The sequence below is a fragment of the Vibrio sp. QJM3NY_15 genome (assembly GCF_057785995.1).
Map to the genome: position 1 here is coordinate 2364532 of NZ_CM173517.1, position 461373 is coordinate 2825904.

The 461373-nt window shown below is 43.7% G+C and carries 393 protein-coding genes, 5 tRNA genes, 4 pseudogenes and 2 riboswitches (2 of these 404 cut by a window edge); of the genes and pseudogenes, 174 read left to right on the forward strand and 228 right to left on the reverse strand.

Going from position 1 to position 461373, the window contains the following annotated elements; all coding sequences use genetic code 11:
- Positions 1-1013: the 3' portion of a cellulose biosynthesis protein BcsG gene (gene bcsG / locus AC3CKG_RS10545; RefSeq protein WP_488528327.1), read on the forward strand. 616 nt of this gene lie to the left of the window's left edge; only the last 1013 of its 1629 coding nucleotides appear in the window; its start codon lies off the left edge, out of view; it ends in the stop codon at positions 1011-1013.
- A gap of 147 nt (positions 1014-1160) precedes the next feature.
- Here the strand turns inward: bcsG and gltS are convergent, their stop codons facing one another.
- From gltS to AC3CKG_RS10565, 4 genes are all read right to left on the reverse strand, one after another.
- On the reverse strand, positions 1161-2375 hold the full coding sequence (gene gltS / locus AC3CKG_RS10550; protein ID WP_488528328.1) for a sodium/glutamate symporter: 1215 nt from the start codon (positions 2373-2375) through the stop codon (positions 1161-1163).
- A gap of 249 nt (positions 2376-2624) precedes the next feature.
- Positions 2625-2715, reverse strand: a tRNA-Ser gene (locus AC3CKG_RS10555).
- 180 nt (positions 2716-2895) lie between these two features.
- Complete coding sequence (locus tag AC3CKG_RS10560; RefSeq protein WP_017105736.1) at positions 2896-3345, reverse strand: L-alanine exporter AlaE; 450 nt, start codon at positions 3343-3345, stop codon at positions 2896-2898.
- 248 nt (positions 3346-3593) lie between these two features.
- The gene (locus tag AC3CKG_RS10565) at positions 3594-6158 is read right to left on the reverse strand and encodes a hybrid sensor histidine kinase/response regulator (RefSeq protein ID WP_488528329.1); all 2565 of its coding nucleotides are present in this window, start codon (positions 6156-6158) and stop codon (positions 3594-3596) included.
- Positions 6159-6296: 138 nt separating this feature from the next.
- On the opposite strand from AC3CKG_RS10565, the gene AC3CKG_RS10570 reads away from it, so the two are divergent.
- Positions 6297-6866, forward strand: coding sequence for a UPF0149 family protein (locus tag AC3CKG_RS10570; RefSeq protein WP_017105738.1), 570 nt, complete (start codon positions 6297-6299; stop codon positions 6864-6866).
- A gap of 130 nt (positions 6867-6996) precedes the next feature.
- Here AC3CKG_RS10570 and AC3CKG_RS10575 read toward each other — a convergent pair whose 3' ends face one another.
- The 18 genes from AC3CKG_RS10575 to aspS form a co-directional block, all read right to left on the reverse strand.
- Positions 6997-8028, reverse strand: coding sequence for a potassium channel family protein (locus AC3CKG_RS10575; RefSeq protein WP_488528330.1), 1032 nt, complete (start codon positions 8026-8028; stop codon positions 6997-6999).
- A 174-nt stretch (positions 8029-8202) separates the two neighbouring features.
- The gene (gene nadA / locus AC3CKG_RS10580) at positions 8203-9264 is read right to left on the reverse strand and encodes a quinolinate synthase NadA (protein WP_004736488.1); all 1062 of its coding nucleotides are present in this window, start codon (positions 9262-9264) and stop codon (positions 8203-8205) included.
- 207 nt (positions 9265-9471) lie between these two features.
- Positions 9472-10257, reverse strand: coding sequence for a tol-pal system protein YbgF (gene ybgF / locus AC3CKG_RS10585; RefSeq protein ID WP_029223556.1), 786 nt, complete (start codon positions 10255-10257; stop codon positions 9472-9474).
- Positions 10258-10290: 33 nt separating this feature from the next.
- Positions 10291-10833 carry a peptidoglycan-associated lipoprotein Pal gene (gene pal, locus AC3CKG_RS10590; RefSeq protein WP_017105742.1) on the reverse strand — a complete coding sequence of 181 codons (543 nt, stop codon included), beginning with the start codon at positions 10831-10833 and terminating at the stop codon, positions 10291-10293.
- Between the two features lie 111 nt (positions 10834-10944).
- On the reverse strand, positions 10945-12297 hold the full coding sequence (gene tolB, locus AC3CKG_RS10595) for a Tol-Pal system beta propeller repeat protein TolB (protein WP_065111061.1): 1353 nt from the start codon (positions 12295-12297) through the stop codon (positions 10945-10947).
- 12 nt (positions 12298-12309) lie between these two features.
- Entirely contained in the window at positions 12310-13377 is a 1068-nt protein-coding gene (tolA, locus tag AC3CKG_RS10600) for a cell envelope integrity protein TolA (RefSeq protein WP_017105744.1), read from the reverse strand.
- Between the two features lie 13 nt (positions 13378-13390).
- Positions 13391-13834, reverse strand: coding sequence for a protein TolR (gene tolR, locus AC3CKG_RS10605; protein ID WP_017105745.1), 444 nt, complete (start codon positions 13832-13834; stop codon positions 13391-13393).
- A 3-nt stretch (positions 13835-13837) separates the two neighbouring features.
- Positions 13838-14521: a protein TolQ gene (gene tolQ, locus AC3CKG_RS10610; RefSeq protein ID WP_017111033.1), complete on the reverse strand. Its 684-nt coding sequence runs from the start codon at positions 14519-14521 to the stop codon at positions 13838-13840.
- Entirely contained in the window at positions 14511-14948 is a 438-nt protein-coding gene (gene ybgC, locus AC3CKG_RS10615; protein WP_017105747.1) for a tol-pal system-associated acyl-CoA thioesterase, read from the reverse strand. The genes tolQ and ybgC overlap by 11 nt, the downstream gene beginning before the upstream one ends.
- A 173-nt stretch (positions 14949-15121) precedes the next feature.
- The gene (gene ybgE, locus AC3CKG_RS10620; protein WP_017111034.1) at positions 15122-15424 is read right to left on the reverse strand and encodes a cyd operon protein YbgE; all 303 of its coding nucleotides are present in this window, start codon (positions 15422-15424) and stop codon (positions 15122-15124) included.
- Positions 15417-15524, reverse strand: a complete 108-nt coding sequence (cydX, locus tag AC3CKG_RS10625) for a cytochrome bd-I oxidase subunit CydX (RefSeq protein WP_000270284.1) — start codon at positions 15522-15524, stop codon at positions 15417-15419. Before cydX ends, ybgE begins: the two co-directional genes overlap by 8 nt.
- A 31-nt stretch (positions 15525-15555) precedes the next feature.
- Complete coding sequence (gene cydB / locus AC3CKG_RS10630; protein ID WP_017111035.1) at positions 15556-16692, reverse strand: cytochrome d ubiquinol oxidase subunit II; 1137 nt, start codon at positions 16690-16692, stop codon at positions 15556-15558.
- 13 nt (positions 16693-16705) lie between these two features.
- A complete protein-coding gene (cydA, locus tag AC3CKG_RS10635; protein ID WP_029223557.1) occupies positions 16706-18292 on the reverse strand; it encodes a cytochrome ubiquinol oxidase subunit I in 1587 nt (528 codons plus the stop codon).
- 552 nt (positions 18293-18844) lie between these two features.
- Complete coding sequence (ruvB, locus tag AC3CKG_RS10640; RefSeq protein ID WP_017105751.1) at positions 18845-19861, reverse strand: Holliday junction branch migration DNA helicase RuvB; 1017 nt, start codon at positions 19859-19861, stop codon at positions 18845-18847.
- A 73-nt stretch (positions 19862-19934) separates the two neighbouring features.
- Positions 19935-20546, reverse strand: coding sequence for a Holliday junction branch migration protein RuvA (ruvA, locus tag AC3CKG_RS10645; protein WP_017111036.1), 612 nt, complete (start codon positions 20544-20546; stop codon positions 19935-19937).
- Between the two features lie 92 nt (positions 20547-20638).
- The gene (locus tag AC3CKG_RS10650; protein WP_488528331.1) at positions 20639-22099 is read right to left on the reverse strand and encodes a methyl-accepting chemotaxis protein; all 1461 of its coding nucleotides are present in this window, start codon (positions 22097-22099) and stop codon (positions 20639-20641) included.
- 213 nt (positions 22100-22312) lie between these two features.
- Positions 22313-22834: a crossover junction endodeoxyribonuclease RuvC gene (gene ruvC / locus AC3CKG_RS10655; RefSeq protein WP_004736470.1), complete on the reverse strand. Its 522-nt coding sequence runs from the start codon at positions 22832-22834 to the stop codon at positions 22313-22315.
- Positions 22835-23046: 212 nt separating this feature from the next.
- Complete coding sequence (aspS, locus tag AC3CKG_RS10660; protein WP_065111059.1) at positions 23047-24819, reverse strand: aspartate--tRNA ligase; 1773 nt, start codon at positions 24817-24819, stop codon at positions 23047-23049.
- 314 nt (positions 24820-25133) lie between these two features.
- On the opposite strand from aspS, the gene AC3CKG_RS10665 reads away from it, so the two are divergent.
- From AC3CKG_RS10665 to AC3CKG_RS10690, 6 genes are all read left to right on the forward strand, one after another.
- Entirely contained in the window at positions 25134-26039 is a 906-nt protein-coding gene (locus AC3CKG_RS10665; protein WP_488528332.1) for a DUF72 domain-containing protein, read from the forward strand.
- A 139-nt stretch (positions 26040-26178) separates the two neighbouring features.
- A complete protein-coding gene (cmoA, locus tag AC3CKG_RS10670; RefSeq protein ID WP_488528333.1) occupies positions 26179-26907 on the forward strand; it encodes a carboxy-S-adenosyl-L-methionine synthase CmoA in 729 nt (242 codons plus the stop codon).
- A gap of 182 nt (positions 26908-27089) precedes the next feature.
- Complete coding sequence (cmoB, locus tag AC3CKG_RS10675) at positions 27090-28061, forward strand: tRNA 5-methoxyuridine(34)/uridine 5-oxyacetic acid(34) synthase CmoB (protein WP_017105756.1); 972 nt, start codon at positions 27090-27092, stop codon at positions 28059-28061.
- A gap of 287 nt (positions 28062-28348) precedes the next feature.
- Complete coding sequence (locus tag AC3CKG_RS10680; RefSeq protein ID WP_488528334.1) at positions 28349-29089, forward strand: ATP-dependent zinc protease family protein; 741 nt, start codon at positions 28349-28351, stop codon at positions 29087-29089.
- Between the two features lie 17 nt (positions 29090-29106).
- A complete protein-coding gene (locus AC3CKG_RS10685) occupies positions 29107-30612 on the forward strand; it encodes an inactive transglutaminase family protein (protein ID WP_065103268.1) in 1506 nt (501 codons plus the stop codon).
- A gap of 3 nt (positions 30613-30615) precedes the next feature.
- Positions 30616-31596: an alpha-L-glutamate ligase-like protein gene (locus AC3CKG_RS10690; RefSeq protein WP_102434771.1), complete on the forward strand. Its 981-nt coding sequence runs from the start codon at positions 30616-30618 to the stop codon at positions 31594-31596.
- A 125-nt stretch (positions 31597-31721) separates the two neighbouring features.
- On the opposite strand, the gene fdhF is transcribed toward AC3CKG_RS10690, so the two are convergent.
- From fdhF to cmoM, 5 genes are all read right to left on the reverse strand, one after another.
- Positions 31722-35951 (reverse strand): formate dehydrogenase subunit alpha, encoded by a 4230-nt coding sequence (fdhF, locus tag AC3CKG_RS10695; RefSeq protein ID WP_488528335.1) that lies wholly within the window; start codon positions 35949-35951, stop codon positions 31722-31724.
- Between the two features lie 345 nt (positions 35952-36296).
- Positions 36297-40757, reverse strand: coding sequence for a chromosome partition protein MukB (mukB, locus tag AC3CKG_RS10700; RefSeq protein ID WP_488528336.1), 4461 nt, complete (start codon positions 40755-40757; stop codon positions 36297-36299).
- A complete protein-coding gene (gene mukE / locus AC3CKG_RS10705; protein ID WP_488528337.1) occupies positions 40754-41554 on the reverse strand; it encodes a chromosome partition protein MukE in 801 nt (266 codons plus the stop codon). The genes mukB and mukE overlap by 4 nt, the downstream gene beginning before the upstream one ends.
- The gene (gene mukF / locus AC3CKG_RS10710) at positions 41535-42872 is read right to left on the reverse strand and encodes a chromosome partition protein MukF (protein ID WP_017105762.1); all 1338 of its coding nucleotides are present in this window, start codon (positions 42870-42872) and stop codon (positions 41535-41537) included. The genes mukE and mukF overlap by 20 nt, the downstream gene beginning before the upstream one ends.
- A 125-nt stretch (positions 42873-42997) precedes the next feature.
- Positions 42998-43783 (reverse strand): tRNA uridine 5-oxyacetic acid(34) methyltransferase CmoM, encoded by a 786-nt coding sequence (cmoM, locus tag AC3CKG_RS10715; protein ID WP_102541920.1) that lies wholly within the window; start codon positions 43781-43783, stop codon positions 42998-43000.
- A gap of 115 nt (positions 43784-43898) precedes the next feature.
- On the opposite strand from cmoM, the gene elyC reads away from it, so the two are divergent.
- Positions 43899-44753, forward strand: coding sequence for an envelope biogenesis factor ElyC (elyC, locus tag AC3CKG_RS10720; protein ID WP_029223559.1), 855 nt, complete (start codon positions 43899-43901; stop codon positions 44751-44753).
- A gap of 168 nt (positions 44754-44921) precedes the next feature.
- Here the strand turns inward: elyC and torR are convergent, their stop codons facing one another.
- Complete coding sequence (torR, locus tag AC3CKG_RS10725; RefSeq protein WP_017105765.1) at positions 44922-45635, reverse strand: two-component system response regulator TorR; 714 nt, start codon at positions 45633-45635, stop codon at positions 44922-44924.
- A gap of 288 nt (positions 45636-45923) precedes the next feature.
- On the opposite strand from torR, the gene torD reads away from it, so the two are divergent.
- From torD to AC3CKG_RS10740, 3 genes are all read left to right on the forward strand, one after another.
- Entirely contained in the window at positions 45924-46571 is a 648-nt protein-coding gene (gene torD / locus AC3CKG_RS10730) for a molecular chaperone TorD (protein WP_488528338.1), read from the forward strand.
- 317 nt (positions 46572-46888) lie between these two features.
- Positions 46889-47893: an HTH-type transcriptional repressor PurR gene (gene purR / locus AC3CKG_RS10735; protein WP_017105767.1), complete on the forward strand. Its 1005-nt coding sequence runs from the start codon at positions 46889-46891 to the stop codon at positions 47891-47893.
- 170 nt (positions 47894-48063) lie between these two features.
- Positions 48064-48149: riboswitch (cyclic di-GMP riboswitch) on the forward strand.
- A gap of 127 nt (positions 48150-48276) precedes the next feature.
- On the forward strand, positions 48277-48867 hold the full coding sequence (locus AC3CKG_RS10740) for a TfoX/Sxy family DNA transformation protein (protein WP_017105768.1): 591 nt from the start codon (positions 48277-48279) through the stop codon (positions 48865-48867).
- A gap of 104 nt (positions 48868-48971) precedes the next feature.
- On the opposite strand, the gene AC3CKG_RS10745 is transcribed toward AC3CKG_RS10740, so the two are convergent.
- On the reverse strand, positions 48972-49331 hold the full coding sequence (locus AC3CKG_RS10745; protein WP_017111049.1) for a DUF3316 domain-containing protein: 360 nt from the start codon (positions 49329-49331) through the stop codon (positions 48972-48974).
- A 379-nt stretch (positions 49332-49710) separates the two neighbouring features.
- Between AC3CKG_RS10745 and AC3CKG_RS10750 the strand changes: the two genes are divergently transcribed.
- The gene (locus AC3CKG_RS10750) at positions 49711-50391 is read left to right on the forward strand and encodes a TVP38/TMEM64 family protein (RefSeq protein WP_488528339.1); all 681 of its coding nucleotides are present in this window, start codon (positions 49711-49713) and stop codon (positions 50389-50391) included.
- Between the two features lie 63 nt (positions 50392-50454).
- A complete protein-coding gene (locus tag AC3CKG_RS10755; RefSeq protein WP_102486407.1) occupies positions 50455-50772 on the forward strand; it encodes a putative signal transducing protein in 318 nt (105 codons plus the stop codon).
- A gap of 115 nt (positions 50773-50887) precedes the next feature.
- Here the strand turns inward: AC3CKG_RS10755 and AC3CKG_RS10760 are convergent, their stop codons facing one another.
- The 4 genes from AC3CKG_RS10760 to topA form a co-directional block, all read right to left on the reverse strand.
- Positions 50888-51685 carry an alpha/beta fold hydrolase gene (locus AC3CKG_RS10760; RefSeq protein ID WP_017105771.1) on the reverse strand — a complete coding sequence of 266 codons (798 nt, stop codon included), beginning with the start codon at positions 51683-51685 and terminating at the stop codon, positions 50888-50890.
- Between the two features lie 285 nt (positions 51686-51970).
- Complete coding sequence (gene glgA, locus AC3CKG_RS10765; RefSeq protein ID WP_102486405.1) at positions 51971-53425, reverse strand: glycogen synthase GlgA; 1455 nt, start codon at positions 53423-53425, stop codon at positions 51971-51973.
- A complete protein-coding gene (gene glgC, locus AC3CKG_RS10770) occupies positions 53415-54632 on the reverse strand; it encodes a glucose-1-phosphate adenylyltransferase (protein WP_017111053.1) in 1218 nt (405 codons plus the stop codon). Before glgC ends, glgA begins: the two co-directional genes overlap by 11 nt.
- A 535-nt stretch (positions 54633-55167) precedes the next feature.
- Complete coding sequence (topA, locus tag AC3CKG_RS10775) at positions 55168-57798, reverse strand: type I DNA topoisomerase (RefSeq protein WP_102295208.1); 2631 nt, start codon at positions 57796-57798, stop codon at positions 55168-55170.
- A 440-nt stretch (positions 57799-58238) separates the two neighbouring features.
- On the opposite strand from topA, the gene AC3CKG_RS10780 reads away from it, so the two are divergent.
- Positions 58239-58484: a YciN family protein gene (locus AC3CKG_RS10780; protein WP_017105775.1), complete on the forward strand. Its 246-nt coding sequence runs from the start codon at positions 58239-58241 to the stop codon at positions 58482-58484.
- A 61-nt stretch (positions 58485-58545) separates the two neighbouring features.
- On the opposite strand, the gene aroA is transcribed toward AC3CKG_RS10780, so the two are convergent.
- Both aroA and AC3CKG_RS10790 read right to left on the reverse strand, forming a co-directional pair.
- On the reverse strand, positions 58546-59826 hold the full coding sequence (gene aroA, locus AC3CKG_RS10785) for a 3-phosphoshikimate 1-carboxyvinyltransferase (protein ID WP_488528340.1): 1281 nt from the start codon (positions 59824-59826) through the stop codon (positions 58546-58548).
- Between the two features lie 162 nt (positions 59827-59988).
- A complete protein-coding gene (locus tag AC3CKG_RS10790) occupies positions 59989-60444 on the reverse strand; it encodes an outer membrane lipoprotein (RefSeq protein WP_017105777.1) in 456 nt (151 codons plus the stop codon).
- Between the two features lie 53 nt (positions 60445-60497).
- Between AC3CKG_RS10790 and aat the strand changes: the two genes are divergently transcribed.
- From aat to infA, 3 genes are all read left to right on the forward strand, one after another.
- Positions 60498-61211 (forward strand): leucyl/phenylalanyl-tRNA--protein transferase, encoded by a 714-nt coding sequence (aat, locus tag AC3CKG_RS10795; protein ID WP_488528341.1) that lies wholly within the window; start codon positions 60498-60500, stop codon positions 61209-61211.
- Positions 61208-61906, forward strand: a complete 699-nt coding sequence (locus tag AC3CKG_RS10800; RefSeq protein ID WP_029225783.1) for an arginyltransferase — start codon at positions 61208-61210, stop codon at positions 61904-61906. The genes aat and AC3CKG_RS10800 overlap by 4 nt, the downstream gene beginning before the upstream one ends.
- An 81-nt stretch (positions 61907-61987) precedes the next feature.
- Positions 61988-62206 carry a translation initiation factor IF-1 gene (gene infA, locus AC3CKG_RS10805; protein ID WP_001040192.1) on the forward strand — a complete coding sequence of 73 codons (219 nt, stop codon included), beginning with the start codon at positions 61988-61990 and terminating at the stop codon, positions 62204-62206.
- A 363-nt stretch (positions 62207-62569) separates the two neighbouring features.
- Here infA and clpA read toward each other — a convergent pair whose 3' ends face one another.
- Together clpA and clpS are read right to left on the reverse strand one after the other, a co-directional pair.
- Entirely contained in the window at positions 62570-64843 is a 2274-nt protein-coding gene (gene clpA, locus AC3CKG_RS10810) for an ATP-dependent Clp protease ATP-binding subunit ClpA (RefSeq protein ID WP_017105780.1), read from the reverse strand.
- Positions 64844-64882: 39 nt separating this feature from the next.
- Entirely contained in the window at positions 64883-65203 is a 321-nt protein-coding gene (gene clpS / locus AC3CKG_RS10815; protein WP_017105781.1) for an ATP-dependent Clp protease adapter ClpS, read from the reverse strand.
- Between the two features lie 568 nt (positions 65204-65771).
- Between clpS and cspD the strand changes: the two genes are divergently transcribed.
- Positions 65772-65993 carry a cold shock domain-containing protein CspD gene (gene cspD, locus AC3CKG_RS10820; protein WP_017105782.1) on the forward strand — a complete coding sequence of 74 codons (222 nt, stop codon included), beginning with the start codon at positions 65772-65774 and terminating at the stop codon, positions 65991-65993.
- A gap of 322 nt (positions 65994-66315) precedes the next feature.
- On the opposite strand, the gene AC3CKG_RS10825 is transcribed toward cspD, so the two are convergent.
- Positions 66316-68541 carry an NADP-dependent isocitrate dehydrogenase gene (locus AC3CKG_RS10825; protein ID WP_488528342.1) on the reverse strand — a complete coding sequence of 742 codons (2226 nt, stop codon included), beginning with the start codon at positions 68539-68541 and terminating at the stop codon, positions 66316-66318.
- 321 nt (positions 68542-68862) lie between these two features.
- Here AC3CKG_RS10825 and AC3CKG_RS10830 point away from each other — a divergent pair, with 321 nt between their 5' ends.
- A complete protein-coding gene (locus AC3CKG_RS10830; protein WP_488528343.1) occupies positions 68863-69591 on the forward strand; it encodes a pseudouridine synthase in 729 nt (242 codons plus the stop codon).
- A 75-nt stretch (positions 69592-69666) separates the two neighbouring features.
- Here AC3CKG_RS10830 and AC3CKG_RS10835 read toward each other — a convergent pair whose 3' ends face one another.
- On the reverse strand, positions 69667-70314 hold the full coding sequence (locus AC3CKG_RS10835; protein WP_488528344.1) for a DUF2057 family protein: 648 nt from the start codon (positions 70312-70314) through the stop codon (positions 69667-69669).
- 73 nt (positions 70315-70387) lie between these two features.
- Complete coding sequence (locus AC3CKG_RS10840; RefSeq protein ID WP_017111061.1) at positions 70388-71404, reverse strand: porin; 1017 nt, start codon at positions 71402-71404, stop codon at positions 70388-70390.
- A 514-nt stretch (positions 71405-71918) separates the two neighbouring features.
- Between AC3CKG_RS10840 and dinG the strand changes: the two genes are divergently transcribed.
- The 5 genes from dinG (at position 71919) to AC3CKG_RS10865 (ending at position 76810) form a co-directional block, all read left to right on the forward strand.
- A complete protein-coding gene (gene dinG / locus AC3CKG_RS10845; RefSeq protein ID WP_488528345.1) occupies positions 71919-73994 on the forward strand; it encodes an ATP-dependent DNA helicase DinG in 2076 nt (691 codons plus the stop codon).
- A gap of 128 nt (positions 73995-74122) precedes the next feature.
- Positions 74123-74902, forward strand: a complete 780-nt coding sequence (locus AC3CKG_RS10850; protein ID WP_017107249.1) for a sulfite exporter TauE/SafE family protein — start codon at positions 74123-74125, stop codon at positions 74900-74902.
- A 22-nt stretch (positions 74903-74924) separates the two neighbouring features.
- The gene (locus tag AC3CKG_RS10855; protein ID WP_488528346.1) at positions 74925-75473 is read left to right on the forward strand and encodes a primosomal replication protein; all 549 of its coding nucleotides are present in this window, start codon (positions 74925-74927) and stop codon (positions 75471-75473) included.
- Positions 75463-75633 (forward strand): pleiotropic regulatory protein RsmS, encoded by a 171-nt coding sequence (rsmS, locus tag AC3CKG_RS10860; protein WP_017107250.1) that lies wholly within the window; start codon positions 75463-75465, stop codon positions 75631-75633. The genes AC3CKG_RS10855 and rsmS overlap by 11 nt, the downstream gene beginning before the upstream one ends.
- 43 nt (positions 75634-75676) lie before the next feature.
- The gene (locus tag AC3CKG_RS10865) at positions 75677-76810 is read left to right on the forward strand and encodes a ribosomal protein uL16 3-hydroxylase (protein WP_488528347.1); all 1134 of its coding nucleotides are present in this window, start codon (positions 75677-75679) and stop codon (positions 76808-76810) included.
- A gap of 140 nt (positions 76811-76950) precedes the next feature.
- Here the strand turns inward: AC3CKG_RS10865 and AC3CKG_RS10870 are convergent, their stop codons facing one another.
- Positions 76951-79068, reverse strand: a complete 2118-nt coding sequence (locus AC3CKG_RS10870) for a methyl-accepting chemotaxis protein (protein WP_488528348.1) — start codon at positions 79066-79068, stop codon at positions 76951-76953.
- A 568-nt stretch (positions 79069-79636) separates the two neighbouring features.
- Between AC3CKG_RS10870 and emrD the strand changes: the two genes are divergently transcribed.
- From emrD to xthA, 3 genes are all read left to right on the forward strand, one after another.
- Positions 79637-80842: a multidrug efflux MFS transporter EmrD gene (gene emrD / locus AC3CKG_RS10875; RefSeq protein ID WP_488528349.1), complete on the forward strand. Its 1206-nt coding sequence runs from the start codon at positions 79637-79639 to the stop codon at positions 80840-80842.
- A gap of 257 nt (positions 80843-81099) precedes the next feature.
- Positions 81100-83265 (forward strand): S9 family peptidase, encoded by a 2166-nt coding sequence (locus AC3CKG_RS10880; protein WP_488528350.1) that lies wholly within the window; start codon positions 81100-81102, stop codon positions 83263-83265.
- 169 nt (positions 83266-83434) lie between these two features.
- Positions 83435-84241 carry an exodeoxyribonuclease III gene (gene xthA, locus AC3CKG_RS10885; protein WP_102519187.1) on the forward strand — a complete coding sequence of 269 codons (807 nt, stop codon included), beginning with the start codon at positions 83435-83437 and terminating at the stop codon, positions 84239-84241.
- 80 nt (positions 84242-84321) lie between these two features.
- Here the strand turns inward: xthA and AC3CKG_RS10890 are convergent, their stop codons facing one another.
- The 4 genes from AC3CKG_RS10890 to AC3CKG_RS10905 all read right to left on the reverse strand — a co-directional run bounded on the left by AC3CKG_RS10890 (position 84322) and on the right by AC3CKG_RS10905 (position 87531).
- On the reverse strand, positions 84322-84999 hold the full coding sequence (locus tag AC3CKG_RS10890) for an ABC transporter permease (protein WP_065111034.1): 678 nt from the start codon (positions 84997-84999) through the stop codon (positions 84322-84324).
- A gap of 2 nt (positions 85000-85001) precedes the next feature.
- On the reverse strand, positions 85002-85742 hold the full coding sequence (locus AC3CKG_RS10895) for an ABC transporter permease (RefSeq protein WP_004736534.1): 741 nt from the start codon (positions 85740-85742) through the stop codon (positions 85002-85004).
- 78 nt (positions 85743-85820) lie between these two features.
- Positions 85821-86591, reverse strand: coding sequence for an ABC transporter substrate-binding protein (locus AC3CKG_RS10900; RefSeq protein ID WP_017107255.1), 771 nt, complete (start codon positions 86589-86591; stop codon positions 85821-85823).
- Positions 86592-86760: 169 nt separating this feature from the next.
- On the reverse strand, positions 86761-87531 hold the full coding sequence (locus AC3CKG_RS10905; RefSeq protein WP_017107256.1) for an ABC transporter ATP-binding protein: 771 nt from the start codon (positions 87529-87531) through the stop codon (positions 86761-86763).
- A 793-nt stretch (positions 87532-88324) separates the two neighbouring features.
- Between AC3CKG_RS10905 and AC3CKG_RS10910 the strand changes: the two genes are divergently transcribed.
- The 5 genes from AC3CKG_RS10910 to AC3CKG_RS10930 all read left to right on the forward strand — a co-directional run bounded on the left by AC3CKG_RS10910 (position 88325) and on the right by AC3CKG_RS10930 (position 95460).
- Positions 88325-89866: a DUF3360 family protein gene (locus AC3CKG_RS10910; protein ID WP_016767646.1), complete on the forward strand. Its 1542-nt coding sequence runs from the start codon at positions 88325-88327 to the stop codon at positions 89864-89866.
- 306 nt (positions 89867-90172) lie between these two features.
- Positions 90173-92449, forward strand: a complete 2277-nt coding sequence (gene pflB, locus AC3CKG_RS10915; RefSeq protein ID WP_017107258.1) for a formate C-acetyltransferase — start codon at positions 90173-90175, stop codon at positions 92447-92449.
- Positions 92450-92651: 202 nt separating this feature from the next.
- On the forward strand, positions 92652-93653 hold the full coding sequence (locus tag AC3CKG_RS10920) for a lipid A deacylase LpxR family protein (RefSeq protein WP_488528351.1): 1002 nt from the start codon (positions 92652-92654) through the stop codon (positions 93651-93653).
- 164 nt (positions 93654-93817) lie between these two features.
- Positions 93818-94558 (forward strand): pyruvate formate lyase 1-activating protein, encoded by a 741-nt coding sequence (gene pflA / locus AC3CKG_RS10925; protein ID WP_102343852.1) that lies wholly within the window; start codon positions 93818-93820, stop codon positions 94556-94558.
- Positions 94559-94959: 401 nt separating this feature from the next.
- Positions 94960-95460 (forward strand): YfbU family protein, encoded by a 501-nt coding sequence (locus tag AC3CKG_RS10930; protein WP_065111031.1) that lies wholly within the window; start codon positions 94960-94962, stop codon positions 95458-95460.
- Positions 95461-95570: 110 nt separating this feature from the next.
- On the opposite strand, the gene AC3CKG_RS10935 is transcribed toward AC3CKG_RS10930, so the two are convergent.
- Entirely contained in the window at positions 95571-96326 is a 756-nt protein-coding gene (locus AC3CKG_RS10935; RefSeq protein WP_017111073.1) for a MipA/OmpV family protein, read from the reverse strand.
- Between the two features lie 354 nt (positions 96327-96680).
- Between AC3CKG_RS10935 and AC3CKG_RS10940 the strand changes: the two genes are divergently transcribed.
- The 3 genes from AC3CKG_RS10940 to AC3CKG_RS10950 all read left to right on the forward strand — a co-directional run bounded on the left by AC3CKG_RS10940 (position 96681) and on the right by AC3CKG_RS10950 (position 101562).
- On the forward strand, positions 96681-98615 hold the full coding sequence (locus tag AC3CKG_RS10940) for a PrkA family serine protein kinase (protein ID WP_029223565.1): 1935 nt from the start codon (positions 96681-96683) through the stop codon (positions 98613-98615).
- 101 nt (positions 98616-98716) lie between these two features.
- The gene (locus tag AC3CKG_RS10945; RefSeq protein ID WP_017107264.1) at positions 98717-99988 is read left to right on the forward strand and encodes a YeaH/YhbH family protein; all 1272 of its coding nucleotides are present in this window, start codon (positions 98717-98719) and stop codon (positions 99986-99988) included.
- 11 nt (positions 99989-99999) lie between these two features.
- Positions 100000-101562, forward strand: coding sequence for a SpoVR family protein (locus AC3CKG_RS10950; RefSeq protein WP_065103239.1), 1563 nt, complete (start codon positions 100000-100002; stop codon positions 101560-101562).
- A gap of 193 nt (positions 101563-101755) precedes the next feature.
- Here the strand turns inward: AC3CKG_RS10950 and sohB are convergent, their stop codons facing one another.
- A complete protein-coding gene (gene sohB, locus AC3CKG_RS10955) occupies positions 101756-102817 on the reverse strand; it encodes a protease SohB (protein WP_009849001.1) in 1062 nt (353 codons plus the stop codon).
- 143 nt (positions 102818-102960) lie between these two features.
- Between sohB and AC3CKG_RS10960 the strand changes: the two genes are divergently transcribed.
- From AC3CKG_RS10960 to AC3CKG_RS10975, 4 genes are all read left to right on the forward strand, one after another.
- Entirely contained in the window at positions 102961-103701 is a 741-nt protein-coding gene (locus AC3CKG_RS10960; protein ID WP_029225624.1) for a YciK family oxidoreductase, read from the forward strand.
- A 154-nt stretch (positions 103702-103855) separates the two neighbouring features.
- Positions 103856-104563, forward strand: coding sequence for a translesion DNA synthesis-associated protein ImuA (gene imuA, locus AC3CKG_RS10965; protein ID WP_488528352.1), 708 nt, complete (start codon positions 103856-103858; stop codon positions 104561-104563).
- A 3-nt stretch (positions 104564-104566) separates the two neighbouring features.
- Positions 104567-106039, forward strand: a complete 1473-nt coding sequence (locus AC3CKG_RS10970; protein ID WP_488528353.1) for a Y-family DNA polymerase — start codon at positions 104567-104569, stop codon at positions 106037-106039.
- A gap of 89 nt (positions 106040-106128) precedes the next feature.
- Entirely contained in the window at positions 106129-109206 is a 3078-nt protein-coding gene (locus tag AC3CKG_RS10975; RefSeq protein ID WP_488528354.1) for an error-prone DNA polymerase, read from the forward strand.
- A gap of 310 nt (positions 109207-109516) precedes the next feature.
- On the opposite strand, the gene AC3CKG_RS10980 is transcribed toward AC3CKG_RS10975, so the two are convergent.
- Complete coding sequence (locus AC3CKG_RS10980; RefSeq protein ID WP_017107271.1) at positions 109517-110458, reverse strand: chemotaxis protein CheV; 942 nt, start codon at positions 110456-110458, stop codon at positions 109517-109519.
- Positions 110459-110626: 168 nt separating this feature from the next.
- Positions 110627-111844 carry a sugar metabolism global transcriptional regulator Mlc gene (gene mlc / locus AC3CKG_RS10985; RefSeq protein WP_017107272.1) on the reverse strand — a complete coding sequence of 406 codons (1218 nt, stop codon included), beginning with the start codon at positions 111842-111844 and terminating at the stop codon, positions 110627-110629.
- Positions 111845-112164: 320 nt separating this feature from the next.
- Here mlc and pyk point away from each other — a divergent pair, with 320 nt between their 5' ends.
- Entirely contained in the window at positions 112165-113613 is a 1449-nt protein-coding gene (pyk, locus tag AC3CKG_RS10990) for a pyruvate kinase (RefSeq protein WP_017107273.1), read from the forward strand.
- Positions 113614-113773: 160 nt separating this feature from the next.
- Here pyk and AC3CKG_RS10995 read toward each other — a convergent pair whose 3' ends face one another.
- Both AC3CKG_RS10995 and cydH read right to left on the reverse strand, forming a co-directional pair.
- Complete coding sequence (locus AC3CKG_RS10995) at positions 113774-114988, reverse strand: patatin-like phospholipase family protein (protein WP_488528355.1); 1215 nt, start codon at positions 114986-114988, stop codon at positions 113774-113776.
- 41 nt (positions 114989-115029) lie between these two features.
- Positions 115030-115119 carry a cytochrome bd-I oxidase subunit CydH gene (gene cydH, locus AC3CKG_RS11000; RefSeq protein ID WP_099165371.1) on the reverse strand — a complete coding sequence of 30 codons (90 nt, stop codon included), beginning with the start codon at positions 115117-115119 and terminating at the stop codon, positions 115030-115032.
- A gap of 145 nt (positions 115120-115264) precedes the next feature.
- On the opposite strand from cydH, the gene AC3CKG_RS11005 reads away from it, so the two are divergent.
- Positions 115265-115858 carry a hypothetical protein gene (locus AC3CKG_RS11005; RefSeq protein ID WP_102290980.1) on the forward strand — a complete coding sequence of 198 codons (594 nt, stop codon included), beginning with the start codon at positions 115265-115267 and terminating at the stop codon, positions 115856-115858.
- A gap of 110 nt (positions 115859-115968) precedes the next feature.
- On the opposite strand, the gene AC3CKG_RS11010 is transcribed toward AC3CKG_RS11005, so the two are convergent.
- The 15 genes and pseudogenes from AC3CKG_RS11010 to yceD form a co-directional block, all read right to left on the reverse strand.
- Positions 115969-116373 (reverse strand): hypothetical protein, encoded by a 405-nt coding sequence (locus AC3CKG_RS11010; protein ID WP_017107275.1) that lies wholly within the window; start codon positions 116371-116373, stop codon positions 115969-115971.
- A gap of 228 nt (positions 116374-116601) precedes the next feature.
- Entirely contained in the window at positions 116602-118032 is a 1431-nt protein-coding gene (gene ptsG / locus AC3CKG_RS11015; RefSeq protein WP_017111083.1) for a PTS glucose transporter subunit IIBC, read from the reverse strand.
- 444 nt (positions 118033-118476) lie between these two features.
- Entirely contained in the window at positions 118477-119244 is a 768-nt protein-coding gene (locus AC3CKG_RS11020; RefSeq protein WP_488528356.1) for a TatD family hydrolase, read from the reverse strand.
- Positions 119235-120200 carry a DNA polymerase III subunit delta' gene (locus AC3CKG_RS11025; protein ID WP_102519198.1) on the reverse strand — a complete coding sequence of 322 codons (966 nt, stop codon included), beginning with the start codon at positions 120198-120200 and terminating at the stop codon, positions 119235-119237. Before AC3CKG_RS11025 ends, AC3CKG_RS11020 begins: the two co-directional genes overlap by 10 nt.
- A 6-nt stretch (positions 120201-120206) precedes the next feature.
- Complete coding sequence (gene tmk, locus AC3CKG_RS11030) at positions 120207-120839, reverse strand: dTMP kinase (RefSeq protein ID WP_065103230.1); 633 nt, start codon at positions 120837-120839, stop codon at positions 120207-120209.
- Positions 120840-120849: 10 nt separating this feature from the next.
- Positions 120850-121866, reverse strand: a complete 1017-nt coding sequence (gene mltG / locus AC3CKG_RS11035; RefSeq protein ID WP_102278168.1) for an endolytic transglycosylase MltG — start codon at positions 121864-121866, stop codon at positions 120850-120852.
- Positions 121863-122741, reverse strand: a complete 879-nt coding sequence (gene pabC, locus AC3CKG_RS11040; protein ID WP_488528357.1) for an aminodeoxychorismate lyase — start codon at positions 122739-122741, stop codon at positions 121863-121865. The genes mltG and pabC overlap by 4 nt, the downstream gene beginning before the upstream one ends.
- Before the next feature lie 104 nt (positions 122742-122845).
- Entirely contained in the window at positions 122846-124090 is a 1245-nt protein-coding gene (fabF, locus tag AC3CKG_RS11045; RefSeq protein ID WP_017107282.1) for a beta-ketoacyl-ACP synthase II, read from the reverse strand.
- Positions 124091-124183: 93 nt separating this feature from the next.
- Positions 124184-124417, reverse strand: coding sequence for an acyl carrier protein (gene acpP / locus AC3CKG_RS11050; protein ID WP_012603569.1), 234 nt, complete (start codon positions 124415-124417; stop codon positions 124184-124186).
- Between the two features lie 166 nt (positions 124418-124583).
- A complete protein-coding gene (gene fabG / locus AC3CKG_RS11055) occupies positions 124584-125318 on the reverse strand; it encodes a 3-oxoacyl-ACP reductase FabG (RefSeq protein WP_029223568.1) in 735 nt (244 codons plus the stop codon).
- A gap of 25 nt (positions 125319-125343) precedes the next feature.
- On the reverse strand, positions 125344-126267 hold the full coding sequence (gene fabD, locus AC3CKG_RS11060; RefSeq protein WP_488528358.1) for an ACP S-malonyltransferase: 924 nt from the start codon (positions 126265-126267) through the stop codon (positions 125344-125346).
- An 80-nt stretch (positions 126268-126347) separates the two neighbouring features.
- Entirely contained in the window at positions 126348-127298 is a 951-nt protein-coding gene (locus tag AC3CKG_RS11065; protein WP_010437276.1) for a beta-ketoacyl-ACP synthase III, read from the reverse strand.
- Positions 127299-127303: 5 nt separating this feature from the next.
- Positions 127304-128330, reverse strand: a pseudogene (gene plsX, locus AC3CKG_RS11070) (phosphate acyltransferase PlsX).
- Positions 128331-128339: 9 nt separating this feature from the next.
- Positions 128340-128510: a 50S ribosomal protein L32 gene (gene rpmF, locus AC3CKG_RS11075; RefSeq protein WP_004737376.1), complete on the reverse strand. Its 171-nt coding sequence runs from the start codon at positions 128508-128510 to the stop codon at positions 128340-128342.
- Between the two features lie 44 nt (positions 128511-128554).
- The gene (yceD, locus tag AC3CKG_RS11080) at positions 128555-129082 is read right to left on the reverse strand and encodes a 23S rRNA accumulation protein YceD (protein WP_004733994.1); all 528 of its coding nucleotides are present in this window, start codon (positions 129080-129082) and stop codon (positions 128555-128557) included.
- Between the two features lie 149 nt (positions 129083-129231).
- Between yceD and AC3CKG_RS11085 the strand changes: the two genes are divergently transcribed.
- On the forward strand, positions 129232-129813 hold the full coding sequence (locus AC3CKG_RS11085; protein ID WP_017111091.1) for a Maf family protein: 582 nt from the start codon (positions 129232-129234) through the stop codon (positions 129811-129813).
- Between the two features lie 268 nt (positions 129814-130081).
- Here AC3CKG_RS11085 and rluC read toward each other — a convergent pair whose 3' ends face one another.
- Positions 130082-131026 carry a 23S rRNA pseudouridine(955/2504/2580) synthase RluC gene (gene rluC, locus AC3CKG_RS11090; protein WP_017107288.1) on the reverse strand — a complete coding sequence of 315 codons (945 nt, stop codon included), beginning with the start codon at positions 131024-131026 and terminating at the stop codon, positions 130082-130084.
- Positions 131027-131643: 617 nt separating this feature from the next.
- Between rluC and rne the strand changes: the two genes are divergently transcribed.
- Complete coding sequence (gene rne / locus AC3CKG_RS11095) at positions 131644-134799, forward strand: ribonuclease E (protein ID WP_488528359.1); 3156 nt, start codon at positions 131644-131646, stop codon at positions 134797-134799.
- A gap of 261 nt (positions 134800-135060) precedes the next feature.
- On the forward strand, positions 135061-136608 hold the full coding sequence (locus AC3CKG_RS11100) for a SulP family inorganic anion transporter (RefSeq protein ID WP_017107291.1): 1548 nt from the start codon (positions 135061-135063) through the stop codon (positions 136606-136608).
- 108 nt (positions 136609-136716) lie between these two features.
- Here the strand turns inward: AC3CKG_RS11100 and AC3CKG_RS11105 are convergent, their stop codons facing one another.
- Positions 136717-137166: a low molecular weight protein-tyrosine-phosphatase gene (locus AC3CKG_RS11105; RefSeq protein WP_017111093.1), complete on the reverse strand. Its 450-nt coding sequence runs from the start codon at positions 137164-137166 to the stop codon at positions 136717-136719.
- Positions 137167-137250: 84 nt separating this feature from the next.
- On the opposite strand from AC3CKG_RS11105, the gene cobO reads away from it, so the two are divergent.
- Entirely contained in the window at positions 137251-137856 is a 606-nt protein-coding gene (gene cobO / locus AC3CKG_RS11110; protein ID WP_029224603.1) for a cob(I)yrinic acid a,c-diamide adenosyltransferase, read from the forward strand.
- 234 nt (positions 137857-138090) lie between these two features.
- Here the strand turns inward: cobO and AC3CKG_RS11115 are convergent, their stop codons facing one another.
- From AC3CKG_RS11115 to apbC, 3 genes are all read right to left on the reverse strand, one after another.
- A complete protein-coding gene (locus AC3CKG_RS11115) occupies positions 138091-140217 on the reverse strand; it encodes an AsmA family protein (RefSeq protein ID WP_488528360.1) in 2127 nt (708 codons plus the stop codon).
- Between the two features lie 106 nt (positions 140218-140323).
- Complete coding sequence (udk, locus tag AC3CKG_RS11120) at positions 140324-140965, reverse strand: uridine kinase (RefSeq protein WP_004734002.1); 642 nt, start codon at positions 140963-140965, stop codon at positions 140324-140326.
- Positions 140966-141223: 258 nt separating this feature from the next.
- The gene (gene apbC / locus AC3CKG_RS11125) at positions 141224-142300 is read right to left on the reverse strand and encodes an iron-sulfur cluster carrier protein ApbC (protein WP_099165360.1); all 1077 of its coding nucleotides are present in this window, start codon (positions 142298-142300) and stop codon (positions 141224-141226) included.
- A 158-nt stretch (positions 142301-142458) separates the two neighbouring features.
- Between apbC and metG the strand changes: the two genes are divergently transcribed.
- Together metG and AC3CKG_RS11135 are read left to right on the forward strand one after the other, a co-directional pair.
- Positions 142459-144519, forward strand: coding sequence for a methionine--tRNA ligase (gene metG / locus AC3CKG_RS11130; protein ID WP_017111097.1), 2061 nt, complete (start codon positions 142459-142461; stop codon positions 144517-144519).
- Positions 144520-144707: 188 nt separating this feature from the next.
- Entirely contained in the window at positions 144708-145187 is a 480-nt protein-coding gene (locus AC3CKG_RS11135; RefSeq protein WP_017107299.1) for a YehS family protein, read from the forward strand.
- 138 nt (positions 145188-145325) lie between these two features.
- Here AC3CKG_RS11135 and fadR read toward each other — a convergent pair whose 3' ends face one another.
- A complete protein-coding gene (gene fadR / locus AC3CKG_RS11140) occupies positions 145326-146165 on the reverse strand; it encodes a fatty acid metabolism transcriptional regulator FadR (protein WP_017111098.1) in 840 nt (279 codons plus the stop codon).
- Between the two features lie 640 nt (positions 146166-146805).
- Between fadR and nhaB the strand changes: the two genes are divergently transcribed.
- Positions 146806-148398 carry a Na(+)/H(+) antiporter NhaB gene (nhaB, locus tag AC3CKG_RS11145; protein ID WP_017107301.1) on the forward strand — a complete coding sequence of 531 codons (1593 nt, stop codon included), beginning with the start codon at positions 146806-146808 and terminating at the stop codon, positions 148396-148398.
- Between the two features lie 131 nt (positions 148399-148529).
- Positions 148530-149054: a disulfide bond formation protein DsbB gene (gene dsbB / locus AC3CKG_RS11150; protein WP_102308687.1), complete on the forward strand. Its 525-nt coding sequence runs from the start codon at positions 148530-148532 to the stop codon at positions 149052-149054.
- Between the two features lie 125 nt (positions 149055-149179).
- Here the strand turns inward: dsbB and AC3CKG_RS11155 are convergent, their stop codons facing one another.
- Positions 149180-149800, reverse strand: coding sequence for a YecA/YgfB family protein (locus tag AC3CKG_RS11155; RefSeq protein WP_488528361.1), 621 nt, complete (start codon positions 149798-149800; stop codon positions 149180-149182).
- Positions 149801-149982: 182 nt separating this feature from the next.
- Between AC3CKG_RS11155 and dusC the strand changes: the two genes are divergently transcribed.
- Positions 149983-150939 carry a tRNA dihydrouridine(16) synthase DusC gene (gene dusC, locus AC3CKG_RS11160; RefSeq protein WP_017107304.1) on the forward strand — a complete coding sequence of 319 codons (957 nt, stop codon included), beginning with the start codon at positions 149983-149985 and terminating at the stop codon, positions 150937-150939.
- Positions 150940-151006: 67 nt separating this feature from the next.
- On the opposite strand, the gene AC3CKG_RS11165 is transcribed toward dusC, so the two are convergent.
- The 3 genes from AC3CKG_RS11165 to yfbV all read right to left on the reverse strand — a co-directional run bounded on the left by AC3CKG_RS11165 (position 151007) and on the right by yfbV (position 154464).
- Positions 151007-152473, reverse strand: a complete 1467-nt coding sequence (locus tag AC3CKG_RS11165; protein ID WP_102266330.1) for a GGDEF domain-containing protein — start codon at positions 152471-152473, stop codon at positions 151007-151009.
- Between the two features lie 276 nt (positions 152474-152749).
- Positions 152750-153715: an ABC transporter substrate binding protein gene (locus tag AC3CKG_RS11170; RefSeq protein WP_488529247.1), complete on the reverse strand. Its 966-nt coding sequence runs from the start codon at positions 153713-153715 to the stop codon at positions 152750-152752.
- 296 nt (positions 153716-154011) lie between these two features.
- A complete protein-coding gene (gene yfbV / locus AC3CKG_RS11175; protein ID WP_017084030.1) occupies positions 154012-154464 on the reverse strand; it encodes a terminus macrodomain insulation protein YfbV in 453 nt (150 codons plus the stop codon).
- Positions 154465-154808: 344 nt separating this feature from the next.
- Here yfbV and AC3CKG_RS11180 point away from each other — a divergent pair, with 344 nt between their 5' ends.
- Together AC3CKG_RS11180 and pta are read left to right on the forward strand one after the other, a co-directional pair.
- The gene (locus tag AC3CKG_RS11180) at positions 154809-156005 is read left to right on the forward strand and encodes an acetate kinase (RefSeq protein WP_017107306.1); all 1197 of its coding nucleotides are present in this window, start codon (positions 154809-154811) and stop codon (positions 156003-156005) included.
- Between the two features lie 147 nt (positions 156006-156152).
- Positions 156153-158318: a phosphate acetyltransferase gene (gene pta, locus AC3CKG_RS11185; RefSeq protein WP_017088569.1), complete on the forward strand. Its 2166-nt coding sequence runs from the start codon at positions 156153-156155 to the stop codon at positions 158316-158318.
- Between the two features lie 92 nt (positions 158319-158410).
- On the opposite strand, the gene AC3CKG_RS11190 is transcribed toward pta, so the two are convergent.
- From AC3CKG_RS11190 to moaA, 11 genes are all read right to left on the reverse strand, one after another.
- Positions 158411-159349: a glutathione S-transferase family protein gene (locus AC3CKG_RS11190; protein ID WP_488528362.1), complete on the reverse strand. Its 939-nt coding sequence runs from the start codon at positions 159347-159349 to the stop codon at positions 158411-158413.
- A gap of 355 nt (positions 159350-159704) precedes the next feature.
- The gene (oppF, locus tag AC3CKG_RS11195) at positions 159705-160691 is read right to left on the reverse strand and encodes a murein tripeptide/oligopeptide ABC transporter ATP binding protein OppF (protein ID WP_004734019.1); all 987 of its coding nucleotides are present in this window, start codon (positions 160689-160691) and stop codon (positions 159705-159707) included.
- Entirely contained in the window at positions 160688-161659 is a 972-nt protein-coding gene (oppD, locus tag AC3CKG_RS11200) for an ABC transporter ATP-binding protein (protein ID WP_017107310.1), read from the reverse strand. The genes oppF and oppD overlap by 4 nt, the downstream gene beginning before the upstream one ends.
- A gap of 42 nt (positions 161660-161701) precedes the next feature.
- Positions 161702-162604, reverse strand: a complete 903-nt coding sequence (gene oppC, locus AC3CKG_RS11205) for an oligopeptide ABC transporter permease OppC (protein ID WP_017088567.1) — start codon at positions 162602-162604, stop codon at positions 161702-161704.
- 15 nt (positions 162605-162619) lie between these two features.
- Positions 162620-163540: an oligopeptide ABC transporter permease OppB gene (oppB, locus tag AC3CKG_RS11210; RefSeq protein WP_017078103.1), complete on the reverse strand. Its 921-nt coding sequence runs from the start codon at positions 163538-163540 to the stop codon at positions 162620-162622.
- 103 nt (positions 163541-163643) lie between these two features.
- Positions 163644-165275 (reverse strand): ABC transporter substrate-binding protein, encoded by a 1632-nt coding sequence (locus tag AC3CKG_RS11215; protein WP_171314119.1) that lies wholly within the window; start codon positions 165273-165275, stop codon positions 163644-163646.
- 650 nt (positions 165276-165925) lie between these two features.
- Positions 165926-166399 carry a molybdopterin synthase catalytic subunit MoaE gene (gene moaE / locus AC3CKG_RS11220; protein ID WP_102351725.1) on the reverse strand — a complete coding sequence of 158 codons (474 nt, stop codon included), beginning with the start codon at positions 166397-166399 and terminating at the stop codon, positions 165926-165928.
- Between the two features lie 2 nt (positions 166400-166401).
- Positions 166402-166647: a molybdopterin synthase sulfur carrier subunit gene (moaD, locus tag AC3CKG_RS11225; RefSeq protein WP_065103215.1), complete on the reverse strand. Its 246-nt coding sequence runs from the start codon at positions 166645-166647 to the stop codon at positions 166402-166404.
- On the reverse strand, positions 166644-167123 hold the full coding sequence (gene moaC, locus AC3CKG_RS11230) for a cyclic pyranopterin monophosphate synthase MoaC (protein ID WP_099165352.1): 480 nt from the start codon (positions 167121-167123) through the stop codon (positions 166644-166646). Before moaC ends, moaD begins: the two co-directional genes overlap by 4 nt.
- A gap of 12 nt (positions 167124-167135) precedes the next feature.
- Positions 167136-167648 (reverse strand): molybdenum cofactor biosynthesis protein B, encoded by a 513-nt coding sequence (gene moaB, locus AC3CKG_RS11235; protein WP_010437177.1) that lies wholly within the window; start codon positions 167646-167648, stop codon positions 167136-167138.
- A 92-nt stretch (positions 167649-167740) separates the two neighbouring features.
- The gene (gene moaA, locus AC3CKG_RS11240; RefSeq protein WP_488528363.1) at positions 167741-168730 is read right to left on the reverse strand and encodes a GTP 3',8-cyclase MoaA; all 990 of its coding nucleotides are present in this window, start codon (positions 168728-168730) and stop codon (positions 167741-167743) included.
- A riboswitch (molybdenum cofactor riboswitch) is annotated at positions 168719-168871 on the reverse strand. It overlaps the preceding gene by 12 nt.
- Positions 168872-169065: 194 nt before the next feature.
- Between moaA and AC3CKG_RS11245 the strand changes: the two genes are divergently transcribed.
- Positions 169066-169953 (forward strand): YvcK family protein, encoded by an 888-nt coding sequence (locus tag AC3CKG_RS11245; RefSeq protein WP_102436971.1) that lies wholly within the window; start codon positions 169066-169068, stop codon positions 169951-169953.
- Positions 169954-170071: 118 nt separating this feature from the next.
- Here AC3CKG_RS11245 and luxU read toward each other — a convergent pair whose 3' ends face one another.
- From luxU to uvrB, 3 genes are all read right to left on the reverse strand, one after another.
- Positions 170072-170416, reverse strand: a complete 345-nt coding sequence (luxU, locus tag AC3CKG_RS11250; protein WP_065103213.1) for a quorum-sensing phosphorelay protein LuxU — start codon at positions 170414-170416, stop codon at positions 170072-170074.
- A gap of 23 nt (positions 170417-170439) precedes the next feature.
- Positions 170440-171828, reverse strand: a complete 1389-nt coding sequence (gene luxO / locus AC3CKG_RS11255; protein WP_017111109.1) for a quorum-sensing sigma-54 dependent transcriptional regulator LuxO — start codon at positions 171826-171828, stop codon at positions 170440-170442.
- A gap of 272 nt (positions 171829-172100) precedes the next feature.
- Complete coding sequence (uvrB, locus tag AC3CKG_RS11260; RefSeq protein ID WP_017111110.1) at positions 172101-174131, reverse strand: excinuclease ABC subunit UvrB; 2031 nt, start codon at positions 174129-174131, stop codon at positions 172101-172103.
- A 509-nt stretch (positions 174132-174640) separates the two neighbouring features.
- On the opposite strand from uvrB, the gene AC3CKG_RS11265 reads away from it, so the two are divergent.
- From AC3CKG_RS11265 to AC3CKG_RS11310, 10 genes are all read left to right on the forward strand, one after another.
- A tRNA-Asn gene (locus AC3CKG_RS11265) sits at positions 174641-174716 on the forward strand.
- Positions 174717-175240: 524 nt separating this feature from the next.
- A complete protein-coding gene (gene rsxA, locus AC3CKG_RS11270) occupies positions 175241-175819 on the forward strand; it encodes an electron transport complex subunit RsxA (protein ID WP_004734039.1) in 579 nt (192 codons plus the stop codon).
- 2 nt (positions 175820-175821) lie between these two features.
- Positions 175822-176415 (forward strand): electron transport complex subunit RsxB, encoded by a 594-nt coding sequence (rsxB, locus tag AC3CKG_RS11275; RefSeq protein WP_004734040.1) that lies wholly within the window; start codon positions 175822-175824, stop codon positions 176413-176415.
- A gap of 7 nt (positions 176416-176422) precedes the next feature.
- Positions 176423-179257: an electron transport complex subunit RsxC gene (gene rsxC / locus AC3CKG_RS11280; protein WP_488528364.1), complete on the forward strand. Its 2835-nt coding sequence runs from the start codon at positions 176423-176425 to the stop codon at positions 179255-179257.
- Positions 179257-180303, forward strand: a complete 1047-nt coding sequence (gene rsxD / locus AC3CKG_RS11285) for an electron transport complex subunit RsxD (protein ID WP_488528365.1) — start codon at positions 179257-179259, stop codon at positions 180301-180303. Before rsxC ends, rsxD begins: the two co-directional genes overlap by 1 nt.
- A 12-nt stretch (positions 180304-180315) precedes the next feature.
- Entirely contained in the window at positions 180316-180945 is a 630-nt protein-coding gene (gene rsxG, locus AC3CKG_RS11290; protein ID WP_488528366.1) for an electron transport complex subunit RsxG, read from the forward strand.
- Complete coding sequence (locus AC3CKG_RS11295; protein ID WP_017088559.1) at positions 180945-181637, forward strand: electron transport complex subunit E; 693 nt, start codon at positions 180945-180947, stop codon at positions 181635-181637. Before rsxG ends, AC3CKG_RS11295 begins: the two co-directional genes overlap by 1 nt.
- A gap of 206 nt (positions 181638-181843) precedes the next feature.
- The gene (gene nth, locus AC3CKG_RS11300) at positions 181844-182479 is read left to right on the forward strand and encodes an endonuclease III (protein ID WP_161677947.1); all 636 of its coding nucleotides are present in this window, start codon (positions 181844-181846) and stop codon (positions 182477-182479) included.
- A 126-nt stretch (positions 182480-182605) separates the two neighbouring features.
- Positions 182606-183022: a lactoylglutathione lyase gene (gene gloA, locus AC3CKG_RS11305; protein WP_004734046.1), complete on the forward strand. Its 417-nt coding sequence runs from the start codon at positions 182606-182608 to the stop codon at positions 183020-183022.
- 208 nt (positions 183023-183230) lie between these two features.
- A complete protein-coding gene (locus AC3CKG_RS11310; protein WP_017076183.1) occupies positions 183231-183665 on the forward strand; it encodes a DUF2753 domain-containing protein in 435 nt (144 codons plus the stop codon).
- A 95-nt stretch (positions 183666-183760) separates the two neighbouring features.
- Here AC3CKG_RS11310 and motY read toward each other — a convergent pair whose 3' ends face one another.
- Complete coding sequence (motY, locus tag AC3CKG_RS11315) at positions 183761-184642, reverse strand: flagellar protein MotY (protein ID WP_065103209.1); 882 nt, start codon at positions 184640-184642, stop codon at positions 183761-183763.
- 188 nt (positions 184643-184830) lie between these two features.
- Here motY and rnt point away from each other — a divergent pair, with 188 nt between their 5' ends.
- Positions 184831-185475, forward strand: a complete 645-nt coding sequence (gene rnt / locus AC3CKG_RS11320) for a ribonuclease T (protein ID WP_017061178.1) — start codon at positions 184831-184833, stop codon at positions 185473-185475.
- 64 nt (positions 185476-185539) lie between these two features.
- Complete coding sequence (locus AC3CKG_RS11325) at positions 185540-186865, forward strand: Na+/H+ antiporter family protein (protein ID WP_012603527.1); 1326 nt, start codon at positions 185540-185542, stop codon at positions 186863-186865.
- Positions 186866-187084: 219 nt separating this feature from the next.
- Here AC3CKG_RS11325 and AC3CKG_RS11330 read toward each other — a convergent pair whose 3' ends face one another.
- Together AC3CKG_RS11330 and AC3CKG_RS11335 are read right to left on the reverse strand one after the other, a co-directional pair.
- Entirely contained in the window at positions 187085-187714 is a 630-nt protein-coding gene (locus tag AC3CKG_RS11330) for a DsbA family protein (RefSeq protein WP_488528367.1), read from the reverse strand.
- A 97-nt stretch (positions 187715-187811) separates the two neighbouring features.
- Positions 187812-188150: a Grx4 family monothiol glutaredoxin gene (locus tag AC3CKG_RS11335; RefSeq protein WP_017076187.1), complete on the reverse strand. Its 339-nt coding sequence runs from the start codon at positions 188148-188150 to the stop codon at positions 187812-187814.
- A gap of 269 nt (positions 188151-188419) precedes the next feature.
- Here AC3CKG_RS11335 and sodB point away from each other — a divergent pair, with 269 nt between their 5' ends.
- The 3 genes from sodB to AC3CKG_RS11350 all read left to right on the forward strand — a co-directional run bounded on the left by sodB (position 188420) and on the right by AC3CKG_RS11350 (position 190744).
- Complete coding sequence (gene sodB, locus AC3CKG_RS11340; protein ID WP_004734050.1) at positions 188420-189004, forward strand: superoxide dismutase [Fe]; 585 nt, start codon at positions 188420-188422, stop codon at positions 189002-189004.
- 273 nt (positions 189005-189277) lie between these two features.
- Positions 189278-189781, forward strand: coding sequence for a VC2046/SO_2500 family protein (locus AC3CKG_RS11345; RefSeq protein WP_267240642.1), 504 nt, complete (start codon positions 189278-189280; stop codon positions 189779-189781).
- A 279-nt stretch (positions 189782-190060) separates the two neighbouring features.
- Entirely contained in the window at positions 190061-190744 is a 684-nt protein-coding gene (locus tag AC3CKG_RS11350; protein ID WP_065103206.1) for an SDR family oxidoreductase, read from the forward strand.
- 189 nt (positions 190745-190933) lie between these two features.
- Here the strand turns inward: AC3CKG_RS11350 and adhE are convergent, their stop codons facing one another.
- A complete protein-coding gene (gene adhE, locus AC3CKG_RS11355) occupies positions 190934-193642 on the reverse strand; it encodes a bifunctional acetaldehyde-CoA/alcohol dehydrogenase (RefSeq protein ID WP_017105552.1) in 2709 nt (902 codons plus the stop codon).
- 640 nt (positions 193643-194282) lie between these two features.
- On the opposite strand from adhE, the gene AC3CKG_RS11360 reads away from it, so the two are divergent.
- A complete protein-coding gene (locus AC3CKG_RS11360; protein ID WP_017105553.1) occupies positions 194283-194921 on the forward strand; it encodes a YchE family NAAT transporter in 639 nt (212 codons plus the stop codon).
- Between the two features lie 147 nt (positions 194922-195068).
- A complete protein-coding gene (locus tag AC3CKG_RS11365) occupies positions 195069-195911 on the forward strand; it encodes an ion transporter (RefSeq protein ID WP_065110991.1) in 843 nt (280 codons plus the stop codon).
- Positions 195912-196320: 409 nt separating this feature from the next.
- On the opposite strand, the gene asd is transcribed toward AC3CKG_RS11365, so the two are convergent.
- Positions 196321-197439, reverse strand: coding sequence for an aspartate-semialdehyde dehydrogenase (gene asd, locus AC3CKG_RS11370; RefSeq protein ID WP_017107353.1), 1119 nt, complete (start codon positions 197437-197439; stop codon positions 196321-196323).
- A gap of 509 nt (positions 197440-197948) precedes the next feature.
- Between asd and nhaC the strand changes: the two genes are divergently transcribed.
- A complete protein-coding gene (gene nhaC, locus AC3CKG_RS11375; RefSeq protein WP_017107354.1) occupies positions 197949-199385 on the forward strand; it encodes a Na+/H+ antiporter NhaC in 1437 nt (478 codons plus the stop codon).
- A gap of 88 nt (positions 199386-199473) precedes the next feature.
- On the opposite strand, the gene AC3CKG_RS11380 is transcribed toward nhaC, so the two are convergent.
- The 3 genes from AC3CKG_RS11380 to yejK form a co-directional block, all read right to left on the reverse strand.
- Positions 199474-200652: a chemotaxis protein gene (locus AC3CKG_RS11380; RefSeq protein WP_065103202.1), complete on the reverse strand. Its 1179-nt coding sequence runs from the start codon at positions 200650-200652 to the stop codon at positions 199474-199476.
- 75 nt (positions 200653-200727) lie between these two features.
- The gene (locus AC3CKG_RS11385) at positions 200728-202134 is read right to left on the reverse strand and encodes an Hpt domain-containing protein (RefSeq protein WP_488528368.1); all 1407 of its coding nucleotides are present in this window, start codon (positions 202132-202134) and stop codon (positions 200728-200730) included.
- Positions 202135-202240: 106 nt separating this feature from the next.
- Complete coding sequence (yejK, locus tag AC3CKG_RS11390; RefSeq protein WP_017111125.1) at positions 202241-203245, reverse strand: nucleoid-associated protein YejK; 1005 nt, start codon at positions 203243-203245, stop codon at positions 202241-202243.
- Between the two features lie 84 nt (positions 203246-203329).
- On the opposite strand from yejK, the gene AC3CKG_RS11395 reads away from it, so the two are divergent.
- The 4 genes from AC3CKG_RS11395 (at position 203330) to AC3CKG_RS11410 (ending at position 206015) form a co-directional block, all read left to right on the forward strand.
- Entirely contained in the window at positions 203330-203557 is a 228-nt protein-coding gene (locus tag AC3CKG_RS11395; protein WP_017107358.1) for a YejL family protein, read from the forward strand.
- A 28-nt stretch (positions 203558-203585) separates the two neighbouring features.
- A complete protein-coding gene (locus AC3CKG_RS11400; protein WP_017111126.1) occupies positions 203586-205394 on the forward strand; it encodes a DUF3413 domain-containing protein in 1809 nt (602 codons plus the stop codon).
- Positions 205395-205532: 138 nt separating this feature from the next.
- Positions 205533-205623, forward strand: a tRNA-Ser gene (locus AC3CKG_RS11405).
- A gap of 301 nt (positions 205624-205924) precedes the next feature.
- Positions 205925-206015, forward strand: a tRNA-Ser gene (locus AC3CKG_RS11410).
- A gap of 65 nt (positions 206016-206080) precedes the next feature.
- Here AC3CKG_RS11410 and AC3CKG_RS11415 read toward each other — a convergent pair.
- Positions 206081-207001 (reverse strand): histone deacetylase family protein, encoded by a 921-nt coding sequence (locus AC3CKG_RS11415; protein WP_488528369.1) that lies wholly within the window; start codon positions 206999-207001, stop codon positions 206081-206083.
- Between the two features lie 110 nt (positions 207002-207111).
- On the opposite strand from AC3CKG_RS11415, the gene AC3CKG_RS11420 reads away from it, so the two are divergent.
- From AC3CKG_RS11420 to AC3CKG_RS11430, 3 genes are read left to right on the forward strand one after another with little or no spacing between them, the layout of a single operon-like run.
- Positions 207112-207237 carry a hypothetical protein gene (locus tag AC3CKG_RS11420; RefSeq protein WP_488528370.1) on the forward strand — a complete coding sequence of 42 codons (126 nt, stop codon included), beginning with the start codon at positions 207112-207114 and terminating at the stop codon, positions 207235-207237.
- 25 nt (positions 207238-207262) lie between these two features.
- Positions 207263-207949 carry an SDR family oxidoreductase gene (locus AC3CKG_RS11425; protein WP_488528371.1) on the forward strand — a complete coding sequence of 229 codons (687 nt, stop codon included), beginning with the start codon at positions 207263-207265 and terminating at the stop codon, positions 207947-207949.
- A 7-nt stretch (positions 207950-207956) separates the two neighbouring features.
- A complete protein-coding gene (locus AC3CKG_RS11430; RefSeq protein WP_488528372.1) occupies positions 207957-208958 on the forward strand; it encodes a DUF3080 domain-containing protein in 1002 nt (333 codons plus the stop codon).
- Positions 208959-209011: 53 nt separating this feature from the next.
- Here AC3CKG_RS11430 and AC3CKG_RS11435 read toward each other — a convergent pair whose 3' ends face one another.
- The 3 genes from AC3CKG_RS11435 to AC3CKG_RS11445 all read right to left on the reverse strand — a co-directional run bounded on the left by AC3CKG_RS11435 (position 209012) and on the right by AC3CKG_RS11445 (position 213870).
- The gene (locus tag AC3CKG_RS11435; protein WP_488528373.1) at positions 209012-210985 is read right to left on the reverse strand and encodes a DNA topoisomerase III; all 1974 of its coding nucleotides are present in this window, start codon (positions 210983-210985) and stop codon (positions 209012-209014) included.
- Between the two features lie 127 nt (positions 210986-211112).
- A complete protein-coding gene (locus AC3CKG_RS11440; RefSeq protein ID WP_102286057.1) occupies positions 211113-211661 on the reverse strand; it encodes an NAD(P)H nitroreductase in 549 nt (182 codons plus the stop codon).
- Between the two features lie 199 nt (positions 211662-211860).
- A complete protein-coding gene (locus AC3CKG_RS11445) occupies positions 211861-213870 on the reverse strand; it encodes an FAD-dependent oxidoreductase (protein WP_488528374.1) in 2010 nt (669 codons plus the stop codon).
- Positions 213871-214149: 279 nt separating this feature from the next.
- Here AC3CKG_RS11445 and sppA point away from each other — a divergent pair, with 279 nt between their 5' ends.
- Positions 214150-216000 carry a signal peptide peptidase SppA gene (gene sppA, locus AC3CKG_RS11450; RefSeq protein WP_488528375.1) on the forward strand — a complete coding sequence of 617 codons (1851 nt, stop codon included), beginning with the start codon at positions 214150-214152 and terminating at the stop codon, positions 215998-216000.
- A gap of 118 nt (positions 216001-216118) precedes the next feature.
- On the forward strand, positions 216119-217135 hold the full coding sequence (gene ansA, locus AC3CKG_RS11455; protein WP_017111133.1) for an asparaginase: 1017 nt from the start codon (positions 216119-216121) through the stop codon (positions 217133-217135).
- Positions 217136-217241: 106 nt separating this feature from the next.
- Here ansA and AC3CKG_RS11460 read toward each other — a convergent pair whose 3' ends face one another.
- Positions 217242-217523 carry a YeaC family protein gene (locus tag AC3CKG_RS11460; protein ID WP_017107368.1) on the reverse strand — a complete coding sequence of 94 codons (282 nt, stop codon included), beginning with the start codon at positions 217521-217523 and terminating at the stop codon, positions 217242-217244.
- A gap of 113 nt (positions 217524-217636) precedes the next feature.
- On the opposite strand from AC3CKG_RS11460, the gene AC3CKG_RS11465 reads away from it, so the two are divergent.
- Positions 217637-218443, forward strand: coding sequence for a DUF2989 domain-containing protein (locus tag AC3CKG_RS11465; RefSeq protein WP_029223574.1), 807 nt, complete (start codon positions 217637-217639; stop codon positions 218441-218443).
- A 142-nt stretch (positions 218444-218585) separates the two neighbouring features.
- Here the strand turns inward: AC3CKG_RS11465 and msrB are convergent, their stop codons facing one another.
- The gene (gene msrB / locus AC3CKG_RS11470) at positions 218586-218984 is read right to left on the reverse strand and encodes a peptide-methionine (R)-S-oxide reductase MsrB (RefSeq protein ID WP_029225933.1); all 399 of its coding nucleotides are present in this window, start codon (positions 218982-218984) and stop codon (positions 218586-218588) included.
- A gap of 358 nt (positions 218985-219342) precedes the next feature.
- On the opposite strand from msrB, the gene gap reads away from it, so the two are divergent.
- The gene (gene gap, locus AC3CKG_RS11475) at positions 219343-220338 is read left to right on the forward strand and encodes a type I glyceraldehyde-3-phosphate dehydrogenase (protein ID WP_029223576.1); all 996 of its coding nucleotides are present in this window, start codon (positions 219343-219345) and stop codon (positions 220336-220338) included.
- 243 nt (positions 220339-220581) lie between these two features.
- Positions 220582-221466, forward strand: coding sequence for a D-hexose-6-phosphate mutarotase (locus AC3CKG_RS11480; RefSeq protein ID WP_488528376.1), 885 nt, complete (start codon positions 220582-220584; stop codon positions 221464-221466).
- An 81-nt stretch (positions 221467-221547) separates the two neighbouring features.
- Here AC3CKG_RS11480 and AC3CKG_RS11485 read toward each other — a convergent pair whose 3' ends face one another.
- Entirely contained in the window at positions 221548-222522 is a 975-nt protein-coding gene (locus tag AC3CKG_RS11485; RefSeq protein WP_108151431.1) for a nucleoside hydrolase, read from the reverse strand.
- A 204-nt stretch (positions 222523-222726) separates the two neighbouring features.
- On the opposite strand from AC3CKG_RS11485, the gene rlmA reads away from it, so the two are divergent.
- From rlmA to AC3CKG_RS11510, 5 genes are all read left to right on the forward strand, one after another.
- Positions 222727-223542, forward strand: coding sequence for a 23S rRNA (guanine(745)-N(1))-methyltransferase (gene rlmA / locus AC3CKG_RS11490; protein WP_488528377.1), 816 nt, complete (start codon positions 222727-222729; stop codon positions 223540-223542).
- 75 nt (positions 223543-223617) lie between these two features.
- Complete coding sequence (locus AC3CKG_RS11495) at positions 223618-224577, forward strand: ChaN family lipoprotein (RefSeq protein WP_428782217.1); 960 nt, start codon at positions 223618-223620, stop codon at positions 224575-224577.
- A gap of 269 nt (positions 224578-224846) precedes the next feature.
- Complete coding sequence (locus AC3CKG_RS11500; protein ID WP_102314860.1) at positions 224847-225200, forward strand: hypothetical protein; 354 nt, start codon at positions 224847-224849, stop codon at positions 225198-225200.
- Positions 225201-225367: 167 nt separating this feature from the next.
- The gene (locus tag AC3CKG_RS11505; protein ID WP_017111140.1) at positions 225368-227254 is read left to right on the forward strand and encodes a BCCT family transporter; all 1887 of its coding nucleotides are present in this window, start codon (positions 225368-225370) and stop codon (positions 227252-227254) included.
- Positions 227255-227447: 193 nt separating this feature from the next.
- Positions 227448-229025: an alkaline phosphatase gene (locus AC3CKG_RS11510; protein WP_488528378.1), complete on the forward strand. Its 1578-nt coding sequence runs from the start codon at positions 227448-227450 to the stop codon at positions 229023-229025.
- A gap of 495 nt (positions 229026-229520) precedes the next feature.
- Here the strand turns inward: AC3CKG_RS11510 and AC3CKG_RS11515 are convergent, their stop codons facing one another.
- From AC3CKG_RS11515 to AC3CKG_RS11535, 5 genes are all read right to left on the reverse strand, one after another.
- The gene (locus AC3CKG_RS11515) at positions 229521-230093 is read right to left on the reverse strand and encodes a hypothetical protein (protein ID WP_009844826.1); all 573 of its coding nucleotides are present in this window, start codon (positions 230091-230093) and stop codon (positions 229521-229523) included.
- Positions 230094-230245: 152 nt separating this feature from the next.
- Positions 230246-231016, reverse strand: coding sequence for a hypothetical protein (locus AC3CKG_RS11520; RefSeq protein ID WP_372235153.1), 771 nt, complete (start codon positions 231014-231016; stop codon positions 230246-230248).
- A 358-nt stretch (positions 231017-231374) separates the two neighbouring features.
- Entirely contained in the window at positions 231375-232613 is a 1239-nt protein-coding gene (locus AC3CKG_RS11525) for a PDDEXK-like family protein (protein ID WP_371728575.1), read from the reverse strand.
- A 309-nt stretch (positions 232614-232922) separates the two neighbouring features.
- On the reverse strand, positions 232923-234395 hold the full coding sequence (gene ltrA / locus AC3CKG_RS11530) for a group II intron reverse transcriptase/maturase (RefSeq protein ID WP_488528379.1): 1473 nt from the start codon (positions 234393-234395) through the stop codon (positions 232923-232925).
- Between the two features lie 830 nt (positions 234396-235225).
- Positions 235226-238828 carry a YobI family P-loop NTPase gene (locus AC3CKG_RS11535; RefSeq protein WP_171308428.1) on the reverse strand — a complete coding sequence of 1201 codons (3603 nt, stop codon included), beginning with the start codon at positions 238826-238828 and terminating at the stop codon, positions 235226-235228.
- 465 nt (positions 238829-239293) lie between these two features.
- On the opposite strand from AC3CKG_RS11535, the gene AC3CKG_RS11540 reads away from it, so the two are divergent.
- Positions 239294-240931, forward strand: coding sequence for a KAP family P-loop NTPase fold protein (locus AC3CKG_RS11540; RefSeq protein WP_488528380.1), 1638 nt, complete (start codon positions 239294-239296; stop codon positions 240929-240931).
- 1262 nt (positions 240932-242193) lie between these two features.
- Here the strand turns inward: AC3CKG_RS11540 and AC3CKG_RS11545 are convergent.
- From AC3CKG_RS11545 to AC3CKG_RS11570, 6 genes are all read right to left on the reverse strand, one after another.
- Positions 242194-242400 carry an antitoxin Xre/MbcA/ParS toxin-binding domain-containing protein gene (locus AC3CKG_RS11545; RefSeq protein WP_488528381.1) on the reverse strand — a complete coding sequence of 69 codons (207 nt, stop codon included), beginning with the start codon at positions 242398-242400 and terminating at the stop codon, positions 242194-242196.
- Positions 242401-242570: 170 nt separating this feature from the next.
- Positions 242571-243029 (reverse strand): hypothetical protein, encoded by a 459-nt coding sequence (locus AC3CKG_RS11550; RefSeq protein ID WP_076651317.1) that lies wholly within the window; start codon positions 243027-243029, stop codon positions 242571-242573.
- Positions 243026-245014: a hypothetical protein gene (locus AC3CKG_RS11555; RefSeq protein WP_488528382.1), complete on the reverse strand. Its 1989-nt coding sequence runs from the start codon at positions 245012-245014 to the stop codon at positions 243026-243028. Before AC3CKG_RS11555 ends, AC3CKG_RS11550 begins: the two co-directional genes overlap by 4 nt.
- 3 nt (positions 245015-245017) lie before the next feature.
- Complete coding sequence (locus AC3CKG_RS11560) at positions 245018-246880, reverse strand: hypothetical protein (protein ID WP_488528383.1); 1863 nt, start codon at positions 246878-246880, stop codon at positions 245018-245020.
- Positions 246877-248445: a site-specific integrase gene (locus AC3CKG_RS11565; protein ID WP_076651314.1), complete on the reverse strand. Its 1569-nt coding sequence runs from the start codon at positions 248443-248445 to the stop codon at positions 246877-246879. Before AC3CKG_RS11565 ends, AC3CKG_RS11560 begins: the two co-directional genes overlap by 4 nt.
- Positions 248446-248513: 68 nt before the next feature.
- On the reverse strand, positions 248514-248963 hold the full coding sequence (locus AC3CKG_RS11570; RefSeq protein WP_102518659.1) for a YcgN family cysteine cluster protein: 450 nt from the start codon (positions 248961-248963) through the stop codon (positions 248514-248516).
- A gap of 159 nt (positions 248964-249122) precedes the next feature.
- Between AC3CKG_RS11570 and AC3CKG_RS11575 the strand changes: the two genes are divergently transcribed.
- The gene (locus AC3CKG_RS11575; protein WP_017106172.1) at positions 249123-249371 is read left to right on the forward strand and encodes a YkgJ family cysteine cluster protein; all 249 of its coding nucleotides are present in this window, start codon (positions 249123-249125) and stop codon (positions 249369-249371) included.
- 93 nt (positions 249372-249464) lie between these two features.
- Positions 249465-250154 carry an aquaporin Z gene (aqpZ, locus tag AC3CKG_RS11580; RefSeq protein ID WP_065103189.1) on the forward strand — a complete coding sequence of 230 codons (690 nt, stop codon included), beginning with the start codon at positions 249465-249467 and terminating at the stop codon, positions 250152-250154.
- A 56-nt stretch (positions 250155-250210) separates the two neighbouring features.
- Here aqpZ and recR read toward each other — a convergent pair whose 3' ends face one another.
- The 7 genes from recR to AC3CKG_RS11615 form a co-directional block, all read right to left on the reverse strand.
- On the reverse strand, positions 250211-250810 hold the full coding sequence (recR, locus tag AC3CKG_RS11585) for a recombination mediator RecR (RefSeq protein WP_017111149.1): 600 nt from the start codon (positions 250808-250810) through the stop codon (positions 250211-250213).
- Positions 250811-250891: 81 nt separating this feature from the next.
- A complete protein-coding gene (locus tag AC3CKG_RS11590) occupies positions 250892-251221 on the reverse strand; it encodes a YbaB/EbfC family nucleoid-associated protein (RefSeq protein ID WP_009848672.1) in 330 nt (109 codons plus the stop codon).
- A gap of 184 nt (positions 251222-251405) precedes the next feature.
- Positions 251406-253688 (reverse strand): DNA polymerase III subunit gamma/tau, encoded by a 2283-nt coding sequence (gene dnaX / locus AC3CKG_RS11595; RefSeq protein ID WP_488528384.1) that lies wholly within the window; start codon positions 253686-253688, stop codon positions 251406-251408.
- A 17-nt stretch (positions 253689-253705) separates the two neighbouring features.
- Positions 253706-254251, reverse strand: coding sequence for an adenine phosphoribosyltransferase (gene apt / locus AC3CKG_RS11600; protein ID WP_017106168.1), 546 nt, complete (start codon positions 254249-254251; stop codon positions 253706-253708).
- A gap of 163 nt (positions 254252-254414) precedes the next feature.
- Complete coding sequence (locus AC3CKG_RS11605) at positions 254415-254786, reverse strand: YbaN family protein (RefSeq protein ID WP_029225617.1); 372 nt, start codon at positions 254784-254786, stop codon at positions 254415-254417.
- A 74-nt stretch (positions 254787-254860) separates the two neighbouring features.
- On the reverse strand, positions 254861-254998 hold the full coding sequence (locus AC3CKG_RS11610) for a hypothetical protein (protein WP_017106167.1): 138 nt from the start codon (positions 254996-254998) through the stop codon (positions 254861-254863).
- A 148-nt stretch (positions 254999-255146) separates the two neighbouring features.
- Positions 255147-256250, reverse strand: a complete 1104-nt coding sequence (locus tag AC3CKG_RS11615; RefSeq protein ID WP_017111151.1) for a response regulator — start codon at positions 256248-256250, stop codon at positions 255147-255149.
- A 228-nt stretch (positions 256251-256478) separates the two neighbouring features.
- Here AC3CKG_RS11615 and AC3CKG_RS11620 point away from each other — a divergent pair, with 228 nt between their 5' ends.
- A complete protein-coding gene (locus AC3CKG_RS11620; protein WP_029223580.1) occupies positions 256479-257354 on the forward strand; it encodes a LysR family transcriptional regulator in 876 nt (291 codons plus the stop codon).
- 78 nt (positions 257355-257432) lie between these two features.
- Here the strand turns inward: AC3CKG_RS11620 and purF are convergent, their stop codons facing one another.
- The 9 genes from purF to AC3CKG_RS11665 all read right to left on the reverse strand — a co-directional run bounded on the left by purF (position 257433) and on the right by AC3CKG_RS11665 (position 270849).
- Entirely contained in the window at positions 257433-258947 is a 1515-nt protein-coding gene (gene purF / locus AC3CKG_RS11625; protein ID WP_017106165.1) for an amidophosphoribosyltransferase, read from the reverse strand.
- 33 nt (positions 258948-258980) lie between these two features.
- On the reverse strand, positions 258981-259472 hold the full coding sequence (locus AC3CKG_RS11630) for a CvpA family protein (protein WP_009848678.1): 492 nt from the start codon (positions 259470-259472) through the stop codon (positions 258981-258983).
- A 61-nt stretch (positions 259473-259533) separates the two neighbouring features.
- On the reverse strand, positions 259534-260100 hold the full coding sequence (locus AC3CKG_RS11635) for an SPOR domain-containing protein (protein ID WP_017106164.1): 567 nt from the start codon (positions 260098-260100) through the stop codon (positions 259534-259536).
- Positions 260101-261363, reverse strand: coding sequence for a bifunctional tetrahydrofolate synthase/dihydrofolate synthase (folC, locus tag AC3CKG_RS11640; RefSeq protein WP_017106163.1), 1263 nt, complete (start codon positions 261361-261363; stop codon positions 260101-260103). It lies immediately after the preceding gene.
- Between the two features lie 42 nt (positions 261364-261405).
- Positions 261406-262332: an acetyl-CoA carboxylase, carboxyltransferase subunit beta gene (gene accD / locus AC3CKG_RS11645; protein ID WP_017106162.1), complete on the reverse strand. Its 927-nt coding sequence runs from the start codon at positions 262330-262332 to the stop codon at positions 261406-261408.
- 176 nt (positions 262333-262508) lie between these two features.
- Complete coding sequence (truA, locus tag AC3CKG_RS11650) at positions 262509-263303, reverse strand: tRNA pseudouridine(38-40) synthase TruA (protein ID WP_004734161.1); 795 nt, start codon at positions 263301-263303, stop codon at positions 262509-262511.
- 145 nt (positions 263304-263448) lie between these two features.
- Entirely contained in the window at positions 263449-268482 is a 5034-nt protein-coding gene (locus AC3CKG_RS11655; protein WP_488528385.1) for a FimV/HubP family polar landmark protein, read from the reverse strand.
- 207 nt (positions 268483-268689) lie between these two features.
- Positions 268690-269703: an aspartate-semialdehyde dehydrogenase gene (locus tag AC3CKG_RS11660; protein WP_017111155.1), complete on the reverse strand. Its 1014-nt coding sequence runs from the start codon at positions 269701-269703 to the stop codon at positions 268690-268692.
- 12 nt (positions 269704-269715) lie between these two features.
- Positions 269716-270849 (reverse strand): 4-phosphoerythronate dehydrogenase, encoded by a 1134-nt coding sequence (locus tag AC3CKG_RS11665; protein WP_488528386.1) that lies wholly within the window; start codon positions 270847-270849, stop codon positions 269716-269718.
- Positions 270850-270897: 48 nt separating this feature from the next.
- On the opposite strand from AC3CKG_RS11665, the pseudogene AC3CKG_RS11670 reads away from it, so the two are divergent.
- Positions 270898-271232, forward strand: a pseudogene (locus AC3CKG_RS11670) (hypothetical protein).
- A gap of 140 nt (positions 271233-271372) precedes the next feature.
- Here AC3CKG_RS11670 and fabB read toward each other — a convergent pair.
- Positions 271373-272584: a beta-ketoacyl-ACP synthase I gene (gene fabB, locus AC3CKG_RS11675; protein ID WP_010436883.1), complete on the reverse strand. Its 1212-nt coding sequence runs from the start codon at positions 272582-272584 to the stop codon at positions 271373-271375.
- A 56-nt stretch (positions 272585-272640) separates the two neighbouring features.
- Here fabB and mnmC point away from each other — a divergent pair, with 56 nt between their 5' ends.
- Positions 272641-274788 (forward strand): bifunctional tRNA (5-methylaminomethyl-2-thiouridine)(34)-methyltransferase MnmC2/FAD-dependent 5-carboxymethylaminomethyl-2-thiouridine(34) oxidoreductase MnmC1, encoded by a 2148-nt coding sequence (gene mnmC, locus AC3CKG_RS11680; protein ID WP_488528387.1) that lies wholly within the window; start codon positions 272641-272643, stop codon positions 274786-274788.
- A gap of 239 nt (positions 274789-275027) precedes the next feature.
- Here the strand turns inward: mnmC and AC3CKG_RS11685 are convergent, their stop codons facing one another.
- The 3 genes from AC3CKG_RS11685 to AC3CKG_RS11695 all read right to left on the reverse strand — a co-directional run bounded on the left by AC3CKG_RS11685 (position 275028) and on the right by AC3CKG_RS11695 (position 276541).
- Entirely contained in the window at positions 275028-275549 is a 522-nt protein-coding gene (locus AC3CKG_RS11685) for an NADPH-dependent FMN reductase (protein WP_017111158.1), read from the reverse strand.
- Positions 275550-275737: 188 nt separating this feature from the next.
- A complete protein-coding gene (locus AC3CKG_RS11690) occupies positions 275738-276001 on the reverse strand; it encodes a YfcL family protein (RefSeq protein WP_004734185.1) in 264 nt (87 codons plus the stop codon).
- Between the two features lie 9 nt (positions 276002-276010).
- Positions 276011-276541 carry an elongation factor P hydroxylase gene (locus tag AC3CKG_RS11695; protein WP_065103396.1) on the reverse strand — a complete coding sequence of 177 codons (531 nt, stop codon included), beginning with the start codon at positions 276539-276541 and terminating at the stop codon, positions 276011-276013.
- A gap of 301 nt (positions 276542-276842) precedes the next feature.
- Here AC3CKG_RS11695 and AC3CKG_RS11700 point away from each other — a divergent pair, with 301 nt between their 5' ends.
- The gene (locus tag AC3CKG_RS11700) at positions 276843-277466 is read left to right on the forward strand and encodes a trimeric intracellular cation channel family protein (RefSeq protein ID WP_102306543.1); all 624 of its coding nucleotides are present in this window, start codon (positions 276843-276845) and stop codon (positions 277464-277466) included.
- A 113-nt stretch (positions 277467-277579) separates the two neighbouring features.
- On the opposite strand, the gene aroC is transcribed toward AC3CKG_RS11700, so the two are convergent.
- Together aroC and AC3CKG_RS11710 are read right to left on the reverse strand one after the other, a co-directional pair.
- Positions 277580-278665, reverse strand: coding sequence for a chorismate synthase (gene aroC / locus AC3CKG_RS11705; RefSeq protein WP_004734182.1), 1086 nt, complete (start codon positions 278663-278665; stop codon positions 277580-277582).
- 270 nt (positions 278666-278935) lie between these two features.
- Positions 278936-279012: transfer RNA gene (locus AC3CKG_RS11710), tRNA-Arg, on the reverse strand.
- A gap of 211 nt (positions 279013-279223) precedes the next feature.
- Between AC3CKG_RS11710 and folD the strand changes: the two genes are divergently transcribed.
- Positions 279224-280081 carry a bifunctional methylenetetrahydrofolate dehydrogenase/methenyltetrahydrofolate cyclohydrolase FolD gene (folD, locus tag AC3CKG_RS11715; protein ID WP_017110310.1) on the forward strand — a complete coding sequence of 286 codons (858 nt, stop codon included), beginning with the start codon at positions 279224-279226 and terminating at the stop codon, positions 280079-280081.
- A 134-nt stretch (positions 280082-280215) separates the two neighbouring features.
- Here folD and AC3CKG_RS11720 read toward each other — a convergent pair whose 3' ends face one another.
- From AC3CKG_RS11720 to AC3CKG_RS11740, 5 genes are all read right to left on the reverse strand, one after another.
- A complete protein-coding gene (locus tag AC3CKG_RS11720; protein ID WP_488528388.1) occupies positions 280216-282030 on the reverse strand; it encodes a cation:proton antiporter in 1815 nt (604 codons plus the stop codon).
- A gap of 185 nt (positions 282031-282215) precedes the next feature.
- A complete protein-coding gene (locus AC3CKG_RS11725) occupies positions 282216-283415 on the reverse strand; it encodes a NupC/NupG family nucleoside CNT transporter (RefSeq protein WP_017110312.1) in 1200 nt (399 codons plus the stop codon).
- A gap of 205 nt (positions 283416-283620) precedes the next feature.
- Positions 283621-284541: a LysR family transcriptional regulator gene (locus tag AC3CKG_RS11730; protein ID WP_102363816.1), complete on the reverse strand. Its 921-nt coding sequence runs from the start codon at positions 284539-284541 to the stop codon at positions 283621-283623.
- A gap of 166 nt (positions 284542-284707) precedes the next feature.
- Entirely contained in the window at positions 284708-285706 is a 999-nt protein-coding gene (locus tag AC3CKG_RS11735; protein WP_488528389.1) for a lytic murein transglycosylase, read from the reverse strand.
- A 29-nt stretch (positions 285707-285735) separates the two neighbouring features.
- Complete coding sequence (locus AC3CKG_RS11740; RefSeq protein WP_017110315.1) at positions 285736-286026, reverse strand: YcgL domain-containing protein; 291 nt, start codon at positions 286024-286026, stop codon at positions 285736-285738.
- Between the two features lie 222 nt (positions 286027-286248).
- Between AC3CKG_RS11740 and minC the strand changes: the two genes are divergently transcribed.
- The 3 genes from minC to minE are packed head-to-tail and all read left to right on the forward strand — an operon-like array spanning position 286249 to position 288015.
- A complete protein-coding gene (minC, locus tag AC3CKG_RS11745) occupies positions 286249-286911 on the forward strand; it encodes a septum site-determining protein MinC (protein WP_004734174.1) in 663 nt (220 codons plus the stop codon).
- 21 nt (positions 286912-286932) lie between these two features.
- Entirely contained in the window at positions 286933-287745 is an 813-nt protein-coding gene (gene minD / locus AC3CKG_RS11750; protein ID WP_009848498.1) for a septum site-determining protein MinD, read from the forward strand.
- A gap of 6 nt (positions 287746-287751) precedes the next feature.
- Complete coding sequence (gene minE / locus AC3CKG_RS11755) at positions 287752-288015, forward strand: cell division topological specificity factor MinE (RefSeq protein WP_010436847.1); 264 nt, start codon at positions 287752-287754, stop codon at positions 288013-288015.
- Positions 288016-288128: 113 nt separating this feature from the next.
- Here minE and rnd read toward each other — a convergent pair whose 3' ends face one another.
- The 8 genes from rnd to AC3CKG_RS11795 form a co-directional block, all read right to left on the reverse strand.
- Positions 288129-289247: a ribonuclease D gene (rnd, locus tag AC3CKG_RS11760; protein WP_032500282.1), complete on the reverse strand. Its 1119-nt coding sequence runs from the start codon at positions 289245-289247 to the stop codon at positions 288129-288131.
- A gap of 142 nt (positions 289248-289389) precedes the next feature.
- Entirely contained in the window at positions 289390-291084 is a 1695-nt protein-coding gene (gene fadD / locus AC3CKG_RS11765; protein WP_004734190.1) for a long-chain-fatty-acid--CoA ligase FadD, read from the reverse strand.
- 106 nt (positions 291085-291190) lie between these two features.
- A complete protein-coding gene (locus AC3CKG_RS11770) occupies positions 291191-292132 on the reverse strand; it encodes an alpha/beta hydrolase (RefSeq protein ID WP_488528390.1) in 942 nt (313 codons plus the stop codon).
- A gap of 53 nt (positions 292133-292185) precedes the next feature.
- A complete protein-coding gene (locus tag AC3CKG_RS11775; RefSeq protein WP_017074521.1) occupies positions 292186-292746 on the reverse strand; it encodes a Slp family lipoprotein in 561 nt (186 codons plus the stop codon).
- Positions 292747-292785: 39 nt separating this feature from the next.
- Positions 292786-293091, reverse strand: a complete 306-nt coding sequence (locus tag AC3CKG_RS11780) for a hypothetical protein (protein WP_017074520.1) — start codon at positions 293089-293091, stop codon at positions 292786-292788.
- 91 nt (positions 293092-293182) lie between these two features.
- Positions 293183-293884: a tRNA (adenosine(37)-N6)-threonylcarbamoyltransferase complex dimerization subunit type 1 TsaB gene (gene tsaB, locus AC3CKG_RS11785; protein WP_017074519.1), complete on the reverse strand. Its 702-nt coding sequence runs from the start codon at positions 293882-293884 to the stop codon at positions 293183-293185.
- 59 nt (positions 293885-293943) lie between these two features.
- Complete coding sequence (gene yoaA, locus AC3CKG_RS11790; RefSeq protein ID WP_488528391.1) at positions 293944-295872, reverse strand: DNA repair helicase YoaA; 1929 nt, start codon at positions 295870-295872, stop codon at positions 293944-293946.
- 160 nt (positions 295873-296032) lie between these two features.
- A complete protein-coding gene (locus AC3CKG_RS11795) occupies positions 296033-296233 on the reverse strand; it encodes a hypothetical protein (protein WP_488528392.1) in 201 nt (66 codons plus the stop codon).
- Between the two features lie 263 nt (positions 296234-296496).
- Between AC3CKG_RS11795 and purU the strand changes: the two genes are divergently transcribed.
- On the forward strand, positions 296497-297330 hold the full coding sequence (gene purU, locus AC3CKG_RS11800) for a formyltetrahydrofolate deformylase (protein WP_029223462.1): 834 nt from the start codon (positions 296497-296499) through the stop codon (positions 297328-297330).
- A gap of 255 nt (positions 297331-297585) precedes the next feature.
- On the opposite strand, the gene AC3CKG_RS11805 is transcribed toward purU, so the two are convergent.
- A complete protein-coding gene (locus AC3CKG_RS11805) occupies positions 297586-298182 on the reverse strand; it encodes a VOC family protein (protein WP_102384730.1) in 597 nt (198 codons plus the stop codon).
- Positions 298183-298532: 350 nt separating this feature from the next.
- On the opposite strand from AC3CKG_RS11805, the gene argS reads away from it, so the two are divergent.
- Positions 298533-300266 (forward strand): arginine--tRNA ligase, encoded by a 1734-nt coding sequence (argS, locus tag AC3CKG_RS11810; protein ID WP_065110961.1) that lies wholly within the window; start codon positions 298533-298535, stop codon positions 300264-300266.
- A gap of 106 nt (positions 300267-300372) precedes the next feature.
- A complete protein-coding gene (locus AC3CKG_RS11815; protein ID WP_065110960.1) occupies positions 300373-300801 on the forward strand; it encodes an HIT family protein in 429 nt (142 codons plus the stop codon).
- 138 nt (positions 300802-300939) lie between these two features.
- Here the strand turns inward: AC3CKG_RS11815 and AC3CKG_RS11820 are convergent, their stop codons facing one another.
- The 5 genes from AC3CKG_RS11820 to znuA all read right to left on the reverse strand — a co-directional run bounded on the left by AC3CKG_RS11820 (position 300940) and on the right by znuA (position 308850).
- Positions 300940-301170, reverse strand: a complete 231-nt coding sequence (locus AC3CKG_RS11820; RefSeq protein WP_086049824.1) for a FeoC-like transcriptional regulator — start codon at positions 301168-301170, stop codon at positions 300940-300942.
- Positions 301167-303440, reverse strand: a complete 2274-nt coding sequence (gene feoB / locus AC3CKG_RS11825) for a Fe(2+) transporter permease subunit FeoB (protein ID WP_065103146.1) — start codon at positions 303438-303440, stop codon at positions 301167-301169. The genes AC3CKG_RS11820 and feoB overlap by 4 nt, the downstream gene beginning before the upstream one ends.
- Positions 303441-303662 (reverse strand): FeoA family protein, encoded by a 222-nt coding sequence (locus AC3CKG_RS11830; RefSeq protein ID WP_008221191.1) that lies wholly within the window; start codon positions 303660-303662, stop codon positions 303441-303443.
- Positions 303663-304334: 672 nt separating this feature from the next.
- Positions 304335-307685, reverse strand: a complete 3351-nt coding sequence (locus AC3CKG_RS11835; protein ID WP_488528393.1) for a helix-turn-helix domain-containing protein — start codon at positions 307683-307685, stop codon at positions 304335-304337.
- Positions 307686-307965: 280 nt separating this feature from the next.
- Complete coding sequence (znuA, locus tag AC3CKG_RS11840; RefSeq protein ID WP_102361480.1) at positions 307966-308850, reverse strand: zinc ABC transporter substrate-binding protein ZnuA; 885 nt, start codon at positions 308848-308850, stop codon at positions 307966-307968.
- An 83-nt stretch (positions 308851-308933) separates the two neighbouring features.
- Between znuA and znuC the strand changes: the two genes are divergently transcribed.
- Together znuC and znuB are read left to right on the forward strand one after the other, a co-directional pair.
- Positions 308934-309713: a zinc ABC transporter ATP-binding protein ZnuC gene (znuC, locus tag AC3CKG_RS11845; protein WP_017110326.1), complete on the forward strand. Its 780-nt coding sequence runs from the start codon at positions 308934-308936 to the stop codon at positions 309711-309713.
- On the forward strand, positions 309713-310498 hold the full coding sequence (znuB, locus tag AC3CKG_RS11850) for a zinc ABC transporter permease subunit ZnuB (RefSeq protein ID WP_017084084.1): 786 nt from the start codon (positions 309713-309715) through the stop codon (positions 310496-310498). The genes znuC and znuB overlap by 1 nt, the downstream gene beginning before the upstream one ends.
- Positions 310499-310672: 174 nt before the next feature.
- Here znuB and sucD read toward each other — a convergent pair whose 3' ends face one another.
- The 8 genes from sucD to sdhC all read right to left on the reverse strand — a co-directional run bounded on the left by sucD (position 310673) and on the right by sdhC (position 320288).
- Positions 310673-311545: a succinate--CoA ligase subunit alpha gene (gene sucD, locus AC3CKG_RS11855; RefSeq protein WP_004734209.1), complete on the reverse strand. Its 873-nt coding sequence runs from the start codon at positions 311543-311545 to the stop codon at positions 310673-310675.
- Positions 311545-312711 carry an ADP-forming succinate--CoA ligase subunit beta gene (gene sucC / locus AC3CKG_RS11860; protein WP_004734210.1) on the reverse strand — a complete coding sequence of 389 codons (1167 nt, stop codon included), beginning with the start codon at positions 312709-312711 and terminating at the stop codon, positions 311545-311547. Before sucC ends, sucD begins: the two co-directional genes overlap by 1 nt.
- A 206-nt stretch (positions 312712-312917) precedes the next feature.
- Entirely contained in the window at positions 312918-314126 is a 1209-nt protein-coding gene (gene odhB / locus AC3CKG_RS11865; RefSeq protein ID WP_017106130.1) for a 2-oxoglutarate dehydrogenase complex dihydrolipoyllysine-residue succinyltransferase, read from the reverse strand.
- 21 nt (positions 314127-314147) lie between these two features.
- Positions 314148-316964: a 2-oxoglutarate dehydrogenase E1 component gene (gene sucA / locus AC3CKG_RS11870; protein ID WP_099165314.1), complete on the reverse strand. Its 2817-nt coding sequence runs from the start codon at positions 316962-316964 to the stop codon at positions 314148-314150.
- Between the two features lie 97 nt (positions 316965-317061).
- Positions 317062-317775 (reverse strand): succinate dehydrogenase iron-sulfur subunit, encoded by a 714-nt coding sequence (locus AC3CKG_RS11875; RefSeq protein ID WP_009847320.1) that lies wholly within the window; start codon positions 317773-317775, stop codon positions 317062-317064.
- A 12-nt stretch (positions 317776-317787) separates the two neighbouring features.
- Complete coding sequence (sdhA, locus tag AC3CKG_RS11880; RefSeq protein ID WP_009847321.1) at positions 317788-319554, reverse strand: succinate dehydrogenase flavoprotein subunit; 1767 nt, start codon at positions 319552-319554, stop codon at positions 317788-317790.
- Entirely contained in the window at positions 319555-319902 is a 348-nt protein-coding gene (sdhD, locus tag AC3CKG_RS11885) for a succinate dehydrogenase, hydrophobic membrane anchor protein (protein ID WP_004734215.1), read from the reverse strand.
- Positions 319896-320288 (reverse strand): succinate dehydrogenase cytochrome b556 subunit, encoded by a 393-nt coding sequence (gene sdhC, locus AC3CKG_RS11890; RefSeq protein WP_012604532.1) that lies wholly within the window; start codon positions 320286-320288, stop codon positions 319896-319898. The genes sdhD and sdhC overlap by 7 nt, the downstream gene beginning before the upstream one ends.
- Positions 320289-320702: 414 nt before the next feature.
- Here sdhC and AC3CKG_RS11895 point away from each other — a divergent pair, with 414 nt between their 5' ends.
- Positions 320703-321992: a citrate synthase gene (locus AC3CKG_RS11895; RefSeq protein WP_004734217.1), complete on the forward strand. Its 1290-nt coding sequence runs from the start codon at positions 320703-320705 to the stop codon at positions 321990-321992.
- 304 nt (positions 321993-322296) lie between these two features.
- Here AC3CKG_RS11895 and AC3CKG_RS11900 read toward each other — a convergent pair whose 3' ends face one another.
- Positions 322297-323055 carry a Nif3-like dinuclear metal center hexameric protein gene (locus AC3CKG_RS11900; protein WP_488528394.1) on the reverse strand — a complete coding sequence of 253 codons (759 nt, stop codon included), beginning with the start codon at positions 323053-323055 and terminating at the stop codon, positions 322297-322299.
- 90 nt (positions 323056-323145) lie between these two features.
- Between AC3CKG_RS11900 and AC3CKG_RS11905 the strand changes: the two genes are divergently transcribed.
- Positions 323146-323904: a DUF1853 family protein gene (locus AC3CKG_RS11905; RefSeq protein ID WP_488528395.1), complete on the forward strand. Its 759-nt coding sequence runs from the start codon at positions 323146-323148 to the stop codon at positions 323902-323904.
- A 123-nt stretch (positions 323905-324027) separates the two neighbouring features.
- On the opposite strand, the gene pgm is transcribed toward AC3CKG_RS11905, so the two are convergent.
- The gene (gene pgm / locus AC3CKG_RS11910) at positions 324028-325674 is read right to left on the reverse strand and encodes a phosphoglucomutase (alpha-D-glucose-1,6-bisphosphate-dependent) (protein ID WP_017106126.1); all 1647 of its coding nucleotides are present in this window, start codon (positions 325672-325674) and stop codon (positions 324028-324030) included.
- Positions 325675-325766: 92 nt separating this feature from the next.
- A complete protein-coding gene (gene seqA / locus AC3CKG_RS11915) occupies positions 325767-326306 on the reverse strand; it encodes a replication initiation negative regulator SeqA (protein ID WP_017106125.1) in 540 nt (179 codons plus the stop codon).
- A 93-nt stretch (positions 326307-326399) separates the two neighbouring features.
- On the opposite strand from seqA, the gene AC3CKG_RS11920 reads away from it, so the two are divergent.
- The 3 genes from AC3CKG_RS11920 to fldA all read left to right on the forward strand — a co-directional run bounded on the left by AC3CKG_RS11920 (position 326400) and on the right by fldA (position 328079).
- On the forward strand, positions 326400-327161 hold the full coding sequence (locus AC3CKG_RS11920) for an alpha/beta fold hydrolase (RefSeq protein WP_488528396.1): 762 nt from the start codon (positions 326400-326402) through the stop codon (positions 327159-327161).
- 108 nt (positions 327162-327269) lie between these two features.
- The gene (locus AC3CKG_RS11925; RefSeq protein ID WP_017106123.1) at positions 327270-327488 is read left to right on the forward strand and encodes a DUF2788 domain-containing protein; all 219 of its coding nucleotides are present in this window, start codon (positions 327270-327272) and stop codon (positions 327486-327488) included.
- Positions 327489-327545: 57 nt separating this feature from the next.
- The gene (gene fldA / locus AC3CKG_RS11930; protein WP_017106122.1) at positions 327546-328079 is read left to right on the forward strand and encodes a flavodoxin FldA; all 534 of its coding nucleotides are present in this window, start codon (positions 327546-327548) and stop codon (positions 328077-328079) included.
- Between the two features lie 95 nt (positions 328080-328174).
- Here the strand turns inward: fldA and AC3CKG_RS11935 are convergent, their stop codons facing one another.
- Complete coding sequence (locus AC3CKG_RS11935) at positions 328175-328684, reverse strand: DUF4442 domain-containing protein (protein WP_017106121.1); 510 nt, start codon at positions 328682-328684, stop codon at positions 328175-328177.
- Between the two features lie 207 nt (positions 328685-328891).
- Here AC3CKG_RS11935 and fcrX point away from each other — a divergent pair, with 207 nt between their 5' ends.
- Complete coding sequence (gene fcrX / locus AC3CKG_RS11940; RefSeq protein WP_004734226.1) at positions 328892-329341, forward strand: ferric iron uptake transcriptional regulator FcrX; 450 nt, start codon at positions 328892-328894, stop codon at positions 329339-329341.
- 199 nt (positions 329342-329540) lie between these two features.
- On the opposite strand, the gene glnS is transcribed toward fcrX, so the two are convergent.
- On the reverse strand, positions 329541-331208 hold the full coding sequence (gene glnS, locus AC3CKG_RS11945) for a glutamine--tRNA ligase (RefSeq protein WP_017106120.1): 1668 nt from the start codon (positions 331206-331208) through the stop codon (positions 329541-329543).
- A gap of 302 nt (positions 331209-331510) precedes the next feature.
- Positions 331511-333028 (reverse strand): N-acetylglucosamine-specific PTS transporter subunit IIBC, encoded by a 1518-nt coding sequence (gene nagE, locus AC3CKG_RS11950; protein WP_241906944.1) that lies wholly within the window; start codon positions 333026-333028, stop codon positions 331511-331513.
- Between the two features lie 517 nt (positions 333029-333545).
- On the opposite strand from nagE, the gene nagA reads away from it, so the two are divergent.
- From nagA to asnB, 4 genes are all read left to right on the forward strand, one after another.
- Complete coding sequence (nagA, locus tag AC3CKG_RS11955) at positions 333546-334682, forward strand: N-acetylglucosamine-6-phosphate deacetylase (protein WP_017106118.1); 1137 nt, start codon at positions 333546-333548, stop codon at positions 334680-334682.
- 2 nt (positions 334683-334684) lie between these two features.
- A complete protein-coding gene (nagC, locus tag AC3CKG_RS11960; protein ID WP_017106117.1) occupies positions 334685-335899 on the forward strand; it encodes a DNA-binding transcriptional regulator NagC in 1215 nt (404 codons plus the stop codon).
- Positions 335900-335982: 83 nt separating this feature from the next.
- Positions 335983-337569, forward strand: coding sequence for a cation:proton antiporter domain-containing protein (locus tag AC3CKG_RS11965; protein WP_488528397.1), 1587 nt, complete (start codon positions 335983-335985; stop codon positions 337567-337569).
- Between the two features lie 234 nt (positions 337570-337803).
- Positions 337804-339468: an asparagine synthase B gene (gene asnB, locus AC3CKG_RS11970; RefSeq protein WP_102276093.1), complete on the forward strand. Its 1665-nt coding sequence runs from the start codon at positions 337804-337806 to the stop codon at positions 339466-339468.
- Positions 339469-339541: 73 nt separating this feature from the next.
- Here asnB and rfaH read toward each other — a convergent pair whose 3' ends face one another.
- Complete coding sequence (rfaH, locus tag AC3CKG_RS11975; RefSeq protein WP_102306531.1) at positions 339542-340048, reverse strand: transcription/translation regulatory transformer protein RfaH; 507 nt, start codon at positions 340046-340048, stop codon at positions 339542-339544.
- A gap of 503 nt (positions 340049-340551) precedes the next feature.
- Between rfaH and AC3CKG_RS11980 the strand changes: the two genes are divergently transcribed.
- Positions 340552-341937 (forward strand): peptide MFS transporter, encoded by a 1386-nt coding sequence (locus tag AC3CKG_RS11980; protein ID WP_017110337.1) that lies wholly within the window; start codon positions 340552-340554, stop codon positions 341935-341937.
- A gap of 90 nt (positions 341938-342027) precedes the next feature.
- Here AC3CKG_RS11980 and hemH read toward each other — a convergent pair whose 3' ends face one another.
- From hemH to htpG, 3 genes are all read right to left on the reverse strand, one after another.
- Positions 342028-342990 carry a ferrochelatase gene (gene hemH, locus AC3CKG_RS11985; protein WP_488528398.1) on the reverse strand — a complete coding sequence of 321 codons (963 nt, stop codon included), beginning with the start codon at positions 342988-342990 and terminating at the stop codon, positions 342028-342030.
- 277 nt (positions 342991-343267) lie between these two features.
- Positions 343268-343912, reverse strand: a complete 645-nt coding sequence (adk, locus tag AC3CKG_RS11990; RefSeq protein WP_009847341.1) for an adenylate kinase — start codon at positions 343910-343912, stop codon at positions 343268-343270.
- Between the two features lie 388 nt (positions 343913-344300).
- Positions 344301-346205 (reverse strand): molecular chaperone HtpG, encoded by a 1905-nt coding sequence (htpG, locus tag AC3CKG_RS11995; RefSeq protein ID WP_065103134.1) that lies wholly within the window; start codon positions 346203-346205, stop codon positions 344301-344303.
- A 270-nt stretch (positions 346206-346475) separates the two neighbouring features.
- Between htpG and AC3CKG_RS12000 the strand changes: the two genes are divergently transcribed.
- The 3 genes from AC3CKG_RS12000 to AC3CKG_RS12010 all read left to right on the forward strand — a co-directional run bounded on the left by AC3CKG_RS12000 (position 346476) and on the right by AC3CKG_RS12010 (position 348419).
- The gene (locus tag AC3CKG_RS12000) at positions 346476-347381 is read left to right on the forward strand and encodes a transcriptional regulator (RefSeq protein WP_102361491.1); all 906 of its coding nucleotides are present in this window, start codon (positions 346476-346478) and stop codon (positions 347379-347381) included.
- A 1-nt stretch (position 347382) separates the two neighbouring features.
- Positions 347383-347898 (forward strand): regulatory protein ToxS, encoded by a 516-nt coding sequence (locus tag AC3CKG_RS12005; RefSeq protein WP_029223464.1) that lies wholly within the window; start codon positions 347383-347385, stop codon positions 347896-347898.
- Between the two features lie 209 nt (positions 347899-348107).
- Entirely contained in the window at positions 348108-348419 is a 312-nt protein-coding gene (locus tag AC3CKG_RS12010; RefSeq protein WP_488528399.1) for an Rdx family protein, read from the forward strand.
- A 33-nt stretch (positions 348420-348452) separates the two neighbouring features.
- Here AC3CKG_RS12010 and yfcE read toward each other — a convergent pair whose 3' ends face one another.
- Genes yfcE through AC3CKG_RS12035 form a run of 5 tightly spaced genes read right to left on the reverse strand, consistent with a single transcriptional unit; the run spans position 348453 to position 351315 of the window.
- Positions 348453-348998: a phosphodiesterase gene (yfcE, locus tag AC3CKG_RS12015; protein WP_102311138.1), complete on the reverse strand. Its 546-nt coding sequence runs from the start codon at positions 348996-348998 to the stop codon at positions 348453-348455.
- A gap of 47 nt (positions 348999-349045) precedes the next feature.
- A complete protein-coding gene (locus tag AC3CKG_RS12020; RefSeq protein WP_076669090.1) occupies positions 349046-349453 on the reverse strand; it encodes a CBS domain-containing protein in 408 nt (135 codons plus the stop codon).
- Positions 349450-349800, reverse strand: coding sequence for a P-II family nitrogen regulator (locus tag AC3CKG_RS12025; RefSeq protein ID WP_017106105.1), 351 nt, complete (start codon positions 349798-349800; stop codon positions 349450-349452). Before AC3CKG_RS12025 ends, AC3CKG_RS12020 begins: the two co-directional genes overlap by 4 nt.
- Positions 349790-350584: a DUF1538 domain-containing protein gene (locus AC3CKG_RS12030; protein WP_488528400.1), complete on the reverse strand. Its 795-nt coding sequence runs from the start codon at positions 350582-350584 to the stop codon at positions 349790-349792. Before AC3CKG_RS12030 ends, AC3CKG_RS12025 begins: the two co-directional genes overlap by 11 nt.
- Positions 350581-351315, reverse strand: coding sequence for a DUF1538 family protein (locus AC3CKG_RS12035; RefSeq protein ID WP_488528401.1), 735 nt, complete (start codon positions 351313-351315; stop codon positions 350581-350583). The genes AC3CKG_RS12030 and AC3CKG_RS12035 overlap by 4 nt, the downstream gene beginning before the upstream one ends.
- 300 nt (positions 351316-351615) lie before the next feature.
- On the opposite strand from AC3CKG_RS12035, the gene AC3CKG_RS12040 reads away from it, so the two are divergent.
- The 6 genes from AC3CKG_RS12040 to AC3CKG_RS12065 all read left to right on the forward strand — a co-directional run bounded on the left by AC3CKG_RS12040 (position 351616) and on the right by AC3CKG_RS12065 (position 356744).
- On the forward strand, positions 351616-352530 hold the full coding sequence (locus AC3CKG_RS12040; protein WP_488528402.1) for a TIGR01777 family oxidoreductase: 915 nt from the start codon (positions 351616-351618) through the stop codon (positions 352528-352530).
- A gap of 43 nt (positions 352531-352573) precedes the next feature.
- On the forward strand, positions 352574-353401 hold the full coding sequence (locus AC3CKG_RS12045) for an SDR family oxidoreductase (RefSeq protein ID WP_488528403.1): 828 nt from the start codon (positions 352574-352576) through the stop codon (positions 353399-353401).
- 395 nt (positions 353402-353796) lie between these two features.
- Positions 353797-354651 (forward strand): co-chaperone YbbN, encoded by an 855-nt coding sequence (locus tag AC3CKG_RS12050; protein ID WP_122053217.1) that lies wholly within the window; start codon positions 353797-353799, stop codon positions 354649-354651.
- Between the two features lie 211 nt (positions 354652-354862).
- Entirely contained in the window at positions 354863-355792 is a 930-nt protein-coding gene (locus AC3CKG_RS12055; RefSeq protein ID WP_017106099.1) for an SPFH domain-containing protein, read from the forward strand.
- 3 nt (positions 355793-355795) lie between these two features.
- A complete protein-coding gene (locus AC3CKG_RS12060; protein ID WP_102353303.1) occupies positions 355796-356245 on the forward strand; it encodes an NfeD family protein in 450 nt (149 codons plus the stop codon).
- Between the two features lie 319 nt (positions 356246-356564).
- Positions 356565-356744, forward strand: a complete 180-nt coding sequence (locus AC3CKG_RS12065) for a hypothetical protein (protein WP_017061927.1) — start codon at positions 356565-356567, stop codon at positions 356742-356744.
- Between the two features lie 81 nt (positions 356745-356825).
- Here AC3CKG_RS12065 and cueR read toward each other — a convergent pair whose 3' ends face one another.
- From cueR to zipA, 6 genes are all read right to left on the reverse strand, one after another.
- Positions 356826-357218, reverse strand: coding sequence for a Cu(I)-responsive transcriptional regulator (gene cueR / locus AC3CKG_RS12070; protein WP_065110942.1), 393 nt, complete (start codon positions 357216-357218; stop codon positions 356826-356828).
- A 140-nt stretch (positions 357219-357358) separates the two neighbouring features.
- The gene (locus AC3CKG_RS12075) at positions 357359-358162 is read right to left on the reverse strand and encodes a DUF2057 domain-containing protein (protein WP_488528404.1); all 804 of its coding nucleotides are present in this window, start codon (positions 358160-358162) and stop codon (positions 357359-357361) included.
- Between the two features lie 98 nt (positions 358163-358260).
- Positions 358261-359376, reverse strand: a complete 1116-nt coding sequence (locus AC3CKG_RS12080) for a porin (RefSeq protein WP_102340833.1) — start codon at positions 359374-359376, stop codon at positions 358261-358263.
- The gene (locus AC3CKG_RS12085; RefSeq protein WP_004734257.1) at positions 359357-359512 is read right to left on the reverse strand and encodes a hypothetical protein; all 156 of its coding nucleotides are present in this window, start codon (positions 359510-359512) and stop codon (positions 359357-359359) included. The genes AC3CKG_RS12080 and AC3CKG_RS12085 overlap by 20 nt, the downstream gene beginning before the upstream one ends.
- A gap of 389 nt (positions 359513-359901) precedes the next feature.
- A complete protein-coding gene (gene ligA, locus AC3CKG_RS12090) occupies positions 359902-361914 on the reverse strand; it encodes an NAD-dependent DNA ligase LigA (RefSeq protein WP_488528405.1) in 2013 nt (670 codons plus the stop codon).
- 92 nt (positions 361915-362006) lie between these two features.
- Positions 362007-363065, reverse strand: a complete 1059-nt coding sequence (zipA, locus tag AC3CKG_RS12095; RefSeq protein WP_488528406.1) for a cell division protein ZipA — start codon at positions 363063-363065, stop codon at positions 362007-362009.
- Positions 363066-363294: 229 nt separating this feature from the next.
- Here zipA and cysZ point away from each other — a divergent pair, with 229 nt between their 5' ends.
- The 5 genes from cysZ to crr all read left to right on the forward strand — a co-directional run bounded on the left by cysZ (position 363295) and on the right by crr (position 368283).
- Positions 363295-364053 carry a sulfate transporter CysZ gene (gene cysZ / locus AC3CKG_RS12100; RefSeq protein ID WP_065103121.1) on the forward strand — a complete coding sequence of 253 codons (759 nt, stop codon included), beginning with the start codon at positions 363295-363297 and terminating at the stop codon, positions 364051-364053.
- A 223-nt stretch (positions 364054-364276) separates the two neighbouring features.
- Positions 364277-365245 (forward strand): cysteine synthase A, encoded by a 969-nt coding sequence (gene cysK, locus AC3CKG_RS12105; protein ID WP_017061934.1) that lies wholly within the window; start codon positions 364277-364279, stop codon positions 365243-365245.
- A gap of 302 nt (positions 365246-365547) precedes the next feature.
- The gene (locus AC3CKG_RS12110; RefSeq protein ID WP_004734263.1) at positions 365548-365805 is read left to right on the forward strand and encodes an HPr family phosphocarrier protein; all 258 of its coding nucleotides are present in this window, start codon (positions 365548-365550) and stop codon (positions 365803-365805) included.
- Between the two features lie 137 nt (positions 365806-365942).
- Entirely contained in the window at positions 365943-367667 is a 1725-nt protein-coding gene (ptsI, locus tag AC3CKG_RS12115; RefSeq protein WP_017106090.1) for a phosphoenolpyruvate-protein phosphotransferase PtsI, read from the forward strand.
- A 106-nt stretch (positions 367668-367773) separates the two neighbouring features.
- Positions 367774-368283 (forward strand): PTS glucose transporter subunit IIA, encoded by a 510-nt coding sequence (crr, locus tag AC3CKG_RS12120; RefSeq protein ID WP_004737851.1) that lies wholly within the window; start codon positions 367774-367776, stop codon positions 368281-368283.
- A gap of 792 nt (positions 368284-369075) precedes the next feature.
- Here the strand turns inward: crr and AC3CKG_RS12125 are convergent.
- The 4 genes from AC3CKG_RS12125 to AC3CKG_RS12140 all read right to left on the reverse strand — a co-directional run bounded on the left by AC3CKG_RS12125 (position 369076) and on the right by AC3CKG_RS12140 (position 373213).
- Positions 369076-370209, reverse strand: a complete 1134-nt coding sequence (locus AC3CKG_RS12125; RefSeq protein ID WP_004736189.1) for a flagellin — start codon at positions 370207-370209, stop codon at positions 369076-369078.
- Between the two features lie 298 nt (positions 370210-370507).
- Positions 370508-371641, reverse strand: a complete 1134-nt coding sequence (locus AC3CKG_RS12130) for a flagellin (protein WP_488528407.1) — start codon at positions 371639-371641, stop codon at positions 370508-370510.
- A gap of 121 nt (positions 371642-371762) precedes the next feature.
- The gene (locus AC3CKG_RS12135) at positions 371763-372686 is read right to left on the reverse strand and encodes a Dyp-type peroxidase (protein WP_488528408.1); all 924 of its coding nucleotides are present in this window, start codon (positions 372684-372686) and stop codon (positions 371763-371765) included.
- A 65-nt stretch (positions 372687-372751) separates the two neighbouring features.
- Complete coding sequence (locus AC3CKG_RS12140; RefSeq protein WP_488528409.1) at positions 372752-373213, reverse strand: DUF2919 domain-containing protein; 462 nt, start codon at positions 373211-373213, stop codon at positions 372752-372754.
- 109 nt (positions 373214-373322) lie between these two features.
- Between AC3CKG_RS12140 and AC3CKG_RS12145 the strand changes: the two genes are divergently transcribed.
- Together AC3CKG_RS12145 and AC3CKG_RS12150 are read left to right on the forward strand one after the other, a co-directional pair.
- On the forward strand, positions 373323-373667 hold the full coding sequence (locus AC3CKG_RS12145) for a DUF2956 domain-containing protein (protein ID WP_488528410.1): 345 nt from the start codon (positions 373323-373325) through the stop codon (positions 373665-373667).
- 12 nt (positions 373668-373679) lie between these two features.
- Positions 373680-374021, forward strand: coding sequence for a DUF4156 domain-containing protein (locus AC3CKG_RS12150; RefSeq protein WP_099165306.1), 342 nt, complete (start codon positions 373680-373682; stop codon positions 374019-374021).
- Between the two features lie 67 nt (positions 374022-374088).
- On the opposite strand, the gene AC3CKG_RS12155 is transcribed toward AC3CKG_RS12150, so the two are convergent.
- The gene (locus AC3CKG_RS12155; RefSeq protein WP_029223467.1) at positions 374089-374376 is read right to left on the reverse strand and encodes a winged helix-turn-helix domain-containing protein; all 288 of its coding nucleotides are present in this window, start codon (positions 374374-374376) and stop codon (positions 374089-374091) included.
- Between the two features lie 205 nt (positions 374377-374581).
- On the opposite strand from AC3CKG_RS12155, the gene AC3CKG_RS12160 reads away from it, so the two are divergent.
- From AC3CKG_RS12160 to AC3CKG_RS12175, 4 genes are all read left to right on the forward strand, one after another.
- Positions 374582-374929, forward strand: coding sequence for an ArsC family reductase (locus AC3CKG_RS12160; protein ID WP_065103115.1), 348 nt, complete (start codon positions 374582-374584; stop codon positions 374927-374929).
- Between the two features lie 97 nt (positions 374930-375026).
- A complete protein-coding gene (gene dapE, locus AC3CKG_RS12165) occupies positions 375027-376163 on the forward strand; it encodes a succinyl-diaminopimelate desuccinylase (RefSeq protein ID WP_102326345.1) in 1137 nt (378 codons plus the stop codon).
- A gap of 46 nt (positions 376164-376209) precedes the next feature.
- Positions 376210-376884 carry a M15 family metallopeptidase gene (locus tag AC3CKG_RS12170; RefSeq protein ID WP_102297125.1) on the forward strand — a complete coding sequence of 225 codons (675 nt, stop codon included), beginning with the start codon at positions 376210-376212 and terminating at the stop codon, positions 376882-376884.
- Positions 376885-376892: 8 nt separating this feature from the next.
- On the forward strand, positions 376893-377102 hold the full coding sequence (locus tag AC3CKG_RS12175) for a DUF2897 family protein (protein ID WP_017107222.1): 210 nt from the start codon (positions 376893-376895) through the stop codon (positions 377100-377102).
- 154 nt (positions 377103-377256) lie between these two features.
- Here the strand turns inward: AC3CKG_RS12175 and bamC are convergent, their stop codons facing one another.
- Positions 377257-378303, reverse strand: coding sequence for an outer membrane protein assembly factor BamC (gene bamC, locus AC3CKG_RS12180; protein ID WP_017110364.1), 1047 nt, complete (start codon positions 378301-378303; stop codon positions 377257-377259).
- A 48-nt stretch (positions 378304-378351) separates the two neighbouring features.
- Positions 378352-379230, reverse strand: coding sequence for a 4-hydroxy-tetrahydrodipicolinate synthase (gene dapA, locus AC3CKG_RS12185; RefSeq protein ID WP_029223468.1), 879 nt, complete (start codon positions 379228-379230; stop codon positions 378352-378354).
- Between the two features lie 374 nt (positions 379231-379604).
- Here dapA and AC3CKG_RS12190 point away from each other — a divergent pair, with 374 nt between their 5' ends.
- The 7 genes and pseudogenes from AC3CKG_RS12190 (at position 379605) to bcp (AC3CKG_RS12220) (ending at position 387602) form a co-directional block, all read left to right on the forward strand.
- Positions 379605-380147 (forward strand): glycine cleavage system transcriptional repressor, encoded by a 543-nt coding sequence (locus tag AC3CKG_RS12190; protein ID WP_017107219.1) that lies wholly within the window; start codon positions 379605-379607, stop codon positions 380145-380147.
- A gap of 12 nt (positions 380148-380159) precedes the next feature.
- Positions 380160-380492 (forward strand): annotated as a pseudogene (gene bcp, locus AC3CKG_RS12195) (thioredoxin-dependent thiol peroxidase); the annotation flags it as partial.
- Between the two features lie 91 nt (positions 380493-380583).
- A complete protein-coding gene (locus AC3CKG_RS12200) occupies positions 380584-381987 on the forward strand; it encodes a tyrosine-type recombinase/integrase (RefSeq protein ID WP_016800151.1) in 1404 nt (467 codons plus the stop codon).
- Entirely contained in the window at positions 381987-384317 is a 2331-nt protein-coding gene (locus AC3CKG_RS12205) for a hypothetical protein (RefSeq protein ID WP_016800150.1), read from the forward strand. Before AC3CKG_RS12200 ends, AC3CKG_RS12205 begins: the two co-directional genes overlap by 1 nt.
- A 14-nt stretch (positions 384318-384331) precedes the next feature.
- Positions 384332-386527: a site-specific integrase gene (locus AC3CKG_RS12210; RefSeq protein WP_016800149.1), complete on the forward strand. Its 2196-nt coding sequence runs from the start codon at positions 384332-384334 to the stop codon at positions 386525-386527.
- Positions 386527-387024: a hypothetical protein gene (locus tag AC3CKG_RS12215; RefSeq protein WP_016800148.1), complete on the forward strand. Its 498-nt coding sequence runs from the start codon at positions 386527-386529 to the stop codon at positions 387022-387024. Before AC3CKG_RS12210 ends, AC3CKG_RS12215 begins: the two co-directional genes overlap by 1 nt.
- Before the next feature lie 113 nt (positions 387025-387137).
- Positions 387138-387602 carry a thioredoxin-dependent thiol peroxidase gene (gene bcp, locus AC3CKG_RS12220; protein ID WP_016800147.1) on the forward strand — a complete coding sequence of 155 codons (465 nt, stop codon included), beginning with the start codon at positions 387138-387140 and terminating at the stop codon, positions 387600-387602.
- Positions 387603-387649: 47 nt separating this feature from the next.
- Here bcp (AC3CKG_RS12220) and AC3CKG_RS12225 read toward each other — a convergent pair whose 3' ends face one another.
- Positions 387650-387994 (reverse strand): helix-turn-helix domain-containing protein, encoded by a 345-nt coding sequence (locus tag AC3CKG_RS12225; RefSeq protein ID WP_016800146.1) that lies wholly within the window; start codon positions 387992-387994, stop codon positions 387650-387652.
- 103 nt (positions 387995-388097) lie between these two features.
- Between AC3CKG_RS12225 and AC3CKG_RS12230 the strand changes: the two genes are divergently transcribed.
- From AC3CKG_RS12230 to AC3CKG_RS12285, 12 genes are all read left to right on the forward strand, one after another.
- Positions 388098-388628 carry a hypothetical protein gene (locus AC3CKG_RS12230; protein WP_016800145.1) on the forward strand — a complete coding sequence of 177 codons (531 nt, stop codon included), beginning with the start codon at positions 388098-388100 and terminating at the stop codon, positions 388626-388628.
- A complete protein-coding gene (locus AC3CKG_RS12235) occupies positions 388622-390001 on the forward strand; it encodes a DEAD/DEAH box helicase (RefSeq protein ID WP_016800144.1) in 1380 nt (459 codons plus the stop codon). The genes AC3CKG_RS12230 and AC3CKG_RS12235 overlap by 7 nt, the downstream gene beginning before the upstream one ends.
- A 595-nt stretch (positions 390002-390596) precedes the next feature.
- Positions 390597-392330, forward strand: coding sequence for a hypothetical protein (locus tag AC3CKG_RS12240; RefSeq protein ID WP_016800143.1), 1734 nt, complete (start codon positions 390597-390599; stop codon positions 392328-392330).
- Positions 392314-394014 (forward strand): hypothetical protein, encoded by a 1701-nt coding sequence (locus AC3CKG_RS12245; RefSeq protein WP_029203700.1) that lies wholly within the window; start codon positions 392314-392316, stop codon positions 394012-394014. Before AC3CKG_RS12240 ends, AC3CKG_RS12245 begins: the two co-directional genes overlap by 17 nt.
- 238 nt (positions 394015-394252) lie before the next feature.
- On the forward strand, positions 394253-394414 hold the full coding sequence (locus AC3CKG_RS12250; RefSeq protein ID WP_016800141.1) for a hypothetical protein: 162 nt from the start codon (positions 394253-394255) through the stop codon (positions 394412-394414).
- A gap of 337 nt (positions 394415-394751) precedes the next feature.
- Positions 394752-396242 carry an SNIPE associated domain-containing protein gene (locus AC3CKG_RS12255; protein WP_057622950.1) on the forward strand — a complete coding sequence of 497 codons (1491 nt, stop codon included), beginning with the start codon at positions 394752-394754 and terminating at the stop codon, positions 396240-396242.
- A 258-nt stretch (positions 396243-396500) separates the two neighbouring features.
- On the forward strand, positions 396501-397628 hold the full coding sequence (locus AC3CKG_RS12260) for an HD domain-containing phosphohydrolase (protein WP_057622948.1): 1128 nt from the start codon (positions 396501-396503) through the stop codon (positions 397626-397628).
- Positions 397629-398112: 484 nt separating this feature from the next.
- Positions 398113-398799 (forward strand): toll/interleukin-1 receptor domain-containing protein, encoded by a 687-nt coding sequence (locus AC3CKG_RS12265; RefSeq protein ID WP_372175509.1) that lies wholly within the window; start codon positions 398113-398115, stop codon positions 398797-398799.
- 242 nt (positions 398800-399041) lie between these two features.
- Complete coding sequence (locus tag AC3CKG_RS12270) at positions 399042-399182, forward strand: zinc ribbon-containing protein (RefSeq protein WP_022570822.1); 141 nt, start codon at positions 399042-399044, stop codon at positions 399180-399182.
- 418 nt (positions 399183-399600) lie between these two features.
- Positions 399601-401376, forward strand: coding sequence for an ATP-binding protein (locus AC3CKG_RS12275; RefSeq protein WP_372175660.1), 1776 nt, complete (start codon positions 399601-399603; stop codon positions 401374-401376).
- 328 nt (positions 401377-401704) lie between these two features.
- Positions 401705-402367: a hypothetical protein gene (locus AC3CKG_RS12280; protein WP_372175506.1), complete on the forward strand. Its 663-nt coding sequence runs from the start codon at positions 401705-401707 to the stop codon at positions 402365-402367.
- Between the two features lie 53 nt (positions 402368-402420).
- The gene (locus AC3CKG_RS12285; RefSeq protein ID WP_372175507.1) at positions 402421-403038 is read left to right on the forward strand and encodes a hypothetical protein; all 618 of its coding nucleotides are present in this window, start codon (positions 402421-402423) and stop codon (positions 403036-403038) included.
- A 233-nt stretch (positions 403039-403271) separates the two neighbouring features.
- On the opposite strand, the gene AC3CKG_RS12290 is transcribed toward AC3CKG_RS12285, so the two are convergent.
- From AC3CKG_RS12290 to AC3CKG_RS12300, 3 genes are all read right to left on the reverse strand, one after another.
- On the reverse strand, positions 403272-404399 hold the full coding sequence (locus tag AC3CKG_RS12290) for an AAA family ATPase (protein WP_016800139.1): 1128 nt from the start codon (positions 404397-404399) through the stop codon (positions 403272-403274).
- Positions 404392-406044, reverse strand: a complete 1653-nt coding sequence (locus tag AC3CKG_RS12295) for an ATP-dependent nuclease (RefSeq protein ID WP_488528411.1) — start codon at positions 406042-406044, stop codon at positions 404392-404394. Before AC3CKG_RS12295 ends, AC3CKG_RS12290 begins: the two co-directional genes overlap by 8 nt.
- A 366-nt stretch (positions 406045-406410) precedes the next feature.
- Positions 406411-406854, reverse strand: coding sequence for a hypothetical protein (locus AC3CKG_RS12300; protein ID WP_016800137.1), 444 nt, complete (start codon positions 406852-406854; stop codon positions 406411-406413).
- Between the two features lie 351 nt (positions 406855-407205).
- Here AC3CKG_RS12300 and AC3CKG_RS12305 point away from each other — a divergent pair, with 351 nt between their 5' ends.
- The gene (locus AC3CKG_RS12305; RefSeq protein WP_241797730.1) at positions 407206-408762 is read left to right on the forward strand and encodes a hypothetical protein; all 1557 of its coding nucleotides are present in this window, start codon (positions 407206-407208) and stop codon (positions 408760-408762) included.
- A gap of 7 nt (positions 408763-408769) precedes the next feature.
- Here AC3CKG_RS12305 and AC3CKG_RS12310 read toward each other — a convergent pair whose 3' ends face one another.
- Positions 408770-409753 carry a DUF4917 family protein gene (locus AC3CKG_RS12310; RefSeq protein ID WP_016800135.1) on the reverse strand — a complete coding sequence of 328 codons (984 nt, stop codon included), beginning with the start codon at positions 409751-409753 and terminating at the stop codon, positions 408770-408772.
- A 496-nt stretch (positions 409754-410249) separates the two neighbouring features.
- On the opposite strand from AC3CKG_RS12310, the gene AC3CKG_RS12315 reads away from it, so the two are divergent.
- The 4 genes and pseudogenes from AC3CKG_RS12315 to AC3CKG_RS12330 all read left to right on the forward strand — a co-directional run.
- A complete protein-coding gene (locus AC3CKG_RS12315) occupies positions 410250-410846 on the forward strand; it encodes a tyrosine-type recombinase/integrase (protein WP_016800696.1) in 597 nt (198 codons plus the stop codon).
- A 247-nt stretch (positions 410847-411093) separates the two neighbouring features.
- Positions 411094-411951: an HNH endonuclease gene (locus AC3CKG_RS12320; RefSeq protein WP_016800695.1), complete on the forward strand. Its 858-nt coding sequence runs from the start codon at positions 411094-411096 to the stop codon at positions 411949-411951.
- Between the two features lie 73 nt (positions 411952-412024).
- A complete protein-coding gene (locus AC3CKG_RS12325) occupies positions 412025-413191 on the forward strand; it encodes an HNH endonuclease (RefSeq protein WP_016800694.1) in 1167 nt (388 codons plus the stop codon).
- A 444-nt stretch (positions 413192-413635) separates the two neighbouring features.
- Positions 413636-413773, forward strand: a pseudogene (locus AC3CKG_RS12330) (thioredoxin-dependent thiol peroxidase); the annotation flags it as partial.
- Positions 413774-413912: 139 nt separating this feature from the next.
- On the opposite strand, the gene AC3CKG_RS12335 reads toward AC3CKG_RS12330, so the two are convergent.
- Positions 413913-414989 carry an AI-2E family transporter gene (locus tag AC3CKG_RS12335; RefSeq protein WP_065110928.1) on the reverse strand — a complete coding sequence of 359 codons (1077 nt, stop codon included), beginning with the start codon at positions 414987-414989 and terminating at the stop codon, positions 413913-413915.
- Positions 414982-415221 (reverse strand): sulfurtransferase TusA family protein, encoded by a 240-nt coding sequence (locus AC3CKG_RS12340; protein ID WP_017107216.1) that lies wholly within the window; start codon positions 415219-415221, stop codon positions 414982-414984. The genes AC3CKG_RS12335 and AC3CKG_RS12340 overlap by 8 nt, the downstream gene beginning before the upstream one ends.
- Positions 415222-415399: 178 nt before the next feature.
- Between AC3CKG_RS12340 and bepA the strand changes: the two genes are divergently transcribed.
- From bepA to AC3CKG_RS12360, 4 genes are all read left to right on the forward strand, one after another.
- Positions 415400-416854, forward strand: a complete 1455-nt coding sequence (gene bepA / locus AC3CKG_RS12345) for a beta-barrel assembly-enhancing protease (protein ID WP_017110366.1) — start codon at positions 415400-415402, stop codon at positions 416852-416854.
- 125 nt (positions 416855-416979) lie between these two features.
- A complete protein-coding gene (arsC, locus tag AC3CKG_RS12350; RefSeq protein WP_017107214.1) occupies positions 416980-417330 on the forward strand; it encodes an arsenate reductase (glutaredoxin) in 351 nt (116 codons plus the stop codon).
- A 6-nt stretch (positions 417331-417336) separates the two neighbouring features.
- Entirely contained in the window at positions 417337-417930 is a 594-nt protein-coding gene (gene wrbA, locus AC3CKG_RS12355) for an NAD(P)H:quinone oxidoreductase (RefSeq protein ID WP_102485342.1), read from the forward strand.
- Positions 417927-418364, forward strand: a complete 438-nt coding sequence (locus tag AC3CKG_RS12360; RefSeq protein WP_017107212.1) for a DUF2069 domain-containing protein — start codon at positions 417927-417929, stop codon at positions 418362-418364. Before wrbA ends, AC3CKG_RS12360 begins: the two co-directional genes overlap by 4 nt.
- Positions 418365-418479: 115 nt before the next feature.
- Here the strand turns inward: AC3CKG_RS12360 and AC3CKG_RS12365 are convergent, their stop codons facing one another.
- Complete coding sequence (locus AC3CKG_RS12365; RefSeq protein WP_488528412.1) at positions 418480-419739, reverse strand: DUF2066 domain-containing protein; 1260 nt, start codon at positions 419737-419739, stop codon at positions 418480-418482.
- 278 nt (positions 419740-420017) lie between these two features.
- Between AC3CKG_RS12365 and AC3CKG_RS12370 the strand changes: the two genes are divergently transcribed.
- The gene (locus AC3CKG_RS12370; protein WP_017107211.1) at positions 420018-421256 is read left to right on the forward strand and encodes a uracil-xanthine permease family protein; all 1239 of its coding nucleotides are present in this window, start codon (positions 420018-420020) and stop codon (positions 421254-421256) included.
- Positions 421257-421415: 159 nt separating this feature from the next.
- Here the strand turns inward: AC3CKG_RS12370 and upp are convergent, their stop codons facing one another.
- A complete protein-coding gene (upp, locus tag AC3CKG_RS12375) occupies positions 421416-422042 on the reverse strand; it encodes a uracil phosphoribosyltransferase (RefSeq protein WP_017060716.1) in 627 nt (208 codons plus the stop codon).
- A gap of 169 nt (positions 422043-422211) precedes the next feature.
- Between upp and purM the strand changes: the two genes are divergently transcribed.
- Entirely contained in the window at positions 422212-423252 is a 1041-nt protein-coding gene (gene purM / locus AC3CKG_RS12380) for a phosphoribosylformylglycinamidine cyclo-ligase (protein WP_008222945.1), read from the forward strand.
- A gap of 281 nt (positions 423253-423533) precedes the next feature.
- On the forward strand, positions 423534-424220 hold the full coding sequence (gene purN, locus AC3CKG_RS12385) for a phosphoribosylglycinamide formyltransferase (protein WP_102326337.1): 687 nt from the start codon (positions 423534-423536) through the stop codon (positions 424218-424220).
- A gap of 100 nt (positions 424221-424320) precedes the next feature.
- Here the strand turns inward: purN and AC3CKG_RS12390 are convergent, their stop codons facing one another.
- The gene (locus AC3CKG_RS12390; protein WP_017079424.1) at positions 424321-425166 is read right to left on the reverse strand and encodes a class II glutamine amidotransferase; all 846 of its coding nucleotides are present in this window, start codon (positions 425164-425166) and stop codon (positions 424321-424323) included.
- A gap of 65 nt (positions 425167-425231) precedes the next feature.
- Positions 425232-425807, reverse strand: a complete 576-nt coding sequence (gene lpcA, locus AC3CKG_RS12395; RefSeq protein WP_017063379.1) for a D-sedoheptulose 7-phosphate isomerase — start codon at positions 425805-425807, stop codon at positions 425232-425234.
- 327 nt (positions 425808-426134) lie between these two features.
- Between lpcA and fadE the strand changes: the two genes are divergently transcribed.
- Positions 426135-428600, forward strand: coding sequence for an acyl-CoA dehydrogenase FadE (gene fadE, locus AC3CKG_RS12400; protein ID WP_488528413.1), 2466 nt, complete (start codon positions 426135-426137; stop codon positions 428598-428600).
- Positions 428601-428820: 220 nt separating this feature from the next.
- On the opposite strand, the gene AC3CKG_RS12405 is transcribed toward fadE, so the two are convergent.
- On the reverse strand, positions 428821-430068 hold the full coding sequence (locus AC3CKG_RS12405; protein ID WP_099165299.1) for a TIGR03503 family protein: 1248 nt from the start codon (positions 430066-430068) through the stop codon (positions 428821-428823).
- A 9-nt stretch (positions 430069-430077) separates the two neighbouring features.
- Complete coding sequence (dnaQ, locus tag AC3CKG_RS12410) at positions 430078-430866, reverse strand: DNA polymerase III subunit epsilon (RefSeq protein ID WP_170960633.1); 789 nt, start codon at positions 430864-430866, stop codon at positions 430078-430080.
- Positions 430867-430922: 56 nt separating this feature from the next.
- On the opposite strand from dnaQ, the gene rnhA reads away from it, so the two are divergent.
- Positions 430923-431387, forward strand: coding sequence for a ribonuclease HI (gene rnhA, locus AC3CKG_RS12415; protein WP_017107203.1), 465 nt, complete (start codon positions 430923-430925; stop codon positions 431385-431387).
- 42 nt (positions 431388-431429) lie between these two features.
- Here the strand turns inward: rnhA and AC3CKG_RS12420 are convergent, their stop codons facing one another.
- Positions 431430-432212 (reverse strand): class I SAM-dependent methyltransferase, encoded by a 783-nt coding sequence (locus AC3CKG_RS12420; RefSeq protein ID WP_488528414.1) that lies wholly within the window; start codon positions 432210-432212, stop codon positions 431430-431432.
- A gap of 53 nt (positions 432213-432265) precedes the next feature.
- Here AC3CKG_RS12420 and gloB point away from each other — a divergent pair, with 53 nt between their 5' ends.
- The 3 genes from gloB to AC3CKG_RS12435 all read left to right on the forward strand — a co-directional run bounded on the left by gloB (position 432266) and on the right by AC3CKG_RS12435 (position 435349).
- Positions 432266-433024 carry a hydroxyacylglutathione hydrolase gene (gene gloB / locus AC3CKG_RS12425; RefSeq protein ID WP_017107201.1) on the forward strand — a complete coding sequence of 253 codons (759 nt, stop codon included), beginning with the start codon at positions 432266-432268 and terminating at the stop codon, positions 433022-433024.
- A 70-nt stretch (positions 433025-433094) separates the two neighbouring features.
- Positions 433095-434666: a LysM peptidoglycan-binding domain-containing protein gene (locus AC3CKG_RS12430; protein ID WP_488528415.1), complete on the forward strand. Its 1572-nt coding sequence runs from the start codon at positions 433095-433097 to the stop codon at positions 434664-434666.
- Positions 434663-435349, forward strand: coding sequence for a YIP1 family protein (locus tag AC3CKG_RS12435; protein WP_017110376.1), 687 nt, complete (start codon positions 434663-434665; stop codon positions 435347-435349). The genes AC3CKG_RS12430 and AC3CKG_RS12435 overlap by 4 nt, the downstream gene beginning before the upstream one ends.
- A gap of 100 nt (positions 435350-435449) precedes the next feature.
- Here the strand turns inward: AC3CKG_RS12435 and AC3CKG_RS12440 are convergent, their stop codons facing one another.
- The 21 genes from AC3CKG_RS12440 to rpsB all read right to left on the reverse strand — a co-directional run bounded on the left by AC3CKG_RS12440 (position 435450) and on the right by rpsB (position 458215).
- Positions 435450-436292 (reverse strand): endonuclease/exonuclease/phosphatase family protein, encoded by an 843-nt coding sequence (locus AC3CKG_RS12440; protein WP_102543587.1) that lies wholly within the window; start codon positions 436290-436292, stop codon positions 435450-435452.
- A 61-nt stretch (positions 436293-436353) separates the two neighbouring features.
- Positions 436354-436692, reverse strand: coding sequence for a nitrogen regulatory protein P-II (gene glnB / locus AC3CKG_RS12445; protein ID WP_004738609.1), 339 nt, complete (start codon positions 436690-436692; stop codon positions 436354-436356).
- Between the two features lie 130 nt (positions 436693-436822).
- On the reverse strand, positions 436823-437134 hold the full coding sequence (locus AC3CKG_RS12450) for a c-type cytochrome (RefSeq protein ID WP_004734334.1): 312 nt from the start codon (positions 437132-437134) through the stop codon (positions 436823-436825).
- Between the two features lie 59 nt (positions 437135-437193).
- The gene (tilS, locus tag AC3CKG_RS12455; RefSeq protein ID WP_488528416.1) at positions 437194-438534 is read right to left on the reverse strand and encodes a tRNA lysidine(34) synthetase TilS; all 1341 of its coding nucleotides are present in this window, start codon (positions 438532-438534) and stop codon (positions 437194-437196) included.
- A 124-nt stretch (positions 438535-438658) separates the two neighbouring features.
- On the reverse strand, positions 438659-439618 hold the full coding sequence (gene accA / locus AC3CKG_RS12460) for an acetyl-CoA carboxylase carboxyl transferase subunit alpha (protein ID WP_017107195.1): 960 nt from the start codon (positions 439616-439618) through the stop codon (positions 438659-438661).
- Positions 439619-439663: 45 nt separating this feature from the next.
- Positions 439664-443143, reverse strand: coding sequence for a DNA polymerase III subunit alpha (gene dnaE, locus AC3CKG_RS12465; RefSeq protein WP_102267696.1), 3480 nt, complete (start codon positions 443141-443143; stop codon positions 439664-439666).
- Between the two features lie 159 nt (positions 443144-443302).
- Positions 443303-443923 carry a ribonuclease HII gene (gene rnhB / locus AC3CKG_RS12470; RefSeq protein ID WP_488529248.1) on the reverse strand — a complete coding sequence of 207 codons (621 nt, stop codon included), beginning with the start codon at positions 443921-443923 and terminating at the stop codon, positions 443303-443305.
- 33 nt (positions 443924-443956) lie between these two features.
- A complete protein-coding gene (lpxB, locus tag AC3CKG_RS12475) occupies positions 443957-445153 on the reverse strand; it encodes a lipid-A-disaccharide synthase (protein WP_488528417.1) in 1197 nt (398 codons plus the stop codon).
- A 123-nt stretch (positions 445154-445276) separates the two neighbouring features.
- Positions 445277-446065: an acyl-ACP--UDP-N-acetylglucosamine O-acyltransferase gene (gene lpxA, locus AC3CKG_RS12480; RefSeq protein ID WP_017107191.1), complete on the reverse strand. Its 789-nt coding sequence runs from the start codon at positions 446063-446065 to the stop codon at positions 445277-445279.
- Between the two features lies 1 nt (position 446066).
- Complete coding sequence (fabZ, locus tag AC3CKG_RS12485) at positions 446067-446519, reverse strand: 3-hydroxyacyl-ACP dehydratase FabZ (protein ID WP_017107190.1); 453 nt, start codon at positions 446517-446519, stop codon at positions 446067-446069.
- A gap of 93 nt (positions 446520-446612) precedes the next feature.
- Entirely contained in the window at positions 446613-447644 is a 1032-nt protein-coding gene (gene lpxD / locus AC3CKG_RS12490; protein ID WP_017107189.1) for a UDP-3-O-(3-hydroxymyristoyl)glucosamine N-acyltransferase, read from the reverse strand.
- Between the two features lie 5 nt (positions 447645-447649).
- A complete protein-coding gene (locus AC3CKG_RS12495; RefSeq protein ID WP_029223473.1) occupies positions 447650-448150 on the reverse strand; it encodes an OmpH family outer membrane protein in 501 nt (166 codons plus the stop codon).
- 27 nt (positions 448151-448177) lie between these two features.
- Positions 448178-450583, reverse strand: a complete 2406-nt coding sequence (gene bamA / locus AC3CKG_RS12500) for an outer membrane protein assembly factor BamA (RefSeq protein ID WP_488528418.1) — start codon at positions 450581-450583, stop codon at positions 448178-448180.
- Positions 450584-450631: 48 nt separating this feature from the next.
- Positions 450632-451990, reverse strand: a complete 1359-nt coding sequence (rseP, locus tag AC3CKG_RS12505; protein WP_102459729.1) for a sigma E protease regulator RseP — start codon at positions 451988-451990, stop codon at positions 450632-450634.
- A complete protein-coding gene (gene ispC / locus AC3CKG_RS12510) occupies positions 451987-453195 on the reverse strand; it encodes a 1-deoxy-D-xylulose-5-phosphate reductoisomerase (protein ID WP_102554689.1) in 1209 nt (402 codons plus the stop codon). The genes rseP and ispC overlap by 4 nt, the downstream gene beginning before the upstream one ends.
- 50 nt (positions 453196-453245) lie before the next feature.
- Positions 453246-454088, reverse strand: a complete 843-nt coding sequence (locus AC3CKG_RS12515; protein WP_488528419.1) for a phosphatidate cytidylyltransferase — start codon at positions 454086-454088, stop codon at positions 453246-453248.
- 15 nt (positions 454089-454103) lie between these two features.
- A complete protein-coding gene (uppS, locus tag AC3CKG_RS12520; protein WP_029223474.1) occupies positions 454104-454856 on the reverse strand; it encodes an undecaprenyl pyrophosphate synthase in 753 nt (250 codons plus the stop codon).
- A 98-nt stretch (positions 454857-454954) separates the two neighbouring features.
- Positions 454955-455512 carry a ribosome recycling factor gene (frr, locus tag AC3CKG_RS12525; RefSeq protein ID WP_029225913.1) on the reverse strand — a complete coding sequence of 186 codons (558 nt, stop codon included), beginning with the start codon at positions 455510-455512 and terminating at the stop codon, positions 454955-454957.
- A gap of 97 nt (positions 455513-455609) precedes the next feature.
- On the reverse strand, positions 455610-456341 hold the full coding sequence (gene pyrH, locus AC3CKG_RS12530; RefSeq protein ID WP_009847418.1) for a UMP kinase: 732 nt from the start codon (positions 456339-456341) through the stop codon (positions 455610-455612).
- Between the two features lie 157 nt (positions 456342-456498).
- Positions 456499-457344, reverse strand: coding sequence for a translation elongation factor Ts (gene tsf / locus AC3CKG_RS12535; RefSeq protein WP_017107181.1), 846 nt, complete (start codon positions 457342-457344; stop codon positions 456499-456501).
- A 139-nt stretch (positions 457345-457483) separates the two neighbouring features.
- A complete protein-coding gene (gene rpsB / locus AC3CKG_RS12540; protein WP_032500394.1) occupies positions 457484-458215 on the reverse strand; it encodes a 30S ribosomal protein S2 in 732 nt (243 codons plus the stop codon).
- A 458-nt stretch (positions 458216-458673) separates the two neighbouring features.
- Here rpsB and map point away from each other — a divergent pair, with 458 nt between their 5' ends.
- Together map and glnD are read left to right on the forward strand one after the other, a co-directional pair.
- Entirely contained in the window at positions 458674-459552 is an 879-nt protein-coding gene (map, locus tag AC3CKG_RS12545; RefSeq protein ID WP_017110387.1) for a type I methionyl aminopeptidase, read from the forward strand.
- A gap of 139 nt (positions 459553-459691) precedes the next feature.
- Positions 459692-461373: the 5' portion of a bifunctional uridylyltransferase/uridylyl-removing protein GlnD gene (gene glnD, locus AC3CKG_RS12550; RefSeq protein ID WP_065110910.1), read on the forward strand. 940 nt of this gene lie beyond the right edge of the window; the window shows 1682 of its 2622 coding nt (coding positions 1-1682); its start codon is at positions 459692-459694; its stop codon lies off the right edge, out of view.

The window sequence follows — 461373 nt, forward strand, 5'->3', positions numbered from 1 at the left end:
ACAGCAAAACAGATGCACCCTTTGACTTATTGTTCTTAAGTATTTGTTCAGTAGCGTGGGACGATATAGAGATTGCTGGTTTAGCAAATCATCCGTTGTTTAAAGAATTTGACATCATGTTTGATAACTTCAGTGCAGGCACGTCATACAGCGGCCCTGCTGTTATTCGACTCTTAAGAGCGAGCTGTGGACAGCAAGAACACAGCCAACTGTTTGCATCAGCTCCATCAAACCAATGCTATCTGTTTGATAATTTGAAAAACCTTGGCTTTGAAGAGAACCTGTTAATGAACCATAACGGTGTATTCGACAGCTTCCTTGAGTTGATAAAAAAAGATGGAGACTTACAAACAGAACTCATGTCTCAAGATGGGTTTAAACCTTACCAAAAGTCATTTGATGGCTCATCGATATTCAGAGACAAGCAAGTCCTAAATAACTGGCTCCAACAAAGGCTTAACAGCAGCGATGAAAAAGTAGTCGCACTATATAATTCAATCTCATTGCATGATGGCAATAGAATCATCAATTCAAAATCCAGTACTTCAATGATCAGTTATAAAAAACGTTTGAAGAACCTACTTGATGACCTTTACGGTTTTTTCAAGCAACTTGAAGCGTCAAAGCGCAATATCGTTGTTGCCCTCGTACCAGAACACGGAGCAGGTATGCGTGGTGACAGAATGCAAATACAAGGTATGAGGGAAATACCCGCCCCTGCCATTGTACATACCCCGGTTGGTATTAAAATTTTTGGAGAAAATATTGAGCGTAATGGTGAAACCGAGCATGTTAAAGCACCTTCAAGCTATCTAGCGCTTTCGCAATTGGTTGCCAATATTTTGGAAGAAGATATCTATAGCCGTCGCCAGTTCACCCCAGCTAAATTAGCTGAAAACCTGCCGGAAACTCCTCTAGTGGCTCAGAACTCGGGCTCGACAGTGGTAGAGGTAAAAGGAAAATACTACATTACTCTCGATGGCTCTAGTTGGATTGAATACCCAAATAAATAAAAAGGTTGCCTACGTAGAAATAGGTACGTGGCTAATTGAGCCAGTATTGACCATTTGAAAATTTAGTGTTGCTTACGGCAAATCAAAAATCCCTATCAACAAAATTGGTAGGGATTTTTACTTTTATGTTGGAAACAACAAATACAGCTACATCCCGACAAAGAAGCTAATCACCAATGCATTAATCAAATCGACAAAGAAACCACACACTAAAGGCACCACAATGAAAGCTTGTGGGCTTGCGCCATAACGATGCGTAACGGCAGTCATGTTCACAATCGCTGTGGCAGTCGAGCCGAGAGTAATGCCTCCGAAGCCAGAACATATCACCACTGAGTCGTAGTTTCTTCCCATCAAGTAATAGACGACGAATATGGTAAATAACAGGGAAAGCAAAATTTGGATACTCATGATCACCGAGATATAGCCAAACAACCCATCAAGATCCCAGATTCGGAGCCCCATCAATGCCATGGTTAAGAACATCCCCAAACAGATGTCAGAGATCATCGCTAAACCTTTGCGACCTTGAGCTATTTTCTCTTGCGTACGACGCTTCTTAAACAACGCTCGACCAATGTTCCCGATCAGGATACCGGCGATTAAGCAGCTTACGAATAGCGGGAGTTTTAAGCCCATTGAGTCAATAACTTCACTCAAGCTGTAACCAAGCATGAGAGTTAGGTTTAAGATTAACCAAGCCCACAGAACGCCGTAGTGGCTTAGCTCTGTTTTTGTTTCACTCTCTTGGTACGCACCGACCGTCACGTCTTCTTCATTCGATGGGCTAATTTTGTGTTTATTAAGTAGGTAGTTGGCAATTGGACCACCAATCACACACGCCGCAATCAAGCCAACCGTGTTGGACGCCACACCGAGCTCTAGCGCGTTCGAAATACCAAACTCTTCAACAAACATTGGTGCCCACGCCAACGTTGTACCTACGCCACCGATTAAGCTGACAGAGCCGGACAATAAGCCTGCTTTAGGATCCATTCCGAAGCCAGAAGCTACCGCCATGCCGACCACGTTTTGCAACACGATAAAAACAGCAGCAAGAAACAACAGAATGAACAACGGTCGCCCACCCTTGATCAGCGTTTTAATATCCGCTTGGAGTCCGATGCCAGCAAAAAAGTAGAGAAGCAAAAAATCTCTGACATCTAAGCTAAAGGTGATTTGGATTTCAAAAATATAGTAAAGCGCAGCTACGGTCGCTGCACAAACAAAGCCGCCGATAACAGGCTCTGGTAATGAATACTTCCTTAATAATTCCGATCGCTCGATCAAACCTTTACCAATAAACAGTAATGAGATCGCGATAGTAAAGGAGAGCAATGGAGAAACTAGGGTTTCTGTCATGGGGTTATGGATTCCTAATAGTTAGATTATTAATATTGCGTACTATTAATAATCTAGATTCATGCCAAAAATCAAGCGTTTATCGACGATAAAAACACCTAAGATCGTTCAATCTGCGACGGCATTAATAGAGGAAATGACTATCAAGAAATGATTAAAGGGACTGATACTAAGAATGGAGCGGATGACGTGGAATCTAGAGGCTCTAAAACGAGAAAACCCCAGCATTTCTGCTAGGGTTTTGAATAGTGGTGGAAGGATGGGGATTTGAACCCCAGATACGCTATAAACGTATACTCGCTTTCCAGGCGAGCGCCTTAAGCCACTCAGCCATCCTTCCACAAATTGTGTGTTGAGCTTGTCACTCAACGAGGCGCTACTTTATTGATTCTGCTTGCTTTGGTCAAGGGGCATTCTCAAAAAAAGTGCCTTTTTCGGCTTGTTCGATTACAAATTAACTCATTAGATCAAAAACAAACCAAATTTCATTCTATCGTTGTACTTACGCTTGTTGCTTTTCTTAAGCTTGTTGGTAATAGCCAGGAACTCTAAACCATTTACGGCACATATCTAAGAAGTAACCGTACAACACGCCCATACCACATGAGATTACAGCGTTACTGGTTACAGCCGTGACGATCTGGTCGCTTGAAGCACCAACCGCCAATAAAATACCGGCATACACAGGCGACTGGAACAACACGTAAGCTAAAAGGTCAGATATATTCTTCATCAACGAACTTTGTGAAAGCTTTGCACCATTACGCAAGAACCAATCACGAAAAACCCCATAAGGCCAAGCGATAGCAATGTTTACCGGAATAGATAACGTTCGAGAAGCAAGAGATTGCTCAAACGTCATACCTGAAATAAACACTTCTACGATCATGCCAGAGATAAAACAGAAAACTACCATAGCAAATGTATCCGCCGCTGCGTTACGAATACAAAATGGACCACGAGACTTCATTAATACCAAACCTAAAATATATCACTGCCTACTGAGTGAATTAGCAACATATAAACAAGGTTCATTTACACCCTGCCAGATAATGTCGCTATTAAATCACAAGATTAGTAGTCATACATTCCAAATTAAAAATCAAGTTGTAAATTAACAACCAAAAACCACTTGAAAAGCAGTTACTTCCACCAATAAATCTTATTAAGGTCAAATAGTAGACAATTCGTTATTATTTTTCTGTAATTAAATAACATCTAAGCCATAGGTATATTTACAGTAATGATATTGATGACATCTTGAGAAGGAGGCTCTCCCAGAGATACCTGTTCTAGTGCCTTATCAACTTGATAGGTAAGTTCAGCATTGTTCATTGGCTTGACGTGAACACGCAGACTCTCTAACGCAAATCGAATCAACTCTAGATTATTGTCTTCTAGTGCTACGTAAAGCGTGACCAGAAGTTCTTCTGTGTTGTCTTTGTTTCGTAGGTCAGGTTTAGGCAACGAGCGGCTTTGGCTTTTTTCCTCATGAAAATGTGTTTTGGGCACATTTCCGTTATGTCTGTCTAATCCATGTTTTTCTAGACCATGACCTTCTCTTTCATGAATGGCTTGATCATGATTGTTGTCGTGATTAGCGCTATCTTCCTCGTGGAACTGGTAAAGCTTGTTTGAATAACGGAATAACGCGTCATCAAGCTCTCGTTCATCAATGGGTTTCGCAATAATATAATCCACGCCGGCGCCGAGCATCCGTTCACGAGTCTCTTTGAAAACATCAGCAGTACAACCTAAGATCAAGACTGATGAAACATCGCCAATCAGAGCGCGAATCGCGGTTGTTGATTCAACACCGTCCATTACAGGCATATGGTTATCCATCAACACCAAATCAAAGTGCTCAGCAACGACGGCTTGTATGGCAAGCTCACCGTTTTCCACGCTTTTACACGTGAACCCTTTGCTGTTCATGAATGTTTCGATGATGATTGTATTGGTTCGGTTATCCTCCACAATCAGCACTTTCAAGCCAGAATAATCCAACTTCTGGTGAGGCAAGCTCTCTATCTCTCCAGGCTGACAGGGTTGAATCTTTAGTCGAACATCAAAGCTCGTGCCTATCCCTTCTTCACTGGTGACTGTAATACTGCCATCCATAAGTTGGGCGATTTTCTTTACAATCGCCAAGCCAAGGCCTGTACCGCCAAAACGCCTTGTTGTCGACGACTCTGCTTGTTCAAAAGGCTTGAAAATACGCTTTTGGGCTTCTTTGGAGATCCCAATGCCAGTATCACGAACTCGAATACTGAGGTAAGTCTCACTCCCTTCTACGACTTCTTTGAGATACACCTCAACGAAGCCTCTAGAAGTGAACTTCACGGCGTTGTTCAGTAGATTAAACAAGATTTGGCGCAAGCGTGCTTTATCCGAAAAGTACCAACGACCAGAAGGCACCTCAGAATACACTTTGAATTGAAGCCCTTTCTCGGAAGACAATGTGTAGTAAACACTGTTAATACTGCCGATGATCGAATCAAGCGGGAATCGAGTTTCATCCAAATCTAACCTGCCCTGCTCGATTTTAGAAAAGTCTAATATCTCATTGAGTAAAGTCATCATATGATCGCCCGAATCATACAAACTCTTAAGATGCTTCTCTTGGTCAGAATTTAGCGGCGTTTTTAGCAAGATCTGAGCGGTGCCCAACACCCCATTCATTGGCGTGCGGATTTCATGTGACAGGGTCGCGAGAAAAGCTGTTTTAGCATTGGTTGATGCTTGAGCTTTGACCTTTTCCGCTTCGAGGTAAATGGTCTTTTCGTTGAAGGTCTTAATCAAGTGGCCGATTTCATCATCACTTGAATAATCAACATCAATGATTTCACCCGCTTTCGAACCATCAACCTTAGCGGCGATGGTTGTTATCGGACTAATCAAATAGCGGTTCAATAAGTAATAACCAGCCATTACACACAGTAGTAATAGCGGCACAATACCGCCCTCGATACTCATCACTTGGCGAAAAACTTCGTCTGCCACACGTGACTTTGAGTTAACCACATCCACTTGCCAACCGAATTCGCCAAATTGGCTGCTACTGATGTAGATCCCTTCTACGAGATTGAAGTTATGGGAAACCAACACTTGGTTGAGTTTATCTCTCAGCGTAATACCAAGGTTGTACTCTTCTGCATGGTTTTTGATGAAACCCAATAGCTCTTCGAGGGAAAGATCCACAGTCGCAACGCCCGCGAAGGTTCCATCGTAATAATAAGGGGAAGAAGCAGTGATCATTCGAACGTGTGTGTATGGGTCGATATACACATCACTCCATGAGATGGTTCCCTGTGGTTTGTCTACGACAGACGTGTACCAATATTCTTCATGATATGGGGCGTTTTTAGGGTTGTTATAAGAAAACAGTTGGTCAATCGTGCCGTCGTCGGCTTTGTTGAAAAAATAGCTGTTAAGCAGCTTTTTAGAATCCAACACATAAGGTTCAGGCCAAATACCCGCGCTGACGATCGTGTCATCACTCGCCGCCAACATCGACTTAAACAGCGGGATGACATCGTCACCATTGCGATGTGCCTGAGCGAAACCAACTAAACTATCAACAAAGCCTTGAGAGCTACTGAGTGGCTCTGTAATCAATGCGGACAACAACTCCGTACGCAAGTCGAGGTTTTGTTGTAATTTGGCACGCACAGGGGATTCTACGACGTAATAAGTCACACTGCCGACAATGGCAATAAACATCGCAAGGTATAAACCAAGCGCTACCATGCTTTTTTTCTTTAAAGACGACCGTATCTGCATAATTCTTTTATTGTTTTCTTTTCTGTTAAACCTAGTGTTTATCACCAACGACATCAAGCCTTTTTAGATTGAAGCTTGATTGGCACAAGTTCATTGGTACTATAAGCGCAAATATGTTCCCTTTTACGGTACCTCACTTTGACCTTACAAGATATTCTTGCGCTTCCAGAGTTGGAAGGAAAGCTAATCACAGAACACAAAACCATGGGATTTGTCACTGCAATGGCAGCGGCGCCTAATGTGTTAACACCGCATGAGTGGCTACCGTTCCTTTGGGGTGGTGAAGAAGTCGCTCCATTTACGGATGGTGAACAACTTGAAAGCTACATTGAAGTTATCATCTCTCTTTGGAATAAAACACGTCCTGAACTAATCGAAGGCACGTGGGTTTGGCCTGAAGATTGCCAACTGGATGATGCAGAAGTGGTGAATACCGCAGCTCGCGATTTTTGTGAAGGCTTGCTTCAAGGCTGGCAGATCGCCCGAGATGATTGGGAAACACTGATGCCTGAAGACAGCGAAGACAACGCCCTTGTCGGTGGTGTGTTACTTTCACTTAGCATGCTTTACGATCCAGAAACGTCAATCGCAACGCTTGCAGAGCAAGGTATTGAAGGCCTAGAGCAATTTGAAGAGATCTTCAACGCAGTTCCTGTAATGCTTTGTGGACTAACGCAGCGCGGCATCGCGTTGGCTGAAGCGCAGTAACCTCTGCCAAAGAAACAAGCTCTACAAAAGATACTAGTCAGCTAGTGAATGAGCTCGACTCGCTCAACCGAACGATAACAAAAAGGCCTCACGATGAGGCCTTTTTTAGATCTGAAGGAATGGTGTTAGTTTAAAAGCCTTTCCAATCGAAGTGATCGATTCGTTCATCGGCAATATAAAACAACTTAGTCCCACTGCTGACAACTTGATCAAGTTCTGGGTTAAGTTCAATTCCACGACCCGTATCAATCGCGATCAACGTTGCTTGATACTTCTCTTTAAACACAGAGAAAATAGGCGCAACGGTCACAGGCTCGGCGTTTTCAGGGAAGTACGTTGAATACTGTGTCATGCCTCTTGTGGAGCTTAATAACTCTTGATGAAGCGCACTAGAACCTGGGTCAACAGCAGCTTTAGCCAGCATTTCCGCACCAACAGCAGGAATACATTCTGAATTTGGACAATGCTTGTGTAGCAGGTCGCTCAATGCTTCATCTTTAAAGTAAACCAAAAGGTGGGCCTTCGGATTTCGGTTCGCGCAGTAGAGCGCCGCAGATAAAGTGATGTCGTCTTCTGGGTTATCAATCAAGATGCAACTTGCTGACTCGATGCCCGTTTTCTCCATCTCTTTGCCATCAGTGTAGCTATTCACTTTAACGAAATTGATTTCACCAGGTAGCGGGTTCTCAATATCTGAACGAGTACATAATACGATTGGTCGCTTGCCCGTTTCTTCATGCTGCAACATGCGAATGAGATGAATGGTTCTTTGCTCATTCCATCCAAGCATCAAAATGTGGTTGTCCACTCTAACTCTCCTTTTTCCTAGCAAGCCTGCTCGCCAATATTCAACACCTTCTGTCGCCACTTTACCGAGTAGTGCGGCGAAAAGGCTCAACCCGCCTGGAATCACAAATAAAATAACTATCCACTGTCCCGCAGCCGTGGTCGGTGACAAATCACCATAACCAACTGTAGAAGCCGTCACCACCAAGTAGTAAGCAAATACGGTAACCGAACTGGTTAAATCTGTTTCACCCGCCAAATACAGCATCGACCACGATAGAACTATGTAGCCAAGAAAAGTGAACAGTAAGTTTTTGCCATTCAAAACAAAGATGTTTGCTTTGATCCAGCGTTTGAGTTGTAACCAGATTATCATTCAAGCCTCTAATCCATTTCTCTTAGTTACATGCTAGAAAAAATACGCGATATCAACAAGATGTATCATCAGAAAAAGATACATGACCACAAGATTGATATGGTCGCCCTATACTCAGGTACAAAAAAACCAGCACTATTGGCTGGTTTTTCATACGTTAGATAAAAGAACGGCTTACGCGTTACCTTTTACCTGCACATTAAGCTGTTCAGCAAAATCTAGCATGCGGTTCAATGGAATAAGAGACTTAACGCGTAATTCGTCAGAAACGAAGATTTCGTGTTGCTCACCACCATGCTCAAGTGCATTTTCAATCGCTTCAAGGCCATTCATAGCCATCCAAGGACAGTGTGCGCAGCTACGACACGTTGCACCAGCACCCGCTGTTGGTGCTTCAATCAGTTCTTTTTCAGGAACCAATTGTTGCATCTTGAAGAAGATACCTTTGTCAGTTGCGACAATCATCTGTGGATGAGGCAGCTCTTTTGCCTTCTTAATTAGCTGGCTCGTTGAACCTACAGCATCAGCCAGTTCAACCACACTTGCTGGTGACTCTGGGTGAACCAAAATAGCCGCTTCTGGGTAGACCGATTTCATTTTCTTCAAAGCATCCGCTGAGAATTCATCATGAACGATACACTCACCTTGCCAAAGCAACATGTCAGCGCCAGTTTGATTTGCGATGTAAGAACCTAGGTGGCGGTCAGGGCCCCAAATAATGGGTTTGCCTTCAGCGTCTAGGCTTTCAACGATTTCTAAAGCAATGCTCGACGTAACCACCCAGTCTGCACGAGCTTTAACAGCGGCAGAGGTGTTCGCGTATACAACCACGGTGTGGTCAGGGTGAGCATCACAAAATTCTGTAAATTTGTCAGCAGGACAACCAAGATCAAGTGAACATTCAGCTTCAAGCGTTGGCATTAGAATGCGTTTTTCAGGCGTAAGAATCTTCGCAGACTCACCCATGAAACGAACACCAGCTATGATCAAAGTGCTTGCTGAATGACGGTTACCGAACTTAGCCATTTCTAAAGAATCGCCAACGAAACCACCAGTTTCTTCAGCCAGAGCCTGAATTTCAGGATCTGTGTAGTAGTGTGCAATTAGAACTGCATCTTTTTCTTGAAGTAGTTTTTTGATGTTCGCGATGTGGGCCTGTTTCTGAGCGTCGCTCAATGGAACTGGCTTCGGCGGAAACGGGTAAACTGTATCGATTTTATCTAGTATATGACTCATTGCTCTTGCTCTACGCAACTTCTTCCGAGGATTAGAGTATTCTACACAGGACAGCGATGAGGATCAAAAAGGATTGGTTGCAAGCGATGACTAGCTAAGACTTAAAACGCATAAACAAGGTGATGCGTTGGCGTCACAAAGCGGCTGAGTAAATATTAAGGAAGTAAGCTGGTATAAAAAAGAGGTACCTGAGCACCTCTATTTTTTTTATAAGTGGGTTTTGGCCACTTTAGCCGAAGCACTGTTTGGGTACTCGGTAACGACTTGTTGGTAATATTTCTTAGCTTGCGTCGCATTATTGTTGCGTGCAGCTATGTCACCAAGCTTAACCAGCGCATCTGCTCGCTTGTTTGAGTCTTTGTACGACACAACAGCGGCAAAGCTCTTCACGGCTTCTTTATCTTGCTTCTTAGCGAAATAAAGCTGACCTAACCAGTAATGTGAGTTAGGTGTGAAGGTAGAATCTGGGAAGTCTTTTTGAAACTTTTGGAATGCTGCGATAGCCCCCGTGTAGTCTCGTTGCTTTAGAATCATATCTACAGCATTTTGATAAGCGGTTTGCTCATCGACATCAGTACTGAACGTACCAGAAGCATCTTTAGAGCCTTCGCTCGCTGCCACTGCTACCGTTGCTGTTCCTGCTGCTTTCACCTCGCCTCTTACACGATCCAGTTCAATGAACAGTTCACGTTGGCGCTCTAGCATTTGCTTCATATCGTAACTGTTTCGTTCCAGTTCACCACGAAGTTCACTGATCTCCAGTGCCATGTCGTCGATTTGCTGTTGCATTTGAAGCTGAACGAGGTTGCGATTTTGAAGCAGGCGCTCTAAACGCTCGATATCTGATTCGTTAGAGGCTGCTGATCGAGAGGAAGATGATGAATTGGTTGCGGTGCTATTGAGATCGGATACTGGAGCTGGTGCAGCGAACGCGATGTTCGCTGCACTTGCCAGTAACGAAAGCAAAATGACTCGCTTTGTGTTACTGAACATGAGGCAATTCCTCAATTATATAGCCTACTAAAATTAGTAAACTAGTACTGCGCGACGGTTTTTAGCGTACACATCTTCAGATTGACCTAGAAGAAGTGGCTTCTCTTCACCGTAGCTTACGATAGAGATTTGGTCTGCTTGAACACCTAGAGCTTGTAGGTATTTCGCTACAGCTTGTGCACGACGCTCGCCAAGTGCGATGTTGTACTCAGGAGTACCGCGTTCATCAGCGTGACCTTCGATAGTAACGTTCATGTCAACGTTGTTGCTTAGGTAAGCTGCGTGAGCTGCTAGAATTTCTTCGTAGTCGCTAGCGATAGTAGAGTTATCGAATGCAAAGTAGATTGTTTGAGTTTCGCGTAGCGCTTGCTCTTTAAGCTCTTGCTCAGACAGTTGAGCGTTAGCATCAATTGGCGTTACAACAGTTGTGTCTACGTTGCCTTCTGAACCTGAAGTTGTTTGGTTGCTTTCAGTACCTGAAGTTGCAGATGTTGCTTCATCAGTTGAGCTACATGCCGTTACTGCCATCACTGGTAGTGCAATCATCAAGCCTTTAAGAACTTTGTTAAGTTGCATCTTTTTTTCCTTACGTTATCAAACTTAGTTTCTACAGCGACTAAGTGCTATAGATAGTTAATTGCCACAATAGTTAACACTATCAATAGCTAAAAGAATGTATCACCTTAACTAGAGGAACGGTGACCATGCAGGCGCTCTTACGCGTCCGTTGGTTGCCGGTAATCTAGCTTTAAAACGACCATCGATAGAAACCATCGATAGCACGTTTGTTTTGTTGTAAATAGAGCTATAGATAACCATACCCCCATTCGGTGCAATGCTTGGAGATTCATCTAACAGTGTTTTTGTTAGCACCTGAACTGCACCGGTTTCCAAATCTTGCTTAGCCAAGTTAAAACCTGAGTTGCTACGATTTACCATGATCAGGAATCGTCCATCAGGGGTGATCTGGCCACCTAAGTTTTGGCTACCTTGCCAAGTAATACGAGAAGTCGAATTATTGGACAAATTTACATTATAAATCTGAGGTTTACCACCACGATCCGACGTGAAAATAAGAGACTTGCCATCTGGGTGCCAGAATGGTTCAGTATTATTAGAACGCCCGCGGGTAATTTGAGTCAGCTTACGGCTAGCAAGGTCAAGTGTGTACACTTGAAGGCTGCCTGTTTTCGACAATACCAATGCCAATGTCTTACCGTCTGGCGAGAATCTTGGCGCGCCATTGTGACGAGGGTATGACGTCACCTTCTCACGTTCACCGGTGTAAATATTCATAATGAATATTTCAGCTTGGCCATTTTGGAAGCTTACATAAGCCAGCTTCTTACCGTCTGGAGACCATGCTGGTGACATTAGAGGTTGTTTAGAGCGAAGTACTAAACGCTCGTTGAAACCATCGTAATCAGCAACACGAAGTTGGTATGGGTATTTATCTTTGTCGTTCACTACCACGTAAGAGATACGAGTTAAAAACGCGCCTTTCTCACCAGTCAGTTCTTCATACACTAAATCAGAAATACGGTGTGCGTACTCTCTCAAGCGTTTACCCGGAACCGTCGCTTTCTTATTGAACAAAACGTGGTCTTTAGAAAGTACCAATTGGCCTTCATCACTTAACGCACGGCTTTGTCCTTTGGTCAGTTGACCACGAACAATGTCTATCAACTGGTAGTTGACGACGTATTGCCCTTCAGCATTTTTAGTAATGCTACCGGTTAGTAATGAATCAACACCTAAGTTAGTCCAAGCATCAAAGTCGACCTCTGTTTCGCTGTAAGGCGTTTGAGGCATTTTGCTTGTTGCAACTGGGCTGAATTTACCACTACGTTGTAAGTCAGAAGCGATAACCGCTGATACATCGTGTGGCAAAGGTCCTGCACCTTCCCAACGGAAAGGCACGATGGCAATAGGTCTAGCAGAGTTTATACCGTCTGTAATAACCAGCTCCAGTGCTGCATGTGCAAACTGGCTGCTTGTCGCTATTACAAAAACAAAACTCAGTAATAGTTTTTTTAACACAAGTTCGTCCTTTTACTCTGGTGATACAGTTAAATTGATGTCTTTCAGTGATTTCACAATGTCCGGGTCTTTCGGCAATGGATAAGATTGCACTTGTGCCACGGCACGCTTGGTTGCTGCGCACAAACGGCTATCGCCATCCAAGATGCTTAAGCTACCCAAAATAGCGTTTGAGCCCGTTGGAATGAGCTTAAGGTTCACTCGACATGAGCGTCCTCTGTAGCTGTCTTCTAACAATAAGTTCTGTTGAATGAGCTGAGTATAAATCGCACCGTAACGCTGTGCTTCATCACTAATAAATTGTTGTTTAGCCGAAGAGTTTTGAGTCGACTCAGTTTCAAGCCCAGCAAAGATATCGTTCAATGCTGCCTCTTGTTGTTTGCGCTCTTTTTCGGCTCTTGCTGCAGCTTCTTTTGCTTTACGGGCTTTCTCCGCTGCTGCTGCCGCTTCTTTCTCTTTCGCTATACGCTGCTTTTCAGCACGTTCAGCGGCTTCTTTTTCTTTGCGAGCTTTGTCTGCAGCCTCTTTCGCGGCTTTTTCTTTTGCCACGCGTTCTTGTTCAGCTTTGGCGACAGCCGCTTCTTTGGCCTTGCGTTCTTTCTCCGCCTTAACCACAGCGGCTTCTTTTAGCTTACGATCAGCTTCTGCTTTCGCGGCTTTCTTTTGTTCTGTCTTTAAACGAGCCTCTTCAACTTTACGTTGTTTCTCTTTTTCAACTCGGCGTTTTTCAGCTTCTCGCGTCGCTTTCGCTTCTTTGGCTTGTTTTTCTTTCAGCTTGCGGATGTTTTCTTCTTCCGCTTTACGATTCTTTTCAAGTCTCTCGCTTTCGCGACGTAACTTGTCTAACCGTTCTTGTTCTTTCTTACCCGCAGCTTCTCTTTGTTGACGAATCTGTTGGGCTTGCTTGCGAACTAACTGAGGGTCAATCACGACCGCCTGAACCATCTGCCCTGTTGGCTTAGGTTCTGACATCGTGAAGTCTGCTCCCCAAATAAGAGCGACGAATAGAATGACATGCAGCCCGATTGAAATTAGAAGCGGCGTTTTGAAATTATTGGATTTTTTATTATTCGCTTTCATGAATGCTACGGAGCTATTCCCTTATATCCGTTAAAAGGCCAACCTTGGGCACACCTGCACGGCTTAATTCATCAAGTAATAAAACAACTTCAGCGTAAGGCGTTGCGGCATCACCGCCGACCGCCACTGGAGAGTTAGGATTCAGAGACAATTCCGCTTTAACCCGAACAATAATGTCTTCAATTGACAGGCCTCGTTGAACCTCTTCATCGTTAACGCTCAAGCCAAGCTCACCGTCTTTGTTCACTTCAACGATAATGAAGCTCGCGTTCTCGTCACCCAGTAAATCTTGAGCTGACTTAGCCGTTGAAGCCTTTGGCAATTCAACATCAACACCTTGTGTGACGAATGGTGAGGTCACCATAAAAATAATCAGCAAAACCAGCATAACGTCGATGTAAGGTACAACGTTAATCTCTGCCGTCATTTTGCGTTTTTTAGGTTGGTATCCAGCCATCTATTATTCCCTGCCAGCCATCGCTTGACGGTGAAGAATACTGTGAAACTCTTCAGAGAAAGTCGCGTAGTTATGTTCGAGTTTACCTACTCGGCTACTGAAGCGGTTGTAAGCCATAACAGCTGGAATAGCAGCGAATAGACCCATCGCTGTTGCAATCAGAGCTTCTGCAATACCAGGTGCAACCATCGCGAGTGTCGCCTGCTTCACTTCGCCTAGTGCGATGAATGAGTGCATGATGCCCCAGACCGTACCAAAAAGGCCGATATAAGGACTGATAGAACCGACGGTCGCTAGGAAAGGTAAATTGGTTTCTAGCTCATCCACTTCACGGGCAACCGCAACGCGCATTGCACGACCAGTGCCTTCCATAATGAAATCAGGAGAAGTGGCATTAGATTTACGAAGGCGAGCAAATTCGGTGAAGCCTGCGTAGAAGATTTCTTCAGTACCAGAAAGCTCGTCTTTGCGTTTATTGCTCTCTTGGTACAATTTAGCAAGATCAACGCCAGACCAAAATTTGTCTTCAAAGACTTCTGTTTGTTTAGAAGCTTGAGATAATACTTTACTTCTTTTTATGATCATTGCCCAAGAAACAACAGACATGCCCATAAGAATCAGCATGACCATCTTAACTAGTAAGCTAGCTTCTAATATTAGGCCTAAGATTGAGATTTCAGCAGTCACTATTCGTTAGCTCCGTGAGAATAAATGTTGGCATTGCTTTGGGTTTCATTTTTTGATTATCGATACATGCTACCTTAACCATTGCTTTACACAATGCCTTGCCATCAGGATTTACGATCTCTTGACAGAAGACCAAGGTTGCTCGCTTCAACTCGTAAATATTTGTAATGACTTGTAAAGAATCATCAAGTCGCGCACCTTGAATAAAATCAATGTCCATATGTCGGACTACGAAACCGATATTTTGTTCTAACAAGACTTGCTGAGAGACGCCAATTGAACGCAACATCTCAGTTCGAGCGCGCTCAAAGAACTTAAGATAGTTGGCATGATATACCACCCCACCAGCATCGGTGTCTTCGTAATACACTGTCACAGGCCAAGTAAATGGCTTAGATAATCCCTGCAATTTGCTACCACAACCCAAAACGATAAAGATCTCACTATAACCTAACTCTTTATCATTAAAAGTATATGGCAGTGATTTATTTGATTTGAAAGACGAAAAAAAAGGCCATCTGTATAAGATGACCTCTTTTTGGCTAAAAACCCAACAACTACCTAGGTTTACTTTGTTATAAACCTAGTCCACGACCCCATTTAGATAAGGCGCAGCACGGTTAGATAGAGCAAAATCGTGAGTGAAACGTAAGGGCTGAATAATAACTGCCACATCCAAGCTCTTGGTTTAAAACCGATACCATAAACCATGCTCGAGCATACAGCCCAGATGAACATAGGCCCAATGATAGCGTTAAAGCCACCGATGCTTGCCGCATACGTTTCAGGATCCCACATTACTAAACCAACATGCATGAAACCCAATATTAGGGATAAAGCTCTTAACAGAGTCTTATCCATTGGTTGATGTAATTTAGCAACTTGCTCTGCGAGATTACTCACTGTCTTTATCCATCATTTCTGAATGCTCAAGCCAAAGAGCATTGATGATGCCGAATGCACATGCTAGAAGTACACCCAAAATCCATGCGAAATACCACATAAAATTTCTCCTAAGTTATTTAACTTCTAGCTTAGTAAGCTGAAACGTCGTTATCTTCGATGTGTTTCTTATCTAGACGACCAAACATTTTGTAGTATGTCCAAGTCGTGTAGCCCAGAATCACAGGAACCATTACCGCCGCAACTCCAGTCATAAGACCAAGCGTTAGCTCACTTGCTGTTGAATCCCACATAGTCAAACTATGGCTAGGGTTCAGGCTAGATGGCATTACGAATGGGAACATTGCAAAACCAGCCGTTAAAATAACACCAGCGTTAGATAGGCTTGAGAACAAGAATGCGAAACCACCACGCTCAAAGCGAGATGCAATCACAGCAAGTAGTGGCATTGCTACACCAAGAATCGGCGCAGCCCACATTGCTGGATACGTTTCGAAGTTTGTCATCCAAGCACCAACTTGAAGTGATACTTCTTTGTTTAGTGGGTTTGAATCAGCAAACGTATCGATAGTGCTTGTAATTACATAACCTTCGATAGATTGAACCCAGAAGCCACCAATAACGAATAGAGCAATAGCAATTAGGCCAGTGATCTGAGCAACGTTACGAGCGCGACTGTGCAGCTCTTCTGTTGTCTTCATTTGAAGCCATGTTGCACCTTGCATCACGAACAACATCAGAGCCAACACACCACAAAGCAATGCAAACGGGTTTAGCAGAGCGAAGAACGTACCATGGTACTTAGACATCATGAATTCGTTCAGTTCGAATGGAACACCTTGTAATAGGTTACCAAATGCCACACCGAAAATGATCGGTGGAACTGTGCCACTAAAGCAAAGTGCGTAGTCCCAAGTCTTACGCCATTTTGGATCTTCAATCTTAGAACGGTAATCAAGAGCAAGTGGTCGTAACCAAAGCGCAGCTAACGTCGCATACATTGCGAAGTAGAAACCAGAGAAAGATGTCGCGTAAACCAGTGGCCATGCAGCAAACAATGCGCCACCCGCAGTGATAAGCCAAACTTGGTTACCATCCCAGTGGGGGGCAATCGTGTTTAGCATAATACGACGTTCAGTGTCGCTCTTACCGATAACAGGTGAAAGGGCTGCAACACCCATATCGAAGCCATCAGTTACGGCGAAACCAACCAGTAGAACACCGATCAATACCCACCAAATAAGTCGTAAGCTTTCGTAATCAAACATAATATTCCCTCACTTATACTTCGACTGAACGGCTAACTTTGTCTTCAACAGAGTTATCGTTTTGTTCGAAGTGGTAACGGCCTGTCTTTAAGCTACTTGGACCTTTACGTGCGAATTTCAGCATTAGGTAAACTTCAGCAATTAAGAACACTGTGTACAGTGCCAGAATAGCGAATAGTGAAGTCCAAAGCTGTTCAATAGTTAGTGCTGATGCAGCCACGTTAACCGGTAGGATTTCACCAACCGCCCATGGTTGACGACCAAATTCAGCAACGAACCAACCCGCTTCGATCGCAATCCAAGGTAGTGGGATTGAGAATAGCGCCGCTTTAAGTATCCATGGTTTCTGTTCGATCTTCTGACGACACGTTTGAACAAACGCCGCACCGAATACAAACAGCATGATGAAGCCACAAGCAACCATCAGACGGAACGACCAGAATAGAGGCCAAACTGTTGGGATAGAATCATCCGCAGCCATTTGGATTTGGTCTTCTGTTGCATCAACAACATCGTCTGTGTAGCGCTTAAGAAGCAGACCGTAACCTAGGTCACCTTTCACTTCGTCGAACGCTGCAATGTTTTCTTCAGACTTGTCGCCTGAACGTAGCTTTTCAAGCAGCTCGTATGCGTACATACCAGTACGGATACGATCAACGTGATCATCACGTAAGTCACGCAGGCCCGTTACTTCAGTATCAAGCGAACGCGTTGCGATGATACCCATTACGTAAGGGATTTTAATTGCGTAGTCAGTATTCATTGTTTCTTGGTTTGGAATACCAAAAACAGTAAATGCAGCTGGTGCTTCTTCAGTGTGCCACTCTGCTTCTACCGCAGCGAGCTTCACTTTTTGAACTTCACCAAGCTCGTAACCAGATTCATCACCTAGCACGATTACTGACAAGATCGCCGCCATACCGAAAGATGCTGCAATCGCAAAAGAGCGACGAGCAAAGGCAAGGTCACGACCTTTAAGAATGTAGTATGAGCTGATACCAAGGATGAACATTGCACCCGTTGTGTAACCAGACGCCACTGTGTGTACGAATTTAACTTGCGCTACTGGGTTTAGTACAACTTCAGCGAAGCTCACCATTTCCATACGCATGGTTTCAAAGTTAAATTCCGCACCCACTGGGTTTTGCATCCAGCCGTTCGCTACCAAGATCCAAAGCGCTGAGAAGTTAGAGCCAAGTGCTACTAACCACGTTACCGCTAAGTGCTGACGCTTTGACAATCTGTCCCAACCGAAGAAGAAAAGACCAACAAAAGTAGACTCTAGGAAGAATGCAACAAGCGCTTCAATAGCTAGCGGAGCACCGAAGATGTCTCCAACGTAGTGAGAATAGTAAGACCAGTTCGTACCAAACTGAAACTCCATGGTTAAGCCTGTCGCTACACCAAGAGCAAAGTTAATACCAAACAATTTACCCCAGAACTTGGTCATGTCCTTGTAAATTTGTTTGCCAGTCATTACATATACTGACTCCATAATGGCAAGAAGAAATGCCATACCTAAAGTCAGTGGAACAAATAGGAAGTGATACATCGCTGTAAATGCAAACTGCAATCGCGACAGATCAACAACATCAATCATGGTAACTCCTTTGTGTCGGCTGAATGACACTTGTGTGATTATTCACCGCAAATATCCATGTTAAAACAATTTATATAATTGTTATTACAAATTGAAATTTGTAGCAAAAACGTACCGTTATAGTTAGATTATTGTTAAGCATGAGCTAATATAGCTGGCGCTAATATTACTGGTAAAATCAGTATGTTTCAAAAGGTTTATAGGAGAAGTCTGCGTTGATTTGTATCAATTTTATTCAAGCAAATTAGAGTTATTTTTAAACAATCATGATTAAAATCACACCAATTTTAGCGTTGTTAATAACCGCGCATGATATCTGTGACAAAAGCTCAGCACCACTTCAACATCCAAATTACAACTACCTATAAAGTATTAACAAAAGATATGACAGTTTATTTCATTTTTTGTTAGCTAAATCAAACTTGAAATCAAAGTTTCCATTTTTGAATTTCGATATTTAGCCTTTTTATCGATTTGCTCAAAGAGTTGTTATTCAATAAAAACCAAAAAATCCCAGCGCTTATGCAACTGGGATCTTTAGAAATGAATAAGTTAACGATTTGAGGGTTTGTCTATTCCGAAGTGTAAATACGCTCTGTCGGTAGCAATTCGGCCTCTTGGTGTTCTTTGCAGATAACCCTGCTGAATCAAATACGGTTCCAATACATCTTCAATCGTATCTTTTTCTTCACCAATCGCGGCTGCCATATTGTCGATACCGACCGGACCACCACCAAACTTCTCCATAATCGCAAGTAGAAGCTTTCTGTCCATGTAGTCAAAGCCTTTGGCATCAACGTCCAACATATTGAGTGCCTTATCCGCTACGTCTGGGCAAATATGTCCGTCGGCTTTCACTTCCGCGTAATCTCGTACACGGCGTAATAAACGGTTCGCGATACGCGGTGTACCACGAGCACGACGAGCAATTTCTAATGCCCCATCCGACTCCAATGAAAGTCCAAGGCAATCAGCGCTGCGCTGAACGATGTTTTGAAGATCTTCAACCTTGTAGTACTCAAGACGCTGAGTAATACCAAAACGGTCACGTAATGGCGATGTTAGTGAGCCAGCACGAGTGGTTGCGCCAATCAAAGTAAATGGAGGAAGGTCAATCTTGATAGAGCGAGCCGCAGGGCCTTCACCAATCATGATATCCAGTTGGTAATCTTCCATTGCTGGATACAAAACCTCTTCAACCACAGGACTTAAGCGGTGGATCTCATCAATGAAAAGCACATCGTTTTCTTCGAGGTTAGTTAATAGCGCGGCTAAATCGCCCGCTTTTTCTAAAACTGGACCTGAAGTCGTACGGATGCTCACATCCATTTCATTGGCAACAATGTTCGCCAACGTGGTTTTACCTAAACCGGGAGGGCCAAAAATCAACAGATGATCCAGAGCTTCATTTCGCATTTGGGCTGCTTGAATGAAAATCTCCATCTGGTTACGAACGTGGTCCTGACCTTGATAGTCGGCTAACGCCTTTGGACGTATTGCACGGTCGATAACATCTTCATCTTTAAAGACCGGATTATCCGGTGCAATCAGGCGATCGGCTTCAATCATAAATTCTGTTATTCCTAACTCTGCGTACAGGCAAAGTGAATGAGTCTATTTTCTAGAACAAGTATATGAGGTATTAAACCATCGACTTCAGTGCTTCGCGAATCAATTGTTCGCTGGTCATGCCATCTTTAGCCACTTGAGCAACAACTTTAGAGGCTTGAGTCGGTTTATAACCCAACGCAAGTAGTGCGCTTACTGCTTCTTCTTCAGCATCGTGAACCGCTGGCATCGAGTCCATTGGCGCAGCATCCGTTGCAGGCGTAAACAGATCACCTGCTCCCCACCCTTTCAGGCGGTCTTTCATTTCAACAACCAGACGCTCTGCCGTTTTCTTACCAACACCCGGCAGTTTAACCAGTGTCGAGATATCTTCACGTTCAACGCTCTGAACGAATTGGCTTGCCGTCATTCCAGAAAGGATACCAAGACCAAGTTTAGGGCCGACACCATTCGCTTTAATCACTTCACGGAACAAGGCACGCTCTTTAACAGTGTTAAAACCATAAAGTAGCTGAGCATCTTCACGTACCACAAAATGAGTGTAGATAATTGCTTCTTCGCCTACGTTTGGTAACTCATAAAAACAGCTCATTGGCATTTGGACTTCATAACCAACACCACTGACTTCAATCAATAATTCTGGTGGCTGTTTTTCTATTAATGTACCGCGGAGACGTCCGATCACAATTCACTCTCTTGATGGAATTTAATTTGAAGGACAGAATATAAAAGAACTGGATACTTATCCAGTTCTTTGTGTTTTTTGAAGTGAATTATTTAGGCTTGTTTGGCTTGCGAGACCACGCTGTTCAAGCTCGCGACCAATTCTTTAACCGAAGTCACATGACCTGTTAGCTCAGAACCATAATTCGCGACTAAGCCTGACACTGATTTAGTTTCCGCCACACTTTGCGCCACTTCTGAACTGGCGATATCGAGCTCTTTTAACGAATTCATCTGCATCGCCATAATATTGGTGAGCTGATTAACATCTGTTGAGATGGTTTGCACCTCTGAGATGATACCGTTCATCTCGCTCGCCGTGGTTTCGATGATTGCTCTGCCGTGTTCAACTTCTTCTTTACTGCGGTCTAACAAAGTTCGAATCTCTATCGCCGAATGACTGCTTTTCGCCGATAGCTCCCTTACCTGCTCAGCTACTACAGCAAAGCCTCTTCCTTGCTCACCTGCTCGAGCTGCTTCGATTGCCGCGTTAAGTGCTAATAGATTGGTTTGCTCAGCAACCGAAGTGATCAAATCAGCGACTTTCATGATCTCTTGATTACTTTGAATGATCTGACTGATTGCATCGGTTGAAGCTTCTAGTGACTCCGAGCTCTTTTGCGCTTTGGTTCCCACCGCTTCGCTGCGTTCTTTCAGTTCACCTACAAATGAATTGGATTCTTCAATGCCTTGAGTCATTTGATGGAGTTGTTGACTCATCTCTTCCGCAGCGCTCGCTTGAGATTCACAATTGACATTCAACACTTCGACTTGAGCATGCAAGTCTTGTGACTGCTGATCTAAATGAACCGAAACACCTTGTAGACTCTCTGAATTCGAATTGGCTTGGTCGAGCACGATAGAGAGCCGACCTTCACTTTGCGTCGCTTGGTTGGCAACGTGTTGGCTTTCTGAAATCGCATCTTCTGCCATTTCGATCGCCACCTCTTTTTGCTTAGCAGTAAAGGCTTGAGCAATGCAGATGACCACCAGTGGCATAATCACACCGGACCAAGTTTCTACCACTACCGCATCAGGGGTTAGCTCAAGCTGGGGAAATGCAAATCCATTGAGATGTGCAGACGTCATCACCAATGAAACACCGATAACCAGTCCACTCCATACCAAAGCCACAATTCGTGTTCCTGATAAGAAAAAAGCGACCACTAACAAAGGCACCCAATAAGCTTGAGTGGAAGCCACAACCCCACCACTTTGATAAATGATGTTCAACGCGTGGACAGCCATGCCGACAAAACCAAAGTTAAGTGCAAGGCTCGGCTTACTCGTCACACGAAGTAGCAGTGCCGAGATCAGTTCGAATACGATAAGAAATACAGATGTGGCGATCAGAAGTTGCTCTTCGTGCTTAGTCCACTTGATTAAGCTATAGACACCCACGAAGAATGCGATAAAAGTGAAGAGTAATAAGATATCGGCTTGTCTGACTTCGTTGTTACTCCACCCGTTGTTTTTAGGTAGAAACAGCGCGCGCCACAGCTTGATTGGGTTCATCAGTGATCATCCTTGATTAACTTGTAAGACCTCCGACCAATGTTAATAACATGTTAAATGATACGCAATGTTATTATCTGGGTTATGTTCGAAAGATCTCATTTCATCAAGGATTTAGAGGCGTATTGTTTTGATATGAGCCAAACAGGGCGTGAGGCTCATCAATAGAATAAGTTTAAAAGGCAGAATTAGGAACTAACAATAGAATGAGATTTAACGGTAACGCCCTTTTCTTGCTCCCGTTGCTTTGCCTGCAAGTGCGACCAAGGTTTTATTGGTGTTAGCGTGAGTGATCGCTACGCCTAGAGCATCGGCGGCATCGGCTTGTGGCTTAGCGGGTAGTTTGAGCATACTCATCACCATATTCTGAACCATAGACTTATCAGCGCCACCATTACCAGTCACCGCTTGTTTGATCAAACGAGCCGCATATTCATGTACAGGTAAATCTGCATTCACCGCTGCTACAATCGCACTGCCACGAGCTTGACCAAGTTTAAGTGCTGAATCGGCATTCTTCGCCATGAACACTTGTTCGATCGCGAATACGTCAGGCTGAAACTGAGTGATGATTTCGCTCACACCGGCGTAGATTTGCTTGAGTCGGCCTGGCAGTTCTTTTTCAGAGGTGCGAATACAACCGCTACCTAAGTAATATAGATGGCGACCATTTTGACGAATCACGCCATAGCCGGTAATACGAGAGCCAGGGTCAATCCCTAAGATAATAGACATAACTTCAAATACTGATTATTTATACATGCTTTATGAGCTTAGTATATCGAACGCAAAAAAAAATGCCCGTCAAATTAACGGGCATTTCGTTGTTCTGCGAAAGAAAAAGTTCTATCAAAAACTAAGTTTTGTTGAAAGCTTAAGTGCTATCTGAGACTTAAGCTCTATCGAAAACTCACTGCTTGATTAGAAAGTTGAGCTTAATCGTTTGATTAGTCTTCTTTCTTCGCTAAGTTAACAGCGATTGCTAGCTCTTCCAGTGATGCTGGGTTTGCTAGGCTTGGCGCGTCTGTTAACAGACATGCTGCAGCTGTTGTTTTCGGGAATGCGATAACGTCACGGATGTTCTCTGTACCACAAAGAAGCATTGCTAAACGGTCAAGACCGAATGCTAGACCCGCGTGTGGTGGCGTACCGTACTTAAGTGCTTCAAGTAGGAAACCGAACTTCTCTTGCTGTTCTTTAGCTTCGATACCTAGGATACCGAATACAGCCGTTTGCATTTCTGCGCTATGGATACGTACTGAACCGCCGCCTACTTCGTAGCCGTTGATTACCATGTCGTATGCATCAGAGTTAGCTGCAGCTGGATTTGCTTTTAGCTCTTCCGCGCTCACACCAAGTGGTGATGTGAATGGGTGGTGCATTGCGTGAAGGTTGCCTTCGCCATCTTCTTCGAACATTGGGAAATCAATAACCCAAAGAGGAGCCCATGCTTTCTTGTCTGTTAGCTCTAAGTCATCACCTAGCTTGATACGAAGTGCGCCCATTGCTTCAGCAACGATGTTCGCTTTATCTGCACCAAATAGGATGATATCGCCAGATTCAGCTTGAGTGCGCTCAAGAAGACCGTTGATTACGTCTTCGTTTAGGAACTTAGCAACTGGAGATTGGATACCTTCCATACCAGCAGCACGGTCGTTAACCTTCATCCAAGCTAGACCTTTCGCGCCGTAGATACCTACGTGCTCTGCATAACCGTCGATTTGCTTACGAGTCAGCTTAGCGCCACCCGGTACACGGATTACTGCTACGCGACCTTTTTCGTCGTTCGCAGGGCCAGAGAATACTTTGAACTCAACGTCTTTAACCAAGTCAGCAACGTCTACTAGTTCTAGTGGGTTACGTAGATCTGGCTTATCAGAACCGAAACGACGAATCGCTTCAGAGAATGGCATTACTGGGAATTGACCCAGTTCAACATCTAGAAGCTCTTTCCACATATCGTGAACTAACTTTTCAGTGATGTTACGTACTTCTTGAGAAGACAGGAATGATGTTTCGATATCGATCTGAGTAAATTCAGGCTGACGGTCAGCACGTAAATCTTCATCACGGAAACATTTAACGATTTGGTAGTAACGGTCAAAACCAGACATCATCAGCAGTTGCTTGAACAGCTGAGGAGATTGAGGAAGTGCGTAGAAGCTACCTTTATGAACACGGCTTGGTACTAGGTAATCACGAGCGCCTTCAGGTGTCGCTTTCGTTAGTACTGGTGTTTCGATGTCTAGGAATAGGTTCTCGTCTAGGAAACGACGAACGAAGCTAGAAGCACGTGCACGAAGCTTGATACGGTCGCTCATTTCTGGACGACGAAGATCGATGTAACGGTACTTAAGACGCTGCTCTTCAGAGTTCGTTTGGTTGAAGTCTAGTGGAAGCGCTTCTGAACGGTTGATGATCTCTAGACCAGTTGCGTAAAGCTCAACTTCACCCGTCGCCATATCTTTATTTACTTGGCTGTCAGGACGAACACGTACTTCACCAGTAAATTTGATACAGAATTCATTACGCAGTTGGTTAGCGATCGGAAAGATATCTTTCATATCTGGATCGACAACAACCTGAACGACGCCTTCACGATCTCGCATATCGATAAAGATAAGACCGCCTAAATCACGGCGACGGTTTACCCAGCCGCACAATTCTACAGTTTGTCCCGCCAGGGACTTGTTCAGGTTACCACAGTAATGGGTACGCATAATGAATTTCCCAATCTCTTAATTATTTACTAATTTCCAAGCTGTCAGTGGTCATTCCACACAACAGAGCAAAGGAACATTTATACGCGGAAACTCGCTTAAAATCGACCTTCCACATTCGAATTTATTGTGTTTTATCTGGCTTTGCTGCTTTTTAGCCCATCAAGTGCGCAAAGATTCATCAAAACCGAAAAAATTGTGCTAATTATATCTCGAAAGTACCTTAATCAGCAAAACTCTCGTACAGTAGATTTTCGTTTCAAACCAAAAACTTTTTGTAATGACTGATAGCGTGATGAATAACGGTGTAATAGATGGATGATCGTGTAATAACAACAGAAACTTTACCTCTAAGGCTTGGGTTAACAATGTGGTCTCATTCTGAATGGCAAAGTCAGTTTTATGGGAAAGGAACAAAACCCGCTGAGCGCTTAGAAAAATACACCCAAGTTTTTCATACCGTTGAAGGCAACACGACTTTCTATGCGACACCCAGTGTCTCAACGGTCAATAACTGGAAAGCCGCGAGTCACGATGATTTCAAGTTTACTTTTAAGCTGCCTAAGTTCATCACCCACCAGCAGCACTTAAAACATTGCCAAGCCGAACTCAAAGAATTTCTGCTCACTATGTCGCCACTGCATAGGCGCATTGGTCAGTGGACGATTCAATTACCCCATAGCTTCGAACCCAGCATGCTCCCTGCCCTGCAAAAGTTTTGTACCTTGTTTCCAAAAGACATGCAGCTCGGCGTTGAAGTTCGTCACCTTGGCTTCTTTGATAAAGGCGATGCCGAAAAACGTTTCAATCATTGGCTAATAGAAGAAGGGATCAATCGCATCATTATGGATAGCCGTCCTGTTTTCTCCGCACCACCAACCACAGAAGCGGTGATCGACGCACATCAAAAGAAACCACGTGTTCCGGTTCATGCCATTGCGACGGCAAACAATCCGATGGTTCGCTTTATTGGACATCCAGATCAGGAACCCAATATCGCTTTCTTTAAACCTTGGTTCGCGAAATTACCGACTTGGTTAAATGAAGGAAAACAACCTTATTTGATGATTCACACCCCAGACAATAATCACGCCCCTGAGTTGGCGATTGCTATCTATAAGCAGTTACAGACGCAAGTTGCTGAACACACACAGATAACCTTGCCTAATTTGGCGGAGTTTCCTGCTCAAAAAGGTGACCATCAAATCTCGATGTTTTGATAGTAAACAACCACTAACACGCGTTCACTTTCATCAATCTCAGTTTTCGTGACACAAGCGTTTTTTTTACGTAAAATACGTCCCCTTTTATTTGGTACGAATTCTGTGCCGATTACGCTGACTGTCGAGAGAGAATGCAATGAGCAACAAAGACAATATCTTTTCCGCTCCCATTGATAAAATTGGTGATTTCACCTTTGATGCAAGGGTTGCTGAAGTATTTCCAGATATGATTCAACGCTCGGTTCCTGGATATAGCAATATCATCTCTGCTATTGGCATGTTAGCTGAACGCTTCGTAAAACCACACTCAAACATCTACGACTTGGGTTGCTCTCTTGGCGCAGCAACGCTTTCAATGCGCCGCCACATCCAACAAGAAGGCTGTACGATTTTTGCTGTCGATAATTCGGAAGCCATGGTTGAACGCTGTAAGCTGCACGTAAACGCCTACCGAAGCGATACGCCAGTCCAAGTCATCGAAGCTGATATCCGTGAAATCGAGATCAAAGACGCTTCAGTTGTTGTGCTGAACTTCACCTTACAGTTCTTATCACCGGACGACCGCTACGCTCTGCTTGAAAAGATCCACGCTGGATTACGTCCGGGCGGTATTTTGATTCTGTCAGAAAAGTTTGTGTTCGAAGATGAAAGTTCAAATGAACTGCTTATTGATCTGCACCATGATTTCAAACGTGCAAACGGATACAGCGAGCTTGAAGTCAGCCAGAAACGCAGTGCTATCGAAAATGTGATGCGTCCAGACTCGATTCCAGTTCATAAGCAACGTTTTGAAAAGATTGGCTTCTCAAGTAGCGAAGTGTGGTTCCAATGCTTCAACTTCGGTTCGATGTTCGCGATTAAATAGCGCACATACCCAGTCAGCTCGTACTAAAACTTCATCCTCAAGAGCGAGGAACGAGCGAGTTGGGGATCTCTATCAAGTACGATAAACCGAGATTCCCTATCATGTTCGTCCCTCATTTTAGGGAATGACAAATTTAATTTTTATTTTAGGGTTTATTGACCCTATTAACTCAGTGAAAAACTATGTTTAATTTTGCCAATTTTTATCAACTCATTGCCCAAGACACTCGCCTACAGCCGTGGCTCAATGTTCTTCCTCAACAGCTGACGGATTGGCAAAATGCAGAGCACGGTGACTTTGACCGTTGGTTACGTGCACTGAATAAAATCCCGCAAGGCGTGCCTGATCAAGTTGATTTGAAAAACTCTGTGACTATCGGCAGCAGCACACCATTTCAAACGGGTGAGCTTAAAAAGCTAGAGAGCTTATTAAAGACGTTCCACCCTTGGCGCAAAGGTCCTTATACCGTTCATGACATTCATATCGATACAGAATGGCGCAGCGATTGGAAATGGGATCGTGTACTTCCTCATATCTCTCCGCTTAAAAACCGTTCTGTACTCGATGTAGGTTGCGGTAATGGCTACCACATGTGGCGTATGTTAGGTGAAGGTGCTCGTTTGACCGTCGGTATCGACCCGTCTCACCTTTTCCTTGTTCAGTTTGAAGCCATCCGTAAGCTTATGGGCGATGACCAACGCGCTCACCTTTTACCTTTAGGTATTGAACAGCTGCCAAAACTGGAAGCTTACGATACTGTATTCAGCATGGGCGTGCTTTACCACCGCCGTTCACCGCTTGATCATTTGATTCAACTAAAAGACCAATTGGTATCTGGTGGCGAATTGGTACTTGAAACGTTAGTGATTGAAGGTGACGAAAACGCTGTTCTTGTGCCTGTTGACCGCTACGCGCAAATGAGAAACGTGTACTTCTTCCCATCAGCTCGCGCACTGAAACGCTGGTTAGAACAAGTTGGCTTTGAAGACGTTCGAATCGTTGATGAAAATGTTACGACGGTTGGCGAACAACGCACAACAGAATGGATGACACACAACTCTCTGCCAGATTACTTAGACCCGAATGATCCAAGTAAAACAGTTGAAGGTCACCCAGCGCCGAGACGTGCAGTTCTTGTAGCGACAAAGCCATAAATTCGTTGCCCCAAACTATTATTCTGGTGACCACCGAATAATAGTTTTTGGTAGCAATGAAGCCATCACATCTGTCGCTGTAAACTTTGACTTAAAAGCGCGTAAATTGAACAAAATTTGACTTGTGTTTAATAAGTGAGCTATTTCAATTGGCGATAACTGGCGCAGCGCTCACATTGCGATTCAATATGACCAGACTCTTACATTAGGATGCTTCACGCATCCTTTTTTGTAGGCTAAACTTCTAAATAGTCTGAACTATTCTCTAATTTCCAAAGGTTTTTTTTATGTTTAAGCGATTATCGCCAATTGTGGCGGTTGGTTTGCTCTCTGGCTGTACCCTCACCAACGGTGCGGCCTACCACCAAGAAACTCTCGACGCTATTGCCCGCTCAGAGACAAACATCGCAAATAAGGTTCAAAACCTTGAACTGCAAGTCAGCAATCAAAGTGATTATATAGAAAGCTTAGAAGAGGAAGTTATCACCCTTTCTAACCAATTAGATGTTCACCTAACGAGCATGGAACACAAAGTTATTGAACAGCTAGAGGAAGAAGAACCTGTAGCAGTGACAACCCTACCTATCGCTACTACATCACAACCGACCATCCTTGGCGGAATCGAAAAAGTATCCATTGATTCTATCAACCAAAGCTTTGATGCGCGTGTTGATACCGGCGCAACAACCTCTTCTTTAAATGCTGTAGACATCAAAGAATTCGAGCGTAACGGTAAAGACTGGGTGAAGTTCCACTTAGCAGATAAAGCACAATCGCCAGAAGACCAGAAATGGATTGAAGCACCTGTTGTACGTTTTGTGAAAATCCGCCAATCAACCAATGATCAGACAGAACGTAGAGCTGTGATTGAATTATGGGTGAAAGTTGGAAAAATCCATGAAAAAGCGCAATTTACATTGGCGGATCGCTCTCAAATGAGTCACCCTGTATTACTAGGGCGCGAATTTATCAAAGACATAGCGCTAGTAGATGTAAGTAAAAAATACGTACAAACGGAAGTTAAATAACAATAGTAGGGTAAGCTATGACGTCAAGAATTCCATTTTATATCTCAATTTTCCTGCTTATCGTAGCAGGTATAACACTGAGTATGTTCAGACATACAACCTACGGTGTACCCTGGACTCCAGGCGAAACTAATCAGGTTTGGGACATTGAAGCTCGTATCGAATTCAATGCAGTGGGCAAAGAAGCAAAAGTTTCACTAGCCGCACCTCACACACAGTCTAACTTTACACTTATCGGCGAGTCAGCTTCATCACCAGGCTACGGTATTTCATACTTGAATACAGATTCAGGTCGCCGTGCTGAGTGGTCAATTCGTCATGCAGATGGCCCACAGACTATCTACTACAAGACCCAGTTCTTAGTCGATAGCCAAGCGAACGTTACCTCAACACCTCCAGAAGGTGATGTGGCTCAACCAAGCTTTGATGGTCCTGAAGAAGCCGCGGCCCTTGCTTTGATTGACAGAGCAACCAAGCGCTCAGCAGATAACATCACCTTTACTCGTGAGTTAATCAAAACGCTTAACGATCCAGACAGCCAAAACTCAGCGCTGATTCTGAATAACATGACCAAAGTGGATGCGACACACAAGCTACTTTCTGCCGCTAAAATCCACAACAAAGTCGTCGGTGTTATTGAGTTGGAAGACGGACGTCGTCGCCAATCAATCCAACACATGAACCAAATTTGGGATAATAACCAGTGGGTTCTATTCTCTCCTGAATCTAGCGAGCAACAAGTTCAACCAAACCTACTCATCTGGGACGAATCAAATGTCTCTTTATTAGATGTTGTGGGTGGCCAGAACAGTAAAGTTCACTTCTCGATGATTGCTCAGGAAATTTCACCAACAGAAGCAACCAGCAGTAAAGTCTCTGCCGACCAACTGTTGAACCTGTCGATCCACAGCCTACCGTTAGAAGAGCAAGCGATGTTTAAAACCATCATGCTGATTCCAATTGGTGCGCTTATCGTTGTGTTCCTGCGAGTTATCATCGGTCTTAAGACTTCTGGTACGTTCATGCCCGTTCTGATTGCCGTGGCATTCGTTCAAACGCAGTTGGTGACAGGTATTGTTGGCTTCCTACTGATTGTTGGTACTGGTCTTATAATTCGAAGTTACTTATCCAAACTCAACCTCTTGCTTGTGGCCAGGATATCCGCCGTAATTATTACGGTAATTATGATTATCTCGATATTTACTGTCGTCGCATTTAAAATCGGACTCACCGAAGGCCTATCTATTACGTTCTTCCCAATGATTATCTTGTCTTGGACTATCGAACGTATGTCTATCCTTTGGGAAGAAGAAGGCGCGAAAGAAGTTGTACTACAAGGTGGCGGCTCACTATTTACCGCGGTACTTGTTTACTTAGGTATGACTAACCCGTTCATTCAACACTTAACGTTCAACTTTATTGGTTTGCAGCTTGTAATTCTAGCGACCATCTTGCTACTAGGTAACTACACAGGCTACCGCCTAACCGAGCTTCGTCGCTTTAAACCGCTAGCGGAGGACTAAGTTATGTTTGATCAATTTACTTCACCGTTTAAGTTGAAAGACAAAGGCATAATGGGGATGAACAAGCGTAACCATAGTTATATTGGTCGCTATAATGATCGTTCCAAATATCCACTCGTTGATGACAAGCTTAAGACTAAGATTATTGCTGAACAGGCTGGTGCAACCGTACCAAAGTTGATTGGCGTAATTGGTCACCAAGCTGAAGTAAAAACAATCCATAAAATGGTTAAAGAGTGGCCTGGCTTTGTTATTAAGCCAGCGCAAGGAAGTGGCGGTAAAGGCATCCTTGTCGTGATCTCTCATAAAGATGGGGTTTACACTAAACCATCGGGGTCAACCATTAACGAAGAAGACGTAGAGCGTCACATCAGTAATGCTCTAGCCGGTCTTTTCTCACTAGGTGGTAAGAACGACGTAGCCGTAGTTGAAAACCTCATCAAGTTTGATGAGTGTTTCGAAGGCTTCAGTTACGAAGGCGTGCCAGATGTACGAATCATCGTATTTAAAGGCTACCCTGTGATGGCGATGATGCGCCTTTCTACTTCAGCTTCTGACGGCAAGGCAAACTTGCACCAAGGTGCTGTGGGTGTCGGTATTTGCATCGCGACCGGGAAAGCCGTGCGTGCGGTTCAGTTTGACCAACCAGTAACTCATCACCCAGATACAGGGAAAGAGTTGGCGGCACTTCAAGTGCCGCATTGGGAAAAACTACTGACTCTTGCATCTAGCGCTTGGGAAATGACAGGTCTTGGCTACATGGGTACTGACATGGTTTTAGACCAAGAAGAAGGCCCTATGGTACTGGAGCTTAATGCTCGTCCTGGATTAGCAATACAGATTGCAAACGGCGCAGGTTTATTACCTCGCTTGCATCATATTGAAAATCTAGGTACACCTGCTGAATACCCAAAAGCTGCAGAGCGCGTTGCCTACGCTGCTAAGCAATTTGGTGTTCACGGTAGCGAAATTGTACCGAGCTAATCTAGATGAAGAGCTAACCAAGTTAACCTTGGTCACTGAGTAAGTAATTCGATGCCTAATCGAGTTCAATAGAAAAGCCGCATAACTCTGAGAGTTACGCGGCTTTTTAATGTCTGAAGTTTAGGTTAGGCCTCTGTTGCTTCAATTTCGGGCTTGCGGATTGGGTCAATACGCACAGCCGCTACTTTAAACTCTGGGATCTTGGCATGTGGATCCGTCGCTGTCGTCGTCAAGCGGTTCACCGGAGATTCCACAAAATGGAATGGAATAAACACCACCCCCTTCTGCATCCTCTTAGTGACAAAAGCAGCAATCTCTATCTCACCACGACGTGTAGATACTTTTAACATCTGTCCATTGGAGATCCCTAACGCTTCAGCATCATGAACACTGATCATTGCACGCGGCCCGGCTAAGTTATCTAACCCTTTTGTTTTGCGAGTCATGGTACCTGTATGGAACTGCTCCAGCACACGACCCGTCGTTAGCACTAATGGGTATTCTGAATCTGGCAGCTCCGCCGCGTATCGAAACGGAATAGCTTCCATTTGACCACGCCCACGAGTGAATTGAGTTTGGTGCATAATACGAGTACCGTCAGGGTTGTTCTTATTACTCGGCCACTGAACCCCATTCACTGTAATATTCTCCCAACGTAAGCCACCATACTGCGGTGTCACTCTTGCTATCTCATTGGTGATATCGGCAACGATGTTATAGCCCCAACCACCGCCCATTGCGTTGGCGAGCATCTGAATAATCACCCAGTCTTCTTTCGCCTCACCTGGAGGTAATACTGCTGGGTTAATACGCTGAACACGTCGCTCAGTATTAGTAAAGTGCCCCGACTTTTCAGCAAACGAGCAAGATGGCAGAACCACGTCTGCATACTGCGCCGTTTCGGTTAAGAAGATGTCTTGAACGACAAGGAAATCCAGCGCTTCAAGTCCTTCAATCACGTGTGCTTGGTTCGGGTCACTGAGCACTGGGTTTTCGCCCATCACATATAAACCACGTACGTCACGGTGACACGCCGCATCTATGATCTCTGTGAGCGTTAAACCCGTTTCAGCAGGTAAATCGGAAACGCCCCACTCCATCGCAAATTTTTGACGAACCATTGGGTTATACACTTTCTGATAACCCGGTAGATTGTTTGGCAACGCGCCCATGTCACATGCACCCTGAACATTGGATTGACCACGTAAAGGGTTGATACCACCACCTTCAATACCGATGTTTCCACACAAGAGTTGCAGGTTAGCAATCGAGCGAACATTATCATGCCCTGTGGTGTGTTGCGTAATACCCATTGAGTAATACACAGCTGTGCGTTCTGCGGTGCCAATCAAACGCGCCATCGCGAAGATATCTTCGGCTTTCACACCAGTCACAAGTTCCACTTTGTCTAAGGAATAGCTTGGTGACATCACCTCTTGTAACAGAGTATCAAAGCCATCAACTCGGTCTTCAATATACTCTTGATCATACCAACCGTGCTTGATGATCTGTTGCATCACACCGTTGATCAACATCACGTCAGTACCCGGTCGATGCGCTAAATAGAGTTCAGCATGATCGGCGATATCGATCCTTTTTGGATCAGCGACAATAAGACGAGCGCCACCATGTCTCACCGCTTGCTTGATGTGCGAACCAATAATTGGGTGCGCCGAAGTGGTGTCTGACCCAATAATAAAGATCACATCTGAGTGCTTGATACTTGGAATATCATTGGTCATCGCCCCACTGCCCAGAGAAGCTTCAAGCCCAGTTACGGTTGAAGCGTGGCAAAGACGAGCACAATGGTCGACGTTGTTAGTTCCAAGCTCACGGCGGATGAATTTTTGGAAAGCATAATTGTCTTCGTTGGTGGTTTTAGCCGATGAGAAACCCGCTAGAGCATTGCTGCCAAAGCCTTGTTTAATCGCGGTAAATTTATCAGCGACCAGTTTAATCGCTTCATCCCAACTTGCGGGCTGTAGCCAGCCATCTTTGCGGATTAGTGGTGTGGTTAAACGCGCATCGCTGCCAACAAAGTCGAAACCAAACCGCCCTTTCACACACAACATCCCTTCATTAACCGGAGAGTCTCCCCCTTCGATATAACGGATTTTGTTTTTCTTCTCGTCGACATGCATCGTGAGTTTGCAACCCACACCACAATAGGTGCAGATGGTGTCGACTTTCTTAAGTAAGTCTGTATCACCTTGCTTTCTGTCACGGGCATCCACCATTGCGCCTGTCGGGCATGCCTGAACGCATGAACCACATTGAACACAGTTAGAATCGCCCATTAAGGTCTTATCGGCCCCGAAGTTAGGACGACACTCAGGCCTTGACGCAGGCTTACCATCTGATTGATTCATGAAGCTTAAAACGCCATGAACATTCTGTTCACGACACGCTTGGATACACTGACCGCAACTGATGCAGCGATTGGCATCAAAAATAATGAATTCAGAGCTGTCATCGACCGCGAATTTTTGTCGTGTTAAACCGACCTTAGTTTCTTCCGCGCGAATCGCTTGCCAGCTGTCGTTAGAAGCCACATCGATTTTATATTCTGGATGCGTTTGCGTTGCCTGGTATTCAGTCGAATAGTCTCGCAGGTCACAATCGGTATTAGCTTGGCAACCACACTCTAAACACCTTGCTGCTTCAGCTATCGCATCGGCATTATCAAAGCCAGTTTCGACTTCTTCAAAGCTTTGCTCGCGCTGCTCAGGGGTGAGCTCTGGCATGATCTTACGAGCCATTCGCTGTATCGCTTTATATTGCTCTGGATCAACGGCTTTTAGCTGCTTTTGCTTTCTTGAATTGAAAGGCTTAGCAGGGATCTGGTTCATGTCACCATTAAAGAATCGGTCGATCGCTTGCGCAGCAATTCGGCCATCTCCCACTGCTTCGACAGCGGTTGCAGGGCCACGTCGGAAATCGCCAATACTGAAGATATTGCCTGTTCCCGTGTGCATGGTTTGTGGATCAGCGTCAGCGGTATTCCAACGCGTTAACGGGATTTCTAGTGACTCATTGTCCATAAAGCTCAGATCAGGCTTTTGCGACACGGCAGCAATCACGGTATCGAAATCCTCAACAAAAAACTCACCCGTAGGTTTCGGGCTTCGTCGGCCAGAGGCATCAGCCGGCCCCAAAGCCATACGCTCTAATCTGATTTCAGATACATGACCATTTTCATCAGCAATATTTTCAGCTGGATTGGTTAAGAAGTGGAATTTGACGCCTTCGTGTTCGGCTTCTTCAATTTCGTAGTCTTCCGCCGGCATCTCATCTCGTGTCCGTCGATAAATTAGCGTGGTATCGGCTCCATCACGGACTGCAGTTCGAGCGCAATCAATCGCGGTATTACCACCGCCGATCACTGCGACTTTTTTACCTGTAGTGAAATGCTTGTCGGTCACATAGTCTTTTAGGTAATCGACGCCGAGGTAACAACCTGCTAAATCACTTCCGGTGTAATTCATTTCGACCGCTTGTGATGCACCAACCGCCAAACAAACCGCATCGAAGTCGTTGCTTAAATCCGACAATGTAAAATCAACACCTAACTTTTTGTCACATTCAACGGCCATCCCGTTGCGACACATCAACTCAATTTCTTTATCGAGAATCGACTTTGGTAAGCGATATTCAGGGATACCGTAACGCAGCCAACCACCCGCTTTGGGCATCGACTCATAAACACTGACGTCATAGCCCTCATTCGACAAATAATAGCCTGCCGTAAGACCACCAGGGCCACTACCGACGATTGCTACGCGCTTGCCTTTGTTTGGCTTCTTAGGGGGCATGTAACTCTCTTGAGCCGCCAGATCCGCGTCCGCTGCATGTCGTTTGAGCTGGCGAATCGCGATGGATTCATCGACCAAGTTACGACGACATTCGGTTTCACAGAAAGCAGGACATACACGACCAATCGAAAGCGGCATCGGTAGCGTCTTTTTAATCACCTCTATCGCTTTGATGTGAGCATTTTGAGCAATATGATGTAGGTAAGATTGGATATCGACGCCAGCAGGGCAAGCGGTTTGGCATGGTGCCTCACAGTCAGCGTAATGATCGGTCATGATGCGGTTCAACGCTTCTTGTCGATGGTTCGTTAACTGTTTTGACTGAGTGGTAATATTCAGCCCATTAGACACTTCAAGCTCACAAGAGCGAGTAACGCCAACGCCATCAACTTCAACGACACACAAATCACACGGTACTTTATCCGCTGTTTTGTTCAAACCACATAAAGATGGGATCTCCAAACCACATGTTTTTGCCGCTTCAAGAACAGTTTGCCCTTGCTCGACGATTCGATATTTCCCATCAATAACGATTTGAATCATACCTAAGTCCTACCTTTACCTTTCGCACACGCGAGTTATCAATAATTAAAATTTAAGCAATACAATATTATTAATATTATTAAACCTATGTCATTACCATACATTATTTGTGGTTTTGTGCGTGTGACCTCAAACAAGTTCCATTGATAATAACCATAAGGTGTGAGTGGTCTTATCAGTAATTATGAGAGTGGATTAGATGAAGAGTTTGAATGCAGTTTGAATTCAGAAAGTTATATTCGAGATACAAAAAAGCCCCTAATGATTAGGGGCTTTGAATAAATATCATTGAGTCGCTGTCGAGCTTATAACCCAGCTATCAAAGTTATTGTTCAGCTATCAAGGTTATTGCTCAGCTTCTTCGATAAGCTCTTGCACCGGAGATGCTGGTTTGTTTTGAGCAAAACCACGCAGGCCAACAACATGTACATGTTCGTGGTCTTTGAAGACCTTACGAACCAGTTTGTAAGTTGTACCTTTCTCTGGGCTAATGTTCTCTGGCGCAGCAATCAGAAGTTGCATACCTAAACGGTCACACAGTTCAAACAGCGTAGAAATCGACTTAGAATCCAGACGTGCAGCTTCATCAAGGAACAACAAACGACATGGAACGATATCTTTACTGCGAAGTCGACGAGACTCCTCTTCCCAGCTCTGAATAACCATCAATAGGATTGACTGACCCGTACCGATCGCCTCACCCGTAGACAGTGCGCCTGATTCCGCTTGTAACCAACCATCTGAACCACGGTTAACTTCAACACTCAGCTCTAGGTAGTTACGGTAATCCAGTAACTCTTCACCAAGAACTTGTGGAGAACGTTGACCCATATCGATATGTGGGTTCACACGTTGGAACAGTTTCGCCATCGCTTCAGAGAAGGTAAAGCGCGTTGATTCGAACAAGTCTTTATGCTGCTCTTGTTGAGTCGCTAGACCTGATAGCAAGATCTCGTGGCTTTCACGGATCTTAACGTTCAAACGCACGCCCTTAACCTGACCAAAGTAGATGTTCGACAAACCTTGGTTGAGCATACGAATACGGTTCTGCTCACGCTGAATCGTTTTCTTGATGATGCTTGCTACCGATTCAGAGCTGATCGCTAAGCGGTTTTCACGCTGCGTCAGTTCTTCTGTTAGACGAGCAAGTTCAACTTCCATCTCTTCGATTGCTTCAACTGGATCATCCGTATGAATGATGTCTTGGCGAATGCGCTCACGAAGATGTTGGTAAACCGCAATGTAGAACAGAACTTTACGCTCTGGATGCGCGTTGTCTTCAGATAGACGCAGCGAATCACGTAGGTCTTCATTGTCAGACACAGCCAAACGCAGTGCACCCAGTGATTTATCCGACATAGAGCGAAGCTCGCCTGCCGTTAGGTAAGCCAACTCACGTTTGTGCAGACGACGTTCAACATCATTCTCACGCGCTAAACGAAGTACTGAACACCAACCCGCTTTCGCTGCAACAACGAAGGTACGAAGCTCGGTGTACTCTTTCTGTACTTTCTTAAGACGCTTAGCCAGTGCTTTCATCTCAAGTTCAGTCGACGTAATAGTACGCTCGTATTCACTCTTACGACCACGTGAAGTGTGCAAACGCTCGTGCAGTTCATCACGACGACGTACAGCACGTTCTTCAGCGCCTTCATCAGCATTTACGCCAAACTCTTGAAGCTCTTGTTTGAACTCTTGAACCGTTTCTTGTTTCGCTTGATGTGAGCTCTTCAGTGCTGCCAATACTTGGTTGTACTGGTTCATCTGTTCACGAGCTTGCTTCAAGCCATCACGGCCTTTGGTTCTTGCTTGTTCTGCTTGAACCAACTTCGCTTTCAATTGCTCGCTCAGTTCGCTGCTCTTGTTAAGCAGGTCTACAGAGTCTGCATAAGCAAAGTAGTGACGACGTTCAATCAAATCAGACAGAGCAAACACTTTGCCTTTCAAGCTTTGTAGAGCTTGGTCGGCTTGTTGGTATTGCGCTTCTAGTGCCTCGAACTGTTCAGGATCAGCGTCAAGTGCTGAAACGATCTGCTCTAAAGACGCCAATGCTTTACCATGGTTGTTCAGGTACGACTTCGCTTCACTCAAGCGCTCTAGTTGCGCTTCCAATTCAGCAAGACGTTCAACCAATGTTTCGTCTTCTAAAATACGAACCATTGGTGCTAATTTATCTAGCGCACCGATTGCCTGCTTGCTTTGTAGAAGCTGGCTGCGTTGCTGTTGTTCTTTAGAGTCTAGCTCTGCCAGAGAACGAACAATTTGGTTACGCTTATCGCGAATAGACACTAGCGCCTGTTCAGGATCGGCGTTAAAAGCAACGTGTAGGTGCTTAGCTACAAAGTTGTTGAACGCTTGGTATAGGCGATTCAGCTTTTGTGCATCAAACGCCGCTTTCGCATGGTTTTCCACAACAACATCACGCTCTTCGCGTAATTTCTCTAATCGTTGCTCACGAGCAGCGCGACCAAACAATGGGATCTCAGGGAAACGAGAGTAACGCATTTGGCGATCATTCAGCTGAACGCATACCGCGCCTTCTAATTCGTCAGCATTGAATGAGCTGTCATCAAATGCATCGACATCACCTTCAAGGATGTAAAGGTCGTCTGGGCAATCTTCAAGATCCACCAGCTTCTCTTTAATACCATCAAGATCAGACACAACAATCGCGTGACGAGCCGGGCCATACATCGCACTGAAGTACGGTGCATCGCCAATGGTAATGTCGTCATAGATCTCAGAAAGCAGCACACCACCAAGGGTATCCGCTAGGCCTTTCAAGCGAGGATCATTAGAACCACCCGGAGACGCTAAGCGTTCAATCTCTTGTTCAAGTTGCGCACGACGAGTCGCTAGTTGATCTTTCGCGACCGCTTGAGACTTTTCGCCTTCAAGCACTTGCTGCATTTGAGTCATCACCGCTTGGCTATCTTCTAGCTCAGCATCCGTTTGATCTCTTAGTGTCTCAAGCGCATCGTTGGCAGTGATCCATGCTGGAGCAATTGACTCCAGTTTTTGAATCTCTTGATCGTGATTTTGTTGAACACGACGTTGCTCACTCTTCGCTTCACGCAGTTCTTCTTGAGCGTACTCAAGAGACTCGATCTGCATAGCATGACGTTCGCGTTCTTCATCAAAGATCGCTTCATCCGTGAGTAACACGTTGTGTTGCTTTTGGTATTCAGTCGCTAGCTCTTTAGCTTGACGCTGCTGCGCTACATCACGAGCCATATCGCGGTGCTGTGCACGCCACTGCTGTTCGTTTTCAACAACGTGTTTTGCGTTGCGACCTTTCTCTAACGCTTGTTTAGCGCTGTGAGACGCATCTTTACGCTCAACATCACCAACAATGCTTTTAACAAGAGACAGCGCTTTGTCGAACTGTGCAGAGGCAGCAGAAGACATGTCTAGCTTATGTTTAGTCGACAGTAGCGTTTGAGTGCTTGATTCTTCACGTGCTTTTAGCTCAGAAACCAAAGTTAATGCGCTTTCTGCGGTAATAGAGTCGTCACCCAGCAACTGCTTGGTTTTCTCTAATGCTTGAACGGCTTGTTGGTATTGAAGTGCACGAGTCTGCTGAACATCCAACGCTTGTTGGTAGTCAGCAAGCTGAGTTTTCAGGCTATCCACTTCTTCTTCAGTAATGGTTGCCTGCTCTTCAGCAAGAAGTACGCGTTCTTGAGCTTCTTCAACCACCATCATTTGCTCTTCTAGACGCTCATTAAGCTCTTCTAGATCTTCGCTGTAGCGAGCAATTTTCTCTTGCTGACGAAGTGCAGTTTGAACCAACTGAAGATGATCCGAAGCCGCTTGATAATCTTGTTCAAGTGCAGATTCTTGATCAACCAATTGCTCCAACTCTTCTTGAACTCGATTCAACAGGTTGTTTTGATTCAGCAAGGTTTCGCGTGAACCAAACAGTTCGCCACGGAACTTCATGGTTTGATCAAGCTTATTACGGCGATCATTCGCATGGCGCATGTAGTCAGCTGCCACGTAATTGGTCGATTCTGTGATCAAGTGTTTGAACAAGTCACGATCCGACTGAGTCGTTTTGATCGCTTCAAGTGTCATGCGGTTTTCGCGAAGTGCTGATTCCATGTCTTGGAATGCTTTCTTCACACCACCATTTTGTGGCAGAAGGTAATCACGCAGTGAACGCGTAATTGCACTTGAGATACCACCATAAAGCGATGCTTCAATCAGACGGTAGAACTTAGAACGGTCGCTGCTGTTACGCAGTTTCTTCGGTACCACACCGTATTCAAACATCTGTGAGTGGTAATCAACAATCGAAGAGAAAGCTTTAAAGTTAGCGCCTTCGTATTGCGCTACCGCCGCTTTCACGTCATTCAACTGGCATACGCGAGCATGGCTGTCTGAAACGTTCTGAATCAAAACATCGGTTGGTTTCACATGGCTTGGGAGGCCTTGGATAACAAACGGTTTGATGTCTACTTTCTTATCACGACCCGCAACTTGCTGCAGTTTTACCGCAAACAGTAAGCGCTGGTTACGAGAGTTCACAACATCTAACGCGGCATAACACGCGCCAGGTTGAAGCTTACCGTAAAGACCTTTGTCACGAGAAGACTGTGAACTGCCGGCTTCCGTTGTATTACGGAAGTGCAGAAGGCTTTGGTCAGGAATTAACGCTGTGATGAATGCCGCCATTGTGGTCGACTTACCCGCACCGTTACCGCCAGAAAGCGTTGTAACCAATCCATCGATATCAAAAGTACGCGCAAAGAAGCCGTTCCAGTTGATCATGGTTAATGATTGATACTTACCTCTTTCAATCATGCATCACCTTCTACTTTGTTCTGTTCGCCAAGGTTTGATTCATCATCAAAGTCGGCTTGATCGTTAAAAATGTCTTGCTGACCGTTTTCGTCTACGTCTAGTTCTAATGCGGCTTCTGCCTGGTCTTCATTTAGCAAGCTGCCTTGGTTTGGCTCTTGTGTATGAACCACGGCTTCACCATCACGGATTAGACGTAACTGAGCTTCTTTCATGTCGTCGCCAACACGAACATCAGCACCAAAACGGAACACCGCTTCACTGATTCGGAATTTGCCCGTTTCACCAATCGCAATCAGCATGCCGATACGACGTAAACGACGTAAAGATGTGCGTACTTTTTCAAAGAGCTTTTCTTTATCCAAGTCAGAACCCGAAGCTCGGTTCGTCGCCAGTTTCATCAGTTTTTTCTCATCAGCTAGCGAAATCAGTTCATCAAATAGCTCATGATTAGTAAAAATACCTTCGTGGGCTAAACGCTCTGGGCTTAGGTACAAAAAACACAATACCTTGCCAACGAGCATATCGAGCTCAGACAAAACGCTTCGGCCAATCAAAGACGTTGAACGCGGACGCAGATAGAAGAAACCTTCAGGCGCTTTCACGAGTTCCGTGTTGTAGCGTTGGTAAAAATGCTGAAGTTCCACTTCGAAATCAGAAAGCAACGCGTGGTTGTCTAAATCTTCTGTTGAAACATGCTTACCTGAACGCAGCATGCTGTCTAGCGCAGGGAACAACGGGTTCGCTATCGCTTTTACCAGTTTCTCTGGCATGTAATCATCAGTACTTGTTAATGACATTTGCTTGTACCTTTGCACCGAAATCGTTGATTGCCTGCCAATCTGGCTGAATAGCCTGATAGTCAGACGCTGAGTAACCTAAGCGCACGGCTTGGTCGACAACAATTCTGGCTAAATCAAAATGGTGTGTGCGAGGGTGTGCTGCGAGGTAATCGCGTAGCACAAGACCAAGATCAATTGGCGCACCTTGCTGTTTGTGAGCTTTTAACATCTCTGCAATTCGGTCTGAAAGCAGATCGTTCACTTGCTCGAATTCTTCGTACTCTACGTCGATTGGTGCTTGCCCCATCACTTCGTCATCACGAAGCACCAAGGCTTCATCACGAAGATCGGTGAGCTTTTCAGCATCGGCATAAGTCAGTAGCCAAGGCGCATCAAAGTAGTCGGTAACCGACTGACGTAAGCGTTGGCTAAAGGCACGGTTTTTATCCATATCAATCGCGGTACGGATAAACTTATGCACGTGACGGTCATAACCGATCCATAAGTCGATCGCCTGTTGGCCCCAACTTGTGATTCGATCGAGTTTCATTTGCAAACCAAACAAGGTTTCGCCTACAAACTCGAGTTCATCGTCACCGTACACAATTTCTTGAATATCGAGGATCTGGGTTTGCAGTTCGTCACCGGCCGCTTGCAAGGTATCTTGCAATTCTTTTAGCGTGGCTGAGGTTTCCGATAGCAAAGACTCACAGTTATTGATCGCTTCTCGCCAATCTTTATTAAGCAGATCAGCGATTTGCTGTTTGACAGTTTGTTGCTGCTCGTCCATCACCCGCTGGTTTAAATCGATCTGATCGAAGATCTCACCCACTGAATATTTCAAAACGCCATAAACGTTCTTTTGCCAGTGGCCAGGTGTTCCGCCTTTTTGCGCAGCTTCAATGGCTTTAGCCATCTCATCAGCAACCATCGAGAGTTGAATCGACAGTTTTAACTTAGAGAATTGACGGTGACGTAAGTAATAATCTGAAATTCCGATCGCAAGTGGAGAAAGACGGTAAATACTTGCACCGTCGGTGATCTCACTAGTAAAACGACTGATCAGTTTTTGTTTAACCAACTCGTTGATAGCGTTGTTTGCACGGAATGCAGACGCTTCGCCGGTATCTTCAAACAGACGAGTGACAATGGTAAATGCATCGTGCAATTCACCTTCACCTAGCTCTTCATCGAACCTTTCATTGCTTAGCACTGCGATAGCAATCAAAAATGCTAAACGCTCTGGCGGCAAGTTTAATGAAAAGTCATGCTGCTTGACCCAGCCTACCAACTCATCAATTGGCTGCTCTTCGGCAGTTTGAGTCATTTCACTCATTGTGGTTCCTGTTACTGTTTTTCGTAATATCGAACATGTTAGATATTACGCCTATTTCTTTATGACGCGGGCTTCTTACGATTGCATAGCGCATGTTGTGGCTTCTTTTACCACATTCACCGCTGCTATTGCGCAGGTTTTTGAGCCCAAACGTGAATATAACGGCCTAGTGACAGATATGGCTCTTGGCGACATAGCTGTTTTTCTAGTTCCAATACATCTTCAAATTGGTAATCGCCCATGTACTCCATATTACCTATGTAGTCACTGAAGGAACGAATGCCTGATTTACCACAGATTTCTAGACCAGCGTCTTCTATCCATTGATAAACCTCTTCAGGCTTCAAGCCTTTTTGTGGTTGCAGCTTAAACCGTTTTCGATGTGGCATCCCATTCAATACATGAGGAATGTTGCCACAAATCACATTTTTCAGGACTAATCCGTGGTGGTTGTAAAACATTATCGAGGCAACGCCACCGGGTTTTACTTGTTCCAGTAATAAATCAAGCGCCTCTTTAGGATCTGCGAGCCATTCCATTACGGCATGAAACATCACAAAATCGACTTGGCCTTCAAGGTGTTCTGCCACTTTTTGTACCGGAGAATGAATAAACCGATACTGTTCTAACAAACCCGCTTCGTTGATACTTTCTTGTGCAAGCTTAAGCATCTCAGAAGAGAGATCACACAAAGAGACGTTATGCCCTAACGCCGCAATTTTTTGCGACATCTGTGCAAGACCGCCTCCGGCATCAAGAACATGCAGAGGCGAAGCTGAATGGTCAAATTTGCTCAAAGCTTGTTCTAAATCTTCCCATACGATGATCTGACGGATCTCTCCTTTGTCAGAGCCGTAAATATTTTTTGCAAATTTGTGGGCAATATCGTCGAAATTACGGTCTTCAGTCACGGCTACTTGAGTTATTATGTCCTATCGTGCCTGCTATTCTGTCACAGGAATTTCAGGAATAAAGAGGCGATGTCTCTTTTTACTACTAAGTGATGTTTTTTCGGACTATTCGGATATGTTTGAGCTGAAAAAAGTAGTGTCTTCGCTATTGATGCCACTGCCAGCAATGTTAATTCTCGCTTTTCTGGGTTTAGCCCTAGTGATGTTTACTACCAAAAGGAAGACTGGTTGCCTAATTACCCTTTCAGCCCTCTGTGGTATTTTCCTAATCGCTTTCCAACCAGTTTCTAGTCAACTTTTAATGCCAATGGAAAGGCAACACACTGCATTTTTACCCGTCGATGAAACCGTCGACTACGTAATGGTTCTCGGAAGTGGTCACGTCGTCGATGATCAAATACCACCCACATCTGAGCTTAGCCGCACAGGTTTAATGCGCTTAAGTGAAGGGATCCGCATTCTACGCCTCTACCCTGGTGCGAAACTTATTTTGTCTGGCTATGGGGCAGGCACTGAAGTAAGTAATGCAAGAATGATGGCTAAGGTCGCGCTAGCACTCGGTGTCGCAAAACCTGACATCATTCTGCTTGAAACCGCGAAAGATACGTGGGAAGAAGCTCGCCAAGCCGCTGCGTTCGTGAAAAACAAAAGAATGGTGCTCGTGACTTCAGCAAGCCACATGACTCGCGCACTGAATGAATTCAATGCCGCTGGTATGAAACCATTACCCGCTCCAACCAACTACCTTGCACAAGAAGGGATTGTTGAACCTTGGAATAAGTACATGCCAAAAGCACTCTATCTTGAACAAACAGAGCGTTACTGGCACGAAACGATGGGATTGGTTTGGCAGAGCCTACGTGATTGGCTAGACACAAGCAGCGACCCAGTTGAAGAACCGATTGTTCTTCCTGCTGCTTCTAGCTTAGTCGATGAAAACAGCGCAGCTTCTGCAGCGCAACCTCAATAAACTAAGCTAATCAGTAACTCTGCGAATGAGTAAAACTGAGTAACCTAGTAAGTTTCAGCTGTTCAATTCGTTAACGGTAAAAACCAAGTAATAAAAAGCCGAGGCATCAATGATACCTCGGCTTTTTTACGTTCAAATTTTGTTGCTGACTAGAACTCCCGAAGAGAATCAGTCACCAGCAAACATGTAACCTTCACCGTGAACCGTCACAAAGATTTGTGGGTTCTTAGGGTCAAACTCCATCTTCGCACGCATGCGACGGATTAACACGTCGATGGTTCGATCGTTTGGAGCATCCACTCGGTGGCTGATCATGTTCAAAATACGTTCACGACTTAACACTTGGTTAGGGTAAGACGAAAGCGCAACGAGCAGCTCATATTCTGCTTTAGTCAGCTTAACTGGCTCACCGTTTTTACTTAAAGCACGACGAGGGATATCAAACGTCCACTCACCAAAACGAACCACAGATTCGTCTTCAGCTTCAACTGCCGTACCAACCGCGGTTTTGCGAGCCGCAGCAATACGCCAAAGTAAGTTTTTAACTCGAACTAATAACTCGCGAAGTTCGAAGGGTTTAGTAACATAATCGTCTGCGCCCATTTCTAGGCCTACAATTTTGTCGATGCTATCCGTGCGTCCAGTAACTAAAATAATCCCAATGTCCGATTGACTGCGTAATTCGCGAGTTAGCATCAATCCATCTTCGCCTGGTAAGTTGATGTCTAGCATAATGAGATCAACGTTGTTTTCTTCCAACACGTTTCTCATCTGAGCGCCGCTTTCCGCTTCGCTCACTGTGTAACCTTCGTTCTGGAAATATCCAACCAGCTTACTTCGGGTTACCACATCATCTTCTACGACTAATACGTGATAGCTCATCTACACCACTTTTCTTATTTAATAGTTTCAGTAACCATTCTATTCATAACTAGTAACAATTCTAGTGGTACAGCAGATAAAAGCGAGAAACATGAATATTTTTTGATACAAGACAATCTAAAACCTTGCTATTTATCGTCCATCGCAATTCAATATAGGCATTACGACTAACGAGTCACTTTGCGTTTAGCAAATAACCTTGTTATTGAGCCTTGGTGTGCTTATACCCAAATGACTTCGCGATGCTTGGGTATATAAACATCACAAGACTAAATCAGGATCTATGAAATGAAAGATACGAAAGCATTCAACGAACAAAGAGCTGAAATCTATTGGTGGCTATCAAGCTTGTTCGCTAAAGAGCTCACACAAGAAGAACTCGACCACTACCACTCTGTTGAGATCCGTTCTTTCCTGACTGGTTTAGGCGAAAACGAAACACTCAAGCCTGCGATTGATAAACTGGTAGACGCATTGAACCGTCTACAAACACGTGAAGATGCCCAACTAGAGCTGTCTGCTGACTTTTGCGATCTATTTTTAAAGACAGATAAACATGGTGCTCTACCTTACGCTTCAATGTATATCGGCGAAACGGGTCTATTAAACGACAAGCCAGCTAAAGACATGGAAGAGATCATGGCTAAGCACAACTTGGTAGTTAACCAAGATCTGAAAGAGCCAGCAGACCACATTGCTATCGAACTTGATTTCCTTGGCAATCTCATCATCCGTTCAAATGACACTGAGCTTGAAGAAGAATTAGAAAAATCGTTCACTGTTCAACAGCAATTTATTGAACATCAAGTCCTTACTTGGGTACCAAAGTTCAACGTTAAATGTTGTGAGATCGATTCATTCGGTTTCTATGCATCTGTGGCAACTCTTCTCGTGGCCTTCTGTAATCTGGACACTCAGTATTTAGCGGGTGAATAAGATTCGCTGATGATTAAGTAAACAAATTCAATAGAATGTGACAATTCACCCAGATTTCTGGGTGAATTTTATTGCGAGTAATTTCTAGTCAGTCTAAAATTGTGACCGCAAACGATAAAATATGAAACATTCACGAAATGCTATGCTTATTTAAGTTCAGAGCATTTCGGTGTTAAGACAAGCCGCTCAATAGCGGTTTTTTGTTTTTTAGCACTTTAGTACCCCAAAGAGCCCTACAAATTTAAGCTCTTAGTTAGGTAGCTTAACGGCTACTTTATTCCGTACTTTGGGAAAGTAGCTTCTAATAGGATAAAACCATGGCCACTATAAAAGATGTCGCTCGCTTAGCAGGCGTATCAACTACCACCGTTTCTCACGTAATCAACAAAACACGTTTTGTTGCAGAAGCGACTCAAGAGAAAGTAAATAAAGCCGTAGACGAGTTAAACTACGCACCAAGTGCTGTAGCGCGTAGCTTGAAATGCAATTCAACACGCACTATCGGCATGCTAGTGACTCAATCAACAAACCTCTTCTTCTCTGAAGTAATCGATGGTGTTGAAAGCTACTGCTACCGTCAAGGTTACACTTTGATTCTGTGTAACACGGGTGGTATCTATGAGAAGCAACGTGACTACATTCGAATGCTTGCAGAAAAACGTGTAGATGGCATCTTGGTTATGTGTTCTGACTTAACAGAAGAACTTCGTGGCATGTTAGATCGCCATGCTGATATCCCAAAAGTTGTCATGGATTGGGGCCCAGAAACCTCTCAGGCTGATAAGATCATCGACAACTCTGAAGAAGGCGGCTATCTAGCAACCAAGTACTTGCTAGAACGTGGTCACACAAAGATTGCTTGTTTAAGTGGCCACTTAGACAAAGCAGCATGTGTAGAACGCATCGCGGGTTACAAACGCGCACTCAATGAAGCGAAGGTGGCAACCGACGAAAAGCTCATCATTGAAGGTAACTTTGAGTGTGATACCGCTGTACTTGCGGCTGATAAAATTGCTCAGATGGAAGATCGCCCTACCGCAGTGTTCTGTTTTAACGACACAATGGCACTTGGCCTAATGAGTCGCCTGCAGCAGCAAGGTATTCGTATTCCTGAAGATATTTCGGTTATCGGTTACGACAACATTGAACTTGCGGAATACTTCTCTCCACCATTGACGACGGTTCACCAACCTAAGCGTCGTGTTGGTAAAAATGCATTCGAAATTTTGTTGGAACGCATTAAAGATAAAGATCATGAAAAACGTGTCTTCGAAATGCACCCAGAAATTGTTGAGCGAAGCACGGTTAAAACGTTAAATTAATTGATAAATCGAGTTTAATTTCATTAAGCGCACCTTTGAGTGCGCTTTTTTTATAAGCAGATAAAATAAACCCAGTTGCATAACACCAAGATCATTAATTGAAGCAATATCACATTTTGAAATATCAGGTGTGAGCCTCATTCAACAAAAACTTTATTCTATTCAGTCAGTCACGCACAGGGCAAACCACTCGAAAGAGTGAGACGCAAAGCTTCCGGCCTAAACCACTCGTTGGTATGGTAGCGGGGTTACCGATGGCAAAATGCGGTAATTACTAACAATTTAGTAATTTACGGCTTATTGACAATTTAATTGCAACATTTTGCTAATCTCTCGGACCTGCTTATTTGGTGGCGTAGTTCAAATACACCGAGATAGATAACATGGATAAACCGATACTAAAGGACTCAATGAAATTATTTGAGCCCCTAGGAAAAATAAAGTCACGCTCAATGTTTGGTGGATTCGGGCTTTTTGCTGATGACACGATGTTTGCTCTGGTTGTTAACGACCAGTTGCACATAAGAGCGGACAAAGACACAACAAAGCAATTCGAGCAACAAGGGTTTCGACCATACGTCTACAAAAAACGTGGTTTCCCTGTCGTCACAAAGTATTTCGCATTGCCGGAAGGCTTGTGGCAAGACCAAGAAAAAATCTTGCAGCTTGCTACGACGTCTTTGGGGTTTGCTAAAGAAGAGAAAGCTGAGCAATCTTCTGCTAAGCCAACTCGATTAAAGGACCTCCCTAACCTTCGACTCGCTACCGAGCGTATGTTAAAAAAGGCCGGGATCGATTCTGTAGAATGTTTATATGAATCTGGCTCTGTAAACGCATTTAACGCCATCAAGGAATCACATGCTTCCTCTGTCAGCATTGAGCTGCTTTGGGCGCTAGAAGGTGCGATCAATGGTACTCATTGGTCTGTTATACCGCAGCAACGTCGTGAAGAGCTTATCAGTCGCGTCAATTAATATTGTCAGTTCAAACTATCTACATAACTAAGCCGCATTCTTGCGGCTTTTTTTATACAAAAAAAGTAGCTCTCCTTTAAGCTAGAGAGCTAGCACTGGACTGGCTAAAAAGATGGACGGTAATAATATTTGTAATCAACTTTTACCATGGGTACAAAATTGATGGTTCCTGAAGAATCCATAATCTCTTTGACTTTAATAGAACCATTCTTGATTTCAAAAGATCTCACGTCTACCTTTTCAGAAGCTTGAGGAAGAATGCGACTAAGCTCAAAAGATTCTTTAGTATTCAAATCTTGCCATATTTTCTTTCCGTCTTCATAGGCTTGGTTTTCAGTAGATACTGTTTCACCTTTGAATATTTTTGACTCAGCGGCAACCCGGTGGTAAACACCAGCACCTGTTGCTTGAAAAGAGATAAGACCTGCAGTCGCAATAACAGTAATCAATGATAAAAATTTCATAGCTAACTCCTTAGTTTTATGCCTGAATCATTATCGGAACAACCTTTACGTCTCGATTGTTACGTATATAGAACGTACCAAGACCAAATGTATTTCAAATTCCTGTCACTTTTTATAGCCTTAAAATTTATTAAATAGAATTTGTTCAAGCAAAACAACCTCCTACCTTAGAAAGAAAAACACATCAGATCTAACATGTGTTTAACGTCGAACCTATCTGTCATCGGCCCATTCAAGGTGAAGTAGTCAGATGTATTTATAAAAATGGTCAGCAATCAAAAGCAAACTGACAGTTTTTTTATATCTGTTGAAAGTTAATCTATGCTTTGCCTGTCTATCTATACTAATTGTATGCATTGAAAAATTAGAGGAAGTATCAATGAGTAATAAAATGATATTGGGTATCGTATTGGTCGTAACCATCATCCTGTTAGGCGTCAATTTCGGCCAATACCTAACACTTGAGAATGCGAAAGCTCAACAAGCTGTTTTGAATGACTACATCGAGAGCAATTTTATTGCTGCTGCTGCGATTTACTTCGTCGCCTATGTCATGATTACGGCTTTCTCAATTCCAGGCGCTGCGGTTGTTACGCTGTTAGGCGCTGCCTTGTTTGGTTTCTGGAACAGTTTACTGCTGGTATCTTTTGCAAGTGCTATTGGTGCAACCCTCGCCTTCTTAAGTAGCCGTTACCTGTTACGTGACTGGATCCAAACTAAGTTTGGTGACAAGTTAGCAACCATTAACAAGGGCGTTGAAAAAGACGGGGCATTTTACTTATTCTCTCTACGTCTGATTCCTGTCTTCCCATTTTTCCTTATCAACCTGTTAATGGGGTTAACCCCAATGTCGGTAACTCGTTACTACATCACAAGCCAAATAGGGATGTTGCCAGGTACTGCGGTTTTCTTGAATGCTGGTACTCAACTCGCAGAAATTGATTCACTTTCGGGTATCGTATCTCCTTCAGTACTATTGTCATTTGCCTTGTTGGGGGTATTCCCAATTATTGCTAAATGGTTGATGAGTAAGTTTCGCTCAGCACCTGTGGCTGACTAACGTGTATAGCGGAATAACGTATATAGCTGACTAAAAGCCAAAGCCGAATAAGGTTCTATTTCAATGAAAATCTTCAGTGCATCGAATCCTACAGAAGCCCATATCATCTGTGGATTGTTAGAAAGTGAGAATATTGCGTGTGAAGTCCGTGGTGAGGGCTTGTTCGGTTTGAAAGGGGAAATCCCATTCACTGAGGAAACTGACCCTTACGTATGGTTATATGAGCCAGAATTAGCCAGTAAAGCCCGTAAGATAGTCAATGACTACCAAAAACAGCAAGATTCGATCATCTATGAAGAGTGGCGTTGCGGTGAGTGCCATGAAGTCAATGAAGCGCAATTCGGTTCTTGTTGGCAATGTGGTGCTGCTTCTCCAGAGTAAGCGTCCAAGTAACAAACCATCGATACTCCTCCCTTAAAATAAAAACGGGAAGCTAATATTAGCTTCCCGTTTTTATTTAATTCGATTTATTAGTTCTGATAGCGAACCAAGATAATCACTGGATTTGTTTTTGAATAAACGCGATAGAACGTTGGTTGAACTCTTCAGGGTTTTCAACATTACACACATGTCCGCAATTCGCTATTTCCACTAACTCACTCGACTCGTGCGCTTCAACCATCTCTTTTACGGGCTTGATGAACATGTAGTCACGTTCTCCCATCAAATAAAGAGTCGGGATCGGCAACTCTCTATCTTTGAAGTACTTCATAAGAGGATTCACATCAGCGGTTAGGATGAACCAACGTTTAAATTCTTTTTGACACAGTTTTTTGGCTTCACGGATAAATAGATGACGAGATTCTTTTTGGCTTTTCTGCGGCATAACAACATAAGCAAAAAGGCTGTATAGCCACATGTATGGAATGATGTGCTTGCTTAAATTACCCAGCTTTATTAGTACTTGAGAGCGAGTATTAAGCTTAGTCACGGCACCACCGAGTACCATTGAACGCACACGCCCTGCAGCTAATTCCGCTACGTTGCGAACAATAATCGTCCCGAGAGACATACCAACGAAATGCGCTGAACGGATTTTTAGATGATCAAGTACTTTAAGGATATCGAGCGTGACCGATTTGAACGTATAGCGGTTCGTAATCAGGCCTTTAAGTATATTGTCTGACTTACCGTGCCCTCTCAGATCAATGAGAAGCAAGTTGAAATGTTGTTTATACGCTTTGATCTGTTTGAACCAGATTGAGGAGCTGCCCCCCGCGCCATGCACAAACACAACCCATTCATCGCTCGTAGGGTGAGTAAATGTTTTATGAAATAATAAACTCTCAGACATACCTATCGCTTTAATTATAATAATGGAGCTATGCCTCATGGTGAGGCGATGGCTAAGGATATCACGCTATTGAGCAGATTAAGTGATAATAGTGTCAAACCTACTATTAGTCATGTGAATACCTACCCTCCTTTTCTACCTAACTAAAATGAGTTTGCAAGTTTTGTCTGCGTAAACGTGATGTGATCTGACCAGAAAACAAAAAGGCACTCTAGTCTCAGAGCGCCTTCTTTCATTACAAACGATTACTAGCTGTCAACTTAATTTTAAAACTATTTCAGCGAGTTAAAGTGCCGAATGGTACATCGCAAGATATTCTTTAGCCGCATCTTCCCAACTAAAATCTTGCTGCATGGCATAAAGCTGAACACGCTTAATTTCAGATGGGTTTTGTGCGTAAAGCAGTAATGAGCGATGTAACACAGCCAATAACGCTTGTGGTGTCGGTTCATCAAAAGCAAACCCAGTAGCGATCTCAGGATCCTGATCGTAATCATTTACGCTGTCTTTTAAGCCACCTACAGATCGAACAATTGGTAAAGTACCGTAAGCCATGCTGTAGATTTGGTTTAAGCCACAAGGCTCAAATTCAGAAGGCATCAAGAAGAAATCAGAACCGGCTTCAACTAAATGAGCAAGTTCGTTATTGTAAGCTTCTACAAACGAGAATTTGTCTGAATGAAGTGCCGATAGCTCTTTCAACTGACTCGCTAAAACCGGATCACCAGTACCCACAATCACAATCTGCAAGTCGTTCTTCAAGAACTGTTCGATGACAGGCAATAAATAGTGAACACCTTTCTGATTAGTCAGACGACAAACCATGCCATAAACCGCACAATCGGTGACTGGCAGGCCAACATCTTGTTGCAATTTTTGCTTACAAGCTGATTTTCCGCGAACCATGCTGTGTTTGGTCGCTTTGTATTTGCGAGGCAGGAAAGCATCCGTTTCCGGATTCCAGGCACCGTAATCACAGCCATTCAGAATACCAAACAGGTCGTTAGATCTGTGTTGGAATTCAGCTGCCATACCATGGCTACCTAATTCCGTCTTCAGCTCTTGTGCATAAGTTGGACTAACTGCATTCACTTTATCTGCACACAATACACCCGCTTTCAGCATCGTCACGTGAGTATCACTTACGGCAGCTTCCGGAACATTATGGCTGTGCATTTCAGGCAAAGACTGCAACTCTTCGTAAGAAAACACGCCTTTAAAAACCGCATTGTGAATCGAGATTACGCTGCGTGTATTTTTAAAAAAGTCGTGTTGTTGATAACGAGACTTAAGCAAGAAGGGAACAAAACCCGTATGCCAATCATTGGCATGAACGATATCGGGCTGAAAGCCAAGTTTAGGAAGCATATCCAAACACGCAGCACTAAAGAACGAGAAACGCTCTCCGTTATCGGCATAAGCGTGATTATTTTCAGCGTACATTTCAGGGCGATCGAAATACTTGGCACATTCAATACCAAAAACTTGAACACCTTCGACACTCAATTTCTTAACTTGATAAGCGGTGTGAGGCCAATGATCCAGCTCGGTAGCCAAGATGACTTCTGCTGAATCAATGTTTGGGATGTTTCGATAAGCGGGGATGGTCACTCGAACGTCTTGTTCGAGTGTTTGTAACGCTTTAGGCAGTGCCTTGGCTACATCAGCCAAGCCACCACTTTTAATTAAGCCTTCAACTTCAGACGCTACAAAAAGTACCGAGAGAGTCTTAGTAACCAACTCGTGCTCCTTTAGAAATCACGACTACACCATCGTCAGATACGTGGTAATGCTTTTTATCTTCTGTCAGGTTTACGCCAATCTGAGTGCCTGGTGCAATGTCGGCATCTTTATCAATGATAACGCGACGTAGTATACAACCTTCTCCAACCTTCACATCACCCAGTAAGATACTCTCGCTGATATCACACGCTGATGCGATATTGCTGCGGAAACCCAACACACTCTTTTCAATGCGCGAACCACGAACATAACTACCGCTGCACACAAGGCTATCAATGATCTGAATTCGGCCATTTGCCGAGTCAGTAAAGGTAGCTGGTGGCAGTGGCGGATAATAAGTGTGTAGAGGCCATTTGCGGTTGTATAGCGAGAATGGCGCATCTTTCTTAAGAAGGTCCATATGAGCTTGCCAGTACGCGTCAATCGTACCTACATCGCGCCAGTACACTTCTTCTTTTTCACCGGTAATGCGGTTGGTGCTGAAGTCATAAACAAACACATCACCACGTGGGAACATGTTTGGAATAATATCTTTACCGAAATCGTGAGTTGAATCAGGCTTATCTGCATCTTCTGTTAGTTCGGCAAATAGCTCTTTTGCTTCGAACACGTAGTTGCCCATTGAAACGAGCGCAGATTCAGGATCGCCTGGAATCGGCTTCGGATTTGCAGGTTTCTCTTCAAAGCCAATCATACGGCCTTCAGCATCAACCTCGATAACACCGAATTCTGATGCTTCAGCAAGCGGCATGCGCAGTGCAGAAACGGTTAGTGCTGCTTTCTTCTCTTTATGGAAATCAAGCATCTGCTTGATGTCCATTTTGTAGATATGGTCAGAACCAAAAATACAGACTTGATCAGGTTCTTCCAACTCCATAAAGCCCATGTTTTGGTAGATAGCATCTGCTGTGCCTTCGTACCAACGCTTTCCTTTACGCATTTGCGCAGGAATAGGGTCAATGAAGCGATCTGTTATACCACTGATATTCCAACCTTTTTTCATATGGTGGAACAGTGATTGTGACTTGAATTGTGTTAATACATAGATCTTCATCAGATCAGCATTAACGAAGTTGTTCAAAGCGAAATCAATTAAGCGGTAGCTACCACCGAAAGGAACCGAGGGTTTGCTGCGAGATTCAGTTAAAGGTCTTAAGCGAGAGCCTTCACCACCAGCAAGAATCATTCCCAATACACCAGCCATTTTATTCTCCATATATTTATAGCTTGTCGATGTCAGTACTCGTAGAGGTATCTTCCTCTGGGGGATGAGCACTAACACTTGTTTCGGTACTTAACGAATATCTATTCACATACAGTGACAGTATCCTAAGCCAAACGTTGTTATGTGTGCACTATTCTTTGCACTTGGTTTGATATACGTTATCGACTTTCCTGTCGATTTCAATTTTTAATACGCCATTCTGTGTTACGCAAGCTTATTGCTTTCCTAAGACTTAAAGCAGCTCACATTACACCGCCTGAGCGAAACATTACATTAACACCCGGCACACATCAGGTATACAACTAAACACTGCTCTGTGACTTACAATATTTTAATTAAGTTACATTCTCGTTAAAGTTTCATAAGAAGATAATATAAATTTTTTAATTTATTTCACCCTGCGAATTTAATAAATCTCCACAAGTGAGACAGTAACGCATACAGTTGCATAATTACTCATATTTAGATCAAAAAAAGCAGCCTAATGGCTGCTTTTTTGATCAATAAAGTTCAATTACTTTTCTTTGGGCTTCTTACGTTTATCCGTTACTTCCCATTTGCCGTCGATATACAAAGCGGTCCAACCAGAAGGTTTTCCGTCTACTTCAGTTCGAACATAGTTTTCTTTGGTCTTACGACTAAAGCGAACTACTGCTGGCTTACCATCTGGATCAGCAGCAGGTGCTGATGCTAGGTATTGGAATTTAGGTGAAATACGGTCTTTAAAACGAACAAGCTCTTCCACCAATGGTGCACGGGTTTCACGTGATTTAGGGAAGTTACTCGCCGCCATAAACAAGCCAGAAGCACCATCTCGAAGAACAAAGTACGCGTCTGAGTTTTCACATGGAAGCTCAGGGAAGTGCACAGGGTCCTCTTTAGGTGGCGCAACTTCGCCGTTTTTCAGAATCTTACGAGTGTTTTTACAATCTTCACTCGTACAATCCATGTATTTACCAAAACGGCCATTTTTAAGAACCATGTCAGATCCACACTTGTCACACTCAACAAGTGGACCATCATAGCCCTTCACTTTGAACTCGCCGTGTTCAACCACATAACCTTCACAGTTAGGGTTGTTACCACATACGTGCATCTTACGCTTATCATCAATCAGATAAGCATCCATTGCCGTTTCACAGATAGGACAACGCTTTTTAGCTCGAAGTGCTGCGGTTTCAACGTCTTCTTCTAGAACGTTGATAATGCCTTCTTCATCACCAAGGTTGATCGTTGTCTTACAACGTTCTTTTGGTGGAAGAGCATAACCAGAACAACCTAGGAATACGCCTGTTGAAGCAGTACGAATACCCATTTTACGGCTACAAGTTGGACACTCAATATCGGTTTCAACGATATGGTTTGGCTTCATGCCACCCGCATCTTCATCGAGATCCGCTTGCTCTAGGTCGCCAGTAAAGTCAGTGAAGAAGTTATCTAGAACGCCTTTCCAGCTCGCTTCGCCTTCTGCGATTTGGTCTAACTTTTGCTCCATACGAGCTGTAAAGTCATAGTTCATTAGGTCATTGAAGCTGCCATCTAGACGGTCAGTAACAATTTCACCCATTTTTTCAGCATAGAAACGACGCTGTTCAACTTTCACATAGCCACGATCTTGAATCGTCGAGATGATTGACGCGTAAGTTGACGGACGACCAATACCGCGCTTCTCTAGTTCTTTAACCAATGCAGCTTCAGTGAAACGTGCTGGTGGCTTAGTGAAGTGCTGTTTAGGGTCTAGAGCAATCAGGTCAAGCTTATCGCCAATTTGAACTGCAGGAAGAATAGTATCTTCGTTCTTACCCATTGGACGTTGAACGCGAGTCCAACCATCAAATTTAAGAATACGACCTTTCGCTTTCAGCGTGTACTCATCCGCTTTAACACTTACTGTTGTTGAATCGTATTGCGCTGGCGTCATTTGACACGCGACGAATTGATTCCAAATCAGCGAGTAAAGCTTGTGAGCATCAGCATCAACACCATTTAAGTCTTCAGACTTCACATCAACGCTTGAAGGACGAATCGCTTCGTGGGCTTCTTGTGCGCCCTCTTTGCTACCGTAAACAAGTGCTTTAGCTGGCAAATATTGCGCACCAAACTCAGAACCGATGTATTCACGTGCGGCCTCTACAGCCTCTGAACTCAAGTTAGTCGAGTCAGTACGCATATAAGTGATGTAACCCGCCTCATAGAGACGCTGAGCCAACATCATGGTTTTCTTTACGCCGTAGCCAAGACGCGTACTCGCAGCTTGTTGCAACGTTGACGTAATGTAAGGGGCAGACGGCTTACTCTTCGTTGGGCGGTCTTCACGTTTACATACTTCATATTGAGCTTTGTCTAATACACTGACGGCAGCTAAAGTTTGCGCTTCGTTTACCGGTCTGAAAGCAACACCATCTTTTTGTGCAACTTGCAGTCTAAAATCTGTTTTATCCGTCGTTTTAGTATCAGCATGCACATCCCAGAACTCTTCAGGGATAAAGGCATTAATCTCGCGCTCACGCTCAACCAGTAGTTTTACAGCTACCGATTGAACACGGCCAGCAGATAGGCCTCGTGCTACTTTTTTCCAAAGCAGAGGTGACACCATAAAGCCCACAACACGGTCCATAAAACGTCGTGCTTGCTGTGCGTTTACACCATCGATGTTTAGCTCACCTGGAGTCTCGAAAGCTTGCTGAATAGCATTTTTAGTAATTTCGTTAAAAACCACTCGTTTGTATCGCGTTTCATCGCCACCGATGATCTCACGAAGGTGCCATGCGATAGCTTCTCCTTCGCGATCCAAATCGGTTGCGAGATAAACATGGTCTGCGTTCTCAGCCAGTTTTTGCAATTCAGCAACGACTTTCTCTTTACCAGGTAGAATTTGGTAGTTCGCTTCCCACTCATTGTATGGGTTGATACCCATTTTTTTAATAAGCGCTTTACGATCTTTTTCTTTCTTGATACGAGCTTTATCTTCTGGGCTCATACCCTTGGTTGAAACTGCAGTAGCCTTTTTACCGGTGCTTTGACCTGCCGTTGGTAAATCACGTACGTGACCTACACTCGACTTAACGACAAAGTCTTTGCCAAGATATTTATTGATGGTTTTAGCCTTGGCCGGCGACTCCACTATAACTAGCGATTTACCCATATTGACTCTAACGTCCTTAATCACGATGCTTCAGCACCAACAATTTAACTTGTGGGCTTTTACGCATGATATTCTAAATTCATTACTTCTTTTTTTACTATTGTGCGAGATTACTAGAAGATCAACCGCTTTTTTCAAAATTGGATCTGATCGGTCGACAAATCGACGACTCAGCGGATAAAAGGGTCACAATGTAAAAAAGCGATAAAGTACTCACGAAGAATACTTGCAAGAGCCTATTCATCAGGCATTACGTATAAACGCGGTCATACTAAGCTTGTCCGCGAATCTAACGCGAGCCCCATTCAATTATTTTTGTCATAAATCACAAAATAAATGATGGAGATTCGAAAAGACTCTCTTATTCGGTTGTGAAATCATTGAATTTCTAGTGCTACACAATAAACTCAACGATATATTCAGTTATCAGAGATGAACTCATGACAAAGAAAGTAATAGCAGAATTTGATTTACTGCTTATCGCAAACCAAATTATCCAATCACATGATGACTACATTGAAGGCATGCGCACAAACAGCGTAGTAGAAAAAGACGACGTACTCGTCTTTAAGGGTGAATACTTCTTAGACAGCAACGGATTGCCAACAGAGAATACAACCGCAGTATTTAACATGTTTAAATACTTAGCGCACCATCTTTCAAAAGAATTTACGCTTCAGCAATAATGAAAAAGCTTGCCATTTAGGCAAGCTTTTTACTTCCTGAATCTCTATACACTCAGTATTTTTATTGACTCAGCATCTTCAGCTTGTCGAAGTAGTCAGGGAAAGTCTTTGAAGTACAACCTGGATCATTAATGGTCACAGGTGTATCACTCAACGCCACCAACGAGAAACACATCGCCATACGGTGATCATCATAGGTATCAATCGCCGCATGTGTCAGTTCAGCAACAGGGTTAACAATAATGTAATCTTCACCCTCTTCGACCTCTGCGCCAACTTTACGAAGCTCTGTCGCCATCGCCGCTAAGCGATCGGTCTCTTTAACACGCCAGTTGTAAACATTACGAATGGCCGTTGTACCTTTAGCAAACAAGGCTGTCGTTGCAATAGTCATCGCTGCGTCTGGAATATGGTTGTAATCCATATCAATGCCTTTTAGCTCGCCACAGCGAGAGATAACGTAGTCATCACCCCATTCAATTTCAGCACCCATTTTTTCAAGCGCATCAGCGAATTGGATATCACCTTGGATACTGTTTTTACCAATCCCCGTGACTTTAATTTCGCCGCCTTTAATCGCCGCAGCGGCAAGGAAGTAAGATGCCGATGACGCATCGCCTTCAACCAAGAAATCACCCGGTGCAGAGTACGATTGCCCCGTAGGAATTACGAACTCTTGATAATCGTTATTGATCACATCCACACCAAATTGTTTCATAATGTGTAGCGTGATATCGATGTAAGGTTTTGAAACTAATTCGCCATCAATTTTAATAGTCACTTCACCTTCAGCTAAAGGTGCAGCCATTAAAAATGCCGTCAAAAACTGACTAGAAATAGAACCATCAATAGAAACCGTACCACTCTTAAGGCCAGTACCCTTAATTTTTAACGGTGGGAAGTTTTCGTTTTCTAGATATTCTACATCGGCGCCTGCTGCTCGCAATGCGGTGACTAGATGACCAATTGGACGCTCTTTCATTCGAGGTTCGCCAGTCAGTACATATTCGCCATGGCCTAAGCATAATGCTGCGGCTAATGGACGCATCGCTGTGCCAGCGTTACCTAAGAAAAGTTCAAGAACTTGGTCGCTTGAGAATGCACCACCAACACCCGTTACTTCACAGATGGTTTTATCTGCAGACAATTGATAATCAACGCCCAACTGAGTCAAAGCATTCAGCATATGGCGGATATCATCACTGTCTAACAAATTGGTTAGGCGTGTTGTTCCCGTCGAAAGTGCCGCTAAAAGAAGTGCACGGTTAGATACACTTTTTGAACCAGGTAAGTTAACTTCCCCGCTCACTTTTTGAATTGGTTGTAACGTAAGGCTTTCCATTAAATCTTTTAGTCCTTGTACCACCCGAAGCCACTGGCGCGTATTTATTTTCGGGTGATGAATAATTCTTCGTACTTGCAGACTAACGAACTTTTCCGATGAACTCCAGAGCTAATCCCTCCGTTAAAGGCTATTAATTCGCCAACTAAACGTATTTACATACTAGTATGCTAGATCCACTCGCACGCCATCAGAAAAATATAGGATTCGCACGTCATCGCCACGATTAAACAACATAGAATTGTCGACATCTTGAATGATGTTGACCAGCTTATTGTCTTTAGTTTTGACCAACAACTCGACCAACTTGTATTCAACCCTATATTGGGTGTTACCTCGATTACGTGCAATGCCAGCCCCAGCAACAGCACCAACGGCCGTAGCCACCTCTTTACCCGTGCCACCACCGAATTGGTTACCGATCAAGCCACCAATCGCAGCACCTAATAAGGTTTCCCAACCATTCGCTTTCGATTCAACGATTTCCTGTTGCGTGATATATCTAACCGTATCAATTTCACCATAAACGACCTCGTTAACAGGGCGAGCTTCGTTCCGGTTGTAAGCTGCATTTGCCAACATGGGTAAAACAAGTAAAATCCAAAGCAACTTTTTCATGGTAAAACTCCTGAAGACCTCTTGGTCATTGATTAATCTGTAATGCGGTACTTATGACTATATACCTAACCGAGCTTGATACTACTAGTATAGAGTTTCCTTCGCCCTTTGAAGCCCTCGACGAACCGAATGGCTTGCTCGCCTTTGGGGGTGATTTGTCACCGATGCGAATTTTAAACGCTTATAGCCAAGGTATATTTCCATGGTATGGACCTGGGGAGCCTATACTTTGGTGGAGCCCTGCACCGCGAGCAGTATTTAATCCTAAGACATTCGAACCGTCAAAAAGTCTTAAAAAGTTTCAAAGAAAGCACAATTATCGAATCAGCATCAACCAAGCGACCGATAAAGTGATTGGTTACTGTTCATCGCTCAGACCTCAAGAAGAAACGTGGTTAAACGAAGACATGCAAACCGCTTACCGCGAATTGTCAGCATTAGGTTTTTGTCACTCGGTAGAGGTTTGGCAAGACGATGAGCTGATTGGAGGCCTATACGGCTTGCAGAGAGGTCAGGTATTTTGTGGTGAATCGATGTTTAGCTTGAAGACCAATGCCTCAAAAATTGCGCTATGGTATTTCTGCAGACACTTTAAGCAATTTGGAGGAAAGCTCATCGATTGCCAAGTCATGAATCCTCATTTGAACTCATTAGGCGCTATCGAAGTAGAAAGAGATGAGTTTCTTAGTGCTCTGAAAATACTCAAAGAAAGTCAACTTAACGATGGATGTTTTGAAGCACAATGGCTAGAGGGAATGCCTTCATGAGTTCAGATTTACAACAAATCAGAATTGGATTAACCGATAACCATGCTTGCAGCTATCTGCCACACCTCCAAGAACGTGTAGCAGTGACGCTCGATGAATTTATGCACACAGCAGATAACTACGAAGTACTGCTTGCGAATGGGTTTCGTCGCAGTGGCAGCACAATCTACAAACCGCATTGTGACAATTGCTCAGCTTGTCAGGCTATTCGCCTTTCCATCCCTGAAATAAAGTTTTCAAAAAGCCAGCGACGAATCCTGAACAAAGCCAAGTCATTCCACTGGGAATTTAAAGACACGATGGATGACAACTGGTTTGATTTATACAGCCGATACATTACAGCTCGTCATCAATCCGGAACCATGTATCCTCCAAAGAAGGAAGAGTTCCTACAGTTCTCCAAAAACGAGTGGCTTACTACGCAATACATGCACATCTACAATGAGAACCAGTTGGTCGGCATCGCTGTTACCGATGTTATGTCTCACTGCACCAGTGCGTTTTATACCTTCTTCGACCCTGACATCGATATCTCAATGGGAACCTTAGGTGTTTTGTTCCAGATTCAACACGCGCAAAAAGAGCAAAAACAATGGCTATATTTGGGTTATCAAATCGATGAATGTCCTGCTATGAACTATAAAGTACGATTTCAACGTCATCAAAGGCTAGTAAATCAACGGTGGCAAGGGTAGAATACGCGACAACTTTACATATTTTGATTTTAACGGCACAATCAAGCCGTTGAAAACCGCCAAGTTTCGAAAGAGGATTAGATGGCTAAAGAAGACGTAATCGAGATGCAAGGCACTGTCCTTGATACTCTACCAAACACGATGTTCCGTGTTGAGCTTGAAAATGGTCACGTAGTGACAGCACACATCTCTGGTAAAATGCGTAAGAACTACATCCGTATTCTTACTGGTGATAAAGTAACTGTTGAGATGACTCCATACGACCTTTCTAAAGGCCGCATCGTCTTCCGTGCTCGTTAATTTTTAATTATCGAATACGATAAAAAACGGAGCTCTATGCTCCGTTTTTTACCGCCTATACAAAAGCAAACAGATTAACTAATCGCTTTATAAGTCACTCTACTTCCTAAGGTAGCGTTCCTAACCCCGCATTACACCCAGCTAAAGCCTCACCCTTCAATGTTTAGCCCCAACTCTATACCGCCAAGTAAATACTCACTACTACGCTCTAGTTGTATCTACACGCATTCCTAGCTGTCTTTTCGAGCACGCAGATACAAAAAAACGCACAACCGAAGTCATGCGTTTTTATCAAAGTATTACGTTTAAGTGCGTCTAATCATCGTTAGTTACTAATAGTAGTTAACTGTGAGTCTCTAGCTCTTAGTGCATCACTTCTTCTTTGGCGCCTACGTAAACGAAATCCAGTTCATCTTTCTTCAGTGACACTTTCACAGTACCGCCGTCGACCAAACTACCGAACAACAATTCATTCGCAAGCGGCTTCTTAAGCTTCTCTTGAATAACTCGGCCCATAGGGCGTGCGCCCATAGTCTTGTCATAGCCTAGATGTGCCAACCAGTGACGTGCATCTTCCGAGACTTCTAAAGAGACACCACGCGCGTCCAGTTGAACCTGAAGCTCGACGATAAACTTGTCGACAACTTGGCTGATCACACTTGGGTCTAAACTGTTGAACCAAATGATATTATCAAGACGGTTACGGAACTCCGGAGTGAAGACTTTTTTAATCTCACCCATTGCATCTGGCGCATGATCTTGTTGGATCAGACCGATCGATTTCTTCTCGGTTTCCGCGACACCTGCGTTGGTTGTCATTACTAAAATCACATTACGGAAATCCGCTTTGCGACCGTTGTTGTCCGTCAAAGTACCGTTATCCATCACTTGTAATAACAAGTTAAAGATATCTGGGTGAGCCTTCTCGATCTCATCAAGTAACACAACAGAGTGCGGATTCTTGATGACTGCATCAGTGAGTAGTCCACCTTGATCGTATCCTACATAACCAGGAGGAGCACCGATCAGACGGCTCACAGAGTGACGTTCACCGTATTCAGACATATCAAAACGTAGCAGCTCAATACCCATCAGTTTAGAAAGCTGAACCGTCACCTCGGTTTTACCCACACCAGTCGGACCAGCAAATAGGAATGAACCAACAGGTTTATTGTCCGCACCCAACCCTGCACGAGTCAGCTTGATCGCTTCGCTCAATACATCGATCGCTGGATCTTGTCCGAATACCAACATTTTCATGCGATCATCCAGTTTCTGTAGCGTATCTTTGTCTGAAGATGATACTGACTTTTCAGGAATACGAGCCATTTTCGCAACCATCGACTCGATATCAGCCACGCTCACTGTCTTCTTACGTCGACTTGCTGGAGCTAAACGACTACGAGCACCCGCTTCATCAATAACGTCAATCGCCTTATCTGGAAGGTGACGTTCATTAATATACTTAGCAGACAACTCCACAGCGGCACGTAACGCTTTATTTGTGTAACGCACTTCGTGGTGAGCTTCGTATTTTGGCTTCAAGCCAATCAGAATCTTGGTCGTGTCATCAAGTGATGGTTCAACAATATCGATTTTTTGGAAGCGACGAGATAACGCACGTTCCTTCTCAAAAATACTGCTGTACTCTTGGTAAGTGGTTGAACCTATACAACGTAATTTACCACTGCTTAGTAGCGGTTTAATTAAGTTTGCAGCATCAACTTGGCCACCCGACGCAGCACCCGCACCAATGATGGTGTGAATTTCGTCGATGAACAAGATAGCGTCTTCTTCTTTTTCCAGTTGCTTAAGAATGGCTTTAAAGCGCTTCTCAAAGTCACCACGATATTTAGTACCTGCAAGCAGTGAACCAATATCTAAAGAGTAAATCACGCTGCTCTGAATGATTTCAGGCACCTGCCCTTCAACGATACGCCATGCAAGACCTTCTGCAATGGCCGTTTTACCTACACCCGCTTCACCCACTAACAGAGGGTTATTTTTACGACGACGACACAATACTTGAACTGTTCGCTCAAGCTCTTTGTCACGGCCGATGAGTGGGTCAATATTACCTTGCTTAGCCACTTCATTAAGATTGGTTGCAAAGTTTTCTAGGCGGTCTTCAGAATTTGCTTCTTCAGCATTTTCTGCACCACCGAATGAATCAGGCGATGAAGCACTGTCGCCTTCGTTGCTTGCTTTGGTAATGCCGTGCGAAATGAAGTTAACGATGTCTAAACGACTGATGTCGTTTTTCTTCAGTAGGTATGCCGCGTGAGATTCTTGCTCACTAAAAATAGCCACAAGCACGTTTGCACCTGTTACTTCACTACGACCTGAAGATTGGACATGAAAAACCGCGCGCTGAAGTACTCGTTGAAAGCTCAGTGTTGGCTGGGTTTCTCGAGTTTCATCGTTTTCAGGGATAAGCGGGGTTGTTTGATCAATAAAAATATCGAGCTCATTGCGAAGAGCATCGAGATCAGCCTGACAAGCTTGGAGCGCTTCCTTGGCCGCATCATTTTCTAATAATGCTAGTAGGAGGTGTTCGACAGTCATAAATTCATGTCGCTTGTCTCGCGCACGAGCAAATGCGCCATTTAAACTCGACTCTAATTCTTTATTTAGCATAAGTACCTCCTAAGGGAACAACAGTGTTGTTCGAGCAATTTATACTTGCTCCATTGTACATAGTAGCGGATGCTCATTTTCCTTTGAGTACATCCTTACCTGCGCTACCTTTGTTTCGGCTATTTCAGCACTGTATGTGCCGCAAATAGCTTTACCTTCATAATGAACCTTGAGCATCACTTCCGTTGCTTGTTCGATATCTAGTGAGAAAAACCGCTCGAGGATCTCGATGACAAAATCCATTGGCGTGTAATCATCGTTGTTCAACACAACGTTATACATAGCCGGTGGCTTTACTTTTGTTGCTTCTTTCTCCAGTAAATCTGAGCCTGGAGCTGCCCATTCGAAGTTTCTGCTCATATCAGCTTTGCTAAGGTTATTTTTCGGAATTCGTGAGTGCTTACTTAACTCAAATCTACCACATTCACGCTTTACGGTGTACTAAGAAACTGCACCAAGAAACAGTACCAAAAAATATTCCTCTATACTGAGCCTAATCCACCATTTCCATCGCTGCAAATAAAAGATCTCTATTAACAGAATTAACATATGTGATTGATTAAAAAGACACCATTACTATTGACGCTGACCATAAGATCACCACTAAGTTACTATTTAGTTAATAGTTTGTGGTTAACCTCGAATGTGATTTGTTATTAAAATTGATCACTTTTATACCAATTTACTATTGACTGCGCTCAATCATTAGCTACATTGGTGCTAAAAGGTTTTTCTTAAGCAACCTTAACAATAAGCAAAAAAATGCAACAACAAGGAATTATTACGCAAGGTAGCGTTAATTTCCGTAAGCAATGTACGAGATTCAAGTTATCAGCTGAAATCCGTTAGCTGGTAAGAATGATATCAATCGCACTTACGACAATTGATATAACAACGTTAGTAACAAAATGCATGAGGGATGTATAGCATGGCTACAGGTACAGTAAAATGGTTTAACAACGCCAAAGGGTTTGGCTTTATTTGTCCAGAAGGTGAAGACGGCGATATTTTTGCCCATTACTCCACAATACAGATGGATGGTTATCGAACCTTAAAAGCGGGTCAGCAAGTCGACTATGAAGTAGAAAGTGGACCTAAAGGCTCCCATGCCAGTTCCGTTGTTCCTGTCGAAGGCAGCGCCGCTAAATAGGCGATTGCCAAATCATGTGACCTCCATCAGCGTTAATTAACGGCTGACAGGTAAGCAGAATATTGAAACCGCTCATTTGATACCTTTAATAAAGGATTAAATGAGCGGTTTTTCGATCTGTGAGCTATAAAGTAGCTCACAGTACAATTCAAGGATGTTCGCCCTCAAGCTAGGTCTAGGTCTAGGAAAAATTATAAAAAAAGACGCTTTAACGTTATCGTTAAAGCGTCTTTCGTTTTGACTTAACCTATGACTTAACTGTCAGAGCAAGCGACTCGTTAGCAACCCATATCCATGACTTGCTAACGGTTAGTCCTAATCACTATGCGTCAATGAATGCGTTCAATGTAGCACTCGGGCGCATTAGCGTTGAAACTAGTGCATCATCAAGTAGGTAATAGCCCCCTAAATCACCAGCTGGACCTTGAGCGTTGTTTAGCTCAGCAACAATCGCTTCTTCGCTTTCAGCCAGTTGACTTGCAACACCTGCAAACTCAGCCGCTAGGTCAGCATCAACTGCTTGCTCAGCAAGCGCTTTAGCCCAGTATGTTGCTAGGTAGTAGTGGCTACCACGGTTATCAAGCTCACCTACTCGACGTGAAGGAGATTTGTTTTTATCTAGGAATTCACCGGTCGCTTTATCAAGCGCATCAGCGAGAACTTGTGCCTTAGCATTACCAGTTACTACGCTTAGGTGCTCTAGAGATGCCGCTAATGCCAAGAATTCACCTAAAGAATCCCAACGCAGATGGTTTTCTTTCTCTACTTGTTGCACGTGCTTAGGCGCTGAACCGCCAGCACCTGTTTCAAACAGACCGCCGCCATTCATTAGTGGAACAATCGACAGCATTTTAGCTGACGTACCAAGCTCTAGAATTGGGAACAAATCAGTTAGGTAATCACGTAATACGTTACCTGTAACAGAAATAGTATCTAGACCTTCTTTGATACGAACCAGAGAGTATTGAGTTGCTTCAAGTGGAGCAAGGATCTTAATTTCAAGACCATCTGTATCGTACTCAGGAAGATAAGCTTCTACTTTCTTAATAAGCTGAGCGTCGTGTGCTCGATCTGCATCTAGCCAGAATACCGCAGGAACACCCGAAGCACGTGCGCGAGTTACAGCAAGCTTAACCCAGTCTTGAATTGGTGCATCTTTAACCTGACACATACGGAAGATATCGCCTTCCTCTACGTCTTGCTCAAGAAGAACAGAACCAGAAGCGTCAACCACTTGAACCTGACCAGCAGCTTCTAGGATGAAAGTCTTGTCGTGTGAGCCGTACTCTTCCGCTTTTTGAGCCATCAGGCCAACGTTTGGTACGCTACCCATCGTTGTTGGATCGAAAGCGCCGTTCTCTTTACAGAAATCAATAACAGCTTGGTAGATGCTTGCGTAGCTGCGATCTGGGATCATAGCTTTAGTATCTTTTTGTTTACCTTCTGGATCCCACATTTGACCTGAAGAACGCAGCATTGCAGGCATAGATGCATCAACAATGATATCGCTTGGTACGTGTAGGTTGGTAATACCGCGGTCTGAATCTACCATCGCTAGTGGTGGTTGAGTCTCGTATACCGCTTGTAGGTCAGCTTCGATCGCTTCTTTCTGATCTTGAGGAAGCGCAGCTATTTTTGCGTATACATCGCCGATGCCGTTGTTAACATCAACACCGATTTCTTCGAATAGTTCACCGTGTTTAGCGAATACGTCTTTGTAGTAAACCTTAACCGCGTGACCAAAGATCACAGGGTCAGATACTTTCATCATCGTCGCTTTCATGTGAAGAGAAAGCAGTACACCTTGCTCTTTAGCCGATGCGATCTCTTTTTCAAAGAATGCAACCAAAGCAGCTTTGTTCATTACAGAAGCATCGATGATCTCTTTATCTTGCAGTGCAAAAACAGGCTTCAGTGTTTTCTTCGCGCCATCTTTGCCTACGAATTCAATGCTCACTTCTGTAGCACCTTCAATCGTTACTGACTTTTCGCTACCGAAGAAGTCTTTGTCGTCCATACTTGAAACGTGCGACTTAGAATCTGCAGACCATGCACCCATTGAGTGTGGATTTTTCTTCGCGTAATTCTTAACAGAAAGTGGAGCACGACGATCCGAGTTACCTTCACGTAGCACAGGGTTTACTGCACTGCCTTTGATTTTGTCGTAAGTCGCTTTAACGGCTTTCTCTTCGTCAGTATTTGCTTCTTCTGGATAATTAGGAAGTGCGTAACCTTTTGACTGAAGTTCTTTGATCGTTGCTTGAAGTTGAGGTACAGATGCAGAGATGTTTGGAAGCTTGATAATGTTCGCTTCTGGTGTCTTAGCCAATTCACCTAGTTCTGCTAGTGCATCACCAATACGTTGCTCTTCGTTCAAATAGTCAGGGAAGTTGGCAATAATGCGCCCTGCAAGTGAAATGTCGCGAGTATCAACGTTAATACCAGAAGAAGCTGTAAAAGATTGAATGATTGGCAGCAGAGAGTAAGTTGCTAGCGCCGGAGCTTCGTCTGTAATGGTATAGATGATCGTTGGTTTTTCAGTAGGCATGAAATTTCCCTATAGTTCTTACAAGCTCATTTAAAGTAGTGAGCATGTTATAAATTGACCAGTAAGCCACTCAAAGAGTGAAAACTGCTTACTCGATAGTCGTACTCTATCTTATTTTTCATACAATCTTGATGACAGCATGAACCAAATCCGTGAGTGCGTTGTTATAATAAAACACGAAGGTATAATTAAACAAATCAGGCTTAAGAGTCCATCAACTTGTTCTATTTTGTGTCTTTTAGGCGCGCAAATGATAGCTCAATTCCGTTTCAGTGAAAACTTTTCAGCACACTTCGTTTACATTTTTTCAAGGTAGTTAACATGTCTACTCGCTCTCGAGGCGCATCTAGCTCAGACAAACCAGCTCGTTCTGGTACCACATTAAAACAAAACGGTAATAGACCGAGCCGCGGCAGTGATAAAAATAACACTGGCAATTCGCACAAGAAACCGCACTCAAGTAAACACCGATACAAAGGCAAGCCTACTAGCGCAAAACCCAAGGTATCACTTGAAGATCGCAAAGTAATCTTATTCAACAAGCCTTTCGATACCCTCAGTCAATTCACTGACGGTGAAGGCAGGAAAACACTGGCTGATTTTATTCCTGTTAAAGATATTTATGCTGCCGGACGACTCGACCGTGACAGCGAAGGTTTAATGGTATTGACCAACGATGGCATCTTCCAAGCCAAATTAACTCAACCAAACTCAAAGTCACCGAAGACTTACTGGGTGCAGGTTGAAGGCGCACCTTCTGAGGAAGATTTAGATAAATTGAGGAAAGGCGTGGAGCTAAAAGACGGCATGACACTGCCTGCTCAAATTGAAGTGATGTCTGAACCTGTTGTGTGGGAAAGAACCCCTCCAGTGCGTTTCAGAGCCGCAATACCAACAACATGGTTAGCCATTACTATCATTGAAGGACGTAACCGTCAGGTAAGACGAATGACAGCAAATATCGGTTTCCCTACCCTGCGTCTTATCCGCTATTCGATGGGCAATATGAACGTGGGTCAGCTTCAACCGGGTGAGTGGAAAGAGATCTAGTAAATAATTAGTAGAAATGAAAAAGCGAGGTGCCTGTAATAAACAGGGACACCTCGCTTTAAAAACTTGGTTGTTTTACTTTTGGTCAATTAACCACTTTTGAAACGCTTTACGTTCTTCTTCATTTGCTCTTGAATACCACAGCTTAAGTTGAAGGGTATTTTCTGATTCTTGCACAGTGCTGCCGGCAGCGACCGTCGATCCAACTACTGCACCAGTTTGTACCGCCGCTAGTTCTTCTTTCAACGACCGAATCTTTCCTGAATCAAAAACTAAGCCTCTTTCTTGATTGTAGTCTTTTACCAACTGAGGGATATCACCGTATGGTAATGCACCTTGAGCTGGAGGTAAGACTTCTTGTTCCACTTCTACATCATCACCATTTATAGCAACCTTAAAAATTGGTTGCCCTTTATCTACATTTTTTTCAACATTACCAAATTTTCGACTCTTAAGGTCAATATCTATCTCTGAACCTTCGGGAGCATCAATAACCATGATATATGGTACTGTGCTGATAAATTCTCTCTTACCTTTATCACTCAGATAGCCGGTATAGTCCACCACAAGTTGATTTTCACCTGATGTGAACACTGCATCTTTTATGCTTTTTATCTGCTCACCATTGAGAGTGTTCAACGTAACCCCAGAACCTAGCTCAAGCCCAGCAGTTGCATATGGAGCAGAGAACAGACAGATAAAACTCAAATACCACTTGTTCATGTACAATTCCTTATCGATAAATGTAAAAAAGCCAGCATAGTGCTGGCTTTTATATAGCATAGTTAACTACAGATTAGAATGTGTAGTAAACACCAGCAGTTACGCCGTCAGCATCTAGGTCTGCGCCGCCATCAACTTCGAAATCTGCAGTTTGGTATTCTGCGAAGAATAGGATGTTGTTACGGAATGCGTAATCAGCACCAACTACTAGGTTAGTTGAATCAACATCAGCGATTGATGATACAACGCCAGTTGCTGATACACGTTCGTCTGTAGTTGCTACTGCGTAAGTAGTGTATAGACGAACTGCGTCTAGTTGGTAAGCAGCAGCAACACCCATAGTTTCGCCATTACCGTAACCAGAAGCTAGGTCCCAGTAACCGTAACCTTGGTTGCCTTCGTACTGTGCATAAGTAGCAGCTAGGTATAGACCACCAAATTCAGCAGAAGCAGAAACACCTGTTAGTAGGTAATCTACGTTTTCAGCTGCATCACCAGCGATGTAAGAAGCACCGATAGAGAAGTTGCTGAATGCGTAATCTGCAGAGATACCGTAAGTGTTATCAACACCATCTGTAGCTTCAGTATTAATGTCAGCTACAACTGTAAAACCTTCAACGAACTGGCCTTTGAATACAGCACCGTGACCAGAAGACTCTTTGTGGTGACCACCGGTAGAGCCCATGTAGTTACCTTCGTTTGTGATATCGTCTTTCTGGATAGCGTCAGCAGATTCTGCTAGGTCGCCAGTCTCACCGAAAGCCATACCCCAAGTATCAGTTTTAAAACCAGCTAGAACGTCATCGAACTTAGCATTGCTGCCGTCAGATTCGATTTCGAAAGATGCAAATGCTGTGAACTGGTCGTTTAGCTTCTGTTCAGCGTCTAATTGGATTTTAGCCCAAGTAGAAACGTCAGCGTCTTTCTTCTCAGAACCAACACCAGAAACATTGTCAACTTCAGATTGAGTCAGGTAGATATCTACCTCGCCTTTTAGGCCAACTTTAGTATCGTCGTTAGAGTAAATTTCTGCTGCGTTAACAGAAGTTGCTGTAGCTGCGATAGCTAGCGCTAATAGAGTCTTTTTCATAATAAATCCACTGCCTTTTCTAAGAATGGGAGATCCTTGCCCGGTTCCCTTTTATTTTTTATGACTGGTCATTACCACTCTTTGTTGGTTAATCACCGTCACTAAATTTCGAGGTCTAGATTGCAAAAGATTATCCTGCGTGTCAAATAAACTAAAAACAGACCTAAAAAAAACACAAGAACATAAAAATCAAACACTTACATTTTTTTTCATCATTTTACGAGCAACTTATCCTTAGTTTTATCAGGAAATATAATAATCCTAAAAAAGAACAGTACAGAACTTAACACCAAAAACACGATAAGAAACAACCAAAAATCAGAATTTAACACCTGTAGCTAAGTCTTTTTTAATATTTATATTTCGCAAGATAAATAAAATCGTTAAGTTCCTGATGGTTCAGTTTTTTTTTGTGAACGAGATCTACCTTTGATTCAAAAGCAAGCTATTTTGCCGTAAATGTACCGGCTAGTGATATGTGCTACTATCCTCGCTCCGTTACGTAGGTCACAGTATGCTAACTACTAAAATTCAAAAATCCATTCGCACCAGTTATCAAAACCTCCAAGATCAGTTGGACAACTTTGTACCTAGACGTGCTCAAAATTACCTTGTTGCCGAAATTGCGAAGACACTTTGTGGTCAATACCATAAAAGTAATCGCATGATCGTAGCTGAAGCAGGAACAGGGATCGGAAAATCACTCGCCTATCTCATGGCAACGATTCCTGTCGCTGTGCTCAATAATCGAAAAATCGTCATTTCAACAGCGACGGTTGCGCTTCAAGAACAGCTCGTAAATAAAGATCTCCCTCTATATAGAAGACTTACTGATAGAGAGTTCTCTTTTATACTCGCCAAAGGTAGACAGCGTTATTGTTGTACCGAGAAGTTAGCCGCCGCTTGTGGAGTTGATGGTGGGCAAATGGCGATATTCGACTCTAAGCCAAAGAAGAAAGACATCGAACAGCTTCAAACCATGTATCGTAGTTTGGCTCAAGGCAAATGGGACGGGGATCGTGACTCATGGCCTAAACCAATCGACAATATGATTTGGCAAATGATCGTGAGCGATAAGCACAGCTGTAACAACAGTATGCCGACTCATCGAGATTGTCCTTTCCAGAAAGCACGCTCGGAGCTGGATAAAGTCGATGTGATTATTGCCAATCACAGTTTGGTTATGGCTGATGCAGACCTTGGCGGCGGTGTGATACTTCCAGAACCAGAAAATAGCATCTATATATTCGATGAGGCTCACCACTTACCACACGTAGCGAGAGATCACTCTTCTGCAGCGGCGAGCTTAAAAGGCGCCGCTTCATGGTTAGAGCGTTTGAATCAATCCATCACAAAGCTTTCGGGCTTGGCGGATGAAAAGCGAGTGGGTCGATTCAGAAATGAATTACAAGATTCTGTTCAACAGCTAATTCCGACTCTGACTCAAATGAGCAAACAATTTGATGCTAGCCACTTTGAAGACGGCCTGTATCGTTTCGAGCACGGCGACTTACCAGAATGGTTGGAAAACGAATCCAAAGATCTGAAACAGTTGACTCAAAAAACAAGCCAAGCCGTAGCCAAAATCGCCGACCTTATCGCAGAGCGTGTAAAAGATGGAGAGCTTTCGGCAAAGCTAGCAGAACCAGCTCTGGCCGAAATAGGCTTCTATATACAAAGAACAGAAAATCTAGCTCAAGTTTGGCGTTTAATGGCTGAACCTAAACGCGAAAAAGGTGCGCCTTTGGCACGTTGGCTTGAATTGAGCAAAGAAAGCGAAGGGGACTTTGTTGTCAATGTCTCTCCGTTAGAAGTTGGTTGGCAGTTAGACCAGCAGATTTGGAGTCGCTGTGTCGGTGCTGTGCTCGTTTCAGCGACAATGAGAGCGCTTAACTCCTTCAGTTTTTTCTGTCATCAAGCCGGTATCAGCCAGAAAGAAGAGGATGGAGTACAGTTTTTAGCATTGGCATCACCATTCGATTACCAAAACCAAGCAGAGTTGATCGTTCCAGCGATGAAGTACGAGCCACAGGCGCCTCAGTTTACTGAATATCTTATTGAAATTTTGCCTAAGGTAATAGAAGACAACAAAGCCAATCTCGTTCTATTCTCTTCTTACTGGCAAATGAACAAAGTTGCCGAAGCTTTGGCAACAGATTTCGTTAAAAAGTCATGGGCTTTACAGGTTCAAGGTGATACTTCACGTACTGAAATCCTAAAAAAACATAAAAAGCTAATAGATCAAGGTAAAACAAGCGTTCTATTTGGAACTGGCAGCTTTTCTGAGGGTCTTGATTTACCAGGTGAGCTACTTGAAAATCTGGTCATCACCAAGATTCCATTCGGAGTACCAACCTCACCAGTTGAACGAGCACACTCTGAATATATCGAATCAAGAGGCGGTAATCCCTTCATGCAGATTACCGTTCCAGAAGCGAGTAAAAAGCTTATTCAATCTGTCGGACGGTTACTGCGTAAAGAAAGAGATTCTGGTAAAGTCACGATCCTTGATCGGCGCATAGTGACAAAGCGTTACGGGAAATCCTTACTCGACTCGTTACCGCCTTTTAAAAGAACAATAAAATACTAATTTAGCCATCTTATCGGTGGCTTCGGGTCTACCATCGCTTGACCTTTGCATTCACAATTGTGCATGACTAACCCAAAGGTTACTCATGCTGCTGCCCTACCAGCACATAACGAGAACAATAGCTATTTATGGAAATGATTGAACCAACCATGTTGGTTGTACTTGCTTTGGTTGCATTTGCAGCCGGCTTTATTGATGCTGTGGCTGGCGGAGGCGGAATGCTAACCGTCCCTGCTTTGTTATCACTAGGGTTGCCGCCACACATTGCACTTGGTACAAATAAACTTGCTGCGACCTTCGCTTCATCAACGGCCGCTGTCACTTATTATCGTAAAAAGCTATTTAAACCTGAATGTTGGATAAATGCATTCATCGCGACATTAATTGGTGCAACCATAGGTACTTTAGCGGTCGATGCGATTAGCACGGAGTGGTTAGAGAAAGTGCTGCCATTGGTCATTCTTGCTGCTGCGGTCTATACCATTTTCCACAAGACTCCGGATGTCAGCCACAATGTGTCTCCTAAGCCTTGCCCCGTTCTTAAGAAAAAACAAAAGTACCAAGGGTTCATACTGGGGTTTTATGATGGTGTTGCAGGCCCAGGTACTGGCGCTTTTTGGACAGTTAGCTCTATGGCTCTCTATCGTCTAAATATCTTACTTGCTTCTGGCCTATCAAAAGCAATGAACTTCACCAGTAACTTCACCTCTCTAGTTACTTTTGCAATTCTAGGGCATATCGATTGGGTACTTGGTTTAACCATGGGTGTATGCTTAATGGCAGGTGCATTCGTAGGGGCACACTCAGCCATTCGTTTTGGCGCTACTTTTATAAGGCCTGTGTTTGTAACCGTTGTTAGCGTTCTTGCGATTAAACTGGCTTACGAAGCGTGGTTTGTAAACTTATAGCCACCAGCATTCGGGAAGAGACATGAATCATTTTTCAAAACTTAAAAGTGTCCTTGATACCTTGATTGGCCATTGCTCTCAAGTTGATAAATCGAGGGGCGCTTACCATCAAGCGTTATTCGACAGAACCTTGTTTAAATGTAGCGCGTCTATTTTACTTCCCTACGCAATGGAAGCTCAGACAACCTACCGCACCATATTAAGAGAGCAAGCCAATAATCAGCTCACGGCATCTCGAGCGACTTACCTGACCGAAAAGCTAACCAATCAGATAGCGGCTGTCCAAAGAGAGTTAGCTAATCATGATTTAAGATTAGATCGAAAAAGTAAGTCGGGGAAAAGTCTCAATGACTTGTATAACGAACTCGCTCAGCACCAAGATTGGCAAAAGCGATTGGTCGATTTAGTACGAATACGAAAGTTAGCGTTTGATTCTGCGCCTCGCCACAGCAAGAAAAAAGCGGACGAGGCTTGGCAATTAGCAAAAGAACGGTTAGAACGCTGCAAAGACTCCATGAAAAATATTGAAAGATTGATCAACTTAGAGAACCCTAAGCGAAATGAGCACTGATAACTCACCATCCCCACTGGACAACGCCCCAGAAGAAGTTAAGTTAGCTGTCGACCTGATCTACCTGCTCGAAAGCAACGAAATCGACCCAAAAGTAGCGTTAGAGGCAATTAAAATTGTCCAACAAGATTTACAAGCCAAACTAGCATCTAGCATCTAGCATCTAGCATCTAGCATCTAGCATAAATATAGACAGGATTCACATGTACCAACTTAGCTTTTCTATGCCCGAGTTTCTTGAAAACTACTGGCATAAAAAACCAACCATCTTAAAAGGTGGATTCCAAAACTTCGTCGACCCTATTTCACCAGAAGAACTTGCTGGTTTATCGATGGAAGAAGAAGTGGATTCTCGCTTTATATCTAACCTTGATAATAAATGGGAAGCAGAACACGGCCCTTTCTCTGAAGATAAGTTCGGTGAACTCACTGAAACTCATTGGCAACTAGTCGTGCAAGCAGCAAACCATTGGCACCAAGGCGCTAACCAGCTGACTGAAGCTTTTCAACAATTGCCAAACTGGTTATTCGACGATCTGATGATCTGCTACTCAGCACCTCAAGGTGGCGTAGGCCCACATATCGATCAATACGATGTGTTCATCATCCAAGGTCAAGGTAAGCGACAATGGAAGGTTGGAGCAAAAGACGTAGGTCAGTACCAAGAAACCATTCAAGCTTCTGCTCTTCGTCAAATTGAAGGCTTTGATCCAATCATTGATGAGATTTTAGAACCTGGTGATATTCTTTACATCCCGCCAGGTTTTCCTCATGAAGGCACAACCTTAGAACCTTCAATGAGCTACTCTATTGGTTACCGTTCGCCAAAAGAACAAGAGCTAATCAGCAACTTTGCGGATTTTGTACTAGCGCATGATATGGGTGACGTTCACCTGCATGATCCTAAATTCAAATCTCAAGATAACTACGGCAAGATTCGCGCGTCTGATTTGAATAACCTAACGGAGATGTTGATGTCAGCGCTTGAAGAGCCTGAAACCATCAAAGACTTCATGGGCTGCCTGTTAAGCCAATCACGCCACCAGCTTGATATCGTTGCGCCTGAGCCTCTATGGACAGCAGAAGAGATCGCTCAACACCTAGAGTCAGAAGGTGAGATCCACCGTGTGTCTGGCTTAAAAGCGCTCTACCACGAGAATGAAAGCAACACGGCTTACATCAATGGGGAAGTGGTCAAGGTTGAAGAAGCGGATTCATCACTACTAAACGTACTTTGTGACGACGAGGTGATTAATTCAACAACCAATCTTTCTCCTTCAGGTGTAACCGTCGTGACGGAATTGGTGAATAAAGGTTACTGGTTTATCGAAGACTAACTTCGTTAATCGGTTTCGATGAATATCATCGAGATCTAAGGCCTTAGAACCTAAGAAAAACAAAAGGGACAAATGAAATCTTCATTTGTCCCTTTTTCTATTCAACAGCCAACTAAGCTTAAAAGCGATACCGTGAACAACTAAACCTTAAACTGATTCACCAGCTTTTTCTGCTGCTGAGACAATTGGTCAATTTCACTTCCCACTTGCTCAGACGCCGCCGCTTGCTCCAGAATCTTCGCGCTTAAATCACGTATGTTAACCACACTTTGATTCACTTCACCGGAAACGGATTGCTGCTCTTCAGCGGCTCGAACGATCTGACTGTTCATATCACTGATCGCCTCAATAGAAGTAAATATCGAACCTAGATCTTCAACCGCTTTCTGAACGTGTAGTGCTGTATCGTTCGCCAGTATGTTGCCTTCTTGTATCGCTTCAACAACATCTTGTGTTCCAGCATGAACCTTATCGATCACCGCTCTAATCTCACCAACTGAGGACTGTGTACGACTTGCTAGGTTTCTAACTTCATCAGCAACCACAGCAAAACCTCGACCTTGTTCCCCTGCCCTCGCGGCTTCAATAGCAGCATTCAAGGCTAGCAAGTTGGTTTGCTCAGAGATCCCCTCAATAACACTTAAGATCTCAGTAATATTGCCGTTATTCTTCGCCAGTTCTTCCACAATCGGAACAGCGCTCGACATACGATCCACCAACTTCCTCATTTCACCCGCTGAAAGTTCGATAACCTCTTGTCCTTGTTGAGCCGAACGGTTCGCTTCACAAGCAGCATCCACCGCTATTTCTGCATTTTGCACCACTAAGCCCGAAGTTTGAGTCATCTCTTCGGCAGCGGTAGCCACTAGATCCACTTCTTTGAATTGAGATTCACTGCTTTCACGCGTACTCGACGCAGACGACTTGGCCTGACTGGTTGTATTCGCGACTTGCTCTGTGGTTTGAATGACTTCTTTGATCGTATGTTGAAGTTTATCTAGGAATTGGTTGAAACCTTTCGATAATTGACCAATCTCATCTTGCGATTTAACTTCTAATCGCTGAGTAAGGTCTCCTTCACCAGAAGCTATGTCATTAAGTCTCTCAACAACTTGTCGAATAGGCCTAACGATAGACAGTGAAGCAAAGGCGATGATTGCCAGCCCGAAAACAATGAAAATGATACCAGCGATCACTTCCGTCTGAATGCCTTCGCTCAACTTAGCGCTGATAATAGAATCGAGTCGACTTGCATCAGCAACCACACTCTCTCTAGGGATCTCAAACAGCACACCCCAAGTTTGATTAGCAGCGATAACAGGAGCAAATGCGAGTAACCACTCACCGTTCCCACTCCACTGAGTCGTCACTTCACCTCCAAAGATAAAGTCGGTCATCAAATCGCTGTTTGTATTGTCACTTTGAAAGCTTGAACCAACTGCAATACTTGAGTCATCAGAAGCGATGACCGAACCGTCTAGGCTAACCACATAAACGGCACCTGCGCCATCAAACAAGCTTTGATCAGATTGAGTTACCACATTGGTTAAGCCGTCGAGTCTTAAGTCGATACCTAAGAAACCAATCGCCATATCATCGACTAAAATAGGTACAGAGATTGAAGACGTAAGTAATGCTTTACCACCACTATTTACTACTCGCGGAGTACTGATACAGGTTTGCCCTGAAGACAGAGGACAATAAAAACGTTCACTATTACTATCATCGCTTAATATCGATTCTGAAAGCACATTCGACAGAACATTCTCACCGTTATCGGCGACCTTCCAGTAAGGCGCAAAGCGACCTTTTTCGTTAGATCCAACATAATCAGCATCGACATAGTTCGCATCTTCACCATCGAGTAAATCTGGCTTAAAGACTAAGTACGCCCCTTGGATCGAATCAAAGTTTAAAACTGAGCGACGTACCATTTCATCTAATGCAGTACGAAGTTCTTCACTTGGCGTAAAGTTCTCATCCGCATTGTTTTTTAGAAACTGAGCACTAGAAGCCAGCATTTCTGCGCGGTAGATGGCTTCATCGACATAGCGTTGAGTTTCTTGAGCATTGAGCTGAGAAACAGACGCGAGCAATTGCTGAGTTTTATTGATAACTGATTCTGAACTTTGAGATTTGATGACTTGTTGATTACTCGTCGCGTTGTAGATCGAGAAACCAATAAGAGACAGTGAAGTAATGATTAGGCAACATCCTGCTAAGAGGGTGATTTTCCACTGTACCGATAGAGAGCGCATTTAATATCCTTATTTAAGCCAAAAGACTTCCATGACCGTCACTATCACATTGATGCTCCATTCCAGTGCTCAATGTAAATAAATGAGATGAATAGCTTAGCCGATGATTACATCACAAATTGCACACATATAAAACGAAAGTTTATAGAAATGTTAATAAGTCGTGTCATTTGTCTTTTGTTTCTGTGATTTCAAGAGCTTTCGCCTTGTCCCTCTAAGTTAAATTATTGAAGCTAGAACCCCCAACTTGCGATGCTTACTACTTAGATAAACGTTTTAAACTATCACTATTAAAAGGAATGTTGTTTTCTCAAGGCAACCTTTACTTGCGACATTTTAAGGGAACCTAATCACCCTGTACTTCTTTAAAACCCCACCCATTTCGGATTAGTTTTTATAATCCAAACCATAGATTTTTATCTTGATCAACTTCACGCTTTTTGATTGCTAAGTCGCCATTCAAGCTCTAATATCTCGCGCCTAGATTCCCTGAATACTTTATTCATTTGGCTCTCCTCAATGGAGCGCTAAGGCTTTTTACGTCTTTAATTTTTGGAGAGATACGCAAATGTCTGCCTCGTTTCCATTAGCGAAACTTACCTTTTTAATCGCGATTCTGACTGCCGTAGGTCAAATGACTCAAACGATGTACGTGCCTTCTATCGGTCATATGTCGGGTGAGTTCTTGGTTTCTGCATCTTCACTTCAAGCGGTGATGGCGTGCTACCTGATCCCTTACGGTCTGTCACAATTTGTGTACGGCCCGCTTTCTGATCGCTTAGGCCGTAAACCCATCATCGTTGCTGGTTTGATCATCTATATCATCGGCACTTTGGTGGCGTTGTTCGCTCATGAGTATCAATGGTTCCTAGCGGGCAGCTTTATCCAAGGCTTGGGCATCGGTTGTGGTGGTGCGATGTCTCGTACATTGACTCGCGACTGTTTTGAAGGCGAAGAACTGCACCGAGCAAACAGCCTAATCAGCATGTGTGTGATTTTCTCACCATTGATGGCACCTGTACTGGGTGGTTACCTAACAGAAGCTTTCGGTTGGCGTTCTAGCTACTTGTTCCTTGCACTGTTTGGTATCGCTGTTGTGATCACCATGATGACGAGCATGATGGAAACACTGCCAAAAGAACGACGTAAACATGAATCGGTTGTAAACAGCTACAAATTCGTTCTGTCTGACAAACGTTTCCAAGGCTTCTTACTAATATTGGTCGCAACCTTTGCTGGCGTAGCCGTCTTTGAAGCAGCGGCAGGCGTACTACTTGGCGGTGTACTTGGCTTACCTGCAACCACAGTAAGCTTGTTGTTCGTCTTACCCATTCCGGGTTACTTAGTGGGTGCTGGCTTATCTAGTTACATCGCACAACGTCGCTCTGAGCGCCGTGCACTGAATGTCGGCCTAGTGTCGATCTTAGTCGGCTCTGCCGTGGTGCTGATACCGGGTCTGTTTGGTCAAACGACTGCACTAACTCTGATTGGCGGCGCAACCATTTACTTCTTGGGCGCTGGCATCTTATTTCCAGCAGCAACAACGGGGGCACTATCGCCATTCCCATACCATGCTGGTACAGGCGGCGCGATCTTAGGTGGTATGCAGAACCTAGGTGCTGGTATCGCAACATTATTGGCATCGTTCTTCCCTGCTCAAGACCAGCTTCCACTCGGTTGTTTGATGATCGCAATGTCATTTATCGTGATGCTTGGTTTACGTTGGGTCAATCGTAAACATGACCACTCAAACGAAATGCCATTGGCTATTTAAAGTAAAACGCAAATCTTGCCTACACAAATAGAGGGACATGCTGAAAAGTGTGTCCCTTTTTTATTACCCGTTTACCCTCGCCTAGTGTCTACCACCAATTTCATAAAACATTACTTTGATTTTTTGAAAACAATAACAGACACTTACGTTGAAAGTGCATATCCAGAATCCAATTATAAATAACATCACTGGAAGAAAACTAACCACTAAAGGATGCTGGCATTAAAACGAGTAAGGTGCACACTAAGGATATAAAGATGCGTTTCGCTTTAACCACATTAGCCGTATCGGTCGCGCTTATCGCCGGATGCAGCAATCAAGGAATATCAACCATGCCCCACTACTCTCAATCGCAACTTATCGCTCAGCAAACCAAAGCCCCCGTAGCTAAGAAAGTCCCTCATGCAATGACGGTTCATGATGACACTAGAATCGATGATTATTACTGGATGCGCGATGACGAGCGCCAAGATCCAGAGATCTTGCAACACCTTGAGCAAGAGAATCAGTACGCAGAGACCGTGTTGAAACACACTAATGCATTACAAGAACAGTTATTTGATGAGATCAAAGGCCGAATCGCGAAAGATGACAATTCGGTACCGGTTCGTAAAGGCAGCTACTTCTATTCAAATGAAGTCACGGGTGACAACGAATACGAAGTTCACTTGCGTGCAAAAGACTTTGCAGGCACAGACAAGCAAGTCATCTTAGACGTTAACGCACTGGCAAAAGAACACGAATTCTTCAGTATTGGCGGCTTGACGATCAGTCCAAACGAAAACTTGTTGGCCTATGGCGAAGATACGCTGAGCCGCCGTGTTTACACCATTAAGATTAAAGACCTCACGACCGGTGAATATCTAACTGATGAAATTGAAGGTGCCTCGAGTTCAATTGCCTGGCAAAACGACAACCAAGCCTTCTATTACATCAAGAAAGATCCACAAACGCTATTGGGTTACCAAGTTTTCCGCCATGTCTTAGGCACACCTCAGACAAACGATGAGTTGATTTACGAGGAAACCAACACAGCTTACTACACTGGCTTAAGTAAGAGTAAAGATGGCCAACAAGTGTACATTTGGCACTCGAGCACAGAAACCAGCGGTGTTTCAGTCATCGATGCCAGTAACCCAAACGCGAAAGCAGAACTTTTTTACCCAAAGGAAACAGGCATTGAGTACAGCATCGCTAAGCTAGGTGATTGGAACTACATCTACACCAACTACCAAGCCGTCAACTTTCGCTTAATGAAAGTCACAACCAAAGATATGCACGACCGTTCAAAATGGGTCGATGTCATTCCAGCTGATGATAATACTCAACTTGTCGATTTCGAGTTGTTTGATGACCATCTTGTTTACGAGCAACGTGCAAATGGCTTATCTACAGTGAAAGTTCGTCAACTCTCCACGAGCAAAGAGTTCCCACTCGAGTTCAATGACGCCGCTTTTGCCGCTTACCTGACTGGTAACTATGAATTAGACAATTCAAAAGTTCGCGTCTACTACAGCAGCTTAACCACACCAGGCACTTACTATGATTTCGACCTAAATACAGGCGAATCCGAGCTAATGAAGCAAACACCTGTATTGGGTGATTTCGAAGCGGACAACTACCAATCAGAGCGAATCATGGTAACGGCTCGAGATGGTAAGCAAGTACCTGTCTCTTTGGTTTATCGTAAAGACTTATTCAAGAAAAACGGTACTAACCCAATCTACCAATATGGCTATGGATCTTACGGCTCGACGATTGAACCTACCTTCCGCTCAGCTCGCCTAAGCCTACTTGATCGAGGCTTCGTTTATGCAATCGCTCATATTCGCGGTTCAGAAATGCTTGGTCGCCCTTGGTATGAAGACGGCAAGAAACTGACCAAACAAAACACATTTAACGATTTTGTCGATGTAACCAAAGGACTTGTTGACGAAGGTTACGGCGCTCAAGATAAAGTATTTGCGGTGGGCGGCTCTGCTGGCGGTCTATTGATGGGCGCAATCATCAACCAAGCACCAGAACTGTACCGTGGTATTGGTGCACACGTTCCGTTTGTAGACGTGGTAACAACCATGCTTGATGAATCAATTCCTCTAACCACAAACGAATATGACGAATGGGGCAACCCGAACGATAAAACCTACTACGAATACATGCTGAGTTACTCGCCATACGACAACATTAAAGTACAAAGCTATCCGAATATGTTGGTAACAACAGGTCTGCATGACTCACAGGTACAGTACTTTGAGCCGATGAAGTGGGTGGCGAAGCTGCGTGAAATGAAAACAGACAACAATGTGCTGTTGTTCAAAACCGATATGGAAGCCGGTCACGGTGGTGCTTCTGGTCGATTTAAACGATTGAAAGAAGACGCACTTGAATACGCTTTCTTTTTAGACTTGCTAAAGACTCAATAGATTCCGCGTAACTGTAGGTATTCACACAATTTTACGTCGCCATTTAGTCACTACAAAATGGCGACAGAAGTTATTAAGCATGGTTAAATACGATGAACCATGAAATCAACCAAATCAAAAAACCTTTAGAACAAACAGTGACAAAGGTTTCCGAGAGGTATAAAAACAAATGAAAGTAATTAGCTTCAACATCAACGGCCTTAGAGCCCGCCTTCATCAACTGCAAGCGATTATCGACAAACATCAACCCGACGTGATTGGTCTTCAAGAGATTAAAGTGCACAATGAAGCCTTCCCGCTCGCTGATGTTGAAGCGATGGGTTACAAGGTTTACTTCCATGGCCAAAAAGCGCACTACGGTGTGGCTATGCTGTGTAAGCAAGAGCCTATCTCTGTGCAGAAGGGTTTTCCTACAGACAATGAAGACCATCAAAAGCGTATGATCATGGCGACGTTTGAAGACGAAAACGGTGAAAAAGTTACCGTGCTTAATGGCTACTTCCCTCAAGGGGACAATATCAAGCACGAGACTAAATACCCATACAAGCGTCAATTCTACAAAGACTTGATGACTTACCTAAATGACTATCACAACAAAGATGAACAAGTCATTGTGATGGGCGACATCAATATCAGCCCTATCGACGCAGACATCGGCATCGGTGAACCTAACGCGAAACGTTGGTTGAAAACAGGCAAGTGTTCTTTCCAACCAGAAGAGCGCGAATGGTTGAAAACACTGATGGATTGGGGCTTTGTAGATAGCTTCCGTTTACTACATCCAGAAGTAAACGACCAATACTCGTGGTTTGATTACCGCTCAAAAGGTTTCGTGGACAACCGCGGCCTACGAATTGACGTGGTACTGGCGACTCAGAAACTTGCTGATAAATGTACTGAAGCAGGTATCGACTACGAACTGCGCGGCATTGAAAAACCGTCAGATCACGCTCCTATTTGGTCGACGTTTAAGTAACGAGTAAATTAGTCATTATCAATAAAAAACGGCGCTATGAAAGCGCCGTTTTTGTATCAAAGAATTAGCTTCTCAGAAAATTAGCTAAGCGGTCTTAGGTAAGCTAGGAAACGTTTCTCTGCGAACTTGAAAATCGCGATGATGATAAACGTTAGCGCCATGTAGAACAGGCCTGCTGTTAAGAAAGATTCGAATGGAGCGTAGTAACGTGAGTTAACCAAACGTGCTGCGCCAGTCAAGTCCATAATCGTTACAATACCTGCAACTGCAGAGCCATGAAGCATAAATATCACTTCATTACTGTAAGCCGGTAACGCTCGACGAAGAGCACTTGGCAGAATGATACGGCGGTATGTCTTCGGTGTACTCATGCCATATGCTTTTGCTGCTTCAACTTCACCTTTCGGTAAACCGTTAATCGCACCACGGATGATTTCAGCGGTATAAGCCGACGTGTTCAGAATAAACGCAACCAATGCACAGAACCATGCGTTTTCCCATAGGGTATCTTTCACTGGGAAAAATTGGTCCATACCGTAGTAAATCAGATACAACTGCACCAATAATGGCGTACCACGGAAGAAATAGATGAACGACCAAGCAGGAGCGTTAATCAACATATTTGGGCTGTTACGAGAAATAGCTAATGGTATGGCTACACACAAGCCAATGATCAAAGCTACGCAAACCATCCAAGCCGTTGTCCATAAACCACTAAGGTAAATCGGCAGGCTTTCAATTATCAATGAAAAGTCCATAACTACCTCGCGTGGATACTGAATTTACGTTCAACCAACTTAAGCAAGCCCGTCGAAACACTGGTGAAGAATAGGAAAATAAGTGCCACTGTCATATAAAAGGTAAATGGCATTTTAGTTGAACCTGCAGCCAATGCGCTAACACGCACCATGTCTTCTAAACCGATAATCGAAACCAACGCGGTGGTCTTGAGTAGAACCAACCAGTTGTTACCAAAACCCGGCAGTGCATGACGAATCATTTGAGGTAATAGAATACGGCGGAACGCTAATACAGGGCCCATACCATAGGCCTTTGCCGCTTCCATTTCGCCGCTATCAACAGCCATGATGGCACCACGGAAGGTTTCAGCCATGTAAGCACCGAAGATAAAGCCAATGGTTAAGACACCGGCAATAAATGGGCTGACATCAATATAGTCAGGTAAGTAAGCGGTCCACTCGTGGTTAGGGTCACTCGACGTGAACCATTCATTGAGCCACTCATTGATGGAATACAAACTGTTGTTTAAAAGGATTTGTCCACCAAAGAAAATCAACATCATCAATACGAGGTCAGGAATGCCTCGAATAACGGTTGTGTAGAGGGTTGCGATAGCACGAGCCCAGCGATAAGGCGCGAGTTTAGCTAAGGCACCTAGCATACCAAGAACCATAGCTAAAATTAGCGACAGCAAGGCAACTTCGATCGTAAGCACCGCCCCTTTCAGGATCGAAGCTTCATATCCTTGTAAATCAAACATAATGAATTCCAACAGAACTGCGAAAAAGTTGGTAGACAGGGAGAGGATAACCTCTCCCTTAAGAAGTGACGCTAGAGATTACTGGCCGTATACGTCGTAGTTGAAGTATTTAGCCGCGATATCTTGGTAGATGCCTTTTTCACGTAGTGAAAGGATTGCAGCATCTAACTGTTTAGTCAGATCTTTGTCTTGCTTACGTAGAGCAATACCAAAACCATCGCCGAACCATTTAGGATCGGTTAGAGATGGACCAACAAACTCGTAGTCTTCGCCACCCGCTTTGTTTAGTACGCCTTCTTCTAACGCAGATGCATCACCCAGTACAGCAGCAACACGGCCATTAGCTAAATCAAGGTAAGCTTCATCAAATGAACCGTAACGAACGATTTCTACTGTGTCGCCGTAGTTATCTGTTAGGTACTTATCGTGAGTTGTTGCACGTTGAACGGCAATTTTTTGACCACTTAGATCATCAAAGTTAAGGCCTGCACCTTTTTTAGCGATGAACTTGTTTGGGATAAGTGCGTACTTACCAGTAAAGTCGATTTTTTTCTTACGCTCTTCTGTAATCGACATTGCCGCGATGATCGCATCATATTTACGAGCAAGTAGAGAAGGAATAATGCCATCCCAATCTTGCGCTACGATCTTACACTTCACCTGCATTTCAGTACAAAGTGCGTTCGCCATATCGACATCAAAGCCTTTTAATGAACCATCCGCTTCAGTCCAGCTAAATGGAGGGTAAGCACCTTCAATACCGAAGCGTACTGTTTTCCATTCTTTTGCTTGAGCTACGCCCGTTGCAGCAGTTGCAGCAAGTGCCGCTACTAATAACCACTTTTTCATATCCCTACTCCTGTGATTTAGGTTTTTATGTTTTGCTAATTTTAATATTGTGTTTGTTGTTACTTATTAAATTACTTGTTGTGTTTTATTGCTTATACCGCTGTCATTGACCTTAACAACAATATTTCAATTTTGATTTACTTCAATCGACTGCGTGCATAGCTGATTATTAGTAGATAGAAGAGATAAACTGTTGTAGACGCTCTGATTCAGGTGCCGTAAACAGTTTAGCTGGATCGCCCTGTTCTTCCACCAGACCTTGATGTAAGAACATCACGTGGTTGGATACATCACGAGCAAAAGCCATTTCATGTGTTACTACAAGCATGGTTCTTCCTTCTTCGGCTAAGTCACGCATTACACCAAGAACTTCCCCTACTAACTCAGGGTCAAGTGCAGATGTCGGTTCATCAAATAGCATTACTTCAGGATCAACCGCTAACGCTCTTGCAATCGCAGCACGCTGTTGTTGACCGCCAGATAAATGACCCGGGTAGTAATCTTTACGTTCATATAGTCCTACTTTCTTCAGTAGCAGCTCAGCATTTTCAATTGCTTGTGCTTTAGGTACGCCTAAAACATGAACGGGTGCTTCGATAACATTTTCGAGAACGGTCAGGTGAGACCAAAGATTGAAGCCTTGAAAAACCATAGCCAAACGAGAACGGATTCGTTGAACTTGTTTTTCATTTGCAGGAACGGAAACGCCTTGGCGGTTATTTTTCATTTGAATTAATTCGCCATTAACCCAAATTTCGCCAGCAGTAGGTGTTTCTAAGAGGTTGATACATCTAAGGAAAGTACTTTTACCCGATCCTGAAGATCCGATAATCGAGACTACATCGCCTTTATGCGCAGAAAGTGAAATTCCCTTTAAAACTTCATTTTGACCAAACGTTTTGTGTAGATCCTTTATGTCCAGCGCCGGTACATCTTTCATGCGCTTTCTCTCCCAAGTTTGTGAAAATGCAAGGTACTCCGACCTTTTCATGCGATACAAACTAGCACCACACGAAAAAACATGCAACAAATTATTAACCTAATAAATTGGAATAAATAGCGATTCACTCTGACTTATTATGCAAAAGGTAGCGTTTTCGCCTCAATTTAATGAATGAGTTCTATCAATAAGCTGTAATTACACTCCTTGCATTGTTTAAATAAAGTTAATCAAAATGAGATTCTCGTAGCTTGATGTCTCACAAGAAAAACAAGTTTCGTGAACTTAGATACGTCGAGGTCAGCAAAATATAATCTGCGCGTTCAACACAACATACCCACCATAAGTCACAATTATTTTAAGGTTATTGCATTGTAAGCATTTGACCGAGAGCCGTTGGGGCAACAAGTAATAGTGAAATAACTCAGTAAGAATTGGGCATTGAGCTCGAGTCATGGCGACAAAGGCTCGAAGAAGATAGGTAAACGTCAGTTTGTGAAAAAAAATTACATGATTCATCAATGAGAAGTTAATGAAACGCTTCGTTTTGTAGCTTTCTTTCACATACACTCATAAAGTGATCAAGATCAATCACCCTAAAGGGTAAGCTTGTTAGACTTCTCAGCACACAATAAGGCATTAAAAATGCCAAATATTTCTTTTAACTTAACTGCATAAAGCACATCAAAAACGTGCAACATAATGTTAATAAGTTATAACTAAGAAATAACGCAATTACGCGAACTTATAGAATTCAATTTTAGAATTACTAACATAAAAATATGAGGAATCTATGTCAGACGTTGTCAATAATGCGAACTCTGAAGTAGAAGAGAAAAGCTATAAAGAGCTTCACCGCCCTGCTTCTGAATTTGAGAGCCGCTCAGATTACTTAGATCACGAACTTCAAATCATGAAGCCTCGTCGTTTTGGCCTAAACCTTCCAGGCCGTGATTTCCGTTTTGAACTTGAAGATCTTGTTCCTGCACTTGCTGGTACCATTGGTATCATCGCGATGTACTCAGCAGTAATGATGTCTTGGGCTGATGGCCTAACTCAAGCTTGGGATCACGTAAACTTGGGTAAAGACTTCGCGATTGAAGTTGCTCGTGTAGAAATGCTTATTCCTGCACTGCTGTTCTGTATTCTTGCTTCTGGTTTCTTTAACCCTAAAGCAAACCTTGCCGGCAACCACGGCCCAATGATCCCTCTTATCGGTACCATCGCTCTCGCTGGTGCTCACCCTCTTGCATTGGCAATCCTTATCGGTGTCTTTGGTCTAATCCTAAGTTTCCTTAAAGGCGGCTCTAAACTTGTTAACCTGACTTCGGAAGGTACGGCAGGTGGCTTGCTTATCTTCTTAGGCCTAACCGGTACCATGAGCCAAATTAACTCGATTCAAGCATGGGCGGTTGGTCTTCAATCTTCTACTGTTGAAGCGGGTAGCATGGGTTACGTTGGTTTAATCGTTCTTGCTATTACTATCGCTATCTACGCTTTCTTAGCAAAAGTGAACAAGCGTTGGTTAGCTATCCCAGTTTGTGCATTCACAGGCCTTGCTATTGCATTAGCATTGGGTGCTGGTTTCGATATTGTATTCGAAACTGAAATGGGTATTCCAAACCTAAACCCAGTTTACTGGTGGGGTTCGACTTCTGAAGGTTGGATGCTTGGCTTGCCAAACGTTGAACACTTCATCGCTTCTCTACCATTCGCAATTCTTGCCGTAGCAATGTGGTCGCCAGATTTCCTAGGTCACCGTATCTTCCAAGAACTGAACTACCCTAAACGTTCTGAAAAAGTTCTGATGGATGTTGATGACACAATGACGATGTGTTCTGTGCGTCAAATGGTGGGTACTGCAGTGGGTGGTGGTAACATCACTTCTTCTTGGGGTACTTACATGATCCCAGCGGCAATCGCGAAGCGCCCTATTCCAGGCGGTGCGATTCTACTTGGCTCGCTATGTATCATCGTTGCGATTCTTGGTTTCCCAATGGACGTAGCAGTATGGCCACCAGTAATGCGTGTTGCGCTACTTGTAGGTGTATCTCTACCTCTACTTGAAGCAGGTATGCAGATGGTTAAGGATTCAAAAGATTCACAAGCTGCTGGTATCTGTATCTTTGGTTCAGCAGTTGTTAACCCGGTATTAGCTTGGGCTTTAACAATGCTGCTTGATAACAACGGTCTGATTGGTGATAAAGAGCGTGCGAAGCGTCTGTCATTCGTCGACAAGATTGTTATCCCAGTCGGTGTTCTGGTTATCTGTTTAGTAGCAATGCTTGCAGTTGGTATGCTAGAAAGCCAATATGGTCTAAAAGCTTGGCTATAATGGTCTTCACTACACAAAAGTAGTATTGAGACTAAAAAAAAGTTTGGGTGGCAACCCCTGCCACTCAAATTTTTTCAACTTTTTTTGGCATTTATTGATTTAGTTTAAGGTTTGCAGGAATTTTTTAGCGTAGTCTTGAATTCATAGAGTAAAGACAACATATAAAAAGTAGTGACAATATATATAACCATATGAAGCTTATATGCTCATATATATTGTTATTAATAAGAGTGTACTACCCTTACGAGGGGCGCTGGCTCAACAGTGTTAAGTACGAATTTTTTCTACTAAAAAGGTAGGTATGTCATGGCAGAGCAATTTGCTAAAGCTTGGGAAGATTTTGCTGCAGGTGAGTGGCAAAGCGAAGTAAACGTTCGTGATTTCATTCAAAAGAACTACACGCCATATGAAGGCGACGAGTCTTTCCTAGTTTCTGAAGGTACTGAGGCGACTAATACGCTTTGGGCTTCGGTAATGGAAGGTATCAAACAGGAAAACGCAACTAAAGCACCTGTAGATTTCGATACTTCTGTTATCTCTACCATCACTTCTCATGATGCGGGCTACATCCAAAAAGACCTTGAAACAATTGTTGGTCTACAAACTGAAAAACCACTAAAACGTGCAATCATCCCTAACGGTGGTGTACGTATGGTTGAAGGTTCTTGTAAAGCATACGGTGAAACTCTTGACCCGATGGTTTCAAAAATCTATTCAGAATACCGTAAAACACACAACGCTGGTGTTTTCGATATCTACACGCCTGATATCCTAAAATGTCGTAAGTCTGGTGTTCTGACTGGTCTTCCTGATGCTTACGGCCGTGGTCGTATCATTGGTGATTACCGTCGCGTAGCACTTTACGGTATTGATTTCCTAATGAAAGACAAAGCAGCTCAATTCGCTTCTCTACAAGAGCGTTTCGAGAACGGCGAAGATCTTGCAGCTACAATGCAATTACGTGAAGAGATCTCTGAGCAACATCGTGCTCTAGGTCAAATCAAGCAAATGGCAGCGACTTACGGCTTCGATATCTCTGAGCCAGCTCAATCTGCTCAAGAAGCTATTCAGTGGACTTACTTCGGCTACCTAGCTGCTGTTAAATCTCAAAATGGCGCTGCAATGTCTCTAGGTCGTACTTCGACTTTCCTAGACATCTACCTAGAGCGTGATATCGCTGCTGGTAAAATCACAGAAGACCAAGCTCAAGAAATGATCGACCACTTCGTAATGAAGCTGCGTATGGTTCGTTTCCTACGTACTCCTGAGTACGATGAGCTATTCTCTGGCGACCCAATCTGGGCAACAGAGTCTATGGGTGGTATGGGCATCGACGGTCGTACGCTAGTAACGCGTTCGAACTTCCGTTTCCTTAACTCTCTATACACAATGGGTCCTTCTCCAGAGCCAAACATCACTGTTCTTTGGTCTGAGCAACTGCCTGACGGCTTCAAGCGTTTCTGTGCGAAGGTATCTATCGATACTTCTTCTATCCAGTACGAAAATGATGACCTAATGCGTCCTGACCTTGATTCTGATGATTACGCAATCGCTTGTTGTGTATCACCAATGATCGTTGGTAAGCAAATGCAGTTCTTCGGCGCTCGTGCTAACCTTGCAAAAACTATGCTTTACGCAATCAACGGCGGCGTTGATGAGAAGCTTAAAATGCAAGTTGGCCCAGTTGGCGACAAGATCACTGACGAAGTACTTAACTACGATGACGTAATGGGTCGCCTAGACACATTCATGGACTGGTTAGCTAAGCAATACGTGACTGCGCTAAACAGCATCCACTACATGCACGACAAGTACAGCTACGAAGCGTCTCTAATGGCTCTTCATGACCGTGACGTTCGTCGTACTATGGCTTGTGGTATTGCTGGTCTGTCTGTTGCTGCTGACTCACTGTCTGCAATTAAGTTTGCTAAAGTGAAGCCAATCCGTGATGAAGACGGTATCGCAACTGACTTCGAAATCGAAGGCGATTACCCTAAATACGGTAACAACGACTCTCGTGTAGATGATATTGCTTGTGAACTAGTTTCTACGTTCATGAACAAGATCCGTAAGCTTAAGACTTACCGTAACTCTATCCCTACACAGTCAGTTCTTACTATCACGTCTAACGTGGTTTACGGTAAGAAAACAGGTAACACTCCAGACGGTCGTCGTGCTGGCGCTCCTTTCGCTCCTGGTGCAAACCCAATGCACGGTCGTGATGAGAAAGGCGCTGTAGCTTCACTAACGTCTGTAGGTAAACTACCGTTTGCTGACGCACAAGATGGTATCTCTTACACGTTCTCTATCGTGCCAAACGCACTAGGTAAAGAACAAGACAGCCAACGTGCTAACCTTGCAGGCCTAATGGATGGTTACTTCCACCACGAAGCTGGCATTGAAGGTGGTCAACACCTTAACGTTAACGTTCTTAACCGCGAAACTCTTGAAGACGCAGTTAAGCACCCAGAGAAATACCCTCAGCTAACAATCCGTGTTTCTGGTTACGCTGTACGCTTCAACTCTCTGACTACAGAGCAGCAAGCTGACGTAATCGCACGTACATTTACTGAGTCTCTATAAGCTCACGCTAAATAGATAAGTAAAATGATATTAGCCCCGCCAATGTGCGGGGCTTTTTTATATCACCCAGAAATTTATTATTTCGTCTTCGCTATACGAAACGTCAGATTGAGCAAAAAACCCGTCATCTATTCACTTTTTTTTCACACCTAAACTCTAATTACGGTACTATCTTGGTTCATAATTTAAGAGTAACTGCTCCATGAAATACCTGCGTTGTTTACCCCTGATCCTTCTCTCTTTTTCATCTTTAGCATCTGAGCGTTCTACGCTAACTTTCGCTTTAGATAATGATGGTATTTTTGGTGTCGACCAAGACTATACCAATGGCTTATTTCTGGGTTACACATCGTCAAGTATTACGCCATATAATTGGGTGAAACCATTGAGTCTTTCCTACTGGGGCGCAAGCTCTCTAGATAAATGGGAAATCACCATTGGCCACAAGATGTATACGCCTTCTGATATTGAGTTAGAAACGCCATCGGCTAATGACCGCCCATACGCAGGTTACCTACATACAGAATTCAACTACATCAGTTTGAACCCACAACAAGCCCAACGTTTTAACATTACCTTCGGTACAACAGGCGAACGTGCGCTGTCTGAAGATGCTCAAAAGTTGGTTCACTCGATCACTAAATCAGATGAGCCTCTGGGTTGGGAATATCAAGTTGACGATGAGTGGGCGGGGAGCGTTGGTTACTTAAGCCATTTCAACCTAATGCGTAATCAAGCGTTAGCGAATACTGACTACGAGATCTCTAACGTTTCAGAGATCAATGTGGGTAACTTTAGAAGTGATATCTCGACTGGCTTTATGTTCCGTTGGGGCACTGACTTAGGCGGCAACTTTGGTGCAGCTAACATCAGCACTGAAAACCCATTTAAAGCTGGCATGATTGGCGCATCTAATACGGGTTGGTTTACCTATGCTGGCCTTGAAGGACGTTACCGATTTAACGACCTAACAATCGAAGGTGATCGTTCAGGTGTCGACGAGTACGCCAATAAAAATAGTCAAGATCCAGCTATCTACGACGTAACATTAGAGAACATCCAAGCGACAGCCGTACTGGGTTTTGCTTGGTATAACCAATACGTTGGTGCCTCTTTCGCGCTAACGGCCAAAACGCCTGATTACGAAGAAGCGAAAGAATCAATGTACACCACTGGTGGCATCACCATGTTTGCATTCTTCTAGCCACCAGCAAGGGCTTTCGTCCTTAACTTTTCAAGTTTAACAAAGGCAATCATCTTCACAGGTGATTGCCTTTATTTTTAAAGACCTCGTTACCATTTGACCCTATTTTATGTACCGTTTTTGTAATAAAATAAACGGTATAAATTCCTCTACGAGAATAGCTCATGTCTACAACTGGTCGCATTCACTCATTCGAATCTTGTGGTACCGTCGATGGCCCTGGTATCCGCTTCATCGTGTTTCTTCAAGGCTGCTTAATGCGTTGTATGTACTGCCATAATCGCGATACATGGGATCTTCATGACGGAAAGGAAGTAACGGTCGAAGAGATCATCAACGAAGCAAAATCATACCGTCATTTCATGAAAGCCTCTGGTGGTGGTATTACCTGTTCTGGTGGCGAAGCGATGCTACAACCTGAGTTTGTTCGTGACTTTTTCCGCGCAGCTCAAGCCGAAGGCATTCACACTTGTCTTGATACTAATGGCTACATTCGTAAGCACACAGAAGTGATTGATGAAGTACTCGACGCTTCTGATCTAGTGATGCTTGACCTTAAGCACATGCGAGATGAGATTCACCACGATTTCATTGGTGTATCGAATAGACGTACTCTGGATTTTGCACGCTACCTGCACAAAATCGGTAAGAAGACTTGGATTCGTTATGTGATTGTTCCTGGCTACACGGATACGCCTGAAGATGCTCATCTTCTTGGTGAATTCATCAAGGATATGGATAACATCGAGAAAGTAGAACTGCTTCCATACCACAAACTTGGTGCTCATAAATGGGAAGCACTGGGTTACGACTACCCGCTTGAAGGTACAAACCCACCAAGCAAAGAGAAAATGGACGAGATTGTTGCCGTTCTTAGTCAGTACCATTCAAACGTAAAATACTAATACTGCTAAAGTTCGAATAAAGACGCTGCTCAGCCTCTATTTTAAACGCCTCAATTTCGATTGGGGCGTTTTGTTTTATGATTATACCAATCGTAGTAAATAACTGGTCACCCTAGCTGGTTAAAACGCTCAATAACTGCGTTAGAAATTTTGATTGTAGAATAACTACTTATCGAAAATTTCTGCCTTGTTCTTAAGCCTTTTTCCTGCGCTATTTATGATCACTTACTTACTGTGATTGGTATCAAAACAATCCTTTCACTTTTCTTTACAACTTTTGTTTATCAATTCAAAAAATCATATTAAATCCGTGTTGAGATCATGTTTCCACTCGTAGGAATGCTGTTACTCTTACTGCAACAAAAGAATACAACATCTAGTTTTTTAGTGAGGCTCCTCCCATGGAAATGACCAATGCTCAGCGTCTAATTCTATCAAATCAATACTACCTAATGTCTCAAATGGACCCTGAGAACTCAGCTAAATACCAACGTCTACAAACGGTTGTAGAGCGTGGTTACGAACTTCAAATGCGTGAACTGAACAAAGAATTTGGTTGTTTGACTGAAGCAGAATGTCGCGAAGTTATCGACATCATGGAGATGTACCATGCCATGCAAGAGTCGAACAAAATGCTAGCAGAACAAGAGCGCGCTGAAGTTGATCAACGCCGCCTACAGTTCCTAGGTTTTGATATCGCGTCTGAAGCACAAGTCGTACATTACGTACGTTTCCTTGTTGATTCTGAAGGTCTTTACCCTCAATTCGACAAAGCAGATCACCACTTCAATAGCCAAATGCCAATGCTAGAGAAATACCGCCGCATGCTAACAACATGGCGCAACTGCCCTCGTCAGTACCACCTATGTGCGACAGAGCTATCTCAAATCTTTAGCGCTTAATACGTTAAGTCATAAGCTTTAAGTTGGCTTATCACAGTTTCAAAAAAAGGGTTACTCATCATGAGTAACCCTTTTTTAATGTTCGTGTATAAACAGACAAACCAAAGTAATTAGAAGACGTAAGCAACACCGACGTTTGCAGCCATGTTAATGCCACTTTCAAGTATTGGACTGTTCTCAATATCACCTTCAAGGTTGGTATAACGAACACCGCCGGTTACTCGGATATTTGGCGTCACGTGTAAATAACCACCTAAGCCAATAAAGTACTGACCATCCCAGTCTGCATCGAATTCATTTAAATTGGTTCTCGCCGCTTCTGCTGAGCTCACCCCATACAGGTGATTATTCAAACGTTCACTGTTATAGGCATAACCAATAGAGGGTGTAATCGCCCAACCATTGCGACGAATCGGCAAACGCCACGCCGCTTCTGCATAGATGCCATTGTGCCTAAACCCTAAGTCAGAGCCAGCTGTCGCTTCAAACATCCCTACCAAGGTGATCACTTGGTAACTGATACCACCTAACACTGATGCTTTACGTTCATCTAATTTTTGAATATCAACGTTATCAGAATCACCCGGCTTTAATGTTCTAGAATCATAAACCGCTCGAAACACAATATTCTGTGGTGAGCCAGCAGGAAGTAAGCGATAACCTGCACTGAATCCACGCATGAAAAAGTGCTCACCTTCATAACCAATCATAGGGATCACCGCACGGTTTGACGGTGTATCTTTATAGACAGCAGGAGAATAAGAAGCGGCGACGCCCAGTGACCACTGTGAGATTTTTGCATGTGTTGCTGTCGAAGCCAGTAACGCAGCACTGATAGCCACTATTTTAAACCCATTATTCTTCACTACATCTACCTATTTATTGAGCAATTTTTGATAACGCCGCGCATTATATGGTACTTCATTCCTGCAAATCAATAGAGCTCAGTTATACATCTAATACACATAAATCCAATATGAGTATTATTAAGCGACCGAAAATCACAAAACAAACGGCTAGATCCTCTCGAATGTAAAATAATTGGATTCTACACGCCTCAAGTTGCCTATTGCGCTCACTACGTTTTTCACACGCAAAATTGTAAATAAATACATAATTGTTAAGCAAAATTGTGGAAGCGGGTCTAATCTTAAAATGTAGGGAGAGCCTATTTTTCAATCGCTCATCAGTTTTGACTGGTTAACAAGGGGAATGTGACTATGAGTATTTTTGACCACTATCAATCACGTTATGAAGCAGCCAAGGAAGAAGAGCTCACATTGCAAGAGTTCTTAGGGCTGTGTAAAGACGATAAAAGTGCTTACGCTAACGCTGCTGAGCGCTTACTACTGGCCATCGGCGAACCGGAGGTTATAGACACCGCTCAAGACCCCCATCTAAGTCGTATTTTCTCGAACCGTGTCATATCGCGTTACAGCGAGTTTAAAGATTTCTATGGCATGGAAGATGCGATTGAACAGATTGTTTCTTACCTAAAACACGCTGCACAAGGTTTAGAAGAACGTAAACAGATCCTTTATCTACTCGGCCCTGTGGGCGGTGGTAAATCTTCTCTTGCTGAAAAGCTAAAAGCACTGATGCAAAAACTGCCAATCTATGTGCTGTCTGCTGATGGTGAGCGAAGCCCAGTAAATGATCACCCCTTCTGTCTGTTCGACGTAAACGAAGATGGCGATCTTTTGAAACAAGAGTACGGAATAGAGAAGCGCTACATCCGCTCTATCATGTCACCTTGGGCGGCAAAACGCCTCCATGATTTCGGTGGTGATATTTCTAAATTCAAAGTCATCAAGCTCCGTCCTTCGATTCTCGACCAAGTTGCGATCGCGAAGACAGAACCGGGTGATGAAAACAACCAAGATATCTCTTCACTTGTAGGTAAAGTCGATATTCGTAAGCTTGAGCACTTCTCTCAAGATGATCCGGATGCCTACAGCTACTCTGGTGCGCTGTGTAAAGCCAACCAAGGTGTGATGGAATTTGTGGAGATGTTCAAGGCACCAATCAAGGTATTGCACCCTCTACTTACAGCAACACAAGAAGGTAACTTCAACGGTACCGAAGGGCTTTCCGCTCTGCCGTTTGATGGCATGATTTTGGCTCACTCGAATGAGTCAGAGTGGCAAACATTCCGTAATAACAAGAACAACGAAGCCTTCCTTGACCGTGTGTACATTGTAAAAGTCCCTTACTGTCTACGCGTCTCTGAAGAAGTGAAGATCTACCAGAAATTGCTTGAGCACAGTGAACTCTCAAATGCACCATGTTCACCAAGTACACTCGCTCTGCTATCGCAATTCAGCATCCTTTCGAGACTGAAAGAGCCTGAAAACTCTTCTCTGTTCTCAAAAATGCGTGTTTACGATGGTGAGACTCTAAAAGACACCGATCCAAAAGCGAAGAGTTACCAAGAATACCGAGATTATGCTGGCGTTGACGAAGGCATGTCTGGGCTATCAACGCGTTTCGCCTTTAAGATTCTGTCTCGCGTGTTCAACTTCGACCAAGCCGAAGTGGCGGCAAACCCGGTTCACTTGTTCTACGTTATTGAACAACAGATCGAACGTGAGCAGTTCCCTCAAGAAACCGCTGAGAAGTATCTTGAGTTCTTGAAAGGATACCTAGTACCGCGTTACGTAGAATTCATTGGTAAAGAAATTCAGACCGCTTACCTAGAGTCTTACTCTGAGTACGGACAGAATATCTTCGACCGTTACGTCACCTACGCTGACTTCTGGATTCAAGACCAAGAGTACCGTGATCCAGAAACAGGACAGCTATTTGACCGTGCTTCTCTGAATGGTGAACTAGAGAAAATCGAGAAAACAGCCGGTATCAGTAACCCTAAAGACTTCCGAAATGAGATTGTGAACTTTGTGCTTCGTGCCAAAGCCAACAATAACGGTCAAAACCCGGTTTGGACGAGCTACGAGAAACTGCGCACTGTAATTGAGAAGAAAATGTTCTCTAACACAGAAGAGCTACTTCCTGTTATTTCGTTCAATGCTAAGACCTCAACGGATGATCAGAAAAAACACGACGACTTCGTTGCTCGTATGATGGAAAAAGGCTACACCGAGAAACAAGTGAGACTGCTATCCGAGTGGTACCTAAGAGTTCGTAAATCCTCATAACCAAACTGTACTGAGCTGTTCAAGTGAGCAGCTCGTACAAACCAATAACTCTTACAACCTATAAAAAGTAGGATCGCGACATCAGCTGAGAGGGAGTTCTTATGGCACAATTTATCGATCGGAGGCTCAATGGCAAAAATAAGAGTGCTGTAAATAGACAGCGCTTCTTAAGACGCCATAAAGAGCAAATCAAAGAATCTGTGGCCGATGCAGTTAACCGACGCTCAATCACCAATACTGAAACGGGTGAAGACGTTACTATTCCTCATAAAGACATCAAAGAGCCTAGCTTTCATCAAGGCCAAGGCGGCGTAAGAGAACGTGTTCATCCAGGTAATGACCAGTTCATCACGGGTGACAAGATCGAACGCCCTAAAGGTGGAGGTCAAGGTGGCGGTTCAGGTCAAGGTGATGCAAGCCCTGATGGCGAAGGCCAAGACGAATTTACCTTCCAAATATCAAAGGATGAGTACCTAGACATTCTCTTTGAGGATTTGGCACTCCCTAATCTCGAGAAAAATCAGGTCAACAAAATTACTGAATGGAAGATACACCGCTCCGGTTACCAAAGTGCGGGGATTCCATCCAACATCGCTATTGTCCGCTCTCTACAACAATCTCTCGCTCGAAGAACGGCTATGACGGCGGGCAGAAAGCGTGAATTAAATACTCTAATGGAGCAGCTCGACCAAGTTAAAATGACTGAGCCTGCACAACCCTTTGAAGAAACACGTCTAAAAGAAGAGATCGCCGAACTGCGTAAACGCATTGAGAGCGTGCCATTCATTGATACCTTCGATTTACGTTACAAAAATTACGAGAAGCGCCCTATTCCATCCAGCCAAGCGGTAATGTTTTGTCTAATGGACGTGTCTGGGTCAATGGATCAAGCCACCAAGGACATCGCTAAGCGCTTTTATGTGTTGCTCTACCTGTTCTTGAATCGCACTTATGAAAATGTCGATGTGGTGTTTATTCGTCACCATACTCAGGCTAAAGAAGTCGACGAACATGAGTTCTTCTACTCGCAAGAGACGGGTGGCACCATCGTTTCTAGTGCGCTGAAACTAATGAAAGAAATTGTCGCAGATCGTTATCCTGCTAATGAGTGGAATATCTACGCAGCACAAGCTTCTGATGGAGATAACTGGGCTGATGACTCGCCTCGCTGTAAAGAATTACTGGTCAATACACTATTGCCGACTTGCCAATATTATTCTTACATCGAGATTACGCGCCGTTCACACCAAACGCTTTGGCACGAGTACGAGAAGCTAGAAGCGAGCTTCGATAACTTCGCCATGAAGAACATTAAAACGGTGGATGATATTTTTCCTGTGTTTAGAGAACTGTTCCAGAAAGAGACAGCGTAAGGGGGCTTGCCATGACAGCGAAATCAAACGTTGCAGAAAAAGACAAAGCGACACAGAAGAGAAACGACAAGATGCTGCCTGACGGTCCAGATTGGACGTTCAACCTCTTAGAGCAATATCACGTAGAAATTAAGCGTGTGGCGCAGCATTACCGTTTAGACACTTACCCGAACCAGATTGAAGTGATCACCTCTGAGCAGATGATGGATGCTTACTCCAGTATTGGTATGCCCATCAATTACAACCACTGGTCTTTTGGTAAGAAATTCATCCAAACCGAGCAAAACTACAAACACGGCCAAATGGGCTTAGCGTACGAAATCGTGATCAACTCCGATCCGTGTATCGCTTACTTAATGGAAGAGAACACGGTCACGATGCAAGCGTTGGTAATGGCGCACGCTTGTTACGGCCATAACTCGTTCTTTAAGGGTAATTACCTGTTCCAAACCTGGACTGATGCAAGCTCGATTATCGACTATCTATTGTTCGCGAAAAAATACATTACTGATTGCGAAGAAAAATACGGTGTAGCTGAAGTCGAGAAACTTCTCGATTCTTGTCATGCTCTCATGAACTACGGTGTAGACAGATACAAACGCCCTGAAAAGATTTCCATTGCAGAAGAAACCGCAAGACAAGAAGAGCGTGAAGCGTATCTGCAATCTCAAGTGAACGAACTTTGGAGAACGGTTCCTCAGAACAAAAGTAAGGAAGAAGAAACCAAGATACGTTTCCCTAGTGAGCCTCAAGAAAACATTCTGTACTTTATTGAGAAGAACGCCCCACTGCTTGAACCTTGGCAACGTGAGTGTGTTCGTATTGTTCGCAAGGTAAGCCAATACTTCTATCCTCAGAAACAAACTCAAGTAATGAATGAGGGTTGGGCAACCTTCTGGCATTACACCATTCTTAACCACCTTTACGACGAAGGCTTGGTGAGTGATAAGTTCATCTTAGAGTTCCTACACAGTCACACCAGTGTGGTTGCTCAACCCGCCTACAACAGCCCTTATTTCAGTGGGATAAATCCTTATGCACTTGGCTTTGCGATGTTTAGAGACATCCGACGCATCTGCGAAGAGCCCACCGATGAAGATAAAGAGTGGTTCCCTGAATTAGCCGGAAGTGATTGGTTAGAAGCGGTGCACTTTGCGATGCACAACTTCAAAGATGAAAGCTTCATCAGCCAATACCTTTCTCCAAAGATCATTCGTGACTTTAAGCTGTTCTCAGTACTCGACGACGACCGTAAAAACACCATTGAAGTCAGTGCGATTCACGATGATCCTGGTTATCGCCTGATTAGAGAAAAGCTCGCGGCGCAGTACAATCTAAGCAACCTTGAGCCGAATATTCAGGTGTTTAATGTCGATGTTCGTGGTGATCGCTCAATGACACTGCAATATGTGCCTCATGACCGAATCCCGCTAGATAAAGGCTACGATGAAGTATTAAAACACCTTTATCGCTTATGGGGCTTTGATGTAATTTTGGAAGAGCTCAAAGACACAGGTCATAGAGAAATATTGACCACCTGTCCGAAACGAAATGATTATGGAGCCAAGATTTAATGCTAATCACAATAAGTCAGTGATTGGTATAAGACTCCGCTCCCCCTACAACATAGTGGTTAAACCCGCTCGGAAGTGGAGCAATAAAAAAGCGCATAAGTCTGATGACTTATGCGCTTTCTTTTTTAAGGCTCAAACATCTTCAACAGGTACTAAACCTAGAACTAGATATTAGAGGCAAAACTAAATAAGCTTAAACAATCGGCTTTTGACCGCGTTCAATCAGCTTCATCAACACGCTGTCTGCAGATTTACCTGCAACGCCTGCTAGCTTATCTGACAGTTTTTTCTTTTGTACGTAGTGAATCGCTAGAACCGTCTTGTCCTTACATGCCGCTACGACTAAATCATCAGAAGTGCTAATCTCATCCACCAGCCCAAGTTCATGCGCTTGTGTACCAAACCAGTGCTCACCCGTTGCTACTTTTTCAAGATCTAGCGCAGGTCGATGGTCACGAATGAAGTCCTTAAACAAACCATGAGTTTCCTCTAGCTCTTCTTTAAACTTCTCGCGTGCTTTATCACTGTTCTCACCAAACATAGTAAGCGTGCGTTTGTACTCACCTGCCGTTAGCTGTTCGAATTCAATATCGTGCTTTTTAAGCAGTTTGTTGAAGTTTGGTAATTGAGCGATAACACCAATAGAACCAACAATAGCAAAAGGTGCAGATACGATTTTGTCTGCGATACATGCCATCATATAACCGCCACTTGCTGCTACTTTGTCTACCGAGATAGTCAGAGGTAGGCCTGCCGCTTTGATACGATCAAGTTGAGAAGACGCCAAACCATAGCCGTGAACCATGCCACCGCCAGATTCCAGTTTAAGCAAGACTTCATCACCTTCGCGAGCAACAGCCAGAACCGCCGTCACCTCTTCACGTAATGAAGCCACTTCTTTCGCATCAATGCTGCCATTAAAATCAAGAACGAATAGGTGTGGTTCACGCTTGCTATCAAGCTCACCCTCTTTCGCAGCTTTCTTCACTTCTTTGCCACGTGATTTTACTTTTTCTTTTTCCGCTTTCTTTTCTGCTTTATCACGTGCTTTGATGAAAGCATCATCATGCAAATGGTGCTCTAGTTGTTCAATCGTTTGTTTGTGGTGCTCAGATAGGTTCGTGATTTCCAGCTCACCTTTAATTGCGCTTGATTTTCCACCCACAGATTTAGCTATAACTAAAATTGCAATGATGGCGATTACAACGGTCGCAATCTTGGCTAAAAACAAGCCGTAGTCCAACAAAAATTCCAATGTCATATCCCCTATTGTATGAATTAGTGTATTGTAACCATCTTGTCACGATTACCAAGAATTTCTCATCATTCCTGCGGTTATCTGTGTGATTAAACATCAATGGAATGACGAACATAATAAAAGAAAGAAGGATAAGCACAGTGGATTACCCAATCTCTACAGATGCCCTCAAAGATAAAGTAATTTTGGTTACAGGTGCCGGTGCTGGCATTGGTCGCCAAGCCGCGCTAAGTTTCGCTCAACATGGTGCAACTGTTATTCTGTTAGGCCGCAATGTCAAAAACCTTGAATTGATTTACGACGAAATCGAAAGTGCTGGTTACCCACAGCCTGCGATTATCCCATTGGATTTAAAAGGCGCGACAAAACAGAACTACATCGACATGGCTGAAACCATTGAATCACAGTTCGGTCGTTTAGATGGTCTACTGCATAACGCAGGTGTGCTTGGCACGTTAAGTCCATTCGATCAAATCGATGAAGAAACGTTTGATGGCGTCATGCAAATCAACGTTAAAGCTGAATTTCTAATGACTCAAGCGTTACTGCCTGTCATTAAGAAAGCGGAAGCGGGTCGTATTGTCTTTACCTCTTCAACGGTTGGTCACTCTGGCCGCGCGTTCTGGGGCACTTACGCGATTTCAAAGTTTGCTACAGAAGGCATGATGCAGATCTTAGCCGATGAGCTTGAAGGTACCGATATCCGTGTTAATGCGATTAACCCAGGCGGTACTCAAACACGCATGCGTGCAAAAGCGTACCCAGGTGAAGATGCGAACAAGTTAAAAACGCCACTCGACATCATCCCACTGTATCTACACTTAATGAACCCAAGTGTGACAGACATTAATGGCCAATGTATCGATGCTCAACCTAAGTAGCTGATATTATGAGCAATAACAAGAAGTCGCTTTAATAGCGGCTTTTTTTGTATCTAAATCAACCATCTAATAGTTAGTTCACCTGATTTTCATCATTTCTCTTTGCATCTTTTTCATTGTTAAATATACTGTATAAATATACAGGTATTTAATTATGCATGAACTAATAAAAAACTTACAAGACCGCCAGTTAATCTGGAAAGGATTACAATCAACAACGCAAGGAAGTACCACTTCGACAGGCTATCCTCAATTGGATAAACAGCTTGATGGCGGCTTCCCGACGCACGGCGTTATTGAGGTTGAATCACAACAAGGGATCGGCGAGCTTCGCCTACTTACGCCCTATTTAGCTCAACAAAACTCGCAAAAACTGGCCATATTCATTAACCCACCAGGGAAGATCTGTGCCGAGTTTTTCAACGGCCAAAACATTCCACTAGAGAACATCCTAGTCATCCAACCTCAGCGTGATCTCGATGCATTATGGGCCGCAGAGCAGTGCCTCAAGAGTGGTGCCTGTCATTCTGTCTTGCTATGGGGTGCCAATTTAGAAATTCACCAAACCAAGCGCCTACAAGCGGCAAGCGAAACGGGCAAGTGTCTACAATTTCATTTTAAAGCCACCAGCCATAATCAGTTATCCCTGCCCGTTTCCTTAAGCATGAAACTGTCTTCTCACGCCCAAGGGTTAAAGGTTGAAGTCACGAAAAGAAAAGGCAGCTGGTCGTATGGCAGTTTTATTCTGGACATGAGCCAGAACTGGCCGTTACTCACAGAAAAAGTCATCGATGAAAACAGCTCAAATCAGGCGTTGTCTGGTAACACGGTGCTGGCTTTCCCTATTGCGAAGCAAGGCTAACGTATGCTGTGGCTGTATCTGCATTTCTCATCCCTACAATTGGACACCTTGTTTAACTCTAATGAATTAGGTTCGAACGAAGAATCACACAATCAGCCTCTTATCATCGTCGATGAGAAAGATCATCGTGCACTGCAAGCTAACCAAGCCGCGTTGCAATCGGGTATCACACTCGGCATGGGGCTAGGGTCTGCGGCCGCGCTTTGCCATAACTTACACGTCCACCCTTACAGTATTGAGCTAGAAAAAAGTAAGCTTAAAGAGATTGCTCAATGGGCCTATCTGGTCACATCCGACATGGCGTTACTGCCGCCAAATGGATTATTGATTAAGGCCTCTAACATGCTGTCGCTTTACGATGGGCTAGATAACTACTGGCATGAACTCAAAAACCATTTAGAAACGCTCAACATCCAGTTCAGCTTTGCTACAGGTTATTCGCCGCTTTCTGCAATCCTTTTAGGCAAACAATCCATCAACCAAGCGACGAACAATGTTGAGCAGATGAAAGCTTGGGTTAACCAACAAGCACTGAGTTCAAGCGAACTTCCTGCTAAACAAGTTGAGCGCCTGAATCGTGTTGGTATCAATGTCGTTGAAGACTTATTAAAACTGCCTTTGCAAGATGTCGCGCGCCGCTTTGATATCGACTTGGTGAACTATGTTGGTCGTCTTAATGGGCAGTTCAAGCACCCGATTGATTTCTATCACCCACCAGAGAGTTTCCAACAATATTTGGAGCTGCTGTTTGATATTGAAAACATCCTGTTCATCGAAAAACCTTTGCTGAAATTGTTGAATCAGCTCGAGTGTTTTTTGAGGTTACGTGACCGAGTGGCTTTCGAGTTAACGCTGACTTTGCACCTAAGGGATAAAGACGACCATCATGTCTCTTTTTATTCAGCACAGGGCGATTACCTTGCAGTCAAATGGGCGAACCTAACGCATCTAACCTTAGAGTCACTGAAGATAACGGCACCCGTACAGGGGCTGACTCTCTCTTTGATTCGTCATGGAGAACCGCAAGTTGCCTACCATGATCTTTTCGATGGCAATACCGGAACGCTTGCTGCGCTAGATTTGCTCTCGCTGCTTCAAGCAAAGCTTGGGCAAGCTTGTATTCAGACTCCCAAAATACTGCACGATCCTAGGCCAGAAAAAGCCAACAAATATTCACTGCCGACACTGGGATATACGGTAAAAAAGGGACAAATTTCCCAAGAGGTCACGCAACAAACTGCGACAACTCCCAGCGTCAGCCAACAGCGACTCAGACCGAGTATTCTACTGCCCGTTCCCGAAGCCTTAACCGAGAGCGTCACTTTATCTCAAGGCCCTGAGCGCATTGTTTCTGGATGGTGGGATGGCGAGAAAATCATTCGTGACTATTTTATTGCTCACAGTGAAAACGGTCGATGGCTATGGGTATTCAGAACGCCGGATAAACAGTGGTTCTTGCACGGTTTGTTCAGCTAGTCAGTTTAGTAAGTCGTTCTTGCCACTTGCTTCATTTAAACGCCCCTTTTCAATCATGTTCACTCGCAATGGTTAAGTGAGATTACGTTATGTCTCAGCAATACTCAGAGCTCTTCTGCCAAAGTAATTATTCCTTTCTAGAGGGAGCTTCGCATGCGGAAGAGCTTGTTTTACAGGCCGACTTTTTACGCTACAAAGCACTAGCTGTTACTGACGAGTGCTCGGTGGCAGGCATCGTTAAGGTTCACTCTGCGATCAAGCAACATAAACTGTCGCTCAAGCAAATTGTCGGGAGCATGTTTTGGTTAAATGAAGAGTGCCAAATTGTCTTGTTATGTCCGAATAGAAAAGCCTACGCCGAGCTGTGTCGTATTATTACCAATGCGAGACGTCGTAGTAGCAAAGGACATTATCAACTCTCTGAGTGGGATATCATGTCGGCTAAACACTGCTTCATTCTTTGGCTTCCTCAACAGAAAAATGAAGACGCACATTGGGGTCAGTGGCTTTCTCAACACCATTCTGGTCGATTGTGGATTGGCTTACAACGACACCTAAAACAAACCGACCAGCAATACACGGATTACTGTGTTGAGCTGTCACAACATCACCAACTTCCTATTACGGCCTGTGGTGGTGTGCTGATGCACAACGCTAATCGCTTACCCTTGCAGCATTCACTCACTGCGATCAAGTACCAACGTCCCATTACTGAAGTGGGCAGTCACTTACTCGCCAATGCCGAGCGCTGTTTACGCAGCATCAATAAGATCTCTCATATATTCAAAGCTGAATGGCTAGAAGAAAGCAACCGAATCTCTGGACTATGCGAATTTGATTTAGACAGCTTGCGCTACGAATACCCAAGCGAGCTGATTCCTCAAGGTGAGACACCCATGAGTTATCTACGCATGTTAGTCGAGAAAGGAAAACGAGTTCGCTTCCCGCAAGGCGTGCCTAACGACATTCAACAAATCATAGAGAAAGAATTGAGGCTAATTGACGAACTTGACTACCCTTTCTTTTTTCTCACCATCCACGACATCGTCATGTTTGCCAAAAGCCAAGGGATTCTTTACCAAGGTCGAGGTTCAGCGGCCAATTCCGTGGTCTGTTACTGCCTAGAGATTACCTCTGTCGATCCAAGACAGATCTCAGTGCTATTTGAACGCTTCATCAGTAAAGAGCGCGATGAGCCGCCCGATATTGATGTCGATTTTGAGCACGAACGCCGTGAAGAAGTCATCCAATACATCTATAAAAAATACGGTAGAGAACGCGCAGCACTTGCCGCAACTGTCATTTCATACCGCTTCAAAAGTGCAGTAAGGGATGTTGGCAAAGCTTTAGGGCTACAAGAAACTCAGCTTGATTACTTCATTAAGAACACCAACCGCAGAGACAAAAGCTTAGGTTGGCAAGCACAATTAACTCAATTGGGACTGCAACCTGACTCTTTAAAAGGCCAACAGTTTATCCATTTGGTTAATGAAATCATTGGCTTTCCACGTCACTTATCTCAGCACGTTGGTGGCTTTGTGATCTCTTCTGGCCCTTTGTATGAACTGGTTCCCGTCGAGAATGCGGCTATGCACGATCGAACGATTATTCAATGGGATAAAGATGATCTGGAAACCTTAGGGCTGCTTAAAGTCGATGTACTCGCGCTTGGTATGCTTTCTGCGATTCGTAAGTGCTTCGATCTGATCAAACGCATTCACGGGCGATCACTCACCATCGCAGAAATCACTCGCCTCAAGGACGATCCTCAGGTTTACGGCATGATACAGCGAGCAGACACCGTCGGGATCTTCCAAATAGAGTCACGCGCGCAAATGAGCATGCTGCCAAGGCTTAAACCGAAGACTTATTACGACTTGGTGATTCAAATCGCTATCGTACGTCCTGGGCCTATTCAGGGCGATATGGTGCATCCGTTTCTAAAACGCCGAGATGGTATTGAGCCAATCAGTTATCCATCTAAAGATGTGGAGTCGGTACTGTCGCGCACCTTAGGTGTTCCAATCTTCCAAGAGCAAGTGATTAAACTCGCGATGGTTGCCGCTGGGTTCACAGGTGGTGAAGCGGATCAGCTAAGACGCGCCATGGCGGCTTGGAAAAAGAATGGCAACGTCTTTAAGTTTAAAAACAAGCTCATCGAAGGCATGCAAAAACGAGGTTATGAGACAGAGTTTGCCGAACAGATCTTTAAACAGATATGCGGCTTTGGTGAATACGGTTTTCCAGAAAGCCATTCCGCCTCGTTTGCCGTTTTAGCCTATTGCTCAGCTTGGTTGAAATGCTACTACCCAGAATGCTTCTACGCTTCCTTGCTCAATAGCCAACCTATGGGGTTTTATAGCCCATCACAGTTGGTACAAGATGCGCAGCGACACAATGTGGTGGTTCTTCCGGTATGTGTGAATGCCTCACAAGACAACCATACTGTCGTCGCTCATCAAAATGGTTTGGCTATTCGCTTAGGGTTACGACAAATCAAAGGATTCAGCGAGTATGGAATTCAAAGCGTGCTCGCCAATCGCCCACATTCAGGGTATCACCATCCTAGTCAGGTAAAACAACTATCGATCAATAAAAAAGACATCGAACTGCTCGCCTCGGCTAATGCGCTGCACAATGTTTCAGGTGATCGTTTCCAAACGCGTTGGGCACTCATGGACTCCGCTTCTGACCTACCTCTATTTCGTCAGGCTTATGACAAGGTAGAGCACGCCTTGCATCAGCCAAATGAGATGCAGGATCTATTGGAGGATTTCACCAGCGTTGGCGTATCGTTAAACAAGCACCCTATCACCTTGCTAGAAGAAGCTAACCGACTTGGTCGGTTCACCCATATGAAAGACTTAAAACAACAAAGACACAAATCCATGGTCACGGTTGTTGGACTGGTCACTGGCAAGCAATCACCCGGTACCGCAGCCGGTGTCACCTTTGTCACATTAGAAGATAACACAGGCAATATTAACGTTGTGGTATGGGGAGCCACTGCACGCGCACAGCAGCAAGCTTATCTGACAGCGAAGGCTTTAAAGGTACAAGGAGTCTTAGAGAAGGAAGGCGAAGTCGTGCATGTGATTGCGGGGAAACTTATCGATATAACTGATGAAATTGTTGGCTTGAACACCAAATCACGAGATTTTCATTAGCGATTCAAATAACCCTTTCATAAACACCAGAAAAGGAAAAGGGAGGCATCAGCCTCCCTTCAATTCAAATCGTTGAGTTATGACTCAACTTCAGCTTCCGTACGTCTTTTCTTAAATTCCCTATATAGTAATAAGCTCAAAGTCATTACGACTTTTGAAGTCAACCATATCATTAAGAGGAACTACCTTAGATTGTGAGTGAAAAGTTACGCTAGTAGTTGAGCATATTTTGTTAAGAAAAATATGCTCCGTCAATATTAACAAACGCTTTCCATAAGGTCACTCAAAACAAACCGTACAGCTGCATTAATTATAAAATCTGGCGCATTCGCTCTTGAGTGACTTCAACCAAGAGATCCGGTTGGAATTTAGAAATAAAGCGATTACACCCTACTTTCTCAACCATGGCTTCATTAAAACTTCCGCTTAATGAAGTATTTAGCGTGATAAACAAGTCATGCATTCGAGGGTCAGTACGCACTTCATGAGTCAGTTTATAACCGTCCATTTCAGGCATTTCGGCATCTGTGATCATCAGCAGTATTTCTTGATTGATGTCTTTGCCTTCGTCACACCACCCCTTCAGCAGATTAAGCGCTTGTAGGCCGTCGCAACATTCAATAATGTTCAAACCCAGTTGCGATAAAGTGCCTTTGATCTGATTGCGCGCGGTTGAAGAGTCATCAACGATAAGCACACTACGCCCAACCATTTCATTGGCAAGTTGCTCATCTAAAACACCGTCAGAAATCGAAACGTCATAATCGATGATTTCAGCGAGTACCTTTTCAACATCAATGATCTCAACGATCTTATGTTGCTCTTCTTCTTGAATGTGGGTGATAGCAGTTAAGTAGTTTGCACGACCCGTCGTCTTTGGTGGCGGCTGAATTTCAGTCCACGTCGTATTCACGATGTTACGCACTTGTCCAACCAAGAAGCCTTGTACGGTTCGGTTGTATTCGGTGATGATTAAGTTATTTTCTTGAGTCTCATCACGAGATGGTGGGAAACCAATCGCGCTACGCAAATCGATAACAGGCACCGATTCGCCACGTAAAGAAGCGACACCCGTAATATGATGGTGAGAACCTGGCAGGCGAGTTAACACTGGCACTTTTAGGACTTCTTTCACTTTAAATACGTTAATCGCAAATAGTTGACGACTATTTAAGCTGAATAACAAGAGTTCCAGACGGTTTTCACCGACTAGTTTGGTTCTCTGATCAACCGAATTTAAAACGCCAGACATACAACACCTTAGTGACAAATAATAACTGAGGCTACAATAGCCTACTTCAATAGGTTAAAGCAAAGCGCCATTGCACAGAATGCTTAAACTAAGTACAACAAATAACGTTATACATAGTTTAAGGAGATGATAAGAGTTAGGTAAGGCTATAGGAAGAGTAAAAGAGGCTTAACCTTCAATGACTTTCATCAATAATTGACCATCGTATAAAGCTTGTTTAACAAGCGCTGCACCCGGCATGGTTGCTTGTTTATAGAATCGAGATTCCACCAGCTCTAAATCTTGATGGTAAACCGATAAACTCTGCTCTTCGATACACTTTTGAATCGCAGGATACAACACGCTTTTAGCCTGATTGATAACACCACCCACCAAGATTTTCTCAGGGTTGAATAGGTTAATCACAATCGCAATCGCAGAGCCTAGGTAACGGCCTAATTGTTCAATCACTTCTACCGCTAGTGGATCACCCGCCGCTGCGGCAGCACAGATTTGTTCAATCGTGACATCTTCAAACACAGTAAGTGTGGATTCTTCACCATTGGCTAATCGTTCTTTGACTTGCTCACGGATCGCCTGCGAGCTCGCAACCGTTTCTAAACAGCCTCGGTTACCACAATGACAAAGCTTGCCCTCTTTCTCGATCTGAATATGACCCAATTCACCGATGTTACCGTGACGACCTTGTAGAACTCGGCCATCTAGGATAATCCCAGCACCGACACCATGGTGAATCGAGATAAGAACTGAATTATCGTTATCTTGTGAGTGACCAAACAGCTTCTCAGCTAATGCCCAAGCTCGAGTATCATTGGCAATAAAGACCGGTAGACCTGTTTCTTTGTAGATCTCGGGGCCCAACGCTAAATTTTTAACGTTGTAGTGCGGCATCTGCAGCACAATACCTTGCTCAGAATTCACCAGACCCGGTAGAGTAACGGCAATACTGGTTACCCTATCAAGCTGTTCCGCATAGGTTTGGAAAAACTCATCAATTTCATGAAGAAGACGAGCAAGCACATCCTCTTGGTCACGTTCGTGAATATCAATTTTAGTATCGATAAGTACATCGCCACCCAACTCATGAAGCGCGATCGTGAGATACCCACGACCAAGACGCATCGACAGAAACTGCCAACCTTCATTATTGGTTTGCAAACCCACAGCAGGACGTCCACGAGTCGTGGCTTCTTGAACCGTCGTCTCATGGATAAGGTGGGCTTCAATAAGTTCGCGGGTAATTTTAGTAATACTCGCCGGAGCCAACTCACTTTGCTTGGACAGTTCGATACGAGAAATAGGACCTTTAAGGTCAATTAGTTTATATACACGACCAGCATTGACCTGTTTGATATGATCAATATGGCCCGGTTGAGCCATGTACATTTTACGCTCCAGAAATCATCAACGGGTTAATTTTTTTACTTTGCGAAGTAATTGTGAAGTGACTTGGTATATCGCCGTGACCAGTATCACGTATATACATGAATCTTTGTGTATCTAGTCAAATAGTTTAAGAAAAATTAACACCCACATCGATAATTTGAGACTTAATTTTCATAAAAAAACATCGTGTTTGAGTCCTAAATTCAATAAATAACAGCAAATACAGAAATATCTTCCTAGCTCCCAATAAATTATCAATTAATGCATATACTTAATTCTGTCTTGTACAAGATTTTCTAGGTCTCACCTTCGGAGCATTCATGACATCAGAATTAAGAAAAACAAAAATCGTCACCACTTTAGGACCATCAACAGATAAAGGTAACGTCCTTGAAGAGATCATCAAAGCTGGCGCCAATATCGTCCGTATGAACTTCTCTCACGGCAGCAGCGATGACCATATTCAACGCGCTGAAAAAGTCCGAGCAATAGCGAAAAAGTTCGGCACTCAAATCGCAATCCTCGGCGACTTACAAGGTCCCAAGATTCGAGTGTCTACTTTTAAAGACGGTAAAATCCAACTCGCAGTAGGCGACAAGTTCACGCTCGACAGCAGCCTAGGTTTAGGTGAAGGCAATCAACAAGCCGTAGGACTCGATTACAAAGAGTTACCAAACGATGTGTCAGCTGGTGATGTGCTGTTGCTTGATGATGGTCGCGTTCAATTAAAAATCACCGAAGTCGAAGGCTGTCGCGTTCATACTGAAGTCACTATTGGTGGCCCGCTGTCGAATAACAAAGGCATCAACAAGAAAGGCGGTGGACTGTCTGCAGAAGCGCTCACCGACAAAGACAAGCGAGACATCATCACCGCAGCTCAAATCCAAGTCGACTATTTGGCTGTGTCTTTCCCACGCAACGGCGCAGACATGCACTACGCTCGTCAGTTAGCACGAGAAGCAGGATTAGAAGCTCACCTTGTCGCTAAAGTCGAGCGAGCGGAGACCGTTGCCACTGTTGAGAACATGGATGACATCATAATGGCCTCAGATGTCGTCATGGTGGCTCGTGGTGACCTCGGAGTGGAAATTGGCGACCCAGAGTTAGTTGGAGTACAAAAACAGCTTATACGCCGTGCTAGAGCGCTTAACCGAACAGTGATCACCGCAACTCAAATGATGGAATCGATGATCTCCGCTCCAATGCCAACTCGTGCAGAAGTCATGGATGTAGCCAACGCCGTACTAGACGGCACCGATGCCGTGATGCTTTCAGGTGAAACCGCTGCGGGTGATTACCCCGTTGAAACCGTGAAATCAATGGCCGAAGTCTGTATCGGCGCTGAAAAGATGGCGGGCATTAACAACCAGTCTAATTACCGTATTGACCGCACCTTTGTCACGGCCGAAGAAACCGTTTCGATGGCGACCATCTACTCTGCAAACCATATGGAAGGCATTAAAGGTGTGGTGACTCTAACCGAATCAGGCCGCACCGCTCTGATGATGTCACGCCTAAGTGCCGATATGCCGATCTATGCGCTGTCTCGTAACGAAGGGACGCTGAACCGCTGTACTTTGTATCGAGGTGTTACCCCTATCTACTTCGAGACAGAAGCCAAAGACAGCTTTGATATCGCGCTGTCTACGCTCACTTGCTTGAAAGAGAAAGGACACCTTAAATTTGGTGACCTAGTGATCGTCACTCAAGGCGACATTATGGATGTGGCGGGCTCAACCAACTGCATGAGAATCTTGCCTGTCACTTAACATGGTTGTATTTGATTAGGTCAGTTCGTTGATCAGCGACCCTGCCAAGACCAAAAAAGGGTTATTGAACTAAGTTCAGTAACCCTTTTTCACTTCAGAACATTGTTAGCTCATTGCGTACTAACTTTCAAATTCGAGTATGACTTATCAATTTCGAATATTACTTATCAGCAGCGCAAGTCACCAACTGTGGCATATGTGAGCTGCGAGCGTTTTCCGTTGACGTATAGGTTTCTACAAACCGGTAACCCGCCTCTAACCCTAATTCGTAATCGTACAGCAAGTCTTCCTTGTCACTCATCAAAGAGCTCGACTTAAGCGGTTTGCTAGGTGCAATTTGAACAACAAACGCATCGTCCGGTGGGGAATTCAAAAAGTTCTGAGTTAATGAGTAGGTCTGATAATGAACCATCAACATGTCAGCTAAGCCAGAATCAAACTTATCGCCAATCAAATGACTTAAGCGATAAATATCATCAGCACCAAATAGCCATCGTCCACCATTGAGTAGATCAAGGTGCCCTCTATCGCGCTTTTGCTCCTTTGAACGGAGAATTTGCTGCTGAAAGAATGACGTCCAATCGGTTTTCCATTGTTCTACTTTTTGTTGCCAATGGTCTTGCACACTATCAAACGACTCACGGAACCATTCCAACTCTTCTGCCGAGATCGGCTTAGGAGCTTTCACTAAGGCGTGTTTACGTTGAATCTCATTGGATAGCTCAGCACCCTCTTCCAACACAGGCTCTGTACGTATCACGACTATCGAGCGAGCTTGCCTACGCCATGCTTCTTGCACAGGAATAGACGCAGACACGCCACCGTCAACATAAGCACTGTCACCAATGAAGATTTCATCATTGTATAAACGAGGAATGGCACAGGTCGCAATCATCACCTTGTACCAGTCTTCTCCCATCAACGGAAAATAATGGTCTCGTAAATCTTTTGAATCAGTTACTGCCGCAGAGAAATGGCGATCACCTAAGGTTTGTCGTCCTAAATCAAGATCAAGCTTGTATGGGTAAGCCATGATTTGCTCTAAGGCCCACTCTAAACCTAAGTTCTGTCGCTTTCGTATATAGGAGAAAAGATTGAAGAATTCTGGAGCCGTCGTTAAATCAAGAACAAAAGAACGACCTAGCCCTTTATCACGGCACAGATAGGCACACAAATTAAGCGCACCCGCTGAGGTGCCAAAGAATTCATCGAAGGGGTCAAAATTAGAAAGAAGAAATGCGTCCAGCACACCAGCCGTAAAAATACTTCGCTGTCCGCCGCCTTGGGCAACCAGTGCTGTTTTTCCAGCAATAAACTTAGCGTAGTAATCTAAGTCTATTGCCGAATCAATATTGGTTATAATCCCACTATTCATTATTCCCTGAGTATAAAAACTCAGCCTCGCAATAGATGGTATTAGCTACCAATCGCAATAAAGCCAAATGAAAGAATGATGGTGTAGATTACGACTGTTATTTGTAGCGCATTTTTCAGATTATGATCCATAAACACCTCTGGCTTATTATTAATTTGTCGAGTCTCTATTTAAGTATTATCAGGTGTGTGAAGTATCTTCAAGAATCGTCGAAATTAGTCGCACAATATTGATGTAACCATCACAATTAGTAAGTGTATGGATAAGGATATACTCATGAATAACAAAGCAAATATGATTGCGCTTGTTGCGCTCATTTCCGCTTCAAACTTGTATGCAGCACCGGAAATTATTATCACTCCGATGGTTGGTTATACAGGTGGTGGTAGCGTCGAAGACCAGGATGGTAATACTTATGATATGGAAGGTTCAGAAAACTTCACCTTCGCCATTGAAACTCCGCTTGAGAAAGGTCGTATCGGCTTTTTCTATTCTAATCAGAGCTCTGAACTAGAAACACTCAATCTAAGCTCCTCAATTCAATACCTGCACTTTCAAAGCAGTATCTACTACCCTGCTTCCTCTGCGTTGTCAGGATATCTAGGGTTAGGTCTTGGTGCGTCTTACGTTGATGTAGATTGGGCGAAAGATAAATATGGGTTCTCAACCTCCATCTTCGGCGGCTTGGAATACAAATTTAGCGATCGCTTAGCACTGAATACACAAGTGCGTTGGTTAGGTACGGTTGTCGACAACGACACATCCGGTGTTTGTAACGTGCCAAGCAATGGCCAAGACTGCATTATCCGTTTTGATACCGACTGGATGAATCAATTTCAAGCCAATGTTGGATTGAGTTTTACCTTCTAGGTGAGTCCCCATATTGCCTCAATAAGCCTTTAGACTAGAAGTATTCTAACGAAATGAAAAAGCCAGCTGGATGCTGGCTTTTTCATTATAAAAACGGTTTTTAGTTCAAGTTAGAACTTGTAGGTCACACCCAGTGCGCCACCTATTTGTAACTCAACACCTTTATACATGTCGAGCTCAGGGTGAACTTGTGCGTAAGCATTCCAACCTTCGTAGAAATTCACTTTCACGCCTAACGGCACACGCAAACCAAAATCATCATTCCATTCAGCCCAAGCACCAGCACCGACATACCAGCTTAAAGGCGCTTCAGTCTCAAACTGACCGCGCTTAAAAATATAATCGAATGCTGCACCATCATTACCGACTGTGGCGCGATACTTCTGATCGAACTCAACAACAACACTTAGATCTTGGTCGACGGCTAAGCCAACTTCTAGGTTTGGAGCTTCAGAAGCATGAGCTAGCGATACTCCGCTGCAACACATAAGGCCAATTAGGTAACGATGTTTCATAATATTCTCAGACTGTGTTCAAAAAAGGTAGATTACTTAAATCAAAACGGATGTTGTCATCATAAAGTTAAAGATAAGAGGTACCCAAAGCGGGCAATTGAGCACTAGCACATCAAGTTATTCGATAACTGATTGAGTTGAAAAGAGTAAGCGTAGAAAGGGATGTCATTGAGCAGAAAACAAAAAAGGAGGCCTTTCGGCCTCCTTTCAATCTATTGAATCAGTGAATTAACCGTTGTTACGGATCCACTCATCCATGTCTGTCTTAAGGTTGTCAGACTTAGTACCGAAGATAGCTTGTACGCCACCAGCAACTACAACAACACCTGCAGCACCTAGTTTCTTCAGTTTGTCTTGGTCAACAACTGCTGTATCAGCAACGGCTACACGTAGACGAGTAATACAAGCGTCAAGACCAGTGATGTTCGCTTTGCCACCGAATGCAGCAACTAACTCACCAGCAAGCTCTGTACCAGTTGCAACGATTTCGTCTTCTGACTCGTCTTCGCGACCTGGAGTTTTAAGGTCAAGTGCTTTGATTACAGTACGGAATACGATGTAGTAAATTGCAGCGTAACCAATACCACATACAACCATTAGACCCATCTTAGACGCGTTGCCAGATAGAACTAGGAAGTCGATTAGACCGTGTGAGAAAGATGTACCGTGTACAAAACCTAGAGTGTTCGCAAGAACGTATGCAGAACCAGCTAGTAGAGCGTGGATTGCGTACAGTACAGGAGCAACGAATAGGAATGAGAATTCGATTGGTTCAGTGATACCCGTTAGGAATGAAGTTAACGCAGCAGAAGCCATGATACCCATTACTTTAGCGCGGTTTTCAGGTTTAGCTGAATGTGCAATCGCGATTGCAGCAGCAGGTAGACCGAACATCTTGAACATGTAACCACCAGCTAGCTGACCGAAGCCATTGCCCGCTGCACGAGATGCGTCATCAGCAACTAGGTAACAAGTAAGAACACCGTTTTGAGTTTCGCCAGCAGCGTTTACACAAGTACCAGCTTCGAAGAAGAAAGGTACGTTCCAAACGTGGTGAAGACCAAATGGAATCAGAGAACGCTCAACGATACCGTAGATACCAAACGCCACTTGTGGGTTCTGGTGAGCAGCCCAATCAGAGAACGCAGAGATAGCGCCGCCAACTGGTGGCCATACTACAGATAGTAGGATTGCTAGACCAATCGCAGAGAAACCTGTGATGATTGGCACGGCACGCTTACCAGCGAAGAAGCCTAAGTACTCTGGTAGTTGAATACGGAAGAAACGGTTGAATGCCCAAGCAGCAACACCACCGACTAGGATACCACCTAGTACACCAGTATCGATTTTATCAACGCCCATTACACCAGCCATTACGCCAAGTGTAGCAGTCATGATGCCGTAACCAACGATAGCAGCTAGACCAGCTACACCATCGTTGTTAGTAAAGCCAAGTGCAACACCTACTGCGAACAGTAGTGCCATTTGACCAAATACTGAACCACCAGCTTGTTCCATTAAGTTTGAAACAATTTCTGGAATGAAAGGAAGATCTGCTGCACCGACACCTAGCAAAATACCCGCAACTGGTAAAACTGATACTGGTAGCATCAGAGACTTACCAACTTTCTGCAGGCTAGCAAAAAGGTTCTTAAACATGTTTATGCTCCTGATAAAGATAAAATAATTATATGGGTCCTAACGGCACACCCCCGTAGCCTATATGTTAGCACCCTGCGAAAATGTAACCATGTATTGCATTATATTTTCTGCCGCTAAATATATATTGATGGGGAACTAACTTTCTAGTCACTTACGAAATTTAGTTTCAAAACACGTCTTGGATCACATGTCAAATCAAGAAATGCAATGCTTTACAAGTAAGTAAACCACTGAAAATAAAGATTATTTTTCGAGACTCCTATTATTTTACGGGGTAAATAAAATAGGAGCTAATGTTATTTTTAGTAACAAAATTACAAATGTTAGAAATAGGGCTCTCAAGTTCAACATAATTAGTAAACATTAAAAAAAAACGCACTTTTGGTGATCAAAAACACAAAAAGGGAGCTTTCGCTCCCTTTTATTTCTTAACTTAGTTTTTTATCGCAAAAAAAGTTTTTGGTAGTTTTTGGTCGTTTGTTCAGCAACCTCTTTCATTGACAGTCCTTTCAACTGAGCAATATAAGCTGCCACTTCGACCACATATGCAGGCTGATTTTGGTTACCACGATATGGAACAGGAGCCAAATATGGAGAATCCGTCTCAATCAACAGTCGATCAAGCGGTAAATTCTTTACGACTTCTTTAAGTTCTGTGGCTTGCCTAAACGTAACGATCCCTGAGATCGAGATATAAAAGCCAAGTTCCATAGCCGCTTCGGCGAACGCTTGATCCTCAGTAAAACAGTGAATCACACCACCACATTTATCAGCACCGCCATCACGCAAAATCGACAATGTATCTTCACGCGCATTACGAGTATGGATGATCAAAGGCTTATTTAGCTCTACTGCCAACGCGACGTGTTGCTTAAATCGCAGTTGTTGGAGCTCTGCTGTCTCTGGTTGATAGTGATAATCTAAGCCAGTTTCACCAATCGCCACCACTTTGGGATTGCGCGCGTATTCACGCATTCTGTCTAAGCAAAAGTCGCTCTCAACATCGAGAGGATGCACGCCACACGAAGCCTTAACGTTATCAAACGGCGAGATCATCTCGAGCATATTTTCAAACGAATCCAGCGTAACACCAACAGAAAGCAGTTGGTCAACGTTTGCTGCTTTCGCTTTATTAACCACGTCTTCTACGCTTGTGTGTAAATCTTGGTAATCCAGTTTGTCTAGATGACAATGGGAATCTACGAACATGTTTCCTCGCAAGTGGCAATCAGCCAATTCATTATGAGTAGCTCCGTATTGAGCCCAGGGTGTTGCTTTAATTGTTCAATCAATATCAACAGTTTATTCGACGCTGCATAAGCACTTTGGTAAGACATCACTCCCGACAAAACACTAGCGCTTGGGGTAATCGCTTCACTAACCAAACCAAAATGCAGTTTTTGCACGTCAGACAATAAGTGCCATAGCCAACCTAGTTGAACCAGAGGCTCCTTACTCAATTCCGTAGAGAACTTCAACATGTCTGGTTGAACGCCTTTAATAACATCCACAAAGCCATCTAGTGCTTTGGTAGAAGCTTCGACGCCACCTTGATCAAACATTGCTTTAGCTTTCAGGGGTGCGTTGTCGTTCAATGCTAGTATATACTGAGGAACCGTTTTACCGACTTCTCCATTTAACCATGCCGATCCTGCATCCAATTGTGGGCACACCACATTAAATTGTTGGCAACGGCTAAGAATAGTTGGCATTAAGCGATTACTGTTGCGCGTCGAAAGAATGAAAATACAGTTACTCGCAGGTTCTTCCAGCGTTTTCAACAGCGCATTAGACGCCGATTCGTTCATCGCTTCAGCCGGATTCAACAAGATGACACGCAAGCCGCCTAACTGGGATGATTGTTGAGCCCAACGGTTACTCGCACGCACTTGGTCAACCGTAATCGATTTACCTTCTTTCTCAGGTTCAATCACATGGAAATCCGGGTGACTCCCCGACTTCATTAATTCACAGCTGTGACAAAAGCCGCACGCTTCACTTTCGTAGTTAACACACATCAGTGCCGACGTGAGCTGACTAACCAGCACTTCCACGCCAAGCCCTTCAGGCGCATTAACGATCACAGAGTTAGGAAAACGTTCTGCATCGAGACTTTTTTTCCACTCACTCCATACCGGTGTGAGCCAAGAATACACTTCAGCCATGACTACCTACTGTTTATCGAGCCAAGCACCTAGCGCAACTTTAATATCAGCAGCCACTTGCTCAATCTCTTGCTGTGCATTAACCACAAGAACCGTTTCGTCTTGTGCTGCAATCTCAAGGTAACGTTCACGCGTACGATCGAAGAATGAGATATCCATCTTTTCGATTCTATCGAGCTCACCACGGCCTCTAGCGCGTTCAAGCCCTACTCTAGGGTCAAGATCCAAGTATAGGGTTAGATCCGGCTTAAAACCGCCTAGCGTGGTTTCTTTCAGTGATTCCATCGTAGTGCGTGCGATCTGACGGCCACCACCTTGATAAGCTTGAGATGACATATCATGACGATCACCCAACACCCATTTGCCACTGTCTAGTGCAGGCTTGATGACGTTTTCTACTAGTTGAACACGCGCTGCGTACATCAGCAGCAGTTCAGTCATGTCTTGAAGCTTTTCGCCTTCGTGTTCTTCTTTGACCAATGAGCGCATCTTCTCGGCAAGCACGGTACCACCGGGTTCACGAGTATTAACGATGTCCGCGACACCAGCGGCTTTCAATGTCTCAACGATGGCATTGATTGCTGTACTTTTGCCAGCACCTTCAAGGCCTTCAACCACGATAAATTTCGACTGATTCATAATTCTTTCTTTATTTGTTTTTTCTTAATTGCTTTAAGTAAGCTCGTACTGCACGGTTATGCTCAGTCAAACTCTTTGAAAATACGTGACCGCCCGTTCCACTCGCAACAAAATACAGGTAGTTGCTCTTCTCTGGATTCAGAGCCGCGTTGATAGACGCTTTACCCGCCATCGCGATCGGTGTTGGCGGTAAACCGCTCATTGTATAGGTGTTGTACGGCGTTGGTGTGCGTAGATCTTTCTTACGAATATTGCCCTTGTAACTATCGCCCATGCCGTAGATAACCGTTGGATCAGTTTGCAGACGCATACGCTTGTTCAAGCGGTTAACGAACACAGAAGACACACGCTCACGTTCAGAAGCGACAGCAGTCTCTTTCTCGATGATAGACGCAAGAATTAACGCTTCATAAGGCGATTTAAGAGGCAGTTTATCCGCTCTGTTTTCCCACTCATCATTCACCACGTTCATTAGATCTCGGTGGGCGCGTTTCAACAGATCTAGATCCGTTGTGCCATAGGTATAATGATACGTTTCCGCTAAGAAAAGACCTTCTAGCTTTTCATTTTCAATACCCAACTTTTCAGCGATCTCTGTTTCAGACACACCGTCCAACGTCTGTTGAATGAATTCGTTATCTTTTAGCTGAGCAAGCCACTCATCAAAACGACTGCCTTCTACGAAAGTAATCGTGAATTGGTGTTCTTTCCCTTCGACCAGCACTTGTAGTGCTTGCTCAAGGGTTAAACCTGGCTCAAGCAAGAATGTACCCGCTTTTACGTCTACAAGCTCGGGATGTAACTTGCGAATCAGCTTCTCGTACGGAGATGCTTCAAACAGGCCTTCATTAATCAGCTGTGCGAGAACGCGGTTAAAGCTGCTGCCTGAAGCAACAGTAACAACTTGTGGTTTTTCTAATTGAATAACTTGTTTCAGGTTATCTTGCGCTTGGTTATAAACATAAAAACCAGCAGCAGCGGCTGCGATTAGGCACAAGATAATAAAAATAAATAACTTTTTGATCACGAGTTTAGTTGTCCTTGAAGGCTACGAGTAACGGTTCCAATGTTGAATTGGGTATCACTAATACGGGTAACGGGGGCAACCCCTAAAATGGAGTTGGTCATGAAAATTTCATCAGCTTGCATTAGCTGGGATAGGCTGTAGTCACTAATTGTAACGGAAAGTTCAACCTGATTCAGCGCGGTTAACACTTGCTTACGCATAACCCCAGCGACACCACTTTGCGTCAATTGAGGAGTGTGAATCGTCTGCCCTTTTCGCCAAAACAAATTGGCCATGGTGGTTTCAATCACATTACCTGAGATATCAAGCACCACGCCATCAACTTCATCGGCCTGGTCCATTTCATCTTTCATCAAGATCTGCTCAAGACGATTATTGTGCTTATGGCCTGCGATCAGTGGGCTCAAACCCAATGCTTGTTGGCAGATACCGAGTTCTACACCAGAATCTTGCCACGCGGAATAATGACTAGGGAAATCAAATGTACTGATGGTTATCGTTGGCTTGGCGATATTCTTGGTACTGTAGCCACGACCGCCAGTCCCACGACTAACGTGCAGCTTAATCCCTGCTTTTTCATTATGAGGCTTGTTTTTATCTTGAAGATTCGTTGAACCATCAAGGCTCTTTGTCCCATGAAGATCATTATCTTGGATATGTTGAAGCGCATTATCGAGCCAAAGGTTAACCACATCCCAATCAAGTGCGGAAATGCGTAACGCTTTAAGGCAATCATCGACACGACGCTGATGATCGTGAAAATGTTGAATCTGACCATCTCGGACAAGCATTGTCGTGAAACAGCCGTCTCCGTACTGAAACGAGCGATCCAAGATATCGATAGTTTGTTGGCTTTCTCCATCAACCCAGAACATGTTTTTCCCCATAAAAAGAAACGGCTCAATGCTAAAGCATCAAGCCGTTTAAAAACAAGTCTAATTGTGACTATCTACGAGTGTTTATGTCTTTAATAAGATGATTAAATCTTTTTGAAGATCAAACAGCCGTTTGTACCACCAAAACCGAATGAGTTACATGCAGCATATTCCATGCCGCTAACTTTACGCGCGGTGTGAGGTACTAAGTCAATATCTAAGCCTTCTTCAGGATCATCTAGGTTGATTGTCGGTGGGACAATTTGGTCAACCAAAGACATCGCTGTGATGATCGCTTCAGCAGAACCCGCAGCACCTAGAAGGTGGCCAGTCATTGATTTCGTAGAAGAAACCAATACTTGCTTACAGCCTGCTTCGCCAAGAGCACGTTTAATACCCTTAACTTCAGCTACATCACCCGCAGGAGTCGATGTACCGTGTGCGTTAACATAACCGATTTGTTCACCAGTCACGCCAGCATCACGCATAGCCGCTTCCATCGCTAGCGCGCCACCAGAGCCATCTTCACTTGGAGATGTCATATGGTAAGCGTCACCCGACATACCGAAGCCAACTAGCTCACAGTAAATCTTAGCGCCACGAGCTTTCGCATGTTCGTACTCTTCAAGAACCATCATGCCTGCACCGTCACCAAGAACGAAGCCATCACGACCTTTGTCCCATGGACGAGAAGCTTTTTGAGGCTCATCGTTACGAGTAGACAGTGCTTTAGCCGCACCAAAACCGCCCATACCTAGTGGTGTAGATGCTTTTTCAGCACCACCCGCTAGCATTGCGTCAGCATCGCCGTATGCAATCATACGAGCCGCGTGACCAATGTTATGTAGGCCAGTCGTACATGCCGTAGAAATAGCGATGTTTGGGCCGCGTAGACCACGCATGATAGACATGTGACCCGCAATCATATTCACGATCGTCGACGGAACGAAGAACGGGCTGATTTTACGAGGGCCTTTTTCAGTTAGAGCTTGGTGACCTGCTTCGATCAAACCAAGACCACCAATACCAGAACCGATAGCAACGCCAACACGAGGGGCGTTTTCTTCAGTAATAGTTAGGGCTGAATCATCTAAAGCTTGAATACCTGCTGCGACGCCGTACTGGATGAACAAGTCCATCTTACGAGCATCTTTTTTAGTCATATACTCTTCGCAGTTAAAGTCTTTAACTAGACCTGCAAAACGAGTTGAGAAATTGGTTGCATCAAAATGATCGATATTAACGATACCACTTTGACCAGCTAGCAGGGCTTTCCAAGAAGATTCTACAGTGTTGCCTACCGGCGACAACATACCCATGCCAGTGACAACTACACGACGCTTGGACACGATATTACACTCCGGGGATTGAGGTGATTTAAGATGAGGATAGATGAGTTAGATAAAACACAGGCGGTCAAGGTGACCGCCTGGGAGAGATTATTACTGAGCGCTAGTTACGTAATCGATAGCAGCTTGAACAGTAGTAATTTTCTCAGCTTCGTCATCTGGGATTTCAGTGTCGAATTCTTCTTCTAGAGCCATTACTAGCTCAACTGTGTCTAGAGAATCTGCACCTAGGTCATCAACGAAAGAAGCTTCGTTTTTAACTTCAGCTTCGTCTACACCTAGCTGTTCAACAATGATTTTCTTTACGCGTTCTTCGAGGTTGCTCATTTTTTCTTTTCCTTTACAGAGTTCGCTTTATGCGATGTTTTCCGTAGTTTATTCAATCTATTGAAAGTTGCAAGGTCAACTTTTCTGGTCAAACCACAATTTTCACGATTTTAACCGAAATTACGTATGATCTTGACTTAAATCATGCACAAATGTTGCACATAATTTACACCATGTACATACCGCCATTGACGTGAAGTGTTTCACCTGTGATATAAGCTGCCGCAGGTGACGCCAAAAATACCACAGCTTCAGCGATTTCGCGAGGGTCACCTAGTCGACCTGCTGGTACATTCGCCAAAGTTGCTGCACGTTGGTCATCATTTAGCGCTTTAGTCATATCAGTTTCGATGAAACCTGGAGCAACAGTGTTCACTGTAACGCCACGAGATGCAACTTCACGAGCCATTGATTTAGTAAAACCAATCACGCCAGCTTTTGCAGCTGCGTAGTTAGCTTGACCAGCGTTACCCATAGTACCTACTACAGAACCAACGTTTACAATACGACCTTGACGCTTCTTCATCATGCCACGCAATACAGCTTTAGACATGCGGAAGATAGGCGTTAGGTTAGTATCGATGATGTCATTCCATTCGTCGTCTTTCATACGCATAAGTAGGTTATCACGAGTGATACCTGCGTTGTTAACTAGAATGTCGATCGCACCAAATTCATCGTTGATGGTCTTCAGTGTAGCAGTAATTGAGTCAACATCCGTTACATTAAGAGCAAGACCTTTACCATTCTCGCCAAGGTACTCGCTGATTGCAGCAGCGCCGCCTTCAGACGTAGCAGTACCGATAACTTTAGCACCACGCTCAACTAAAAGTTCAGCGATTGCACGACCGATGCCACGGCTTGCGCCTGTAACTAGTGCAACTTTGCCTTCTAAATTCATCATAACTTCTCTATTAAATGGTTATTTACTTAGCAGCGTCTAGTGATGCAGTGTCATTAACTGCAGCAGCTGTCATAGTTTTAACAATACGTTTTGTTAGACCAGTAAGAACCTTACCTGGACCTAATTCTAGTAGCTTTTCAACGCCTTGTTCATTCATCGCCTGTACACCTTCAGTCCAACGAACTGGGCTGTATAGCTGACGAACAAGTGCGCTTTTGATTTTTGCAGGGTCTGTTTCAGCAATAACATCGACGTTATTGATAACAGGCAGTGCCGGTGCGTTGAACTCTAGAGCTTCTAGAGCAACCGCTAGCTTGTCCGCTGCAGGCTTCATAAGGGCACAGTGAGACGGCACAGATACAGGTAAAGGAAGAGCACGTTTAGCGCCTGCTTCTTTACATAGTGCACCAGCACGCTCTACTGCCGCTTTGTTACCCGCGATAACAACTTGACCAGGTGAATTGAAGTTAACTGGAGACACAACTTCATCTTGTGCCGCGTCTTCACACGCTTTAGCAATCGCTTCATCATCTAGACCGATGATTGCGTACATTGCACCAACGCCTGCAGGAACTGCTTCTTGCATCAGTTGGCCACGTAGCTCAACCAGCTTGATCGCTTCTTTAAAGTCGATAACGCCAGCACACACTAATGCAGAGTATTCGCCTAGGCTGTGGCCTGCTAGGTTTGCAGGTTGCTCTAGACCAAGCTCTTGCCATACACGCCAGATAGCAACAGACGCTGTTAATAGAGCTGGTTGAGTACGGAAAGTTTCATTTAGATTTTCTACTGGACCATCTTGAACCAATGCCCATAGATCGTAACCAAGTGCTTCTGAAGCTTCAGCAAATGTCTTTTTAACAACATCATGCTGTTCGCCTAGGTCAGCAAGCATACCGATAGCTTGAGAGCCTTGGCCTGGGAATACGATAGCAAATTTGCTCATTGTAATTTTCCTTTAAGCAAAGCAAAAAATTGAATAAGGCACATAAGTTATGTGCCTTGTTTGTTGATTATCGCTCGGGGTTAGAATTTAACTAACGCAGAACCCCAAGTGAAGCCGCCGCCAAATGCTTCAAGTAGAAGCGTTTGACCACGTTTAATTCGCCCGTCGCGAACAGCCTCATCAAGGGCCGTTGGTACGGTTGCTGCCGACGTATTGCCGTGCTTATCAAGAGTAATCACCACTTGATCAAGCGACATCGTCAGCTTTTTAGCGGTTGCCGAGATAATACGGTAGTTCGCTTGATGTGGAACTAACCAATCAAGCTCTGACTTATCCATATTGTTCGCCGCTAATGTGTCTTTAACTAGCTTAGAAAGCTGAGTTACCGCCACTTTAAATACTTCGTTGCCCGCCATGTGCAGCCATTTATCTGCATCACCGCCACGCTCTGGAACTTCTAGGCTTAGAAGCTCACCATATTTACCATCAGAGTAAATGTGAGTAGACAAAATACCTGGCTCTTCGCTTGCGCCTACAACCACCGCGCCTGCAGCATCACCAAATAAGATGATAGTAGAGCGGTCAGTCGGATCACAGGTTTTTGACAGTGCATCCGCACCGATTACCAAAACGTTTTTACACATACCAGTCTTGATATGCTGATCAGCAACAGACAGTGCATAAACAAAGCCAGAACACGCTGCAGCTAAATCAAATGCAGGGCAGCCTTTGATACCAAGCTTACCTTGTACCTGACATGCCGAAGACGGGAATGTATGGCTACTGCTGGTTGTCGCAACGATGATTAAATCAATATCTTCTTTGTCGATACCTGCCATCTCAATGGCATTCTCAGCAGCGTAAAACGCCATATCCGCAACGGTTTCGTTTTCCGCTGAAATACGACGCTCTTTAATACCTGTTCTAGCAACGATCCACTCATCGCTAGTCTCTACCATTTTCTCTAAGTCTGCGTTAGTACGCACCTGAGATGGCAAGTAGCTGCCAGTACCTAAAATTTTGCTATACATGAAGACTAATAATGCCTCTCGAGTAAAACCGCTTCCAAACGATCGCTAATGCGGCTGGGGACTTGTCGTTTGACCTCGTGTACTGCTTCACCAATCGCGTTGACGACTGCAGACACATCAGCACTTCCATGACTTTTAATGACAATGCCGCGCAATCCTAACAAACTTGCGCCGTTATACTGGTCGGGGTTCAAGGTTTTTAATTCAGTAAATAGCTCAGAAAACAACATTCTGGCGATCCAACCCTTTATTGTTGAAGCCATCATGCGCGTTTTTAGCTTATCAATAAAGAGCTGAGCCGTACCTTCGCACGTTTTTAAGCAGACATTGCCCACAAAACCATCACATACGACGACATCAGCAGCATCTTGAAGTAATTGATTACCTTCAATATAGCCTATGAAGTTCACAGACTGAGTATTAGACAACATTTCAGCGCATCGTTTCACAAGGTCATTGCCTTTGATTTCTTCTGCACCGATATTCAAGATAGCGACACGTGGAGCGCGACCTAAATGTTGTTCCGCTAATGCACTGCCCATTACAGCAAACTGAAACAGTGAATCTGCATCACTAGACACGTTCGCTCCTAAATCAAGCATCCATGTACGGTTGCCAGAAGCAGTAGGCAAAGCTGAAACCAATGCAGGCCTATCAATACCGGGAAGGAGTTTGAGTCTGAAACGAGATAACGCCATCAGTGCACCAGTGTTACCACCACTCACACAAGCATCAGCCTGTGATTCGGCAACCAGATCGATAGCAGCACGCATAGAATCTACCCTGACTATTACGTAAGGCTAGTGAAGGTTTTTCAGAATTGGAAATAACTCGATCACAATGCTGGATACTCAAACGAGAATCAGGCATTCGACCTAATGAAGATAATTGAGATGTGATCGCGTTTCGATCACCTATGAGAATGACTTTTAGCTCTGGGAAATACGACAGTGCCTGCACGGCGGCAGGCACTGTTACACGAGGACCGAAGTCCCCGCCCATTGCATCAAGCGCAACGGTTAGATTTTGCAAAGGTCAACCTTACTTGTTGATAACCTTTTTGCCGCGGTAGAAACCTTCGGCAGTCACGTTGTGACGTAGGTGAGTTTCACCTGAAGTTGCGTCTACAGAAAGTGCAGCTGTAGTTAGCGCATCGTGTGAACGACGCATGCCACGCATTGAACGTGATTTCTTGCTCTTTTGTACGGCCATTGACCCTACTCCTATGTAAATTCTTAAAGATACTTACTAATAAGTTATTTCTTTAAGTTTTTTAAAACATCAAATGGATTCGGCTTTTTATCTTCCTCAATTTCTTCAGGAAGTTCACCAAACACCAAGTTATTTGAGTTAACGCTACATTTCGCATCGTCGTGCATTGCTATTTGTGGCAATCCAAGGATGAACTCGTCTTCAACTAATTGAATCAGGTCTAACTCACCGTACTCGTTCAGATCTACCAAATCGTACTCTTCCGGTGCTTCCTCTTCACTTTTCTCGCTGTAAACAGGAGTATAAGTAAATTGGACATCGCACTCATGTGCGAAAACCTCATTACAACGTTGACACTCTAAATCGACTTCGACGTTAGCTTTACCAGAGATAACGACTAATCGTTGTTCATCAAGCCCAAATGACATTGAGACTTGCGCGTCACGTTTTACGCCTTCAGTTGTTTCAGTTAAACGCTTCAAAAGACTGACTTGAATGATACCATCCATATCGAGTCGTTTTTGAGCCGTTCTTGCCGGATCAACTGTACGCGGTATTTTTTCCTTTTGCATAGGGCGCGAATCTTATCTTCCAAATCGTGTTTAGTCAAAGGAAATGGCAAAAAAAATGTACTTTCCTACCTTTCCTGTTCAGAGCATTATGAATAGCAGGATAAGTTACGTTATCCTGAACTAAATGCTTACACGAATTGTAAATTAAAATGAGAAATTACCAACTAGTTTTAGCTTCTACCTCACCATTTAGGCAAGAGATCCTCAAAAAACTACAGTTAGGCTTTGTCACAGCGAAGCCTGACTGCGATGAAACGCCACTTCCAGAAGAGACACCTCAACAATTGGTAATGCGTCTTGCCGAGACAAAAGCCAAGTCTTGTACTGTCGAACAACCAAGCCTAGTGATCGGTTCCGATCAAGTGTGTGTGATTGACGGAGAGATCATCGGCAAACCGCATACTCGTGAAAAAGCGATTGAGCAGTTGTCTCGTCAAAGCGGCAAAAGCATCACTTTCTATACAGGGATAACCGTATGGAACAGTGAAACCAATCAAGCCGACACTCGCTTAGATACCTTCGTCGTGCATTTCCGCGATTTAACCGAGCAACAGATCATTTCTTATGTTGAGAAAGAGCAGCCTTATTACTGCGCCGGCAGTTTTATGTGCGAAGGGTTAGGTATCGCGTTATTCAAACAGATGGAAGGTAAAGACCCGAATACCTTGATCGGCTTACCTCTGATCGATTTAGTCGATATGCTTGAGGCACAAGGAATGAATGTGTTGTAACGGGTACTTACCACTCTGTTGGAGATTCCCTACTCCTTCCTTTGTCAGTCTAAGGAATGACGCAAGACGCCACTTTATTTGATCAGCTCATGATATAGAACGTGACTTTAAAAAGTCGTCATCCTCAAGAACGAGGAACGAGCGAGTTGGGGCTCTTCTACAACAGATGAAAACAAAAAAAGGTTGACGATATTCGTCAACCTTTATCATTTGCGGATAGCTGATACTAAATCCTGAAAGAATTATCTCTTTCGTATCTTGTATCTTCTTAAAGCTTACGTAAGCCAGTCAGTGCTTTTTCCAATCTCGCTTCCATTGGCGCCGAGATGTCCATCTTCTCTTCGCTACCCGGGTGGGTAAATTTGATATTGGCTGCATGTAAGAACAGACGATTCAGTCCTACTTTACCCGTATAAGCATCGAAACGACGATCACCGTAACGGTCATCCCAAGCAATTGGGTGGCCAGTGTATTGAGCATGTACACGAATTTGATGCGTACGACCCGTAATTGGACTTGCTTGAACCAAAGTTGCGTCTTGGAACTTTTCTAAAACTCTAAAGCGCGTTTCCGAAGCTTTGCCGTTTGGATTAACACGAACAATACTATTCACTTCGTTCTTCAGCAGTGGAGCATTAACAACCTTACAGCTGTTCTTCCACTCCCCCATCACCAAAGCAAAATAGTACTTCTGTACAGTTTTCTCGCGGAACTGTGCTTGAAGGTGTCTTAGCGCAGAACGTTTCTTTGCGATAAGTAGAATACCTGACGTATCTCTATCAATACGATGCACAAGTTCAAGAAAACGCGCGTCGGGACGAAGTGCTCTTAACGCTTCAATTGCGCCGAACTTAAGTCCACTACCACCATGAACCGCAGTGCCTGATGGTTTATTCAAAATCAGCATGTGATCATCTTCATAGATGATGCACTGTTCCAATTCCGAAACCTTATTGAGTTTCGTGCTTGGTACACTGTCTTCTGTTTTCTCTTCAATAGTGACTGGCGGGATACGAACTAAATCACCTGCTTTTAGTTTGTATTCAGCCTTGATGCGTTTTTTATTAACGCGGACTTCGCCTTTACGCACGATTCGATAAATCATGCTTTTCGGGATGTTTTTTAATTGGTTGCGTAAGAAGTTATCAATACGCTGACCAGCCATATCTTCGTCAATGTCGACGAACTGGACTTGGGTTCTAATTTCGCTCATGCGGCTATTGTATCACTGTCACTTTTGATAATTGAGGTTTTCTTAGCACTATTCCGTACTAATTTATCCTTAATCCTCACGGAATCCTCCCTAAATAGCGACTGAAGTCCTATATTTCTTTGATTCTTCGAACAAAAAAGCATCAAGATTCCTGCAAATTAAAATATCAATTGATAAATTATTTATAGACAGTGAGTTAGAGCTATCAAAACCCAAACAAAAACTGTTTTTTTTACCGCATTCCGACAAAGCAGATTGCTGTGTTTACCGACCGCTGCTATAGTTCACAGCTGCTATCAGTGGTTTGACTATTATTTAAACAGCTAACCATTCATAAGCAAGTAAATGAGTAGATAACTCAGATTAGACAGTGCTGCAATCGGCGTAAGACACGGTCAACTGAGTTCCTTATCGCTCTACTCACGTACGCTCATGTTGAGTATTCACCGCCACATCGCGGATCATAGGCTAACTCCCTATGATGACTGACGTGCCCCAGAGCATCCCTCTCCAGCCGGGAGGCTGCACCGATAAAGCCATGGGATCTGGCACCATGAGAAACGAATAAAGCGATAAGAACAATGATGAAAATAAGAAAAGACAATGAGAATTTCTAAATGAAAAGAATGTTAATTAACGCAACTCAAAAAGAAGAGTTGCGTGTCGCTTTGGTTGATGGCCAGCGACTGTTCGATCTAGATATCGAAAGTCCAGGTCACGAGTCAAAGAAAGCGAATATCTACAAAGGACGTATTACCCGTATTGAACCAAGCCTAGAAGCGGCATTTGTTGATTACGGCGCAGAACGTCACGGTTTCCTCCCTCTTAAAGAAATTGCCCGCGAATACTTCCCTGAAGGTTATACATACCAAGGCCGTCCTAGCATTAAAGAAGTGCTAAGAGAAGGACAAGAAGTAATCGTACAAGTTGAGAAAGAAGAACGTGGTAGCAAAGGCGCTGCACTGACAACTTTCATCTCTTTGGCGGGTAGTTACTTAGTTCTTATGCCTAATAACCCTCGTGCTGGCGGTATTTCTCGTCGTATCGAAGGTGATGAACGCACTCAACTGAAAGCAGCATTAAGCACTCTTGAGCTACCTCAAGGCATGGGCTTAATCGTGCGTACAGCTGGTGTTGGCAAAAGTGCAGAAGAGCTAGAGTGGGACTTGAACGTTCTATTGAATCACTGGGGCGCTATCAAGCAAGCTTCTGATTCAAATGCAGCTCCTTTCCTTATTCACCAAGAAAGTAACGTTATCGTTCGCGCGATTCGTGACTATCTACGTCGTGATATTGGCGAGATTCTAATCGACAGCAATACTATTTTTGAACGTGCACAAGCGCACATTCAATTAATACGCCCAGATTTCATGAATCGCGTTAAGAAGTACGATGGTGAAGTGCCACTATTCAGCCATTACCAGATTGAAAGCCAGATCGAATCTGCTTTCCAACGTGAAGTTCGTCTTCCATCTGGTGGTTCTATCGTGATCGACCCAACAGAAGCTCTGACTTCTATCGATATCAACTCTGCTCGTGCAACAAAGGGCGGCGATATCGAAGAAACAGCACTTAACACTAACCTAGAAGCAGCCGATGAAATTGCACGTCAATTACGTCTACGTGACCTAGGTGGTCTTGTTGTTATCGACTTTATCGATATGACTCCGGTTCGCCACCAACGCGAAGTAGAAAGCCGTCTACGTGATGCTGTTCGTTTAGATCGCGCACGTGTTCAGATTGGTCGTATTTCTCGCTTTGGTCTTCTAGAGATGTCTCGTCAACGTTTGAGCCCATCACTAGCAGAAGCAAGCCACCACATTTGTCCTCGTTGTACAGGTACTGGTGTTGTTCGTGATAACGAATCTCTAGCACTATCTGTTCTACGTCTGATCGAAGAAGAAGCTCTAAAAGACAACACTGCGCAAGTTCTTGCTGTAGTCCCTGTTCCTATCGCTTCTTACCTATTGAACGAGAAACGTCGCTCAGTAAACCACATCGAGAAGAACCAAGAAGTTAAGATCACTGTTGTTCCTAACTCTGACATGGAAACGCCACATTTTGAGGTTATCCGTGTACGTGAAGGTGAAGAGTTCGATCTACTGTCTTACCTACTGCCTAACAAGCTAGAAGCTCTAAAAGAAGCGGAAAGCAAAGAACCAGCAGAACAGACTATTCGTCCTAAGAAGATCGAAGAGCCCGCTCTGAAAGGTTTTGCGGCTCCAGCTCAATCAGCACCGACTCCTGCTCCAGCCCCTAAAGCTGTTGAAGAGAAGAAAGTTGAACCAGCTGCTGCAACGCAAGAACCAGGTCTAATTGGTCGTTTCTTCAAAGCTATCGGTAGCTTCTTATTTGGATCTTCAACTCAAGAAGAGAAGAAAGAAGAAGAGAAGCAAGAAGAGAAGCCTAAGAACAACCGCAACAACGGCAACCGTCAACGCCGTGATCGTAACGACAACCGTCGTCGCAACCAACGTGGTGAGCGCGGTGAACGTAATGAGCGCAGCGATCGTGGTGACAATCGTAACGAAAACCGTGACAACAAACGCCGTCGTAAGCCTGTACGTGATGAGAAGCCTGAAGAGCAAAAAGAAGCAGCTCCACAGCAAACTCGTCAACCACGTAAGCCTAAGCAAGATCGTCGCAATAAGCCACGTGAAGAGCAGAAGCTACGTGAAGAACAAGCTCCGTCTAAATTAGCAGAAGAAGGTCTACAGCTAGCAGCAGAAGCGCAAGCTGATAAACCTGAAGCGCCGAAGGCGAAGCCTGAAGCAAAAGCTGTGAAGATTAAAGAGCGTCGCCAGCGTCGTAAACTGAATAAGCAAGTTCGTGTTAAAGACCAACTAGCTCAAGCAGAAGCTGACAACAATGCCGATAACGCTTCAAAAGAGCAAAAGGCACAAGCAGCAAATCACGAACAAGCTGTAGCTCAAGAACAGAAGGTTGCTGAGCAAGTTGAAGCAACTCAAGTAGAATCAGAGCAAACTGAACAGGAAGAGCCGAAGCAACGTCGTAACCGCCGTTCGCCACGTCACCTACGTGCAAGTGGCCAACGTCGTCGTCGCGGTCGTGATCGTCGCCCTAACCCATTCCGTCTACGTAAAGGTGGTGTAGCTTCTCCAGAGATGGCTATGGGTAAAGTGATGCCTCGCTTCATTCCAAAACCTCACCATAATCAGACAAAACCTGAAGTGGCTGAAGTTGAAGTAGCAGTTGAAACTCAAGTTGTTGTACAAGAGCAAAACGTAGCTCAAGAGACGGCACCGCAAAGTAACACAGCTATGGCAGGCGGCTTTGCATGTCCTGAACTTGCGATGGGTAAAGTCATTATCCGCCGTGAAGAAGCTGAAACTGTCGTTGAAGCTCAGGTAACTGAAGCTCCTGCATTAGTTGAAGAAGCTCCGGTAGTTACAACACCAGTAGTCGAAGCTCCTGTTGAGACAGTTAAAGCTGAAGAGGTTGTAGCAGAAACAATTGTTGAAACTGAAGCCGTTGTTGAACCAGTAAAAGCGGTTGAAGCGCCTAAAGCTGAAAGTGCGAAAGTAGAAGAAGCTCCTGTGGTAAAAGCACAAGCTCCTAAAGCAGCACCGAAGGCAGTAGAAGCGAAGAAACAAGCTGGCTCTCCAATGACTAAAGCTCCTGGTCCTCAAGAGATCAAAGAGATTCAAGTTGTTACTGCTCCATTCCGTACTGAGCGTTTTGTATCGAAAGGTGCAGGTAGCCAAGCAGCGTCAAATAAAGCCGGCGCTGGCATGACTAAACCTCAATACTAATGAGCTTCGCGGAGTAATCTGCAGAGAACTATCTAAGGGCGACTTATTCATAAGTCGCCCTTTTTTTATATCCACAGTTCCGATTAGTTATTATAGATATATTACTCAAAATGGGGTTCAACCTTGAACTTAATCACATTTTTGGGTAGCATTCGCGCACTTATATTTTCGACACTTAGCTATTGCCGCTCTTTTTCATCACTGTTTGGCTACGCAATACACTCGTGTCGGTAAACCCATTTTAAGCATAGCTGAGCAAACATGTTCGAATTCCCACAATTTTCAAAGCACTCTGTAAAAAATGATGTGCTTTCAGGTCTTACAGTAGCCTTAGCTCTGGTACCTGAAGCCGTAGCATTCGCCTTTGTTGCAGGCGTTGACCCAATGGTTGGTCTTTACGCAGCATTCATCGTAGGTTTAATCACTTCTGTCTTCGGCGGTCGTCCAGGTATGATTTCTGGTGCAACTGGCGCAATGGCTGTAGTAATGGTGAGCCTAGTAGCAACCCACGGCGTTCAATACCTCTTTGCGGCAGTTATGCTGGCTGGCCTTCTGCAAATTGCAGCGGGTGTATTCAAGCTAGGTAAATTTATCCGTATCGTTCCGCACCCAGTAATGATTGGTTTCGTGAACGGCTTAGCGATTGTTATCTTCTTAGCACAACTTGGACAATTTAAAGCACCAGACGTAACCGGTGCACTAACTTGGCTACCAAGCGGTCAAATGACACTGATGTTAGGCCTAGTTGCACTAACAATGGGTATCATCCACTTCCTGCCTAAACTAACAACAGCAGTACCATCTTCTCTGGTTGCTATTGTTACGGTAACGGCTTTGGTTGTAGGCCTTGATCTTGAAACTCGTACTGTTGTTGATTTCCTACGCACTATGTCTGGTGATGAAGCAGCGACACTTGCAGGCTCTCTACCAACGTTCTCTATTCCGGCTGTTCCGGTTTCTTTCGAGACGCTACAAATCATTCTGCCATACGCAATTATCCTTGCGGCTATCGGTTTGATTGAATCTCTACTGACACTAACGGTACTAGACGAAATGACAAACACTCGTGGTCAATCTAACCGTGAATGTGTGGGGCAAGGTATGGCTAACGTAACGTGTTCAGTATTTGGCGCGATGGGTGGTTGTGCGATGATCGGTCAATCGATGATCAACGTAAACTCAGGTGGTCGTGGTCGTCTTTCAGGTATCGTAGCTGCAGTTGCACTACTGATGTTCATCCTGTTCGGCTCTGCGCTTATCGAAATGATTCCTCTAGCTGCGCTAGTGGGTGTTATGTTTATGGTTGTTATCGGTACGTTTGAATGGGCAACCTTCAAACTGGCTCGTCGCGTTCCTAAGCAAGACTTCTTCGTTATCGTTCTTGTAACTGTAGTTACAGTACTAACAGACCTTGCGGTAGCAGTTGGTGTGGGTGTTGTAGCTTCTGCACTAATGTTTGCATGGCAACATGCTAAGCACATCTACGCAGACACATCAGTAAACGCTGAAGGCTCAAAAGAGTACAAAGTTAACGGTCCAATCTTCTTTGGTTCAACCGCTAACTTCCTTGAGTTGTTTGACTCATACAACGATCCACAAGATGTTATCGTTGATTTTGCAAACTCACGCGTTACTGACCACTCAGCAATTGAAGCAATCGACACGATTGCCGATCGTTACGCTGCTCTGGGTAAAACACTTCACCTTCGTCACCTAAGCCAAGACTGTGTTGCTATGCTACATAAAGCGGGTAGCTTAGTTGAAGCGAACGTTGCAGAAGACCCAATCTACAAAGTAATGTCTAAGTAATTTTAGCCATCGCTTACCGTTAGATTTGGAAAGGCCGACATTGAATGTCGGCCTTTTTTATACCTGTCGTTTATATCTATTGCGGAAACACAGAACATAGATTCGGCATTAAATAGATCGCAATATCGCTTCACTAGACTCTTCAATTAAGTCCAATACCAACTCAAAACCATTCCCTTCGCCATAATAAGGATCCGGTATCTCTTGATATTGTGACTCTCCAAAGCTCAGGAATAGCGCAAGCTTGTATTGGAGGTGAGCCGGACACTGGCTCATTAAATCATCCAAATTTGCCTTATCAGCCGCGAGTATTAGGTCAAACTCTTCAAAGTCATTCATCACGACTTTGCGTGACGTAATGCCTTTGAAACTGTAACCACGTTTCTCACCTGCTGACTTTGAACGAGAGTCTGGTGGGTTGCCTTGATGGAAACCAATCGTCCCTGCAGAATCTATAACAACATCCACTTCTAGCTGATTAGCCTTCTTCCTTAATACCGCTTCACCTGTTGGCGAGCGACAAATATTACCCATGCAAACAACGAGTATCTTCTTCATTCGTAATCACCTGTTCTTCCGATGGTTTTTGCTATGGTTAAGTTAGGCTATGATAGGTGCAATCACAACTTAAAAGGATTTGTTATGTCGACTGAAGACAACAAAGAGCAACGCCATAAAGCAAGGCAACAGAAAGTAAAAGAACAAGTCGATGCACGTGTCGCAGCCGCGCAAGAAGTGAAAGGCCTGTTATTGGTTATCACTGGTAACGGTAAAGGTAAATCAACATCTGGATTTGGCACCATCACTCGTGCCGTTGGTCATGGTAAGAAATGTGCGGTCGCTCAGTTTGTGAAAGGAACTTGGGATAACGGCGAAAAAAACGTTCTCCAAAAACTGGATGTTGAATTCCAAGTCATGGGAACTGGCTTTACATGGGAAACCCAAGACAAAACAAAAGATATTGAAGCCGCACAACGTATCTGGAAAGAATGTCAGCGTATGCTGGCTGATGAGTCCATTGACGTGATTTTGTTTGATGAGCTGACTTATATGGTGAGTTACGGCTACATCGAGCTAGATGAGGTGGTAGAGGCTCTCAACAACCGCCCGAAAATGCAATCTGTGATCATTACCGGTCGTGGTGCGCACCGCACTCTGACAGAAATGGCGGACACAGTATCTGAAGTTCGTAACGTGAAGCACGCTTTCGAATCCGGTGTTAAAGCACTGCAAGGTGTCGACTGGTAATCACGTTCAACTAGAGATCCCCGACTCGGTCATTCTTCCCTCTCGAGGATGACGACTCTTCAGTGTTACTCCCCTAAATAAAGGACGAGCACCGATCGTCATTCCCTAGAACGAGGAACGAGTCTCATAGGGAATATCTTTGCTTACTAAGCCCGGATAATAATCAGCTCCCAAACAAAAGCGCCATTCCTACAGTAGGAATGGCGCTTCTTTTATAAGCGAGTCAGGTAAAGATTAGTTAAAGAAACCTTTCAACAAACCATCAACCGCTTCTTTAGTCTTCTCGTCTTTGATCTTGTCCGTTAGCTTATTCACGCCACGGTCGATCTCTTTCTGTGCTTTTTGTTTCAGCACATCATCAAAAACAAGCGCAAATTTCGGATCAGCCCACTGGCCTGTCACCTTAATAGGTATCGTCACATCTTTCAGATCATCGATGTTCTTACCACCCTGACCTTCTAATGAACCAACAATTGACGTTCTTACTAAGAAGTCGACGGTTTCATTAATGAAGTTTGCTTTGCCTTGGCCAGTAACACGTAGCAGTGGCGACTGTGCCGATAAGTCGTTAGTTGAAACCCAACCCTTATCAACTTTCAGTGTCGCTTTCATTGCGCTGAAGTCAGTCTTTTGAGCCTCATCTTTGCTTTCGACTTTTTCGCCTTTGATCTTAGCGTAGTTTTCTCGAATCAATTGAGCAACGTTGATACCGTTCACCGCGCCATCTTCGAAGTTAATCGCTATGGTTCCAACTAGGTTCTTCTTAATTCCAGTTGGCGTCAGGCTCTTACCCTTAACGTTAACATCGATATTACCGGTACCTTCAAGCATGTCGTTGTTTGCAACATCAACCAGCAGTGGTTGAACCTTCACGCCTTTGATTTTCTTCTTAGCCGTGTAAGTCGCCGGAGTTTTACGAGCGTCTAACTTCGCAGTAGCAGAAATAGAACCTTGGTAAAGATTCGATGTGAATGAGGTTAGCTCTGCGATACCACGGTTTACCGAGAATGCTGCTTTAACGTTCTGCATTTTCGCATTGCTCGCCTTGAACTTATCAATCGTGATGTCACCTTTCACGTCGAGCGTTTTCAATGCCGAAAGATCCGGTTCTACTTCTTTCGCTGGAGCCGAGCTATCAGCACTTGAAGTTGAGCCACCAGCTGAACCAGAAGGAGCCGTGCTTGCCGTTTCTGTTGCGTTACCTAAACCTAAGAACTCATCTAAATCGATGTTCGGGCTATGAAGAGAAAAACGAACCTTTGGTATTTCAGATAACGTTACGTCGGCTTTACCATCTAACGCGATAGAGTTAGCTTGCAGCTTCTCTAACACAAAGCTCAAGTGGCTCTTAGTTAGATCAAAGCTTAGGTCAGACAACATATCCACTTTCATTGGTGATTGAGGAAGCGTGTCGCCTTTGAATGTTGAGTCTAACGTTAGCTTGTTCAATGTTACTTTTGAAATCGCGCTATCGACTGTTAGCTCACCACCACCTTTAAGGTCAAGGTCAAGACCAGCAGCTTTACCAATCACAGCGTAAGTCAGTTGGTTAACCTTATCGAACTCAAACGTATTCAAGCCAATTTTCGCTGACTCGATCGACGTTGCTGGATCACTGAACTTCGCATTAAGGTCAATATTTCGTAACGCGTAGCTTGCGAAGCCTTCCGCTAATTTGAATTCAGCACTGCCGTTTGCAGAGAACTTCTGTTGGTTGTTTTCACCAGAAGCGGCAAACGTCGCAGTTGTCCATGTATCAACAGCAAACTCAGAAAGATTCAAAGACACATCGTATAGCTTAGTGAATGAACCCGCTTGCTTGTCGTCCATCTCAAACAATGCATTTGAAACAGTTACGCCTGCAAGGTTGATCGTCCAACCAGATGCTTCAGTTGCGCTTTGTTCTTGAGATGCAGGTGCAGATTCAGCATTTGCATCTGCAGCAGGTTCAGACTCTTGAGACGCTGACGCTTGTGTTAGTGCATCAATGTTCTTGCGACCATCTTTAAGCGTTTCTAAATAGAATTCTGCACCGTCTAGAGTGATGTTGCCAATCTCTAGTTGGTTGCTAAATAGCGGAGTAACCGAAACATCAACACCAACGGTATCAACCTTAAACAGGTTTGGTTGGGTGAATCCTTCAGGGTTACGTAATTCAGTTTGACCAAGTTCAAAGCCAATAGATGGGAAGAATTGCCAGCTGATATCGCCCTCGATCACGAGCTCTAGGCCTGTGTGTTTTTGGGCTTGTTCGACAATTAATGGCTTAAATTGGTTAGGGTTCACTAACAGCACTAGTGCCAGAATTGCTGCAACGACAACAAACACTGGTACAGCTATGAAAATGAGTAGTTTCTTCATCCGCATATTCCTTGCTTAGATTCCAAAAGAAAGTGGCACTATAAAAGTGCCACTGATTCGGTAAAAAATAAAGCTAAGTGAGTCACTTAGGCAAAATTTTATTCGATTAAGACTTCAACAACTTCGCAATGTGCGCTTTTAGCACGTCAATCGCAATACGGTTTTTACCACCACGAGGAACGATGATGTCTGCATGTTGTTTTGAAGGCTCGATAAACTGCATGAACATTGGACGTACTGTTTCTTGATATTGCTTAAGTACCGTGTCCATTGTACGACCACGCTCTTCTACATCACGCTTAACACGGCGTAGTAGACAGATGTCTAACGGTGTATCCATAAACACGCTTGCGTGCATTAGTTTACGAAGACGCGGGTCTGTTAGAAGCAGAATACCTTCTAAAATGATCACTTTCTTAGGTGTAAGTGTAGTCGTTTCAGAAGTACGTGTGTGCTCTGTATAGCTGTATTCAGGAACTTCTACCGCATTGCCACTCATTAGCTGCTGTAGGTGTTCACATAATAGATCATGATCCAGTGCATTTGGGTGATCGTAGTTAGTTTTAACACGCTCTTCCATACTCAAGTGGCTTTGGTCGCTGTAGTAGCAATCTTCCGTGATAACACCAATTTGATGGTCGCCTACTTTCTCGCGCAACTCATTATAAATTGTACTAGCAATCAGACTTTTTCCTGATGCTGAAGCGCCAGCGATACCTACGATGACACATTGATTATTATCAGACATTAATTTTGCACCCGATATGGTTTGGTGGTGGGAAGAGATAAACCGCCTGATTATAGGGGCTAAACAATATAGATTCTAGTCGCCATTCTTGCTAATTACAGTCAAATTGATGTTATCTATACATTAAATGAATATAATCGTTTGCTTTCGAATCACTAGCGTACAACTATTTGCACAAACCCAATGACTATCCAGCCAAATCCAAAAGCTATTTATCTCACCCAAATATAATTTATACGGCTTTAAGGCTGATCTACTCTAATCAACCATAGAAAAGTTAATCGCTTCCGGTCTTGCTTTTCCCGTCCAGAACATTTTCGCAGCCACATTTTCAGCTAATTCAAGGTAGTGACGAGTGTGTTCGCTGTCCGGACGACGTATAACGGTTGGGCAGCCCGCATCGATGTCTTCTCGTACATCAATATGCAGTGGAATCTGCGCCAAAATATCAAGGAAGAACTCTTCCGACATAGCTTCCGCGCCACCAGCTCCGAAGATATGCTCTTTCTCGCCACAGTGACTACAGATATGGTAACTCATGTTTTCCACTAAGCCTGCAACTGGCACGCTCACTTTATCGAACATCGCCACGCCTTTACGTGCATCGGCTAAAGCCAAATCTTGAGGTGTCGTCACGACTACCGCGCCCGTTACTGGGATCTGCTGTGAAAGCGTTAGCTGAATATCACCCGTACCCGGTGGCATGTCGATAACAAGGTAATCCAGTTCTGGCCATACGGTTTCATTCACGAGCTGACCTAATGCTTTAGCCGCCATTGGACCACGCCAGATTGCCGCATCATCTTTTGATACAAGATAACCGATAGAATGAGTAAAAATGCCATGAGCTTCGATTGGCATCATCCATTTGTTATTCTGTACTTCTGGTTTTGCGTCTAGTTGACCAAGCATCATAGGCACAGACGGACCATAGATATCCGCATCCAACAAGCCTACTTTTGAACCTGACTTAGATAACGCAAGCGCCAGGTTTACTGAAGTTGTGGATTTACCCACCCCACCCTTTGCCGACGTCACGGCGATAATGTTCTTAACGCCCTTCAAAGGTGTCGCGACGGTTGTTTCTAACGCAGATGGCTTCACCTTCACTTCAAATTGGAAAGCACTCACAAGCTTTTGCTCAATCTGAGAGTTGATCCATTGTTCCAGTTCAACCGCGAGCTGATTGGCAGCAAAAGGCAAGGTAATAACAAATGATCCACGCGGATCAACCGATACAATATTTTGGTGTAGCGCCCACTCTGGTATGAGGATTGGTGACTCGAACTCATTCAACCATGAACAGAAATCTTGCTTAGAAGTAAAGTTACGCATTGGGGCTCCTTTTTTTATTTATGCTATCACCCACGAGATGAAGACTGAACCCCTAAAAAACTAGGGGAATCCTTTGTCTGATACCTTGGCGTATCACACGTTATAAAGTAGTATTACCTCTCAAAATTTATACCTATCAAAAAAGCGAATTATTAAGTATGGCAACTGATCCAAGACAACTTTTGGTAACTTGTGCGCTTCCGTACGCTAACGGCTCTATTCACCTTGGCCATATGCTTGAGCATATCCAAGCTGATATCTGGGTTCGATACCAGCGTCTACGTGGCAACACTGTAAACTTCATCTGTGCTGACGATGCTCACGGCACGCCAATTATGCTTAAAGCTCAACAGATGGGTATCACACCAGAAGAGATGATCGCTGCTGTTAGTGAAGAGCATCAAAAAGACTTCGCTGGCTTTGATATCAGCTTTGATAACTACCACAGCACACATAGTGAAGAGAACCGTGAACTGGCTTCTCACATCTATCTAGAACTTAAAAAGAACGGCTTCATTTCTAGCCGTACTATTTCTCAGCTTTTCGATCCTGAGAAAGAGATGTTCCTACCAGACCGCTTCGTAAAAGGTACTTGCCCTAAGTGTAAGTCAGAAGACCAGTATGGTGATAACTGTGATAACTGTGGTGAGACATACAGCCCAACTGAGCTAATTAACCCTAAATCAGCGGTTTCTGGCGCAACTCCAGTAATGAAAGATTCTGAGCACTTCTTCTTCGACCTACCTCAGTTCGAAAGCATGCTTAAAGAGTGGACTCGTTCTGGCTCTCTACAGAATGAAACTGCAAACAAAATGCAGGAGTGGTTTGAGTCTGGCCTGCAACAGTGGGATATCTCACGTGATGCGCCTTACTTCGGCTTCGAAATCCCAGGCGAAAAAGACAAGTTCTTCTACGTGTGGCTAGATGCGCCAGTTGGCTACATGGCTTCTTTCAAGAACCTATGTGACAAGCGTGACGATCTAAACTTCGACGAATACTGGAAGAAAGATAGCACAACTGAGCTTTACCACTTCATCGGTAAAGACATTGTTTACTTCCACTCTCTATTCTGGCCTGCAATGCTAGAAGGTTCTGGTTTCCGCAAGCCAAACAACGTATTCGTACACGGCTACGTAACCGTGAACGGCGCTAAGATGTCTAAGTCGAAAGGGACATTCATCAAAGCAAGCACGTACCTAAACCACCTAGATCCTGAGTGTCTACGTTACTACTACGCTGCTAAACTAAACAGCCGTATCGATGATTTAGACCTTAACCTTGAAGACTTCACTCAACGTGTAAACGCTGACGTAGTAAACAAGATTGTTAACTTGGCTTCTCGTAACGCAGGCTTCATCACTAAGCGTTTCGAAGGCAAGCTTTCTGCTGAATTTGCCGAACCAGAGCTTTACAACGAATTCGTAGCAGCGGCTGAGCGTATCGGTCAACTGTACGAAACTCGTGAGTTTAGCCGCGCTATTCGTGAAGTAACGGCACTCGCTGACAAAGCTAACCAATACATAGACGAAAAAGCACCTTGGGTTCTTGCAAAAGAAGAAGGTAAAGAGAAAGAGCTTCAAGAAGTTTCTTCTGTAGGTATTAACCTATTCCGCGTACTCATGGCTTACCTGAAACCCGTAATGCCAGAGCTAGCCGCTCGCACTGAAGCTTTCTTAAACGAAGAGCTAACGTGGGAAGCGATTGCTACTCCGCTAACTGATCACGAAATCACTAAGTTCAAGGCGTTGTTTAGCCGTATTGATCCGAAGAAAGTAGAAGCAATGATCGAGTCTTCTAAAGAAGATGCAGCCGCTGAAGCGGCTGCAAAAGAAAAAGCAGAAGCGGAAAAAGAGCAAGCAAGCCAAACTGAACTAGACAAAGAGCCAATCGCAGATGAGATTGAGTTCGATGCCTTTGCAGCAGTCGATATGCGTATTGCTCGTATCATCTCTTGCGAAGAAGTACCAAAAGCGAACAAACTACTGAAGTTCCAATTGGACATCGGTGGTGAGACTCGCCAAGTATTCTCTGGTATCAAGTCAGCGTACAAACCTGAAGAGCTAGAAGGCAAGCTAACGGTAATGGTAGCAAACCTTAAACCTCGTAAGATGAAGTTTGGTATGTCTGAAGGCATGATCCTAGCTGCTGGCCCTGGTGGCAGTGACTTGTGGATCCTTGAACCACACGAAGGTGCTCAACCAGGTATGCGCGTAATGTAATGCCGGTTTAGCCACTTAAAGATCCCCATAACAGCCATGTTATGGGGATTTTTTATATCTATGGAAAATAAGCGTTCTCTGTTAGAGTCGCCCTCAACTATGCTATGTAGAGTAAAATGTGCTTTATCAAATCCAATATATTTGATTGGAGCCATATTCACTCCCAGATACCTTTTTAGGACTACCCTGTGACTAACAATGAAATCTTGCGTCGTATTCAACACGCACTAAACCTTAAAAATGCACAAATCATCAAAGCTATTGAACAAGCTGACGTTACCGTTGCTCACGATAAAGTGATTAACTGGCTGAAAGAAGATAACGACAAGTCATGCGCAACGATGAAAGACAAAGAGTTAGCGGTATTCCTAAATGGTTTCATCAACCTGAAGCGTGGCAAGAAAGAAGGTGAGCAGCCAAAACCTGAAGTTGCACTAACGAACAATATGATTTTCATGAAGCTGCGCATCGCACTAAACATGAAAGCTGAAGATGTACTTGATGTACTAGAAGTTGTTGGTGTGAGCTTGAGTAAATACGAGATCGGTGCTTACTTCCGCAAGCCAGAAAATAAGAACTACAAAGTGTGTGAAGACCAATTACTTTGTGATTACTTAAATGGTGTTCAGTTTACTAACCGCCCAGACTCAGAAGAGTTTGCAGGGTAAGTTACTGCCTATTGATAAGTTTTCACCAACTATCGATAAATAAAAAGCGGCGAGATAATTTGATTATCTCGCCGCTTTTTTGTTTTCTTTACGTCGTTTACTTAACAAGCAAACTTAACAGTACTTTGATGAAAAGACTTAGCTGTCATCTTCAGTAAAGTTTGTTGGCAACGTTGTTTTCATCTCGTTCCAAATCTGTGCGCTGGCGATACCGTAGTTACGAATCACAAGTGGCAGGTTTTCACGCTCACCACTTTCACAAATAACAAACAAGTCTTTGTAGAATTCCATGGCTAAACGACGAGCTTCCGGATTAGAGAAGTAGTAGCTGCCAACACGGTCGTACAATTTACGAACGCCGTTGAAGATCAGACCATAAATTTGGTTACCTGAATGGAATGCTAAACGTTGGAAAAGCATGTAATCGTAGAAGTTAAACGTTTTAGCAACTAAGATCGTTTGACGCTTCGCTTCATCTTTTTCTACGTCTTCTTTCACTGACTGTTTGATCTTGTCTGCATACGGAGAAGACTCTAGGAATTCATCCCATGTCGGTGCCGCAAGTAAGGCTTCACAAGATTCAATCACGTTAGTAATCGTACGCTCAGACGCTTCTTTATTTGCTTTGAATGCATAACGCATAAAGATAGGACTGATATTGGTACGTGCAGCAAGCAAGTCTTCTACCATTTTACTTGCGTTATCAACATCCAACGTCATTAACGTATCAAGAATATGAAGACCTGAGGTTTCCATAAACTGGTTAACTTTTGTTGGCTTACCGTGTTGGATCGTTAACCAACCATCACGAGCAAGACGTTGTAGTACTTCACGAAGCGTAGTACGTGTAACACCAATCAGTTCAGAAAGCTCACGCTCTGCGGGCAAGATAGAACCTGGAGGGAAACGGCCATTCCAAATACTTTCAATGATATACTTTTCTGCAAATCCTGCCGGGCTCTTCGCCTTAATGACCATCTACACTTCAATCCAATTTAATTATTATGTTCTAATTTACTCATCATACCACTAGTCTTACCTAGCTGAAATACCCCCAAAAACTTTACTCACCCAAATATAACAATAGAGCTAAAGCTCTAAAGTTAAGCACACGTTTACACTTAGAGTTTGGAAAGCAAGTGACTATAAATCACCATTACAACAACTTATTAACACAACAAAAACTGTTAAAAATCAATGGCATTGGTCATATTTACAAGGTAATTAAAATGCAATATTAAGTTGTAATAATCACACATAAACCGTCTTTATTATGTTGATTTCAATCATTTCGCTGAAATATTGATTCTAGTCGGTTTTTATCACATTTTAAGTGGTATGCTTGCGCTACTTTGATCGCGTTTCTCAACAAAAAAGAGGTATTTTTAGTGCTACAGGGCTTTTCCTGTTGACTAAATGTTATCTAAGAGTAGAGTTGCGCTCAAAAATAAGCAGTGCTTGAGTTTCTAAGGGAGTGACTTGGCAAGACCACAGAACATTACATGGAATGTAGTTTTTCTAAGTCACTGTTAGTTATAGTTTTTAATCAATTTTATAGCTCGATTCTCAAAATGTTGTATTGCTTGTCTATTCATAATCAACATAAAAGAGTATTAACATGCCGATGTCTCTCGGAAACGCTTTTATCAAGAACTTCCTTGGTAAAGCTCCTGATTGGTATAAACTTGCCATCATTTCCTTTTTAATCATCAACCCGTTTGTTTTTTTCCTAGTTGACCCATTTGTTGCGGGCTGGCTGTTGGTGGTTGAGTTTATTTTCACTCTAGCTATGGCTCTCAAATGCTACCCTCTTCAACCGGGTGGTCTATTAGCTATTCAAGCAGTCGCCATTGGCATGACCAAACCAGAAATGGTTTATCACGAGCTGCAAGCAAACCTTCCTGTATTACTCTTGCTCGTATTCATGGTTGCTGGCATTTATTTCATGAAAGAACTGCTTTTGTTCATTTTCACGAAGATCTTGCTTGGCATCCAATCTAAAATCTTACTCTCTGTTGCTTTCTGTGTTGCTGCTGCTTTCTTATCAGCATTCCTAGACGCACTAACAGTAATCGCCGTAGTTATTAGCGTTGCGGTCGGCTTCTACTCTATTTATCACAAGGTTGCATCAGGCAAAGGTACAACGTCTGCGCACGATCATACGCATGATGAAGAGATCTCTGAGCTAACTCGTGATGACTTAGAAAACTACCGTGCTTTCCTACGTTCATTGCTTATGCACGCCGGTGTTGGTACAGCACTGGGTGGTGTAATGACCATGGTAGGTGAACCACAAAACTTGGTAATTGCTAAACAAGCAGGTTGGGAGTTCGGTGAATTTATCATCCGTATGCTGCCTGTAACGCTGCCTGTTTTCTTCTGCGGTATTATCACTTGTGCACTTGTCGAGAAATTCAAAGTATTTGGCTACGGTGCAGAACTGCCAAATAACGTTCGCCAAATCTTAGTTGAATTTGACAACAAAGAACGCGCAAACCGTACAAAACAAGACGTAGCAAAACTATGGGTTCAGAGTGCAATCGCTGTTTGGCTTATTGTTGGCCTTGCGCTTCACGTCGCTGAAGTCGGTTTGATTGGCCTTTCAGTTATCATCTTAGCAACAGCATTTACTGGTGTAATTGAAGAGCACTCGATGGGTAAAGCCTTTGAAGAAGCGCTACCATTTACTGCCCTTCTTGCTGTCTTTTTCGCAGTCGTTGCTGTAATCATCGACCAGGGACTATTTAAGCCAGTGATCGACGCCGTACTTCACGTTGAAGATAAAGGCGCACAGCTCGCACTCTTCTACGTAGCCAACGGTATCTTATCGATGGTTTCAGATAACGTGTTCGTAGGTACGGTTTACATCAACGAAGTGAAAACTGCACTGGTTGAAGGCATCATCACTCGTGACCAATTTGACCTACTTGCTGTTGCTATCAACACAGGTACTAACCTACCTTCTGTTGCTACGCCAAACGGCCAAGCTGCATTCCTATTCTTATTAACATCGGCACTTGCCCCGTTAATTCGACTGTCTTACGGCCGCATGGTTATCATGGCTTTGCCATACACTATCGTACTGGCTCTTGTTGGCCTTGCTGGTATCGTGTTCTTTGTTGAACCGATGACAGCCTGGTTCTACGATGCAGGTTGGATCATTCAGCGCACTGGTGAAGTCATTGCTCCAGTGGTTTCTGGTGGTCACTAATCTGATTTTGTGTTGCGAAACACAATAAGTGTATCTAACTAATCAAAAATATTAGTTGATTAGGAAACTTATCCAAGATAAAAAGCTCTGAGTATTCAGAGCTTTTTTATTTTATAGACGGGATTAAATTCGTGAACTTTTTTGCAATGCTCAAAGACTTCTCTAAGGGACGTTTATCTTGGCTTTTACTGCTGGCTTTCATACTATTTTTTGAAGCGTGTGCCCTTTTCTTCCAGCACGTAATGATGCTTGGCCCTTGCGTGATGTGTATCTATGAGCGCGTTGCCATGCTTGCTATCGGTATCGCGGCAATGATTGGTGCTATTGCACCAAATAACCCGATATCACGTTGGCTAGGCCTTGCTGGTTGGGGATTTGGCGCGTACAAGGGTTTGACGCTGGCTTTAGAGCACGTCGATTACCAGTTCAACCCGTCTCCTTTTGCAACCTGTGACTTATTCGTGACCTTCCCTAGTTGGGCGCCACTAAACAAATGGGTTCCGTGGATGTTTGAAGCTTACGGAGACTGCAGCAAGGTTGTGTGGCAGTTCTTAGAACTTTCTATGCCTCAATGGCTAGTGATTATCTTCGCGGGTAACTTGGTTGCTTTCGGCTTTGTTGTTGTGTCTCAATTCGTTAAATCAAAGAATGACTAACAATTAGCTCATCATGTTCAGAAACGAAAAAGTCGACCAACAGGTCGACTTTTTTATTGCTTAAGCTTTTATCACTTAAAGAGAATCTGATGATCATTAAAGCTTAATCTATCAACAAGTCTCGATTAGCTGTTCTTACCGCAACATTGCTTGAATTTCTTGCCACTTTCACACGGACATAAGTCGTTTCGACCAATGTCTTTAAATGGGTTCACGCTTTGTGACTTATTACCCAACATGGCTTCATCTGCCGCAAGAGCCACTTCAGAAATCATCAAATCAATCTGACCAACCAAGTCAACAAGCGATGGCGGATTCTGAAGGCCAGCAGCGACCATTTGTTGTTGGGTTTGTTCTTCATCGATCGCCAGCATCAATGTAGTTAGCAGTGCTTGTAGCATACGCAGCGTACCATCCGCTACGGTCACACTTTGCCACTGCTCTTCAATCGTAGGCCAAACCATCATAAAGCCTTCCGCGAAATCAGCGAATTGCTCGTTAAAGTCACCTTCCGCAAACACATCGGCTAGTAAGTATTCACTACGCTGAATCAGGTTGTGCTGACGGTTAATTTGTTCCGTCACGATTGTTACCAGCTCTTTGCCCGCTTCAGGCACAACGATAGCCAGCCATTCTTCTGGATCTAATGGCTTAGTCGCTAGATTAGACGCAAGGATAGCACCTTCAATAAACTGCGGTGTAATGTCTGTAACTTGTTCTGGTAGGCTTAATAATTGATATGTCATGAAAGCTCGAGTGTTTTAAATCATTTTGTCCATTATAGCGTTATCAAACCCAGCATGTCGCCACTAACCGCTCAAGTAAACATGACAACAGGAGCCCCACTCTCGTAGTGACAATCCTGTGAGCAAGCCGTACAATCACGCCTCTTAATTTTCGGTCCACTCAGTTTCGGTAAAAAAACAGCATGCGAGTAATACTTGGCCCTATGGAGGGCGTTCTTGATCATCTAATGCGCGAAATTCTTACAGAGATTAATGACTATGATCTCTGTGTCACTGAATTCGTGCGTATCGTTGATCAACTTCTTCCCCCGCATGTTTTCCACCGTATTTGCCCTGAATTACATCAAGGCTCTCAAACCATGGCAGGTGTACCTATTCACCTCCAACTTCTTGGACAGCACCCAAATTGGATGGCTGAGAATGCCTTCCAAGCGGCCAGCTTAGGCGCTAAAGGCATCGATATTAACTTTGGGTGCCCTGCGAAAGCGGTGAATAAAAGCAATGGTGGAGCGTCGCTGCTAAAAGAGCCAGAGCTCATCTATCAAGTGGTGAAAGCTTGCCGTGAAGCGGTCCCTGCGCACATCCCCGTGTCTGCAAAAATTCGATTAGGTTGGGAACACCCTGAAGAATGTTTTGAAATTGTCGACGCGATCGAGCAAGCAAAAGCTGACGAACTTACCGTGCATGCGCGAACCAAAGTTGGCGGCTACAAAGCTAGCGAAATCAAATGGGATTACATCAACCAAATAAGAGAGAAGACCTCTCTGCCGTTGATTGCGAATGGGGAAATTTGGAACTATCAAGATGGCCAAGATTGTATTGAGGCAACGGGCGTCGATTCATTAATGGTCTGCCGCGGCGCTTTTAATATTCCAAACCTTGGTAATGTCGTTAAGCACAACCACCAGAAAATGCCGTGGGATAGAGTGATCGCACTTTTACTGCGCTATTCAGAGTTTCAAATTAAAGGGGATAAAGGCATGTACTACCCCAATAGAGTGAAACAATGGTTTGTCTATTTAAGTAAAGGCTACCCTGAAGCGAACGAACTGTTTAAAGAAATTCGTACTTTCAAGAAAGCGCCGCCTATCGTAGAGCGCCTACAACGCTATCAAGAAGAGCATTTCCACTCAGCTTAATATGTCTTAGCAAGGGAGAGTCATCAGCCCCTCTCCTCCTTTAAAGCGCAAGATCTCAGTAACATGGTTAAAACTCGATTCGGTCTTTACCGGTCGTCTTAGCCACGTACAGTTTTTCATCGGCGTACTTAAATATCTCTTCAAAGTTGAGTTTGCTTTGCTCCGTTTCAACAATGCACACGCCGCCAGATACCGTGAAGCCATTAGGGATGATATCCTCAGATTTAGAGCAAACCGCGCTTTTTACACGCTGCAATGTTCTGATTAATGTTTCTCGATCATCCCCTTTCAGATAGACAACGAACTCTTCACCACCAAATCTCGCTGCAACATCACTACTTCGAATGCTATTACTTATCTGGCGCGACATATAACGGATGACATCGTCGCCTTTATCGTGGCCGAAGGTGTCATTAATCAACTTGAAATCATCGATATCAAATACAGTTAAGGCGAACAGTTGATCATGCTCTACGCTGCGCCAAAACGCTTCTAAACCGCGCCGATTCAATAGTCCTGTCATTGGATCTTTAGCAGCAAGATCTTTGAAATAACCGCGTTCAATATTGGAATTAACGTAAAAAAAGATGGTTACAGAGAATAGATACACAATGATAGCGACAATAAGGCTGTCTTTTTCATAAACGAAAAAGTGTCGAGCCTCATCAACCAAATTCAATTCGTAGTACATAGCATGATGAGATGCTACGCCCTCTAGCTCAATTTTATGATAGAAAGCCGCGGAATCTCTTGGGCTAGTTAAGGTAGTATCAATAATATCGATTCGACCGGCTAAGTGTTCATTAGCAATAGCAAGTAGTTTTCCAGCATCAATATCAACCGATAACATCCCTTGATGTTCGCCTTTATGAAAGACAGGGATCGTCATGCTGATCATACGGTCAAGGGAATCAAACCGATATGCAGGACCAGATAAAGTCAACAGATCAGGGTTGTTGGCAGTTTTTTGCCAATATGGACGGCTTTTGATGGTCGAAAGTAATTCCTTTCCTAACCCTTTGGCAAAATCTTCCGGTGACGAAATAACGTACCCACGTTTATCAATAAAGTGGACACCATCGTGGTATTCATCAAGTTGCGAGAGAAATGAGAGAATAGGTGCTAGAGCTATTTTCTCCGAAGCACTTTTATAGGTACTACTTGTTTCTGTACATAAAGACTCTTCACCGACCAGCATGTAGTCAATATCAACAGAAGGGATATCGGTAGTTTTGCCTTCGGCAAGAAGCAGGCTATCAATTGGCCAAATTTGGCAAAGGCCATCAACCACCTGTTTGTTGTGGTCAAGGAAAAGAGGGTTACCTGATTTGTAGTAGTTTGAGAAACTATAATCTAGCGCGGTAACGATCTTAGTCGTTCGTTTAAAAACTTCTTCGATACGTTGAAATTCATTGCTGATGTCTTTCTCTACCGAGTCAAAATGGTTCTTTGCAATCAAGCTAAGTAACATCGCTGCGATCACAGCAGGGAAACCAAAAACAAAGGTAAGGCTAAAGTGCCTGTTAACTTTCATATCATGTGCTCTTAGCGCTTAGCTATTTTCATTTACCCCATTAATATTATGACATTAATTGCCAACTCTCTCGATGTAAAATAATGTAAATTCATATTAACAGCATAGCTTACGGCCAAATAACCCATTCGAAGTGAACAAAATAACCACTTATAAAAGAACAAATTAGAGAAATAACACCATTATGTTGAGTTAATTTACTAATTTCTATCAACTGTTTTAATACTGTTAACAAGATTATTTATATGCAACCTATGTTCATCATTCTAGTTATTACTAACGGCTAACAATCGCACGATCGATCACAGACTGAGGAAGGGTTACGCCCAGTTCACGAGCCGCATCCAAATTGATGACAAGCTGTGAGCTCTTCGCTGTTTTCACATTCAACTTTCCGGGCTTTTGTCCCTCAAGTATTGCCGCTACATAATCAGCAGTTTGAACACCTACGTCATAATAATCTAGGCCTAAACCTGCAATGGCGCCCTTCCCTACATAAGAGGTTGCCCCTGCGACAACGGGAGTACCCGATTGATTTGCTGCTTGGATTAGATCTTCAATACCACTTGCTACTGTGTTGTCGGTCAGCGCGTAGATAACATCTGATTTTTTAGCGACAGATTCAGCTTTTGATTCCACATCATCGATAGTCAGTGCTGTCGCAGTATAAAGTTTGAATCCATTCGCTCGGGCCGACTTTTTCAATAGCTTAATCAGTGCAACCGCGTTAGCTTCTGCAGGGTTGTAGACAACACCAATTGAACTCGCTTTAGGGAGCAGTTCTTTAATCAACGAAACGTGTTGCGACACAGGAGAGAGGTCAGAAAGGCCGGTCACGTTTTTTCCAGGGTTATTGAGTTGTTTGACAAGCCTTGCACCAATCGGATCGGTCACCGCAGTAAATACGATCGGAATAGATCGAGTTGCGGAAACCAATGCTTGTGAGGTAGGTGTGGCTATACCAACTAATACGTGAGGATTTTCGCTAGCCAACTCTCTTGCTATTTTTGCCGCTTGAGCTGGGCTACCATCGGCCATCTCATAGGAAAACTCTAGATTTTTGCCGGGTTCATACCCTTTCGCTCTTAACCCTTCAAGAAGCCCCAAACGTGTCGCGTTCAGATCAGGATGGTCTACAACTTGTGAGACCGAGACTTTGGCGATATTTGCCATCGCGCTGCCAGTCCATAGCAACAAAAAACAGCTGAAACCAGCCGTTAAAACTCTTCTTACAGAACCCATTAATATTCCCTTCATCAAGCTCTCGTTGTTATTGCTCGATCTAAAGAGACAACATCAAATCCACTATTGATATTTTTACCAGTAACCATTGATAAGTTGAAGTGATATTTAACAAAAACACAACAAGGCTCGAAATATGTGAGGAAAGGTAAGTTTACTTGAGTTATTAGGTAAGCAATGGAGTGAATAACGAGAGATAGGTGATATGAATAATGAAGTTCAAACGGAACGAGTCTGAGAACAAGCCAATATCGATGTGTAGCTGTCCTCAGACGATAGGGAAAGACCAGATATTCTTAGAACCAACGTTCCATTGAAGATTTATCTAACTGGCGGAAAGCGCGATTCAAAATGATCGCCAATTCTTTATAACGAGGGCGTGGCTTCATTGGTTCCAATGCAAAACCCGTTTCGCTGATCTTCTCATGCAGCTCTCGATACCAAGAAACCAATGCTGGCGGTAATTGAGTGTTCGAACGGTTACCTAACCACCACATGCCTTGAAGTGGCAAGCTGATCGCAAACAACGCCATAACAACAGCTTGTGGCATCGCATGATAATTATTGAAGACCATTTGTGTAAGAATACTAATAGCGGCTATCGCTGGCATCACTTTCACACCAAAACGCGTGGCTTTAATGATGCGCTGTTCAGGGAAGATAGCGTTTAACTCTTTTCGAACAGGCCAGAGATCCATGTACTTTTGGCCATCTTTTAAACTGCTCGCTAAACCAACTCTATTACTCATATGAGTCTCCCGTTAAAAAAAAGTTGAAATCATCAACTAAAAACACAAAAATTTGACGAAAAATAATATTCTTTCAAATTTTTTTGTTATATTTGCACAATATCGCTATTATTTGCAGACCTCAATCTCATTGTTGCCCTTATTTACAATTTAAGCAACTTTGGGGCGACTTCTGCAAGGAATGCAAAAGCCTCTTTTTCTGAAAAAGTGCGCTTTCACTTTAATACGGAAATTAACGTTTTTTTGACCAAGGTTAGTACGCAAGCCTATGTGCTTCGACTATTCTTGAGATTAATTTTCATCCTTAACTGATTTCGATCAGAAAAATAAACAGGTAGTCATTAATGTCTAAGCTAGTTTTAGTTTTAAACTGTGGTAGTTCTTCTCTTAAATTTGCTGTTGTTGATGCAGAAACAGGTGCTGAGCACCTAACTGGTCTTGCTGAGTGTCTTGGTCTTCCAGAAGCTCGTATGAAGTGGAAACTTGACGGCAAGCATGAAGCACAACTAGGCGCGGGCGCAGCTCACGTAGAAGCACTATCTTTCATGGTAGAAACTATTCTTGCTTCTAAGCCTGAGCTTAAAGCTAACCTTGGCGCTATCGGTCACCGTATCGTACACGGTGGCGAGCAGTTCACTTCATCTGCACTTATCACTGATGAAGTACTTAAGGGTATTCAAGACGCTGCAACTTTTGCACCTCTTCACAACCCAGCTCACCTTATCGGTATCGAAGCAGCTCAACAGAACTTCCCTGGCCTACAAAACGTTGCTGTATTTGACACTGCGTTCCACCAAACAATGCCTTCTGAGTCTTACCTATACGCTCTACCGTACAACCTGTACAAAGAGCACGGTATCCGTCGTTACGGCATGCACGGTACTTCTCACCTGTTCATTACTCGTGAAGTAGCTGGTCTACTAAACAAGCCAGTTGAAGAAGTTAACATCATCAACTGTCACCTAGGTAACGGCGCATCTGTATGTGCTATCAAGAACGGTCAATCTGTAGATACTTCTATGGGTCTTACTCCTCTTGAAGGTCTAGTAATGGGTACTCGTTGTGGTGACCTAGATCCTGCGATCATCTTCCACCTACACGACGCTCTTGGTTACTCTGTTGAAGAAATCAACAACATGCTAACTAAAGAGTCTGGCCTAGCTGGTCTAACTGAAGTGACTTCTGACTGTCGTTTCGTTGAAGACAACTACGGTGAGAAAGAAGAAGCAACTCGTGCAATGGACGTGTTCTGTCACCGTCTAGCTAAGTACGTTGCTGGTTACACTGCAACTCTAGAAGGTCGTCTAGACGCAATCACTTTCACTGGCGGCATCGGCGAGAACTCTGGCCCAATCCGTGAAATGGTTCTTAACCGCCTAGGCATCTTCGGCATCGAAGTTGACGGTGAAGCTAACCTTAAAGCTCGTTTCGGCGGCGAAGGTACTATCACTACAGCTAACAGCCGTATCCCTGCAATGGTTATCTCTACTAATGAAGAGCTAGTAATTGCTGAAGACACTGCGAAACTAGCAGGTCTTTAATTGATTTTTCTGACTAGCTTCACTCGAAGCTAGTCAGTTTTTCATACTACGAAAATGGGGCTCAACTTCTATTCCTACCCCAATTTAAATGTCGGTAGGAACAGAAGTTGAGCTTTTTTTATTTCCAATAGTCAAAGGTGTTCGTCAATGTCCCGTACTATTATGCTTATCCCTACAAGCGCTGGTGTTGGTCTTACTAGTGTTAGCATGGGTGTTCTTCGCGCTATGGAGCGTAAGGGCGTAAGTGTTTCTTTCTACAAGCCAATCGCTCAACCTCGTAGCGGTGGTAACCAACCTGATTTAACGTCTACTATCATCAGCGCAAACAGCGACATTAAGATTGGTGAGCCAATCGCAATGACTAAAGCTGAAGCTTTGATCGGTAGCGAAAAAATGGACGAGCTTCTAGAGTCTGTTGTTGAGCAATACAACAAGATCAACAAGGACGCAGAAGTAACGCTAATCGAAGGTCTAGTACCTACTCGTAAGCACCCATTTGCTAACCAAGTGAACGCGGAAATCGCTAAAACACTAGGCGCAGAGATCGTATTCGTTGCGACTCCGGGTACATACAACCCTATTCAGCTTAAAGAGCACATCGAAGTAGCATGTTCTAACTTCGGCGGCACTAAAAACAAGAATATCTCAGGCGTTATTATTAACAAACTGAATGCTCCTGTTGATGAAGCTGGCCGTACTCGCCCTGACCTTTCTGAAATCTTCGATGATGCAGATAGCGCTCAACAAGCGAACCTTGAAGTAATGCAAATCTTCAACTCTAGCCCTATCCGTGTTCTTGGCTGTGTGCCATGGAGCATCGACCTAATCGCTACTCGTGCGGTTGATATGGCTAAACACCTTAACGCTGAAATCGTTAACGAAGGCGAAATCTCAACGCGTCGTATTAAGAGCATCACTTTCTGTGCACGTTCTCTACCGCACATGATTGAGCACTTCAAACCAGGTTCACTGCTAGTAACTTCTGCAGACCGTCCTGACGTTATCGTTGCTGCGGCTCTTGCTGCGAAAAACGGTGTTGAAATTGGCGCAATCTTACTGACTGGCGGTTACGACATTCCAGAAAGCATTGCTAACCTTTGTGCACCAGCATTCGCTTCAGGTCTACCGATCTTCAAGGCTCAAGGTAACACTTGGCAGACGTCTCTTAACCTACAGAGCTTCAACCTAGAAGTACCTGCAGACGATAAAGAGCGTATCGAGTTCGTTAACGATCACGTTGCTAGCCACATCGATGGCCCTTGGATTGATTCTCTATCTGAAGGTACTCAAGGCATTCGTCGTCTAAGCCCACCAGCATTCCGTTACCAGTTAACTGAATTTGCTCGTAAAGCGGCTAAACGTATCGTTCTTCCTGAAGGTGATGAGCCACGTACTGTTAAAGCAGCTTCTATCTGTGCTGAACGCGGTATCGCAACTTGTGTGCTGCTTGGTAACCCAGACGAAATCCGTCGCGTTGCTGCACAACAAGGTGTTGAGCTAGGCGCTGGCGTTGAGATCATCGATTCTGCATCTGTTCGCGAAAACTACGTAGCTCGTCTAGTAGAACTTCGTGGCGCTAAAGGTATGACTGAAGTTGTTGCTCGTGAGAAGCTAGAAGATTCAGTATTCCTAGGCACTATGATGCTTGAAGCTGGCGAAGTTGACGGCCTAGTTTCTGGTGCTGTTCACACAACGGCGAACACAATCGTTCCTCCGTTCCAGATCATCAAGACTGCTCCTGATGCTTCTATCGTATCTTCAATCTTCTTCATGCTTCTGCCTGATCAAGTGCTTGTATACGGTGACTGTGCGATCAACCCAGATCCAACAGCTGAACAGCTTGCTGAAATCGCTATCCAATCTGCAGATTCTGCTGCGGCATTCGGTATCGACCCACGCGTTGCTATGATCTCTTACTCTACTGGTGAATCTGGTAAAGGTGCAGACGTAGATAAAGTACGTGAAGCAACTAAACTTGCTCAAGCGAAACGTCCTGATCTAGTGATCGACGGTCCTCTTCAGTACGACGCTGCTATCATGGAAAACGTTGCTGCTTCTAAAGCACCAAACTCTCCAGTTGCAGGTAAAGCGACAGTATTCGTATTCCCAGACCTAAACACGGGTAACACGACTTACAAAGCGGTACAGCGTTCAGCAGACCTAGTATCTATCGGTCCAATGCTTCAAGGTATGCGCAAGCCAGTAAATGACTTGTCTCGTGGCGCTCTAGTAGACGATATCGTTTACACAGTAGCTCTAACGGCTATCCAAGCAGACCAAGCAGCTCAAGCTGAAGAAAAAGTAATTAATTAATTTTTCTTTTGTAGAAGCAAAAAACCCTAGATTCTTATCTAGGGTTTTTTTATGTCTAATGCTTAAGGTTATTTGATGCTCTTAAGATGAATCTAGCCTCGCCCATGGGCTGATTCTAAATCTAGCGCAGGTCCTTTCGGCACAACTTGAGTTGGGTTGATACCTGTGTGACTGTAATAGTAGTGACGCTTGATGTGATAAAAGTCGGTCGTCTCTTTGATGCCTTCAATCTGATAGAGTTCTTTTAAGTAGCCCTGAATATGGACGTAGTCTGAAATTCGCTGCTTGTTACACTTAAAGTGGCCAACATACACTGCATCGAATCTAACCAGAGTGGTAAACAATCTCCAATCTGCTTCTGTGATATCATTACCCGCTAGATAACGATGTTCACTAAGATGTGCATCTACTTTGTCTAACGCCTCAAATAACGCGTCATACGCTTCTTCATAAGCTTCTTGTGTGGTTGCAAAGCCAGTACGATAAACGCCGTTATTAATGCTTGGATAGATGTAGTCATTCCACTCATCAATCTTCTTGGACAATTCCCACGGATAGTAGTCATCGGTGTTGCCTGTTAACTCATTAAATTCTGAGTTGAACATGCGGATAATTTCAGAGGATTCGTTACTCACGATGGTGTTGGTTTTCTTATCCCATAGCACTGGAACCGTTACTCGGCCTGAGTAGTCAGGTTTGGCTTGAGTGTAGATTTGGTGCATACGAGTATGACCAAACAAAGGTTCAGGCAAACCCATTTGCCAGCCTTCGCTCATCATATCGGGGCAAACCACTGTCACGTCAATATGATCGGTTAGGCCTTTTAGCTCTCTGAAGATAAGAGTACGGTGCGCCCAAGGACAAGCTAACGATACGTATAGGTGATAACGACCACTTTCTGGCTCAAACTGCGCACCAGCTTTGTTCTCGATCCAACTGCGAAAGCCCGCATCTTCACGAACAAACTTACCACCGCTTTCTTTGGTGTCGTACCACACATCGTGCCAAACACCTTCAACTAACTTGCCCATATCCAAACCTCTGTCATCCAAAATTTTTTATACCAATCACAGTAAGTAAATGTTCAGAAATAGCGCAGAGAAAAGGCTTGAGAACAAGGAAGAATTTTTCTGTTAGTAGTTATTCTACAATCAAAAATTCTAACGCCGTTATCGAGCGTTTTAACAAGCTAGGATGAGCAGTTATTTACTACGATTGGTATTAGTATAAGAAAAGCCTAATTTATTCAAAACTAGAAGAAGTTGGCTTAGTTGTTCGAATTATTTGAAGAAGGTTATTCATGAGAAATATTGGGAACAAAAAAAGCGCAACTCATAAAAAAGTTGCGCTTAAGCCTGTCACAGGCTGAACCGTTTTAAATGGGTTCTAGACTTGCACGTGCAAGCAAGATACTGCGTGTACGTCATCGCCTTGAATGGTTGGCTTGGTTTGCGCACAGGCCTCGGTTGCTTCGGGGCAACGAGTACGGAACACACAACCCGATGGTGGATTAATTGGTGATGGGAGATCACCCTCCAGCATCTGAATCGTTTTGCTGCGCTCTAAGCGTGGGTCTGGAATCGGAACTGCAGACATCAATGCTTTGGTATATGGGTGTTTAGGGTCTGAGAACAAGGCATCTGATTCACCTAATTCAACAGCATTACCTAAGTACATCACCAATACACGGTCAGAGATGTGTTTAACCACTGACAAATCGTGCGCGATGAATACCAAAGATAGACCTAACTCTTTCTGTAGTTCCATAAGAAGGTTTACTACTTGAGCTTGGATAGAGACATCCAGAGCAGAAACTGGCTCATCACAGATGATCATCTTAGGCTTCAAGATAAGTGCACGCGCGATACCGATACGTTGACACTGACCACCAGAGAATTCATGTGGGTAACGGTTGATTACGTTGGGTAGTAGACCAACCTTTGCCATCATCTCTTTAACTCTGTCCTTCACTTCCTGTTTAGAAAGCTCAGGATAGAAAGTTTGTAGAGGCTCAGCAATAATGTCTCCAACTGACATACGTGGGTTAAGCGATGCTAGCGGGTCTTGGAAGATCATCTGAATCTCTTTACGAGTCTCACGACGCTTCACTTCCTGCATCTTAGTCAGGTCTTGACCTAACCACATAACCTCGCCTTCAGTCGCCTCAACTAAGCCAATAATTGCGCGCGCAAATGTTGATTTACCACAGCCAGACTCACCTACTACACCCAGAGTCTCACCTTCGTAAAGGTGAACATCGACACCATCAACCGCTTTAAGGTTTGATGGTTTAGCCCAAGGCCAAGCAGACTTAGCCGCAATGCTAAAATGAACCTTCAGGTTTTTAATATCTAATAGTAATTCTTTACTCATTTTGTCCAAGTCTCCCAATCAGAAAAACAAGCACGCTGACGATCTTTCGCAAATGGCTGCAAAATAGGTGCTTCTTGCTTACAACGGTCCATTACACGGTGACAACGGTCCTGATAAGGACAACCGGTTGGTAGGCGAAGTAAGTTAGGTGGGTTACCTGGAATCGTCGGTAGAATTTCACCTTCGGTATCCAAACGAGGAATCGCTTTAAGCAGACCTTCCGCATAAGGGTGACTTGGCTCATAGAAGATTTCATCCACTGTGCCATATTCCATGGTACGGCCAGCGTACATCACTAGAACTTTGTCACAAGAACCCGCAACCACACCCAAATCATGGGTGATCATGATGATTGCTGTATTGAACTCATCTTTAAGCTCGTTCAACAATTCCATGATTTGCGCTTGAATGGTTACATCCAATGCCGTTGTTGGTTCATCAGCAATCAGTAGTTTTGGACGACATAGCAAAGCCATTGCAATCATCACACGTTGACGCATACCGCCAGAAAACTCGTGTGGATACATTGTAATACGTTTACGTGCCTCAGGGATTTTAACCGCTTCCAGCATACGTACTGATTCTTCGAACGCTTCCGCTTTGCCCATGCCTTTATGCAGCATAAGCACTTCCATCAGCTGATCACATACTTTCATGTAAGGATTCAGTGACGTCATTGGATCTTGGAAGATCATCGCGATCTGTTCAGCGCGAACTTTGTTCAGTGCTTTCTCTGGTAGATTGAGAATCTCATTACCTTCAAACTTTGCACTGCCTGAGATGATGCCGTTCTTAGCCAGCAGTCCCATCAGTGCAAATACCGTTTGAGATTTACCCGAACCCGACTCACCAACAATACCCAGCGTTTCGCCTTGGTTGAGTGAGAAGTTCAGGTCGTTTACTGCGGTTACCGTACCATCTTGCGTGGTAAATTCGACGCGCAGATCTTTGACATCTAATAAGCTCATTATTGCTTCCTTAATCTTTTATAGCTTTTAATTGCTATTTCTTTATCTGTCTTTTGGATCAAGCGCGTCGCGCAGACCATCACCTACGTAGTTAAAGCAGAACAGCGTAACTACCATGAATGCCGCAGGGAATGTCAGTTGCCAGATTGCAACTTCCATTGTTTGCGAACCTTCTTGAAGCAATGCGCCCCAGCTTGTCATAGGCTCTTGAACACCAAGACCAAGGAAAGATAAGAATGATTCTGTAAGGATCATGCTCGGGATAAGTAGCGTTGAGTAAACCGCAACAATACCCAGTACGTTCGGTACGATATGACGTGTAATGATTTTCCATTTGCTGACACCACATACGTGCGCAGCCTCAATGAATTCTTTACTACGTAAACTCAACGTTTGGCCACGTACGATTCGCGCCATATCGAGCCAAGCAATCGCACCGATAGCAACAAAGATGAGTACGATATTACGACCAAAGAACGTCACCAGTACGATCACGAGGAACATGAAAGGAACCGCGTATAAGATCTCCAGGATACGCATCATCACTCGGTCAGTGCGACCGCCAATGAAGCCTGAAGCTGCACCGTAAAGCGTACCAATCAGTACCGCTACGAATGCGCCCATCACACCAACCATAAGAGAAATACGGCCACCGATCATCGTACGAACGTATAGGTCACGACCTAAACTGTCAGTACCGAACCAGTGATCCGCGCTTGGCGCTGCATGCATTGCGTACCAGTCAGTATCATCATAAGCATGCTGTGCTAGCATAGGTAGGAAGATTACCGATAGCACCATGATAGTAAGGATAAACAAACTGACCATTGCCGCTTTGTTACGCATAAAACGAATACGCGCATCTTGCCACAAGCTACGACCTTCAATTTCCAAACTCTCAGAGAATTTTTCGATCGCTTCTAAGTTTTCTTTTTTCTTCAACATAACCATGCGTCCCTGCTAGTAGCGAATTTTCGGGTCAATAAGCGCTAGTAAAATATCAACGATTGCGTTGAACAAGATGAATAGGAAACCAATCAAAATGGTAACACCCATTACTAACGAATAATCACGGTTAAACGCGGCGTTAACAAACAGCTTACCGATACCCGGCAGGCCGAAGATGGTTTCAACAACAACTGAACCTGTGATGATACCTACGAACGCTGGCCCCATGTATGAAACAACAGGGAGTAGTGCTGGTTTGAGCGCATGTTTAAGAACGATATAACGGTAGCTTAGACCTTTAGCACGAGCAGTACGGATAAAGTTACTGTTAAGGGTTTCAATCATGCTACCGCGAGTGATACGAGCAAAGGTTGCTACATATAAAAGAGACATCGCGATAACGGGTAGGACGATGTACATATACGTACCACCGTGCCAGCCGCCGGCAGGGAAAATATGCCAGTGCAGAGAGAATAGGTAAATAAGCGCTGGTGCCAACACGAAGGATGGCATCACCACCCCGAGCATGGCGGTCGACATTATAGTGTAGTCGACCCAAGTATTGTGCTTAAGCGCGGCAATGGTTCCGACCGATACCCCCATAATCAGGGTAAAGATAAATGCTACAAAACCTACCTTCGCAGATACTGGAAGTGCAACCGCGATCAGCTCATTTACGGTGTAATCTTGGTATTTAAAAGATGGACCAAAATCACCCTGAAGGATGTTGGTCAAGTACGTGGTGTACTGTTCAAATACAGGTTTATCTAAGCCGTATTTAGCTTCGATGTTAGCCATAACTTCTGGCGGTAATGGACGCTCGCTTGAAAACGGGTTACCCGGTGCGAAACGCATGAGAAAGAAAGATATAGTGATCAGCACCAACATGGTTGGAATCGCTTCAAATATCCTTTTCATAATGAATTTAAGCATAAACTCACTCTTTTCAGTCCGTGACAATTAAAAATCAAATAGACACCGTGTGCGCTTTACGCACACAGGTCTAAGTTAGTTATATTTTATTTTTTATAGGAGGTTATTTTGCTTTGATATAAAGATCTTTTGAATAAATCTTATCTTCGGCGTTACCTTCTGGGTAACCACCTAATTGAGGCGATACTAGACGTGTTGTAACGTACTGGTAGACAGGAGCAATTGGCATGTCTTTAGCTAGCAATTTTTCTGCATCAATGTATAGCTTAGTGCGCTCTTCTTCTGAAGTAGAGTGCAGTGCTTTATCGATAATCTTGTCATAGTCTGCACTCTTGTAGTGCTGACCAGCAGTAGTATTTTGACTAACCATCAATGTTAGGAATGAAGATGCTTCATTGTAGTCACCACACCAACCTGCACGAGCAACGTCAAAGTTACCAGTATCTTTACTGTCTAAGTATGATTTCCACTCTTGGTTTTCGAGTTTCGCATCAATACCAAGCTCTTTTTTCCACATTGATGCGATTGCGACTGCAAGCTTCTTATGGTTTTCAGATGTGTTGTAAAGGAGATTGAACTCAAGAGGATTACTCTTCGTGTAACCAGCTTCTTCTAGAAGACGCTTCGCTTCAGCGATACGCTCTTTTTGAGAAAGTTGACCATACTCTGGAGTTACTGGGTCAAAACCAGCAGTAATTTCAGGAGTCAGGAAGTACGCTGGTTTTTGGCCTTGGCCAAGGATCGCTTTAGTCACGATATCACGGTCCATAGCGTAAGACATCGCTTTACGTACACGTACATCGTTGAAAGGCGCTTTCTGTGCGTTAAACTGGTAGTAGTAAGTGCACAGGTTACCCTTGATGTTTACATCTTGTGGGTATTCTTTTTGTAAGCGACGAAAATGTTCGTTAGGAACTTCATATGTGAAATCTAGCTCACCAGAAAGGAAGCGGTTCATTTCAGCAACTTGGTTTTCGATTGGCAGGAACGTTACTTTATTAAGAACTGTGTGTTCGTTATCCCAGTAATTTTCGTTACGAACAAGCTCAAGACGCTCGTTAACTACCCATTGATTTGGAACAAATGCACCATTGCCAACAAAGTTTTCTGGTTTAGTCCATTGATCACCGAACTTCTCAACAGTTGCCTTATGTACTGGCTTAACTGTTGTGTGACCCATCATCATTACAAAGTATGGTACAGCTGTATCTAGCGTAACTTCTAACGTGTAATCGTCTACAGCTTTAACACCTAGCTCACTCTTATCTTTCTTGCCTGCAACGATGTCTTTCGCGTTCGCCATTTTGGTATATTCCATGTACCAAGCGTATGGAGAAGCGGTTACAGGATCAACAGCGCGCTGGAAGCTGTATACGAAATCATTTGCTGTTACAGGATCACCGTTAGACCATTTAGCGTCTTTACGTAGGTGAAATGTGTACGTTTGGTTGTCTGTCGTTTCCCAGGTCTCAGCAACACCAGGGATAGTCTTGCCGTTAGCATCTTGGTTTACTAATCCTTCTAGCAAGTCACGAATTACGTGTGACTCTGGAACACCTTGAGATTTGTGCGGATCCAGCGTTGCTACTTCAGTACCGTTACCGCGAACAAGTTCCTGAACTTTTGCTAGTTCTGTACCTGCTGGAACTTCAGCAGCGATAGAAAGAGTAGAAGTGGCAGCCACTGCCAAACCAGCACCTAGAAGAAGGGCCTGAGTGATTTTATTCTTGTACATTTAATAAACTCCAAGTTTTTCGTATTGCATCCATGACTTCTTTGCTAAGTTCACTGAACGGCAGTGATTTAGATTTATTTAGCTAAAAATTTAAGCATAAAAACCTAAAACCTTACAAAGATTGAGGCACACACTATCAACCATTGAAGTAATTTGCCATAAACAAGTCGCAAAAAATCGGATAATTCTCCGATTTACTCAAGGTAATAGTGTAAATCTCTAATAAAAACCTAATGAATAGTTAATTACACATAGGGATTTATTAAAAAACAGCCTTTAGTGTTGATGTATCTGAATTGATACTTTTATTTAGCATCTTATGCTAGAACACTGTCGGCAAATTAACATTAATGCCACATGAAATCTAATTGCACATCACATATCCCCTAAATAGACTCCACTATTTGTGAGGATTATCACTTTATACAAAACAGCATAATGCACTGCACCAAAACAGATTTAGAAATGCACCAAGACAGACAAAATCACGCACCGAATTTATATGCAACTGGAGTGATTAACCATTTATTAATGCGCGGCTTATTTATAAATGGCTTTGTAGCATCCACAAAAAAGCCGACCTTAATAGTCGGCTTTTTACTGTCTCAATCAAAAGAGTAGATTTTTGAAGCAACATCATATTGCGAGAATTATTTCTCCCAGCGATCCGCAGCTTTAGTATCTGAATCGCGAGAATCAACCCAACGAGTCGCTTCTGTCGTTCTTTCCTTTTTCCAAAACGGCGCTTTGGTTTTCAGAAAGTCCATCACAAACTCACACGCTTCAAAGGCAGCGCCACGGTGTGCACTTGATACACCAACGTAAACAATCTGGTCACCGATATCTAGGTCACCTACGCGGTGAATCACTCGCATCTTCTGGATAGGCCAGCGCGCTTCAGCTTGGTCACAGATCTCGCTCAGCGACTTCTCTGTCATACCCGGATAGTGCTCTAGAGACAAACCAATCACGTTGTCGCCAAGGTTCATGTCGCGAACTTTACCAACAAACGTCACAACCGCTCCCGCAGATGTGCCTTGAGCTAGATAATCGTATTCGCCACCCACAGAAAAATCTTCAGCAGTAACTAATACTCTTGGATCAATAACTCGAGAGTCATTCATGGCTAACCTCCAGTAACAGGTGGGAAGAAAGCCACTTCGTCGCCGTCTTTCACTTCAGTCGTCAAAGGTACGATTGATTGGTTAAGCGCAGCCAGAAGCTTGCCCTCTTCCAATGCGATATCCCATTTGCCTTCTTGTGTTACAAGGTGGCTGCGAATCGCTTCAATCGTCTTGAACTGCGTATCAACTTCAACGCTATCAACACCAACAAGTTCACGAGTTTGAGCAAAGAACAGTACAGTAATCATGATTCCACCTTGAAGTGACCTGATTTACCGCCGGTCTTCTCTAATAGGCGTACATTCTCGATAACAATGTCTTTCTGAACAGCTTTACACATATCGTAAATGGTTAGTGCAGCAACAGAAGCAGCCGTTAGCGCTTCCATCTCTACGCCTGTCTTACCAGCAAGCTTACATACTGATTCGATGCGAACCTTATTTTCAGACTCGATTGCCTCAAGTTGAACTTCGACCTTAGTTAGCAGCAAAGGGTGGCACAGTGGAATCAAGTCCCACGTCTTCTTCGCCGCTTGAATGCCAGCAATACGTGCCGTTGCGAAAACATCACCTTTATGGTGGCTGCCAGAAACAATCAGTTGTAGTGTTTCTGCTGACATTTTAACGAAAGCTTCTGCTCTCGCTTCACGTACTGTCTCTGCTTTAGCCGATACATCGACCATGTTCGCTTCGCCAGACGCGTTAATGTGGGTAAATTGGCTCATGCTCAAACCACCCTATACAGAAAGATGTGGCATGAAGTTACAAGGACGGTGGCTAGCATCCATCTGTTGCTTGATGATCTTAGTCCAACCTGTACGACACGCACCTGTAGAACCTGGCATCGCAAAGATTACTGTGTGGTTAGCAAAGCCCGCAATCGCACGAGATTGAATTGTCGACGTACCGATCTCTTCGTAAGATACTTGACGGAAAAGCTCACCAAAGCCTTCTACTTCTTTGTCGAATAGTGGCTTAAGTGCTTCAGGCGTGCTGTCACGAGATGTGAAACCCGTACCGCCAGTGATCATAATCGCTTGAACGCTATCATCAGCAATCCACTGAGATACGATCGCACGGATCTTGTACATGTCATCGATAACAATTTGCTTATCAACCACGTTGTGGCCTGCTTCTTTAGCATGCTCAGCTAGGTAACCACCTGACGTGTCATTTTCTTCAGTACGAGTATCTGAAACGGTTAGTACTGCGATGTTTGCTGCTTGGAATTTGCTTTCTGCGTGACCCATTTGTTCACCTATGTAAATTTTTCAATGATTAGACTGATTCGCCCAACTTAAAGAAGCTGAGCGATAAAATGCTTTAGAGTATGTATAGCGGGTTAACCGCCGATTGACGCCAAGTTTGGAGTCATGCCGCTGTTGCCATCATGCAAGAAGTGGCTAACGGACTTGGTTTGAAGCTGAGCCTGAATTCGATCAATGAGTTCTTGCTCTTGTTGATCTTCTTGAATCAGATCTCTCAGTTCAACACCGTGGTCGCCAAACAGACATAGGTGAAGTTTACCGGTCGCAGAAACACGCAGTCGGTTACAACTCTCACAGAAGTCTTTCTCGTAAGGCATGATCAAACCAATTTCACCCTTGTAGTCTGGGTGGACAAACACTTGTGCTGGGCCATCGTTAACAGCTTTGACTTTTAACAGCCAACCGTTAGCAATAAGCTGATTGCGAATCGCAACGCCAGATACATGGTGTTTATCGAACAACTCGTCCATCTCGCCGGTTTTCATCAGCTCGATAAAACGTAATTGAATAGGTTTGTCTTTGATCCAATTAAGGAAGGCTGGTAATTCCTGACTGTTGAGGTCTTTCATCAATACAACGTTGACTTTGACTTGTTCATAGCCAACCTCAAACGCTCTATCAATGCCTCGCATAACCTCAGTAAACTTATTCTCACCAGTGATCTGATGGAACATGCGTGAATCTAAGCTATCCACGCTGACGTTTATATGGGTTAAACCAGCATCACGCCATTGCCCTACTTGTTTCTCCATGCGGTAGCCATTCGTTGTGGTGGCTACTTTTTCGATGCCTGGAGTAGAAGCAACGGTATGTATGATTTCAGGAAAGTCTTTACGCAGACTCGGCTCTCCGCCTGTAATGCGGATCTTTGAGGTACCACAATCTGCAAACGCTTTTACAATGCGTTTGATCTCGGGAACACTTAAAAAAGATGAGTTTTTTTGCCCTGACGGTTTGTAACCATCCGGCAAGCAGTAAGTACATTTAAAGTTACAGACGTCTGTAACCGACAAGCGCAAGTAATAAAACTTGCGATGGAATCTATCTTCGAATTGTTGCGCCACGGAACACCTTTCCAAACACGGGAGGCATAATCATTTCCAATTAAGCCCTTGTGACAACATGTCACTGGCTCTTGATGCGTATCGGTACAGCAAATACCACTGTGCGACTTAGCATGCGAGAGCTCGGAGTTATGGCAACTGCACGTTATATTCACACGCGCAGTAGCTGAGTAATAAAATACTTAATATTTGTACGTGAATCTAGCTCTGATGACAAAAAACGGGTCACATCGGCAAAAAAAACGCATCAAACCCTCAAAATAACTCTTGTTGAGTATCTGACGAGAAGCATTTAACCTAAATTATAGTTGGTAATAATCTAACAAGAACAAAAAATGAATATTTACTCTTCAAAGAAAGTCGTCGCAATCGGTGGAGGCCATGGCTTAGGTCGCATGCTTGCTGCATTAAAAGACTTTGGTAGCAATGCAACAGGCATTGTTGCAACAACAGATAACGGTGGTTCAACCGGACGAATCCGAGACTGCCAAGGTGGTATTGCTTGGGGAGATACTCGTAACTGTATCAACCAATTGATCACTGAACCTTCCATCAGTTCAATGATGTTTGAGTACCGTTTTCGCGGTCAAGGTGAGCTGGATGGTCATAACCTCGGCAATCTAATGCTGACTGCCTTAGACAACCTTTCCGTTCGCCCATTGGAAGCAATTAACCTAATTCGAAATATGCTCAAGGTCGATGTCAATATCGTCCCGATGACCGAGCACCCTTCCGATCTCACCGCGCTATCAATGGATGGTCGTTGGGTTACGGGTGAAACCAACGTTGACGACATGACAGAAAAACTGCGCATGATGGATCTGTCTCCAGAAGTGCCTGCAACCAAAGAAGCCGTTGCAGCCGTCGAACAAGCCGATTGTATCGTTCTTGGACCCGGCAGCTTTCTGACCAGTGTTATGCCCCCTCTTCTCCTGCCTGAGATTGGCAAAGCCATCGCTGAGAACACCAAGGCTAAAGTTATTTTCATCGAAAACCTTTCGCCAGAGCACGGTCCTGCAGGAAAAATGACACTTCAAGAGCAGCTTGAATGGTGCGAACGTACCTGCAAAGCGAGAAAAATTGATGTTGTGCTGGGCAATGCGCCGCACCCTGAACTTGAAGGGCTTTGGAACTGCGTGACCACCGATCTTGCCTCTCCTAATCGAGATTGGCGACATGACCGTTTAAAACTTCAACAAGCGATTCGGGCTCAACTGGCTTAGTGGCTTGTAGCTTATAGCTTATAGCTTATAGCTTAGGCTAAACAACTGAGACCAGTAAAAACAAAAAAGGAGCATCATGCTCCTTTTTTAATATCCACTTATGCCACCATCAACCGTTTTAGAGATCCGTCATCAACTGCTGATATTCCGTGTACGTTGATAACAGAAGTTCTTGCATATCTTGAAAATCAACGTCTGTCACGGGTAACGCTTGTTTCACTTTTGCATCCACACTAATCGCAAAACTACACAAAGAATCGGCACCAAAGCTCGCGGCGCTGCTCTTTAAGGCATGGCTAATGTCGGCCAGATACTTCGATGTATCCGTGTCTTTATTGAGATCTAGGTGCTCATAATATCCTTTCAGTTCACCTAAAAATATTTCCAGTAACACTGGGACATTCTCTTGCCCGATTTCACCGGCAAGTTCATCAACCTTTTGCTGATTTAATACTTTCATCATCGTTCTTTCTTATTGTTTGGTGACTACTGCTTCGCATTCCACGTTTGCAATTTACGGTAAATCGTCGATGGACTGACATCCAAGAAACCTGCCGCACGAGGGATGTTGCCATCACACGCTTTTATGGCCTGTTCGATTGCCGTTTTTTCAGTGATCCACAATGGGAAAATATCTTTTACCGTGATGTCCTCATTCTGCTTCTCTTTCAGTCGCAGACTGTTTTCAATAGGTTGATTCAATGGCGGCGGAAGCATATTCAGAGTAATCTCTTTACCATTATTCAATACCACCACATTTCGTAATACGTTTTGTAACTGACGAACATTACCCGGCCACTCGTATTGGTTAAAGCGATCCAGCACTTCCTGAGCAAAACGCACAAAGGCCTTACCTTCCTCAACAGACATATAGCCCAGCAGCGAGTACGCAATTTCAATAACATCTTCCCCACGCTCGCGCAGTGGCGGCAAGTGCAAAGGAATCACGTATAAACGATAGTATAAATCTTCTCTAAAGCGACCTTCTTGTACTTCTTTCCAAGGGTCACGATTAGTTGCACAAACAAAGCGCACATCAACGCTCTTCATTTTTGAAGAACCGACTTTTTGGAAAGTACCGGTTTGAATAAAACGCAGAAGCTTAGTTTGCAGTTCAAGATCCATTTCGCACAACTCATCGAGGAACAAGGTTCCACCATCTGCAAGTTCAGCCGCGCCTTGTCGATCCGTTGCCGCCCCAGTAAAGGCGCCTTTAACGTGACCAAACAGTTCACTCTCAATCAAATCTTTTGGAATAGCGGCACAGTTAATCGCAATGAAAGGCTTATCACCACGCTTACTCGCAGCGTGAATCGCTTCTGCACAAACCTCTTTACCGGTACCACTTTCACCTGTGATGAAAATACTCGCTTTACTCGATGCTGCAGAATCGATCGTTCGGTAGACCTGCTGCATGGTTTGGCTACTACCAATGAAGCCTTGATAGTTTTGATTACCGGGATGTTCAGCACTGTTTTTGAGTTTTGTCGCTTTGCGGATCGCGTTGTTCACCGTAATACGAAGTCGGTCGGCTTCACACGGTTTGATAAGGAAATCTTGAGAACCATGACGCATCGCTTCAACGGCCGTATCGATCGAGCCGTGAGCCGTCATAAAGATCACAGGAACTTCTGGGTATTTTTGTTTTACAGCAAATAGCACGTCCATACCCGTCATATCAGGTAGACGTAGATCTAATAAAATAAGGTCTGGGATTCGATGATTCAAACTCTCAATTGCATCGCGGCCTGTGCCGACAATGTTGATATCAATCTCGAGCGGTGTAAGATACGAGCGATATAGAGCCGCTACTGAGGCGGTATCCTCTACCATCAACAAATACTTCGATTTGTTATCTAGCGTTTTTGATTGCATATCCTAGCCATTATAATTTGCATTTCTTATTATAATCGCATTCCGCTTTGCATTATGCAAATTAACCACAGTATTTGTGGAACATTTCTTTCCCTGTTTAAAACAATCAATGTGTTATCGATGTGGCACGAACGATGCAGTTAACTAATTGACCTTCGGGTCACCTAGCCAACTGACGTTGTTAGTGGATCTTGTGTTCACAAACGTAAGCCAGTAGAACATTTACTACTGGCTGTTTTTTTGTCTGAAATTCCAGTCCCGACGAGCTAACCTTAACTATTGGTAATGAACTGCTTTCTTAACTGTTCAATTTCATCACGCTTCTGTGCCGCCAATTCAAATTCCAAGTTCTGAGCATGTTGATACATCGCTGCTTCAAGCTTACTGATCTCTTTATCAAGCTGCTGTGGTGTAAGCACTGCATAACTTTCAGAAGGTTCAGCAACCTTAGATAACGGAACTTGTTTAGACTGTCGCTGTTGTTTGGATTTAGTCAGGTCACCCAGCTCCATAATATCTTTGATATTACGTTTAAGCGCTTGTGGCGTGATGCCTTGCTCTTCGTTGTAAGCTTGTTGCTTTTCTCTACGACGATCAGTTTCATCAATCGCTTTTCTCATTGATTTGGTGATCGAGTCACCATACAAGATAGCTCGACCTTCTAAGTTACGCGCCGCACGACCAATGGTTTGAATAAGAGAACGCTCAGAACGTAAGAAGCCTTCTTTGTCTGCATCAAGAATCGCCACCAGCGATACTTCTGGCATATCCAGACCTTCTCGAAGTAAGTTAATGCCCACTAACACGTCAAACTCGCCCAGTCGAAGATCTCGAATGATCTCTACACGCTCAACCGTATCGATATCTGAGTGCAAGTAACGAACCTTAACACCATGCTCACTCAGATATTCTGTTAAGTCTTCTGCCATTCGTTTAGTTAGCGTAGTGACAAGCACGCGCTCTTCTTTCACTGAACGTATTCTGATTTCAGACAACAAATCATCAACCTGAGTCGCGACAGGCCTTACTTCGATGATCGGGTCAAGTAAGCCAGTAGGACGCACTACTTGATCAGCAATCTCACCGTCTGATTTCTCAATCTCATAATTACCCGGCGTGGCCGACACAAAAATAGTCTGAGGAGCGATCGATTCGAACTCTTCAAACTTCATCGGACGGTTATCTAACGCCGAAGGCAGTCTAAAGCCAAACTCAACCAAGGTTTCTTTACGCGAACGGTCACCTTTATACATGGCGCCAATTTGCGGCACAGTTACGTGTGACTCATCGATAATCAGCAAACCATCATTAGGTAAGTAATCAAATAACGTCGGAGGTGCTTCACCTTCATTACGTCCACTCAAATAACGAGAGTAGTTTTCAATACCTGAGCAAAAACCCAGCTCCGTCATCATCTCAATATCAAACTGAGTTCTTTGGGAGATGCGCTGTTCTTCGAGAAGCTTGTTGTTGTCTTTTAAATATTGCGCCCTATCGCGTAACTCATCCTTAATCTTCTCAATCGCTTCAAGGATTTTCTCTCTTGGAGTGACATAGTGCGTTTTTGGATAAACCGTAAAACGAGGTAAGTCTCTCTGTTTAATAGCACCGGTTAACGGGTCAAAAATACTGATACAGTCTACTTCATCATCGAACATTTCGATTCGAACTGCGTCTTGGTCAGATTCTGCTGGGAAGATATCAATCACTTCACCACGGACACGGAACTGACCACGCTCAAATGCTACATCGTTTCTCGAATATTGCAGCTCAGCCAAGCGGCGTAAGATATCACGCTGATCCATCACCTCACCACGACTTAAGTGAAGCATCATCTTCAAGTAAGACTTGGGATCACCAAGACCATAAATAGCGGATACAGAAGCGACAATGATGGCGTCTTTACGTTCAAGAAGCGCTTTGGTCGCTGAAAGTCTCATTTGCTCGATGTGGGCATTCACCGACGCATCTTTCTCAATGAAAGTATCCGTGGTTGGAACGTAAGCTTCTGGTTGGTAGTAATCGTAGTAAGAAACGAAGTACTCTACGGCATTATTTGGAAAGAAAGATTTCATCTCACCATAAAGCTGAGCAGCCAACGTCTTGTTCGGTGCTAACAGAATGGCAGGTCTTTGCGATTGGGAAATGACATTGGCAAGAGTAAAGGTTTTACCTGAGCCCGTTACCCCTAATAGAGTTTGATGTGCCAAACCAGAATCTAATCCATCTAGTAATCTGGTTATCGCTGTCGGCTGGTCACCGGACGGGCTGTAGTCCGATACCAAATCAAAGAGTTTGCTCATAGGTTGCCATTTCCATACTGTGTTTTTAATCAGGTCATTGTCACTCTAGGAGCCATCTCGTTGCAACTATTATCTAGAGAAATGCGCCTTAAGATTGAATATCAGTGATAGCTTTTATTTTTAGAACTTGGTATTATCCGTGCCCCTGCAAAGTTTCCCCAGCTAAATTACTCAAATTTTAATCCACTACTTTTCCCCAAAAAATCTAAAAATACCGCTTGTTTTACTGTTCGCTTTATAATCTATAAAAGTTATACAATCGTGATACTTTGGTACTATTCCTTTAAATACATCACGTTAGCTATAATTTTTACATTTTCAGATTTATCCCAATTATTGTTGTTAAAGTTTCACACACACACTTATCCACAATTTTGGTGGATAACTAAAGCAAAGCTAAATCTGATAAGGCGTCCAAGAAAGTAAAGTTTTTTATCTTACTTTTTTCTACTATTTTTTATTGACAGAAAATAGGTCTCTTATTAAAATTCGCGTCGCTAACAAGCAATTCCCCTTTAGTTCAGTTGGTAGAACGGCGGACTGTTAATCCGTATGTCGCAAGTTCAAGTCTTGCAAGGGGAGCCAAATTCAGAAAAAAGCTCAATCGAAAGATTGGGCTTTTTTCGTATATAACTGCGACTAACTTGCTCCAAGTTAATATCACACCCGAATCGTCGGACCGTGCTACCCGCCCGCACTCAAGTCTCGACAAGGGGGCCAAATTTAAAGAAGCCGCATCACTCGATGCGGCTTTTTGCGTTTTTAACGAGCTTACTTTCTACAATACACCCCATGCGGCCGCCAATGGCACTGAATTAACAGCAGTAAATGGTAAAAAATCATTCTTTGATTCATCTCACCTCCGATTTTTCAGCTGTATAGAAAAGTGAAATCAGTGTGTACTTAAATGATCAGCCAAAGATCATCGTGATACCTCAGAGCACGCTTACACCATTAAAATATATGTCTATACTTACTGCAGCTTTGATAATCAAACGATTACCTGATGTTTTTTTCACCAAGTGTCTAAATCCATAGTGATCCTTGGTTGTTATTAGGTGAGCAAAGCAGGATAATATCGGGATCGGAATCTCAAGAATTAATCCATTATGACCGAATACCTTTTGTTGTTGGTTGGCACAGTGCTGGTCAATAACTTTGTGCTAGTGAAGTTTTTAGGACTATGTCCATTTATGGGAGTCTCCAAGAAACTGGAGACTGCGATTGGCATGGGCCTCGCGACGACTTTCGTTCTGACGTTAGCGTCGGTATCTGCATACCTAGTAGAAACCTACATCCTTACCCCTCTGGGTATTGAATACCTGCGTACCATGAGTTTCATCTTGGTTATCGCGGTGGTTGTTCAATTTACGGAAATGGTCGTTCACAAAACCAGCCCAACGCTATATCGCCTATTAGGTATCTTCCTGCCTCTTATCACCACCAACTGCGCGGTGTTAGGTGTGGCACTTTTGAACATCAATGAAAACCACAACTTCATTCAGTCGATCATCTATGGTTTCGGCGCGGCTGTTGGTTTCTCTCTTGTTCTGATCCTATTTGCTGCGATGCGTGAGCGTATTGCGGTTGCTGATGTTCCTATGCCATTCAAAGGCGCATCGATTGCGATGATCACAGCAGGCCTAATGTCTCTGGCATTTATGGGCTTTACTGGGTTGGTGAAGTAAGAATGAGTACCATCTTAATTGCAATCATTGCACTCGCCGTTTTAGCCGCTGTTTTTGGCGCTATCTTAGGCTTTGCTTCTATTCGCTTTAAAGTAGAAGCCGATCCGATCGTTGATCAAATCGATACCATTTTACCGCAAACTCAATGTGGCCAGTGTGGTTACCCTGGTTGTCGCCCATACGCAGAGGCGATCGCTAACGGAGACAAGATCAACAAATGTCCTCCTGGCGGCCAAGCAACCATAGAGAAGCTCGCAGATTTAATGGGCGTAGAAGTTGAAGACTCCGCTCATGACTTAGATAACAAAGTAAAAACCGTTGCCTTCATTCATGAAGATATGTGTATTGGCTGTACCAAATGCATTCAAGCCTGCCCTGTCGACGCCATTGTTGGTGGCACCAAGGCACTTCACACAGTAATCAAAGATGAATGTACAGGTTGTGATCTATGTGTCGCACCGTGCCCTACTGACTGTATCGAAATGATTCCAGTGGCAACAACGACTGAAAATTGGAAATGGCAGATGAACATCATTCCTGTTACTGATATCACTAACCAAGCAACTGATGCGACCGCGTCAGAGCCTAAGGCATAGGGTTAGTATGATCTCTTTAATTGAACAAATTCGCACGGGCTCAATTTGGAACTTCCCGGGCGGTGTGCACCCTGCTGAAAACAAGAAACAGTCGAATACTACTGATATCGTGCATGCAAGGCTCCCAGAAGAAATCGTTCTTCCAGTGAAACAGCATATCGGTAAGCCTGGTAACTTGTTGGTTGCTGTCGGTGATGCCGTACTCAAAGGTCAACAACTGACGGCCTTAGAGACTGGTTTTACTTTGCCAGTACATGCACCAACATCGGGTGTTATTACCGCTATCGAACCACGAACCACCGCTCACCCTTCAGGCTTGAGCGATGTGTGCGTAGTTATTAAACCTGATGGCCTCGACGCTTGGGTGGCAAAACACCCGGTTGAAGATTTTTCTACAAAGACATCCGATGAACTGCTTGATGTAATTCGCCAAGCTGGTATTTCAGGTATGGGCGGTGCAGGCTTCCCTACCGCGAAAAAGCTTCAGTCAGGACTTGGGCGTACTGACATTTTAATCGTCAACGCTGCTGAGTGTGAACCTTACATCACCTCAGATGACAAGTTACTTCAAGAACATGCCGACGAAGTATTAAAAGGCATCGAAGTGGTTGAACACATTCTTCAACCAAAGCTGACGGTTATCGGCATTGAAGACAACAAACCAGACGCGATAAAAGCACTTGAGGTTGCAGCAAAAGACAAAGATATCGTCATTCGCGTTATCCCAACCAAATACCCTTCTGGTGGTGAAAAACAGCTCATCAAGATCCTCACCAATAAAGAGGTGCCTGCTGGCGGCATCCCTGCAGACATTGGTGTTTTGGTTCAGAACGTCGGCTCTCTTTACTCGATTAAGCGAGCGGTAATTGACGGCGAACCTGTGGTTAACCGTGTGGTGACTTTAACCGGTAAGACCTTTAAGCAACCTCGTAACGTTTGGGCACTACTAGGTACTCCAGTACACGAGTTACTTGAAGAGTTTGGCTACAAAGCCGATAAAAAGCTGCCGCGTTTGATTTTGGGCGGCCCTATGATGGGCTTCACTTTGCCACATGCCAATGTGCCAATTACCAAAACATCGAACTGTATTTTAGCGCCAACGCGCCGTGAAATTTCACCAAGCACTTACGAAATGGAATGTATTCGATGTAGTGCTTGTGCCGAGGCTTGTCCCGCATCACTTCTTCCTCAACAACTGCAATGGCATGCGAAAGCCAACGAGTTGGATAAGTGTGAAGAGCTAAATATTAAAGACTGTATTGAATGTGGTGCTTGTGCGTTTGTCTGCCCAAGTGAAATCCCTCTTGTTCAGTACTATCGCCAAGCAAAAGCAGAAATCAAAACAAGAAAAGACGAAGCGACAGCTGCAGAGCGTGCCAAGATTCGTTTCGAAGAGAAAAACGCTCGTATGGAGCGTGACAAAGCAGAACGTGAAAACCGCTTCAAAAAAGCCGCGGATAATCGTCGTAAAGACATGAAATCGGCCGACGGTGACGACGCAATTGCTGCTGCTATCGCACGTGTTAAAGCTCAAAAAGCGACGGCAGATCAAGACACAGCCGCAGAGCCAACCGTAAAACCTGCAGTTGCTGCTGCCATTGCTCGTGCTAAAGCAAAGCAGGCTGCTGCTCAGAAAGAAAGTAATTCTGAACCTGATAACTCTGAAATGTCGAAACTACGTGAAGAACGTAAGAGACAAGCACGAGAACGTAAAGCACAACAAGCAGCTACTGATAATCCAACAGAAAGCTCTAGTGATGGCAAGAAAGACGCTGTCGCTGCAGCTATCGCTCGCGCTAAAGCCAAGAAAGCACAACAAACAGAATCAGCTTCTGAAGCTCCGATTGAAAAATCAGGCGATGCTAAGAAAGATGCTGTCGCTGCGGCCATTGCTCGCGCTAAAGCAAAGAAAGCACAACAAACAGAGTCGGCTTCTGAAGCTCCGGTTGAAAAATCAGGTGATGCTAAGAAAGACGCTGTCGCTGCTGCAATAGCTCGTGCTAAAGCCAAGAAAGCACAACAAACAGAATCAGCTTCTGAAGCTCCGGTTGAAAAATCAGGTGATGCTAAAAAAGACGCAGTTGCTGCGGCTATTGCTCGCGCTAAAGCGAAAAAAGCACAACAAACAGAGTCAGTTTCTGAAGCTCCAGCTGAAAAATCAGGTGGCGCTAAGAAAGATGCCGTTGCTGCTGCAATAGCTCGTGCTAAAGCCAAGAAAGCACAACAGGCGGAGTCTGTTTCTGAAGCTCCAGTTGAAAAATCAGGTGACGCTAAGAAAGACGCGGTTGCTGCAGCTATTGCTCGCGCTAAAGCGAAGAAAGCTCAACAAGCAGAGTCAGCTACTCTAACCGAAAGTGAAGCTCCGGTTGAAAGCTCTGGCGATGCCAAGAAAGATGCTGTCGCTGCAGCTATCGCGCGTGCTAAAGCCAAGAAAGCACAACAAGCTGAAGCCGTTACTCAAACAGAAAGTGAAGCTCCAACTGAAAGTAGTGGCGACGCTAAGAAAGATGCTGTCGCTGCCGCTATCGCTCATGCTAAAGCAAAAAAAGCACAGCAAGCTAAGCAGGAAGAGACTCCTGAGCCCGACGCTCCAGAAAAGTCTGTCGACCCTAAAAAAGCGGCCGTTGCCGCAGCAATAGCTCGCGCTAAAGCGAAGAAAGCACAGCAAGCGAAACAGGCCGAGACAGAAGAAATACTTGAGCCTGTGACCGAAGTTAAGACTGAGACTCAACAAGAACGAGTCGACCCTAAAAAAGCAGCGGTTGCTGCAGCGATTGCTCGTGCTAAAGCAAGAAAGGCGCAGCAAGAGCAAGACAAAAAGAATAATGAGGAGAAAGAGTAGTGGCCTTCTTTATCGCCAGCTCACCGCACGCGCACAATCGTAGAAGCACCCCCGATCTCATGAAATGGGTCGCTATTTGTGCATTGCCAGGTCTACTAGCTCAAACTTACTTCTTTGGGTGGGGTACGCTCATCCAGTTGGTATTTGCTATTGCACTTGCTGTTACCTTTGAAGCCGCTGTAATGCTGCTAAGAAAACGTCCACCAGTGATGGCATTGCGTGATTACAGTGCGGTTGTGACCGCTTGGCTACTCAGTGTCGCGATTCCCCCACACTCTCCGTGGTGGATTCTAGTCATAGGTATGTTCTTCGCTATCATCATCGCAAAACACCTTTATGGCGGCCTTGGGCAAAACCCATTTAATCCCGCGATGGTGGCTTACGTTGTTTTGCTGATCTCATTCCCAGTTCAGATGACCAGTTGGAATGCGCCGACCAGCTTAACCGCTGAAGCAACGAGCTTTGTTGACTCATTTTTGATGATCTTTACCGGTTTCAATAATGAAGGTTTGTCTCTTCAACAAGCACGCCTTGGTATTGATGGCACCACCATGGCAACGCCGCTTGATGCCTTCAAAACGGCATTAACGGCAGGCAACACCGCTTCTGAAGCGATGTCCCAACCACAATTTAGTTGGTTAGCAGGCGTGGGCTGGGAATGGGTTAACCTTGCCTACCTAGTCGGCGGCTTAGTACTCATTAAGCAACGCGTGATTCAATGGCACATTCCAGTCGCTTTTATTGCTAGCCTTGCGCTGTTTAGCCTAGTGTTCTTAGTGTTGACGCCAGGTGAAACCGCTTCTCCAACCATTCATCTATTGTCTGGTGCAACCATGCTTGGTGCATTCTTCATTGCAACCGATCCGGTTTCAGCCTCGACGACAGTGAAAGGTCGCTTGGTATTTGGTGCCATGATTGGCGCATTGGTGTTTATTATCCGCAGTTGGGGTGGCTTCCCTGATGGCGTGGCGTTTGCTGTATTGTTAGCCAACATGTGTGTTCCACTGATTGACTACTACACCAAACCTCGTACGTACGGTCACTAAGGAGCGGATGCCATGCTAAATGCTATTAAGAAGAACGGCCTTGTACTCGCGATTTTTGCGTGTGCTTCAACAGGTTTGGTCGCGGTGACTCACTACCTGACCAAAGATCAGATCAAACAGCAAGAACAGGCTCAACTACTGTCTGTTCTTAACCAAGTTATCCCGCACAATCTGCACGATAATGAACTGTTTTCGTCTTGTACTTTGGTTCAAGCAGAAGAACTTGGTACTGAGCAAGTGATGCCAGCTTACATCGCTAAACTTAATGGTGAGCCAAGCGCGATTGCGATCGAAGCGATTGCACCAGACGGCTACAATGGCGCGATTAAAGTCATTGTTGGAATGAAAATCGACGGTACGATTTTAGGTACTCGCGTGCTTTCACACCAAGAAACTCCGGGCTTGGGTGATAAGATTGACCTACGTGTGAGTGATTGGATTCTTTCGTTTGCTGGTAAGCAAGTTACGGATTCTAATCTAGACCGTTGGAAGGTTCGTAAAGACGGTGGTGACTTCGACCAGTTTACTGGCGCAACCATTACGCCAAGAGCGGTCGTTAAGTCAGTCAAACAAGCGGTTCAGTACGTTAACCAAAACAACCAAGCATTACTTGCTCAACCTCTAAATTGTGGTGGTGAATAATGAGTGACCATAAAACACTAATCAAAAATGGCATGTGGGCTAACAACCCTGCCCTAGTACAACTTCTTGGCTTATGTCCTCTGTTGGCTGTATCTTCAACTGTGACTAACGCTCTTGGATTAGGTATCGCTACCTTGCTTGTACTAGTTGGCTCGAACGTGTCTGTATCTTTGGTTCGAAACCATGTGCCAAAAGAAGTGCGTATTCCAGTATTCGTGATGATCATTGCGTCACTGGTAACCTGTGTTCAACTTCTGATGAACGCATACGCGTATGGCCTTTACCTCTCTTTGGGTATCTTTATCCCACTGATCGTAACCAACTGTATCATCATTGGCCGAGCTGAAGCCTTCGCTTCTAAAAACGAAGTACTTCCTGCAGCTCAAGATGGTTTCTGGATGGGCCTTGGCATGACATCGGTACTGGTTGTATTGGGTGCGATGCGCGAGGTTATTGGTAACGGAACTCTATTTGATGGCGCAGACCTACTCCTTGGTGATTGGGCTTCGGTGTTACGAATCCAGATATTCCAATTTGATAACAGCTTTTTGTTAGCCCTGCTACCACCCGGTGCCTTTATTGGTGTTGGTTTCTTGATTGCTTTGAAAAACATCATCGACAACCAAGCTAAATCTAGACAGCCAAAACAAGAAAAACCAGCCATTGAACGCGCTCGCGTTACCAATGCCTGATAAGTTACAGTAGCTTAAATCCTGCTGAGTAGCTCAACCGCTCAGCAGGTAAATCGATTGACCAAGCACACATAATAATGACGCTCATAAGAGCGCGTAACCGATGATAAAGCCTGAACCATTACGGAACTTGTTATTTTAAAACGAGTAAGTTTGAAATAACTTCGCCGGAACTCAAGCCCTAACTATTTGAAAGTAATGTCGCTATGAACAATGTAAAACGAGTAAAAATACTTGAGCGTTTAAGAGAAAACAATCCAAAGCCAGAAACCGAGCTTAATTGGAACAGCCCTTTCGAATTGCTGATCGCAGTGCTCTTATCTGCGCAGGCAACCGATGTCAGCGTCAACAAAGCCACTGATAAGCTGTACCCTGTGGCTAATACTCCACAGGCTATTTTCGACCTAGGTGTCGACGGCCTAAAAGAGTACATCAAGACCATCGGCCTATTTAACTCGAAAGCAGAAAACACCATCAAAACGTGCCGTATGCTGCTTGACCTACACAACGGTGAAGTACCGGAAGATCGTGCCGCGCTAGAAGCCCTCCCAGGTGTAGGCCGCAAAACAGCAAACGTAGTGTTAAATACTGCATTCGGTTGGCCAACCATTGCCGTTGATACTCACATCTACCGTGTATCAAACCGCACCAAGTTAGCGATGGGTAAAACCGTCGACGATGTTGAAGCTAAGCTGCTCAAGGTCATTCCCAAAGAATTCAAATTAGATGTCCACCATTGGCTCATTCTTCATGGACGTTACACATGTGTCGCGCGTAAACCACGCTGTGGCAGCTGTATCATTGAAGACCTGTGTGAATTCAAAGAAAAGACGGACGTCTAGGCTCAGAAGCTGTTAGCCCTAAGCGAAAGAAGCTGACAAGCCTATTGGCCAAAAAGCGCCGCGTTTATCTAGCGGCATGAAACAGAATTACAAAAACGTATACATAATTAAAGCTAGGAGCAAATCATGTCAAACGGTCGTATTTTACACACCATGCTACGCGTTGGTGATCTAGACAAGTCTATCGAGTTCTACACCAATGTAATGGGCATGCAGCTATTACGTAAGAACGAAAACAAAGAGTACGAATACACACTGGCTTTCGTTGGCTTTGGTGACGAATCTCAAGGTGCTGTGATTGAGCTAACGTACAACTGGGGTACGACTGAATATGACCTTGGCTCAGCTTTTGGTCACGTTGCTATCGGTGTTGATGACATTTACACAACGTGTGATGCGATTAAAGCAGCAGGCGGTAATGTGACACGTGAAGCAGGCCCAGTAAAAGGCGGCTCTACGCACATCGCATTCGTTAAAGATCCTGATGGCTACATGATTGAACTTATTCAGAACAAACAAGCAAGTGCTGGTCTTGAAGGTTAATTCCTAACAAACCCGCTATGAAGCTTGGCTTTGAAAATAAAGCCAAGACTAATCCAAAAAGAAGCGAGCACTATGCTCGCTTCTTTTTTATGTTTCCACGCATGAACAATACCCTTCACCAATTATTATTAACAATCTCACCAATGAAACTTTACATGATAATGATTATCATTTAAATTAACCACCTATTGATTAGTGAGGTAATACAATGATTAGCGAATGGGAAAAACACACGTTACTTGCCGATACTGCATTGCAGCTCGACGATCCTGTACGAAGTATTCTTCACTATCAGCAAGCATTAAACTTAAGCGAAGAAATTACTGAACGCACTGATATTCAGGCTGATGAGCGTTTGCTGATTTCGGTTATCTCTTGCCACAACCTTGCTCAATTTTGGCGATGGGCTGGTGATACAGACTACGAACTCAAGTACCTTCAACTTGCTTCAGAAAAAGTACTGACCCTGATTCCGCAGTGCCCGAATACACAATGCTCCAGCTTTATAGATTCTATTGGTTGCTGTAAGAAAGCCCTTATCGATTTCATGAAACGCCATCCCAACCCTAAAATTGCCTCTATGGTTGAAAAAATCGATACCGCGACCAACTGTGAAATGATCGCTCGTTTCCGCTTGAACTAAACAAGTTACGTTGAGACAACGACTTGAAAATTAAAATACAAAAAAGCCCGTCATTTCGACGGGCTTCTTGATTGGAGCTTTCGATTTTATTCAAGCTAAACCTGCGTCCTACCCAATGAGATAACAACGCGGCGGTTTTGATCTTTACCAATTGGTGAATTGTTGTCGGCAATTGGACGACGCTTACCATAACCTTGCACTTGAATACGGTCTTCCGGTAAACCGAGTGACTTAAAGTACTCTCTTAACGACTCCGCTCTTCGCTCTGAAAGATTCTGGCTAATGCCTTTGCTGTCAGCAGAATCGGTATATGTAGCCACCAGCACCAGATCAATGTCTTGGTTGTAGCGAACATAGTCAGCTATCTGACTCAACCTTTTACGTGATGATTTGTTCAACTGATCGCTGTTACGATCGTAATGCAAAATAGTGAAAGAGATATCTTCAAAGCTGTAAGGCAGTAGGTTAGCAATACAATCACTGAACACATTGTACTTTTCTTGGAACAACACCGACGATAACGACACTTCGATACGCTGATCTCGGCTCTGCCACTCTTGGTAACTGAATGTCGGGTAACGTCCTTTCTCTAGCTCACTCAAGATTCCCCACGCCGTCTGACCGCCAACATAGCCATCAAATTGTTGGAAGAACTTAATGGTTGTCATGCGATCAGCGCTTTCACCCGGACGCCAAGGTGGCGGCATCGAAATCAAGCTGACATTACGCGTCGCACCCATTGGGCGACGCATTTTAAGCTCAAAGTCCAAAATGATTTTCTTACTCGCGCGAGATGAGAACTCAGCATCACCAAAATTTGGAATCGGGTGAACCAAGCGACATTCTAGTGGCGTGTTAGCCACCATCTCCCACGTCGATTGTTGAGGAGATGCTCCATAACGCTTTTCTTGTGCCATGACCGATGACGACATAAGTAGCGAAAATAGCATTGAACCTGTTATGAGTTGTTTCTTCATAAAGTGGAGTATCTCTTAAGCAATTCGTTTAACAATGCAGCCAATTGCCGCATTTTTCTCTCGCGTTTAAATATGCAATTATCAAGCCGAGATGGTGCGGCTAATTTATGATTTATTGACCTTTCCTAGTTTTTATCACCGCTATTATCTGCAATAATGCAGCCTTAATCACACTTATTTGGGCTAACATGACTGTAGAAAACGAAGCTCTGACCCTAAAAAAACGCTTTCGTGGCTATTTTCCAGTGGTCATCGACGTGGAAACCGCAGGGTTTAACGCTGAAACCGATGCATTATTAGAGATCTGTGCCATTACATTAAAAATGGATGAAAACGGAGATCTGCACCCAGCATCAACGCTTCATTTTCACATTGAGCCTTTTGAAGGCGCAAATATAGAGCAGGCAGCATTAGACTTTAACGGAATTAAAGACCCATTTAGCCCATTACGTGGTGCTGTGTCGGAACAAGAAGCCCTTAAAGAAATCTACAAGCTAGTGAGAAAAGAACAAAAAGCTTCAGATTGCAGTCGCGCAATCATGGTCGCTCACAATGCTACGTTCGATTTAAACTTCGTTAATGCAGCAAGTGAGCGTTGTAAGCTTAAACGCGTCCCTTTCCATCCATTTGCAACTTTTGACACTGCAGCTCTTAGTGGTCTTGCCTACGGTCAAACCGTTTTGGCTAAAGCTTGCCGCACTGCGGGGATGGAATTTGACAACAAAGAAGCACACTCTGCTTTGTATGATACGCAAAAAACCACAGAGTTATTTTGCGGCATCGTAAACAAATGGAAAGCCCTTGGTGGTTGGCCTCTTGTTGACGAAGAATAAAAAATAGAGTCGGTAAACGTTCACTCGTATTGCCTTCATAAAAACACAACATCCCGAGAATAATATGAATCCTGTTGTAATTTCAGTTTGCATCATGCTTGTTTTAGCTTTGATGCGCGTAAACGTTGTCGTGGCTCTCACGTTCAGCGCAATTATCGGTGGCGTAGCCTCTGGTATGAGTGTGAACGATGCTGTAGCAGCTTTCGAAAGTGGATTAGGCGGCGGTGCAACTATCGCACTTAGCTACGCAATGCTTGGTACCTTTGCTGTTGCTATCTCTCGTTCTGGTATCACAGATCTCCTTGCTCAAAGCGTGATTAAGCGTATTCACGGCAAAGAGAACAGTGCGGCATCTAATGGTCTAAAATACGGCATCCTTGCGTCTTTGATCTTAGTGACCATGTCTTCGCAAAACGTGATTCCTGTACATATCGCCTTCATCCCAATTTTAATCCCACCTCTATTAGGCGTATTCGCAAAAATGAACCTAGACCGTCGTCTGGTTGCGTGTGTACTTACTTTTGGTCTAATTACCCCGTATATGGTTCTACCTATCGGTTTTGGTGGCATCTTCCTAAACAACATTCTGCTTAAAAACCTTCACGACAACGGTCTTGAAAACGTAGTAGCAAGCCAAGTACCAATGGCGATGTTGTTACCGGCTGCAGGCATGATCTTTGGTCTTCTTACGGCAGTATTCTTTACTTACCGTAAGCCACGTCAATACAAAGAAACGTCTCATACTGTTGTTTCAACCGAAGTGAAAGAGATCAACAAGAAGCACATCCTAGTGGCTGCTGCTGGTATTGTTGCTGCACTAACGGTTCAACTATCGACAGGTTCTATGATCATCGGTGCTTTGGCTGGTTTCATGGTATTCACCTTCGGTGGTGTAATCGCTTGGAAAGAGACACACGATGTCTTCACCAAGGGTGTTCATATGATGGCAATGATCGGTTTCATCATGATTGCAGCGGCAGGTTTTGCAGCAGTAATGAAGCAAACCGGTGGCGTTGAGTCTCTGGTTGAAGCGCTTTCAACAAGCATCGGCGACAACAAGCCTCTAGCAGCACTGCTTATGCTCATCGTTGGTCTATTGGTAACCATGGGTATCGGTTCTTCGTTCTCTACGATTCCAATCCTTGCAACTATCTACGTTCCTCTAGCAGCAGCATTTGGTTTCTCACCAATGGCAACAATCGCACTAGTGGGTACAGCGGCAGCGCTAGGTGACGCGGGTTCTCCGGCTTCTGACTCAACATTAGGTCCAACATCGGGTCTTAATGCTGATGGTCAACACGAGCACGTATGGGAAACCGTAGTACCTACGTTCTTGCACTACAACATCCCACTGATCGTATTCGGTTGGATTGCAGCTATGGTTCTATAATTCGATTCTTTAGTTAAGAATCGATATGCAACATAACTGTGAGCTATAAGCTAGAAGCTAGAAGCTAGAAGCTAGAAAGACATTATAAAGACCGCCTCGTGCGGTCTTTTTTATTCCTAGAATTCACTCCAAGAACCAATTACATCAAACAAAAAAAGGCTTACTCTTATGAGTAAGCCTTAGACATAATTTACGGTAATACAGACAGCTCTTGCTGAATTATGCAGCGGGAGCGTTATTCACAAGTACTTCGCGAATAGACTTAAGCGTCGCTTCCGTTGAATGGTAATCCAGTTCTACTGCCGTAAAAATACCATTTACTTCAAGCATTAACGTCGGGTAAGAATGCACACCGATCGCTTCTTTAAAGCCTAATTGGTCATCTAATTCGCTTTCCAATAACTTGCTAGAAAGGTCATTTTCAAACTGTTGTACATTCATACCTAGCTCTTGAGCGAGCTGAAGGTGCGTTTCTTGGCTGTGTGGCAACATCGCACGAAGGTAGTAAGCGTGTTGAATTGCTTCAAGCATCGCTTCGTAGTGATCTTGAAAACCAGCAGCGATTACGGCGCGACATGCAGGGTAAGTACTGCGAACAGGTTGACACTCTGTCCAGAATTCGTGGTTGAACTCAGTGCCCAACTTCGCTTCTATCTGCTTCCAGATAGCTTGCAGCTTGCCTCTCATCTCTTCTGACATTGGCTCATCAGAATCCGGTGCCAAGCCACCCACAACGTAGTTAAACTCAATGCTCGCGGGTAGCTGCTGTTTTAAGAGCTCTAATGTTGGCTTATAACCCCAGCACCAACTGCACATTGGGTCATGCACATAATGAAGTTTTACGTCCATTGTTCATTCCTTATCGAGTCTTTCGAACTATTCAAACAAAAAAGGAGCCTTATTAAGGGCCCCTTCCATTCAATGTTTAAGCACAAAGGCTTAAAGCTTACTCAGCGTCGTCGCCAGCTACTTTAGCAGCTGCTTCTTTAACGATTGGCTGAAGCTCACCTTTTTGGAACATCTCAAGAATGATGTCACAACCACCGATTAGCTCACCGTCAACCCATAGTTGTGGGAACGTTGGCCATTGTGCGTAAGCTGGAAGCTCTGCACGAATGTCAGGGTTTTGTAGGATATCTACGTAAGCAAATTTTTCGCCACACGCCATTAGTGCTTGAGATGCTTGAGAAGAAAAACCACAGCTTGGCAGCTTAGGAGAACCTTTCATGTAAAGTAGAATGGTGTTTTCTTCAATTTGCTGTTTGATTTTATCGATAGTTTCCATTGCTTCCTCGTTAATGGATTACGGCTTTTATTGCCTTTATTCTACCCCAAACCAAAAGAATAAAAACCATATAAAAAAAGCGGTTTACGAGCTAAGCTAACAATTCACATAAAAGTGATGAAATAAGCTTTTAATAAAGTAAAAACTTGCTAAACTATATCGCAAGTCAGCAAATTGACCGTGGTTGGCCTCATAGCGAACCATGAATAATAATATCACTGGAAGCAATCGAAAGAGTTAACTCTTTCATATCAATGGAGAATTGAGCAATGGCATTTGAACTACCGGCTCTTCCTTACGCGAAAGACGCGCTAGAACCACACATCTCAGCAGAAACGCTAGATTTCCACCACGGTAAGCACCACAACACTTACGTTGTTAAGCTAAACGGTCTTATCCCAGGTACTGAGTTTGAAGGCAAAACACTAGAAGAGATCGTTAAGACTTCTACTGGTGGTGTTTTCAATAACGCTGCTCAAATCTGGAACCACACGTTCTACTGGCACTGTCTTGCTCCTAAAGCAGGCGGCGAACCAACTGGCGCTGTTGCAGAAGCGATCAACGCTGCATTCGGTTCTTTCGAAGAATTCAAAGCGAAATTCACTGATTCAGCAATCAACAACTTCGGTTCTTCTTGGACTTGGTTAGTTAAGAAAGCTGACGGTTCTCTAGACATCGTTAACACTTCTAACGCTGCTACTCCTCTAACAGAAGAAGGTGTTACTCCACTTCTAACTGTTGACCTATGGGAACACGCTTACTACATCGATTTCCGCAATGTTCGCCCTGACTACATGGCTGCATTCTGGAACCTAGTAAACTGGTCTTTCGTAGAAGAGAACCTAGCTAAGTAATCTATTACTTGTGCTGCGCTATTTATAGCGAGTTATCTATTGAAAGCTCATGCCTCGGCGTGAGCTTTTTTGTATCTGTCATTTACCCAGATTGAAAATAGAAGATTGAAAATAGAAGATTGAAAATAGGAGATTGAACGGGTTAATTACGCCTACTTTGCAACCAACATCAACCACTCCTACCCGCTCTTCATCAATTGGCTATTTGCCTGTAATTAAACACTAAAGTTTGCCGACTCCATGCCGTTAAAGGTGTATCGAATGAGAGGCAACATGCAAATACATACTTTAGACAAAGCAGGAATCATCAACGAACTGAAGTTCGGCATCGGGATCAGCCAAGCGGTTGAGCAAGGTCGCCGTGCAGATTTCGCGTTGCTGCTATCTATGTTTTCTAATGATGTTCGTGATTGCACACCCATCGACACCATTGAAGTTAGTGAGACAAATGAAGATCGCCTGCGTAAACACTTCGGCGTAGCAGAGCCGCAACCTTTGCGCTCAGACCAATCGTCTTATGAAATTTCGGCTCAGCAATCGAATCAGTTTCATCAGGCAAGTCTTGCCAGCGCAAAGCTAAGTCATTACTTGAAACCGGAAGCGCTTGCCTTCATGCCTGAAGATACGGCCGACTTACCCGAAGAGGTTTACCAAAACCTTTCTGGTCATGACCGACGCAGACTCGCAAACAAGCATTTACCTGATTTGCCACATGCCACGCTCTATAACGAGCTAACAACTGCGCAACGTCAGTATCAAATTCAAGCTCAAGTATAGCGGCCATCTACCTTTCCTCTTTTTCGCTTTCCATTCACAGCGATTCTTCGATTAACTCGCACACTTCAAACCATTCATACGAATGATATGAACCACTAGTCTTAGGCAACCTAAAAACACCAAATGTCGGTTAACGCTTGAAGTTACTACAAAATGTGACGTGCCACTAAGTTCATAGAAACTTATTAATTGGCGTGGCTTAGTTTGAACCAATTCACACCCATTGTATAAAATTTGACCCATTCTTATCGGACACGGACGATTTGTTTAGGTACTGGGATGGAAATAAAAAGCTCAATCATATTGGTAACATCTGCCGGCTCGCGACTGGGAGGGACGATTGCGAACCACTTTGTAAACCTTGGAGCAACCGTCATCCTGTGCGACAACGATCCTGAAGCACTTCAGGCTACCTATGTACAATGCGCTCGCTTTTCAGATTCTGTTTACAGCTACACGCTTAAAAACAATGATAACCAGGCGATCCTTAACGTATTCGATTTTATTCAAAACACGTTCAACACAACTCCAGATGTGTTAGTTAATAACTGGATCAGCTCACCTATGCCTAGCCTTATTGGTGATCAACCGGTGAGTCGTTTTATTAATGACTTATCTTCTATGGCTTCTACTCTATTCGCCTTTGGCCAAATCAGTGCTGAACGCTTGCGAGAAGAGGAGAAAGAAGGTGTCATTGTGAATGTGATATCTCATGATGACTTTCATGATGTATCCGGCCTAGAGAGCGCAAACTCGATGATTACCGGCTTTACCCACAGTTGGGCGAAAGAACTGACTCCATTTGGTATTCGAGTCGGTGGCGTTGTCCCCGCAGTTCACAATTCAGATGGCAAACTTAACCGATGCCACTGGGCGCAGCTGCAAGACGAGCTAACCAGAACAACCGAATACATCGTCTCTAATGATTACTTTAGCGGGCGTGTGGTTGCCGCAGAAGTTTAACCCCCTTACTCCAAATGAACATGACTAACTCAACTCATATTGAACAACAGAGCTATCGCCTTTCAGTAAGTCTATATAAACGAACCAAACATAAAAAAAGCCCCAGTCTCTCGACTGGGGCTTTGTTCTTTTCCCGATTAGATAAGGTTCGTGCTAGCGAAAACTTATCTCAAAACTAATGCTCACTTATTATGCGTTAGCTTTTTCTTTTTTAGCTTTTGGCGCTGATTTTGCTTCAGCTGGCTTTTGGTCAGCTTTCTTCAAAATTACTGTTGTACCTTCGAAAGTTTCACCTTCAACGTAAGGAGTACCGAAGTACGACGTTGTTAGAACTTCTTTTAGCTCAGTGATTAGAGGGTAACGTGGGTTAGCACCTGTACACTGGTCATCGAACGCTTCAACCGCTAGCTCGTCTAGTTTCGCAACGAAGTCAGACTCGTTAACACCCGCAGCTTGGATAGACAGTGGGATGTCTAGGTCAACTTTAAGCTCTTCTAACCAAGTCAGTAGACGTTCAATCTTCTGAGCAGTACGGTCACCAACTTGGCTTAGGCCTAGATGGTCAGCAACTTCAGCGTAACGACGACGTGCTTGTGGACGGTCGTACTGAGAGAATGCAGTTTGCTTAGTTGGGTTATCGTTCGCGTTGTAACGTACAACGTTTGAGATAAGCAGCGCGTTAGCAAGGCCGTGTGGTAGGTGGAACTCAGCACCAATTTTGTGAGCCATTGAGTGACACACACCTAGGAATGCGTTCGCAAATGCTACACCAGCGATAGTTGCTGCGTTGTGTACTTTTTCACGAGCGATTGGGTCTGCTGCACCGTTTTTGTAGCTTGATGGTAGGTACTCTTTAAGCATCTTAAGAGCTTGTAGAGCTTGGCCATCTGAGTATTCGTTCGCTAGAACAGACACGTAAGCTTCAAGAGCGTGAGTTACTGCATCGTAACCACCGAACGCTGTTAGAGACTTAGGCATGTTCATTACTAGGTTCGCATCAACGATAGCCATGTTTGGCGTGATTTCGTAGTCAGCTAGTGGGTACTTAGCACCAGTCTTGTCGTCTGTAACAACAGCGAATGGAGTAACCTCTGAACCTGTACCTGAAGTTGTAGTGATACATACAAGCTCAGCTTTTTGACCCATTTTAGGGAACTTGTAGATACGTTTACGGATATCCATAAAGCGCATTGCTAGTTCTTCGAAGTGAGTCTCTGGGTGCTCGTACATAACCCACATGATCTTAGCAGCATCCATTGGAGAACCGCCACCTAGAGCAAGGATTACGTCAGGTTGGAAGCTCTTCATTGCTTCAGCGCCTTTCTCAACAACAGATAGTGTTGGATCCGCTTCTACATCGAAGAATGTTTGAACTTCAATACCTTGTGCTTTAAGCAGGCTAACTACGTCATCAGCGTAACCGTTGTTGAATAGGAAACGGTCAGTTACTAGGAATGCGCGTTTCTTACCTTCTAGGTCGCCAAGAGCGATTGGAAGGCTACCACGACGGAAGTAGATAGACTTAGGTAGTTTGTGCCACAACATATTTTCAGCTCGCTTCGCTACAGTTTTCTTGTTGATAAGGTGCTTAGGACCTACGTTCTCAGAGATAGAGTTACCACCCCAAGAGCCACAACCAAGAGTTAGAGACGGTGCAACGTTGAAGTTGTACAGGTCACCGATACCACCGTGAGTAGTAGGGATGTTGATTAGGATACGAGCCGTTTTCATCTTGTCACCGAAGTAACGGATGCGGTCTGCGTTAACATCTTGGTTAGTGTAAAGACCAGATGTATGACCGATACCACCAATTTCAACCATTGTTACTGCTTGAGCAACTGCGTTCTCGAAAGAAGACGCACGGAACATACCTAGAGTTGGAGACAGTTTCTCATGAGCGAATTCGTCGTCGTAAGATACTTCGCCAAGGCCTTCACCAACAAGAATCTTAGTATCAGCTGGAACTTTAACACCCGCCATTTCAGCGATTGCAGTTGCAGGTTGACCAACGATTTTTGCGTTTAGGTTGCCGTCGATAAGTAGAACTTTACGAACTTTATCTGCGTCAGCTTTGCTTAGTACGTGACCTTTGTGAGATGCGAAACGCTCTTTCACTTCGTCGTATACTTCGTCCATTACGATGACAGCTTGCTCAGAAGCACATACTACGCCGTTATCGAATGTTTTAGACATCAGGATAGATGCTACAGCACGTTTAACGTCTGCTGTGTCATCGATAACTACAGGAACGTTACCAGCACCAACACCGATAGCAGGCTTACCTGAAGAGTATGCTGCTTTAACCATGCCTGGACCACCAGTAGCTAGGATAAGCGCGATACCGTCGTGCTTCATAAGCGCGTTAGAAAGCTCTACAGATGGTTGGTCAATCCAACCGATGATGTCTTTTGGTGCGCCCGCTTTAACAGCCGCGTCTAAAACAAGTTTAGCAGCGTCGTTAGTTGAGTTCTTTGCACGTGGGTGTGGCGAGAAGATGATGCCGTTACGTGTCTTAAGAGAGATTAGAGATTTGAAGATTGCTGTAGAAGTTGGGTTCGTTGTTGGAACGATACCACAGATAATACCTACAGGCTCAGCGATAGTCATCGTGCCTAGGTTGTCATCTTCTTCTAAGATGCCACATGTTTTTTCGTCTTTGTATTTGTTGTAGATAAATTCAGATGCAAAGTGGTTTTTGATAACCTTATCTTCAACAATACCCATTCCAGATTCAGCAACTGCTTGTTGTGCTAGTGGGATACGAGCATGGTTAGCCGCAAGAGATGCTGCACGGAAGATTGCGTCAACTTTCTCTTGAGAGAATGTTGAGAATTCTTCTTGTGCTGCTTTAACGCGTGCTACCAGAGCATCTAGTTCAGCTAAGTTAGTTACAGGCATGGTGGATCTCCTAAAATAATAAATATTAAAAACTTTTTATTAAATTCGCTGCTTGCCTTTAACCTTAAACATCAGCGTTCTTAGTAAATTGCTTTCAGGACTGAGTATATTATTTCACAGTGTGAAAAAAATTGACCCAGATCAGTTAGCCAAAAAGAATTAACCAGAAAGTAGTAAGGCAATCGCAAAAATCAACTTAAGAGCATGATTTATATAGATTAAAATCACACTTTTCGTTCGAACAAAAAACAAGCAAACAGACAGCTTTTTTATACATAGCGTCATAAACTGTAAAAAAGTTTCATTTTTAGTCCGTTAAATTACATGTATACAGCTATATTCGTGCTACTGAGAGTATATCCATACCGTTGCAACGGGCTAGATTTAGACATAATTTTTATTAAAAGCGTGCGTAGGTTAACAATTGGTCAAAAAATAATTACAACATGAAACACCAATAATCAGCTCGTAACATGACGGGAGTCAGCATTTGGATTCAATTAGTTTTTCTATAAAAAAGACCCTATTTCAGGTTAGTTTTTTTCATTCGTGCAATTTAGATTTGTCACTTACATTACGCGCTCTGACTATTGACAGATCAACCCCTCTTCCTTAAGTACGCTATTTGGAGATCACCCACATGCAAGGTTTAGAAATCGCAATCTTTATGCAATTCTTCCTTGGGCTTGTTGCTGCCGTAAACCCTATCGGCATCATGCCTGTCTTTGTTTCTCTTACGGCCCATATGCCGCCAGAAGAGAGGAACAGGACCGCATTACAAGCCAACATTGCTGTTGCCGTTATATTGATTGTTTCTTTAGTTGCAGGACAATTGCTGCTCGACATGTTTAGCATTTCGCTAGATTCATTTCGGGTTGCAGGTGGATTGCTATTACTGAGCATCGCGTTTTCGATGATGAGCGGTAAACTTGGTGAAGATAAGCAGAACAAGCAAGAGAAGTCTGAGTACGTTAGTAAAGAACAAATCGGTGTTGTTCCTTTGGCGATGCCATTAATGGCAGGCCCGGGTGCCATTAGTTCAACGATTGTCTACGGCTCTCGTTATCCAGCCGCAATCGATACGGTAGGCATTGGCATTAGCATCATCGCTTTCGCAACGTGCTCTTGGCTTCTGTTCCGTTCAGCGCCGGTTATCGTTCGCTTTCTAGGTCAAACTGGGATCAACGTTATCACGCGTATCATGGGCTTGATTCTTGGTGCACTAGGTATCGAATTTATAGCTAACGGGCTTCGCAACTTGTTCCCTGGCTTGGCATAAGACCCAGGGGCATTTAGCCCATTAAAAAAGTGAAACTAAAACTGATTATTGTGAGGCGAGTAAAGCAAATAGGCTTTCACTCGCCTCGTTATTATCAAGCTTGTATAATGACTGTTAATACCTTTAACAGAAGATGAACTTCTCCTTATGTCACGCAAGCCACTCAAGCATCATTTATACGTCATTATCTTTGGTACTCATACGCCGGCTGGCCGTGCATTTGATATATCACTGATCGTTGCAATCTTGGCTTCGCTGTTGGTACTTATTCTAGAGTCCATCCCAAATGTCATGACCGAATGGTCACAACAGCTGCGTTATATCGAATACACTTTTACAGCCCTCTTCACTGTTGAGTATTTGTTGAGGCTCTATTGCTCTCCAAAACCCAAATCCTACGCCACCAGCTTTTACGGTGTTGTTGATCTATTAGCGATTCTTCCAACCTACCTTGCGATCATCTTCCCTGGCGCTTCGTTTATGGGCGTGGTGAGACTGCTTCGTGTCATGCGTATCTTCCGCATCCTAAAATTGGTTCGCTACTTACAAGATTCCAATATCTTGCTGCGTTCACTATTAATGGCAAGACGAAAGATCCTCATCTTTTTCAGCACAGTAGGCATATTGGTCGTTATCTTCGGCGCTCTTATTTTTGTTATTGAAGGCCCAGAAAATGGCTTCACCAGCATTCCCCACAGCATTTATTGGGCAATAGTGACCATTACTACGGTCGGCTACGGTGACATGATCCCTCAAACCGCTCTGGGTAAAGCGATCGCTTCGCTTACCATGTTGTTGGGTTACTCCATCTTAGCGGTGCCAACAGGTATTATTACGGCAGAACTGAGCAATGAAATGAACTCTCATAAAGAGTTGGTTAAGTGCCCTAACTGCAACCGCGCTGGCCATGATTCGGATGCAATGTATTGCAAGCACTGTGCGAGTGAACTGGCCGATCCAGATAAGCGTGTCGTGTCTGAAGAGAAATAAAAGCAGATGCAGGATTCGAGTGGCGAGATGCGAAAAAGATTTAAGAGCAATTTCGTGATTTGAGTATGTGACACAAAAATACTAAAAGGGTGGCGTTTATCGTCACCTTTTTTGATGTTGGTTCACTGAGCCAAAACGAGATTCCCGACTACGCTCCTTCGTCGCGATCGGGAATGACGCAATTTAAGTTAGGAGAAAAACGTCATCCTCAAGAGTGAGGAACGAACGAGTTGGGGATCTCTTCCTTGTCCCATTCCAACGAAAAGATTTAAGTGAAGTCGCGAGTGAAATTAATCAACCTTCCGCGATCAAAAAAGCCGATGTATTAACACCGGCCTTTGTCTCTCACCAAGCTAAGCATTCACAAAGAGTGGCGCCTGCTTTAACTTCTGAATAGAAGAGCTTTCGATTACGCTTTCTCAGCAAGGATAATGCGTAAAGTACGACGTAGTGGTTCTGCAGCACCCCAAAGTAATTGGTCACCAACAGTGAACGCGTTTAGGAAGTCGTTACCCATAGACATCTTACGTAGACGACCTACTGGTACAGACATTGTCCCTGTTACTTTCGCTGGTGTCAGCTCTTGAGCAGTAATGTCACGGTCATTAGGAACCACTTTAACCCAATCATTATGAGTCGCGATGATCTCTTCGATTTCGTCCATTGGAACGTCTTGCTTAAGCTTAATAGTGAGTGCTTGAGCATGGCAACGCATTGCACCGATTCGAACACAAGTACCATCGATAGGAATTGGCTGACCATCTAGGCCAAGAATCTTGTTCGCTTCAACGCCCGCTTTCCACTCTTCTTTGCTTTGGCCGTTTTCACGCTTCACATCGATCCAAGGAATCAATGAACCAGCAAGAGGAGCACCGAATTGGTCTGTTGGGAATGAAGATGAACGGATCGTGTCAGCAACTTTCTTATCAATATCAAGAATAGAGCTTGCTGGGTTCGCTAGCTCAGAACTGACGCTGTCGTTGATAACACCCATTTGAGAAATCAGCTCACGCATGTTCTTAGCACCAGCACCAGAAGCGGCTTGGTAAGTCATGGCACTCATCCACTCAATCATGCCTTTTTCATATAGGCCACCTAATGCCATTAGCATCAAGCTCACCGTACAGTTACCACCAACGAATGTATTGGTGCCACCGTGGATACCTTGTTGGATTTGAGCCAAGTTAACCGGATCTAATGTGATGATGGAGTCAGCATCCATTCTTAGCGTAGAAGCTGCATCAATCCAGTAACCTTTCCAACCTGCTTGACGCAGTGCTGGGTAAACTTTTGAAGTGTAATCGCCACCTTGACAGGTAATAACGGCATCAAGTTGTTTTAGGCTATCAATATCAAAGGCATCTTGAAGCAGACCCGCCTCTTTACCACCTAAAACAGGGGCAGGGATACCAATTTGAGATGTGCTGTAATAAACAGGCTCAATCAGGTCGAAGTCTTTTTCTTCAACCATACGTTGCATCAGTACAGAACCAACCATACCGCGCCAACCAACTAGACCTACTCTCATCTCTCACTCTCCATGTATAAATTAAAAATTGCTCTCCCCCATCTATAAGTTTTTCAGAAACAGAACTCAAGTGCTTTTTAGCAAAAAGTGTAACTTTTTCGTTTCTTTTAAGTGAACGCGATGAATAGTGCAGTTATCTATTAATCGTATTCGTCGCTTTTGCCACTGATAAAGCACGCAATATGGTTAGCATCAAAGGTTTGGCCAATAAAAACGCTCCAATTTCCATCTTGATAGAGCTAACCCTTAACAGCAATTACCACTATTTAACAATGGTTAATCAGAATAATATTTTACACAACGAAAACAACGTGCAACAAAAATCAACATGTAACAATCATGAATTTAACAAAAATTCAGACAATGCAACCATGATGCATTGACTTAATAGTCAAATATCACAACTTAGGTGTATTTTTTCGATATAATAATCTAATTACTGTAGTGTCCACGTCGTACCCCAAACTATAACGAAGCACTATAAATGCTCGAAATAACCAGAGGCTTATATGAAGCAGAGTAAAACTCGCCTACCGAACCTATTGCAGGTAATCATCGCGTTAGGACTATTTCTATCCCTTGCTTTTTCCTTTACAGCAAAGCTTGATCTTCCAATCCAACTTGCCTTGTACATTGGCTGGTTCATTATCATGGTGCTTGGTATTCGCCTTGGCCACGAATACAAAGACTTAGAAAAAGCAGCACTCAAAGGAATATCTAATGGCTTAGGTGCAGTTTTAATACTTTTAGCGGTTGGCGCTCTTGTTGGTACGTGGATCTCGGGCGGTATTGTACCCACTATCATTTACTACGGTCTGAAAGCTATCCACCCTTCTATCTTCCTTTTAGCTACTATGATCATCTGTTCTCTAACCGCTCTGGCAACAGGCACCTCTTGGGGAGCTGCTGGTACCGCCGGTATTGCGATGATGGGTATTGGTCAAGGCCTAGGTGTTCCAGCACCAATCACTGCTGGTGCAGTACTTTCGGGCTGTTACTTCGGTGACAAGATGTCTCCACTTTCTGATTCAGTGATTTTGGCTTCTTCAATGTCTGGTGTTGAAGTGGTTGAACACATCAAGGGCATGCTTCCAGTTGCGTTAATCAGCTACGTGATTACGGGCATCATGTTTACCGCGTTTGGTTTCCACTACGCGGGCAACGTCGACATGAGCCAAGTTGACTCTGTAATCAAAGCAATGGAAGTTCAGTTCTACATTACGCCTTACTCATTCGTTCCTGTATTGATCGTGCTTGGCCTATTAGCTTTCCGCATGCCGTCATTCCCAGTGATCAGTTTTGGTTCTCTGCTAGGTATTATCTGGGCAGTGATGATCCAAGAGATCGACTTCCTGACTGCATTTAACACAGCATGGGCACCGTTCTCTATCTCATCTGGTGTGGAGTTCATTGATTCGATTCTTAACCGTGGCGGCATGTCTTCAATGCTTGGTTCGGTTGCGGTTATCGTGTTTGGTTTAGGATTCGGTGGCTTACTGGATAAAGTAGGCGTGCTAGAGACGATTGCTAAAGTGTTCGAGCGTCGTGTAAACAGCGCAGGCTCACTAGCAACCAGCACAATTGGTACAGCTTTCATGGGTAACGTGTTTGGCTCAGCAATGTATGTATCACTCATCCTTACACCAAAAATCTGTGCGAAAAACTACGACCGCTTAGGCTATAAACGTAAGAACCTTTCGCGTAACGCTGAGTTCGGTGGCACGTTAACGTCAGGTATGGTTCCTTGGAGTGACAACGGTATCTACATGGCGAGTATTCTAGGCGTTGCTACGCTGTCTTACGCACCGTTCATGTGGTTAAGCTTCATCTGTATCATCGTGACTATCGTGACGTCTTACATGGGTTGGTTCGTTGATAAATGTGAACCGACAGCGCCTGCGTTTGAAGCTGAAGAAGCGACAGAGTTAAGCAAGCAGCAAGCGTAAGTCATTAAAACGTTAATCATTTAAATACAAAAAGAGCGCCCTAGAGCGCTCTTTTTTGATCTACTTAGTTACTGAATTAGTAATTTACTTATTTGTTGGCGGTTCGTTTACCCAACCAATAACCGATGCCTAACGGTGCAAAGAACACCACTAAGATAAACAGGATGAAGTAGATAATCACACTTTTGATTAGATCCATCAGCTTATCAATCGCAAGCACAACCACTTCTTGAGAAACACGGTCTAGATCTTGAGTGAACAACTCTCTTTCTGAAGTCACAATACCTGCAATCTCGATGCGCTCTTTCTCAATCATCTGTACTAGCGCTTCTCTCTCACGCGTCACCATTTTTTCCAATGCCACACGTTCATCGCTCAGCATCGCTAATTTTTGGTCTGTCTTATCGCTGAGGTCGTTTAGCAAGGGTTGCATTTCTGTCGACATAATAGAAGCCAGCGTTTGCATGTACTCAGGATTGTTTTCGATAAAGTCCTGCATGCTTGCTGATGTTTGACGAAGGCTTTCCAGCGTCTTAGACAGGTCTTCACCCGTTAAAGAGCTGTTCAAAGCAACCAACTCAGCTTTCCACGACATTAGCTTCGGCGTCTGATCAGCCATTACGCTTAAACGGTCTGATGCATCACTCATTGCTTCTGGCATGGTTCCCAAATTTTGCACGATTTGAGATTCATCTTTCCCTAAGTAAGTTAACCAATCGCGGTAAGCTGGCGTACTTCTGAATGTGAGATCTTTAAATGGGTGGCTAGCGGCAAACTGCGCGACGAACGCTTGGCTCTTCTTAAAGTCACCAGAACTCAATACGCCTTTTGCTAATTTTTCTACTTCTTGAGTAAGCTCATGAGCGGTTTCTACTGCATGGTCAGTTACGAATAGGTCAGCACCATCGCCTTGCGTATAAAACTGATCCATTTGAGCGGTAAACACCCACGAATCAATTAACGCTGACATTGGAGAAGTTTGGTAAGCCGCTTGTTGAAGTCCCTGCTCTGCGTGGATCTTCCAAAGCAGTACATAAGATTGATGTAGGGTATCGTCAGCAGGATAAGATTGAGCGATAAAATCAGCCGAATCTTCTACGCGAGTAAAGAAAACCTTAGCGTATTCACGCGTCATAATCCGAGCATTCAGCTCTTGTTGAGTCAGTGGTGTTGTTTGGCTATCTAACTTAACTTCTAAGAGAGAACAACCACTTAGAACAATACTAAGTACCCACACCATCAAACACTTACTAGAAACACGCAACATATACACCTCTGACAAAGACTAATGGCGCGGATTGTATGAGCACTTCGTCAGAGTATTGTCAAAACTCTCGCAAAATTAGTGCGATTGATCTAAATACGCCATGGCAGATTCGACCGAAGCCTGGATCGCCTGTTCTAACTCTTCAAGATCGTATTCACTGATCGCTCGTGATTGCTTCATTGTCATCTCAATACTGGCGGCAATAATCGCCAATCTCGATGCTTTAATGCTTCCGGCAACGCCTTTTAAGCTATGTACGATTCGAGCAGCAGACGTCTCATCTTTTGTCAGCAAGGATTTGAATTTTGCATAGTCATCAGCATGGTCTTGCACAAACACGCCTAATAGCAATCCTACAGATTCAGCATCACCATCAAGAGTCTCTAGCATCTCTTCGATATCAATAGCAGGCTTTGAATCCGTCACACTTGCGATGTGTTTCTCAGCTAAATGAGCCTCTGGCTCTGGATGATTTGTTGATATCGCTTGAGGTTCATTCACTACTGGATTCTGAATCGACGGCGCTCTTTCTGGAACTGCGGCAACATCATGGTTAGCCTGTTTTGCATCAGAGAACGTGTCCTTTGAATCCGTCGTTTCTACTTGGTTCGCCGTGGCGTTCGAACCGTTTGCTCGTTTTCCTAAGTTGCTCTCTAGTTCATGATCCGGATCACCTTCAGCTTGTGATGCATTCTTTCTAAAACTCACTCCCCATAAAATCAGCGCGATCATAGTAACCAAACTCAAACCCAAGGTTGCGAGTAGTAAATTGAACTGACTTTTATGGAATTGAGCTTCAAGCTTGATGATTTGCTCATTGACTGAATTTTTCTTAATCTTATCAACTAAATAATTAAGCTGAGCATAATCACCTAACAGCGTAGAAGCATCAGCAAGTAACTGTTGAATGGCTTCCTGCTCTTTGGTTTTTAACGAATAAGATCGTTTGAGAATAGAGTCAAAAGAACGATACGTCGCCGAGGAACTTTGATTGTCAGAATACATGGCTTCAAACACCACGACGCCAAATTCGTTTAACAGAGGCTTTAACTTAGAAGAGGTCTTCTTGTCAGCGCGCAATGCCTTGATGTTATCGACTATCGCCTGCACTTGGCTTTCTATCGGGATGAATTCATCGAACTTTTCTAAAAATTGGTCTGCGACATACAGCAGTTGATTGACATCAGGGCGGAAAAACGCATGCTCAAAGTCCGATTCAATCTGCAATCGAATCGAATACACCAACTGCGCATCAAGGGCTAGGTCATTAATACGAGAGACTCGGAGCGGTTCAGAGAAGTAAAGCGACTGCCTTAACTCGTTAACACGAATACCAAGCTCTTCAATTTGAGCTAGGGAATTATTGTAAGAACGGCTGAGCTGAAGGATGGCCAACGAAGGAAGTAACCATAGAGCCAGAAGTACAACCAAGAAAGTTGCAGGCTTTTTAAAGCGATGGGGCGTTGCCACTGATTGTTCCATCAATATTCCTTGTGCATGTCAGCCTCACACCGTTTCAGTTTTCGAGAGTGTAAAGCAGAAAATAAGCGACAACATCCCGCTGCCGCTATTATCCGTTAACTTCGGACTATGACTTATTGCGAGTCAATTGGTCACGCAAATTCGGCGGCGTTCCTTTAATCGTTAGTGTATCTGTCTCCGGATCGTAAAAAATACGCTCACCAAGAAGCAGACTATCAAAACTAACATTCAAACCACCACCCGCACCAACAAATTTTGTTAGTTTACGCATAGTTGCGCGATCTGCTGGAAAGCTATCTTCTAACTCATAACCTTGTTCACTAGTATAGTCAAAGAAGCTAGTACCATCTGTGCTTGCTGGTAATTCACCAGAAAGTTCACGAACTTGCACTTCATCGCCCGCTTTTAGCTGTTCGTTACAGTAATCTGCAACCTGCTTTTTATAGCTGATCGCTTCTTCTTTCTCTAACTTAGAATCAGAAACGAAATCTTCAACCGCTTGCATCAGCACTTGGTTTTGTTGCTTAGCATCCAAGCCAACTTCTGCTTGAAGGAAGTCTAAGAAGAAATCAGCAACTTTACGGCCAACACGTCCCTTAATATATGTAAGGTAACGGTTTGACTCTTTGTCTGTGTCGTATGTTGAAAGATCAAGGCGCGCCACAATATCCATCTTAGAGATATCAAGGTAATCAGTCGCACTGATGTCTAGCCCTTCTGTCACTTTCAAACTTTGGTTCGAAGGCAGTAAACCGATGAAAAGGTAATCTGTCGCCAATGATTGATATTCAGCAAGTACCAAAGTGCCTTCATCAGCAAAAGGATACTTTGAAAGCTCATCTTTTAGACGTAGCGCACTTTTTTGAGAGAAATCATAAAAACTTTGCTCTCCCGCTCGAAATTCATGCAACGACTGCTGGAATTCGCTGTCGGATTTGAAAGAACCAAACCCTTTACCTGCTTTTGAGTTGAACACTCTGTGAAGCTCAGCCACGAGGCTTTCAGACGAAGCATCGTTTTCTAGAGATTCAGCACGGTAGTTAACAATCAGTTCTTCCTGATCGTTCTTGCTTAACTGGTGTAAAATTACGTTGGAAAGGTGAAGGCTCATAGTGAAAATATTACCGTTCAGGTTTCAGTTGTCGTGCATAGTAGGTTATCATAAGCCGCTTTTACTATCATTATTAGAGTCCTTATGCCGATTATATCTAAATACACAGATGAACAAGTTGAAAAAATCCTAGCTGAAGTAGGTGCTGTACTAACAAAGCACAAAGCTTCACCAGAACTTTCACTGATGATCGCTGGAAATATCGCAACCAATGTCTTAAATCAGAACGTTGCTGCTTCACAACGCAAAGGAATTGCTGAAAAATTTGCCGAGGCGTTGGTTTCTTCTCTTGAAGACAAACAGTCTCACTAAATTTGATTGACGGAAAAAAGAATTATAAATGGTAGACAGCGCAAACTCTTATAGCGATCGTGTATCTCGACTGGTTGGTTGGGGTCACTGGTTTGCATTTTTCAACATCATTGCGGCGATGTTGATAGGTACTCGTTATATTACTCAATCTGCTTGGCCAGAAACCTTGCTGGGTCAATTCTATTTGGCTGCATCTTGGGTTGGTCATTTTGGCTTTTTAGTGTTCGCGCTCTATCTATTAGTGCTGTTCCCGCTCACTTTTATTCTTCCGTCGAGGAAGTTATTACGTTTGGTTGCCGTTATCTTCGCGACCATAGGTTTAACTGTCCTACTGATTGATACCCAAACGTATCAAAATATAAACCTCCACCTGACACCTGTCGTGTGGGAGGTTTTATTCAGTGGAGAGGAATCTGCATTTACTTCTGATTTGCAGCACCTCTTCATTGTTATGCCGTTTATCTTCTTATTACAGCTAGGCCTATCTGAATGGGTTTGGCGTAAACAGCGTAAACTGTCTCATAAACACATTGGCCGTCCGATTACTGCCGTCTTCTTCTTGTGTTTCATCAGCAGCCACTTGACCTATATGTGGGCTGATGCGTATTTCTATAACCCAATTACTAGCCAAAAAGCGAACTTCCCACTGTCGTACCCAATGACAGCGAAAAGCTTTATGGAAAAACATGGCCTATTAGACCGTGAAGAGTACCTTGAGCGTTTAGAAGCGAATAAAGAGAACGTAAACCTAGTTAGCTACCCGCTAGAAAAAATTCAATACAACCGCCGCAGTGATGATCTTAATATCCTGATGGTGAGTGTGAACAATCTTCGCTCTGATGCGCTTAATGCCACAGCGATGCCAAACAGCTATGCCTACGCACAGCAATCGATCAACTTCACCAACCACTACAGTTCAAGTAACGACATGTTTGGTATTTTTGGTTTGTTCTATGGCCTTCCGAGCAGCTACGCAAGCAGCATCGAAGCTCAAGGTTCAAGTGCAGTACTGTTGGACGTTTTAGATAATCACAATTATAAGTTTGCGGCTTTCAGTGGCGATAACTTTGACGATGCTCTTTACTCGGAAATCATCTTCCGAGGCCGTGATGTTATGCCAGAGCAAGCAACTTATGATGACAAAAGCGCGATACAAGCTTGGTCTAACTGGATTCAATCACCGCAAGCTAAACGCCCTTGGTTTAACTTCATAGAACTGACCACGCTGGATAACTTCGCTGGCTACGATTCTAGTTCAGAGTCTGACTCTACATTAAGCACAGCAGAACGCTTTGCTGCAGACTATCAAAAGTCAGCTCAAGCGGCTGATGCTCAGCTCGCGACAATTTATGCAGAACTAGAACGTCTCGATCTAAAAGACAATACGGTGGTTATCATCACGTCGAACCACGGTACTGAATTTAATGAAACCAAGACCAATAGCTGGGGTGCAAATTCCAACTACAGTCGCTACCAGTTGCAGGTTCCGCTTTTTATTAGCTGGCCTGGTAAGTCTGCTTCTGAATACACACATCGTTCGAGTCATTTGGATGTGTCCGTAACACTGATGCAAGAGTTATTAGGTGTATCTTCGAACCCGACTGATTTCAGTAGCGGTCGTAGTCTGTTTAACGAGCGTAAGAGAAAATGGATCCTGGCGGGCGACTCTCGTGAATTAGCTCTTGTTACTGATCAACAAACAACGGTGCTAGATAAATTTGGTAACTACAAATTGTACGACCAGAATTATCAACGCCTGAAAAATGTAAGTCCTCGCTTACCTGTGTTGATGCAAGGTCTAACTGAACTACAGCGTTTCTACACAAAAAATGACTAATTAGTCTCCAAACAAAAAAGGGAAGCATGCAGCTTCCCTTTTTTATTGCCGCGAATGACCAGAAAACAAGCAACCAAACAAGATTATGATAATTAAGGGTTTACAAGGCACTCTCCCCCTTATATTATTCACGCCACTGGAGGGATGGCTGAGTGGTCGAAAGCACCGGTCTTGAAAACCGGCAACCGTTAATAGCGGTTCTAGGGTTCAAATCCCTATCCCTCCACCACATTCGAAAAGCCGCTGAGAAATCAGCGGCTTTTTTCGTTTCTGGTATCTCGTCTATTTTTTAAATACTGCTATTTCCGAGATATTCTATTACTGCGTTACATGAGTCTTTCGTTCCCCCTTCTTGGTCATCGTTCTCAGTGATTTCTCTTCTGTCTAGAGCCAATGCCAATCAACACACTTATTGTTACGTGAAATTTTCATCAATATAGATAAAAAACGACCAAACCGTTCATAAACAAAGCAAACAGTGTTTGTGGGGGTTTACAAGCGAATCACACCACTATATTATTCGCGGCACTGGAGGGATGGCTGAGTGGTCGAAAGCACCGGTCTTGAAAACCGGCAACCGTTAATAGCGGTTCTAGGGTTCAAATCCCTATCCCTCCACCACATTAAAGAAAGCCGCTGAGAAATCAGCGGCTTTTTTGTATCTGATGATCACGGAGCTCAACGGTTCAGCTATTCACAACCAATGCAGCGTTTAGTAACTGCATGTGAATCGGCACCAGATCTTTGTGTTCCGACCGATAACCGCCACCTACAACACACGCCATTGGAATCGCTTCACTCTTTGCTAAGTTGAGCATCAAACAATCGCGTTCAAATATCCCTTTTGTCGAAACATTCAAATACCCCAATTCGTCATCTTGATGAATATCGACACCCGCATCATAGATAATCAAATCCGGTTGATGATGAGCAATAGCCATGTTGGTGACTTGTTCAAAGCAACGCAGAAACTCTTCATCTTCTGTTTCACGGCTTAACGGCACATCCAAGTCAGACACAGGTTTACGCGCAGGGAAGTTCTTATCGCAGTGGAATGACAGAGTAATAATCTCATCGCTCTCTTGGCAAAGTGTCGCTGTACCATCGCCATGGTGAACATCACTGTCGACGATCAGCACTTTATCTATATGCTCAAAGGTTAATGCGTGTTTTGCTGCTAGAACCAGATCATTCAACAAACAGAAGCCACTGCCAAAATCTCGGTGCGCATGATGGTAGCCACCGCTGAGATGAATCGCTAAACCACTTTCGATGGCCATTTCTGCCGCCAAGCAGGTGCCACCACTTGAATAGAGTGTCCTTTCTATAAGCTGTTCGCTCCACGGAAACCCGATACGTCTCATTTTTGCTGCAGGCAAATTTCCAGAAACCAGCAAATCGACATATTCACCATCGTGTACCTGCTTTACTTGTTCTACCGAAACAGGCATTGGCTGGAACATTTCGAATGCATTACCCCATTTTGGATCGCTGTCCATGTGGTGCTTCACTGCACTGTGCAACAGTTGATATTTATGGATTGGATAACGATGCCCTTCTGGTAAAGGCAACTGAGAATAAATTGGATGGTAAATTAAAGGAGTCATAGTCAGGCGTATTACGTATCAGTCTCAAAATCATAACAGTCTCAGACTTGGCGACAACCTTAATTAATGATAATAATTATCATTACCTTTAATTGATTCCAGAGACAACAATGAAAGACGTAATACTCATCTGTGGTGTGATCTGCGGCTCTGTCGCAGCAGTAATGATTTTCGTGAGCATGCTGATGGTCAGTTGGTGGAGCGTTGATTTTCTCGCGTTAACCCATCACACTTAACTGATTGAACTAACAAGGAATCATTATGAGCGTTATTTTTATCACTGGTGCGAACCGAGGTATTGGCTTAAGCCTCGCCCGACACTACGTCAATGATTGCCACACCGTGTATGCCACTTATCGCGATGCTTCCACAGCACAAGAGTTACTTGCTCTCGCAAACGAAAACAACAACCTTTCGTGCATACAGCTCGACATCACGGACTATCCATCGGTCAATGAACTTCCTTCAAAACTTGAATCCATCGATATTCTCATCAACAACGCTGGCTACTATGGCCCTAAAGGTTATGGGTTAGGCAATACCGATGTAGAAGAGTGGCGTCGTGTTTTTGAAATCAATACCATCGCACCTCTTAAACTCGTTGAATCCTTACTGCCTCTGCTAACAAAGAGCTCAATAAAAAAGATCGCTTGCCTTTCATCAAGAGTGGGCAGCATGTCTGAAAACACATCAGGCGGAGGCTACATCTATCGTTCATCGAAAGCGGCTTTAAACTCGGTTGTGAAAAGTTTAAGCAACGACTTGACCGATAATGACTTTACAGTGTTAGCGTTACATCCTGGTTGGGTACAGACGGAAATGGGCGGCCCTAATGCTCTTATTGATACAGAGACTTCAGCTAAAGGCCTTGTGACTGTAATAGAGTCATCGAATACTGAAGTGAGTGGTCACTTCTTTAATTTCGATGGTAGCGAAATAGACTGGTAGCCGTCACATGGGTCGTCGCGTTATCTCAAGCTTACTCGTATGTTCACCGCTGTTGTGTCTAACAATGGTGCTCACTGGATGTTTCGATGACAGCCCACAGAACTATTTCGACGACTATCAGACCAAAATCGCCAACGTGCAAGATGCTGACGAGATACAAGAAGGCTGGGAGCTCGAAAGCTTACCGAGAAAGCGAGAACTGTTTATTGAAGTTCCTTCGCTCTCTATCGGGCTCATAGACAGTTATCAACTTCGGCAATGTGGATTATTCAACCTGATTGCAGAAAGAAACTCTGTACTTGGGAAAGTCGCCGACGAGTTCAGAAATTACGATTATCAAGTCGCTTTACTGGAAGGTGTTGGTCATTGTTTATCTAATAACGAATTAGAACCAGAGATCGTAGAATTACTCAGAGAAATCGAGCAACAGAAACTCGCACAATTTCCACTGCACCAATGGAATCTCATCTATGCCAGTGAAGCGATGCAGTCGCATATGCGTGGAAGTCAGTGGTTGCGTGCTGATATCGGCGAACAAGTCCGACAGACAAGTGACGCCCTAAAGCATATCAATCAAGCGTTAAACATACCGCTCGTTTCGGGCAAGACTACTGAGGTTCAAGAAGGATTAGAGAAGAGTTCGACGCTTGGGGATTTGTACTACTCACTATCTCGTGCTTCGGCCGAGCTTGATACCATCACCCAGCAGCTGACTACTTTTGACGCCAATATCATCTGCGGGAAACAACGAGACACGACTAAGTTTCGCTATCTCAACAATGTGTTCGAACAACAGTATATTGACAAGGTTCAGCCTTACATGGCGCAATTGGATGGCTACTATCAGCAGCTAGCCCCGCAACTTGCTATGTTTGACGCACAGCCTGAGCTACACAGTTATTACTTTCCCATCAAAGATGCGCATCAAGCCTTTCGATCATCCACTCGCCGCCATGTCGACTATTGGCAAAAGTTATTTAAGCGTTGTGGGCGCAAAGTCGGTCGTTAATTCTAGTATCGCTAATAAACAGCAGTTTGCTCTCAGTGCCTAACTTTTAGTTCCTAGCTTTTAGTGCCTTTCTTAGCATACGTCCCTTTCTTGGCATAAGACTTCGCACCACCACCTTTGCGGCGTTTAAAGGCAGGTCTTTCGACTTTAGGAAGATGGCGCAGGGATTCAGGAACTTCACCCGTTTTTACCTTGCCCATCAAACCATCAATCTTGCTTTCTAACTCTTGCATGAAGGGTTGATACGCTTGATTTCGTTCAGCCATGCCTTGCAACTGATGCTCCCAGTGAGCGGTCATGTCGGGAAAGGTCGAGTCCTCAGGCAAGGCATTAATCAAACCTCTCCCCGCAGGGCTGCTATGAATGCTTTTACCTTGTCGAGTTAGTAGCTGTCTTTTGAACAAAGTATCAAGAATGCCCGCACGAGTTGCCTCTGTTCCAAGGCCATCGGTCTCTTTCAAAATAGCTTTAAGGTCTTTGTTTGCCACAAAGCGCGCGATACCTGTCATCGCTTGTAACAACGTCGCTTCGGTAAAGTGTTTTGGTGGCTCGGTTTTCTTATCGCCAATCACGCCTTCACGACAAGTCAGCACCGTTCCTTTATCCAATGGAGGAACCGTATCTGTGCCGTCGCCTTTCTCTTCGGTGTCCGTTTTCCCCATCAACACTTTCCAACCTGGGTTAATAAGTTGTCGCCCTTTTGCGACGAACACGCCACCAGCAATATCAAAGACGAGCTTTGCATCGGCGAAAATGGCAGGTGGGTAGAATTGCATCAGATATTGGCGGGCGATTTGCTGATAGATTTTCATCTCATTGGCAGATAGGCCATTCACCGATGATTTTTTCGGTGTTGGGATTATCGCGTGGTGAGCGTCGACCTTACTGTCATTCCATGCTTTGGATTTAAGGGAAAGATCCGCACCTTGAGCACCACTTTGCAGCTCTTTCGCATTGTTAGCGATAGCATCGACGACTGACTCTCGTTGCGAGTAGTGATCTTTAGGCAAGTATCGGCTGTCAGAACGTGGGTAAGTGATGAGTTTGTGTTTCTCATACAATGACTGACAAGTGTCGAGTACCTGCTGAGCACTCATTCCAAAACGCTTAGACGCGTCAATTTGTAAAGCTGACAGTGAGTAAGGAAGTGGCGCAGCTTGTTTGCTTTGCTTCTGCTCTGATTCTGTTACCGTCGCGGGTTGGTTCGCAATTCGCTGAGCCACGTTCTCAACCAGCTTTCGATTGAGCACGCGGCCTTCTTCATCTTGCCATGGCTTACATGCTTCGCTTGGCTTCCAACGCGCTCGAATATCAAAGCTCTGGCCGTTGTTTTGGTAAGGGATCAGCGCATGCAGAGTAAAATAATCTTTAGGAATGAAGTTTTCGATCTCTTCATCACGCCTTACCACCAAACCAAGTACAGGCGTTTGTACTCGCCCTACCGACAATACCCCTTGGTAGCCCGCCTTTTGACCAAGCAAGGTATATGCGCGAGTCATGTTCATGCCATATAGCCAATCGGCTCTAGAGCGCGCCAATGCAGAAATAGAAAGTGGAATAAAATCGCGGTTACTGCGCATTTGAGAGAGCGCACGCTTTACTGCTGGCAAGTTCAAGTCACTAATCAGTAACCTGTCCATCGACTCTTTCTTAGCCTTAGACACCTTGCAATAATCAATCACTTCATCAACCAGCAACTGCCCTTCTCTATCCGGGTCGCCCGCATGGACAATTTGTGTGGCGTCCTTCAATAGCTTTCGGATCACCGTAAGCTGTTTGCTTGAAGTCTTGCGTGGTCTCAGCTGCCATTGCTCTGGCACAATAGGAAGATCGGCTAAGTTCCACTTCTTATAACGGTCGTCATAAGCGTCTGGCTCAACCTGCTCCAATAAGTGTCCAATACACCAAGTCACCACATCCCCATTACCACATTTGATAAACCCTTGGTCTTTCTTTTGTGGATTAGGTAGTGCGGCGGCGATCGCGCGGCCTAGGCTTGGTTTTTCAGCAATAATAAGGCGAGACATGTTTTTCCAGATGCTACAAACAATTAGGGCCACATTATCTAATGTGGCCCCTAGAAATCAAGGAAAACTGGTTGTTTATACAGTTAGCATTCAACAATTCGTTGTGTCGTTGTTTTACTGACGAGATCTATAAGAACTCAACGAACTTTGAGAAATCACGCTCTGGTACTTTCATTGGCGTGCAGCCCGGAGTACCTAGGTATAGGAAACCAACAATTTCGTCATCGCCTTCGAGGCCGAAAGCTTGGTGAACTTCTGGGTGGAACATCCATTTACCTGAACGCCAAAAACCTTGGAAGCCTTGTGCGACTGCGGCCATTTGCATGGCTTGAGCTGCACAACCTGCAGATAGGTGTTGTTCGAACGCAGGCACTTTCTCGTGCTCAGTTACCTTTGCGATGATAGTAATCACCATAGGAGCTCGGAACGGCGCTTTTTTTACTTTCTCGATAACCGCTTCTTCGCTTTCGTCCGCTTCAGCAGCACGCACCAAGATATCAGAGAGCTTCTGTAATCCTGAACCTTGTGCGATAACAAAGCGCCATGGTGTCAGTGCGCCGTGATCTGGAGCTCGTAAACCTGCTTTGATGATATTTTCTAACGCGACACCTTCAGGTGCTGGATCAGAGAGTTTTGCGATAGAGCGTCTGTTGAGCAATAGATCCAAAGCATCCATTTGAAGTCCTTACTAATTTTTATTGTTTGTATAGTTGAACTGTAGCACAGAATACAAACGATAATAAATCTCAACGGCTGTCCAATTGACACAATAGTTCAAACAATATTGGAAATAAGAAAGGCTCCTAAATCTATGACTTAGGAGCCTTATTTACAGGTTTAGTTCAAGTTTATGAACGAGTGTATTCTGTTTGTTGCTAGAGTTTAATCGCTAACTCAACACCTTGGCGAATAGCACGTACCGCATCAAGTTCACCCGCGTAATCAGCACCACCGATCACGTGCAGTTTGCCACCAAACTCTTGCCACATATCTTCAAACGGACGAACAGAAACTTGACCCGCACACACGATGACGGAATCGGCATCGAGTACCTGCTCTTTCTTATCAATCGTAATGTGCAAACCTTGGTCATCAATCTTGTTGTAGCTGACACCACCTAACAGGTTAACGCCACGTTTTTCTAGAGTACGTTTATGAATCCAGCCAGTAGTTTTACCTGGGCCTTTACCCACTCGACCGGCTTTACGCTGCATCACCCAAACCGTTTTGTCACTGAACGAATCAGGATAAGGATAAAGTCCACCTGGGTGTTCCATGTTCTTATCAATGCCCCACTCATGCAGCCAGTCGTCCAAGCTATGAGAAGTCGGCTCTGTCAGCATGGTTGCCACATCAATACCGATACCACCAGCACCAACAATCGCAACCTTTTCGCCTACCGGTGTCTTTTCACGAATTAAGGTTTGGTAATCGACTACCTTTTCTTGATCAATCCCTTCGAGGTTAAGCTTTCTAGGTTCAACACCCGCCGCCATAACAACTTCATCGTACTTAAGCAGCATCTCAAACGTCGCTTCAGTATCGAGTTTAAGATTTACACCTGCTGCGTCAATTTGGTTCGCAAAGTAACGAATGGTTTCTCTAAATTCTTCTTTCCCCGGAATCTGCATCGCCAGTCTAAATTGGCCACCGATTCGGTCATTTTTCTCAATCAAGTCAACGGTGTGTCCACGCTGCGCTAACGTTGTCGCACAAGCTAGACCTGCGGGGCCAGCACCGACTACGGCAATAGTTTTAGTGGCTTGAGCAGGTTGAACAACAATTTCTGTTTCGTAACACGCTCGTGGGTTAACTAAGCAGCTCGCTCTTTTACCTTTGAATACGTTATCAAGACAAGCTTGGTTACAACCGATACAAGTATTAATAAATTGAGCTTGGTCTTGAGCGGCCTTATTAACGAAATCAGGGTCAGCCAAGAAAGGACGAGCCATAGACACCATATCCGCCTGACCAGAGCTGAGAATGCGTTCTGCTTCTTCTGGCGTATTGATGCGGTTACATGTCACAACAGGGATAGACACGTAAGGCTTAACCTTTTCCGTCACCCAAGAGAAAGCACCACGTGGTACCTGAGTCGCAATCGTAGGAACACGAGCTTCGTGCCAACCGATACCCGTATTGATAATGGTCACGCCCGCTTCTTCAAGCTTTTGAGCGAGTAATACAACATCTTCAAACGTGCTGCCTTGTTCAACTAAATCAAGCATCGACAGTCTGAAAATAATAATAAACTCGTCGCCAACGGCTTCACGAATCGACTTAACAATTTCTAATGGGAAGCGCATGCGTTTTTCATAAGAGCCGCCCCATTCGTCGTAACGCATGTTGGTACGCTTACAGATGAATTGGTTAATTAAGTAACCTTCAGATCCCATGATCTCGACACCGTCATAACCGGCAACTTGAGCAAGCTCCGCACTATTTGCAAAGGCATCAATGGTTTTCTTAATCTGACGCGGGCTCATTTCGCTCGGTGCAAATTTAGCGATAGGCGCTTTAATGCCCGAAGCACTTTGAGCAAAAGGGTGCATCGCGTAGCGGCCAGCATGCAACAATTGAAGGGCTATTTTACCGCCATGTTTGTGCACGGCCTCTGTGACAACTTGGTGAGCTTTCGCGTGTTTAACCTTGCTGAATTCAGCACTGAACGGAGTTAATCTGCCACGTAGATTTGGAGAAAAACCACCGGTTACAATAAGGCCAACGCCTCCTCTAGCTCGCTCTTCGTAAAATGCGGCGAGTTTGTGTAGGCCTTCTTTATTTTCTTCTAAACCCGTGTGCATTGATCCCATCAATACACGGTTACGTAACTGAGTAAATCCAAGATCGAGTGGTTCGAGTAAATGTGGGTACATGGCAGACATCACTTCTATTATTTTATCCTTGTGGTCAGACCACAGTATAGCTCAATCACCAAAAGTTCAAACAACCGTTTACATTTTTGTAACACCGATCATAATGCAGGACATATTAATCGTTCAGAAACCCTTAATTTGACTACACTTAATGAGAATATATATCGATTAACAATTCTTGGTGTAGTTTGAGCTAGGGAATTATCGTAGGATACTAAGCAGTTAATATTATTGAGATTAATGGTACTACGACTTGTTAAAGCGACGTAATCTCACTGTGGAGACAGAATGAAAAAAATATTCAAATTTATCGGTATGATCTTTAAAGGGATTTGGAAGCTCATTACGTTTGTGCGTCTTGCGCTTGTTAACCTGTTCTTTTTGCTCAGTATCGCCATTATTTACTTTGTGTACTTTCACTCAGATACGACTCAACCAACCGTTCCGCAACAATCAGCATTGGTACTTAACCTTTCAGGGCCGATTGTCGAACAAAGTCGCTACATTAATCCGATGGACTCCGTAACAGGTTCACTGCTTGGCAAGGACCTCCCGAAAGAGAATGTCCTGTTTGATATCGTTGAAACGATTCGCTATGCAAAAGACGACGAAAACGTCACTGGTCTTGTTTTAGCACTCAAAGAGCTGCCAGAAACCAACCTGACTAAGCTTCGTTACATTGCTAAGGCTCTTAACGAATTCAAAGCAACAGGTAAGCCGATTTATGCGGTGGGTGATTTTTACAACCAAAGCCAGTACTACCTAGCCAGTTACGCTAACAAAGTCTTCTTATCACCAGACGGCGGCGTGCTACTTAAAGGCTACAGTGCTTACTCGTTATTCTACAAAACTCTATTAGAGAAGCTTGACGTAAATACACACGTGTTCCGCGTCGGTACTTACAAGTCTGCAATCGAACCTTTCATTCGCGACGACATGTCAGACGCAGCGAAAGAGTCCGCTTCTCGTTGGTTAGGCCAACTGTGGGGAGCATACGTTGATGATGTTTCTAACAACCGTCAAATCGATGCGAAAACACTGAATCCAAGCATGGATACGTTCTTGAAAGAGCTTGAATCGGTTGACGGTGATATTGCAAAACTGGCCGAGAAACTTGGCTTAGTTGATGAACTGGCAACACGCCAACAAGTTCGATTAGAACTGGCAGATGTGTTCGGCAGTGATGGCCAAGATAGCTACAACGCATTTGGTTACTACGAATATCGTTCAACCATGATTCCAGACATGACCAGCGAATCACATGATGTGGCAGTTATTGTTGCTAGCGGCGCCATTATGGATGGTAAGCAACCAAGAGGTACTGTTGGTGGTGATACCACTGCAGCCTTACTTCGCCAAGCTCGTAACGACGACAAAGTGAGAGCGGTTGTGCTTCGAGTAGATAGCCCGGGTGGCAGCGCCTTTGCTTCAGAAGTGATTCGCAACGAAGTCGAAGCGCTTAAAGAAGCCGGCAAACCGGTTGTGGTTTCCATGTCGAGCCTTGCTGCTTCTGGTGGTTACTGGATCTCAATGGGTGCAGACAAAATCCTAGCTCAACCAACCACGCTAACGGGGTCAATTGGTATCTTCAGTGTTATCACAACCTTCGAAAAAGGTTTGAACGACATTGGGGTTTACACAGATGGTGTCGGCACGTCACCTTTCTCTGGCCTTGGTATTACAACAGGCTTAAGCGATGGCGCGAAAGATGCGTTCCAAATGGGCATTGAAAATGGCTACCGCCGATTCATTAGCTTAGTTGGAGAAAACCGTGGCATGGAAGTCGATGCTGTCGACAAGATTGCTCAAGGTCGAGTATGGACGGGTCAAGATGCTATGCAGAAAGGTTTAGTGGATGAGATTGGTGACTTTGATGACGCAATTGAAGCGGCCGCTTCACTCGCTGAACTAGAAAGCTACAATATCTACTGGGTAGAAGAACCTCTTACGGCCACTGAACAGTTTATTCAGCAATTTATGAACCAAGTACAGATGTCGATAGGTCTTGATATTCAATCGATGATACCAAGCAGTTTACAGCCTGTTACTCAGCAGTTAGCTCAAGATAGTCAACTATTAGGCAACTTTAACGACCCACAAGGACGTTATGCTTTTTGCTTAAACTGCCAAGTTCAATAGGTTAACCCAAAAGCTCAATGATCGAGAGGCACCTCTGTGTGAGGTGCCTCTTTTTATTGCACGATAATTCGCTATAATCGCCCCCCTGTTCCCTACATCACACTAAGTAATCATCGCCATGGAAAGAAAACACATCTATATCGCGTACACCGGCGGCACAATTGGCATGCAAAAATCTGCAGATCACGGCTATGTTCCTGTCGCTGGTTTTATGGATAAGCAGCTAGCTGGCATGCCTGAGTTCCATCGCCCAGAGATGCCTGAGTACACCATTCACGAATATTCTCCACTTATGGACTCTTCAGATATGACGCCACTTGATTGGCAGACTATCGCTGATGATATTCGCGCGAACTACGATAAATACGATGGTTTCGTTATCCTGCATGGCACAGACACAATGGCTTACACCGCCTCAGCCCTGTCTTTCATGTTAGAAAATCTCGGCAAACCTGTGATTGTTACGGGCTCTCAGATCCCATTAGCAGAATTACGTTCAGACGGACAAGCAAACCTACTGAATGCACTGCACATTGCAGCAAACTACCCTATCAACGAAGTGACACTGTTCTTCAACAACAAGTTGATGCGTGGTAACCGCAGCACAAAATCACACGCTGATGGCTTCAATGCATTTACCTCTCCAAACCTGACCCCATTGCTAGAAGCGGGTATCAATATCCAGATCAGCAATAACGTAAAGGTAAACGAACAACCTGAAGGTGCTTTCAAGGTTCATAACATTACACCGCAACCCATCGGTGTGATCACTATGTACCCTGGCATATCACACGAAGTGATCCGTAACACGCTACTACAGCCAGTTAACGCAATGATTTTACTTACTTTTGGTGTTGGTAATGCGCCACAGAACCCAGAACTGCTTCAGCACCTAAAAGATGCCTCTGAGCGTGGTGTGATTGTGGTTAACCTAACTCAATGTTTGGCGGGTAAAGTCAACATGGGTGGTTACGCGACGGGTTGTGCGTTAGCAGAAGCTGGCGTGGTGAGTGGTTACGATATGACACCAGAAGCAGCACTTGCGAAACTGCATTACTTGCTCAGCCAAAACCTAGGCTACGAAGAAGTAAAAAATAAGATGCAACAAGTGTTACGCGGCGAGATGAGCTTGTAAGTAAGCGGGTATTTTAAAGCAAATTATTTATATTTATTGCTTAAAAATAAACAGCTTAACATTAAAAAGGGGTGGCACAGCGCCTCCCCTTTGTTGTAATTTAAGCCTAATGATTCGGGTTAACCCTAACAATATCTTCTTGGTCTGATTTAAACTGTTTCTTGAGTTCAGCCTTTGATTTAAAACTTATGTCACCACCAGCCGCAATTGTCATATGCTGAGCTTCATCATTATGTTTAGATTGGTATAACATGACAGCTTGCATACACGAATCACGTTGTTCTTTGGAAAGCGCCGTACCTTCTGGCCATTTGCCCGTTTCAACGGCATAAGTTAAACGCTCGTAGACCTCAGGAGTCATTGCGCTAAGAAGTTGTTCTGCATCCATGATAGAGCCCTAGTTTTAACAATTTTCACCAGAAAATAACCTGTAACAGAATTGAGTCAAGAACCTCACCGAAAATAAGTGTAATTGATCACAAGTGAAGGAATATGAAGATTATGAAATGGTTGGCTATTGGCATATTGCCTCTTGCGCTTGCTGGTTGCCTTGAAGGGAACAAGAACACGGATCAGCTATGCCAAAGCAATTCGGCATTACAATGTGAACAGCTCAATATGAACGACGGACAATGCCGTGTGGCACGTACCGATCTCATCTGGCATCGCTTCGAAGTTCTAAAACAACCAACCGAAATCAATAAGATCAAAGAATTTGAGTTGGTCGCCTCTTATAAGAAGTGTCTAGAGTTGGCTGCACAAATTGAAACCATCGATCAATCTAAACTTCAAGAACGTCGCTTCACGGCTTTAATGCATAGTATTGAAGAATCTGAACGAATCGTTAAAGAGCTGTCTCAATCGGATACACCAGAAACGCTCTACTTCTTGTGGTCACAAACCGGTGACACCAATGCCAGACGCAGTTTCTTGCAGCTAGAAGGAAAAGAAGCGTTAAACACGGCAGAAATGCAATATGCATTAGCCACCTTCTACACGACTCGTGATCATGAAAAAACTTTAACGCTGCTCAATAATGCTTTAACGCTTTCCAATGGTTCTGCCGTCAATACTGAAATTTTCAAATCCATGGCCAGTATTAATCACAGCCTAGGTCATTTAGAGAAAGCGTATTTATGGGCCATGGTCGCCAAAGATTTTGATGTACCCATCGCTTCAGAAGCAGAACTTAATGTGTTGTATCGTTTCGACAAACCTCAATACAAGCAATTCAATGATGATGCCGAAAAGATTGTCGAAGCCATTGAAGACGGCGTTTACACCGCATCCATAGTGCCGAACTATTAGTTTTCGATTTCTTAACGCACAAAAAAACAGCTACTTTCATGGTAGCTGTTTTTATTTGTACTAGAGTTAACCCTACCCACTTGGCTATTCATCCCTTTAAGTGCCTGAAAGCAACTTGTAAGGATTAGACAATAGTTACAAGTTATTTCGTAGTTTTGTCATTTTTGTTGAAAATTAACGACACTGAGTTAACACAAAATCGCTCACCTGTTGTCTTAGGTCCATCAGGGAAAACGTGACCTAAATGGCTATCACAGGCTGCACAACGGATCTCTACACGCTTCATTCCGTGACTTAGATCTTCTATATAGCGTACTGCTTCATCATTCACAGGGGCGTCAAAGCTAGGCCAACCGCACCCTGAATCATATTTGTTATCCGATATAAACAAAGGGGTTTCACAGCAGGTACAGCTATAGATACCCGTATCATGGTTATGTAACAACTTACCGCTATAAGGGGCCTCTGTACCACGTAGTCGACACACCTCATATTCATCATCAGTTAGGCGTTCACGCCAGTATTCATCAGGCTTTGTCATATTTTCTTCCTCGTGAATCACGTTAATATCCGTCCACATTCTCTTTTATTATATTTACTTTTTTCTATAAAGGCTTGCATATGAGTCGTTTTGTAGCACATACTTTCTCACCAGGAAACATTGTACATATACACTCATAAGTGAATCATCATTTAGGGGTATTTTACCCAACTGGAAGGGTTCAGAGCCAGTCGCAATGGTCAAATTTCAACCACTTACACCCAATTGTTAAGAAAAGCGTCGCTTTTTTTTGACATTAAACAAGTTAAGTCGGATTATCTATTGCAGATGTATACTGGATTCTGTAATTTTACTACCAGTTATCTTTAATCAGAAATTAAGTTGTGGAGCAACTACAATGACTATCAAAGTAGGTATTAATGGTTTTGGCCGTATCGGTCGTTTCGTATTCCGTGCAGCGCAAGAGCGCAATGACATCGAAGTTGTTGGTATCAACGACCTTATCGACGTTGAATACATGGCATACATGCTTAAGTACGACTCAACTCACGGCCGTTTCAACGGTACTGTTGAAGTTGAAGGCGGTAACCTAATCGTTAACGGTAAAACTGTACGTGTTACAGCTGAGCGTAACCCAGAAGATCTTAAGTGGGATGCTATCGAAGTAGACGTAGTTGCTGAAGCAACTGGTCTTTTCCTAACTGACGAGACTGCACGTAAGCACATCACTGCTGGCGCTAAGAAAGTAGTTCTTACTGGTCCTTCTAAAGATGCTACTCCAATGTTCGTAATGGGCGTTAACCAAGCATCTTACGCTGGTCAAGACATCGTTTCTAACGCTTCTTGTACTACTAACTGTCTTGCACCTATCGCTAAAGTACTTAACGATAAGTGGGGCATTGAGTCTGGTCTTATGACTACAGTTCACGCTACTACAGCAACTCAAAAAACTGTAGATGGCCCTTCTGCTAAAGACTGGCGCGGTGGCCGTGGTGCTTCTCAAAACATCATCCCATCTTCAACTGGTGCTGCTAAAGCTGTAGGCGTTGTTCTTCCAGAACTAAACGGCCTTCTAACTGGTATGGCTTTCCGTGTACCAACTGCTAACGTATCTGTAGTTGACCTAACTGTTAACCTAAAAGAAGCTGCATCTTACGAAGAAATTTGTGCTGCAATGAAAGAAGCTTCTGAAGGCGAAATGGCTGGCGTTCTTGGTTACACTGAAGACCAAGTAGTATCACAAGATTTCATCGGTGAAGTTCAAACTTCAGTATTCGATGCTAAAGCTGGTGTTGCTCTAACTGACAAATTCGTTAAAGTTGTATCTTGGTACGACAACGAAATCGGTTACTCAAACAAAGTTCTAGACCTAATCGCTCACATCTCTAAGTAATTTCTTTTTAGAAATCGCTTTAGATAAGCATTAGCGAAGACTGTTTTGAGCAGACTTTGAAAAAGGCGACCTTAGTGTCGCCTTTTTAATACCTGCTATCTTTTAAACGACTTCCGACTTCAATCCCGATCACCAAAACACTGAAATTCAATTCCAATACTGACTCTGCTTGTCACTCATAAAATCACAAGCACACTAGTTCTTGTCAGCATTTGAATTCAATTTCCTTAGAAGGATCATGTAATGGATTTATCTACTCTACCTGCACTGACTGTACTTTCTGACAACGTCACTATCGTTGAACACGAAGGTGTAAAACTGGTTCGCGTTATCCACGATAAAGCAAACGCAGCGATTTCGTTGTTTGGCGGTCATGTGGTGTCATTTCAACCACAAGGTCAAGAAGACCTAATTTGGATGAGCCAACAAGCTAAATTCGACGGAAAAACTGCCCTACGTGGCGGTATCCCAGTATGTTGGCCTTGGTTTGGTCGCATTGCAGCACCTGCACATGGTTTTGCACGTTCAAGCGAATGGCAATTGGTTGAACACCGTGAAAGTGAAGCTGGCGTGATTGTCAGCTTAGGCCTAAAACCTAGTGAAGCGACTCTGGCAGTATGGCCTCATCAATTTGATGCTCGATTGAACGTTGAGATTGGCGACCAGCTAAAAGTCACTTTGGATGTGAAGAACACTGATTCGCAACCATGGACTTTCTCTGGCGCACTGCACACTTACCTAAATGTCGGCGATATTCACAGCACAACGACCACAGGTATGGGTGCTGAGTACATAGATAGCCTACAAGGTGGCAAGATCTGCCAAGGTGGTACTGAGCTAGTACTGACTGACACTATTGACCGTGTTTACACACAGCCAGAAGCTCAAATTCTTGTTGCCGACAAAAAACTGGATCGCACACTAACGGTTGAGAACCACGGTCATAACTCTGCAGTATTGTGGAACCCGTGGGCGGAAGGCGCTGCAGGTATGGGCGACATGCAAGACGATGGTTACCTAACCATGATGTGTGTAGAATCAACACTACACGCACCAAGCCTAGAAACAGGTAAAACGCTACAGCCTGGCGAAAGCCACCAGCTGATTACGGTGATTTCAGCTCAGTAAGCGAATCAAAAAAGCTCTTCAAAGGCCGGTTTATCCGGCCTTTTTTACAGCTATTTTTTACAACACTACGATGACTATCAATTAGCTTTGCTGCTGTGAATAATGAACTAAAGTTTCTCTATAGAGTGACAATAGAGTATTGTTGTCCACTTGAATGCCGACCTTTTGTGCAGGGAATGAACTCCACTCATCATTCATATATTTACGTTGATCAACTTTCTGAATGGTCATCCCTTCTGCGGGGCCATCAGTCACTACTCTGACTGAGCCACTACGACAGGTAAATAGAGATGGTTGGATAACATAAGCAATGGCTGAAGGATCGTGAACATGACAACCCTCCATTCCTACCTTTTCAGAATAGAACTTTAAGTAGTAACGGCTAACATCCCAGATAAACTGCCCTACCTCTCCAGCCTCATCTCGTAAATCATCAAGGTATTGACCAGTAAAGAAGCTCTCCTCAGTGACATCTAGCCCGATAATTACCACTGGCCATGATGCCGTAAACACCTTATCCGCAGCGTGAGGATCATCATGGATATTCGCTTCAGCAAATGGCGTCACGTTACCTCTATGGTCATTTTCACCGAACGCGCCCCCCATAATGACCACTTCTTTTACTAAGTCGACAATTTCAGGATCCGCTTCCAGAGCGAGCGCGAGGTTAGTAAGAGGGCCAACCGCCACAAGAGTGATCTCTCCCGGTTCCGCTCGAACACTATCGATAATGAACTGGTAAGCCGGCTTATCAATCGCTGTAACATCTAATGAACTTGGCGCTTTCACATCCCCAAATCCAGCCTCGCCATGCACCACAACCGTGGCTCCAACGGGATCTCTTATTAACGGCTTATCCGTTCCCTTAGCCACAAGCGCCTTCATTCCAAACTTCTGCTTCAGATAAAGAGCATTTTGAGTTCCGTTGTCAATCGTCGCATTACCATAAACAGTGGTGATGCCCACCAGCTCAATATCAGGATGCGCTTCCGCAAATAGGATGGCCATTGCATCATCGATGCCCGGATCTGTATCTAGGATGATTTTCTTTGTCATATCAGCTTCTAATTAAACAGTAGGAAAGCGTAGACGATACCCAGAAAAAACGCAGATAAACGTGACCTAAACCTAAGCTCTGATTTTTATTGTAATAAGCCATAAGCTCACTATTCTAGAAGCAGATATTCTCGCCTTTTTATTTAGCCTGATGCAGACCTTTTTGATAGAATCTGCGCCCAACTCTATGCCTCTGAGATCGTCATGACTTACCAATGCCCTTTGTGTCACCAACCTTTATCTCAAAACGATCGTACGTTTAAGTGTGAAAAAAACCATCAGTTCGACCTAGCGAAAGAAGGCTATGTCAATTTGATGCCAGCGCACCACAAACGCTCAAAAGATCCAGGTGACAACAAAGAGATGATGCAGGCACGTCGCCGCTTCCTTGAAGGCAACCATTACGATCCAATGCGCCAAGCGGTGGTGACATTATGTTCTCGCTATCTACCAGAAGAGGCGCCTAGCCTATTAGATATTGGTTGTGGCGAAGGTTACTACACCAACGAAATTGCGGTAAATCTTCAAGAAAAGAACGGCGCTACTTTTGGCCTAGACATCTCTAAGGTAGCTATCAAATACGCGGCTAAACGCTACCCTGCGGTCGATTTCTCTGTTGCTTCGAGTCATCGCCTACCCTTTGCTGAAAATAGCTTAGACGGCATTCTGCGCATTTATGCACCATGTAAGGCTGAAGAGTTACAGCGCACAATCAAAGACAATGGCGTCGTGATCACCGTGACACCAGCCAGCCGACACCTGTATCAGCTACGTGATGCGATTTATGATGGCGTTCGTTTGCACGATGAAGACCCAGAAGTGATCGAAGGTTTTACTCTTGAACACCAAGAGCAACTAAACTATGTGATGGAACTATCGGGGTCGGATGCATTTGACCTGCTACAGATGACGCCGTTTGCTTGGAAAGCGAGTGAAGAGTTTAAACAACAACTCATCGATACCGAGCTATTCAACTGTGAAGCTGACTTTATGCTGCGAGTGTACCGCAAACAACTTTAATTGATATTGATTATCGTTTGCATTGAAATCTCATCTTGCCTCCTTTAGTATGCGTGTTCTTCAAGGAGGCATTTCATGCAACGTATTATTCTTATCGGATTAGCTACCCTGCTTACAGCTTGTGCTAATCAACCTTCAAACAGCACTTCTCAAAAAGTAGCTAACACGCAGACGCAAGTCGTTTCCACATTCTATGACTACCAGTTTGCTTCTCCACAAGGCAAAACGCTTTCTCTTGAGGCTCTCCCTCAACAGTTGATTGATGCTGATGTGGTTCTTATTGGCGAATGGCACACTCACTCGGCAATCCATCGCTTTCAAACCGACTTCTTAAAAGAGCGCCGCAATGCCACATCAAACATCGCGCTTTCAATGGAACAATTCACTCGAGAGCATCAGGACACATTAAACCAATATCTAAATGATGAGATTGGCGAACAAGTTCTTATGTCTCAAGCGGCTGCTTGGCCAAATTACGAAAGTGATTACCGCGCGTTAGTTGAGTTCGCTAAAACCAACGACGTCGATATCATTGCGGCCAACGCACCAAAGCCGTTTGTACAGTGTATTGGCCGTAAGGGATTATCCTATCTAGATCAGCTACCTTCAGAGCAACGAAACTGGGTTGCATCCGAAGTCGATACTGGCGATAGCCCTTACAAAGAAAAATTCATGGCTTCGATGCATCACGGCACACCAGAGCAAACAGAAAAGCAGTTTGCTGCTCAGGTAACGTGGGACGAAACTATGGCTGAATCGATTGTTGATTACCTAGCGTCGAACCCTGAACAACAGGTGATCCATGTCGCTGGTAAATTCCACACCGAAGGTGGTTTAGGCACTGCAGCATCAATTCTACGTCGTAACCCTGATTTGAAAATTGCCATCATCAGCCCAGTTGAAGAAATCTCATCGGATAGCAGTGACTATCAGCTTAAAGTGCTTTCGCCACCGGCTCGCTTTGTTAAAAAAGAGAACCGAATGAAGGCATACAAGCACCTATCTAAGCGCGGATCCGATCTCAAGTGCGATTAAACTCGCTCTCCAGACTCAAGCTTTATTTTAGTTAAAGTCTGGTACGCTAGAAGCCTGGTAAACGAGAAACCTAGTACGCTAAAGGCTTCTTCAATCGCGCCCTAAGATAAATATTGTTATCGGCATAGGAATTGCTTAATTACCAAGCAGTTTGACTAAGCAGACGAAAATGTAATGTGCGAATAAAAAATCATCACCACGGTGATTAATTGCACAAGTTTTTCACACCTCTGCCGATACTATATTTAAGGATAGGTAAGGAGAGCGATATGACGCCAGTAGGAACGAGTAACACTCAGCTGTATTCACCTTCGCAAATGAACGCACAAGCTAAAAGCACTGAAGCTGAAAAGCCTGCACCTCTTAAGGTTGAGCAAAATACCGTTAAGCTTTCCGATGAAGGCAAAGCCCTATTATCTGCCCTTAAAGAAATCGATAAAGAAGCGAAGAGAATCGAAGCGGAAAACGAAACCGTGACCGATAAGGTTGAGTCATTTGCTCATGGTGCGCTTGGTATGGATCACCCAGATAAGATTGAAGAAGAGGAAGATAACTCTTATTCAGCAGGGCAATACTTATCCGCAGCGGCAACGGTTGGTGGCATTCTTCTCGCTCTGATTTAACCTTACCTCCCTTTACTGTATTCCTTTCACTGCATCGCTTGCAGTATCTATTGCACTGAGCCTCTTTCATTGCAAAAAACGATTTGTCGTCACGACAACAGACCCGATTTGTCCTAAAAAACGAGTTCACGACATAATTCCGCTCTCATTTTAATGGAATAATACTCGTGAAAAACTCTTTTGCGCTTATTGATAAGCCAACCTTTTTTGGTGCGATAGCACTCCTACTCACGATCGTCTTCCCGCTGATTATGTTCCCGACGCAAGGAGCAGACTGGATTGCGGTAGCTAAAACATTTATGACAGACCAACTTGGTTTCTTGTACCTAGCGCTTGGACTCGCAGCTTGTGCCTTCATGGTTTACGTTGTGTTCAGTGACATGGGACAAATTAAACTGGGTGAAGCTGATGAAGAACCTGAGTTCAAAACCGCATCATGGGCAGCAATGCTTTTCTGTGGTGGTATCGGGGCAAGTATCTTGTACTGGGGTTGTATTGAGTGGGCTTACTACTATCAATCACCACCTTTCCAACTAGAACCTGGCAGTGAAGAAGCCGTGCGTTGGGCTGCGACCTATGGTTTATTCCACTGGGGTCCAATTGCTTGGTCTATTTACTTAATCCCTGCGATTCCTATTGCCTACTTTTTCTATGTACGTAAACAGCCTGTACTAAAAATTTCTAGCGCATTAATGCCTGTACTAGGTGAACACCATAGCCGCGGTGTTGCCGGTAAAGTGGTAGATATCCTATTTATCTTCGGCCTATTAGGTGGCGCTGCGACAACGTTAGGTTTAGCTGCTCCTCTTATTACTGAAGGTCTTAACCACCTATTCGGCTTGCCAAAAAATAACCTAACTCAAGTTATGGTGCTTCTGGTTTGTACTGCGATATTCGCGTACTCATCGTATGCGGGTTTGGAAAAAGGCATCAAGATCCTCAGTAACATTAACTTCTGGGGTGCGATGGGATTATTGGTATTCGTCCTAATCGCTGGTCCAACGATTTTCATGCTTGAAACAGGCTTAGACTCGATTGGTCGCCTATTGTCTAACTTCTTCGTGATGGCAACATGGGCTGAACCATTCGGCGGCTACGGCACGTTCGAAAACACACATTTCCCACAAGATTGGACCATTTTCTACTGGGCGTGGTGGCTAGTTTTCGCACCAAGTATGGGCCTGTTTGTTGCGCGTATCTCTCGCGGCAGAACTATCAAACAGATGGTGTCAGGCTCTATCTTCTTTGGTTCATTAGGCTGTTTCTTATTCTTCATGATCTTAGGTAACTACGGTTTATCCCTGCAGTTATCTGGTGAACTCGATGTTGTCGCAATCCTAAACGAAGAAGGCGCAACCAAAGCGATTTTCTCAATGCTGGCACAACTGCCAATGAGCACGTTAGTGATCGCCGTATTTACACTGCTGTGTATTATTTTCACTGCGACAACCTTTGACTCGATTTCTTACATTCTGGCTTCTGTGGTTCAGAATAACGTGACCGAAGAGCCAATGCGTTGGAACCGTATGTTCTGGGCATTTACCCTATCATTCCTACCGACGATTCTAATGTTCCTTGGTGGTTTAAGTACGCTTCAAACAGCTGCGATTGTTGGTGGTTTACCGCTACTGGCTATCTCTGTGATGTTGATGATCTCAGCCGTTCGTGCAACGAGCCTCGATTTACGTCACCAAGAGAGTTACATCGAGCCAACGATTAACATCGAAGAGCTGCCAGACATGGACCCATGGTCGGCAGAAGGTATGGCACTGGCACAGTTCGAGAAAGAGAAAGATGCAGCACAAGATGCCGCAGAACTTGAACGTGAAGCTTACAAAGCCCTTGCCGACGTGAAGAAAGAAATCCGCGCTTATGTTCTTGAACAGGGTGCGCAAATGGAAACACATGAACTTCCTGAAAACCTACAACAAGCACTTGAGCAGGCTGAAAACAGCCTAAGTACAGCTCAAGCGAAAAAAGTAGAGTTATCAGAGCAAGCTCAAAAAGCTCGAGTCGCGTTCAATCAGGTGGTTGCAGAACTGCCACTTGCTTGACATTAGCCATGACACAGTCCATTTATTTGGACTCTCCTAAATACGACAAAGGCTCACAGAAATGTGAGCCTTTTTTTATGCATTTCTAAAAACTTGAGTTATTGCTCAATTTCATATTGATGAAACAAATATGAAACGACTTTGACACAAATCGGTGTTCTAATCATCTCGCTTATATAAAAAGGGATAACTAATGAAGCACTTTATGAAACCAATTGTTACCGCAGTGGTAACCTCTACACTCTCATTCAACGTACTTTCAGCAGAAATCAAAAATGTCATTCTGATGATTGGCGATGGTATGGGACCTCAGCAAGTTGGTTTATTGGAAACCTACGCAAACCAAGCGCCAAACTCCATCTATAAAGGGAAAAAAACGGCCCTTTATCAACTTGCTCAAGAAGGGGTTATTGGTTCATCCCTTACACATCCGGAAGACGCAATCGTAGTGGATTCAGCTTGCTCTGCGACCATGCTTGCAACGGGTATTTACAGCGGTTCAGAAGTAATCGGTATTGATTCCCAGGGTAACCATGTTGAGACAGTACTTGAGAAAGCGAAAAAAGCAGGCAAAGCGACTGGCTTAGTTTCCGACACGCGCTTAACTCACGCGACTCCAGCTTCTTTTGCCGCTCACCAACCTCACCGATCTTTAGAGAATCAAATCGCATCCGATATGCTAGCAACGGGCGCTGATGTGATGCTATCTGGAGGGCTACGTCATTGGATTCCTAAATCGACCAACGACAAAGGTGAAACCTATAAACAACTTGAGAAACTGACTCAAGGTGATGTTTACCTAAAATCAAAGCGTAAAGACGACCGTAACCTTCTTACTGAAGCAGAGAAAGACGGCTACCAATTAGCGTTTAACCGCAACATGCTAGACGACACTAAAGGCGAAAAGTTACTTGGTCTGTTTGCCTACTCAGGCATGGACGATGGCATCGCTTATAGCAATAAGAAAAAGAGTGGCGAACGAACTCAGCCAAGCTTGAAAGAGATGACACAAAAAGCGCTCAACATCCTATCCAAAGATGAAGATGGCTTTTTCCTAATGGTCGAAGGTGGCCAAATAGACTGGGCAGGCCACAGTAACGATGCTGGCACCATGCTGCATGAATTGCTTAAGTTCGATGAAGCGATCCAAACTGTGTATGAATGGGCGAAAGATCGTGAAGACACGCTCGTGATTGTGACCGCAGACCACGAAACAGGCTCTTTCGGTTTCAGCTACTCGTCGAATAACCTACCAAAACCACAGAAACGTTCTGGCGAAGCCTTTGCTGATCGCGACTATGCACCCAACTTTAACTTTGGCGCATTCGATATTCTTGATGGTTTATACAATCAGAAGCAAAGCTACTACGGCATGATCAGTGAATTTCAGAAACTGGATAAAGCGCAGCAAACACCTGAAAAGTTCGCTGAGATCGTCAACGAAAGCAGTGAGTTCCCTATCACAGCGGAACAAGCGAAAAACGTGTTAGCGAGTAAACCGAATCCATACCGATTGGCTCAACACAAATATTTATCGGCAGAAGAAGTGCCTGCTATCAACGATTTCGATGCATTCTTCCCTTATAACGACCGTGGCAACTTGCTTGCTCGCGAACAAGCAACCGGTCAAAACATCGTTTGGGGTACAGGTACACATACTCACACACCAGTAAACGTGTTTGCTTGGGGCCCTGCCGAGAAGATATTGCCAGTTTCAAAAATCATGCACCACTCAGAACTGGGTGAGTACATTAAACAACAAGTCAACTAGCCTGAATCTTTTTTGCTCGTTTCACTTAGCGCCCTTCGGGGCGTTTTTTGTTTTAATTTTTTAAGCCTTTAAACCTTTAAGCTAAGTAAGTTTAAATTTAGGCGACGCCAAATAGCAAAACAGCCGCTCAAGAGCGGCTGTTTTTATAATACTTAGCGATTTGGGTGGTTCAGTAGTTTCAAGAATTAATTTTTGTTTTTATGAATCATGAGAAAGACCAACAATACCAATGGGTTCATGACTTTCTCAACAAAAAGCCCTTTCTTTAACCAAAACCTGAGAAAATCACCCCGAAATTCTCAACTTGCCCATCAAGTCGATCAAAGCAATTCTCGTCATTTTGTTGCTAGCTAGCACTCTTCCTCATTGCTACTCCTTTGGCTCATGCAACCACAAGACCGGGTAACGCACTTCTGTACAAAAGCTTCTTGGCTGAAATGACTTAGTTGCATCAAGATCAGGTATGAAAAAGTATCTTGAAACCATAGTCTCTTGTTATCTTTCCCGCGCACACATGTTACATAAACTAAGCCATGCATACTTTACCTTTGCTTTTAGTTTCGACTCAGTATTGAACATGACCTCCATACCCATTACTTTGGTTTTTCCTGTCATGTTCACAGTCAAAATATCTTTGCATACTTGCCTGTGATATCCATGAGAAGTTTGAGCGGAAAACAAAAGTTTGGATATATCCTCGGTAATAACACCACCTTTAATCCAAATGTCAGTATGCCCGTTAGCAGCAAACTCCCACACTTCATTTTTCGAGAATACTCGATCAGATTCCGATAATGCTTCCCGGTATTCAGGTGGTTGACCATTCTCTTTTTCTACCATGTACGATAACTTTTTATAACATGATATTGAGCTGATGGTTACTGGATAAGATTTTCGATTTCGTACAACAATAATATAGTCACTATGTGATTGTCTTTTATGAACGACTACACGCTCAATTCTCAATGCAGGCTGTGCATTTTTATACCAACTAATCAATACAGTCAGTATTGCGACAAAAGCTGCCGTAGAGCTTAAAGCATCTACTATATATTTATAATTTTCCATTATTCCACCAAGGAAATGCTAACTTCCTGTTAAGGGATGAGCAACGCAATACCGAAGCCGCCGCATACCACCTTAACCACTAAAAACAACGCATAGTGAAAATGCCACGCGTTGCGAATCCCTCTTGAACAGTTTGTTGAACTCTTTTTTAGTCACAAATTGCTTAAACCTTTATGCTCTTTTCTAAGACTGTTAACCATTAAATCAAAAACCTCGGGTATTTCAGTGACCTCAATATATGGCGCGATATAGGTTGTCGAGCGACTACCCAAAGCAAACTTAGATACTTTTTCAGAAAAACGTATATGACTATAAAAAATCTCAAAGTAAAACCCTAAAAGTATCATGCTGATGGAGCTATAAAATTGCCCTCTAACTTCATATTTCCTAGGGAATGGTGAAACAACAAAATTTCTGAGATGACTTTCGTCAAACCCCCCATCTGTTGTATCAATCAATCTCTGCACAATGACAGTACATGAATTCTTTGAAACATTATCCTGCCTAACCAAACTAGATCGAATTAGCTCTAAAAAACGTGGGGCAACTTGAATTGTTTTATAGTTTTCATGCTCTGAAACAGCACCCCGCCAGAAGATAGACAACACGAAGCTTTTAAATCTTAGAGAGTCGATATCGGAAAAATGGACGCCGTCCTCATGTCGAATAACTTTTCCAACCTTTCCTCTTAATAAGTTCAAACCATATTGATCATAGGTAATGTTTAACTTTACCTCACATCCACTACACAACTGGTCAGTAGCCCAACTGTCCTGGGACTTTCTATTGGGGATTAACTCACCAGAAGAAAGTTCGATAGCCTGACCATTCCCTTGTTTAAATAAAGATCTAAATACTGAATCAGGTATTGCATGTGAATTACATAACTCAGACTTACAAAGGCACAGCTGACACTTTTTCAATGAATACCTCCTGAGTGCTAAAAGCTATATTAGACAGAATAATTCTGTACTTAAATATAGAATTATTCTGTCTAGTATCTTAATGACGTAAACGATACATATTTTTTAATATAAATAACAATGATTTAAGTTCTTCAGTTCTGTACCTGCACATGATAGCTTCATGCGCTTTAAACATATATTGGGGCACTTTTGAGTTTGAAAGTGCCACCTGTAACGATTCTGGATAGAGGTACATTAGGTTTTTACTTAACTTAGCAACACATGAATCAACTATGGTATTGCTAGGCAATTTTTCCGTGTTTGATTATTACACAAACCTGAAAAGCGGTTAAAATTGCTCAAAGCACATATTTGTCTACTTTGAAACTGGGAATATTTCACTAAATTGCCTAAGCAGCTCAACCACATCAGTCGTTACACCGGTTATCCATTGTTCCCTAAATACTGGATTACCAAGCTTTGCTGTGTTTCCTTCACGGAAATTTTTAAAATTCATCTTATCGAAGCTGTATTTCCACGCTAACCACCATTCATCATCATCGTTAGCCCCGAGCAAAGCCTCAAGTTTATTTTTTAGGTCTGGTTCCTTGCTCAGTAACTCATCTCTAAACAAACCACGTTGGTTGTTCTTACAGACAGTAAATCCGTAGTAGAAACAATGGTCAACTTCTAAATACAGATGAATACTATACTCACCAAAGGTCAAAACTTTATACTGCAATCCATAATAGTTACTGCGCTTATAAGTTTGATAAAAATTCTGACAGACATCCATACTGATTTCTTCAAACTTGTAATTCACAAAGCTAAAGTCATAACCGACTCTTTCAAGAGACGATTGCAATTCAACCCATATCGTTTTTTGCAACTCAGCTTTGACGTCCGTGATTACCTCTTCAATTGTGAGCGCCTGTTTAAAATTATCGCCTTCCAAAAGTAAGTTTTTTATCTCCACCTTCTGATCCTCATTAAGTGTCTGCCCTGTGAGTTTTTCAATCAATTTTCGATACTGAATTATCGTTTCCCGAAGTGACGGGTAGTCATAAACCTCGCATGCGCAAGATGTTAACCATTGTTTGATATCTGTTTTATATGAGATGCAGTAAACTTCTTCACAACTGAGAGAACCGAGGCTTTTTCCTGAAGGGGTGTTGCCAAAAAGTGTAAGATAACAAAGGTGTTTTGTTTTTGAGCCGTGGTAATCACTTAGCGCATCTTTGTAACGCTGTAACTGTTTGGGCTGATCTTCAGCATAAATTTTATTCTCGATAACAATGACATCATGTTCACCAATAAGTAGTATATCGACTCTGCCGTGCTTTCCCATATAGCACTCTATCTCTAGTGAGAACGGGCCTTTATATCGTAGATTTTCATCTTGTAGTTGCTGTAAAAGAATCTGTTGAAACACCTCCCCTTGGTTATGAGATCCTTCAGGATTCAGCAGTTCACCAATAAAACGTGAATGCAAAGCTACTTCATCAGATTCATTACGCAAGATAGAAAAAATATTAAAGTCACTCTCTGTCACTTCCTGCAATTTTTCATACTTAAGATTGATTAAGGAAATTTCTTTTAACAGCTTATCTATCATTTAGTACCCTAGCCTTATGCATAAATTATTTCTCGTTATAATCGGCCATTTCAACCTTCATCGTAATTAAATAATTTCCAACTTAAACGCTTTTTTCAGCGCGAAACCATACTTATCTGCTCTTTTCTTGTCATAAGTAAAAGTATCGTAAACTAAGAGGCGCTATCTGCTGCTAAGTAATGACGCTAACACGTAAAGGTCGGGTAGACGACACTTGTTACCAAGTGCCGTCCCCCTAAGAACCCAGCGTGCAACTTTCACTGCACTAGGCTCAAGCCTTCACGAAGGCATCGTTTGATACCCAGCAACTTATAAAGCAGCGAGAGTAGGCTCCTTCCAAGAGTTGCGAGCTTGCCTTTTTGACTTTCTCTTAGCCAAGTATTCTAGGTGTTGAGGGTCATATGGTGTCGCTGCACTTCGGATTTTTACATGTCTCTCGATCGGTACTTTGGCTATTTGGAAGAGATTGAACTGGCAATCCATATCCATGATCTTCTGCCAACCATGAAAATGCCATTGGCCTTTTCGGTTGACGAAGTATTTAAGGGCCACCCAAGTTTTGGATTTTGTCGGATGACGCCTCACTGCCCAGTGCCATAATGCAAGAAATAGCTTATGACCAACATATCCGAATACCTGTTTAGCCACGCAATGGCGATAATAATTAGCCCAACCCCTTAATTTCGGATTTATCAGTTTGATAAGATCGTTTACAGAGGTTGTTGCATGCTTTTTGATGAGTTCGCGCAGATTACTCAAGAACAGCAATGTGTTAGATTTACTCGGTTTAATGAGCAATTTCCCTTTGTACTTTCTGTGATTGAACCCTAGAAAGTTAAAGCCGTTATCGATGTGTGTAATGTGCGTTTTCTCTTCGGATAATGTTAATCCTCTTTCCGCTAAAAAGTCAGCGATCAACGGTTTGATATCGTTCTCCAACACTTCCTTTGAAGCGCAGGTGACGACGAAATCGTCGGCGTATCCAATGAAATTGGCTCTACTACCCTTTTTGAGGGCCGTAGACTTAATATGCTGCTCAAGTCCAGCAAGAGTCATTAGCATCAAGGTTGGTGATATTATCCCACCTTGTGGTGTTCCCTCATCGGTGCGATAAAACAGACCTTTGTCCATAAAGCCAGATTTTAGCCATTGTTCCAACATTCTCTTATCAATAGCGATGTTATCAAGAAGCCATTGATGACCGATCTTGTCGAAACAAGCTTTAATATCCCCTTCAAGTACCCATGTAGCTGATTTCTTTAATGCCAAACATTTGAAACACTGCCCAACTGCATCGGCAGTACTGCGATTTGGCCTAAATCCATAACTATTAGGGTCAGCAAGCGTTTCCGATATAGGCTCTAATGCAAGAAGATGGAGGGCTTGTTGCGCTCTGTCTATCATGCATGGAATGCCTAATGGTCTGAGCTTGCCGTTCTTTTTAGGGATGTAGATACGCTTGAGCGGTTGGGCTTTGTACGCCTTTCGACTCAATTGATTAACTGCTTTTATGCGGCGTGCATCTGTGTTCCAGATGACACCATCTATTCCAGGCGTTTTACTACCTTTATTTTGAGATACTCGCCTTACTGCAAGAAGCTTGGCTGAGCGAGAATGAGTTAGTATCCACTGCAAGGCTTTCGCTTTACCGTGTTTACCTTCTCTAGTTGCCTTTGCGATACGCATCTGAAGCTTTAATACATGCGATTCAATAGGTTTCCAGTCGATAGACTGCCATTGAGCACTGTCAGGAGAGGCACTAATCTCTTTAGAAATCACCATTTGCGTTTCTCCTTAAATAAAGTTCTTCAAACTCTCTCGCAACGAAAGACCAGTCGGAAGTGGGCTCACTTTCGTGACCAGACACGAGTCTGTATCTGCATCGTTACAATGCAGCCTTCGCTTTCTCCGACCTCCTTTACCCGCATCGCTATCGGCCACAAGGGCTTTCCCATAGGGAGCGATACAGGCTTACCCTGTTCCGTATGTTACGTAAAATGTCAACTTAGATGCCCACTCTAGTGCGGAGAGTACTTTGATCACGAAAGGCCAATGCCCAACTCCTTTCCGACTCTCGTTGCCGTTTTGGCCACAGCGTATTAACCACTTCCGCTGCTTCATCATATGACGCACCTTTAATGGATTCACATACGTTCATCATATTGACTCCCTAGCACTTACCCGAATTGTGGTTTTCAGGAGGAACATCCTCTCACGATTTTGTTCCCACTCAGCCTAACGGCCAAGTTTCGTTACATTGTCAGATCCGCTACTTTATTCAGGATCTTAGGGTCATCTGGTGATACAGATGGTTCACTCTTGTCGTGGTGAACAACGCTTCATACGACTTCAGGTCGCACGGGCACTTTTGAGCTAGAAAGTGCCATAGGTAAAAATTCAACCTATGAGGGTTCTGGACAATTTCGCGTTACGATCTTCGGAGCACTTCTACTATTCGGATTACTCCTAGTATTGCAATCATACGGCCACCCTAAACGTAGCTGGCCAAATTTTTGTATTTATGATTAGTAATGTGTGCAATACCAAAAATACAAAGTTAAGAGCGCTCGCTAGTAAGGTGATACTCCCAAAAACAATCAAACATTATCTTCTCAAGATCTATAGAGGTTCACCTTTATTTCTTTAAATATATCGCTAATTTTCCAAGAGGAAATTATTTCCCTAGAATCGAGCCAGGAGACCAGTGCCTGATTCTCAGGTGTCTCTTTTAGTCTTGGCGTCTGGTAACCACGGGTTATTTCGGAATATGGCTTCGGTAGACTCGCCAATACATCACGTACTTCATCGTTACTCAAATGAGAGTGGTATTTATTGAAGAGTGAAATTTGCGTTGCTATCGGAAAGGAGTTCTTTATCAGAGCACTAGTTATATCTCCGTCAATGTTTGGTAGATTTGCATCTGAATTGACGATGATTGAACCAACAAGTGCTGAACGCTCTGGAAGATCAACTAACGAATGTAAATCCATCAGTTCGACGACTTTTATCTTGTTTTTCTGAGAAATATCCGACTCAAGCAGCTCTTCCAAGAAAGCATCTTCTAATGAAAAGTCTTCTGGCCCAGCCAGAAATGTATCGATATTATTTGCCGCAAACAATACTTGCAACTCTCTTTCGTTGAGCGCGTTTAGACTATCAGTACAAAATTCGATTTTCGCTTCCTGAATTAATATTATAAGCTTTGTTGGTTCAACTCCTTCTGGAAAGTGTGTAAATGACTTGGGTAAAGCTCGCACATACTCTTTGTAGCTAATATCAGAAAGAGAATTCGCGTTAAGAAGAAAAGAACGTATAGACTTCGAATCACTATCACTGGGGACCGCTTGTTTCAGGATTGCCGATCTAACAACGTCTCGGTCGAGATACTCAAGCAAGCTTTGTGCTTCAAAACCTTCACTTGCCACAAAGAAAAGGCAATTTTCCCAGTTTGGCACAATCATAGTTAAACTGAAGAGCATAGAATGTAATCTATCAGGCACATCTTCTAACGTCGGTAATTGTTGCGTCTGTTGCTCAAGAAACTCTTGGATCGTATTGAGGTTAATCTCTTCACGGCGAACTACGTCCAAAATAGCGGATGTTTCTTCTTCAGTATTAGTTTGGATAGCCAAAAGAATATTGCGTAAGTAATCGCCAAAATTACTCTCAATTCGATCTATCAAGACAGTACTGTTCGTCGCACGTATTGCCGTGAAGTTCCTTGTATGCAATGGGGTGATATCTTCCTCTCCCAATATCGCTTGATAAGCGAACTCTATGTTCGCTAACGTAAGGTCAAAAAGCCCCTCTTCAAACATTGAGTTCACAATGTCAAAGTGGTCTTTGATCGCTTCGAAGTCTTTAACGTCAAAATTGAGGCAAACGAGCCGCTCTGGATCGAGCTCAGGCGAGCTAATCAGAATATCGGAGAGATTCTCTGATACAAAAACGGGGAATTCTTCAAAATCTCTTGAAATGGATTTAAGTGAACGTTCAGTTAGTCCCCCAATCAGCTGAACAACGTGTACAAGGCTATTTGGACTAGAAAGTACAGTCAGAACAAAATCACTCCAGACATTAGCTAACTGTTGGAGAAATTTTGGGACATAACTCCCGCTGCTGTAATAAGCCATAAAGAAGTCTTCACAGTTGGAAAACTCATCCATAATGTACCCTAAAAGCCTCTCTAATTGACTTTGGTAACGGTGTTGTTCACTCAACAGAGTATCAACAAGCGAGATGTTTAAAGCGTAACTTTGTCCAAAGTCCTCATCTCTCATCGCCGCAATAACTTCGTTTGGATTATCAATAGGAAAATCTGGCTCTGGCGTAATAAATGCACGTATTTTAATGAGAAATTTATTGTCATTGGGAGACAATCGACCAGAATGAAAAAGTGAGGTGTATTGGTAATAGGTATCGTCCAGATAACCTTCTAACAGCAGAAACCGAGCAAGCTCTCCATTCTGACCAAACTCCTCGAAAAACTCCTGTAGATGATCGCCATTCAATCGTAATTGTTCATGGAATTTCGCAGTTCTAAGCCCTGCAACCTTTGGTCTAAGGTCTCGTATTGCTCGTAGAGTTTTGGTTTTATTTTCCTCTGCCTTATGTTCTATCTCCTCTTTGCGTTGAAGATAAGTTTTGTGCTGGTCTACATTATCTTGGAGTGCAGAAACATCCAAGCGACTATTATGACCATTAATGTTTCGACAATAGATGTATCGAGCCTCGATCAGCTCTTCAAACTTTCCAAAGCCTGTCAACTGGGCAGTAGCTACTTGATTACCTTGCTCGATACCCACACTAGTGGTGTGTGATGGCAGCATCTCAATTAGAGCCATCGCATATATTTGACGCAACTCTTTTAAGTCAGCAGGAGTTTGTCGTTCAGCGATATCAAGTTGCTTTTCGAGTGAAGTAATTTCAGCTCTAAATTTTTTTTCTCCGTGACTTATTAACTCATCTTGGAAATTCAATATTGCGGCGAGGGTCCCTTCGCCTCGGTGTAATTTTTCGAAGTCCCGTGGATAAACATTTTTGTAGATCAAAACGGCAAGGAGTTTATTGGCGTCGAGCAAATCTTCTCCATCTGTTTTCAAATTATCCACATAAATGCTGTATTCATTAAAGATGTTTTGAATCAACCGTAGATCGTTTAAATAACGTGATACCTCTCTAAGAAACTGACGATCAAGGCCTTCGTTAAGCGCAAGTCTCGCTCCAATCTTCAAGACCATGTCAATTGAGTTCGATGAGTTGATGATCGGAATAACTGGAATGATAAATTCGAAAAACTTGGTTCGCTCTGTGTTCGAAAATATGTCATCGCGTAGTGCATATAAGAATCGAATATGACGTTTTACGCCTGAATTTGCGTTAACAAGACCGTTAATTTCACGCAACGTAACGAAAATATCAGTATTATCGAATCGGTCTAGATCCTCAATGATTACAAGATCGTAACTAGTTTCCTGGAAAAAGTAGATTATCTCGTCTAAATGACGATTCAGTATTGAGGATTCATCATCACATGCGGGCTTAATTTCGACATTTTTTAGCGAAATACCCTTGAGTGACAAACCAAAGCTCACGACATAGAAGTGATGCAGTATCCGCCAGAGGAATGCTGTAGCAAACACAAAGAAACCTAAATTGACTGAGTTTTCGAACGCAATAGGTTTGAAATAAGTACCGCTGATGACTCCTTCCCGCTGCTGAAACACATACCAAAGCGCGAACATCCCCAACAAAATGAACAGTGACTTAAAGATTGACCCAACACCAGGCGATTGAATTCTCTTAAAGCGAGATAACGGGAGTTTGTTTGCATCCGCACCGTAAAGCATCTGCTGTAAAATACTCCTCTCGATCTCCTGACGATCCACCGTTTCTACCTTTGTTTCAGCTTCGGTAATGAAAGTCGCGAGAGAAATATGAAGAACTGGCCGTCGATACGTCTTCAAAAAAGATTGAATAATGCTGCTCTTTCCTGAGCCATAAGGGCCCGTCAGGGCTATATTTGAGATTTTAGAATTGTTCGTTGCAAATCGTAACGCTTCTGAGTAGGTGCCTGCTTTATCCGCGTCATCTGTCGGAGCTAGATCTACGAACTTCGATTGCATATCGTTGGCGTTTTTTTGTTCCAACCAAGACACTGTCTTATCAAGCCCCTTGATGAGCCAACGTACAAATGAGGTAATTATTTTATTCATATATGTATAGTTATTAGATTTAAACGAATAGGGGGACACAATGACGGTACATGTATTTAGCTCTCTATATTATGAATCTCTGCTAAATCAAAGGACTTAATCCAATTAACATCATAATGCAATCAGTGCCATACTGAATCATTAGGGAAATTTGGTCAAATACTGATGGTCAGAAATGGGATTATCAGAAACTCTAAATTAAAAAGGGGCAGAAGCTATTTAGGACAAAAACCGAATAGGACTAAAATCCATTAGTTATTATAATGGGGAAAAGTGGGCAACAAGCTGTCCAGCAAAGTTCCCTTCCTCTCTCTCACCCTCTGTGGTTTTTTCTCCCTGTGTCTTTCCCTGTTTTTTCACTCTTGCTGTACCCATGATTACGACAACCATCAAGTAATTGCATTGGATTGATTTTTATGATGAAAAGTTAGACCATGCAGACAGTTAAAATGCATCGGAGTTTATATGCCAAGCAACGTAGTTATTAATTGGAGTCAGCCAGTCGATATTGATGGTGCTCACTACCCTAAAGACACGCTAAACCGAGCTAAATACGCTCAGTACCTATCAAACTTCCTTGCATCTAAAGGCTATGACGAGAGCGGAGACGGTGAAGACAAGAAGCGTAATTACGTACTCAACCTGAACTCCGAATGGGGCAGCGGTAAGACGTACTTTCTTAAACGTTGGGCAGAAGACCTCAAAGCACATCATCCTGTTGTCTACGTTGATGCATGGCAGCAGGACTATTCAGATGACCCGCTGATGACGGTGATTTCATCAATGGTAAGTCAGTTGAGAGAGCAAGCTGGTAGAGCTGAGGGCAATACTGCGATCAGTGTAATTGGCAAAGCTGGCGGTCTATTTAAGGCTCTAGCTCCAGCATTAGTCGGTGGCGTGACTAAGAAGTTTACCGGTATTGATTTTGCTGCTGTTATGAATGACGCAGAAGGAGCAAGTGCAGAGTCAGACATCAAGGATGAAGACGGCAATGCTTTGGACATGAGTGCTGCTGCGTCTAAAGCTGTGCAGTACATGTTAGATGAACATGAAGGCAAGGCGAAAGCCATTTCTGCATTGAAACAGAGTGTGAGTCAGTGGTTGGAAGCAGTTAAAGGTTTTACGGATAAACAATATCCAGCCTTTGTCTTCATTGATGAATTAGACCGTTGTCGCCCTAGCTATGCCGTTGAAATGCTGGAGACCATTAAGCACATCTTCGACATTAAAGGCGTAGTGTTTGTTGTAGCAACTGATACAAGGCAGCTACAGCATGCGGTGAAGGTAGTCTATGGACAGGGATTTGATGCAGATATCTATCTGGGGCGTTTCTTTAATACACGATACGCACTGAAGAAAATGCCGTTGAAAGAACTACTGTCAGTCCATTGTGATTTAGACAAGCTTTCATTGAACGCTTTGATCCAAAAAGGAATTGGGGTCTGGCCAAAACCTATGGATGTTAACGTGCACTTTGAAAACCTTTCCACCATTTATCGCGCACTAAAACTATCAGAAAGAGAATCAATTCAAATAACAGAAAGACTGGTGTCCATTGTCGATAACCTAGGTTCTGAAAGGTCTTTAGATGTTTATTATTTGGCTGTTTTAATGTGTTTGAAGGAAAAACACTTTAAGCTCTATGATCAGCTTCAGCATGTACCAATGATGTCTAAACACCTTGAGTACCAAGGCTCGCCAATGGAGAGGTTTGATCAACTACTTAACTGGGGTGGAGTAACGTTGAAGCTCGTTGCCAATGTTGATGATTACACTTATTCCGCATTTTCAGACGTTCATCCGATTTATGTATCTTTCCAAAATTCGGTCTACGACATCGAGATTCGCTCCCTGTTTGAGAGGATACATACTCATCACTTTGATGCAGAGCTTGCGAGAGTTGTCTGTACCAGAGCACAAGAAAATCTAAAGGCTACGGCTACTGAAGTGTCCGAACCACTAAGGGGGTCTGACAAGCTACGAGAAATATTCATCAGACATCAGGGAGATATTGTTTCGCTTGGTTTGAAGTATGAGGGGGTGGAAAGAAGATACTCATTCTACAAAGACCTCGTAGAACTCAGTACTGCTTTGGACATTTAACCCATGTTCTCCGGCTGTCAGACAAGGCATTTCATATTGCACCTGACAGCCCGTCTGCAAGGGTCATCTCCTTCTAAGACGACGATAGCTTTCGAGAAGATATTGAAGGCTATCCAAGCCTTAACGCTCGTTTTGCTTTTACAAACTGTGTGACTTTGTTGATTGGGTGAATGTACTTGCAAACAGGCTTGATACACATCTGAAAACTGCGTTACTGGCTTACTTTGACAATGAAGTGCAAGGTACTCAACTAGAATGGAAGACGTCAGTGGCTGACTGGGACTACTAACAATGCTTTTCTTAATCAGCCTGTCCTTATTCTGTCTTCGACACATGTTTGGCATTAGGAAATCTAACGAAAATTATAGGTGTGAGACTGATGTGATTTACTTTCGCCAACAAGAAATGGGGCAAAACCTTCCTAGAGTTATCACGTAAAATATGTGATCACGTAAAATATAAAGTGAGAATAACGTTTGCTGTCGGAAAGCCGCTTAGTAAAGCTGCTAGTCCATCTGTCAATTTCACCGTGAAATCCGACACAAAAAGGCAACTTAAACTTATGTTTTATAGGGATTAATTACGATTGCATAAGTTGTCATTTTTTTAGAAAAAACATTCCGAACTGAAGGGGCTCAATATCTGCCACTATACTATTGACCACTGGTAGCGCGTAATAAAGCTACTTTTTGTGGTGATGGTCGTGTCTGTGCTTTAGGAAAACTAAGCTAGCTCCCTTTGGATTTTAAACGTAACCATTTGTTTTATAGCTTCTTTATGGGGTGGGTAAGTTCATTTCGTAGGTTGCGATTCGCACACTGCGAAATGAGCGTCTAACTCGAAAAGGAACAGAATGTAAGCTTGCTACATACAGTTCTTAGCTTTAAACTAATGTTGAGAGCCTCGGGTATCCCTGCTTTTTCTTGGAGATACTATTTACTGTCTGGCCAGAAGTAATTGTATCGAATTGAACTTGGCTTATTTGCAAAGCAGACCACCGAGGACATATGATAAGTCTAGGTGCTTTCCCTCCCATATACTTTGGTGATAAAACACCCGACGTTGCACACAGAATGTGTTCCCTCTTCGATTTGAATGACAAACATTCTGTAAGCTGTTTACAAAGCCATAGGCATTGCCTGTGGCTTTGTCGTATCTGGGACTAAAAAACTGGTGCAGCAGGCTTACACACAAATTAATCTATTGATAGCTTCTTATGCTCTAAACTGATGTTTAGGGGCAAAAGCTTGTAGCAACAAAGCTCACGAAAACACTCCATGCTCTAAACTGCCAATCAAATTGAGTACAGCCTTGGTATCTTCGGCTGTCGAAAGCATATCAATTGGTCGTTTGTTACCAAGTCCTCGAACTGGGTGCTTAAGCCAGTGATTAGCATCTTCTTCACTACCAAACAGTGCTAACGTAGCCTGAAATACTTTATCAAAATTCTTTTTGGTTTCTTTATTCACCTTAAAGTCCGCCTAAATTTATGTGATAAGTCCTATACACCATACCAACATCAGAAAAAGTTGGTCAAATAATGATTAGCGAACGGATAGATAGTAATGAGCTCAGCAATCATGGGGCAGAAACGCGTTACGATCCTTTGCCCCCATTACACTTTGAGGGTGAGAGCACGCTACTTGATCGGCGTCACAGCTGAGTTTTCACTTAATAGTTCTTGCTGTAGATCAAACACCCTAAACCGGAGCCTCGCATTTTCAGCCTCTAGCTGCTTTCGTGCTTCAACGGCATTGTTTCGTTGCACCCTGTATTTATCCTTAAGCTCATTGGCTTTTTTTAGTTCGTGTTTTAGCCTATCAAGCTCAGGCAAAGGGACATCTAGCTCAATATCTAAACCTGTTGTCATCGCCTTATCGCGGTTGAGGTTATATTCATCGATAACAGGTTTGGCGTAGGCCACGAACTCTTTGAACTTATGGACATAGCTATTGCCAAGCTGGGCTTCATTATTGATTCGGTTTAATGTGAGTTTACCCGTTGCCTTAACATGAAGCGGCTTAACATCTAATAGTCGCTGAAATGCATTAACCAGTAACCCTTCTGCCTTGCAGGTTGCCTTATACTCTACTTTCATGACCACACCGCCATAATATCGTCATTGAAGCTATCAAATTGGATGCCGTGTTTAACCAGCGTTGGTTCAATCGACAAAATCTTCTTCTTTCTGGCATCCAGAATTAACTCATTCGCATAGTCACCCATTTCATTCACTGCCCTAAATGAAGCAATTAAGTGATCACGCTCCCTTGAAAGTCTTTTCGCTGCTTTATCAGTCACTACCTTATGCTCGCATGGTGCTTCAACAATATCCATTAGGGAGCAAAGGCGCTCGCAGTTACGGTTGGTGCAATACCCCCCTGTAGGAAGCAATACAATGGGTTTGTCACCAGACCTGACTAAAGCAAGCAGTTCACTTCTGGACATAACTATTTCTTCCCCCCGTGCTAGCCGCTCTGCTTTATTCTTGACTATACGTTCCCCTTCTAAACCACTTAAGGTATCGGATATATTATAAATCTCATCCCATGCGTCCACCGCTGAGCTTTCAATCGCTTCATCAAATTCACTCATTAACTGAGTATCCATCAACAGTTGGTTGGTACGCGCCAATTCGGAATAGTTCGCATACCAATTAGACATATTAATATTGCGGTGTTTAAGCTGGTATTTGACTGTGAGTGCGTTGCCCAGTCGGTTCTTTACCATAAAGACTACAAAACTCCGCCGTAAATCATGTGCACTAAGCTTGGGTAAACCACCTCCGACCTTTAAGCTCTCTGCGCGGCCTGGATTTAACAGGTCGAATTCATCAACGTCTTCAGCGGTCGCGATAATATTGAATTCCTTCATATTCAATCCATCTCTATTATTTGAACCATCAATCATGTACCTTAGAGACACTTTTTTTATGAGTACTTCGCTGTCATAAGGGATATCAGAAGAAATGAAGACACTCTCTAGATCTTGTCGCTTAGCATTATATTGGTCTTGGGTTAGCTGACCATTTCGATAACCGTTATCTAGCCGTTCTACCGAATACCTTCTCGCGGCTTGCGTGGCATCAAAAGCTAGCTCCAGGGCCAACTTTGCGATTGGGGCTGTATTCCACGTTGTATAAATCTTTTCGCCCTTATTTCCTTTTGTAGAAAACCCTGAGACCTTAGGTACAGCAGCCAGTGAATCGTCGTAGCTCTCTTTGTTCATGGAAAGCAACTCTTCCTTTCGGGCGGCGGAGAATAAACCCACACAAATAAAGCACATCCTGAGCAATGTGCCTAACCAATTTCCGCGCCTGTGAAATGAGAAGTCAGGAATGACTTTTCGTTCAGGCCATTTCTTTGTTCTATCAGACATCCTTTTGATGAATGTCATCATTTGCCTATCGCTTAGGGCACTCACGCCTAGCGCTTTAAGCTCAGCATTGAACATTTCATCCTGATAGGTGTAAAGCTTTTCCATCGCAGCTGAAATTTGGTGGCGATAGGGGTGATAGGTTTCCACAAACTCAACAACAGTTTTTAAAATACTAACATGAATCGCTTCAGGTAATGCGATTGCCTGACCGTCACCAGCATCAGGTTCAACCCACCGAATATAGTCTCGTTTATGGACATAACGCGTTACAAGACCCGCTCTATTCAGTGCATTAATCGTAGAGGCAAGGTCTCGGCACACACCTTCACCGCCAACCCCGTGTAATGTTTTGGAACACCTTTTCCATTCTCGTTCGCTAGAAAGTAAGCTGAATTCACTTTTTCCCCAGCGTGTTGCGAGGATGTTTAATTTACACCTACTCTTTATCAACGAGCTAACCGCAAAATGTGAATCAGAGACTGAGTTCTTCTTTTGCCATTGCATCAGCGCATATAGATAGGACTGAATATCGCGGCGGTACTTCTCATCAATATACTCAAAAGAAAGTGTTTTTTTATTCTGGTTCAGTGAGTGCAAATCCCACTCTACATCAAAGACACGTGACACACCCTTATCGTCAGAGTCAAACGTCACATACGGGTTTTCAGCGAACTCTTGGCGAAGCTGTATAAGCTGTTCAGACATAAATTACCCCTTAAAAAATTGGCTTGCGCTGGCTCTGTCTTGGTAAAGCGGATGGTAATCGCCATCATCCACCTTTAGTTTTGCTTGAGCGTAGTTTTTAGGTGCTTTTTGTTCCAATCTGATAAGGACTTTTTTTAACATCCCCTCCACCATGAAATACTCATATCTAGGTGCGGAATTACTCGCCACCATCTCTTTGAGGTCTTCTATTTGCTCTAAAAAAGACAACATCAACCAGATATCATTTTCTGATGCAACCAATCTATGTCTGTCGCAATCAAAGCAATTAAGAAAATCCGTACAGCGACCTGTATCGTTGGGAAAATCAATCCCCAACAGCTTCATGCGCTTCGCCTCAGCAACAAGTTTCTCTGGTGTTGGCCCTGCGCACCTGATACCACTGGCCGTTGTCATTAATGGCTGCTCATGGCTTTCACGGCTATGCAATTTCTTAGCATCATAATCTGACAAAATATCACTGTTCATCACCTTTGCATTCTCAATGGCTTTACCAACTTCCTCGCCCTTGGCAATAGCGTATTGTGCGCCCATCGTGGCATTAAGGTTGTTATCATGGTCTACCTGAACACCGCTAGAGTACGTTTTGCGGACAACCCCTATGCCATTATTCAACCCCAGTGACACAAGGAAGATATCTTCAGTGACTCGCATCAGTACATCAGATTTTGTTGCCCTGAATCGTCTTGTAGAGACCGATAAGCCCGTTATCTTTTTAAGCTGTGTATTGATGTAGCCAATGTTTGTACCATTCATATTGAATGTCCAAACCTCACCACTGGCACTAAAGAAAGGGCAAAGCGGTAGCTCATTTGACAGCGGGATACCCAGTGATTGATACATCAATTTGGACGTTTTTAACCATCGGGTGATCAGCTCTTTGGTTCGCTTGCTAAAGCCTGCGCTATTATCCAAATCCTTATAGCCAGCCCTGCTTTTTTTACCGTCAATAACAAACCGACCACTACCAATACTTTTAAATGAGACATCTTTATGTCGCACATTCGCGAGCACTGACTTATTCATACCTGTCAGCATTGAGAACACAAAAAACCAATTACGTGATGCATGATTATAAAATACCTGTCGATTAAATTGCTCAAGTGGAAGCTGACTGTACTTTATTAAAAGACCGCCTACTTTCATGCACATCTTGAAGCCTTTTTTCTTATGTGCCCTTTCCCGTAACGTCCAACCATTACGTTTTGCTTGTTCATCAAACAGGTCTTCATCAAAGAACGGATGAATATCTAGTAAATCATTTTTCTCAACCGCTTCCTGAAAGGCTAGTGCACCTTTAACCAATACCTTAGATAATGGTTTCAGCTCTGTTTTCACATGAAACGCCTTATTTGCAGCCAAAGGGTGTGCTGCAACTACAGGCATTGTCTTAAGGTCAGATTCTCGATTCCACAGCCTTAATAGGAAAGATAAGCTATCTCGAATCATGCTTACTGCCGATACCTGCTCACCTTTTTCGCGTAATTTATTGAAGTACTTAATACAATCAGTCATGACTGCATAGCTAAAAAAGTCACCTTGATAACCAATGCTGTCAAGATATTTAAAGTAACTAACAAGACCAGAAAAATAAGACCGCTTTGACCTATTTTCAGGTAAGGGATTTAGCGCTTGGTGAATATCCCTGACGATATCATCCCGATTCGCCAACACGCCATCCCTTGACTTAATCTGTTTTACAGTCGGGACGTTATGGTAGCGCAGGCGGTAGGTGTAATCTTTCAAGCCATTGCCAGAATCTAAAACCATATCTTTAAATCGAATTGGAATGATAGGTGCGCTGGTCTTCTTTGTTGTAATTTTGGTACGCTTACGTCCCTGCATCAAAATGAATCCTCTAAGTCATCAAAAGCGCCAATATAGTCCAGCACACTCTCATAAATTTCATCGGCGGAGGGCATATCCTGCGCTATTTTCAGGTACTCTATCGTCGTCGCCCTATCTTCATGTCCTAGCAACGATGACACCCTATCCAATGCCTCATCGGGTGTGATTGATGGGTTGCCATAGTCATCCTTTTTATTTAAAAGGTGGCGGAAGATATTCACAGCAAACGTTGAGCGTAAATTATGTAGGGAGCCGACAATCGGGTGGTCAAAACCTTGGGATAGGTTTGCAGTGTTACGTATTTCCACCCAGCGCCCAGTAAAGTCTTGTAGCCGCGTAAACATGGGTTTCCCGGACTGGGTAATAAACAGGTATTCAAGCTCGGGGTTAATAGCATCGTCACCCTCAAAGAAATGCGAATTACCTTCTTCCTTCAGCTCCTGACACCAAGTTTTAAACTTCTCAAGGCGCTTTTGATACCTGTCGGACTGCGAGTAATCGTAAAGCATCTTCATTAATGTGGCTGGGATAATGGTTTCGCGGCTTTTATTCTTCTCTGCGAAGCCCTCAGCGGTCTTTGTGAGTGATTTGTATTTATCACCGACACCCAAATTCATCACAGGCTTTTTAAACACCTCTTTGCCGTCCTGAATCATGGTTTCGGGGTTAACAATCTGTCCCAAATGAAGGCTCGCTGCTTCCTCACGGCGTAACCCAGTATTACGGCAAATCATTGGGTGCAGACAAAACTCAATCGGCAGTGAGTGCAGTTTATTGTTGTCACCATGACGAACTACCCTGCGGGACTTCATTAATATGTTTTGCAGGATATGCCATTCGTTACTGGTAAACGGTTTTAGGTCACGGCGTAGGTTGCTGAGGCTTGTGCCGCCACTGCGAGATGACTTAGCAAACTTAATCCGCATATCCGTCGTGTGCACCTGCTTACGCTGGTAAGCTTTCATACTGGATGCAGACGCCTCGAAATGGATATTCACTGTCTCAAACTGGAAGGGAGGGTTATTAAAGCGGATACCTTGGCGAAGGCAATGTTTATAGAAACCAACGACACTGCCCATATATTGTCTAGCTGTTGTTTTAGCCAATACACCATCAATAGCGAGTTGCTTTATTCCATCCCGATATTGGTAGGTTAACCGCTCTTGCTTGTTGCGCGGAAAGGCACTCCATTCTGGACGGGAATCATCATAGAGAGGGTCAAAGTCCCCTTCATCGTATTCAGCATCCCACCCTTCCTGTTTGTCCAATACAAAACTGAAGTAATGGGCAAGCCCCTGTGCGTCTGTACCAAGCTCAAGTACGCCATCATCGATTGCTTTCGACAATAAGAACTCATTGACCATGTCTAATGGTTGGTAGCTGATTAGGTTGTCTTTGTCGTCATACCCAGCGATATAGAGTAAGGGGAGTTTCTTGATTGGGAGCGTATTGCCATTGGCACGGTAGGTAACCTGGGGTTCACCATTCTCATCAATGGACACTAAAGGTTTCTTGTAAACGAAGTTAGGGATAGATGAAATTTGAATTTGGTAGTAGGTATCCATACCACGCCTCACTGAGCAATAACAAACTACAGTGAAGCTTAGTATGGATTCTCAACTTTAAAAGTTAATTAACGCTTTTTAGCCCATTCAGGTAAGTTTTGAATGTGGTCTTCCCAATCGACAACATCGATTTCGTATACCACTTTGTTACGAACGCTTTCACCAGCAGCATGCATCTCTGATTTAGAGCCCGTGATCAATGGGTGCCACTCTGGAATCGGCTTAGATTCTGATAGAAGACGGTAAGCACAAGTATCTGGTAGCCAATGGAATTCATGAATCTTATCACGAGTTAGCTTCAAACACTCTTCACCTGAAGTGAAGCGGTTCGGGTAGTCTTTACACGAACATGTTTTGTCGTTTAACCAACTGCACGCCACGTTGGTGTAGTAAACTTCATCGCTATCTTCATCCATTAGTTTATGTAGGCAACACTTACCACAACCGTCACACAGTGATTCCCACTCGTTCTCGGTCATTTGTTCTAGTGTCTTTTCTTGCCAAAATGGATTCGTCATAGGATTACTTCTTACTCTTTTACTGGGGTGCGTGTTATACCGCTAGCCCATAAAAAGTTCAAGGATAATAATTGTTCATTCTTTGATTCAATCAACAGCTGTCACTCTCATCATTTTTTGCTACTATCGCGCACCCTGTTATTTAGTGAGTTTAATTTGATGGAATGTCGCCTAGGTTGTGGAGCATGCTGTGTCGCTCCAAGTATTACATCTGCTATTCCTGGAATGCCAAATGGCAAGCCTGCTGGCGTGCGTTGCATTCAATTAAATGAGCAAAACCTCTGTAAGCTATTTGGTCAGTCTTCACGCCCCAAGGTGTGCCACCAATTTAAAGCTTGTCCTGTCATCTGTGGAAAAACAGATCAAGAAGCACTTGATAATCTTATTGAGCTCGAAGCAATAACCTAAGAATACTTTTCTTTTTATATATGCCCAAGATTTCACAACTTTGATAAATTTAAACTATCTTATTGATACTGGTAAAGATTAATAAGGATAGTTATGAATAAGTATATCGCAGAAATGTTCGGTACATTTTGGTTGGTGTTAGGTGGTTGTGGTAGTGCAGTCTTGGCCGCCGCTTTCCCCGATGTGGGAATTGGTCTACTCGGAGTTTCCCTCGCCTTTGGTTTAACCGTACTCACCATGGCCTTTGCTATTGGGCATATATCAGGTTGTCACCTCAACCCTGCTGTCACCATCGGTCTATGGAGTGGTGGTCGCTTTGATGGCAAAGATGTTGCGCCTTATATTATTGCCCAAGTGATTGGCGGTATTATCGCAGGTGGCGTGTTATTTGTGATTGCTTCTGGCCAAGCTGGCTTTGATGCCGCAGCGTCAGGGTTTGCTTCCAATGGTTATGGAGAACACTCACCGGGCGGTTACTCGCTCACAGCGGCTCTCGTTTGTGAAGTGGTCATGACCATGGTGTTCCTATTCGTGATTATGGGCGCGACTGATTCGAAAGCACCAGCTGGGTTTGCACCTATCGCAATCGGTCTCTGTTTAACCTTAATCCACCTTATCAGTATCCCTGTAACGAACACTTCTGTGAACCCCGCTCGAAGTACTGGTGTAGCAGTGTTTGTTGGTGATTGGGCTGTTTCGCAACTATGGCTATTCTGGATTGCACCGATTATTGGCGCCGTGATTGGCGCGATGATTTACAAAGCAGTACGTGGCAAGGATTAAGCATTAAATAGATAAGAGTTTAGAACAAATAAAAAGCCGCTCAATGAGCGGCTTTTTTAGATCTTATGACGACCGAGTAAGGAGTGCGAAAGCGTGGTGCCATCCACCAGCTCTAGCTCACCACCAACGGGAACACCATGGGCGATACGACTTGCGTTCACTTCATGGGCATTACATAGCTCAGCAATGTAATGCGCTGTTGCTTCCCCTTCCACTGTCGGGTTGGTCGCTAGAATTACTTCAGTGATATCACCACGACGTAAACGGTAATCCAAAACATCGAGACCGATATCACTTGGACCGATACCATCAAGTGGTGAAAGATGCCCCATAAGCACAAAGTAACGACCTGAATATTGGCCAGTTGCTTCAATGGCTGCAATGTCTGCAGGGCTCTCAACTACACAGATTTGACCGTTATCCTGACGTTTAGGATTGGTACAAATGTGGCAAGTATCTTCTTCAGTAAAAGTACGGCACTCATTACAATGACCAATTTCAGTCATTGCTTGGCTAAGAGCTTCAGCCAATTGTAGGCCGCCTTTTCTATCGCGCTGTAACAAATGAAAGGCCATACGCTGCGCCGACTTGGGGCCAACCCCAGGTAGACAACGTAAGGCCTCCATCAAATGCTCCAGCATATGACTGGTACGCATATTTAACCGTTCTAACTTTTAAAGTAACGGCCTATTTAAAATAGGCCGTTGGTAGAGACAAGTCTCTTATAAACAAGTCGCTTAGAAAGGCATTTTCATACCTGGTGGAAGTTGCATCCCACCAGTTACGCCAGCCATTTTCTCTTTTTGAGTCTCTTCAACACGACGAGCTGCATCGTTAAAAGCGGCTGCGATAAGATCTTCAAGCATCTCTTTATCGTCTTCCATTAGGCTTTCATCGATATCAACGCGACGAACACTGTGACTACCAGTAATCGTAACTTTTACAAGGCCAGCACCTGACTCACCTGTAACTTCCATATTTGCGATTTCTTCTTGAAGCTTTTGCATGCGCTCTTGCATTTGCTGGGCTTGCTTCATCATGTTGCCCATACCGCCTTTACCAAACATGTTATTACTCTCTGGTCTAATTGGTTTATTAAAATCATTTAAGCTACTAAGGGCTTAAATGGGGGTTAAAGCTCTGTGATTCAACCCCACGAGTTCAGTTCTCTGATTTGCTTTCCAAGGATGGTATGCCCATCACTAAATGAAAGAGGGATCGATCCTGCTAGAACGTTGCATTGGAGGAACGTTATATTGGACGAACGCTATCTCTATCAAGCTCGGCAGCAAAACGTCTTTCGATAAACTGTACGTTGGCATCGTTCTCCAAACTGGAAAACGCGTCTTTCAACTTGCTTTGATACAGCCTTTCTCTTAATTCTAGTGGCGTTTCTCCACCATCGCCGATTTCCACACTCAAATGACACTCTTCTCCGAGCACAGCATTGAGCGACTGTAATAGCTCACTTTGTGCACGGTCGGTATTCAAGTGAGCTTGGCTCGCTCTCAACGTTAAGGCAATCGAAGTGCCATTTTTATCAAACACTGAGTTCAACGCTAACTGTTCAACAAGCTTCGCGGTCTCTAGCTTTTGAATCGTGGCGGACCAGTCATCTTGAGCAATAGATTCTTTGAGCAATTTCTCGACCATTTCTGGTGTCTTAATATGCTCAAGCGCGCGCTTGATCTGAGTAGGTGTAAGCTCTTTGCTGACTTCTTTTACTACAGGTTTAGACGGTTTCCAACGATAAGGTTCATTATCATTGGTAACATTTTCTGTCGAAGAGGTCTTTAAAGAAGCTGGCGACACCCGCTCAGAACCACCGTGCTGCTGAGCAACTCGGTCAAGAACTGAAGTTTTAGCTAGTGTCGCTTTAGCCTTTTTTGGCGTTGAGCCTTTGCTTTCTGGGGCTGCACTGCCTCTGCGTTGAGAACGCAGTTGGTGGCGTAAACCACTTACTGGCGATGAAGAGCGTGCTGGTTGTTCTTGTTGCGTCGGTTCAGTGCTTGCCTGTTGAGGCTGGCTCTGATTCGTCGCTTGATTCTGCTGTGGTGGCATTTGCTGAGTCGCAGGACTCATCACTTGCTCTGCACCGTAGCTAGGACGTTCGTCATAAGCAGGTGGCGCATCATACTGACTGTGTGGGTAATCCTGTTCTGGATAACCTTGGTTGCCTGAATGATCAGCGTAACCTTGCGAATCTGAATATTGCGCCAGGTTCTGTTGTTGATGTTGTTGCACAGGCTGCTGCTGAACAGGAGCTTGTTGAAGCGCTTGTTGCTGCACTTGAGGCTGCGAAACCACAGGAGCCTGAACTGGCTGTCTCGAAGCTGCCATTGGCGCTGGCTGGCTCACAGGCTGAGCAACGCTTTGAGCTGGAGCTTGTCCTTGAACTGCTTGCGCTGGGCGAGTCGACTCAGTCGAGATAGCCGTCGCACTAACTTGCTCTGCAGGTCTGAATGCCAACATACGCAGAACCACCATCTCAATGCCAACACGAGCGGTTGGTGATAATGGAAGGTCTTGACGCCCTTTCAACACAATCTGATAGTACAGCTGGATATCTTGTGGGCTCAACGCTTTGCTAAGCAGTTCTAGACGTTCAGCATCAGGCTGCGCTTTATCTAAGGTTGATGGCAGCGCTTGGTACATGGCCAGACGATGCAATTGGGTCGCAAGTTGACTCAGCAACCCATCCCATTCCACGCCATTCTCAGCAAGACCTTGGATGCAAGCCATCGCCACTTGTGGCTGCTTACTGCTGATAGCTTCAAGTAGATGAATCGCTTGATCAGTGTCCAGAGTACCGAGCATATGAGCCACAGTGTCTGTTTCAACATTACCGTTACCCAACGCAATAGCTTGATCCGTTAGACTCAGTGCGTCACGCATACTGCCGTCAGCAGCATGAGCAATCATACCTAACGCACGAGACTCCGAGGTCACACTTTCTTGTTCAAGAATATGATCGAGTTGCTCGTGGATATTATCGACGCTAATCGGCTTGAGATGAAACTGAAGACAACGTGAAAGAATCGTAACCGGAAGCTTTTGTGGATCGGTCGTTGCGAGCAAGAACTTCACATACTCAGGCGGCTCTTCTAAGGTTTTTAGAAGCGCGTTGAAACTGTGCCTAGACAGCATATGTACTTCATCGATCAGGTAAACCTTGAAGCGACCACGTGCAGGCTTGTACTGGACGTTGTCCAAAAGCTCGCGGGTATCTTCTACCTTAGTTCGAGATGCAGCATCGATTTCGAGAAGATCAACAAAACGACCTTCATCGATCTCTTTACAGGTTGCACACTCACCACAAGGTGTTGAGGTAATGCCTGTTTCACAGTTTAGGCCCTTAGCGAATAAGCGGCCGATGGTCGTTTTACCGACACCTCGAGTCCCGCTGAACAGGTAAGCATGGTGCAACCTGTTCTGGCTAAGTGCATTCTCTAATGCTGTTAAAACATGGGCTTGACCAACCACTTCTTTGAATTTGGTTGGTCGCCATTTTCGCGCTAACGCAAGATAGCTCATGAATAATTCCGAAAGGATTAGTGACCGTCGAATTCGCAGATGCTAAACACTTCAAGATCTAAACCTTGTAAGCGTTTTTCACCACCGATTTCTGGAAGGTTAATAACGAATGCAGCGTGCTCTACCACACCGCCAAGTTGACGGATCAACTTAGTTGTTGCTTCAATCGTACCGCCAGTTGCTAGCAAGTCATCAACCATAAGGACTTTGTCGCCTTCAACAATAGCATCCGTATGGATTTCTAACGTATCCGTGCCGTACTCAAGCTCATAAGATTGTGCCACAACTTCACGAGGCAGCTTGCCTGGCTTACGAACAGGAACAAAACCAACACCTAGCTCTAAAGCTAAAGGTGCACCAAACAAGAAACCACGAGCTTCAGTGCCCACGATCTTAGTAAAGCCCATGTCCTTATAAGTTTCCGCTAACAGTTCGATCGTCGCTTTGTACGCGGCTGGATCTTCCATCAAGCTTGTCACGTCACGGAATAAGATACCCGCTTTTGGGTAATCAGGAATGGTTTTGATGCTTGCTTTGATCAGAGCGATTTTTTCTGTGTTCATAATCTTATGCACTTCATTAGGCCGCTTTCCAAACTCTCATTAACGAGTCGAACACGTTAATGCACTGGATTAAGGAAAGGTACGATTGGTATTCATTGCAACGAGAGTCATAACTCTGATTGCTGAAATAATAAACGCCCGCTATTGAAGCAGGCACACTGGCTTAATGGTAGTGATTTTCTTTGCTGTCAGCAACCAACTCATGGGTTGGAAGTCGCATAAACCATGTGAGAAGAATAACAAGTACACAAATTAGGAAGGCCTTGACCCAAATGATTGGGGCAAAGTAGATCGATAACGCAAAACTCAACAAGATAAAGAATACGCCACGCGTTTTAACTTGTTTGGTCACAGCACCATGTTGATACCAATTGTTCAGTAGCGGGCCGAGCGTTTTATGCTCATGCATCCATTTGTGAACTTTAGGGTTACTTCGCATGAAGCATGCGCTAGCAAGAAGGAGAAAAGGTGTTGTGGGCAGAACAGGTAAAACAATACCCAAAACCGCGAGGAATATACAAAGGCCACCAGCAATATTCAGGCTTAGAACTCGAACGCTAATTGTGGCCTCCTTGAGTTAGCTATCATAGGTTGACTAAAATAACTTAACTAGAATGTTGCGTAGCCATTGAATACACGAATCAACGTTAGTGTTGCTGGTAGCAATGGAATCATTAAAAATGCGGCTAAAAAACCGAGAAAATAGAATACATTAAACGGGTCTTTAAAGTCTTTGTTATCTGCCATGATTGCTTCTTATTTTTGTTAGTAAAGGTAAGTATCTGGCGAACCAAACCCTCTTTGCTAAATCGACATTTAACAAAAAAGGCATAGCCACACCATTTGCGCAACTATACCTTAATCAATTATTCACAAAAACCGAGGAAAAATAGGGTTAATCGGTTGACCCTTGGTGGATATCTAAGCTGAAACTCGCAGAACCCAGTAGGCTTAATGTCAGCTGACAGCCCTGTTGAATGGGCAAGTCACGAGTAATGAAGTTCTTCTTACAATTTTCTCCCAAACGTTCACCAGCAGCAATGTGTTGATTCAACTCACCATTTGACCACTGCCCGTCTAAGCCCGCAGGCAAAATAGAAATAGTACCTTCAGCGAGATCAGCGACGCCGAACAAAGCGTTAACCGGTGTTGCACATTTGGAGCATTGAATGCCTTTCTCTAAAATCTCAGCTATATCTTTGAGATCAACGTTAAAATCTTTTCTATTGCGTATGTAATCATGGAATAGCGCTCTCACCAACAGGGTACTGGCTGAGCTGCCATTATCGGAAGAAGCCGAGTCGACGAGGTAAAAAGCAAACTGTCCGTTCATCATCCACGCGTAATCAAAAACAAGCGGCATCATTTCTGTCGACTGTAACAATCGATAACTACAACGCCATGAGCCTTGTCGTGTGTCTTTCTCTGGAAGCAGCGCGTGCAATAAGTCTCTTGCAGCACTCGGGTTCTCTTGCAGGTAGTTTAGATGCCAATGCAACTCTTGGTCTTCTGGGATCTCGCCACCGTCATCAACGCAGAACCATTGGCTTGAAAAATCTCGTTGGTCTGAAATGTTATCGAACGAATCTGTCAATGTATTCGCAATTGCACTTCCTAAGTGGCCGTGATCCTCTAGAGGTTTCGCTAAAAAGTCTTTGATACCAAATCGTAATGCTTTCGCCACATCAGACATATCATCAGTGCCAGACACAACGATCATAGGCAATGACGGGTACTCCAAGCTGAGCTCTTCTACCAGCTCTATGCCGTCCAGAATCGGCATTGATAAGTCACACACAATTAAATCTGGCGCTGAGTCTCTAAGCTTTTGCAGAGCGTCCAGTCCATTTTCAGCCTCAACCACTTTATAACCAATCTTGTCTAAATAGGCGCTGGTTATACGGCGAAAAATAGGATCATCATCAACCAACATAACGCATTTCTGGTTGGGAACTTCCTGAGCCGAGGTCATTACTGGCTGACTGTGAGTTTTGTACATAATCTCTAACCTCACAAAACTAAGTCGAATTATTATTGTTATCTGTTCTAAGAACTAATATAAAACTTAGTAATAAAATGCTAAATACACAAATGTGCACTCTTTACTGGTAATTCGTGACAAGGGTTGGAATACTGGTAAATAGTGCAACGAGTTGACTTAACGCAAACATTGATCTCAATATTACGTATAAATTAGATGAGATTGTAAACAAATGTGTCTGGATTTATGAAATTAGATGATTTAAACCTCTTTCGACTCGTCGTTGAAAATGGGAGCTACACCGCAACATCGCGCAAGACTATGATTCCGGTTGCGACCATTACACGACGCATCCAAGCCCTAGAAGACTCTTTGAACCTAAGGCTTCTTAATAGACACGCGCGTAAACTCTCTTTAACAGAGGCTGGCGAACGTTTTTTCAATGAATGCTCACCGTTACTACAACGTCTGTCTTCTACAGCAGAAGAACTCACTGACGTGTGTAAGGGTGCTTCAGGGAAGATTCGCATTACCGCTCCCTCTAACCTGACCAAGCGCATGATGATGCCGATGTTCAGCGAATTCATGACTCAATACCCTGATATCAATATTGAGTTAATGATGAACAACCAAGCTGATCAGCTCGACCCAACAGAGTGGGATGTCATTTTCAGAGTTGGCCCGCAGCGTGATTCAAGCTTAATCGCCAGAAAGATCAGTGAAGTCAAAGACATTCTGATCGCGAGCCCTGACTATTTAGCGAAGAACCCAGCTCCAAGCCACGCTGAAGAACTGGCGAATCATTCTTTACTCAAAGGTTACCCGCTGATTAAGTGGCAGCTGAGTAATTCGAATGACGAGACAGTTGTTAATAGCGAGAAAGGTCGTTTCAATGCGAATGCGCTTAATGTCGTGAGACAAGCCTGTTCAGAGGGCCTAGGTATCACCCTAATGCCTGATGTCATGATCCGTGAATACATTGAAGATGGCAGCTTAGTGCAAGTCCTAGAAGACTGGAGTGCTAACCCTCGTGATATTTACATGCTTTATAACCACAAAGACCACCTGCCAGAGAAGGTTAGATTGTTTATCGATTTTGTGATCGCATACCACATTCACTAAGATTCAATCCCCTTCCCCGCAAACAAAAAAACCAGAGCCGATGCTCTGGTTTTTTATTACTCATGTTTTATGAGTACGCTAAGCGCCTTCGTTATGTAACTCTAGGTTCGCGAGATCTTGTTGAATCTCACGCTCGACCTTTGAATCGTCATTACGTAAAGAATCTAGGAAATCTAAGTACGCTTGGTCGATATCGCCTGTTACATACTCACCGTTGAATACAGAAGTATCAAAACGAGAGATGTCTTGATTACCCATACCTACAGCAGAGATTAAGTCTGGTAGCGTTTGGAAGATCAAAGCGTCTGCGCCGATCTGCTTACAAATCGTTTCGTTATCACGGCCATGAGCAATAAGCTCAGTCGCGCTTGGCATATCGATGCCGTAAACATTCGGGAAACGAACCTCAGGAGCAGCAGAAACCATGAAGACTTTGCTTGCACCAGAATCACGAGCCATCTCAATGATCTGCTCTGATGTTGTACCACGAACAATCGAGTCATCAACCAATAGAACGTTCTTACCTTTAAACTCAGAACGAATCGCGTTGAGTTTACGGCGAACCGACTTCTTACGTTGCTGCTGACCAGGCATGATAAACGTGCGGCCAACGTAACGGTTTTTCACGAAACCTTGACGATATGGCTTATCAATCGCTTGAGCAATGCGTAGCGCAATATCATTTGATGTTTCAGGAATTGGAATAACCACGTCAATGTCTAGGTCTGCGTACTCTTCTTTAATACGCTTACCTAACATCTCACCCATCTCAACGCGTGCGCTGTAAACCGAAATTTTATCGATGAATGAATCAGGACGAGCAAAGTAAACAAACTCAAAAATACATGGGTTTAGTTGTGGGTTGTCTGCGCATTGTTTAGTGAAAAGTTCACCGTCGAACGTTGCGTAGATAGCTTCACCAGGAGCAACATCGCGCATAAAATCAAAACCAACAGCATCTAACGCTACTGACTCAGACGCAACCATGTACTCTGTTTTACCGTTAATCTCACGCTTACCAAGACACAGTGGACGAATACCATGTGGGTCACGGAATGCGATCATGCCGTGGCCGATGATCATCGCTGTCACTGCGTAAGCACCACGAATAGTACGGTGCACGTTGGCAACTGCGCGGAACACATCTTCTGAAGTCACATTACCTTTAACCGTATCGATCTCATGAGCCAATACGTTCAGTAGAACTTCAGAGTCAGACGTTGTGTTGACATGACGGCGGTCTTTTTCGAACAACTTCTCACGAACTTCACTTGCATTCGTTAGGTTACCGTTGTGCGCTAACGTGATGCCAAAAGGAGAGTTTACGTAGAAAGGTTGCGCTTCAGAAGCACTCGAACTTCCCGCTGTAGGATAACGAACATGACCAATACCAACGTTACCTTGGAGGCGCTGCATGTGTTTTGCTTCAAAAACATCTTTAACTAAACCGTTCGCCTTACGCAGACGGAAACGATTGCTTTCTATGGTACAAATACCAGCGGCATCTTGGCCACGATGCTGCAATACCGTTAAAGCGTCATAAATAGACTGGTTTACAGGTGTTGAACCCACGATTCCAACAATACCACACATGTCCTAATCCTCGATTTTCGACATTAACTGGCGCTAGAGCGCGCCAGATAAGAAACTAGATGTTGCTTGTAAATGCTCAAAGAACGGCGCAATGATTCGGCTAAACTCCGGAACCAACTGCGAATTCTTCCACCACTCAGAACTTGGGAATGCAGTAAACGCATCCATGAAAAACAACACTGCTGAGACAATCAGAACACCACGTAAACCGCCAAAAACGACACCGAGGATTCTGTCTGTACCCGACAGGCCTGTTTTCTGAACTAGTTGACCGATGACATAGTTAACTAAGGCACCAACAACTAACGTTGCAACAAACAATGCTGCTATCGCAGTTCCGTTACGAAACATCTCATCTTCGATATTGGTGAAGTACATGGCTAATTTAGCGTAGTACTGGCTAGCAATAAAAAATGCTCCAAACCAAATAACTAATGACAACGCTTCTTTAGCGAAACCACGAACTAAACTGATCACGGCAGAGAAGCCGATCACGCCTAAAATGACAAAATCTAACCAATTCATGAATTCTTCATCTTAAGTTGGCGCGCATTTTAACAGAAAAAATGCTGACGCAAACGTTTTCTTATGGATTTAACGGTTTAAATTTGAGCAATTGGCCTTTTGAACCCGTAATTTTTTCTAATTCCTTAATTTGTCGCTCAAGTTTGGATTTAGAGACATCGGGACCAATAATTACTCGCGTAAAAGTTTTTTCTTGCTTCGTGTGGGCTTGGTAACCGCGCTTTTGTAAATCCTTAACCATGCTTTTTGCATTGTCAGCATTCTTCAAAGCCATCAATTGAATGAGCCAAGCACTGTCTTGGTATTCATTTTTTTCAGGTACCGGTTTAACCACCACTTTCACTTTATCTGCTTCTTTATTATTTGAAGCCGACGCAGTTTGGGTTTCTGAATCACCACTTTCAATCACTTGCTCAACCGGAGAGTCCGGTAATGCAATCTGATCTTCCACAGGATCAAGAACCTCAAACACCTCTACATTACTATCAAGCTCAGGCTTAATCGGAATGCTTGCAAACTCCTCTTTATAGTGGAGCTTCTTACCATCAAGTACATCTGGCAATACGATAACGCCAATCGCCACTAAAATGATGGTGCCGACTAATCGGCTTTGGAATTTACTTGCCATTTAGTTTCCTTTTTTCTGCCAATGCTCCAAGACTTCACCAACAGTATGGAAAGAACCAACCACCAACACAACATCATCACCTTTAACAGAAGCTAAAGCTGCCTCAAACGCCGTTACAGGGTTTGTATGCTGCTCTACGCCTTCAGGCAAGCTTTCACATAACTCGGCAGCGGTTGCCGCACGAGGGCCTTGCAGTGAAGCTGGGTACCAATGAGTTGCAACTGGTGCTAATACTTCCAATGTCGCGGGAATATCTTTGTCATGAAGCATGGCGACTACAACGTGTAAATTTTTTCCGGCATATTTTTGAGTAACTTGTTGTGCAAAATACTCAGCAGAATGCGGGTTGTGCGCCACATCTAACACAATCACGGGTTGGTCGCTAATTTGTTGCATACGCCCTGGAAGCTGTGCGTTGTTCAAACCGTTAACGACGTTCACATCGCTAATGCTAAGATCTGAAGTCCCTAGCGCCATTAATGCGGTTGCCGCGTTCGGTAGCGGTAAGCTAGGAATAGGTAATGCGTCCAGTCGAAATGCACCGCTGTTCCAATTCCAGCTATCGCCATTCACTTCGTAGGTATATTGAATGCCCACTTGGTAAAACTCAGCCTTAATGTCATCGGCATGTGCAGCAACCGTTGCTGGCGGCTTAGGTTGACCACAGATAGCTGGCTTACCACTGCGATAGATACCCGCTTTCTCAAAACCAATCACATTAATGTCATCACCTAGCCAATCAACGTGGTCGACAGCCAAACTGGTGATCACAGACACATCATGCTCAACAATGTTCGTCGCGTCTAAACGCCCGCCTAGGCCGACTTCTAACAACACAACATCAACCGCTTCGGTTTGAAACGCACGTAACGCCGCTAAAGTACCGTATTCGAAGAAGCTCAGGCTGATTTCACCACGCTCTTTCTCAATGAAGTCGAAAGATTGAACCATCTTTTCATCAGACAGATCTTGGCCGTTAATACGAACGCGTTCGTTATAGCGAATTAAGTGAGGGGAACTGTAGACACCAACGGAATAACCAGCGTCCAATAGAATCGCTTCCATTAGGGCACATGTTGAGCCTTTGCCATTGGTTCCGGCAACGGTAATCACGTGTTTAGCAGGTTTGGTGAGGTTTGCCTTAGAGGCGACGGCCTGAACTCGGTCTAACCCAAGGTCAATAGCGCTTGTGTGGATGTTTGATAAATAATCAAGCCACATCTCCAAAGAGGATGTGGCTTGAGGAATAGGTTGTTGACTCATCTAACTCATAACCATGATTAAGTAGGTTTGTTAGAAGGTACTTTACCCTTTTTCTGGCGCTTCTGGTACTTCATAAGTAGCTTCATTCGGTGAATCGTTCACAGAAACTACTAATGGTGAAGGCTGGTTGGTCATTTTAGCAACAAGGCTTGCAACGCGCTGACGCATCTCACGACGGTCAACAATCATGTCGATAGCACCGTGGTCAAGTAGGAACTCACTACGTTGGAAACCTTCAGGAAGGTCTTCACGTACTGTTTGTTCAATTACACGACGTCCAGCGAAACCGATCAGTGCTTTTGGCTCACCAATGTTGATATCGCCAAGCATTGCCAAACTTGCAGAAACACCACCCATTGTTGGATCAGTCATGACTGAAACAAACGGTAGGCCTTTCGCAGATAAACGCTCTAGCGCTGCACTGGTTTTTGCCATTTGCATTAGAGACATAAGCGCCTCTTGCATACGCGCACCACCACTTGCAGAGAAACAAACTAAACCACAGTTGTTCTCGATAGCAGCATCTACCGCTTTCACAAAACGAGCACCAACAACAGAACCCATTGAACCGCCCATGAATGAGAATTCAAAAGCACACGCTACGATAGGTAAACCAAGCAGTTCGCCTTTCATTGCAACTAATGCATCTGTCTCACCACTGTTTTTCTGAGCAGTAGAGATACGTTCTTTGTAACGCTTAGAATCTTTAAACTTCAGTTTGTCTTGTGGCTCAAGATCAGCACCTAGTTCAACACGCTCACCTTTGTCTAGGAATGTATCCAGACGACGACGAGCTTTCATGCGCATGTGATGATCACATTTTGGACATACTTCTAGGTTACGCTCAAGTTCAGCATGGTAGAGAACCTGCTCACAAGAAGTACATTTAGTCCAAACACCCTCAGGGATAGACGCTTTACGAGATGTAACGATGTTGCTTTTTTCTAAAATCTTTTCAAGCCAACTCATGGAAGACCTTTTTGTTTCGATTCCTCCGCTTGATTGCGAAAGAAATAAATTTGGGAATTATGCGTGGGAATTAAAGCACATAAAACAGCGACTGTAGATAAAAAACTGGTTGTACCTATTTTCTCACGCTATTTTACGCACGAAACCGTAATAATTTTTGAACCTAAGTCTCACATTTAGTTCAAATTATCCGGTAAAAATAGAGGACCAATTGGCTCTCGTGGTAGTTCAAAATGTTCAGGATAATCAACATCAACCAGATACAAACCTTCCGCTTTTGCGGTCGCGCCTGCTACTTTTCGATCTTTAGCCTCTAAAAGCCACTGGATCCATTCTGGTTTCTGCTCACCTTTACCTACCGCAATTAAGCTGCCAGTAATATTCCTCACCATGTGGTGAACAAACGCATTCGCTTTAATATCAATCACGATGTAGTGTCCGTGACGAGTCACATTTAAGTGAATCATATTTCGCCATGGACTACGAGATTGACAATGTGTCGCTCTGAATGAAGTGAAATCGTTCTCGCCTAACAAGTACTGACCCGCTTCATGCATTTTTTTCTCATCAAGGTGACCATGATAGTGGCTCACTCCTGAATTAAGAATGCCTGGGCGCAGTGCATGGTTAAAGATAATGTAGCGGTAACGACGAGCGGTAGCAGAAAAGCGAGCATGAAAATCTTCATTCACTTCTGTCGCCCAACGAACAGCAATATCTTTCGGCATGTTGGCATTAGCGCCCATAGTCCATGCCACCATTTTACGATCGACATTAGTTTCAAAGTGAACGACTTGTCCCGTACCGTGAACACCGGCATCCGTTCGGCCTGCGCACATAACTTCTACAGGGTGATTCGCGACAACAGAAAGAGCCTTTTCCAATTCTTCTTGGACACTTTTCACGTCTCGTTGGCGCTGCCAACCAAAGTAGTGGGTACCGTTATATTCAATACCTAAAGCAATTTTCATGTTCTTGTTCTCTTTGAAAATGGGCGAGAAGTATATACGGAAATCAGTTCTACCCCAAATCGGATGGGGCCAAATCTTCAATATTAAAAGAAAGGTCTACAAAAAATAAAGGGTAGCCAATGCTACCCTTTACGTATCGTTTAATTTATCGGCCGTTGATCGTATCGATAAGGTTCTTAGCCTCACGGCGAATATCATCACTGCCGTCGACTATCGCTTCCTCTAAGAGCTTTACCGCTCCTTGTGAGTCACTCATCTCGATATAGATTTTAGCTAAATCAAGCTTGCCTGCGGCTTCTGCATTGCTGTCGACATCATAATTACCAATGTCACCGATTACATCTGGGAACTCGTTAAGGCCAACATCCAGCTTCAGCTCTTCGTCATCTGGATTAATCGCGTCTTCGCCCTCTTGTTCCACTTGAGCCATCAGTTCATCAATCGTCATGTATTGCTTATCACGACTGCCACCCGGTTCAGTTAGGTTGTCTTGCTGAGCCCAATTCTCTTCTTTGATTTTAGGTTCAGCTTGTTGCTCAGCTGACGCCCAAATCTCTTGTTGATCATCAGGCACATCATTGTGCATGCTCGATTGTTGCTCTGGCGCTAAGTTAAAACCTTTCCAATCTTCACCACCGACTTCAAGCATCGCATCAATATCAAGCCCTGCACTATCAATCGACGTTGCATCCAATGGTTTATCGAACATATTGTCGACAGAGTCTTGAACATCTTCAGAAAGTAACTCAGCCAGCGCTGTTTCATCAAAATCATCAAACCCTTCTAGAGGCTCGTCTTGCACCGCTGTCGGTGCTGAGTTTGATTCTACAGGCGCTAATTCTGAAGCCGAATCCGGTAACTCATCTGATTGCCCGAAAGCCGCCAGTTCAGGCTCTTTTGCATCTGATAAATCGTCTACGTCCGAGAAATCATCAGCATGACTGAAGCTTTGCGGATTTGAGAACAAGTCATACAGCGCGTCTTGCTCTTCACCTTGTGGGCTGAAAGACGTTAATGGTGTTGGCTTCTCAGCAAACGCATCAGAAATAGCTTCATCTTCACCGTATTCTGGCAGATCAAGCACATCCAGCTCTACGCCTTGGTCTTCCGCTACCGGTTCTGCACTGCTTTGTTCAATATCGTCTAAAACAGAGTCTGCTTTGGCACTCTCTTCATCGTATTCTGGCAGGTCCAGATCATCGAATTCGAACTTCTCAGTACCATCAGAGAGGTCTTGCTCTAACTGAGCTTCATCAGGTTCACTAACCACTTCCGCTAACGCATCGTCTTCACCAAACTCTGGAAGTTCGAAATCGTCGAAAGAGAACTCTTCTGATTCCACTGTCGGCTCTTCAGCTTTAAGCTCAGGAGCAACAGCACTTGCTTCAGGGGCTAATGGGCTGACTTCAGGCTCAAGGCTATCAGGAGCGTCTACAGACGTTGGTGCTGGCTCTAACGCAGCTTGTGTATCAGCCTCAGCTAATGCGTCTTCTTCGTCAAACTCAGGCAGCTCAAAGTCATCAAACGAAAATTCTTCTTCGTCTTCTTGCTCAACCTCTTCAACTTGTTCCGCCACTTCAGCTTGCGAGGCAGCTTCAACTTGCGGCTCAGCGTTTAATTGAGGTTCAGCATCTAAAAGAGGCTCAACAGCAGGTGCTACTGGTTCTGGTGTTACTTCGGCATCAACGTCTGCCAAAGCGTCTTCTTCGTTAAACTCAGGAAGCTCAAAGTCATCAAAAGAGAATTCTTCTTCGCCTTCTTGCCCTACCTCTTCAACTTGTTCCGTCACTTCAGCTTGTGGTGCAGCTTCAACTTGCGGTTCAGCGTCTAATTGGGTTTCAGCATCTAACAGAGACTCAACAGCAGGAACCACAGGCTCTTCCGCTACTTCATCAGCTTGTGCCAATATTTCTTGTTTAGCCGTGTCTTCTTCAATCAGCCAATCATCGTCTTCTGGCACACCAAATTCATTTGGAATGATTTCAGGCATATGCGCTGCACGAACTGGCTCTGGCTCTGGCTCTGGCTCTGGCTCTGGCTCTGGCTCTGGCTCTGGCTCTGGCAAGGATTCAACAACATCGTCGAGTTGATCGCTACCTTGAATTTTAGGTTCGAAGTCAAAATCAGAATCAATGTTCGCTGGAGACTCTACATCATCGATAGCTTCCGCTAACCAATCTTCAACCGTCTCTTCATCGCCTTCGGAAATATCACTTAAAGAGGATGGCGAAACTTCACTTTGTACGCTTGAAGCGGGTGCTAGAGCTTCATCTGATGGCATCTCAACGTCAGACATTGAGTTATCAGATAGCAGAGAATCAATATCCAGTTCATCGACGTCATCAGGTGACATTGCTTCAGGTGATGGAATTGCTTCAGGTGATGGAATTGCTTCATCTGCAGAGGCTTGGGTCGGTTCTGAAGGAGAATCGAATTCATCTTCTAAAACAAGATCTTCAGAACTTGAAGCTGGCTCTTCAACCGATGTTAATGCGTCGCTATCAGAAGACATCAACTCATCAATCAACGCTTCGTCTGTTGTTTCTAGTGAATCGTCAAGCAGCGCATCCGTTGCAGGTGCAACACCAAATAGATCATCGATAAAGTCATCGCGATTAAAGTCTTCATCTTTTTCTGATTTAACATCAGCACTGTCTTGCGTCAGCTCCGAATCTAACAACGCTTCATTAGCTTGTTCTAGCTCAACTTCAGAAGGTACAGGCGTTAACTCAGTAATCTCAGCATCAGCATCAGAATTAAGTTCATCGCTGGTTTTGTCTAAATCTAAGGCAGCGTCTAACTCTTTATCAAACGCTTGTTCTTCAGATTCAAGTTCGTCTTCAATGCCACTTGTCAATAAGTCATCAAACGGGTCTAAAGATTCCGATTTTGGTGTCTCGGCTTCATCCGTTGAAAGCGTATTATCTGACAATTCACTATCAAGGAAGTCATCTAGTAAGTCAGTGCTCTCGGCGTCGAGTTCGAAGTCATCATCAGAATCCCCGATTAGTTCATCCAAAGTTTCCGTGCTGTCTTCGCTGATATTCAACTCATCATCAGTCGACAAGCCTGAAAGCTCTTCCAGTTCAGATAGAGCATCGAAACCAAGCGGCTCATCTTCAGACTCTTGGTCTGATTCACTGTCCAACATTTCGTCGAGCAGGTCGGTAGAGTTGCTTAAATCAACGTCGTCCCCTTCAAGTTGCTCATCAAGCAGATCAAGATTAGGAATATCAAGTAATGGTTGCTCTGAAGTTGGCGCGCTCTGAGGTTGATCAGATAGCGCGGATTCATCTTCATTTTCTAATGGCTGATCAAACTGAGCCAAAATATTTTCGATATCATCATCAGACGCTAAGCCGCTATTCAGGCTTGAGCTAATCTCATCATCGTTATCAAGGTTAAACGGGTCATTACCTTGTTCATTTTGAGCCGCAACTTGAGCAAAGATATCGTCAATATCATCTTCTACGCTAGGAGCCGAAGGCTGAGGGGCTTGTTGTTCCGAGATAAGAGCATCGATATCAAATTCGTCGTTGCTCAAATCAGCAGGGGCAGCATCGCTCTGCTGTTCTGAGATAAGCGCATCAATGTCAAAGTCATCCGTCACTGACGTACCGATGGCTGGAGTCGAATCGTTTTGTTCTTCAGATATCAAGGCATCAATATCAAAGCTGTCATCATCTTCGTCATCAAGCGCGAACAAATCATCCAATAGTGATTGGTCTAATTCATTCGAACCTAAGTCTTCTGTTGCTGATTCTTGAGCGAGTAACGCTTCAATATCATCGGCAGACATTGGGTTATCATCAGAAAGATCGAAATCGCCTTCATCGGCATCCAGCGCGCTTTCAACCGTTTCGTCTAATGCACGCTCCATCTCTTCAAGGCCAAGAGCTTTATCTTCGCCATTAACGCTGATGCCATTGCTGCTGTCTAAATCAAGATCATCAAAGTTCGTGTCTAAGTCGCCGTTTTCTCCGATGCTCGCAAATGGGTCATCGTCTTCACCGTCTAAGTTGAAATCAAGATCCGATTCATCTAAGCCTGCAAAGACATCGTCTTCCTCTGCCAGTGCTTGGTCGTCGAACAACTTATTCGCGTCATCCTCTGTACCAAACAGTTCATCATCGAGAGACAGTTCATTATCAAGGTCGTCCATTTCATCACCTAAGGTGATTGGCGCGACACTGCTCGGTTGAGGCTGAATAGGCTGTTCTTGAGTCGTTTGTTGCTGCTCATCATTTTTAGAACGACGACCTAACAACATCACAATGATCAGACCAAGCAACAAGCCGGGAATAATCGCAAGTGCGGCAACTAGCCAACCATTAGATAACAGCTGATCCATGGCACTTGGCGCCATTTTTTCGATTTCAGCATTCTTTCTTTTCTCTTCCGCGAGTAACTTTTCAACTTCGCTACGTATGCGGTCTTCATCACTGAGTTCGGTTTTTAATCCATCTACTTCCGACTGAACATTCGATAGCATCAAACGAAGTTGGTGGTTTTTCTCTTCTAGAGATAACAGCTCAGTTTCAGAAAGCTCTAGCTGCTTCTCAAGGTGGTTCATTTCCTTGGCGCCCGTTATCGGCTTATTACTAACGAGCTCTTTATTACCAACTATCGATTTATCGACAACTTTAGGTTCGCTATCCTTGGTTGTGGATTGTGCATTCTTAGGTGTTACATCAGTTCGACTTGGTGCTTGAGTGCTTTTTGGTTTAGCGGCAACCGTTTTTGTTGTTGGCTTATCAAGCTTCGCGAGATGCGAGTTCATAATATTGATAGCTTGCTGCGTTGAGCTTGCGCGAGTTTGTTCTAAAGAAGGCACACGTAAGTTGCTGGCAGGTAGCAGGCTATGGATATTCTGGTTTTCAAACGCTTGTGGGTTTAAACGATAAATTGCCAACAAGGTTTGTTGGACTGAAACGGAGCTATCAGGGCGTAACTTTGACGCGATAGACCATAGCGTTTCTGAGCCACGAGTTGGGCCATAGAAACGAGAAGGCTCAGCGCTATTCGATTGCGCTCTTTGAAGAGGTTCTGAAAACGTAGGCGCTGATTGTATCTGACCATCAGGCCCTACAACTCGAATGGAATCTGCACGAACAACGGAAATCTGAGTCGCAATGATAAAGGCAAAAGGTATTAACCACGGCTTGAAAATTTGAAACATAAAAGGCTCAGCTAGGTGCTTAAATTCGGAAAAGTGATGATCTATTAAATATATCGGATAAATGACGTAAAACTATAGAGATGAAAACAAAAAATGTGTTGCAGCAACAATATTCGCAGCAATTTCACACAATTTGACTAACAATATTTTCAATCGATTAAAAAAGCCCCACTAAAGAGTGAGGCTTGATAATCAAAGCAATGAAGCTTAGAAGTAATCGCGAATAAGCAATTCTGCGATTTGAACTGCGTTCGTTGCTGCGCCTTTACGAACGTTATCAGCGACTACCCACATGTTCACACCGCTGTGATGGCTGATGTCGTTACGAATACGACCAACCATTACGTGGTCTTTACCACCAGCATCACGAACCTGAGTTGGGAAATCTAGAGCTTGGAAAACTTCAACGCCTTCTGTGTTCTCTAGAAGCTGAATAACTTGTTCAGCACCGATTGGTGCGCGAGTTTCAATATGTAGAGATTCAGCGTGACCATAGAACACAGGAACACGAACACAAGTTGGGTTCACCGTGATTGAAGAGTCAGCAAAGATCTTTTGAGTTTCCCAAACCATCTTCATTTCTTCACGTGTGTAGCCGTTCTCTGTAAATTCATCGATTTGAGGAATACAGTTGAACGCGATCTGCTGTGAGAATGCTGACTTGTCAGCCGGCATGCCGTTAAGAAGCTTAGCCGTTTGACCTGCTAGCTCATCGATACCCGGCTTACCTGCACCAGACACAGATTGGTAAGTTGAAACGTTAATACGCTCAAGACCCACTTCATCGTGAATTGGTTTAAGTGCCACTACCATCTGAATAGTAGAGCAGTTAGGGTTCGCGATGATGTTGCGGTTACGGAACTCAGCAATCGCTTCAGGGTTCACTTCTGGCACAACCAGAGGAACATCGTATTCGTAACGGAAACGTGATGTGTTATCGATAACAACCACACCTTCGTCAGCCGCGATTGGAGCCCAACGTTCTGAAAGCTCGCTACCTGCAGAGAAAAACGCAATATGTACTTGAGACCAATCGAAGTCTTCTACATTTTGTACTTGTATTGTTTTGCCGTTAAAACGGGAAGTTTTGCCTTCACTACGTTCACTTGCTAGTAAGTGCATTTCACCGACAGGGAATTTACGCTCTTTAAGTACTTCAAGAATGGTTTCACCAACCGCACCAGTCGCACCTAAAATAGCAATATTAAATTCTTGGCTCATTGTTTCTCTCTTTTATAAAGTTGGCTTTACCATAAAACCGAGTTTAGATAACGGCGTTAAATTACAAGATTCGTCGCCCGTTAACTCGACTGCACTGTACTCTCTGCGGTCCCAATATTCTTTACGCATCTTGTCAAAAGAACCCGGCGTAGTGATATTGCGACGGAATAAGGCGTCGTCTTTGCGCACATCATAGATCAACTGAGTCAAATTGTGCAGTGTTGCTTCATCCCAAGCTCTATCTAATTTCATTTGAGGCACTGGTGCTGTCGGCAGAAGATCGCTTGCATAAGCACGTTGTTCAGTACCTAAAAATTCACAATAGCTGTTGAAGATCATCGTGGTACCGCGCGCTTTACCCTCTAAACCGTAGCCCGCTACGTGAGGAGTTGCAAAAGCAAGCAGTGGAAGCAGCTCAAAATCGACTTCAGGTTCAAACTCAAACACATCAAGAACGGCAGTGAAACCATCGGCTTTTTGCAAGCGAGTTTTTAACGCTTGGTTATCAACAACAGGGCCGCGAGCCGCATTAATCAGAATTTGATCGGCGCGGAAGTTGTTCAGTACTTGCTCATTGATCAAGTGATGCGTTGGGAACTCACCCGTCTTAGTGATTGGCGTATGCAGAGTGATAACGTCTGACTGCTCAAGCAGTGTCTCTAATTCAGTAAACTCGCGAGTATCACCCTCTTGTTGTTTTAGAGGATCGTTCAGCAATACTTTAATGCCAATGCCTTCAAGGCACTTCGCTAAATAACTGCCCACTTGACCACAGCCGATAATACCGACCGTTTTATCGAAAACAGAGAAACCTTGTTGCTGAGCCAGCACCATCATCGCGCTGAACGCGTACTCAGCCACACCCACCTTGTTGCAGCCAGGAGCCGCAGTAAAGAAAATGCCACGCTCTTTCATCAATTCTTGGTCAACGTGATCCATACCAGCTGTTGCGGTTCCAACAAACTTAAGCTTGTTCGCTTTGCTGATCAGCGCTTCATTGACCTTAGTCACCGAGCGAATCATCAGAGCATCTACGTCAACAAGATCGTCAGCGGTTAGCGTTCGACCGGACTTCATTGTCACTTCACCTAGCTGGCTAAAAAGCGCTTCAGCATAAGGCATATTTTCATCGATTAAGATTTTCATTGGGAAGGTACTTTCGTTGGGGTCTGTCGACCTTAAATGTGAATTGAAATGATTGTGCAAAATTCCACACACGGTGTCGAGTCGCAATTGAAATACATTATAAATAAAGGGCTGAATCGCCTAGTCTGCACAAACAAGAACAGAAATAAGAACCAATACCTAAAATCAAAAGTCAGAAGACTAAAACGAAAAATGCCCGATTGAATAAACAATCGGGCAAACATCCAGAACAAAAGGATCCTATCTCGCTCTCCAGGAGACAGAGTCTTGCGTCTGTTCAACCAGTACTAACCAAAGTCAGCACTGATCAAGCTCTGGAAACCTTTCAACTTCTAAATCTTGATTTAAAAAGCTATTTTCTAAAGCGAAGCTTACAAAGCTAGGGTTAAAAAACACGCTTAAAACCATATTTATAAAAGCTATGTTCTGATGGTCATGATTACTGGGTGACCTGTGCGTGTTGAATCTGCACTCACGTCACCCATTAACGATTAACCTTTTATTAATTTAACCTTGGCTTCAATTAGCCTTGGTATTTTTTGATTACTAGCGTTGCGTTCGTACCACCGAAACCAAAGCTGTTAGACATAACCGTTGTTAGCTCTTGTTCACGAGCTTCCGTTACGATGTCTAGGCCTGCGCCTGCTTCGTCTAGGTTTGCAACGTTAATGCTTGGTGCGATAAAGCCGTTATCAAGCATTAGTGTTGAGTAAATTGCTTCGTGTACACCAGCTGCACCTAGAGCGTGACCTGTCATCGCTTTAGTTGCTGAGATTGCTGGACTGTTGCCGCCAAAGACTTCTTGGATTGCGCCAAGTTCTTTAACGTCACCAACAGGAGTTGAAGTACCGTGAGTGTTCACGTAGTCAACGCCATCAACGTTTTGCATTGCCATCTTCATACAACGAACCGCGCCTTCGCCAGAAGGAGCAACCATGTCGTAGCCGTCTGAAGTTGCGCCGTAACCCACGATCTCACCGTAGATTTTTGCGCCACGAGCAACAGCGTGCTCAAGTTCTTCGATAACTAGCATGCCGCCGCCACCAGAGATAACGAAACCGTCACGGTCTGCATCGTAGGTACGAGAAGCCAATTCTGGCGTGTCGTTGTACTTAGTAGAAAGTGCGCCCATTGCGTCGAACATCATAGTCAGAGACCAATCCAGTTCTTCACCGCCACCAGCGAATACAACGTCTTGTTTACCCAGTTGGATAAGCTCCATTGCGTGACCAATACAGTGTGCAGATGTCGCACATGCAGAACTCATAGAGTAGTTCACGCCACGGATTTTAAATGGTGTAGCAAGACAAGCAGAAACCGTAGAAGCCATTGTACGTGGAACCATGTATGGACCAACGCGCTTAACGCCTTTTTCACGGATGATGTCTACAGCGTTAACTTGGTTTAGAGATGAAGCACCACCTGAACCCGCAACGATACCTGTGCGGTCATTAGATACTTGATCTTCAGTTAAACCAGAGTCAGCAATTGCTTGCTCCATTGAAAGATAAGCGAATGCCGCTGCATCACCCATAAAGCGCATTTTTTTGCGATCGATATGGTCAGCAGGGTTCATTTTCAGGTTACCCCAAACTTGAGAGCGCAAGCCATTTTCCTTGAACTGCTCTGAAGCGGTAATACCTGATTTACCCTCTTTCAGTGATGCTAAAACTTCTTCGACGTTGTTACCGATACTTGAAACAATACCCATACCGGTGATTACGACTCGTTTCATGTGACATTCCTATAATTCTAAATTCAGCTAGATGATAACTAAGAAGCCTAACAAAAGTGGTCAGCTTTCCTAGAAATTCGTACAATCCCTACCAACATATCGCTTCAAATCACAAAATGATAGATTTTATGACTTCAATTACTAATGCAGAACTGGAATGGAATGAGTCTGGCACGCCAGTTTCAGACCAATTTGACGACGTTTACTTCTCTAATGTTAACGGTTTAGAAGAAACTCGCTACGTCTTTTTAAAACAAAACCACCTTCCAGAGCGTTGGGTTGAACATCAACAACGCCGTTTTGTGATTGCTGAAACCGGTTTTGGTACAGGTTTAAACTTCCTCGCAGTCTGGCAATGGTTCGATGCTTTTCTTAAAGATAACCCACAAGCTATGACCAAAGAGTTACATTTCATCAGTTTTGAAAAATATCCTTTAAATAAAGATGATCTGATCAAAGCTCACCAATCTTGGCCAGAATTAGCCCAGTATGCGACGCAACTCCAAGAACACTATCCGATTGCTCTGCCGGAATGTCACCGCATTGTGTTGGGCGATGGCGCGATCACACTCGATTTATGGTTTGGTGATATTAAAGATTGTATGCCAAACGTGCCTACTCCACAGGAAGGTTTGGTTGACGCTTGGTTCTTAGATGGCTTTGCGCCCAGTAAGAACCCTGAAATGTGGAATCAAAACCTATTCAACGGAATGGCCAAACTGGCAAAACAAGATTGCAGTTGTGCAACGTTTACCGCTGCCGGTTTTGTTCGACGTGGTTTAATCGAAGCCGGCTTTGCAATGAAAAAAGTTAAAGGCTTTGGTACTAAGCGTGAAATGATTGCAGGTCGCCTTGATGAGAAGCACGCTCATACCAACATCAAACCTTGGTATGGCCTAGCTCAACACAGTGGTTCACAAGATATCGCCATTATCGGAGGTGGTGTTGCCAGCGCTGCGCTTGCAAAAACGTTAAGCCGACGTGGTAAAAACATCACGCTTTATTGTGAACACCAACAAGCTGCTGGAAATGCCTCTGGCAACAATCAAGGTGCCATTTATCCGCTACTCAGCGAAGCGACATCGAATGTTTCAAGAATATTTGGGCCGGGCTTATTGTTTGCCCGCCAATTTATTAATCAAGCAGCACAATCAGTAAACTTCGATCACAACTGGTGTGGCGTGAATATCTTGATGTGGGATGAAGGTTCAACCAAAAAGCTCAACCGTATGTTGGAAGGCAATTTCCACACAGATTTAATTCAGCGCTTAACGCCCGAACAAGCGAACGAAAAGATTGGCTTACCGGTTGATAAAGAGAGTGTTTACTTCCCACTAGGTGGTTGGTTAAGCCCTCTTCAGCTTACTCAAGGTTTGATTGGTAAGTTAGAAGAGACCAACCAAGTAAGCGCACACTATCAACACCAAGTTACGCAACTTGAATGGTTAGAAGCAGAGCAGCAATGGTTGCTGACGATTGAGACACCTCAAGGTGAGATTAAAACCAAGCACGACCAAGTAGTTGTCGCGAATGGACACAAGTTCACCCAATTTGAACAAACTCGCCCTGTACCTCTCACGCCAGTTAAAGGGCAAGTGAGTCATATCCCGACTACAGAAAACCTCAGCCAGCTAAAAACGGTGTTGTGTTTTGATGGTTACTTAACGCCACAGAATCCAAATAATGGTCACCATTGTATTGGCGCGAACTACGACAAAACCAATATCGACCAAGAATTTGATATTGAGGTTCAACAACATAATGGCGAGCGCTTAAACGGCTCGTTGCCGGATCAAGCGTGGACCAAAGATGTCGATACCAGTGGCAACTTAGCGCGCCAAGGCATCCGCAGCGTAAGCCGTGATCACCTACCATTCGTCGGTAATGTTGGTGATTTTGAATCCATCAAAGAGCAATATCAGAATCTGCACAACTTTAATCCGCAGCGTGATGCTATCGACAGTATTGAACCTGTTACCAGCTATCCGAACTTGTTCTGCTTTATCGGTTTAGGTTCGCGTGGTTTGAGCTCGACCCCTCTTTTAGCTGAAGTTTTAGCCTCACAAATTTGTGGCGATCCTCTACCTCTTCCGGTTGATGTGCTCGAAGCCATTCATCCAAGTCGAATGTGGATTAGAAGATTACGTAAAGGCAAAGCGTTAACAGAAGGTTGGGTTTCAACAAAACAATCCAGTGCGGAATAGTCGATTCTAGACTAGGTCTAAATATTCAAATAAGTATTGGGCCGTATTGATCTTACGAGCTGATTTTTGCAGCGAAAGGTCAACACACCCTACATACGACCCAAACAAAAAGCCCGAGCATCTCTAATGCTCGGGCTTTGTTTTTCTAATCTTGTCTACGTCGCTGTTTATTGTTTTTCAGCGGCTCGCAACTTTACATCAGCTTGCTACTTTGCAGCTATTCGCTTTACTTTCCGCTTTTACAGCTTAGCAATCGCGTCTTTAATTTGAGCAGCAATCTCTTCGTTGCTGATTGAACCCGACTCAAAATCAAAGTTATCGTAGAAGCTAGGTACTGAAAGTGATGCCTTAACGTTACCACCAAAGTAAGGAGCCGAACCTGTCGCTGCGCCAAGTACTGTTTGTGCACCACCTGGGCCTGGTGATGTCGCTAGGTAAACCGCAGGCTTCTCACCAAACACTGAACGTTCAATACGTGTCGCCCAATCAAATAGGTTTTTGTACGCCGCAGGATAGTGGCCATTGTGCTCAGCGAAAGAGATAACAAATGCGTCCGCTTCTGCTAGGTCACGCAAAAATGCTTGAGCGCCTTCCGCTTGGCCAATCTCTTTTTCAGTGTCTTCACTGAACATAGGAACGTTGTAATCGTTGATGTTTAGAACTTTGACTTCAGCACCTTCAATCAAGTTAGCTGCGTAAGTTGCTAGAGTTTTGTTGATAGAGGTAGAGCTGGTGCTTGCGCCGAATGCGATAACTTTCATGGTGTGACCTTTTCTGTGATTCCGTTAAGTGGGATTAGAATAACGTAGTCAGAAAATGGAACCATCACAAGAAATGAACAGACTCATTCAAAAAATTCGAATGAGTCTCAAATTATTGGTTCGCTCAAAAATGAGGAGGAAGAGTAATGAGCGAATTACGGTAGACGAATAATGCGAAACGACTAAAATTAAGCTTGGTTTTGCAGCTCAACCCAAAGGTCATTAACGATCGTACGATCGGCTGGCGTCAATTCAGAACGTGCGTCTTCTAGGCTCTTCTCAATACGCAATTTAACTTCTGCTACGTCTTCAATGCCGTCTTCTTCACATGAAGCCACTGAAAGAGAAATATGACCACGTAAGTAACCACCAGCAAACAGTTCATCATCTGATGCGTTTTCAATGCGAGCATCAATTACTTCAAGTAGTTTTTCTTCAAATTCGATAATCATAATATTCTCTTATTTCACAATAAATTGGCTAGCACATAAAGGTTCTACATCGTAGAAGCTGCGCAATGCTTCAGAGAGCATTTTTACGCGAGGCGGAAGGCCAACTTCAAAGATACCCATGACTTCGCTGTGTACTTTATTCATAAAGGCCAAACGATCTGGCTCAAAATCGCCGTGTAGATTGTCACAGCTGACATTAAAAGGAAAGCCTGCGCTCGTCGCAATGATCCATTCATACGCTTGCGGGCGAATTTCTACTTTTTCAAACTCAGCTTGAACTGACTCAGTACGACCATCTGGCTCATACCAATAGCCAAAATCTTCCAATAAACGACGTTCAGGGCCAGCAACACACCAGTGCGCTATTTCGTGTAGCGCAGAAGCGTAAAAGCCACGTGCGAAGACAATTCTGTGGTGTGGGATATCATCATCGGCAGGCAAGTAAATAGGCTCATCTGCGCCTAACTCCAATTTAGTATTAAAGCTGCCATAAAAAGTCTGATTAAAAATATCGATAATGTCGGAATATTGGTGCGTCATAAAGCTTGCTTGAAATGAAATAAACACGCGTATTTTGCTTTGTTTTATCAGCTTGGTAAAGCCCCTATCAGGCGTAATGTTAACGACGCCAGTGCTCTCCACCAGCACAAAGCCACCTATCTCTACGATAGATAACCTCAAGTTACTCCAATTGATTACTTCAGCTAATCTGAAACCTCGATTCACGGTACAAATATTCATTCGTCAAAGGCCGTTTTTACTACTACACTCGCGCTTCATTTTTATATCCCCAAGGCCTATAACTCTCCAATTTATAGACCTAAATAATAGAGCTACAGCAATGCTACTAAGTGTTTTGTATATCATTGGCATCACGGCAGAAGCCATGACCGGCGCTCTCAGCGCTGGCAAACAAAAAATGGATTGGTTTGGTGTAATGTTGGTTGCGAGTGCAACGGCAATTGGCGGCGGTACAGTACGAGATATCTTACTTGGCCATTACCCTTTAGGTTGGGTTGAAAACCCACAATATCTGGCGATCACCTGTATCGCAGGTGTCATCACGACCGGACTCGCTAAATGGGTAATCAAGCTAAAAGGGTTATTCATTCGTTTGGATGCACTGGGGCTTATCGTATTCAGCATCATTGGTACTAAAGTGGCGATGACCATGGGTCTGCACCCAATGATTTGTATGGTGTCGGCATTGGTTACGGGCGTGTTTGGTGGCCTGCTACGCGATCTTATCTGTCGTCAAACGCCACTGGTTTTACATGAAGAGTTGTATGCATCTGTCGCCCTTGTCGCTTCAGGTTTATACCTAGGTTTGCTTGAGCTTGGCATTAACGACGTAACAGCAACGATTGTTACGCTTGTGGTTGGCTACTTACTGCGTATGGCTGCCGTAAGATTCAAATGGCGCTTGCCTTCGTTCCAGCTAGATCAGGAAAGCTCTGTGCATTAGATAATATATTCTCAATAACGCAGAATATAAAAAGGGTTGCTTCATTACGAAGCAACCCTTTTTTGTTTCTATCAAATCAGTTTCAATTCTGTTTTGAATAAAACGAAGCAGAACTAGATTTTTGGCGTTTCTGTTGTCACACCAAAGTTTTGACCACGATGACGTAGCAAGTGATCAAGCAATACAATCGCTAACATCGCTTCTGCGATAGGCACTGCACGAATACCAACACATGGATCGTGACGACCTTTCGTGATTAACTGCGTTGCTTCACCGTCTTTAGTGATCGTGTCACCAGGAACAGTAATGCTTGATGTTGGCTTAAGTGCAATACTTGCCACAATATCTTGGCCAGTAGAAATACCGCCTAAGATACCGCCAGCGTGGTTGCTACTGAAGCCTTCTGGAGTTAATGGATCACGATGTTCACTACCGCGTTGATTAACAACATCGAAGCCATCACCAATCTCAACACCTTTCACCGCATTGATGCTCATTAGAGCGTGCGCGATGTCTGCATCTAGACGATCAAAGATTGGCTCACCAAGGCCTACAGGCACTTTAGTCGCAACCACTTGAATCTTCGCACCGATAGAGTTGCCTTCTTTTAGCAAGTCACGAATCAGTTGGTCAAATTCAGGTACTTTGTCGGCATCAGGACAGAAGAAAGCGTTGTTTTCGATCTCGTTCCAATCCACTTTATCAATTGAGATATCACCCATTTGAGAAAGATAAGCTTGGATTTCAACACCAAATTCTTGCTTAAGGTATTTCTTCGCAATCGCACCTGCCGCAACACGCATTGCCGTTTCACGAGCAGAAGAGCGACCGCCACCTCGGTAATCACGCACACCGTACTTTTGATGGTAGGTATAATCAGCGTGGCCAGGACGGAACTTGTCTTTAATTTCGGAATAGTCTTTAGAGCGTTGGTCTGTATTTTCAATCAATAGACCAATAGAAGTACCCGTAGTTTGGCCTTCAAATACACCTGATAAGATTTTCACTTCATCCGCTTCACGGCGAGCCGTTGTATAACGAGAAGTACCAGGGCGACGGCGATCCAAATCTCTTTGAAGGTCTGCTTCGGTAATTTCTAATCCTGGTGGGCACCCATCTACGATACATCCTAGTGCGATACCGTGACTTTCTCCGAACGTAGTCACGCGGAAATGTTGTCCGATACTGTTTCCTGCCATTACTTCCTCTAAATCAGCCATCAATCAGAAGGTTTGATTCCTAAACCAACCAGCTAATAGCTTTACTTGTCTATTCTTCGTGAATTCATAGTGGCTTTATTACCAAATGATGTAAACCCCAAAAAACGAACAATTTTAACTTTCTATTACATGAGCCGAATGAAATGAATAACGAAGGAAAATGAGTAGCGCTTTAAGAGAAGTACTTTTAGTATGGTAGAAATGCAAAAAACCCGACAACTCAGAGAGTTATCGGGTTTCTTTAAATAGTGGTACGCCCTGAAGGATTCGAACCTTCGACCACCTCCTTAGAAGGGAGGTGCTCTATCCAGCTGAGCTAAGGGCGCGCTACAGGAAAGGATTATACGAATTCGAATCAGTAAAGCAACGGCTTTGTGTAACATTCTGATCCAAGTGAGTAAAAAAAGGGCAATGAGATTATAAGTGTTGGAAAATAGACCAAAGCAAACGTTTGCTTGATGGTAATCAAAAAGATTTTCTGGAATAATGCGCCCAAAACATCAGCCACTAACTTGAATATCAATACTAAGGAAATTCATGACTGCTCAAAATATTGATGGAAAGCTAATTTCTCAAACCGTTCGCTCTGAAGTTGCGGCACGTGTAAAGGCTCGTACAGAAGCTGGTTTACGCGCTCCGGGCCTAGCGGTAGTTTTAGTGGGTGAAGACCCTGCCTCTCAGGTTTACGTTGGAAGTAAGCGTAAAGCGTGTCAAGAAGTAGGCTTCGTTTCAAAGTCTTTTGATTTACCAGCGACGGCGACAGAAAATGATCTGCTAACGCTCGTCGACCAATTAAATGAAGACCCTGAGATTGATGGCATCCTAGTTCAACTGCCTTTACCTGCTGGTATTGATACCACTCACGTTCTTGAGCGTATCACGCCAGAGAAAGACGTTGATGGCTTCCACCCTTACAATGTGGGCCGTTTGGCTCAGCGTATGCCTAAGCTACGCTCTTGTACGCCTAAAGGCATCATCACATTACTTGACCGTTACAACATCGACTTACGTGGTAAGCACGCGGTTGTTGTTGGCGCATCAAACATCGTAGGTCGCCCAATGACCCTAGAGCTTCTTCTAGCAGGTTGCACGACGACAACATGTCACCGCTTCACCAAAGACCTTGAAGGTCATGTACGTCAAGCCGATGTTGTTGTGGTAGCCGTGGGTAAGCCTAACTTCATTCCTGGCGCTTGGATTAAGAAAGGTGCCGTTGTGGTCGATGTAGGCATCAACCGTTTGGAATCTGGCAAACTTGTTGGCGACGTTGAATACGATGTCGCGAAAGAGAGCGCAAGCTTCATCACACCAGTTCCGGGTGGTGTTGGTCCAATGACAGTAGCAAGCCTAATCGAGAACACTATGATTGCTTGCGAACAGTTTCACTCGAAATAATCTGCGAACGACAAATTTGCGAACGACAGCATAAACAGAATTAAAAAGCCGCAGCGTTAAAACGTTGCGGCTTTTTTGATACTGAGCTATTCGTTTTTGATACAAAGCGACTCGCTTTTTATACAGAGCACTCACTACTTATCTGGAGTGTCAGCTCTTTCCGTTGGCTCCGAAGGCGGCAATAAACTAATGATCGCACACTCCGTTGATATGAGTTTTTCCAAATCAGAACCTTGCGTCACCAATCGGAAGTCACCCCCAGTAATCACACCAAGTGGAATCGCTTTAGGATACAGCGCGTTAAACTCATTAAGGTCAAACGCTTCGGTCAAACCCGTGCTCTTAATTTGGCTGCCTTGAGCCATCAAGGAGTTAAGCTTGGAATAGGTAATTCCTTCCGAAAACAGGCTTCTGTTACCATCTCGGCTCACTGAATGCCTTTCGTGTTTAGTTTCTGTCGATTCAAGCTCAAACACCTTATTTTCACCAAACTCATCTTGATAATGCATGCTGACTAATGGGTTGGTTTGACGATAAGGCGAGACGATCATCGCGCGCCCTATTCCATCCAATTCCAGATTATTTTCCGCGTGGCTTGAGGCTGGGTTACCAAAATAGACATTCAGGTTATCCATACGCGCCAAACGAATGCTTTCCCAGTTGGTATCGGCAAGCACACTGTTGATGTTGTGTGTCGCCAGCACCTTGGCAAACTGTCTTGCAAAATGAGTCGCGCCAAAGAAGATAACCCCTTGCGCTTTCTCTTGCGTCACACCTAACCTTCTTGCCCACCAACTTGCGGTAAGACTCTGAATCACAACCGTACCGATGATGACCAAGAACACCATAGGCACCAGTAGATCAGCCCCTTCAATCAATTGCTTCTCTTGAAGCTTGATAGCAAACAGAGAAGAAACCGCAGCAGCAACGATCCCGCGAGGTGCCATCCAGCTCAAAAACCATTTATCTGCAGAGGTAAGATCCGTGCCGATCCCGCTGATCCACACACTCAGAGGACGAGCCACCAGCATGACAACCGCTAATAAGCCAATACCGCCCCAACCTATCGAGAGGAAAGTCCCAGAATCGAGTCGACTCGCCAGTAAGATAAACAAAGCGGAAATGAGTAACACGGTTAGGGTCTCTTTGAACTCAATAATATCTTCAAGATCCAAGCCTTTCACGTTGGCGAGCCAGATACCCATGATGGTCACGGTTAATAGGCCAGACTCTTCACTCAGATCATTAGAAAAAGAGAATGCCGCCAGCATTAACGTCAGAACAGCCACGTTACGCAAATAGTGCGGAACCCAATGTCCTTTCAGCATCTTGGCAATCAAATAGCCACCGATGATCCCTAAGCCTAAACCGATGGTTAGAGTCAGCCCCAAGGCCGACAGCACATGGCTGGTAGGATCGGCTGAAGAAACAATGTATTCGTAAACGAGAACGGCAAACAGAGCGCCAATCGGGTCAATCACGATCCCTTCCCAGCGCAAGATGCTGCCTAACGAAGATTTGGGCTGAATACTGCGCAGCATGGGAACAATCACGGTTGGCCCCGTCACCACCACTAAGGCAGCAAACAGTGCGGCTAATGGCCAACTGAAGTCCACAAAGTAATAAGCACCAACGACAATACACGCCCAGGTAATCAGCATGCCGAAACTCACGAGGTGCGTCACCATACGACCATGACCTCTTATTTCCTTGAAATTCAGGGTCAATGCACCTTCAAACAGAATAATAGCGACACCTAATGAAATCAGCGGAAATAGCACGTCACCAAAAATGGCATCGGGATTAAGGATGTTAAGACCGGGACCTAAAAGTAATCCGACAATGAGAAGAGGAAGAATAGCAGGAAGACGCAAGCGCCAACCTAACAATTGACACGTTAAAGACAGCAGTCCAATTAACGCCAAAGAAGAAGTAATCGACAAATCCATTTGTGCCCCTAAAAAATTCGTACCACACTTTGTGATACAAACCTATTTGCTGAAACAAGAAAGCCTATGTCATTAAACTATAGGCTCTCTTTTTCATGCTAACCGAATATTAGTGTGATTAATCAGTCACTTTACTATAGGGGAAATAAAGTGACTGACTCATCCACTCTGTACTTATCATCTAGCTACAGAGAAAGCACCACGCCCGCAATCGCTGCGCTCATTAAGTTGGCAAGCACACCCGCACAAATCGCTTTAAAGCCGTATTGTGAGATGAAAGAACGACGCTCTGGAACTAAGCTACCCAAACCACCAATCAGAATGGCCATCGTAGAGATGTTGGCAAAACCACATAGTGCAAAAGTAACGATCGCTTTTGAGTGCTCACTCAGTGCGTCTTTCACGTCCATTAACTGGATGAAAGCCACAAACTCGTTCACAACGATTTTGTTACCGATCAGCGAGCCTGCAACCACAGCCTCAGACCATGGCACACCGATCAGCCATGCAACGGGTGCGAACACATAACCTAGAATAAGTTCGAAGCTTAGGTTTACGCCAAACCAACCACCAACAATACCTAGTAAGCCATTCAGCATTGCTATCACACTGATAAAGGCCAGAAGTGTCGCACCCACTGCAACGGCAATACGAAGTCCAGACATAGCCCCATCTGCCATTGCCTCAACGACGTTTGTTGCTCGTGGAATTTCAACGTCAGACTCAATATTTTCTTGAGCCTCATCTGCGTTACCTGGTACCAAAATCTTGGCCATCAATAGACCAGCAGGCGCAGACATAAACGCCGCAGCGATCAGGTAGTTCAAATCAACACCAAGCGATGCATAACCGACTAGCGTGCCACCAGCTACAGAAGCCAAACCACACACCATGACGGCAAACAGTTGTGAATCCGTCATGTGCTTCAAGTAAGGCTTAACCACCAATGGTGCTTCAATCATGCCAACAAAGATGTTCGCCGTTGCAGACAGTGACTCCGCACGACCTGTACCTAAGAACTTTTGCAAAGCACCGCCGATAAGGTTGATCACCTTTGGCATAAAGCCGATGTGGTACAAACCTGAAATCAGTGCAGAGAAAAAGATAATAATGCCGAGAACGTTAATAGCGAAAACAAATCCGTTATTCGTTAGGCCACCAAATAGGAAGTTAATCCCCTCTTGACCGTAGTTGATCAAGCTAGACACCGCACCAGTAGCTGCATTCAGCGCTTCTTTACCCATTGGCACATAAAGAACCAATAGCGCGAATGAGATTTGCAGTAAGAAAGCCAAAGAGACGGTTCTTAGCGGAATATTTTTTCTGTCCGTAGATAGTAACCAAGCGGCTACTAAAATAGTGATAATTCCAAGTAGGGAAGCCATATGCGTCAACCTAAAAGTTGTAGGTAGGAAAGGCGACGCATTGTATAGAGGAAATCGTTTGCGGCAAGGTGCGGTTGTTAATGTGATGTTGGGATTATCACTGCCTTACCTATGATTATATTAAAGCATTGAATTTTAATGACTTAACTTGATTAAAAAGCATACTTTTTCCATACGGAAATTATATTTATAGATTAGGAAACAGTTAACGGTGCAGCTCAACGCAAGTTTTAAGGTTTTCATCCCAGTAAGTTGGCGACCCGATATGATCTTTGATGAACTCAATCACTGCAGAAAGCTTCTTCGGCATGTTCTTTCTACTCGGATACACAGCGTAAAACGGCATCAGCTGACTCGCTCGCCATTCTGGCAATACTTGGATGAGCTTGCCCGTTCTAAACTCTTCTTTGACTAAGTAAGTCGCCAGATAAGCAACGCCCCAACCCGATACTGCCGCGTCTCGTACCGCTTCAGCTAAATCCACCGAGTAATCACCCGCCACTTTAACACTGAGGTTTTCTTGGCCGTTATCAAATGCCCACGATGTGTAGTCTCGTTCACGACTGCGATAAATAAGGCAATTATGCTCAATCAAATCGGAAGGCACGTGTGGAGTCCCTGCCTTAATCAGATAATCCGGTGATGCGGCTACTACAAACTGGCTATCAGCTAAGCGCTGTGCGATGTAGCCTTCTGGCAAGTCTTCATTGTTAGTGATCCAGAGATCCAAGCGCTCTTCAATCATGTCCACTTTGTAATCGAACAAATGCACTTCGATTCTCAGCTGCGGGTAAAGCTGTCTGAGCTGATCAATTGCAGGAATGATATGCAGTGTGCCAAATGACTGTGACAAGCCTATGCGGAATATCCCAGAGATATCATCACGCTGGCTGTCCATATCCATTTGAGCCGCTTTCACCGTATTGAACAGCTGCTCGCAGTGCTGATAGAACACTTCCCCTGCTTCAGTTAGTGTCAGGCTGCGTGTGGTTCTTTGCACCAGCTTGATACCTATCGAGTCCTCGAGCAAAGCAACTTGCTTACTGATGTGAGACACCGACACATTCAAACTTTTTGCTGCACTGGTAAAGCCTTCATGCTTGATTAATGCATGGAATATCACCATCTGTGCGGCTCTATCTGTTAGCACAAGACCACCTTTAAAAATCTCTGAAATATAAAAGAAAAAGGACTCCGAAGAGTCCTTTAGTTCGTTCTGCCTATGGTAGGCCAAATGCTATTCAAAGCGACCTAAGGCTATTAACCAAATTAAGTCTGTTAATCAAATTAGGTCAATCAAACTTAATTCTGTCTGCTAGATGGCTAACCGCCAACGCAAAGTAGTAAGAACGATTCCACTTCATTAACACATTGTAGTTGTTGTAAATGAGGTAAGAACGGCCAGTTTCATCGTCTGGCATAATTAGCCAAGCTTTAATATCTTCATCAAGCGTTGGTAATGGGCGATCGTCAAAACGCTTAATGCCGAGTTCAGACCACTCTTTTAAGTATTTCGCTTTATCTTCACCTCGACCTTGCATCTCGATAGACACATTTGCCGGAACGTGAACCTGACGGCCCCATGTATATTTGTCATCCCAACCGGATTGGCTGAGATAATTAGCCGCCGAAGCAAACACGTCTTCTTCAGTGCCCCAAATATCTTTCTTACCGTCGCCGTTACCATCAGCGGCATAAGCTAAGAATGAGCTTGGCATAAACTGAGGCTGCCCCATCGCGCCAGCCCAAGAACCTTTCATCTCATTGGGTGCGATATGGCCTTGGTCAAGAATCGTTAACGCAGCCATCGCTTCGCTACGGAACAACGCTTCTCTGCGCCCTTCGTAAGCCATAGTGGTTAAAGCATCGATAACACTGTAATTGCCAGTGAACTTGCCAAAATTACTTTCTACGCCCCACAGAGCGACAATGAACCTTGGTTGAACACCGTACTCGTCGCCAATACGCTTTAACGCTGTGTAGTGTTTCTTATAGAGCGATCTTGCCTGTTTCACTTTCCAATCTGGAACCGCACGTGGAATGTATTCATCCAGAGTCAGTTTCTTCTCAGGTTGGTTCTTATCAGCTTTGACAGCTCTCGGCTTAAACGTCACGCCATTAAAGGCTTCTTCAATGATCGCTTCAGAAATGCCTTGTTCACGGCCTTGCTGCTTTAGCTTCTCTACATATTGTTCAAAGCTAAGCTCTTCAGCCTGTACTGAACCGATAGTCAGGCTATTGCCCAATAGCAATGCTGACACGGCTAATAGGGTTTTAGAAAATTTACTCAACGATCATTCCTCCTTGAATTAGGTGGCTATCACTCTTCGTCTTGAACATTCTGCTGAGCTTTACGCTCTTTATGCAGTTCAAGTTCGTTAACCGGTGGAGGCGGAACCTGCAAAAAGAAACCATCGTTTTTTAGTGACTCTTTCACTTTTTCGATGCTGACTTGGGCAAGCGTGCGGCCTTCCATTTTAATTACCATTACAAAGCTAGGTTTACCAAACATTTGCATCAGTGCGTCAGGGACTTGTGAGAAATCATCCTTTTTTGGGATATAGAGGTATGTTCCTTCTTTTTTTGAGCTTTTATATATAGAACACAGCATGACAAACCTTTTTTAAATGTTTATGGCTACAAAACTCTCACTTGTGAGTTCAATAGTTTATGTTGATGAAATATTGGGGACAAAACGTTTATTTGACAACAAGATTACTTGCTGTGCTTGGTTTGGGAATATAACATGATAAACCTAGTTTCAGGCAATGCCCTTTATCTTTAAGATGAAAGAAATTGTACCTATCCGCAATTGAGGTCCTGTAGTTTTTCGATGTCTAGTAACCCAGATCTAAAAGGTAGCAGTTTCACGCTATCTGTTTTGCACTTATCCGATGATCAAGTCGAAAATGCAGTGTCTTTTCTTCAAGAGAAGGTAGACCAAGCACCCACTTTTTTTGCGGCTGCACCTGTTGTTATCAATATCAGCAAAGTCGCTGGCGATATTGATTTCGTACAGCTAAAAAATGGTATATCTCAAGCGGGCATGATCCCGGTTGGTGTGGCAGGTTGTTCAGATAAGCGCATGCAAAACTTAGCCAGAGATGCAGGTTTTGCCGTTATGACAGCGAGCAAGTCTCCCTCTCAAGCGCCGGCAAAAATGGCTCCGATAAAAGTGGTGAGAACCCCGATTCGTTCGGGTCAACAAGTGTATGCCAAAGACGGTGATTTGCTGATTCTTAGCCACGTAAGTGCAGGTGCAGAAGTGATTGCCGATGGCAGCATCCACATTCATGGCACGCTACGCGGTCGTGCAATTGCAGGTGCAAGTGGTCAAACTGAAGCAAAAATAATTTGTAATGATTTACAAGCCGAGCTGGTTTCCATTGCAGGAAATTACTGGCTCAGCGATCAAATTGATAGCGAGTACTGGCAAAAGAAAACCATGTTCAGTATGGCAAACGATGTATTACACGTTGATGTCCTCGCAATATAAGAGAAATAAAAGGAAAAAAGAATGGCACGCATTATCGTTGTAACGTCAGGTAAAGGCGGGGTGGGCAAAACGACCTCCAGTGCAGCTATTGCCTCTGGCTTAGCTCTGAAAGGGAAGAAAACAGCGGTTATCGATTTTGATATCGGTCTGCGTAACCTAGATTTAATCATGGGTTGTGAGCGTCGTGTTGTGTACGACTTCGTTAACGTGATCAATGGTGAAGCGACGCTGAACCAAGCAATGATCAAAGACAAGCGCACAGAGAACCTGTTCATTCTTCCTGCTTCTCAAACTCGTGATAAAGACGCATTGACGAAAGATGGCGTTCGTCGTGTATTTGATGAACTGGATGAAATGGGCTTTGATTTCATCATCTGTGATTCTCCTGCAGGTATCGAGCAAGGTGCTCTAATGGCGCTTTACTTTGCTGATGAAGCGATTGTAACCACCAACCCTGAAGTCTCTTCTGTACGCGATTCAGACCGTATTCTTGGTATTCTTGATTCTAAGTCTCGTCGTTCAGAAGACGGATTAGAGCCAGTGAAAACACACCTTCTATTGACTCGCTACAACCCAGCACGTGTAACTCAAGGTGAGATGCTCAGTGTTGAAGACGTTGAAGAAATCCTGCACATCTCTCTACTGGGTGTGATTCCAGAGAGCCAAGCAGTACTGAACGCGTCAAACAAAGGTGTTCCAGTTATCTTTGACGAAGCAACCGACGCGGGTATGGCTTACAATGATACTGTAGAGCGACTACTGGGTAGCCAAGTGGACTTCCGTTTCTTAACGGAACAGAAGAAAGGCATCTTCAAAAGACTGTTCGGGGGCTAATACGCAATGTCATTACTAGAGTTTTTCAGACCACAAAAAAAGACAACCGCAAACCTAGCCAAAGAGCGTTTGCAGATCATTGTTGCTGAGCGACGCAGCCATGACGACCCTGCACCATCATACTTACCGCAACTGAAAGAAGACATCTTGAAGTGTATTGCGAAGTATGTGGAAGTCGATCCATCAATGGTTGATCTGACTTTCGAACACAAAGATGACGACATCTCCGTATTAGAGCTGAACGTTAAGCTTCCAGAAGAAGATCGATAACTAGAGCCTGAGCTGTGCTTATCAATATTCAATAAAAAAGAGAGCCTAGGCTCTCTTTTTTGTGTCTGAAACTTTTATCTCTAAAGCATTCGTTGCTTACTACAGAACTAAAGTTACTTGATTGCTTTATTTAACTTCTCGCCTACTACGTCTAGACGCCAACCTTGCATCACATCAGGTAGCTTCTCTGGGTTACGATCGTACTTCCAAATCCAGCTTAACACTTGGTTAAGTTGCTTCTTCGACGCCAAAAACTCAGTCGCTAAACCACTGTGTTGCGATGCTGTTTTCACTTCATCTTTCAACACCTTGAAGAGTTGCTTGTAACCTGGGTAGTCCATTAGACGTTCTACTGGCGCTGGGTACTCTTCTTCTGGCGTATGCTCAGCCAACTTCACGATTGAGCTGATCTTCGCACCATGGCGACGTACAGAACGGTAATCAAAACCTTCCTGCTCCATATGCTTAGGATCTTTCATCGCGAATCGAGCTACGGCCCATAGGTCTTGTTCTTTAAAGACAAAGTTCAGCGCTAAATCACGCTTAATCGCTTCTTTTAAACGCCAAGTTGCTAGCGGTCTTAAAATAGCGAGTTGCTGAGGTTTTAGCTGCCACGCGCCTTTAATATCAAGGTAAGCGTTGTCTGGGTTTGCTTTACGAATGCGCTTAGCTACTTGTAAATCAGACTCTTGCTGCGCCGCTTCCCACCAGCCAGCTTCCATCACTTTTTCTAGAAGCTTGTTGTACATTGGCATCAAGTAGTGAACGTCTGCTGCTGCGTAGTCGAGTTGCTTTTGAGAAAGAGGACGCGCTAGCCAGTCGGTGCGAGATTCACTCTTATCTAGGTCAACACCTACAAACTCAGAAACTAGAGCTGCAAAGCCAGTTGAAAGACCATGACCTAAGAAGGCTGCCATGATCTGCGTATCAACCATTGGCGTTGGCGTACAACCAAATGCATTCTGGAACACTTCTAGATCTTCGCCACACGCATGTAGTACTTTCAGTACTGACGTGTCTTTCAATAGCCCAACAAACGGTGTCATTTCATCAAGAGCAATAGGATCAATCAGTGACAGCGTTTCACCATCAAATAACTGAATTAAGCCTAATTGAGGGTAATAGGTTCTTGTACGAACGAACTCTGTATCAAGCATAACAACATCGGCTTCACGTGCTTGTTGGCAAACTCGCTCAAGGTCTTTCACTTGGGTAATGATTTGATAATCCACAAAAACTCTCACTGATTTTACTTTGATCGCCGGATACAAAAATGCCGACATGAACTGTCGGCATTCTAACACCATTTTTCAGCGCTCGCTTAGATTAAGCGCCTGAATGGTTTCGGGGGCTAATTTCTCGCAAACCCGAGCATTACTCGCTTGCGCGTTTGGCAAGCTCTGCGTCGTTTTCTTCACGAAGCACTCGGCGCAAGATTTTACCTACATTGGTTTTTGGTAGTTCTTCACGGAACTCAATCAATTTAGGGATCTTGTAGCCTGTTAGGTGTTCACGGCAGTGCGCGATAATGTCTTCTTTGGTTAGGCTAGGGTCACGTTTCACAACGTAAATCTTAACCAACTCACCTGACACTTCATGAGGTTGACCGATAGCCGCAACTTCTAACACTTTGCCATGCAGAGCCACTACATCTTCAATCTCGTTCGGGTAAACGTTGAAGCCAGACACAAGAATCATGTCTTTCTTACGGTCAACGATGTACAACAAGCCTTCGTCATCAAACTTAACGATATCACCAGTCGATAACCAACCGTCTTGGTCAATCACTTCTTTGGTCGCTTCTGGACGTTGCCAGTAGCCTTGCATCACTTGAGGACCACGAACCTGCAATTCACCCACTTGGTCATTGCCAACCACTTTACCTTCATCATCAACAATACGAACTTCTGTTGATGGTACTGGTAGACCGATTGCACCCGTGTAGTCTTTCAGATCGTATGGGTTACCCGTTACCAGAGGAGCACACTCGGTTAAACCATAGCCTTCAAGTAGATGGACACCTGTCGCTTTCTTCCATTGCTCAGCAACAGCGCGTTGAACCGCCATACCGCCGCCAACAGATAAACGCATGTTACTGAAGTCCAATTCGTGGAAATCTTCGTTATTCACTAACGCATTGAACAAGGTGTTTACGCCAGTAATCGCGGTAAACGGAACCTTTTGCAGCTCTTTAATAAAGCCAGGAATGTCACGCGGGTTGGTGATCAGAAGGTTACGACCGCCCATTTCAACAAACAGTAAGCAGTTCACAGTCAGTGCGAACACGTGGTAAAGCGGCAGTGCCGTTACCACCAATTCACGGCCTTCCTGCAGTACCGGGCTATATGCCCCTTTCGCTTGAAGTACGTTCGCAATCATATTGCGGTGCGTTAGGATTGCGCCCTTCGCTACGCCCGTTGTACCACCTGTGTACTGTAGGAATGCGATGTCATCGCCAGCCATAAATGGCTTCACATACTGTAGGCGACGGCCTTTATGCAGCGCTTTTCTGAATGAGATAGCACCCGGCAGATCGTACTTAGGCACCATGCCTTTTACGTATTTCACTACGAAGTCGACAATCGTACCTTTCGCTCGTGGCAGCATTTGCCCCAAGCTGGTTAGCACAACGTGTTTAACCGGAGTTTTATCAACGACTTTCTCTAGTGTGCTCGCAAAGTTAGAAACGATAACAATCGCCTTTGCGCCAGAGTCATTCAATTGGTGTTCAAGTTCACGAGGCGTGTACAGTGGGTTGACGTTCACTGCAATCATACCTGCACGCAGTACACCAAAGAGTGCAATTGGGTATTGCAGCAAGTTTGGCATCATAAGCGCGACACGATCGCCTTTCTTCAGTTTTAGATCATTCTGCAGGTAAGCAGCAAAAGCACGACTGCGCTCTTCAAGCTTACGGAATGTCATGATAGACCCCATGTTCTCGAATGCCGGTTGGTCTGCGTACTTCTGTACTGACTGTTCGAACATTTCAATAAGAGATGGGTACTGATCTGGGTTGATCGTCTCTGGTACGTCACTTGGATAACGTGAAAGCCAAGGTTTGTCCACTATGTTACTCCTCGTTTATCAGCTGACGACTGCTTCGCCGCTTTTTATCATTGCGGTATTACAGCACAGCTTTAGTGCATGAGCACTAAAAGGCTCAAACACTTGTTTAAATTTTGTTAACTACACCAAGAATTAGCTCTGAAACTAGCTCTGGGCTCTCTAAATGGCAATGATGTCCGCCAGGAACAGTCTCTATATTCAGAGAACTATGGGCTGATTTGTAGCGATTATGCTGCAAATGTCGGAATCCATCATTTCCTAAAACTATTAATTGAGGGCATTCAATAGCCGCCATGATCGCTTCAGCATGCGCTTGTGACATTCGATATAACGAGTCACATTTTAGGTTAGGGTCGCATCGCCATTGCCAAGAGTTATCGAACTCGGCAATACCCTGATCTAAAGTCGCTTGGTCAAAAGCAACGTGATCTACTGTCGCTTGCTCAAAAGCAGCTTGATCAATAGTACCTAGCTCAACGATTCCTCGTTCAACAATAGGAGCAATAAGTTCTGCTTTGATTTGATTGGCGTGAGCTCTCAGCTTAATAGCATCCTCAAGGCTTGCCAGAGGACGTGAAGGCTTTCTTCGCTGTCGAAGACGACTGAGTACCCCATCCCTCAAGCGAGAGACTGTTTCGTGGGGAGCTTCAGAAAGAGGTCCGTGACCTTCAATTTGGATTAATCCTGACACCTTTTCAGGAAAGGCGGCACTATAGCAACTTGCGATCAATGCACCAAGTGAATGTCCTACTAGTACCAGTCTGTTTGGCGATAATTTAGTCACCAACTGATGCAAATCGTCGATATAGTCATGAAACGGGTAGTAACTGCCCGACTTATGCGATGAAAACCCATGGCCAAAGAGATCAATAGCAACCAGATGAGAATTTGGTGAAAGTACTTCTAGATTCGATATAACAGAAGAAAAACTCGCTGAGTTATCTAACCACCCATGAATAAAAACGACCGTCGTAGCGGTCGTTTCGGGGTTACCAATCTGTTGTGTTGCAAGCGTCCCGCTCGCAAGAGAATATGACTTTTCAATCATTGATAGTTTGTTATTCCTGTCTTGATGTATCCATTAATCCTAAACGATGCTAACTATTCGACATCTTTAATTACGCGCCCTTGTCTTGGCATCGTTTGAAAACTACGACAATGTAAGCTGCGACATGAGTAGTAAGTAGGAGCAAAGTCGTTCACAACTACTCTTTCTGTGATTTGCCACAAGCGTTGGTTATAAACATTCATTACCGGAAAAGTATAAGGATAATCACCAATAGTGCCATCTTCTGTGCCATTCGATGTGCCCACCAAAGTGACTAAACGACCTTCAGCAAAACTCAATGGCTCAACATAACCATCAATGTAAGCGACAAAGCGCCCTTTGGGTTCGGCATCAATATCTGGCTTACCGCTGCTTGAGATCGGCATGTTAACTACTTCAACACGAGTCTTATCTTGTAAGTTTGTCACCTTGGCAATCACACCACCTAAGCGAACATCACCAGCGTCTGGCACTGTGTTTACCCACTCTTGGTAGTCTGTCACGACTTGTTCAGAGTTTGCATTAAGTTCTTCAGGCAAAGAGGAGCAGCCCATCACCATCGAAGAGAAAGCGACAAGAAAAAATAAGCGAGATTTAGAAATGAGAGAAAACATAATGCTGGTCCTTAGAACAGGATAAATAAAAGCACAAAGCTAGATATAAATATCGACCCCAATAAGCTTCGCAAGTTCCTCTTTTTTAGCTTGATTCATCACATCCATATACTCTTCCATCGCACGGCGTCCACGCCCTTCTGGAAGATCATATTGAACCTGAGCTTTGTGAATCTCAGATTCTTTGACTTGGCGAATGGAATGCGAGACAGCATTCGCGACCTTAGTTGGCTGACCAACTGAGGTTTTTGCATCGCCTTTTTTTACCTCGTTCTTTTTATTGGTTCGATTGGTTTTGGATGTATTGCCTATCGAAGAAGGAGGTAAGCCGTTTATTGAAACCATGCTTAAGGAATTTTGTACCTAATCTTAATAATTTTGTATCTGTTTTAATTTTGGCTCTGCAAAGTGAATGCAGAGCCAAAATAATACGTATTTACTCACGACCTGGCAGTTTCTTCCACGTCACTTTGTCACGTAGGTAAACTGGCTCAGATTCTTCAGCTGCAACCGCTTTGCCTTCTGCGTAAGCGAATTGAGCAAGGAACGCCATATCTTGAGCTTCTGGGAACAGAACCTCACACGCTTTAGTGTTGATCGCTAGTGTATCCATGTGCTCTGCGTACGCTTCCCAACCGGTGCCTACTTTTGCCCATGTCTCAGAATCCACTTCAAGCTGCGCAGCCAATTCGCTTGGAGGTGTGACACATTCAGCATCAACTGCAGTCCAACGACCGTCTTGTTCACGGCTGTAACGAGCCCAGTACACTTCACTCATGCGAGCATCAATCGCTGTTGCTACGTGAGTTTCACCAAATTTACGGTAGCTGCCCTGCGCCATCGCTGCCAGTGTAGACACACCGATCATCGGTAAATCAGCACCGAAAGCCAAGCCTTGAGCAATACCAATACCGATACGTACACCCGTGAAACTGCCTGGGCCTTGGCCAAACGCGATTGCGTCAATATCGGTTAAAGCGATGTTCGCTTCTTTCAGTACTTCATCAACCATAGGTAGAATTTTTTTCGTATGGTCTCGAGGAGCCTCTTCGCTACGTGCGAACACCTGGTCACCCATTACTAGTGCAACTGAACAGTTTTCAGTTGCGGTATCTACTGCAAGAATTTTCGCGCTCATTCGTGTCTCAAATATTCGTTATCTAATCTAAAAATAATGGCTAAACTCAACAATGCCAATTACTCAGCAGCGGTTGAATGGTCTTTAGCTAAGAATTCTTTAATGATCCCTAAGTCACGGGTACGTGGGATAGGCGGTAAACTCGCCAAAAATACACCACCGTAATCACGGGTCACCAATCGGTTATCGCAAATAATCAAAGCGCCATTATCACGCTTATCACGTATTAATCGGCCAACACCTTGTTTCAAGGTAATCACTGCGTCTGGTAACTGCACTTGTGCAAAAGGATCACCCCCTTTTAGCTTACAGTCCTCGATTCGAGCCTTAAGTAACGGGTCGTCTGGGGCGGTAAAGGGCAATTTATCGATGATAACACAGCTTAATGCGTCGCCCCTAACATCGATCCCCTCCCAGAATGCCCCCGTGGCCACCAGCAATGCGTTACCTAATTCCATGAATTCCGCTAAGGTTTTTTGCTTACTGGTCTCACCTTGCAATAGAACGGGTACAGTAAGCGTTTCACGGAATCGCTCGCCCAACTCTTTCATCATGCTGTGTGAGGTACACAAAAAGAAACAACGACCTTGGTTTTGCTCAATCACAGGAGCCAGCATCCTGACTAATTTGTCAGCCAAACCTGGACTATTGGGCTCCGGAAGATAACGAGGCACACACAAGCGCGCCTGATTCGGATAATCAAATGGGCTCGGCAGTGAAAACTGTGCCGACGGCTTTAATCCAAGTCGAGAGGTGAAGTGGTCGAAGTCATCCGACACCGCTAGTGTTGCTGAAGTAAACACCCAAGCACCCGGCTTAAGCTCGATTTGTTCGTGGAATTTATCGGCAACTGAAAGAGGCGTGATGTGCAAAGCAAATTGTCGTGGCGTTGTGTCATACCAATAGGAATAACCGGTAATCGACACATCACACACGCGTTCGATACGCGACTTAATCATGGTTGCACGTTCGAAAGCCGTGTCTAACAACTGGCTTCGACCCAATGCTAATTTCAATACATCGACGGCCAGTTGCAACGCATCTTGTAAACGAACCAACTCTCTCGCGATCGACTCTGACTTCAACGCTTCACGCCAGTTACCGCGAAATCCTGTGTCGCCGAGCACAATACGTAGGTCAGCAGCTGATTGAATTAGCCTCTCGCCAACCTTTTGCAACTGACGCATGTCTTTGGCTTCAGTGCGGTAAGCAATTTCAATGTCTTTAGCTAGTTCTTGGATTTGTCGGCTTGATACTGATTGTCCGAAATACTGGCTGGCGATATCAGGAAGTTGATGCGCTTCATCGAAGATAAACACATCGGCTTCAGGTATCAGCTCACCAAACCCGGTTTCTTTAATCGCTAAATCAGCTAAGAACAAGTGGTGGTTTACTACGACAACATCCGAATCCATTGCTTTTTTACGCGCTTTCAGCACAAAGCAATCGGTGTAGCTTGGGCATTCTTTACCTAAGCAGTTGTCGTTAGTTGAGGTAATGGTTGGGATAACTGGGCTATCTTCAGCAATATCATCGCAATCGCCTAAGTCACCAGTTTGAGTCGCCGACGACCAACTGCGTACTTTGACTAACTGAGCCAGCAGTGTTGGATCGGTATGAGTACCATGACTTTCGATCATCTGGCGGCTCAAGCGGTCTAAACACAAATAGTTTGAACGACCTTTCAGCAGGGCAACCTGACCATAAAAGCCAAGTGCATCGACCATCAATGGTAAGTCACGATGAAACAACTGCTCTTGAAGGTTTTTAGAACCCGTACTGATAATAGTTTTCTTGCCACTTAGCAGCGCTGGCACGAGGTAAGCAAACGTCTTGCCGGTACCTGTCCCCGCCTCAACAACCAGTTGGCTTTGTTTCTCAATGGCTTGTGAGACCGCTTCAGCCATATCCAGCTGAGCTTGTCGTGGTTGAAACCCAGGGATCGCTTTACCCAGAGCACCATCAGCAGAAAACGTTTTAGATATCATAGAGTACGTGTTTTAGAAAAATAGAAGGCGAATTATGGCAGGTTTAGTGAGCCGGTGCGAATCAGAAATGACTGCGCACCGGAGGTGTCTATCGAATAGAACATGGCAGGCTAAGTCCTGCTTATCAACCTAGCCCAAAACAAATGAAAGGGTTGTTTAACTACTTACGATTCAAATAACGAGATAACCAAGGCGCACCAGTAAAGTCGGTATCACTTGATTGCATGGCTTTAGCAGCATCAGTCGGAGAAGCCTTGCTTTCCCACATTTCATCAAGAACGTTGCCGTCCATCTGAGCATCACCAACTAATGAATTTACACGCTTACAATATAACTTTTTCGCTAGTAACTCTTTATCCATAAATGATCACCTATGTATGGCTGAAATGTTGGCTCGCTCTAGTGGGACTTGACCGAGAATATCGGTTAAAACCGTCAGAAAGCTAACCTCTACCTGAATTTATTAAGCCTCTCAATTTATTAATCCCCTAAATGAACGGTAGATTTTGTTGAAACCAAATTGATAATAGATTAATTATAACGGTGATATTGCGGCTCAGTTCACCGTTCGACGGCCTGCATTAAATTTGAAGAATAAAAACATTTCATGGAAGTAAGATGCAAATGGAAAGAAAAACTTTATTAACACATTGTACTGACGCCCCTGGCCTCATCTCAAAGATCACCAACATTTGTTACAAGCACCAACTCAATATTATTCACAACAATGAGTTCGTTGATAATACTAGTGGCCACTTCTTTATGCGTACCGAGCTAGAGGGTTACTTCAATGACGAAACCTTACTCGCCGATTTAGACCAAGCCCTGCCAGAAAACACAAAACGTAAGCTGGTTGATTCATCTCGTAAGCGTGTTGTGATTCTGGTAACTAAAGAAGCACACTGCCTTGGCGATATTCTGATGAAGAACTTCGATGGCAGCTTAGATGTAGAAATTGCCGCTGTTGTTGGCAACTACGATACTCTGCAAAGCTTGACCGAGCGTTTTGATATTCCTTATCATCATGTTTCTCACGAAGGTTTAAACCGTGAAGAACATGAGAAGAAGATGCTTGAAGTGATTGACCAGTACGAGGCGGACTATTTGGTTCTTGCTAAATACATGCGAGTGCTGACTCCGGGCTTTGTTGAGAAGTACAACCACAAGATCATCAACATTCACCACAGCTTCTTGCCCGCCTTTATTGGTGCTAAACCATACCAGCAAGCGTATGAGCGCGGCGTTAAAATCATTGGTGCAACGGCGCACTTCGTGACAAACGATCTCGATGAAGGCCCAATCATCAAGCAAGATGTTATCCCAGTGGATCACAACTTCAGCGCAAAAGACATGGCTCAAGCGGGTCGTGACGTAGAGAAAAACGTATTGAGTAAGGCTCTAAACAAAGTGATCAACGATCATGTGTTTGTTTACGGCAACAAGACTGTAATTCTGTAAGTCGGGGATTCGATTTACAGTAAGACTTTCAGTTAGAACTCAATAAAAAACGCGCAACAGGCTTAACCCATTGCGCGTTTTTTTGTATCTGGTTATTAGACTAGCTTTTAGAGATTCCCAACTACGCTCCTTCGTCGCTATCGGGAATGACGAATTTGGCCATGAATCTTCTAACTGTAGACTCTGACAAACACCCCGTCATTCCGACGAGTCTAGGCGAGATCAGGAATCTATCCCAGCAATTCTCTACTCAAATTAAGCTTGTTCAGACTCTACAATCTTCTTCAAAGAGTGTGGATGCAGCTTGATGCAAATCCCTTGATGCTTAAAAGCTACCGTTGGATTATTCAAACGCTCACCCTCACCTTTCGGGCTAGAGAGTTTGATCTTAACACCTTGCTCAGCCAAGGTTTCAAACTTAGCGGCAAACTGTGGGTAAGTTTCTTTAAGATCCGCTAGATATTCATCGGCAGTCTGTGCGTGAGAAGGGATCACAAACTCTACATGCTCCCAGTCTTGAGACGGGTAAATTTTACCTTCTGCAGGGTACGGAAGCTCTAAGCATTCAATCTTCCAACCAAGACTTTGCAATGGTTCATCGAAAGCCAACACAACAATTGGACGACCGTTAATCATCGCTTCTGAAATCGTCGAGCCGTATTCAGACCATGCTTGATGTGCTGATTTCGCAAGCTCAGTTTCGTTGATTCTTAATGCAATATGATCCGCTTGAGCAAAGCTTAAATCTAAACCCAATGTATTTCCTAGGTTCTCAATTTTCGCCATAAACGTATCAAGGCGCGCAATCATTTGTTGTGGTTCTAGTTGGGCTTGCTTCAGGCTCATCGTCATTGTCTTTGTTCTCCAAATAATGGCTGCATGGTATCAGTTTTACTTTCAGCAACAAGCGTTGCTTTTACAAAAAAACGTTCAAAAAGTACGGTGTCTTACTTTCCTAAATAGACAAACCTGGCTTGGTCAAAGTCGATTGTCAAAAACCCCTCAGGAAATGTTAATTTTCTATCAATTCGACCTATAAGAAACCCCACAAAATTGGTATGATTAACGCCATTTTTGTGAACTTAAACAGAGTCTGTTGTTCATTTCGGCATTAAATCGTTAACTCGAAGCATAATTAACCAAATTTAATACCCACGAAATAACGGCCACTCTTATTCATCCTTGAATTGAAGGAAACGCGTGTGAATATCCAAGCACTGATTAATGACAAAGTATCTCAGGCTCTAGAAGCCGCTGGCGCACCTGCAGGCTCTCCTGCGGCTGTTCGCCAATCTGCAAAACCACAATTTGGTGACTACCAAGCAAACGGCGTTATGGGCGTTGCTAAACGACTAGGCACTAACCCTCGAGAATTTGCTCAAAAAGTATTGGACGTTCTAAACCTAGACGGTATCGCTTCTAAAGTTGAAATCGCAGGTCCAGGTTTCCTAAACATCTTCCTAGATGAAGCATTCCTAGCGCAACAAGCGGACGCAGCACTGGCTGACTCTCGCCTTGGTGTTGCAGCAGCTGAAGCACAAACAATTGTTGCTGACTACTCTGCTCCAAACGTTGCAAAAGAAATGCACGTTGGTCACCTACGTTCAACGATCATCGGTGATGCTGTTGTTCGTACACTTGAGTTCTTAGGTCACAAAGTTATCCGTGCTAACCACATTGGTGACTGGGGTACTCAATTCGGTATGCTTATCGCAAACCTTGAGCGTATCCAAGCTGAAACTGGTGAAGTTTCAATGGAGCTTTCAGATCTTGAGCAGTTCTACCGTGAATCTAAAAAGCTTTACGACGAAGACGAAGAATTCGCAGTAAAAGCACGTGGCTACGTAGTGAAACTGCAAGGCGGCGACGCATACTGTGCTGAAATGTGGAAAAAGCTGGTTGACGTAACCATGGTTCAAAACCAACGTAACTACGATCGCCTAAACGTATCACTGACACGTGATGATGTGATGGGTGAAAGTATGTACAACCACATGCTTTCAAACATCGTTGCTGATCTACAAGCACAAGGCCTAGCAAAAGAGTCTGACGGCGCACAAGTTGTATTCCTAGACGAATACAAAAACAAAGATGGCGACCCGATGGGCGTTATCGTACAAAAACGTGACGGTGGCTTCCTGTACACCACCACCGATATTGCATGTGCTAAATACCGTTTTGAAGAGCTGGGCGCAGACCGCGTACTTTACTTCATTGACTCTCGTCAGCACCAACACCTAATGCAAGCTTGGACTATCGTTCGTAAAGCGGGTTATGTTCCTGAGTCTGTATCTCTTGAGCACCACGCATTCGGCATGATGCTAGGTAAAGATGGTAAGCCATTTAAAACTCGCGCAGGCGGCACAGTTCGTCTTGCTGATCTTCTGGACGAAGCAGAAGTACGTGCAACTCAGCTGATTGAATCTAAAAACCCTGAGCTAGCAGAAGACGAGAAGAAAACCATCGCGAACACAGTAGCAATGGCAGCAGTTAAATACGCAGACCTTTCTAAGCACCGTACCACTGATTACGTGTTCGACTGGGAAAACATGCTGGCATTTGAAGGCAACACAGCACCGTACATGCAGTACGCATACACTCGTGTCGCTTCAATCTTTGCTAAAGCAGGCATTTCTATGGACTCTCTTGAAGGTGAAATCAAAATCACTGAAGAGAAAGAGAAAGCACTTATCGCGAAACTTCTACAATTTGAAGAAGCGGTACAGTCTGTTGCTCGTGAAGGTCAACCACACATCATGTGTAGCTACCTGTTCGAACTTGCTGGTCAATTCTCTAGCTTCTACGAAGCGTGCCCTATCCTTGTGGCTGAAGACGAAACCGTTAAACAGAGCCGCCTGAAGCTTGCTGCACTGACAGCTAAGACTATCAAGCAAGGTCTGTCGCTTCTAGGTATCGAAACTCTAGAGCGTATGTAATTCCCTTCGGGTTACAATGAATAAATACAAAGGTTGATGTGAGAGCATCAACCTTTTGTTTTATCTAACGTATACTGAATTCAAGAAATCGAAATGGATAATAATAATGAGCTTTGAACTTCACCCACAGTTAGCAAAAGACACCACGCTTATCGGCGAATTTCCACTAAGCTTGGCACTGCTAAGCAAAGACAGCGCAGTGCCTTGGGTTATCTTGGTACCAAAACGTGCCAACCTAAAAGAACTGCACCATCTACCAATGAAAGAACAACAGCAGTTCTTGCTTGAGTCTCAAGCGGTAAGCCAAGCATTAGAAGCGACATTCCAACCAGACAAATTAAATCTAGGCGCGCTAGGTAACATGGTGCCACAACTGCACATTCATCATATTGCACGCTTCAAAGATGACATCGCATGGCCAGGACCAGTATGGGGAAACACTAAAGGTGAGCAGCGTACAGAAGAAGAACAAGCTGCAATCCATACTCGTATCCAGAACGTTCTGTCATTGAGCTCTATCTTCAAGAAAGCGTAATTCGAGTTCATCTCATTACGCTTTAAAGCAAGGCAGTTCAAATAAAGACACATAACAAAAAGCCGCTCATCTAAAATAGGTGAGCGGCTTTTCTATTGTCTAATCTCGCCGTTTTCAACGAGAGTATGAAGACCTGAACTACATCATCACATTAAGTGACAGACCATCTTGTTTGCTGATGGTGTAACGAATACGAGTTGTATGTCCATGCTTGTTGGTGTCGACCAAGCGGGATATCTTCCCTTTCTTGACCCACACACTCAGCATCGCATCAACACCGTCTTCACTCATGCCAAACTTAGACGCGAGTTCACTACGAGCTGCGACACCCTCGTTATCAATGTATTGATGAAGTTCAGTTAAAATCATACGACTTGCACCTCTAATGCTTTCTGCTTACTGCCGACTTTCTTGAAGACTCGATACGTCAATACAAAGCCACCAGCAATCGCCACCATCCATACCGCACTGCTGACTGGATGAGCAGCGAAGTTTGCCGCTTGGTAATAGAAGGTCGCACCGAAGTAGCCAAGTGCCATTGTCCAAACTGCGATGAAACGCGCAAACATCTGACCAAATTCACGAACATAAGCACCCATCGCGGCCACACAAGGTGTGTAAAGCAAGATTAGGATTAAGTAAGCAAATGCCGCATGCCCTGATACAAATTTATCTTTCAGGTTACCAAAGATAGAAGTATCAACTTCTTGATCCGCAGCGACAGAACTTGAGTCCGATAAGTCACCCACTTCGATACCTAACGGATCTGAATAGCTCAAGCCAGATAGATTTTCAGGGATGGTCATGACTGCTTCTTGCAAGCTTGCAGCTAAATCGAATTCAGCCGCTTCTTCGTCTGAAGGTGTGGTGTACAAGCTGTTTAATGTACCGACAACCGCTTCTTTAGCGAAGATACCAGTGATGATACCAACCGTTGCAGGCCAGTTCTCTTCAGTAATACCAATCGGTTGGAACACCGGTGTCACAACTTGAGCCGCTTTAGATAGCACAGAGCTTTCGCTGTCTTCGTTGCCAAAACTGCCGTCCATACCCAGAGAGTTCAAGAAGCTCAGAATTGCCACAACCATTACGATTGTTTTACCAGCACCAAGCACGAAACGCTTCAGTTTTTGCCACGTTTTTAGCATTACGTTTTGCACAGTCGGCAATTCGTAATCCGGCATTTCCATAACCAAACTATCGCTGCTGCCAGGATAGATTGTATTTTTAAGGAATAGACCGGTGAACACAGAAGCAACAATACCCATGATATACAAAGCGAAGACTACGTTTTGTCCGGCACCAGGGAAAAATGCGGCTGCAAACAGTGCGTATACTGGTAAACGCGCACCACATGACATAAACGGTGCCATTGATGCTGCCAGTTTACGCTCACGCTCTTGGTCAAGAGTACGTGTTGCCATGATCGAAGGAACGTTACAACCAAAACCAAGTACCAGAGGAACAAAAGCCTTACCCGGCAAGCCGATTTTCTGCATCACTTTATCAAGTACAAATGCAGCACGCGCCATGTAGCCTGAACTTTCTAATACCGCTAAGAATAGATAAAGAGCAGCGATTACCGGAATAAAGGTAGCAACCGTTTGAATACCGCCACCGATACCGTCGGCAAGGATTGTCACTAACCAAACAGGTAAATGTCCGTCTAATAAGTGATGACCACCATCAACCAATAACGCACCTACACCAATATCAAAGAAGTCGATAAACGCACTACCGATATTGATAGAGAACATAAACATCAAGTACATAATGACAAAGAAGAAAGGAATACCAACCCACTTGTTCAAAATGAATTGGTCTGCTTTTTCTGTGAAGTTTCGGCTTAGCTTGCCTTCACTTCGGCGAACACGCTTACAAAGGTCATGTAGAAAAGTGTATTTTGCATCGGCAACCGCGAGATCAATATCAAAGTCAGCACTCAGGCGCACGCTATCAATTTGAGTGCGAGGCTGAGGAGCAAGACCATTTAGAACCAGGTAATCATTTTCTAAAGCACGAATCGCTAGTGCTCTATGCGACACATCAGCATCATCAAATTGTGATTCAACAGAAGGGATTAGTGCTTCTAATGCTGCGTCGTAATCGATAGAGATAGGGTCAAGGCTCACACCTTGAACAAGTAACTTATGAAGGCGTTCTTTAAAGCGAACCACTTGGCCTTTGTCGTTTGCAGACAAGCTCAGAACCGGACAGCCTAGCTCTTTTTCTAGAGCCTTAAGGTTAATGACCTGACGTTCACGCTTTAATACATCCATTTTGTTCAATACAACGATCATTGGACGACCCAACTCTCGCAATTGTAATGTCATGTATAAGCTTCTTTCCAAACAGCTCGCATCAACAACATTGATGATCACATCTGCTGGGTGAGTAAGCACAGCGCGAGATGCAATAGACTCATCGATGCTGTTCGCGTCATTACCACTGTCTAGCGCGTAGATACCAGGTAAATCGGTAAGCTGAAACTTATCACCAGCGTGAGAATAGACACCCGTCTTCTTTTCTACAGTTACACCGACCCAGTTACCAACATGCTGCTTGGCGCCGGTCAATGCATTAAATAATGTTGTTTTACCACTATTAGGGTTACCAACGGTTAGAACTTGATAATCCATTTAGATAACCTCGATTTGTTCTGCGATGCTTTCACGAATGGCGATTGAAACGCCTCTCACTTCAACTTGAAGCGGATCACCCATAGGTGCACGGCGAATCAACGTCACCTCGGTTTTTGGCAACATGCCCATGACCATAAGTTTTTTTCTAACTTCTGGTGTTAAACCTGTTAGTGCAACAATAGAAGCCGCTTTGCCTTGCTCTAGTTGTGAGAGTTTCATAAATACCCAATTCGTGACTGATAATGAGAAAGATTGTTATTACCAGCATAATACACATACATGACCACAATTCCATTGTGTGAAATCAATGTTTTCGAAAATACATACTCGTAAATTTCGTTAAAAACGTTTACGTCAAAAACGTTACTTTCAACAAGCAACGAGAACTACCTCACTAGTACGAACCTCTCAAAACAAAATAAAAACATTACTTATCAACAGCTTAAAATAATGTCGGTTTTCTCATGGCCATCTGTCGTTAATTTTATAAGTAAAATAAGTGGGCAGACGTATAGTTACTCCATCGAAGAGAAACTACTTCTCTTTAATTTTATTCCAGAGGTGATGTGGCTTGCCATATCACTCCGGCAGCAAGCGAAGGTGTCCTTGACACCCGTGGTATAGTCCCCCCGGCTATGCCACGATATTTTTTTTCTTCCTCGTTATATCCCTAGCAAATTTACTACAATCCTAACTCTCTATCTCTATCTCTATCTCTATCTCTATCTCTATCTCTATCTCTATCTCTATCTCTATCTCTATCTCTATCTCTATCTCTATCTCTATCTCTATCTCTATCTCTATCTCATATGAGCGTAAAAAAGCCCCAACACGAATGTCGAGGCTTAGAGTATCTTTATCTATATGAAAACAGTCTCAATCCGCAGCTCACTACTCTTCGTTGTTTTCTGCAAACTTAGAGGGAGACATACCAAAGTGATGCTTAAACCTTTGGCTAAAGTAGGACGGGTCATTAAATCCGGAATCAAAGGCTACGTCTGACACTTTTTCTCCCGCGAGTAAGCGCTCACAAGCATGTTCGAGGCGAACTTCATTCAAGTGTTCCTTGAATGTCTTGTGATAAGCGAGTTTAAAACGTCGTTGTAAGCTTCTCTCAGACATGAACAAAGACTTCGCAGCAGTTGCTGTACCAAATTCAGCATCAGCGTAGTGTTCACTTACAAGCTGTGACACTTTGTTTTTCCACTCTTGCTCCGCACTCACTTTTTGTTGTTCTGAACTTGAGACTGTGTGCTTGATCGTCTCGATTTGCTCTATGGTACTCGCTTCAAGGTTTTGCAATACTTGATATTCAATTGGCCAAGACAGTTGAACTTTATTTTGAGAATCCGAAATGAAGGCATTGAGTTCTCCACCACTTTGATTCATCAATAAAGGCAGCTTTTCAATATTAAGATCGGTTGATTTCCCACTACTGTCATTAATCGCTGAAGCCAACTTAGGGAAAGGCATACCATGATCTCTTATCGTAACAACGAGATGACCTTTAACCTCTTCCACCAATATCACCATACTCTGCGATTTGAAATTTCGCTTGATGATACTCGCGACCAAGCTATTAAAGATAATATCGAGATTAAAATACAACAGCGACACATGTCGATGCTTGGTTTCAACGCTGATATCCAGCTCGATTCCCGCTTTAGCTAAGTCGTCCTTCCAAGCTTTGAGTACCGACTCCAAGATCAAAATCACGTCGTAACAAACCGTTCCCTCTCCCTCTTGGCTATTACTCAATTGAGCTAAACCATTTTTTAACGCTAGGATCGGAGACTTTCCTTGGTCATCATTCCAATTGGGTAGCATTAGAGCAATCTGATTCACTTCATCAGACAATTCTTTCGCCGTATGAGAAACCAATACATTCTTAACAGACAGTTGCTTTTTGAGCTGTTGATTGGTCGTTAATAAAATCCGGCTTTGATGCCTTAACTGATCGGTCTTTAAAGCGACTTGCGCTTTTAAATGTCTATTGGCAAAAGTGACATAACGTGAACGCCAAAACACCAGAATAGTGACTACACAAATAAGTAGAATCAGGGAGCTTGCTGCTGCCCAATTGCTCAGATACCAAGGCTCAGCTATCGAGAAACTTTGATTGGTGGAAACAAAACGATAATGCGAGTCCTTCACCGGTTTCACTTCAAGCGTGTAGTCACCGGGAAGCAAGTGGTCTAGCGTAAGCAAGCCTCCCTCAAACTCGCTCCAAGGCTCATTGTCATTGAGCCTATACTCCATCGCAGGAGCAAACGTCGCCGGTAAAATACCAAGCTTGAAACCAATAGAAGAGCCGTAAGGTATTTCTTTTAAATCCAACGTTCTTCCACCAAGCGATACCGTTTCTTGGTCAACACTGATCTTGCTTAATAATGCTCGGCTATGAGGCGTCGTCGATACTAAAAGCTCATTGGACAATGCACTGACCACACCATACTTAGAGCCTAAAACAAGCCTCGAAGATTGATTTGCTTCACTATAAAACAGTGCACAAGCGCCCGCCGCTAATTCATTGGTGATCAAACCAAACGGTGAACCGATGTGTTTATGCAACTGGCCATCGAGTCCGTAATAACTGATCCCCTTAGATGATCCCAGCCATACCCCATTATCATCGCTGATCAAACAATTCGGGCTGATATTGTCTTCGACAAGGGCGATCTCATCAATGATGTTGCTGTCATAGGGAATTCGATACACACCGTAACTGCCAGCAAACCATTGAGAACCGTCCTTTGCTTGCTCAATATCGACAACTTTGCCAAATCTTTCACTAGAACGATTGAAACTGATTCTCTTATCGATAAATGAATAGAAACCATGATCCGTACCGATGTAAACACTGCCTTGCAAGCCTACATTGAGGTCTGTGATTTCGGCGGGGAGAAATTTATCGACCAACCAATCAGCGCCATAAGACGCTAACTGCATAGTCTGGATCGATAACGAATATAGGTTTTGCCCAGATGTCATCCACAAAGTTTGGTCAGGTTGAAGAGCAAAATTCTCAACATGAACGCCCTGAATCGCTCTCGGCAAATCGAGCGGTTCAGCCTGCAACGTTTGGGTATTAAAACTGAGAATGCCCTCTTCAGTTGCAATCCAGATTGATGAACCAAAGATCTCAAAATCCTTAACTGGTTTTGTATGAACACGAATAGGAACGTCTTCACTTTGCGAATCGACCAAATATAGGCCCATAGATGACGCGACCCAAGACTGGTGGTCAGCAACAGGCTGCACTTTGTTGATCACAACGCTACTCGAGTGCATTCCCATTCCGTTAAGTGGCGTTCGAGAAAAAGTCTTACTAAACAACGAGAAATAACGGATACCATTATTTGTCGCCACCCACATACCGCCAGCATGATCATTAATCAGCGAGTAAATTTTCTCGCCCGGTAACGAAAAGTCTTGGTTAGCCGCTTGTTCAAAACGAGTGATTTCGCCGGTAATAAAGTTGTAGCTAATCAGGCCGTGTTCAGTACCAATCCAATATTGATCCGTGGTTTCAGCAACAGAGAGAACATGCGAGCCACTGATCTTGGTCTCTTTCTCTGAATTAGCCAAATCGACAATCACAACGCCATTTAATGTACCAATCAGTAATTCACGTCTCGCATTCGAAAAGTAGACGGTTTCGATGTAGTGTTTATCGGAAGCAGGAACATGGGCAAACTCTTGATTTTCTGATAGGTAAGTGCCAGAACTTGTTGCCAGAACCCATTTTGATAGTACCCACTCAGCATCATTAATCGTAATGTCGCTACTGTTGTTGTATCGGTACAGTTTGAGAAGTGAGTAGGTATTAAATTCTAAGGATCGGGTGTTATACGTATAGAAATTGGCTCCATCTGTGACCCAAATAAAGTCACCGGAAGCACCAATATTGGCGATCTCAGCACCGGGGCTCAAACTGAAGGCGAGTTCATTACCGATGCCAGGACTATGTCGGTAGACTTCGTTGTCAAAAAAAGTCCAAAACTCATCGTTAAGAAAAGCAACGCTTTCCGATGAAAACTGTAGCAGACTGCCCTTGCGTGGAAGTAGAGCCCGACCATCATAAAAGAGCACTTTTCCATGCACATCATGGATCCACAATCCACCACCAGCACCTAGATAGAGATTTTTGGCCGCAAGGAAATTCCCCTGCGCCTGAACAGGCAAAGGGTAAAAAACAGAGGGTGAGGTATTTACCGCTAGAACGCTAAATGAAATGCTCATTAATATGAACATTCTGAAGATAATTTGAGACAACGTTTAATCCTGAACAGCAACAACACATGAAATTTCGTTCGCCACAACGTCTTATCGTTGCTTCAACGGAAACTAAGTTTTTTTGTGCTTATAATTATCTCTCTATTTTAGCGGAAATTATCGAAGGAGAAAGGAGGTTTGTAATTTGTTGGAAGGTTTTATCTTAGCGGTCACGAAAATGCCGCAAAAAGCGGCATTATTCATAAATTATCGAGAGCAAAGTTAGCAATTAATAACTCGCTAACCATTAACTTCCCGTTAGGCAACTTGTGTAGCTATCTGTAAGTTGCTGAAGAAATTCGAAATAACTTCCACTCTTAACTTCAACACTTGAACCGATTGGGTCAAGTTGTCCTTGTTTCGTGCTACTCCCACGAGTTACCGATTCAATAACAGCAGGTGTAAACTGAGGTTCAGCAAACACACATTGAACATTGTCACGGACCAGAGTTTTCTTAATCGCTATCAAGCTCTTCGCTCCGGGTTTACGTTCAGGGCTCACAGTAAAGTGACCTAAATTATTCAACTCAAACTCTTGCTCAAAGTAACCATACGCATCGTGAAATACGTAGTAGCCTTTGTCTTTAACTGGCGCAAGCTGTTCATGAATCGACTGCTGCTTTTCTTTCAAGGCAATCAAGAAGGAATCTAGGTTTTCTTGATACGCCATCGCATTGTCTGGATCAGTTTCAATCAACTTAGCTGAGATATAGTTCGCGGCTACTTCAACTTGATCGATACCTAACCAAAAGTGAGGGTCATGGCTACCATGATGGTGCCCTTCATGAGCATCGTGATCTTCATGTCCGAACTCTCTCAAATTAATCCCAGGGATTTCACTGATTTCGATAACGTTCTCTTTTGAACCAATCACCTTAGTCAAAAAAGCTTCTAGGTCGGGACCGAACCAAATCACCATATCTGCACTGTGAACTTTTTTGACATCAGATGGCTTAAGCGCATAGTCGTGTGGTGACGCATTGCTGTTCATCAACACATCTGGTTCACTAACGCCTTGCGTTAATTCTGTCACTATCATTTGAATAGGTTTGAAGCTTGTTAGAATAGTGCTCGCGCTTGCAACATTTGGGGCTAATAACAAAGTAGCAAGTATAAAATATGAACGTGACATAATTCCTCGATAATAGAAAAGTAGCTTAGGCTTGCGGTAAATGTTACATTATAACATTAGCGAATTGCAAATGAGTTCTATTCATGGATAACTTAATCCAACTAGATTCTGTTAGCGTCGAATTTGACGGCCGAAAGGTTCTAGACAACATCTCTCTAAATTTAGAGCGTGGCAGAATCACGACCCTAATTGGCCCCAACGGTGCAGGAAAATCGACCCTGGTAAAAGTGGTACTGGGCTTACAAACCAAATTTTCAGGTAAAATAACAAAATCCAACAAACTGAAAATTGGTTATGTTCCGCAGAAGCTAAAGCTCAATGATTCACTTCCCTTAAGTGTCGAACGTTTTCTTAAGCTGACAGGTAAGTTTAGCCAGCAGGAGATACTGGAAGCATTAAAGCTTGTTGGCGCAGAGCACCTACAGAAAAGCAATATGCATCAGCTATCTGGCGGTGAAAATCAACGAGTACTTATCGCTCGTTCATTGCTGAGAAGACCCGATCTTCTCGTTCTCGATGAGCCAGCTCAAGGCGTAGATGTTCAAGGGCAAATTGACCTTTACGATCTAATAGATACCATTCGTCACCGCTTTGGTTGTGCTGTATTTATGGTGTCACATGACCTGCATTTAGTGATGGCAAAAACAGACGATGTGATCTGTTTGCACCACCATATCTGTTGCTCAGGCGCACCTGCAGATATCAAACATCACCCCTCTTACATTGCGCTTTTTGGCACCGCGACCCAAGAGACCTTAGCCTTTTATCACCACCAACACGAACATCACCATCATGATCTCGCAGGACAACCTGTCGAAGGCGACGTACATGAATGTTCAAACCATAAACACGGACACCACTAATGCTTGAGTTTCTTCTTCCCTCTATTTTAGCTGGCTTGGGCATTGCTCTCATCGCGGGGCCACTAGGCTCTTTTGTGGTTTGGCGAAAGATGGCTTACTTTGGAGATACCCTTGCTCACGCCTCTTTGATGGGCTTAGCGCTTGGCTTCTTATTCAATATTAACTTGTACTTAGCGCTGCTGATTTGCTGTTTGATGCTGGCGGTGTTGCTGGTTACGTTACAAAAGCAGAAACTGGTTGCGACCGATACCCTACTCGGTATTTTGGCGCACAGTGCGCTCTCTTTAGGCCTTGTAGCGGTAAGCTTCTTAGACAATGTTCGTGTCGATCTAATGAGTTACCTATTTGGTGACTTGCTTGCAGTTTCTCCGACCGACTTAGTATTTATCTATGCGGGTGCAGCCGTGATTGGACTGGTGCTTGCTATCTTTTGGCGACCGCTATTGTCGACGACCGTTAACGAAGATCTCGCAGCGGTTGACGGCATCAACATTGATTTAATGCGTCTTATTTTGATGCTACTTGTGGGTATCGTCATTGCGGTAGGTATGAAGTTTGTGGGTGCGTTAATCATGACATCACTACTTATCATTCCCGCAGCAACGGCAAGAAAGTTTGCTAATACACCCGAACAAATGGCATTCCTCGCCTCAGTTATTGGCTCTATCGCTGTGTTCGGCGGATTAAGTTTGTCTTGGTTCTATGACACACCAGCTGGCCCTTCTGTTGTTATCAGTGCTGCGGCAATGTTTATGCTGTCTCAAATGTACAGAACCCGCGCTTAAAGTGAAAAGTCGGGATTCATTCTGGTTTTTAACAACACAACAGTTGATGCGGTAATTGTTTACAGAAGAATCGCTCACAAAAAATCGGTCACAAAAGAAAAAGGCTTGGTCAATGACCAAGCCTTTCTTATATCGTTCAGTTAACTTCTATCTCGTTAGATAAAAGCCAGCTGATTACCAACCCGTGATTTCACGTAGGCCTTTACCGATGTCAGCAAGAGACTTAACAGTCTTAACGCCTGCTGCTTCTAGTGCTGCGAATTTATCTTCAGCAGTACCTTTACCGCCAGAGATGATTGCGCCAGCGTGGCCCATACGTTTACCCGGAGGAGCAGTAACACCAGCGATGTAAGATACAACTGGCTTAGTTACGTTTGCTTTGATGAACTCAGCTGCTTCTTCTTCCGCAGTACCACCGATCTCACCAATCATTACGATTGCTTCAGTCTCTGGGTCTTCTTGGAAAAGTTTTAGGATATCAATGAAGTTTGAACCTGGAATAGGGTCACCACCGATACCAACACATGTAGACTGACCAAAGCCTTCATCTGTTGTTTGCTTAACTGCTTCGTACGTCAGAGTACCTGAACGAGATACGATACCTACTTTACCCTTCTTGTGGATATGGCCAGGCATGATACCAATCTTACACTCGTCTGGAGTGATAAGACCTGGACAGTTAGGACCGATCATGCGAACGCCAGTTTCTTCTAGCTTCACTTTAACGTCGATCATATCTGTTGTAGGGATACCTTCAGTGATCGTTACGATCAGTTCGATACCTGCATCAATCGCTTCTAGGATTGCATCTTTACAGAAAGGTGCTGGTACGTAGATAACGGTTGCTGTTGCACCAGTCACTTCTACTGCTTCACGTACTGTGTTGAATACTGGAAGGCCTAGGTGAGTTTGACCACCTTTACCAGGTGAAACACCACCAACCATTTGCGTACCGTATGCGATAGCTTGGTCTGAGTGGAATGTACCTTGACCGCCAGTGAAACCCTGACAGATTACTTTAGTGTCTTTGTTAATTAATACAGACATTATTTAGCCTCCGCAGCAGCAACAACTTTCTGAGCAGCATCTGTTAGAGATACAGCAGCAATGATATCAACATCAGAATTAGCAAGTACTTCGCGACCTAGGTCTGCGTTAGTACCTTCTAGACGAACAACGACAGGAACTGTTACGCCAACTTCTTTAACTGCACCAATAATACCTTCAGCGATCATGTCACAACGAACGATGCCACCGAAGATGTTTACTAGTACTGCTTTAACATTGTCATCAGAAAGGATGATCTTGAATGCTTCAGCTACACGCTCTTTTGTTGCGCCGCCGCCTACATCAAGGAAGTTTGCTGGCTTGCCGCCGTGTAGGTTTACGATATCCATCGTACCCATAGCAAGGCCTGCACCGTTAACCATACAGCCAACGTTGCCATCAAGTGCTACGTAGTTCAGTTCCCACTGAGCTGCGTGCGCTTCGCGCTCGTCTTCTTGTGAAGGATCGTGCATTTCACGAAGCTTTGGCTGACGGTACATTGCGTTTGAGTCAATGTTGATCTTGCCGTCTAGACAAAGAAGGTTACCTTCATTTGTAATAACAAGCGGGTTAATTTCTAGTAGAGCTAGGTCGTACTGAGCGAACATTTCACCAAGACCCATGAAGATCTTAACGAACTGTTTAATTTGATCGCCAGCTAGGCCAAGTTTGAATGCCAGTTCACGGCCTTGGTAAGCTTGAGGGCCAACTAGAGGATCGATCGCTGATTGGTGAATCAACTCTGGAGTTTCTTCAGCGATTTTCTCAATGTCCACACCGCCTTCAGTTGACGCCATGAATACAATTTTGCGAGTTGCACGGTCAACAACAGCACCTAGGTAAAGCTCGTTAGCAATGTTCGATGCTTCTTCAACTAGGATCTTTGTTACAGGCTGACCATTAGCGTCTGTTTGGTAAGTCACTAGGTTTTTACCTAGCCACTTTTGTGCAAACTCTTTAACGCCTTCTTTAGTGTCATGTAGCTCTACGCCGCCCGCTTTACCGCGACCACCAGCGTGTACTTGACACTTAACGACTTTCTTGGCTGTACTGATACGGCCTGCAGCTTCGAAAGCTTCTTGTGCTGTATCACATGCGAAACCTTCTGGTACAGGCAAACCGAATTCTGCAAACAGCTGTTTGGCTTGGTATTCATGCAAATTCATTTTGATATTCCGTTTATTTTCCCTTAAGGGATTATTATTTCCATAACGACACAGTTTCCTGTGGTACGTCTGTAGGGTCTTCTCAAATCAACTGCTGTCCATTTTCTAATGGCTTTACAGTTCAATTGAAGGCCAGACGTTGAGCAGCCTAGCCTTTGAAACTTTTTACGTCTAGCTAACGGGGCTAACTAGACGTTTTAGAGATACTAAACGTCTAATAGCAGACGTGCAGGATCTTCTAGAAGCTCTTTGATTGTCACTAGGAAGCCAACTGATTCACGGCCATCAATTAGACGGTGATCGTAAGAAAGCGCTAGGTACATCATTGGTAAGATCTCAACCTTGCCATCAACAGCCATTGGACGATCTTGGATTTTGTGCATACCCAAAATTGCCGCTTGAGGTGGGTTGATGATTGGCGTAGACATTAGAGAGCCAAATACACCACCGTTCGTGATAGTGAAGTTACCGCCCATTAGCTCATCAACAGTTAGCTTGCCGTCACGGCCTTTGATTGCTAGCTCTTTGATGCCTTTTTCGATGTCAGCGAAACCTAGTGTGTCACAGTCTTTCAGTACTGGAGTCACTAGACCACGTGGCGTTGATACTGCCATGCTGATGTCGAAGTAGTTGTGGTAAACGATATCTGTACCATCAATAGAAGCGTTAACTTCTGGGAAACGTTTCAGTGCTTCTGTTACTGCTTTCACGTAGAAAGACATGAAACCAAGACGCGTATCGTGACGCTTCTCGAATTGGTCTTTGTACTGCTTACGAAGGTCCATGATTGGCTTCATGTTCACTTCGTTGAAAGTAGTCAGCATTGCTGTGCTGTTCTTCGCTTCTAGAAGACGGTTTGCAACTGTCTTACGTAGGCGAGTCATTGGCACGCGTTTTTGGCTACGAGCTGCTGCTGGCGCTTCGACCACTGGTGCAGATGCTGCTGCCGGAGCCGCTTTCGCTGCTGCTAGGTGTGCGTCGATGTCTTCACGAGTAATACGACCACCAACACCAGTGCCTTTAACGTCAGCTGGTTGTAGGTTGTGTTCTGCAAGAAGACGACGAACAGCAGGGCTTAGTGCGTCGTTGCTTTCTTCTGTAAGTGCCGCTTTGTGGCGCTTATCAGGAGAAGCTTCTGTATCTTCAGTCGTGTCTTTCGTTGGTTCACCAGCGACAGCACCAGGTTTGATTTTCGCAAGAAGCTGCTTAGAAAGTACCGTAGCACCCTCTTCTTCAATGATAGCTTCCAGAACACCCGCTTCAGGAGCCGGTACTTCTAGAACTACTTTATCTGTTTCGATGTCTACAATGACTTCATCACGTGCAACGGCTTCGCCTGGTTTTTTGTGCCAAGTCGCTACTGTTGCATCAGCCACAGATTCAGGTAAATCTGGAACCAGAATTTCAATTGTCATGTCTGTATTTTCCTTTTACTTCTAGTTCTTAAGTAGGGTCAAAGCGTCGTCTACTAACGCTTTTTGTTGTTTCAAGTGTACCGACATATAGCCAACAGCTGGTGACGCTGATGCAGGACGACCTGCGTATTGAATATCAGCACCCACTGGGATAGCAGCTCGGAAATTATGTTGACTACTGTACCAAGCACCTTGGTTTTGTGGCTCTTCTTGACACCAAACGTAATCGACTACATTTGTGTATTGAGCGATTGCAGCTCTCACGTCCTCGTAAGGGAACGGGTAAAGTTGCTCAATACGCACAATAGCGACATCGTCTTGCTCGTTCTTACGTCTTTGGTCAAGAAGGTCAAAGTAAACCTTACCTGAACAGAACACGACGCGTTTTACGTTCTCAGGAGCCAGATCATCAATTTCTGCGATAGCTGGTTGGAACGTACCTTCTGCAAGATCTTCAAGAGAAGACGTACACAGAGGGTGACGAAGCAATGACTTAGGTGACATTACAATCAGTGGACGACGCATTGGTCTAACGACCTGACGACGAATCATGTGGTAAACCTGTGCTGGTGTTGAAGGAACAACAACCTGCATGTTTTGTTCAGCACATAACTGAAGGTAACGCTCAAGACGAGCAGAAGAGTGCTCAGGGCCTTGACCTTCATAACCGTGAGGAAGCAACATTGTTAGGCCACATAGACGTGCCCATTTTTGCTCACCTGACGAGATAAATTGGTCAATAACAACTTGTGCACCGTTTGCGAAGTCACCAAATTGTGCTTCCCAAAGGGTTAGACCGCTTGGCTCTGCTGTTGCATAGCCGTACTCAAATGCCAACACAGCTTCTTCTGACAATACCGAGTCAAACACTTGGAATGGCCCTTGTTTGTCATGAATGTTCGCAAGAGGAACATACGTGCTTGCGTCAGTTTGGTTATGAAGTACAGAGTGACGGTGGAAGAACGTACCACGGCCAGAATCTTGGCCAGAAATACGAATACGCTTTCCGTCATCAACAAGCGTTGCATACGCCAGTGTTTCCGCCATACCCCAATCGACTTGTTTCTCGCCATTAATCATGGCAGTACGATCGTTGTACAGTTTATTTACACGGCTCTGAAGCTTGTGACTCTCAGGGTACTGACAAATTTTTGAACCCAGCTCTTTTAGACGCTCGATATCAATTTTGTTGTCCCATTCGATGTTCCAGTCATGACCTAGGTATGGAGACCAGTCGACAGAGTGCATCGCCATTGGGCGCCACTCTTTAACCACAACTTCACCGTGATCAAGAGCATCGCGGTATTCGTTAACAAGTTGGGTTGCAGTATCAATACCAAACTCTCCGCGCTCCATCAGCACATCAGCGTATAGCTTACGTGGTGTTGGGTGCTTCTTGATTTTTTGGTACATCAAAGGCTGGGTTGCATTCGGCTCATCGGCTTCATTGTGACCGTGGCGACGGTAACAAACCAAGTCGATAACAACATCACGCTTAAATGTATTACGGTAATCCAGCGCCAGACGAGCAACAAAAGCAACCGCTTCTGGATCATCTGCATTTACGTGGAAAATCGGTGCCTGAACCATCTTAGCGATGTCAGTACAGTACATTGTAGAACGAGTATCGCGAGGGTTAGAGGTTGTGAAACCAACTTGGTTATTCACAACGATACGAACCGTACCACCCACACAGAAACCACGAGCAAGTGACATGTTAAATGTCTCTTGTACAACCCCTTGGCCTGCAATTGCAGAATCGCCATGGATAGTAATTGGTAGTACTCGGCTGCCATCATTATCGTCTAAGCGATCTTGACGAGCACGAACCGAACCAATAACTACAGGGTTTACGATTTCTAGGTGTGAAGGGTTAAATGCCAATACTAAGTGAACATTCCCACGTGGCGTTGCGAAGTCAGCAGAGAAACCTTGGTGGTATTTCACATCACCGGTTCCCCATGTGTCGTCGTGCTTACCCGCAAATTCGTCAAATAGGTCTTGTGGCTTTTTACCAAGCACGTTGACCAACATATTTAGACGACCACGGTGAGCCATACCAACAACAACTTCACGCATGCCTTGACCACCAGCATGACGAATAATTTCCTTCGTCATTGGGATCAACGCATCACCACCTTCCAATGAGAAGCGTTTTGCGCCAGGGAATTTAGCACCAAGATAGCGCTCAAGACCTTCAGCAGCAGTTAGCTCTTCTAGGAAAGCTTGCTTTTCTTCTTTATCGAAAGAGGGTTGACCAGAAACAGACTCTAAACGTTGTTGAATCCAACGCTTTTGCTCTGTGTTAGTCATGTGCATGTATTCAGCACCAATCGAACCACAATAAGTTTGCTTTAGAGATTTGTACAAATCTCGAAGCACCATCGTCTCTTGGCCAATAGCGTAAGAGCCGACGTTAAATGTCTCATTGAGGTCATCTTCGGTAAGAGTGTGGAAAGAAGGGTCCAGTTCAGCGACTGTATCTCTTTTCCATAAACCTAGGGGGTCTAGGTTTGCTGCTTGATGCCCTCGGAATCGATAGGCATTAATCAGTTGCAGAACCTTTACTTGTTTCGCATCGACATCAGGATCACTAACTTGGACACTGTAATGCTTTGTTTCTTGAGCGAGTCGACGGAAGTATTCACGAACGCGAGAGTGTGGTTGTTCCACCGTTTCTGAAGCTTGCACAGGCAATTCTTCAAATACGCTTCTCCATTCGTCACTTACCGAGTCGGGGTCACTTAGATACAGTTCGTAGAGTTCTTCTACGTACGTTGCATTGGCGCCAGCCAAGTGTGAAGACTCGAGCCATGCCTTCATCACGCCGTTGTGCATATTTTCCCTTAACCAGTAGTTTTCACGTTTGCTGCGGTCTATGCCGAGCTATTAAAAGGCCGCCCCAAAACTTCTAGGGCGGCAATTTTTATATAACTTAAACCGAACGATTCACTAGCATGGTCTTAATGTGACCAATCGCTTTCGTCGGATTTAATCCCTTAGGACAAACACTTACACAATTCATGATGCCATGGCAACGAAAAACGCTAAATGCATCATCAAGATCGGACAGACGTTCGTCTGTCGCCGTATCTCGGCTATCTATTAGCCAACGGTATGCTGCAAGTAGGCCAGCTGGTCCGATGAACTTATCTGGATTCCACCAGAATGATGGGCATGAAGTCGTACAACATGCACACATAATACATTCATACAAACCATCTAAATGAGCACGCTCATCAGGGCTTTGTAGGTTTTCACGAGCCGGTGGCACATTGCCATCAGACACTAAGAACGGCTTAACTTTTTCGTAGTTATCGTAGAACTGAGTCATGTCTACGATTAAATCACGCACAACAGGCAAACCTGGAAGTGGGCGAATTACGATTTTATCTTGGCCAGAAAGTGCAGACAGTGGCGTAATACACGCCAATCCGTTTTTACCATTCATGTTCAAACCATCAGAGCCACATACACCTTCACGGCATGAGCGACGGAATGAAATCGTTGGATCTTGCTCTTTCAAAAGAATAAGCGCGTCCAAAAGCATCATGTCAGAACCTTCTTCCACCTCTAGGGTGTACTCTTTCATGTAAGGCTTCTGGTCCACATCTGGGTTGTAACGGTATAAAGAGAAATTCAGTTTCATGGTCATATCTCCTTAGTACGTACGTGCTTTCGGCGGGAATGCTTCACGATGGATAGGTTCCATGTTCACACCACGCTTAGTCATACTTTCTGATTCAGGGTTGTAAAGTGAGTGGCATAGCCATTGCTCATCATCACGATCTGGGAAGTCAAAACGAGCATGCGCTCCACGACTCTCTGTACGGAAGTTTGCTGCAACCGCGGTTGCAAATGCCGTTTCCATCAAGTTTTCAAGCTCTAAACACTCAATACGTTGCGTGTTGAACTCAGTCGACTTGTCTGAAAGGTGTGCATTTTTAAGGCGCTCACGAATCACTTTAAGCTCTTCTAAGCCATCAGCCATCGCTTTACCTTCACGGAATACAGAGAAGTTGTTCTGCATACATTGCTGAAGATCTTTACGAATTACCGCAGGGTCTTCACCGTCAGTACTGTTTTCCCAACGATTGTAGCGCTCTAGTGAACGTTCAATGTCGGCTTCAGTTGCAGGTTTTGCTTCAGCTTGCTTGTTCAAAGTCTCACCAAGGTGAAGACCTGTCGCACGACCGAATACAACCAAATCAAGTAGCGAGTTGCCACCTAGACGGTTTGCACCGTGTACGGATACTGAAGCGATTTCGCCACAAGCGAATAGACCTTGAATTTCAACGTCTGTACCGTCTTCAGTTTGTTTGATTGCTTGACCAGAAACCTGTGTTGGAACACCACCCATCATGTAGTGACACGTTGGGATTACAGGAATTGGTTCTTTAACAGGATCAACATGAGCGAACGTACGAGAAAGCTCACATACACCCGGTAGACGAGATTCAAGCGTCTCTTTGCCTAGGTGATCAAGTTTCAGCTTGATGTGTGGACCCCATGGACCATCACAACCACGACCTTCACGAATCTCAACCATCATCGAACGAGCTACAACATCACGACCTGCTAAATCTTTAGCATTCGGAGCATAACGTTCCATGAAGCGCTCGCCGTCTTTATTGAGAAGGTAACCACCTTCACCACGACAACCTTCTGTTACCAAAACACCTGCGCCAGCGATACCCGTTGGGTGGAACTGCCACATTTCGATGTCTTGCATTGGAACGCCTGCACGAATCGCCATACCAACACCGTCACCAGTGTTAATGTGAGCATTGGTTGTTGATGCGTAAATACGACCAGCACCACCAGTAGCAAGGATTGTTGCCTTCGCTTTGAAGTAGCAAACCTCACCCGTTTCCATACAAAGCGCGGTAGTACCTAAGATTGCACCATCTTCGTTTTTAACAAGATCCAGTGCATACCACTCAGAGAAAACCGTCGTTTTGTGTTTAATGTTTTGTTGGTAAAGCGTGTGTAGCAGTGCGTGACCAGTACGGTCGGCTGCAGCTGCGGTACGAGCCGCTTGCTCACCACCAAAATTCTTAGATTGGCCACCAAACGGACGTTGGTAAATACTGCCGTTATCAAAACGAGAAAATGGAAGACCCATTTTTTCTAATTCGATAACCGACTCAGGGCCATTTTTACACATGTATTCGATAGCATCTTGGTCGCCGATGTAATCGGAACCTTTAACCGTATCGTACATGTGTTGTTCCCAGTGATCTTCATGCGCATTACCAAGAGCAACGGTGATACCACCTTGCGCAGATACAGTATGAGAACGAGTTGGGAAAACTTTAGAAAGCAACGCACAAGATAGGCCTTGCTCAGAAATTTGTAGCGCGGCGCGCATACCAGCACCACCAGCGCCAATTACTACAGCATCAAACTCACGAACAGGAATAGTCACTTACGCACCCCACAAAATAAACAGACCAGAGAAGAAATATCCTAGAAGAACCGCAACAACACCGACTTGAAGACCAACGCGCAATTTTGCACATTTGATGTAGTCAGTTAGTACTTGCCACAAACCGATCCACGCGTGAACCAAAATTGAAGTAAGCGCTAACATGGTGAAGACTTTAGTGAAGGTACCACCAAAGAATTGCGTCCAAGATGCGTAAGAAATATCACCTGAGAAAGCACAGAAGCTCACTAGGTAGATAGTGTAAAGCGTCATAATGATGGCTGTTGCACGAATCAATAGATAATCATGCACACCATTACGACCAAAAGTAGAAACGTTGTTTACCATACTAAGATCCCCGCTAGTAGAGACAATACCGCTGTTGCTGCGAATGCAACCTTCGCGCTCTTAGCGCCAGATTCCAGCTCTTCAAAGTGACCAAGGTCCATAAGAAGGTGACGAATACCACCAGCAATGTGGTAAGCCAAAGCGGTTAAAATGCCCCACAGAATAAACTTCACGAAGAAACCGTCGACAATGTCGCTAGCTTCCATAAAGCCTACAGGGGAAGAGAGGGAAATGGATAGTAACCAAAGCAGAATTCCGATCGCAACAAAAGTAATCACCCCAGACACACGGTGTAGGATGGAAGCTATTGCTGTGATGGGAAAGTGGATGGTCTGTAAATCTAAATTAACAGGTCTTGTCTTTCTTTCTTTCACGGGCTCGCTCACTCAGCTCCATTGAGCATGATGGTCATTAAATAACCTTATGTATTGTTATGGACAAAATTTGATTGCAAACCCTCAAAATTTAACATTAACTTAACAAATAACGTAAGTTGAGCCTTAGATAATTGTAAAATAATTGTTAATCGCTAGGTTTCTGAAGACACCTCACATTTCTTCTTAGCCTTGCATTTATAAGGTTTTAACCAAACTTTTCAGCGCCACTATACGGCTGGCAACATTCTAATACAATTGATGCAACAAATAATGCTACACAGAACAGATTTTTAACGAATTTAATGTAAAAAACACTAACAAGTGCACACAAAGCTTCAGAAAAATTGACTTTCCCACGTAAGACCAGTAAAAAAATGGCACATAAACATCCTGGACGGATTAATAATAACAAAGGAGATTGTTATGGCGGATAAGAAAGCTACCCTTCATATTGAAGGTCAAGCACCGATCGAATTGCCGATTACAGAAGGCGTACTTGGTACACCAGTGATCGACGTTCGTACACTAGGTTCTAATGGTTTTTTCACTTTTGATCCTGGTTTTCTTGCCACTGCATCTTGTGAATCGCAAATAACTTATATTGACGGTGGAAAAGGTATTCTTCTACACCGTGGTTATCCAATTGATCAACTGGCCAATAACGCTGATTACTTAGAAGTTTGTTACATTCTTTTATACGGCGAAGCTCCTTCTCGAGCTCAATACGAAGAGTTCAAGACGACAGTCACGCGTCACACCATGGTTCATGAGCAAATTGCTAGTTTCTTCCACGGCTTCCGTCGTGATGCTCACCCAATGGCTGTTATGTGTGGTGTGGTAGGTGCGCTTGCTGCGTTCTATCATGATTCATTAGATGTTAATAACGACACACACCGTGAAATTGCGGCATACCGCCTAATTTCAAAAATGCCAACACTGGCTGCAATGTGTTACAAATATTCAATCGGTCAACCGTTTATCTACCCGCGCAATGACCTAGGCTACGCAGAAAACTTCCTACACATGATGTATGCAAACCCATGTGAAGAATATGAAGTAAACCCTGTTGTTGCTCGCGCAATGGACAAGATCTTTACACTACATGCTGATCACGAACAAAACGCTTCAACGTCAACGGTTCGTTTAGCAGGTTCTTCGGGTGCAAACCCATTTGCTTGTATTGCTGCTGGTATCGCTTCTTTGTGGGGCCCTGCTCACGGTGGTGCTAACGAAGCTTGTCTAATGATGCTTGAAGAGATCGGTAGCGTAGACAACATTGAAGAATATGTAGCAAAAGCAAAAGACAAAGATGACCCATTCCGCCTAATGGGCTTTGGTCACCGTGTCTACAAGAACTACGATCCACGTGCAACGGTAATGCGTGAAGCGTGTCACGAAGTACTTAAAGAGCTGAACATTCAAGATCCACTACTTGATGTAGCAATGGAACTTGAGCGCATCGCTCTTTCTGATGAGTACTTTGTATCGAAGAAGCTATACCCGAACGTAGATTTCTACTCAGGTATCATTCTGAAAGCGATCGGCATTCCTGTATCAATGTTCACAGTAATCTTCGCGATGTCTCGTACTATCGGTTGGATTGCACACTGGAACGAAATGCACAGCGATCCGACGAACCGTATCGGTCGTCCTCGTCAGTTGTACACTGGTGAAGAACAGCGTGATTTCCAAGCTCTACACGAGCGCGAATAGTAAAGTTTCGACTTTTCTAATCGATTGAAATCAAAAAGGGTTGATGTATTAACATCAACCCTTTTCTTTTCTGCGAGATGCGAGATGCGAGATGCGAGATGCGAGATGCGAGATATTTTGAATTTCTATGACACCTTGTCAACGCTACAATCAAAGAGATTTCCAACCGCTTCTTTCGTCAGTCGAGGGAATGACAAATTACTTGAGATCTCTCGCAGTAAAATCCATTAGAGTTCTAACTAGCCAGTCTCATCGACGGGTACAAATTTATAGTGACTCGTATCCTACATCCCATATCTTCTTTTTATACCGGGTTGTCGATATCGATAAACTCAACATCTAAGTCATGCTCTTTCGCTAACCACTCACCTAATGCCTTCACACCATAACGTTCTGTTGCGTGGTGTCCTGCTGCAAAGTAATGAATATCTTGCTCACGCGCTGAGTACGTAGTTCGCTCTGAAATCTCACCAGAGATAAACGCATCAATGCCTTGAGAAGCCGCTAACTCAATGTAGTCTTGACCACCACCGGTGCACCAACCGACAGTAGTAATCATTTTGTCTTGGTTCTCTGGAGCAATGTGTAATGGCTTGCGGTTCAAAGCTTGGTCAATCTTTTCTGCGAACTCTGCACCTGTCATTGGCGCACTCAACTTGCCAAACATCGCAACCGATTGTGGGTGCCCTTCCAAGCCGCCTTCGACTTCGATATCAAGCAACTCAGCCAGTTTCGCGTTGTTGCCTAACTCAGGGTGAATATCAAGAGGCAAGTGGTAACCCAAAAGGTTGATGTCGTTTTTAATCAAGGTACGAATACGCTTGCCCTTCATGCCGCGAATCGCTTCTGACTCGCCTTTCCAGAAAAAACCGTGGTGAACCAACAAAGCATCGGCATTCAATTCTACCGCTTTATCAATCAGCGCTTGGGAGGCCGTGACACCAGTAATGATACGCTTTACTTCTGACGCACCTTCAACCTGTAAACCATTCGGGCAGTAATCTTTAATCTGCTGTGGCTGCAGTTTTTCATTAAGTAGCTTTTCTAATTGTAAGTTATTCATTTTTCTTTCCAGCTTACCTTTATAATAACGTCGTTATATCAATTTACGGGTAGAATGTCGAAAGCCCTAAGATGAGTTTATGAGGAACAGATGACAGCACTGCAACGTTTTTACCAATGGGTTATCGACTCTCCACCGTTACTGGAAATCAAACCACCCATTTCTGATCTCAGAGCCTTCTCAAGCCCTCATACCATAGATTTATCACATACATACAATGGTAATCCTAGGTTAGGTTTCCTCTACCAGCACCTGTGTGAGCAAGTCATCGGTGCTTCGGATAATTATGCAATCAAGTACGATGAGATTCAGATTAATGTTGAAGGTAGAACACTAGGTGCTATCGACTTTATTCTCGAAGAAGAGAGCAGCCAAAAGCTGCAACATTGGGAAGTGGCGATTAAGTTTTACCTACTCCATGAACAGACATGGTTTGGTCCTAACTCTCACGACCAATTAGATAAGAAGCTCGATCGTATGTTGAGCCACCAGCTGGGTATGTCGTCTTCAACGGCCTTTGTTGAGCAATATCCAGAGATTGATGTCGACTCAAAACATCTCCTCATGCAGGGGCGTCTATATACCAACCCCTTCTTAGATCAAAAAGTACCTACTGAATGTTTGGGCTACGACATTAATTCAAGCCAAGTAAACGGTTTTTGGTGCTATCAAAACCAAGCTCATTTAATTACGGAAGTGCTCTACCCTCTCACCAAAGAGCAATGGGCAGCGGGCACTGATGATTTCACCTGCGAACCTATCACCGAGTTTGGTGATCGCTTCGTTCATGGGCAAACCAAATCAGGGCAGTTTTGGTTTGTGATGCCACAAAGTTGGCCACACGGATAATCTATTCAGTTATTCAACCACTTAGTCCTAGCCGCTTTATCCACAAACTGATAAAAAAAGGGCTGATGCTTTCACATCAACCCTTTCACTATTTACCTTGTGACTCTACTAATCTGTATTCGATTATAGGCCAGCGGCTGCAAATACTTGATTAACAATCTCTTGAGCTTCTGCTTCGATTGCTTTTAGGTGCTCTTCACCTTTAAAGCTTTCACAGTAGATCTTGTAGATGTCTTCAGTACCTGATGGACGAGCGGCAAACCAACCGTTCTCAGTTGTCACTTTTAGGCCGCCAATCGCAGCGCCATTACCTGGAGCATGCGTTAGGCGTGCAGTAATTGCATCACCAGCAAGCGTCTCAGCTGAGACCATCTCTGGAGATAGCTTCTTAAGCACGTCTTTTTGTGCGCCGTTAGCTACTGCTTGAATACGGTTGTACTTAGATTCACCATGTTTAGCGGCAAGTTCTTCGTAGTATTCTTGTGGGTTCTTACCCGTTACTGCTGTGATTTCAGCCGCAAGTAAGCAAAGAATCAGGCCATCTTTATCTGTTGACCAAGGCGTACCGTCTTTACGTAAGAAAGATGCACCCGCACTCTCTTCACCACCGAAACCAAACTGACCGTTATAAAGGCCATCAACGAACCATTTGAAACCAACTGGCACTTCGCAAAGCTCGCGACCTAAGTCAGCAACAACGCGGTCAATCAATGCACTTGATACCAGTGTTTTACCAACAGCAACATCTTTACCCCAACCTTCACGGTTGCGGTATAGGTAATCAATACACACTGCTAGGAAGTGGTTTGGATTCATTAAGCCTTTTGGCGTAACAATACCGTGGCGATCGTAGTCAGGGTCGTTACCAAACGCTAGTTGATAGTCGTCTTTAAGAGCCAGTAAACCTGCCATCGCGTATGGAGAAGAGCAGTCCATACGAACCACACCGTCTTTGTCTAGAGACATAAACTGGAACGAAGGATCAACCGCTTCACTAACAAGAGTAAGGTCTAGGTTGTACGCTTTACCAATTTGACGCCAGTAATCAATACCGCTGCCACCCAGTGGATCAACACCAATTTTGATGTTTGCTTTCTGGATCGCTTCCATATCAACCACATTAACCAAGTCAGCAACGTATGGTGCAACCAGATCCACTTCTTTCACTAACTCTGACGATTTAGCCTGTGCGATAGGAGTGCGCTTAACGCCTTGCATTTGCTCAGCAATGATCACGTTCGCACGGTCTTCAATTGCTTGAGTCAATTCAGCTTCAGCTGGACCACCGTGAGTCGGGTTGTATTTAATACCGCCATCTTGTGGTGGGTTATGCGAAGGCGTGATAACGATGCCGTCCGCTTTTTTATCATTCGCTAGGTTGTGCGTAAGAATCGCATGCGAGATGCCTGGTGTTGGAGTAAAGCCATTTTTTTCTTGAATAATAACTTCAACGCCGTTGGCTACAAGCACTTCGATAACAGTAGAAAACGCAGGCTCAGAGAGAGCGTGAGTATCTTTACCTAAGAAAAGTGGACCTGTTGTACCTTGCTCAGCACGAACCTCAGCAACAGCTTGTGCGATCGCGAGAATGTGGTTTTCGTTAAATGTTGATTTGTCTGCTGTACCGCGATGACCTGAAGTACCGAACAGTACTTTGTGATCTGGGTTAGTCGCATCCGGCTGCTGTAAGAAATAGTTAGCCACTAAAGCCGGAATATTATGAAGATCTTCCTGCTGAGCTTTCTGCCCGGCACGAGGGTGCATAGCCATTTTTCGACATCCTTATATATAAAATTTAAAAACAAAAAAACCTCATAATATCTTCTTATCCATGGATATTATGAGGTTTAAATCAGATTTCGTTAAATTGAACCTGTTACTTTTTCTATCAATTCTGCTTGGAAATTCATGCGGCTCATAAGCTGCTCAACCATCTGTCTTTTACGGCTTGTATTATTATTAGTAATAACCCAAAAAGGACTTTGTGGAATGGCTTTAGGCTTAGTGGTGTTGCCGTTTGCTAATAATGTTGCTTCATTATCGGCAAAGTAAACACGCTTGCGGCCTTTTACTTGAGTTGCTTCAGAAAAGCTTTCAGCGTCAATTTTATGCAGTGTCGATAACACTAGCATGAAACGATCAATGGCTTTCTTTAATGATGCAAACTCATCTGATATTAGTAGTGAGCGCATTTCTTTAACGCCATCGAACTTCTCTGGAGTAAAGCCTACCTCTTTGCTAACAACGATACCTTTTGGCTCAACGCTCTCTTTGAACGGAACCATGCCTGGGCGATCTACTTGTAACAAGCGGCGCAGAATATCTGAAGCGCTTTCGCCAATACGTTCTGTCTGACCCGCGATATAACGGTATAGGTCTTCATCAACCTCAATTGTTTTCATTCGCTTTTCACAATCTCAATGTTTAAACTCAGGGGGATTATAGCGAGATCCGCGCGGATACTCTACGTCAAACCCACCATGAATAAGATAAAAATGTCAGTACAGCTCAACTATAAATTAGAAGGTGCGGGTCACACCATTGTTTTGATCCATGGATTATTTGGTAATCTGGACAACCTTGGCTTGCTGGCTAGGGATCTAAAGACCGATCATCAAGTGCTCAGCATTGATCTGCGTAACCACGGTCAGTCCTTCCATAGCGATACTCACAACTATCAAGCAATGGCACAAGACGTTGCTCAGCTGTTGAATGATCTTGAACTAAAAGATGTCAATGTAATTGGTCACTCTATGGGTGGAAAAGTCGCAATGGCGCTTACCCAGCATCTTGAATTAAATAAGCTGGTTGTGTTGGATATGGCACCGGTCGCTTACACTCAAAGTCGTCACGACAACGTATTCGCAGGTCTACAAGCGGTAATAGAAGAACGACCAACGTCACGCTCAGACGCACTAAAGGTTCTCGCAAAACACATCGAGATAGATGGGGTTCGCCAGTTCCTAACCAAATCTTTGTTCAAATCAGAACAAGGCATCATGGAATGGCGCTTCAACGTCGCGTCACTGCTCGCCAATTATTCGCAGATCATTGGTTGGGAACCGATTGATAAAACCTCGGTCAAAACCTTGCTGATAAAAGGTGGGGGTTCTGATTACCTCACGGCTGAACACCAAACCGCCGTTCAAGAGCAGTTTTCCAACGCAAAGGCACATGTTATCGCCAATACTGGACACTGGTTACATGCTGAAAAACCAGCTGAAGTGCTCCGTGCAATCAGAAAATTCATCGCTTAAATATGTTGATTCGTCGATATAAATGAGAGCTGTGTAATCACAGCAGATTAACTTTATCTCACAAGAGTGATATAGTGCGCCCAAGCAAATTTGGTATATAAGGTTCCCATGCTTTACGACTACATGAACATCATTGAATCTGTTGGTTTAGATCTTCTGTTTGCCGCGATTTTCTTTCTAATCGGAATGGCAATTAAAGACGTTCTAAAGGAAGGAAATGTTCCTGCATTTGGTCGTCGCATCGTATGGTTAGTACTTTTCCTTGGCTGCGCAGGCTTTATCGCAAAAGGGATAATCCAATTAAGCTGGGAAGGAACTGGAATCTAACGATTTCCTCCGAACTTTATTACACCGACAACAGACAAAATGAAAGGTAATGATTCTATGGCAAGTGTAGGTCTCTTCTTTGGTAGCGATACAGGTAACACTGAAGCTGTTGCTAAGATGATTCAAAAGCAATTGGGCAAACAGCTCGTTCAAGTTCAAGACATTGCAAAAAGCAGCAAAGAAGATATCGATAACTTCGATCTACTGCTGCTTGGTATCCCTACGTGGTACTACGGCGAAGCACAATGTGATTGGGATGACTTTTTCCCTGAGCTAGAAGCTATTGATTTCTCAACAAAGCTTGTTGCTATCTTTGGTTGTGGCGACCAAGAAGATTACGCAGAATACTTCTGTGATGCTATGGGTACTATCCGTGACATCGTTGAAGCGAAAGGCGGTACTATCCTAGGTTACACATCAACTGAAAGCTACGAATTCGAAGCATCGAAAGGTTTAGTTGAAGGCGATGACAGCCAATTTGTTGGTCTGTGTATTGACGAAGATCGTCAACCAGAACTAACTGACGAGCGCGTAACTAACTGGGTTAAACAAATCCACGAAGAGATGTGCCTAGCAGAGCTAGAAGACTAATTCTCTCGTCGTTGTTAATTGTTACAATTAATAACAACAGTATAGATACGAAAAAACCTCCATCTTGGAGGTTTTTTGCTATTTAGGCTTACAGGTTAACATTCCGCTTCGAGAGCTTCTTCGTCATCTTCTCTAAATTGAGGTTTCTTTCTCACATATAGGGTTCGTTGTATTTCTGATACCACATTCCCCTTGTTATCTTTTACGTAGATAATAAACTCAGGAAAGCACTTCTCCCCTAACTGAGTTTGACGGTAGATATCATCAAGTTGCCCTTGGCTTATCTCGAAATCAGCATACAGGTCAGATTGCCCTGGCTTGATAAAGTTGATGCTTGCTTCTTTATCCCAAACATAATATCGCTCACCTAAAATACCCATTAACATCAAAGAGTAAACAGGATCGGTTAGGGAAAATATACTGCCGCCATATTGAGTACGATTGGCATTTTTATTCCACCAACGTAGCTTAAGCACTGTCTTTACTACCCTAAAGTCAGCACTGATATGGGCTATCTTAATACCAGCACCCCAGAAAGGAGGCCAAATGTTGAGAGCGAATTTTACGATGTTTGGTTTATATATTCTTGCAAGTTGCTTATTCATAACAACATTCCGTGTTCATATTAGAATTACCGCCACCTTGACTGGTCGTACCTCCACTATAAGTGAGATACTTCCAATTTACAAAACAGATTGTGATGTCAGTGAGTAACCCTTTGAAGTTCGTGGTTTATTGTTATGCCTGACTAAACTATAATGGTATTAATATTGAATTCTGTTAATTGCTGCAGATCATCAACAGGAAAGTATATGTCAGACAATAATCAAGCGCTAAAAGATGCTGGTCTTAAAGTGACCCTCCCACGGCTCAAAATTTTAGAAGTATTACAACAACCAGACTGCCAACATATTAGTGCTGAAGATTTATATAAAAAGCTGATCGACTTAGGTGAAGAGATCGGTCTTGCGACCGTTTATCGCGTACTGAACCAATTCGATGATGCTGGCATTGTAACTCGCCACCACTTTGAAGGTGGTAAGTCTGTATTTGAACTTTCAACACAGCATCACCACGATCACCTAGTATGTTTAGACTGCGGTGAAGTTATCGAATTCTCTGATGATCTTATCGAAGAAAGACAAAAAGAAATCGCTCAACGCTACAACGTACAGTTAACTAACCATAGTTTATACCTGTATGGTAAAAGCATCACTGGGGATTGCAAAGGCAACCCAGACGCACACAAAGCGAAGAAATAACTCAGAACGCTGGCTTAGGCCGGCGTTTTTTATTTGGGCTCATGCCGTATTAAGTTTCACATCAGCTTGATCCACAATTTGTTATTTTATCCAGATACAAAAAAACCGGCTCTAGGCCGGTTTTTTATTAAGTATATCTTGAGAAACTAAGCTTTAGGGCTCTAAGCTTTAGAAAGCTGAGCTATAGAAAACTAAGCTATTAAGCTTCAGTTTTACCCCAAGTATCACGCAGGCCAACCGTACGGTTAAATACTAGCGCGTCTGCTTTCGAGTCTTTCGAATCTACGCAGAAGTAACCTGTACGTTCAAACTGATACGCTTGCTCTGCCACACCTTCTGCGAGGCTAGGTTCAACAAAACCGTTTAGCGTAACAAGTGACTCAGGGTTAAGCGTTGCAGCGAAATCATCAGCAGCGGCTGGGTTTGCCACAGTGAATAGACGATCGTACAAACGAATCTCAGCAGGCAATGCTTTATCAGCCGATACCCAGTGGATAACGCCTTTCACTTTACGGCCATCTGCAGGGTTCTTACCCAGTGTTTCATTGTCGTAAGAACAGAAGATAGTCGTAATGTTGCCTTCTGCATCTTTTTCGATACGTTCAGCTTTAATCACGTAAGCACCACGTAGGCGAACTTCTTTACCTAGAACCAAACGCTTGTACTTCTTGTTTGCTTCTTCACGGAAGTCGTCACGTTCAATCCAAACTTCGCGTGTAAATGGCACTTCACGAGTACCCATTTCTGGCTTGTTCGGGTGGTTTGCCACTGTCAATGTTTCTACTGTATCAGCGTCGTAGTTTTCAATCACGACCTTGATCGGATCAAGAACAGCCATTGCTCGAGGTGCATTTTCGTTGAGATCATCACGGATACAAGATTCAAGTGAACCGAACTCAATCATGTTCTCTTGCTTAGTCACACCAATACGCTTACAGAATTCACGGATAGAGCTTGAAGTGAAACCGCGACGACGTAGACCAGAGATAGTTGGCATACGTGGATCGTCCCAGCCTTCAACTAGGTTTTCAACCACAAGTTGGTTCAGCTTACGCTTCGACATTACCGTGTATTCAAGATTCAGACGGCTAAACTCGTATTGACGAGGTTGGCAATCAATCGTGATGTTATCTAGAACCCAGTCATACAAACGACGGTTGTCTTGGAATTCAAGAGTACAGATAGAGTGCGTAATACCCTCTAGCGCATCAGAGATACAGTGAGTGAAGTCATACATTGGGTAAATGCACCACTTGTCAGCAGTCTGATGGTGGTGAGCAAAACGAACACGGTAAATAACTGGATCGCGCATAACCATGAATGAAGAACTCATGTCGATCTTAGCACGTAGACATGCTTTGCCTTCCTCGAAGCCACCGTCACGCATTTTCTCAAATAACGCTAGGTTTTCTTCAGGGCTGCGATCACGATATGGACTCGCTTTACCAGGCTCTTTCAATGTGCCACGGTACTCACGGATTTGATCAGGACTTAGCTCGTCAACATACGCTAAGCCTTTATTAATTAATTCCACAGCATAAGCGTAAAGCGTATCGAAGTAGTTTGATGAGTAACAAATATCACCAGACCATTCGAAGCCTAACCAGCTTACATCATTCTTAATTGACTCAACGTATTCAACGTCTTCTTTTTCAGGGTTTGTATCATCGAAACGAAGATTACACTGTCCCTGGTAGTCCTGAGCAATACCAAAGTTCAAGCAAATAGATTTAGCGTGACCAATGTGCAGGTAGCCATTTGGCTCCGGCGGGAAACGAGTATGCACGCTACTGTGTGTACCATCCGCTAAATCTTTATCGATAATTTGGCGAATGAAATTCGATGGACGAGCCTCAGCTTCACTCATCTATAGCACCTCTATGTATTTAGTATTGTCAGAGAAAGTTATCTTCCATCCCCAAGAAAAAGGCGGCTTTTGCTGCCTATCATAGATAGAAAGATCATTGTTGCTAATCATCCACAATTCTTCGCCTTTGCACAATAAGAACCATCAGTTAATTGTGATTATTTCCTCTATTCGCTGAAGAATAGAACGAACCTTGTTCACTGCCCTTAAATGACAGGCACAAAAAAGCCTCCCGTTTGGGAGGCTTTCAATTTGAAACTTAATTAAGAGCAGTTGTTACGTCTTAATAAGTACTTCCTTTACTATGGAAGTTTTACATCAGATAGGTCTTCACCAGCACCGATAGCTTTCATTTCGCCAGCTACGATTTCAGCTAGTGGGCCTAGGATAACCTGTAGGTTGTTCTCACCCAGTTTAACCACACCTTTAGCGCCAAGTTTCTTAAGAACAACTTCATCAGCGATAGAGCGGTCTTTTAGCGTTAGACGTAGACGAGTGATACAAGCATCGATTGAAGTCAGGTTTTCGTGACCACCTAGAGCTTTAAGGTATTGACGAGCAACTTCACCTTTTGGAGCGTCGCCAGCAGGAGCAGCTACAGCTTCGTCATCATCTTCACGACCTGGCGATTTCAAGTTGAAAGCGCGGATTGCGAAAGAGAAAGTGAAGAAGTATAGAGCACCGAATGCTAAGCCAATCAATAGTAGAGTGAATGGTTTAGTTGCTAGACCCCAGTTCAATACGAAGTCGATTAGACCAGCAGAGAAACCGAAACCGTGCAGAGTACCAAACATGTTAGCAACAACTAGAGACAGACCTGTAAATACAGCGTGCATTGCGTATAGAGCAGGAGCTAGGAATACGAACATGAATTCTAGCGGCTCTGTGATACCTGTTAGGAATGAACAGAATGCAACTGAGAACAGTGCGCCACCAACTTGGCTACGTTTTTCAGCAGGAGCAGCTAGGTACATTGCAAGAGCAGCACCAGGCAGACCGAACATCATTACTGGGAAGAAACCGTTCATGAATACGCCAGCGCCTTTATCGCCACCGAAGAAACGGTGTAGGTCGCCAGATTTAACAGTTTCAGTCACTTCTTTAACTACAGTAGTGATTTCTGGAGTTACAGAGTTAGCGAATGTGAATGTGTGCTCTTGACCAACAACTAGAGTTTTAGCAAGTGCAGGGTCAACACAAAGTTGAGTGATGTTAGCGAATGCGCCTTGACCAGCAACAACGATTTCTTGACATGTACCCATACCGAACCAGAAGTATGAGTTCAATACGTGGTGTAGACCTACAGGGATAAGTGCACGGTTAAGAGTACCGTAAACGAATTGGCCAACAGCACCAGACGTTGATACCGCGTGAGCTAATGCATCTAGACCAGATTGAATACCAGGCCAAACCACACCAGACACAGCACCTGCAACAAGTGCAAATAGACCGGCCATGATAGGTACTAAACGTTTACCCGCGAAGAAAGCCAGCCACTCAGGAAGGCGTGTTGCATGGAAAGCGTTGTAAGAGTGACCTGCGATGATACCTGCGAAGATACCGCCGAAGAATGACATGTTAACGTCAGCGTTGATTGTCGTTGCTGTCGCTGTTAGTACGAAGTAAGCAACTGCACCAGCAAGACCCGCTGCGCCGTTACCATCTTTAGAAAGACCAATCGCGATACCTAGACCAAATAGCAGTGGTAGGTTACCGAAGATAGCACCACCAGCTTCTGCCATGAATGGAATATCAAGTAGATCGCCTTGACCTAAACGTAATAGAAGCGCCGCAATCGGAAGCGTTGCGATAGGTAGCATTAACGCCTTACCCAGCTTCTGTGCATATCCTAGAATATTCACCAGTTGTTTCCCCCTATAGGATTTTTTAGAATTCGTTTGAGAAACTTATTTTAGTCGCTCAATTTAGTCCTATTCAGTGTATTCAATTAATTTTGCTCCGCAAATTAAAACCTTACCATTTGTGATCCTAATCACCAGTTTTCACCAAATCCAGAGGTTTTTGCTAGCGAGATCATAAAACTTATTTTATCATTCAAAAAAATGAACATTTATAGATAAAATCTAAACCTAATCATTAGGTAAAAAGATGGTATATCTCGGCTTACATTGCCGTATGAATAATCATTAACAATGAACCTAAATGTATAATAACGATCAATTGTTCATATATTTTTCAATAACTTAAATAGCCTCACATTTTGAAGCCGTTTGCCCATAAAAGATAAATCGTTACGTAAATGATGCTCGCAAACTAAGTCCACATTTAGGTAACGAACAAATTTAAAAGATCTCACGAAATAAGGATTAGCTGACTATGTACGCGCTAAGTAACTGTAAAATTTACACTGGTAGTGATGTTCTGACCGATCATGCTGTTGTAATCGAAAACGAACTGATCAAAAAAGTCTGTCCTATCTCTGAATTGCCAGAAGGAATCGAGGTTCGCGATCTAGACGGAGCAAACCTAAGCCCAGGTTTCATTGACCTACAACTTAATGGTTGTGGCGGTGTAATGCTTAACGATGAGATCACTGCAGACACCATGCAGATCATGCACAAAGCAAACCTTAAATCTGGCTGTACTAGCTTCTTACCAACGTTGATCACTTCATCAGATGAAGATATGCGTGCGGTTATCACTGCAGCTCGCGAGTACCACAATCAATACCAGAACCAATCTTTAGGCCTACACCTTGAAGGTCCATACCTAAACGTTGCGAAAAAAGGCATCCATAGCGTCGATCACATCCGCAAATCTGATAGCGAAATGATTGAGCTGATTTGTGAGAACAGTGACCTTGTTGCGAAAGTAACACTGGCACCTGAGCTTAACGACCCAGAGCACATCGAGCGTCTGCGTAAAGCTGGCGTCGTTGTTTCTATTGGTCACACCAACGCAACGTACGCAGAAGCGCGTCAAGGCTTTGAGTCAGGTATTACATTTGCAACTCACTTGTTCAACGCGATGACTCCTATGGTTGGCCGTGAACCAGGCGTTGTTGGTGCGATTTACGATACTCCTGAAGTTTATGCGGGCATTATCGCCGACGGCTTCCACGTTGATTACGCAAACATTCGAATTGCGCACAAAATCAAGGGAGAAAAGTTGGTATTAGTGACGGATGCCACAGCTCCTGCAGGTGCTGACATGGAATACTTTATTTTTGTCGGTAAGAAAGTATATTACCGTGATGGTAAGTGTGTTGATGAAAACGGCACACTAGGCGGCTCAGCTCTGACTATGATTGAAGCAGTTCAGAATACAGTTGAGCACGCTGGTATCGCTTTAGACGAAGCTCTTCGCATGGCTACTCTATACCCAGCTACGGCTATCGGTGTAGAAAGCAAGCTAGGTCGAATCAAAAAAGGCATGGTTGCAAACCTTGCTGTATTTGACCGAGATTTTAACGTTAAAGCGACTGTTGTTAACGGACAATACGAGCACAATTAAGTATGAATGGCGGACAAATAGGTAACGTAGATTTAGTTAAACAACTAAACAGTGCGGCGGTATACAGACTTATAGACCAACAAGGGCCTATCAGTCGTATACAGGTGGCTGATGTAAGCCAACTCGCACCGGCAAGTGTTACAAAAATTACCCGCCAACTTTTAGAGCGCGGCCTAATTAAAGAAGTTGCGCAGCAAGCGTCTACTGGCGGTAGACGCGCTATCTCCCTAACCACAGAAGTAGAACCTTTTCATTCTGTTGCTGTGCGATTAGGCCGAGACTATATTCAAATAAGCCTTCATGACCTCGGTGGTCGTGAATTGGCTTTCTTACAGCAAGACCTTAATTATTCAGATCAGTCAGACCTTACCCAAGGCTTGGTTAATAATTTGAAGGCTTTCATTGCTGAACACCAACCAAAGATCGACCAGTTGATCGCGATTGGCGTGACTCTTCCAGGCTTGGTAAACCCAACAACCGGTGTTGTTGAGTACATGCCAAACACAGATATCGACAACTTGGCTTTGAGCGACATCATTCGTGACACGTTCCATGTTGCTTGTTTTGTGGGTAACGACGTTCGAGGAATGGCGCTTGCTGAGCACTACTTTGGCGCAAGTAAAGATAGCCAAGACTCTATTCTAGTCAGTGTTCACCGTGGTACCGGTGCCGGTATTATCGTTAATGGTCAGGTTTTCTTAGGACACAACCGTAACGTGGGCGAGATTGGTCATATCCAAATTGATCCACTCGGTGAGCAATGCCAATGTGGTAACTTTGGTTGCCTTGAAACCGTAGCGGCCAACCCTGCCATTGTTGAACGAGTTCAAAAGCTCATTAAACAAGGTTACGAGTCTTCGCTAACAGAGCTTGAACACATCACTATTCAAGATGTTTGTGACCATGCGATCAATGGTGATGAACTTGCTAAGCAGAGTTTAGTTCGAGTGGGCAATCAGTTAGGTAAAGCTATCGCCATGACGATTAACCTGTTTAACCCTCAGAAAGTCATCATTGCTGGTGATATTACGAAGGCACAAGAAATTGTTTTCCCTGCAATTAAGCGCAATGTAGAGAATCAGTCGTTAACGACTTTCCATAGCGGCCTGCCTATTGTAGCATCACAGATCGATAAGCATCCCACGATGGGAGCTTTTGCAATGATTAAGCGTGCCATGCTCAACGGTGTGCTACTTCAAAAGCTACTCGAAGACTAAAGAAAACCATTCTGATTTTCCGCGGGCCGTGTTTGTATAAACACGGCCCGTTTTTTTAAGCTAGGGAACTACAACAACAAGTTATGGAACTTATATTAATATCCACTGCGTTTATTGCAGGATTTATTGCTTTAAAGTGTCACCTTCCCCCATTGGTCGGCTTTTTGGTCGCAGGCTTTGGGCTCTTTGCTCTGGGCTTTGAAACCAATGACACCATCATTACGTTGGCTGATCTTGGCGTCACCCTACTCCTCTTTACTATTGGCTTAAAACTCGACATTAAAACCCTGCTCTCTAAAGAGATCTGGGCTGGCGCGACAATCCACAACCTTTTATCCACTCTGTTTTTTGCGGTCGCCCTGTTTGGTTTTAAGTTCCTAGGTATTTCCACGCTGGCAGCCATGTCAATGGAACAGATCGTCCTTCTCGGTTTTGCCCTTTCATTCTCTAGTACCGTATTCGCAGTTAAGTCTCTGCAAGAGAAAGGGGAAATGAATGCAACCTATGGCACGCTAGCGATTGGTATTCTGGTTATGCAGGATATCTTTGCCGTGGTCTTCTTAACGGCATCAACAGGCAAGATCCCAGAATGGTATGCCATCGCACTGTTCGCTTTGCCGTTCTGTCGTCCATTATTCTACAAAGTCCTCGATTGGGTTGGTCACGGCGAAATGCTGGTGCTGTTCGGTATCTTCTTCGCATTAGTGGTCGGTGCAGGCTTGTTCCAATTTGTAGGCGTAAAACCAGATCTAGGCGCGCTTATCCTAGGTATGTTGTTAGCTGGTCATCCAAAAGCTTCAGAGCTTTCGAAATCGCTGTTTAATCTAAAAGAACTTTTCCTAGTCTGCTTCTTCTTGAATATTGGCTTATCTGAGCAACCTACCATTCAAGGCTTTATGCTCGCTGTCTTGTTCTTATTGTTACTGCCAGTTAAAGGCATTCTGTATTTCTTGGTACTTAACCGTTTCAAGTTCCGTGTTCGGACTTCTCTACTCGCCTCTTTATCATTGTTTAACTACAGCGAATTTGGCCTCATCGTTGGCGGCCTTGCCTTTAAGATGGGTTGGATGTCTGGTGACATCTTGGTTGCCGTGGCGATTGCAGTATCCCTCTCGTTCTTAATCGCAGCACCTCTAAACAAAGCGGGCCACAAACTTTATCAACAATCGGGGAAGTGGCTAAAAGAACACGCTGCTGAGAAGCTCCACCAACGTGACAAACGAATTGATCCAGGTCGTGCTCAGGTGCTTATTCTTGGTATGGGCCGCATTGGCACTGGTGCCTACGACGAGCTACGTTCACGCTACGGTAAAGTGAGTTTAGGTGTCGAAGTCCGTGAAGACGCGGCACATAACCACAGAAGCCATGGAAGAAACGTTATTTCTGGCGATGCAACTGACCCAGATTTCTGGGAGCGTATCTTAGATACAGCAAACGTGAAGTTAGTGATCTTGGCTATGCCTCATCACCAAGGTAATCAAACCGCTTTAGAGCAATTGAAGTCACGTAACTTTAAAGGCCAAATTGCCGCGATTGCTGAATACCCAGATCAACTAGAAACATTAAAAGAAAACGGTGTCGATGCGGCATTCAACATTTACAGTGAAGCTGGTAGTGGTTTTGCTCGACACGTATGCGAGCAACTAAACCCAAACATCAATAAGATCTAGTCCTAAACATTGTCTAGTTAACCTCTCAAAATTGCTGTTCTTTTGCACTTTTGAGAGGTTTTTGTTTAAAAAACCAACCGTAATTAGACACCAATCACCAAAACAACTTTAAAATTAGATATTTTCTAACATAAACCCCTTTATATTATTTTTTTGCTCACATTCGGTTGCTTTTTTTAGCCAGAATGGCAAATTGAATACAGTTGATTTAGAAATTATTTAAAAGGAAGTTCTATGTGTTCAGTATTTGGCATTCTCGACATTAAAAGTGATGCCGCAGCACTTCGCCCTATTGCTTTAGAAATGTCTAAAAAGCTTCGTCACCGAGGCCCAGACTGGTCTGGCATCTATGCTGGTGAAAAAGCAATTCTTGCTCACGAGCGTCTGGCTATCGTTGGTCTTAACAGTGGTGCACAACCACTATACAGCCAAGATAAAAAGCACATTCTTGCAGTGAACGGCGAAATTTATAACCACAAAGAACTTCGTGCACGCTATGAAGATAAGTACCAGTTCCAGACTGATTCAGACTGTGAAGTTATCCTAGCGTTATACCAAGAAATGGGCGCGGACCTTTTAGAAGAACTTAACGGTATTTTCGCATTCGTTTTATATGACGAAGAGAAAGACGAGTACCTAGTCGGCCGTGACCACATCGGTATCATCCCGCTTTACCAAGGCTACGATGAGCACGGCAACTATTACGTTGCTTCAGAAATGAAAGCACTCGTTCCTGTATGTAAGACGATCAGTGAGTTCCCTCCTGGTAGCTTCTACTCTTCAAAAGATGCAGAGCCTCAACGCTACTACATCCGTGATTGGAACGAATACGCTGCCGTTCAAGGTAACAGCACAAGCAAAGAAGAGCTGACTGAAGCACTAGAAGCAGCAGTTAAGCGTCAACTAATGACTGACGTGCCTTACGGTGTACTTCTATCGGGTGGTCTTGATTCATCAATCACATCTGCTGTCGCTAAACGTTTTGCGGCAATGCGTATTGAAGATGATGAGCAATCTGAAGCTTGGTGGCCGCAACTGCACTCATTTGCTGTTGGTCTAGAAAACGCGCCTGATCTGATCGCTGCTCGTGAAGTTGCAGATAAGATTGGTACCGTGCACCACGAGATGACTTACACCATTCAGGAAGGCTTAGATGCAATCCGTGATGTTATCTACCACATTGAAACTTATGATGTAACGACCATCCGTGCTTCAACGCCGATGTACTTGCTTGCTCGTAAGATCAAAGCAATGGGTATCAAGATGGTACTTTCTGGTGAGGGTGCTGATGAAATCTTTGGTGGTTACCTGTACTTCCACAAAGCACCAAACGCGAAAGAGTTCCACGAAGAAACGGTGCGTAAACTTCTTGCTTTAAGCATGTTTGATTGTGCTCGTGCGAACAAATCGTTGGCGGCATGGGGTGTAGAAGGCCGAGTACCATTCTTGGACAAAGAGTTTATCGACGTCGCTATGCGCCTGAACCCTGAAGACAAGATGTGTGGCAACGGTAAGATGGAGAAACACATCCTACGTGAGTGTTTTGAAGACTACCTACCAGATTCAATCGCATGGCGTCAGAAAGAGCAATTCTCTGACGGCGTAGGCTATGATTGGATTGATACGCTGAAAGCAACCGCTGAAGACAAAGTGACGGACAAACAGATGGAGACGGCTCAATTCCGCTTCCCTTACAACACACCAACAACGAAAGAAGGCTACGCTTACCGTGAAATTTTTGAGGAGTTATTCCCTCTAGAATCAGCGGCAGAGTGTGTTCCTGGTGGTCCTTCTGTTGCATGTTCATCAGCAAAGGCCATTGAATGGGATGAGTCATTCAAAAACTGTGTTGACCCATCTGGTCGTGCGGTACAAGCTGTTCACAACGACTCTTACTAGAGTCTAGGTACAGGTCAAAAACAAAAAAGGCGCACTATGCGCCTTTTTTTAAGCCTGTTTTTTATTGCTGCACTTATGCATGAGCTTGTAGTGCTTCGTTCTCTATACTGATCGGCACAACTTGACTGATCATCTTAACGAGCATAATAGAGCGTGCTTCTCCATCCTTTTGATGGAAAATAGCCTCTACCCCAGCAAACTGACCACTATTGATTTTGACCACTTGCCCTGATTCAAACTCAACACAGCACTCTTCAGGTTCATCTTCGCAACACTTCTCAAACTCTTTAAGTTCATACACTAAGTCGCCTTGGACTTCGTGTGGCCTTGCGCCAAATTTAATAAAATCGACGACACCACGCGTTGAACGAACAGTAGTAAAACTTGGACCCTGTTCGTAGTCAAAACGTACAAAGATGTAAGATGGGAATAGCGGTTCTTTGACCTGCTTCTCTTTCCCTCTAACGACCTTCTTAACATCTATTTGAGGATAAAAGCACTCTACCCCTTGATTCTCTAAATGTTGTTGAGCACGCTTCTGATCACCGCGCTTACAATAAAGTAAATACCAACGTTTCATTTTACTAGCCATTTTCTATTTTGGGACATATTACCACAAGCCTAAAACGGTTAATCACCGTTAATAAAATGAATCCTGATAAGCAATAAATAATGCGTAACAGACCAACTTATCAACAAAAAGCCATAGAGACAAAAAGTGGTTAAGCATTGTACAGGGAACATTTACAGATAAAAAGTCGCATTATTGTAAGGCTATGTATGCTACACAGATAAAGAACGCCATTTTATTTATTTTAATAATAACATCCAACAAACCAATAAATTCAACCATTAACATTCAATAATTCTTTTAAATAGAACATTATGCGCTCAACTCAAAACTGGAAAATTAGTTTGCAGCACGCATTATCTGGGTAACATTATCAATAAAACCTATTATTTTCATAAACTTATAAAAAATTAGTTATCGTGACCATAAAAGACACCTATTGCAGATGGTTATTCCACTCTGTATACATAAGGAACTATAAAATCTTTTAATACCTAAAATTAGTAAAACTTATGCCAAGCAATCACAACATATTTGGCCACCCTAGAGGCCTATTTCTACTCTTTAGCACCGAGCTATGGGAACGTTTCTCCTACTATGCAATGCGTGCAATTCTTGTTTTATTTCTTACCGACACCACTATCAATGGCGGCCTTGGTTGGTCAACTAAAGATGCCCTCGACCTTTATGGTATCTACACTGGTTTAGTCTACATCACACCATTAATCGGCGGCTGGCTTGCCGATAACTACTTAGGACAACGTAAATCGATCCTAGTGGGTGGTGTATTAATGGCATTAGGCCAATTTACGCTTGCTCTTCCTAACGGCGCTATTGGCTTAGACCAAGTAAATGCTCTTTATCTAGGTTTAGCACTGCTTATCAGTGGTAACGGTATGTTTAAACCAAACATCTCGACCATGGTTGGCGACCTATACCAAGAAGGCGATAACCGACGTGACGGTGCTTTCACCATTTTCTACATGGGCATCAACTTAGGCGCGCTACTGGGTGGCTTAATTTCAGGTGCTGCAGTTGACTCGTTCGGCTGGAAAGCTGGCTTCCTAGCCGCTGGTATCGGTATGGTTATCAGCTTAGTTATGCAGTTGACGATGGCTCAATCATGGTTAGGCAACATTGGTTCAGTACCTGCAGCTGCACGAGCGAAAGCGCTGAACAAATCAAAAGAGAAAACACCACTGACCAAAGAAGAGTTCGACAGACTAAAAGTTATTCTGATTATGGGTCTGTTCGTCATTGTTTTCTGGGCTGGCTTTGAACAAGCTGGCGGCCTGATGAACATCTACACTCAGCAATATACTGACCGTATGATTGGTGGTTTTGAAGTTCCAGCTGCATGGTTTCAATCTCTAAACCCATTCTTCATCATCACCCTCGCACCTATCATTGCGGCGTTTTGGGTTAAGCTTGGTAAGCGTGAACCAAACTCTCCAGTGAAATTTGCAATGGCTTTGTTCTTCCTAGCTCTAGGCTTTGTGTGCATGATGGGCGCAGTAATGGAGCAAGGTGGCGACCTAACAGTGAAAACATCAATGCTGTGGCTAGTCGGTGCTTTCTTCTTCCATACCCTTGGCGAGCTTTGTCTATCTCCTATTGGCCTGTCGTTGGTCACTAAGTTAGCTCCGCTTCGTCTAGCATCGTTAATGATGGGTGCATGGTTTGGCTTCAATGCTGTCGCAAACTACGTAGCTGGCCTTGTGGGTTCTCACGTTGGTGAGCTTGGCGCAATGTCTATCTTCGGTGGTATCGCCATTACAGCGACAATAAGTGGCGTCTTACTGCTTCTTTGTGCTGGCAAGCTTGTATCATGGATGCATGGTGTAGAAACCAACATGACGCTTGAAGCAGAACCAAAAGCAGAAACTTCGGTTGCTTAATAGCTAGATCGATTTCAAGAAGAAACATCAAGATCAAAAAGGGCTGCTCAATGAGCAGCCCTTTTGTTATCTATTCAATCGCCATATCAGTTAGCGATGAAGCGCCACTAGTTCAGCCATCATGTCGATGTGTGAGTCTCTGTCGTTGAGACACATAATGTAGCTAAAGTCTGAACCACCAGCATCAATGAACGTCTCTTTACACTGGTCTGAAATCTCTTCTAACGTTTCTAAACAATCCACAGAGAATGCAGGCGCCATAATATCGATCTTCTTGATACCTTTACTTGGAAGCGTTTCAAGCGTTTCATCGGTATAAGGCTTCAACCACTCCTCGCGGCCAAATCGAGATTGGTATGTCATGGTGATGTCTTCCGAGGATAACCCTAACTCCGCAGCAAGTAATTTGGTCGTCGCTTCACAATGTTGAGGGTAGATATCGCCTTCATCGGCTAACCTTTTAGGGATGCCGTGGAATGAACACACCAAGTGATCGCCTCTGCCATTTTTTTCCCAATGGCTACGAACACTTTCAGCCAGTGCTTTCGCATAACTAGGGTGAGAGTAATAATCTCGAATAAAGCGATAGCTCGGGATGACAGGCATTTGTTTGAAGGCTTTAGTTAAACCATCAGAAACGGCCGCTGTCGTTGTGCCTGAGTATTGAGGGTATAAAGGCAATACAATAATGTCTTCAACGCCCTGATCCATTAATTGCTCAACGCCGGTTTTAAGGCTTGGATTACCATAGGTCATCCCCAAAGCTACAGGCATCTGTAATTTTGTTTGTAGCTTTTCAGCTTGTCTCTGCGAATAAACAAGCAGTGGTGAGCCTTCGTCCATCCAAACAGACTGATAAAGCTTAGCCACTTTAGGTGCTCGAATCGGTAGAATCACCCCATGTAAAATAGGACACCAAAGCCAGCGAGTTAGGTTTACCACTCGTTTGTCGTGTAAGAATTCACTTAAAAATCGGCGAACGCCAGCTGGAGTCGCGGTATCTGGTGTTCCTAGGTTAACCAGTAAAACGCCCTGCTTTTTATTATTTTCCATAGCTACCTGAGACCAATGTGTGATTTTCTGGAACGTAATATACTAATCTGCATAAGTTTAAGATCATTGTTACGCAACTAAATTTAAGAATAGTCGTTCTTAACCTGAGTTATCACAACATCACCTTGATCGTTAGTCGCGCGAATCTAAGCCGTAGCGCAGAAATTGTGCACAATCGATTTTATCTAGATTGGTATATGACTAAAAATTGAAACAAAAAAAGCGACCTTAAAGGTCGCTTCCAATATATCAAATTCTAAAACTGGCTGTTAGCCAATTATGCTAGTGCTTTCTCAAGTTCTGCACTAACTTCAGCAACTTGCTTAGTACCGTCGAACTTAAGGTACTTAGTGTTGCCTGCTTCAGCTTCTTTACCGTAGTAAGAGATAAGCGGAGCTGTTTGATCGTGGTATACACCTAGACGTGCACGAACTGTTTCTTCTTTGTCGTCATCACGAACCACTAGCTCTTCGCCAGTGATGTCATCTTTACCTTCTTCTTTAGGCGGGTTGTACACATTGTGGTATGTACGGCCAGAAGGAAGGTGAGCACGACGACCAGCCATACGCTCAACAATCACATCGTCAGCTACGTCGAATTCAACAACGTAGTCTACTGCGATACCCATTTCTTTTAGGCCATCAGCTTGAGGGATTGTGCGTGGGAAACCGTCTAGTAGGAAACCTTTCTCACAGTCATCTTGAGCGATACGCTCTTTGATAAGACCAAGGATAATTTCATCAGAAACTAGCTGACCCGCGTCGATTACTGATTTAGCTTGCTTACCAAGCTCAGTACCCGCTTTGATAGCAGCACGTAGCATGTCACCAGTTGAAATTTGAGGGATACCAAATTTGTTCATGATGAAGTTAGCTTGAGTACCTTTACCCGCGCCAGGAGCACCTAGAAGAATGATGCGCATGTTTAATCCTCTTATAAAAATTATGATTTATACCGAAGCTCACTATCCCGCCTTTCTGGTTCAATTTAAGTCGAACAAGAGAGGTTAGGTAACAACTGAGGCTAAGCACAACTGTAAACAGAAGCAAAACGGTAAGTTTCGGTATAACGTTTAAAAATCATACAACTGGAGATGATAGGTTCATAGTCCCAGCTGATTAGGTCGAGCATTCTATCACATTAATATTCAATTTGGCTGAAATTAAGACTAAAGAATGTATCGACAGCGTTTGCGTTCGTCTTGTTAGCAACTTTAGCGACATTTCGATGAAGTTAAGCGACGTTCATAAAAAAAGCCCGCATTCGCGAGCTTTTATTCATAATTATAGGCTTAGCCCAAAGTCGAAAGACTAACGTTTTGTCAGTAGCTCGTTGATTGCACCTAAGAATTGTGACGGATCTTCCATTGAGCCCTTTTCAGCCAGCATAGCCTGGCCAAGTAATAGTTCAACCCAGCGACCAAACGCTTGTTCGTCCGCTTCATCTGCCATCTGTTTAACGAGCGCATGCTCAGGGTTAATCTCAAAGATGTACTTCACCTCAGGAGCCGCTTGTCCCGCAGCTTCTAGAAGTTTAGCCATTTGAGTGCCCATCTCGAAATCATCGGTAACAACAACAGCAGGTGTAGTTGCTAACTTGAATGTCGTACGAACTTCTTTAACACGATCACCAAGGTAAGCTTGAGTGCGGTCAACAACAGACTTGAACTCTTCTTCCGTCTCTTTTTGCTTCTCTTTCTCTTCTTCACCTTCAAACTTGCTTAGATCTAAGCCCGCTTTTGTGATCGACTGGAACTGCTTACCGTCGAAGTCAGTTAGGTAATTCATCACATACTCATCGATACGGTCGTACATCAGAACAACTTCGATGCCTTTCGCTTTGAACTGCTCTAGATGAGGGCTGTTCTTAGCCGCAGCATAGCTGTCTGCCGTTAGGTAATAAATCTTGTCTTGACCTTCCTTCATACGTTCTACGTAAGAAGCTAGGCTGATGGTTTGCTCAACAGAATCCACTTCCGTTGATGAGAAACGAAGTAGACCAGCGATTTTTTCTTTGTTCGCCATGTCTTCTGCTGGGCCTTCTTTCAATACTAGGCCGAACTCTTTCCAAAACTCCAAGTACTTGTCGTTGTCATTCTTCGCCATGCGCTCAAGCATAGTCAGCACACGCTTAGTACATGCACCACGAAGAGACTGAGTCACTTTGTTGTCTTGAAGGATTTCCCGAGACACGTTCAGTGGAAGATCATTTGAGTCAATTAAGCCACGAACGAAACGCATGTAAGATGGCATGAACTGCTCTGCATCATCCATGATGAATACGCGCTGTACATAAAGCTTTAAGCCGCTCTTGTGGTCACGGTTCATCATGTCCCAAGGTGCTTTCGCAGGGATGTAAAGCAGGCTGGTGTAGTCGTTCTTACCTTCAACTTTGTTGTGGCTCCACGTTAATGGATCAGCAAAGTCGTGAGAAACGTGCTTGTAAAACTCTTGGTACTCTTCTTTCTCGATATCAGATTTATTACGAGTCCAAAGCGCTTGTGCTTTGTTGATCTGTTCCCAATGCTTCTCTTCGGTGTCTTTACCTTCGTCATCTTTAACCGCAGTTAAGATAGAAACCGGGATGCCGATGTGATCAGAGTATTTACCAATCACTTCACGCAAGCGCCACTCATTCAAGAATTCTTTACCGTCTTCACGCATATGAAGAACGATGTCAGTACCACGAGATTCTTTAGTGATGTCTTCAATGGTATAGTCGCCCTCACCCGCTGAATGCCATTGCACAGCTTCATCGCTTGCCAGTCCAGCAGCGCGAGTTCGAACCGTTACAGCGTCTGCAACGATAAATGCAGAATAGAAACCAACACCAAATTGGCCAATAAGCTGAGAGTCTTTGCTTTGGTCATCAGACAGCTTTGAGAAAAAGTCAGCCGTACCTGATTTAGCAATCGTACCCAAATGCTCGATAACGTTGTCGCGGCTCATGCCGATACCGTTATCAGAAATGGTCAGGGTGTTGGACTCTGCGTTGAATGACAACTTCACGCCTAAATCCGCATCGCCTTGGTAAAGGTCGCCATTAGAAAGCGCTTGAAAACGAAGTTTGTCAGCCGCGTCAGATGCGTTAGAGATCAACTCACGTAGGAAAATTTCTTTGTTTGAATACAGTGAGTGGATCATTAGATGAAGTAGCTGTTTTACTTCAGATTGAAAGCCACGAGTCTCTTTATTTTGCGTTGCTGTTTCGCTCATTTTTACTCCAAAACATCTATACTTTATGTTGAATACCGGAAGAGGCGTTACACAGGATACCACTCTTATGTTCATTAACATGAGGATGACAAATGTAAATTCAAGGTCAAAAATCATAAAAACACTGTTTTTTTGATCTGTTTTTATTATCCTTGAGGGTGATAAATATAAAAGAACATAAAAGAAGCCATGATTTGGTGAAGAATTAACGGAACTTCACCTGAGATTTGTCTATTTCGCACTCAAAATCATCCAAAATAGAAGAATTCAATGAGCAATATCGGCACAAAGTTTATTCTCGCACAGCGGTTCGTATTCGACCCAAACAGCAATTCACTTGTTGATCAAGCCAGCGACGGTGAAGTCGTACGCCTTGGTAGCAATGAAAGCCGCATTCTCCTGATGCTGTCAGAAAGACCCAATGAAGTTATCACTCGTAACGAATTACACGAATATGTTTGGCGAGACCAAGGCTTTGAGGTAGACGACTCCAGCTTAACGCAAGCAGTATCGACACTCAGAAAGATGCTGAAAGACTCAACTAAGTCTCCAGAATTCGTAAAGACCGTGCCAAAGCGTGGCTACCAGTTTATCGCTTCTGTTGAACGTTCTGCGCCACTTTCATCAAGCGAACAGCCAATCATGGCTGAAGTCGTAGAAAATGAGATGGAGCCGACCTTAGCGTTTACGACGACAGCCGAAGAAGTAGTCACTGAGATGACCGAATCAGAACCCGTGGCTAAGATTCCAGAAGCTAAGACTGAAGTAGAACCAAAAGCGACCACAAACGTTGCCGCGAACAAAAATAGTAATAAGTGGACAAGCTTTAGTGCTCTACTTATCGCTATTATTATGCCAATTCTAGTAATCACGTTTACTAACCCAGCCGAATCAGAGTTTCTGACACTGGCTGAAGTTGATGGCGTTAAGGTTCAGACACCGATCAACCACCCAGATTTAAGCAGTTGGCTACCAGCCATAGAGAAATGTGTTGTTCATTACAACAACAACCACACAGGAATGTTGAAGCCAACAGAAGTCATCGCAACAGGCGGACAAACCAATAACCTAGCTCTTAACTATATTCACCCACAAGAATATTCGAGCGAGAATATTACTCTAAGAATTTATGCGAACCAGTCGGATTTAAACGACATTTGTAAAGGTGATCAGTAACATGAAATTAAAAGTCTCTATTATTTTACTGGTTCTTTCTGCTTTTCTTAGTGGCTGGTTGTATTGGGGCAGTGATGCTCAAGTCGAACGTCTGCTAACCGCCCATGAGTGGCAATCAAAAATGGTGACTCTGATTACCGATAAGAAGCAAGCTGACTCGATCGGTCCGCTTCGTAAAGTAGAATTATCTTCAAACGCTAAGTATCTACCTAATGGTACCTACCTAAGAATGTCTGTGGTTAGGCTATATGGCACCCAAACAGCACCAGCAAATGTGATCAACATTTCTGAAACAGGCCAATGGGATATCAATGATAACTACCTACTGGTTTCACCGACTGAGTTTAAAGACGTGACATCTGCCCAGCGCCAAGATTTTTCGGAAGAGCAGCTTGAACTGATCACTCAGGTAATCAAAATGGATGCAGAGCAAAGCCGACGCATTGATATTGTGAACCCGAAAGCACTGTTACTGACTAGCTTAAACCACGGCTCTACCGTGTTGTTTTCAAACTAACTCTCTCGAGTAATAAATAAAGGGGCATTGCGCCCCTTTTTTGTATCTAATTTCTAACATAAGATCCATGGATTGGGTTAATCACTTACCCTATTGTTGGGCTCTCTCCTAACTCACGAATCAAGTAACTAGCTCGTCAAAATGGCATTTGAAATATTGACGTTCGCCGTTGGCACCAAACTACTGTTATAGAATTTTCAGGGATATCTATGAGTACAGAATTAAACGCGGTAAGTACATCAATCACCAAAGCAACCATCGCAATACGCTATTGTCGCCAATGCAATTGGATGCTTCGTTCTAGTTGGTTATGCCAAGAGTTACTGCATACGTTCAGTGAAGAAATAGAACAAGTGAGTTTACATCCTGATACCGGAGGTCGATTTGAGATCTTTTGTAATGGCGTGCAGATTTGGGAAAGAAAGGCAGACGGTGGCTTTCCTGAGGCGAAAGTGCTGAAGCAAAGAGTGCGAAACATCATTGCTCCAGACAGAGATCTTGGCCACGTAGACTCAAAATAAGCCCTTTTCGAAGCCGTGACCGGTTCAGTTTATTTACAACTGCCCGCTCACTAGCAGATCACCTTCAAGGCTAACCACTTTAAACGTACCGTTCTCGTATAACCCATAGCTTGCAGCATGATCATTTCGTGGGAATGTCACCGAGCTTGGATTAAATATGAAGATGCCATCCTGATATTCAGCGACAGGAATATGAGTATGACCATGCGCTATAATATCACCTGCTTTCAATGCTGGTCGCTTGTTGGTGTTATATAGGTGACCATGAGTTAAAAAGATACGCTGACCCGATTCTAGTAGCACCCACGAATAGTCCATCATCATAGGGAAAGACAGCAGCATCTGATCCACTTCACTGTCGCAGTTACCACGAACCGCGATGATCTCTTGAGATAACTCATTCAGTTTTTCAGCAACCGCTGGCGGGTTGTACCCTTCAGGAATTGGGTTTCTTGGACCATGATTCAGAATATCACCCAATAGCACTAAATATTGCGCACCTGACGCTCGGTATAGCTCTAAGACTTTTTCTGTAGCTGGCAGCGAACCGTGTAGGTCTGAAGCAAAAAATAATTTCACACGTACTTCTCCATAAAACTTATGAGGCTATTGTACGTATCAAAGTGCTACACGTCATCTCTCGCCATACCGTTGATCACAATATTATTGTAACTAACCATACCGACTATCTTGTTGTCACTGACCACCGGAGCACGACTGATACCAAAGCGTTCGAACAGGCGAGCACAATACTTAACGTTCATATCAGCAGACACACTCAAGGCCGGTTTAGTCATAATTTCATAAACATTGGTTCGCTTTGGTGAACGGTTCTTAGCCAGCACTTTTTTGGCGATGTCATTCATCAACACGATGCCGTACTCATCATCCTCATGGCGTTTATCAACAATGATCGCTTTCACTTGATGTTTTTTCGCCATCTCAATCGCTTCTAACACCGTGGTTAGCCCATCAATAATCACGTAAGTATTGGCCATTACATCGCCCACACGGATCTTTTCACTGGTACTCATAGTTCATCCTCCACAACCTTGGTTAACGTCTCAACTTGGTGCGCAACGCCTACAGCATCTTCAACATCGATCTGGACAGCGATTCCTTGTCCTGACTCTTGGTCAAACTCCCCTACTTCACCAATGGTTTCTAGAATATGCCTCGCCAAATGCTCTTCAACCACAAACAGCAACACATCTTTTTGTACCTCTAACGTTAAACCAAAGAAGGTGCGCTTTTGGTTTAAGCCTTGCCCTCTGGCATTGTTAATCACGGTTGCCCCTGTTGCGCCCGCATCACGCGCGGCATCGAGCACGGTGTCTGTCTTGCTCTCTTCTACAAACGCTAAGATAAGTTTAAAGCGCATCTTTGCTCTCCTTAGAGGTGTGTAAACGGTTTAACCATTGTGTTATTTGGGCGTAGCTCATCACTGAGATGATCGGAAACAAACTGGCAAACGCGATTAAGCCGAAACCGTCTATCACTGGGTTTCTCCCCGGTACGGTTGAAGCAAGCCCAAGCCCAAGAGCCGTCACTAAAGGCACAGTCACGGTAGATGTCGTCACCCCTCCTGAATCGTAAGCCAATGGAATAATCAATTTGGGAGCATAAAAGGTCTGAATCACCACAATGACATAGCCAACAATGATGTAGTAATGGATGGGATCGCCCGCAACGATACGGTAGCTGCCAAGTGAGATACCGATGGCAACGCCTAATGCCACGGCGATTCTCAGACCATTCACGCTGATACTGCCACCAGATACTTGGTTCGCCTTAATCGCCACCGCAATCAAAGAGGGCTCGGCTATCGTGGTACTGAACCCAATACAAAACGCGAAAAGGTAAACCCAGTAATAATCAAACCAAGCCAAGGTAAGGCCTGAACTGATCTTGAACTCAGTTAAAAAGCTGGGCTCGGTCAATTGCATGGCCATTGTCTCCCCTAGAGGAAACAACGCGAGCTCTAACCCCATCAAAAAGAGGGACAACCCAAGAATGACGTAAAAGAAACCTATCAGCACTTTGCCTAAATTATTGACTGGCTTGCGCAGCACTGCTAATTGAAAACCGAAGATGATCACCGCAATCGGAATCACATCCATGACAGTGCCAAGAAAGGTGTCGATAAATTGCTGAACACTGATCATGTCACCACCATCCCGTAGACCATGACAAACATCATCGGCAGCAGTGAAGCAAAGGCGATCAATCCAAAGCCATCAATCATCGGGTTTCGCCCTTTAATCGCAGAGGCTAAACCCACACCCAATGCTGTCACTAACGGAACGGTGATCGTCGATGTTGTCACTCCGCCGGAGTCATACGCAATCCCAATGATGTTTTCAGGGGCAAAAGCTGTAAGCACCACCACCCCGATATAACCACCAATGATCATGTATTGAATTGGCCAACCTTTTAAGATCCGAAGAACCCCCAATAGAATGGCGATACCGACCGACAATGCTACGGTGAAGCGCAAGCCATCGGCGTACTCTTCCATTTCATCTAAAGAGTTGGGAATAACACCACCTTCAGCAGCCACTTCTGCGGCTTCGGCGGCCACTGCGGTTAACGCAGGTTCTGCAATGGTGGTGCCAAAGCCTAAACAGAAAGCGAAGGTCAATAACCAAAACACACTTCCCTTACGAGCAAAAGCTTGAGCCATCGACTCGCCAATTGGGAACAGACCCATTTCAAGGCCAAAGATAAAAAAAGTCAGTCCAAAAACCACCAACACTAAGCCAGTTAGAATAGACAAAAGATGAGGGAGTGACTCTTGCAAAACAGCAAGCTGGAAGAAAGCAATCACCGCCACGATCGGCAAGAGATCCCTTAGGCTACCTAACATGGCTCGAAACAAAGCAAGCACTGCCGTCATCGCAACTCCTAGTCATTGAAATTGTGTCTGGTTATTAATTACTAATAATCATGGCAAATCCTTATCATTCCTTATGTGACAAATATTACGCAGTTGGTAACATATCCGAGTAAAGTCCATAAGTGTGATAGCGGTATACATCCTAACTTGATGAATTTAATTTCATTCTTTCGTAAATTGATACGGCGTAATTTAGGCATCACACGATTGAAACCTTATGATCGTTATAGTGATTTTTTCGTATTGATTGGCGTTCAAAAACAAGCCATGTCTATAATTATGTTTAATAGGGAGATTGGTATGAAGATATTGTTAACTGGTGGTACGGGATTTATTGGTTCTGAATTGGTCAAAAGTTGGAACACTGACGACGTGACATTGTTGACGCGGAGCCCCGAAAAAGCGAAGCAAAACCTAAATCACCTGAACCAGAATAACCTTCATTACATTCAATCTCTTGATGAACTCAGCGATCTCAATGACTTCGATGTCGTGGTCAATCTTGCTGGCGAACCGATCGCTGACAAGCGTTGGAGTGCGGAGCAAAAAGAGAGGATCTGCAATAGCCGCTGGCAGATTACCGAAAAACTGGTCGAGTTAATTCATGCCAGTAGCAACCCACCGGAGGCTTTCATTAGCGGTTCGGCTGTAGGTTACTATGGCGATCAACAGCAACACCCATTTGATGAATCACTACAAGTAGAAGACGAAAATTTTCCTCATAAAGTCTGTGCGCACTGGGAAGAGATAGCCAAGAGAGCCCAATCCGATGAGACGCGTGTGATACTACTAAGAACGGGGATTGTGTTAGGTGAAAATGGTGGTGCTTTAAAGAAGATGCTAATGCCGTACAAACTCGGAGTAGGCGGGCCACTTGGTTCAGGCGAACAGTACATGCCTTGGATTCACATGCTTGATATGGTGAGAGCCATCAACCACTTATTGTTGATTCCTCACGCTCAAGGGGAATTTAATATGTGTGCCCCACACCCTGTCACCAACAAACTGTTCAGCAGCACACTCGCCAAGCAACTGCGCCGACCTCATTTCTTATTCACTCCGAAATGGGCAATGTCGCTTCTGATGGGTGAATCTTCTTGCCTGCTCTTTGACAGCATTCGCTCCAAACCAAAGAAACTCACTGAAATGGGATTTATCTTTAGTTACTCAAGAATAGAACCAGCCTTAAAAAACTTGTTACAACATCAAGACTAATTCTTTACCCTAGAGCGATAAAGACTCTAATGAAGGATTAAGCGTGAACAAGTCGATTCTGATCACTGGTTGCTCAACGGGTATTGGCTATACATGTGCGCATGCACTACAAAAGCGTGGCTTCCACGTCATTGCATCGTGTCGTCATCCGCAAGATGTACAGCGTCTGCAAGATGAGGGACTGACCTGCATACAGCTCGACCTTTCTAACCAAGAAAGCATTGAACAAGCTGCACAACTTGCTATTGAGCTAGCGCCTAACGGACTATATGGATTATTCAATAACGGCGCTTATGGTCAAGCTGGTGCGCTAGAAGACTTGCCGACCCAAGGTCTCAGAGAGCAATTCGAAACCAACTTCTTTGGCTGGCATCATCTTGTTTGTCAGATACTTCCGCACATGCGCGAACGCGGCGAAGGTCGAATCGTACAAAACAGTTCCGTATTAGGCTTTGCGGCCATGAAATATCGTGGCGCTTACAACGCTTCAAAGTTCGCGCTAGAAGGCTGGACAGATACCTTACGTTTAGAACTGCATGATAGTGGTATTCATATCTCTTTATTGCAGCCAGGTCCAATAGAAACCCAATTTAGAAATAATGCCCTGAAAGCTTTCAATAAATGGATCACCATTGCTGACAGCGCTCATCAAGACGCTTATCAACAACAAAAAGACCGACTCGAAAAGGAGTCATCGAACAACGCTTTTGTTCTTCCGCCTGAAAGTTGTGTTGAGCCAGTTTATCACGCACTCACAGCAGAGAAACCAAAGCTAAGATACCGAGTGACGACACCTACTAAGGTGTTCGCGGTGCTGAAAAGAATTCTACCGAGTCGCTTGCTAGACCCTATTTTGAGAAAAGCAGCATAAATTGCTAACTTTGAATGTAGAGTCGCAAACTTTAATGTAACGATGTAATTTTTCCGTAACAATTAGATGTCATGATTATTCTATCTCATCAATTATTCCCAATTGATGAACCTAATCTGGATATTTCATGACTTTAAACCGCCTTAATTGGGTCGGTGTGAGTCTGGCGATTACGTTGTTTATTCTGTTTTGAGTATCTCGCGCTATGCCTCACTGACCACCTCAATGATAACGCTATGCCTTCCCTGTTGAGATAACCACTCTATCAACATAGAAGCATAGCGTTTTTCTATTTTGGCTCTTTTTATTTGAGATAACCAAGTTAGATCTTGAAGTTACCAGCATCTCCCCCCATATTTGCAACGTATCCACAAAACACACCTCAAGGAACGTAAATGCAATCTCCGCATATTGTTGAACTTAATGAGCAGAACTTTCGTCAAGTATTAGAAACCTCAATGCAGACGCCTGTACTCATCCACTTTTGGGCACCAATGAGCCAAGAAAGTGCTCAGGTGATCCCTGAACTGCAAACATTAACTCAGCAATACAACGGCGCTTTTACTTTAGCTCTGTTGAATTGTGAACAAGAGCAGGCAATTGCTAGCCAATTTGGCGTACAAGCGCTCCCTACTATTGCACTGTTTGTTAACGGTCAGCCTGTTGATGGTTTGGGGGGCCCACAAAGCATAGAAGCGATTATTGAAATGTTAGGAAAACATCTTCCTAGCCAAGACGAGCTCGCACTGCGTCAGGCTCTCGAGCAAATGCAAGCAGGCGAGCATGCACAAGCGCTCGCAGCAATGCAACAATTGCCAATAGAGCTGACGGGCAAAGGCGAGGTAAAGCTGGCAATTGCAGAATGTTTACTAGAAACGCAACAGTTTGATCTAGCTGAAACTCAACTGTCGACTATCCCTCTAGAATATCAAGACAACTACTACAAAGGCTTAGTCGCTAAACTCGAACTGCACAAACAAGCGGCAGACAGCCCTGAAATTCAAGCGCTAGAAACAACGCTACAGCAAAATCCAAGCGATGCTAAAACAGCCTCTGACCTAGCACTTCAATATCACCAAGTGAACCGCAGCGAAGAAGCAATGGATCTTCTATGGTCATTCTTGGCAAAAGACCTCAATACCCTCGATGGTGATATGAAAAAAGAATTCATGGATATCTTAAGCGCACTTGGACAAGGTAATGCAGTTGCGAGCAAATACCGCCGCCAATTGTACTCTCTGCTTTACTAATTCGAACGCTAACAAGTTGATAAGTACTGAGGAAAAATCACCCTGATAAATGATAGAAACCTCAGCAATCTTATCGCATAACACAAAGTAAAATGGGTCATAAAATCAAGGTTTTATGGCCCATTTCTCGTTTATAAATTTGCTCGAATTTTAAATATGAGCCAGTATGAGTAAAGAACTATCAAAAACTCACACTTGCAAAGGATTTCGTATGCCTATTGATACATTAATTACTATTGGCGTCTTTACTGCCGTCGCACTGCTCTTTATTTTCGCTGGTGTCAAAACCGTTCCACAGGGTAATAACTGGACTGTCGAACGTTTCGGTCGCTACACACACACACTCCAACCAGGCTTGAACCTAATCATTCCATTCATTGACAAGGTTGGTCAAAAAATCAGCATGATGGAACGTGTGCTGGATATTCCAGCTCAGGAAGTCATTTCAAAAGACAACGCCAATGTCATGATAGATGCTGTCTGTTTTGTTCAAGTTATTGATGCGCCTAAAGCAACCTACGAGGTCAACGACCTTGAACACGCTATCCGTAATTTGACCCTGACTAACATCCGTACCGTGCTTGGATCTATGGAGTTGGATGAAATGCTCAGCCAGCGTGACATGATCAATACTAAGCTGCTAAACATCGTCGATGAAGCCACAAACCCTTGGGGTGTCAAAGTTACACGTATCGAGATCAAAGACGTGCAGCCACCAGCGGATCTAACCGCAGCGATGAATGCTCAAATGAAAGCCGAGCGTAACAAGCGTGCTGATATTTTAGAGGCAGAGGGCGTAAGACAAGCTGAGATCCTAAAGGCCGAAGGTCATAAGCAATCAGAAATCTTAAAAGCGGAAGGCCAAAAGCAAGCAGCAATCCTGCAAGCTGAAGCCCGTGAACGTGCAGCAGAAGCAGAAGCTAAAGCGACAGAGATGGTATCGAACGCGATTGCTCAAGGCGACATGCAAGCCGTCAACTACTTCATCGCACAAGGCTATACTGATGCTCTGAAATCGATTGGACAAGCTGAAAACGGTAAGATCATTATGTTGCCATTGGAGGCTACAGGGCTAATGGGCTCAGTCGCAGGCATCGCCGAGATGTTTGCACAAAGCAATGACAAAGGCAGTAAGGACTAATTTATGGTCGAATTACTAGAACAAGTAAACCACTGGCATTGGTTGGCGTTTGGTCTAGCACTATTGGCTCTTGAGCTTATCGGAACGGCTGGTTACTTTCTTTGGATTGGTATATCAGCCATGCTCGTCGGGGCTCTTTTGGGTGCATTACCACTGGGTTGGCAGATGCAATGGCTATCATTCGCTAGCTTCTCGCTCATCACCACTTGGTTATGGTGGAGAAGGCAGTTGTCTAATGATAAGCACTCTGATGCGGGTCGGGAACTGAATCAGAGAGAAAAACAGTTGCTGGGACAAACCGTACTATTAACTGAAGATATCAAAAGAGGTAACTGCCGAATTAAGGTAGGAGACTCTTCTTGGTCAGCAAGAGCTAGCCAAGATATCCCATCAGGCACAGAAATTAAGATTGTGGCTTTAGACGGAATAATTCTAATAATCCAACCTTTATAGCCAATTGATATATAAAGCCTACATTATCGATAAATGTAGGCTTTAATCAGTTTAAAGAACAAAGAACATTCGAATTATCATCACGATAGATTGAATAGAAAAAAAAATAAGTTCTTATTTCGTAAAGCTAAAAATTTTGATTGAGCTAAAAAGATATAAGAAAGTCAGATTTATTAACCAATATATATATGAATAATGGGCCACGCTCTCGCTTAATTATAATTATTAAAAATGTTAAGTCCGTCCAATTTTTGAAATTTTCCTTTCCTTGTCCATACTTTCATTTATCTCAACAAGAGATAAACATAACGGAGTCAGTATGAGACATTTCCTAATAATTTTAACAGCGATATTCAGCCTTTCATTCGGCAGTGCTCTGGCGAGCAGTCAGTCTCCAGGTAACGGAAACATGGGGCCTATTGTGAAGTGTTCAGATGGAAACGCAGTCACTCATGTGCCATTGCTGATCTGCAAACACTATGGCGGTAAGGTGCTTTGATAGGTAACTAACGTCAGGCTAGTAACATTATTTGCTGCCTGACACACTGTTTGGTTACCAAACAAGTTTTAAAAAGATAAGTTATTTTCGACCTGACAAATTATTCAAAATTGGACATTCGTTTGAGGTATCTCCAGGACAATCATGTACCCAAGATTGCAACTGAGCCTTCATCTTATTGAGTTCAGCAAGCTTCAACTCTATTTCATCTAACTTCTGCGTTGCTTTCTTTTTTACTTCGTAACTTTCTCTATTGGGATTCATTGCCAGCTCAACAAGCGCTTTGCACTCATCAAGCGTAAACCCAACCATTTTAGCTCTCAGTACAAACTCTAACTGTTCGATGTGAATCTCGCCGTATTGCCTATAACCATTGTCGGAACGATGCGGAGGGCTCATCATCCCTTTACTTTCGTAAAAACGAATGGATTTCGCTGTTGTACCAACACGTTTAGCTACTTCACCAATATTCACTCTATTACCTATAATTCAAACGTTACCTATAATTCAAACGTTACCTAAAACAAAGAGCGCGACCTAAAACGAAAAGCCGCAGTACTGCTGTTATACAATACTGCGGTTGAAAAACATAGCTAGAGACTTACGTTAGAGGCTTACTCTTGCTCTAACAGCCAAATCATAGTTTGAGATTTTTCTTCGCTGTCTAGTTTATTGAACCAGTATGAAACCATTTCGATTTCTTTTGAGCCTTCAATTGATGCTGGAGAAGCGTTCTTACGATTTTTGAATGCCCAATCTGTCACTGCAGACTGATCTTCTTTTGTTGCTTGTCCATACCAGTAGTTAACCATCTCTTGAGCTTGAGAAGCTTTTGGTTCTTCAGCAACAACCGCGGCTACAGGTACCGCAACTGGTGCAACCGCGATCGCAGTATGATTATTTGCGCCATTATAGATTGTGTCGATATACGCTTTCGGCACAATAAAGTTTGTACTCATGGTTGAGTTTTGTCCATCAAGCGTAAACTCTAAATTCTTTTCTCTTGCTTGCTGTATATCAGCATCGCTTAATGGAAACTTAATATATTGAGTCTTTGTGCAGTGTTCGCTGCAGCTTTCTCTTGAAGTTTGTCTCTCTTCTAGCTCTATCGTCTTACCGAAAAAGCTCACCGTTTCGTACTCTTTATAACTTTGGAAGTAACTTACATCCATAGTGATTGAAGATTCTGGAGCTGAGTCCTGTGTTACTTCTTTGTTGTACGTAAAATAGAGCGACGATTTTACAATATCTGCTCCTACATTTGCTTTATTTTCTGCAACGTAAGATTGCCCAGTCACCTGAATATAGCCGCCTTTAGGTTGCACATCCGCGACTGAATCTGCAAAATTGCTTTGTGAATCAAGTGAACTACAAGCTCCCAAAAATAATGATAATACAACTACACTAACTTTATTCATTATGACTAATTCCTTATGTTCACTATGGAAAAACGCTGGCAAAAAGATTTACCAGCGTTTTGATTTTAATTTAACTGTTTTAAGCAGATAACTTTAACTTAGAAACCGTATTCAAGACCAATACGAGTTACGATATCTGATGAAACCGCACCACGAGTTTTGTCATTAAAGCTGCGGCTTGCTACACGTAGGTAAGGTACGAAACCGTTATGGACTGCCATTAGCTGACCAGAGATAGTGTCGCTGTCTGTGTTAGCATCCTTAGAACCATTTGTTTCAGAATCAAGGTTAGCTGCGTAACCTAGTTTGAAACCAATTGGACCATTCCAGTATTGACCGATGATAGAGTAAGAATCTTGAGTCACTTTACGGATACCATTGTCTAATTCTTCGCCTTTATATGCTGCAGCGAAACCGAAACCTGCTGGTAGGCTAGCTTCAAAACCAACAATGTATGCGAATGTATCATCATCGTAACCTGCTACTTCTGGAGCTTGCTCAGGTAATCCATTTTCATCAAATGACCAATCACCACCAGAAGACGCAACTACACGTGTACCAGATTCAACAGCACCCATGAATGTTACTTTTTCGAAGCTGTACTTAGCGCTTGCGCCAACGAAATTAGCATCACGAGTCGCTGCACCACCACCATTGTCGTTATCATCACGACCAACAGAAGCTGCAAAAGAGAAACCACCGAATTTTGGCGAATCGTAACGAACTTGGTTAGATTGACGATCGTAATGACCGTTGATACCGCCCCAATCGAATACAGAACCTAGACCAGGGTTAGAGAATGGCCAATCGACGATTTCGTATAGTGGCGTAAGAACACGACCCACACGTAGATTACCCCAAGAGCCAGAAGCGCCAACGAAAGTATCACGGAAACCAAGCACACCACCTGAAACGCCGCCATGACCCCAGTCTGTGCTATCTACGTAGCCAGATTCGATCTGCATTGTAATTAATACGTCATCAAACATATCTTTATGAGCACGGAAGCCGATACGAGATTCATTCTCTACAGCGTAGCCACTGCTCGCATCATCTTGATCTGTTGTGTTGTAGTTAACTAGAGAGATAGCTGCAACACCGTATACGTCAACGTTGAAATCAGAGTTGATACCAACTTCTTTCGCCATTACGCCTGTCGATAAAAGTGCAACCGTTGCACCTAGTAGAGTACGTTTAAAAAATTTGTTTTCCATGGAATAAAACTCCTAAAAATGGATATAGCTGTTTGAATATTCCCCGCCTAAAGTTGGCCGCCGTAGAGAGAAATACCTTTTCTTGTTTGAGAACCCGAAACTCTGAATTCTCTATTTCCTTTCTGGTTATGCACATCGTGTGCATCCATGGCATTAAGACTAACTTCGCCCTCAAAAAGATCAATGAGAACTTAATTTTCATCTAAAAAAATATGAGTTGGTGCAAATTTAGTAGGTACTTAGTGATCCAGATCGATAAATAGCAAAGCTCGCAGTTAAAAATAACAAAAACAATAAAAATCAAACACTTACAGACAAGCCTACTTTATAAACATAGAAGTGACTCGCATTTATTATACAACTAGAGCGGTATTTCACTAATGTTGAGCAACGTCACTGTCCTGATTTTAGAGTTCGTATAGACACAAATTTCTCAACAATTAAAAAGACCTGATTTTTACAACAAATACAAAAAAGGCACTCCCTTGTAAGGAGTGCCTTTGAGCTTTTTTTACCTTGGTTTACTTACGAAATAAGTGCAATTAGATCTTCTTCTGTTCTTATTTCGATACCTAAATCTTGTGCTTTAGTCAGTTTAGAACCAGCGGCTTCGCCAGCAAATAAGATATCCGTTTTCTTAGACACGCTACCGGTTACTTTTGCACCTAAAGCTTGCAAAGCGGCTTTCGCTTCACTGCGTCCTAATTTAGACAGTGAGCCCGTTAATACAACCACCTTACCTTCTAATGGCAGTTCTTGATCATCTGCAGCTTCTTCGATTGCAGGCCAGTTAACACCTAGCTCTAACAACTGTTCGACTACGGCTCTGTTTTTCTCTTGTGAGAAGAAGCTCGTGAGGTGACTTGCGACGATGTCACCAATATCTGACACTTCAACCAACTGTTCATGAGTTGCAGCTTGAACTAACTCTAACGTTTTAAAATGCTGAGCTAAGTTCATAGCCGTCGCTTCACCCACTTCGCGAATCCCTAGAGAATAAAGAAAACGCGCTAATGTCGTGTCTTTGGCTTTATTAAGCGCACTCACTACATTCTGTGCTGATTTAGGCCCCATTCGATCAAGAACCGTAATCACGCCCGCACTTAACTTAAATAGATCGGCTGGAGTTTCTACCATTTCACGATCGACAAGCTGCTCTATCACTTTTACGCCAAGGCCATCAACATCCAGCGCCTTTCTAGACACGAAGTGCTTAAGCGCTTCTTTACGCTGTGCCTGACACACTAAACCGCCAGTACAACGCGCTACCGCCTCACCTTCGACACGTTCAACTGCAGAGTTACAGACTGGGCAAGCATCAGGGAATACAATGTCTTTTGCCGCCTCAGGACGACGATCGAGTACCACAGCCACAATTTGGGGTATAACGTCACCGGCACGGCGGATAATCACGCTATCACCAACCTTCACACTCAAGCGAGCAATCTCATCAGCGTTGTGTAGCGTGGCATTACTCACCGTCACACCACCAACGAAGATAGGTTCAAGTTTAGCAACTGGCGTAATCGCACCTGTACGGCCTACCTGAAACTCAACATCATTAAGCAGAGTGATCTCTTCTTGAGCTGGGAACTTATAAGCAATTGCCCAGCGAGGAGCTCGTGCAACAAAGCCTAGAGTTTCTTGTGCGGCAATGTCATCAACCTTAATCACCACCCCATCAATTTCATAAGCCAAGGCATCGCGACGAGTCATGATATCTTGGTAGTACGCTTTTACGTCCTCAAGCGAGCTTAATTGCTTAGTTTCAGGGCACATAGGTAAGCCCCAGCCTTTCAACTGCAAGAAGCGTTGATAGTGGCTATTTGAAAGCTCAGCGCCCTCCACAACACCGACACTGTATGCGTAGAAAGCCAAGGGACGTTTAGCTGTAATGCGTGAATCAAGCTGACGTAGGCTACCTGCGGCAGCATTACGTGGGTTCACAAAGACCTTCTCGCCTTTCTTCAATGCCAGTTCATTTAATTTGTCGAAGCCCGCTTTTGGCATAAACACTTCGCCACGGACTTCAATACGTTCTGGCCAGCCTTCACCTTGTAACTTAAGCGGAATCGAGCTGATCGTACGCACGTTTTCGGTAATATTTTCGCCCGTCGCACCATCACCACGCGTCGCTGCCTGTACTAAGGTACCGTTTACATAAAGCAGGCTCACCGCTAAACCATCAAGCTTAGGCTCACAACAGAAGGTCTTAAGATTCGCGGTTGGTGCTCGATCAGACATGCGCTTATTGAACGCATCTAAATCGTCATCAGAGAATGCATTGTCGAGCGAGAGCATTGGGATTTCATGAGCCACTTGCGTAAACCCATCTAAAGGCTGCCCACCGACACGTTGGCTAGGCGAATCCACCGTCACAAGCTCTGGGTTCTCTTCTTCGATCTTTAGCAACTGTTGCATCAATCGATCGTACTCAACATCAGGAACCTCGGGGCTATCTTCTACGTAATAACGAACGGCATGATAGTGCAGAGTTTCTCTTAACTGCTCTAAGGTAACTTGAATCGATTCTTTCATATCATTCTCTGTCGTGATTGAAATATCAAAAAGGGCTCCCTTAGGAGCCCTTTTCTATAAATATAGATTATTTATAAGGCTAAACAAGACGGCTAGGCGTTGGCTGCCGTCATAAAATCTCTGATTTGTTTACGGTAGTCAGACAAGCGATTTGGAGTCATTAAGTTACGTGACTCGTCCAAAACGTTTCCGCCCATATCATCAGCAATTTTCTGTGCTGCGCTTAACATTACATTGAAGTTCTGATCAGCTTGACCATAACAAGGCAGCGTCATGAAGAACGAAATACCTTTCGTTGTAAAATCAGCAGGATCATCATGTTCTAGAGTTCCCGGCTGCATCATGTTCGCAATACTGAAAATAACTTTTGGCTCATCGCTAGATTGTGCAAAGCAATGGTAGATAGACATCTCACCATAAGTTAAGCCGTTGTTCTCCATGCTACGGAAAAGTTCAGTACCCACGAACGGGATCTCTCCAGCACAGTGAACATTGAGAACTATAACTTCTAGGCCGAGCTCTTCATCTGGCTTAGCTTCTTCTGTAGGCGCGGTACTCTGCGGAGCAACGACTTCTTTAGCAACGTCTACTTGAGCAACAAGCGGTTCACTTGGCGTCAGTGCTTTGTTAGGAGCTAGCGGCTCAGTAACGGTATCAGTAGTTTCTTCAAACGAACCATACTGCTCTTTAAAGCCAGCATGGTTTTCTTTTTGCTCGTCAGTCAATTCGAAATTTGGAACCTCAGGCTCGACAACTTCTTCTATCTCTTCAGGCTCACTCTCGATCTGAACTGGCTCTTCTTTAACACTGAAAGAAGGAAGATCATTCAATTCGATGTCGTCTTCGATAACTTCTTTCGTTTGTGGTGCTGTTAGTGGGTCAGAGTCAATCAGCGGATCCGTAGCAGACGGTGAAACCGCAAAGTCCGGCTCTTTACGCTCTTTTCTGATTATCTCAAAATCATCTTCTGGGGCGAATGAACGGCTTGGGATCGTTTCAGACTCGTCTAAGCTATCGTTATCAAGCTTACCAAGCGGCTTATCTCCAAACTTTGCTTTCCCTTCTTTTTTACTCGTCCATAGACCATGGAACAATAATGCGGCGATAGCTAACGCGCCAACAATAATGAGTACAAATCGCAATTCCTGCATTTTTCGCTCTCAGCTTTCTTAGTCAACTAGCTATATAGAAGCTGTCACTAAGTTGGGTTAATTTGGCCAATCTCACTACTCTATCAAAAGTAGCCACTGTTTTAGAACAACTTAATACAATTAGTTCCTTACATGGTGTGATTTTCGCCACGCTTTTTTTCTTAATTTCGGTCGAGTACACTAGGGATGTTTGCTATTTAACCAAATTCACATGTGACCTAATTTAAATATGACTATTGAATCTATTCCACGCTCAGGCTTTGGCTATTTTATTTTCGGAATAAAAATCGCTTTATCACCGAGTATTCGTAAGTTTGTTTTACTTCCACTCATCGCTAACGTGTTACTCGTTGGTGGTGCTTTGTTTTATATCTTTTCCAACCTCAACACTTGGATTGAAGGATGGATGGGTGCATTGCCAAGCTTCTTGTCGTGGTTGTCATACATTTTATGGCCGCTATTGGTCATAACCGTCTTGGCCACGTTTTCGTATTTCTTTAGCACGCTCGCTAACTTCATTGCTGCGCCGTTCAATGGATTACTCGCAGAAAAGGTAGAAGAGCTGCTTAGTGGCAAAAAAGTCAATGACGATGGTTTACTTGATGTCCTCAAAGATACGCCACGTATATTAGCGAGAGAATGGCGCAAACTTGTCTACGTTCTGCCAAAAGCGATCGGTTTATTCCTACTTTTGTTAATTCCAGCACTCGGACAAACCGTTGCACCGTTTTTATGGTTCATCTTCACCGCATGGATGCTCGCTATCCAGTACGCTGATTACCCATTTGATAACCATAAAATCAAATTCGATGATATGAGAAACATTTTGAAACAAAAACAAGGTAAGACCTACAGCTTCGGCGCGCTTGTTTCTGTATTTACGACAATTCCAATTTTAAACCTGATCGTGGTGCCTGTTGCGGTTTGTGGTGCCACAGCCATGTGGGTTGTTGAATTCAAAGAACAAGCATTACACTCTCGTCGATAAAACATTCCACTTACCTTTCCGCGCCTATCTTTTGAAAATTCAATGACCAGTAAAGATAGGCGTGAACTCTCCTACATATCTATATGATATAACTTTTTAATCCTTTTACCTTTTTTTCAAGTTGTTTAATCTAAATTCAAGCTGAACAAACATCGAAAGACACTAGACGGTAAAGTGATTGATATACTACGTTTAGTTCTGTCATTAAATGAAGGAATATCGCATGAGCAAGATCTACGAAGACAACACCCTAACGATTGGTAACACACCGCTAGTCCGCCTTAACAAAGTAAGCAAAGGTAACGTCCTAGCTAAGATCGAAGCTCGTAACCCAAGCTTCAGTGTTAAGTGTCGTATCGGTTCAAACATGATCTGGGAAGCAGAAAAGGCCGGTACTCTGAAACCAGGTATCGAGCTTGTTGAACCTACCAGTGGTAACACAGGTGTTGCTCTTGCATTCGTCGCTGCTGCACGCGGTTACAAGCTAACGCTAACTATGCCAGAGTCAATGAGCCTAGAACGTCGTAAGCTACTTAAAGCGCTTGGCGCAAACCTAGTGCTAACTGAAGCACCAAAAGGCATGAACGGCGCAATTGCGAAAGCAGAAGAGATTGTTGCTTCAGACCCAGACAAGTACCTACTACTGCAACAATTCAACAACCCTGCGAACCCACAAATTCACGAGCAGACAACTGGCCCGGAAATTTGGGAAGCAACAGATGGTGAGATTGACGTATTTGTAGCAGGTGTCGGTACAGGTGGTACTATCACTGGTACAAGTCGTTACATTAAAGGTGAGAAAGGCAAAGCAATCACTTCAGTAGCGGTTGAACCAGCAGAATCTCCAGTAATCGCACAAGCGCTTGCAGGTGAAGAAATCAAACCCGCTCCGCACAAAATCCAAGGTATTGGCGCAGGTTTCATCCCTGGAAACCTAGATTTAGAGATTATTGACCGAGTTGAATCGGTAACTTCTGAAGAAGCGATTGAGATGGCTCAACGCCTAATGAAAGAAGAAGGTATCCTTGCTGGTATCTCATCTGGCGCGGCTGTTGTAGCGGCTAACAGAATTGCCGAACTACCTGAATTTGCAGGGAAAACTATTGTTACCGTCCTACCAAGTTCTGGTGAGCGTTACCTAAGTACAGCCTTGTTTGCAGGCATCTTTACGGAAAAAGAGAACCAACAGTAATATGTGGTCAAATCAATTTTTCGTCCAAAAAAGCCCCGTTTAGGGGCTTTTTTGTTGATCCCTGCCCCACCTTTGGTAATATCAGCTCTGTTTTATTTTTCGCTTCAAAATAAAAGAAGCAATAAACAGATTCTGAAAGTCATGAGTACTCAACAAAAGACGACCATGGCTGGATAAAAATTTATAACCAGTCTAAGTTCTAACACGAACATAGCGTACTAGCCTCTAGCGGATTTACGTTAAAGCAGTTAAGCTGAATTGGTTACAAACTTACAAAAAATAAATTAATTGGGGTATATAAAATGTACGAGAAGCAAGTAGAAATCACAGCAGAAAACGGCCTTCACACACGTCCAGCTGCACAGTTCGTTAAAGAAGCAAAATCTTTCGACGCTGACATCACAGTGACTTCTAACGGCAAAAGCGCTAGCGCGAAAAGCCTGTTCAAGCTACAAACTTTAGGCCTAGTAAAAGGTACTAACGTTACTATTTCAGCTGAAGGCCCTCAAGCTCAGCAAGCAGTAGACCACCTAGTTGCTCTTATGGATCAACTACACTAATACGGTCTCCTTCTTTCAAAGCCATTTTGCACAGCAAAGTGGCTTTGTTCGAAATAGATAGCAATAAGCGCGACATTTAGTCGACGACTTAAAGTCACACATTCTCCCGTTTACAGTTGAACAACTAAGGTAAGGCTATGATTTCAGGCATCCTAGCATCTCCTGGTATTGCTTTCGGTAAAGCACTACTACTTCAAGAAGATGAAATTGTCCTAAACACTCAATCTATCTCAGACGATCAAGTTGAAGCAGAAGTTCAGCGTTTTTTTGACGCTCGTAACAAATCTTCTCAACAACTTGAAGTTGTAAAGCAAAAAGCACTTGAAACTTTTGGCGAAGAAAAAGAAGCAATCTTTGAAGGCCATATCATGCTGCTTGAAGATGAAGAGCTAGAAGAAGAGATTTTAGCACTCATCAAGAAAGACAAAATGCACGCAGACAACGCGATCTACACAGTGATCGAAGAGCAAGCTGTTGCACTTGAGTCACTTGATGATGAGTACCTAAAAGAACGTGCGACTGATATCCGTGATATCGGTACTCGCTTCGTTAAAAATGCACTAGGCATCAACATTGTGTCTCTAGCAGATATCAATGAACAAGTTATCCTAGTTGCTTACGACCTAACGCCATCTGAAACTGCACAAATCAACCTAGACTACGTTCTTGGTTTCGCTTGTGACATCGGCGGTCGTACATCTCATACTTCAATCATGGCACGTTCACTTGAGCTTCCAGCTATCGTTGGTACTAACGATATCACTAAGCAAGTTAAGAACGGCGACATGCTTGTGCTAGACGCGATGAACAACAAGATCATCATCAACCCTTCTGACGCTGAATTAGCAGAAGCTAAGAAAATCAAATCTGATTTTGAAGCAGAAGCGGCTGAACTAGCAAAACTTAAAGACCTACCAGCTATCACGCTTGATAACCATCAAGTAGAAGTTTGCGGCAACATCGGTACAGTTAAAGACTGTGACGGTATCTTGCGCAACGGTGGCGAAGGTGTTGGTCTGTACCGTACTGAATTCCTATTCATGGACCGTACTGCACTTCCTACTGAAGAAGAGCAATACGTTGCTTACAAAGAAGTAGCGGAAGCAATGCACGGTGAGTCAGTGATTATCCGTACAATGGATATCGGTGGCGATAAAGATCTTCCATACATGGATCTTCCAGAAGAAATGAACCCGTTCCTAGGCTGGCGTGCAGTACGTATCAGCTTGGATCGTCGTGAAATCTTACGTGACCAACTACGCGGCATTCTTCGTGCATCTGCACACGGTAAGCTACGTATCATGTTCCCAATGATCATTTCTATTGAAGAGATCCGTGAACTTAAAAAAGCAATCGAAGAGTACAAAGTTGAACTTCGCGCTGAAGGTCACGCATTCGATGAAGACATCGAAATTGGCGTAATGGTTGAGACTCCAGCAGCAGCTGCAATCGCACACCACCTTGCTAAAGAAGTAGCTTTCTTCTCTATCGGTACTAACGATCTAACGCAATACACTCTTGCAGTTGACCGTGGTAACGAGATGATTTCTCACCTTTACAACCCACTATCTCCAGCGGTTCTTCTTGTAATCAAGCAAGTAATCGATGCTTCTCACAAAGAAGGCAAATGGACAGGTATGTGTGGCGAGCTAGCAGGCGATGAGCGTGCAACTCTACTTCTTCTTGGTATGGGTCTAGATGAGTTCTCTATGAGCGGTATCTCTATCCCTAAAGTTAAGAAAGTAATCCGTAACTCTAACTTCGCAGAAGTTAAAGCTATGGCTGACGAAGCACTATCTCTACCTACCGCTGCAGAAATTGAAGCTTGCGTAGAAAAGTTCATCGCTGAGAAAACTCAGTAATCACCAAGAGCTTAATAAAGTTAGACGGCTAAAAATAGTCGTCTAATTTGTTAGATTGGTATAGTATATTCTACAGAATAAAACTAAACGTTAGGAGCATGACACAATGGGTCTGTTTGACAAACTGAAAAAGCTAGTATCTGACGACAGCGCTGACGCTGGTGCAATCGAAATCATCGCACCTCTATCTGGCGAAATCGTAAATATTGAAGATGTGCCAGATGTTGTTTTCGCTGAAAAAATCGTTGGTGACGGCATCGCGATCAAACCAGCTGGCGACAAAATGGTTGCTCCAGTTAACGGTACTATCGGTAAGATTTTCGAAACTAACCACGCATTCTCTATCGAGTCTGACGACGGTGTTGAGCTTTTCGTTCACTTCGGTATCGATACTGTTGAACTTAAAGGCGAAGGCTTCACTCGTGTAGCTGAAGAAGGTCAATCTGTTAAAGCTGGTGACACTATCATCACTTTCGACCTAGCGCTTCTAGAAGAGAAAGCGAAATCTACGCTTACTCCAGTTGTTATCTCTAACATGGACGAAATCAAGGAGCTGAACAAGCTTTCTGGTTCTGTAACTGTTGGCGAAACTCCAGTTCTTAAAGTAACTAAGTAATTTCGATTACTTAACTGCTTTAATAAAAACGCTACCTAAGGGTGGCGTTTTTTGTGCCTGCTATATTTATCGAGCTCCCTAAACAACGGTTCTGACTGCCGCTCTTCACCTCATTGTAGACAGCCCCTCAATAAGCCACAGCAATACTAATCCTTAATTGCCAACTGACCGCCCTACTTTGTTATTAAACCTAGTCAAACACCGTTCTAGACACTGATACGGCATGTTAGATAACGCGCTATGACTTCAGATAAACACAGATCTCTGATATCTCGCTCAGCTCGATTCTGAGATGACTAATGTTGACCACATTACTTATTCCTGATTATTCACCTATGTGAAAGGCAGTTAGCGCTATCTAGTCTATTATCTTTCGGCCACAACAAGAACCTGACATCTAATTCGAATCAAGTCTCGACCAAAAGCAGATTCCTGATACCTCGTTCTACTCGGTTCTGGAATGACGGCATGTGGACTTGCCGACTTACAGTTAACCCGTCATTCCCTGCAGTGGTAAACAAGAACTAAAGTAGCATTCTCCTTAAAAGCCAGATTCCTGATGCCTCGTTCCCTACAGCGAGGGACGAGCGTGATAGGGAATCTCGCTTTTGCTTCTTTCAACATTACGGTACTTTCTCCAACTACACCCTTAGCTAAATAACAGGCAATAAAAAACCCAGCCGAAGCTGGGTCTGTTTAGCGCTCATCTCTCACCACGAGCTAATTTGTGGAAGCCTTACGTTAACGCCTATGATGATCAACAACATATAGTCAACGTGGCTTTTTAATCGATTAACCTAGTAGGCTAAGTGCCGAGTTCGGTGCTTGCTTCGCTTGAGCAAGAATCGAGCTTGATGCTTGAGAAAGGATCTGAGACTTAGTCATCTGAGTCGTTTCTTTCGCGAAATCGGTATCTTTAATACGGCTCTTAGATGCGTTAACGTTCTCGTTAATGTTGTCTAAGTTGCTGATAGCGTGGTCGAAACGGTTTTGGAAAGCACCCAATTCAGCACGGTGGCTATCTACATACTTAAGTGCCGCATCGATGACTGCTACAGATTCTTGTGCGCCGCCAACTGATGTTACGTCGATAGTATCAACCGTTACATCTTTGCCAGGTTGCATGCCTAGTTCGCCAGCAAGGCTGCCAGAGAATGCCACTTCGCCTTCAACTTTGTTGTTACCAGTAAACATTTGCAGCTTACCGTCTTCAGTTACAGACGCTTTAACAGAGTCTTGTTGACCGTTGATGTACGTTGCTAGCTCTTCGATGTCGTCGCCCGCTTTCGCAGACACATCGATTTCTTGAGCTTGGCCGAAGTTATCAGTGAACGACATTTTTAGGTCGTTTGCGCCAGCTTGAACGTTCCAGTCTTTGTCTTTCGCGTTCTCAGTTTGGTAGCTCTTACCACCCATCTGAGCGTTATCAGAGCGCATGTCTTTCAGTTGAAGCATTACCGCTTCACCGTTATCCGCACCGATTTGGAATGATTTAGTACCGTGAGTACCGTTAAGCAGCTTGTTGCCACCAAAAGACGTGGTTTCCGCAATACGGTTCAGTTCGTCGTTCAATGCTGTTACTTCTTCTTGAATCGCTACACGCTCAGATTTTGAGTTTGAGCCGTTTGAAGATTGTAGAGACAAATCACGCATACGTTGCAGGATGTTGGTTGTCTCGTTCATTGCACCTTCAGCAGTTTGTGCAATAGAGATACCGTCGTTCGCGTTACGAACAGCAACATCAAGACCACGACTCTGAACGTTCAAACGGTTCGAGATTTGTAGGCCCGCAGCGTCATCTTTCGCGCTGTTGATTTTAGAGCCTGAAGCTAGACGCTCCATTGATGTTTGTTGTGCGCTGTTTGCGTTGTTTAGGTAACGTTGTGCTGTCATCGCTGAAACGTTGGTATTTACATTCACTGCCATGGTGACTTCTCCAATTGATTTTCCGGTATAGCGGTTTCCGACGTCTCGGAAAACCAAGTAGTTATCTCTAAGTTACTATTAATAACGGCGTGAATACTGAAACCTTTAGGAAAAAAACAATAAAATTAAAGAAATAGCGGGAAAGCGGAAGAAAGCGTGACTAGCCGTGAAATTATCAAAAAAAAGATGAGAAAAACGCTAAAGTTGTCGAGATGTCAGTCGAGCGAAAATTTGTGTTTTTATTAACCCAAGGGCTTTGGTTAAGCTGAATTACCTTTATAAGATTCGAGGCAATTTATTAACCCAGTAAGGTTAAAGCAAGATTCGGCGCTTGCTTTGCTTGAGCCAGTATTGTGGTGCTCACTTGCTGCAATATTTGCTGCTTGAGCATTTGAGTGGTCTCTTTGGCGTAGTCGGTATCTTTGATTCGGCTGTTGGATGTCGCCAAGTTCTCATGAACGTTTTCGAGATTATTTATTGCATGGTCAAAGCGGTTTTGCATTGCGCCGAGTTCGGAGCGGTGACTATCCACGTACTTCATCGCTGTATCTAAAATAGAAACAGCACGCTGCGCGCCACCCACATCGGTCACATTGATGTCATCGACTGATTCGTAATAACCCGCCGACATCGAAAGCTCACTCGCTAATGAACCTGAAAAAGAGATCGTGCCTGCAGTGTCTTCGCCAGACATATAGATCTGAAGCTGCCCTTCATCATTGACGGAAGCCGAGACCAGATCCGTTTGTCCATTAATATAAGTCGCCAACTCTTCGATATCATCGCCTGCTTTCGCGTTAATGGTGATCTCTTGTGGCTGACCAAAACGGTCGGTAAACGACATCGTCATATCATTCTGGTTGGATTTCACTTCCCACGAATCACTTGCCATGCCATTGGCAACATAACTAAATCCACCCATGTTGATGTCATCGGTGCGCATGTTTTTCAAACCTATCTGCACCGCTTCACCAGAACTGCCACCGATTTGAAATGACGTGCTACCAAAACTACCGTTAAGAAGTTTTTTACCACCAAACGAGGTGGTTTCAGCAATTCGATTCAACTCATCATTTAGAGCAGTCACTTCTTCTTGAATCGCCGTCCTTTCAGAATGGCTATTCGAACCATTACTCGCTTGCAGTGACAAATCTCGCATGCGTTGCATGATATTGGTGGTTTCATTCATCGCTCCTTCTGCTGTCTGCATAATGGAGATTCCATCGTTGGCATTTCGAACCGCGACATCAATTCCGCTCATCTGCGCTTCTAGTCGATTTGAAGTTTGTAAGCCAGCCGCATCGTCTTTTGCACTATTAATACGACTCCCTGAAGCTAAGCGCTCCAAAGATTGGTTCAGCATGTTGTTGGCATTCGACAGATTCCTCTGAGCCACCAGCGCTGAGACATTTGTATTAACAGTTATAGCCATAGACCTTCACTTACAAAAAGATGAATAAAACTCACGATTGCTCTTATATCGACCAATTCATATAAAGCTTTAATAAAAAAGGAGCCCTGAGGCTCCCTTTGTTTATTCTTTTTGAGATGATTTACTTAACCGTTAATGCACTCAACATGCCAGTCGACGGTGCAAAGTAGTAAGCGCCTGTCACCGCTTTAGTAAAACGAAGCAGTTGGTCTGTTTTACCATCTGTCACGCCGTACATGCTCTCTAGCATCGCATCAAAGTTATGACGAACGTTACAGTAAGCAATGAACAGTAGGCCGTGGTCGCCCGTTGCTGTGCCGTAAGGTAGGCTGTGACGAACAATTTTAAGGCCCTTACCTTCTTCTTTGATATCCACACGACCAACGTGAGACGCCGCAGGAACATCATCTAGCTCGATAGAGTCTGGCTTAGTACGGCCAACCACTTTCTCTTGTGCCGATACATTCAATCGGTTCCAAGCAGGTAGGTTATGCACAAAACGTTGCACCATCACATAACTACCACCAGCGAACTCACCTTCAGGCACAATCGCTACTTCAGCGCGCTGTGCGTCTTTCGGGTTTTCAGTGCCATCAACGAAATCGGTCATGTCACGTGAATCTAGGAAGCGGTAGCCGTAAGTTTCATCTACTACTTCAACGTCTGCTGCTACTTCAGATAGCAATTTACGTAGGATAAAGAAGTGCAGATCGTGTCGATTTGAATGACAGTGAATAAGAATATCAGACAATGTGCTCGGTGCAGTGACATCACCCTCACCAAGCGCAGGGAAATCAATTAGATCAGAGGGAGCAGCTTGCTCGAACTTATCCCAAAAAGCCTTTGAGAACGCAACCGACGCCGTTAAGTTTGCATCTGGTTGAGTTTGGTTAAGCTCGTCGATTAGAGTCGGAAGCTTTTGAATTTCAGCTAATACGTTAGCAGCGTTAGCATTCACTTTTAATTGAACGTAAAGAGCGAAAGGCCCAGCTTCTGGCAAGATAGCACTTTGAACGTTAGGCTGCTCATTTGAGATGTTAAGCATAGATTAATCCTTTCATTTTTAGCTTCTAAGTATAATTGTGAATGGGACAAGTGTTTTGATGAGAATCAGTCTTCGAGCTCAACCACTTTAAAGCAATCCCTAGCGGCATGACTATTGGTTAGAAAAAGCGCTAACCATAGGAGCAACAACAGGGTGATGCCATTTGACCAACGGAACCATCCGTTATCCAAATAGATTAAATAAACGGTATGAGCCCCCTGCGCCAAGATAGCCATCATGGTGACCCAACGCCCCCAAGACACGACTTTATTGAGGCGTTTTCTATCTGGTGTTCTAAGTCCAAACAACCACATCAGTAGCAAGCTAGGGATACTTAAAGCAATTCCGACATAAAACATCTGGTGATCTGGATAGATTATCTCGAGGATATCCGTACCCGACTCTCGGCTTGCGCCCGCAACAATGAAAACGACCAAAGCTTTCGCCAGAAATAGCCAACCTAACCATAATAAGATCGGGGCTTTCAAAAAGCCGTGTTTGTCGTATTGTTCTATGGAGTACCGCACAAATCTCACTTTCACTTATTTTCAAACCAACACTTTAACGCAAATCATTCATACTTAACTAGGTTTGCGTTATCTTATTGGTTAATCCGTTTTAATTATCGAACTCAGTATGAAAAAGAAAACTAATACACCGTCTGTTGAATCTCAACAAGAAGCACTGAAGATAGCCAAAGCGACGCAAAAGCCAGCTCAAACCAAAGAACAAACGAAGTTAATTGCTCAGGGTATCGAGAAAGGCATCGCACTTTACAAGAAACAGCAAAAAGAACGCAGTCGCCAAGCTGATAAAGCAAAGAAACGTGTACAGAAAGAGAAGCAGACTCTACAAGCTAATCTAGACGAAGAGAACAATGTAGACACGAGTATTGAAACAACATCAAATCACGCCGGTAAATTGCCGTGGTTACTATTGTTCGCAAGCTGGGTTGGTTTCGCGATTTATTTGATGAAATAGCAGGGTAAACGTATGAAAAAGGAATTAGTCGCTTTAGCTATGACTGGCATGTTATTAGGGTGCACGACACCGACGACAGTCCCGCATAGCGAAGCTGACCAAGTACAAATGGATTATCACGGACTGATTGATATCAACAAGTGCGAGTACAAAGGAGAAGTCACAGGCAGCGAAGGCCACTGGTACAGCTACCTATTCTTCCCAAATGACACTCTGATTCAAGGCGCAATGAACGAGTTAAAATTCAACGCCATTGAATTAGGCGCAGACACCGTCATATTTACCCTTCCCCAAGACTTTAGTACTTCCGTCACTATGCTTGGCACAGCCTATCTGTGTAAGAGAGAAAGTTAATCAGTAAATCGGCATCTCAACATGCTTTGATTTTACGACGCCCAAAAGAAAGCCAGCTTTCGCTGGCTTATGCACTAAATCCAAGGCTTGTTGCTATATCGCCTTTACGTTCGATAACCCATTGACTATCAAATGGCCCCCAGTCGGATAACTGGTAATAACCATCATTATGACGTCGCCCATCTTGAACAAACATAAGTTCGATACCGATCCCCGGTAACGCCTTGAGTACATCTTGAATAGTACGACGAGGCCAACCCGTTTTTTCGATGAGTTTAGGCACATTTGGCCTATCAAGGCTTTCCACTAACAATGCTAAATATAGCCGCCTTGCAAAAACAGGACTCAACTCCATTGACACCTCCTATATATGTGCAACTCAATTATTTCTTTTTTCGCTGACAACATGTTGAGGCTGATCAATAAGTCTCCAATAGTGACATTTTCTTACTGTTTTTTTTCACTCTATGAAATATTCCTCACTCTATTTTGTCTGAATTGCAGCTTCCTGATAGGATTCAACTCATAACAACGAAATAAAATCACCCAAAGGAAGAATAATGACTATCACTATGTTTGGCATTCCGAACTGCGACACCATCAAAAAAGCAAAGAAATGGTTAGAAGCTGAAGGTATTGAGTTCGAATTTCACGATTATCGTAAACAAGGCATCAACGAAGAGCTGGTAAAAACTTTTTGTTCAGAACTTGGTTGGGAACTGGTGCTAAACAAACGTGGTACGACTTATCGCCAACTGACTCAAGAACAAAAAGACACGCTAACGGAAGAAAAAGCAGTGGCTCTGCTTGTTGAACAACCGGCAATGATCAAGCGCCCAATTTTGAACGTTGATGGCAAGCTTCACATCGGCTTTAAAGCTGATCAATATGCCGCTATTTTTGCGTAATTAGTAGTATTAGAATAAATAACAAAGCGTTGAACCTCCCCTATTCAGCGCTCAACAATTAATGACTAGACGTTTTATTTAAACAAGGAATTCAAGGATGACAGATAGCCCAACTTTGGCTCTGGCAAAAGACCTAATCAGCCGTCAATCGGTAACCCCTGAAGATGCAGGCTGCCAAGATCTGATGATTAAACGCTTAAAAGCATTAGGCTTTGAAATCGAAGTGATGGTATTTGAAGATACGACGAACTTCTGGGCGCGCCGTGGTACAGAAGCGCCTCTCTTTGCCTTTGCTGGCCACACTGATGTTGTACCTGCTGGCCCAATTGAGCAATGGAACACTAAACCATTCGAACCGACTATCGTAGATGGCTTCCTGCACGGTCGCGGCGCGGCAGATATGAAAGGTTCTCTAGCTTCAATGATCGTTGCAGTAGAACAGTTCATTGCTAAACACCCTGATCACACCGGCTCAATCGGTTTCCTTATCACGTCAGATGAAGAAGGTCCTTTCATCAACGGTACGGTACGTGTTGTTGAAGCTCTGATGGCTCGTGGCGAGAACATCGACATGTGTATTGTGGGTGAACCATCAAGTACTGAGTACGTCGGTGATGTCGTGAAAAACGGCCGTCGTGGTTCTATCACTGGTGACCTAACAGTTAAAGGCACACAAGGTCATGTTGCTTACCCTCACCTAGCGAACAACCCGGTACACAGCTCTCTGCTTGCGATCAATGAACTGGCTACTACCGAGTGGGACAAAGGTAATGATTACTTCCCACCAACCAGCTTCCAGATCCCAAATGTAAGTGCGGGTACGGGTGCGTCAAACGTAATTCCTGGTGAATTTAATGTTCAGTTTAACCTTCGCTTTAGCACAGAGTTAAACAACGACATCATCGTTGAACGAATCACAAATACACTCGACAAGTACGATTTCGAATACGATTTGAAATGGACATTCAATGGCGACCCGTTCTTAACCGACGCTGGCTCGCTACTTGATGCTATTGTGGATGCCGTTGGTCACGTCAATGACGTAAAACCAGCACTACTGACTACAGGTGGTACATCTGACGGACGCTTTATTGCGCGCATGAAAGGGCAAGTAGTAGAACTAGGTCCGGTTAATGCGACCATTCACAAGGTTAACGAATGCGTGAAAGTGGCTGACTTAGAGAAGCTAACCGACATGTACGAAAGAACACTAGTGAACCTGTTTGCTAAATAGTTCTTTGATCAGCGATTGATAGCATCTAATTATTGAGAGACGCGTTATGACACCAGAGCAGCTTACCGGACAATCAGATTCTCATCTGGAACCTAACCTGATTGGCACCAAGACATTCTTGGTCCACAGTGATGTCAAAGATGATCTAAACAGTTTGATTGAAGCTGCTCAACTCGCTGGTTTTAAAATGGAGATTGCCAGTGGCTTTCGCGACTATGAAAGGCAATCTCTGATTTGGAACCGCAAGTTTTCTGGTGAAGCACCGATATTAGATTCAGAAAGCCAACCACTGGATGCTTCAACACTCAGTGAACAACAAAAGTTGTCGGCGATTCTGAGGTGGTCTGCGCTTCCTGGGGCGAGTCGTCACCATTGGGGCTGTGACTTTGATGTCTTTGCTCGTAATCATTTACCTGAAGGCACGCAGCTACAGCTGGAACCATGGGAATACCTTACTGGCCACCAGCAAGCGTTTTACCAATGGCTGGTGGCCAATGCATCTCAATATGGTTTTTTCTTCCCTTACAGCCAAGACCTTGGCGGTGTTGCGATAGAACCTTGGCATATTAGCCACCGTAAAGTTTCACAGTTGTGTTTATCACAGTTATCTCCCACTTTACTTGGCAAGCAACTCCAATCTAAGCCAATATTAGGGTATGAGATAATTATGGAGCAGCTAGACGAGATCTATGCGCGCTTCGTGGCGAATATCAGTCATTAGGAGCGCTTATGTTGGAGTGGCTTACAAACCCTTGGGTTATCATCATCATCGTGGTTAGCGTTGTGGTGGGTAATATTGCTGCGCTCAAACAGACCGCCAATATGGATCTGACAGGTCGTAACAAAACAGAGAAAGACTTAGACAAGCTCAATCAATTAGATAAACAGAACCAAGAGAAAGCTCAAGAAGATAAGTCCACAGAGAACAAAGACACTTAACCTAATGCCTTTGATGCGCTCGCCCCAACAAGTCAGGTGCGCTGTTATCCCTAATTAGAAATTAGACAACAGATAGATAAAACGCTGGCGAACGAACATAAAAAAAGAGGACACAATGTGTCCTCTTTTTTATTTATCATAATCAGCTCAGGGCTTATTCAGCTTTTGCTTCTTTCTTATCTTTGGTTTGGTCAGCAACGTGTGCTAATACCGGAACCATTGACTTAAGTAGCTCTTCTTCTACTGGCTTACCTGATGCATCCGTTACGTTAATCGACGTACGGTTACCAAGATCACCAAACAAGAAGGTATATGTGCCTGGCGCTAGGTCAATAGGCTGTAGGCCAACTGTTTCCCAGAACTCATCATCAGGCGCTGCGTATTTCGCTTTTACAGTACCTTGAGACTGATTACGCTCTTCAAGCTCGAAGCCCATTTGAGGTAGCAGTTCAGGCAAGCGTTGCCACAACACGTTGTAAGGCGTACGCGCGATAATCACAGGGAAACCACTGCGGTCAGCACCCATTGAAATAGGGATACGTTTCACTAACTCTTGCGCTTTCAGTGCCGCTTCTGCACGAAGGTTTTCATCGTACTTAGCCATCACAAGGTTCGTTAGGAACGCGTTGTAACGCTCTTTATTGGTTGCCGATACAGGTTTCTCTTCAGAACCTTCACGCCAATCAATTAGGTTAATCTTGAAGCCATGACGATTGTTCGCTTGGAAACGAGAGATAGAATAGCGGCTGCCAATCTCTACTTCTTCGTCCTCAGAAACCCAAGTTACCCAATCGGTCTCAATGTCGTTCTCTGATTGCTCACGAATGCCAATGCCACGCTGAGCTAGCATGTCTACCGCCGTTTGCCACACTCGGTCTGCTTCTTCAGCACGAAGAAGCCATAGTGTCACTTCACCGTTTTGACGCTCAGCACGAGCACCTGGGATCAGTTCAAGAACCTGTTGAGGCGGACGAATATCCACTTGACGACCTGTACCACCACTGAATTCACCGCTTGGGATATCAAAATTTGGGTAGAACTGAGGTTGAGCATCTTCAGGCAGTTGCCATTGTGAAAACTCAGGTGTTTCTAAGTATTCGAAATCATCTTTGGCTTGGCGACGTTGAGTCGGGCTGCCAGAACATGCTGTAAGAACGAAAACAGCCAGTGACCCAATCACTAGCTGGTGAGAATACTTCATTTATACTCCTAAATGCCGAAGGTTCGCTTCGGCATCATTTCATACGTTTTAGTAAATACACGCTTCAGTCATTGCTTGAGCAACAACGGGTTGAGCAGGCTTTGACAATTCAGTCAACGGTAGACGTAAGCCACCTTCAGCAATCAGACCCAATTTGTGAACCGCCCATTTTACGGGAATAGGGTTAGACTCAACAAACAAGTTTTTGTGAAGAGGCATCAAACGCTCATTGATCGCTTCTGCTTCTTCAAACTTACCTTCTTTCGCTAGTTTGAACATGGTTGCCATATCAGCAGCTGCAACATTATTGGTTACAGAGATAACACCATCACCACCACGCTTAACAAATTCTAGGCCTGTTAAGTCATCACCACTTAGTAAGATAAAGTCTTCGCCACAAAGTTCACGGTGAATTGCAATTCTGTCGAGATCACCCGTCGCATCTTTAAGTGCAACGATGTTTTCGATCTCAGCAAGGCGAGCAACCGTTTCTGGTAACAAGTCAACGGCAGTACGACCCGGAACATTGTATAGGATTTGTGGAACGTCACTAACTTCAGCAATCGCTTTATAGTGTTGGTACAAACCTTCTTGAGTTGGTTTGTTGTAGTAAGGCGTTACGCTCAGGCAACCAGCAATACCAGAACCGTTCAACAAACGGCTGAATAACACTGACTCGTGAGTCGCATTTGCGCCTGTACCTGCAATAACAGGGATACGACCATCGGCAAATTCAACGATCTTATTGACGACTTTGACATGCTCTTCAATAGTGAGCGTAGAAGACTCACCTGTTGTGCCAACCGCAACCAGACCATCACTACCTGCAGCAACATGGTACTCAACCAACTTTTTAAGGCTGTCGAAATCCACTTCACCATCTGTATTAAATGGCGTAACTAGCGCAACGATACTTCCTGAAAACATGTCTATCTCCCTTAATTTATTCTTTTTGCATGTTACTGTAAGCCGATCAATAAACACAAGACATTAAAGTGGCTTACTGGCAACAACTGCATTAAATATTGTCGTATGTTTGAGGTAAAACGACTTCTAACGCCGTTCTATCTAAAATTTTGGTCATCTACGCTCAATCTAACGGATAGGGCTAAACTCGATGTCAGTAACAGGTAAGCTGTCGCAACGTGGCGCTATCTTGTTTTTTTAGCCTCCTCGATATTCCTACCATTTGCTGCGCATTGGAAGAAAAACGCCTCATAAAAGCCCCCCTCCTACACTTATTCCTTTTGTTAACTGTGCTAACATGCATGAATCAATGGAATATAAAGAGACGTGATTTTATGACTCAACATCTAGTAATCACAGCTGTGGGCACAGATCGCCCAGGTGTATGCAACCAAGTGGTTCATTTAGTCACCCAATCAGGCTGTAACATTATTGATAGCCGTATCGCTCTATTTGGCGAAGAATTTACGCTTATCATGCTGCTGTCTGGAAAGGCAAACAACATCACCCGCGTTGAAACCACCCTGCCCTTGCTTGGACAAGAGCACGACTTGATTACGATTATGAAGCGAACCTCAACTCATGATGTGATTGAGAACTCTTACACCGTAGAGGTGTTCGTTGAGTCAGATGACAAAATCGGCCTTACCGAGCAATTCACTCAGTTCTTTGCAGACCGCAACATCGGACTCGACTCACTGAGCGCACGAACCATCAATAAGTCCAAGGTTCAACTCGACAACGACCAATTCCATATCTCCATTACCGCTTCTGTGCAATCAGAATGTAATTTGATGCAGCTACAAGAAGAATTCGACGCGCTGTGTCTGAGCCTATCCGTACAAGGCTCGCTCAACTTTATCAAAAACAGTCTTTAAAAAGGAAATGTCATGAATACGCTAACGGCTGGTGTTCCAGCACCTGCTTTTTCTCTTCCAGATCAAGATGGCAATATCGTATCTCTTGGTGACTTTAAAGGTAAAAAGGTACTTTTCTACTTTTACCCAAAAGCAATGACTCCAGGTTGTATCGTACAAGCGGAAGGCCTGCGTGATATCAAAGCACAGCTTGATGACCTGAATGTGGTTGTTTTAGGTGTGAGTGTTGATCCAGTCAAACGCCTACCAAACTTCGTTGAGAAAAAGTCTCTGAACTTCACTCTATTATCAGATGAAGACCATAGCGTTGCTGAACAGTTTGGCGTTTGGGGTGAGAAAAAATTCACCCTTAGTAATTTTTTATGACAGAAAACCTTGATGTAATTTTATGACAAATCTATCTTTGATATGTGGGTAACATATCGAGGGCTGTTTTGTGATAGAAACACATGAAGAAAAATGTTCTGATGTTTATGATGACTACCGACTTCTTTCTATCGAAGTCGATACATTAGCAAAGCTAAGAATCTCTACAAATACCGATACTGAATCAGGGGAAGTGACATACTCTCCCGACCTCTCTCCTTCCAATCTAAAATCACGCATAAAGAAAACCGATATCATCGTTGCCCCTGACGGTAGAGTGGTTTATCCACAGTCTCTTTATCTAGTATCTAAATTGCGTGGTGAAGCGGCTGTAAAAGACACAGGTTCAATCGCAAAAGGTTTGCTAGCTTTCACTCGTTATTTGGATTCGACTCACCACTCTCAAGTTGATGAAGATGGTCATGAAATACCATGTGAATACCTAACGTATAAAACCCTATCGAAGTACGAAGAAGAAGGTGCTCCCTGGCGATTTGCTGACTTCCTGCTTGCGAACTGCAATGATATTGAAGGCTCTAATGGCAGCGAGGCTTTTAGTTTATCTACCGCTCGCACCTATATGGGCGTGGTAATTGGATTCTATAAGTGGATGCAAAAAAACGGCTACATCAAAAATAACGATGAAAATATCGTTACCCACTACACCACAGAGACAGTGCATCAGGAGTTAAACCAACACGATATGCTGGCTCACACAAAATCTGGCTCTCAGCGCACTTATGAAACTTCCAATATCATGAGGATGTTCCCTAAAAAACAAAATACGCCTGCTCACAAAAAGCTCAAGCCCATGCATCCCAAGCACAAAGTCTTATTTAATGAACATATAACGTCACTCCCAAAGACGACAAAACTCATCTTTCGCCTATGTGCCGAAGCAGGACTTAGAATAGATGAGGCCATTCACTTCCCCGCTCACGATATCGGAAACGCTGACTACAGTGACTTGGAAACTGTACCAGTCGAAATTACTCACACCAAAGGCAGTAAGGCGCGTACCGTAGAAATCCCTATCGAGCTGTACGAAGAACTAGAGATACACAAAGAAAGCCATGCGCAACTTAAAAACCTAAACAAGCGCAATGAGCTTATTCAGGCAGGCAGTGAAATGGATACCGTTGAGTACCTATTTCTCTCAAACAAAGGTGTGCCTTACTCAGCCAATACATTAGAAACGCACTTTTCAAACCTTAGAAAGCAAATTCGCGAAGTGGACTCATCTTGGTATTACCGAATTCATGATTTACGTTCTACCTTTGCTACTCACTGGCTTTGGGAAGAATCAAAAGTGCGAAGTGTTAGCTATGACTACCTTATGGGTGACTTAGCGGAATTGATGGGACACGCCAGTACATCGACCACTGAAAAGTACATTCAGTACATGAATAAGCTGGACGACCAAATCAACACCGCTAAAGCCAAAAACCGCAAAATAAACGGAGGTTGGTCGTAATGGCGAAAAGTAAAATTGCAAAACAACCCAAAGCCGTCAAGCATGTGCGGAACAATCAAAATGTTGTACCTTTAAATCTTGATATTCCTTATAAAAAGATTAGATCAACTCAAGTACAGCAGTTGGATGTTTCTCATCTATTGTATTTTGGGGCTAACAAAGAAAACGAAAAAGTAGGCAGCCGAACCGTATTTATCAGGTCTTTTTGCAAAAAAGCTCATCAATATGTCAGCAATGGAAAGTCTGCACAAACCGCCACAACAGCCTATGATAACTTACGCGCTTACCTTGCTTTTTGTGATGCACTAAATGTTGATCCACTCTCCGAAAGTGGTTATTTGAAGTACGCAGGCAACGATGGCGAGTTAAGACATCGTATTAAAGTTTATACCCCTTCAAAACGCCTGTGGGAATACAATCATGGCGATGAGTTAGGCATTAAAGAATCGACCGCTTCGGGAGTGCTTTCAAACCTTCGTACTGCACTTAAATGGTGCGGCCTGCCTATTTCCGATTGGGCTAGGAATCACCGAGGGTTTGTAGGAGAAAAAACGCCCATTAAGGGTTACTCAGATGAGGAAGAAAAGCTTCTGGTCACACGATTAGAGGCATTGTTTTTCACACTTGCGCCACAGCTCATTGCTGCTAAAGAAAACAACACGCCTTTACCCGAAACCCTGCCTCTTATCATTAGTCTTGGCTTGCATGAGGAAACGGTTCAAATCCCGACATCATTGGACGTGCAAAAAAATACGAGAACAAAAAAAAATGGCACCGCTACTAATGCTGCCGCGGCCTTTAACCTTACGATGGGTGCCGCCTATCATTTAATGTGCTTTTTTACCTCACTGAACGACAGCAACATTCGAAACATTGCCCACCCAATTCATGTTCATACCGAAGAGCGAGATAAAAGCCTACAGATAGTCAAGGTCTCAAGCTATAAGCCTCGCGCCAACAGTGACGTCGATGCCCTTTTGGTGGGGAAGCAATTTGACGTTGATAAGCGCGATGGCGTCAAGTTTATAAAGCTACTAGAACGATTATCCAAACTCTACGGCAATAGTGAAGATGGCTCTGAGCTGCTTTTTACTCTCAATAATTGCATAGAAGTCAGTGAAACTTTTAATTTGACAGAGCTAAATAAAAAACTCGTTAACAAACTACACCTGTTATCTCCCCATCGGGCGGGTAATCTACCTTGGTTTAAAGAACTGTTTTACACCTACCGAAACCAACAAGCCGTCACATTAAAGAGGGGCGTGAATCATTTAGGTCGCATGGTTGTTCATAAAGAGACACAAACAACTTCCAAAACTAAGGCAAGGCAAGGAGCGACCAACAGCGCCTACTGTATTTTATCTTGCTACACAGACTTACCGCTTAAAGGGATTTTACTTCCGCTTTCTTATTCCGAAATTGATAGCGATGGCAATGTCACCGTATCTTTTTATTATAGAAATGGCGAAATTGGATATTTCAAAGTCCCTGCTTGTGATTTAGCGTTAATCAAAGATATTGAACAATATGCGAAAGAAAGAGCAGACAAACAGGCTAAGAAATACGAACGGCTACTTTTAACAAGAACCACCCAAAATGTTCCTTCTGATTGGGAAGGTATCAGCCCTATTTCAGCAAACCTCATGAACAATTGGTCTGTTGAACCCAACCATTACTACCTCTCTCTTCTATCAAGTCGCTGGCGAGAAATGAGCAGTAATCAAGCCTATGCGGAGGGAGGGATTCAAGCCGTTCAAAGCTTGATCCAAAACAAGCGAGACACAATTGAGAGAAGTTACATAAACGGGCTTCCATCACTTAATAAAGTCATTCTTTCTCAGGGTATCGAAGTCATCGAAAACCTCCTTGATAATGACTTAGAGCAAGCAAAAGATGCTGTTGCTAAAAGGCGCGGTATTCCGATGCTGACATACAAGGAAGGTGAGAAAAAGCGTAAAACCAATCCCAACGGAATAGCTTGCGATGGGAAGCAAGTCATGATTGATGGAAAGAATACACAACGTGAAACAAACTATGCGTTAGGCGCAGACTTACCTTGCGCCGAGTTTGATATGTGCCACAAGTGCCAATGTGCCAAAGCGGTAGATGACGTTGACGCTATTTATAAGCTTATTTCAACCATCGATGTTTTTAAGGAAGGACTTGATATGTTCCCTGATTCAAAAGGGGATGTTCTAGAAAAAATAGAAGCGTTTGAGTATACGCTAGATGGGGCAAGTGACGATGTATTCGATGAAGCCATGAAAAAATTCAATACCCAAGGTCGTCATCCAAGAGTGTCCATCGGCCATGCAATTCTATCTATGTAGTTACGGAGGCTCACATGATAAAACTCTCTGACCTAGAGCACCAAAACAAGCTTCTTAAAGCGCAACAAAACGTTGGCGCTCATGCAAATTACTTAATAGATGTGTTAAAGCCAGCGATTGAGCGCGGCGATTGGGATGAACTCGAAGCTCTTGATATAGGCTTTACGGTGACAGGTGAATCATTAGGTAAAATTGCCGATGATGATGCTTGGAGAAACTTGCAGCCTCATATTGAGCCGCAAGCAAAGAAGATCTTAACCCTAGAGTTTACTAACGATGGCAAAGTGATTGAGCGCATCCTAAAAAATGAGCTTAGAGTGTTCATGCTTAAGATGATGTGGCTTTCACCTCATGACCATTCCTTTGCCACTCTTTATTACGCACTAAATGATCTAAAAAAAGTCATCAACCCGCTTTTAAATGAGGGGTTTAATACGTTATCTGCGCTTGACTTTGACCGACTCGAAACTTGGCTGCTAACGGACGTTACCGATATCGATTTTGAAAGACAGCCACTTTACAACGGGTTAAACCGCCTTTACCTAGAAGCCAAAGGCTTACCATTTGAGGTTAATATTAATAGAAAACTTAACGCCTCGGATTTTGGTTTAACTCTTAAAGAAGCTGAGCAATATACCGTCATTCCACAAAGGCTCTACTATATGGGGCTTCAAAAGTCGGAAAAAGTTATAAATGAAGCTTACGCTCTTCGTCATGAACTAGAGAAACTGGCAGATTACATTACCACCTACACTGAAAAAGCCTATGTAGGTTATGCTAAGTATCTGGTCAGTGATGACGCTAGACAAAAAAACGGTGGTATTACATGGCTCTTAGCCAAGTCGAATAAAGAAAACAAAAAGCGCACCACTGCCTTTCAACAAGCCTTTACAGCACTTCGCTCTCCAAATGAAGAAGAGGCACTGGCTCTCACTCAACTTCATAAGCCAGAGATAAGAAACGGTTATTTAGATAAATTCCACAGCAAACGAAAACTGACGATTGGGCAATGGATTATCAGTAATCTAAGAGAGGCTCAATCACTTTTTAAAATGCTTAATGGTGGCTGCTTATGGGGATTAATGGCTCGTACAGGAATGAGAAGCGATGAAATGTATAGTCTGAACATTGCTCAGGGCTGCACCGAAGACATAATAGACCGCCAGAATATATACGTTATCCATGCCAGCCTTTCAAAGACAGTGAAAGGTTCTCAATCAATACAAGATGAATTTGTCACCACCGAGACTGGTATGAAAGCTTATGAAGTCCTTCAAGCGCTGCATACGCCACTTAGAAAAAGGCACTCAAGCTCACAATCCTTCTTTCATAAAACAAAAGAGGATTTCAGTAAAGTAGGCAAAGCATCAATAGGAAAATACTCTATAGCTTGGTTCAAAGAGGCCATGGGTGAAGAGCTTGCGCTGACCAATGAAGACCTTATTGACCTAAAAGTATCTGACCCCAATTTGTCGTTTCAATTAGGTAACGATTACGAATTTACGCCACACCAACTTCGCCGCTCTTTTGCTTACTACTTAATTGGTTACGAGCTTTGTAACTTCCCACAACTCAAACAACAGTTCAGTCATGTATCTATGGCAATGACGCGACACTACGCTAAAAATGCCAGTAAGTTTCAAAAAATCAGGCAAAAGAAAAAGACACTTGCGAACGAAATTGATAACGAGCGAATCAACCAAAAAGCTCGTGTCTATTTAAGTATCTATGAAAAATTGGCAAACAAGGAAAGAGTTGCAGGCGGTAAAGGCAAAGAGTTTGCTAAAAGCATGACCAAAACAGACCGTAACTTATTCACAGACAAGGTGGATAATGACATGCTTTCTCTTAATTTCTGGAAAAAGCAAATTCGAAATAAAAAACGACACCTTCATGCGGTAGCGCCTGGGGTATATTGCACTTCAACCACTTGTGGCTTAAGAACACTTGTTAACCTAATTGAGTGTGTAGATTGCAAGAATGACTACATCGTGGATTCCGTATTTGCTGAAGCAAAACGGAAAGAAGCTGAAATTCACATGCTTTACGATATCGAAAATAATGAACTCACCCCTCAAACTGCCTCTGAATCTTACATTAAAATTCAAGCAGCAGAACGTATTATGAGTGATTTAGGTATCGGCTATGAGCCTGTCGTTTTTCCTAATGAAGTTAGGAATTTACTCATCCCATTTGGAGTTATTTCATAATGTCACAGGCAACAAAAAAGAAGCTAATTGACGCATTAGAAAGGCTGCTGAGCGGTGATGTAGCAAAGTTAACATCGAGAGAGCTGCGTAATAAAGCGCGAAAAGGCAAACTCAAAATCAACAACAGTAGCGTTGAAAAAGAAGCTGGGCTTTCTGCTGGCGCACTCAGAAGGCACACCGATGTCGTTCTGATGATAAAAAACAAATCATTAGAAGTACAAGTTGCTCAAGATGAGAATACAGACTCCCCTATTGAAGTGCTTCAAAAGGAAATAAAGGCGCTCAGAGGTGAACGAACGCAAGCCAATAAGAAGAAAAAAGAATATTACGATGAAGCTCAAAGCCATAAGGAGGCGTTGGCTACTCAAGCTGCCATTCATATAAAGGTAGTTCAAGAACTAATGGAAATGCTTCCTGCTTCAGAACGAGAAAAAGCGATGGATAAGGTGGTTAATACCAGACCAGATAACATTGTTGAAGGTAATTTTAGTAAGTAACTAAGTCTCGTTTAAAGTTACCACTAGACAGCACTATCAAGCATAGATAAAACTAGACGTTAAGATAAGAAAAAACTCGATTCAGAGTAAATTAAAGAAAGTAAGGATAAACCATGGCTATCGAAGCAGGACAAATCGCTCCGGATTTCACATTAAACGACCAAGACAACAACCCAATTACGCTCTCAGAGCTGAGAGGAAAGAAGGTTTTGCTCTACTTCTACCCACGTGCTTCAACGCCTGGCTGTACTGTCCAAGCTCAAGGGCTTCGTGATACTAAGGCTGAACTTGATGCTCATAACGTTGTTGTGCTAGGTCTAAGCCCTGATACACCGAAAAAGCTGACAAACTTTATCAACAAGCAAGAACTCAACTTCACATTGCTCGCTGATGAAGAACACGAAGTTTGTGAAAAGTACGGTGTTTGGCAACTTAAAAAGTTCATGGGCCGTGAAAATATGGGCGTTGTAAGAACAAGCTTCCTGATTGACGAGTCAGGTAACCTTGAATATGTATTCAACAAATTCAAAACTAAAGACCATCATGAGGTTGTTCTAGACTACCTTAACAGCAAATAGTATTTAAAAGACAAATAGAGCCAGTGCCCTTTCGCTGGCTCGCGTAGCTAGTCCCCTTTAGGACAACTATTTTGAAATGACTCTTCAATAAGCCGCACTGTGACCTCAAGAACCTTCTGCTTATCCGTTTCAGAGAGCTTATTTAGATTCACAGCTAACTCCGCAGAAATCTCATCTTCACAAAAGAAGTAACTCAAAGGCACACCAAGCTCATCTGCAATTGACTTTAACGTACTGATATCTGGTGTATGTTTCCCCTTTTCGTATTGATTCATTCTCGGGCTTGCGGAGCTTTCATCCATACCTATACGCACTCCCAAAGCTTTTTGGGAGAGTTTCGCTTTTTTGCGTGCTTCTTTAAGACGCTCAGGGATTGGGTTAGTAAATGACACTTATAGTTCATGTCTCTGATCTCAAGGTAACTAAGATTTTCTTAGTTTTACTGATTTCTGTATACTAAGCAATCCTTAGTTTTTGGTTGGTGTAATTTTGGAAATGAAACGGGCTCGAAGAATTAGTGCGGTCATGCACAAGTTGTTGATAGAAAATGGGTTAGATGGATTCACCGTGCTAGAAGCGAGAGATTTGTGGCTATCTCTTGATAATGTGGACTCCAATTCTGCCGAAGTTCGCAAAAAGGTATACCGAGCAATTTTTCACTTTGAAAAGAAAAGTTGGTTGCGAAGTGAAGGTTCAGGTCGGAAAAAACGTTACTTTCAAGCGGAGCAATTTAAAGAGTTACATAACAATGTAACCACGAATAACCAAGCGGATATAAAGCCTAAAGTACCCATTCAAAACTATTCTATTTTGAGCAATGAACGTAACGAATATAAGGGCGAATTGGAAATAATACTTGGGGAGATTGACGAGTATCAGTCGATCGTATCTCGATTTCCTGAGCTAGAAAATAAACTAGCCCCTTTGCATCAAGAGGCTAAAGAGCGCGCCGCTTTATTGCTCGGTAAAGTGAACGTTTTAACAAAGGTTCTTAGTACTCTCTATGAAGGAAATGAACCGTGTTAAGGGAGTGGCAAAGTGAATGCTCTGACAGAGCGTTGGAAAAATATCAATCCAACTGCTCCCATTTCTTTTGCCAAGCTACACCTGGAGCAGGTAAGACAGTACTTGCCGCTAATATTGCGTCAAGGTTATTACAAAGTGACATGGTAGATCTTGTATTGTGCTTCTCACCATCGTTGACGGTTTCTGATGGTATAAAAAGAACCTTTTCGTCGGTACTTAAGTGTACGTTTAATGGTGGCATGGGATCTGTCGGGCAATCTTTAACATACCAATCGATCCAATTCCTCAATGACGAGTTTTGGCAAACATTGCGGAATCACAGGGTCTTTGTTGTCTTTGATGAAATACACCATTGCTCTGGCTCTGAGGTTGGAAATGCGAACATTTGGGGGCAGCAAGTTCTCACTAAGATTCAAGGGCTTGCTACTTTTACCCTCGCACTTTCAGGTACACCGTGGCGTTCAGACTCTTTACCCATTGTGATGGGTGAGTACAGCGACCCAGGCGGACAGCTTCTTGTCGATTACCAATACACTCTTAAACAAGCTATAGCTGATGGTGTTTGTAGAACGCCCAAAATCGTCTTGGTTGATAATGAACACTTGTCTGTTAGTAATAGCGAAAAAGTCGAATCCTTTTCATCAATATTAGAGATGCTTAAACAGACAAAAGCATCCTACCAGAGTGTTATTCACAACCAAGAGGCGATGGAATATCTACTCGGTTTAGGATGTGAGCGGCTAGAAAAAGTACGTCTCAGATCACCCAATGCCGGTGGGCTGATTGTTGCAGCGTCGGTTCAACATGCGCAAACAATCAAAGAGGTGCTGTCTCAAAAGCTTGGGCAAACCGTTTCTATCGTCACTTATCGACATGAAGAACCGCTAGCAGAAATAGAGCGTTATCGACAAAGCGACGCACAATGGATTGTTAGTGTAGGTATGATCAGTGAGGGTACTGATATTCCGCGCCTTCAAGTATGCTGCCATATGAGTTCAGTCAAAACTGAATTGTATTTCAGGCAGGTGCTCGGACGAATACTTCGTGTGAATAATACAATAAACCAACAAGCGTGGTTATTCACTTTTGCAGAGCAAAGCCTGATTGAGTTTTCTGAAAGGATTGAACAGGATATTCCTGAGTCTCGTCTCTATGTAAGTATGGGGAAACCTATCGAAACAGAGTTCTCTGGTCGAGAAAATAGCTTAAGTATCGCGCTTCCGCTTGAGTCCCAAAACAGCGGGAGAACAACAGTATCTTGGGAAAACAGTACAGACAGTTCAAATAGTCTCTATGGAACACTAGATACCTTTGATGAGCTTCGGCTTGGAGCATTTAAACAGAGAGTAATTTCGGCCTTCTCTTCTGTATAAGCGAGGAGGCCGCAGTCTACAATGGCTAGCTAAAGACACATAGGGGCGTCGAAATGAACTACTTTGCAGAGGGTGATATCTTCTAGAGTAAACCATTCAAACATAACATCCAGCAGGGGAGTTAAAAATGATCATCTCAAAGGAGTTTAATATATGCCCAGCCCAATTAACGAAGAACACGACTCATTAAAGGTAATAGTGATTGGTTCTACCAAGGCGCAAATGCATATACAGTAAAGCAGTGGATAGAACTTGATAAGTTTCCAGAAAGCAGTACCTATCAAGAGTCAAATATAGAAACACTTAAAACATTCGCCCCCACCTTGTGGGTGGCGATGAATGAAGATGTCTCAATGTTTGTTGACATAGAGTATTCCTGGAGTCACAGCTAAAATTAATGCCCCTAATGACACTATAAGCCTATCAAGCACTTACAGATATTTAACTCACAATACTAATATGTGAACCTATTCACTTCGATTGTATTGATTAAACATTTTAGAACCTATCCAACTCTCAATTCGATAATTTTCTATTTGCTCTGCCCCCTTTTATCCAACAAAGTGCTTATTGACTATCTAGTTAGAGGTACGAAATGTCATTGGAAGAAATAAAAGCTAAATTGCAAGCTGCGAGTGATACTAAGGAAGGTCTACTGACCCAGATCAGCGACTTATATATAAAGAAAATACGCTCTAACGATGAAGCTTTGAAAGGGGCACTAGCAGATCTGCATAACTCAGGTGATATTGACCTTGTCAATATTGTAAGCGTTGTAGATAAAGCCTCTATTGAATATAACAGTTTCAGTATTCTAAGTGCCTTCGAGAGTACCCTACCTTCACTAAATTCAAGCGTTGAAGATGTCCTGCACTGCTTAGTTCTTATCAAGCAGCAAACTGGTCGAGACATGGCTATTGGGGGAGCTTATCAACGTTTCTGTAAAGCAGAAAATCATCGCCCTAGAGATAGCGTTAAGTTTATCCTAGAACAAAGTGAACTCAGCACATATGCCTCCTTTCTCTCAAGCTCAATCCTTTCATTTAACTCAAACCAAATGATTGAAGCTATCCAGACGATAGAAAGTTTAGTTGCAAATGCAAATAAAATGGTTCGAGGTCAAGCTTATTTGACTCTGGGAAACATTGATGTTGATGAGGCTCACGCTTGCGCTATTTGGGAACTCCTATACAGCAGTACTACTAGCGAGCAAGAGAACAGCTGTCGTGCAGGGATACTAAGGGCGATCATCTTCTTCGGAGGAAGATTCCCATCCTATTGGCCCCAAATAGAAGATCTAATTTCAACCACTTTTGACGATACTAATAAAGAGGTTCTATATGTCATCTCAGAGCTTGTAGCATTTCAAAGTGTCACTCTACCTAAAAGTATTTTGAATATTCTTTTAAAAAAACTAGCCAATGTATCCCCAGAACACACAGACACCATAGATAATATAGATCATTTACTAGTCAGGTTGATTAGCAACGATACACCTTCAGTTGCCGTCGAGTTATTAGAATCGATTTTAGCTGTTGGTGTAAAAGTGTCGATGCTTGACTATTTCTCCAATGAGTTATTAAGCAAGCATCAAGAGCTATTGAACCACATTACTACAAAGTGGTTTTTGTCTGGAACATCCTCACTTTGCAGCGGAGTTTCAGAGCTAGTTAATGATCTAACAAGCAAGGATCTTACTCTAGAGGCGGAAATAGAGTTGCTGGAACAAGGAATAAAACAAGAGTTTGTTAGTCACAAAGCTGTTGGCTGGTTGTTCACTAGGCCTATTGCGGCGGCAAGCTTCATTTTATCAATTTACAATGTAGCTTCGACAACTACACGTAAACAGCTTGAACAGGTTTTGTATGAACCCTTGCTTCTAAGCTACCCAGGAGAACTAAAGCAATTCTTCCAATCTTGTATTGACAAAGGTATGAACGAGAATTTATGTGAGCGGCTGCTCAATAGGCTTCAAGCTTATCATTCAGGTATAGAGCAAGTATCTGGACTGAATGAATTAATGGCTCCGAGTGAAAACCTCAGCGCTTACTGGAGAGAGTCCAACAAAGATATGCAGGCAGCCTACGAAAAAGCATCGAGATCATCATTCATCAGCCAAATTGCGACGACGCAAAAATTATTGTACGGGAACAGCTCTATTTACTATGTGCATCAGGGAGATGGAGATCAGGTGCGACAAGAGGTGCAAATGCGCTCTTTTTCTCACTCTACCGAAATGCCAAGATTGAACGTCTTGGATCCCGAAAACTTAGACTATACATTACGGGTTTACCGTCACGAGAGGTTAAAGAGTGAAGTTGATTCTTAAGCAATACTTAGCTTCATTGAAAGAGCGAAAAGAGCTAGATGCTGTGTTACCAGACTTGTTGAGCAGCATGGGAATGAATGTGTTCATTTCGCCAACTCGAGGAGTTAAAGAATATGGTGTAGATATAGCGGCAGTTGGACAAATAAATAATGAGGAAGAAAAAGTTTACTTGTTCTCGGTTAAGTCTGGAAACCTTACTCGTGATACTTGGAATGGAAGTGCAGATCAAGCTCTTAGACCCTCGTTAGATGAAATTCAAGACTCCTTTATTTCTAGTCGTTTACCTCCAGAGCATAAAGGTAAAAAGATAGTCATTTGTTTGTGTTTTGGCGGCGATGTTAACTCCGGGATCAGACAAGAGGTGTCTGGCTATGAACAAAGAAATACACGAGACAATATTTCCTTTGAAGAGTGGAATGGAGATAAGCTATCAGAGTTTATTCAAAAGCACTTATTGAAAGAAGAATTACTGCCTAGTTTAAGTCAGTCTTTGCTAAGAAAGTCCTTGGCGCTACTTGAAGAACCCGAGAGCTCAAGCAGACACTTCTCTCTATTGATTAATGAAGTTCTATCAAACGCCAAAGATACAGACTCCGTCGCATCAGCCATAACTCGAATAAACACTTGTTTGTGGGTTCTGTTTTCGTGGTGTCGTGATGGTAGAAACATAGAAGCAGCCTACCTTTCGTCGGAGCAAGCATTGTTATTTGCTTGGGACAAGGTTAAAGACCATTACACCGGAAGGAATAAACCTTCCAAATCATTCGATAGTATTTTAGATACATATCAACAAATTACGGACTGCTATGTAGACCAGTGCTTAATTCCTTATGTTGAACATAAATACGCACTTTCGCATGCCGTCCACTCTCCGTGCTCTATTGATGTAAATTTTAAGCTATTTGATGTACTAGGACGGTTATCTATAAAAGGACATTGGGTTTTAGACTCGCTGATAAAGAGTTACAAAGTTTCTCCACCAATTGATGAAGAAAGCAAAGAGCAAGAAGCCTTACGCTTACGTCTAAGGGAAATAACAAGGTCGATTAACCTCTTAGTTGTCAATAATCCTTTATTGCTGTCACCATATAAAGACTCGCAAGCAATTGATCTAGCTCTGACTTTGACCTTACTTTCAGGTAACTCAGAACTTGATGAGTTTGTGAAAAATTGGCTATCAGAAATAGTCGATATGTGTATTTTCTCTTTTAAAAGTGATGGTATGTACCCCATTGTACATAACTCTTATGAAAAGCTACTTGAACATAGAAGGAAGGATATAGCTGACAGTACATATAAAAATAAAGTTACAGAAGCGAGTATTTTATATCCGCTTTTAACTGTGTTTTGCTCCCTATATAAGCTGGACTCAGTCAGCCAAGAGCTAGAAAATTTCACCACCGATAACCTAGCGCACTGCACCTTCCAGTATTGGTACCCAAACAAATGTAGTGAGCAAAATATGTACTCGAACTCAGATATGCATGGTTCTGCGTCAGCTAAATTTCCAGTCAATGGAGTTTTAGCACTAGAGCAGATAAAGCAAGAATGCGGAACTGCTGATTCATTCGAGAGGATGTCAGCTGTTATTAAAGGCAAAGCACCTTTGATACTGACAGCTTGCCGCCGCTATCGATACCCAGTCCCTTTTCATTATCTGGAAGACCTCATAGAAGACCACTAGAGAAAATAAAAAGCGTCTAGAGTCGCTATGCCTGCTCCATACAGAAAATAGGAAAGTTACAGCTCAAAAAGCACAATAGTAAGTTGGCTATAAAGTTTTCCTTTAACTGACTCGTACTGGTATTGCAGGACACCCAAGTTTAAACAGGACTTATACGAATGAATAAAAATGAGTACATGATGAAAAAGCCTAAAAAGCATTACGTAGGGAAAAAGTATACAAGTTCAGCGATGATGATATGGATTTCATTCGGAAGCTGCGTGAATATGACTGGGATAATGAAGAGCAAAAAGCTGATAAGCTGTATTTCATTCGTCATTTAGACAGGCAGAGAGCTTTTGTAAAAGGAGCACTTGGAGCATTGGTCGTGATCAAATTGTTTGAATATTTGGTGGGATAAGATTTGATGCGCACCATTAATACTGGACAGTGAGCTTAATGACTTTCCATACTTATGCTAATTCGTGATTTGCTAATACTTGGTTCTCCGAAACTCATTTCTGTCCAAAGATGTGCCTAGGGGGCATGAAACACGAAAATGCCCCAAAGTTTGTTTCGCTTCTAAATACGTTCCAGATCGGCAGCTAATTTTGACATACTAAAAGTAATGCGTGGCAAAACGCAAGATGTGACCCTATTGTCTTCCTTTTATTTTAATAACCTTAAAAAATACAATGGCATAATACCTCCGAATTATTCTGTTAAACTACACCTGAAATTTTTAATCAGGAGTGATAATGCCTCAATCAGCATTCGCAAATTTACCCCCGCTACTATTTCTAGTGATTTCTGCACTACTAGCTGTAGTGCTTTTTATCTTTATTGCTCGACTTAAATCTACAAAACGAGAACTGGAAGATTCCAAACAGGAAACCAAAAAGGCTTCTCAAGCACTTGCTGACTATGAGATGCAATATTCTGGCATCATCAACTTGGATAAAGAGATTGAGGTTCGAGATCAAGCTTCCAAATTGCGCCAAGACGAAGCCAATGCAGTTTTTCTTGAGGTCACAAATGATATTGAGCAACTCAAGTCGAGTTACAAAGAAAAGAAAGGCATATATGACTCACTCATCCATAAAATAGGCATTTATGACGATGACGTTGAGTTGCTAGAGCTAGGCTTCTACGAACCACACTTTGACTTTGACACTGCGGAGCAATTTAAAGAGAAAGTCCGCGAGTGCAAAGAGCGTCAAAAAGACCTTCTTCGCCTGAAGGATACCTCTGGAGCGATTTACTGCACCACTGAGTGGACGGTAGGTAACTCAAAAGTCGAAGGTAAGAAGATGACTGACCGAGGCATTAGGCTCACAGCTCGCGCATTCAACAACGAATGTGAAGCAGCCATCGCCAACTGTACATGGAAAAATGTCGTCAAGATGGAAGCGCGAATTAATAAAGCCTTTGAAGCAATTAATAAGCTGAATGAGTCCAACACGATTGTCATTTCAAATAAGTATTTGCAATTGAAAATTGAGGAACTTCGCCTGACTCACGAGCACAAAGAGAAGAAACAAACAGAGAAAGAAGAACAGGCTGAAATTAAGGCTCAAATGCGTGAAGAAGCGAAGATTGAAGCTGAGATCAAGAAAGCGGAACAAGAAGCCATCAAAGAAGAAGCACGCTTTTCTAAAGCTCTTGTGACCGCTAGAAAACAGCTCGAGTCAGCGAATGACGAAGCCCGTTGTAAACTGGAAGAACAGATCGCACAGCTACAGTCTGATCTTGAAGCCGCAGAGCAAAAGCATCAACGTGCACAGAGTATGGCAGAGCAAACCAAGCAAGGTCACGTTTATGTTATTAGTAATATTGGCTCGTTTGGAGAAAACGTTTATAAGATTGGTATGACCCGTCGACTCGAACCAATGGATCGGGTCAAGGAGTTGGGTGACGCTTCAGTACCATTCAGTTTTGATGTCCACGCCATGATTCACACCACTGACGCACCTTCTCTTGAGAAAGAGTTGCATCGCGTATTCGATAATGACCGTCTGAACATGGTGAATAGGCGTAAAGAGTTTTTCCAAGTGGATCTATCTGACATCAAGAAAGCTGTTAAAAACTTCGATATTGATGATGCTGAGTTCATCGAAACTGCTGTAGCACAGGACTTCAATGAAACTAAAGCAATGCGCAAGCAAGCTGAGTTGAAAGAAGCAATCGAGCTTGGTGCTATCACCGATTTAACTAAGACGAAGCAACCTGAATTTGCTGAGAGCATTTAAAGTGTACTAATTCAGACCTGATCTGACAGTTACCCATTTTTGACTCGGTGCCTGTCAGATTTAATCTGGGCTAGATTTTTTTAAGCCCATTTCCCATCTTCCAGCTAGCTAATTCAGTTAGTACAGATCTGCCCCAATATTAGTTTCAGCCAGAACATGTACTTTCTTAGCCAGCCTAAATTCTGCTAATGTCAGATGAAATACGCGAAAAAGAACTAGACTTAAAGTCAATATCAATTTTAACGGACTGAAAGCTCTATGAGTATAGATTTTCTTACAAGAAAGAAATATTTAACGAGTCATGACTTCTATCGAGATCTCATTGATTTTTTTGTACAAGAAGCTAAGAGCGATATCGGATATTTCCACTTCTATTCTCATACTAACGAAGAAATCGCATTAAATGTTTGGTCAACCTCTGTTTTGGAACATTGCCATTGCAGCTACGTAACCCACTATCCACTATCATCTGCAGGAATATGGGCAGATAGTATAAGAACTAAAAAGCCCGTAATACACAACCACTATGATGCAAACTATTCCATAGATGACTCTTTACCGAAAGACCACATAAAACTAACTCATCACTTCAGTCTTCCCGTAATACAAAAGAATGACGTAGTTGCAGTCATCGGCATAGGCAACAACAACGCACCATACAGTCATGACTTCGTAAGTTATTTTTACAGTATGATCAATGACATCTGGCCTCAGGTACAAACAAAGGTAAGTAAGATCGAATCTGGATTAGCTAACAACAAGCTAGAATTTGATTCTTCTACCTCCATCGCGATTATGACTAATATGCTAGGCGCAATATCTCGTGCGCTTGAAATTCGTGATGAATACACTTCCTCTCACCAACGCAATGTCGCTCATATATGCGACCTTATAGCTGATAAACTTTCACTAGAAGACTCTGTGAAAGAGGGACTAGTCATTGGAGCTTTGGTTCACGACATCGGGAAAATTACGATCCCGTCTCAAATCTTAAGTAAGCCTGGGAAGCTCATGCCAGCAGAGTACAAGTTACTCCAAAGTCATTCAGAAGTGGGAGCAAAGATTTTTCATGAAGTAATTTTTCCTTGGCCAATCGTCGAAATGATCGAACAGCACCATGAAAGGTTGGATGGCTCGGGCTACCCAAACGGAATCAAAGGGAATGAAATTTTACTTGAGGCTCGGATTATAGCTGTTGCAGATACCTTCGATGCTATGGCAAATGATAGACCATATAGGAAGGCTGTCGGAGCGAAGAAAGCTATCAATACCTTAGAACAAGGCCGAAATAAACTATACGACCCCTGTGTAGTAGACGCTTTCCTTACTTGCTACAAACAAGATGAGACTTTAGGTGGGTTGTATACACCTGTGAATTTACAATAAAAATGTGGCACAAATGTAGTAGTAATCTTTAGCCAAGCTCCAAGTTAGCTTGTTTCTAATTGTATGGTTTGCCATAAAAAAGGTAATTCGAACATACTCAATTTAAGTAATTGCCCTAAATTATTTTTGTCCAGAGACGTGTTATGCCGCCATGCTTTGGGACAAAAGCGATTTGAGCCATCAAGCGAGTTAGTTTTCAATTTCTTTTGTTTATATTTGCAAATAGTGACGAGATCTTAAAAGCTATCGATAGCTGAATCGATATGTTGGTTGTAATGCTCATAAATATCAATTTCATATAAATGAGATAAGATTCACTAATCTGATATCTAGACAAAACTTTAAGCCCCCTTATCTTGAATATGGTTTTTGTTACTCCGTATATTCCATTGTGAGACTGATGACACACTATATGTTGTGTTTTTTCGGTCGTAATACCTTGCGAAGGTTACATTAATACTCATTTGAATAGAGAGGTAAACAATTGGCTAGATGCACAGCACCATCAAGAGGACATCGTTCAGCGGCCGCCGCAGCTAATTGCCCGGCATGTGGTGGACGCTATAGTCGTTATGGAAGTGGAGGTTACAGTTCATACTCAACCTCATCTTACTCTCCATCTCGCATTAGTAGTAGCGGAACAAGTAGCAGTAAAAAGCCAAGTTGGTCTAAATCAGGCTCTTCTGTATCTTATACATCCGCTCAAATTCAGTCTCTTACACCGATACGCGAAACAGTCGAGACTCGTGCAGCACAACAGCCAGATCTTCGAGATGTATTCTTGTGCCATGCATGGGGCGACCGTAAAGACGCAGCTAAAGAATTGCATGATTTACTTGAAGCAGCAGGTGTTAAAGTTTGGTTTAGCGAAAAGGATCTTGGACTTGGTGTGCCGATGATGCGCGCTATCGATAAGGGATTGGCCAACTCTCGAATAGGACTTGTATTGGTGACTCCAGCGATGTTGGAGCGGCTTCCAAAAGAGAGTGTCGCCGACAAAGAACTTTCAACACTATTAGCTGGCAACCAACTTATTCCAATTGTACATAACACATCTTATGAAGCCCTACGAAATGTCAGCCCCATGCTAGCATCCAGAACAGGTTTGGATACTTCTGAGGATTCAATGGAAGTTGTAGCAGAGAAAATTGCCGAGTTGGTAGATATCTAATTCGTAGGCTGAATACTGCCCAAAGAATCGCGCTCCTTCGGTGGGTAATCAATAGTCGTCTCTTGGCTGCGATATCTCGAATAACATAGTTATTAGGGACAAAAGTGCCTTAGCTCTATTGCTACAAACGTTTGAAAAACGAACTTAGTCACATTTCACATGTGTGCTTAATTGTATATTTGTTTTAGTTCGGGTCTAGCGCCTGAGTGTACAGCGAAGTCTAATTAAATATATGGAGAGCAATGATGGCTACAACAGGAGAAAAACCGGGTAAAGGTAGTTATACCTGTAAGAAATGCGGTCAGCAAGTCGACTTAGATGATCATGATGATACTTTACCACCATGCCCGAAGTGTGCTCACACTGAGTATTACAAAGGATAACTTCTTATTAATTGAAAGCCTGTCTCAATCAGTAACGTATAATAATGTTTGACTCTGATTGGGACAGAGTGTCTTAGTCTGCGTATTTCGATGCTTGCGAGCACCTGTTTCTAGCGCTCAGGGACAGAAGCGCCTTACTCCAACAACTTTAAGCGTTTCATACCCATATCATTTTCTTTCCGTTGACTTTAGTCACAAAAATTGAATTGTTATTGAGGCTTTGCTCTTCTAAACTTTATGCATATGGAAAAAGAGAGGTGCCGGAAAGTGAATAAGACAAGCGTATTTGTATGGATAGCATTAATTGTTTGGCTATTTATGGTTGCTTGCTTTTTTGATTATATTGAAAAAGAAAGCTCTATACCTGTTATCCATGAATTCCATCTGGAGGACTCAAGTGAATAATGAACACTCAACAATGTTCAACGTTCTGGAAACTTTAATTGCGATAGCATTGGGCATAACTCTCAGTTTATTCTTTTCATTTAAAACTCAAAACTCTCTTCTAGAGGCTATTGAAAGCTCGCACGTTGCCCATTCAGCAAGCCTTGTCCATATGAGAAGCTATGTTCATCTAACTCAGCCAGAAGACGTTGACTACAAGATAAATAAACTACTTTCTGAAGTACAAGAGCTAACTTACGAGTTAAACACTTTAAAGGAAGCTAGCAATGACGTTAACGTTAGATTTCCTCAAATGCTTTGGTTAGGCAATTCACTTCCTTCTGTAGTTGATGAGTACGTAAAAACTGCTGATAGACAATTGGCATTACTTGAGAAAATACTTAAAGCAAAACAACAAACTGTATCAGAATCTTTATTAAACGAATTAGAGAAACAAGTTTTTTCAGAAGAGATGGATGAAGCAGCGGAACATGTTCACGAACGTTTGATGGACAACATATTCTTAACCAGCGAAGCAACCGTTTATACCTTGATACTATTGATTATTTTAGTCTTCTCTGTCGTGTTCCTTTACCTTAACCACTACATTATAGAATTGAAAAAAACCAAGTTAGCGTTACAAGGGGCTGTAAATAAGGCGGAGGAAGCCAACTTAGCTAAGTCTATGTTTTTAGCAACAATGAGTCATGAGATAAGAACCCCAATGAATGGTGTTATAGGAATGACGCAGTTACTCATCTCTGACAATAAAGATTCAACTATTCAGACACACTTAGACACGCTTTTAGAGTCAGGTGAACACCTAATGGCAGTCATAAACGAAATTCTTGATTTTTCAAATCTAGAACAAGGAAATCTAGTTTTTGTTGAGGAAGAGTTCGAACTAAACAAGCTATTGATACCAATAAAAAACTCTTTTTATCCGCTGTCTTCTGGCAAAAACCTTCAGCTTATATTCGATACCAGTAGTTTGCCTGAAGATCTTGTTTTAGTCGGAGATAAAGCTCGTATACGTCAAATTATTTACAACTTGGTGGGGAATGCCATTAAGTTTACCTCTGATGGGCAGGTTAAAGTTATTTTAAAATATGACAATGAAAAAAGTGAGCTTTTTATTCAAGTCTCTGATACTGGAGTTGGTATACCATCACATCGTTTAAACGGTATTTTTAATGCGTTCGAACAAGCGGATGTTAGAACGATGCACGAATTTGGAGGTACAGGGTTAGGTTTATCCATAGTAAAAAAATTATGTTTATCAATGGGTGGGGATATTACAGTCACAAGTGAGTTAGGTTCAGGAAGTTGCTTTGTAGCAAAAGTGACAAGCCCAAGAGGAACCACCTTCCAAGATAAAAGAAAGATCTCAAACGAAGAAGACTTTTCCGGTAAGTCAGTCCTTATCGTTGAGGATAACCGGATTAATCAACTTGTTGCTAAACGCTTGTGTGAAAAGCTAGGGCTTACTACTTCTATTGTATCTAACGGTAAAGAAGCTGCTGAAAGAGTACGCCAATGTTCTTTTGACGTAATCTTGATGGATCATCAAATGCCACATATGGGAGGAATAGAAGCGACAGAATTAATACGAAATGAGTATGCTTTTCAAGGGGTTATTCTTGGTTGTACCGCTGATGTTACCAAAGAAACAGCGATAGCATTCGTTGATGCTGGTGCCAATGGTGTAATAACAAAGCCCTTACAATTAAACTCTTTGGGAGAGTCAATAGCACACAGCGTAACGCTGGTTTGTAATGTAAATCATGCCCATAATATTGCGTTGGAATAGAAGCTAGTTCATTTGATACCCAAGCTAGTGTTAATTCGTCTGGAATCGAGACCCGCTTTGGAACAAGAGCGCCTTAGTGCGACTACTCTAAAACACTTCTGCCCCAAAGCTTCTCAGAACCAGCAATAGGGCGACCTAGTCAGATCACCAATAGACCAAGTTAATCTAATCCGTACTTTGGTCTCCTACACGGACTTTTCCCGTATTTCTCCCGCTTAATTCTATATCTATTAACACAACAGATTGATAGCAGTTGAGTTTCATAATAAATGGCAGCAACATAGACGGAAGAGTTCCGTCTATGTTGCGTTATGCCTAAAGGAGACTTATGGAGTCAATTTATGAAGTAATACAAGAAAATCCCGAATTCTATGCGTGGGTCTTTGGCATCATAAATGTGCTTTGGGCTTTGTTTGTATACTTCAATAAGCAAAGACATGAGCGAAACCTGAAGCTACTGGAGCAAGACCTTCGGTATAAGGCTGACAGACGATTAAAAATTTTCGACTTAAAAGCACGTGAATATGCAAAGTATGTGACTGACTTGGACAATTTTGGACGTAAAAACGAGATAGAACTTCCAAAACGTATGCAGCCGATTTTCGATGAGTATTTACAAAGCTACTTGGCCGCAACTCAAGCGGGAGATAAAGAGAGAGAACATCAAGTCATTGGTTGGCTTAGCTCGCAAGTATCTGCGCTGATGCAAGAAGGGCTAAAGGATGTTCTAATACTTAAAAGTGAGTCAAATCGTTTAAAGTTGATAGCAACAGATGAGATGCTTCAGACATTCGACAAATTGGAGGGCCTAACACAAGAGTCCATGGATTGTTCAAATGATTACATGAGCAATTTCACCGATATCGTATTGAATCAAAAGCATGGTGAAACCGAAGCGTTTCAAAAAAAAGCGTCAGATTTAGCTGCACAGATAAAAAAACAGTCTAACTCTCTTCTTTACCAAATGAGGCGTGAGCTTAGCGATATATAGGCATGCAAGCATTTAAGAGTGACTCCCAATGATTGGCTTTTTGGAGGCTTAAAATGAAAGATAGTGGTTTGGCCATAATCAAAGATAATGCAGAGGTTTTGTTAGATCACATTTCAGAAAATGAATGGATTAGAGAAATACCTGTATTAGATAATATTTTCAATATTTTATCGGTAGCGACATCTATTAGAGATGCGTTGTTTGCAAAGAAGTTGGAGCAGTTTTTTGTAAGCATAAAAGATGTTAGTGAACGGGATTTAAATAAAATAAAAAAATTCGCACTAAGCTGTGATGCAAATGAAGTATCTGAGAAATTAATTAACGTTTTAGATAAGGTTAGTGATAACAAAAAGCCTACTATAATTGCAAATTTATTTATTGGTTATATTGAAGGTTACCTAACTGTTGAAGAATTCAAAGTCACTTTGGAAGTTATCGATAAATCTTACACTACAGATTTAGAGAGCTTTCTTTCAACAGGCTTCAGCATCGTCGATTTAACTCTCACCGAACTTATAGAGAAAAAAGTCTACAGTATGATTTTTACTCCTCTTTTAGCTAGAACAGAAAACCCGCAAAGGACTCACGTTGAGCGATATAGTATTTCAAATCTTGGACTAGTGTTTTTTGACGCTTATAACTATGGTGTCACTGCTAGGAAACAAAGCTAACAAGCATTTAAGACTTCAAGATACTTTTTCTAATCGATATCGAGCGCGTTAGATCTCAAATCTCTAGCACGTTTCTGTCCAAAAGCGTCACAATCTGAAATTTAACACATGGCATTTTCTAGCTCGAAAATGCCCCGAAATGAGTTATAGCGCTCCATGGTCTAGTCCGAGAGATCATATTACTTTCGATAATTGAGCTAATGGGACGAAAAGCAAGATAGATTCAAACCTCATTATGTTGGCTGCCATAATTTATCATCGAAGTGTTTATCTTCAACGATAAACGCTACACTATATCGAGCTCGAGTTATAGCTACATACAACTTGTTCTGGCTTATTGCAGTAGAGCTTCCTTTAAAAGGGGTAGCATGCCCTTTCAGGAATTTTACGAAAGGTTGGGTTGGGTGAATAAGCACGTGCTCTGTAGTTTTACCTTTCGACTCGCCAAATGTCATCAAGTTGTTGTACTTATTTAGCGCTTTCCCAGAGGTCGATGAGTGCCTGAGTATCAAAGGCGAATGTAGTTTTATGTATTGATCAACATCTTTAGGAGCAACGTAGTGTATGCCAGTATGAGTGACATTGTCTGGTTTGTCTTTCTTGGATACTGTCGCAGGATACCCTTCTCCGATATGAACTTTGTCTGAAAAAGAACAGATCGAAGGGATTGATCTCCAACACTCATTCATTTGATTCACTGTGAATCCCATTTTTACATACTCAACTAACTTATCTGCGCTAGATGACGGTTTTTTAGGCTTGGATGATGTGTGGTAGATAGTTTGTCTGAAGTCCCCTACAGCATGTATTTCTAGATCCTTCGATTGAGAAAGTAAGTTAATGAGATCAAAGTCCCAGCCAGCAAAATCTTGAGTTTCATCCAAGTAAACTCTGCCATAAATTGCGTTGATGCGTTCAGACATGTTTACTTTGGACGTTTTTATTATTTGGTAAGCCAGTTTTGCAATGAACTCTGTATGAGCTCGATTTTGCGGAGTTAAGTAGTGATTGGGGTTGTATTTACCATTAATTTTTTCAGCGCGGCCAGGAATGTGCATTTTGCCTCTTTTATGAGGGTTGTTGCTGTTTAGATTGATGCCATCGATACGAGTAGAAAAAATACAGCGTTGGTAAGGCCTCACTACATCTTCTAAGATGAATGAGTACCAACCTTTTACGATAAACAAGTCTCTTCGCCGACCACCAAGTTCTTTAAACTTCTTAATCAGTTCATTTTGATTGCTGCGGGTATAGGTGATGATTAAAACTTTAATACCAGAGTCGGTCAGTTTTATTGATTCATTTACTATGCGGGTAGTCTTACCAGCTCCAGCGCATGCGATAAATAGCTTCTTAGTCAAACTTCAGAGCCTCCACTAGATAGTCAGGGTATTGAATCTCTTCCTCACTATCGAAAATCCGAATTGCTGAATCCACCTTCTTTGTACCGTAGTTTTTGTCAGCTTTGGGGCCAATATAAACAGCAATGAAAAATTCTATTTTCTTGTCTAAGTCGTCCAACTTCTTAAGTTTATTGAAAGTTTGAGTGGCTAACGCGATTTCTGCAAAAGTCAGTAGGGAATCATTACTATCTGAGTTTGCTTTTATCAAAGAGGGTTCGAGAGATTTAAGCTCATCGTCAGCTTCAGAGAAAAAACTAATATTCTCAGCTGGATACGCTGCAGCATAGTCGATGATGTTTTCTTGATACGAGCCGTCATTATCTTTAACTACATTTACTTGAGTACCAGTGTGTTTTGCAATTTGCAGATAGTGGTTGAAGCCTATTCCACGTACAACGATGATATCTATCCCATCCATTTCAGGTAACTTACCGTAAGTCTGTATGTAAATTTTCTTCAGCAAAAGTTCATCGGACGGTCCCTCAACTAGGATGACTTTCCTTGAAAGGACAATACGCAGCGTGTCGTAACCCGGTAGCCTTTGAAGGGTTTTCGCTGTTTTAGAGTCAATGTTATTTAATCTAAGGTATCTGTCGGCAATCAAACACAAGTTTCCAAGGCTTAGCTTATTTAAAACATATGAGCTATGTGTAGTAATGAAAACTTGATTTGAGCTGTTGTTTGCAATGAATTCAATCAACTCGCTAAGATTGGTATGTGATAGGTGGTTTTCAGGTTCTTCTACCGTTACAAAGTTTGCGTTGCCGCCTTTATTTAGTAGTGCCAGTTTGACTTGAATCTTACTCTGCTCACCTTTACCTATATGCGAAAAGGATACCTCATCGACTGCTAGTTGTAGGCCAGCTTCAACTGTCCCTGAGTTTGTGTCAGCAATGATGGATAGGTTTTGTTCGGTTACCTGATTAGCTGTATCAAGACCATCATTTAGGTTCTTAACCTGTTCCTGTTGCTCAAATGATTGTTTTAGCTGACGATAGTTTAAATTAAGCAGTGCTTGTTGCTCTTTCGTGAGGGAAGAGTTGATTATGTTTGAAAGATACTGTGTTTTACCGTAAGTCGGATGTAGCTTAGTGGGGTCGATAAATAGCCCTTTAACTTTACGGTTCAGGAATTTTATGGGTTCCCAAGCAAAGCTAAACCATTCGACTTTGTAAAACTCAGTTGGAACACTGTCGATGGAATCTGCATTTTTGAGGAAATTTTCATAGGTGCCGGTAAGGTCATCATCAAAGCAAATTCTGAGAAAAATCCCGTCCTCTTCCTGATCAAGTGAATTATTCTTGCCTCGATATTCAGGGCAATCGGAGAGATAAATTTCAACTAATATCTCAGGGAGGCTTTCTTTTGAGCGGTCTTCTTTCAGGTATTTAGCTACAGCATCGATATTAAATAGATGGGCATTTAAAGATGTTGTTATCGGCTTACCGCGGTAGCTTGCACTGGTCCCTAACTCTAAAGCTTCTAATATGGTTGTCTTCCCTGAGTCGTTATCGCCAACGAGAATATTCACATGCTCATTGAGGTCAAAGCTATCAGATGAAATCTTTTTGAAATTCTTAACAATTAGTTTTTTGATGTACAAGGGGCTACCTACAGATAAGTCAGTACTTAAAGAAGACTATACTACAATGGCAAGATAAAAATGTGATATAAAGCAACCGCTTAGGATGAGGCTTGGGTGGGTTTTAGTGAGGAAGTGTTTTACAGTGCCACGGAGAAGAGTCTGATTACTACATGGATCAGCTTTTGGGTTTTGAAGTGGGTTCTACCTGCAGGGAGTCTGTTTATAGGCACTATGAAGAGCGAGCACGTCCGGCACTAGATGCTACAAGGAGTTGTCACAAGAGGCTAAAGTCTTAGCTCATGAAATAGTGGATTATATGGTGGATATACCTATGTAATACCTGATAGAAAAATGCCCCGGAAGTCCGGGGCACAGGAGCGAGGGTTAAAGTAACCCTTTTATTGCTAGCTTCACGGTTTCAGTGACACCAGTGGCTAATGCCTTGGCGGGTGATTTCTTAACTTCATCAATTAAGCTATCCCCAATCTCACTTTGAGTTAGATCTTCTAAACGTTTATGACCTTTAGTCGTCAGCCAAAGCATCTTACTGTTAAGGTCGATGTCGTAAGCATCTCCAAACTCATCATGCAAAATACCGATTCCTTCCATCGTCTCAAAGGGCTTCAAGTCATGGGCGACAATCAGATCTTCTTCAACTAGAAGTTGGATATGAAAAATAAATTTCGAATCCAACCGGCATTCATGTTTTTCATTGTTTATATAAACCTTAATACCACGGGCAATAAGGTCGAAAACGTTCAAGTGAGGCTTATCGTTTTCTTCGAAAGCTACAAAGAGCTCCAATAGGTAGTTTTTATCAATATGCATATATGTTTTTTTATTTGCACAGATCTAATAGTAATTTTTCGATACCGCTGTCAAATGGATCGACAAAAAAATCAAAAAAAGTTTTCTATAAAGCTCTCTGAGAGAATTTTGTCGTTAAGAGCCACAATGTGTCGTACTTATGCGAAAAACCTCTTAGGTGATCGCTCAGATCGATTTAGAGGGGTATAAAAAGTGTTTGTACTGAGTTGTTTTTCTATGACTGTGACATGCCCCTCCAACTCAGTCGTTTTTACACCTCGCCAGCCCCCATTCTATAAGGTATTGTTAACTAAGAGTCTTAAGTGACCCTTGCTCCATAAAATGGAAATATATATAGCGCAGTGTGACATTATGAGTTTGTTAGAAGATATCTTGAAGAAAACAGGACCATGTCTAAGCTCGGACTTGGTACAAGAATTGGTTGAAAAGCATCACTTGTCTCATGATGCAGCTCGGAAACGGGTTTCACGGACAGGGAAGGATATTTATCGTCTTGAAGGCTTGCCTTTGCCTAGGAATATGAAGTTTGTTTATTTAAGGAAAGATTACCGCTCTCCTTTCTTTTGGACTGCATTATATAAGGCGTTCAAGGATACAAACTCTGCTTATTGGCATGCTATTGCCGCGCTCAAGGAGCGTGGTGGTGTAATGCTTTATGACCACTTTCTTATTTCATGCGGAGCCCCACTAAGGCAGAAAAAGCATACCCCACCAGAGAAAATTCTAGAGCGTCTAGAGATGCATGAAATTTTATCAGTGAGGGAAATTGACGGTTTTGGGCGTTGTGTTCTTCTTACTCAGTATGAACAGGATCTTCAATTTATCCTTCCAGATATACGGGCAAGGTTAATTGCAGAGAAAATCTTGATGGGTGCTATTTCTCAGTGGGCTAAAAACCTTGGTTTAGTGAGCTACAACATTTTCACAGATAGAGATGCTGAAGAGTTACCATCGGTGAGTACCACTTTATGGGATATGGCGGGGCCATCGTATATATCTCCATTAGTTAATATGGGTAAGGATGAAACCTCTAAGGTTAAGCCAGGTTTTTTTGCCTGTGACATCTTGCTAAACAAACGACTCAGTGAAGATGGAATACAGCCGTTTCTGAGAAAGTGTAGAACGCTACGTGGGTTGCCTAATGTTGGGCGGTGTATGCAAATGTTTGTTGCTAATGAATATCATAAAGAAGCTTTCAGGCTGGCAAAAGAAGCTGGTGTATTACCAGCGACCGTAGAAACGCTTTTTGGGCATGATGTTGCTAAAGGACTAACAAGCCTACTTCGGACATTAGAGAGTGCGGCTCATGCTGTCACTATAGAGCCGGAAAGGTTTAATGAGTTATTTGACCAACTCGGAAAGATAGAGGGAGCGGTTGGTAACCTAAGAGGTGTCTTATTTGAGTATTTTTCAGCTAGTGTAGTTGAGAAAGCCTATCGCACTTCTTGTGTCCGGTTGAATGAACTATGCAAAACGCTTGATGGGAGCAGTGCCGAATCAGATATCATCGCTGAATTAAATACAGGGCAAATTTTATTTATTGAGTGTAAAGGCCACCAGCCAAACGGAACTGTTTCGCATGATGAAGTGAAGCGATGGCTTCAGGTGAGGGTGCCAACACTTAGAAAGTATGCTTTAGAGCATCCGGATTGGAAGAGAAAAGAGCTTTGCTTTGCTTTGTGGACTTCGGGTGGATTTTCTGAGGATTCCCTAGAATTGCTGTCGCAAGCAAAGGAGAACACTAGTAAGTACAAGCTAGATTATTGTGATGCAGAAGCCGTTCTGAAAATTGTCAAAAGCTGTAATGATAAAGAAATGCTTAAGACTTACTTCAAGTGTTTTCTTGATTACCCGCTGAAAAAATTAGAGAAAGAATGGCTGAACGCCCTCGATAGTGAGAGCGTTTGAGTGTTGATTACCAAATCGGAGTTGTATCGGCATCGTAGAACTCTATGTCTATGCCTCGATTGAGAAATCTATCTGCATTTGCCATTGATTCACGGTTCCATTCTTCATTTTCATCGCCGTAGATACTGATGAAGACTTTGTTTACTCTACTGCGATTAATTTGGTCGAATATGTGGCGGTCATTATCTGCTATCGAATGACCATGGATATATAAGACACCCTCGAGACTACCTAAAGCATGATAACAAGCGTTGAGGTAGGGGTTGTGTTTAATTTTCTCTAGTTTTTTCTGATGGGTCGGTTCTGATACAAATAGCGGAAACTCACCAGCATCTAGCCATCTTCTTACTTGATCTACAATCGCATCCCAATCTTCGGGATCATAAACCCTCTTGTAAATGCCGTAATCGTTGTTGTAGAGGTGAAGTCCACCATGCAAAAAGTGTAGGTTTTGAGTTCGCTGTTGCCACTCATCCCCGTTGAAACCATCTTTCATGCCACACCATCTATCTGGTCTGTATGGTTGGAGGTTGGTTTTGTTTACAGCCCAATAGAGCAGCATGTCGTAGTTGAGTGAGAAGATGTTCGAGAAACGAGTAAGAAATCTTCTAGTAGAGATGAAACGATCATCACTAATAGCACCGGGACGATGAGGATGAGTGTTAGCGATAACTTCAATCAGTGAGTCTTTTAATTGCTCTTGGTCACCTCTAATCTGATTGATTATGTCCCTGTCTACTCTGTAGGTTTCGCAAACTTGTTCTGCTGATTGCAATGAGTGCATTACTTTTTCAAAATCGAATGTGTCAAAGCGTTCAAAAATGTCCCTTAACTCACGATCACTATCTCTGAAGTTAGCTTCATCAAATAAATTTTCGTAGTTAAAAATCCCGTTATTGCATGATCTGGAAAAACCATTGGCAAGCAGTATTGACGGACGCTCCCACTCCTCCAATAGTTCAAGAGTATCTTCAAATGTTTGTAGTGGCACTGGCGTTTCTCTTTATGTGTTTTATGCAACTGTATTAATTTATTGAATACAGTTCTACATAGCCTCATCACACTTAAAGAGAAAAACGCTCTCAATCGATCTCTGAGAGCGTTTTTTTGTATTCAAGCTACGATTTCACTCATAGACAAAAACTTCACAGAAGATCATACAGATCGATTTAGAGCTATTCCTAAGAGTTGTTTTAGACAAGACTTACAAATGAAAAGAAAAAAGGGCTGGAGACGAAAAATTGGATATATGGAATCAGCTTCCTAAGGTTTGGTCATCAGACAACGAATACTCTACTCTTCGGATATTCCACTGTCGACGCTTCACTGGTGTAGTGGGTTACTAAAATTGGTCACTGTTTGTAGTTAACGGGCGTATTTTACATAGAAAAAGTTATCTGGACGTTAGGTATCCACACTTCGTAACTCGGTTATGTCCAAAATCCTTCCAACTACAATCGTGATGACCAATCAAAAAGGAGGTCATCATGGTGGTTTTCAACAAAACGAAGCGTAGTGGCGTCAAAAAACCTTTTCGGCTTGAGGAAATTTGGCGGATCAGAACCAGATTAGAAATTGAAAATAATTTGATGCAACTTGCGTTGCTCAACTTAGCAATTGATAGCAAGCTTAGAGCGAGTGACTTACTCGCTCTCAGAATTTGCGATGTATCTTCGCAAGATAGGATATTTAATCGCGTTAAGCATATCCAACGAAAAACAGACATTGAAGTTCAATTTGAGATAACGTCAAGAACTCAACAAAGCCTAATGAAATGGATTTTGATTGCTTCACTAAGCAGCCGAGATTTTCTTTTTCCAAGCCAAAGACGTGAGCATAAAGCTATAAGCTATTCGTACTATCGCTCTCTAGTTAGGAAATGGGCGTCAAACCTTGGATTAGATCCGAACCTGTATGGCACTCATTCGATGAGACGAACGAAAGCGACACTGGTCTATGCAAAAACTAAAAATATTCGAGCAGTGCAGCTTTTACTGGGACATACAAAGGTAGACAACACGATCCGCTACCTTGGTGTTGAATTAGAAGATGCATTGCTACTTTCAGAAGGCACTGATTGTTAGTCGAAATGAACCCTATTTAATAGGGTTCACATTGTCATCGACAAAGTTCTGCCCCGAAATGTGTTTGAAATAATTTCACTAGTATCCTTATGCCTTTTGTTTGACCTACTTTAAATATTGTTGATATGGTGCAACTGTTAACATATGAAGTCGAGTTTGGATGAGCAACAAAGATGTCTCAGAAATCCAAGCGAACAGATAGCAAAGGCTACCCAAGAAAGTTGAGTATTTCTATTTAGGTAAGAATATGGCGAAACGAAAATCCATTCCGAAAAAAGTCAAGGAAACCCTAAGAGAAGAAGTCGGGTTTGGTTGTCCTGTCAGAGACTGTGGTAACCCTTATCTGGAATATCATCATTTCGATCCGCCAGTTCACATCAAGCCGCATAACGACCCAAAAGGGATGATTGCTCTTTGTGCCCACCATCATAACAAAGCGGATGGACGTGCTTACACAAACGAGCAATTACACGAGTTTAAAAAGAATCGAGTTCATTCAAAAAGTGTTAAGGGGAATTTAGAGTGGCTACGGCGTGATATATTGTCGGTTGTAGGCGGCAATCTTTACTATGAGACACCAATCCCTGTACAAATTGATGGACATAACCTAGTGGAATTCAACCGTGATTCTAATGGTTTTCAAAGGTTAAGCGTAAGTATGCTTAGCCTGTTACCAGAAGAAAGGCTGATTATAGATGAAAATTCATGGGAAAATATTGGACATCCAATTGATCTTAGATCACCTCCACAAGGCAAAGAGCTTGAAGTTCGGTATGGTAACGGTGACTTTCTCTATCTACGATTTTTGGAAGTATTGACAGATGAACAGTTAAAGTCCAAATATAAGATCTCTGATACTAGCGACTTTATTTTTCCTATTACTGTTGTCGAAATTAATTTCAGTATAGGTGGTACTAATATCGACTTCTCTGATTCGGGTACGCAAGTCTTAGGTATGAACGTTTCATCTAGCGTCATGGTACGCTGCGGTGTTGGATTTTGTATCGAAACAGGCATTCAATGGCAGCAAAACCCAAAGTGGAAACTAGAACAACGTTACGACATACAAGAAGAGAATGTGATTAAGGTAGCGTTTGGCAAATAAACACATACATGTCCTCAAGATAAAAGCGTTTCTTGGCCGTTTAAGTAAATAGTTAGAACTTGGATAAAATCACATGAATCAAAGTAGAGCTATACCAAGAGCAACTAAACGTAAAGTTGTCGCGAAATATAACAATCAGTGTTGTATGTGCAATGCTTCTGGTGAGTCTATTCCTTTGGAATTTTCTACATATTTGCCTTTTCATTTAGGTGGTGATGTTAATGAAGACAATTTACTTTTGCTTTGTCCTAACTGCCATCGAACGATGGATAGAGGTTTTCTTAAGGAAAGCGAATTTGTAGATGTTTTGGGCGAAATACTTAAGACTTCGGGTAAATATCAAAACATCGAAAAGTCGGTAGTTTTTGGAGATTCTCAGAGATATGAAGCAGATTTAATTGCTCATACTAGAGTTGGGGAGAAAAGCAAAAAAACTTTGATAGAGTGTAAATCATTTCGCTCCATGTCAAAAAGCTTAGCTTCAAGTGCGATTGCTCAGTTAAAAGCTATGGCGGGTGAATTGCCTGAAGCAGAGTTGGTGCTTGCTGTATACGGTCGATTGACTGATGAAATACGAGATAAAATTAAACTAGAAGGCATTCAGGTTTGGGATCTTGAATACTTTGCAGAGCATTACAGTAAGGAAATTAATTCTATTAGCAGCCCAATAATGCGTATGCTTATTGGTTCAAATAATGCGTCAATATTGCTTTCGAAAAGTAAGGTACTTCTCAATAAATTAAAAAACTGCATTCCAGGCCGAAAGGATTGTTATGTATATCAGAACCTTGTTGGTGAAATTATTGAAGAAGTATTTTGTCCTCCCTTGCAGAAACCATTGGGAGAAAGTAGCGATCACTCTAAAGCTAACCGCCGTGATTTTATAATCCCTAACTATGCTAATGAAGGGTTCTGGGCATTCTTAAGAGAAAAATACAATGCAGATTATATTGTTGTTGATGCAAAAAACTATACACGCAAAGTTAAAAAATCCGATGTTTTACAAGTTGCTAACTATCTGAAACCTCATGGTGCAGGGATGTTTGGGCTAATATTCAGCCGAAATGGTGGTGATAGTCGAGGTTGCGAACAGACCTTACGAGAACAGTGGATGGTTCACAACAAAATGATAGTAGTTTTGGATGACGAAGATGTCGAGAATATCCTTATATCATCTACTGTCAGTGATGCTACCGACGTCATCGGACGGAAGATTGAGGAGTTTAGATTATCCATGTGACGAGTTCCACAAAGTATTCTAGCATTCCCAGTTCCTAGTTGGTTTTGCTGTTTGCAGTGCACCTTCAGGTTATATAGTCGTGTTGCTCATATCATCCTTGGACAGCAAAGTTCCATACGAAAAGTAATGTATCATTGCCTAAATTAGCAATGTCACTAACATAGTTTTGTCCAGAGACGTGTTATACCGCCATACTTGGGGATGTGATAACCAAGCGACTCTGTCGCAATGACAACCCACTTCATCTTATAGCACTGCCTAAGTTTTTTATGACAAACTTCCGCTTGGGAAAGCGTCAAAAATCACCCAATTTACAAAAATTATGACAACGGCTATTATTGATGCTCAACAAGAAAGTTCTTTAACCTAAGCCACTGTTAAAAATAGATTTTATCATGAATCGTCAAAATTTACGTCTTAGATTGTTACCAAGGGTAGCATATCATGGGTAAAATATACGATGGTCTGCACCGTATTAGCTTCCTAATCGATGAAGAAGGTCAGATTGAACACGTCTTCAACAAGTTCAAAACCAAGACTCACCACGAAGTGGTTTTAGATTACTTCAACCCAGAAGCTTAATCTCGACTTCAGTGAGTTGATTCTCTAAATTCGCACCTAGCGAATCTTAATACACGACTCACTAAGCCAAATGCAAAAAGGCCGAATATCATGGATATTCGGCCTTTTTTCTACTTATTAAAATTGATAGCGCATTCAATTACGATTGATGCTCAGGGTCATCGTCAAGAGCATGACTTGGTAACGCATTCCAAACCGCCTTCACTAAGGTTGCCAGTGGAATCGCAAAGAACACACCCCAGAATCCCCACAGCCCGCCAAACACCAATACCGCAACGATAATCGCGACTGGGTGCAGGTTCACTGCTTCAGAGAACAAAACCGGAACCAACACGTTACCATCTAGCGCTTGGATGATGCCGTACGCCAGTAACAGCCAGTAGAACTGAGGTTCTAGCCCCCATTGGAACAGACCAACAATCGCTACAGGTACCGTTACCGCTGCTGCACCGATATAAGGAATCAGAACCGAGAAACCCACCGCTACAGCCAATAGTGCTGAATAACGCAAATCCAGAATCGCGAAGGTTACATAGCTCACACCACCGACGATCAAAATCTCGAGAACCTTACCGCGAATGTAATTGGAGATTTGTTGATTCATCTCTACCCAAACCTTGGTCGCGAGGCGACGGTTCTTAGGTAATACGCCGCTTGCCATTCTGATCATCTCTTCTTTATCTTTCAGTAAGAAGAAAATCAAAAGAGGGACAAGAATCAGGTAAACCGCCAGTGTCGCCAAGCTCACCAGAGACGCTAAAGAGCCTTTAACCACGCTTTCACCAAAGCCCAGCGCTTTGTTCTTCGCGTTAGACATAATTGACTCAACAATCTGTAAGTTAGCCAGTTCAGGGTAACGCTCTGGAATCGTCGCGATGAACTTTTGTAGGCTGCCATACATGCTTGGAATATCATTGATTAGGTTGCCCACTTGCTCCCAAATGGTCGGTACCAAACCAAATATCGCCAATAGCATCACGCTAAAGAACATTAAAATCACCAACATCACTGAAGGGGTTCTTGGAACACCGAGTCTTTGAAGTTGGGTAACGGGCCACTCAAGTAAGTAAGCCAACACAATGGCCACCAATAATGGCGCGATAAGGTGACCAAAAAAGTAGATCGTAATAAAGCCGAATAGAATGATGGCAACCAAACTGACAGCATGGGGATCAGAGAAACGTCGTTTATACCAACGATTGACCATTTCAAGCATCTGACTGCAATTCCTTTTTAGTGACGAGGATATGATGGTAATTAGAGCAAACCTCAGCGATGACGTCATAGGCTTGCTTAGACAAAAAAGTAACAATATCTTTCATCGAGCTATTATCAGAGACATAAATTGACAATGACTGTCCTACTTCTAACTTTACACTGTGACGCTTGGCTAATAATAAAGCCATTGGACATCGCTCTTGGCGTAAATCTAGAATATTAGGTGTCATTCTTGGGCTCGATGCTTATTATAAGGGTCGTATTGTAATCTGTTTTTGAAAACGCGCCATCATTCATTCATCTTCCTTAATGATAGCGCACGCACTTAGTAAAGGTTAAATCAGATAAAGAACCAATTTGCATTGCTCTTGTCTTACTGTCAGAAGAAACGGAGTATTACTGACTAATATGTTTAAACGCGCTCGTTCAATTGCTTGCTTATGCATCGCAGCTACATTAAGCACACCAACTTTGGCAAATACCAATGGTTTGGAGCTACCGGATATCGGCACCGCTGCTGGCGGCACACTCACTATCGATCAAGAACTTATCTATGGTGATGCCTACATGCGCATCATCAGAAGCAGCCAGCCCATCGTCAACGATCCTGTTCTAAACCAATATATCGATACGCTCGGCCATCGCCTTGTCGCGAACGCGAATGATGTAAAGACCCCTTTCCAGTTCTTTATGATCCGTGACCGCAACATTAACGCCTTCGCTTTCTTTGGAGGTTACGTTGCGCTGCACTCAGGTCTGTTCCTGCATGCACAATCAGAAAGTGAACTCGCTTCGGTATTAGCGCACGAAATCGCGCACGTTACCCAACGTCACTTAGCACGTAGTATGGAAGACCAAGCTCGCCGTTCTCCAGCCACCATCGCAGCGCTTGCAGCGTCTGTATTGCTGGCGATTGCAGCGCCTGAAGCTGGTATTGCTGCATTAACCGCAACAACGGCGGGTAACATGCAAAGCCAAATCAACTACACACGTAGTAATGAAAAAGAAGCCGACCGCTTTGGTATCAACACGCTCGCAAAAGCAGGGTTCGATGTGAATGCAATGCCACGTTTCTTTGGCCGCTTGGCTGATGAATACCGCTACGCAAGCACACCACCACCAATGCTGCTAACTCACCCATTACCAGAAGACCGAATCACAGACTCTCGTGCCCGTGCTCGCAGCTATCCGCCACTTAAACTGGCTCCATCACTGGATTACCATCTGGCAAGAGCTCGCATTGTCGCGCGCTATGCCGGCATCAACAATGATGCGGCCTTGGACTGGTTTGCACGCCAACTAAAGAAAGCACCTAAAGCCATAGTGCCTTCATTAGAATATGGCCAAGCATTGGTTTATCTAGATACTAAAAAATTAGATAAAGCTGAACCGATTCTAACCAAGCTCATCAACAGCGATCCAACCAATCTGTTCTATTTAGATGCGATCTCAGATCTGCACATTGAACAGAAACAGCCCGAGATAGCGATCAAAGAACTTAAATCGGCACTGGTTCGCCAACCAAACAACCCGGTTCTGACGATTAACTACGCCAATGCGCTGATTGAAAATGAAGACCTACAGGAAGCCGTTCGCGTGCTGCAACGTTACACGCACGATAACCCGAACGACACCAATGGTTGGCACCTACTTTCAAAAGTAAATACAAGCCTTGGTAATAGCGACGAAGAATTGGCCGCTCGCGCAGAAATTTTGGCACTGCAAGCTAACTGGAACAAAGCGATTCAGTACTACACGCAGGCCAGCCAAATCGCAGAACTCGGCAGTCTAAAACAAGCACGTTATGATGCTCGACTCGACCAACTGATGATTCAGCGCGAGCGTTTCTTATCGCTGCAATAAGTTTGTTTCATTAGCCGTAATTCTTGGTAAAAGCAGAAAAAGAAAGCTCAACGCTACATAATAAAGAAGCCACTCAGGTGGCTTCAACTGAACAACTAAATCAAAAATAATAATGAGGAAGAACCATGTCTGTCGTGATTTATCATAACCCACGTTGCTCAAAGAGCCGTCAAACTCTCGAACTGCTTGAAGCGAACGGCGTACAGCCAGAGGTTATCAAATACCTAGACACACCTTTAACTATTGAGCAGCTTAAAGTGCTTTTCACTCAGCTTGGTTTTACCAGTGTGCGCGAGATGATGCGCACCAAAGAAGCAGATTACAAAGAAGCAAATCTTGGTGATGCATCGGTGACTGATGAAGATCTTTTCTCAGCAATGGCGGCAAACCCAAAACTGTTTGAACGCCCTGTTGTTGTTGCGAACAACAAAGCAAAAATTGGTCGCCCACCAGAGCAAGTACTAGAGATTCTGTAAGCTAATATGAGCATTAACATTCTTGTTCTCTACTACAGTCGCCACGGCAACACACAAGCTCTAGCAAGACAGATTGCACGAGGGGTTGAATCTATCCCGAACTGCGAAGCCATGCTGAGAACGGTGAACGACGTGTACACGGTAGAAGAGCAGCCTGATTCGCGTTATCAACCGACAGATCCTATCGTGACCTTACAAGAGCTCCGTTCTTGCGATGGCTTAGCACTAGGCAGCCCAGTTTGGTTCGGCAACATGGCAGGGCCAATGAAGCACTTTTGGGATAGCACGACATCACTGTGGATCAATGGCGATCTCATCGATAAGCCAGCTTGTGTCTTTACTTCTTCTTCATCACTGCATGGTGGTCAAGAGACGACACAGCAAAGCATGATGTTGCCTCTACTTCACCATGGCATGTTAGTTGTGGGAATCCCCTATTCAGAACCTGCGCTGCACACCACTCAAACAGGTGGCACACCTTACGGTGCCAGCAGTACTGGAGAGAGCGCTTCATTAAGCAAAGAAGAAATTGAGTTGGCACAAAACCTAGGCAAACGCTTAGCGCGCATCGCTATCAACCAGAAGGGAATATCTCAATGATGTATATGCCAGAAACGGCTATGTCTCCCAAAACCAAGCTCTTTCGCTACCTAGCGTTAGCAGGCAACTTGTTGCTTTTATTTTGGGTGGTGGCTTGGCAGATGACGCTTTCACCGCACCCGCATCTTAGCAATGTCACACTTGCGATTGCTTGGGCTGTACCGCTGTTACTGCCATTACCGGGCATTCTAGCAGGCAAGCCTTATACGCACGCTTGGGCGAATTTCGTCTTAATGCTCTACTTCCTACACGCGTTAACGATTATGTATGTAGACGGTGGAGAGCGTTTGTTAGCGGCTGTCGAGCTACTCCTGACTAGCCTAGGCTTCGCAGGTAATATCTTGTTTACCCGTTTTAGAGCCAAAGAGTTAGGTATTAAGCTTAAGCGCCTTTCTGAAGTAGAAAAGAAAGAGAAAGCTAAGTTCGAGCAATAATATTGCTTCGATGCTTTAGAGCTTACATAACACCAGAACAATAAAAAGCCCTGCGAGATAACTCTTGCAGGGCTTTTTTCATGATGTCATGTCAATCGATCATTCCAACGGACAGTTACGAACGAACCCATTCATATACTAGGCTTGGCTTAGCATGCACTGGTGCAGTTACCGTGAGTTCTTCTTCACCAGATTCGTCTAACGTTACATCAGAAGTACCTGTTAGCTCAGCGTCCGTAGAGAGCTCGCTGCCTTTAATCACCTGAACGTTTGAGTCAGTCTCGCTACCCTCAGCATCAACAGCGTCTGTTGAATCATCGCCGACAGACATGGAGTTGTCTTGCGTTTCAAATTCAGGGCTCACTTCAGGTTCAATGTAAGACTCTTCAACCTTCGCGACTTGGCGAATGCTTTCAACTTCTTGCTCAAACTCTTGTTGAGTCGACAATAAGTGAATTCGGAAGGTCACTTCGTTGTTTTGAATCTTAAGGATATCCAGACTTGCAACTGAATTTAAACGTTTAAGTGCACTCTCCAACTGGAAGAAATCTTGCGCGTTATTCAGGCTAATAAACTGCGTTAAGATTGATTCCGAAGATTCACTCGCAACCGTTACTGCACTCTTACTCGCGTAGTAGTTACTGATTTGGTCAACAAGCTTCTTAGAAGTCGTCGCGCTGTTGCCCGATACTGAACCACTCACTGGCGATTTTGGTGCGCTCGTCAGTTGGTTTGGTTTTTGGTCATACAGAGTCCAGCGTAAACCAGAAGATTGAGCTTTAATCACCAAAACAGCATCAACTGGGTAACGCTGACTCGCTTTACTGATTGGCGTAACAAAGCTACCCCAAAGATCAGAGGTCGCAATACCGGTAATATCGTCAAAATCACCGACTGGTAAAGTCAGGGGTAAACCGCGCTCTTTTGCGTTAGCTTGTAAACCCGCAGCCAATTGTGAATTGGAGTGTTCCCACACAATATTTTTGTCGTAGTTCTGTTCTTCCACCAGCCAAACAAGGATATTTGAACGAGTGTCAGGCCAGTACGGCAACTGTGCTTGCGTCAATAGAGAACGGATTTGAGCACCGTTAAAACGCATACGCAACGTTGATTGGTCATTGCTCTCGCCAAAACTCATTTGAGACATGTACTGCGAACTCTTACGCATCGCCTTTTGAATCGTCTCATTCGAAGCGACATCGGTTTGGCCAGTCGCACGTATTAATACCTGCTCCATACCTGTATTTCTAGCCACTTGTTCTGGCTGTTTGTTTTCAGCGTTAATCGCAACTTCAGCACTAAAAATATCTACTTGAGTTAAGGCATAACTCGGAGAGGCTAATAGTCCAATCAACAACAATGCTATGTAGCGCATACTGATCCTAATATTCAAATCTTGTGCCTAGATGATAAGCAACTATGGATTGAGGGGCAAGGTCGATAGCGCCCACTGTGTTTAATAACCTTAAAATATCACCTGGCCATGATAAATCGCTCACTTATGAACTGAGTTTTTCGGGCGACGATGGATATAAAACATCACTAAGATAAATAAATTTGATCTATTTGGTGTGGCAATCGATTGCTAAGTGATAGAATCCCGCGAATTTTATTTTTCACTTTTCATATAACGACCATTTTTAAGGACATAACATGAAAAATGCTCTGCAAGGTGCGCAAATGCTGTTTGTAGCGTTTGGTGCGCTTGTACTGGTGCCGCTACTAACAGGACTTGATCCCAACGTTGCACTCTTTGGCGCTGGTATCGGTACCCTTTTATTCCAACTTATTACACGCCGTTCAGTGCCAATCTTCCTAGCATCTTCTTTTGCATTCATCGCCCCTATCATGTTTGGTATTCAAACTTGGGGCGTAGGTGCAACCATGGGTGGCCTAATGGCAGCCGGTGTTGTGTATGTATTAATGGGTGCCTTAATTAAGGTACGTGGTGTAGCCTTCATCCACAAACTGCTTCCACCCGTCGTGGTTGGCCCTGTAATCATGGTGATCGGTTTAGGTCTTGCGCCTGTTGCGGTAAACATGGCACTAGGTAAAACAGGCGATGGTGCAGTTCAGCTTATCGATGCAGACGCAGCATTGTGGATTTCATCTATTTCATTGCTAGTGACGATTGTCATCAGTGTATTCTCAAAAGGCTTCCTTAAGCTACTGCCTATCTTTGGTGGCATTGTCGCGGGTTACATCACAAGCTTAGTATACGGCGTCGTTGATTTTACCCCTGTCGCTCAAGCTGCTTGGTTAGCTCTACCTAACTTCACAGCGCCAGAATTCAACATCAACGCTATCTTCTTTATGGTGTTTGTTGCAATTGCACCTGCCGTTGAGCACGTTGGTGACATGCTTGCTATCTCTAACGTAACCGGCAAAGATTACCTTAAGAAACCAGGTCTACACCGCACTATTACAGGTGACGGTGTGGCAACTATTGCAGCTTCTATGCTGGGCGCGCCACCAAACACAACCTACAGTGAAGTAACAGGTGCGGTAATGCTGACGAAAGCATTTAACCCAGTGATAATGACTTGGGCAGCAGTAACAGCGATTGTTCTAGCATTGGTTGGTAAGTTAGGTGCTCTACTTCAAACGATTCCAGTTCCTGTAATGGGCGGCATCATGATTCTACTGTTTGGTTCAATCGCAACAGTAGGCCTGAACACCCTAATTCAGAGCAAAGTTGACCTACACAAATCACGTAACCTTGTGATTGTCGGTATTACTCTAGTATTCGGTATTGGCGGCATGGCATTTGGCATCGGTGACTTTAGCCTACAAGGCGTAAGCTTATGCGGTATCGTGGCGATTCTACTGAACCTAGTCCTTCCTGAAGAGCTAGGTGACAACACCGTAGTAGACAAAGCGCAAATCGACTAACTGTACATCAACTAACGGGTTGGCTTGTGATCCTCATTAAAGGGCATCACAAGCTAACAAGATCAAAAAAGGGAGAGCATCGAATGCTCTCCCTTTTTATTAATACGGCTAATTCAGCGAGTTAAGAAACGGTTTAGCGTAACTTAAACTGAAACCGAATTACTTAGTACCGAAGATCTTATCACCAGCATCGCCAAGACCAGGTACAATGTAGCCCTTGTCGTTTAGCTTCTCATCGATTGCAGCAGTGTAAAGCTCAACGTCTGGGTGTGCTTTTTCTAGAGCTGCGATACCTTCAGGAGCCGCTACAAGCACAAGAATCTTAAAGTGCTTACAACCTTTCTCTTTCATCAGGTCGATCGTTGCGATCATAGAACCACCTGTCGCAAGCATTGGATCTACTACTAAAGCAATACGCTCGTCGATGTTAGATGCAAGCTTGTTGAAGTATGGTACTGGCTCAAGCGTTTCTTCGTCACGGTAGATACCAACAACGCTGATACGTGCACTTGGGATGTGCTCAAGAACGCCGTCCATCATGCCTAGACCAGCACGTAGGATTGGCACTACAGTTACTTTTTTACCTTTAATTTGGTCAACTTCAACTGGACCGTTCCAACCATTAATAGTTACACGCTCAGTTTCAAAGTCTGATGTCGCTTCGTATGTTAGAAGGCTACCCACTTCTGTCGCTAGCTCACGAAAACGCTTAGTGCTAATCTCACCTTCACGCATCAGGCCAATTTTATGTTTTACTAGCGGGTGTTTCACTTCAACAACTTTCATTTCCAACTCCGGCAATATTTAAACAAACCTGTAGATTATACACGAACTCTAAGGTTATTTCAGAATCTTTATTCTAATAAAAAAAACCGCGCAAACGTTTGCTCTTGGTAATCAAGCCCTGTTAGAATAGCGCCGTTTTCACATCCAACTTAAGTTCGAGGACTATCCCGTGAGTGGTAATACTTCTTCTCTAAGCTACAAAGACGCTGGTGTTGATATCGACGCAGGTAATGCACTAGTAGACCGTATTAAAGGTGCTGTTAAACGCACTCGTCGCCCTGAAGTAATGGGCGGTATTGGTGGCTTTGGCGCCCTATGTGAACTTCCAACGAAATACAAAGAGCCAGTGCTTGTTTCAGGTACTGATGGTGTTGGTACTAAACTTCGCCTTGCTTTGGATCTGAAAAAACACGACACCATTGGTATCGACCTAGTGGCAATGTGTGTGAACGACCTAATCGTTCAAGGTGGTGAGCCGCTATTCTTCCTAGACTACTACGCAACAGGTAAGCTAGATGTAGATACAGCAGCAGACGTTGTTTCTGGTATTGCTGAAGGCTGTGTTCAAGCTGGTTGTGCGCTAATCGGTGGTGAAACTGCTGAAATGCCGGGCATGTACGAAGGCGACGACTACGATGTAGCTGGCTTCTGTGTTGGTGTTGTAGAAAAAGCTGACATCATTGACGGTACTAAAGTAGCAGCAGGCGACGCACTTATCGCTGTTGGCTCAAGTGGTCCACACTCAAACGGTTACTCTTTAATTCGTAAAGTTCTAGAAGTTTCTGGTGCTGATAAGAGTGAAGAGCTAGAAGGTCGCACTATCGGTGAACACCTACTAGAACCGACTAAGATTTACATCAAATCAGCACTTAAAATGATCGCAGAGCATGACATTCATGCTATCTCGCACATCACGGGTGGTGGTTTCTGGGAAAACATCCCACGCGTACTTCCTGAAGGTACTAAAGCAGTCATTGATGGCAAGAGCTGGGAATGGCCTGCTATCTTCAACTGGCTACAAGAGAAAGGTAACGTGGAGACATTTGAAATGTACCGCACTTTCAACTGTGGTGTAGGCCTAGTTGTTGCTCTACCTAAAGATCAAGCAGACGCTGCTGTTGAACTACTGAAAGCAGAAGGCGAAAACGCTTGGGTTATCGGTGAGATCGCAAACGCTGAAGCAGGCGAAGAGCAAGTTGAAATCAAATAAGTGACACGTTCGCTTACTTAGTTAATCAATGAGGACCTATGGTCCTCATTTTGCTATTTAGCCCGCAGAAAACCTTAGTTTATGTAGGTAATATAAATACCAATCGTAGTAAATAACTGGTCATCCTAGCTTGTTAAAATGCTCGATCACCTCGTTAGAAATTTTGATTGTAGGATAACTACTTATCGAAAATCTCTGCCTTGTTCTCAAGCCTTTTTCCTACGCTATTTATGATCACTTACTTACTGTGATTGGTATAAACTTCCCCGTTAACCAATCGCATGACCCACTCTATGAAGAACAGCCATTCTATGAATAACAGTCACTCTAAGAAAAACATCGTCGTTTTAGTCTCAGGAAGCGGAAGTAACTTGCAGGCAATTTTGGATGCCTGTGAGAGCCACACGATTGACGCCTCTGTTAAGGCCGTTTTCTCAAACAAAGCAGAGGCTTTTGGTCTAGAGAGAGCAAAGTCAGCAGGTGTTGACGCTCATTCGGTGAATCCAAAAGAATTTAATTCGCGTGAAGAATTTGATCATGAATTGATGGTTCAGATCGATGCTTACCAACCCGACCTGATTGTACTCGCTGGCTATATGCGCATTTTGAGTTCAGAGTTTGTTCGTCATTATGCGGGTAAAATGGTCAATATCCACCCTTCTCTGTTACCTAAGTATCCGGGGCTGCACACCCACCAGCGTGCTATTGATGCTCAGGACAAAGAGCATGGCACCAGCGTCCACTTTGTTACCGAAGAGCTCGACGGTGGCCCTGTTATCTTACAAGCTAAGGTACCTGTATTTGAAGGTGATGATGCCGACATGCTAGCGAGCCGAGTACTCACCCAAGAGCATTGCATTTATCCTCTGGTCTGCAAGTGGTTCGCGGAAGATCGTTTATCTATGGTAAACGGACAAGCTATCTTAGACGGCAAGGCATTGGGCAAGCACGGTTACGCAGAAGAGTAATTCGTTAAAACTAAACCAAATAAAAAGGCCGCTTACTGATTCATTAGTTCAGTAAGCGGCCTTTCTTTTATGCGTTTCAAAATAATACTATTCGGAATACTTAGCTCAATGGCTCTGTCGGTGCTTGGCTTGCAACCTTTTTAGGTGCATAAGCAACATCTTCCAACGCTTTATGGTTATTGCCGATCAGCTCACCAAAATGAAACAGTGCGTATTCGCCTGGCTTCATTCTAAACCACTCTTCATTGCATGTTAGAGGCTGCGTTGCGACGACCGTAACCACATCATTTGGCGTGGTCTCTTCTTGAAAGTTTATCTCAACATCTTCGTCAATCAGGCTCGCATTACCAAAAGGTGCACGTCTTGTTATCCAGTACAAGTGATTCGTACAATAGGTCATGACGTACTCACCATCACTGAGTAGCATGTTAAAGACACCTTTCTCACGCAACTGGTCACAACATTCCGCGACAAAGCGAAACATGCCTTCCATGTCTTGTGGTGGTTCAGGGAAACGATCTTCTAGTTGTTTCACTAACCAACAAAAAGAAAGTTCACTGTCCGTCTCGCCGACAGGTCTGAAACGACCACTAACCAGATCATCGTAATCCGTTAATTGGCCATTATGAGCGAAGGTCCAGTATCGTCCCCATAGCTCACGGGTAAATGGGTGAGTATTTTCTAGATTAACGCCACCACGATTGGCTTGACGGATATGACTGACAACAGCTTGGCTTTTAATTGGGTAGTTTTGAACTAACTCAGCAATCTTTGATTCACAGCTAGGGTTAGGATCTTTGAACGTTCGAAAGCCCTTCCCTTCATAAAAGGTGATACCCCAACCATCACGATGTGGTCCGGTATTACCTCCACGCTGCATCAGGCCGGTGAAACTAAAACAAATATCAGTTGGCACATTCGCGCTCATACCGAGCAATTCACACATGGTTTAATCTACTCCCTTTTAAAACCAATGGAGCCTAAGCTGGGCTCCAAATGTCTGTAAAACTATTATTCCATTTCTTTTTCGACAAGCTGAATCACAATATGAATGATCTTAATGTGAATCTCTTGGATGCGGTCAGCGTAACCAAAATGCGGAACTCGGATTTCGATATCAGCACAACCTGCCATTTTACCGCCATCTTTACCCGTCAATGCAATCGTCTTCATGCCTTTAGCTTGAGCAGCTTCAATCGCTTTCAAAATGTTGGCAGAGTTACCTGAAGTCGACAAACCAAACAACACATCGCCTTTACGACCCACGGCTTCTACATAACGAGAAAAGACATGGTCGTAACCAAAATCGTTACTTACACAAGACAGGTGGCTAGGATCTGAAATCGCAATACCAGCGTAGCCTGGGCGATTTTCACGGTAACGGCCAGTTAGCTCTTCCGCGAAGTGCATCGCATCACAGTGTGAACCACCGTTACCACAAGAAAGCACTTTGCCTTCTTGTTTAAATGAGTCAGCAATCAATTTTGCCGCAGCTTCGATCTGAGCGATATTATGATCATCACTCAAAAACTTGTTAAGAACGTCAGCAGCTTCGTTCAATTCACTTTTGATTAGGTCTTGGTACATAAGGCTTATCTCTTATATTTTTTTACGCAACTTAAAGTACGTGAAATGAGAGCTGAGGGTTTTTCCCTCTTTATCACTGAGTTTACCCACAAACATGAAATAGTGTCGATACTTAAGCCAAAAGATTGCCACCTTAATTAATATCTCACTGAAGAACCGTCCAATTATTCACCACCAACCTCTCACAATTAGAATTTTAACTCTATTAAGATCACTTTTTACCCAATTTAGAGTTTTACAAATATTTAATATTTTGTTTACACTTAACTGGTTAGACCTCTTACCTAAAATCATAACGATAAGTGATCTCTGAAAAGGAAATCGATCATGAACATATTGCTCTCCCTACTTGCCATGACAACCATCTTTGGTGTCTGCCTTTACCATAGAGTTAGTCTGGTACGTGCTTTAATCGTATTAACCGGTTCAATGGTTGTACTGACATTGTTTGGCGGCTTAGCTGTCACTGGCTGGCTTTGTTACCTCTTGGCCGTTGCAATGCTTGCTGTACCTGCAATTCGTCAAACCATCATCAGCCAAAAAGCACTTTCTTTGTTTAAGAAAGTACTCCCTGCAATGTCACAGACAGAAAAAGAAGCATTGGAAGCGGGTACCGTATGGTGGGAAGCTGAGCTGTTCAAAGGCAAACCAGAATGGAAGAAACTTCAGGACATTGCTGACCCTAAACTTTCTGAAGCTGAACAAGCCTTTTTAGACGGACCTGTAAATCAGGTTTGTGAAATGGTGAACGATTACCAGGTGACGCATGAGTTAGCGGATCTTCCACCAGAAGTATGGCAATTCCTAAAAGACCACAAGTTCTTTGCCATGATCATCAAAAAGAAATACGGCGGTTTAGAATTCTCAGCTTACGCCCAGTCTTTGGTTCTACAGAAGCTAACGGGTGTTTCGAGCGTATTATCATCGACAGTTGGCGTACCTAACTCACTAGGCCCTGGTGAGCTATTACAGCACTACGGCACTGAAGATCAAAGAAACCATTACCTGCCACGCCTAGCTGAAGGTAAAGAGATCCCTTGTTTCGCACTGACCAGTCCAGAAGCAGGCTCAGACGCAGGCTCTATACCGGATTACGGTGTGGTATGTAAGGGCGAATGGGAAGGTGAAGAAGTCTTGGGCATGCGCCTAACTTGGAACAAGCGTTACATCACCCTAGCGCCTGTCGCGACTGTTTTGGGATTAGCGTTTAAACTGCGTGACCCGGATGGCCTGCTTGGTGATCAAAAAGATCTTGGTATCACCTGTGCGCTTATCCCAACTGATTTAAAAGGTGTTGAGATTGGCAATCGCCATTTCCCACTCAATGTTCCATTCCAAAACGGTCCAACTCAGGGCGACGACATCTTCGTACCAATCGATTTCATTATTGGTGGCCAGAAAATGGCAGGCCAAGGCTGGCGTATGCTGGTTGAATGTTTGTCGGTTGGTCGTGGTATCACGCTGCCTTCAAACTCAACAGGTGGCATCAAGTCAGCAGCACTGGCAACAGGCGCTTACGCTCGCATTCGTCGTCAGTTCAAACAACCAATTGGCCGTATGGAAGGGGTTGAAGAGCCACTAGCACGCCTAGCGGGTAATGCTTACGTGATGGATGCAGCGAGTAATCTAACCGTTGCAGGTATCGACCTTGGCGAAAAACCTTCGGTTATCTCTGCCATCGTTAAATACCATTGTACTCACCGTGGCCAACGCAGCATCATCGATGCGATGGATATCGTCGGTGGTAAAGGCATTTGCTTAGGTCCATCAAACTTCTTAGCGCGTGGCTACCAAGGTTCGCCAATCGCGATTACCGTTGAAGGGGCAAACATCCTGACTCGTTCAATGATCATCTACGGTCAAGGCGCGATTCGTTGTCACCCTTATGTTCTAAACGAAATGGAAGCGGCTTATTCTGAAAGCAGTGATGCACTGGATAAATTTGATTCTGCGTTAGCCGGACACGTTAGCTTTACACTCAGTAACCTCGTTCGCAGTTTGTGGTTTGGTTTAACCGATGGTCGTGGTTCTGATACGCCAACGCCAGCCAATAAAACAGACAAACAAACACAGCGCTACTACCAAAAATTGAACCGCTACAGTGCCAACCTAGCGCTACTGTCTGATATTTCAATGGCAGTTCTAGGCGGTTCTTTGAAACGTAGAGAGCGTCTTTCTGCAAGACTGGGTGATATCCTGAGCCAACTGTACTTAGGATCTGCAACACTCAAGCGTTTTGAAAGTGAGGGCAGCCACGCTGAGGATCTGCCGCTAGTACATTGGGGTATGCAAGATAGCTTACGTCAAACGGAAGTCGCGATTGATGAATTCCTAGCAAACTTCCCTAACCCGGTAATTGGACGCCTACTTCGTGTTGTACTGATGCCATTTGGTCGTATTCGTCGTGCACCCAATGACAAACTGGATAGCCAAGTAGCAAGCATACTGCAGACACCAAGTGAAACTCGTTCACGTATTGGCCGCGGTCAATACTTAGAAGCAACGGAATACAACCCTGTTGGTAAGATCGAGAAAGCACTTGAAGTGATTCTGCAAGCAGAGCCTTTATTCGACAAAGTCTGCAAAGAAACGCATCAAAAACGCGCTTTCTTAAGACTCGACCTTGTTGCTCAGTTAGGACTTGAGAAAGGTATTCTAAATGATAAAGAAGCTGCGTTGCTTGTTAGCGCTGAAGAACACCGACTGTACACAATTAACGTTGACGACTTCGCACCAGAGGAACTCGCAGCAAAGTCACAATACCCAGGTCAATCGATTGATAACGTGGCCTAGCCAAAGTATCAGTTGTATCCGTATGTAATTAAGCAACTCAGTTGCGAAACCAGATACACGAGATAGACCAGAAGCAAAAACGGGACTCATAGAGTCCCGTTTTTTTATATCACAATAAAGTAGTCGTAATGTACATCCATGAGCTACTTACATCGATGAACTAATTACATCTATGAGCTAAAGCGAACGCTGAATGACCTTGTCAGCGTCGACTCCTGTTTTATTTAGGAGCTCTTAGCTGCATCTCTGGTTGAGCTTGCTTCTTCGCGGTCACTTTACGAATCACAAACCAGATCAATAAACCCAAGAGAATTGCGACAACATTACCGATGGCGATGATGATCATACTGCGTTGTCGGTCATCTTCGCGTTTCTGAAGAATCATCAACTCTGTCGCAATACGTTTTTGCTCGGCTAACGCTTCTTCTTGAAGGCGTCTTGACTCCGCTAAATCGATATCTTCAACAACGCTGTATGATTGTTCTGTAATTGGAAAGATCAGTGGACGTTGACTTGAAGCATCGGTGGCGTAAACCATCCCTGACCAACTATAAATCCCTAAATCACCATTGTAAGGCACCTCTAAAGGCACTTTCATCGCATCGACTTCAGCTTGCCCTTGCTTATACGTTACATACTCATCAGGGGCTTTATGCTCAACATGAACGGCTAATGAACTTGGGGCTATCATACCCGGCTCACCTGATACGACTATCGTATGAGGCAGCCCTTCTTTACGAGACTGAATAAATGTCGTGGTGAGCGGAGTTGGATAGACTAAGACCTCTTGCTCTTGCGCTCGAAGGAACACACCATTGCCAGAAGTAATACGCGCACGGTATTTACCCGGCTCAATATCAATCGGTAACGACACAGTAAAAACGCCATCTCCGGCTTGTTCATCAAGACCACTGCCATCATCGGCAAATTCGCCCATCACAACTGGAATTGGGCGCGCCTCTCTCACTAAAGACTCTTCATTTTCAACGAACTTAGTAAACGTAACTTTAAGCTTTACGCGATCTAAAAAATCACGCAACACTAAAGGTTTGCCGTCTGATGTCAAACGAGCCGTAAATTTAATATTTTCGGTTTGATACAGTTTGTCTGGGAAGTCATTGGCATCTAAAACAAGGTGAGACAATAGCTTGATGTTGTTCTTAGGTGAGACCTTACCAACCGCTTGCCAAGGGCCCGGCATCGGTTTGTCGATAGATATGATGTCCATTGATGATTCTTCGTACCAACGGACATTATCGGCATTGCGCCAAGCGTAGTACTTCTTGCCGTCAGGGCGAACCAAAACGACGGGTTTAGAGTTATCGGCTCGATAAATCACAAAGGTGACTTGTTCAATACTGGGATCAACACGAAAGCGGTTGTCCAATAAACTCATTACGGATTCCGTTGCCGCATGCAAGCTAAAGCTTAACAGCAATAAGTAACCGGTAGCCAATACCCTTAACATACTTTCTCCCTACTGACGCCAGAGGCAGCTTCCGCTTTTCTCGACGAGATCTAAACGACTTTGATGCGCTTCTACTTCATCGGCCGTAGCTCGTAAAACCTTTAGGGATTTTCGACCACTTTCTGCTCTTCGGATACTTTCTGCACCACCATCTTGTTGGCCAGCGTTAAATTGCAGCGAAGTTTGTCCACCTGTCATCAATAAATAGACGTCAGCTAGAATCTCCGCATCGAGTAAAGCGCCGTGGAGAGTACGGTGTGAGTTATCAATACCATAGCGGTCACATAAGATATCTAGGTTGTTTCTTTTACCTGGGAATATCTTTTTCGCCATTGCCAAGGTATCGGTAACTTTACAGTAGTCATCCGTTTTACCAATCGCAGGATTAAGCTTCTCAAACTCATAGTCCATAAAGCCCGTATCGAAGGGCGCATTGTGAGCAACCAGCTCAGCACCTTTGATAAAGTCGAGAAACTCTTTGTGAATATCTTGATACTCAGGCTTATCTACCAAGAACTCATCAGTAATACCGTGAACGCCAATCGCCTCTTCTTGAATGGCACGATCGGGTTTGATGTAGACGTGAAAATGACGCCCGGTCAATCGACGGTTGATGATCTCGACGGCACCGATTTCTACGATGCGATGACCCATATAGTGAGGACCACCTTCCGTATTCATACCGGTTGTTTCGGTATCGAGTACAATGATGCGTTTGTTTTCTGCGTTCGCCCCATTTTCTGATTTGGAGTTCGCTGCTGCGTCAACGCTTTGTTCTGGAGTGCTACTGGTATTCATAAGGATATCTGTGTCAGACTATGCCGATAATGTGCTTGAGGTAATAGTATCAAATCATGACGAAACAAGTTGAAATTTTCACTGATGGTTCTTGTTTAGGCAATCCAGGTCCCGGTGGCTATGGCATCGTACTTCGCTATAAAAAAGTCGAAAAGACACTCGCAGAAGGCTTCACACTGACGACCAACAATCGAATGGAAATGCTCGCCGCAGTCATTGCGCTTCAAGCACTCAAAGAACCCTGCTCTGTGATTCTAACAACAGACAGCCAATACGTACGTCAGGGCATCACCCAGTGGATCCATAACTGGAAAAAGCGTGATTGGAAAACAGCAGATAAGAAGCCAGTTAAAAACGCCGACCTTTGGCAAAGGCTAGATAAAGAGACCGCACGTCATAGTGTTGATTGGCGTTGGGTAAAAGGACACGCAGGACACAGAGAGAACGAAATGTGTGATGACCTAGCGAGAACCGCTGCTGAGAACCCAACTCAAGAAGATACTGGCTACCAACCAAGCTAATTGATAATTTCTTAGCCTAATTAATAGATGAAAAGCCAACGACTAGTCGGATTTTTCTGTTTTTAGCGGATATGAAGCCTTGTTCGAATGCTGCGTGCGACGGCTATTGGTTCTAAAGCTTGCACCTACAGGAGAAAAGCGTCGTTTAAGGTGCCAATGAGGCTTAATCGGTTTGAGCGGATAAGTACGCTTACGAGCAACAATAAAATATTGGCTTCCCGCAAAGGATGCACAGCCACCCAAGCTGTTCTCTAACCAAGTCCACATCGCCTGATATTTACTCATCGGAAATAGCGCATAGGTATCGCAGTGAATCACTTCATAATTCAACACACCTAACCAATCTTTCACACGATTTGGCGTATACATACGCCCACTCCAAGGCAAACTGTTCTTCCGCCAAGGCAGTAAACTTGCGAGTCCGGTAATACTAAACGGATTGAAGCCAGTAATGATGATATAGCCATCATCCATCATTACTCGATCAACCTCTCTCAATAACCGGTGAGGGTCGTTGCTATAATCTAATTGATGACTGAGCACCACAACATCAAAGCTTTTCTCTAAAAAGGGTAAATTATAGCCATCCGCTATCACATTATGTAATGGGTTCTGGATATCTAGGTTTACTTGATGTTGAATGTTGCATGTGCAGCTAGAAATCTCACTACTGAGGCCGCCAAGCTTGAGCATATGGTAGCCAAATAGCTTTGGACACCACTCATCGAGTCGAGTTTGAATAGATTCTCTCAACCAGTCCCCATTGTGCAACTGTGCCCAAGTGTAAGGACATTCAAACTTTTTTCTGCTACGTGCTGGCTTCATCAATAATCTGTCTCACTTATTCTGTCTCACTAAAAGTGACTGGAGAACCAATAATGTTACATATCAAAAGCATACCTGCATTTAACGACAATTACATCTGGCTGATTCAAAATAGCGATCGCCGTTGTGCTGTCGTCGACCCTGGTGATGCTGCTCCAGTATTAGAGTACTTAGCACACCATGAGCTAACTTTAGATGCAATCTTGATTACACACCACCACCATGATCACATTGGTGGCGTTCCAGAGTTAGTCAGACAATTCCCAAGCGTAGACGTCGTAGGCCCTAGAAATGAGCCAATTCCAACCCTAACTCACCCAGTCGATGACGGTGACCAGCTGGAACTGTTTGGTGAAGTGTTCCTAGTGCTTGGGCTAAGTGGCCATACTGCGGGGCACATTGGTTATGTAGGTGATGCAAAACTATTTTGTGGTGATGTGCTGTTTTCAGCTGGCTGCGGCCGAATCATGGAAGGCACACCACAACAGATGTTTGATGCACTGAACAAGATCACGGCACTTCCTCAAGAAACCGAAGTCTATTGTGCCCATGAATACACTGCCGCCAATATCGCTTTCGCACTGGCTGTTGAGCCTGATAACCAACATTTGCAGCAATATCGCGACCAAGTGAACCGACTGCGTGCGCAAAATAAGTCGACCATCCCCACAAATTTGAGACAAGAGAAGTTCGTTAACCCTTTCTTGCGTTACACCGAGCCAAGTGTAATCAAATCAGTCTCTAACCGCACCGAAAACACTGATCCTCTGTCAGTGTTCACCGCTTTACGTACGTGGAAGAACGAATTTTAACAAATACAGACTTGTCACTCATAGGGGGTGGCAAGTATTATCATCGGCCGTTTATTAAAAAGGCTGTAACATGCGAGTTAAGTACAGCTGGGCTTTGGTACTACTACTTTCTGGTTGCCAATTAACTCAGTCAGAGAATCCAGACCAAGCTTCCGAGCAAACCAACACATCTCCTACTAAAGAAGTTTCTCAAGCGAACGTTTCATCAGAAGCGACCAAAGAAGAACCCAAAGTTGAAGCACCTGTCGTTACTCCACAAACACAACAAGATGTTTGGAAACGTATTGCGATGCAACTTGAAATGGAAGTACCAGACCAAAAGAAGGTCGATTACTACCGAACTTGGTATCTAAAGCACCCTAGTCATCTAAAAACCGTCTCACAACGTGCTGAACCCTTCCTTTATCTGATCACCACTAAGATTGAAGAAAAAGGCTTACCACTAGAATTGGCATTGTTGCCGGTTGTAGAAAGTTCTTTCGATGCGTTTGCCTACTCTCATGGCAGCGCTGCAGGTCTATGGCAATTTATTTCTGGCACAGGCAAAGATTACGGACTAGAACAGAACTTCTGGTACGACGGTCGTCGTGATGTCTCCGCTTCTACCGACGCTGCATTGGATTTCCTATCAGACCTTAACAGACGTTTCGATGGCGATTGGAATCATGCCATTGCTGCCTATAACAGTGGCGGTGGTCGTGTAAGCAGTGCTATCCGCAAGAACAAGAAGCTGGGTAAGCCAATCGACTTCTTCTCTTTGGATTTACCAAAAGAGACCAGCAGCTACGTGCCTAAGCTACTTGCACTGGCTGACGTGATTGCCAACCAAGAAAAGTATGGCATCGACATTCCTGCAATCCCTAACAAGCCGGTATTGACACTGGTTAACCCAGACGAACAACTTGATCTGGCGATTGCAGCAAACTACGCAGGCATTCCGGTAAAAGAGCTGCAAGGCTACAACCCAGCTTACAACCAATGGGCGACAGCACCAGAAAAACATCAGCAATTATTGCTTCCTCTAAGCTCTGTTGAGAAGTTCAACAAAGAAGTGGCCGCCAATAAAGGCAAAGGCATGAAGTTGGTGCGTTATAAAGTGCAATCTGGCGATAGCATTAGCGTACTGGCGAGTAAATACAACACCACCAGCAAAGTGATTCGCTCTGCAAACGGGATGAGCAACAACAATATCCGTATTGGTCAGCACCTACTTATCCCAACCTCAACCAAAGACGACAAAACGTACGCGCTAAGCGCTTCAAACCGCCTAGCAAGCACACAGTCGAAGAGTCGTGGCCAATATAAGCTAAGCCATACGGTAAGAAGTGGTGACAGCTTATGGACGATTGCACGCGCAAATAAGGTATCTCACCAATCACTGGCTAAGTGGAATGGCATGGGGCCACGCGACACACTGCGCATTGGTCAAGAATTGGTCATTTGGAAGAATGGTTCAGACGGTGCCATCATCCGCACTATCTTTTATAACGTAAGATCGGGTGACACAGTCAGCGGTATTGCATCAAAGTTCAAAGTAAAAAGTGCAGATGTTGTAAAATGGAACACTTTACAGAACAAAAAATACCTACAGCCAGGACAGAAACTGAAGCTGTATGTTGATGTAACTAAGGTAAGTGTATGAACCCGTCAAGTAACCCACTCGTCATGCTGTTGGATATCTTCCGAGCACCAACAGCTTGTTTCTTAGCGCTTTATCAGCGAAGTGCTTGGGGATGGCAACCCTACGTCGTATTAATACTCAGTCCATTTTTATTTTGGGGTGCCTATTTTTCGAATGTAGATTTTGCATGGTTAAGCGCAGAGTTGTCACAGCAACTCGCTCAAACTAACCCAGACCAATTGGCGTTACTTGACAGCAATACCCTACTCGCGAGTGAAATCATCAGCGATGTGTTTGGCCGAACGTTAACCATCGCCCTGTTGGCATTTTGGTTTAACCTAGCAACCAAACCAAGCCAACATCAGCACAGTTACTGGCGATGGTTTGCAGCTTCATCTGTTGTGATGTTCCCGGCTGTATTAGGGGACGTGGCAAGCTACGCAAGCCTCATACTCAAACACGGACATGTGATGAACTACGCGGCCGACTTGAACAGCTTAAACGGCTTAATCAAGTTACCGCTCACCAGTGACTGGTCGCAGTTTGCTAGCTCATTACCACTGTTGCTGCCATGGTACATCGTGCTGGGTTATGCCGCAGTATTGACGTGGACTGAGTTTGAACGCGGGCAAGCGCTTGTGATTTCAGGCTTACCATGGGTTGGCTACTACCTAATCTGGGCGCTCTACATTTTAATCTTTTAAGTTGAAGAGATAAGGCTAGCGAAAACTCTCTAGCCTATTTGCTCCGTTAGATTACCCAACGTAACCACCGTGCGAATGGTTAAGCTCCAATAGCTAATAACTATTTAGCCTTAAAGGTCACTTGCATAGGGTTATGATCAGAAGCGTCCGTAATGGGCGCTTTTGCTTTTTCTACCTCTAAGCCACGATAAAACACATGGTCGAGCACCAGTCCTGTAATAAATTGGGTGCGGTTATCTGGCTCAAAGGCAACTTCCGTCAAACCAACCTTCTCCAACGCATCTTTCAATACAGCAAAGCGAGCTTCACTCCAGCTATTAAAATCCCCAGCAAAAATAACAGGCCCACGATACTGTTGCAGATTGTCAGTTAAGCTCTTGAGCTGAGCCTCGTAATCTTCCGTACCAAAGGTAAAGTTCACCGCGTGGATATTAATCACAGCCAACTCTTCGCCATTACTTAGTTGGTAGCGCGACCAAAGCGCGGATTTAGGCAGTTGAAGCCAAGGTTCTTCATGAGTATAAGCACAAGCTTCAATCGGTAAATGAGTTGCTAGGTTGAGTACGCCTGCACTTTGCTCAAAGGCTTCAAACGCATTCACTCGAGTACTTCCCCACTGGCCACTCGTCACCCATTGGCGAAGCCCTTCTGTCATACTCGCCTCTTGCAATAACACTAGATCGCTTCCTGCCGACAGCTTATTCAGTTCACTCTGCCAATTACTGCGGTTTTGCTTGTAAATATTCCACACGGTGAGACTCAATCCGTCAGACACATCAATCGCCTTCGGTTTCGAGTTTTGATAGCAGCTATAGATATCATTACTGGTATTTTGAGAGGAAGTGATCAGGTTAGGTTTATTCGGGATCACGAAGATAAGATGAAAACTAGCAACAGCAAGTATTATCAAAACTGCGATAACAATGATGGTTTTCTTAAACATACAGCACCCTACCAGAAATGAAAAAGGAGCGATAAACGCTCCTTTTAGGGTAATAGTTTTTTTATACGGCGTCTTCGTCTTCTTCGCCAGTACGAATACGTACCACACGTTCAACGTCAGTAATGAAGATCTTACCGTCGCCGATTTTACCAGTTTGAGCCGTTTCGATAATGGTATCAACACATTGGTCAGCCACTTCGTCGGTCACAACAATTTCCAATTTCACTTTAGGTAAAAAGTCGACCATGTACTCTGCGCCGCGGTATAGCTCAGTATGACCTTTCTGTCGTCCAAAGCCTTTAACTTCAGATACTGTCATACCCGTAATGCCCACTTCTGCAAGTGCTTCACGTACATCATCAAGCTTGAATGGCTTAATAATGGCTTCAATCTTTTTCATGTTCATCCCTTAAACTGTGCGAATAGGTCATTATCGGTTAGCTATAGTAAACATTCAATGAAAAAAGCCAGAGCTTTAAAGCTCTGGCTCGAAATTTATCGTCTTGTTTAATCAGCGCTTTGAGAAGGTTTTACTTAAGGCTTGCGTAGTAAGCGGCTAGATTTGCGATGTCTTCATCACTCAACATAGAAGCTTGAGCCTGCATTACAGCGGCCAAACCACCATTACGCTGTTTTGTTTTGTACGCATTGATTGATGAAACGATGTACTGCTCGTTTTGTCCTTTCAGGTTTGGGTAACCCGGAATCATAGCGATACCATCAGCACCATGACACGCCGCACAGATCGCTGCTTTAGCTTGACCTGCAGCAACATCACCCGCCAGAGCGTTACCACTCAATAGTCCAAATCCAAGAACTAATCCTAGTGTAATTTTCTTCATTGCATATTCCATTAATTATTTTTATTAAAGTGACGTCCGAATTGTGACACAAACTTTTTCTACTTGCTCCAAAGCGCTTCACAATCTTGACCTTCGTAGTCCTTATCTACGAATAATCCTAAAACAGCGATCACTCGATCACCATCCATTAATATGGGTGTTCTGCGTCTTAACCAACTGGGTACTTGGTATTCCTGAAAGAGCTTCTTGAGCTTTCTGCTATGCCCGCGCCCGACAGGATGAGCCGAGAGCCCTTCAGGGTTAAAAATAACTCGTAGTGATTCGCTTGTCTTCGACAAACTAAAGCTTTGCGAATCACAGTTATGAGTAACAGAATCACTCGGTAATGAGTTTAAGTGGATCTCACCTAAACCATCAGGTAATAGTAAATTCTCATCAATCAAGATTTCACTTACCCAGTTCGACAAATCTTTGGTGTCTTGTACCAAATAGAGCTGATTATTAAAGCGCCTAACCTCAACATCATTCAACACCAGCTTAGGATTGGCATCTGCCTGAGAACAAGCCACTTCATCCCAAATAAGTTTTAGCTGCTTTTGGCTTGGCATCGGTTGATTACAATGGCTGATCCACATTCTGATCAAACGTGCTCGTAACAAATCAGAATGCTGAGATAACGCCTCAATGCTTAAGCTCTTACTGTTACTGCCTACCAAAGCTTGCAGGAAGTGTGATTCAAGCAACTCATCGAGCAATAACTCTTGCTCTGCGCAAAGCTGAGCACTGCGACTTACCGACTCGCGAAAACTAGGCCAGCGCTCAGTCAGCGTTGGCGTTACTTGATGGCGAATAAAGTTACGGTCAAAACGCAGATCCTGATTACTCTCATCTTCGACCCAAGTTAACCCCATGTCGCGCGCAGATTCTTCTATATCCGCTCGAGTCACTGACAGCAAAGGCCTCACAATAAACGCTTCGCCAAACGACATCACTTTCGCCATTGAAGAGAGTCCTTTCGGACCACTACCACGTTTTAACGCCAGCAAAAAAGTCTCAAGTTGATCGTCAATGTGTTGGCCCGTAACAAGCACATCGCCCTGTCTGATGTGCTGCTGAAAAGCTTGGTAGCGAGCATCTCGAGCAAGCTTTTCAACGCTCTCACCACAGTTGATATCCAACGAGACCCTTTCTACTGCTAACGAAACCGACAAAGCATCACACCATGTTTGGCATTGTTCTACCCAGTGGTCGGCGTTTTCGCTTAGGCCATGATGAACATGTACCGCACGACACTCAATGCCATGCGTTCGCGAGTACTGCGCCGCTAACTCTAACAAAACTCGAGAATCAACACCGCCACTGAAAGCCACGATCAATCGACTAGGCTTGAGTGCGCTTTGATGAAGTACCGATGTGAAGGTTTCGATTAAGTGAGTCATGAGCGAGTGAACCATGAGAGTAGGTTTGACGGGGGAATATTCTAATAATAAAAAAGGGTTGGCACTGAGTCCAACCCTTTCATCATCTTGTTACTTGAAGCTGCCTCATTTCAAGGCACACTTATCAGCAGTAACCGTAGCTCATTAGGCGTTGGTAACGACGCTCAAGAAGCGATTCGTTGTCAAACTGCTCTAGCTCTTCTAGCTGTTTAACTAGCATGTCTTTCATGTTCTGAGCCGTTTGTACTGGATCGCGGTGTGCGCCACCTAGAGGCTCAGGAATGATTTCGTCGATAAGTTCTAGCTCTTTCAGGCGAGGAGCAACTAGGCCCATCGCTTCAGCAGCTTGTGGTGCTTTATCTGAATCACGCCACAGGATTGAAGCACAACCTTCTGGAGAGATTACTGAGTACGTAGAGTACTGAAGCATGTTCACGTAGTCGCCAACACCGATCGCTAGTGCACCACCAGAACCGCCTTCACCCACAACGTTACAGATAACGGGAACTGAAAGGCCAGCCATTACTTTAAGGTTCTTTGCGATCGCTTCAGATTGACCACGTTCTTCAGCACCAACACCTGGGTAAGCACCCGCTGTGTCGATGAAAGTAATAATTGGCATGTTGAAACGCTCAGCCGTTTCCATTAGGCGAAGTGCCTTACGGTAACCTTCTGGTTTTGGCATGCCAAAGTTACGGATCACTTTCTCTTTAGTCTCACGACCTTTCTGGTGACCAATAACCATAACAGGACGACCATTTAGACGAGCCATACCACCCACAATTGCTTTGTCGTCAGCGTAAGCGCGATCGCCCGCCATCTCTTCAAATTCTGTGAAGGCATGCTCCAGGTAATCTTTTGTGTACGGACGTTGAGGGTGACGAGCAAGTTGAGCTACCTGCCACGCACCTAAGTCACTAAAGATTTTCTGTTTAAGCTCTAAGCTTTTTTTCTCTAGTTGTTCAATTTCTTTGTCTAGATCTACCGCTGTGTCACCACCGTGACGCGAAACGTCACGTAGCGCTTCGATTTTTGCTTCAAGTTCAGCGATAGGCTTTTCAAATTCTAGAAAGTTCAGGCTCATCTATGAATCCTTGTTGATTCAGCTCCACAATCATGGAGCTAAATTTTAGTTAAATTCGAGTTCTACTTGGCTATTTCCAAGCAGCTGTTTTAATTCGTCTAGTAATGTATCACTTGGCGTCACACGCCATTCTGTGCCCAATGTTAACCGCGCTCTAGCGTCGGCACGCTGGTAGTATACATTGACTGGGACCGTTCCGGCTCTATAAGGTTCTAAGATTTGACTAAAGCGTTCAAAAAATTGACCATTAATTTGGGATTGGTCGATAGATATCGACACCCCACGAGCATATTTCTCACGGGCGCTTCCTAAGTCCATGACCTCGCGCGCGGACATTTTAAGCCCACCATTGAAATCATCAAAGCTGACCTGTCCAGAAACGACCACTATTTTATCTTTTTCGAGCAATTCAGCGTAGCGATCGAGCGCATCAGAGAACAACATCACTTCCATTCGTCCCGATCGGTCGTCGAGGGTCATCAAACCAATTCGAGTTCCGCGCTTCGTGGTCATTACCCTAGCAGCAATGACCAAACCTGCAATCGTTAAAGACTGATCACGACGCGTCGGCGTCGCATCTTTCAAGCGACAGCTGGTGTATTTCGCGAGCTCTTTAATGTACGCATTAACCGGGTGACCCGTTAAATACAAACCTAACGTTTCACGCTCACCTTCAAGCCAAACCTTTTCAGGCCATTTAGGCACTTGAGTATACTTGTGTTCCACCTCTTCCGGAGCGTCAGTCAAAACACCAAACATATCCGATTGACCAAAAGACTCAGCGTGGTGATGTTGGCTTGCCGCCTTAACCGCATCTTTCAATGAGGCCATCATCGCTGCTCGGTGAGGACCTAATCTATCTAAGGCGCCTGACAGAATCAACTTTTCAATAACACGTTTGTTGACCTTCTTCAGATCAAGACGTGCACAGAAGTCGAATAAATCTTTAAAGTAACCGCCTTTATTACGCGCTTCGATAATGGCTTCAATTGGGCCTTCACCAACCCCTTTAATCGCACCGATGCCATAAACAATCGCGCCATCTTCATCGACATTAAAGCGGTATAGGCCCGAGTTGATGTCAGGTGGAAGGAGCTTGAGCTTCATACGAAAACACTCATCGACAAGGCCAATAACCTTCTCGGTGTTATCCATATCCGCGGTCATTACTGCCGCCATGAATTCCGCAGGGTAGTGTGTTTTCAACCACAGTGTTTGATAAGAAACCAGTGCGTATGCAGCCGAGTGAGATTTGTTAAAGCCGTAGCCCGCAAACTTCTCTACCAAGTCAAAGATCTTCATGGACAGTTCGCCATCAACACCATTGGCTTCAGCACCTTCTTTGAAGGTACCACGCTGCTTTGCCATCTCTTCAGGCTTTTTCTTACCCATCGCACGGCGCAGCATATCAGCTCCACCAAGCGTATAACCCGCAAGGATCTGAGCGATTTGCATTACCTGTTCTTGATACAGGATGATGCCGTAAGTCGGTTCTAGTGTTTCTTTTAACGATTCGTGTTGCCACGTTTCATCAGGGTAAGATACTGCCTCTCGTCCGTGTTTACGGTCGATAAAGTTATCTACCATGCCTGATTGCAGAGGGCCCGGACGGAACAAGGCCACCAATGCGATGATATCTTCAAAACAGTCGGGCTGTAGACGCTTGATCAGGTCTTTCATACCGCGAGATTCCAGTTGGAATACCGCCGTCGTTTCTGAATTCTGTAATAGGTTAAATGACGCTTGATCATCCAGAGGAATCGATTCGATACGAACCGGATCTTTCCCCTCTTTCGCTAAGCGAGGGTTTACTAGGCCTAACGCCCAGTCAATGATTGTCAGTGTACGTAGACCCAAGAAGTCGAACTTAACCAAGCCTGCTGTTTCTACGTCATTCTTATCGAATTGCGTTACCGGGAAGTTGCCTTCCGCATCGGCATAGATAGGTGCAAAGTCGGTAATCGTGGTGGGTGAGATCACAACACCACCCGCGTGCTTACCTGCGTTTCGCGTACAACCTTCTAGAATTCGACATTTATCAATAAGCTCACGAACTTCTTCATCACCATCATAAAGTTCAGGTAATGCAGGCTCAGCGAGGAATGCTTTCTCTAGCGTCATACCCGGATCAGGCGGAACCAGCTTAGATATTCGGTCAACAAAGCCAAATGGGTGGCCTAACACACGACCTACATCTCGAATTACCGCTTTCGCCGCCATTGTACCGAAGGTAATGATCTGAGAAACAGCATCACGACCGTACATCTCGGCTACGTGGTCAATAACTTGGTCACGTTTATCCATGCAGAAATCGATATCGAAATCGGGCATAGATACACGTTCTGGGTTCAAGAAACGTTCGAACAGTAAGTCGTATTCAAGTGGGTCAAGATCGGTGATATCCAATGCGTAAGCCACCAAAGAACCGGCACCGGAACCACGACCAGGACCTACTGGCACGTCGTTATCTTTTGACCACTGGATGAACTCCATTACGATCAAGAAGTAACCTGGGAAACCCATGTTATTAACAACTTCTAGCTCGATTTTAAGTCGCTCATCGTATTCAGGTCTGCGTTCAGCACGAACTTTTTCGTCAGGAAATAGGAATGCTAAACGTCGTTCAAGACCTTCTTCTGATTTCTTAATCAGGAAGTCTTCAATCGCTAAACCTTCGGTCGGGAAGTTAGGCAAAAAGTATTCGCCCAATCGAACGGTGACATTACAACGCTTAGCGATCTCAACACTGTTTTCCAGAGCTTCAGGAATGTCTGAGAACAGCTCACACATCTCTTCTTCGCTACGTAGATACTGCTGTGGGCTGTAGTTTTTTGGTCGACGTGGATCAACCATGGTAAAGCCGTCGTGAATCGCCACACGAATTTCATGGGCGTCAAACAAGTCTTCAGAAATGAATACCACTTCGTTGGTCGCGACAACTGGCAGGTCTTCTTGCTCGGCTAGTTCCAACGCAAAGTGCAGATAGGACTCTTCATCCGGACGTCCTGTACGGATCAGCTCCAGATAAAATCGGTCGGCAAAGTGTGTTTTGTAAAACTCGACACTACTTGCAACCAACTCTCGGTTGCCTTTCAGCAACGCCTTACCAATCTCACCTTCTTTCGCACCCGATAAAAGAATCAGGCCTTCGGCATGTTCAATCAGCCACTCTTTATCAATTACTGGCTGATGCTGTACGTGACCACGAAGGTAAGCTTTTGAAATCAATAACGTTAGGTTGTTGTAACCTTTGTTACTCGTTGCAATAACGGTGAGTTTGGTCAATTCGTCGCCAAACTCAGGAGACTGCATCAGGAAGTCAGCACCAATAATTGGCTTAACCCCACACCCATGGGCTGTACCGTAGAATTTCACCAAACCACATAGGTTAGTAAAGTCGGTCAGTGCTAGAGCTGGCATACCCATCTCAGCAACTTTCTTAACCAGTGGTGGTACCTTTGATAGGCCATCCACCATAGAAAAGTCACTGTGTACGCGAAGGTGAACAAATTTTGGATCTGACATTATTTTTCCTGAGTTCTAGGCTTGAGCCTAGGATTACAACTGTGTGTATTCTATTTTTTTCTACTGCAAGTAGGCAACTTTATTCGATAGCCGGTTCCAATCAATAGGCAGCCACTATCAATAGGAAGCCGGAGCAATATAAAGTTTAATCAACGCACTCTAATCAATGCCAAGAACACGTTTTACTGGCTTAAAGCTTTTGCGGTAATGCTCAGTTACACCATGTTTTTCAATCGCTTCGAAATGCGCTTTGGTCGGGTAGCCTTTATGTTGAGCAAAACCAAACTCTGGATGGAGTTTATCTAACTCTTCCATCTCTTGATCACGAACCACCTTAGCGATGATAGACGCTGCGCTGATTTCAGCAACTCGCAAGTCCCCTTTCACAATCGCCAAACCATCCATAGGTAATTCTGGAACACGGTTACCATCGATCAGAGCCATGTCTGGCTGGACGCTTAGCCCTGCGATAGCTCGCTGCATAGCAACCATGGTCGCTTGTAGAATATTTAACTCATCAATTTCTTGCGGAGAGCAACGACCCACCGACCATGCCAGTGCTTTCTCTTTTATCTCAGGAAGCAATGCAAGACGTTTCTTCTCTGACAATTTCTTTGAGTCGTTTAAGCCTTCAATAGGGTTACTGGGGTCGAGGATGACGGCCGCAGTCACGACATCACCGACCAAAGGACCACGACCCACTTCATCCACACCAGCAAACAACTGGTAACCTTGAGGGTATTCAAACGGAGGAAGCTCTTTTTTCTCTTTTACTGCCATCATTATTCTCTTAGTGTTCTGAAAACAAGCGTTTTATAACTCAACAAATGGTCGGTTAATCAGTTTCAATACCGCGTTAGCCGCTTGTTTATCCGCGTCTTTACGGATCCAGTGATGCATTTCAGTAAAGCGTTCAATCAATGGCGCATTGTCCGTTGAAAGCATCTTGTCGACCGATGGGAAAAGGTAATCTGGGTGACACTCTTCAAGAATGTGTTCTTTTACGATTTCTTCACCCGCTAGGATATTCGGTAACGAAACAAATTCTGTGATCGACAATTTCTTCACGATATAGCCGGTGAGCTTGTTGACTTTGTAGCCTACGACCATCGGCCGCTTAAGTAACATACATTCAAGCGCAACGGTACCAGAAGCCAATAGAACGGAGTCGGAAGCGGTAATCACGTTTCTCGCAGTATCTTCCACTAGTGTGAATTCCAACTCAGGTGCCGTCGCTTGCCATATCTCGATAAACTGTTTTTTACGCTGTTCATTAACCAACGCAACAACAAAGTTAACATCAGGATATTTCTGCTTAATGCGTTGACAAGTCTCGATAAATGGCTGAGCAATCAAACTCATTTCACCACCACGACTACCCGGCAATACCGCTAGCCACTGCTTATCTTGATCAAGACCTAAAAGCTCTCGAGCGTCTCGTTTACTCGGTTCCAAAGGAATCGAGTCTGCCAACGTGTGGCCAACGAATTCACAGGCAACGTTATATTTATCGTAGAACGCTTTTTCGAACGGTAGGAAAGCCAATACCAAGTCGGTTGCTTTATCGATTTTAAAGATACGCTTTGGACGCCAAGCCCATACTGAAGGACTCACGTAATGCACCGTTTTGATGCCAGCATTCTTAAGATCTAACTCAAGTCTCAGGTTGAAGTCAGGCGCATCAATACCAACAAACACATCGGGTGGATTTTGAGTGAAATACTTCACCAGTTCCGCTTTCACTTTAAGTAAGCGAGGCAAACGTCCAAGTACTTCAACCAAGCCCATCACAGCAAGCTCTTCCATTTCGAAAAGAGACTCACAACCAAGGGCTTTCATTTTGGGGCCGCCAATACCGACGAATTCTGCATTTGGATATTGTGATTTAATCGCTTCTATAAAGCCTTCACCCAGTGTGTCGCCAGAAAGTTCCCCAACAACGATACCCACACGCAGTGGTTCGTTCGAAACAAAATTCGAGGTGTTAGTTTGTGTATCTTGCTGTGCCATAGTTTTCCCTTCTCGCCTAAAGCAAAAAAGACCGCCTAATGAGTAGCGATCTTTTTGTTATACCAATCTGATTAAGTAATTATTGTCATACTTGCGCTGATTGGTACACAATCACATCAAGTATTAACGAATAATACCGCGCTCAGAGTTCTCTAGCATTTCTAGCATAGGAGTAACCGAAGTAAACTCTTTTGCCATTTCAACTAAAGCCGCTTTCGCTTCTTCAAGTGTTTTACCTGAACGGTATAACTCTTTGTACGCTTTCTGTAGTGCACGAATCTCTGGTTTCTCAAACCCGTTACGCTTCAAGCCAACAAGGTTCAAACCAAATGGCGCTGCGTGGTTACCTTGAGCAAGTACATAAGGGAGTACATCTTGAACAACCGCAGAACAACCGCCAATGTACGCATAAGCGCCAATTGAACAGAACGGGTGAATCGCAGACAGTGCCATTACGCCAGCGTAATCGCCAACCGTCACGTGACCGCCAAGGATAGCGTTGTTACCAATGTGAGTGTGGTTTCCAACGATTACATCATGCGCTACGTGAGCGTTTACACAAAGTAAGTTGTCGTCACCAATCACTGTGGTTGCTTTGTCTTGAGTCGTACCACGGTGGATTTGAACGGCTTCACGAATCACGTTGCGATCACCGATCACTACTGTTGTTGCTTCGCCGCCATACTTCTTGTCTTGGTTTTCTTCACCAATCACAGCGTGTGGGAAGATACGGTTTTCTTTACCAATGGTTGTGTGACCTTTAATCACAACGTGCGACATAATCTCTGTGTCGTCACCAATAGTCACAGTACCAGCAATGTAAGTGAAAGGCCCAACCGTCACGTTAGCACCGATAGTTACATCACCTTCGATTACTGCTGCCGGGTGAATTTTCGCTGTTTCATGAATCATATTAAAACTCTCTACGAGCACATTTAAGTTCAGCTGAACACACTACAGCGCCGTCAACTTTAGCCACACCGTTAAATGATGCAATGCCACGACGTTCTTTTAGGAACTCAACTTCGATAACCAGTTGGTCACCAGGTACCACTGGCTTACGGAATTTTGCTTTATCAACACTTGCGAAGTAGTAAAGTTCGTTACCAGAAGGCGCACCAAAAGATTTAAATGCAAGAAGACCTGTAGCTTGAGCCATTGCTTCTAAGATCAACACGCCTGGGAATACAGGAAGCTGTGGGAAGTGGCCTGTGAACTGAGGTTCGTTAACAGAAACATTCTTAATCGCGGTCAGTGTTTTTTCTTTTTCAAAGCTAGTCACACGATCAACCATTAAGAATGGGTAGCGATGAGGTAATAGTTCCTGAATTTCAGTAATGTTCATCGTTGTCTGTTCAGTAGTCAAAGTCGTATTCCTATGTATATTCTTTATTTAATTAGAAGGATTATAAACGAAAAAGACTCGCTGTACGCGAGCCTTTTATTAGAAATGCTGGAATTATGATTCCGCGCTTTTCTCGATAAGTTTTTCAACGGTTTTCAAACGCTTGTTCATTTCATCAATACGATGAACTCGCGTCGCTGTTTTACGCCAGTCTTTATTTGGCTGTAAAGGAATACCAGATGAATACATACCTTTCTCAGTGATGCTGCGCATTACCATCCCCATACCGGTGATTGTAACGCCGTCAACGATTTCAATGTGTCCATTAATCACACAACCGCCACCAATAATACAGTACTTACCTATCGTAGTGCTGCCAGCCACAATAGTACCACCAGCAATTGCCGAACCATATCCGATGTGAACATTGTGAGCTATTTGAAGTTGGTTATCTAAGATAACGTTGTCTTCAATCACTGTATCGTCCAACGCACCACGGTCGATGGTCGTACACGCGCCAATTTCTACGCGGTTACCAACGCGAACCGAACCGACTTGAGGGATCTTAACCCACTCGCCTTTTTCGTTCGCATAACCAAAGCCATCAGAACCAATCACTGTGCTTGATTGAATCAAACACGCAGTGCCAATGATCACTTCATGATAAATACTTACATTAGCCCAAAGCTTAGTGCCTGAGCCAATTTGAGCATTCTTACCAATAAAACAACCAGCACCAATGATCACGTCATCACCAAGGACAACACCAGATTCAATCACAGCATTTGCACCAATAGACACATTTTGTCCAATGGTTGCATCACCGGAGATTGAAGCTGAATCAGCGATAGCCGCAGCCGGTGCAGGAGTAATGTCCAGCGCTTGAGCAACTTTAGCAAAAGCAACATAAGGGTCATTAACCACAATTACATTGGTTTTACACAGTTCGCGTTCACTCTCTTTAACCATAATAGCGGATGCTTTACAGTCACCTAGGTGCTTGCTGTACTTCACGTTAGAAAGGAACGTAATATTTCCTTCTAGCGCTTTATCCATAGGAGCAACCGCTGAAACAGTAATAGTACCGTCTCCGTGTAGCTCTCCCCCGGTAATCGTTGCCAATTCGGCTAAAGTCAGATTCTTCATAAAACTTATTTCAGTGCTTTAATTACTTTCTCAGAGATGTTGTATTCTGGCTTGCCATATTGCAGAGCTTGAATATCAACAATCATGTCGTAGCCTTCTTTCTCTGCAACTTTTGTTACAGCATCTTGAATCACTTTGAATAGCTTCTGCTTCTCTTGTGCTTCACGACGTTGGCTTGCTTTTTCTAGTGCTTGAGCTTTGATTTTGTACTTGCTGTCCAATTGACCAACTTCGATACGAAGTTTTTCAATTTCATCAGGACCTAGCAATTCGCCATCACGCTTAAGCTTTTCGATCTTGGTCTTAGCTTCAGCTTGGATGCTTTGAAGCTCAGCCGCTTTATCTTTGAACTCTTCCTGCATTTTTTGAAGAACAACTTCACGCTGAGGTAGAGCCTGGAATACTTGTGCAGTGTTTACATAACCCACTTTTTGCGCAGCTTCTGCAGCTGTTGCAAAGAAAGAAGAGCTAAGAACTACAAGGCCTAAACCTGCTGCTTTAATCATATTTTTCAAAATATTGTCCTTTAAATATTAGAAAGTTCTACCAATGGTAAATGTGAAGAATTCCTCATCATCACCTTCGTAAATTTTAACTGGTTTCGCTAGAGAGAAAACCAGTGGGCCCATCGGAGACATCCACTGAAGGGCTGCACCATAAGATGAACGGTAATTGGTTGGATCTGAGTAATCGTAGTAGTACTGGCTGCCACTGTTAGGTGCGCCACGGTCTACGAACTCAGTATCCCATACACTTGCCATATCGAAGAAGACACTGGTTCGAATTTGGCTACGCGCTTCATCAGAAGCAAACGGTGTAGGTACAATTAACTCTAAACTCGCCAAAGCAACCGCGTTACCACCAACCGAGTCATCGGTAGCAGAATCGTATGTAGGGTTGTTACCCGTGCTGTTTCCGTAAACGGCTTTTGGACCAGCTGAGTTAGAACCAAAGCCACGCAGCGTTGTAAAACCACCCGCGTAGTAGTTCTCGTAGAATGGGAACAAGTTATCATTACCATCCGTTTGACCATAACCATTACCATAGCCTAATCGGCCACGCATCAATAGTGTGAACTCATGCTTTTTGGTCAGCGGGATGTAATGTTTTACATCGTACTGCGCTTTGAAGTACTTAGCATCAGAGCCCGGTACGGTCATTTTAGCAAAAGCACGTTGGTGGTTACCTTCTGTAGGGAAGAAACCACGGTTAAGATTGTTACGAGTCCAAGAGATATTGATATCGAAGTCATCGGTTAGGATGTGTTCGTCACCATATTGGTCAATACTTCTAGCGAACTGTTCAACTTGGATATAAGTCGGAACGTTACCGATCTTGTTGTGCGTGTAGCCTACGCCAAATTCGATACGGTTAAGCTCATCCACAGGGAAACCCCATGTTAGGCTCGTACCATAACTTTGGTTGGTATAGTCGACGATACCCGCTTCAGATGCTTCAAACTCGTTGTAGAAGATCTTACCGCCCAAACTCACACCATCAAGGTTCCAGTATGGGTCACGGTAGTCCAAGCTCACGTTCTTTTGGTAATCATTCATCATGGCACTTACGCCAACACGGTTACCAGAACCAGCAAAGTTGTCTTGTTGTAGGCCAACTTGGAAGCTCACACCCGATTCAGTGCCGTAGCCGACACCAAAGTTAATGCTACCTGAGTTTGCTTCTTTTACGTTGTAAACCAAATCGACTTGATCGTCACTACCAGGAACACGTACTGTTTGTACATCAACCGTTTCGAAGAAACCTAAACGGTTAAGTCGGCTCTTACCAGTATCAATCGATCGAGAGTTAAGCCAGCTGCCTTCCATTTGACGCATTTCGCGACGTAGAACTTCATCTTTAGTCGAGTTGTTACCCGTAAAACGAATATCACGAACGTAGATACGGCTGCCCGCTTCTACATTGATAACAAGCGAAACCTCATTGGTCTCATCATCGAATTCAGGAATAGTACGAACTTGTGGGTAGGCATAACCTGATTCACCAAGAATTCGCTTAACGCCTTCTTCTAAAGAAGTTACAGAAGAGCCGTTGTACGTATCGCCATCTTCAAATGGGACTAATGCATCAAAGTCAGCCTCACGGCCAATTAGCTCACCACGAAACGCGACATCTTTAACGGTGTATGCTTCGCCTTCATCAATACCCAGCGTGATGTAAACGCCTTTCTTGTCTGGAGAGATCGCAACTTGTGTCGAATCCACCTTAAATTTAAGGTAACCACGATCAAGATAGTAAGATTTCAGAGCTTCGATATCACCCGCTAAAACTTGCTTTTGGTATTTTTCATCCGCAAGGAAATTCCACCATGCAACATCTACGTTTAGGTTAAAACGGCTAAGAAGTTCAGCATCAGAATAGACTTCGTTTCCGATAAAGTTAATTTGCTGAATCTTCGCAGATACGCCCTCAGTGAACACAAACTTAAGATCAGAACGGTTACGTGGCAATGGAGTCACAACCGCTTTTACTGTCGCGTTGTATTTACCTACGCTGTAGTAAAAATCTTCTAGACCTTTCTCGATGTTACTCAGCGTTGTACGATCAAGCGCTTCACCTTCACGAACACCAGATGCATCTAGGTTCTGTTGAAGTTGCTCTTCTTTAATCGCTTTGTTACCCGAGAATGAAATGCTTGCGATAGTTGGTCGTTCTTTTACTTGAACAATCAATACACCTTCATCACGCAGTACTTTAACGTCCTCAAAGTTACCTGAAGCATATAATGCACGAATGATCTCAGATACATCGCCTTCTTCTACTTGATCGCCAATACGTACCGGCATTTTCAGTAGAGCAGCACCAAGTGCAACACGCTGTAAACCTTCGATCTTAATATCTTGAACTACAAAGTTTTGTGCTCCGTTCGCAGCCACACTAGTGGCCAATAGACTTGCGAACAGAATTTGCTTAATCGCCATACTTATTCTAATTATTCCTTGCTACTAACAATGTCTGTAAGAAACCATTTACAGACGAGTAAAATCGTTAAATATTGCCAGAGCCATCAAAGAGAAGATAATTGCACTTCCCAGTCGATACCCTATTTCCTGAACTTTCTCAGGGACGGGTTTACGAGTAATGGCTTCAATAGCGAAAAAGAGCAAATGTCCGCCATCAAGCATAGGCAGCGGAACCAAATTAATGATACCTAAGTTAACACTGATCAAAGCCAAAAAGCCCAAGAAGTAAACCAGACCATAATCGGCGGTTGTACCTGCACCTTTAGCAATCGAAATAGGGCCACTTAGGTTATTTAAGCCAACATCACCAACGATGAGCTTTTTAAGCATTGTCAGCGTCAAACCAATGATCTGACCTGTTTTATCAAATGCTTTTCCTACAGACTCAATTACACCAAATTGTAACTCAAAGCGATAATCTTCTGGCCATTCTGCGACTTCTGGAGCAATACCCGCATAGCCGATTGTGGAACCATCAGAAAGCTCTCGACTTTTTGGAGTAAGAACCAATTGCTGCTTCACACCATTTCGCAACACGTTGACGTTTATCGAGGTTTCCGGATTCGCTCGAATTAACTCAACTACCGATTGCCACTTTTCAATAGGTTGCTCATTAATTTCGACAATTTTATCACCCGCTTCGAATCCTGCAGAGTATGCAGCACCGTCTTCAATAATTTGAGCGAGCGTTGTCGATATTTCTGGCGAATACGGTCTAAAACCAAGCGTTGTCATTGCAGATTCAGTTTCTGGGTTAAACGACCAGTCTGAAATATCCAATGTCATTTGTTGCTCAAAGCCAATATCATCTGGAGAAGAAACCGTTACTGTCATGGATTGATCGCCGATATGTGATATCAAACCCATGTTTACTGATTCCCAATCTGCGGTTTTGATTCCTGAAATAGATTTAAGTTCCATTCCACTTTCAATTCCGGCTTGTGCCACGATAGATTGAGGAGTGACTTCTCCAATTACCGGTTTAACCGCGGGTACGCCGATCAAAAATACTAACCAGTACGCGAACACCGCAAAGATAAAGTTAAATGCAGGGCCTGCACCCACTATCGCTGTTCGTTTCCATAACGGCTTCTTATCAAAAGCGTATTGCTGCTCTTCGTCAGAAAGGTCGTCAACACGACCATCAAGCATTTTAACGTAGCCGCCTAATGGAATCACTGACAAGCTGTATTCCGTGCCATCACGGCCAACTTTGCTCCAGATTGATTTACCAAAACCAATCGAAAATTTTTCGACTTTTACACCACAACGGCGAGCAACCCAGAAATGTCCAAACTCGTGAACAGCGACCAGAATGCCAAGCGCTACAATAAAAGATGCGAAGTTCCACAGAATTCCACTCATGCTAGCTGCTCTTTAATAAATTGAATGGCTATTTGACGAGACATATTATCGAGCTCAAGAAGGCTTTCCAAGCTATCTAAGCCCTCAGAGTTATATTGTTCACATACTTTGCTCATAACATGCTCGTTAATGATAGCAATATCGGTAAACTTCACTTGATTGTTCAAGAAAGCATCGACTGCAATTTCGTTTGCCGCATTAATTGCTGTTGTCGCATGCTGACCTAAATAGCACGCTTCGATCGCTAATCTCAAACATGGGTAACGAGTTAAATCAGGCTCTAAGAATGTCAGTTCGCCAATCTTAGTAAAGTCCAACGGCTTCACACCCGCTTCAGTACGGTCAGGGTAAGACATGGTCAAAGCAATTGGCGTCGCCATATCAGGTTCACCCATTTGAGCCAGTACCGAGCCATCTTTGTACTGAACCATAGAATGAATCACAGATTGAGGGTGGATAATAACTTTGAGTTGCTCTTGAGAGGCATTAAATAACCACTTAGCCTCAATGTACTCTAAGCCTTTATTCATCATCGTAGCTGAATCAACAGAGATCTTAGGTCCCATTGACCAGTTAGGGTGTGCAATAGCACGAGCCGGTGTTACCGATTCTAACTCAGCAACATCCGTATAACGGAAAGGGCCGCCAGAACCCGTCAAGAGAATATGGTTGATACCGTTCTCTTCCAGATTACAACGACCTAGATTGGTTTGTACATTTTGCGGTAGGCATTGAAAGATAGCATTGTGTTCACTATCGACAGGAAGTAGCTCAGCACCATATTTTTCTACTGCGTCGATGAACAACTGCCCTGACATCACTAAGGCTTCTTTGTTAGCCAGTAAGATACGCTTGCCCGCTTTAACTGCTGACATAGTAGGAAGCAGACCTGCCGCTCCAACAATCGCAGCCATCACAGTATCGACTTCTTTTAAAGAAGCGACCTGACACATCCCTTCAGGGCCAGAGAGCACCTCTGTTTTAGGGTGGCTGGCAGACAAAATTTCAGCTAATCGAGACGCTGCATCTGGGCACGCCATAGCTACGTAGCTAGGGTTCCACTTTTCAACTAACGTCAACATCTTGTCGACATTCGAACCTGCTGCTAGTGCGACAACTGAATAGAGCGTCGGGTTTTTCTCAACCACTTTCAGTGTACTTGCACCGATAGAGCCTGTAGCACCAAGGATAGTTAGATTTCGCATCGCATATGACCGTAGAAATGTAATAAAGGGCAGAATCACTGCCCTTTTTATTAGAATGCTAAATAAAGCAGAGCAAAGACAGGGAATGCAGCCGTTAAGCTATCTATTCTATCAAGTATACCACCATGACCAGGAATCAGATTACTGCTGTCTTTGACCCCGGAAACACGCTTAAACATGCTTTCAACAAGGTCACCAAGAACAGAGATAACAACCGTCACGAGGGTGATAACAATCATGTGAAGAGGACTGGTAAACTGGATATCAAATAAATCAGCAAAGATCCAAGCCACGATCACCGCAGTAATAATACCGCCAATAAGACCTTCAATCGTCTTATTTGGGCTTACCGCTGGCGCCATTTTACGCTTACCAAAGCTCTTACCTGAAAAGTATGCGCCGCTATCTGCAGCCCACACGAGCAAGCAAACAAACATCACTAGCTTTGCACCATGATAAGGATCCGCATCGATACCGTTAGCGCGCAGAATCACCACACTCCAAAAGAATGGCAGCAGAGTAAGTAGCCCAAAGCCGTGTCTAAGAATAGAAGAGTCTTTCCATGCAGGCATAGACTTAGGATAAGTCACCGCCATACCACTCGCTATCACCCACCAAATCGAACCAATACTAAGAATGGCGTAGTGAGCACTAGAAAGGTGATTAAGGCTAAATGCATCAAAAGGGATAAAAGCAAAACTGGCAGCACTCACCACAACCGTTGGAATCAACGCTAAATAACGCGATTTGCTTTCAACAAACTGAGTCCACTCCCAAAAGCCCAATAGCGTAATTACCGCTAATGAAAGTAAAAATGTGGGAAGTGATAACTCGAAAATACCTAGAATAACTAGGGGAGCCAAAATCAACGCCGTAATAATTCGTTGTTTCAAACCAAAAAATCCTTATTAACTGTCCATCAGAGCTTTAATCTGTTCACCCGTGCATCCAAAACGACGCTCACGGTTTACAAACCAAGTCACAGCTTCTACTAAGCTGTCTTCATTAAAGTCTGGCCAGAATTGTTCAGTGAAATACATTTCAGCATAAGCCAATTGCCAAAGCATAAAGTTGCTAATGCGACATTCACCACTGGTGCGAATCAGCAGATCAACTTCAGGAATATCAGACATTGTTAGGTGCTGTGTAATCATAGCTTCATCAATGTCTTCTACATTAATATCGCCAGACTTTACCTGTTGAGCAATAGAGGTCATTGCTTGCTGAATATCCCACTTACCGCCGTAGTTAGCCGCAATATTGATAACCATACCGGTATTGGCGTTAGTCAAAGCCTCGGCTTCTTCTATCTTCTTTTGTAGTCGATCATTGAAACGACTTTTATCACCAATAACACGAAGTTGTAGATTATTTTTATGAAGCTTTTTTACTTCACTAGAAAGGACTGAGATAAACAGTTCCATCAAAATACCGACTTCTTCTTCTGGTCGACGCCAGTTCTCGCTGCTAAATGCAAAAAGTGTAACAGCTTTGATGCCAAGTCTGGCAGCAGAAGAGATGGTTTTTCGAACGGCTTGAACACCGTTTTTATGGCCAAAGACGCGAGGCTTGCCCTGAGCTTTTGCCCAGCGGCCATTACCATCCATAATGATAGCAATGTGTTTAGGAAGAGAGTCTGTGAACGCTTGAGAATTATGCATAAAAGAGTGAATCAAATTCTAATAGTCGAACAGAGTAGCATAAAAAAACGCTGAACAGTGAGTACAGCGTTTTTCCGGTAAGTAAAGAATATGGGAAATTAAACTTCCATCAACTCTTTTTCTTTCGTAGCTAGAACTTCATCTACGTTCTTAACAGCAACGTCAGTTAGCTTTTGAATTTCGTCTTGTGCTTTACGATCTTCATCTTCAGAAATTTCTTTGTCTTTCAGAAGTGCTTTAAGATCGCCATTCGCGTCACGACGGATGTTACGGATAGCAACACGGCCACCTTCAGCTTCGCCACGAACGATTTTAACTAGGTCTTTACGACGCTCTTCCGTTAGCGGTGGAAGTGGAACACGGATAACTGTACCAGCAGACATAGGGTTTAGGCCTAGGTCAGACGACATGATTGCTTTTTCAACAAGAGGCGTCAGTGTTTTATCAAATACAGTGATCGCTAGAGTACGTGCGTCTTCAGCAATAACGTTAGCAACTTGGGTCAAAGGCGTTGGTGCACCGTAGTACTCAACAGTCAGACCAGAAAGTAAGCTCGGGTGTGCACGACCTGTACGAATCTTTTGCAGGCTGTTTTTTAGTGCATCAACACTTTTTACCATGCGCTCTTGAGCGTCTTTTTTGATTTCGTTAATCACAATTTCACCTTGATTATGTTCTTTCTTCAAGAAAGCTTTTTATTTGGAGTGATAAGGATAAGCTTACCAAAGTGTAAACCTCAGTAAGCCCGAAAAATTAGTCAGCATCGCTGATTAATGTACCTTCAGTTTCACCCATAACCACGCGGCGTAGTGCGCCTGGTTTATTCATGTTAAATACACGGATTGGCATTTTGTGATCACGTGCTAGCGTAAATGCAGCCAAATCCATTACTTTCAATTCTTTCTCAAGAATCGTGTTGTAAGACAAAGTATCATACAGCTCTGCGTCTGGGTTTGCTACTGGGTCAGCAGTAAATACACCATCTACTTTCGTCGCTTTTAGAACTACGTCAGCTTCGATTTCGATACCACGTAGACACGCAGCAGAATCTGTAGTGAAGAATGGGTTACCAGTACCTGCAGAGAAGATCACAACGCGACCTTGACGTAGTTGGCTGATTGCATCTGCCCAGTTGTAATCGTCACACACACCTTTAAGAGGGATTGCAGACATTACACGTGCGTTTACGTAAGCACGGTGTAGAGCGTCACGCATTGCAAGGCCGTTCATTACCGTTGCAAGCATACCCATGTGGTCACCAACAACGCGGTTCATACCTGCTTCTGCAAGGCCTGCGCCACGGAAAAGGTTACCGCCACCGATAACAACACCTACTTGAACACCTAGTTCAACCAATTCTTTTACTTCTTGAGCCATACGATCAAGGATCGTCGGGTCAATACCAAAACCTTCTTCGCCTTGTAGTGCTTCACCGCTAAGTTTTAACAGAATACGTTGATACGCCGGTTTAGGGTTCGTAGTCATGGAGTTTACCTTCCAAAGAGTTGATGATTAACAGTCATGGATAAAAACTGATTAGCTCAGTTCGCATTCATAACAGCTAAAAGCCAAAAATAATTCACTATTCATAAAAAGACCGCAGCATTTGCCACGGTCTTTTTTTCAATCAATACGCTAAGGATTAACCTTGTTGTACCGCTGCAACTTCGTCTGCGAAGCTCATTTCAGCAGCTTTCTCGATACCTTCACCAACTTCTAAACGAACGAAGGTAGTAACTGATGCGCCTTTCTCTTTAAGAATGTCAGCAACAGTTTTCTTAGGTTCCATGATGAAAGCTTGACCAGTAAGAGATACTTCGCCCGTGAATTTCTTCATACGGCCGATAACCATTTTTTCAGCGATCTCTTGTGGTTTGCCTTCGTTCATAGCGATTTCTACTTGAACAGCTTTTTCTTTTTCTACTACGTCAGCAGGTACGTCAGATGGGTTAACGTACTCAGGCTTAGAAGCAGCAACGTGCATAGCGATGTGCTTAAGCGTTTCAGCTTCGCCTTCACCAGCAACAACAACACCGATTTTCTCGCCGTGACGGTAAGAAGCTAGTGCAACACCTTCAACAAGCTCAACACGACGGATGCTGATGTTCTCACCGATCTTAGTTACTAGAGCGATACGTGCGTCTTCAAACTTAGCTTGAAGAGCAGTGATGTCTAGACGTTCAGCTAGAGCCGCTTCAGCAACTTCGTTAGCGAATGCAAGGAAACCTGCATCTTTAGCTACGAAATCAGTTTGGCAGTTCACTTCAAGAAGAGCAGCAACGCCAGCTTCTTCTTTAATGATGATTGTGCCTTCAGCAGCAACGTTACCAGCTTTTTTAGCTGCTTTCGCTGCGCCAGATTTACGCATGTTTTCAATTGCTAGCTCGATGTCGCCTTCAGCAGCAACAAGCGCTTTTTTACATTCCATCATGCCCGCTGCTGTGCGTTCACGAAGTTCTTTAACTAGAGCTGCAGTTACAGTTGCCATTCTCTATTCCTTAGTAAATTCTAAAAAAGATAAAAAACAGGGGCCTAATTAATTGGGCCCCTGATATTGACTGTATTCAGTCCGTTAAGCCATCGATTATGACCGCTTAATATGAACTAAATATGGCTCAGAGCCGCTATTATTCAGCTTCTACAAAACCGTCTTTTTCAGCAGCTACAGCAGCAACATCTTTGTTACGACCTTCTTTAACCGCGTCTGCAGCAGCGTTTAGGTAAAGCTGTACTGCACGGATTGCATCATCGTTACCTGGGATAACGAAGTCAACGCCGTCTGGGTTAGAGTTAGTATCAACTACAGCGTAAACTGGGATACCTAGGTTGTTTGCTTCTTTAACTGCGATGTGTTCGTGATCAGCATCGATAACGAAAAGAGCGTCTGGAAGGCCGCCCATGTTCTTGATACCACCAAGAGATTTCTCTAGCTTCTCCATTTCACGAGTACGCATTAGAGCTTCTTTCTTAGTAAGCTTGTCGAAAGTACCGTCTTGAGCTTGCGCTTCAAGTTCTTTCAGACGCTTGATAGACTGACGAACAGTTTTGTAGTTCGTTAGCATACCGCCTAACCAGCGGTTGTTAACGTAGAACTGGTTGCTGTTGATAGCAGCTTCTTTAACAGCTTCAGATGCAGCGCGCTTAGTACCAACAAAAAGAACTTTACCTTTCTTCTCGCCAACTTTAGCAATTTCAGCTAGAGCTTCGTTGAACATTGGTACAGTTTTTTCTAGGTTGATGATATGAACCTTGCTACGAGCACCAAAGATGAATGGCTTCATTTTTGGGTTCCAGTAACGAGTTTGGTGACCGAAGTGAACACCAGCTTTAAGCATATCGCGCATTGATACAGTTGCCATTTTAAAATCCTCTATGGGGTTAGGCCTCCACACTCCCCATGAATCCGACCCCTAACAACTAACCACTTTTTCAGCCGTTATCTGTGTTGTTGAGGCACCCCGGAACATGTGTCGGAATGTGTGTGATTTAAAGATATAAGTTAGTGGACACGAAGCTTGTTTCGCCAATTGGAGAAAACAGTCCTGATGTCCGGCGCGCTTTATACCATATTTTGTCCATCTATGGCTAGAAAAAAATATAAAAATGGCGGTTGCTATACTGATCTTTGATGCTGTATTTCTCTTATAAATAGTACCAATAACGCAACAGGCTATCGGCTTAAAGTTGAACACTATTCAATCACGCTTAGTAGTATCCACCAGCATTATATGGGTATCAGAATGTTGCGCTAAAATGCTGCACTGCTAGAATAGCCCCAATATGCACACTTAGGTGCTACCAAATTAAGAGATATGCAATGGCTGTAAAAATTAAAACTGCTGAAGAAATCGAGAAAATGCGCGTTGCCGGCAAGCTGGCTTCTGAAATTCTAGAGATGATTGAACCTCATATCCAAGTAGGTACAACGACAGAAGAACTGAATAAGATCTGTCATGAGTACGCTCTAGAAAGAGGCGCATACTCAGCACCACTTGATTACCACGGTTTCCCTAAGTCAATCTGTACGTCTATCAACCACATCGTGTGTCACGGTATTCCAGCATCACAAGATGAGACTGGTAGCACAGGTCAATTCAAACCTGCAGTATTGAAAGATGGCGACATTCTAAACGTTGATATCACTGTGATTGTTCCTGATGACGAAAATGCAGATCTAAGCACTCGTCCACAAGGCTACCACGGTGACACATCTAAGATGTTCCTTGTGGGTGAAGTTTCTCCAGCAAACAAACGTCTATGTATGGTTGCTCAAGAAGCACTTTACGAAGGCATGCGCCAAGTAAAACCTGGTGTTCAGCTTGGTCAAATCGGTACCGCTATCGAGAAGTACATCAAAACCAACAATAAGAACAACCCACGCGCTAAGTTCTCTATTGTTAAAGATTACTGTGGCCACGGCATCGGTTCTGAATTCCACGAAGATCCACAAGTGGTTCACTACAAAAATAGTGACCGTACCGTACTGAAAGCTGGCATGTGTTTCACAATCGAGCCAATGATCAATGCTGGTAAGTTTGGCTGCCGTCTTGATGACGAAGATAGCTGGACAGTGTACACAGCAGACAGCAAGAACTCTGCACAGTGGGAACACACACTGGTTGTAACTGAGACAGGTTGTGAAGTACTAACACTACGCAGCGACGATACGATTCCACGTATCATGAAGAACGCTTAGTTCAACAAGCTGAATACATCAGACTTTTAAAAATATCCTCGCATTGTCGGGGATATTTTTTTATCTGCGTAATTTCGATTTTCCATCACCTTCTGTTAAATTGTTAAATACTCTCATTTGCTTGCACGGATAGCAGACTATGCCTTATCAATGCCCTATTACGTTCAATGACGAACAAATTGAAATCTGCGAATTAAAAAACCAACTCGAAATCTTCACGCAGTATCAGAAAGATGAATTTCTCAATCATCACCCGGTGACAGACTTAGTGTTGCTGCGCTCTGAATATATGGATTTGCTCCTCAACCGATTATGGGATCATTTTGGGTTTAGCAAACTGCCTCATATTGCGTTGGTCGCTGTGGGTGGTTATGGTCGCGGCGAACTGCACCCGTTATCCGACATTGACATCTTAATCGTATCGCAAAAGACGCTGCCTCCAGCGCTTGGCGAAAAAGTCAGTCAGTTCATCACGCTACTTTGGGATTTGAGACTCGAAGTTGGCCACGCAGTGCGTACCATTGCTGAATGTATTGAGATTGGTAGTGATGATTTAACGGTTGCGACTAACCTGCAAGAGTCGCGCTTACTGTGTGGCAGCGAAGACACCTTCCAAGAGCTGAAATTAAAGATTCATTCCGATTCATTTTGGCCAAGTGAGACCTTTTACAAAGCCAAAATTCAAGAACAAAGAGAGCGTCATGCTCGCTACCACGACACCACCTACAATCTAGAACCGGACATCAAATCAACACCCGGTGGATTAAGAGACATCCATACTCTGAGTTGGGTTGCACGTCGACACTTTGGTGCAACCTCTTTATTGGAGATGAGCAAATACGGATTCCTCACCGATGCTGAATATCGTGAGCTTGTTGAATGCCAAGATTTCTTATGGCGCGTTCGCTTTGCATTGCATATCGAACTACGCCGCTACGACAACCGTCTTACCTTCGCGCATCAAGCTCAAGTAGCCGAACACCTTGGTTATACGGGTGAGGGAAATCGTGGCGTAGAAATGATGATGAAGGAATTCTACCGAACACTTCGTCGTGTCGCTGAGCTCAACAAGATGCTACTTAAGCTGTTTGACCAAGCGATCATTAACGGTGGTCAAACACAAGAAGCTGAGATTCTCGACAACGACTTCCAACGTCGAGGCTCACTGATCGAAGCGCGTAAGCCTGCCCTATTCCAAGCTCGTCCGGAAACGATTCTCGATATGTTTATCCATATCGCTAATGACTCTTCCATCGAAGGGGTAAGCCCACCAACCTTGCGACAACTGCGTACGGCACGTCGCCGATTGAACCGATTTCTGCATACCATTCCTGAAGCGCGTGACAAGTTCATGGACTTGGTTCGCCACCCAAATGCATTGCACAAAGCTTTTAGCCTGATGCATAAACTGGGCGTGCTATCGGCTTACTTACCGCAGTGGAGCCAAATTGTTGGTCAAATGCAGTTTGATCTGTTCCACGTTTACACCGTAGATGAGCACAGTATTCGCCTGCTCAAGCACATCAACCGTTTTAACCAAATTGAAAATCACGATAAGCATCCGATTTGTTGTGAAGTGTATCCGCGAGTTCAGAAAAAAGAGCTGCTGATCCTCGCCGCTATCTTCCATGATATAGGTAAAGGCCGTGGGGGTGACCATTCGGAAATTGGCGCAGTTGAAGCTTACTCTTTCTGTATTGAACATGGGCTATCGAAGCCAGAAGCCAAGCAAGTAGCATGGTTGGTACAAAACCACCTGTTGATGTCTGTCACTGCTCAACGCCGTGATATCTACGATCCGGATGTGATTACCGAGTTCGC

Bases quoted from the DNA above. Each gene is read 5' to 3' on its own strand.
- gltS (WP_488528328.1), bottom strand. From the start codon at position 2,375: ATGACAGAAACCCTAGTTTCTCCATTGCTCTCCTTTACTATCGCGATC.
- AC3CKG_RS10560 (WP_017105736.1), bottom strand. From the start codon at position 3,345: ATGAAGTCTCGTGGTCCATTTTGTATTCGTAACGCAGCGGCGGATACA.
- AC3CKG_RS10565 (WP_488528329.1), bottom strand. From the start codon at position 6,158: ATGCAGATACGGTCGTCTTTAAAGAAAAAAAGCATGGTAGCGCTTGGT.
- AC3CKG_RS10575 (WP_488528330.1), bottom strand. From the start codon at position 8,028: ATGATAATCTGGTTACAACTCAAACGCTGGATCAAAGCAAACATCTTT.
- nadA (WP_004736488.1), bottom strand. From the start codon at position 9,264: ATGAGTCATATACTAGATAAAATCGATACAGTTTACCCGTTTCCGCCG.
- ybgF (WP_029223556.1), bottom strand. From the start codon at position 10,257: ATGTTCAGTAACACAAAGCGAGTCATTTTGCTTTCGTTACTGGCAAGT.
- pal (WP_017105742.1), bottom strand. From the start codon at position 10,833: ATGCAACTTAACAAAGTTCTTAAAGGCTTGATGATTGCACTACCAGTG.
- tolA (WP_017105744.1), bottom strand. From the start codon at position 13,377: ATGAAAGCGAATAATAAAAAATCCAATAATTTCAAAACGCCGCTTCTA.
- tolR (WP_017105745.1), bottom strand. From the start codon at position 13,834: ATGGCTGGATACCAACCTAAAAAACGCAAAATGACGGCAGAGATTAAC.
- cydX (WP_000270284.1), bottom strand. From the start codon at position 15,524: ATGTGGTATTTCGCATGGATTTTGGGTGTACTTCTAGCATGTGCATTC.
- cydB (WP_017111035.1), bottom strand. From the start codon at position 16,692: ATGTTTGATTACGAAAGCTTACGACTTATTTGGTGGGTATTGATCGGT.
- cydA (WP_029223557.1), bottom strand. From the start codon at position 18,292: ATGATTGATGTTGTTGATCTGTCGCGATTGCAGTTTGCATTTACAGCG.
- ruvB (WP_017105751.1), bottom strand. From the start codon at position 19,861: ATGATTGAAGCCGATCGCCTGATTGCACCGGATAATCCGGTCTTTAAA.
- AC3CKG_RS10650 (WP_488528331.1), bottom strand. From the start codon at position 22,099: ATGAACCCAATCAAGCTGTGGCGCGCGCTGTTTCTACCTAAAAACAAC.
- ruvC (WP_004736470.1), bottom strand. From the start codon at position 22,834: ATGTCTATTATCTTAGGGATTGACCCTGGCTCTCGTATTACCGGCTAT.
- aspS (WP_065111059.1), bottom strand. From the start codon at position 24,819: ATGCGTACCCATTACTGTGGTAACCTGAACAAGTCCCTGGCGGGACAA.
- AC3CKG_RS10665 (WP_488528332.1), top strand. From the start codon at position 25,134: ATGGATGATCGTGTAATAACAACAGAAACTTTACCTCTAAGGCTTGGG.
- cmoA (WP_488528333.1), top strand. From the start codon at position 26,179: ATGAGCAACAAAGACAATATCTTTTCCGCTCCCATTGATAAAATTGGT.
- cmoB (WP_017105756.1), top strand. From the start codon at position 27,090: ATGTTTAATTTTGCCAATTTTTATCAACTCATTGCCCAAGACACTCGC.
- AC3CKG_RS10680 (WP_488528334.1), top strand. From the start codon at position 28,349: ATGTTTAAGCGATTATCGCCAATTGTGGCGGTTGGTTTGCTCTCTGGC.
- AC3CKG_RS10685 (WP_065103268.1), top strand. From the start codon at position 29,107: ATGACGTCAAGAATTCCATTTTATATCTCAATTTTCCTGCTTATCGTA.
- AC3CKG_RS10690 (WP_102434771.1), top strand. From the start codon at position 30,616: ATGTTTGATCAATTTACTTCACCGTTTAAGTTGAAAGACAAAGGCATA.
- fdhF (WP_488528335.1), bottom strand. From the start codon at position 35,951: ATGATTCAAATCGTTATTGATGGGAAATATCGAATCGTCGAGCAAGGG.
- mukB (WP_488528336.1), bottom strand. From the start codon at position 40,757: ATGATTGAAAGAGGTAAGTATCAATCATTAACCATGATCAACTGGAAC.
- mukE (WP_488528337.1), bottom strand. From the start codon at position 41,554: ATGTCATTAACAAGTACTGATGATTACATGCCAGAGAAACTGGTAAAA.
- mukF (WP_017105762.1), bottom strand. From the start codon at position 42,872: ATGAGTGAAATGACTCAAACTGCCGAAGAGCAGCCAATTGATGAGTTG.
- elyC (WP_029223559.1), top strand. From the start codon at position 43,899: ATGTTTGAGCTGAAAAAAGTAGTGTCTTCGCTATTGATGCCACTGCCA.
- torR (WP_017105765.1), bottom strand. From the start codon at position 45,635: ATGAGCTATCACGTATTAGTCGTAGAAGATGATGTGGTAACCCGAAGT.
- torD (WP_488528338.1), top strand. From the start codon at position 45,924: ATGAAAGATACGAAAGCATTCAACGAACAAAGAGCTGAAATCTATTGG.
- purR (WP_017105767.1), top strand. From the start codon at position 46,889: ATGGCCACTATAAAAGATGTCGCTCGCTTAGCAGGCGTATCAACTACC.
- AC3CKG_RS10740 (WP_017105768.1), top strand. From the start codon at position 48,277: ATGGATAAACCGATACTAAAGGACTCAATGAAATTATTTGAGCCCCTA.
- AC3CKG_RS10745 (WP_017111049.1), bottom strand. From the start codon at position 49,331: ATGAAATTTTTATCATTGATTACTGTTATTGCGACTGCAGGTCTTATC.
- AC3CKG_RS10750 (WP_488528339.1), top strand. From the start codon at position 49,711: ATGAGTAATAAAATGATATTGGGTATCGTATTGGTCGTAACCATCATC.
- AC3CKG_RS10755 (WP_102486407.1), top strand. From the start codon at position 50,455: ATGAAAATCTTCAGTGCATCGAATCCTACAGAAGCCCATATCATCTGT.
- AC3CKG_RS10760 (WP_017105771.1), bottom strand. From the start codon at position 51,685: ATGTCTGAGAGTTTATTATTTCATAAAACATTTACTCACCCTACGAGC.
- glgC (WP_017111053.1), bottom strand. From the start codon at position 54,632: ATGGCTGGTGTATTGGGAATGATTCTTGCTGGTGGTGAAGGCTCTCGC.
- topA (WP_102295208.1), bottom strand. From the start codon at position 57,798: ATGGGTAAATCGCTAGTTATAGTGGAGTCGCCGGCCAAGGCTAAAACC.
- AC3CKG_RS10780 (WP_017105775.1), top strand. From the start codon at position 58,239: ATGACAAAGAAAGTAATAGCAGAATTTGATTTACTGCTTATCGCAAAC.
- aroA (WP_488528340.1), bottom strand. From the start codon at position 59,826: ATGGAAAGCCTTACGTTACAACCAATTCAAAAAGTGAGCGGGGAAGTT.
- AC3CKG_RS10790 (WP_017105777.1), bottom strand. From the start codon at position 60,444: ATGAAAAAGTTGCTTTGGATTTTACTTGTTTTACCCATGTTGGCAAAT.
- aat (WP_488528341.1), top strand. From the start codon at position 60,498: ATGACTATATACCTAACCGAGCTTGATACTACTAGTATAGAGTTTCCT.
- AC3CKG_RS10800 (WP_029225783.1), top strand. From the start codon at position 61,208: ATGAGTTCAGATTTACAACAAATCAGAATTGGATTAACCGATAACCAT.
- infA (WP_001040192.1), top strand. From the start codon at position 61,988: ATGGCTAAAGAAGACGTAATCGAGATGCAAGGCACTGTCCTTGATACT.
- clpA (WP_017105780.1), bottom strand. From the start codon at position 64,843: ATGCTAAATAAAGAATTAGAGTCGAGTTTAAATGGCGCATTTGCTCGT.
- clpS (WP_017105781.1), bottom strand. From the start codon at position 65,203: ATGAGCAGAAACTTCGAATGGGCAGCTCCAGGCTCAGATTTACTGGAG.
- cspD (WP_017105782.1), top strand. From the start codon at position 65,772: ATGGCTACAGGTACAGTAAAATGGTTTAACAACGCCAAAGGGTTTGGC.
- AC3CKG_RS10825 (WP_488528342.1), bottom strand. From the start codon at position 68,541: ATGCCTACTGAAAAACCAACGATCATCTATACCATTACAGACGAAGCT.
- AC3CKG_RS10830 (WP_488528343.1), top strand. From the start codon at position 68,863: ATGTCTACTCGCTCTCGAGGCGCATCTAGCTCAGACAAACCAGCTCGT.
- AC3CKG_RS10835 (WP_488528344.1), bottom strand. From the start codon at position 70,314: ATGAACAAGTGGTATTTGAGTTTTATCTGTCTGTTCTCTGCTCCATAT.
- AC3CKG_RS10840 (WP_017111061.1), bottom strand. From the start codon at position 71,404: ATGAAAAAGACTCTATTAGCGCTAGCTATCGCAGCTACAGCAACTTCT.
- dinG (WP_488528345.1), top strand. From the start codon at position 71,919: ATGCTAACTACTAAAATTCAAAAATCCATTCGCACCAGTTATCAAAAC.
- AC3CKG_RS10850 (WP_017107249.1), top strand. From the start codon at position 74,123: ATGGAAATGATTGAACCAACCATGTTGGTTGTACTTGCTTTGGTTGCA.
- AC3CKG_RS10855 (WP_488528346.1), top strand. From the start codon at position 74,925: ATGAATCATTTTTCAAAACTTAAAAGTGTCCTTGATACCTTGATTGGC.
- rsmS (WP_017107250.1), top strand. From the start codon at position 75,463: ATGAGCACTGATAACTCACCATCCCCACTGGACAACGCCCCAGAAGAA.
- AC3CKG_RS10865 (WP_488528347.1), top strand. From the start codon at position 75,677: ATGTACCAACTTAGCTTTTCTATGCCCGAGTTTCTTGAAAACTACTGG.
- AC3CKG_RS10870 (WP_488528348.1), bottom strand. From the start codon at position 79,068: ATGCGCTCTCTATCGGTACAGTGGAAAATCACCCTCTTAGCAGGATGT.
- emrD (WP_488528349.1), top strand. From the start codon at position 79,637: ATGTCTGCCTCGTTTCCATTAGCGAAACTTACCTTTTTAATCGCGATT.
- AC3CKG_RS10880 (WP_488528350.1), top strand. From the start codon at position 81,100: ATGCGTTTCGCTTTAACCACATTAGCCGTATCGGTCGCGCTTATCGCC.
- xthA (WP_102519187.1), top strand. From the start codon at position 83,435: ATGAAAGTAATTAGCTTCAACATCAACGGCCTTAGAGCCCGCCTTCAT.
- AC3CKG_RS10890 (WP_065111034.1), bottom strand. From the start codon at position 84,999: ATGGACTTTTCATTGATAATTGAAAGCCTGCCGATTTACCTTAGTGGT.
- AC3CKG_RS10895 (WP_004736534.1), bottom strand. From the start codon at position 85,742: ATGTTTGATTTACAAGGATATGAAGCTTCGATCCTGAAAGGGGCGGTG.
- AC3CKG_RS10900 (WP_017107255.1), bottom strand. From the start codon at position 86,591: ATGAAAAAGTGGTTATTAGTAGCGGCACTTGCTGCAACTGCTGCAACG.
- AC3CKG_RS10905 (WP_017107256.1), bottom strand. From the start codon at position 87,531: ATGAAAGATGTACCGGCGCTGGACATAAAGGATCTACACAAAACGTTT.
- AC3CKG_RS10910 (WP_016767646.1), top strand. From the start codon at position 88,325: ATGTCAGACGTTGTCAATAATGCGAACTCTGAAGTAGAAGAGAAAAGC.
- pflB (WP_017107258.1), top strand. From the start codon at position 90,173: ATGGCAGAGCAATTTGCTAAAGCTTGGGAAGATTTTGCTGCAGGTGAG.
- AC3CKG_RS10920 (WP_488528351.1), top strand. From the start codon at position 92,652: ATGAAATACCTGCGTTGTTTACCCCTGATCCTTCTCTCTTTTTCATCT.
- pflA (WP_102343852.1), top strand. From the start codon at position 93,818: ATGTCTACAACTGGTCGCATTCACTCATTCGAATCTTGTGGTACCGTC.
- AC3CKG_RS10930 (WP_065111031.1), top strand. From the start codon at position 94,960: ATGGAAATGACCAATGCTCAGCGTCTAATTCTATCAAATCAATACTAC.
- AC3CKG_RS10940 (WP_029223565.1), top strand. From the start codon at position 96,681: ATGAGTATTTTTGACCACTATCAATCACGTTATGAAGCAGCCAAGGAA.
- AC3CKG_RS10945 (WP_017107264.1), top strand. From the start codon at position 98,717: ATGGCACAATTTATCGATCGGAGGCTCAATGGCAAAAATAAGAGTGCT.
- AC3CKG_RS10950 (WP_065103239.1), top strand. From the start codon at position 100,000: ATGACAGCGAAATCAAACGTTGCAGAAAAAGACAAAGCGACACAGAAG.
- imuA (WP_488528352.1), top strand. From the start codon at position 103,856: ATGCATGAACTAATAAAAAACTTACAAGACCGCCAGTTAATCTGGAAA.
- AC3CKG_RS10970 (WP_488528353.1), top strand. From the start codon at position 104,567: ATGCTGTGGCTGTATCTGCATTTCTCATCCCTACAATTGGACACCTTG.
- AC3CKG_RS10975 (WP_488528354.1), top strand. From the start codon at position 106,129: ATGTCTCAGCAATACTCAGAGCTCTTCTGCCAAAGTAATTATTCCTTT.
- AC3CKG_RS10980 (WP_017107271.1), bottom strand. From the start codon at position 110,458: ATGTCTGGCGTTTTAAATTCGGTTGATCAGAGAACCAAACTAGTCGGT.
- mlc (WP_017107272.1), bottom strand. From the start codon at position 111,844: ATGTACATGGCTCAACCGGGCCATATTGATCATATCAAACAGGTCAAT.
- pyk (WP_017107273.1), top strand. From the start codon at position 112,165: ATGACATCAGAATTAAGAAAAACAAAAATCGTCACCACTTTAGGACCA.
- AC3CKG_RS10995 (WP_488528355.1), bottom strand. From the start codon at position 114,988: ATGAATAGTGGGATTATAACCAATATTGATTCGGCAATAGACTTAGAT.
- cydH (WP_099165371.1), bottom strand. From the start codon at position 115,119: ATGGATCATAATCTGAAAAATGCGCTACAAATAACAGTCGTAATCTAC.
- AC3CKG_RS11005 (WP_102290980.1), top strand. From the start codon at position 115,265: ATGAATAACAAAGCAAATATGATTGCGCTTGTTGCGCTCATTTCCGCT.
- AC3CKG_RS11010 (WP_017107275.1), bottom strand. From the start codon at position 116,373: ATGAAACATCGTTACCTAATTGGCCTTATGTGTTGCAGCGGAGTATCG.
- ptsG (WP_017111083.1), bottom strand. From the start codon at position 118,032: ATGTTTAAGAACCTTTTTGCTAGCCTGCAGAAAGTTGGTAAGTCTCTG.
- AC3CKG_RS11020 (WP_488528356.1), bottom strand. From the start codon at position 119,244: ATGTTCGTAGATTCCCATTGTCATCTAGACAAACTGGATTACCAAGAT.
- AC3CKG_RS11025 (WP_102519198.1), bottom strand. From the start codon at position 120,200: ATGGCTGAAGTGTATTCTTGGCTCACACCGGTATGGAGTGAGTGGAAA.
- tmk (WP_065103230.1), bottom strand. From the start codon at position 120,839: ATGAATCAGTCGAAATTTATCGTGGTTGAAGGCCTTGAAGGTGCTGGC.
- pabC (WP_488528357.1), bottom strand. From the start codon at position 122,741: ATGTTCTGGGTTGATGGAGAAAGCCAACAAACTATCGATATCTTGGAT.
- acpP (WP_012603569.1), bottom strand. From the start codon at position 124,417: ATGAGCAACCTCGAAGAACGCGTAAAGAAAATCATTGTTGAACAGCTA.
- fabG (WP_029223568.1), bottom strand. From the start codon at position 125,318: ATGAATTTAGAAGGCAAAGTTGCACTAGTTACAGGCGCAAGCCGTGGC.
- fabD (WP_488528358.1), bottom strand. From the start codon at position 126,267: ATGAGCAAATTTGCTATCGTATTCCCAGGCCAAGGCTCTCAAGCTATC.
- AC3CKG_RS11065 (WP_010437276.1), bottom strand. From the start codon at position 127,298: ATGTATAGCAAAATTTTAGGTACTGGCAGCTACTTGCCATCTCAGGTG.
- rpmF (WP_004737376.1), bottom strand. From the start codon at position 128,510: ATGGCCGTACAAAAGAGCAAGAAATCACGTTCAATGCGTGGCATGCGT.
- yceD (WP_004733994.1), bottom strand. From the start codon at position 129,082: ATGCAAAAGGAAAAAATACCGCGTACAGTTGATCCGGCAAGAACGGCT.
- AC3CKG_RS11085 (WP_017111091.1), top strand. From the start codon at position 129,232: ATGAGAAATTACCAACTAGTTTTAGCTTCTACCTCACCATTTAGGCAA.
- rluC (WP_017107288.1), bottom strand. From the start codon at position 131,026: ATGAGCGAAATTAGAACCCAAGTCCAGTTCGTCGACATTGACGAAGAT.
- rne (WP_488528359.1), top strand. From the start codon at position 131,644: ATGAAAAGAATGTTAATTAACGCAACTCAAAAAGAAGAGTTGCGTGTC.
- AC3CKG_RS11100 (WP_017107291.1), top strand. From the start codon at position 135,061: ATGTTCGAATTCCCACAATTTTCAAAGCACTCTGTAAAAAATGATGTG.
- AC3CKG_RS11105 (WP_017111093.1), bottom strand. From the start codon at position 137,166: ATGAAGAAGATACTCGTTGTTTGCATGGGTAATATTTGTCGCTCGCCA.
- cobO (WP_029224603.1), top strand. From the start codon at position 137,251: ATGTCGACTGAAGACAACAAAGAGCAACGCCATAAAGCAAGGCAACAG.
- AC3CKG_RS11115 (WP_488528360.1), bottom strand. From the start codon at position 140,217: ATGAAGAAACTACTCATTTTCATAGCTGTACCAGTGTTTGTTGTCGTT.
- udk (WP_004734002.1), bottom strand. From the start codon at position 140,965: ATGTCTGATAATAATCAATGTGTCATCGTAGGTATCGCTGGCGCTTCA.
- apbC (WP_099165360.1), bottom strand. From the start codon at position 142,300: ATGCGTAACTTTACTTCTAAGCAAGATTTCTGTTCATGGTTGAATGAG.
- metG (WP_017111097.1), top strand. From the start codon at position 142,459: ATGGCAACTGATCCAAGACAACTTTTGGTAACTTGTGCGCTTCCGTAC.
- fadR (WP_017111098.1), bottom strand. From the start codon at position 146,165: ATGGTCATTAAGGCGAAGAGCCCGGCAGGATTTGCAGAAAAGTATATC.
- nhaB (WP_017107301.1), top strand. From the start codon at position 146,806: ATGCCGATGTCTCTCGGAAACGCTTTTATCAAGAACTTCCTTGGTAAA.
- AC3CKG_RS11155 (WP_488528361.1), bottom strand. From the start codon at position 149,800: ATGACATATCAATTATTAAGCCTACCAGAACAAGTTACAGACATTACA.
- dusC (WP_017107304.1), top strand. From the start codon at position 149,983: ATGCGAGTAATACTTGGCCCTATGGAGGGCGTTCTTGATCATCTAATG.
- AC3CKG_RS11165 (WP_102266330.1), bottom strand. From the start codon at position 152,473: ATGAAAGTTAACAGGCACTTTAGCCTTACCTTTGTTTTTGGTTTCCCT.
- AC3CKG_RS11170 (WP_488529247.1), bottom strand. From the start codon at position 153,715: ATGGGTTCTGTAAGAAGAGTTTTAACGGCTGGTTTCAGCTGTTTTTTG.
- yfbV (WP_017084030.1), bottom strand. From the start codon at position 154,464: ATGAGTAATAGAGTTGGTTTAGCGAGCAGTTTAAAAGATGGCCAAAAG.
- AC3CKG_RS11180 (WP_017107306.1), top strand. From the start codon at position 154,809: ATGTCTAAGCTAGTTTTAGTTTTAAACTGTGGTAGTTCTTCTCTTAAA.
- pta (WP_017088569.1), top strand. From the start codon at position 156,153: ATGTCCCGTACTATTATGCTTATCCCTACAAGCGCTGGTGTTGGTCTT.
- AC3CKG_RS11190 (WP_488528362.1), bottom strand. From the start codon at position 159,349: ATGGGCAAGTTAGTTGAAGGTGTTTGGCACGATGTGTGGTACGACACC.
- oppF (WP_004734019.1), bottom strand. From the start codon at position 160,691: ATGAGTAAAGAATTACTATTAGATATTAAAAACCTGAAGGTTCATTTT.
- oppD (WP_017107310.1), bottom strand. From the start codon at position 161,659: ATGAGCTTATTAGATGTCAAAGATCTGCGCGTCGAATTTACCACGCAA.
- oppC (WP_017088567.1), bottom strand. From the start codon at position 162,604: ATGTTGAAGAAAAAAGAAAACTTAGAAGCGATCGAAAAATTCTCTGAG.
- oppB (WP_017078103.1), bottom strand. From the start codon at position 163,540: ATGCTTAAATTCATTATGAAAAGGATATTTGAAGCGATTCCAACCATG.
- AC3CKG_RS11215 (WP_171314119.1), bottom strand. From the start codon at position 165,275: ATGTACAAGAATAAAATCACTCAGGCCCTTCTTCTAGGTGCTGGTTTG.
- moaE (WP_102351725.1), bottom strand. From the start codon at position 166,399: ATGAATGACTCTCGAGTTATTGATCCAAGAGTATTAGTTACTGCTGAA.
- moaD (WP_065103215.1), bottom strand. From the start codon at position 166,647: ATGATTACTGTACTGTTCTTTGCTCAAACTCGTGAACTTGTTGGTGTT.
- moaC (WP_099165352.1), bottom strand. From the start codon at position 167,123: ATGAGCCAATTTACCCACATTAACGCGTCTGGCGAAGCGAACATGGTC.
- moaB (WP_010437177.1), bottom strand. From the start codon at position 167,648: ATGGGTCACGCAGAAAGCAAATTCCAAGCAGCAAACATCGCAGTACTA.
- AC3CKG_RS11245 (WP_102436971.1), top strand. From the start codon at position 169,066: ATGAATATTTACTCTTCAAAGAAAGTCGTCGCAATCGGTGGAGGCCAT.
- luxU (WP_065103213.1), bottom strand. From the start codon at position 170,416: ATGATGAAAGTATTAAATCAGCAAAAGGTTGATGAACTTGCCGGTGAA.
- luxO (WP_017111109.1), bottom strand. From the start codon at position 171,828: ATGCAATCAAAAACGCTAGATAACAAATCGAAGTATTTGTTGATGGTA.
- uvrB (WP_017111110.1), bottom strand. From the start codon at position 174,131: ATGAGCAAACTCTTTGATTTGGTATCGGACTACAGCCCGTCCGGTGAC.
- rsxA (WP_004734039.1), top strand. From the start codon at position 175,241: ATGACCGAATACCTTTTGTTGTTGGTTGGCACAGTGCTGGTCAATAAC.
- rsxB (WP_004734040.1), top strand. From the start codon at position 175,822: ATGAGTACCATCTTAATTGCAATCATTGCACTCGCCGTTTTAGCCGCT.
- rsxC (WP_488528364.1), top strand. From the start codon at position 176,423: ATGATCTCTTTAATTGAACAAATTCGCACGGGCTCAATTTGGAACTTC.
- rsxG (WP_488528366.1), top strand. From the start codon at position 180,316: ATGCTAAATGCTATTAAGAAGAACGGCCTTGTACTCGCGATTTTTGCG.
- AC3CKG_RS11295 (WP_017088559.1), top strand. From the start codon at position 180,945: ATGAGTGACCATAAAACACTAATCAAAAATGGCATGTGGGCTAACAAC.
- nth (WP_161677947.1), top strand. From the start codon at position 181,844: ATGAACAATGTAAAACGAGTAAAAATACTTGAGCGTTTAAGAGAAAAC.
- gloA (WP_004734046.1), top strand. From the start codon at position 182,606: ATGTCAAACGGTCGTATTTTACACACCATGCTACGCGTTGGTGATCTA.
- AC3CKG_RS11310 (WP_017076183.1), top strand. From the start codon at position 183,231: ATGATTAGCGAATGGGAAAAACACACGTTACTTGCCGATACTGCATTG.
- motY (WP_065103209.1), bottom strand. From the start codon at position 184,642: ATGAAGAAACAACTCATAACAGGTTCAATGCTATTTTCGCTACTTATG.
- rnt (WP_017061178.1), top strand. From the start codon at position 184,831: ATGACTGTAGAAAACGAAGCTCTGACCCTAAAAAAACGCTTTCGTGGC.
- AC3CKG_RS11325 (WP_012603527.1), top strand. From the start codon at position 185,540: ATGAATCCTGTTGTAATTTCAGTTTGCATCATGCTTGTTTTAGCTTTG.
- AC3CKG_RS11330 (WP_488528367.1), bottom strand. From the start codon at position 187,714: ATGGACGTAAAACTTCATTATGTGCATGACCCAATGTGCAGTTGGTGC.
- AC3CKG_RS11335 (WP_017076187.1), bottom strand. From the start codon at position 188,150: ATGGAAACTATCGATAAAATCAAACAGCAAATTGAAGAAAACACCATT.
- sodB (WP_004734050.1), top strand. From the start codon at position 188,420: ATGGCATTTGAACTACCGGCTCTTCCTTACGCGAAAGACGCGCTAGAA.
- AC3CKG_RS11345 (WP_267240642.1), top strand. From the start codon at position 189,278: ATGCAAATACATACTTTAGACAAAGCAGGAATCATCAACGAACTGAAG.
- AC3CKG_RS11350 (WP_065103206.1), top strand. From the start codon at position 190,061: ATGGAAATAAAAAGCTCAATCATATTGGTAACATCTGCCGGCTCGCGA.
- adhE (WP_017105552.1), bottom strand. From the start codon at position 193,642: ATGCCTGTAACTAACTTAGCTGAACTAGATGCTCTGGTAGCACGCGTT.
- AC3CKG_RS11360 (WP_017105553.1), top strand. From the start codon at position 194,283: ATGCAAGGTTTAGAAATCGCAATCTTTATGCAATTCTTCCTTGGGCTT.
- AC3CKG_RS11365 (WP_065110991.1), top strand. From the start codon at position 195,069: ATGTCACGCAAGCCACTCAAGCATCATTTATACGTCATTATCTTTGGT.
- asd (WP_017107353.1), bottom strand. From the start codon at position 197,439: ATGAGAGTAGGTCTAGTTGGTTGGCGCGGTATGGTTGGTTCTGTACTG.
- nhaC (WP_017107354.1), top strand. From the start codon at position 197,949: ATGAAGCAGAGTAAAACTCGCCTACCGAACCTATTGCAGGTAATCATC.
- AC3CKG_RS11380 (WP_065103202.1), bottom strand. From the start codon at position 200,652: ATGTTGCGTGTTTCTAGTAAGTGTTTGATGGTGTGGGTACTTAGTATT.
- AC3CKG_RS11385 (WP_488528368.1), bottom strand. From the start codon at position 202,134: ATGGAACAATCAGTGGCAACGCCCCATCGCTTTAAAAAGCCTGCAACT.
- yejK (WP_017111125.1), bottom strand. From the start codon at position 203,245: ATGAGCCTTCACCTTTCCAACGTAATTTTACACCAGTTAAGCAAGAAC.
- AC3CKG_RS11395 (WP_017107358.1), top strand. From the start codon at position 203,330: ATGCCGATTATATCTAAATACACAGATGAACAAGTTGAAAAAATCCTA.
- AC3CKG_RS11400 (WP_017111126.1), top strand. From the start codon at position 203,586: ATGGTAGACAGCGCAAACTCTTATAGCGATCGTGTATCTCGACTGGTT.
- AC3CKG_RS11415 (WP_488528369.1), bottom strand. From the start codon at position 207,001: ATGACTCCTTTAATTTACCATCCAATTTATTCTCAGTTGCCTTTACCA.
- AC3CKG_RS11420 (WP_488528370.1), top strand. From the start codon at position 207,112: ATGAAAGACGTAATACTCATCTGTGGTGTGATCTGCGGCTCTGTCGCA.
- AC3CKG_RS11425 (WP_488528371.1), top strand. From the start codon at position 207,263: ATGAGCGTTATTTTTATCACTGGTGCGAACCGAGGTATTGGCTTAAGC.
- AC3CKG_RS11430 (WP_488528372.1), top strand. From the start codon at position 207,957: ATGGGTCGTCGCGTTATCTCAAGCTTACTCGTATGTTCACCGCTGTTG.
- AC3CKG_RS11435 (WP_488528373.1), bottom strand. From the start codon at position 210,985: ATGTCTCGCCTTATTATTGCTGAAAAACCAAGCCTAGGCCGCGCGATC.
- AC3CKG_RS11440 (WP_102286057.1), bottom strand. From the start codon at position 211,661: ATGGATGCTTTGGATCTATTGCTCAACAGACGCTCTATCGCAAAACTC.
- AC3CKG_RS11445 (WP_488528374.1), bottom strand. From the start codon at position 213,870: ATGTCTGCCATGTACCCACATTTACTCGAACCACTCGATCTTGGATTT.
- sppA (WP_488528375.1), top strand. From the start codon at position 214,150: ATGAAAAAAATATTCAAATTTATCGGTATGATCTTTAAAGGGATTTGG.
- ansA (WP_017111133.1), top strand. From the start codon at position 216,119: ATGGAAAGAAAACACATCTATATCGCGTACACCGGCGGCACAATTGGC.
- AC3CKG_RS11460 (WP_017107368.1), bottom strand. From the start codon at position 217,523: ATGGATGCAGAACAACTTCTTAGCGCAATGACTCCTGAGGTCTACGAG.
- AC3CKG_RS11465 (WP_029223574.1), top strand. From the start codon at position 217,637: ATGAAATGGTTGGCTATTGGCATATTGCCTCTTGCGCTTGCTGGTTGC.
- msrB (WP_029225933.1), bottom strand. From the start codon at position 218,984: ATGACAAAGCCTGATGAATACTGGCGTGAACGCCTAACTGATGATGAA.
- gap (WP_029223576.1), top strand. From the start codon at position 219,343: ATGACTATCAAAGTAGGTATTAATGGTTTTGGCCGTATCGGTCGTTTC.
- AC3CKG_RS11480 (WP_488528376.1), top strand. From the start codon at position 220,582: ATGGATTTATCTACTCTACCTGCACTGACTGTACTTTCTGACAACGTC.
- AC3CKG_RS11485 (WP_108151431.1), bottom strand. From the start codon at position 222,522: ATGACAAAGAAAATCATCCTAGATACAGATCCGGGCATCGATGATGCA.
- rlmA (WP_488528377.1), top strand. From the start codon at position 222,727: ATGACTTACCAATGCCCTTTGTGTCACCAACCTTTATCTCAAAACGAT.
- AC3CKG_RS11495 (WP_428782217.1), top strand. From the start codon at position 223,618: ATGCAACGTATTATTCTTATCGGATTAGCTACCCTGCTTACAGCTTGT.
- AC3CKG_RS11500 (WP_102314860.1), top strand. From the start codon at position 224,847: ATGACGCCAGTAGGAACGAGTAACACTCAGCTGTATTCACCTTCGCAA.
- AC3CKG_RS11510 (WP_488528378.1), top strand. From the start codon at position 227,448: ATGAAGCACTTTATGAAACCAATTGTTACCGCAGTGGTAACCTCTACA.
- AC3CKG_RS11515 (WP_009844826.1), bottom strand. From the start codon at position 230,093: ATGGAAAATTATAAATATATAGTAGATGCTTTAAGCTCTACGGCAGCT.
- AC3CKG_RS11525 (WP_371728575.1), bottom strand. From the start codon at position 232,613: ATGATAGATAAGCTGTTAAAAGAAATTTCCTTAATCAATCTTAAGTAT.
- ltrA (WP_488528379.1), bottom strand. From the start codon at position 234,395: ATGGTGATTTCTAAAGAGATTAGTGCCTCTCCTGACAGTGCTCAATGG.
- AC3CKG_RS11535 (WP_171308428.1), bottom strand. From the start codon at position 238,828: ATGAATAAAATAATTACCTCATTTGTACGTTGGCTCATCAAGGGGCTT.
- AC3CKG_RS11540 (WP_488528380.1), top strand. From the start codon at position 239,294: ATGCCAAGCAACGTAGTTATTAATTGGAGTCAGCCAGTCGATATTGAT.
- AC3CKG_RS11550 (WP_076651317.1), bottom strand. From the start codon at position 243,029: ATGAAAGTAGAGTATAAGGCAACCTGCAAGGCAGAAGGGTTACTGGTT.
- AC3CKG_RS11555 (WP_488528382.1), bottom strand. From the start codon at position 245,014: ATGTCTGAACAGCTTATACAGCTTCGCCAAGAGTTCGCTGAAAACCCG.
- AC3CKG_RS11565 (WP_076651314.1), bottom strand. From the start codon at position 248,445: ATGGATACCTACTACCAAATTCAAATTTCATCTATCCCTAACTTCGTT.
- AC3CKG_RS11570 (WP_102518659.1), bottom strand. From the start codon at position 248,963: ATGACGAATCCATTTTGGCAAGAAAAGACACTAGAACAAATGACCGAG.
- AC3CKG_RS11575 (WP_017106172.1), top strand. From the start codon at position 249,123: ATGGAATGTCGCCTAGGTTGTGGAGCATGCTGTGTCGCTCCAAGTATT.
- aqpZ (WP_065103189.1), top strand. From the start codon at position 249,465: ATGAATAAGTATATCGCAGAAATGTTCGGTACATTTTGGTTGGTGTTA.
- recR (WP_017111149.1), bottom strand. From the start codon at position 250,810: ATGCGTACCAGTCATATGCTGGAGCATTTGATGGAGGCCTTACGTTGT.
- AC3CKG_RS11590 (WP_009848672.1), bottom strand. From the start codon at position 251,221: ATGTTTGGTAAAGGCGGTATGGGCAACATGATGAAGCAAGCCCAGCAA.
- dnaX (WP_488528384.1), bottom strand. From the start codon at position 253,688: ATGAGCTATCTTGCGTTAGCGCGAAAATGGCGACCAACCAAATTCAAA.
- apt (WP_017106168.1), bottom strand. From the start codon at position 254,251: ATGAACACAGAAAAAATCGCTCTGATCAAAGCAAGCATCAAAACCATT.
- AC3CKG_RS11610 (WP_017106167.1), bottom strand. From the start codon at position 254,998: ATGGCAGATAACAAAGACTTTAAAGACCCGTTTAATGTATTCTATTTT.
- AC3CKG_RS11615 (WP_017111151.1), bottom strand. From the start codon at position 256,250: ATGTACAAAACTCACAGTCAGCCAGTAATGACCTCGGCTCAGGAAGTT.
- AC3CKG_RS11620 (WP_029223580.1), top strand. From the start codon at position 256,479: ATGAAATTAGATGATTTAAACCTCTTTCGACTCGTCGTTGAAAATGGG.
- purF (WP_017106165.1), bottom strand. From the start codon at position 258,947: ATGTGTGGTATTGTTGGAATCGTGGGTTCAACACCTGTAAACCAGTCT.
- AC3CKG_RS11630 (WP_009848678.1), bottom strand. From the start codon at position 259,472: ATGAATTGGTTAGATTTTGTCATTTTAGGCGTGATCGGCTTCTCTGCC.
- AC3CKG_RS11635 (WP_017106164.1), bottom strand. From the start codon at position 260,100: ATGGCAAGTAAATTCCAAAGCCGATTAGTCGGCACCATCATTTTAGTG.
- folC (WP_017106163.1), bottom strand. From the start codon at position 261,363: ATGAGTCAACAACCTATTCCTCAAGCCACATCCTCTTTGGAGATGTGG.
- accD (WP_017106162.1), bottom strand. From the start codon at position 262,332: ATGAGTTGGCTTGAAAAGATTTTAGAAAAAAGCAACATCGTTACATCT.
- truA (WP_004734161.1), bottom strand. From the start codon at position 263,303: ATGAAAATTGCTTTAGGTATTGAATATAACGGTACCCACTACTTTGGT.
- AC3CKG_RS11655 (WP_488528385.1), bottom strand. From the start codon at position 268,482: ATGTTTCAAATTTTCAAGCCGTGGTTAATACCTTTTGCCTTTATCATT.
- AC3CKG_RS11660 (WP_017111155.1), bottom strand. From the start codon at position 269,703: ATGAGCCAAGAATTTAATATTGCTATTTTAGGTGCGACTGGTGCGGTT.
- AC3CKG_RS11665 (WP_488528386.1), bottom strand. From the start codon at position 270,849: ATGAAAATCTTAATCGATGAAAATATGCCTTATGCTGAAGCGCTTTTT.
- fabB (WP_010436883.1), bottom strand. From the start codon at position 272,584: ATGAAACGAGTCGTAATCACCGGTATGGGTATTGTTTCAAGTATCGGT.
- AC3CKG_RS11685 (WP_017111158.1), bottom strand. From the start codon at position 275,549: ATGAAAGTTATCGCATTCGGCGCAAGCACCAGCTCTACCTCTATCAAC.
- AC3CKG_RS11690 (WP_004734185.1), bottom strand. From the start codon at position 276,001: ATGATTATCGAATTTGAAGAAAAACTACTTGAAGTAATTGATGCTCGC.
- AC3CKG_RS11695 (WP_065103396.1), bottom strand. From the start codon at position 276,541: ATGACGCACCAATATTCCGACATTATCGATATTTTTAATCAGACTTTT.
- AC3CKG_RS11700 (WP_102306543.1), top strand. From the start codon at position 276,843: ATGCTACTAAGTGTTTTGTATATCATTGGCATCACGGCAGAAGCCATG.
- aroC (WP_004734182.1), bottom strand. From the start codon at position 278,665: ATGGCAGGAAACAGTATCGGACAACATTTCCGCGTGACTACGTTCGGA.
- folD (WP_017110310.1), top strand. From the start codon at position 279,224: ATGACTGCTCAAAATATTGATGGAAAGCTAATTTCTCAAACCGTTCGC.
- AC3CKG_RS11720 (WP_488528388.1), bottom strand. From the start codon at position 282,030: ATGGATTTGTCGATTACTTCTTCTTTGGCGTTAATTGGACTGCTGTCT.
- AC3CKG_RS11725 (WP_017110312.1), bottom strand. From the start codon at position 283,415: ATGGCTTCCCTACTTGGAATTATCACTATTTTAGTAGCCGCTTGGTTA.
- AC3CKG_RS11730 (WP_102363816.1), bottom strand. From the start codon at position 284,541: ATGGTGATATTCCATGCATTAATCAAGCATGAAGGCTTTACCAGTGCA.
- AC3CKG_RS11740 (WP_017110315.1), bottom strand. From the start codon at position 286,026: ATGCTGTGTTCTATATATAAAAGCTCAAAAAAAGAAGGAACATACCTC.
- minC (WP_004734174.1), top strand. From the start codon at position 286,249: ATGTCTAGTAACCCAGATCTAAAAGGTAGCAGTTTCACGCTATCTGTT.
- minD (WP_009848498.1), top strand. From the start codon at position 286,933: ATGGCACGCATTATCGTTGTAACGTCAGGTAAAGGCGGGGTGGGCAAA.
- minE (WP_010436847.1), top strand. From the start codon at position 287,752: ATGTCATTACTAGAGTTTTTCAGACCACAAAAAAAGACAACCGCAAAC.
- AC3CKG_RS11770 (WP_488528390.1), bottom strand. From the start codon at position 292,132: ATGATTGAAAAGTCATATTCTCTTGCGAGCGGGACGCTTGCAACACAA.
- AC3CKG_RS11775 (WP_017074521.1), bottom strand. From the start codon at position 292,746: ATGTTTTCTCTCATTTCTAAATCTCGCTTATTTTTTCTTGTCGCTTTC.
- AC3CKG_RS11780 (WP_017074520.1), bottom strand. From the start codon at position 293,091: ATGGTTTCAATAAACGGCTTACCTCCTTCTTCGATAGGCAATACATCC.
- tsaB (WP_017074519.1), bottom strand. From the start codon at position 293,884: ATGAGCGCGAAAATTCTTGCAGTAGATACCGCAACTGAAAACTGTTCA.
- yoaA (WP_488528391.1), bottom strand. From the start codon at position 295,872: ATGATATCTAAAACGTTTTCTGCTGATGGTGCTCTGGGTAAAGCGATC.
- AC3CKG_RS11795 (WP_488528392.1), bottom strand. From the start codon at position 296,233: ATGGATAAAGAGTTACTAGCGAAAAAGTTATATTGTAAGCGTGTAAAT.
- purU (WP_029223462.1), top strand. From the start codon at position 296,497: ATGGAAAGAAAAACTTTATTAACACATTGTACTGACGCCCCTGGCCTC.
- AC3CKG_RS11805 (WP_102384730.1), bottom strand. From the start codon at position 298,182: ATGACGATGAGCCTGAAGCAAGCCCAACTAGAACCACAACAAATGATT.
- AC3CKG_RS11815 (WP_065110960.1), top strand. From the start codon at position 300,373: ATGAGCTTTGAACTTCACCCACAGTTAGCAAAAGACACCACGCTTATC.
- AC3CKG_RS11820 (WP_086049824.1), bottom strand. From the start codon at position 301,170: ATGATTTTAACTGAACTTCATCAATACATTGATAACGAGGGTGTCGCA.
- feoB (WP_065103146.1), bottom strand. From the start codon at position 303,440: ATGGATTATCAAGTTCTAACCGTTGGTAACCCTAATAGTGGTAAAACA.
- AC3CKG_RS11830 (WP_008221191.1), bottom strand. From the start codon at position 303,662: ATGAAACTCTCACAACTAGAGCAAGGCAAAGCGGCTTCTATTGTTGCA.
- AC3CKG_RS11835 (WP_488528393.1), bottom strand. From the start codon at position 307,685: ATGAGCATTTCATTTAGCGTTCTAGCGGTAAATACCTCACCCTCTGTT.
- znuA (WP_102361480.1), bottom strand. From the start codon at position 308,850: ATGTCACGTTCATATTTTATACTTGCTACTTTGTTATTAGCCCCAAAT.
- znuC (WP_017110326.1), top strand. From the start codon at position 308,934: ATGGATAACTTAATCCAACTAGATTCTGTTAGCGTCGAATTTGACGGC.
- znuB (WP_017084084.1), top strand. From the start codon at position 309,713: ATGCTTGAGTTTCTTCTTCCCTCTATTTTAGCTGGCTTGGGCATTGCT.
- sucD (WP_004734209.1), bottom strand. From the start codon at position 311,545: ATGTCTGTATTAATTAACAAAGACACTAAAGTAATCTGTCAGGGTTTC.
- sucC (WP_004734210.1), bottom strand. From the start codon at position 312,711: ATGAATTTGCATGAATACCAAGCCAAACAGCTGTTTGCAGAATTCGGT.
- odhB (WP_017106130.1), bottom strand. From the start codon at position 314,126: ATGACAATTGAAATTCTGGTTCCAGATTTACCTGAATCTGTGGCTGAT.
- sucA (WP_099165314.1), bottom strand. From the start codon at position 316,964: ATGCACAACGGCGTGATGAAGGCATGGCTCGAGTCTTCACACTTGGCT.
- AC3CKG_RS11875 (WP_009847320.1), bottom strand. From the start codon at position 317,775: ATGAAACTGAATTTCTCTTTATACCGTTACAACCCAGATGTGGACCAG.
- sdhD (WP_004734215.1), bottom strand. From the start codon at position 319,902: ATGGTAAACAACGTTTCTACTTTTGGTCGTAATGGTGTGCATGATTAT.
- AC3CKG_RS11895 (WP_004734217.1), top strand. From the start codon at position 320,703: ATGGCGGATAAGAAAGCTACCCTTCATATTGAAGGTCAAGCACCGATC.
- AC3CKG_RS11900 (WP_488528394.1), bottom strand. From the start codon at position 323,055: ATGAATAACTTACAATTAGAAAAGCTACTTAATGAAAAACTGCAGCCA.
- AC3CKG_RS11905 (WP_488528395.1), top strand. From the start codon at position 323,146: ATGACAGCACTGCAACGTTTTTACCAATGGGTTATCGACTCTCCACCG.
- pgm (WP_017106126.1), bottom strand. From the start codon at position 325,674: ATGGCTATGCACCCTCGTGCCGGGCAGAAAGCTCAGCAGGAAGATCTT.
- seqA (WP_017106125.1), bottom strand. From the start codon at position 326,306: ATGAAAACAATTGAGGTTGATGAAGACCTATACCGTTATATCGCGGGT.
- AC3CKG_RS11920 (WP_488528396.1), top strand. From the start codon at position 326,400: ATGTCAGTACAGCTCAACTATAAATTAGAAGGTGCGGGTCACACCATT.
- AC3CKG_RS11925 (WP_017106123.1), top strand. From the start codon at position 327,270: ATGCTTTACGACTACATGAACATCATTGAATCTGTTGGTTTAGATCTT.
- fldA (WP_017106122.1), top strand. From the start codon at position 327,546: ATGGCAAGTGTAGGTCTCTTCTTTGGTAGCGATACAGGTAACACTGAA.
- AC3CKG_RS11935 (WP_017106121.1), bottom strand. From the start codon at position 328,684: ATGAATAAGCAACTTGCAAGAATATATAAACCAAACATCGTAAAATTC.
- fcrX (WP_004734226.1), top strand. From the start codon at position 328,892: ATGTCAGACAATAATCAAGCGCTAAAAGATGCTGGTCTTAAAGTGACC.
- glnS (WP_017106120.1), bottom strand. From the start codon at position 331,208: ATGAGTGAAGCTGAGGCTCGTCCATCGAATTTCATTCGCCAAATTATC.
- nagE (WP_241906944.1), bottom strand. From the start codon at position 333,028: ATGCTACCTATCGCAACGCTTCCGATTGCGGCGCTTCTATTACGTTTA.
- nagA (WP_017106118.1), top strand. From the start codon at position 333,546: ATGTACGCGCTAAGTAACTGTAAAATTTACACTGGTAGTGATGTTCTG.
- nagC (WP_017106117.1), top strand. From the start codon at position 334,685: ATGAATGGCGGACAAATAGGTAACGTAGATTTAGTTAAACAACTAAAC.
- AC3CKG_RS11965 (WP_488528397.1), top strand. From the start codon at position 335,983: ATGGAACTTATATTAATATCCACTGCGTTTATTGCAGGATTTATTGCT.
- asnB (WP_102276093.1), top strand. From the start codon at position 337,804: ATGTGTTCAGTATTTGGCATTCTCGACATTAAAAGTGATGCCGCAGCA.
- rfaH (WP_102306531.1), bottom strand. From the start codon at position 340,048: ATGAAACGTTGGTATTTACTTTATTGTAAGCGCGGTGATCAGAAGCGT.
- AC3CKG_RS11980 (WP_017110337.1), top strand. From the start codon at position 340,552: ATGCCAAGCAATCACAACATATTTGGCCACCCTAGAGGCCTATTTCTA.
- hemH (WP_488528398.1), bottom strand. From the start codon at position 342,990: ATGGAAAATAATAAAAAGCAGGGCGTTTTACTGGTTAACCTAGGAACA.
- adk (WP_009847341.1), bottom strand. From the start codon at position 343,912: ATGCGCATCATTCTTCTAGGTGCTCCTGGCGCGGGTAAAGGTACTCAA.
- htpG (WP_065103134.1), bottom strand. From the start codon at position 346,205: ATGAGCGAAACAGCAACGCAAAATAAAGAGACTCGTGGCTTTCAATCT.
- AC3CKG_RS12000 (WP_102361491.1), top strand. From the start codon at position 346,476: ATGAGCAATATCGGCACAAAGTTTATTCTCGCACAGCGGTTCGTATTC.
- AC3CKG_RS12005 (WP_029223464.1), top strand. From the start codon at position 347,383: ATGAAATTAAAAGTCTCTATTATTTTACTGGTTCTTTCTGCTTTTCTT.
- AC3CKG_RS12010 (WP_488528399.1), top strand. From the start codon at position 348,108: ATGAGTACAGAATTAAACGCGGTAAGTACATCAATCACCAAAGCAACC.
- AC3CKG_RS12020 (WP_076669090.1), bottom strand. From the start codon at position 349,453: ATGAGTACCAGTGAAAAGATCCGTGTGGGCGATGTAATGGCCAATACT.
- AC3CKG_RS12025 (WP_017106105.1), bottom strand. From the start codon at position 349,800: ATGCGCTTTAAACTTATCTTAGCGTTTGTAGAAGAGAGCAAGACAGAC.
- AC3CKG_RS12030 (WP_488528400.1), bottom strand. From the start codon at position 350,584: ATGATCAGTGTTCAGCAATTTATCGACACCTTTCTTGGCACTGTCATG.
- AC3CKG_RS12035 (WP_488528401.1), bottom strand. From the start codon at position 351,315: ATGACGGCAGTGCTTGCTTTGTTTCGAGCCATGTTAGGTAGCCTAAGG.
- AC3CKG_RS12040 (WP_488528402.1), top strand. From the start codon at position 351,616: ATGAAGATATTGTTAACTGGTGGTACGGGATTTATTGGTTCTGAATTG.
- AC3CKG_RS12050 (WP_122053217.1), top strand. From the start codon at position 353,797: ATGCAATCTCCGCATATTGTTGAACTTAATGAGCAGAACTTTCGTCAA.
- AC3CKG_RS12055 (WP_017106099.1), top strand. From the start codon at position 354,863: ATGCCTATTGATACATTAATTACTATTGGCGTCTTTACTGCCGTCGCA.
- AC3CKG_RS12060 (WP_102353303.1), top strand. From the start codon at position 355,796: ATGGTCGAATTACTAGAACAAGTAAACCACTGGCATTGGTTGGCGTTT.
- AC3CKG_RS12065 (WP_017061927.1), top strand. From the start codon at position 356,565: ATGAGACATTTCCTAATAATTTTAACAGCGATATTCAGCCTTTCATTC.
- AC3CKG_RS12075 (WP_488528404.1), bottom strand. From the start codon at position 358,162: ATGAATAAAGTTAGTGTAGTTGTATTATCATTATTTTTGGGAGCTTGT.
- AC3CKG_RS12080 (WP_102340833.1), bottom strand. From the start codon at position 359,376: ATGGAAAACAAATTTTTTAAACGTACTCTACTAGGTGCAACGGTTGCA.
- AC3CKG_RS12085 (WP_004734257.1), bottom strand. From the start codon at position 359,512: ATGTGCATAACCAGAAAGGAAATAGAGAATTCAGAGTTTCGGGTTCTC.
- ligA (WP_488528405.1), bottom strand. From the start codon at position 361,914: ATGAAAGAATCGATTCAAGTTACCTTAGAGCAGTTAAGAGAAACTCTG.
- zipA (WP_488528406.1), bottom strand. From the start codon at position 363,065: ATGCAGGAATTGCGATTTGTACTCATTATTGTTGGCGCGTTAGCTATC.
- cysZ (WP_065103121.1), top strand. From the start codon at position 363,295: ATGACTATTGAATCTATTCCACGCTCAGGCTTTGGCTATTTTATTTTC.
- cysK (WP_017061934.1), top strand. From the start codon at position 364,277: ATGAGCAAGATCTACGAAGACAACACCCTAACGATTGGTAACACACCG.
- AC3CKG_RS12110 (WP_004734263.1), top strand. From the start codon at position 365,548: ATGTACGAGAAGCAAGTAGAAATCACAGCAGAAAACGGCCTTCACACA.
- ptsI (WP_017106090.1), top strand. From the start codon at position 365,943: ATGATTTCAGGCATCCTAGCATCTCCTGGTATTGCTTTCGGTAAAGCA.
- crr (WP_004737851.1), top strand. From the start codon at position 367,774: ATGGGTCTGTTTGACAAACTGAAAAAGCTAGTATCTGACGACAGCGCT.
- AC3CKG_RS12125 (WP_004736189.1), bottom strand. From the start codon at position 370,209: ATGGCAGTGAATGTAAATACCAACGTTTCAGCGATGACAGCACAACGT.
- AC3CKG_RS12130 (WP_488528407.1), bottom strand. From the start codon at position 371,641: ATGGCTATAACTGTTAATACAAATGTCTCAGCGCTGGTGGCTCAGAGG.
- AC3CKG_RS12135 (WP_488528408.1), bottom strand. From the start codon at position 372,686: ATGCTTAACATCTCAAATGAGCAGCCTAACGTTCAAAGTGCTATCTTG.
- AC3CKG_RS12145 (WP_488528410.1), top strand. From the start codon at position 373,323: ATGAAAAAGAAAACTAATACACCGTCTGTTGAATCTCAACAAGAAGCA.
- AC3CKG_RS12150 (WP_099165306.1), top strand. From the start codon at position 373,680: ATGAAAAAGGAATTAGTCGCTTTAGCTATGACTGGCATGTTATTAGGG.
- AC3CKG_RS12155 (WP_029223467.1), bottom strand. From the start codon at position 374,376: ATGGAGTTGAGTCCTGTTTTTGCAAGGCGGCTATATTTAGCATTGTTA.
- AC3CKG_RS12160 (WP_065103115.1), top strand. From the start codon at position 374,582: ATGACTATCACTATGTTTGGCATTCCGAACTGCGACACCATCAAAAAA.
- dapE (WP_102326345.1), top strand. From the start codon at position 375,027: ATGACAGATAGCCCAACTTTGGCTCTGGCAAAAGACCTAATCAGCCGT.
- AC3CKG_RS12170 (WP_102297125.1), top strand. From the start codon at position 376,210: ATGACACCAGAGCAGCTTACCGGACAATCAGATTCTCATCTGGAACCT.
- AC3CKG_RS12175 (WP_017107222.1), top strand. From the start codon at position 376,893: ATGTTGGAGTGGCTTACAAACCCTTGGGTTATCATCATCATCGTGGTT.
- bamC (WP_017110364.1), bottom strand. From the start codon at position 378,303: ATGAAGTATTCTCACCAGCTAGTGATTGGGTCACTGGCTGTTTTCGTT.
- dapA (WP_029223468.1), bottom strand. From the start codon at position 379,230: ATGTTTTCAGGAAGTATCGTTGCGCTAGTTACGCCATTTAATACAGAT.
- AC3CKG_RS12190 (WP_017107219.1), top strand. From the start codon at position 379,605: ATGACTCAACATCTAGTAATCACAGCTGTGGGCACAGATCGCCCAGGT.
- AC3CKG_RS12205 (WP_016800150.1), top strand. From the start codon at position 381,987: ATGGCGAAAAGTAAAATTGCAAAACAACCCAAAGCCGTCAAGCATGTG.
- AC3CKG_RS12210 (WP_016800149.1), top strand. From the start codon at position 384,332: ATGATAAAACTCTCTGACCTAGAGCACCAAAACAAGCTTCTTAAAGCG.
- AC3CKG_RS12215 (WP_016800148.1), top strand. From the start codon at position 386,527: ATGTCACAGGCAACAAAAAAGAAGCTAATTGACGCATTAGAAAGGCTG.
- bcp (WP_016800147.1), top strand. From the start codon at position 387,138: ATGGCTATCGAAGCAGGACAAATCGCTCCGGATTTCACATTAAACGAC.
- AC3CKG_RS12230 (WP_016800145.1), top strand. From the start codon at position 388,098: ATGAAACGGGCTCGAAGAATTAGTGCGGTCATGCACAAGTTGTTGATA.
- AC3CKG_RS12240 (WP_016800143.1), top strand. From the start codon at position 390,597: ATGTCATTGGAAGAAATAAAAGCTAAATTGCAAGCTGCGAGTGATACT.
- AC3CKG_RS12250 (WP_016800141.1), top strand. From the start codon at position 394,253: ATGGATTTCATTCGGAAGCTGCGTGAATATGACTGGGATAATGAAGAG.
- AC3CKG_RS12255 (WP_057622950.1), top strand. From the start codon at position 394,752: ATGCCTCAATCAGCATTCGCAAATTTACCCCCGCTACTATTTCTAGTG.
- AC3CKG_RS12260 (WP_057622948.1), top strand. From the start codon at position 396,501: ATGAGTATAGATTTTCTTACAAGAAAGAAATATTTAACGAGTCATGAC.
- AC3CKG_RS12270 (WP_022570822.1), top strand. From the start codon at position 399,042: ATGATGGCTACAACAGGAGAAAAACCGGGTAAAGGTAGTTATACCTGT.
- AC3CKG_RS12275 (WP_372175660.1), top strand. From the start codon at position 399,601: ATGTTCAACGTTCTGGAAACTTTAATTGCGATAGCATTGGGCATAACT.
- AC3CKG_RS12280 (WP_372175506.1), top strand. From the start codon at position 401,705: ATGGAGTCAATTTATGAAGTAATACAAGAAAATCCCGAATTCTATGCG.
- AC3CKG_RS12285 (WP_372175507.1), top strand. From the start codon at position 402,421: ATGAAAGATAGTGGTTTGGCCATAATCAAAGATAATGCAGAGGTTTTG.
- AC3CKG_RS12300 (WP_016800137.1), bottom strand. From the start codon at position 406,854: ATGCATATTGATAAAAACTACCTATTGGAGCTCTTTGTAGCTTTCGAA.
- AC3CKG_RS12305 (WP_241797730.1), top strand. From the start codon at position 407,206: ATGAGTTTGTTAGAAGATATCTTGAAGAAAACAGGACCATGTCTAAGC.
- AC3CKG_RS12315 (WP_016800696.1), top strand. From the start codon at position 410,250: ATGGTGGTTTTCAACAAAACGAAGCGTAGTGGCGTCAAAAAACCTTTT.
- AC3CKG_RS12320 (WP_016800695.1), top strand. From the start codon at position 411,094: ATGGCGAAACGAAAATCCATTCCGAAAAAAGTCAAGGAAACCCTAAGA.
- AC3CKG_RS12325 (WP_016800694.1), top strand. From the start codon at position 412,025: ATGAATCAAAGTAGAGCTATACCAAGAGCAACTAAACGTAAAGTTGTC.
- AC3CKG_RS12335 (WP_065110928.1), bottom strand. From the start codon at position 414,989: ATGCTTGAAATGGTCAATCGTTGGTATAAACGACGTTTCTCTGATCCC.
- AC3CKG_RS12340 (WP_017107216.1), bottom strand. From the start codon at position 415,221: ATGACACCTAATATTCTAGATTTACGCCAAGAGCGATGTCCAATGGCT.
- bepA (WP_017110366.1), top strand. From the start codon at position 415,400: ATGTTTAAACGCGCTCGTTCAATTGCTTGCTTATGCATCGCAGCTACA.
- arsC (WP_017107214.1), top strand. From the start codon at position 416,980: ATGTCTGTCGTGATTTATCATAACCCACGTTGCTCAAAGAGCCGTCAA.
- wrbA (WP_102485342.1), top strand. From the start codon at position 417,337: ATGAGCATTAACATTCTTGTTCTCTACTACAGTCGCCACGGCAACACA.
- AC3CKG_RS12360 (WP_017107212.1), top strand. From the start codon at position 417,927: ATGATGTATATGCCAGAAACGGCTATGTCTCCCAAAACCAAGCTCTTT.
- AC3CKG_RS12365 (WP_488528412.1), bottom strand. From the start codon at position 419,739: ATGCGCTACATAGCATTGTTGTTGATTGGACTATTAGCCTCTCCGAGT.
- AC3CKG_RS12370 (WP_017107211.1), top strand. From the start codon at position 420,018: ATGAAAAATGCTCTGCAAGGTGCGCAAATGCTGTTTGTAGCGTTTGGT.
- upp (WP_017060716.1), bottom strand. From the start codon at position 422,042: ATGAAAGTTGTTGAAGTGAAACACCCGCTAGTAAAACATAAAATTGGC.
- purN (WP_102326337.1), top strand. From the start codon at position 423,534: ATGACCCACTCTATGAAGAACAGCCATTCTATGAATAACAGTCACTCT.
- AC3CKG_RS12390 (WP_017079424.1), bottom strand. From the start codon at position 425,166: ATGTGTGAATTGCTCGGTATGAGCGCGAATGTGCCAACTGATATTTGT.
- lpcA (WP_017063379.1), bottom strand. From the start codon at position 425,807: ATGTACCAAGACCTAATCAAAAGTGAATTGAACGAAGCTGCTGACGTT.
- fadE (WP_488528413.1), top strand. From the start codon at position 426,135: ATGAACATATTGCTCTCCCTACTTGCCATGACAACCATCTTTGGTGTC.
- AC3CKG_RS12405 (WP_099165299.1), bottom strand. From the start codon at position 430,068: ATGTTAAGGGTATTGGCTACCGGTTACTTATTGCTGTTAAGCTTTAGC.
- dnaQ (WP_170960633.1), bottom strand. From the start codon at position 430,866: ATGAATACCAGTAGCACTCCAGAACAAAGCGTTGACGCAGCAGCGAAC.
- rnhA (WP_017107203.1), top strand. From the start codon at position 430,923: ATGACGAAACAAGTTGAAATTTTCACTGATGGTTCTTGTTTAGGCAAT.
- AC3CKG_RS12420 (WP_488528414.1), bottom strand. From the start codon at position 432,212: ATGAAGCCAGCACGTAGCAGAAAAAAGTTTGAATGTCCTTACACTTGG.
- gloB (WP_017107201.1), top strand. From the start codon at position 432,266: ATGTTACATATCAAAAGCATACCTGCATTTAACGACAATTACATCTGG.
- AC3CKG_RS12430 (WP_488528415.1), top strand. From the start codon at position 433,095: ATGCGAGTTAAGTACAGCTGGGCTTTGGTACTACTACTTTCTGGTTGC.
- AC3CKG_RS12435 (WP_017110376.1), top strand. From the start codon at position 434,663: ATGAACCCGTCAAGTAACCCACTCGTCATGCTGTTGGATATCTTCCGA.
- AC3CKG_RS12440 (WP_102543587.1), bottom strand. From the start codon at position 436,292: ATGTTTAAGAAAACCATCATTGTTATCGCAGTTTTGATAATACTTGCT.
- glnB (WP_004738609.1), bottom strand. From the start codon at position 436,692: ATGAAAAAGATTGAAGCCATTATTAAGCCATTCAAGCTTGATGATGTA.
- AC3CKG_RS12450 (WP_004734334.1), bottom strand. From the start codon at position 437,134: ATGAAGAAAATTACACTAGGATTAGTTCTTGGATTTGGACTATTGAGT.
- tilS (WP_488528416.1), bottom strand. From the start codon at position 438,534: ATGACTCACTTAATCGAAACCTTCACATCGGTACTTCATCAAAGCGCA.
- accA (WP_017107195.1), bottom strand. From the start codon at position 439,618: ATGAGCCTGAACTTTCTAGAATTTGAAAAGCCTATCGCTGAACTTGAA.
- dnaE (WP_102267696.1), bottom strand. From the start codon at position 443,143: ATGTCAGATCCAAAATTTGTTCACCTTCGCGTACACAGTGACTTTTCT.
- rnhB (WP_488529248.1), bottom strand. From the start codon at position 443,923: ATGGCAGTAAAAGAGAAAAAAGAGCTTCCTCCGTTTGAATACCCTCAA.
- lpxB (WP_488528417.1), bottom strand. From the start codon at position 445,153: ATGGCACAGCAAGATACACAAACTAACACCTCGAATTTTGTTTCGAAC.
- lpxA (WP_017107191.1), bottom strand. From the start codon at position 446,065: ATGATTCATGAAACAGCGAAAATTCACCCGGCAGCAGTAATCGAAGGT.
- lpxD (WP_017107189.1), bottom strand. From the start codon at position 447,644: ATGAAGAATCTGACTTTAGCCGAATTGGCAACGATTACCGGGGGAGAG.
- AC3CKG_RS12495 (WP_029223473.1), bottom strand. From the start codon at position 448,150: ATGATTAAAGCAGCAGGTTTAGGCCTTGTAGTTCTTAGCTCTTCTTTC.
- bamA (WP_488528418.1), bottom strand. From the start codon at position 450,583: ATGGCGATTAAGCAAATTCTGTTCGCAAGTCTATTGGCCACTAGTGTG.
- rseP (WP_102459729.1), bottom strand. From the start codon at position 451,990: ATGAGTGGAATTCTGTGGAACTTCGCATCTTTTATTGTAGCGCTTGGC.
- ispC (WP_102554689.1), bottom strand. From the start codon at position 453,195: ATGCGAAATCTAACTATCCTTGGTGCTACAGGCTCTATCGGTGCAAGT.
- uppS (WP_029223474.1), bottom strand. From the start codon at position 454,856: ATGCATAATTCTCAAGCGTTCACAGACTCTCTTCCTAAACACATTGCT.
- pyrH (WP_009847418.1), bottom strand. From the start codon at position 456,341: ATGACTACGAACCCTAAACCGGCGTATCAACGTATTCTGTTAAAACTT.
- tsf (WP_017107181.1), bottom strand. From the start codon at position 457,344: ATGGCAACTGTAACTGCAGCTCTAGTTAAAGAACTTCGTGAACGCACA.
- rpsB (WP_032500394.1), bottom strand. From the start codon at position 458,215: ATGGCAACTGTATCAATGCGCGATATGCTTAAAGCTGGTGTTCACTTC.
- map (WP_017110387.1), top strand. From the start codon at position 458,674: ATGGCTGTAAAAATTAAAACTGCTGAAGAAATCGAGAAAATGCGCGTT.